Source organism: Cellulomonas fulva, assembly GCF_018531375.1.
Taxonomy (GTDB): domain Bacteria; phylum Actinomycetota; class Actinomycetes; order Actinomycetales; family Cellulomonadaceae; genus Cellulomonas; species Cellulomonas fulva.
Map to the genome: position 1 here is coordinate 743,587 of NZ_JAHBOH010000001.1, position 461,373 is coordinate 1,204,959.

399 protein-coding genes, 6 tRNA genes and 4 riboswitches (2 of these 409 cut by a window edge) are annotated in these 461,373 nt (G+C 74.5%); of the genes, 190 read left to right on the forward strand and 215 right to left on the reverse strand.

The genetic code is table 11. The annotated features are described in order from the left end of the window. The 5 genes from KIN34_RS03260 to KIN34_RS03280 form a co-directional block, all read right to left on the reverse strand. Positions 1-3,129, reverse strand: partial view of a lamin tail domain-containing protein gene (locus KIN34_RS03260; RefSeq protein ID WP_214346604.1) — the 5' portion only. The gene continues 2,070 nt to the left of window position 1, outside the view; only the first 3,129 of its 5,199 coding nucleotides appear in the window; it begins with the start codon at positions 3,127-3,129; its stop codon lies off the left edge, out of view. 174 nt (positions 3,130-3,303) lie between these two features. Next, positions 3,304-4,110 carry an LppX_LprAFG lipoprotein gene (locus KIN34_RS03265; protein ID WP_214346607.1) on the reverse strand — a complete coding sequence of 269 codons (807 nt, stop codon included), beginning with the start codon at positions 4,108-4,110 and terminating at the stop codon, positions 3,304-3,306. 184 nt (positions 4,111-4,294) lie between these two features. Continuing rightward, positions 4,295-4,387 (reverse strand) — tRNA-Ser (locus KIN34_RS03270). A gap of 62 nt (positions 4,388-4,449) precedes the next feature. Next, positions 4,450-5,742 carry a threonine/serine exporter family protein gene (locus KIN34_RS03275; RefSeq protein ID WP_214346610.1) on the reverse strand — a complete coding sequence of 431 codons (1,293 nt, stop codon included), beginning with the start codon at positions 5,740-5,742 and terminating at the stop codon, positions 4,450-4,452. A 46-nt stretch (positions 5,743-5,788) separates the two neighbouring features. Further along, positions 5,789-6,178, reverse strand: coding sequence for a YchJ family protein (locus KIN34_RS03280; protein ID WP_214346613.1), 390 nt, complete (start codon positions 6,176-6,178; stop codon positions 5,789-5,791). A 113-nt stretch (positions 6,179-6,291) separates the two neighbouring features. Between KIN34_RS03280 and KIN34_RS03285 the strand changes: the two genes are divergently transcribed. Both KIN34_RS03285 and KIN34_RS03290 read left to right on the forward strand, forming a co-directional pair. Next, the gene (locus KIN34_RS03285) at positions 6,292-6,699 is read left to right on the forward strand and encodes a DoxX family protein (RefSeq protein WP_214346616.1); all 408 of its coding nucleotides are present in this window, start codon (positions 6,292-6,294) and stop codon (positions 6,697-6,699) included. Positions 6,700-6,969: 270 nt separating this feature from the next. After that, positions 6,970-8,517, forward strand: a complete 1,548-nt coding sequence (locus tag KIN34_RS03290) for an MFS transporter (protein WP_307858064.1) — start codon at positions 6,970-6,972, stop codon at positions 8,515-8,517. Between the two features lie 120 nt (positions 8,518-8,637). On the opposite strand, the gene KIN34_RS03295 is transcribed toward KIN34_RS03290, so the two are convergent. The 3 genes from KIN34_RS03295 to KIN34_RS03305 form a co-directional block, all read right to left on the reverse strand. Continuing rightward, positions 8,638-10,284, reverse strand: a complete 1,647-nt coding sequence (locus KIN34_RS03295) for an MSCRAMM family protein (protein ID WP_214346621.1) — start codon at positions 10,282-10,284, stop codon at positions 8,638-8,640. A gap of 109 nt (positions 10,285-10,393) precedes the next feature. Beyond that, the gene (locus KIN34_RS03300) at positions 10,394-11,869 is read right to left on the reverse strand and encodes an RNB domain-containing ribonuclease (RefSeq protein WP_214346623.1); all 1,476 of its coding nucleotides are present in this window, start codon (positions 11,867-11,869) and stop codon (positions 10,394-10,396) included. Between the two features lie 108 nt (positions 11,870-11,977). After that, on the reverse strand, positions 11,978-12,916 hold the full coding sequence (locus KIN34_RS03305; RefSeq protein ID WP_214346626.1) for an LppM family (lipo)protein: 939 nt from the start codon (positions 12,914-12,916) through the stop codon (positions 11,978-11,980). A gap of 91 nt (positions 12,917-13,007) precedes the next feature. On the opposite strand from KIN34_RS03305, the gene KIN34_RS03310 reads away from it, so the two are divergent. From KIN34_RS03310 to KIN34_RS03330, 5 genes are all read left to right on the forward strand, one after another. After that, complete coding sequence (locus tag KIN34_RS03310; RefSeq protein WP_214346629.1) at positions 13,008-13,349, forward strand: DUF2200 domain-containing protein; 342 nt, start codon at positions 13,008-13,010, stop codon at positions 13,347-13,349. 91 nt (positions 13,350-13,440) lie between these two features. Next, positions 13,441-14,346 carry an ABC transporter ATP-binding protein gene (locus tag KIN34_RS03315; RefSeq protein WP_214346632.1) on the forward strand — a complete coding sequence of 302 codons (906 nt, stop codon included), beginning with the start codon at positions 13,441-13,443 and terminating at the stop codon, positions 14,344-14,346. After that, positions 14,343-15,053, forward strand: a complete 711-nt coding sequence (locus tag KIN34_RS03320; protein ID WP_214346642.1) for an ABC transporter ATP-binding protein — start codon at positions 14,343-14,345, stop codon at positions 15,051-15,053. Before KIN34_RS03315 ends, KIN34_RS03320 begins: the two co-directional genes overlap by 4 nt. Next, positions 15,046-18,279 carry a hypothetical protein gene (locus KIN34_RS03325; protein WP_214346644.1) on the forward strand — a complete coding sequence of 1,078 codons (3,234 nt, stop codon included), beginning with the start codon at positions 15,046-15,048 and terminating at the stop codon, positions 18,277-18,279. The genes KIN34_RS03320 and KIN34_RS03325 overlap by 8 nt, the downstream gene beginning before the upstream one ends. Continuing rightward, a complete protein-coding gene (locus KIN34_RS03330; protein WP_214346646.1) occupies positions 18,276-21,008 on the forward strand; it encodes a thioesterase domain-containing protein in 2,733 nt (910 codons plus the stop codon). The genes KIN34_RS03325 and KIN34_RS03330 overlap by 4 nt, the downstream gene beginning before the upstream one ends. An 8-nt stretch (positions 21,009-21,016) precedes the next feature. Here KIN34_RS03330 and KIN34_RS03335 read toward each other — a convergent pair. The 7 genes from KIN34_RS03335 to KIN34_RS17050 all read right to left on the reverse strand — a co-directional run bounded on the left by KIN34_RS03335 (position 21,017) and on the right by KIN34_RS17050 (position 29,564). Continuing rightward, positions 21,017-21,107 (reverse strand) — tRNA-Ser (locus tag KIN34_RS03335). 60 nt (positions 21,108-21,167) lie between these two features. Further along, complete coding sequence (locus KIN34_RS03340) at positions 21,168-22,547, reverse strand: DUF2252 domain-containing protein (RefSeq protein WP_214346648.1); 1,380 nt, start codon at positions 22,545-22,547, stop codon at positions 21,168-21,170. Positions 22,548-22,597: 50 nt separating this feature from the next. Further along, the gene (locus KIN34_RS03345) at positions 22,598-23,062 is read right to left on the reverse strand and encodes a hypothetical protein (protein ID WP_307858065.1); all 465 of its coding nucleotides are present in this window, start codon (positions 23,060-23,062) and stop codon (positions 22,598-22,600) included. Positions 23,063-23,173: 111 nt separating this feature from the next. Continuing rightward, positions 23,174-23,785, reverse strand: a complete 612-nt coding sequence (locus tag KIN34_RS03350; protein ID WP_214346652.1) for a GTP-binding protein — start codon at positions 23,783-23,785, stop codon at positions 23,174-23,176. After that, complete coding sequence (locus KIN34_RS03355) at positions 23,766-24,143, reverse strand: DUF742 domain-containing protein (RefSeq protein WP_214346657.1); 378 nt, start codon at positions 24,141-24,143, stop codon at positions 23,766-23,768. Before KIN34_RS03355 ends, KIN34_RS03350 begins: the two co-directional genes overlap by 20 nt. 14 nt (positions 24,144-24,157) lie before the next feature. Continuing rightward, complete coding sequence (locus tag KIN34_RS03360) at positions 24,158-24,607, reverse strand: roadblock/LC7 domain-containing protein (protein WP_214346660.1); 450 nt, start codon at positions 24,605-24,607, stop codon at positions 24,158-24,160. Positions 24,608-24,680: 73 nt separating this feature from the next. Next, a complete protein-coding gene (locus tag KIN34_RS17050; RefSeq protein WP_214346663.1) occupies positions 24,681-29,564 on the reverse strand; it encodes a HAMP domain-containing protein in 4,884 nt (1,627 codons plus the stop codon). A 181-nt stretch (positions 29,565-29,745) separates the two neighbouring features. Between KIN34_RS17050 and KIN34_RS03370 the strand changes: the two genes are divergently transcribed. After that, positions 29,746-30,756: an NAD(P)H-quinone oxidoreductase gene (locus KIN34_RS03370; protein WP_214346666.1), complete on the forward strand. Its 1,011-nt coding sequence runs from the start codon at positions 29,746-29,748 to the stop codon at positions 30,754-30,756. A gap of 3 nt (positions 30,757-30,759) precedes the next feature. Here KIN34_RS03370 and KIN34_RS03375 read toward each other — a convergent pair whose 3' ends face one another. Continuing rightward, on the reverse strand, positions 30,760-31,992 hold the full coding sequence (locus KIN34_RS03375; RefSeq protein WP_214346669.1) for an AGE family epimerase/isomerase: 1,233 nt from the start codon (positions 31,990-31,992) through the stop codon (positions 30,760-30,762). Between the two features lie 106 nt (positions 31,993-32,098). Here KIN34_RS03375 and KIN34_RS03380 point away from each other — a divergent pair, with 106 nt between their 5' ends. Next, positions 32,099-32,710 carry a bacterial proteasome activator family protein gene (locus KIN34_RS03380; protein WP_214346671.1) on the forward strand — a complete coding sequence of 204 codons (612 nt, stop codon included), beginning with the start codon at positions 32,099-32,101 and terminating at the stop codon, positions 32,708-32,710. A gap of 64 nt (positions 32,711-32,774) precedes the next feature. On the opposite strand, the gene KIN34_RS03385 is transcribed toward KIN34_RS03380, so the two are convergent. The 8 genes from KIN34_RS03385 to serS all read right to left on the reverse strand — a co-directional run bounded on the left by KIN34_RS03385 (position 32,775) and on the right by serS (position 41,196). Continuing rightward, positions 32,775-33,638, reverse strand: a complete 864-nt coding sequence (locus KIN34_RS03385) for an EamA family transporter (RefSeq protein WP_214346674.1) — start codon at positions 33,636-33,638, stop codon at positions 32,775-32,777. A gap of 125 nt (positions 33,639-33,763) precedes the next feature. Further along, complete coding sequence (locus tag KIN34_RS03390; protein ID WP_214346678.1) at positions 33,764-34,693, reverse strand: carbohydrate ABC transporter permease; 930 nt, start codon at positions 34,691-34,693, stop codon at positions 33,764-33,766. After that, entirely contained in the window at positions 34,690-35,667 is a 978-nt protein-coding gene (locus KIN34_RS03395; protein ID WP_214346681.1) for a carbohydrate ABC transporter permease, read from the reverse strand. The genes KIN34_RS03390 and KIN34_RS03395 overlap by 4 nt, the downstream gene beginning before the upstream one ends. An 83-nt stretch (positions 35,668-35,750) precedes the next feature. Further along, the gene (locus tag KIN34_RS03400) at positions 35,751-37,130 is read right to left on the reverse strand and encodes an ABC transporter substrate-binding protein (protein ID WP_214346683.1); all 1,380 of its coding nucleotides are present in this window, start codon (positions 37,128-37,130) and stop codon (positions 35,751-35,753) included. Between the two features lie 225 nt (positions 37,131-37,355). After that, on the reverse strand, positions 37,356-38,321 hold the full coding sequence (locus KIN34_RS03405) for an EamA family transporter (RefSeq protein WP_214346686.1): 966 nt from the start codon (positions 38,319-38,321) through the stop codon (positions 37,356-37,358). Between the two features lie 13 nt (positions 38,322-38,334). Next, positions 38,335-38,745 carry an aminotransferase class III-fold pyridoxal phosphate-dependent enzyme gene (locus KIN34_RS03410; RefSeq protein WP_214351734.1) on the reverse strand — a complete coding sequence of 137 codons (411 nt, stop codon included), beginning with the start codon at positions 38,743-38,745 and terminating at the stop codon, positions 38,335-38,337. A gap of 376 nt (positions 38,746-39,121) precedes the next feature. Continuing rightward, positions 39,122-39,919, reverse strand: coding sequence for an HAD family hydrolase (locus KIN34_RS03415; RefSeq protein WP_214346689.1), 798 nt, complete (start codon positions 39,917-39,919; stop codon positions 39,122-39,124). After that, complete coding sequence (gene serS / locus KIN34_RS03420; RefSeq protein ID WP_214346692.1) at positions 39,916-41,196, reverse strand: serine--tRNA ligase; 1,281 nt, start codon at positions 41,194-41,196, stop codon at positions 39,916-39,918. Before serS ends, KIN34_RS03415 begins: the two co-directional genes overlap by 4 nt. Before the next feature lie 122 nt (positions 41,197-41,318). Between serS and KIN34_RS03425 the strand changes: the two genes are divergently transcribed. Further along, complete coding sequence (locus KIN34_RS03425; protein ID WP_214346695.1) at positions 41,319-42,467, forward strand: diacylglycerol/lipid kinase family protein; 1,149 nt, start codon at positions 41,319-41,321, stop codon at positions 42,465-42,467. Between the two features lie 153 nt (positions 42,468-42,620). Beyond that, positions 42,621-43,292, forward strand: coding sequence for a GntR family transcriptional regulator (locus KIN34_RS03430; protein WP_214346698.1), 672 nt, complete (start codon positions 42,621-42,623; stop codon positions 43,290-43,292). Positions 43,293-43,308: 16 nt separating this feature from the next. On the opposite strand, the gene pheA is transcribed toward KIN34_RS03430, so the two are convergent. The 5 genes from pheA to KIN34_RS03455 form a co-directional block, all read right to left on the reverse strand. Further along, positions 43,309-44,256, reverse strand: a complete 948-nt coding sequence (pheA, locus tag KIN34_RS03435; RefSeq protein WP_214346701.1) for a prephenate dehydratase — start codon at positions 44,254-44,256, stop codon at positions 43,309-43,311. Positions 44,257-44,271: 15 nt separating this feature from the next. Then, on the reverse strand, positions 44,272-48,795 hold the full coding sequence (locus KIN34_RS03440; protein WP_307858066.1) for a hypothetical protein: 4,524 nt from the start codon (positions 48,793-48,795) through the stop codon (positions 44,272-44,274). A gap of 34 nt (positions 48,796-48,829) precedes the next feature. Beyond that, on the reverse strand, positions 48,830-49,564 hold the full coding sequence (locus KIN34_RS03445) for a glycosyltransferase family 2 protein (protein ID WP_214346704.1): 735 nt from the start codon (positions 49,562-49,564) through the stop codon (positions 48,830-48,832). A gap of 318 nt (positions 49,565-49,882) precedes the next feature. Beyond that, positions 49,883-50,590: a methylated-DNA--[protein]-cysteine S-methyltransferase gene (locus KIN34_RS03450; RefSeq protein WP_214346706.1), complete on the reverse strand. Its 708-nt coding sequence runs from the start codon at positions 50,588-50,590 to the stop codon at positions 49,883-49,885. 225 nt (positions 50,591-50,815) lie between these two features. Then, positions 50,816-51,640 carry a DUF5926 family protein gene (locus KIN34_RS03455; protein ID WP_214346709.1) on the reverse strand — a complete coding sequence of 275 codons (825 nt, stop codon included), beginning with the start codon at positions 51,638-51,640 and terminating at the stop codon, positions 50,816-50,818. A 132-nt stretch (positions 51,641-51,772) separates the two neighbouring features. Here KIN34_RS03455 and pgm point away from each other — a divergent pair, with 132 nt between their 5' ends. Further along, a complete protein-coding gene (gene pgm, locus KIN34_RS03460; RefSeq protein WP_214346712.1) occupies positions 51,773-53,455 on the forward strand; it encodes a phosphoglucomutase (alpha-D-glucose-1,6-bisphosphate-dependent) in 1,683 nt (560 codons plus the stop codon). Positions 53,456-53,477: 22 nt separating this feature from the next. On the opposite strand, the gene KIN34_RS03465 is transcribed toward pgm, so the two are convergent. Beyond that, positions 53,478-54,494: a LacI family DNA-binding transcriptional regulator gene (locus KIN34_RS03465; RefSeq protein WP_214346714.1), complete on the reverse strand. Its 1,017-nt coding sequence runs from the start codon at positions 54,492-54,494 to the stop codon at positions 53,478-53,480. Positions 54,495-54,542: 48 nt separating this feature from the next. After that, positions 54,543-54,842: a GNAT family N-acetyltransferase gene (locus KIN34_RS16665; protein WP_307858067.1), complete on the reverse strand. Its 300-nt coding sequence runs from the start codon at positions 54,840-54,842 to the stop codon at positions 54,543-54,545. A 124-nt stretch (positions 54,843-54,966) separates the two neighbouring features. On the opposite strand from KIN34_RS16665, the gene KIN34_RS03475 reads away from it, so the two are divergent. Then, on the forward strand, positions 54,967-56,256 hold the full coding sequence (locus KIN34_RS03475) for an MFS transporter (protein ID WP_307858068.1): 1,290 nt from the start codon (positions 54,967-54,969) through the stop codon (positions 56,254-56,256). 9 nt (positions 56,257-56,265) lie between these two features. Next, positions 56,266-57,231, forward strand: a complete 966-nt coding sequence (locus KIN34_RS03480; RefSeq protein WP_214346720.1) for a phosphotransferase family protein — start codon at positions 56,266-56,268, stop codon at positions 57,229-57,231. Positions 57,232-57,284: 53 nt separating this feature from the next. Here the strand turns inward: KIN34_RS03480 and KIN34_RS03485 are convergent, their stop codons facing one another. Then, positions 57,285-58,778, reverse strand: a complete 1,494-nt coding sequence (locus tag KIN34_RS03485; RefSeq protein WP_214346723.1) for a non-reducing end alpha-L-arabinofuranosidase family hydrolase — start codon at positions 58,776-58,778, stop codon at positions 57,285-57,287. A 282-nt stretch (positions 58,779-59,060) separates the two neighbouring features. After that, complete coding sequence (locus KIN34_RS03490) at positions 59,061-59,669, reverse strand: M15 family metallopeptidase (protein ID WP_214346725.1); 609 nt, start codon at positions 59,667-59,669, stop codon at positions 59,061-59,063. Between the two features lie 209 nt (positions 59,670-59,878). On the opposite strand from KIN34_RS03490, the gene KIN34_RS03495 reads away from it, so the two are divergent. Both KIN34_RS03495 and KIN34_RS03500 read left to right on the forward strand, forming a co-directional pair. Further along, positions 59,879-61,201, forward strand: coding sequence for a sensor histidine kinase (locus KIN34_RS03495; protein WP_214346728.1), 1,323 nt, complete (start codon positions 59,879-59,881; stop codon positions 61,199-61,201). Further along, entirely contained in the window at positions 61,198-61,884 is a 687-nt protein-coding gene (locus KIN34_RS03500; RefSeq protein ID WP_214346730.1) for a response regulator, read from the forward strand. Before KIN34_RS03495 ends, KIN34_RS03500 begins: the two co-directional genes overlap by 4 nt. Positions 61,885-61,916: 32 nt before the next feature. Here the strand turns inward: KIN34_RS03500 and KIN34_RS03505 are convergent, their stop codons facing one another. Together KIN34_RS03505 and KIN34_RS03510 are read right to left on the reverse strand one after the other, a co-directional pair. Beyond that, on the reverse strand, positions 61,917-62,231 hold the full coding sequence (locus KIN34_RS03505) for a hypothetical protein (RefSeq protein ID WP_214346733.1): 315 nt from the start codon (positions 62,229-62,231) through the stop codon (positions 61,917-61,919). A 493-nt stretch (positions 62,232-62,724) separates the two neighbouring features. Next, on the reverse strand, positions 62,725-64,005 hold the full coding sequence (locus tag KIN34_RS03510) for an MFS transporter (protein ID WP_214346736.1): 1,281 nt from the start codon (positions 64,003-64,005) through the stop codon (positions 62,725-62,727). Between the two features lie 52 nt (positions 64,006-64,057). On the opposite strand from KIN34_RS03510, the gene KIN34_RS03515 reads away from it, so the two are divergent. After that, a complete protein-coding gene (locus tag KIN34_RS03515) occupies positions 64,058-64,573 on the forward strand; it encodes a gluconokinase (RefSeq protein WP_307858069.1) in 516 nt (171 codons plus the stop codon). A gap of 64 nt (positions 64,574-64,637) precedes the next feature. On the opposite strand, the gene KIN34_RS03520 is transcribed toward KIN34_RS03515, so the two are convergent. Further along, positions 64,638-69,347, reverse strand: a complete 4,710-nt coding sequence (locus KIN34_RS03520) for a beta-L-arabinofuranosidase domain-containing protein (protein ID WP_214346739.1) — start codon at positions 69,345-69,347, stop codon at positions 64,638-64,640. 439 nt (positions 69,348-69,786) lie between these two features. Here KIN34_RS03520 and KIN34_RS03525 point away from each other — a divergent pair, with 439 nt between their 5' ends. From KIN34_RS03525 to KIN34_RS03545, 5 genes are all read left to right on the forward strand, one after another. Next, positions 69,787-70,737: a ribose-phosphate diphosphokinase gene (locus KIN34_RS03525; RefSeq protein WP_214346742.1), complete on the forward strand. Its 951-nt coding sequence runs from the start codon at positions 69,787-69,789 to the stop codon at positions 70,735-70,737. 89 nt (positions 70,738-70,826) lie between these two features. Then, positions 70,827-71,126: a YtxH domain-containing protein gene (locus tag KIN34_RS03530; RefSeq protein ID WP_214346744.1), complete on the forward strand. Its 300-nt coding sequence runs from the start codon at positions 70,827-70,829 to the stop codon at positions 71,124-71,126. A gap of 131 nt (positions 71,127-71,257) precedes the next feature. Next, positions 71,258-71,623 carry a hypothetical protein gene (locus KIN34_RS03535; RefSeq protein ID WP_214346746.1) on the forward strand — a complete coding sequence of 122 codons (366 nt, stop codon included), beginning with the start codon at positions 71,258-71,260 and terminating at the stop codon, positions 71,621-71,623. Between the two features lie 259 nt (positions 71,624-71,882). Beyond that, on the forward strand, positions 71,883-72,299 hold the full coding sequence (locus tag KIN34_RS03540) for a peptidase inhibitor family I36 protein (protein WP_214346748.1): 417 nt from the start codon (positions 71,883-71,885) through the stop codon (positions 72,297-72,299). 21 nt (positions 72,300-72,320) lie between these two features. Then, a complete protein-coding gene (locus KIN34_RS03545) occupies positions 72,321-73,460 on the forward strand; it encodes a hypothetical protein (protein ID WP_214346750.1) in 1,140 nt (379 codons plus the stop codon). Positions 73,461-73,490: 30 nt separating this feature from the next. Here KIN34_RS03545 and KIN34_RS03550 read toward each other — a convergent pair whose 3' ends face one another. The 3 genes from KIN34_RS03550 to KIN34_RS03560 all read right to left on the reverse strand — a co-directional run bounded on the left by KIN34_RS03550 (position 73,491) and on the right by KIN34_RS03560 (position 75,805). Continuing rightward, positions 73,491-74,108, reverse strand: coding sequence for a maleylpyruvate isomerase N-terminal domain-containing protein (locus tag KIN34_RS03550; protein WP_214346752.1), 618 nt, complete (start codon positions 74,106-74,108; stop codon positions 73,491-73,493). A gap of 102 nt (positions 74,109-74,210) precedes the next feature. After that, positions 74,211-74,831, reverse strand: coding sequence for a YdeI/OmpD-associated family protein (locus tag KIN34_RS03555; protein ID WP_214346753.1), 621 nt, complete (start codon positions 74,829-74,831; stop codon positions 74,211-74,213). After that, a complete protein-coding gene (locus KIN34_RS03560) occupies positions 74,828-75,805 on the reverse strand; it encodes a helix-turn-helix transcriptional regulator (protein WP_214346755.1) in 978 nt (325 codons plus the stop codon). Before KIN34_RS03560 ends, KIN34_RS03555 begins: the two co-directional genes overlap by 4 nt. A 106-nt stretch (positions 75,806-75,911) precedes the next feature. Here KIN34_RS03560 and KIN34_RS03565 point away from each other — a divergent pair, with 106 nt between their 5' ends. Next, entirely contained in the window at positions 75,912-76,850 is a 939-nt protein-coding gene (locus KIN34_RS03565) for an alpha/beta fold hydrolase (RefSeq protein WP_214346758.1), read from the forward strand. 162 nt (positions 76,851-77,012) lie between these two features. Here KIN34_RS03565 and KIN34_RS03570 read toward each other — a convergent pair whose 3' ends face one another. The 8 genes from KIN34_RS03570 to KIN34_RS03605 all read right to left on the reverse strand — a co-directional run bounded on the left by KIN34_RS03570 (position 77,013) and on the right by KIN34_RS03605 (position 83,005). Beyond that, positions 77,013-77,648, reverse strand: a complete 636-nt coding sequence (locus KIN34_RS03570) for a DUF1684 domain-containing protein (protein WP_214346760.1) — start codon at positions 77,646-77,648, stop codon at positions 77,013-77,015. 55 nt (positions 77,649-77,703) lie between these two features. Further along, positions 77,704-78,093, reverse strand: a complete 390-nt coding sequence (locus KIN34_RS03575) for a YunG family protein (RefSeq protein WP_214346763.1) — start codon at positions 78,091-78,093, stop codon at positions 77,704-77,706. A gap of 47 nt (positions 78,094-78,140) precedes the next feature. Beyond that, complete coding sequence (locus KIN34_RS03580; RefSeq protein ID WP_214346766.1) at positions 78,141-78,365, reverse strand: hypothetical protein; 225 nt, start codon at positions 78,363-78,365, stop codon at positions 78,141-78,143. Positions 78,366-78,376: 11 nt separating this feature from the next. Continuing rightward, positions 78,377-78,796 carry a maleylpyruvate isomerase N-terminal domain-containing protein gene (locus KIN34_RS03585; RefSeq protein WP_214346770.1) on the reverse strand — a complete coding sequence of 140 codons (420 nt, stop codon included), beginning with the start codon at positions 78,794-78,796 and terminating at the stop codon, positions 78,377-78,379. 36 nt (positions 78,797-78,832) lie between these two features. Then, on the reverse strand, positions 78,833-79,789 hold the full coding sequence (locus KIN34_RS03590) for a siderophore-interacting protein (RefSeq protein ID WP_214346774.1): 957 nt from the start codon (positions 79,787-79,789) through the stop codon (positions 78,833-78,835). 65 nt (positions 79,790-79,854) lie between these two features. Further along, positions 79,855-81,054 carry a VIT1/CCC1 transporter family protein gene (locus KIN34_RS03595; RefSeq protein ID WP_214346778.1) on the reverse strand — a complete coding sequence of 400 codons (1,200 nt, stop codon included), beginning with the start codon at positions 81,052-81,054 and terminating at the stop codon, positions 79,855-79,857. A gap of 180 nt (positions 81,055-81,234) precedes the next feature. Continuing rightward, the gene (locus KIN34_RS03600; protein WP_214346782.1) at positions 81,235-81,798 is read right to left on the reverse strand and encodes a hypothetical protein; all 564 of its coding nucleotides are present in this window, start codon (positions 81,796-81,798) and stop codon (positions 81,235-81,237) included. Positions 81,799-81,919: 121 nt separating this feature from the next. Continuing rightward, complete coding sequence (locus KIN34_RS03605; RefSeq protein WP_214346785.1) at positions 81,920-83,005, reverse strand: Gfo/Idh/MocA family protein; 1,086 nt, start codon at positions 83,003-83,005, stop codon at positions 81,920-81,922. A 130-nt stretch (positions 83,006-83,135) separates the two neighbouring features. Here KIN34_RS03605 and KIN34_RS03610 point away from each other — a divergent pair, with 130 nt between their 5' ends. From KIN34_RS03610 to KIN34_RS03630, 5 genes are all read left to right on the forward strand, one after another. Then, complete coding sequence (locus tag KIN34_RS03610; protein WP_307858070.1) at positions 83,136-83,819, forward strand: Pr6Pr family membrane protein; 684 nt, start codon at positions 83,136-83,138, stop codon at positions 83,817-83,819. A 64-nt stretch (positions 83,820-83,883) separates the two neighbouring features. Continuing rightward, complete coding sequence (locus KIN34_RS03615; protein ID WP_214346786.1) at positions 83,884-84,639, forward strand: endonuclease/exonuclease/phosphatase family protein; 756 nt, start codon at positions 83,884-83,886, stop codon at positions 84,637-84,639. Between the two features lie 139 nt (positions 84,640-84,778). Further along, the gene (locus KIN34_RS17270) at positions 84,779-85,777 is read left to right on the forward strand and encodes an FKBP-type peptidyl-prolyl cis-trans isomerase (protein ID WP_214346790.1); all 999 of its coding nucleotides are present in this window, start codon (positions 84,779-84,781) and stop codon (positions 85,775-85,777) included. A gap of 146 nt (positions 85,778-85,923) precedes the next feature. Continuing rightward, positions 85,924-88,005, forward strand: a complete 2,082-nt coding sequence (locus KIN34_RS03625) for an elongation factor G (RefSeq protein ID WP_214346793.1) — start codon at positions 85,924-85,926, stop codon at positions 88,003-88,005. Between the two features lie 289 nt (positions 88,006-88,294). Continuing rightward, positions 88,295-89,254 carry a glycoside hydrolase family 113 gene (locus KIN34_RS03630; protein ID WP_214346796.1) on the forward strand — a complete coding sequence of 320 codons (960 nt, stop codon included), beginning with the start codon at positions 88,295-88,297 and terminating at the stop codon, positions 89,252-89,254. Between the two features lie 117 nt (positions 89,255-89,371). Here the strand turns inward: KIN34_RS03630 and KIN34_RS03635 are convergent, their stop codons facing one another. Next, positions 89,372-91,942 carry an ABC transporter permease gene (locus KIN34_RS03635; protein ID WP_214346799.1) on the reverse strand — a complete coding sequence of 857 codons (2,571 nt, stop codon included), beginning with the start codon at positions 91,940-91,942 and terminating at the stop codon, positions 89,372-89,374. After that, entirely contained in the window at positions 91,942-92,760 is an 819-nt protein-coding gene (locus tag KIN34_RS03640) for an ABC transporter ATP-binding protein (RefSeq protein WP_214346802.1), read from the reverse strand. The genes KIN34_RS03635 and KIN34_RS03640 overlap by 1 nt, the downstream gene beginning before the upstream one ends. A gap of 165 nt (positions 92,761-92,925) precedes the next feature. On the opposite strand from KIN34_RS03640, the gene KIN34_RS03645 reads away from it, so the two are divergent. Together KIN34_RS03645 and KIN34_RS03650 are read left to right on the forward strand one after the other, a co-directional pair. Further along, positions 92,926-93,546, forward strand: coding sequence for an L-threonylcarbamoyladenylate synthase (locus KIN34_RS03645; RefSeq protein ID WP_214346805.1), 621 nt, complete (start codon positions 92,926-92,928; stop codon positions 93,544-93,546). Further along, complete coding sequence (locus KIN34_RS03650; RefSeq protein WP_307858071.1) at positions 93,543-94,292, forward strand: uracil-DNA glycosylase; 750 nt, start codon at positions 93,543-93,545, stop codon at positions 94,290-94,292. Before KIN34_RS03645 ends, KIN34_RS03650 begins: the two co-directional genes overlap by 4 nt. A 32-nt stretch (positions 94,293-94,324) precedes the next feature. Here the strand turns inward: KIN34_RS03650 and KIN34_RS03655 are convergent, their stop codons facing one another. Together KIN34_RS03655 and KIN34_RS03660 are read right to left on the reverse strand one after the other, a co-directional pair. Continuing rightward, the gene (locus KIN34_RS03655) at positions 94,325-94,828 is read right to left on the reverse strand and encodes an FBP domain-containing protein (protein ID WP_214346807.1); all 504 of its coding nucleotides are present in this window, start codon (positions 94,826-94,828) and stop codon (positions 94,325-94,327) included. A 480-nt stretch (positions 94,829-95,308) separates the two neighbouring features. Then, positions 95,309-95,788: a hypothetical protein gene (locus tag KIN34_RS03660; RefSeq protein ID WP_214346811.1), complete on the reverse strand. Its 480-nt coding sequence runs from the start codon at positions 95,786-95,788 to the stop codon at positions 95,309-95,311. Positions 95,789-95,924: 136 nt separating this feature from the next. Here KIN34_RS03660 and KIN34_RS03665 point away from each other — a divergent pair, with 136 nt between their 5' ends. After that, the gene (locus KIN34_RS03665; protein WP_214346814.1) at positions 95,925-96,362 is read left to right on the forward strand and encodes a nitroreductase family deazaflavin-dependent oxidoreductase; all 438 of its coding nucleotides are present in this window, start codon (positions 95,925-95,927) and stop codon (positions 96,360-96,362) included. 10 nt (positions 96,363-96,372) lie between these two features. Here KIN34_RS03665 and KIN34_RS03670 read toward each other — a convergent pair whose 3' ends face one another. Next, positions 96,373-97,110 (reverse strand): MIP/aquaporin family protein, encoded by a 738-nt coding sequence (locus KIN34_RS03670; protein ID WP_214346817.1) that lies wholly within the window; start codon positions 97,108-97,110, stop codon positions 96,373-96,375. 202 nt (positions 97,111-97,312) lie between these two features. Here KIN34_RS03670 and KIN34_RS03675 point away from each other — a divergent pair, with 202 nt between their 5' ends. Then, the gene (locus tag KIN34_RS03675; protein ID WP_307858072.1) at positions 97,313-98,098 is read left to right on the forward strand and encodes an HNH endonuclease family protein; all 786 of its coding nucleotides are present in this window, start codon (positions 97,313-97,315) and stop codon (positions 98,096-98,098) included. Positions 98,099-98,146: 48 nt separating this feature from the next. Here the strand turns inward: KIN34_RS03675 and KIN34_RS03680 are convergent, their stop codons facing one another. Then, positions 98,147-98,842, reverse strand: a complete 696-nt coding sequence (locus KIN34_RS03680; protein WP_214346819.1) for an LmeA family phospholipid-binding protein — start codon at positions 98,840-98,842, stop codon at positions 98,147-98,149. A gap of 102 nt (positions 98,843-98,944) precedes the next feature. On the opposite strand from KIN34_RS03680, the gene KIN34_RS03685 reads away from it, so the two are divergent. After that, positions 98,945-99,361, forward strand: a complete 417-nt coding sequence (locus KIN34_RS03685; RefSeq protein WP_214346821.1) for a type IV pilin N-terminal domain-containing protein — start codon at positions 98,945-98,947, stop codon at positions 99,359-99,361. Between the two features lie 4 nt (positions 99,362-99,365). On the opposite strand, the gene KIN34_RS03690 is transcribed toward KIN34_RS03685, so the two are convergent. After that, positions 99,366-102,470 (reverse strand): AAA family ATPase, encoded by a 3,105-nt coding sequence (locus KIN34_RS03690; RefSeq protein ID WP_214346831.1) that lies wholly within the window; start codon positions 102,468-102,470, stop codon positions 99,366-99,368. Further along, positions 102,470-103,642 (reverse strand): exonuclease SbcCD subunit D, encoded by a 1,173-nt coding sequence (locus tag KIN34_RS03695; protein ID WP_214346834.1) that lies wholly within the window; start codon positions 103,640-103,642, stop codon positions 102,470-102,472. Before KIN34_RS03695 ends, KIN34_RS03690 begins: the two co-directional genes overlap by 1 nt. A 202-nt stretch (positions 103,643-103,844) precedes the next feature. Here KIN34_RS03695 and KIN34_RS03700 point away from each other — a divergent pair, with 202 nt between their 5' ends. Next, entirely contained in the window at positions 103,845-105,671 is a 1,827-nt protein-coding gene (locus KIN34_RS03700) for an alpha/beta hydrolase (RefSeq protein ID WP_214346837.1), read from the forward strand. Between the two features lie 76 nt (positions 105,672-105,747). On the opposite strand, the gene KIN34_RS03705 is transcribed toward KIN34_RS03700, so the two are convergent. Further along, the gene (locus KIN34_RS03705) at positions 105,748-106,233 is read right to left on the reverse strand and encodes an aminoacyl-tRNA deacylase (RefSeq protein WP_214346840.1); all 486 of its coding nucleotides are present in this window, start codon (positions 106,231-106,233) and stop codon (positions 105,748-105,750) included. Between the two features lie 117 nt (positions 106,234-106,350). Here KIN34_RS03705 and hrpA point away from each other — a divergent pair, with 117 nt between their 5' ends. Next, positions 106,351-110,784, forward strand: a complete 4,434-nt coding sequence (hrpA, locus tag KIN34_RS03710; protein ID WP_214346843.1) for an ATP-dependent RNA helicase HrpA — start codon at positions 106,351-106,353, stop codon at positions 110,782-110,784. 3 nt (positions 110,785-110,787) lie between these two features. Here the strand turns inward: hrpA and KIN34_RS03715 are convergent, their stop codons facing one another. From KIN34_RS03715 to KIN34_RS03725, 3 genes are read right to left on the reverse strand one after another with little or no spacing between them, the layout of a single operon-like run. Then, positions 110,788-111,654 (reverse strand): hypothetical protein, encoded by an 867-nt coding sequence (locus tag KIN34_RS03715; protein WP_214346847.1) that lies wholly within the window; start codon positions 111,652-111,654, stop codon positions 110,788-110,790. Between the two features lie 49 nt (positions 111,655-111,703). Then, positions 111,704-112,522, reverse strand: coding sequence for an ABC transporter permease (locus KIN34_RS03720; protein ID WP_214346850.1), 819 nt, complete (start codon positions 112,520-112,522; stop codon positions 111,704-111,706). Next, positions 112,519-113,556 (reverse strand): ABC transporter ATP-binding protein, encoded by a 1,038-nt coding sequence (locus KIN34_RS03725; RefSeq protein ID WP_214346854.1) that lies wholly within the window; start codon positions 113,554-113,556, stop codon positions 112,519-112,521. Before KIN34_RS03725 ends, KIN34_RS03720 begins: the two co-directional genes overlap by 4 nt. An 85-nt stretch (positions 113,557-113,641) precedes the next feature. On the opposite strand from KIN34_RS03725, the gene KIN34_RS17055 reads away from it, so the two are divergent. From KIN34_RS17055 to KIN34_RS03755, 6 genes are all read left to right on the forward strand, one after another. Then, positions 113,642-114,841 (forward strand): TetR family transcriptional regulator, encoded by a 1,200-nt coding sequence (locus KIN34_RS17055; protein WP_214346857.1) that lies wholly within the window; start codon positions 113,642-113,644, stop codon positions 114,839-114,841. A gap of 76 nt (positions 114,842-114,917) precedes the next feature. Further along, the gene (locus KIN34_RS03735; RefSeq protein WP_214346860.1) at positions 114,918-115,577 is read left to right on the forward strand and encodes a DNA-3-methyladenine glycosylase I; all 660 of its coding nucleotides are present in this window, start codon (positions 114,918-114,920) and stop codon (positions 115,575-115,577) included. Between the two features lie 21 nt (positions 115,578-115,598). Next, positions 115,599-115,784: a hypothetical protein gene (locus KIN34_RS03740; protein ID WP_214346862.1), complete on the forward strand. Its 186-nt coding sequence runs from the start codon at positions 115,599-115,601 to the stop codon at positions 115,782-115,784. Positions 115,785-115,880: 96 nt separating this feature from the next. Further along, positions 115,881-115,977: riboswitch (SAM riboswitch) on the forward strand. A gap of 40 nt (positions 115,978-116,017) precedes the next feature. Next, positions 116,018-117,034, forward strand: a complete 1,017-nt coding sequence (locus KIN34_RS03745) for a methylenetetrahydrofolate reductase (protein WP_214346865.1) — start codon at positions 116,018-116,020, stop codon at positions 117,032-117,034. A gap of 73 nt (positions 117,035-117,107) precedes the next feature. Continuing rightward, the gene (metE, locus tag KIN34_RS03750) at positions 117,108-119,438 is read left to right on the forward strand and encodes a 5-methyltetrahydropteroyltriglutamate--homocysteine S-methyltransferase (RefSeq protein WP_214346868.1); all 2,331 of its coding nucleotides are present in this window, start codon (positions 117,108-117,110) and stop codon (positions 119,436-119,438) included. 208 nt (positions 119,439-119,646) lie between these two features. Next, entirely contained in the window at positions 119,647-120,780 is a 1,134-nt protein-coding gene (locus KIN34_RS03755) for a MalY/PatB family protein (protein ID WP_307858073.1), read from the forward strand. Positions 120,781-120,789: 9 nt separating this feature from the next. Here the strand turns inward: KIN34_RS03755 and KIN34_RS03760 are convergent, their stop codons facing one another. The 5 genes from KIN34_RS03760 to gcvP form a co-directional block, all read right to left on the reverse strand. Then, the gene (locus tag KIN34_RS03760) at positions 120,790-121,197 is read right to left on the reverse strand and encodes a (deoxy)nucleoside triphosphate pyrophosphohydrolase (RefSeq protein WP_214346871.1); all 408 of its coding nucleotides are present in this window, start codon (positions 121,195-121,197) and stop codon (positions 120,790-120,792) included. Positions 121,198-121,344: 147 nt separating this feature from the next. Continuing rightward, positions 121,345-121,575 carry a helix-turn-helix domain-containing protein gene (locus KIN34_RS03765; RefSeq protein WP_214346875.1) on the reverse strand — a complete coding sequence of 77 codons (231 nt, stop codon included), beginning with the start codon at positions 121,573-121,575 and terminating at the stop codon, positions 121,345-121,347. Between the two features lie 305 nt (positions 121,576-121,880). Further along, entirely contained in the window at positions 121,881-122,267 is a 387-nt protein-coding gene (gcvH, locus tag KIN34_RS03770) for a glycine cleavage system protein GcvH (protein WP_214346878.1), read from the reverse strand. Positions 122,268-122,303: 36 nt separating this feature from the next. Beyond that, positions 122,304-123,437: a glycine cleavage system aminomethyltransferase GcvT gene (gene gcvT / locus KIN34_RS03775; protein WP_214346891.1), complete on the reverse strand. Its 1,134-nt coding sequence runs from the start codon at positions 123,435-123,437 to the stop codon at positions 122,304-122,306. Between the two features lie 29 nt (positions 123,438-123,466). Continuing rightward, a complete protein-coding gene (gene gcvP / locus KIN34_RS03780; RefSeq protein ID WP_214346895.1) occupies positions 123,467-126,466 on the reverse strand; it encodes an aminomethyl-transferring glycine dehydrogenase in 3,000 nt (999 codons plus the stop codon). Positions 126,467-126,645: 179 nt separating this feature from the next. Beyond that, positions 126,646-126,735, reverse strand: a riboswitch (glycine riboswitch). Positions 126,736-126,968: 233 nt separating this feature from the next. Here gcvP and KIN34_RS03785 point away from each other — a divergent pair. Genes KIN34_RS03785 through moaA form a run of 3 tightly spaced genes read left to right on the forward strand, consistent with a single transcriptional unit; the run spans position 126,969 to position 128,886 of the window. Next, positions 126,969-127,451 (forward strand): MogA/MoaB family molybdenum cofactor biosynthesis protein, encoded by a 483-nt coding sequence (locus tag KIN34_RS03785; RefSeq protein ID WP_214346897.1) that lies wholly within the window; start codon positions 126,969-126,971, stop codon positions 127,449-127,451. Further along, positions 127,448-127,861, forward strand: coding sequence for a molybdenum cofactor biosynthesis protein MoaE (locus tag KIN34_RS03790; RefSeq protein ID WP_214346899.1), 414 nt, complete (start codon positions 127,448-127,450; stop codon positions 127,859-127,861). Before KIN34_RS03785 ends, KIN34_RS03790 begins: the two co-directional genes overlap by 4 nt. Further along, a complete protein-coding gene (gene moaA / locus KIN34_RS03795; protein WP_307858074.1) occupies positions 127,858-128,886 on the forward strand; it encodes a GTP 3',8-cyclase MoaA in 1,029 nt (342 codons plus the stop codon). Before KIN34_RS03790 ends, moaA begins: the two co-directional genes overlap by 4 nt. Positions 128,887-129,019: 133 nt before the next feature. On the opposite strand, the gene KIN34_RS03800 is transcribed toward moaA, so the two are convergent. The 9 genes from KIN34_RS03800 to KIN34_RS03840 form a co-directional block, all read right to left on the reverse strand. Beyond that, positions 129,020-129,253: a MoaD/ThiS family protein gene (locus KIN34_RS03800; RefSeq protein ID WP_214346901.1), complete on the reverse strand. Its 234-nt coding sequence runs from the start codon at positions 129,251-129,253 to the stop codon at positions 129,020-129,022. Beyond that, positions 129,250-129,519, reverse strand: a complete 270-nt coding sequence (locus tag KIN34_RS03805; protein WP_214346903.1) for a DUF6457 domain-containing protein — start codon at positions 129,517-129,519, stop codon at positions 129,250-129,252. Before KIN34_RS03805 ends, KIN34_RS03800 begins: the two co-directional genes overlap by 4 nt. Beyond that, entirely contained in the window at positions 129,516-130,361 is an 846-nt protein-coding gene (locus KIN34_RS03810; protein WP_214346905.1) for an NTP transferase domain-containing protein, read from the reverse strand. Before KIN34_RS03810 ends, KIN34_RS03805 begins: the two co-directional genes overlap by 4 nt. A 44-nt stretch (positions 130,362-130,405) precedes the next feature. Further along, on the reverse strand, positions 130,406-130,879 hold the full coding sequence (gene moaC / locus KIN34_RS03815) for a cyclic pyranopterin monophosphate synthase MoaC (RefSeq protein WP_214346907.1): 474 nt from the start codon (positions 130,877-130,879) through the stop codon (positions 130,406-130,408). Continuing rightward, entirely contained in the window at positions 130,876-132,198 is a 1,323-nt protein-coding gene (locus KIN34_RS03820; protein WP_214346909.1) for a molybdopterin molybdotransferase MoeA, read from the reverse strand. The genes moaC and KIN34_RS03820 overlap by 4 nt, the downstream gene beginning before the upstream one ends. A 130-nt stretch (positions 132,199-132,328) precedes the next feature. Next, positions 132,329-133,510 (reverse strand): ThiF family adenylyltransferase, encoded by a 1,182-nt coding sequence (locus KIN34_RS03825; RefSeq protein WP_214346911.1) that lies wholly within the window; start codon positions 133,508-133,510, stop codon positions 132,329-132,331. 92 nt (positions 133,511-133,602) lie between these two features. Then, positions 133,603-134,082 carry a TFIIB-type zinc ribbon-containing protein gene (locus tag KIN34_RS03830; protein ID WP_214346914.1) on the reverse strand — a complete coding sequence of 160 codons (480 nt, stop codon included), beginning with the start codon at positions 134,080-134,082 and terminating at the stop codon, positions 133,603-133,605. A gap of 83 nt (positions 134,083-134,165) precedes the next feature. Then, complete coding sequence (locus tag KIN34_RS03835; RefSeq protein WP_214346917.1) at positions 134,166-135,338, reverse strand: pyridoxal phosphate-dependent aminotransferase; 1,173 nt, start codon at positions 135,336-135,338, stop codon at positions 134,166-134,168. Between the two features lie 81 nt (positions 135,339-135,419). Continuing rightward, positions 135,420-135,764 (reverse strand): arsenate reductase/protein-tyrosine-phosphatase family protein, encoded by a 345-nt coding sequence (locus KIN34_RS03840; RefSeq protein ID WP_307858075.1) that lies wholly within the window; start codon positions 135,762-135,764, stop codon positions 135,420-135,422. A 244-nt stretch (positions 135,765-136,008) separates the two neighbouring features. On the opposite strand from KIN34_RS03840, the gene KIN34_RS03845 reads away from it, so the two are divergent. Then, complete coding sequence (locus KIN34_RS03845) at positions 136,009-138,948, forward strand: glycosyl hydrolase (protein ID WP_214346920.1); 2,940 nt, start codon at positions 136,009-136,011, stop codon at positions 138,946-138,948. 54 nt (positions 138,949-139,002) lie between these two features. Here KIN34_RS03845 and KIN34_RS03850 read toward each other — a convergent pair whose 3' ends face one another. Both KIN34_RS03850 and KIN34_RS03855 read right to left on the reverse strand, forming a co-directional pair. After that, entirely contained in the window at positions 139,003-139,977 is a 975-nt protein-coding gene (locus KIN34_RS03850) for a LacI family DNA-binding transcriptional regulator (protein WP_307858076.1), read from the reverse strand. Between the two features lie 206 nt (positions 139,978-140,183). Beyond that, on the reverse strand, positions 140,184-143,198 hold the full coding sequence (locus KIN34_RS03855) for an esterase-like activity of phytase family protein (RefSeq protein WP_214346926.1): 3,015 nt from the start codon (positions 143,196-143,198) through the stop codon (positions 140,184-140,186). Positions 143,199-143,919: 721 nt separating this feature from the next. Between KIN34_RS03855 and KIN34_RS03860 the strand changes: the two genes are divergently transcribed. Continuing rightward, entirely contained in the window at positions 143,920-144,123 is a 204-nt protein-coding gene (locus KIN34_RS03860; RefSeq protein ID WP_013882136.1) for a cold-shock protein, read from the forward strand. A gap of 193 nt (positions 144,124-144,316) precedes the next feature. On the opposite strand, the gene KIN34_RS03865 is transcribed toward KIN34_RS03860, so the two are convergent. Continuing rightward, entirely contained in the window at positions 144,317-145,402 is a 1,086-nt protein-coding gene (locus KIN34_RS03865; RefSeq protein WP_237689298.1) for a fatty acid desaturase family protein, read from the reverse strand. Positions 145,403-145,594: 192 nt separating this feature from the next. Between KIN34_RS03865 and KIN34_RS03870 the strand changes: the two genes are divergently transcribed. Continuing rightward, entirely contained in the window at positions 145,595-146,704 is a 1,110-nt protein-coding gene (locus KIN34_RS03870) for a winged helix DNA-binding domain-containing protein (protein ID WP_214346929.1), read from the forward strand. A gap of 388 nt (positions 146,705-147,092) precedes the next feature. Here the strand turns inward: KIN34_RS03870 and KIN34_RS03875 are convergent, their stop codons facing one another. Further along, complete coding sequence (locus KIN34_RS03875) at positions 147,093-147,452, reverse strand: YciI family protein (RefSeq protein WP_214346931.1); 360 nt, start codon at positions 147,450-147,452, stop codon at positions 147,093-147,095. Positions 147,453-147,693: 241 nt separating this feature from the next. On the opposite strand from KIN34_RS03875, the gene map reads away from it, so the two are divergent. From map to KIN34_RS03890, 3 genes are all read left to right on the forward strand, one after another. Beyond that, the gene (map, locus tag KIN34_RS03880; RefSeq protein ID WP_214351752.1) at positions 147,694-148,455 is read left to right on the forward strand and encodes a type I methionyl aminopeptidase; all 762 of its coding nucleotides are present in this window, start codon (positions 147,694-147,696) and stop codon (positions 148,453-148,455) included. Positions 148,456-148,537: 82 nt separating this feature from the next. Then, the gene (locus KIN34_RS03885) at positions 148,538-149,029 is read left to right on the forward strand and encodes a superinfection immunity protein (RefSeq protein ID WP_214346934.1); all 492 of its coding nucleotides are present in this window, start codon (positions 148,538-148,540) and stop codon (positions 149,027-149,029) included. Between the two features lie 25 nt (positions 149,030-149,054). Then, on the forward strand, positions 149,055-150,245 hold the full coding sequence (locus KIN34_RS03890; RefSeq protein WP_214346937.1) for a GNAT family N-acetyltransferase: 1,191 nt from the start codon (positions 149,055-149,057) through the stop codon (positions 150,243-150,245). A gap of 47 nt (positions 150,246-150,292) precedes the next feature. Here KIN34_RS03890 and KIN34_RS03895 read toward each other — a convergent pair whose 3' ends face one another. After that, positions 150,293-151,096 (reverse strand): SDR family oxidoreductase, encoded by an 804-nt coding sequence (locus tag KIN34_RS03895; RefSeq protein ID WP_214346940.1) that lies wholly within the window; start codon positions 151,094-151,096, stop codon positions 150,293-150,295. 77 nt (positions 151,097-151,173) lie between these two features. Between KIN34_RS03895 and KIN34_RS03900 the strand changes: the two genes are divergently transcribed. Next, a tRNA-Leu gene (locus KIN34_RS03900) sits at positions 151,174-151,256 on the forward strand. Between the two features lie 230 nt (positions 151,257-151,486). After that, the gene (locus KIN34_RS03905) at positions 151,487-151,906 is read left to right on the forward strand and encodes a hypothetical protein (protein ID WP_214346943.1); all 420 of its coding nucleotides are present in this window, start codon (positions 151,487-151,489) and stop codon (positions 151,904-151,906) included. Between the two features lie 37 nt (positions 151,907-151,943). Here KIN34_RS03905 and KIN34_RS03910 read toward each other — a convergent pair whose 3' ends face one another. Continuing rightward, positions 151,944-152,348: a DoxX family membrane protein gene (locus tag KIN34_RS03910; RefSeq protein ID WP_214346946.1), complete on the reverse strand. Its 405-nt coding sequence runs from the start codon at positions 152,346-152,348 to the stop codon at positions 151,944-151,946. A 107-nt stretch (positions 152,349-152,455) separates the two neighbouring features. On the opposite strand from KIN34_RS03910, the gene KIN34_RS03915 reads away from it, so the two are divergent. Both KIN34_RS03915 and abc-f read left to right on the forward strand, forming a co-directional pair. After that, on the forward strand, positions 152,456-152,611 hold the full coding sequence (locus KIN34_RS03915; RefSeq protein WP_214346949.1) for a hypothetical protein: 156 nt from the start codon (positions 152,456-152,458) through the stop codon (positions 152,609-152,611). 46 nt (positions 152,612-152,657) lie between these two features. Further along, positions 152,658-154,304 (forward strand): ribosomal protection-like ABC-F family protein, encoded by a 1,647-nt coding sequence (gene abc-f / locus KIN34_RS03920; RefSeq protein WP_214346953.1) that lies wholly within the window; start codon positions 152,658-152,660, stop codon positions 154,302-154,304. 4 nt (positions 154,305-154,308) lie between these two features. Here the strand turns inward: abc-f and KIN34_RS03925 are convergent, their stop codons facing one another. The 4 genes from KIN34_RS03925 to KIN34_RS03940 form a co-directional block, all read right to left on the reverse strand. After that, positions 154,309-154,599: a DUF6510 family protein gene (locus KIN34_RS03925; protein ID WP_214346956.1), complete on the reverse strand. Its 291-nt coding sequence runs from the start codon at positions 154,597-154,599 to the stop codon at positions 154,309-154,311. After that, the gene (locus KIN34_RS03930; RefSeq protein WP_307858077.1) at positions 154,599-155,321 is read right to left on the reverse strand and encodes a ferredoxin reductase; all 723 of its coding nucleotides are present in this window, start codon (positions 155,319-155,321) and stop codon (positions 154,599-154,601) included. Before KIN34_RS03930 ends, KIN34_RS03925 begins: the two co-directional genes overlap by 1 nt. After that, the gene (locus KIN34_RS03935) at positions 155,318-155,911 is read right to left on the reverse strand and encodes a sulfite oxidase-like oxidoreductase (RefSeq protein WP_214346959.1); all 594 of its coding nucleotides are present in this window, start codon (positions 155,909-155,911) and stop codon (positions 155,318-155,320) included. The genes KIN34_RS03930 and KIN34_RS03935 overlap by 4 nt, the downstream gene beginning before the upstream one ends. Positions 155,912-156,036: 125 nt before the next feature. Then, the gene (locus tag KIN34_RS03940) at positions 156,037-158,211 is read right to left on the reverse strand and encodes an MMPL family transporter (RefSeq protein ID WP_214346962.1); all 2,175 of its coding nucleotides are present in this window, start codon (positions 158,209-158,211) and stop codon (positions 156,037-156,039) included. Positions 158,212-158,382: 171 nt separating this feature from the next. Between KIN34_RS03940 and KIN34_RS03945 the strand changes: the two genes are divergently transcribed. Continuing rightward, complete coding sequence (locus KIN34_RS03945) at positions 158,383-159,519, forward strand: sensor histidine kinase (protein WP_214346965.1); 1,137 nt, start codon at positions 158,383-158,385, stop codon at positions 159,517-159,519. Beyond that, a complete protein-coding gene (locus KIN34_RS03950) occupies positions 159,516-160,169 on the forward strand; it encodes a response regulator (RefSeq protein WP_214346967.1) in 654 nt (217 codons plus the stop codon). The genes KIN34_RS03945 and KIN34_RS03950 overlap by 4 nt, the downstream gene beginning before the upstream one ends. 180 nt (positions 160,170-160,349) lie before the next feature. Here KIN34_RS03950 and KIN34_RS03955 read toward each other — a convergent pair whose 3' ends face one another. Then, positions 160,350-160,772 carry an organic hydroperoxide resistance protein gene (locus tag KIN34_RS03955; protein ID WP_214346970.1) on the reverse strand — a complete coding sequence of 141 codons (423 nt, stop codon included), beginning with the start codon at positions 160,770-160,772 and terminating at the stop codon, positions 160,350-160,352. Positions 160,773-160,861: 89 nt separating this feature from the next. Between KIN34_RS03955 and KIN34_RS03960 the strand changes: the two genes are divergently transcribed. Continuing rightward, entirely contained in the window at positions 160,862-161,473 is a 612-nt protein-coding gene (locus tag KIN34_RS03960; protein ID WP_214346973.1) for a TetR/AcrR family transcriptional regulator, read from the forward strand. Between the two features lie 61 nt (positions 161,474-161,534). On the opposite strand, the gene KIN34_RS03965 is transcribed toward KIN34_RS03960, so the two are convergent. From KIN34_RS03965 to KIN34_RS03985, 5 genes are all read right to left on the reverse strand, one after another. Beyond that, the gene (locus KIN34_RS03965; RefSeq protein WP_214346976.1) at positions 161,535-162,959 is read right to left on the reverse strand and encodes a glycoside hydrolase family 10 protein; all 1,425 of its coding nucleotides are present in this window, start codon (positions 162,957-162,959) and stop codon (positions 161,535-161,537) included. A 265-nt stretch (positions 162,960-163,224) separates the two neighbouring features. Further along, complete coding sequence (locus KIN34_RS03970) at positions 163,225-164,250, reverse strand: LacI family DNA-binding transcriptional regulator (RefSeq protein WP_214351756.1); 1,026 nt, start codon at positions 164,248-164,250, stop codon at positions 163,225-163,227. Positions 164,251-164,405: 155 nt separating this feature from the next. Next, on the reverse strand, positions 164,406-165,716 hold the full coding sequence (locus KIN34_RS17275) for a glycosyltransferase (protein WP_214346979.1): 1,311 nt from the start codon (positions 165,714-165,716) through the stop codon (positions 164,406-164,408). Next, the gene (locus tag KIN34_RS03980; RefSeq protein ID WP_214346982.1) at positions 165,713-167,968 is read right to left on the reverse strand and encodes a glycoside hydrolase domain-containing protein; all 2,256 of its coding nucleotides are present in this window, start codon (positions 167,966-167,968) and stop codon (positions 165,713-165,715) included. The genes KIN34_RS17275 and KIN34_RS03980 overlap by 4 nt, the downstream gene beginning before the upstream one ends. Before the next feature lie 146 nt (positions 167,969-168,114). After that, complete coding sequence (locus KIN34_RS03985; RefSeq protein ID WP_307858078.1) at positions 168,115-168,462, reverse strand: hypothetical protein; 348 nt, start codon at positions 168,460-168,462, stop codon at positions 168,115-168,117. Positions 168,463-168,542: 80 nt separating this feature from the next. Here KIN34_RS03985 and purN point away from each other — a divergent pair, with 80 nt between their 5' ends. Continuing rightward, positions 168,543-169,163: a phosphoribosylglycinamide formyltransferase gene (gene purN, locus KIN34_RS03990; protein ID WP_214346984.1), complete on the forward strand. Its 621-nt coding sequence runs from the start codon at positions 168,543-168,545 to the stop codon at positions 169,161-169,163. Positions 169,164-169,298: 135 nt separating this feature from the next. Continuing rightward, positions 169,299-170,120, forward strand: a complete 822-nt coding sequence (locus KIN34_RS03995; RefSeq protein ID WP_214346987.1) for a serine/threonine-protein kinase — start codon at positions 169,299-169,301, stop codon at positions 170,118-170,120. 256 nt (positions 170,121-170,376) lie between these two features. Here KIN34_RS03995 and KIN34_RS04000 read toward each other — a convergent pair whose 3' ends face one another. The 3 genes from KIN34_RS04000 to KIN34_RS04010 form a co-directional block, all read right to left on the reverse strand. Next, the gene (locus KIN34_RS04000; protein WP_214346990.1) at positions 170,377-170,979 is read right to left on the reverse strand and encodes a hypothetical protein; all 603 of its coding nucleotides are present in this window, start codon (positions 170,977-170,979) and stop codon (positions 170,377-170,379) included. Then, a complete protein-coding gene (locus KIN34_RS04005; RefSeq protein WP_214346993.1) occupies positions 170,976-171,605 on the reverse strand; it encodes a hypothetical protein in 630 nt (209 codons plus the stop codon). The genes KIN34_RS04000 and KIN34_RS04005 overlap by 4 nt, the downstream gene beginning before the upstream one ends. Before the next feature lie 84 nt (positions 171,606-171,689). Beyond that, positions 171,690-173,588, reverse strand: a complete 1,899-nt coding sequence (locus KIN34_RS04010; RefSeq protein ID WP_237689035.1) for a cytochrome c biogenesis protein DipZ — start codon at positions 173,586-173,588, stop codon at positions 171,690-171,692. Positions 173,589-173,745: 157 nt separating this feature from the next. Here KIN34_RS04010 and KIN34_RS04015 point away from each other — a divergent pair, with 157 nt between their 5' ends. Continuing rightward, a complete protein-coding gene (locus tag KIN34_RS04015; protein WP_214346996.1) occupies positions 173,746-174,480 on the forward strand; it encodes a fasciclin domain-containing protein in 735 nt (244 codons plus the stop codon). A 160-nt stretch (positions 174,481-174,640) separates the two neighbouring features. Here the strand turns inward: KIN34_RS04015 and KIN34_RS04020 are convergent, their stop codons facing one another. Together KIN34_RS04020 and sigK are read right to left on the reverse strand one after the other, a co-directional pair. Continuing rightward, entirely contained in the window at positions 174,641-175,390 is a 750-nt protein-coding gene (locus tag KIN34_RS04020) for an anti-sigma factor (RefSeq protein ID WP_214346998.1), read from the reverse strand. Continuing rightward, positions 175,387-175,965, reverse strand: coding sequence for an ECF RNA polymerase sigma factor SigK (gene sigK / locus KIN34_RS04025; RefSeq protein ID WP_307858079.1), 579 nt, complete (start codon positions 175,963-175,965; stop codon positions 175,387-175,389). Before sigK ends, KIN34_RS04020 begins: the two co-directional genes overlap by 4 nt. 206 nt (positions 175,966-176,171) lie before the next feature. Here sigK and KIN34_RS04030 point away from each other — a divergent pair, with 206 nt between their 5' ends. Next, positions 176,172-177,554, forward strand: coding sequence for a pyridoxal phosphate-dependent decarboxylase family protein (locus KIN34_RS04030; protein WP_214347004.1), 1,383 nt, complete (start codon positions 176,172-176,174; stop codon positions 177,552-177,554). Between the two features lie 21 nt (positions 177,555-177,575). Here the strand turns inward: KIN34_RS04030 and KIN34_RS04035 are convergent, their stop codons facing one another. After that, positions 177,576-178,142 carry a hypothetical protein gene (locus KIN34_RS04035; protein ID WP_214347008.1) on the reverse strand — a complete coding sequence of 189 codons (567 nt, stop codon included), beginning with the start codon at positions 178,140-178,142 and terminating at the stop codon, positions 177,576-177,578. A gap of 222 nt (positions 178,143-178,364) precedes the next feature. Here KIN34_RS04035 and KIN34_RS04040 point away from each other — a divergent pair, with 222 nt between their 5' ends. Genes KIN34_RS04040 through pknB form a run of 7 tightly spaced genes read left to right on the forward strand, consistent with a single transcriptional unit; the run spans position 178,365 to position 187,483 of the window. Next, complete coding sequence (locus KIN34_RS04040) at positions 178,365-179,072, forward strand: FHA domain-containing protein (RefSeq protein ID WP_214347011.1); 708 nt, start codon at positions 178,365-178,367, stop codon at positions 179,070-179,072. Between the two features lie 22 nt (positions 179,073-179,094). Then, positions 179,095-179,628 (forward strand): FHA domain-containing protein FhaB/FipA, encoded by a 534-nt coding sequence (locus tag KIN34_RS04045; RefSeq protein ID WP_214347013.1) that lies wholly within the window; start codon positions 179,095-179,097, stop codon positions 179,626-179,628. Between the two features lie 5 nt (positions 179,629-179,633). Next, positions 179,634-181,121: a PP2C family protein-serine/threonine phosphatase gene (locus KIN34_RS04050; protein WP_214347015.1), complete on the forward strand. Its 1,488-nt coding sequence runs from the start codon at positions 179,634-179,636 to the stop codon at positions 181,119-181,121. Positions 181,122-181,123: 2 nt separating this feature from the next. Further along, complete coding sequence (locus tag KIN34_RS04055) at positions 181,124-182,632, forward strand: FtsW/RodA/SpoVE family cell cycle protein (protein WP_214347017.1); 1,509 nt, start codon at positions 181,124-181,126, stop codon at positions 182,630-182,632. Continuing rightward, a complete protein-coding gene (locus tag KIN34_RS04060) occupies positions 182,629-184,080 on the forward strand; it encodes a peptidoglycan D,D-transpeptidase FtsI family protein (RefSeq protein ID WP_214347019.1) in 1,452 nt (483 codons plus the stop codon). Before KIN34_RS04055 ends, KIN34_RS04060 begins: the two co-directional genes overlap by 4 nt. Next, complete coding sequence (locus KIN34_RS04065) at positions 184,077-185,405, forward strand: serine/threonine-protein kinase (protein ID WP_214347021.1); 1,329 nt, start codon at positions 184,077-184,079, stop codon at positions 185,403-185,405. The genes KIN34_RS04060 and KIN34_RS04065 overlap by 4 nt, the downstream gene beginning before the upstream one ends. Further along, positions 185,405-187,483, forward strand: a complete 2,079-nt coding sequence (pknB, locus tag KIN34_RS04070) for a Stk1 family PASTA domain-containing Ser/Thr kinase (protein WP_214347023.1) — start codon at positions 185,405-185,407, stop codon at positions 187,481-187,483. The genes KIN34_RS04065 and pknB overlap by 1 nt, the downstream gene beginning before the upstream one ends. Positions 187,484-187,506: 23 nt before the next feature. On the opposite strand, the gene KIN34_RS04075 is transcribed toward pknB, so the two are convergent. Genes KIN34_RS04075 through KIN34_RS04090 form a run of 4 tightly spaced genes read right to left on the reverse strand, consistent with a single transcriptional unit; the run spans position 187,507 to position 189,989 of the window. Further along, positions 187,507-188,130, reverse strand: a complete 624-nt coding sequence (locus tag KIN34_RS04075) for an aminodeoxychorismate/anthranilate synthase component II (protein ID WP_214347025.1) — start codon at positions 188,128-188,130, stop codon at positions 187,507-187,509. Then, positions 188,130-188,288: a hypothetical protein gene (locus tag KIN34_RS04080; RefSeq protein ID WP_214347028.1), complete on the reverse strand. Its 159-nt coding sequence runs from the start codon at positions 188,286-188,288 to the stop codon at positions 188,130-188,132. Before KIN34_RS04080 ends, KIN34_RS04075 begins: the two co-directional genes overlap by 1 nt. A 34-nt stretch (positions 188,289-188,322) precedes the next feature. Continuing rightward, positions 188,323-189,090 (reverse strand): class E sortase, encoded by a 768-nt coding sequence (locus tag KIN34_RS04085; RefSeq protein WP_214347043.1) that lies wholly within the window; start codon positions 189,088-189,090, stop codon positions 188,323-188,325. Continuing rightward, entirely contained in the window at positions 189,084-189,989 is a 906-nt protein-coding gene (locus tag KIN34_RS04090) for a DUF881 domain-containing protein (protein ID WP_214347046.1), read from the reverse strand. Before KIN34_RS04090 ends, KIN34_RS04085 begins: the two co-directional genes overlap by 7 nt. 186 nt (positions 189,990-190,175) lie before the next feature. Here KIN34_RS04090 and KIN34_RS04095 point away from each other — a divergent pair, with 186 nt between their 5' ends. Continuing rightward, complete coding sequence (locus KIN34_RS04095; RefSeq protein ID WP_214347048.1) at positions 190,176-190,433, forward strand: cell division protein CrgA; 258 nt, start codon at positions 190,176-190,178, stop codon at positions 190,431-190,433. Between the two features lie 228 nt (positions 190,434-190,661). Here the strand turns inward: KIN34_RS04095 and KIN34_RS04100 are convergent, their stop codons facing one another. Further along, positions 190,662-191,363 (reverse strand): rhomboid family intramembrane serine protease, encoded by a 702-nt coding sequence (locus tag KIN34_RS04100; protein WP_307858080.1) that lies wholly within the window; start codon positions 191,361-191,363, stop codon positions 190,662-190,664. Here KIN34_RS04100 and KIN34_RS17280 point away from each other — a divergent pair. Further along, positions 191,356-191,523: a hypothetical protein gene (locus KIN34_RS17280; protein WP_307858081.1), complete on the forward strand. Its 168-nt coding sequence runs from the start codon at positions 191,356-191,358 to the stop codon at positions 191,521-191,523. The two genes, KIN34_RS04100 and KIN34_RS17280, sit on opposite strands and share 8 nt — an antisense overlap. A gap of 114 nt (positions 191,524-191,637) precedes the next feature. On the opposite strand, the gene KIN34_RS04105 is transcribed toward KIN34_RS17280, so the two are convergent. Next, complete coding sequence (locus tag KIN34_RS04105) at positions 191,638-192,177, reverse strand: peptidylprolyl isomerase (RefSeq protein WP_214347051.1); 540 nt, start codon at positions 192,175-192,177, stop codon at positions 191,638-191,640. Positions 192,178-192,316: 139 nt separating this feature from the next. On the opposite strand from KIN34_RS04105, the gene KIN34_RS04110 reads away from it, so the two are divergent. From KIN34_RS04110 to KIN34_RS04130, 5 genes are all read left to right on the forward strand, one after another. Beyond that, on the forward strand, positions 192,317-193,210 hold the full coding sequence (locus KIN34_RS04110; protein WP_307858082.1) for a hypothetical protein: 894 nt from the start codon (positions 192,317-192,319) through the stop codon (positions 193,208-193,210). 268 nt (positions 193,211-193,478) lie between these two features. Then, a complete protein-coding gene (locus tag KIN34_RS04115) occupies positions 193,479-196,361 on the forward strand; it encodes a glycoside hydrolase family 9 protein (RefSeq protein ID WP_214347054.1) in 2,883 nt (960 codons plus the stop codon). A gap of 412 nt (positions 196,362-196,773) precedes the next feature. Further along, the gene (locus tag KIN34_RS04120; protein WP_214347057.1) at positions 196,774-197,487 is read left to right on the forward strand and encodes a GNAT family N-acetyltransferase; all 714 of its coding nucleotides are present in this window, start codon (positions 196,774-196,776) and stop codon (positions 197,485-197,487) included. A gap of 107 nt (positions 197,488-197,594) precedes the next feature. Beyond that, positions 197,595-197,996, forward strand: a complete 402-nt coding sequence (locus KIN34_RS04125) for a PadR family transcriptional regulator (protein WP_307858083.1) — start codon at positions 197,595-197,597, stop codon at positions 197,994-197,996. Between the two features lie 5 nt (positions 197,997-198,001). After that, positions 198,002-198,787: a DUF1129 domain-containing protein gene (locus KIN34_RS04130; RefSeq protein WP_214347060.1), complete on the forward strand. Its 786-nt coding sequence runs from the start codon at positions 198,002-198,004 to the stop codon at positions 198,785-198,787. A gap of 31 nt (positions 198,788-198,818) precedes the next feature. On the opposite strand, the gene KIN34_RS04135 is transcribed toward KIN34_RS04130, so the two are convergent. From KIN34_RS04135 to KIN34_RS04145, 3 genes are read right to left on the reverse strand one after another with little or no spacing between them, the layout of a single operon-like run. Beyond that, a complete protein-coding gene (locus KIN34_RS04135; RefSeq protein WP_214347063.1) occupies positions 198,819-199,634 on the reverse strand; it encodes an ABC transporter permease in 816 nt (271 codons plus the stop codon). Continuing rightward, positions 199,631-200,536, reverse strand: coding sequence for an ABC transporter permease (locus KIN34_RS04140; RefSeq protein ID WP_237689036.1), 906 nt, complete (start codon positions 200,534-200,536; stop codon positions 199,631-199,633). The genes KIN34_RS04135 and KIN34_RS04140 overlap by 4 nt, the downstream gene beginning before the upstream one ends. Continuing rightward, positions 200,533-201,462, reverse strand: a complete 930-nt coding sequence (locus KIN34_RS04145) for an ABC transporter ATP-binding protein (protein WP_214347065.1) — start codon at positions 201,460-201,462, stop codon at positions 200,533-200,535. The genes KIN34_RS04140 and KIN34_RS04145 overlap by 4 nt, the downstream gene beginning before the upstream one ends. A 137-nt stretch (positions 201,463-201,599) precedes the next feature. On the opposite strand from KIN34_RS04145, the gene KIN34_RS04150 reads away from it, so the two are divergent. Further along, positions 201,600-201,872: a GlsB/YeaQ/YmgE family stress response membrane protein gene (locus tag KIN34_RS04150; protein ID WP_214347067.1), complete on the forward strand. Its 273-nt coding sequence runs from the start codon at positions 201,600-201,602 to the stop codon at positions 201,870-201,872. A 100-nt stretch (positions 201,873-201,972) separates the two neighbouring features. Then, positions 201,973-202,533: a hypothetical protein gene (locus tag KIN34_RS04155; protein ID WP_214347069.1), complete on the forward strand. Its 561-nt coding sequence runs from the start codon at positions 201,973-201,975 to the stop codon at positions 202,531-202,533. A gap of 4 nt (positions 202,534-202,537) precedes the next feature. Here KIN34_RS04155 and KIN34_RS04160 read toward each other — a convergent pair whose 3' ends face one another. The 13 genes from KIN34_RS04160 to dnaA all read right to left on the reverse strand — a co-directional run bounded on the left by KIN34_RS04160 (position 202,538) and on the right by dnaA (position 218,152). Further along, positions 202,538-203,779: a carboxypeptidase-like regulatory domain-containing protein gene (locus KIN34_RS04160; RefSeq protein ID WP_214347071.1), complete on the reverse strand. Its 1,242-nt coding sequence runs from the start codon at positions 203,777-203,779 to the stop codon at positions 202,538-202,540. Between the two features lie 84 nt (positions 203,780-203,863). Next, entirely contained in the window at positions 203,864-205,483 is a 1,620-nt protein-coding gene (locus KIN34_RS04165) for a non-homologous end-joining DNA ligase LigD (protein ID WP_214347073.1), read from the reverse strand. 161 nt (positions 205,484-205,644) lie between these two features. After that, positions 205,645-205,720, reverse strand: a tRNA-Ala gene (locus KIN34_RS04170). Positions 205,721-205,763: 43 nt separating this feature from the next. After that, positions 205,764-205,883, reverse strand: coding sequence for a DLW-39 family protein (locus tag KIN34_RS04175; RefSeq protein WP_214347075.1), 120 nt, complete (start codon positions 205,881-205,883; stop codon positions 205,764-205,766). 33 nt (positions 205,884-205,916) lie between these two features. After that, positions 205,917-205,990 (reverse strand) — tRNA-Ile (locus KIN34_RS04180). Positions 205,991-206,096: 106 nt separating this feature from the next. Next, a complete protein-coding gene (locus KIN34_RS04185) occupies positions 206,097-206,957 on the reverse strand; it encodes a DUF3566 domain-containing protein (protein WP_214347077.1) in 861 nt (286 codons plus the stop codon). Beyond that, complete coding sequence (gyrA, locus tag KIN34_RS04190) at positions 206,954-209,551, reverse strand: DNA gyrase subunit A (protein WP_214347079.1); 2,598 nt, start codon at positions 209,549-209,551, stop codon at positions 206,954-206,956. Before gyrA ends, KIN34_RS04185 begins: the two co-directional genes overlap by 4 nt. A 128-nt stretch (positions 209,552-209,679) precedes the next feature. Continuing rightward, complete coding sequence (gene gyrB / locus KIN34_RS04195) at positions 209,680-211,692, reverse strand: DNA topoisomerase (ATP-hydrolyzing) subunit B (RefSeq protein WP_214347093.1); 2,013 nt, start codon at positions 211,690-211,692, stop codon at positions 209,680-209,682. A 286-nt stretch (positions 211,693-211,978) separates the two neighbouring features. After that, entirely contained in the window at positions 211,979-212,524 is a 546-nt protein-coding gene (locus tag KIN34_RS04200; protein WP_214347096.1) for a DciA family protein, read from the reverse strand. Beyond that, positions 212,514-213,695: a DNA replication/repair protein RecF gene (gene recF / locus KIN34_RS04205; protein ID WP_214347099.1), complete on the reverse strand. Its 1,182-nt coding sequence runs from the start codon at positions 213,693-213,695 to the stop codon at positions 212,514-212,516. Before recF ends, KIN34_RS04200 begins: the two co-directional genes overlap by 11 nt. A 31-nt stretch (positions 213,696-213,726) precedes the next feature. Then, the gene (gene gnd, locus KIN34_RS04210; protein ID WP_214347109.1) at positions 213,727-214,674 is read right to left on the reverse strand and encodes a phosphogluconate dehydrogenase (NAD(+)-dependent, decarboxylating); all 948 of its coding nucleotides are present in this window, start codon (positions 214,672-214,674) and stop codon (positions 213,727-213,729) included. Positions 214,675-214,765: 91 nt separating this feature from the next. Then, entirely contained in the window at positions 214,766-215,896 is a 1,131-nt protein-coding gene (gene dnaN, locus KIN34_RS04215; RefSeq protein WP_214347112.1) for a DNA polymerase III subunit beta, read from the reverse strand. Positions 215,897-216,592: 696 nt separating this feature from the next. Then, a complete protein-coding gene (gene dnaA / locus KIN34_RS04220; protein WP_214347116.1) occupies positions 216,593-218,152 on the reverse strand; it encodes a chromosomal replication initiator protein DnaA in 1,560 nt (519 codons plus the stop codon). A 555-nt stretch (positions 218,153-218,707) separates the two neighbouring features. Between dnaA and rpmH the strand changes: the two genes are divergently transcribed. The 8 genes from rpmH (at position 218,708) to KIN34_RS04260 (ending at position 227,397) form a co-directional block, all read left to right on the forward strand. Then, positions 218,708-218,845 carry a 50S ribosomal protein L34 gene (rpmH, locus tag KIN34_RS04225; RefSeq protein WP_013885212.1) on the forward strand — a complete coding sequence of 46 codons (138 nt, stop codon included), beginning with the start codon at positions 218,708-218,710 and terminating at the stop codon, positions 218,843-218,845. A gap of 11 nt (positions 218,846-218,856) precedes the next feature. Beyond that, positions 218,857-219,216: a ribonuclease P protein component gene (gene rnpA, locus KIN34_RS04230; protein WP_214347119.1), complete on the forward strand. Its 360-nt coding sequence runs from the start codon at positions 218,857-218,859 to the stop codon at positions 219,214-219,216. Next, positions 219,213-219,518 carry a membrane protein insertion efficiency factor YidD gene (gene yidD / locus KIN34_RS04235; RefSeq protein WP_214347122.1) on the forward strand — a complete coding sequence of 102 codons (306 nt, stop codon included), beginning with the start codon at positions 219,213-219,215 and terminating at the stop codon, positions 219,516-219,518. Before rnpA ends, yidD begins: the two co-directional genes overlap by 4 nt. A 23-nt stretch (positions 219,519-219,541) precedes the next feature. Continuing rightward, a complete protein-coding gene (yidC, locus tag KIN34_RS04240; RefSeq protein WP_214347125.1) occupies positions 219,542-220,690 on the forward strand; it encodes a membrane protein insertase YidC in 1,149 nt (382 codons plus the stop codon). A 41-nt stretch (positions 220,691-220,731) separates the two neighbouring features. Then, the gene (locus KIN34_RS04245) at positions 220,732-221,238 is read left to right on the forward strand and encodes a Jag family protein (RefSeq protein WP_214347140.1); all 507 of its coding nucleotides are present in this window, start codon (positions 220,732-220,734) and stop codon (positions 221,236-221,238) included. Between the two features lie 2,204 nt (positions 221,239-223,442). Next, on the forward strand, positions 223,443-224,108 hold the full coding sequence (gene rsmG, locus KIN34_RS04250) for a 16S rRNA (guanine(527)-N(7))-methyltransferase RsmG (protein ID WP_214347143.1): 666 nt from the start codon (positions 223,443-223,445) through the stop codon (positions 224,106-224,108). A 1,127-nt stretch (positions 224,109-225,235) separates the two neighbouring features. After that, entirely contained in the window at positions 225,236-226,228 is a 993-nt protein-coding gene (locus KIN34_RS04255; protein WP_214347146.1) for a ParA family protein, read from the forward strand. After that, positions 226,225-227,397: a ParB/RepB/Spo0J family partition protein gene (locus KIN34_RS04260; RefSeq protein WP_214347149.1), complete on the forward strand. Its 1,173-nt coding sequence runs from the start codon at positions 226,225-226,227 to the stop codon at positions 227,395-227,397. The genes KIN34_RS04255 and KIN34_RS04260 overlap by 4 nt, the downstream gene beginning before the upstream one ends. 71 nt (positions 227,398-227,468) lie before the next feature. Here KIN34_RS04260 and KIN34_RS04265 read toward each other — a convergent pair whose 3' ends face one another. The 8 genes from KIN34_RS04265 to KIN34_RS04300 all read right to left on the reverse strand — a co-directional run bounded on the left by KIN34_RS04265 (position 227,469) and on the right by KIN34_RS04300 (position 238,433). Then, positions 227,469-228,440: a D-alanine--D-alanine ligase family protein gene (locus KIN34_RS04265; protein WP_307858084.1), complete on the reverse strand. Its 972-nt coding sequence runs from the start codon at positions 228,438-228,440 to the stop codon at positions 227,469-227,471. A gap of 69 nt (positions 228,441-228,509) precedes the next feature. Beyond that, positions 228,510-229,850, reverse strand: coding sequence for an aminotransferase-like domain-containing protein (locus KIN34_RS04270; protein WP_214347151.1), 1,341 nt, complete (start codon positions 229,848-229,850; stop codon positions 228,510-228,512). Positions 229,851-229,923: 73 nt separating this feature from the next. Further along, the gene (gene trxA / locus KIN34_RS04275) at positions 229,924-230,244 is read right to left on the reverse strand and encodes a thioredoxin (RefSeq protein ID WP_214347153.1); all 321 of its coding nucleotides are present in this window, start codon (positions 230,242-230,244) and stop codon (positions 229,924-229,926) included. Further along, entirely contained in the window at positions 230,241-231,248 is a 1,008-nt protein-coding gene (trxB, locus tag KIN34_RS04280) for a thioredoxin-disulfide reductase (RefSeq protein WP_214347155.1), read from the reverse strand. The genes trxA and trxB overlap by 4 nt, the downstream gene beginning before the upstream one ends. A 137-nt stretch (positions 231,249-231,385) precedes the next feature. Beyond that, positions 231,386-233,278 (reverse strand): protein kinase family protein, encoded by a 1,893-nt coding sequence (locus KIN34_RS04285; RefSeq protein ID WP_214347157.1) that lies wholly within the window; start codon positions 233,276-233,278, stop codon positions 231,386-231,388. A gap of 51 nt (positions 233,279-233,329) precedes the next feature. After that, the gene (gene murJ, locus KIN34_RS04290) at positions 233,330-235,441 is read right to left on the reverse strand and encodes a murein biosynthesis integral membrane protein MurJ (protein ID WP_307858085.1); all 2,112 of its coding nucleotides are present in this window, start codon (positions 235,439-235,441) and stop codon (positions 233,330-233,332) included. Then, complete coding sequence (locus KIN34_RS04295; protein WP_214347159.1) at positions 235,438-237,861, reverse strand: DUF6049 family protein; 2,424 nt, start codon at positions 237,859-237,861, stop codon at positions 235,438-235,440. Before KIN34_RS04295 ends, murJ begins: the two co-directional genes overlap by 4 nt. Next, positions 237,858-238,433, reverse strand: a complete 576-nt coding sequence (locus KIN34_RS04300; protein ID WP_214347161.1) for an NUDIX hydrolase — start codon at positions 238,431-238,433, stop codon at positions 237,858-237,860. Before KIN34_RS04300 ends, KIN34_RS04295 begins: the two co-directional genes overlap by 4 nt. Between KIN34_RS04300 and KIN34_RS04305 the strand changes: the two genes are divergently transcribed. Continuing rightward, positions 238,432-239,988, forward strand: coding sequence for a CCA tRNA nucleotidyltransferase (locus KIN34_RS04305; protein WP_214347164.1), 1,557 nt, complete (start codon positions 238,432-238,434; stop codon positions 239,986-239,988). The genes KIN34_RS04300 and KIN34_RS04305 overlap by 2 nt on opposite strands. A 12-nt stretch (positions 239,989-240,000) precedes the next feature. Here the strand turns inward: KIN34_RS04305 and KIN34_RS04310 are convergent, their stop codons facing one another. The 5 genes from KIN34_RS04310 to KIN34_RS04330 form a co-directional block, all read right to left on the reverse strand. Next, entirely contained in the window at positions 240,001-240,444 is a 444-nt protein-coding gene (locus tag KIN34_RS04310; RefSeq protein ID WP_214347167.1) for a hypothetical protein, read from the reverse strand. 83 nt (positions 240,445-240,527) lie between these two features. Further along, on the reverse strand, positions 240,528-241,868 hold the full coding sequence (locus KIN34_RS04315; RefSeq protein WP_237689037.1) for an MFS transporter: 1,341 nt from the start codon (positions 241,866-241,868) through the stop codon (positions 240,528-240,530). Between the two features lie 156 nt (positions 241,869-242,024). Then, the gene (locus KIN34_RS04320) at positions 242,025-242,993 is read right to left on the reverse strand and encodes a type IV toxin-antitoxin system AbiEi family antitoxin domain-containing protein (protein ID WP_214347171.1); all 969 of its coding nucleotides are present in this window, start codon (positions 242,991-242,993) and stop codon (positions 242,025-242,027) included. A gap of 201 nt (positions 242,994-243,194) precedes the next feature. Further along, on the reverse strand, positions 243,195-244,286 hold the full coding sequence (locus KIN34_RS04325; RefSeq protein ID WP_214347174.1) for an inositol-3-phosphate synthase: 1,092 nt from the start codon (positions 244,284-244,286) through the stop codon (positions 243,195-243,197). After that, positions 244,283-244,933, reverse strand: a complete 651-nt coding sequence (locus KIN34_RS04330; RefSeq protein ID WP_214351778.1) for a PadR family transcriptional regulator — start codon at positions 244,931-244,933, stop codon at positions 244,283-244,285. Before KIN34_RS04330 ends, KIN34_RS04325 begins: the two co-directional genes overlap by 4 nt. 442 nt (positions 244,934-245,375) lie before the next feature. Here KIN34_RS04330 and KIN34_RS04335 point away from each other — a divergent pair, with 442 nt between their 5' ends. The 5 genes from KIN34_RS04335 (at position 245,376) to rplI (ending at position 249,778) form a co-directional block, all read left to right on the forward strand. After that, positions 245,376-247,847: a transglycosylase domain-containing protein gene (locus KIN34_RS04335; protein WP_214347177.1), complete on the forward strand. Its 2,472-nt coding sequence runs from the start codon at positions 245,376-245,378 to the stop codon at positions 247,845-247,847. A 243-nt stretch (positions 247,848-248,090) separates the two neighbouring features. Further along, positions 248,091-248,384, forward strand: coding sequence for a 30S ribosomal protein S6 (rpsF, locus tag KIN34_RS04340; protein WP_214347181.1), 294 nt, complete (start codon positions 248,091-248,093; stop codon positions 248,382-248,384). Between the two features lie 88 nt (positions 248,385-248,472). After that, a complete protein-coding gene (locus KIN34_RS04345; RefSeq protein WP_214347184.1) occupies positions 248,473-249,003 on the forward strand; it encodes a single-stranded DNA-binding protein in 531 nt (176 codons plus the stop codon). A 73-nt stretch (positions 249,004-249,076) separates the two neighbouring features. Continuing rightward, positions 249,077-249,313, forward strand: a complete 237-nt coding sequence (gene rpsR, locus KIN34_RS04350) for a 30S ribosomal protein S18 (protein ID WP_013885186.1) — start codon at positions 249,077-249,079, stop codon at positions 249,311-249,313. Between the two features lie 15 nt (positions 249,314-249,328). Next, entirely contained in the window at positions 249,329-249,778 is a 450-nt protein-coding gene (rplI, locus tag KIN34_RS04355) for a 50S ribosomal protein L9 (protein WP_214347186.1), read from the forward strand. A 381-nt stretch (positions 249,779-250,159) separates the two neighbouring features. Here rplI and KIN34_RS04360 read toward each other — a convergent pair whose 3' ends face one another. Next, the gene (locus KIN34_RS04360) at positions 250,160-251,533 is read right to left on the reverse strand and encodes an MATE family efflux transporter (protein WP_214347189.1); all 1,374 of its coding nucleotides are present in this window, start codon (positions 251,531-251,533) and stop codon (positions 250,160-250,162) included. Between the two features lie 275 nt (positions 251,534-251,808). On the opposite strand from KIN34_RS04360, the gene dnaB reads away from it, so the two are divergent. Next, positions 251,809-253,191: a replicative DNA helicase gene (dnaB, locus tag KIN34_RS04365; protein WP_372449550.1), complete on the forward strand. Its 1,383-nt coding sequence runs from the start codon at positions 251,809-251,811 to the stop codon at positions 253,189-253,191. Positions 253,192-253,344: 153 nt separating this feature from the next. Here dnaB and pyrE read toward each other — a convergent pair whose 3' ends face one another. Further along, positions 253,345-253,884, reverse strand: a complete 540-nt coding sequence (pyrE, locus tag KIN34_RS04370) for an orotate phosphoribosyltransferase (RefSeq protein ID WP_307858087.1) — start codon at positions 253,882-253,884, stop codon at positions 253,345-253,347. Positions 253,885-254,129: 245 nt separating this feature from the next. On the opposite strand from pyrE, the gene KIN34_RS04375 reads away from it, so the two are divergent. Then, positions 254,130-254,879 carry a septum formation family protein gene (locus tag KIN34_RS04375; RefSeq protein ID WP_214347192.1) on the forward strand — a complete coding sequence of 250 codons (750 nt, stop codon included), beginning with the start codon at positions 254,130-254,132 and terminating at the stop codon, positions 254,877-254,879. A 113-nt stretch (positions 254,880-254,992) separates the two neighbouring features. Here the strand turns inward: KIN34_RS04375 and KIN34_RS04380 are convergent, their stop codons facing one another. From KIN34_RS04380 to KIN34_RS04400, 5 genes are all read right to left on the reverse strand, one after another. Continuing rightward, positions 254,993-256,426 carry an MFS transporter gene (locus KIN34_RS04380; RefSeq protein WP_214347195.1) on the reverse strand — a complete coding sequence of 478 codons (1,434 nt, stop codon included), beginning with the start codon at positions 256,424-256,426 and terminating at the stop codon, positions 254,993-254,995. A gap of 43 nt (positions 256,427-256,469) precedes the next feature. Next, positions 256,470-256,574: an emp24/gp25L/p24 family protein gene (locus KIN34_RS04385; RefSeq protein WP_214347198.1), complete on the reverse strand. Its 105-nt coding sequence runs from the start codon at positions 256,572-256,574 to the stop codon at positions 256,470-256,472. Positions 256,575-256,618: 44 nt separating this feature from the next. Then, positions 256,619-256,789, reverse strand: coding sequence for a hypothetical protein (locus KIN34_RS04390; RefSeq protein ID WP_214347201.1), 171 nt, complete (start codon positions 256,787-256,789; stop codon positions 256,619-256,621). Beyond that, the gene (locus KIN34_RS04395) at positions 256,780-257,385 is read right to left on the reverse strand and encodes an SRPBCC family protein (RefSeq protein ID WP_214347204.1); all 606 of its coding nucleotides are present in this window, start codon (positions 257,383-257,385) and stop codon (positions 256,780-256,782) included. Before KIN34_RS04395 ends, KIN34_RS04390 begins: the two co-directional genes overlap by 10 nt. Before the next feature lie 71 nt (positions 257,386-257,456). Further along, positions 257,457-258,014 carry a TetR/AcrR family transcriptional regulator gene (locus KIN34_RS04400; RefSeq protein ID WP_214347206.1) on the reverse strand — a complete coding sequence of 186 codons (558 nt, stop codon included), beginning with the start codon at positions 258,012-258,014 and terminating at the stop codon, positions 257,457-257,459. A gap of 118 nt (positions 258,015-258,132) precedes the next feature. Here KIN34_RS04400 and KIN34_RS04405 point away from each other — a divergent pair, with 118 nt between their 5' ends. After that, complete coding sequence (locus tag KIN34_RS04405) at positions 258,133-258,861, forward strand: DinB family protein (RefSeq protein WP_214347209.1); 729 nt, start codon at positions 258,133-258,135, stop codon at positions 258,859-258,861. 28 nt (positions 258,862-258,889) lie between these two features. Here the strand turns inward: KIN34_RS04405 and KIN34_RS04410 are convergent, their stop codons facing one another. Both KIN34_RS04410 and ggt read right to left on the reverse strand, forming a co-directional pair. After that, positions 258,890-259,387: a DUF427 domain-containing protein gene (locus tag KIN34_RS04410; protein ID WP_214347217.1), complete on the reverse strand. Its 498-nt coding sequence runs from the start codon at positions 259,385-259,387 to the stop codon at positions 258,890-258,892. Between the two features lie 75 nt (positions 259,388-259,462). Then, positions 259,463-261,250: a gamma-glutamyltransferase gene (ggt, locus tag KIN34_RS04415; protein WP_214347220.1), complete on the reverse strand. Its 1,788-nt coding sequence runs from the start codon at positions 261,248-261,250 to the stop codon at positions 259,463-259,465. Positions 261,251-261,700: 450 nt separating this feature from the next. On the opposite strand from ggt, the gene KIN34_RS04420 reads away from it, so the two are divergent. Next, entirely contained in the window at positions 261,701-264,310 is a 2,610-nt protein-coding gene (locus KIN34_RS04420) for a hypothetical protein (RefSeq protein WP_214347224.1), read from the forward strand. Here the strand turns inward: KIN34_RS04420 and KIN34_RS04425 are convergent. The 3 genes from KIN34_RS04425 to KIN34_RS04435 all read right to left on the reverse strand — a co-directional run bounded on the left by KIN34_RS04425 (position 264,307) and on the right by KIN34_RS04435 (position 267,231). Beyond that, positions 264,307-265,254, reverse strand: a complete 948-nt coding sequence (locus tag KIN34_RS04425) for a pseudouridine synthase (RefSeq protein WP_214347227.1) — start codon at positions 265,252-265,254, stop codon at positions 264,307-264,309. The two genes, KIN34_RS04420 and KIN34_RS04425, sit on opposite strands and share 4 nt — an antisense overlap. Positions 265,255-265,276: 22 nt before the next feature. Further along, positions 265,277-266,611: a serine hydrolase domain-containing protein gene (locus KIN34_RS04430; protein ID WP_307858088.1), complete on the reverse strand. Its 1,335-nt coding sequence runs from the start codon at positions 266,609-266,611 to the stop codon at positions 265,277-265,279. 77 nt (positions 266,612-266,688) lie between these two features. Then, positions 266,689-267,231, reverse strand: a complete 543-nt coding sequence (locus tag KIN34_RS04435; protein WP_214347230.1) for a GNAT family N-acetyltransferase — start codon at positions 267,229-267,231, stop codon at positions 266,689-266,691. A 144-nt stretch (positions 267,232-267,375) separates the two neighbouring features. Between KIN34_RS04435 and KIN34_RS04440 the strand changes: the two genes are divergently transcribed. Then, on the forward strand, positions 267,376-268,311 hold the full coding sequence (locus KIN34_RS04440; RefSeq protein ID WP_214347233.1) for an aldo/keto reductase: 936 nt from the start codon (positions 267,376-267,378) through the stop codon (positions 268,309-268,311). Between the two features lie 21 nt (positions 268,312-268,332). Here KIN34_RS04440 and KIN34_RS04445 read toward each other — a convergent pair whose 3' ends face one another. Next, on the reverse strand, positions 268,333-270,009 hold the full coding sequence (locus tag KIN34_RS04445; protein ID WP_214347241.1) for a cation:proton antiporter: 1,677 nt from the start codon (positions 270,007-270,009) through the stop codon (positions 268,333-268,335). Between the two features lie 89 nt (positions 270,010-270,098). On the opposite strand from KIN34_RS04445, the gene KIN34_RS04450 reads away from it, so the two are divergent. Both KIN34_RS04450 and KIN34_RS04455 read left to right on the forward strand, forming a co-directional pair. Then, positions 270,099-270,584: a hypothetical protein gene (locus tag KIN34_RS04450; protein ID WP_214347244.1), complete on the forward strand. Its 486-nt coding sequence runs from the start codon at positions 270,099-270,101 to the stop codon at positions 270,582-270,584. A gap of 99 nt (positions 270,585-270,683) precedes the next feature. Further along, positions 270,684-271,130, forward strand: coding sequence for a hypothetical protein (locus tag KIN34_RS04455; RefSeq protein WP_214347247.1), 447 nt, complete (start codon positions 270,684-270,686; stop codon positions 271,128-271,130). A 116-nt stretch (positions 271,131-271,246) separates the two neighbouring features. On the opposite strand, the gene KIN34_RS04460 is transcribed toward KIN34_RS04455, so the two are convergent. Next, on the reverse strand, positions 271,247-272,398 hold the full coding sequence (locus tag KIN34_RS04460; protein ID WP_214347250.1) for an ROK family transcriptional regulator: 1,152 nt from the start codon (positions 272,396-272,398) through the stop codon (positions 271,247-271,249). Between the two features lie 145 nt (positions 272,399-272,543). On the opposite strand from KIN34_RS04460, the gene KIN34_RS04465 reads away from it, so the two are divergent. The 11 genes from KIN34_RS04465 to KIN34_RS04515 all read left to right on the forward strand — a co-directional run bounded on the left by KIN34_RS04465 (position 272,544) and on the right by KIN34_RS04515 (position 280,635). After that, positions 272,544-273,596 (forward strand): substrate-binding domain-containing protein, encoded by a 1,053-nt coding sequence (locus tag KIN34_RS04465; protein WP_214347253.1) that lies wholly within the window; start codon positions 272,544-272,546, stop codon positions 273,594-273,596. Next, a complete protein-coding gene (locus tag KIN34_RS04470) occupies positions 273,593-274,657 on the forward strand; it encodes an ABC transporter permease (protein WP_214347256.1) in 1,065 nt (354 codons plus the stop codon). Before KIN34_RS04465 ends, KIN34_RS04470 begins: the two co-directional genes overlap by 4 nt. Next, positions 274,654-275,418 (forward strand): ATP-binding cassette domain-containing protein, encoded by a 765-nt coding sequence (locus KIN34_RS04475; RefSeq protein ID WP_214347259.1) that lies wholly within the window; start codon positions 274,654-274,656, stop codon positions 275,416-275,418. The genes KIN34_RS04470 and KIN34_RS04475 overlap by 4 nt, the downstream gene beginning before the upstream one ends. 13 nt (positions 275,419-275,431) lie before the next feature. Then, a complete protein-coding gene (locus KIN34_RS04480) occupies positions 275,432-276,307 on the forward strand; it encodes a sugar phosphate isomerase/epimerase family protein (RefSeq protein WP_214347261.1) in 876 nt (291 codons plus the stop codon). A gap of 10 nt (positions 276,308-276,317) precedes the next feature. Then, positions 276,318-277,193 (forward strand): sugar phosphate isomerase/epimerase family protein, encoded by an 876-nt coding sequence (locus KIN34_RS04485; RefSeq protein ID WP_214347263.1) that lies wholly within the window; start codon positions 276,318-276,320, stop codon positions 277,191-277,193. Then, positions 277,183-277,827: a nucleoside/nucleotide kinase family protein gene (locus tag KIN34_RS04490; RefSeq protein ID WP_214347265.1), complete on the forward strand. Its 645-nt coding sequence runs from the start codon at positions 277,183-277,185 to the stop codon at positions 277,825-277,827. Before KIN34_RS04485 ends, KIN34_RS04490 begins: the two co-directional genes overlap by 11 nt. A gap of 119 nt (positions 277,828-277,946) precedes the next feature. Then, entirely contained in the window at positions 277,947-278,159 is a 213-nt protein-coding gene (locus tag KIN34_RS04495) for a hypothetical protein (RefSeq protein ID WP_214347267.1), read from the forward strand. Beyond that, positions 278,113-278,640, forward strand: a complete 528-nt coding sequence (locus KIN34_RS16685) for a DUF4913 domain-containing protein (RefSeq protein ID WP_237689038.1) — start codon at positions 278,113-278,115, stop codon at positions 278,638-278,640. Before KIN34_RS04495 ends, KIN34_RS16685 begins: the two co-directional genes overlap by 47 nt. Next, positions 278,580-278,780 carry a ribonuclease domain-containing protein gene (locus KIN34_RS17465; RefSeq protein WP_214347269.1) on the forward strand — a complete coding sequence of 67 codons (201 nt, stop codon included), beginning with the start codon at positions 278,580-278,582 and terminating at the stop codon, positions 278,778-278,780. The genes KIN34_RS16685 and KIN34_RS17465 overlap by 61 nt, the downstream gene beginning before the upstream one ends. A gap of 44 nt (positions 278,781-278,824) precedes the next feature. Continuing rightward, the gene (locus KIN34_RS04510) at positions 278,825-279,289 is read left to right on the forward strand and encodes a barstar family protein (protein ID WP_273544069.1); all 465 of its coding nucleotides are present in this window, start codon (positions 278,825-278,827) and stop codon (positions 279,287-279,289) included. Positions 279,290-279,960: 671 nt separating this feature from the next. Beyond that, complete coding sequence (locus KIN34_RS04515) at positions 279,961-280,635, forward strand: alpha/beta fold hydrolase (protein WP_372449551.1); 675 nt, start codon at positions 279,961-279,963, stop codon at positions 280,633-280,635. 10 nt (positions 280,636-280,645) lie between these two features. Here KIN34_RS04515 and KIN34_RS04520 read toward each other — a convergent pair whose 3' ends face one another. After that, entirely contained in the window at positions 280,646-281,263 is a 618-nt protein-coding gene (locus KIN34_RS04520; RefSeq protein ID WP_214347277.1) for a polysaccharide deacetylase family protein, read from the reverse strand. A gap of 125 nt (positions 281,264-281,388) precedes the next feature. Here KIN34_RS04520 and KIN34_RS17065 point away from each other — a divergent pair, with 125 nt between their 5' ends. After that, positions 281,389-282,933, forward strand: a complete 1,545-nt coding sequence (locus KIN34_RS17065; RefSeq protein ID WP_214347280.1) for a methyl-accepting chemotaxis protein — start codon at positions 281,389-281,391, stop codon at positions 282,931-282,933. Positions 282,934-283,026: 93 nt separating this feature from the next. Then, positions 283,027-284,448 carry a glucose-6-phosphate dehydrogenase gene (locus tag KIN34_RS04530; RefSeq protein WP_214347283.1) on the forward strand — a complete coding sequence of 474 codons (1,422 nt, stop codon included), beginning with the start codon at positions 283,027-283,029 and terminating at the stop codon, positions 284,446-284,448. Positions 284,449-284,478: 30 nt separating this feature from the next. On the opposite strand, the gene KIN34_RS04535 is transcribed toward KIN34_RS04530, so the two are convergent. The 4 genes from KIN34_RS04535 to KIN34_RS04550 form a co-directional block, all read right to left on the reverse strand. Continuing rightward, positions 284,479-286,284 (reverse strand): gamma-glutamyltransferase family protein, encoded by a 1,806-nt coding sequence (locus tag KIN34_RS04535; protein WP_214347286.1) that lies wholly within the window; start codon positions 286,282-286,284, stop codon positions 284,479-284,481. Further along, the gene (locus tag KIN34_RS04540; RefSeq protein ID WP_214347289.1) at positions 286,284-286,922 is read right to left on the reverse strand and encodes a DUF998 domain-containing protein; all 639 of its coding nucleotides are present in this window, start codon (positions 286,920-286,922) and stop codon (positions 286,284-286,286) included. Before KIN34_RS04540 ends, KIN34_RS04535 begins: the two co-directional genes overlap by 1 nt. Positions 286,923-286,995: 73 nt before the next feature. Next, on the reverse strand, positions 286,996-287,355 hold the full coding sequence (locus KIN34_RS04545) for an Imm8 family immunity protein (protein ID WP_214347293.1): 360 nt from the start codon (positions 287,353-287,355) through the stop codon (positions 286,996-286,998). Between the two features lie 4 nt (positions 287,356-287,359). Further along, positions 287,360-288,241, reverse strand: coding sequence for an eCIS core domain-containing protein (locus KIN34_RS04550; protein ID WP_214347296.1), 882 nt, complete (start codon positions 288,239-288,241; stop codon positions 287,360-287,362). Positions 288,242-288,450: 209 nt separating this feature from the next. On the opposite strand from KIN34_RS04550, the gene KIN34_RS04555 reads away from it, so the two are divergent. Next, complete coding sequence (locus KIN34_RS04555) at positions 288,451-289,551, forward strand: pectinesterase family protein (protein WP_237689039.1); 1,101 nt, start codon at positions 288,451-288,453, stop codon at positions 289,549-289,551. Positions 289,552-289,582: 31 nt separating this feature from the next. On the opposite strand, the gene KIN34_RS04560 is transcribed toward KIN34_RS04555, so the two are convergent. Then, complete coding sequence (locus tag KIN34_RS04560) at positions 289,583-290,395, reverse strand: NPCBM/NEW2 domain-containing protein (protein WP_214347302.1); 813 nt, start codon at positions 290,393-290,395, stop codon at positions 289,583-289,585. Between the two features lie 162 nt (positions 290,396-290,557). On the opposite strand from KIN34_RS04560, the gene KIN34_RS04565 reads away from it, so the two are divergent. Beyond that, positions 290,558-291,061: a GNAT family N-acetyltransferase gene (locus KIN34_RS04565; RefSeq protein ID WP_214347304.1), complete on the forward strand. Its 504-nt coding sequence runs from the start codon at positions 290,558-290,560 to the stop codon at positions 291,059-291,061. Here the strand turns inward: KIN34_RS04565 and KIN34_RS04570 are convergent. The 6 genes from KIN34_RS04570 to KIN34_RS04595 form a co-directional block, all read right to left on the reverse strand. Continuing rightward, positions 291,027-292,019 (reverse strand): permease prefix domain 1-containing protein, encoded by a 993-nt coding sequence (locus KIN34_RS04570; RefSeq protein ID WP_214347307.1) that lies wholly within the window; start codon positions 292,017-292,019, stop codon positions 291,027-291,029. The genes KIN34_RS04565 and KIN34_RS04570 overlap by 35 nt on opposite strands. A 5-nt stretch (positions 292,020-292,024) precedes the next feature. Continuing rightward, positions 292,025-292,360, reverse strand: coding sequence for a PadR family transcriptional regulator (locus tag KIN34_RS04575; RefSeq protein ID WP_214347310.1), 336 nt, complete (start codon positions 292,358-292,360; stop codon positions 292,025-292,027). 182 nt (positions 292,361-292,542) lie between these two features. Then, positions 292,543-293,259 carry an alpha/beta fold hydrolase gene (locus KIN34_RS04580; protein ID WP_214347326.1) on the reverse strand — a complete coding sequence of 239 codons (717 nt, stop codon included), beginning with the start codon at positions 293,257-293,259 and terminating at the stop codon, positions 292,543-292,545. A gap of 8 nt (positions 293,260-293,267) precedes the next feature. Further along, the gene (locus KIN34_RS04585; RefSeq protein ID WP_214347329.1) at positions 293,268-294,089 is read right to left on the reverse strand and encodes an alpha/beta fold hydrolase; all 822 of its coding nucleotides are present in this window, start codon (positions 294,087-294,089) and stop codon (positions 293,268-293,270) included. Positions 294,090-294,174: 85 nt separating this feature from the next. Beyond that, positions 294,175-296,481 carry an ATP-binding protein gene (locus KIN34_RS04590; protein ID WP_214347332.1) on the reverse strand — a complete coding sequence of 769 codons (2,307 nt, stop codon included), beginning with the start codon at positions 296,479-296,481 and terminating at the stop codon, positions 294,175-294,177. Positions 296,482-296,566: 85 nt separating this feature from the next. Then, positions 296,567-297,028 (reverse strand): MarR family winged helix-turn-helix transcriptional regulator, encoded by a 462-nt coding sequence (locus tag KIN34_RS04595; RefSeq protein WP_214347334.1) that lies wholly within the window; start codon positions 297,026-297,028, stop codon positions 296,567-296,569. An 82-nt stretch (positions 297,029-297,110) separates the two neighbouring features. On the opposite strand from KIN34_RS04595, the gene KIN34_RS04600 reads away from it, so the two are divergent. Beyond that, positions 297,111-298,562 carry an MFS transporter gene (locus KIN34_RS04600; RefSeq protein ID WP_214347336.1) on the forward strand — a complete coding sequence of 484 codons (1,452 nt, stop codon included), beginning with the start codon at positions 297,111-297,113 and terminating at the stop codon, positions 298,560-298,562. Between the two features lie 189 nt (positions 298,563-298,751). Next, positions 298,752-300,749 (forward strand): MDR family MFS transporter, encoded by a 1,998-nt coding sequence (locus KIN34_RS04605; RefSeq protein WP_214347339.1) that lies wholly within the window; start codon positions 298,752-298,754, stop codon positions 300,747-300,749. A gap of 42 nt (positions 300,750-300,791) precedes the next feature. Here the strand turns inward: KIN34_RS04605 and KIN34_RS04610 are convergent, their stop codons facing one another. The 5 genes from KIN34_RS04610 to KIN34_RS04630 form a co-directional block, all read right to left on the reverse strand. Further along, a complete protein-coding gene (locus KIN34_RS04610) occupies positions 300,792-301,427 on the reverse strand; it encodes a fasciclin domain-containing protein (RefSeq protein ID WP_214347341.1) in 636 nt (211 codons plus the stop codon). Positions 301,428-301,571: 144 nt separating this feature from the next. Next, positions 301,572-302,342, reverse strand: coding sequence for an anti-sigma factor (locus tag KIN34_RS04615; protein ID WP_214347343.1), 771 nt, complete (start codon positions 302,340-302,342; stop codon positions 301,572-301,574). After that, entirely contained in the window at positions 302,329-302,907 is a 579-nt protein-coding gene (locus KIN34_RS04620; protein ID WP_307858089.1) for an RNA polymerase sigma factor, read from the reverse strand. Before KIN34_RS04620 ends, KIN34_RS04615 begins: the two co-directional genes overlap by 14 nt. Before the next feature lie 45 nt (positions 302,908-302,952). Beyond that, the gene (locus tag KIN34_RS16700) at positions 302,953-303,699 is read right to left on the reverse strand and encodes a class F sortase (protein WP_237689041.1); all 747 of its coding nucleotides are present in this window, start codon (positions 303,697-303,699) and stop codon (positions 302,953-302,955) included. Positions 303,700-303,702: 3 nt separating this feature from the next. After that, complete coding sequence (locus KIN34_RS04630) at positions 303,703-304,539, reverse strand: DUF4397 domain-containing protein (protein ID WP_214347347.1); 837 nt, start codon at positions 304,537-304,539, stop codon at positions 303,703-303,705. 256 nt (positions 304,540-304,795) lie between these two features. On the opposite strand from KIN34_RS04630, the gene KIN34_RS04635 reads away from it, so the two are divergent. Next, a complete protein-coding gene (locus tag KIN34_RS04635) occupies positions 304,796-305,941 on the forward strand; it encodes an SPFH domain-containing protein (protein ID WP_214347349.1) in 1,146 nt (381 codons plus the stop codon). A gap of 1 nt (position 305,942) precedes the next feature. Further along, on the forward strand, positions 305,943-307,034 hold the full coding sequence (locus tag KIN34_RS04640; protein ID WP_214347351.1) for a hypothetical protein: 1,092 nt from the start codon (positions 305,943-305,945) through the stop codon (positions 307,032-307,034). Between the two features lie 249 nt (positions 307,035-307,283). Here KIN34_RS04640 and KIN34_RS04645 read toward each other — a convergent pair whose 3' ends face one another. The 3 genes from KIN34_RS04645 to KIN34_RS04655 all read right to left on the reverse strand — a co-directional run bounded on the left by KIN34_RS04645 (position 307,284) and on the right by KIN34_RS04655 (position 311,525). After that, positions 307,284-310,094, reverse strand: a complete 2,811-nt coding sequence (locus KIN34_RS04645; protein WP_214347353.1) for a cellulose binding domain-containing protein — start codon at positions 310,092-310,094, stop codon at positions 307,284-307,286. 135 nt (positions 310,095-310,229) lie between these two features. Beyond that, positions 310,230-310,775 (reverse strand): YqgE/AlgH family protein, encoded by a 546-nt coding sequence (locus KIN34_RS04650; protein ID WP_214347355.1) that lies wholly within the window; start codon positions 310,773-310,775, stop codon positions 310,230-310,232. 24 nt (positions 310,776-310,799) lie between these two features. After that, entirely contained in the window at positions 310,800-311,525 is a 726-nt protein-coding gene (locus KIN34_RS04655) for a M50 family metallopeptidase (RefSeq protein WP_214347358.1), read from the reverse strand. Positions 311,526-311,575: 50 nt separating this feature from the next. Here KIN34_RS04655 and KIN34_RS04660 point away from each other — a divergent pair, with 50 nt between their 5' ends. The 3 genes from KIN34_RS04660 to KIN34_RS04670 are packed head-to-tail and all read left to right on the forward strand — an operon-like array spanning position 311,576 to position 313,663. Next, positions 311,576-312,499: an NADP-dependent oxidoreductase gene (locus KIN34_RS04660; RefSeq protein ID WP_214347360.1), complete on the forward strand. Its 924-nt coding sequence runs from the start codon at positions 311,576-311,578 to the stop codon at positions 312,497-312,499. 49 nt (positions 312,500-312,548) lie between these two features. Beyond that, complete coding sequence (locus KIN34_RS04665) at positions 312,549-312,842, forward strand: DUF1905 domain-containing protein (protein WP_214347373.1); 294 nt, start codon at positions 312,549-312,551, stop codon at positions 312,840-312,842. Positions 312,843-312,874: 32 nt separating this feature from the next. Beyond that, positions 312,875-313,663 carry a VOC family protein gene (locus KIN34_RS04670; RefSeq protein WP_214347385.1) on the forward strand — a complete coding sequence of 263 codons (789 nt, stop codon included), beginning with the start codon at positions 312,875-312,877 and terminating at the stop codon, positions 313,661-313,663. A 28-nt stretch (positions 313,664-313,691) separates the two neighbouring features. Here KIN34_RS04670 and KIN34_RS04675 read toward each other — a convergent pair whose 3' ends face one another. Beyond that, a complete protein-coding gene (locus KIN34_RS04675) occupies positions 313,692-314,363 on the reverse strand; it encodes a DUF5701 family protein (protein ID WP_214347388.1) in 672 nt (223 codons plus the stop codon). A 70-nt stretch (positions 314,364-314,433) separates the two neighbouring features. Continuing rightward, positions 314,434-314,874 carry a YciI family protein gene (locus KIN34_RS04680; protein WP_214347392.1) on the reverse strand — a complete coding sequence of 147 codons (441 nt, stop codon included), beginning with the start codon at positions 314,872-314,874 and terminating at the stop codon, positions 314,434-314,436. 261 nt (positions 314,875-315,135) lie between these two features. On the opposite strand from KIN34_RS04680, the gene KIN34_RS04685 reads away from it, so the two are divergent. The 4 genes from KIN34_RS04685 to KIN34_RS04700 all read left to right on the forward strand — a co-directional run bounded on the left by KIN34_RS04685 (position 315,136) and on the right by KIN34_RS04700 (position 319,314). Then, positions 315,136-317,196: a penicillin-binding transpeptidase domain-containing protein gene (locus KIN34_RS04685; RefSeq protein ID WP_214347395.1), complete on the forward strand. Its 2,061-nt coding sequence runs from the start codon at positions 315,136-315,138 to the stop codon at positions 317,194-317,196. Positions 317,197-317,262: 66 nt separating this feature from the next. Further along, positions 317,263-318,234 (forward strand): aldo/keto reductase, encoded by a 972-nt coding sequence (locus KIN34_RS04690; protein WP_214347399.1) that lies wholly within the window; start codon positions 317,263-317,265, stop codon positions 318,232-318,234. Positions 318,235-318,477: 243 nt separating this feature from the next. Continuing rightward, positions 318,478-318,554, forward strand: a riboswitch (cyclic di-GMP riboswitch). Positions 318,555-318,570: 16 nt separating this feature from the next. Next, on the forward strand, positions 318,571-318,717 hold the full coding sequence (locus KIN34_RS04695; protein ID WP_214347401.1) for a hypothetical protein: 147 nt from the start codon (positions 318,571-318,573) through the stop codon (positions 318,715-318,717). A gap of 222 nt (positions 318,718-318,939) precedes the next feature. Continuing rightward, the gene (locus tag KIN34_RS04700; protein ID WP_214347403.1) at positions 318,940-319,314 is read left to right on the forward strand and encodes an SHOCT domain-containing protein; all 375 of its coding nucleotides are present in this window, start codon (positions 318,940-318,942) and stop codon (positions 319,312-319,314) included. A 149-nt stretch (positions 319,315-319,463) separates the two neighbouring features. Here the strand turns inward: KIN34_RS04700 and KIN34_RS04705 are convergent, their stop codons facing one another. Then, entirely contained in the window at positions 319,464-322,133 is a 2,670-nt protein-coding gene (locus tag KIN34_RS04705; RefSeq protein ID WP_214347405.1) for a lysylphosphatidylglycerol synthase transmembrane domain-containing protein, read from the reverse strand. Between the two features lie 77 nt (positions 322,134-322,210). Here KIN34_RS04705 and KIN34_RS04710 point away from each other — a divergent pair, with 77 nt between their 5' ends. Then, positions 322,211-322,777, forward strand: coding sequence for an HdeD family acid-resistance protein (locus KIN34_RS04710; protein WP_214347407.1), 567 nt, complete (start codon positions 322,211-322,213; stop codon positions 322,775-322,777). 19 nt (positions 322,778-322,796) lie between these two features. On the opposite strand, the gene KIN34_RS04715 is transcribed toward KIN34_RS04710, so the two are convergent. Then, positions 322,797-323,549, reverse strand: a complete 753-nt coding sequence (locus KIN34_RS04715) for a CPBP family intramembrane glutamic endopeptidase (RefSeq protein WP_372449527.1) — start codon at positions 323,547-323,549, stop codon at positions 322,797-322,799. Positions 323,550-323,778: 229 nt separating this feature from the next. Between KIN34_RS04715 and KIN34_RS04720 the strand changes: the two genes are divergently transcribed. From KIN34_RS04720 to KIN34_RS04735, 4 genes are read left to right on the forward strand one after another with little or no spacing between them, the layout of a single operon-like run. Then, positions 323,779-324,402, forward strand: a complete 624-nt coding sequence (locus KIN34_RS04720; protein ID WP_214347409.1) for a hypothetical protein — start codon at positions 323,779-323,781, stop codon at positions 324,400-324,402. Further along, positions 324,395-324,697 carry a transcriptional regulator gene (locus KIN34_RS04725; RefSeq protein WP_214347412.1) on the forward strand — a complete coding sequence of 101 codons (303 nt, stop codon included), beginning with the start codon at positions 324,395-324,397 and terminating at the stop codon, positions 324,695-324,697. Before KIN34_RS04720 ends, KIN34_RS04725 begins: the two co-directional genes overlap by 8 nt. After that, on the forward strand, positions 324,694-325,692 hold the full coding sequence (locus KIN34_RS04730) for an ABC transporter ATP-binding protein (protein ID WP_214347415.1): 999 nt from the start codon (positions 324,694-324,696) through the stop codon (positions 325,690-325,692). The genes KIN34_RS04725 and KIN34_RS04730 overlap by 4 nt, the downstream gene beginning before the upstream one ends. Then, on the forward strand, positions 325,689-326,489 hold the full coding sequence (locus tag KIN34_RS04735) for an ABC transporter permease (RefSeq protein ID WP_214347418.1): 801 nt from the start codon (positions 325,689-325,691) through the stop codon (positions 326,487-326,489). Before KIN34_RS04730 ends, KIN34_RS04735 begins: the two co-directional genes overlap by 4 nt. 21 nt (positions 326,490-326,510) lie before the next feature. Here KIN34_RS04735 and KIN34_RS04740 read toward each other — a convergent pair whose 3' ends face one another. From KIN34_RS04740 to KIN34_RS04750, 3 genes are all read right to left on the reverse strand, one after another. Beyond that, positions 326,511-328,955 (reverse strand): heavy metal translocating P-type ATPase, encoded by a 2,445-nt coding sequence (locus KIN34_RS04740; RefSeq protein ID WP_214347421.1) that lies wholly within the window; start codon positions 328,953-328,955, stop codon positions 326,511-326,513. A 168-nt stretch (positions 328,956-329,123) separates the two neighbouring features. Continuing rightward, positions 329,124-329,375: a heavy-metal-associated domain-containing protein gene (locus KIN34_RS04745; protein WP_214347423.1), complete on the reverse strand. Its 252-nt coding sequence runs from the start codon at positions 329,373-329,375 to the stop codon at positions 329,124-329,126. 35 nt (positions 329,376-329,410) lie between these two features. After that, complete coding sequence (locus KIN34_RS04750; protein ID WP_214347426.1) at positions 329,411-329,692, reverse strand: metal-sensitive transcriptional regulator; 282 nt, start codon at positions 329,690-329,692, stop codon at positions 329,411-329,413. A gap of 190 nt (positions 329,693-329,882) precedes the next feature. Between KIN34_RS04750 and KIN34_RS04755 the strand changes: the two genes are divergently transcribed. The 3 genes from KIN34_RS04755 (at position 329,883) to KIN34_RS04765 (ending at position 339,042) form a co-directional block, all read left to right on the forward strand. Beyond that, positions 329,883-333,551, forward strand: coding sequence for a hypothetical protein (locus tag KIN34_RS04755; RefSeq protein ID WP_214347428.1), 3,669 nt, complete (start codon positions 329,883-329,885; stop codon positions 333,549-333,551). An 18-nt stretch (positions 333,552-333,569) separates the two neighbouring features. Continuing rightward, positions 333,570-338,504 carry a hypothetical protein gene (locus KIN34_RS04760; RefSeq protein ID WP_214347430.1) on the forward strand — a complete coding sequence of 1,645 codons (4,935 nt, stop codon included), beginning with the start codon at positions 333,570-333,572 and terminating at the stop codon, positions 338,502-338,504. Positions 338,505-338,613: 109 nt separating this feature from the next. Next, on the forward strand, positions 338,614-339,042 hold the full coding sequence (locus tag KIN34_RS04765; RefSeq protein ID WP_214347433.1) for a hypothetical protein: 429 nt from the start codon (positions 338,614-338,616) through the stop codon (positions 339,040-339,042). A gap of 206 nt (positions 339,043-339,248) precedes the next feature. Here the strand turns inward: KIN34_RS04765 and KIN34_RS04770 are convergent, their stop codons facing one another. Both KIN34_RS04770 and KIN34_RS04775 read right to left on the reverse strand, forming a co-directional pair. After that, on the reverse strand, positions 339,249-339,818 hold the full coding sequence (locus tag KIN34_RS04770; RefSeq protein ID WP_214347444.1) for a hypothetical protein: 570 nt from the start codon (positions 339,816-339,818) through the stop codon (positions 339,249-339,251). Beyond that, positions 339,815-340,495, reverse strand: a complete 681-nt coding sequence (locus KIN34_RS04775) for a SigE family RNA polymerase sigma factor (RefSeq protein WP_307858090.1) — start codon at positions 340,493-340,495, stop codon at positions 339,815-339,817. The genes KIN34_RS04770 and KIN34_RS04775 overlap by 4 nt, the downstream gene beginning before the upstream one ends. A 120-nt stretch (positions 340,496-340,615) precedes the next feature. On the opposite strand from KIN34_RS04775, the gene KIN34_RS04780 reads away from it, so the two are divergent. The 11 genes from KIN34_RS04780 (at position 340,616) to KIN34_RS04830 (ending at position 351,601) form a co-directional block, all read left to right on the forward strand. After that, complete coding sequence (locus tag KIN34_RS04780; RefSeq protein ID WP_214347446.1) at positions 340,616-341,674, forward strand: sulfate ABC transporter substrate-binding protein; 1,059 nt, start codon at positions 340,616-340,618, stop codon at positions 341,672-341,674. 2 nt (positions 341,675-341,676) lie between these two features. Beyond that, the gene (cysT, locus tag KIN34_RS04785; protein ID WP_214347449.1) at positions 341,677-342,525 is read left to right on the forward strand and encodes a sulfate ABC transporter permease subunit CysT; all 849 of its coding nucleotides are present in this window, start codon (positions 341,677-341,679) and stop codon (positions 342,523-342,525) included. Further along, positions 342,518-343,396: a sulfate ABC transporter permease gene (locus KIN34_RS04790; RefSeq protein WP_214347452.1), complete on the forward strand. Its 879-nt coding sequence runs from the start codon at positions 342,518-342,520 to the stop codon at positions 343,394-343,396. Before cysT ends, KIN34_RS04790 begins: the two co-directional genes overlap by 8 nt. Beyond that, positions 343,393-344,523 carry a sulfate/molybdate ABC transporter ATP-binding protein gene (locus tag KIN34_RS04795; protein WP_237689043.1) on the forward strand — a complete coding sequence of 377 codons (1,131 nt, stop codon included), beginning with the start codon at positions 343,393-343,395 and terminating at the stop codon, positions 344,521-344,523. Before KIN34_RS04790 ends, KIN34_RS04795 begins: the two co-directional genes overlap by 4 nt. 9 nt (positions 344,524-344,532) lie before the next feature. Continuing rightward, entirely contained in the window at positions 344,533-344,976 is a 444-nt protein-coding gene (locus tag KIN34_RS04800) for an RrF2 family transcriptional regulator (RefSeq protein WP_214347454.1), read from the forward strand. Between the two features lie 121 nt (positions 344,977-345,097). Then, positions 345,098-345,556, forward strand: a complete 459-nt coding sequence (locus KIN34_RS04805) for an RrF2 family transcriptional regulator (RefSeq protein WP_214347455.1) — start codon at positions 345,098-345,100, stop codon at positions 345,554-345,556. Positions 345,557-345,654: 98 nt separating this feature from the next. Then, positions 345,655-346,596 carry a sulfite exporter TauE/SafE family protein gene (locus tag KIN34_RS04810; RefSeq protein ID WP_214347457.1) on the forward strand — a complete coding sequence of 314 codons (942 nt, stop codon included), beginning with the start codon at positions 345,655-345,657 and terminating at the stop codon, positions 346,594-346,596. A 331-nt stretch (positions 346,597-346,927) separates the two neighbouring features. Next, positions 346,928-347,935 (forward strand): ABC transporter substrate-binding protein, encoded by a 1,008-nt coding sequence (locus tag KIN34_RS16705; RefSeq protein WP_214347459.1) that lies wholly within the window; start codon positions 346,928-346,930, stop codon positions 347,933-347,935. Further along, positions 347,932-349,011: a FecCD family ABC transporter permease gene (locus KIN34_RS04820; protein WP_214347461.1), complete on the forward strand. Its 1,080-nt coding sequence runs from the start codon at positions 347,932-347,934 to the stop codon at positions 349,009-349,011. Before KIN34_RS16705 ends, KIN34_RS04820 begins: the two co-directional genes overlap by 4 nt. After that, positions 349,008-350,081, forward strand: a complete 1,074-nt coding sequence (locus tag KIN34_RS04825; protein WP_307858091.1) for a FecCD family ABC transporter permease — start codon at positions 349,008-349,010, stop codon at positions 350,079-350,081. Before KIN34_RS04820 ends, KIN34_RS04825 begins: the two co-directional genes overlap by 4 nt. A gap of 122 nt (positions 350,082-350,203) precedes the next feature. After that, complete coding sequence (locus KIN34_RS04830) at positions 350,204-351,601, forward strand: hypothetical protein (protein ID WP_214347463.1); 1,398 nt, start codon at positions 350,204-350,206, stop codon at positions 351,599-351,601. Between the two features lie 33 nt (positions 351,602-351,634). Here KIN34_RS04830 and hemL read toward each other — a convergent pair whose 3' ends face one another. The 6 genes from hemL to hemE all read right to left on the reverse strand — a co-directional run bounded on the left by hemL (position 351,635) and on the right by hemE (position 358,877). Beyond that, positions 351,635-352,954: a glutamate-1-semialdehyde 2,1-aminomutase gene (hemL, locus tag KIN34_RS04835; RefSeq protein WP_214347465.1), complete on the reverse strand. Its 1,320-nt coding sequence runs from the start codon at positions 352,952-352,954 to the stop codon at positions 351,635-351,637. Beyond that, the gene (gene hemB, locus KIN34_RS04840) at positions 352,951-353,949 is read right to left on the reverse strand and encodes a porphobilinogen synthase (RefSeq protein ID WP_214347468.1); all 999 of its coding nucleotides are present in this window, start codon (positions 353,947-353,949) and stop codon (positions 352,951-352,953) included. The genes hemL and hemB overlap by 4 nt, the downstream gene beginning before the upstream one ends. Beyond that, positions 353,946-354,896 (reverse strand): uroporphyrinogen-III synthase, encoded by a 951-nt coding sequence (locus tag KIN34_RS04845; RefSeq protein ID WP_214347470.1) that lies wholly within the window; start codon positions 354,894-354,896, stop codon positions 353,946-353,948. Before KIN34_RS04845 ends, hemB begins: the two co-directional genes overlap by 4 nt. Further along, the gene (gene hemC, locus KIN34_RS04850) at positions 354,893-355,918 is read right to left on the reverse strand and encodes a hydroxymethylbilane synthase (RefSeq protein WP_214347472.1); all 1,026 of its coding nucleotides are present in this window, start codon (positions 355,916-355,918) and stop codon (positions 354,893-354,895) included. Before hemC ends, KIN34_RS04845 begins: the two co-directional genes overlap by 4 nt. Positions 355,919-356,133: 215 nt before the next feature. Further along, positions 356,134-357,813 carry a protoporphyrinogen/coproporphyrinogen oxidase gene (locus KIN34_RS04855; RefSeq protein WP_214347474.1) on the reverse strand — a complete coding sequence of 560 codons (1,680 nt, stop codon included), beginning with the start codon at positions 357,811-357,813 and terminating at the stop codon, positions 356,134-356,136. Next, positions 357,813-358,877, reverse strand: a complete 1,065-nt coding sequence (gene hemE / locus KIN34_RS04860; protein ID WP_214347476.1) for a uroporphyrinogen decarboxylase — start codon at positions 358,875-358,877, stop codon at positions 357,813-357,815. Before hemE ends, KIN34_RS04855 begins: the two co-directional genes overlap by 1 nt. A gap of 45 nt (positions 358,878-358,922) precedes the next feature. Here hemE and KIN34_RS04865 point away from each other — a divergent pair, with 45 nt between their 5' ends. Continuing rightward, positions 358,923-360,179, forward strand: coding sequence for a glutamyl-tRNA reductase (locus KIN34_RS04865; protein WP_214347480.1), 1,257 nt, complete (start codon positions 358,923-358,925; stop codon positions 360,177-360,179). Positions 360,180-360,474: 295 nt separating this feature from the next. Here the strand turns inward: KIN34_RS04865 and KIN34_RS04870 are convergent, their stop codons facing one another. Together KIN34_RS04870 and purB are read right to left on the reverse strand one after the other, a co-directional pair. Continuing rightward, positions 360,475-361,332, reverse strand: a complete 858-nt coding sequence (locus KIN34_RS04870) for a UCP033725 family protein (RefSeq protein WP_237689351.1) — start codon at positions 361,330-361,332, stop codon at positions 360,475-360,477. Positions 361,333-361,625: 293 nt separating this feature from the next. Then, positions 361,626-363,059 (reverse strand): adenylosuccinate lyase, encoded by a 1,434-nt coding sequence (gene purB, locus KIN34_RS04875; protein WP_214347486.1) that lies wholly within the window; start codon positions 363,057-363,059, stop codon positions 361,626-361,628. A 231-nt stretch (positions 363,060-363,290) separates the two neighbouring features. Between purB and KIN34_RS04880 the strand changes: the two genes are divergently transcribed. Genes KIN34_RS04880 through KIN34_RS04900 form a run of 5 tightly spaced genes read left to right on the forward strand, consistent with a single transcriptional unit; the run spans position 363,291 to position 367,636 of the window. Next, positions 363,291-364,091: a DUF4129 domain-containing protein gene (locus tag KIN34_RS04880; RefSeq protein WP_214347488.1), complete on the forward strand. Its 801-nt coding sequence runs from the start codon at positions 363,291-363,293 to the stop codon at positions 364,089-364,091. After that, positions 364,088-364,687, forward strand: a complete 600-nt coding sequence (locus KIN34_RS04885) for a hypothetical protein (protein ID WP_214347491.1) — start codon at positions 364,088-364,090, stop codon at positions 364,685-364,687. The genes KIN34_RS04880 and KIN34_RS04885 overlap by 4 nt, the downstream gene beginning before the upstream one ends. 26 nt (positions 364,688-364,713) lie before the next feature. Then, positions 364,714-365,763 carry an AAA family ATPase gene (locus KIN34_RS04890; protein ID WP_214351794.1) on the forward strand — a complete coding sequence of 350 codons (1,050 nt, stop codon included), beginning with the start codon at positions 364,714-364,716 and terminating at the stop codon, positions 365,761-365,763. Then, positions 365,760-367,091: a DUF58 domain-containing protein gene (locus tag KIN34_RS04895; protein WP_214347494.1), complete on the forward strand. Its 1,332-nt coding sequence runs from the start codon at positions 365,760-365,762 to the stop codon at positions 367,089-367,091. The genes KIN34_RS04890 and KIN34_RS04895 overlap by 4 nt, the downstream gene beginning before the upstream one ends. After that, the gene (locus tag KIN34_RS04900) at positions 367,088-367,636 is read left to right on the forward strand and encodes a hypothetical protein (RefSeq protein WP_214347498.1); all 549 of its coding nucleotides are present in this window, start codon (positions 367,088-367,090) and stop codon (positions 367,634-367,636) included. Before KIN34_RS04895 ends, KIN34_RS04900 begins: the two co-directional genes overlap by 4 nt. A 22-nt stretch (positions 367,637-367,658) precedes the next feature. Here the strand turns inward: KIN34_RS04900 and KIN34_RS04905 are convergent, their stop codons facing one another. Next, complete coding sequence (locus KIN34_RS04905; RefSeq protein ID WP_214347501.1) at positions 367,659-368,045, reverse strand: phage holin family protein; 387 nt, start codon at positions 368,043-368,045, stop codon at positions 367,659-367,661. 83 nt (positions 368,046-368,128) lie between these two features. Between KIN34_RS04905 and hisC the strand changes: the two genes are divergently transcribed. From hisC to KIN34_RS04925, 4 genes are all read left to right on the forward strand, one after another. Then, positions 368,129-369,196, forward strand: coding sequence for a histidinol-phosphate transaminase (gene hisC, locus KIN34_RS04910; RefSeq protein ID WP_214347503.1), 1,068 nt, complete (start codon positions 368,129-368,131; stop codon positions 369,194-369,196). Between the two features lie 1,006 nt (positions 369,197-370,202). Continuing rightward, complete coding sequence (gene pdhA / locus KIN34_RS04915; RefSeq protein WP_214351797.1) at positions 370,203-371,342, forward strand: pyruvate dehydrogenase (acetyl-transferring) E1 component subunit alpha; 1,140 nt, start codon at positions 370,203-370,205, stop codon at positions 371,340-371,342. Then, positions 371,339-372,478, forward strand: a complete 1,140-nt coding sequence (locus KIN34_RS04920) for an alpha-ketoacid dehydrogenase subunit beta (protein WP_214347506.1) — start codon at positions 371,339-371,341, stop codon at positions 372,476-372,478. The genes pdhA and KIN34_RS04920 overlap by 4 nt, the downstream gene beginning before the upstream one ends. A 122-nt stretch (positions 372,479-372,600) precedes the next feature. Beyond that, positions 372,601-374,196 (forward strand): dihydrolipoamide acetyltransferase family protein, encoded by a 1,596-nt coding sequence (locus KIN34_RS04925; protein ID WP_214347508.1) that lies wholly within the window; start codon positions 372,601-372,603, stop codon positions 374,194-374,196. Between the two features lie 13 nt (positions 374,197-374,209). On the opposite strand, the gene KIN34_RS04930 is transcribed toward KIN34_RS04925, so the two are convergent. After that, complete coding sequence (locus KIN34_RS04930; protein WP_214347518.1) at positions 374,210-374,602, reverse strand: hypothetical protein; 393 nt, start codon at positions 374,600-374,602, stop codon at positions 374,210-374,212. A 31-nt stretch (positions 374,603-374,633) separates the two neighbouring features. Then, positions 374,634-375,134 (reverse strand): QcrA and Rieske domain-containing protein, encoded by a 501-nt coding sequence (locus tag KIN34_RS04935; RefSeq protein ID WP_214347520.1) that lies wholly within the window; start codon positions 375,132-375,134, stop codon positions 374,634-374,636. 160 nt (positions 375,135-375,294) lie between these two features. Between KIN34_RS04935 and KIN34_RS04940 the strand changes: the two genes are divergently transcribed. Beyond that, positions 375,295-377,337, forward strand: a complete 2,043-nt coding sequence (locus KIN34_RS04940; RefSeq protein ID WP_307858092.1) for a bifunctional copper resistance protein CopD/cytochrome c oxidase assembly protein — start codon at positions 375,295-375,297, stop codon at positions 377,335-377,337. A 135-nt stretch (positions 377,338-377,472) separates the two neighbouring features. On the opposite strand, the gene KIN34_RS04945 is transcribed toward KIN34_RS04940, so the two are convergent. Then, entirely contained in the window at positions 377,473-378,426 is a 954-nt protein-coding gene (locus tag KIN34_RS04945) for a type IV toxin-antitoxin system AbiEi family antitoxin domain-containing protein (protein ID WP_214347524.1), read from the reverse strand. A gap of 451 nt (positions 378,427-378,877) precedes the next feature. Here KIN34_RS04945 and KIN34_RS04950 point away from each other — a divergent pair, with 451 nt between their 5' ends. The 4 genes from KIN34_RS04950 (at position 378,878) to KIN34_RS04965 (ending at position 383,748) form a co-directional block, all read left to right on the forward strand. Then, on the forward strand, positions 378,878-381,016 hold the full coding sequence (locus KIN34_RS04950) for a S9 family peptidase (protein ID WP_214347526.1): 2,139 nt from the start codon (positions 378,878-378,880) through the stop codon (positions 381,014-381,016). A 92-nt stretch (positions 381,017-381,108) separates the two neighbouring features. Further along, positions 381,109-381,336 (forward strand): DUF6458 family protein, encoded by a 228-nt coding sequence (locus tag KIN34_RS04955; RefSeq protein WP_214347528.1) that lies wholly within the window; start codon positions 381,109-381,111, stop codon positions 381,334-381,336. 171 nt (positions 381,337-381,507) lie between these two features. Further along, the gene (locus KIN34_RS04960) at positions 381,508-382,251 is read left to right on the forward strand and encodes a biliverdin-producing heme oxygenase (protein ID WP_307858093.1); all 744 of its coding nucleotides are present in this window, start codon (positions 381,508-381,510) and stop codon (positions 382,249-382,251) included. A gap of 84 nt (positions 382,252-382,335) precedes the next feature. Continuing rightward, positions 382,336-383,748, forward strand: coding sequence for a GGDEF domain-containing protein (locus tag KIN34_RS04965; protein WP_214347530.1), 1,413 nt, complete (start codon positions 382,336-382,338; stop codon positions 383,746-383,748). Between the two features lie 25 nt (positions 383,749-383,773). Here KIN34_RS04965 and KIN34_RS04970 read toward each other — a convergent pair whose 3' ends face one another. Both KIN34_RS04970 and KIN34_RS04975 read right to left on the reverse strand, forming a co-directional pair. Next, on the reverse strand, positions 383,774-385,672 hold the full coding sequence (locus KIN34_RS04970) for an NHL domain-containing thioredoxin family protein (protein ID WP_214347531.1): 1,899 nt from the start codon (positions 385,670-385,672) through the stop codon (positions 383,774-383,776). Positions 385,673-385,889: 217 nt separating this feature from the next. Then, on the reverse strand, positions 385,890-386,198 hold the full coding sequence (locus KIN34_RS04975) for a CBU_0592 family membrane protein (protein ID WP_214347533.1): 309 nt from the start codon (positions 386,196-386,198) through the stop codon (positions 385,890-385,892). Positions 386,199-386,349: 151 nt separating this feature from the next. On the opposite strand from KIN34_RS04975, the gene KIN34_RS04980 reads away from it, so the two are divergent. Genes KIN34_RS04980 through KIN34_RS04990 form a run of 3 tightly spaced genes read left to right on the forward strand, consistent with a single transcriptional unit; the run spans position 386,350 to position 389,156 of the window. Continuing rightward, positions 386,350-387,252, forward strand: coding sequence for a LysR family transcriptional regulator (locus tag KIN34_RS04980; RefSeq protein WP_214347536.1), 903 nt, complete (start codon positions 386,350-386,352; stop codon positions 387,250-387,252). A 24-nt stretch (positions 387,253-387,276) separates the two neighbouring features. Next, positions 387,277-388,095: a patatin-like phospholipase family protein gene (locus tag KIN34_RS04985; RefSeq protein WP_214347539.1), complete on the forward strand. Its 819-nt coding sequence runs from the start codon at positions 387,277-387,279 to the stop codon at positions 388,093-388,095. Then, complete coding sequence (locus KIN34_RS04990; protein ID WP_214347542.1) at positions 388,092-389,156, forward strand: 1-acyl-sn-glycerol-3-phosphate acyltransferase; 1,065 nt, start codon at positions 388,092-388,094, stop codon at positions 389,154-389,156. The genes KIN34_RS04985 and KIN34_RS04990 overlap by 4 nt, the downstream gene beginning before the upstream one ends. A gap of 45 nt (positions 389,157-389,201) precedes the next feature. Here the strand turns inward: KIN34_RS04990 and KIN34_RS04995 are convergent, their stop codons facing one another. Both KIN34_RS04995 and KIN34_RS05000 read right to left on the reverse strand, forming a co-directional pair. Then, positions 389,202-390,386, reverse strand: a complete 1,185-nt coding sequence (locus tag KIN34_RS04995; protein ID WP_214347545.1) for a methyltransferase — start codon at positions 390,384-390,386, stop codon at positions 389,202-389,204. Between the two features lie 4 nt (positions 390,387-390,390). Beyond that, positions 390,391-391,083 (reverse strand): TetR/AcrR family transcriptional regulator, encoded by a 693-nt coding sequence (locus KIN34_RS05000; protein WP_237689044.1) that lies wholly within the window; start codon positions 391,081-391,083, stop codon positions 390,391-390,393. Positions 391,084-391,186: 103 nt separating this feature from the next. Between KIN34_RS05000 and KIN34_RS05005 the strand changes: the two genes are divergently transcribed. From KIN34_RS05005 to KIN34_RS05015, 3 genes are read left to right on the forward strand one after another with little or no spacing between them, the layout of a single operon-like run. Next, complete coding sequence (locus tag KIN34_RS05005) at positions 391,187-392,422, forward strand: GAF domain-containing protein (protein ID WP_307858094.1); 1,236 nt, start codon at positions 391,187-391,189, stop codon at positions 392,420-392,422. 54 nt (positions 392,423-392,476) lie between these two features. After that, entirely contained in the window at positions 392,477-393,037 is a 561-nt protein-coding gene (locus KIN34_RS05010; protein ID WP_214347551.1) for a maleylpyruvate isomerase family mycothiol-dependent enzyme, read from the forward strand. Positions 393,038-393,095: 58 nt separating this feature from the next. Further along, positions 393,096-393,857 (forward strand): deoxyribonuclease IV, encoded by a 762-nt coding sequence (locus tag KIN34_RS05015; protein WP_214347553.1) that lies wholly within the window; start codon positions 393,096-393,098, stop codon positions 393,855-393,857. A 91-nt stretch (positions 393,858-393,948) separates the two neighbouring features. Here the strand turns inward: KIN34_RS05015 and KIN34_RS05020 are convergent, their stop codons facing one another. Continuing rightward, positions 393,949-394,356 (reverse strand): STAS domain-containing protein, encoded by a 408-nt coding sequence (locus KIN34_RS05020; protein WP_214347556.1) that lies wholly within the window; start codon positions 394,354-394,356, stop codon positions 393,949-393,951. Positions 394,357-394,598: 242 nt separating this feature from the next. On the opposite strand from KIN34_RS05020, the gene exaC reads away from it, so the two are divergent. The 4 genes from exaC (at position 394,599) to KIN34_RS05040 (ending at position 398,310) form a co-directional block, all read left to right on the forward strand. Then, a complete protein-coding gene (gene exaC, locus KIN34_RS05025) occupies positions 394,599-396,122 on the forward strand; it encodes an acetaldehyde dehydrogenase ExaC (protein WP_214347559.1) in 1,524 nt (507 codons plus the stop codon). 85 nt (positions 396,123-396,207) lie between these two features. Further along, positions 396,208-396,603, forward strand: coding sequence for a DUF779 domain-containing protein (locus KIN34_RS05030; RefSeq protein WP_214347561.1), 396 nt, complete (start codon positions 396,208-396,210; stop codon positions 396,601-396,603). Between the two features lie 42 nt (positions 396,604-396,645). After that, a complete protein-coding gene (locus KIN34_RS05035; protein WP_214347563.1) occupies positions 396,646-397,173 on the forward strand; it encodes a DinB family protein in 528 nt (175 codons plus the stop codon). 252 nt (positions 397,174-397,425) lie between these two features. Beyond that, on the forward strand, positions 397,426-398,310 hold the full coding sequence (locus KIN34_RS05040) for a hypothetical protein (protein WP_214347566.1): 885 nt from the start codon (positions 397,426-397,428) through the stop codon (positions 398,308-398,310). Positions 398,311-398,314: 4 nt separating this feature from the next. Here KIN34_RS05040 and KIN34_RS05045 read toward each other — a convergent pair whose 3' ends face one another. Both KIN34_RS05045 and KIN34_RS05050 read right to left on the reverse strand, forming a co-directional pair. Beyond that, positions 398,315-399,235 (reverse strand): transglutaminase family protein, encoded by a 921-nt coding sequence (locus KIN34_RS05045; protein ID WP_214347568.1) that lies wholly within the window; start codon positions 399,233-399,235, stop codon positions 398,315-398,317. After that, complete coding sequence (locus KIN34_RS05050; RefSeq protein WP_307858095.1) at positions 399,232-401,754, reverse strand: circularly permuted type 2 ATP-grasp protein; 2,523 nt, start codon at positions 401,752-401,754, stop codon at positions 399,232-399,234. The genes KIN34_RS05045 and KIN34_RS05050 overlap by 4 nt, the downstream gene beginning before the upstream one ends. A gap of 335 nt (positions 401,755-402,089) precedes the next feature. Here KIN34_RS05050 and KIN34_RS05055 point away from each other — a divergent pair, with 335 nt between their 5' ends. Then, a complete protein-coding gene (locus KIN34_RS05055; RefSeq protein ID WP_237689045.1) occupies positions 402,090-403,706 on the forward strand; it encodes a methyl-accepting chemotaxis protein in 1,617 nt (538 codons plus the stop codon). Between the two features lie 51 nt (positions 403,707-403,757). On the opposite strand, the gene KIN34_RS05060 is transcribed toward KIN34_RS05055, so the two are convergent. Next, positions 403,758-403,828 (reverse strand) — tRNA-Gly (locus KIN34_RS05060). A gap of 113 nt (positions 403,829-403,941) precedes the next feature. Beyond that, the gene (locus tag KIN34_RS05065; RefSeq protein WP_214347574.1) at positions 403,942-405,639 is read right to left on the reverse strand and encodes an AMP-binding protein; all 1,698 of its coding nucleotides are present in this window, start codon (positions 405,637-405,639) and stop codon (positions 403,942-403,944) included. Positions 405,640-405,747: 108 nt separating this feature from the next. Between KIN34_RS05065 and KIN34_RS05070 the strand changes: the two genes are divergently transcribed. After that, entirely contained in the window at positions 405,748-406,350 is a 603-nt protein-coding gene (locus tag KIN34_RS05070) for a GNAT family N-acetyltransferase (RefSeq protein WP_214347575.1), read from the forward strand. A gap of 3 nt (positions 406,351-406,353) precedes the next feature. Here the strand turns inward: KIN34_RS05070 and KIN34_RS05075 are convergent, their stop codons facing one another. The 4 genes from KIN34_RS05075 to KIN34_RS05090 all read right to left on the reverse strand — a co-directional run bounded on the left by KIN34_RS05075 (position 406,354) and on the right by KIN34_RS05090 (position 411,823). Further along, positions 406,354-407,199: an SCO4651 family lipoprotein gene (locus tag KIN34_RS05075; RefSeq protein WP_214347578.1), complete on the reverse strand. Its 846-nt coding sequence runs from the start codon at positions 407,197-407,199 to the stop codon at positions 406,354-406,356. A 139-nt stretch (positions 407,200-407,338) separates the two neighbouring features. Continuing rightward, complete coding sequence (locus tag KIN34_RS05080; protein ID WP_214347581.1) at positions 407,339-408,232, reverse strand: SCO4651 family lipoprotein; 894 nt, start codon at positions 408,230-408,232, stop codon at positions 407,339-407,341. Positions 408,233-408,357: 125 nt separating this feature from the next. Next, positions 408,358-409,335, reverse strand: coding sequence for an aldose epimerase family protein (locus KIN34_RS05085; RefSeq protein ID WP_214347583.1), 978 nt, complete (start codon positions 409,333-409,335; stop codon positions 408,358-408,360). A gap of 19 nt (positions 409,336-409,354) precedes the next feature. After that, entirely contained in the window at positions 409,355-411,823 is a 2,469-nt protein-coding gene (locus KIN34_RS05090; protein ID WP_214347585.1) for a glycoside hydrolase family 94 protein, read from the reverse strand. 220 nt (positions 411,824-412,043) lie between these two features. On the opposite strand from KIN34_RS05090, the gene dcd reads away from it, so the two are divergent. Together dcd and KIN34_RS05100 are read left to right on the forward strand one after the other, a co-directional pair. Beyond that, the gene (dcd, locus tag KIN34_RS05095) at positions 412,044-412,619 is read left to right on the forward strand and encodes a dCTP deaminase (protein WP_214347587.1); all 576 of its coding nucleotides are present in this window, start codon (positions 412,044-412,046) and stop codon (positions 412,617-412,619) included. Between the two features lie 5 nt (positions 412,620-412,624). Next, complete coding sequence (locus tag KIN34_RS05100) at positions 412,625-413,764, forward strand: hypothetical protein (protein WP_214347589.1); 1,140 nt, start codon at positions 412,625-412,627, stop codon at positions 413,762-413,764. Between the two features lie 138 nt (positions 413,765-413,902). Here KIN34_RS05100 and KIN34_RS05105 read toward each other — a convergent pair whose 3' ends face one another. Next, positions 413,903-416,191: a (Fe-S)-binding protein gene (locus KIN34_RS05105; protein ID WP_214347591.1), complete on the reverse strand. Its 2,289-nt coding sequence runs from the start codon at positions 416,189-416,191 to the stop codon at positions 413,903-413,905. Between the two features lie 265 nt (positions 416,192-416,456). Here KIN34_RS05105 and KIN34_RS05110 point away from each other — a divergent pair, with 265 nt between their 5' ends. From KIN34_RS05110 to mnhG, 6 genes are read left to right on the forward strand one after another with little or no spacing between them, the layout of a single operon-like run. Beyond that, positions 416,457-419,531, forward strand: coding sequence for a Na+/H+ antiporter subunit A (locus KIN34_RS05110; RefSeq protein ID WP_214347593.1), 3,075 nt, complete (start codon positions 416,457-416,459; stop codon positions 419,529-419,531). 5 nt (positions 419,532-419,536) lie between these two features. After that, positions 419,537-420,058 carry a Na(+)/H(+) antiporter subunit C gene (locus KIN34_RS05115; protein ID WP_214351805.1) on the forward strand — a complete coding sequence of 174 codons (522 nt, stop codon included), beginning with the start codon at positions 419,537-419,539 and terminating at the stop codon, positions 420,056-420,058. After that, a complete protein-coding gene (locus KIN34_RS05120) occupies positions 420,055-421,599 on the forward strand; it encodes a Na+/H+ antiporter subunit D (RefSeq protein ID WP_214347596.1) in 1,545 nt (514 codons plus the stop codon). The genes KIN34_RS05115 and KIN34_RS05120 overlap by 4 nt, the downstream gene beginning before the upstream one ends. After that, on the forward strand, positions 421,596-422,165 hold the full coding sequence (locus KIN34_RS05125; protein WP_214347599.1) for a Na+/H+ antiporter subunit E: 570 nt from the start codon (positions 421,596-421,598) through the stop codon (positions 422,163-422,165). Before KIN34_RS05120 ends, KIN34_RS05125 begins: the two co-directional genes overlap by 4 nt. Further along, complete coding sequence (locus KIN34_RS05130) at positions 422,162-422,557, forward strand: MrpF/PhaF family protein (protein WP_214347602.1); 396 nt, start codon at positions 422,162-422,164, stop codon at positions 422,555-422,557. Before KIN34_RS05125 ends, KIN34_RS05130 begins: the two co-directional genes overlap by 4 nt. Then, a complete protein-coding gene (gene mnhG, locus KIN34_RS05135; protein WP_214347605.1) occupies positions 422,554-422,937 on the forward strand; it encodes a monovalent cation/H(+) antiporter subunit G in 384 nt (127 codons plus the stop codon). Before KIN34_RS05130 ends, mnhG begins: the two co-directional genes overlap by 4 nt. A 57-nt stretch (positions 422,938-422,994) precedes the next feature. On the opposite strand, the gene KIN34_RS05140 is transcribed toward mnhG, so the two are convergent. The 3 genes from KIN34_RS05140 to KIN34_RS05150 form a co-directional block, all read right to left on the reverse strand. Beyond that, complete coding sequence (locus KIN34_RS05140; RefSeq protein WP_214347609.1) at positions 422,995-423,675, reverse strand: ABC transporter ATP-binding protein; 681 nt, start codon at positions 423,673-423,675, stop codon at positions 422,995-422,997. 154 nt (positions 423,676-423,829) lie between these two features. Beyond that, entirely contained in the window at positions 423,830-424,762 is a 933-nt protein-coding gene (locus KIN34_RS05145; protein WP_214347612.1) for an HTTM domain-containing protein, read from the reverse strand. Further along, entirely contained in the window at positions 424,759-425,184 is a 426-nt protein-coding gene (locus KIN34_RS05150) for a hypothetical protein (protein WP_214347615.1), read from the reverse strand. Before KIN34_RS05150 ends, KIN34_RS05145 begins: the two co-directional genes overlap by 4 nt. Positions 425,185-425,345: 161 nt before the next feature. Between KIN34_RS05150 and KIN34_RS05155 the strand changes: the two genes are divergently transcribed. Further along, entirely contained in the window at positions 425,346-426,833 is a 1,488-nt protein-coding gene (locus KIN34_RS05155; RefSeq protein WP_214347619.1) for a phytoene desaturase family protein, read from the forward strand. A gap of 60 nt (positions 426,834-426,893) precedes the next feature. Here KIN34_RS05155 and KIN34_RS05160 read toward each other — a convergent pair whose 3' ends face one another. Then, positions 426,894-427,184, reverse strand: a complete 291-nt coding sequence (locus tag KIN34_RS05160; RefSeq protein ID WP_214347622.1) for a DUF4235 domain-containing protein — start codon at positions 427,182-427,184, stop codon at positions 426,894-426,896. A gap of 184 nt (positions 427,185-427,368) precedes the next feature. Here KIN34_RS05160 and KIN34_RS05165 point away from each other — a divergent pair, with 184 nt between their 5' ends. The 5 genes from KIN34_RS05165 (at position 427,369) to KIN34_RS05185 (ending at position 441,944) form a co-directional block, all read left to right on the forward strand. Then, entirely contained in the window at positions 427,369-436,812 is a 9,444-nt protein-coding gene (locus KIN34_RS05165) for a DUF11 domain-containing protein (protein ID WP_214347625.1), read from the forward strand. Positions 436,813-436,886: 74 nt separating this feature from the next. Then, positions 436,887-437,000: riboswitch (TPP riboswitch) on the forward strand. Positions 437,001-437,083: 83 nt separating this feature from the next. After that, positions 437,084-438,223 (forward strand): thiamine ABC transporter substrate-binding protein, encoded by a 1,140-nt coding sequence (locus tag KIN34_RS05170; protein WP_214347628.1) that lies wholly within the window; start codon positions 437,084-437,086, stop codon positions 438,221-438,223. A 10-nt stretch (positions 438,224-438,233) separates the two neighbouring features. Beyond that, positions 438,234-440,024 (forward strand): ABC transporter permease, encoded by a 1,791-nt coding sequence (locus KIN34_RS05175; protein WP_237689046.1) that lies wholly within the window; start codon positions 438,234-438,236, stop codon positions 440,022-440,024. After that, complete coding sequence (locus KIN34_RS05180) at positions 440,021-441,061, forward strand: ABC transporter ATP-binding protein (protein ID WP_214347630.1); 1,041 nt, start codon at positions 440,021-440,023, stop codon at positions 441,059-441,061. The genes KIN34_RS05175 and KIN34_RS05180 overlap by 4 nt, the downstream gene beginning before the upstream one ends. A 106-nt stretch (positions 441,062-441,167) precedes the next feature. Beyond that, positions 441,168-441,944, forward strand: coding sequence for a hypothetical protein (locus KIN34_RS05185; RefSeq protein WP_214347632.1), 777 nt, complete (start codon positions 441,168-441,170; stop codon positions 441,942-441,944). Positions 441,945-442,069: 125 nt separating this feature from the next. Here KIN34_RS05185 and KIN34_RS05190 read toward each other — a convergent pair whose 3' ends face one another. Continuing rightward, positions 442,070-442,315 carry a hypothetical protein gene (locus KIN34_RS05190; RefSeq protein ID WP_214347634.1) on the reverse strand — a complete coding sequence of 82 codons (246 nt, stop codon included), beginning with the start codon at positions 442,313-442,315 and terminating at the stop codon, positions 442,070-442,072. 177 nt (positions 442,316-442,492) lie between these two features. Here KIN34_RS05190 and KIN34_RS05195 point away from each other — a divergent pair, with 177 nt between their 5' ends. Further along, entirely contained in the window at positions 442,493-443,266 is a 774-nt protein-coding gene (locus KIN34_RS05195; RefSeq protein ID WP_214347636.1) for a PadR family transcriptional regulator, read from the forward strand. A 133-nt stretch (positions 443,267-443,399) separates the two neighbouring features. Here the strand turns inward: KIN34_RS05195 and KIN34_RS05200 are convergent, their stop codons facing one another. Then, entirely contained in the window at positions 443,400-444,497 is a 1,098-nt protein-coding gene (locus KIN34_RS05200; RefSeq protein ID WP_214347639.1) for a GNAT family N-acetyltransferase, read from the reverse strand. 88 nt (positions 444,498-444,585) lie between these two features. On the opposite strand from KIN34_RS05200, the gene KIN34_RS05205 reads away from it, so the two are divergent. Both KIN34_RS05205 and KIN34_RS05210 read left to right on the forward strand, forming a co-directional pair. Beyond that, a complete protein-coding gene (locus KIN34_RS05205) occupies positions 444,586-445,218 on the forward strand; it encodes a hypothetical protein (RefSeq protein ID WP_214347644.1) in 633 nt (210 codons plus the stop codon). A 160-nt stretch (positions 445,219-445,378) separates the two neighbouring features. Further along, a complete protein-coding gene (locus tag KIN34_RS05210) occupies positions 445,379-446,620 on the forward strand; it encodes an Nramp family divalent metal transporter (protein WP_214347666.1) in 1,242 nt (413 codons plus the stop codon). Positions 446,621-446,687: 67 nt separating this feature from the next. On the opposite strand, the gene KIN34_RS05215 is transcribed toward KIN34_RS05210, so the two are convergent. The 5 genes from KIN34_RS05215 to KIN34_RS05235 all read right to left on the reverse strand — a co-directional run bounded on the left by KIN34_RS05215 (position 446,688) and on the right by KIN34_RS05235 (position 451,077). Beyond that, complete coding sequence (locus KIN34_RS05215) at positions 446,688-447,938, reverse strand: RNA polymerase sigma factor (RefSeq protein WP_307858096.1); 1,251 nt, start codon at positions 447,936-447,938, stop codon at positions 446,688-446,690. Continuing rightward, positions 447,935-448,081, reverse strand: coding sequence for a hypothetical protein (locus KIN34_RS05220; RefSeq protein WP_214347670.1), 147 nt, complete (start codon positions 448,079-448,081; stop codon positions 447,935-447,937). Before KIN34_RS05220 ends, KIN34_RS05215 begins: the two co-directional genes overlap by 4 nt. Before the next feature lie 123 nt (positions 448,082-448,204). After that, on the reverse strand, positions 448,205-449,182 hold the full coding sequence (locus tag KIN34_RS05225) for a hypothetical protein (protein ID WP_214347673.1): 978 nt from the start codon (positions 449,180-449,182) through the stop codon (positions 448,205-448,207). 3 nt (positions 449,183-449,185) lie between these two features. After that, complete coding sequence (locus KIN34_RS05230; protein WP_214347677.1) at positions 449,186-449,764, reverse strand: RNA polymerase sigma factor; 579 nt, start codon at positions 449,762-449,764, stop codon at positions 449,186-449,188. Between the two features lie 38 nt (positions 449,765-449,802). Further along, a complete protein-coding gene (locus KIN34_RS05235) occupies positions 449,803-451,077 on the reverse strand; it encodes an MFS transporter (protein WP_214347679.1) in 1,275 nt (424 codons plus the stop codon). 118 nt (positions 451,078-451,195) lie between these two features. Between KIN34_RS05235 and KIN34_RS05240 the strand changes: the two genes are divergently transcribed. Beyond that, on the forward strand, positions 451,196-451,411 hold the full coding sequence (locus KIN34_RS05240; protein ID WP_214347681.1) for a chemotaxis protein CheW: 216 nt from the start codon (positions 451,196-451,198) through the stop codon (positions 451,409-451,411). 128 nt (positions 451,412-451,539) lie between these two features. Here the strand turns inward: KIN34_RS05240 and KIN34_RS05245 are convergent, their stop codons facing one another. The 5 genes from KIN34_RS05245 to KIN34_RS17285 form a co-directional block, all read right to left on the reverse strand. Further along, positions 451,540-452,484 carry a hypothetical protein gene (locus tag KIN34_RS05245; protein ID WP_214347696.1) on the reverse strand — a complete coding sequence of 315 codons (945 nt, stop codon included), beginning with the start codon at positions 452,482-452,484 and terminating at the stop codon, positions 451,540-451,542. A 178-nt stretch (positions 452,485-452,662) separates the two neighbouring features. Then, a complete protein-coding gene (locus KIN34_RS05250; RefSeq protein ID WP_214347699.1) occupies positions 452,663-454,579 on the reverse strand; it encodes a M3 family metallopeptidase in 1,917 nt (638 codons plus the stop codon). A 45-nt stretch (positions 454,580-454,624) separates the two neighbouring features. Next, complete coding sequence (locus KIN34_RS05255; RefSeq protein WP_214347702.1) at positions 454,625-455,419, reverse strand: ABC transporter permease; 795 nt, start codon at positions 455,417-455,419, stop codon at positions 454,625-454,627. Then, positions 455,416-456,141 carry an ABC transporter ATP-binding protein gene (locus KIN34_RS05260; protein WP_214347705.1) on the reverse strand — a complete coding sequence of 242 codons (726 nt, stop codon included), beginning with the start codon at positions 456,139-456,141 and terminating at the stop codon, positions 455,416-455,418. The genes KIN34_RS05255 and KIN34_RS05260 overlap by 4 nt, the downstream gene beginning before the upstream one ends. Beyond that, positions 456,138-456,701, reverse strand: coding sequence for a TetR/AcrR family transcriptional regulator (locus KIN34_RS17285; RefSeq protein ID WP_214347708.1), 564 nt, complete (start codon positions 456,699-456,701; stop codon positions 456,138-456,140). The genes KIN34_RS05260 and KIN34_RS17285 overlap by 4 nt, the downstream gene beginning before the upstream one ends. Positions 456,702-456,803: 102 nt before the next feature. Here KIN34_RS17285 and KIN34_RS05270 point away from each other — a divergent pair, with 102 nt between their 5' ends. Together KIN34_RS05270 and narH are read left to right on the forward strand one after the other, a co-directional pair. Further along, positions 456,804-460,586 (forward strand): nitrate reductase subunit alpha, encoded by a 3,783-nt coding sequence (locus KIN34_RS05270; RefSeq protein WP_214347711.1) that lies wholly within the window; start codon positions 456,804-456,806, stop codon positions 460,584-460,586. A gap of 25 nt (positions 460,587-460,611) precedes the next feature. Beyond that, a protein-coding gene (gene narH, locus KIN34_RS05275) for a nitrate reductase subunit beta (RefSeq protein WP_237689047.1) crosses the window boundary here: on the forward strand, positions 460,612-461,373 show its 5' portion. The gene runs 978 nt beyond the window's last position; only the first 762 of its 1,740 coding nucleotides appear in the window; its start codon is at positions 460,612-460,614; the stop codon falls past the right edge of the window.

Sequence of the window (461,373 nt, forward strand, 5' to 3'; positions counted from 1 at the left end):
CAGGTGGCGGTCGACCTCCTCCCAGCCGTCCGCGCCGCGCACGTACATCAGCACCTTGGCGTCGGCGTTCGCCGAGCCCGCCCAGGCCACGCGCACCTGCGCGTCGTCGCCCGCGTCCGCGGGCACCTCGACCGTGAACAGCTGGTACGGGAAGGCCGTGTCCGACGAGACCTCGCTCGCGATGCCGTCGGTCCCGACGACCTTCGCGAGCTCGTCGGCGTCCAGCACGGTGGGCTCGAGGTCCTCGCCCGCGGCCACACCGGTGGTGCCCGACGAGACCGTCACGGTCTCGTCGTCGGCCGCGAACGCGTGCCCCTCGCGGAACTGGACGTCGAGCTCGTCGTCCTGCGGGCTCGTCGGCGTGGCCTGCAGGACCACGTCGCCGGGCGCGAGCGTCGCGTCGTCGCCGGGCTCGACGAGCTCGGCGGCGGGCTGCTCGTCGGGCGTGCCGAACGTGATCGAGCGGCGCGTGGTGTTGCCCAGCGCGTCGGTGGCGACGAGCTCGACGACGTGGTCACCGGTCTCGAGCTCGAGCGACGAGGTCGCGTGCGGCAGGGTCACCGGCTCGCCGTCGAGCGTGGCGGTCAGGCTCCGCACGCCCGAGCCCGCGTCCGTGGCGTCCGCGTCGACCGTGAGGTCGCCCCGGTAGAGGCGGCCGTCGACCAGCGGCGTCGTCACCTCCGGCGCGGTGTTGTCGACGACGACCGTGCGCGTGACGCTCGTCGTCCCTTCTCCCACGGCCACCGCGGCCGTGACCGTGTGCTCGCCGTCCGCGACCGCGGTCGTGTCCCACACGTGCGCGAGCGAGGTGAACGCGTCGTCGGGCAGCGTGAACGTCGCCGTGATGTAGACCAGCGACGCGTCCTTGAAGCCGATGCTCGCGGCCGGGTCCGGGCAGGCGATCGCGTGGTACTCGTTGCCGGCCGCCTCGCCCGCGACGCCGCAGGAGGTGGGCCGCAGCACGCGGCCGTCCGGCAGGGCCAGGCGCATGTTCTTCGCGGAGAAGTCGTCGTTGTTCTCGTTCACGTCCGGCTCGGGCCAGGCCTTGGTGCCGGCGTAGATGCCGACCGTGAGCTCCTGGCCACGCAGCACCTGCTCGACCGGGACGTCGGCCGTGACCGTCACGGTCCGGGCGTAGAAGCCCTCGTCGAAGACCGTCAGGACCTGGTCGCCCAGCTTCACGCCGTTGCGGAAGAACGCGTCGGTGTTCGTCGCCTCGAACGCGAAGACCGGCGCCCGCTCGAGCGACGGGACCAGGTCGGTGACCGGCTCGTCGTCGATCGCGACCGTCAGGTCGGCCGGGTCGTCGTCGGTGGTCGCCGCGACCCGGTGCTCGCCGCCCACGTACTGACCGTCGGTGACGTCCAGGCGCAGCGCGTCCGTGTCGCCCTCGCGCAGGTCGACGCGCACCGGGCCGAACGTGGTGGTGTGCGTGCCGTCCGTGGCGCGGACCGAGTACTCGACCCACTCCTTGCCGAACAGGTCGACCTCGGGGATCGCGTACGCGTACCGGTGCGGCGCCGCGGCCTGCAGCAGGTGCGTGGCCGGCTCGTCGACATCGGTGTCCACCGTCAGCGCGACCGTGCGGACCTGGTGGTCGTCGGTCACGTCCAGCAGCAGCTCGAGCGCGCCCGACCCCTCCGGCGACTCCGTGCCGCCGGTGAGGTCCGTGACCACGGGGGCGTGCGTGTCCTCCGGCGTCGCGACGAGGCCGGCAGGCACCTGCGTGGCGCTCACGCGGCCCGGCGTCGGGGCGGCCAGTCCGACGAGCGTCTGCTCGTGCCCGGTCGGGTCCGCCGGCGCCCACAGGTGCTCGCCCGCCTCCGGGTTCCAGGCGTACTGGATCGCCGTGGTCGGCGTCGTCTGCGCGTCGGTGAACCAGTACGCCCGGCTCACCGACTCGCCCGTGTTGGTCTGCACCTCGATGCCGCGCGGCCCGCCGTTGGCCATGCCGCCGGACCGGATCTCGACCAGCTGGTCGCCGCTCAGGTGCGTGCCGTACTCGGCGTTGAAGTCCGCCGCGGTCAGCGCGTCGTTGGCGCCGTTCTTGATCCAGAGCACCAACGTGCCGCCCGCCGGGATCACCGGGTCCGTGGGCGTGGCCGGCCACAGCGCCGAGCTCGTCTCGATCGCGTTGGCGTCGACGTACAGGTAGTCGATCGTGAAGTCGTCGAAGTCGACCGGGGCGTCGGAGGCGTTGTAGACCTCGATGAACTCGTACGCGTCCGCCCCGGCGAGGTTGTCCGTGTCCGGCGCGATCTCCGTGACCTGCAGGATCGGCGCGTCGAGGTCCGGGTCGGTCGTCGGCGGGTCCGTGGGCTCGGTGGTCGGTTCGGTCGTGGGCTCCCCGGTCGGCTCGGTCGTGGGCTCGGTCGTCGGCTCGACGCTGGGCTCGCCGGTCGGCTCGGTGGTGGGCTCACCGGTCGGCTCGGTGGTGGGCTCGGTCGTCGGCTCCGGGTCCGGCGCCGCCTGCCCGACCTGCGCGGGGACGACGACGCCCGGGGTCGGGGCCTGCTGCTGCGCGAAGACCGGCTGGACCGCCGAGCCCTCGTCGGGCACGCCGAACAGGACCGGCAGGTCGACGCCCTTGTCCGCCGCGGTCCAGGTCACCTGCGCGATGTCGCTGGTGACGCCCTCGACGGTGCGGCGCAGCCACATCGTCGTGCCGCCGTTGTTGAGGCCGTCCTGGCCGGTCAGCCGGACCAGCGTGTACTCGTCCGTGACGCCCTTGCCGGCGTAGAACGCGCGGAAGTCGTCGTCGCTCAGCGCGGCCGTGCCGCTGTACCCGCTGTTGTACGCCCAGAGCACCACGGTCCCGTGGGCGGGCACCGTCGTGCCGGCCGGGTAGCTCAGCACCTTCTCCGTGGAGCCGCTGCGGTAGACCACCGAGTACCCGTCGGCCGTCAGGTCGATCGCGGCGCCGGTGGTGTTGTGCACCTCGACGTACTCCCACGCGTCGGAGCTGGTGCCCGCGGCGGTGGTGCGGTTGGAGGAGTCGACGTTGATCTCGGTGATCAGCAGGGCGGGCGGCGCGGCCACGGCGCTGGCCGGAGCCGCCAGGGTGAGGCCGGTGCCGACGAGTGCGGCGGCGACGAGTGCGGCGACGTGCCGCGAGGTGCGCGAGGGCATGGGGGAGCGCTCCAGGGATCGGGGGTGGTCCGCGCAGACCTTCCCGTTCCCAGGTGAACGCATCCCAGCGCACGCGCGACGCGCAGGTGACAAGTTGTCACGCCTCGACGAGAGCGCCGTCCGAGGGACGCGGGCCCGTCGGCGCTCCGGCTCGATCGGGCGCCGCCCACGATCCTAGAACGGCGAGACGTCCGTGATCTCCGAGGAGGCGGGCGCCTCGATCTCGATGTCCTGGCCCCAGCCCGAGTACGACACCGTCATCCGCCGACCGAGGATCTCCATCTCGACCCGGTACAGCGACCCGTCGTCGGTGATCCAGTACGTGTAGACGAGCGAGTCCGGCAGTCTCGTCTCCGCGACAAGCTGGTCCGGTTCGATCAGCGACGTGTCGATCGCGACGTCGTAGGCGCGGACGAGAGCGCCGTCGATGGTGAGGGTCTCGTCGCGCGCGGTCACGGAGGAGATGGCGTCGCCGAGGCCGGTCATGGTGCCCGAGGGGTCGAAGTCCCGACCGAACCCGGCGAACGGGTTCTCCGGGTCGTCCTCCTGGTACGCGACGTACTTGTCCTGCGTCATGGCGCCGCCGTTGACGTAGGTGACGCCGTCGACCATCAGCATCTCGAGCGTCCGGATGTTCTGTCCCGCCACGGTGAGACGCGCGTTCGGCGTCGAGCCGGTGTACTCCATGTCGCCCTCGAGCTCGACTCCGGCCATCTCGTTGGTCATCGAGAAGTGGACGCTCCCGGCCTCGATCATCCGGCTCGTGACGATGTCGACGATGGTGTCGGCGGTGATCTGGACGCTCGCGGTCGTCGGCTCGGTCGTCGGCTCGTCCGCCGGATCCGCCGTGGGCGACGAGGTGGTCGACGCGTTCGGTGTCGCGATCGACGACGTCGGCGCCGCTGACCCGGCACCCGAACCGCACCCGGTCAGCACCGTGACGGCCAGTGTCGTCAAGCACACGACGGTCAGGACACGCATGGCAGGCATCGTGCGGTCTCCCCTGGGGATCGATCCGGTGGCGCGGTCCGGCTCCGGCGCTCGTGGACCGAGCAGTCGAGTCCCCATCGGCACGTCGCGGCACGGACCTTCGGGCGCGTGCGCCGTTCACCCGGTTGCGCGTCTCCGGGGAGTGCACGGTGCCGACGTGTCGACGGCGGATCGCTGGCGGAGACGGTGGGATTTGAACCCACGGAAGGGTTGACCCCTTCACGGCCTTAGCAGGGCCGCGCACTAGACCTGGCTATGCGACGTCTCCAAGTGCGGACAGGGTACCCGGGCGGGTCGTCGTGCAGCAAAACCCGTCCGACGAGGGCGCGCTCAGCGGTCGAAGCCCCACGTCCGGTCGGTGAGCATGCGGGCCACGGCCAGCCCGATCGACAGCGCGATCACGACGAGCCCTGCCTGCACGCCGTAGACCAGCGCCTGCAGGGTGTCGCCGTCGGACAGGTAGAAGATCGCGCGGTAGGCCAGCACGCCGGGGACCATGATGACGACGGCGGGCACGGCGACGGTCACGCGTGGGACGTCCAGCCGGGGTGCCAGGTACGCGGCGAGGACGCCGACGACGAGCGCGGCGCACGCGGCCGCGGCCTGCGTCACCATCCCGTGGTCGACGAGCAGCAGGCGACCGACGTTGGCGACCATGCCGACCGCCGCCGCGAGCGTGGCCATCCGCCACGGGCTGTTGAACATCAGCGCGAACCCGAGCACGCCGACGAAGCTCGCGAGCAGGCGCAGCGCCAGGAGCACGGCCGGATCGAGGTCCGGCTTGGGCGGCGGGTCCGGCTGGAGGCCGACGATGCTCGAGACCGCCCAGACCGCGAGCGCCGCGGACGTCAGGATCATGAGCGCGTAGGTGAGCCGGGAGACGCCCGCGGAGAAGTCGAGCCGCGCGAGGTCGAGCGCGCCCGTGACCAGAGCGAACCCGGGGATGAGGAACAGCACCGCGGAGACGTAGCCCGCCTCGTGCCGCGTCTCGATCGCGCCGAGCTCGTGCAGCAGCGTGACCAGCGCGAGGTAGCTGAAGCACGCGGTGGTCGCCGCGAGCATCGTGACGCCGAACTGGTTGTAGCCGCGGTGCAGCAGGAATCGGCGCACCAGCTGGCCCAGGCCCGCGGCGACGAACACGCCGCCGACCTCGACCACGCCCCCGTTGTTGAGGAACGCGAACGCGGCACAGGCCAGGGCGGACCACAGCGCGTTGAGCAGCGCCGGGTACAGCGGCGGCTTGGTGGCGATCGCCGCGGTCTCGTCGAGCACCTCCGCGACGGGGACCGGCTCGCCCGTCTCGTCGTGCCGCCGTTCGAACCGGGTGACCATGCGCTCGACGAGCGCCAGCCGGTCCGCGTTGACCCCGACCGCGCGCACCTCCGCGACCTCCGTGCGGAACGACCGCCCGCGGTGCGACGTCGCCGTGATCTCCGTGAGGGTCACGTGCGCCTCGTGCCGGTCGACGCCCATCGCCCGGGCGATCCGCGCCATCGACGCCTTGACGCGGTAGGAGCCGGTGCCGCCGGACAGGCTGAGGCGGCCGACCTGGAGGGCGGCGCCGGACCGACGGATGAGGTCGAGCTCGTCGTCGTCCGGGTAGCTGGCCTGCGGTGGGTGCACGCGACCATCTTGGCGTGCCGCCGCGCGCGGGGCTGGGCCGATCGGACTACGTGCGGCTCACGTCGCCGTCGACGTACTGCCAGCCCTCGCGCCCGCGCAGGAAGCGGCTCACCTCGCGCAGCGAGCCGCGACCGCCGGGACCACGGTGGAATGCCTCGAACTCCACGGTCCCTGCGGCGTCCAGCAGGCCGCCGGCGCTCGTCGCGAGCACGTCGAGGCGGTACCAGTGCAGGTCGGGGTCCAGCGCCAGCTCGGACGGCCGCGTCGAGGGGTGCCACGTGCGGCGCAGGTAAGCCGGGTCCCCGACGGCGAACGCGCTGAACCGCGAGCGCATGAGCTGCTCGGCCGTCGCCGCGGCCCGCGCGCCGCGGTGCAGCGGCGCGCAGCACTCGTCGTACGGCAGACCGGTGCAGCACGGGCAGCGCGTCGGGGTCACGGCCCCAGTATCGACGTCGGGTCCCGCACGCCGGGGACGACGAGGCCACGGTGGCCGGTCGCGGCGCGCGGTGGCGAGTCGCGGCACGCGGCGGGCTGCCGCAGGATCGTGCGATGACCTCGTCGTCCGGCTTCCGCCCGCCCGGTCCGCTGGGCCGCGGCGCCCGCGGGGTGGCGCTCGCCTTCCTCGTCTCCGGCACCGTGCACCTGGTGCGGCCGCGGGTGTTCGAGCCGATCGTGCCGCGCGCGCTGCCGGCACGGCCCGTGGTGCTGTGGTCCGGCGTCGCCGAGCTCGCGTGCGCGGTCGGCATGCTGACGCCCCGGACGCGCCGGCCCGCCGGGCTCGTGAGCGCCGCGCTGCTGGTCGTCGTCTTCCCGGCGAACGTGCAGATGGCCGTCGACTCCGTCGGCGCGGCGCGGCGACGGCCGACCCGCGGCCGCCTGGCGCGGGCGGGGATCACGGTCGCCCGGCTGCCGCTGCAGTGGCCGCTGGTGCGGTGGGCAGCGGGCGCGGGGCGCTGACGCCGGCCGGTCCCTGCTGACGCAAGGTCCTGTGCCCCGGGCAGCCGTTCCGCTGTGAGCCTATTGAGTTGACCACCCGGGGCGCCCGGGAGTCTGCTGGTGCCCGTCCGACGAGCCGCGCGGGGTCAGCCGCCGCGGAGCCGGATGTATCAGCGCGTGTCAGACCCTCTCGTTACCGTCTGGCGCGTCCGTCGGGCGCCGTCGCCCTCCCCCTGTCTGCTCCGCGCACCCGCGCGCCTGCACCACTGGAGTCCCGAGATGTCCGAGCCCGTGAGCACCCCGACCGCGGTGCCGCAGCCGCACCCCCACGAACCGGAGACCGACGAGCTGAGCGGGCCGGACCCGCGGCGCTGGCGGATCCTCGCGGTCATCGCCGTCACGCAGCTGATGCTGGTGCTCGACGCGTCGATCATGAACATCGCGCTGCCCTCGGCCGCCGCCGAGCTCGAGATCGCGGCGAACGACATCCAGTGGGCGGTGACGGCGTACACGCTCGCGTTCGGCGGTCTGCTCCTCCTCGGCGGACGCGTCGCCGACTACCTGGGCCGCAAGCGCGCGATGCTCATCGGGCTCATCGGGTTCGCGGTCGCCTCCGCCCTGGGCGGCGCAGCGCAGAACGAGGGCATGCTCTTCGGCGCGCGCGCTCTGCAGGGCGTCTTCGCGGCGCTCCTCGCGCCCGCCGCGCTCGCGCTGATCACCGTGACGTTCACCGAGTCCCACGAGCGCGCCAAGGCGTTCGGCGTGTTCGGCGCGATCTCGGGCGGCGGTGCCGCCATCGGCCTGCTCGCGGGCGGCGCCCTCACGGAGTACCTGGACTGGCGCTGGTGCCTCTACATCAACCTGCCGATCGCGCTGGTCACCGCGGTGATCGGGGTGCGCGTGCTGCGTGAGTCGCGTGCGCACGGCGACACGCGCTTCGACATCCTGGGCGCCCTGCTGTCGAGCGTCGGCCTGGTGGCGCTGGTCTACGCGTTCACCGAGGCGGCCAAGCAGACGACGGGTGCCGACGGCCTGCCGCAGGCGGTCGGCTGGAGCGACCCGCTCGTCGTCACGCTCCTCGGGGTCGCCGTCGTCCTCCTGGTCGCCTTCGTGCTCGTCGAGCGCGTCGTGCGGAACCCGCTGCTCCCGCTCCGCATCATCCTGGACCGCGACCGCGGCGGCTCCTACCTGATCTTCTTCCTGGTCGGCGCCGGTCTGTTCTCGATGTTCCTGTTCATGACGCTCTACTTCCAGTACGTCATGGGCTACGAGCCGCTCAAGGCGGGCTTCGCGTTCCTGCCGTTCTCCGTGTGCCTGATCCTGGTCGCGGGCTTCGTCGCCCGGCTCCTGCCCGTGGTCGGCGCGAAGCCGCTGATGATCGTCGGCCTGACCATGGCGATCGCGGGGATGCTGCTGCTCACGCGCACCGAGCCCGGCTCCGACTACTGGACCACGGTCTTCCCCGCCCTCGTGGTGCTGAGCATCGGCATGTCGATGGTGTTCATCCCCGTGTCCTCGACCGCGCTGATCGGCGTGGGCGGGCACGACGCCGGGATCGCCAGCGCGGTGCTGAACACCGCGCAGCAGGTGGGCGGCTCGCTGGGCCTCGCGCTGCTCAACACGCTCGCCCTGTCGGCGACCGCGGACAAGCTCGCGGACCTCATCGCCGGCGGTGCGGACCCGGCCTCGCCGGCCGTCGCCGCGTCGGCCAACGTCGCCGGGTACCACGTCGCGTACTTCGCGGGCGCGGCTCTGCTGGCCATCGCGCTAGCCGTCGCCGTCGCGATCGTCAAGGCGCGCAAGTCCGACCTGCCCACCGAGGGCGCGGTCGCCGCCTGAGTCGCGCGCGGTGGGGGCCGGCGCCTGGTCCCCACCGCGCCGTCCGGAGCACGCGCCGAGTCGTCGACGCCGTCACGTCCGCCGTCGGCCCCGCGGTCACGTCCGCCGTCGTCCCCGCGGTCATCGCCGCAGGCTTAGCTCCACGACGCCGAGATCGGTCGTCTTCCCGGGCTCGAGCACCACCTCGAGGTCGCTGGGCAGGTCGTACGCGAACGGGGAGATCAGCTGGCCGGGGAATGGGCCCGTGTCGTCCAGCGTGATCGTGACCGGCCCGGCGGGCAACCTCACCCAGCCGCGCTCGAGATAACCGCCCGGGATGTCCCCGCTCGTCGGGTTGCCGTCGCTCGCGCTCACCGAGTACCAGCCCGTCACCGGCGTGCCGCGGAACTCCAGGGCCGCCTTGAGCCGTCCGTACTGCGTACCCATCGCGACGTCGACGGTGCTCCCGGCAGCGACGCGCCGGTGCACGACGCCGTCGCTCCATCCGCGCTGCGACGACCTGACCGTCGCCACGGCACCACCCGGCAGACCGGTCAGCGAGTAGCGCCCGTCTGCACCCACGGTCGCGGGCCTGCTGCACCAGCCCGCCACGCAAGCGTAGACCTGGCGCGTCTCACCCGCGTCACCGCCGGTGACACGGCCGGTCAGCCGCACGAGCGGGCGCGCGGCTGCGCGCTCGGCGGCGGTGACGAGCCGCCCCGCGGTCAGCGTCACCTTGGTGCGGTCCCACCGGTACCCGTCGACCACGTACAGCCAGTACGAGCCCGGCTCGGCCCACATCTCCGGGCCTTCCGCGACGAGCCGGCCCGCGAGCGAGACCAGAGCGGTCCGCTGCGGGTGCGGATAGCGCACGCCGCCCTTGCTGTGGGTCACGATGCTCGTGCTCGTCGTCGCGCCCGCCTGGACCTTCACCCGCAACGGCGCCGCCGTCAGCCGCTGCGGCTGGGAGGTGCGCGAGCTCGACCGGGCGATCGCGAGCGTGTAGGTCCCGGACCGGAGCCCCGTGAAGCGGTACACGCCCTTGGCGTCCGTGGTGACGGAGGCCTGCTTCGTCGCGGTGACCGTCACGCCGCTCTGCGCTACGCCGCCGTGCAGGACCTTGCCGGTCAGGGTGCCGCCGAGCCGCGCGGGGGTCGTGACGTGCGTCGTCGCGCCAGGACGGACGACGACGACCTCGGACCGGTAGGGCAGGTAGCCCCGCGCCGGGAACGACGTCACCACCCGGTACCGACCCGGCGTGAGCCGGCTGAAGGCGTAGGTGCCGTCCTCCTGCACCTTCGTGTACCGGTGCTGGCCGGTGCCGCCCGGGGACTCGATCAGGACGTGCTCGCCGGCCAGCTGCGGCAGCCGTCCGTCGACGGACCCCAGCGCCTCGACCGCGATGTCGACCCGCACGTCAGCAGTGGCCGTCCCCCGCAGCTCGACCGCCTGCCAGGCGTGCTCGCTCGCGCCCCCGGCGCCGACGAACTCCGGGGCGAAGTCCTTGCGCTGCACCAGCCCGCCGAGCGGGTCGACGTTCGCGTACAGCACCCATCCGGTGAGGTCGGGCGGCAGGTCGAGCGAGTAGGTCCCTGCACTGGTCGTCGTCGTCTCGCCGTACCCCCCGTCGCTGGGCGCATACCAGCCGACCACCACGCCCTTGCCCGCGGGGGCACCCGCGAGGGTCACCGTCCCGGAGACGGCGTGGTCGGCCGCGGCGGCGGGGGCAGCGAGGCCCGCCGCGAGCGCCAGAGCAAGGACGGGGGCGACGAGCATCCGTGCACGCATGTGACGGAGTATGGCAGCGCGGCGCGACCGTGCCGAGGGTTCTGGTGCACCGGAACCCTCGCCGCGCCCCGGACGCACCCGGCGCCGGGTCCGGGTCACCGGGCCGGGGTCACGCCTCCTCGAAGCGCACGAGCCGTCGCGCGACGTCCGCCTCGACGAGCCGGACGCGCAGCCTGGTGCCCGCGACGAGGTCGGTGCCGGCGACCCGCGCGCGCACGACGGGGTCGGCGAGCTGCAGGATGCCCGACGAGCCGTCGTCGCGGACGTCGACCACCACGCCCTCGAGCTCCTGACCCTCCCGGCCCGCGAGCAGCGCGGCCTCGACCAGGTCCAGGCAGCCGCGCTCGTACGCCGACGCCCGGCGGTCCCCCGCCGCCATGAGCGCGGGCAGCTCCGGGAGCGCGGCGCGGGTCGGCTCGTCGGGCTCCACCCCCGCGCTGACCGCGAGGCAGACCTGCGTCGTGAACCGGTCGACCAGGCGGCGCAGCGGCGCGGTCACGTGCGCGTACGGGGCGGCGATCGCACCGTGGCCCGGGTGCTCCGGACGCGCGCCGTCGAATGCGACGTACGCCGCGCCGCGCAGCAGCGTCGTCGCCTCGGCCAGCACGGCGGCGTGCCGCGGGTCCGCCGCGTCGAGCGTCGCGAGCACCTGGCCCGGCGGCGTCCCGGTGGGCCAGTCGACCCCGAGCGCGAGCGCCGTCCGCCGGAGCCGGTCGACGTCCCCGTCCTGGGCCTCCGGCAGCGTCCGCAGGACGCCGACCCGAGCGTCGAGCATCAGGTCCGCCGCGCACATCCCGGTGAGCAGCGAGATCTGCGCGTTCCACTCCTCGACGGGCAGCGTCCGCCGGCTCGTCAGCCGCCAGCCACCGCCCGGGACCGGCTCGACCTCCTGCTCCGGGGTGGGCAGCGTGATGCCGCCGCGTGCCCGCTCGGCGGCCACGCGGAGATCACCGACCTCGCGGAGCAGCGCCAGCGCGCCGTCGCCCGCTCCGGGTCCCGTGCGGTCGACGATCGCCCGCTGGGCCTCGTCGTACGTGAGCCGCGCGGTGCTGCGGACGGTCGCGCGCCCCACGCGGACCGACTGCGGCGTGCCCGCCTCGTCCAGGTCGATCTCCCACAGCGCGGCGGGCGCCGCCTGACCGGGCAGCAGGCTCGCCGCGCCCTCGCTGAGCTCCGGCGGGTGCAGCGGCGTGCGGCCGTCCGGCGCGTACAGCGTCGTCACGCGGGCCCGGGCCTCGGTGTCGATCGCCCCGCCCGGCAGCACCCACGCGGCGACGTCGGCGATCGCGTAGTGCACGCGGTAGCCCGAGCCGCGGCGCTCGAGGTGCAGCGCCTGGTCGAGGTCCATCGAGCCGGGCGGGTCGATGGTCAGCAGCGGGAGGTCGCGCAGGTCGGCGCGCTCGACGTCGCCGGCGGGGCCCGCAGCGGCGCGGGCCCGCGCCTCGGCGGTCACCGCCGCCGGGAAGGCCGCGGGGACGTCCAGCTCGGCGCGGAGCGCGGCGAGGCCGCGTCGGACCGCGGCGTCGACGTCGCGGCTGCGGTCCGGCTCCGCGAGCGGGGGGAGGCGCAGGTGTCGGCGGGGCACCAGCCGAGCGTAGGGCGAGCGACGTCCCGCCACAGGTCGGACGGCGCACGCGGGGCGCAGCGCACGGTCGGCGCGGCGCCCCGCTCGGGGCCGTCGAGGCGCCCTCGGTCAGCCCTGCGGGCGCTGCGGGTCCGTCGGGTCCGTGGGCTCGGCAGGGTCCGTCGGCCCGGCGGGCGCCGGCTCGTCGGACGGGGCCGCGGCCTGCGGCGGGGACGGGACGTCCGCGGGCGGAGCGGGCGGGACGGCGACGACCGGAGGCGGCGCGACCGGCGGGACCGCGCCCGCGGGCGGCATCGAGCCGACAGGGGCGGCGGCGGGCGGGGCCGCGCCGTAGGCCGCGTCCCCGGCGGCCGGGACGGCGTCGTACGCCGGGTGCGGCTCGAGGCCCTCGCGCCGCGACGAGCGGCGGCGCAGCAGCACCACGGTGATGACCACGACGAGCGCCAGGAGCACCAGGCCGGCGAGCAGCCAGACCAGCGTGAGGATCGGGAAGCCGTTGCCGGAGTCGCTCGCGACGGCGTTGATCTCGAGGACGTCGCCGGCCTCGCCCGCCCAGGTCACGGAGTTGCCGTCGATCGCGCCGTTGGCCTCCTCGACGTCGCCGGGGAACGTGAAGGTGATCGTGACCTCGCCGCCCGTGGCGCTCTCGCCCAGCTGGCTGCTCGACAGGTCGAGCTCGCCGTCGACGGTGAACTTCCCGTCGGCGTGGGAGATCTGCATCTCCTCGTCGCCGCCGAACTCGTCGAGCGGCACGTCCGCGAACGTGTAGGTGCGCCCGACGTAGTCCCCCTCCTCGTAGGGCTCGGAGGTGGTCTTGCCGTTGTCGAACAGGTCCTCGTCGCTGCCGAGCACGTCGTCGACCGACCCGCCCGTCGTCTCGAGGAGCTGCTTGTCGATCGCGACGAGCATCGTCCCGTCGACGGTGTCGTCCGTCGTGAACGTCGCCTGCAGGTCGACCTTCATGCACCCCGACAGGACGAGCAGCAGCGCCGCGACCGTCCCGAGGAGCGCGAGCGGGCGTGCCGGCCGTCGCTTCGTCGTCATCATGGCGCCCATCCTGTCGGACGTCGTCCCTGGGGCCCAGCGCGATCCACAGGTCGGTCTGCTAGGCGCCGGGACCCGGGGCTACGCTGCAGCGGTGCACCGGATCTTCACGACGAGCGTCGCCTCCGTGTACCCCCTGTACGTCGCCAAGGTGGAACGCAAGGGCCGCACCGCGGCGGAGGTCGACGAGGTCGTCCGCTGGCTGACCGGCTTCGACGACGCCGAGCTGCGCGGCCATCTCGAGGCGGGGACGACGTTCGCGGACTTCTTCGCCGCCGCCCGGCTCAACCCGGGCGTCTCGCTCATCACGGGGACGGTGTGCGGCGTGCGCGTCGAGGAGATCGAGGACCCGCTCATGCAGCAGATCCGCTACCTCGACAAGCTGGTCGACGAGCTGGCCAAGGGCAGACCCCTGGCGAAGGTGCTGCGCGCCTGACGCGGGAGCGCGCCGGCGGAGCCGGACGGGCGTGCACCGCGCGTATCGTGTGCCGGTGCGGCCGCTCCCCCGTCGGCCCGGAGGGAGAACGGTGCCCGCGACGACGCAGGACGCCGACGGAGGCGCTCGCCCCCTGGTCGAGTGCGAGTCCCTGGTGCGCATCCACCAGCACGGCACGGTGGAGGTCCAGGCGCTGCAGGGGCTCGACCTCACGGTGGGCGCGGGCGAGATGATCGCGGTCGTCGGCCCGTCCGGTGCCGGCAAGTCCACGCTGCTCGCGGTGCTCGCGGGCGCCGACCGGCCGACCGCCGGCCGGGCGCGCGTCGACGGCTGGGACCTCACCGACCTGACGCGCGCGCAGCGCCTGGCCTACCGGCGCTCGGTCGTCGGGTTCGTGCGGCAGCAGACCGCGCGCAACCTCGTGCCCTACCTGACCGCGCGCGGCAACGTGGAGCAGCCGCTGGCGCTGGCCGGTCACCCGCGCCGGACCCGGGCCGCGCGCGCCGACGAGCTGCTGGACGCCGTGGGCGTCGCGTCCTGCGCCGACCGGCTCCCGGCGCAGATGTCCGGCGGCGAGCAGCAGCGCACCGCGATCGCCGTCGCGCTGGCGAACGGTCCCCGGCTCCTGCTGGCCGACGAGCCCACCGGCGAGCTGGACTCCGCGACCGCGCAGGAGGTGTTCGGCACGCTGCGCGCCGCCCAGCGCGAGGCCGGCGTCACGGTCGTGGTCGTCACGCACGACCCCGCCGTGAGCGACCAGGTGGAGCGCACGGTCGCGGTGCGGGACGGCCGGACGAGCACCGAGACGCTGCGCCGCACCGAGGTCGCCGACGACGGGGCGGCACGCGTGATCGCGCAGGAGTACGCGGTCATGGACCGCGCCGGACGCGTGCAGGTGCCACGCGAGTACCGCGAGGCGCTGGCCCTCACCCGGCGCGTCCGGCTCGCGCTCGAGGCCGACCGGGTGTCGCTGCTGCCCGACCGGCAGGCGGGGTGAGCGCCACCGGGGCCACGCCAGCCACGGCTGCCGCGCCCGTGCTGGCGGTCCGCGGCGTGCGGCGCACGTACGGCTCGGGACGGACGGCGGTGCACGCGCTGCGCGACGTGTCGTTCGAGGCGGCGGCGGGCGAGCTCGTCGCCCTGGTGGGGCGGTCCGGGTCCGGCAAGACGACGCTGCTCAACGTGGTCGGCGGCCTCGACCGACCGGACGCCGGCCAGGTGCTGGTCGCGGGGACGGACGTCACGGCGCTCGACGACGACGGGCTCGACGACCTGCGGCGGGACGCGGTCGGGTTCGTCTTCCAGACCTTCGGTCTGCTCACCGACCTCACGGCGGTCGAGAACGTGGGGCTTCCGCTGCGCCTGCGGCACCTCCCCGTGGCCGACCGGGAACGACGAGCGCGCCTGCTGCTCGACCTCGTCGGTCTCGGCGACCACACCGAGCAGCGGCCCGACGAGATGTCGGGCGGCCAGATGCAGCGCGTCGCCATCGCGCGGGCCCTGGCCACCTCGCCCCGCCTGCTCGTGGCCGACGAGCCCACCGGCCAGCTCGACACCGACACCGGCCTGGCCGTCATGGCGCTCATCCGCGGCGTGGTGGAGGCCGAGGGGATGACGGCCCTCGTCGCGACGCACGACCCCGTGATGATCGCCCTCGCCGACCGCGTGCTGCGGATCGTCGACGGCCGGCTCGTCGATGCCTGACCGGCGCCGCCCCTCGCACGGTCCGGCCTGGCGACGCGCGGCCGCGCAGCGCGCCCTGCTCGGCGCGGTCCTGCTCGTCACGGTGCTGGGCTCCGCGCTCGTGGGCACGGGGGCGCTCCTGGTGGGTCCGGGGCTGTGGACCGCCGTCGACTCGGCGGCGGCAGCCGCGGAACGGTCCGCCGCGGCACCCGCTGAGCAGGGCACGGGACGGGCGGACCTCGTCACGGTCACGGCCGGCACCACGGACACCCGGGACGCCTCCGACGCCGTCCCACCCGGCGCGCGGACCACGGTCGACGAGCTGCGGCCGCTGCTCCTCGACGCGCTCGCCCCCCTCGACGCGACGCTCTCGGTGTGGGTCTCCACGCCGCCCGCCCGCCTCCCGGGCGACGCGGTCCGGCGCGGCTACCTGCTCGACGCGGACACGCTCACCGAGCACGCCACGCTCGTGCAGGGACGCTGGCCCGCGGCCGGGACCGGCACCGCCGCAGCGCCGCTCGAGGTCGCCGTGCCGCGTGCCACCGCCGAGCTCCTCGGCCTCACGGTGGGCGACGCCCTCACGCTCGGTGCGACGCCGGGCACACCGAGCGGAGCGGGCACGGGCGGAACTGGGGGGACCGCGCTCGTCGTCGTCGGCGTCCTCGAGCCCGACGCGTCATCGAGCTGGCGCCGCGACCGGCTGCGCGGCGCGGGGACGGACACCGGCGGCGCGCTCGCGCTGACCGGCCCGTTCGTCGTGCCCACGGGCGCGCTGCTGGCCGAGGACGCCCCCGTCGGCAGGCTCAGCGTCGAGGCCGACGCCGAGCTCACGGGCCACCCGCGCGCCCTCGGCCCCGTCGCGAGGCGCCTGACGCTGCTCGACGACGCCGTCGGCACGGCGCTGGGCGACGACGTCGCGTACGCGACCGTCGACGCCGCCCTCCCGCGTCTGGTCGACGACGGGCGCGGCCGGCTCACGCTCACCACGTCGACGGTGCTCACCGCGCTCCTGCTCGTCGTGACGCTCACGGGGGCGGCCCTCGCGCTGCTCGCGCGACTGCTCGCCGCGCGCCGCAGCGCCGACACCGCGCTGCTGGTCGACCGCGGTGCGAGCCGCCGCCAGCTCGCCGCCGCGGCCGGCGTCGAGGGGCTCGTCCTGTCGCTCGCGGCCACGGTCCTCGCGGTGCCGCTCGCCGCGGCCGGCTACGCGCTGCTGACGCGCGTCGGTCCCGCGGCCGACGCGTGGGAGCTCGCGTCGCCGCTGCGGCTCGACGCCGCTGCCTGGGGGCTGCTCGTCGGGTGCGTGGCGGCGTGCACGCTCGCGCTCGCGACGGTCGGCGTGGTGCTCGCGGTGCGTGGCGCGGGCGGCGGGCGGCCGCGGCGGCACGCCGCGGCGGGGACGGTCGCGCGCTCCGGTGCGGACGTCCTGCTCGTCGCGCTCGCCGTGCTGGGCTACCAGCAGCTGCGCGCGCACCGGCTCTCGCTGGACGCCCCGGACCCGGTGCTCGTCCTCGCGCCGGCGCTGTGCCTGGTCGCGGCCGCCGCGCTGACGCTGCGCGCCGTCGGTCCCGTCGCGCGCGTCGCGGAGGTCGCCGCACGCCGCGGACGCGGCCTGGCGGTCCCGCTGGCGGGCTGGCAGGTGGCCCGTGGACGGACCGCGGCGGGCGTGTTCCTGGCCGCGCTCGCGGCGTCGTCCGCGACGTTCGCGGTGTCCTTCCAGGCCACCTGGGTCACGTCCCAGCACGACCAGGCGGACGCGGCGGTCGGGGCGGACGTGCGGGTCGCGGCCGACGGGTCGCCCGGTCAGGGCGAGCGCCTCGCCGGGTCCGCGACGTCCGCCGTGCCCGACGACGTGGCCCTCGTCGTCGCGGCGGCGGCCAACCGCTCCGTCACGCTCGGCTCGCGCGCCGGCGGCGGCAGGCTCGTCGCGATCGACACGCGCCAGGCGGGCACGCTCGTCCGAGGACGGCTCGACGACGGCGCCGGCTGGGCCGGGTTGACCGCCGGGCTACCGCCCGACGAGCCGGTCGCCGCGCTCGTCGTCCACGGGGACCGCGTGCCGGTCGAGGTGACGGGCGGGTTCGCCGACGCGGACGGGACGGCACCCGCGAGCGTGAGCCTGGTGCTCGAGGGCGAGCACGGCGAGCGCGTCGTCGTGCCCGGACCGGACGTCGTGCTCGACGGCCGGCCGCACCGCGGCACGGTCGTCGCTCCCGCCGACGCCACCTGGCGCGTCATCGGTGCCCACGTCGTCGTCGAGGGCGGCACGGACCTGCCGGAGGCGGCCGAGGCGCGGCTCGAGGTCGCGGTGCGCGTCCCGGGCGCGCAGCCGTCGGCGGGGACGTGGACCGCGTTCGGCGACGCGGATGCGCTCACGGGTCAGGCGGTCGCCACGACCGCCGCGGACGCGATCGGGTTCACCGCGGCGGTCTCCGTGTTCTCCCTCGGGTTCTCGACCGTGGACGTCGTCGTCGCGGGGTTCCCACCCACCGCCCGGGTGCCCGTGCTGGCCGCGGCACCGCTGGCCGACGCGCTGGGGCTGGCGCCGGGCGACACCCTCGACCTCGGCGTCGGGGGGACCGTGCTGCCCGCGGTGGTCGACGGCATCGCCCCGTACGTCCCCGCCGCGGGCGACGAGGCGGCCGTCCTCGCCGACGTCGACGCCGTGTCGCGCGCCCTGATCGAGCGCGGCGAGCTCGGGACCGTCGACGACGAGTGGTGGATCGCGACCGCGCACCCCGACGAGGTCGCCGCCGCGACCGGCGGGACGTCACGCACCGCACTGGGCCGTGACCTCGCAACGGGGCCGCTGCACGCCGCGGCGCCCGTGGCCCTCGGGCTCCTGGTGGTCGCCGCCGTGGTGCTCGCCCTGGCGGGTGCGGGCGCGCGCGAGCTCGGGGTCGCGCACGAGCGGACGCTCGAGGCCGCGCGGCTCCGGGCCCTCGGGGTGCCGCGCCGCATGCTGACCGCGACCGCCACCGCCCGGCACGTGCTGGTGACCGTGCTCGCGCTGGGTCTCGGCGTCCTCGCCGGTGCCGTGCTCGCCCTCGCGCTCGGCCCCGCGCTCGTCGTCGCGCGGGACGGCGGCGCGCCCGTGCCGCCCGCCGTCGCCGTGTGGCCCGGGGGCGCCGAGGCCGCGGTGCTCGCCGTGCTCGTCGTCGGCTGCGTGCTCGTCGGTCTGCCGCCCGCTCGCGCGCTCGCGCGCCGGTCGACGGCGTCGAGCCTGCGGACGGGAGACGCCGGATGACCGGGCGACGAGCCGGTGGCGTGCCGGTCGGGCACGTCGCCCGGCAGGCCTGGGCGGCACGCGGGCTGCTCGCGACGGCGGTGGTGGTGCTCGCGCTCGTGACCTTCCTCGCCGCGGCGGCACCGCGGCTCCTGGACCGCGCAGCGACCGACGAGGTGCGCGCGGCCGTGGGCGCGGAGGGCAGCGCGCTCGTCGTCACCACCCGCGAGGACGGGGACTCGGTGCAGGGACCCGACCTGGGCACCGCGGATGCGCTGACCGGGACCGCGCGGCTGCTCGCGACCAACCTGCCGGACGCGGTCGGTGACGTGGTCGCCCCGCCGGTCGCCGCGCTCGTCGGACCGGAGCTCCGGGCGGGCACCGTGCTCCGTCAGGGCGCCGCGGCGAGCACGCCGGTCCTCCTGCGGTTCGCCTACCTCGCGACGACCGGGCGGTCCGGGCCGGGCGACGTCACCGACCCGGAGGCCGGCGCGGTGACGTGGGAGTCCGGTGCGGCGCCGTCGACCGCGCTCGAGCCCCCGGACCCCTCCGCGCCCGGACCCGTCCCCATCGAGGTCGGCCTGTCCGCGGAGGTCGCTGACGCGCTGGGTGTGCAGGTCGGCGACACGCTCGAGGTCGAGGACCTCGACGGCGGCCCGCTCGACGTCCGCGTGGTCGGCGTGTTCCGCGCGGTCGACCCCAGCGACCCGGTCTGGCGCCCGGCACCGACCGCGGTCGAGCCCCAGGTGCTCGGCGGGCGCGCCGCTCGCATCGGGGTCACCGCCCTGACCAGCGCGCTGTCGGTCCCGGCCGCACGCGCGGCCGTGCCCGCGGACCGCACCACGACCTCCTACACCCTCGACGTCGTGCCCGCGGCGCTCGACGCGGCCTCGTCGGACGAGGTCGCGCGGGCGGTGCGTGCCCTGGTCGCGTCGCCGAGCACGCTCGGCCTGCCCGGCCCGCCCCCCGCGGTCTCCACCCGCCTCGACCGGCTCCTCGACGAGGCGCGGGACCGGACGGCCGCGACCACCGCGCAGTCGGCGGTCGTCGCGTCCGGCGTCGTGGCGACCGCGCTGCTGGTGCTCGTGCTCTCGTCGTCGCTGCTCGTCCGCCGTCGGGCGACCGTGCTCGCCCACCAGCGCGCCCTCGGCGCGACGCTCCCGGCGCTCGCGCGGGCCGCGGCGGCCGAGGCGCTCGTCCTGCTGGTGCTGGGCGGCGGCGTGGGCCTCGTCCTCGCGGCGCTCGTGGTGCCGGGACCCGTGCCGTGGGCCTGGGTCCTCCCGCCGCTCGTGCTCGCCGCGCTCGTCCCGCCCGTGCTCACGGCGCGCACGGCCGCGCACACCGACGCACCGCCGCCGGCCCGCGGTGCGCGCCCCGGCACCGCGCTGCGCCGACCGCTGGCCGAGGTCACGGTCGTGCTGCTCGCGGCGGGTGCGCTCGCCACGCTGCGCGGCCGCGGCGCCGCCTCCGCGGCGGACGACCTCGGCGCCGACCTCGTCGTGGTCCTGGCACCCGCGCTCGTCGCCGCCGCGGTCGCGGTCCTGCTGCTCCGGCTGCTGCCGCCGCTCGCCCGGTGGTGGCGCGCGGCCGCCGCGCGGATGCGCGGACCGGTGCCGCTCGTCGCCGCCGCGCGCACGCCCGTCGCGGTGGTGCCGGTCCTCGCGCTCGTCCTCGCGACGGCGCTGCTCACGGTGGTCCTGTCGCTGCAGACCACCGTGCGCGCCGGCCAGGAGGCGGGATCGTGGACCGCGGTCGGCGGCGACGTGCGCCTCGACGCCGCGCCCGACCCCGGGCTCCCCGAGGACCTGCTCGACGACCTCGCGGCGGAGCCCGGCGTGACGGCGGCCGCCGCGCGCGTGGTCGACGGCACCCAGGTCCTCGGCGGCGGGGTCGACGAGACCGCGCGGCTCGTCGCGATCGACGCGGACGCCGAGGCGCGCCTGCTCGCGCGGTCCCCGGTCGGGGACGCCCCCGGCCTGGCGGTGCTGGCGGCGGCCCCCGGCGCGGGCGCCGACGGCGCCACCGCCGTTCCCGCGCTCGTCGCCGGCGTCCCCGCGGACGCGACCGGCCTGCACGTGGCCTGGCAGGGCGACAGCGTGCCGCTCGACGTCGTCGGCGCGGCCCCCGCCCTGCCCCTCGGCGACGAGGCTGCGCCCGTGACCGTCGTGGTGGACCGCGCCGCGCTCGCCGCCGCCCTGGGGCGACCGGTCGCCGCGACCGACGCGTGGCTGACCGGTCCCGGTGCCGCCCAGGCCGTCACCGACCTCCCGGACGGCGTCACCGCGACGGTCCGGACCGCCTGGCTCGCGGACGTCCGCGTGGCACCGACCGCCGCCACGTTCTCCCACGTGCTGCGCGCCGCCGCGGCCGTGCTCGCCGTGCTCGGCGTGCTCGTCGTCGTGCTGGCCGCCGCGGCCGGGGCGCCCGCCCGGCGACGCGCGCTGGTCCAGCTGCGCGTGCTGGGCCTGCCGCGCCGGGTCGGCGCGCGCGTCGTGCTCGCCGAGCTGGTCGGGCCCGTGCTGGTGCCGGCGCTCGCGGGGATCGGGACCGGGATCGCCCTGAGCGCCGCCGTCGTCGTGCCGCTCGGGCTGCAGAGCCTCACCCACCAGGCCGTGGCGCCGGCCCTCGTGCTGCCCTGGTGGGTGCTCGCCTCGGTGCTCGGGCTGGCGGGCGCCGTCGCAGGCGTCGTGGCCGTCGAACGCCCGCGGGCGGGCAACGAGCGGCTCAGCGAGGTGATGCGCTCGGGATGAGCGACGCGCGGAGGGCAAGGGATTCGAACCCTTGAGGACGGGAGGTCCCGCCCTAACGGTTTTCAAGACCGTCGCTTTCGGCCGCTCAGCCAGCCCTCCCCGTCCGGTCGACGGACCGGCGGCGCGACGAGTCTCCCACAGCGCCTCGCCCGGCCGTCCTCACGGTCCGACGGCCGCCGCGAACGCTGCGTGGTCCAGCGCGACCTGGTCGGCGTAGGTCCGCGCGAACTCCGCGAACGCCTCGTCTGCCCGGGCCGACGCCCCCAGGTACGCCGCGATCGCCGCCCGGTCCCCCGAGCGGGCGTGGGCGCGCGCGAGCGTCCACGCGCACGCCCGCGCGTACGGTCCGAGCGCCTCCGCGCGCAGAGCCTCGACGGGGACGGAGCCCTTCCAGTCGCGGAGCTGGCGCACGTAGTAGTCGCGCTCGACGCCGTCCAGGCCCGCGACGGTCTGCCACCCGAGGAAGATGTCGCTCGCGGCCTGCATCAGCCGCTGCCCCTCGACCACGCGCCGGCCGTGGTGGCGGTACCCGCTCGCGCCGACGTGCGCCTCGAGCACCGAGGCCTGCGCCTCCTTCGCCTGCAGCACGACGAGGTCGTCGGGCGTGCGGCCCTCGAGCAGCAGCACCCACGCCCGCGTCCCCACGCTCCCGACGCCGACGACCTTCCGCGCGAGGTCCACCACGCGGTACTGCGCGGCGAGGTGACGGCGGTCCGGGGCCAGGCTCTCGCGCCAGTGCAGGACCAGCTGGGCCATGCCCGCCCGGAACCGCACGGCCTCGGGCGGCGGCATCACGTCGTCGAGCGGGACGACGAGCGGCGGGTCGGAGACGAAGCGCCGGGTCCCGTCCTCGCGCAGCGCCGTCAGCCGGGCCACCGCGTGACCGTGCTCGCGCGACGCGGCCTTCCCGGTGAGCCGTCTCCAGGCGCGCTGGGCGGTCCTGTCCAGGCCGAGGTCCAGGCTCGTGGACGTCTCCCGCGCGTCGAGGCGCGCGTACCAGACGTCGAGCGCCCGCTCGTCGGCGAACCCCCGCATCGTGCGGCGGTACTCGCGCGCGGCCCCGCGGCACGCCCGCTCGCGGACGGCGTCGGACGCCCCGATGTGGCGACCCGCGAGCTCGACGCTCGCCACGAGCCGCTTGACGTCCCACTCGAACGGGCCGGGCAGCGTCTCGTCGAAGTCGTTGAGGTCGAAGAGCAGGCGTCGCTCGGGAGAGCCGAAGACGCCGAAGTTGCTCAGATGCGCGTCCCCGCACAGCTGCACGACGAGCCCGCTGTGCTGACCTGCGGCGAGGTCGGCCGCCATGACGCCGGCGGAGCCGCGGTAGAACGCGAACGCCGAGGCGGCCATCCGCTCGTGCCGCAGCGGCACCAGCTCGGCCACGCGCGTCGCGGACTGCGCGAGCACCGCCCCGACCGGGTCGCGCGGCCCCGCCAGCGCCGGCACGGCCGCGAGACCGGAGCGCGGCAGCCGCGCTCGCGCGGCGCGGCCGCGGGCCGCCTGCTCGTCGGACGTCTCGAACGCGTCGCGCACCGTCACGGCCTCACCGTAGAGCCGTGCCGCTCCCTCTGGCGCGGATCCGGTCAGGTTCACCCGGGTCCGGCGCGCCACGGCGTGGGGTCAGACTCCCACCACCGGGGTGCGCGTCCGGGCGCCACGACCTCGAGCCCGTACAGCGCGACGAGCCGGGCCAGCCGGGCGTCGTACGTCGCCACGCGTGTGACGTCCGGGTGGCCGAGCGCCACGCCCGCGTGCAGCGCGACGAACGGCGTGGCGACCCCCGCGACGTCCGACGCCCGGGCCACGGCCTGGTCGAAGTACCGCACGACCTCCACCCGGCGCGTCACCTGGTGCGCGGCCTCCTGCGCCGCCTGGCCCAGCTGCCGCGCGGTGCCGCGCAGCTCCGTGAGGCCCAGCGGCGTGGTGAGCAGCTCGCCGCCGTGCGCGGCCGCCCACTCGCCCCACGGCGCGGCCTCCGGGGCGCCCGGGAGGTACCGCGTCAGCGCAGAGCCGTCCGCGTACACGCGCGGATGCTCGACGAGGCGGTGCGGCACGCGTCTATCTTCGCCCACCGCCGCCTGCGTCGGGCCTGGTCCGACGAGCGTTCCGGGGACACGGCGACGGCCGGCACCGCAGGAGCGGGCCGGCCGTCGTCAGGAGGGGGCTCAGCGCTTGCGCAGACGCTCCATCGCGAGCTGCACGAGGGCGATGAGGGCCTGCTTGGTGGCCGCGCGCGACCGCGCGTCCGTGTACAGCACCGGGACGTGCGCCGGGATGGCGAGCGCCTCGCGGACGTCCTCCAGCCCGTGCTTGGCCACCCCGTCGAAGCAGTTGACGCCCACGACGAAGGGGATGCCCCGGCTCTCGAAGTAGTCGACCGCGGGGAAGCACTGGTCGAGACGGTCGGTGTCCACGAGCACCACGGCACCGATCGCGCCGCGGACCAGGTCGTCCCACATGAACAGGAAGCGGTCCTGGCCCGGCGTGCCGAACAGGTACAGCCACAGCGAGCCCGGCAGCGCGATGCGGCCGAAGTCCATCGCGACCGTGGTGGTGGTCTTGCGGTCCGAGACGCCACCGGCGTCGTCGACGCCGACGGAGTGCTCGGTCATCGCGGCCTCGGTGTTGAGGGGCTCGATGTCCGAGATGGACCCGATGAAGGTCGTCTTGCCGACGGCGAACCCGCCGGCGACGACGATCTTGACGACGGTGGGGGCGACGGCGCCGGCGGTTCCGGCCGGAGCGGCCACCGCGGCGTCAGAGGGCGGAAATGCCATTGAGAACACTCTCCAGCACGCTCAGGGACAGGGCGGGGGACTCACCGGTGTTGACCTCGACCGGCTGAGAGGTGTGCACGCGCACGAGCTGCTGGTCGGACATGTCCGAGACCAGGATCCGGACCACACCGATCGGCAGGTGGAGCAGTGCCGAGAGCTCGGCGACCGAGATGTAGTTGCTCGCAGCGTGCTGCAGGATCGCGCGCCGCTCGGGCGGCAGACCCTGGCTCGACACAGCGTCCGGCATGGCTTCGACCAGGGCCTCGAGAGGCAGGTCGGAGCGCGCCGAGCGCACGCGCCCGCCGGTGACGGCGTAGGGCCGCACCGTCCGGGCGACGTACTCGATGTGCTCGCTCATGGGAGTGGTGCTCCTCAGACGGCCGGGGCTCGGGTGGCGCCGTCGACGGGGAGCTGGCCACGCATCTCGGAGATGAGCTGCGGGGTCAGCGTCGCCTCGGTGCGGGACACGAGCATGGCCATCTCGTATCCGATGAGGCCGACGTCGCAGCTCGACTCGGCGACCACGGCGAGGACGGAGCCGTTCGAGACGCTCATGAGGAAGAGGAACAAGTTGTCCATCTCGATGATCGCCTGACGCACCTCCCCCGCACGCAGCTGCCGCGACGCGCCGCGGGTCAGGCTCGACATGCCGGAGACGATTGCTGCGAGCTGGTCACCGCTCGTGCGGTCCAGCTGCTCCGACATCGCCATGAGAAGACCGTCGGCAGACACCACAAGCGTGTGGCGAGTGCCGGGCACGGTCCGGACGAAATTGTCCAGGAGCCAGCCGAAGTTGGCTGCCTCGGTGCTGAGCGCGGTCACACTTCCTCCTTGCTGGTGCAGTCGACGACTGCGGGTTCGAACGTCCCCACGACGGGGGCGATGGTGGGGGTCATCACGAGTGGCTCGTTCCGTCGTTCGGCGTGCCGGCGGCCTGGCGGCCCCGCGACGTGCCGGACTGGAAGCTGGACAGGCGGCTGCGCAGCTCCGAGGCGTCGCGCTGGACCGGCGCGCCGTCGGCCTGCTCCGGTGCCGTCTGCGGGATCGCGGTCGGCACGCGGCGGGTCAGGCGCTCGCCCGAGGTGTTCGCGGCCGGGCGGTACGCCGAGAGCTGGCTGAGCTCGGAGAGCGCCTGCTCCTGGATGTCCGAGCGCAGCGCGAGCATCGCGGCCACGTCGTCGTCGAGCGTCCCGATGCGGGGGGCGACCGACGGCGGCAGGACCGGGTTGGGCACGTCCACCGCGGCCGGAGCAGCGGGTGCTGCCGGACGGGCGGCCCACTCGGGCGGGGCCCAGGCGGCCGGTGCCGGCTCCGGGGAGCTCGGGGCGGGCGCCTCCGGGGCGTTCCACTGCGGGGCGGACCACGCCTGCTCGACCGGGGCCGGCGCGACGGGCTCGCTCGGTGCGGACCACGCCGACGTGCGGACCGGCTCAGCCGCGGGCTGCGGGGCGGCCGCGGGCTCCGGGGCGAACGACGCCGCTGCCGGGGCCTCCTCCGCCTCGCTGCCCTTGCGGCGCCCGAACAGGCCCCACCGCTTGCGGGGACGGTCCTGCTCGGTCGCCTCGTCGCGCGAGGCCTCGGCCACGCCCGTGGCACCGAACCCGGCCGCCGCCGCGACGGGCGCTGCCGGAGCCGTCGGGGCCCACGCGGGCTCCGCCGGGGCCTGCGGCGCCTCGGCGACCGGTGCGGGCTGCGCGACGGGGGTCTGCGCCACGGGAACCTGCTCCACCGGAGCCTGCTCCACCGGCGCCTGCTCCACGGGCTGGGCAGCGGGCTCCGCGGCGGGCTCGTCGTCGGCCAGCGAGGGCCACGTCGGCGCGCTCCACGCGGGAGTCGTGTCGGCCCAGACAGGCACCGCCGCGTCCGCGTCCTGGTCGCGCTCGTCGTCGGCCAGGGCCGGCACGGCGAGCTGCTCCGGCGCGTCCTCGACCGGCGCGACGTACGCCTCGGGCTCCTGCTCGAGGAGGGGCTCCACGATCGGCTCGACCGTCTCGGTCGGCGCGTCCCAGCGGGGCGCCTCCCACGTCGGTGCCTGCCACTGGCCGTCCCACGACGAGGCAGGCTCCTCGGCGACGGGCGCCTCGGCCACCGGCGTCTCGGCGACGGGCTCGTAGGCGACGGGCTCGTACGCGACCGTGTCGGCCTCGGCGGCCGGCTCGGCCGGGGCCTCCTCGACCACCGGTGCGTACGCGGCCGGCGCCTCCTCGACGGTGGGCTGCGCGCCGGTGTGCCACGCGCGGGCCTCGTCGAGCGTGCGCTCGAAGTCGAACGGCGCGGCCGAGTCGGCGGGACCCTGCGGCGAGGCGGCCCACCCGGCGTACCCGCTGTACGCGGTGTACGCGACGGGTGCCACGGGAGCCGACGGAGCCACGACGGGCTCGTCGACGCCGGTGCCGTACGCATCGTGCTCGGCGGGCTGCTCGACGGAGGGCTGTGCGGCGTAGGCGTCGGCGACGGCCTCGTGAGCCGGCGCCGCGTCCTGTGCCACGTCCTGGGGCTCGGGCTCGGTCACGCGGCGGAAGGACGCCCACGGGGACACCGGCTGCTGCACGGGCTCGTCGTGCGCGGCCTCGTCGTGCGCGGCCTCGTCGTGCGCGGCCTCGTCGTGCGCCGGCTCGTCGTGCGTCGCCTCGGCGTCGACAGCGTCGGCCCACGTCGCGTCGACGGGCGGGAGCGCATCGAACGCCGGGCCGTCGTCGAAGGACGCGTGCTCGGGAACGGTCTCCTGCTGGGGCTCCTGCGACCAGCCCCGGACCGGGAGCGCACCGGCCGCGGCCTCGGGCTGCGGGACGTAGGCGTGCTCGTCGGAGCCGAGCTCGTCGGACGCGGTCTCGTCGTGCCGGAGCGCCACCGGCTCGTACGGGGTCGCCTCGTCGGCGGCCGGCTCGAACGGAGCGGGCTCGTAGGCAGCGGGCTCGAACGGGGCGGGCTCGTACGGAGCAGACCCGAACGGGGCGGGCTCGTAGGCGGCGGGCTCGTACGCGGCGGGCTCCGCGGACACCTGCTCGTCCGCGACGGGCTCGTGCTGCGCGGCCTCCGGCTCGGCGAAGGTCGGGGCCCACGCCTCCTCGGCTGCCGGGTGCTCGTCCACGGCGGGCTCGTCGGCCGGCTGCTCGGCCAGGTGCTCGTCGGCAGGCTGCTCGTCGGCCGGCTGCTCGTCGGCGCGCTGCTCGTCACGGCCGGGCTCGGACGCGACCAGGGGCGCACCCTGCTCGAACGAGGACGGCTGGTAGGTGTCGGCCTCGAACGCGGCGGTCGGAGCGGCCTCGACGGGCTGGTCGGTGGACCACGTCTCGTCGTCGTCGTCCGCCAGGCCCGGGACCACGATGGGCTCGGGAGCGGCGCCGTGGGCGCCCAGCGACATCCAGGGCGCGCGGACCTGGTCGGCCGCGCGGTCCCCGCCGTCACCGTCGGGCGCCAGGCCCGGGACGGCCGACTGGTCGGCCGCGGTGCGGCCGCGGAAGCCGGAGAACAGGCCGGCACGGGCCGCCGGGCTCGCCGGCGCGCTGCTGGTCGTCGTCGGCTCGTCGGCGGGCGGCTGCCACGCGGACGTCCGGGCGTTGCGCGTCGGGAGGCCGCCGCCGGTGGACTCGAGCGCCGCGGGCGTCCAGTCGGGCGCCGCGGTCGAGAGGTCGGGCGACAGGTTCGTCGCGGTCGCGACGGGCAGGACGATGTTGTCCTCGTCGAAGGTCTTCTTGGGCCGGGCCGGCAGCTCGCCGCGCGTCGGCAGGCCGGCCGGCGTGACGGGGATCGCCCCCGACTCGGCGTCCGCCTCGCCCTCGCCGCGACGGCGACGGGGCAGGCCGAGCGAGGTCTCGCCGTCGGTGAGCGCCGCGAGGTCGACCTCGGCGGCCACGGGCGCCTCGGCGGCGTCCCGCTCGAGCTCCACGGCGACGCTCGGGGCGCCGTACATGGCGGTCTCACCGCTCGCGAAGAGCGTCGCGGGCAGGAGCACGGTCGTGTCCGTGCCCGTCCCGCCGGCGGCCTTGGCGATGCGCACGGCCGCGCCGAGCTTCTGGGCGATGCGCCCCACCACGAACAGGCCCAGGCGCTGGGCACCGAGGACGTCACCGGCGGCGGAGGCGGCGATCTTGGCGTTCGCGGCCGCGATCTCGTCGTCGGTCATGCCGAGGCCGTGGTCGCGGATGCGGATGGCGACGAACTGGCCGGACACACCCGTCGTGACCGTGACGGGGGTCTCCGGCTCGGAGAACACCGTGGCGTTCTCCAGCAGCTCGGCGAGCAGGTGGGCGGCCGGCAGGGCGTTGAAGCCGAGCATCGGCGGGTCGACCTGCAGGTCGAGCTCGATCCGGTCGTACTGCTCGATCTCGGAGGAGGCCGTGCGCACCACGTCGGACAGCGGCATGGCGTCACGCAGACGACGGCCGGAGTCGATGCCGGCGAGCACCAGGAGGGACTCGGCGTTACGACGCATCCGGGTCGCGAGGTGGTCGAGGCGGAACAGGTTGGCGAGCGTGTTCGGGTCTTCCTCGGTGCGCTCGAGCGAGTCGATGAACGACAGCTGGCGGTTGAGGAGCACCTGGTCGCGGCGGGCGACGTTGACGAACATCTCGGCGATGGAGCCACGCAGCGCGGCCTGCTCCTGCGCGACGCGCACCGTGGTCGCGTTCATCGAGTTGAACGCCTGGGCCAGCCGGCCCACCTCGTCGCGCGAGTTCACCGGGATCGGGTCGAGCTGGACGTCCGGCTGCTCACCGGGGGTCGCCACCTGCTCGACGATCTGCGGCAGGCGCTCGCGGACGTCCGAGGCGGCGGAGGTCAGGCGCCGCAGCGGGCCGACGATGCTGCGGGCGACGACGAGCGCGAGCAGGAAGGACGCGACGGCGGCCAGGACGGTGGCGCCGATGGTCACGTACGTCCGGTTGAGCGCGGCGTCCGCGTCGATGTCGGCGAGGCGCTGGGCCTCGTCGATCGACTGGCCGGCGAGGTCGACCAGCTGACCGATCTGCGTCTCGATCTCGCCGAGGTACGCGGCGGGGTCGACCTGAGAGACCGACTCCGAGGTGCCGTCGGACAGCAGCGTGCGCATCGCGATGAACGCCGAGCTCGGCTGGTTCGGCGGGAGGGAGAGGGTGACGCCGGAGACGCGGTTGAGCGCCACGGCCGCGTCCGTGCGCGCCGTCTCGACCGACTGGACCTGCGCGGCGTAGGAGTCACCGATCGTCGGGCTGGTGGTGCCCGAGAGCATCGACAGCCCGTCGATCATCTCGGCGACCAGCTCGGTCGAGGTCGTCGAGAGCATGAGGTAGGAGTTGACCGCGGTCGCGAGCTCACGGTTCTGGAACGTCTCACCGAGCTGCCCGACGAGCTCGAGCTGGTCCCGTTCGATGGTCTGGAAGTTGGCCCGCACCACCGAGTTGACGCCGCCGCGCTCGACCGCGAGGCGCGCGGCGGGCAGCGTGACCTCGTAGTCCGCCTGCACGGACTGGAACTGCTGCACCAGTGCGTCGGGGAAGCGGCTCAGGTCCAGGTCGTTGGTGAACTCGCGCACGTCGGCCAGGGCCGCGTCGGTGGCGGCCTGCGCCGCGGCGATGGCCTCCGGGTCCCCGCTCGTCATCGAGGTCACGTACTCGTTGTCGATCGCCTGGCCGAGCGGCTGGTAGGCACGCAGGGTCTTGGTCACCTGCTGCGTCGCCCGGGCGCCCAGGAGGTCGCTGATCGAGGTGGCGGAGATGTACACGCCGAGCAGGACGAGCACGAGCATGGGGACGGCAAGCACCGCCAGCACCTTGGCTCTAATGCCAAGTCGACGCAGCATCTCGTTTCCTTCCTCACCGACGCGGGTCCTGGGTGGAGAGACCACAGGCAACCCGTGCGGTGTCATCGGCCACTGGACGCACGACCATTAGCCCGCCGCAGAGTTTGCCACGGACCTCACCCGGGCGGACAGGACAGATCGGGACAGTGTGCCCCGTAGTCCCGCGCCGTAGGGTGCGCAGATGCGAGCTGTGGTGATCACCCGCCCGGGTGGACCTGACGTCCTCGAGGTCCACGACGTCGCGGAGCCCGCACCGGGTCCGGGCGAGCTGCTGGTCGACGTCGTCGCGGCGGGGGTCAATCGCGCCGACGTGCTGCAGCGTGAGGGACACTACCCTCCCCCACCTGGGGTTCCGCCGTGGCCCGGCCTCGAGGTCGCGGGTGTCGTGCGGGAGGTCGGGCCGTCCGACGAGCCCGCGGGCTCTCCCGCGGCGGGGTCCGACGAGGTGTGGCGTCCGGGTGACCGCGTCGCGGCGCTGCTGGGCGGTGGCGGCTACGCCGAACGGGTCGTCGTGCCGACCGCGCTCGCGCTCCGCGTCCCGGACTCGCTGGCGCTCCCCGAGGCGGCCGCGCTGCCCGAGGCGCTGGTGACCGCCTGGATGGTGCTGGAGACCGCCGACGCCCGGCCGGGCGAGGCGATCCTGGTGCGCGGCGGCTCCGGCGGCGTCGGCAGCGTCGCCGTCCAGCTCGCGGCCGCGCGGGGCCTGCGCGTGCTGGCCACGGCGGGCGGCGCGCAGCGCGTCGCCCGGGTCGCGGAGCTCGGCGGCGCCGACGTCGTGCTGGACCACCGGTCGGACGACCTGGTGGAGCAGGTCCGTGAGGCCACGAGCGGACGCGGCGCGGACGTGGTGCTCGACGTCCTGGGCGCGGGCGGTCTCGAGGAGAACGTCGCGGTGCTGGCTCTCGACGGCCGCGTCGTCGTGATCGGCCTGCAGCAGGGGCGGCGCGGCACGCTGGACGTGGGCGAGCTGCTCGCGCGGCGCGGCTCCCTGCGCGCGACGACGCTGCGCTCACGCCCCGCGCGGGACAAGGCCCGGCTCGTCGCGGCCGTGCGGGAGCACGCGTGGCCGCTCGTGACCGCCGGTCGCGTACGGCCCGTCGTGCACGCGACGCTCCCCCTGGACCAGGCGGGCCGGGCGCACGAGCTCCTCACCTCCGGCGAGGTGTTCGGCAAGCTCCTGCTGGAGCCCTGAGGCTCAGCGCAGCAGGCCGGCCGCGAGCGCCGGAGCCAGCACGGGCGTCAGGGGCAGGCGCGGGACGAGCGCGGCCTGGACCGCGTGGTAGAGGTCCGCCTTGCCCGCCCAGACCGTGCGGGACACCGTGTTGTCCGGCCCGAGCTCGTGCCACCAGGAACCGCCCTCGCGGTCGATGACGTGCGCGCCGACGTACTCCCACCAGGTCGTGTACCACTCGTCGTACCGGGCCTCGCCGGTGGCGGCGTGCAGCGCCGCGGCCGCGGCGATCGCCTCCGCCGCCACCCAGTGCATGCGCTCCCGCACGACGGGAGCACCCGTCCAGTCGACCGTGTAGACGAAGCCGGGCGCGCCGTCCACGTGCCAGCCCTCCGCGACTCCCGCGTCGAACAGCGCGACCGCGTCGTCGAGCATCCAGGCCGGGGCCGCGAGCCCACGCTGCTCGAGCGCCGCCCGCGCGTGCAGGGTCAGCCGCGCCCACTCGAACCAGTGCCCCACCGTCGCGCCGTACGGCCGGAACGGGTGGGCCGGGGTGTCGGCGTTGTACTCGAGGTCGGCGTTCCAGTCGGTGTCGAAGTGCTCCGGGATGCGCCACTCGTTGCCCCGCGCGAACCCGTGCACGACGCGCTCCACGATGCGCACGGCGCGGTCCAGCCACACGCGGTCGCCCGTGACGTCGGCCGCCGCGAGGTAGGCCTCGACCGTGTGCATGTTGGCGTTGACGCCCCGGTACGGGTCCAGCGTGGTGAACGCGCGGTCCCACTCCTCGACCGCCATGCCGGCCTCGTCGTCCCAGAAGCGCTGCTCCTGGACCGCCAGCGCGGCGTCCAGCAGCTCGCGCGCGCCCGGGCGGCCCGCGACCGTGGCCGACGAGGCCGCGAGCACGACGAACGCGTGCGGGTAGGCGGCCTTCGTCGTCTCGACCGGCGTGCCGTCCCGCCCGACCTCGGCGAACCAGCCGCCGTGGTCGGGGTCGGCGAACAGCCCGGTGATCGCCGCGAGGCCGTGGTCCACCAGCACCGCGGAGCCCGGCCGGCCCAGCAGGTGCGCGAGCGCGTAGACGTGCGTCATCCGGCACGCGATCCAGAGCTCGAGCGGCCCGTCGGTGGGGCGGCCCTCGTCGTCCTGGCGGGCGAAGCCGCCCGTCGGCAGCGCGGCGGCGCGGCCGAAGGCCAGCAGCCGGTCGACCTCCTGCTCGAGCCAGCGGTCGTGCGACGGGGTGGTGAGCCAGGCCATGGCGCCACCCTAGCGGCGGCGCGCCCGTCCGCCCTGGGCCGTCTACGGGGGCCGTCGCGGCTCCCGCCGGGTGGTCGCCGTGGGTGGTGTCCGTGAGAATGCCGGGATGAGCGACGACGAGCAGCGCACCACCGGTCCCCGCGTGGTCATCGTGCCCCGGTCCGACGAGCGCGCGGGCGCCGCACGCTCGTCGGAGGACGCGCACGACGGGTCCGCCCCGGACGCGTCGGACGAGCTGCTCGACGAGAACCTCCCGGGCATGGTGGCGCAGCCCGCGAAGGTCATGCGCATCGGCACGATGGTCAAGCAGCTGCTCGACGAGGTGCGCTCCGCCCCGCTCGACGACGCCGCCCGTGCCCGGCTCGCGGAGGTGCACGAGCGATCGCTGCACGAGCTCGAGGAGGGCCTGTCCCCGGAGCTCGTGGAGGAGCTGCACCGCATCACGCTGCCGTTCTCCCAGGACGAGACCCCGTCGGACGCCGAGCTGCGGATCGCGCAGGCCCAGCTCGTGGGCTGGCTCGAGGGGCTGTTCCACGGGATCCAGACCGCTCTGGTCGCGCAGCAGATGGCGACGCAGGCGCAGCTGCAGCAGATGCGTCGCGCGCTGCCGCCGGGTGCCGCCGGCGGCGTCCCGGGCGTGCCGGGGATGGCTCCGGGCCGCGCGACCGACCCGCGCGCTGGCGGGGAGGACCTCGGCGGCACCGGGCAGTACCTCTAGCTCGTCGCGTCCCCCGCACCCTCTCGCCCGGACGGGACCCGCCGGGCACGCAGCCGCGTCCGGCTCACGCGGGCGGGGGAGCCTCCTCCGGGGCGTCCGCGGTGCGTGCCGTGAGCGCGATGGCGCCGGACACCAGCACGAGCCCGACGACCTCGAGGCCGTGCGGCACCTGCTGCAGCATCACGGCCCCGACGACCGCCGCGGTCGCCGGCAGGAGCGCCAGCAGCACGGCGAAGGTCGCCGCGGTCACGCGCCGCAGCACCACCTGCTCGATGCCGTAGGGGATCACGGACGAGCACACCGCCACGACGACGACGAGCGCCGCGAGCCCCGCGTCGCCCAGGACGGGGGCAGCGCCCGGCGCGAGGAACGGCGCGAGCACCAGGGAGCCGGCCGCCATCGCGACGCCGAGCCCGGTCAGCCCGCCGGTCGGCGCGGTGGCCACGCGGCGGCCGAGCACGATGTACAGCGCCCAGCACGTCGCGGCGACCGCGATCGCGACGAGCCCGCGCGCGGCGTCGTCGCCGACGTCCAGGCTCACGCCCGCGAGCAGCACCACGCCGGCCGCGGCCACCACGATCGCCGCGCGGTCCCGCCACCCGCGGCCCGTGACCGCGGCGACCGCCACCGGTCCCGCGAACTCCAGCGCGACCGCGGTGCCCAGCGGGAGCGTGTCGATCGCGACGTAGAACGCGGCGTTCATGACCGCCAGGACGGCCCCGAACAGCACGGCGGTGCGCACGGTCGGCCAGGTCCACAGCCCCCGCGTCCGCCACGGCCTGGTCCAGCCGACGAGCACCAGCGCCGCGACGGCGATCCGCAGCCACGCGACACTCGCCGGGGCGATGCGCGCGAACAGGTCCACGGCGACGGCCGCCCCGACGTACTGCGTCAGCGCCGAGACGACGAAGAGCAGCGGCGCAGGCACGCCGCCCAGGCTAGGCCCCCAGCCTCCCCCGCCCCGCCGACCACGTCATGACTCCGGCTCTGGGCGCTCGGAGCCGGAGGGATGACGTGGTCGGCGGGGTGTCGTCGGCGGGGTGCCGTCGGCGGTCAGCCCTTGACCGAACCGGCGAGGAGGCCGCGGACGAAGTAGCGCTGCAGGGACAGGAAGACGATCGCCGGGATGATGATCGAGATGAACGCGCCCGCGGAGAGCAGGAACCACTGCGACCCGCGCGAGCCCGTGAGGTTGAGCAGCGCCACGGTCATCGGCGCGAGCTCCCGCGACGAGCCCGCGAAGGTCAGCGCGACGAGCAGGTCGTTCCACACCCACAGGAACTGGTAGATGCCGAGCGCCGCGATCGCGGGCTTGAGCATCGGCAGCATCAGGCGGAAGAAGATCGTCACGTGTCCCGCGCCGTCGACGCGCGCCGCCTCGATGAGCTCGCCGGGGATCTCTTGCATGAAGTTGTGCAGGAGGAACACCGCGAGGGGCAGACCGAACATCGTGTGGGAGAGCCACACGGCCCAGAACGTCCCGGAGATGCCGAGGTCCACGTACAGGCTGAGCAGGGGGATCAGGGTGACCTGGATCGGCACCACCTGGAGCGCGAACACGGCGATGAACAGGACGTTCTTGCCCTTGAAGTTCATCCACGCGAAGCCGTACGCCGCGAGGGTCGCCAGGAACATCGGCAGGACGACCGCGGGGATCGTGATGACGACCGAGTTGATGATCGACGGGGCGAGCGACTGCGAGTTGTCCGGCGACAGCACGTTCTCGTAGTTCTCGAGCGTGAAGTCAGGGTTGGTGAAGACGGTCCACCAGCCCGTCTTGTTGATGTCCGCCGCCGGCCGGAAGGACGTGATCAGCAGGCCGAGCGTGGGGATGGTCCAGAGCACCGCCAGGACGACGGCGAAGAACGACGCCCACGGTCGGGACAGCCGGCGCCGAGCGGCTGCCGCGGTGCTCTCCCGCGGCGGCTTGGGGGCGTCGCCGCCGCTCGCGGTCGCGACGGGGTCGAGCTCGACGGCGCTCATCGGTGGTCCGCCTTCCGCAGCTGCCGCACGTTGTAGACGATGATCGGGATGACCAGCACGAACAGCAGCACCGCGAGCGCCGCACCCAGGCCCTGGTTCGCCGCGCTGAAGCTCTGCGTGTAGAACTCGTTCGCGACGACGCTGGTCCCGAAGTTCCCGGCCGTCATGGTCCGCACGATGTCGAAGACCTTCAGGCAGCCGATCGCGATGGTCGTGAGCACCACGATGAGCGTCGGCCGGATGCTCGGGATCGTCACGAAGCGGAACATCTCGAGCGAGGACACGCCGTCGAGCCGGGCGGCCTCGGTGATCTCCGTCGGGATCGCCTTGATGGCGGCGGACAGGATCGTCATGGCGAACCCGGCCTGGATCCAGATCATCACGGCGATGAGGAAGAAGTTGTTCCACGGGCTGTTCAGCAGGAAGTTCTGCGGCGTCCCGCCCAGCCACACGATGATCTGGTTGATGAACCCGATCTGGTTCGGGTTGTTCTCCACGTCCGGGTCGAAGAAGCGGTACTCGTACATGAACTTCCAGATGATCGACGCGCCGACGAACGAGATCGCCATCGGCAGGAAGATCAGCGCCTTCGCGGCGGCCTCGCCCTTGGCGCCGTCGACGAGGATCGCGTAGACCAGCCCGACGACGGTCGCGACGAACGGTGTGACGAGGACCCACAGGACGGTGTTGCGGAGCACGACGAGCTGGTCGGGCGACGTGAACACGTCGGTGTAGTTGCCGAGGCCGACGAACCCGCTCCCGGCGGCGTCGTAGAGCGACCGCCAGATCGTCCGCAGCGCGGGGTAGACCAGGCCGACGGCGATGAGCAGCACGGTGGGTCCGACGAACCACCAGGCGACGCGGCGGGCGCCGCGACGTTCGAGCAGGTGGACGAGCAGCAGGATCACGCCGATGACGGCGGCGAACGCGGCGAGCGCGACCACCATCCCCACCAGCTTGTCGGCGGCTTCCATGGCGACCTCCGGGGAACGAGGGGGCAGGACGTGGGCGCGCCGGCACCCCGGGAGCGGTCCGCCCCCGGGGTGCCGGCGTCACGTCACGACGAGGGCCAGGCAGCCTCGATCTTGTCGACCGTGTCCTGCGTCGACTGACCGGTGATCCAGGCGGTCGCCTCCTTCCAGAACGCGTTCGAGCCGACCGCGCCCGGCATCATGTCCGAGCCGTCGAACCGGAAGCTCGCGTTCTCGTCCAGGAGCAGGTCCGCCGAGAGCTTGTCGATCGGGTTGACCAGGATCGACGTGTCCAGACCCTTGTTGGCCGTGATCCAGCCGCCGTTGGTCAGGTCGGCGCTCGCCTGGGCCTTGAGGTTGGCCCAGGTGTCGGTGCTCCAGAAGTCGAGCAGCGCCTGCACGGCCGGGTCGTCGGAGAACGCGGTCACGAACTCGCCGGCGCCCAGCACCGGCTTGTCGTCGGCCGTCTCGCTCGGCAGGTAGAACGCGAAGATCTGCCCGTTCTCGGAGATGTCCGTGCCCTGCGGGAAGTTGGCCGCGTAGAAGCTCGCCATGCGGTGCAGCGAGCACTGACCCTCGAGGATCGGCAGGCCGCCGTCCTGGAACGCCGTGGTCGCGATCGAGGAGACGTCGCCGTAGCCGCCGTTCACGAAGTCGGGGTTCTTCAGGTAGTCGCCGACCATGTCGAGCGCCTCGGTCGGGACCTCGGAGTTGAAGGCGATCTCGTGGCTGACCCACTGGTCGTAGACGTCCGGACCGCCGACGCGCAGGACCATGTCCTCCATCCAGTCGGTGATCGGCCAGCCGGTCGCGGCGTCGGACGCGATGCCCGCGCACCACGGCTTGTGGCCGCTGTCCGCCGCGATCGTCTCGGTGAGCGTCATCAGCTCGTCGAGCGTCGTCGGGACCGTCCAGCCGTTGGCCTCGAACTCCTGCGGCGAGTACCAGACGAGCGACTTCACGCTCGCACCCGAGGGCGCCGCGTAGAAGGTGCCGTCGACGGTGCCGAGCGCCTTCCAGTCCTCGCCCCAGAACTCGTCCACGTTGTCGGAGACGCCCTGCGGGGCCTCGACGACCGTGCCGGTGTCGACCAGCTGCGCGAGCAGGCCGGGCTGCGGCACGATCGCGATGTCCGGCGGGTTGCCGGCCTGAGCGCGGACCAGGATCTGCTGCTCGAACTGCTTGTCCGCCTGGTAGTCGACCTTCGCCCCCGTGCAGTCCTCAAACGGCTTGAACGAGTCGATGTACGGCTGGTCCTCCGGCGCCACGATGCCGGCGTAGATCGTGACCGTCTTGCCGCTGAGGTCGCCGTACTCCTCGAACGCGGCGCAGTCGGCGTTGGTCTCGCCGCCGTCCCCGCCGTCGCCCCCGTCCCCACCGTCGTCGGAACAGGCCGCCAGGATCAGGGCGAGCGCCGCGGCCGAGGCCGAGGCTGCCAGGATCCGACGCTTGCGCATGCCGTTCATGAGACCTCCGTGTCGTCATGGCTGCAGGCGCAGGGCACAGCACCCCGCGTCCATCCCCTCGATGCAAGCCGTTACGGAAATCGCCCGCAACCCCAGACACCAGACAAACCGGTCACATTCCGGTCACGATCGGGCCACCCGCGCGACGAGGACGTCATGTCTCCGGCTAGCGGGGCTCTCAGCCGGAGAGATGACGTTCTCGGCGGAGTGGACGGGACGGCGGTGTCACTCGTGTTGCGGGGCGGCGGCGCCGTGAGGGCGCGCGAGGCGGATGACCGCGAGCACGCCGGCGACGACGAGCACGGCACCGACGACCTCGAGCGCGGGCGGCACCCGACGCTCCCAGGCGAACACGTAGGCGAGCCCCGCGCACACCTGGATCACCGCGAGCGGTCCCGCGACCGAGATGGGCGTCAGCGCGGACGAGCGGCTCCACAGGACGGTGCCGAGCCAGGACACGACAACGCCGAGGACGACGCTCGCGACGAGCAGGGGCAGGACCGGCCCGAGGCGCTGGCCCCCACCGGTGGTGGTCAGCAGGACGAACGGCAGCGCGACGAGCGACAGCACCAGCGTGCCGACGCCCATCATCGCCGACCAGGTGGTCGATGCGACGTGCGGGTTGGCGCGCAGGAACTGCGCGTTGCGCACCGCGTACGAGGTCCACAGGACGAGCGCCCCGACGGCAGCCGCGACCCCGAGCGCCCACTGCCCGGCGGGACGCCCGCCCACGCCGCTCTGCCAGTCCAGCTCGACCGAGTACACGATCGCAAGGCCGGCGACGATGAGACCGAGCGGGAACGCGAGGCGGGAGAACGGGTACTCCCGCCGGACCCAGTTCCCGGTGATCGCGACGGTCACGGGCACCAGGCCGATGATGACCGTGGTGATCGGCGCGCCGGCCCACCGGATGCCCTGCACCAGCAGGACGTAGTAGCCCAGGTGCCCGGTGAGCGCGAAGGTGAGGGCGGTCCGCCACGCCTGGGCGCCCACCCCGACGAGCGCGGAGCGCCACGTGAGCGCGAGCAGGACCACCGAGACCGCGCCGAAGCTCAGGTACCGACCCAGCGCGAGCGCGAGGGAGGGCGTCGCGGGCAGCACCACCGGCACCAGGAAGGCCAGTCCCCACACCAGGTTGGCGCCGACGCCGCACAGCACCCCGACCGTCGTCGTGCCCGTCCGGGTCGTCACCCTCGGGAGCCCATCAGACCCGGACCGCCGCGGCCACCGACTCGCTGAGGACCTGCAGCCCTTCGGCGAGCTCGTCGTCCGTCGCGGTCAGTGCGGGGAGGAGCTTCACCACCTCGTCGCGGGACCCCGAGGTCTCGACGAGCAGCCCGCGCGCGAAGGCCTCGTCGGCGGTCCTGCGCGCCACCTGCGGCTCGTGGAAGGCGAGGCCCCACACGAGGCCGCGTCCGCGCGCCTGCGCGACCACGGCAGGATGGTCGTTCGCGACCTCGCGCAGGTACTCGCCCACCACGACGTCCCGCACCATCGTCTGCTTCTCGAGGCGGTCGTCCGCCCAGAACTCCGCCAGCGCCGCCGCGGCGGTGACGAACGCCGGGTTGCTGCCACGGAAGGTCCCGTTTCGCGACGAGCAGCGCCGGAGGGAGATCTCCGGACACCGCGTCGCGGAGCGCTACCGCTATCGCGACCAGGAAGACGACAGGCGCGACCCCCGCGACGACGTGCACGGCGAGGGTCAGCGCGATCAGTGGCGCACCCGCGTGGGGCGCGAGCTCGCGCATCTGCGCCGCCGCGCGCCGGCGTCTGTGGATACAGATTCGAGGCGCTGACCTGCCCTTTTGTCCGTCACGGACGGGGATCTTGCCAGCAGCGTTCCGGGGAGGGTCAACCACTTCCTCCGCCAGGTGGACGCTTAAACGATTGGCCAAGGCGGTGCGGACGACGTCGGAGGCGGCGGTTGCGCGCCATCGACGACGGATCGCCGGGCGCCCGGCCCGCCGCGGCGACGGCTCCCGGCGGGGAACTCAGAGCAGCGAGCGCAGGATCTGGACGGCGCCGTCGTCGTCGATGGTGCCCGTCACCTCGTCGGCGGCCGCGCGCACCTCGTCGCGCGCGTGGCCCATGGCGACGCCGCGGGCGGCCCAGGCGAGCATCTCCAGGTCGTTGCCGCCGTCGCCGATCGCGGCGGTCGCGAACGGCTCGACGCCGAGCCGCCGGCGCACGGTCTCCAGCGCGCTGGCCTTCGAGACGCCGCCGGGCGTGAGGTCCAGCCACGCGGTCCAGCCGACCGCGTACTGCACCTCGTGCAGCCCGACCCGCTCGACGATTGCGTGGAACTCCTCGGGGCTCGAGCCGGGCGAGCGGATGACGACGCGCGTCGCGGGCGTGACCAGCAGCTCGTCGAACCCGACGACGGTGATCTCCCCGCTGATCTCCCCCGGCGGGAACGGCTCGGAGACCTTGAAGCCCACGCCTAGGTCCTCGACCGCGTACAGCGCGTCGGGGATCTCCATCGCGATCGCCCGCAGCGCGGGGCCGGGGTCGAACGTCACGACGTCCGTGAGCTCGAACCCGCCGGCGTCTCCGTCCGGGTCCAGCCGCGCCGTCACGGCGCCGTTGGAGCAGACCACCCAGCCGTCGGTCAGGCCCAGGTCACGCGCCACCGGGACCGCCGAGTGCGCGCCTCGCCCCGTCGCCAGGACCACGTGCACGCCGGCGGCGACGACCTCGCGCACCGCCGCCCGCACGTCGTCGGAGATGACGCCGTCGTAGGACATGAGCGTCCCGTCGACGTCGAGGGCGACCAGGCGTGTGCGGCTCATCGGGGCTCCAGCACCTCCAGGCCACCCAGGTAGGGCCGCAGCCCGGCCGGCACGTGCACCGACCCGTCGGTCTGCTGGTGGTTCTCGAGGATCGCGACGATCCACCGCGTCGTGGCGAGCGTGCCGTTGAGCGTCGCGACCGGCCGCACCTGGCCGTCCGCCGTGCGCTCGCGCACCCCGAGCCGGCGCGCCTGGAACGTCGTGCAGTTCGAGGTCGACGTGAGCTCGAGGTAGCGCTGCTGGCTCGGCAGCCACGCCTCGCAGTCGAACTTGCGCGCGGCGCTGCTGCCCAGATCCCCGGCGGCCGTGTCGATCACGCGGTACGGCAGCTCCGCGAGCCCGAGCATCTCCTTCTCCCAGCCCAGGATGCGGCGGTGCTCGTCATACGCGTCCTCGACGCGCGTGTAGCTGAACGCCTCGACCTTGTGGAACTGGTGCACGCGGATGATGCCGCGCGTGTCCTTGCCGTACGAGCCGGCCTCGCGCCGGTAGCACGCGCTCCAGCCCGCGTAGCGCAGCGGGCCGTCGGTCAGGTCCACGATCTCGCCCGAGTGGTACCCCGCCAGGGCCACCTCGCTGGTCCCGACGAGGTAGAGGTCGTCGGCCTCGAGCCGGTACACCTCCTCCGCGTGCGAGCCCAGGAAGCCCGTGCCGGCCATGACCTCGGGCTTGACCAGCGTCGGGGTGATGACCGGGGTGAAACCGGCCGCGAGCGCCTTGTCGACCGCCGCGTTCAGCAGCGCGAGCTCGAGGCGCGCCCCGATCCCGGTCAGGTAGTAGAACCTCGCACCCGAGACCTTGGCGCCGCGCTCGGTGTCGATCGCGCGCAGCCCTTCACCGAGCGCCAGGTGGTCCCGGACCTCGAAGCTCGCGCCGTACTCCGCCGCGAAGTCGCGCGGGGTGCCCACGTGCTCGAGCACCACGTAGTCGTCCTCGCCACCCGCCGGCACGCCGTCCTCGACCACGTTGCCGATGCGTCGCGCCAGCTCGTCGGCCCGGGCCTGCGCCGCGTCGGCCTCGGCCTGCAGCCCCTTGACCCGCTCGGCGAGCTGCTTGCCGTGCGCGAGCAGCGCCTGCTTCTCCTCGCCCTGCGCCTGCGCGACCTTCTTCCCGTGCGTCTTCTGCTCGGCGCGCAGCGTCTCGAACTCCGTGAGCGCGGACCGGCGGCGGGCGTCGGCGTCGAGGACCTCGTCGACGAGGCCGGGGTCGTCACCGCGGGCCACCTGGCTGGCGCGGACGACGTCGGGGTCGTCGCGCAGGAGCTTGAGATCGATCACCCCAGCAGGCTACCGACCCCGGCGACCCCTTTCGCCTGCGCCGGCACCATCGAGGGCGGACGACCGGGGGTCCTGGCGGAATGGGGAGGTCCGGGCGGACCCGTTTCGCGTAGGTTGCCGTCGTGGGGTGGGTCGCCTGGGTCGCGGTGGTCGCCGGCGTGCTCGCGCTCGCCGCGCTCGTCGTCGCGCTCGTCGTGTGGACCCGGCAGCGTGAGCTGCACCGCCGCCTGGCGCACCCGGTCACGACGAGCCCGCGCGCGACCGAGCTCGGCCGCGAGGTCCGCGAGCGCGGCCAGGTCATCGCGTACGTGGCCAACCCGTCCAAGCCGGACGTCGTCGCGCTGCGCGAGGCCGTGCTGCGCGCCGCGCGCGAGCAGGACCGGCCGGACCCGCTGTGGTTCGAGACCACGGTCGCCGACCCCGGCGTCGGGCAGGCCCGCGCGGCCGTCGCGGCGGGCGCGGACCTGGTCGTCGCCGTCGGCGGGGACGGCACGGTGCGCGCGGTCGCCGAGGCGCTCGTCGGGACCGGCGTGCCCATGGCGATCGTCCCCGTCGGCACGGGGAACCTGCTGGCGCGCAACCTCGACCTGCCGCTCGGTGACCCGCTCGCGTCGCTCGAGATCGCCGTGCGCGGTGCCGACCGTGCCATCGACGTCGGGTGGCTGCGCGTCATCCGGCTGCTCGAGGAGGACGAGGCGCGCGAGGCCGGGACCGTGCCGGACGAGGCGCTCGGCGAGCGCGACCACATCTTCCTGGTGATCGCGGGCCTGGGGTTCGACGCGGCGATGGTCGCGGACACCGACGACCAGCTCAAGGCGCGCGTGGGCTGGATCGCGTACTTCGTGGCCGGGATGCGGCACCTGCACGGGCTGCGGCTGCGGGTGCACGTCCGCATCGACGACGAGCCGACGACGACGACGCGGCTGCGCAGCCTCCTCGTCGGGAACTGCGGGCGCCTGCCCGGCGGGATCACGTTGCTGCCCGACGCCGTGGTCGACGACGGGTGGCTCGACGTCGCCGCGATCGACACCCGCGCGGGCATCGCCGGCTGGGCGCAGCTGTTCGGTGAGGTGATGCTGCAGGGCGTCGGGGTGAAGAACGGCAAGGCGCGGGGCGTCGGACGGATCGACCACACGCGCGCGCGGGAGATCCGGGTGGTCGTGCCGGCCGGTGAGTGGGCGCAGGTGGACGGGGACATCGTCGGGAAGGTCACCGAGGTGGCCGCGCGGATCGACCCCGGCGCGCTCGTCGTCCGCGTGCCCGCCGCGTGACGGCCGTGCGCTGACCCACCGGGACGTGGGTCCCGCGGCGGGACCCGGCGCGCTGCCTACGCTCGGCTCAGGCCGGTGCCCGCCGACGACGACGGGGCCGCGCCGGCCCGTGGCACCGGGCTGCGCCCGGGGCACCGAGCCGACGGAGTGGCCATGCCGATCCCCGCACGCACCGCCGCGGCCCAGCCGGGCCGCACCCTGCTCGCCGACGTCGTCCACGACCGGCTGCTCGCGGTCGTCGTCAGCGGCGAGCTGGCACCCGGCGAGGTGGTGCGGGAGGAGGAGATCGCCGCCTGGCTGTCGGTCTCCCGGACGCCGGTGCGCGAGGCGCTGCGCCGGCTCGGCGACCAGGGCCTGCTGCGCTGCCAGCCGAACCGTGGCTCGCACGTCGCGCCGCTCGAGGCCGACTACCTGGACGACGTCGTGGAGGTGGTCGCCGCGCTGGACGGGGTGGCCGCGGCGCGCGCCGAGCTGGACACCGCCGCCCTTGCGGAGATCGGTCGCCACCTCGACCGGGCGGCCGACGCCCAGGCCGCCGGCGAGCCGGGCGCACGGGCCGAGCACGTCCGCGACGCGCTCGACGCACTGCACGCGCACGCGGCCAACCCCGTGCTCGCGGCGACCGTGCACGCGCTGCGGCCGCACCTGCTCCGCCTGGTCGCGATCGTCCCGGACCCCGCGGGGGCGGACGACGCGCGGGACCGCGCGGGCGCCCTGCTCACCGCGCTGACGACCGCCGACGCCGGGGACGCGACGCGCGCGTGGGTCCAGGACCTCGCGCGGCCGCTGGTGCGGGAGGCCGTGCGCCTCGGGATCGGGGGCTGACCGCCGCTCGGGCGGCTCAGGTCGCGCGGCCGTCCCGGACGTCGGCGACCCACCGCCGCGCGGCGACGTAGTCCGCGTCCGACGTGCCGACGTGCACCGTGGGCTCGACCGCGTCCGCTCGCGGGTAGGAGCCGAGGAAGCGGACGTACGGGCAGCGGCGGTGCAGGCCCATGATCGCCTCGGCCACGCGCTCGTCGGCCACGTGCCCCTCCGCGTCGATCGAGAACGAGTAGCGTCCGAGCGCGTCCCCGATGGGCCGCGACTCGATCCGCGACAGGTTCACCCCGCGCGTCGCGAACTGCTCGAGCATCGCCAGCAGCGCTCCCGCCTCGTTGTCCGGCAGGTGCACGACGAGCGTCGTCTTGTCCGCCCCCGTGGGCGGCGGCACGTCCCCGGGCCGGCCGACGACGACGAAGCGCGTGACGGCCTGCGGGTTGTCGGCGACGTCCTGCGCGAGCGGGGTCAGCCCGTAGGTGTCGACGGCGGCCGGCGGCACGAGCGCGGCGTCGAAGCCCAGCTCGCCGGTGAGCTCGCCCGCGGCCGCGCGCTGCAGCAGCGCGGCGGGCGCGGTGTTGCTGGTCGCGGGCACGTGCACCACGTCCGGGAGCCGGTGCGCCAGCCAGCGGCGGCACTGCACCCAGGCGTGCGGGTGCGCGGAGATCCGCCGCACGTCCGCGAGCGCCACGCCCGGTGCCGCGGCCAGCGTGAACTGGACCGGCACCAGCACCTCGCGCAGCAGCACCAGCGGCTCGCCCGACGCGAGGCTGTCCAGCGTGGCGGTCACGCCGCCCTCGACCGTGCTCTCGATCGCGACGACCGCGAGGTCCGCGCGACCGTCCCGCACCGCCTCGATCGCGGAGACGACGTCGACCTGCGGCAGGTACTCGGCCTCGTCGGGCGACGCGACCTGACGCAGCGCGGCCTCCGTGAACGTGCCGGCGGGGCCGAGGTAGGCGTAGCGCATGGACCGTCCTGTCCGTCAGGTGGGGGGCGTGCTCGCAGGGTAGCCGTCGGGCCGCTCCGCCGTGCTCGCCTCCGGTACGCGGGCCGCGCGCAGCCCGACCATGCCGAGCAGCGGGACCGCCGCGACCAGCATGACGGTGGCGATCCGCACGCCGTAGTCGTTGACGAGCCCGCCCGCGATGCCCGCGATCAGCAGCCCGACGACCACCGGCCGGCTCAGCGGCCACGCCCGCTCGACGAGGTCCCACGCCGGGACGCGCACGCGCGAGCCGGGCCAGAGCACGACGACGACCCCGACCAGCACCAGCAGCGTCAGCACCGCGACCCAGCCGCTCGTCACCGTCGCCGCGGCGTAGCCGAGCTTGCGCGCGACCGTCTCCCACGCCGAGCCGTCCACGACGCGCTGCACGAACACGCCCAGGTGCGTGCGCTCGGCCTCCGGCCGCATCCAGTCGAGCACCGCGATCCCGCCCACCAGGAGCACGCCCGCGACGCCCGCCACCAGGAGCCGCAGGAACGTCACGCGCACGCCGGCGACGCCGAGGACGACGACGAGCCCCGCGGGCACCAGCACCAGGCCGCCGCCGACGTCCGCACCGAGCGCCGGCCACAGGTCGACCAGCAACGCCACGCCGCACACCGCGGCGGCCGCGGCGGTGCCGAGCAGCCGGCGCCCCCGCCGGACCAGCGCGCCGCCCACCACCGCGGCGGTGACCAGCGCGGCCACCACGTACACGGAGTACGTCGGGTTGCCGAAGCCGTAGAACCGGCCGCCGAGCGTCACCGCGGGCCCCTGCGGGCTGCCGCGGTGCAGCGGCGTGCCGAGCAGCGCGTCGAGCGTCAGCACCGCGAAGGTCACCCCGGCGACGAGCCCGACCGCGCCGGTCACCGGGCGCCGCGGCACCAGCGCCACGACCCCCGCGAGCACCGCGGCGCTCGCACCCAGCGCGAGCCACAGCGCGTTGGTCCCCGTGCCGAACCGCCACCACGAGGTCGTCGTCAGCAGGAAGCTCGCGACGGGCACGACGGCCAGCACCACGAGCACCCCGTCGGCGCCGCGACGCAGCCGCTCCGCGAGCGCCGGCCGGCGGCGCGCGAGCCGCGGCCCGAGCGTCGCGGCGAGCACCACCACGAGCAGCCCGAGCACCAGCGGCGGGGTCGTCAGCGGTCCGGACGAGCCGCGCAGCGCCTGGTCCCGCACCGTGAGGTCCTCGAGCTGGCGCACCGTCGTCGTGACGTCGGTCGGCCGGTCGGCACCCACGACGACCGGCGACCCCGCGAAGTCGTCGGACACCGGCGCGCCCACGTGCACCAGCATGGTCACGGGCAGGTCGAGCAGGCGGAACACCCCGGTCCAGCGCGTGGCCGGCGTCGTGAGGTAGCCCGCGCCCGTCTCCGGGTCGCCGATGCCGACGCCCAGGACCGGTCGGCCCCGGCCCGCGTGCCCGGTGTCCACGACGAGCGCGGTCGCGTCCGCGGGCAGCGCGCGCAGCAGCCGGGCGACGGTCTGGTCCACCTCGCGCAGCGCGTCGGCGGCCGCGACCTCCGCAGCCTCGCGCGCCGCCTCCCGCGCCTCGTCCGTGTCGGCGACCTCGTCGTCCGCGGGCTCCGGCGGGGTCGCGGAGCCGACGTCGACCAGCGTCGTCGGGCACGCGAACACGTCGTCCGGGTCCGTCGTGACGTCGTCGGGCGTCCGGTACCGCGCGACCGTGCCGTCCGGGTCCGCGAGCGCGAGCGCGGCTCGCGGCCCGACCGCCGTCGCGCACGTGCCGGAGCCGACGAGCGCCTCGCCCAGCGCACCGAGCCGCGGGTGGAACTCCGAGCGCTCCTGCAGCGCGACCAGGTCGGCCCACCCCTCGACCGTCGCCGAGCCGGCGCCGCTCGTCGTGCCCGCCCCCGCACCGGGCGTGACGTCCCAGTCCGCGCACGCCCACGTGCCGTCCTCGGTGCTGCCGGCGATCGCGGCGCGGCCCGACGAGAGCGCGAGCCAGCCGCCCGCCGGGCACCAGGCCGACCGGCCGCTCGCGCCGGGCGTCACGCCACCCGCGGGCGCGCCGTCACGCAGCAGGCCCCACAGGGTGGGCGTCGTGGCCCGGTCGACCTCGGACCAGTCGACCCCGGAGGTGCCGAGCACGACGAGCGGCGCGTCGTCGGGCGCCGCGCTGGTCCCGCCGCCGGAGGTGACGCCCCCCGCCATCGCGGCCGGCAGCGGCGACGCCACGGTCACGAGGAGCAGGACGGCGAGCAGGCCGCCGCCGGCGGCGACGATCACCGCGGGCATGCGGTGCAGCGGCGCACGGTCGGGCGCGGGGTCGTCGGGCAGGTCCTGCCAGCGGTCCTGCAGCAGCGAGACGACGAGCATGCCGCCCGCGACGGCGAGCACCGTGGTCGCCACGACGACGCCCGAGTCGTTGAGCAGCGACCCGAGCAGCGCGGCCACCACGACGGCGAGGAGCAGCCGCCGCAGCCCGTCCCACGACGCGTAGAGCCGGTCGAGCGCGCCGCCGAGCAGACGGGCGCGCCAGCGGTCGGGGCCCACGAGGACGGCGCACACCGCCAGGCACACGACCGCGGCCGCGGCGCCCAGCGGCTGCGCGACGGTCGCCCAGGCGCCCACGGCCTTCCCGGCCACGATGCCCGCGGCGTCGCCGTCGAGGATCCGCTGCACGAACAGCCCCAGGTGGCTGCCGCGGCCGGGACGCGCCCAGTCCACGACCGCGACGACGCCGACGACGAGCAGCGCCGCACCGCCGTAGAGCAGCGCGCGCCGGATGCCGACCGGACCCCGCGGGACGCCGACGAGCAGCACCGCGAACGCCGGCACCAGCGCGAGCACGCCCCCGAAGTCCGCCCCGAACGCCGGCCAGCCGTCGACCACGACCGTCACCGCCCCGACCGCGACGACGGCCGCCACCGCCCAGGACCGGCGGCCCGCCTGCCGTGCGAGCGCCGCGAGCCCCGCCGCGAGGACCAGCCCGGCCGCCGCGTAGACGCCGAACGTGGTGTTCCCGAAGCCGTAGTACCGCGCGCCGAGGGTGGGCGTGACACCCAGGATCGAGCCCTGCTGCAGGACCGTCCCGGTCAGTCCGTCGACCGTCACGACGAGCCACGTGGCGGCGGCCGCCGCGGTCGCCAGCCGCCACCGGCCCCGCGGGAGGAGCCGCGAGCCCAGCCAGACGACGAGCGCGACGGCGACCGTGGCGACCCCCCACCAGGCGGCGGCCGCGAACACGGGCGCGGGCGAGCCCCACCAGCGCGAGAGCGCCGCGAGCTGGGCGCCCACGGGCGTGCACACCGCGAGCAGCAGGACGGCGACGGCGACCCGGCGCAGCGCGGGCGGCGGACGGGCGTGCCGCCGCCGCACCAGGAGCAGCGTGACCAGCACGAGCGCGACCACGACCCCGACCACCCCGAGCAGGAGCGGCAGCAGGTAGGGCGTGATCGTCGTCATCTCGGTGAGGTACCGCCGGTTCTCGACGGTCCGGTCGGTGCTCATGCGCCGCTCCGGCCCGACCTCGAGCGGGGCTCCGTCGAGCTCCGCGGTGTCACCGCCGACGGCGGCGACGATCGTCGCGGACAGGTCCTGGAGCGTGACGATGCCCGTGCGCCGCGTCGACTTCGAGGTCAGCCAGCCGACGGTCCCGCCGCCGGCCCGCCACTGCACCACCGCCTGCAGCCCGGACTCGCCCGTCGGCCCGTCGGACACGCCGGCGACCACGACGTCGGTGCCCGGTTCGACCGCGGCCAGCACGCGCCGCAGCTCGTCGTCGACCAGCGCCAGCACCTCGCGGCGGTCGGTGCGGTCGGCGGGCAGGTCGCCCGCGTCGAGCACCGTCACCGGGCAGGCGACGAGCTCCTCGTCGGGGATCGCCCCGAGCGTCGGCGCGTACCGCGCGACCCGGCCCTGGTCGTCCGCGAGAGCCAGCGCCGCGCCGGGGCCGATCGCGGTGGTGCACCCACCCGTGGCCGCGACCAGGGTGCCGACCGTGCCGGGCACGCCGTAGCCGCCCGCGGGCACCTCGTCGGCCGGGGGCGCGACGATCGCCGACCAGCCCGGGACCGACGCGGGGCCTGGCACGGTGGCGGGCGGCGTCACCGCAGGGAACGTCGGGCAGGTGTCGAGCACGTCCGACGAGCCGCCCTCCGCGTCCGGCGAGGCCTCGCTCGTCGGCTCGTCGGACGGGGCCACGAACGGCGCGACCCGGCGGCCCGCGGAGATGGTCTCCCACGCACCCAGGCGGCACATCTGGTCCGACGAGGTGTGGACCGAGATCGAGCCGACGGCCCCCTCCCCGACCATGCGCCACAGCGTCGGCGTCCCGGTCCGGTCGACGTCCTCCCAGTGCAGCCCGCCGATCCCGACGACGACGACGTCGCGCAGCTCCGCCCCGTCGCCGGAGCTCTCCGCGCTCGCCGCACCGGCGCCCGCCGCGACGGCCAGCGCGGCGAGCGCGCCGGCGAGCACCGCCCGGACGGCGACCACGGCCCGGCGCCCGGCGCGACGCGGCGAGCGCGCGCGGGCGCGGGTCAGCAAGGGCACGGGAACAGGGTAGGCGGCGGGACCGACGACGAGGTCAGCGGTGCGTGGGCGGCCGCTCGGGGCTGACCGTGCGCTTGACCGAGCCGCCCGCGGCGCGCAGCCGGCGCGCACCGACGGCGAGCTGGACGTCCCGGTACTGCGCGGCCCGGTGGAGCTGCCCGCGCAGGTCCGAGCCCGACGGCCGGTGCCGCAGCTCGCACGGGACCTCGACCACGCGGAAGCCGCGCCGCAGCAGGTCGATCGTCATGCCGGTCTCGACGCCCCAGCCGTGCGCCAGCGGCGTGGCGGCCTCGAACGCCTCGCGCGTCAGGCAGCGCATGCCCGAGAGCGGCTGCGTGGGCGTCCAGCCGGTCATCGCGGCGATGGCCCGACGAGCCGCGCCCACGACGATGCCGCGTCCGCCCGCTCCCGGCTGGGGCGGGAGCAGCGCGATCGCGAGGTCGGTGTGGCCCTCGAGCACCGGCGGGACCAGCGGCGCGGTGTTCACCGCGGTCTCACCCAGGTCGCCGTCGATGAACAGCAGGACGCGCGGCAGGCGGTCCGGCGCGTCCCGCATCGCGACGACCGCGGCGCCCGTCTCCATCGCGGCGGCCTTCCCGCGGTTGTGCGAGTGCCGCACGACGACCGCGCCCGCCTCCCGGGCGACGTGCTGCGTGTTGTCCTCCGAGCCGTCGTCGACGACGAGCACGAGGTCGACGTGCGGGATCGCCTTGGCGGAGCGGACCGTGGCCGCGATCCGCCGCGACTCGTCCTTCGCCGGGATGATCACCGCGACCCGCTGCCGCGGCCGGCCACGACCGTCGCCTCGACGATCACCGTGACCGCCGCCGCGTCCGGGGCGCGGGCGCTCGGGGCCGCCGCGCCCGGTGTCCGACGTGGCGTCCGACGCGGCGTCCGATGCTGTGTCCGACGTGGTGTCCGGCGTGGTGTCCGGCGCGGGGAGCGGGCCCCTCGTCGCGGGGGTCTCGTCCCCCTCGGGGGCGGGGTCGGCCGATGGACGGGGGGTCACGGGCGCCAGCCTATCGACGCCGCGGCCGCCGGGCGCCCGGTCGGGGCTCCGTCACCCGCCCGCCGCACGGGCGGGACGTCAGAAGAGGCGGCGGTTGTCGACCGGCCGCCGGGGACGCGTGCCGCGCGCGGCGCGGATGCCGTCGCGGGAGCCCGGGGGACGGGGGCGGCCGGAGGCGGTGACGCCGCCGAACAGCGTCGCGGCGCCGGTGACGCTCGCCTCGAGGTCGAGCAGCTCCCGCTTGCGCTCCACCCCCGCGGCGAAGCCCGTGAGCGTGCCGTCCGCACCGATCACGCGGTGGCACGGGACGACGACCGCGATCCGGTTGGCGCCGTTCGCGGCACCGACCGCCCGCGCCGTGGTCCGCGGGTCCAGGCCGAGCGTCGCGGCCAGGTCGCCGTACGTCGTCGTGCTGCCGTAGGGAATGCGCCGCAGCCCGTCCCACACCCGGCGCTGGAAGTCCGTGCCGGCGTAGGCCAGCGGCAGGTCGAACTCCCGCAGCTCGCCGGCCAGGTACGCGGTGAGCTGCTCGGCCGCCGCGGCGAGCACGGGCTCGTCGGCCACGTCCACCCGCATCCCCGGTCCCGGGCCGGCCGCCGACCCGTCGCCGTGCGGGAGCCGGAGGTGCGTGATCGCCGCGCCCGCGGGCCCGACCGTCGCCGCGAGCACGACGTCCCCGAGCGACGTGCCCAGGACCGCGTGCACCGCCGCGGCGACCTCGGCCCCGGTGTCCGCGTCGGCCGCTCGCGCCTCGGCCACTCGCAAACCGGCCGCTGTCCCCGTCATGACCGCCATCCTGCCTCCCCCCACCCACACGCCCGCGGGCGACGAACCCGCCCCGAGGTAGACGCCGGGGCCCACCGGATCGTGAGCCGTCGGTCCGGGTGCGACGACGGACCGGCCTCGGCGGCACCCCGCAGGGGGCGCCCAGCAGGAAGCGCCCAGCAGGAAGCGCCCAGCAGGAAGCGCCCAGCAGGAAGGACTCAGCGGGAAGGACTCAGCAGGACGCGTTCAGCGCAGGGTCACCTGGCGGGCGACCAGGCCCGCGCGGGCGCGGCGCTCGTTCGCGTCCAGGGGCTCGGTGCTGGCGAGCGCCTCGGCGAACGTCGGCGCGAACTGCGCGATCGGGCCCTCGACCTCGTCGGCCTCGGTCCCGCGGGCGAGCTCCCACACCGGGACGACGAGCCCGCTCGAGCGGAAGTAGCCGATGAACTTGCCGTCCGCGAAGCCGGAGGCCCGCTTCGCGTGCAGGCGAGCGAGGCCGTCGAGGACCACCTGCTCCTCGTGCGGCTGGGCCCAGCGGACGAACTCCTTGGCGCCCATGCGGCACCAGTACGCGGACTCGACCGCCTCGATCTTGACGGTGTCGATGATCCCGGCGTCGGCGTCCTCGATCGCGGCCTCGAGGTCGGAGGTCCGCTCTACGTCCGGCGCGAGCCAGTAGGAGAACGAGTCGTGGACCGTGACCTCGAACGGCACGCCCAGGTCGAGCACGTCCTGCAGGCGCGGGCCGGGCTCGGGCAGGCCGACCGTCTCGATCGCGGTGCCGGGCTCGACGTCGAGCGCCTCGAGCAGCGCCGCCGCGAGGTCGCGGCTCGCGTCGCCCGAGCTCGTCGCGGTCTGCAGCGCCAGCAGGACGACGCCGTCCGCGCGGTGCAGCGCGGGCCAGGCCTGCGGCAGCACCGTGGTGACGAGCACGTCCTTGGCGCCGTGCTCCTTCGTCGTGCGCGCCGGTGCGGTCGCCGCGGGGACGACCTCCTTGAGCGCGACCCAGTCGGGCTCACCGGGCAGCCCCTCGAACGGACGCAGCACGAAGTCGACAGATCCCTTGGCCATGCGGCGAGCCTACCGGCCCGGCCCGCGACGACCCTGCCCACCCACCCTCCGGCCTCGCGGTGGGCGAGAGACGACGAGGTCGGGGTGCGGCCGGGGGTGCGCGCGGGGCGTGGCGCGGGGAAGGATGGGGGCATGCACCCGCGCGCCGGCACCCCCGCCCTTCCCGAGGACCTCATCGACGTCGACGCGCTCGTCGGCGCGTACTACGACGGCGTGCCCGACCCGTCGGACCCCGAGCAGCAGGTCGTGTTCGGCACCAGCGGCCACCGCGGCTCGTCGTTCAGGACGGCGTTCAACGAGGCGCACATCGTCGCGATCACGCAGGCGATCGTCGAGTACCGCGCGGCCCAGGGCACGGACGGGCCGCTGTTCATCGGCCGCGACACGCACGGGCTGTCCGAGCCGGCGCAGCGGACGGCGATCGAGGTGCTGGTCGCCGGCGGCGTCGAGGTGCACGTCGACGCGCGGGACTCCTACACCCCGACGCCCGCGGTGTCCCTCGCGATCCTGCGGCACAACGGCGCGGGCACGTCGCAGGGCGTGCGGACCCAGGGCCCCGGCCTGGCCGACGGCATCGTCGTGACGCCGTCGCACAACCCGCCCACCGACGGCGGCTTCAAGTACAACCCGCCGCACGGCGGCCCGGCGGGGAGCGACGCGACGGGTCCCATCGCCGCCCGGGCCAACGAGCTCCTGGCGGGCGGGTGGCGGCAGGTCCCCCGCACGCCGTACGAGCGTGCGATCACGTCCGACCTGGTCAAGCGCCACGACTACCTCACGGCCTACGTCGACGACCTGGCGAACATGATCGACTTCGACGCGATCCGCGGCGCGGGCGTGCGGATCGGCGCGGACCCCCTGGGCGGCGCGGTCGCCGAGTACTGGGGCGTGATCGGCGAGCGGTACGGGCTGGACCTGACCGTGGTCAACCCGACCGTCGACCCCCGCTGGTCCTTCATGACGCTCGACTGGGACGGCAAGATCCGCATGGACTGCTCGTCGCCGTCGGCGATGGCGTCGCTGGTCAACCGCATGACCGCGGGCGACGGCCCGGCGCCCTACGACATCGCGACCGGCAACGACGCGGACTCCGACCGACACGGGATCGTCACGCCCGACGGCGGGCTGATGAACCCGAACCACTACCTCGCGGTGATGATCTCCTACCTCTACGGCGGGGCGCGCCCGGGCTGGCCCGCGGCCGCGGGCATCGGCAAGACGCTGGTCTCGTCGTCGCTCATCGACCGGGTGGGCGCGAAGCTCGGCCGGCAGGTGATCGAGGTGCCCGTGGGGTTCAAGTGGTTCGTCCCCGGCCTGATCGACGCGTCGGTCGGGTTCGGCGGGGAGGAGTCCGCCGGGGCGTCGTTCCTGCGCACGGACGGCACCGTGTGGACCACCGACAAGGACGGGCCCATCGCATGCCTGCTCGCCTCGGAGATCCTCGCGACCACCGGGAAGTCGCCGTCGGAGCACCACCGCGAGCTCGTCGCCGAGCTGGGCGAGTCCTGGTACGCCCGCATCGACGCCGCCGCCACGCGGGAGGAGAAGTCCCGTCTGGCGGCGCTCTCGCCGAACCAGGTCTCCGCGACGAGCCTCGCGGGCAGCCCCATCACCGCACGGCTGACCGAGGCGCCCGGCAACGGCGCGGCCATCGGCGGGCTCAAGGTCGTCACCGACGACGCGTGGTTCGCCGCGCGGCCGTCCGGCACCGAGGACGTCTACAAGATCTACGCCGAGTCGTTCGTCTCCGCCGAGCACCTCACGCAGGTCCAGGCCGAGGCGAAGGACGTGGTCTCGGCCGCCCTCCAGGGCTAGGGGCGCACGCTCGTCGGGCGCGTCAGGTGCTGGCGCGCTCGACGAGCGACGCGGGGAGCGTCACCGCGGCGGGCTCGCGCCCCTCGACCACCTCGAGCAGCAGGCGCACCATCTCCGCGCTGATCCGCTCGAACGGCTGGCGCATCGTCGTGAGGTGCGGGTTCACCGTGACCGCGACGCCCGCGTCGTCGAACCCACCGACCGCGACGTCGTCGGGCACGGTCCGCCCCGCGTCGGCCAGCACCACCATCGCGCCCGCGGCCATGAGGTCGTTGGCCGCGAACACGGCGTCCAGGTCCGGGCGCCGTGCCAGCAGCTCGGTCATCGCGACCGTCCCGCTCGCCCGCGTGTAGTCGCCGTGCACGACGAGCGTCTCGTCGAACCGGTCGCCGAGCTCCCGGCGGTAGCCCTCCAGCCGCAGCCGGCCGCCCGGGGTGTCCATGGGGCCGGTGATCATCGCGATGCGCTCGCGCCCGCGGTCCATGAGGTGGCGGGTCATGCGGCGGGCACCGCCCAGGTCGTCCGCCGCGACGTAGCCGACCTGCTGCTCGAAGCCCAGCGGGATGCCGCAGGCGATGGTCGGGATCTGCTGCTCGACCAGCGAGCGCAGCACCGGCGAGCCCGCGTGCGAGGAGATGAGCAGCACGCCGTCGACGTGCCCGGCGCCCACGTAGTCGAGCATCTGCGTCTGCTCCGCGGGCGTGCCGGCGACCATGAGGAGCAGGGGCATGCCCCGCGCGGCGAGCTCTTGGGCGGCGCCGCGCAGCAGGATCGAGAAGTTGGGGTCCTCGAACAGCAGGTGCTGCGGCTCGGTCAGCAGGAACGCGACCGAGTTGGACCGGCCGGTGACCAGGCTGCGCGCGTGCTGGTTGGTCGTGTAACCCGTGCTGCGGATGGCCTCCTCGACCGCCGCGAGCGCCTCCGGCGAGACCCAGTGACCGCCGTTGATGACCCGGGACACCGTGCCGCGCGAGACCCCGGCCGCGGCCGCGACGTCGCGGATCGTGGGCCGCCGGCGCGGTGCGGGTGTCGAAGCCATCGGGGGCACTCTAGGCCCTCACCGGGAACGGTCACAGTCGGGCGCGCGTCAGCCGCCCGACGAGCCCGGCGCCGCCTCCCGCAGCAGGTCGCGGTACTCGGGATGGCGCGCGATCCAGGCCGAGACGAACGGGCACAGCGCGACCACGTCGTCACCGCGGTCGCGGACCGCGTCGAGCGCGCCGCGCACCAGCTCGCCGCCCACGCCCTGGCCCTCGTGCTCCGGCCCCACCTCGGTGTGCGTGAAGACCACGGTCCGCCCGTCCCGGTGGTACTCCGCGAACCCGAGCACGCGCTCGCCGTCGCGCGCCTCGAACCGCGACCCGTCCGGTACCTCCACCACGTCCACGGCCCCACCTTGCCCGTCCAGGCCCGCTCGCGCACCCCCCGACCGGGGCCGCACCCCTCCGCACCCGGGCGCCGGGCGCGGAGGACGCGCTGGAGCGGTGGTCGGACGGTGGGAGGATGGGGGCGTGCTGGCGCCGTACCGTGACGTGCTCTCCCGGCCCGGTGCTCTCGCGTTCTCCGCCGCCGGGGTGGTCGCGCGACTCCCCATCTCGATGGTCGGCATCGGCATCGTGCTGGCCGTCTCCGGGATCTACGACTCCTACGCGCTCGCCGGTCAGGTGTCCGCCGTGCTCGTTGTGACGTCCGCGCTCACCGCGCCGCTCATCGCGCGCCTGGTGGACCGGCACGGCCAGGCGCGGGTGATGCTCCCCGCGCTCGCGATCTGCGCGACCGGGCTGACCGCGCTGGTGATCGCGCTCATGACCCGGGCGCCGGAGCCCGTCCTCTTCCTCACCGCGGTCGTGGGCGGCGTGAGCGGTCAGTTCGGCTCGCTCGTGCGCGCGCGCTGGTCGGCGGTCCTCAAGGGCGAGCCCGCCGCGCTGCACACCGCGTACTCGCTGGAGTCGGCGCTCGACGAGGTCGTGTTCATCGTCGGCCCCGCGGCGGCCACCGTGCTCGCGACGTCGGTCGCACCGAGCGCGGGGATCGTCGTGCCGCTCGTGGCGACGGTGCTCGGCGGCCTGTGGTTCCTGTCCCAGCGGCGCACCGAGCCCGCGCCGAGCCCGCGTCAGGCGACGGGTGGCGGCTCGCTGCTGCGCGCGCCCGGCATGCTGGTGCTGATCGTCGTCTTCCTCGCGATGGGCACGATCTTCGGTGCGACCGACGTGTCGACCGTCGCGTTCGCGGAGGAGTCGGGCCAGAAGTCCGCGGCGGGCTTCATCCTCGCGGTGTTCGCCGCGGGCTCGCTGGTGTCCGGCCTGCTGTACGGCGCGCGGCACTGGGTGCGGCCGCTGTGGGTGCGGTTCGGCATCGGGATGGTGGCGCTGGCGGTGGGCGTGTCGCTGTTCGTGCTGGTGCACTCGCTGGCGGCGCTGGCGGCCGTCATGTTCGTCACCGGCTTCGCGATCGCGCCCACGCTCATCAACGGCAACGGCCTGGTGCAGGAGCTGGTGCCGGCCGCCCGGCTGACCGAGGGCCTCACCTGGGTCGGCACGTCGCTGGGCGTCGGGGTGTCGATCGGCTCGTCGATCGCCGGCGTACGGATCGACGCCGAGGGCTCGCACGGCGGCTTCCTGGTGGTGGTGCTCGCCGGCGCGGCCGCGCTCGTCGCGACGCTCGCGTCCCTGCGCACGCTGCGCGCGCGGCACCTGGTGCACCTCGCGGCCGAGGGCGACGTCCCCGCACCCGCGCAGGACCAGGTCCACCCGGACGACGTGTCCGACGAACCCGCCGAGGACGAGCCGCGCACGCCCTAGGGTGCTGCCGTGCCCGTCACGCTGACCTCCGAGGTTCCGCTCGAGTCGCTGCGCACCCTCGTCGCCCCCGTGGGCGAGCTCCGCGAGGCGATCCGCCTGGAGGGCGGCTTCTTCGCGACGACGTACCGCGTGACGCTCACGGACGGCACGCGCGTCGTCGTGAAGACCGCACCCGCCGCGACCGACCGGCTGCTCACGCACGAGCACGACCTGCTGCGCACCGAGGCCCTCGTCTACGGCCTCGGCGGCGCGCGCCCGGACCTGCTCATGCCGCGCCTGCTGCACACGGACCTGACCCGCGCGGTGGTCCCCGGCGACGTCGTGGTCGCCTCCCACCTCGACGGCGTCCCGTGGGTGGACGCGGGCTTCGGTCCGCCCGACGAGGACGCGCGCACACGCCGCGCGCAGTCGGACCTCGGCGCGCTCGTCGGCCGGCTGGGCACCGTGACCGGCGAGGCGTTCGGCTACCCGCAGTCGCCCGCGCTGCAGGCGGGCACGTGGCGGGCCGCGTTCACGGCGATGGTCGGCACGCTGCTCGCCGACGCCCGCCACTGGGGCGTGGACGTGCCCGACGAGCGGATCCGCGCGGCGCTCGCCCGGCACGCGGACGCGCTCGACACCGTCACGGCTCCGCGCCTGGTCCACACCGACCTGTGGCCCGGCAACGTCTTCGTCGAGCCCGCGACCGGCGAGGTGGTCGGCATCATCGACACGGAGCGCGCGCTGTGGGGCGACCCGGTCCTCGACCTCGTGGGCGCCGACCCGATGTGGGACGGCCTCCCCGACGCGTTCGCCGCGCACCACGACCTGACCGCACCGCACGTCCCGACCCGGCTGGCCCTGGGTCACCTGTGGCTCTCGCTCGTGATGACCGTCGAGCCCGCCCCGCGCGCCTACCCCCCGAGCGACTGGCTCACCGGGTACGCGGCGGCGAACCGCCGCAACCTCGCCCGCGCCCTCGACGAGCTCGCGTAGCCGCACCGGCCGGCCCCACCCCGCGGGATGGCGGCCGGCCGGCGCGTGCGGTGTCAGCGCTGCAGCGTCAGCAGGCCCGGGCGGTACGGCAGGAGGCCGTAGTCACCGCCGGAGCTCGGCGACCGCCCCTGGTACAGCAGCTGCAGGTTGCAGGGGTCGACGGTCATCGTCTGGTCGTTGCTGGACCGGATCAGCTCGCCGTGGCTGATGTCGTTCGTCCAGGTCGCGCCGCTGTTGGCCTTGCCGGCGAACGGGTTGCTTTCCGTCGCCGCCTGCGGCGTCCACGAGCCGGACAGGCTCGTCGCGGTGAAGGAGCGGAAGTACCGCCCGTTGGCGCCGATCGCCTCGACGATCATCAGGTACTGGTTCTGGCCCTTGACCTTGTAGACCTGCGGCGCCTCGAACAGGTTGTTCGTCGTGTCGCTCATGACGACCGTCGACGAGGAGCCGAAGCTGCCGGGGAAGCTCCCGATCGGCATGCTCGCCCGGTAGATCTTGCCGTTGTCACCGGCGAAGAACAGGTACATGGTCGTGCCGTCCCCGATGACCGTCTGGTCGATCGGACCCGTGCCGGAGCCGGAGATCGACCCCGAGAAGAGCGTGCTCGCGGCCGACCACCCGTTGGCGTTCGTCGGGTTGCTCGAGGTCCGGTACATGAATGCCGACGGGCCCCACTGGTAGGTGAGCACCCAGATGTTCTTCGGTGCGAAGTAGAACAGCGACGGCGCGACGGTCCCGGAGCTCATGCCGGTCTGCGTGGCGGAGGCCATGTCGGACCAGCTCGAGAACAGGCCGAAGCTCATCGACCCCCAGCTCGACCCGTAGTCGTGCGTCGTCGCGTAGACCAGGTGCTGGCCGTTGTACTCGGCCGTCGTGAAGTCCTTCAGCGAGGCCCACCCCGCCTTGGGTGTCGCGAGCGGTCCCGACGAGGTCCACCGGTACGACGAGGGCAGCGTGCACGATCCCGTGGGCGGTGGTGTGGTGGTGCCGCCGCCGAGCGGGACGAGCTGCCACTGCTGGTTGGCGCCGCCCCAGCTGTCGTACTGCACGATCGCGCCACCATCGGCGGTGGACGCCCCCTGGACCTCGAGCGCCTTGCCCGAGTTCCGGTTCACCAAGGTCGCGTACCCGTTGGCGACCGTCACCTTCCACTGCTGGTTCGCCCCGTTGAGGTCCGGCCACTGCACGACCTGGGCCCCGTTGGCCGTCGAGAAGTTGTAGACGTCCAGCACCTTGCCCGACAGCACCGACTTCACCCGGTAGTACCCGTTGCCCGAGTCGACGAACCGCCACTGCTGGTTCGACCCGTTGCCGCGCGCCCACTGCGTGATGCGCGCACCGTCCGCCGTCGAGAAGTTGTAGACGTCCAACGCCTTGCCCGAGTTCCGGTTCACCAGCACGTACGTCGCACCGGTGTCCACGTCGGCCGCCGACGCCGACGACCCCATCGCCACCACGCCGACCGACGCCACCATCACCGCGCCAGCGGCCAGCGCGGCCCACCTGCTGCGCAGGCGTGGTGCCGTGCGCGTTCCGAACCCTGTCATGCCGTGCCTCCTCCGTGAGGGCCGCCGGGTGCGTCGGACAGGGCCTCGCGAGAGCGCGGCGTCGTCGCGGCGCTTCGAGGGCTCCGCCGGACCGGCCGACGGTCGCTGCGTGTGAGCGTTCACATCCGTATGAGCTGAGCCGCGCTGATATCGGCGGCTTGATAACGATGTTGACAACGTTCTCCATCAGCCACAACGGATCGGGCGCGCGCTAAACAGTTAGGCGCCCTGCCGGGGACCGACCCGTCCGCGACCGGCTCGCGACCCGCACCCCGTCTCGCCTCACCGCCAGCCGCCGGAGGAGTCCGGGGCCATCTCCGGGCACTGCTGCGCTCCGTCCGGCAGCAGTTCGAAGTGCCAGACCTCGTTGGCGTACGCCCGGCAGAGCCCGAGCTCGTACCCGTGCTCACCCAGCCACAGCGCGCCCTCGGTCCCGCCCACGTCCACCGCGAGCCCCTGCACGTGCGCGGAGGTCTCCGGCGGGAGCACCCACCGGTGCGCCTCCGCCTCGTCGCCGTACCGCTCGATCGTCTGGTCCACGAGCTCGGCCTGCTCGGCCGCCGAGCGCCAGCCCGACGTCAGCGTCAGCGACACCCCGTCGCGGGCGGCCGCCTTCTGCGCGCGCCGGAACCGCTGCGCGAGCTCCGGGTCCAGCCCGTCCGCCGCCGGCCCCGCCGCGGGGGCGAACGTCGCGGGCACCGGGTCCCCCTGCGACCCGGTGTCCGCGTCCGCCTCCTGCCCTCCCCCCACCTGCTGGTGCGCCACGAGGGCCGCCGCCAGGAGCACGACCCCGGCCGCACCGCGTCGTCGCCTGCGCCGCCGGGTGCGCTGCTGGCGCAGCGCCGCGGCCAGCACGCCTTCCGGCGCCCGGTCGGTGTCCGTCGTCCTCATGGGTCCCACGCTGCCGGGACGACGAGCGCGCGTCGTCGGACGACGGGCGGGACCTGCCCACCCCGGACGCTCGCCCCCCGGCGGCCGGGTCCTCTCCCGGCGGCGGACGGACGCGAGGCGGCGTCCACCCCAGGGTGGAGACCGGACCACCCGGCGGGTCCGCCCCGGGACCGTCGGCCCGGCGCGGGTGCGCGCGTAGGGTCGCGACCGTGGCAGCCCTGCTCCCCGCGCGAGCCGCGCGGCCGGTGACGCCGCCGCGGCGTGCCGCGCGACGGGGCCGCCGGCCGGCGCGGGCGTGGCGTCCGCACCCCGTGCGGTTCCTGCGCGCCGAGGCCGGTGGCCCGTTCCGGCGGGACTACGCGCTGGCGGGAGCGGTCGGGCTCGCGACGGCGGTCACGCTCGCCGTGGTCGAGCGGTGGGACTACTGGATGCCCGTGCACATCGGCACCTACTGGGCCGCATGCTGGTGCACGGTGCTCGCGCTGGCGCTCCGCCGACGCTGTCCGCGGCGGGCCCTCTGGCTGCTCGCGGTGGGGTACCCGATCGTCTACGCGACGACCACGGGCGGCGGCGCGCTGCAGTCCACGCTCCACCTGGTGCCGCTGCTGGTCGTGGTGTTCGCCGCGACGCGCGCGGGTGCGTACCGGCTGCCGGTGACGCTCGCCGTCGGCCTCGCGTCCGGGTTCGTGCTCCTGGCGGGGATCGAGGGGGCGTTCCGCGAGCTGAGCACGCTGCACTGGTCGCCGCGGTTCGACCTGTCGCTCGGGCTCGTGGTCGCGGCTTCCGTGGTGGCCACCGCCGCCGTGGGCCACGTGCTGCACCGGCTCGACGTCACCACCGCCCAGCTCGCCGAGCGCAACGCCGAGCTGCTCGCGCTCCAGGAGGTCCGCGCCACCGAGGCCGTGCGCGACGAGCGCACCCGCATCGCGCGCGAGCTGCACGACGTGGTGGCGCACCACGTCTCCGCGATCGTGGTCCGGGCGCAGGCCGCGGACCGGGTCGCGGACGCCCAGCACGACGCACCGCGCGAGGCGGTCCGGTGGATCGCCCCGGCCGGCCGCGAGGCGCTCGACGCCATGCGCTCGGTGGTGCGCGTCCTCCGGGCCGCGGACGACGACTCCGCCCCCATGGCCCCGACGCCGGACCTCGACGCGCTGCCGCAGGTGGTCGAGCGCGTGCGCGCGGCGGGCCTGCACGTGACGGCCGACCTGCCCGAGCGGCCCCCGGCGTGCTCGCCCGCGACCGCGCTCGCGGTGGTCCGCGTCGCGCAGGAGGCGCTCACCAACGTGCTGGTGCACTCCGCGGCCCCCACCGCGACCGTCCGCCTCACCAGCCGCGACGGCACGCTGGTCCTCGACGTGCACGATCCCGGCCCGCCCCGCCCGGCCGGGCCGAGCACCGGCGGCAACGGCATCCCGCACATGCGCGAGCGCGCGGCGGCCAGCGGGGGAACGCTCGTCGTCGGACCTGCCGGGCCGGCCGAGGACGGCGGGTGGCGCGTCCGGCTCGTCGTCCCGGAGGTCCTCGCGTGACCCCGGCACCCCTCCGGCTCGTGGTCGTCGACGACCAGCCGACCATCCGCATGGGCCTGCGGATGATCCTCGACCACGAGGACGACCTGACCGTGGTCGGCGAGGCCGGCGACGGTGCCGCGGCGGTCGACGTCGTCCGCGAGCGCCGCCCGGACGTCGTGCTGCTCGACGTGCGCATGCCCGGAACGGACGGTGTCGAGGCGACCCGGCGCATCCGCAGCGACCCGGACCTGGCCGACGTGCGCGTCGTCGTGCTCACCACGTTCGACGACGAGGAGTACGTCACCGGAGCACTGCGCGCGGGCGCGCACGCCTTCCTGCTCAAGGACGCCGACCCCGCGACGCTCGTCGAGACCGTCCACCGCGTGCGACGCGGCGAGAGCGTGCTCGACCCCAAGGTCACCGGCCTCGTGGTGGGCCAGTGGCGTACGTGGGGCGTGGGGCAGCAGGGCCCCGCGGCGCCGCTGGCCGCCGCGGTCGAGACCCTCACGCAGCGCGAGCGCGAGGTGCTGCTCGCGGTGGCGCGCGGTGGTTCCAACACCGACGTCGCGACCGAGCTGGGCGTCGGCGAGGCGACCGTCAAGGCGCACGTGCACGCGCTGCTGCGCAAGCTCGACTGCACCACGCGCACGCAGCTCGTCGTCGCGGCCTACGAGTCCGGCCTGGTCCGCGCCGGCGGCTGACGACGCGGCCCGCCCGCTGGGATGAGTTCTCGTCAGTAGGTGAAGTCCGCACTGACCTCGCGGGACCACGGCGTGTCTGGCCTCAAGAACCAGATTCGCGCGCGTCGAGACGTTCCAGCTGGAAGGACCGTGACCTCCGCCAGCAGCAGACCGTCCGGAACGTTGGCCTGCGCCCACGCCGTCACCTGAAGAGCGTCCGGTACTCCACGGAACAGGTAGGTCGTCTCTTCAGTCACGGTGTCGAGCGCGCCGCTCCCCCTGAGGTACGTCACGAAGACGTCAGGGCTCACGTCCGCCTCCGGCCCCTCGGGGACACGCGACAGCTCAGGATGGCCGAGGGGTGCCATGCTCATGTCCCCAGACACGCGTCGCGCTTACTGGAGAAGACGACGCCATTTGGCGCAATGCCCGCGGGAGCCGTGCTGGTCACGACGTTCCGACCCTTCCAGAGTCCGCAGCCGACGCCTCCCGACCCTCAGGCCGGGACGTACCACGTGTATCTGGCCCCGTCCGTAGGGTCGTCTGGGACGGAATCTCCGCGCTCTCGAGATCGAGTTCGCTCGCTACCGCCGAGGTAGAGGTGCCGCAGGGTGCGGGGAACTCTGTGTTTACTTCTGACCCGACGGCTGCGGCCGCCCACATCGTCGACATGAGCACAATCGCAACCACTCCTGAAGAACGTCTACGCCACATGGCGCCCCCCTTCGACTCAAGATCTGTGCGCGATTTAGCACCGACGGGTCGAACGGACAAGGCTACCGGCGGACCGAAGTGCCCTGACGCAAGGTCCGATGCGGGAGGCGATCTGTGCGGATCTGGGCACGCGTTGCATCGAGCTCATCATGGCGTGGGGTGGTGGGCGTCGTAGCGCCAGAAGGTGCGTTGCGTGCGGACCAGGAGCCAGAGCAGCGTGACGCACAGCAGGCCGCCGATCACCACGGCCCACGCCTCGCCGACCGCCCCGGAGACCGACCCGATGAACATGTCGCCCAGGCGCGGGCCGCCGGCGACCACGACGATGAAGACGCCCTGCAGCCGGCCGCGCATGTCGTCGGGCGTCGCGGTCTGCAGGATGGTCTGCCGGAAGATCGCGCTGACCTCGTCGGACGCGCCGGCCGCGACGAGCGTGCAGCACGCGATCGCGAGCGCGCCCCACAGCACGTGGTCGGGGCGGTCCCGTCCGACGAGCACGAGCACCAGCCCGAAGCCGACGACGGACAGCCCCCACCCGGTGATCGCCCACGTGATGACGCGGCCCTGCCAGCGCACGCGCGCGAGGCCGCCGGACAGCAGACCGGACGTGACGGCACCGACCGCGAGCGCGGCGGTGAGGATGCCCGTGGTGGTCTCGCCGCCGCCCAGGTACCAGATGCCGACGGCCGGGAACACGACGCGCGGCATCGCCAGGATCATCGCGCACAGGTCGACCGCGAAGGTCATCCGCAGGTTCGGCTGCGTGCCCAGGTAGCGCAGGCCGTCGACGACGGACCCGAGGCCGACGCGCGCTCGTCGGGAGTCCGACGGCTCGGGGACCACGGGCGGGAGCCGGAAGACCGCGGCGAGGGCGAACGTGAACAGCGCCGCGTCGACGGTGTACGCGAGGCCGTAGTCGAGCGACGCGAGCCCGGCGCCCGCGAGCGGGCCGACCATGAGCGCGGTCTGGAAGCCGATCGCCTGCAGCGCGTTGGCGGCCGGCATGTACCTCGGCCCGAGCAGGCGCGGGATGATCGCGGAGCGCGCCGGGGAGTTGACCGCGTTGGCGCCGGACTGGATCGCGGTCAACGCGTACAGCGTCCCGACGTGCTCGTTGCCCGCCCAGCCCTGCACCGCGAGCACCAGGATCGCGACCCAGCTCACCGCGCTCGCGACCAGCGCGACCTTCCGCCGGTCGTAGTGGTCGACGATCGCGCCGCCGTACAGCCCGAAGACCACGAGCGGCACGAACGCGAACATCCCGAGCACGCCGACGCTGAGCGTCGAGCCGGTGATGGCGTAGACCTGCAGCCCCACCGCGACGACCGTGAGCTGCGTGCCCAGCTGGGAGACCGACAGCCCCCACCAGAGCCGTCGGAAGTCGGGGCTGATGCGCAGGGGCGTCGTGTCGACGACGAGGGACCGCACCGGCGCAGTCTAGGTTCGGCTGTTCGGAGGACCGTTCTCGAGAGGAGCAGATGTGACGCACGTCGTGGTCATGGGGGTCTCGGGGACGGGCAAGACAAGCGTGGGCCGCCTGGTCGCGGACGCGCTCGGCCGGCCGTTCGTCGAGGGCGACGAGCTGCACCCGCCGTCCAACGTCGAGCGGATGCGCGCCGGCCTGCCGCTGACCGACGCGGACCGCGCGCCCTGGCTGGTCGCGATCCGGGACGTCCTCGACCAGCACGCGCGGGCCGGCTTGGACGTCGTCGTGGCGTGCTCGGCGCTGCGCCGCGCCTACCGGGACGTGCTGCGGCAGGCGCGCGGCGGCGTCACGTTCCTGCACCTGGTGGTGCCGCCCGACGAGCTCGCGCGCCGGATGGCCGCGCGCACGGGCCACTTCATGCCGCCCGCGCTCCTCGCCAGCCAGCTCGCGACCCTCGAGCCGCCGACGCCCGACGAGGGCGCGCTCGTCGTCCCCTGCGGTCCCACGGCCGAGGCGACGGCCACCGCCGCCCTGGCCGCCCTCACCGGCGAGACGCCGACGAGGTCGTGAGTCCGGCACGAGATCGTCAGGAACCTCTGACGATCTCGCACCGGATCTCACGACCTCGCGGTGATCAGACGACCCGCAGCGTGAGCGGCTTCGCCGTCGCCGTGGCCAGCGTCGTCGAGCCGCCGTAGCTGACCTTGACGGTGTACGTGCCCGTCACCGTCAGGTTCTTCAGCGTGACCGTGGCCTTGTCGCCGGAGAGCTTGACGCCCTGCGTGCGGAGCACCTTGCCGCCCTTGACGATCTGCACCTTCACGCTGCCGGTGGGCGTGACGCCCGCGGGCGTGCGCACGGTGACGGCCAGCTTCGCCGTCCCGGTGCGCGCCTTGACCGTGGTCCGGTCGAGCGTGGCCGTGACGGTCGCCTTCGCCTTGACGACCTGGGTGGTCGCGATCCCCGACGAGGCCTTGACCGTCGACGAGCCGGCGTAGGTGGCCTGCACCGAATACTGGCCGACGGCCAGCCGGCTGAGCCTCACCGAGCCGACGCCCTTGGTGAGCGTGACCTGGCGGACCTGCACCGCCTTGCCCGCCTTGCGCACGGTCACGGTCGCCTTGCCGGAGACGGCCGAGCCGTCCTTCGCCACGACCTTGACCTTGACGGTGTGCGTCGCGCCGTACCGCACGGTGCGGTAGACGCTCACGGTCGTCGTCGACGCCGTCCTGGTGACCGGCGCGAGCTTGGAGACGACCACGCGGTACGTCGCGGTCGTCGTCCCGTCCTCGGCCGTCACGGTGACGACGTAGGCGCCCGACGAGTCCCGCGGCGCCACCGCGACGCTCGCGGCCGGGTCGGTCGCCAGCGCCTCGACGACCGCCGTGCCGGTGGCGGTCTGCACCGCGTACTCGTGCACGTCCGGGGCGAACCCGGGCACGGCCGACCCGTCGACGGTCAGCGCCTTGAGGCTCGCGTCGGTGCCGACGGCCCGCTCGACGACGGTCACCACGTACGGCGCGGCCGTGCTGTGGTCCTGCGCCTTGGCCACGAGCGTCAGGCTCGTCGTGCCGTCCTCCTCGAGGCGGACGGTCCGCGGGACGGTGTCGTCGATCAGCACGTCGCCGACGTACACCAGCCCGGAGGGCGTGTGCGGCGTCGCGGACATGCGCACGCTCGTCGTCCCCGGCGGGACCGTGAGGGTGTACGACGAGCGCGTCGGCGAGAACGCGGGCGCGAGGTCGCCGGTGTCGAAGGACAGCGCCGCCAGCTCCGGGTCCGTCCCGTAGTCCGTGGTCCGGAGCACGTACGCGCCGAACACGCCGCCGACGAGGCCGCCCGTGGACTGGAAGCGCACGGTGACGACCGGGATCTTCGCGCCGTTCTCGTCGAGCACGAAGTTCCCGTTGACGTCCTTCTTGTAGCGCGTGCCCGGCCCGACCTCGAGCGCCGAGGCCGGCAGGAGCGTGTCGTCGAAGTAGAACGAGGACGCCCCCTGCGCGTTCGAGACCGTGACCGTCTTGAGCTTGACGTCGTTGACGTAGACGTCGAACGAGCGCCCGTTGTCGCCGCCGAAGTAGCGGACCCGCAGGTAGCCGGTCGGCGAGCTCGGGTCGATCTCCAGGTCGTAGCTGAACCAGCCGCCCGCGTACGCGTCGCGGTACTGCCGGCCGTTCCAGACGCCGACCTGCGACGTCCCGGTGCCGCCCGTCTTCAGTCCCTTCTCCGCCTCCGCGTTGTTGGCGTCGAAGTTGTCGATGCCGTCCACGGCGATCTCGTCGTCGCGCAGCTCCTGCTTGGCGGCGAGGATGCGGGCCTGCATCTGCGGGCCGTCGGGCGACTCGACGTACAGGTACAGCCCGTACCGCTCGCCGTGCCGCCGGTAGTGCGGCGTGAAGAGCAGGTCCTCGCCGTCGGTGGTGTTCCGCAGCTCGAACCGCACCTGGCCGTCGGCGCTGTCGGCGACGCGCACCAGGTTGTCCTCGAGGTCGGCGAGCCACTCCTCCGGCGTGCCCTCGGCGACCGTGATCGCCGTCTGCGCCGACGGGTCGACGCGCGCCACGCGCACCCCGACGCCGACCGTCTGCGACGCGTTCAGGTTCGACGAGCCCAGGCTCGTCGAGAGCAGGACGGGCCCGTAGGAGAACGCGACCCACGTCGCGTTGTCCTCGGTCGCGTGCGCCTGGACGGTCATCGGCATCCGGTAGGTGATCTCGTCACCCGCGGCGACGTCCTCGAGCACGACGAAGCCGGCCCGCACCTGCGGCGTCACGGTCTCGCCGTTGACGGTGAGCGTCGGGTCGCCGTCGATCCACTGCGGCACGCGCAGCCGCAGGGTGGTGCCCTCGGCGACCTCGTCGCCGTCGATCGCCGCGACGCGGAAGGTCACCGTGTCGTCGGTCGGCAGGTTCGCCTCCTGCGTCAGGCGCAGGTTCTGCTCGGCGTAGTCGAACCGCGAGGAGAAGAACATCGTGACGTAGACCGAGCGGCGGTCGGTGAAGTACATCGAGTCGCCGAGCTTGGAGAAGTTCTCCATGCCCGTGCCGGTGCAGCACCAGAACTCGGTGTACGGCATCGAGTAGATCCGGTCGTACCCCGCCGCCATCGGCTGGAAGTACGTCGTCATGCCCGTCTCCGGGTTCTGCGACGCCAGGATCGTGTTGATGAACGTGTTCTCGTAGAAGTTCGCGTACTTGACGTCCTTGGTGAGCTTGAACAGCTCGCGCGTCAGCTTGAGCATGTTGTACTCGTTGCAGGTCTCGGCGGTCTGGGCGTCGCCCGTCTCGCCCTGCTGCGTGGCGAACTCGTGCAGCGAGTCCGGGTCGTGGAAGTGCTCCGACTGGCTGTTCGCGCCGGTCGCGTAGGTGTGGTCGTCGACGACGATCTGCCAGAAGTTCTCCGCAGCGTCGCGGTAGGACTCCAGGTCCGCCACCTCGGCGGGCGTCAGCGTCGCCATCTTCTCCGGGTCCTGCGTGAACACCGTGTACCGCTTGAGCGCCCCGATGAGCTTGGGGATCGTCGTGTTCGCGTGCTTGCCGGAGAGCACGTCGTTGCCGCCGGCGAGCAGGTCGAACAGCGCCGTCTCGTCGAACGCCTCGGCGGCGACCTTGATGTGCGGGTCGTCGGTGAGGTCGTACAGCTCGTACAGCGCCTCGTTCATGCCGCCGTACTCGGTGCGCAGCATGATCGACTTGTTCGACAGCGCGGAGATCCGACGGTAGACGTACTCGCCGAACTGCTGGGCGACGTCGAGCGCCGCGTCACCCGTCTCGCCGCCCACGTACTCGTGGACGTCGAGCAGCCCCGCCAGCACCTTGTGCAGGTTGTACCAGGGGACCAGGACCTTGTCGGTCGTCGTCCCCGTGCCGTCGACCGCGTTCAGCGCGCTCTCCGGGAAGGCCGAGACGTACCCGGCGCTCGCCGGGTGCTGCGTGGCGTAGGTGTCCTGCACCAGCGTCAGGCCGGCGACCGCGTCCTCGATCTCGGCCAGCAGGCCCGCCTTCGTCGTCGCGTCGGTCGTCGCCCCGTAGGACTGCGACAGCGCGGACATGTAGTGGCCGAACGCGTGCCCGCGGAAGTTGGTGACGTCCGCGCGCTCCCAGCCGCCGTAGCCCGAGTCGGTGGTCGGCGTGAGCCCGACGTTCCGGTACCACTCGTAGAGGAACTTCTCCGAGCTCAGGCTGAGCAGGTACTCGTGCTCCTTCGCCGCGGCGTTCTCCAGGTAGTCGTCCTGGAGCAGCAGCGTGTCCAGGCCGCTGTCCTGCAGCGTCGACTCGGTGGTGTCGGCCGGCACGGTGACGGTGAACGTCCGGGTCACGGCCGGGCCGCCCAGGTAGGACACGCTCGCGGTGAGGGTGACGACCGCGTCGGGCTCGTCCGCGCCGGGACGGTGCACCACGCCGGTCTCGCTCAGGACGGCGGGGTCCGACGAGGTCCAGGCGACGTCGGAGCCGCCGGAGGCCTTCGTCGGGAGGACCACGCCCAGCGTCACCTGCTCGGGGACCGTCAGGCCGTCCGCGTCCTGCTGCGCGACGGCCTGCAGGTCGCCGTGCTCCACGAACAGCGCCTCGACCTGCCCGGCCGTCGCGGCCTCGTCGTACACGCGGTACTCGTCGAGCGTCGCGTTCAGGAACGAGCCGTTGTAGACCGGGCCGTTGAACCCGATCGTCTTGGCGCCCGCGCTGGTGCCGAGCACCCCCGTGGCGCCGTTGCTGCCGCCGTAGGGGTAGCGGACCGTCGTGTCGACCGCGCGGCCGTTGCGGTAGATCGTCACGGCCTTCGTCGTGTGGTCGTACGTCACCGCCAGGTGCGTCCACTGGCCGACCGGCATGAACGAGGCCCGGTCCTGCGACGCGACGGTCACCATGTAGGGCTGGTTGTTGCCGCTGGTCGCGGGGCCGATCGAGACCGCGAGCGGCGACGCGTTGCTCTCCGACGCGACGTACCAGCCGTCGCTGTTCCACGTCGTCTTGTTCCACGTGAAGACCTGCTCGCCGGACCACGTGCTCGTCGGGCGGACCCAGAACGACAGCGTCAGGTCCTGCGGCTGCAGCGCGCTGCTGGTGCCGAGGTCCAGGTACGTGCCGCCCTTGAGCTGCAGCGCGTGCGTCCCCGGCTCGACGCCCTCGACGTACTCCTGGCTGAGCGTCCCCTTCAGCTCCGTGGGGTGGGCCAGCGGGCCGGCGTCGGCGACGCTCTGCTCGAACGGCAGGTCGAGCACGGGGTCGCTGAGCGCCGGTTCCGCGGCGTCCGCCGGAGCCAGGCTCCCGGCGGCCAGGAACGGGCCGATGACGCCGGCCGCGACGAGCCGGCGCAGCGTGCGTCGGCGGGTCTCGTGGGGCATGTCCAACCTCTCCAAGGTGTGGTGGACCGCGGCGGACCGCGGGGTCCCGGCGTGGCAGCGCCGGGTCGGTGCAGGAGTGCGGAGGTCCCCTGCACCGGGCAAGGGGGTCGAGCTGCTGGGGTGCGGCGCGCCGACGACGACGTGCCGTCCCGGTGAGGTCGAATCGGTCCGACGACGGCGACGGTGCCGTGCCGGAGGCGGACGACCCCGACGACCGCGTCCCCGGTGGCAGCCGGTTCGCGGACCTGATCACGCCCGGCGGCGGTGACGTCCGTCGCGGCGAGGCTGCTCACCGCTGCGGCGCGTGCTCCGTCGCACGTGCTCCCGCCGTCCCCGGCGGTCGTCGTCCGGTCCCCCGGTACGACGTAGGCGTGATGTTAACGCTCACACAGCGGAAGCGGAACCCCGTCCCGGAGGCCGCACGGGTAGCCTCGCCAGAGTGGCGAAGATCAGGGTGTTCGCGGGTCAGGCGGGACGCAGCTTCGCCGCCGGGATGTGCGAGCACCTGCGGGTACCGCTGAGCCCGTCGCGGCTGCAGCGGTTCGCCAACGACTGCCTGCAGGTCCAGCTGCTCGAGAACTGCCGCGAGCGCGACGTGTTCCTGGTGCAGCCGATCGTCGCGCCGGTGCAGGAGAACCTCATGGAGCTCCTGCTCATGATCGACGCGGCACGTGGCGCCTCGGCGCGCCGGATCACGGCCGTCATGCCGCACTTCGCCTACGCACGCTCGGACAAGAAGGACGCGCCGCGCATCTCCATCGGCGGCCGCCTGGTCGCGGACCTGCTGGCCACCGCCGGCGTGGACCGGATCCTGACCATGACGCTGCACGCGCCGCAGGTGCACGCGTTCTTCCGCGTGCCGACCGACCAGCTGCACGCGCTGCACGAGCTGGCGACCCACTTCTCCCTGCAGGACCTCGCGCAGACCACCGTCGTGTCCCCGGACCTCGGCAACGCCAAGAACGCCACCGCGTTCGCGCGGATGCTCGGCACGCCCGTCGCGGCGGGCTCCAAGGAGCGCCTCGACGGCGACGCCGTCACCATCTCCACCGTCATCGGCGACGTGGCGGGCCGGGACGTGATCGTGCTCGACGACGAGATCGCGAACGGCTCCACGATCGTCGCGATCGTTGACCTCCTCGACCGCGCGGGGGCGCGGCGCATCCAGGTCGCCTGCACGCACGGCATCTTCTCCAACGGCGCGCTGGACCGGATCACGGCGACGGGCCGCGTCGACACGATCGTGTGCACCGACACCGTGCCGCACGACGGCCTGGCCGACGACGACCGCGTCACCGTCCTGGGCGTGGCGCCGGCGTTCGCCGAGGCCGTGCGCCGCATCCACTCCGGCGAGTCGGTGTCCGCCCTCTTCGACCACGGCGAGGTCTGACCGCGCGGGCCCCTCGCGGCTGGCCGCGCGCGCCGCGGCCGGCGTGGTTAGGGTCGTCGGAACGTCCGACGCGGGAAGAGGTGGTCGCCATGAGCGGGAAGGTCACGACGTTCGTCGCCGGGGTCGGTGTGGGGTACCTGCTGGCCACGCGCCGGGGACGCGAGATGCTCGGCAAGGCCGGCGAGAAGGCCGGCGACGTGTGGCGGCACCCGAAGGTGCAGTCCTACGTCCAGGACGTCGAGGAGCAGGCCAAGCAGTTCGCCAAGGACCAGGGCACCGCGCTCAAGGACAAGGCGGTCGACGCCGCGCGCGCCGCGATGCCGGGGCACAGCGAGCCCGACGAGCCGACCGTCGTCGTCGAGCCGGACACGTCCCGGCCGATCGCGTAGCCGTTCTCGTGGCCATCTCGTAGTGCCGAGTTCCTGAACTTCGCGCTCGCCCTGCCGTACGTGAGGGCATGGCGAGGGAGCTGAGAGCACGCAGACGGCGGGGGAGCCGACCGGCACGGCGCGTCCTGCCCGTGCGCACCGTGACCGGCACGCGGCTGGCGACCGTCACGGTCCTGGCGCCCGCGCCGCAGGCGGGCACGTTCGCGCGCGAGTGGGGCGTCGCGTACCTCGCCTCCGACGAGCACGGCCGTGCCCTGGGCCGGCGCACCGCCTGGTGCGGCGCCGAGGCGGACGCGCGCGAGCTCCTCGGGGCCAGCGCCGGGCAGCCCGGGGTCCACGCGCCGACGCTGGTGCACCGGTGGGTCTCCGCGGAGCGCACGGGTGAGCCGGAGCCCCTGCCCGACCCGTGGGAGGTCGTCGACACGCTCGTCTCCGCGCTCGCGCGCGCCACGGGCCAGCAGGAGGCCGTCGTCCGGCTCGGCATCGGCGTCGCCTGACCGCCCTGGGGGGACACCATGTGACCTAGATCACATCAGTCGCCCGTGACATCGCTGGGGGCCCAGCGGATGTAGGGGTAGCAGGACGGCACCGGAGGGGGACGTCGTCCGCTGCGCGGGCGCGGGAGACAAGGGGCCTCTCGCGCTCGCGCGTTCACGTCACGCCGGCGCCGCCGCGTGAATCACCCTGACAGGGCAGGTCGGGAGGGCCGGTTGACGTACACGCGACTGTCGGCTCGGCCTGGAATGATGCAGGGTCATGAGCCCCTTCCTCCCGATCCGGGCGAATCGCCCCGCCGTCCTGGTCCTCCTCGCCGCGCTGCTGGCGCTGGGTTGGGCCGCGGGTCCGACGAGCCCGGCTGCGGCGGCCGACGACGCGGTGAGCGCGGACGGCGGCGTGGGCATCGCGAGCATCGGGCAGTGCCCGTACGGGCACGTCTGCGTGTGGTCCTCGGCGAGCTTCGGGGGAGCCTTCGCGTCCACGGAGTCCCGCTCGTGGGAGGCCACGAACATCGACACGGCACGCTCGCTGCGCAACCGGTCGGTCTACGCCGCACGGGTGTTCGCCGACTCGGACGGCACGGGGAGCTGGACCTGCATCCCGCCCGGCGCGGTGCGCAGCAGCACCTCGGTCGCGGCCGGATCGATGCGTCTGCTCGTGACCACCTCCTGCTGAGCACGGCCTGCGGGGGCTGCCGTGCGGCGGGATGACGAGGGGCGGCCCGCCGACGACGTCGCGTACCTGCGGGCCGTCCTCGGCGCGCCGGCGGACGCGACCGCGGGTGTCGAGCCCGAGGACGCGTACGACGAGGCGCGCGACGGCGCCGTCCTCGCGCGCGTCCTCGGCTCCGGCCGCCTGCACGTGGTCACCGCGACCCGGGTCACCGCGACCGGACGTGCGCGCGGACGCCAGACCACCCGGAGGCTGACCCTCGCCGTCGCCGCGTGCGTCGTCGCGGTCCTCGGGATCGTGATCGGCCCGATGATCGGCTCGCAGGGTCCCGCGCTCGCAGCCGAGCCGCCGATGCTGCACTACACGCAGGGCGCGCCCCAGGCCGTCGTCGCCGGCGGCGGCGCTCCCGCGCGCGACGCGCTCCTGGAGCTCGCGGACACCGCCGCTGCACGCCTCGACCCCGTGCCCGCCGCGGACGAGACGGTGCAGCGGGTCGAGACGCTCAACTGGTTCACCAGCCGCATGGTCGACGAGGACGACGAGCTCACGACCTTCAACTCCCCGGTCCACCGGACCACCTGGGTCGCCGCCGACGGCGCCTTCCGCGGCGACGAGGTCCGGGGCGGCGGGTTCGAGCACTCCGGCAGCCTGGTGCTGCCGCGGGGGGTCGACGAGGAGGAGACGCGCTCCCAGGACGACCTGCCCGCGGGCACGGCGCAGCCCGACGCGGTCGACGTGCTGCCCCGCGAGCCGGCCGCGCTGCGGGAGGCCCTGCTCGCCTTCTACCCCGACGGCGTGTGCGACGGCATCGCGGCCACCCGCTGCGTGGCGGACCAGTACGCCGAGCTCGCGACCCAGCTCGTGGTCCCGGGGCAGGTCGACGCGGCGTTCTGGGCCGCGCTGTCCGAGGACGACGCGGTGCGCTCGCTCGGCGAGGTCGTCGACCGGCAGGGCCGGACCGGCGAGGCGTTCGCGTACGTCGGCAGCGAGGACGGCGACCTCTGGACCGTCGGCGTCCTGATCGCCGACCCCGAGAGCGGGCGGCTGATCGGCACCGAGTCGGTGCGCCGCGACCCCGCGGAGTTCGGCGCCAGGCCGGTGGTCGACGCGGTCCGCGTGCTGGTCTCGAGCGCCTGGGTCCCGGCGATCGGCGCCAACCCGTAGCGCAGCGGGTCCGTGCCCAGGCCCGTCGCACTACAGCACGGTGAAGCCCGGGGGCAGGGCGGCACGCCCGGTCGCGGCCAGCAGCAGCGCACCCGCGCGCCCGTCCTCGACCGCGAGGTCGGCCACCACGCGCAGCGCCTGCGCGGCGGCGGCTGCGGGCGGCTCCGGCTCGTCCGTCTCGCCGAGCGCCGCGACCAGGTCGAGCGTGTGGACCACGAGCTCGAACGTCCGGGTCGGCAGGTAGTCGGCCAGCCGCATGCCGCCGGCCAGCGTGGTCAGGGTCTGCGTGCCGGGGGTCCCGTCGAGCAGGGCGACGACGCGCGTGGCGATCCTCGCGACCTCGTCGGCCGGGTCGTCCCCGAGCGCGCGGCCGGCCGCACGGCCGCGCTCGGCGACCTCCTCACCGGCCGACATCGAGCGCGTCGCCCGGTAGTACGCCGCCGTGCTGGGCACGTCGACCGTCGTCGCGGGCACCTGCAGGTACTGCTCCACGGTGAGCAGCGAACGGCTGGTGTGCCCGACGAGCGCGCGCACGTCCCAGACGCCGAGCCCCGGCGCCTCCCACCGCCCCCCGACCCGGGCCACCGTGCGCACGTACCACCCGGCGGCCTCGGCGAACGTCGTCCGCGTCGCTGACCAGCTCTCCATCTGCGCAGCATAGGAACCGCCACGCCCGGGCCGCGACGGTCGCCACGCGCGCTGGCGCGGGAGTGGCACCGCCGTCGCGCGGGCAGCGGGACCGACGTCGTGTCAGCCGCGCGCGCGGCGCCCGGTGGCGGCCTCGGCGACGACGTGGGCGATCCGCGTCTCGCGCGTCGCGTCGCGGGCCGCGCTGACGATCCACCACAACATCTGCTTGCGGGCGCTGGGCGGGAAGCGGTCCCAGTGCTGCCGGGCCTCCGGGGCGCCGTCGAGCGCGGCCGCGAGCTCGGGCGGCTCGACGAGGTCCTCGACCTGGTCGGAGATCGTCCACCAGCCGTTGGCGATCGCGGCGTCGATCGCCGACCTGCCGCCCGCGGTCATCAGGCCGCGCCGCTCCATCTCGGCGGCGCGCTCGCGGTTGAGCCGGGTCCACGCGCTCTTGGCGCGCCGGGGCGTGAACAGCTGCAGGCCGCGGTCCTCGTCGAGGACGGTGGTCGTCGAGTCGATCCACCCGAAGCAGATGGCCTCCTCCACCGCGTCGGGATAGGGGCACCGCGGCCGGCCGGTGGGCGTGCGCCACGAGCAGAGCCAGACGCCGCGGGCCGTGCCGGCGTGCTCCGTCAGCCAGTCGCGCCACTGCGCACGACTCTCCACGTGGACGACCGGGTAGTCGAACTTCCACGTCGCGGGGTGGTCGGAGACGGGCGGCACGGCGTCGTCGGTGGTCATCGTTCCTCCGGGGCGGGCGCATCGGACAGGTGGCGGGCGAGCTGGTCGACGAGGACGACGAGCCGCGGCGGGTCGACCACGGTCAGCGGGGCGACCAGGGCGATCCGGGCGACGGTGAGGGCGAGGCGGCCCTCGTCCTCACCGCGGACGCGGATCGTGGTCGTCCGGGCGCGCTGCTCGACGACGCTGTGCTCGACCCAGCGGAGCACGTCCGCGAGGTCGGCGGGCGCGGCGCGCACGACGAGCGTCGCCTCGGTGTCCCGCGGGGTCGAGCCGATCGCACGGGCGACGACGAGCGCGGCGTCACCCCCGGGGACCTCGCGCGGCACGAACCGTCGGCCCTCGAGGCGCGGTTCCCGCAGGCGGTCGAGCCGGAACGTGCGCCAGTCGTCGCGGTCCCGGTCCCACGCGACGAGGTACCAGCGCCGACCCGCGGTGACGAGCTGGTACGGCTCCACGACCCGTTCGGCGTCGTCGCCGTCGCCGCGCCGGTAGCGGAAGCGCACCAGCTCGTGGTCACGGCACGCGGCGGGGAGCACGCCGAGCGCCTCGGGGTCGACGAGCTCGTCGTCGGTCCGCGGCACCGAGGAGACGCGCGACCGGAGCGCGGACACCCGGCCGCGCAGCCGCTGCGGGAGGAGCGCCTCGATCGTCGTCACCGCGCGGAGCGAGGTCTCCGCCATGCCGTCGATCGCGGCCTCGGCCGCGTACCGCAGCCCGACGGTGACGGCGACCGCCTCTTCGTCGTCGAGGACCAGCGGCGGCAGGTGCGCGCCCACCGCGAGGCGGTAGCCGCCGTACCGACCGGGGACGGCGTCGACCGGGTACCCGAGGTCGCGGAGGCGGTCGAGGTCGCGCCGCAGCGTGCGCTCGGTCACCCCGAGGGTGGCCGCGAGCTCGGCGGACTTCCGGAGGCGGTGGCTCTGCAGCAGCGAGAGCAGCGCCAGCACCCTGCCGGTCGGATCGTGCTGCACGTCTCGAGTCTGGCAGCCGACCCGGACATCTTCCGTCCACGTTCCTTCCTACCGTCCGGAGGACCGACCGATCCGACGCGTGATCGGCCCGAACGAAGGCATCGAGATGACGCTCCCGACGACGCTGTACCCCTTCCCCGAGCCCGTGACGGTCCCCGTCAACGGCATCCACCTGGAGGTGTTCGAGGCCGGCCGCGAGAACGCGGGCCGGCCTGTCGTGCTGTGCCACGGCTGGCCGGGGCTCGCCCAGTCCTGGCGCGAGCAGGTGCCGGCGCTCGTCGCCGCCGGCCACCACGTGATCGTCCCGAACCAACGAGGCTTCGGCGGCTCGTCCCGGCCGGCCGACGTGACGGCGTACGACCTCGAGCACCTCACCGCGGACCTCGTCGGTCTGCTCGACCACTACGGGTACGCGTCAGCCGACTTCGTCGGCCACGACTGGGGCGCGATGGTCGTGTGGGGGCTCGCGCTGCTGCACCCGGAGCGCGTCCGGCGGATCGTCAACCTGAGCCTGCCGTACCAGGAGCGCGGCGACGTGCCGTGGATCGAGGGCATGGAGGCGGCACTCGGCGGCAACTTCTACTTCGTCCACTTCAACCGGCAGCCGGGCGTGGCCGACGCCGTCCTCGAGGCGAACACCGAGCGGTTCCTCCGCAACCTCTACCGGACGCACCGGGACCCCGCCCCGCCGGGGCCGGGGATGGTGATGATCGAGCTCGCCCTGGCCGAGAAGCCGACGGGGGAGGCCGTGCTGACCGAGTCCGAGCTCGAGGTCTTCGCCGCCGCATTCGCGCGCTCGGGCTTCACCGGCGGCATCAACTGGTACCGCAACCTCGACCGGAACTGGCGCGCGCTCGCCGAGGTGGACCCGATCGTCCACCACCGCGTGCTCATGATCCACGGCTCCCGCGACGAGGTGCGCCCCGCGGAACGCCTCACCGACGTCGTGCCGAACGCCGAGGTCGTGGTGCTCGACAGCGGGCACTGGATCCAGCAGGAGCGCCCGCAGGAGGTGAACCGCGCGATCGCCGACTGGCTCGCGTAGACGCGCCGGCGCCCCCCCCCCGCGCGTCAGCCTCAGCGCCGAGCACACCTCGGGATCGGGCGTGTACGCACGCTGGACGTACACGCCCGATCCGTCGTCTTTCCCGATACGACCCGCCCTCAGGCCCGGGACGCGGAGCGCCCACGGAGGTGCGTCGCGCGCTCAGGCCCAGGCGCGCTCGCCGACCGGCACCGGCGCGTCCAGCGTGTTCGCGGACGTCGCAAGCGGGCAGGCCCACCGGTCGTCGTAGGCGCAGGAGGGGTTGTAGGCGAAGTTCAGGTCGACGACGAGGCGTGCACCCGCGGAGCCCAGGTCGGCACCCTTCACGGTGTCCAGGACATACCGGCCGCCGCCGTAGGTGCCGCCCGCCGTCCCGGCCAGCGCGTCCTTGACGGGCAGGAACAGCCCGCCGCCGTAGCTGCGCAGCGCCCACACCGCCAGAGACCCGAGGCCGTCCAGGCGGACGGTGCCGATCCGCTCGTACGGCACGACGCCGTCGGTACCGGTCGGCACCTCCAGGCGCTCGCTCGTCGCGGGCTCGAGCACGGTCTCGAACCGGTACGCCGGGTCGTAGCCGGCCACGTCCAGGCCGACGAACCCGGCCCGCTCGGCCGGGCTGAGCGGCGAGGCCGGGTGGTGGCCCAGCAGCGCGTCGCGGCGGCGCACCCACTCCGCGTGCGCGGCCGCCGGGTCGTCCGCGGCCAGGCGGCGCACGTCGGCGTAGGTCGCGGCGACCTCGCGTCGCCAGTCGACGACGTCCAGGGCCTCGGTCGCTGCGGACACCTCTGCGCTCGGCATGGCTCCACCCTCGCACCTCGTCGCCGGGCGCGCGGGGTCGCGGTGTGACGGCCCGTCAGGACGGCGGCTCCGGCAGGGCGTCGAAGACGCGCTTCCTCAGGAGCTCGTACTGCTCGCGGTGGTACCGCGGGGCGTCGGGCGGGCGGATCACGACCGTGCCCCCCACCACCGACTCCTCCGGGAGGAACTGGTCGGCGGTCAGGTCCAGGTCCGTCCCGTCCGGCAGGCGGTTCCAGTAGTGGTGGCCGACCTGCGCCCCGTCGACGTGCACCTCGGCGAGCACCAGGTCACCGCCGAGGACGTCCTGGACGACGAGTGCCGTCATCCCGCACTGGTCGCGTGAAGGACGCTGCGGGTCCCACTCCTCCGCCATGTGGGGGTAGCAGGTGTCGGGACCCCAGGCGGCCAGGAAGTGGCGGCGCAGCTCGTCGGCGGTGATCGTCATGCCGGCATCGTGGCAGCGACCACCGACACGCCGCCCTCGCTCGTCGCTCAGAGCGAGACGGGGAAGGGGCCGCGTCCGGGGACGCCGGGGGGCCAGCCGGTGCGGCCGAGGCCCGCGAGGACGGCCTCGTCGTCGCCGAACGCCTCGGGGAGCGCGTGCTCCGCGATCGCCTCGAGGGTGCGCCGGGCCAGCGCGGCCCCCGTCGGCGGCGCGCCGCCGACGTCGAGGTCGAGCTGGTGGACCGCCACCTCGACCACCCAGGTCGCGATCATGTCTCCCCTGGTCAGCACCTTGTCCTGGAAGGAGACGGCGCCTCGGCGGCGCTCGTGACCGCGGCGACGGCGCGCCCGGTCGAGTCCGCGAGGTGCCGGACCGCCGCGCGCGGCCTCCCGTACGCGGACGCGGTCCGGCGCAGCCACATCACGTGCGGCACCACGTCCTCGTCGCGGTCGTCGGGGTGGCTCCCCCAGTAGCCGGCGGCGTCGTGGTCCGGCGGGGCGGTCGACGGCGTCGCCAGGTCGGCCGCCATCTCGTCGAGGCCTGCGCGCACGTGCACCAGCAGGTCGAGCCGGCTCCAGCCGCGGCAGCGCGAGGGATCGAGCAGCTCGAGGTCGCTCAGCGCCTCGCAGGCCGCCAGGAACTCGGCCGCCTGGGCGACGAACAGCTCCCGCGCCTCGTCGAGCGGGACGGTCAACGCCTCCATGAGCGGCAGCCTAGGCCGCGGACATGCTGTCGGGCGTCAGCTGTTCTCGGCCCGTCCGGCGCGCCAGTAGCCCATGAACGCGACGGCCTTGCGGTCGATGCCGCGGTCGGCGACCAGGTGGCGGCGCAGGCCGCGGATGACGGCGGACTCGCCCGCGAGCCAGGCGTAGACGGGCGCGGCCTCGCGCAGGGACCGGTGGGTGGCGTGGTCCACGGGCACCTCCCACACGTCGTCGTCGCCGTTCGCGGCCCACGGGACCTCGGTCAGCTCGGCACCGGCGCCCTGGGGCAGCACGCGCGCGGCGGCCTCGCGGACGGCGGGGTCCAGGAACGTGCCGTGGGCGGCGCCGTCGCGGCCGAGCCAGCGGACGGTCACGCCGGCGGGTGCGGCCAGGTCGATGCGGTCGTCGGAGCGCGGCATCTCGATGAGGGCCTCGCCCCGGGCGTCCGCGGGCAGGCGCTCCAGGATGTTCGCGATGGCCGGCAGGGCGGTCTCGTCGCCGGCGATGAGGAACTGCTCGGTCCGCAGCGGCGGCACGAAGTCCACGCCGCCGTGCGCGCCCGCCGCGTCCGCGTTCGGACCGAGGACGACGAGCTGGTCCCCGACCTGTGCCCGGCCCGCCCAACGGGAGGCCGGGCCGTGGTCGCCGTGCAGCACGATGTCGACGTCCAGCTCGCGCTGGTGCTGCCGCACACCCCGGGCGGTGTAGGTGCGCATGGGGTGCCGGCGGTCGTCGGGCAGCGCCCGCCACGTGCCGTACCAGTCGCCGGACTGCGTGAGGTCCAGCAGCTCGGCGTAGCCGCAGTCGAGCGGGAGGAAGAACTTGATGCGCTGGTCGAACCCGTTGTCCGCGAACTTGTGCAGGTCGTCGCCCGCGAACGTCACGCGCAGGACGCTCGGGCACAGCCGCTGGAGGCTGCGCACCGTCACCGCGAAGGTGCGGAACGCGGGCTCCGTGCGGGCCTGAGCCTCGGTCTCGGTCGTCGCAGTCACGCGGACACTGTAGGCAGGCAAGCCTTACCTCAACAAGCCTGCCGGTCAGGAGGCGCGCGTCACACTCAGCCGACCGTCGTGCCGAACACCAGGCCCAGGACGTACGTCGCCGCGGCCGCGCCCCAGCCGATCGCGAGCTGGCGCAGCGCGCGCTTGGCCGGCGACGTGCCGGACAGCAGCCCGACGACGGCACCGGTTCCCAGCAGCGCGACGCCCACCAGCCCCGCGGACCACGCGACCGCGGTCCAGCCGGTCGCGCCGAGCAGGTAGGGGAGCACGGGGATCGCCGCGCCCGACGCGAAGAAGCAGAAGCTCGCGACCGCGGCCGCGAGCGCGGTCCCCACCGTCTCGTGCTCGTCGGCCTCCTCGACGGGGGCGGCGTCCGGCGCCGGCCGCGCCGCACCGGTCACGTCGGCTGTGCCGGTCGCGTCAGTCGTGTGAGTCGCGTCAGCCGGGCCGGTCGCACCCGTTGTGCCTTCTGTGGGGACGACGAGCGCGCTGCCCGCGTAGGCCTCGAGCGACATCAGGACGGTGCGCGCGCGCTCCGCGGCCTCGTCCGGCGCCATCCCGCGGGCGCGGTAGACCAGGGCGAGCTCGTTGGCGTCGACGTCGAGGTGCGGCAGCGCGGCGCGCGCGTGCGCTCCGGGCCGGGACGCCTCGAGCAGCTCGCGCTGGGAGCGCACCGAGACGTACTCGCCGGCACCCATCGACAGCGCACCGGCGAGCAGCCCGGCGAGACCGGACAGGAGCACGGTCGCGTTCGAGGCGCCCGACGCCCCGATGCCGAGCACCAGCGCGAGGTTCGAGACGAGGCCGTCGTTGGCGCCGAAGACGGCCGCGCGGAACGTGCCGGAGATGCGGTTGCGGCCGCGGATCGCGAGCCCGCGCACGACCTCCTCGTGGATCCGCTCGTCGGCCGCCATCTGCGGCGTCGCGTCCGCGTCCTCGTCGTACGACGAGCGTGCCTCCGCCCGCTGCGCGAGCGCGAGGACGAAGACCGAGCCGAACGTGCGCGCCAGCCAGGCGAGGCTGCGCGTGCGCCAGTCGCCGCGCAGCGGCTTGCCGACGTCGTCGCCCAGCAGGTCGAGCCAGTGCTGCTCGTGCCGCCGCTCGGCCTCCGCGAGCGCCAGGAGGATCTCGCGCTCCTCCCCGGTCCGGCGGCCGGCGAGGTCGCGGTAGACCGCCGCCTCGGCGCGCTCGTCGGCCAGGTACTGCCGCCAGCGCCGCTTCTGGGCGCGCGTGGGCACGGGAGCACTCGTGGTCATCCCGTCATCGTGACAGCCGCAGAAAGGGCGAACCGGTCATCGGGGCGAGTTCGGATCCTCGAATCGGCAGTTCCGAGGATCCTGCGCACCGGCCTCCGGGTTCAGGCATTCGGCTCCGCCTGGCTCACGCCGCCACGGCGGCACGAGCGTGACGAGACCTCGACCCGACCGGGTGGCCCGTCAGGGGAGCAGGACGTCCGGACCCGTGTCCTCGGCGCCCCACCGCACGCCGTCGCGGTACGTGACGTGGACGCCGTTGATCTCCACCCGGCCCGAGCCCGGGGCATGGATGAGGAGAAGGAGCTGTTGCCGGTCGGCCTCGTCGAGGCTCAGGGTGGCGCCGGCGGCGTCGACGAGGTCCGTGCACATCGTCGAGAGATCCTCGACACCGGCCGTCCCGATCGCGCCGAAGCCGAGCCCGGGGTCCAGCGTGCACCGCTTCGCCTCGAACGTGGCACCGGCGTCGTTGCGCGTGACGGTCGCCGTCACGTCACGGATCACGACCTCGCCGTCCTGACCGGAGAGGTGGTGGATACCGACGGCGACGTCGGACGCGCCCTGATCGAACTCGGTTCCGTCTCCCGCCTCGACGAAGCGCTCCGGGTGAGTCAGCCACCACGTACCTGCGCCGAGCGCACCGAGGACGACGAGCGCCGTCGCGGCGGCCGGCAGCCACCGCCACATCCCCGGGCGCGCACGCCCGGTCTCCGGCTCGACCCGTACCCCGTCCGTCGTCGGACTCAAGCGTCCCCCTGCCCGCGCAGCCTGCCCAGGCGCCGACGTTAGCGGAACGGCGGCCGAGGTCGACCCGTCTTGCCGCGAGCTCGGAACGACGTCGGGCACGACTGCCTCACCGACCCCCACGTCACGTGGCCCAGGGCGGGGTCTCGACCTCCACCGGCCGGCCGGTGCGCGCGGACTCCTCGATGGCGAGGCCGAGCAGGTGGTCGTGGCAGCCGTCCGCGAGCGGGTACGGCTGCGGCCCGTCGTCGTGCAGCCAGGCGGCGCAGCCGGCGAGCAGGCCGGCCACGGCGAGGTCGTCGTCCGCGAGCCGTGCGCCGTGGAACTCGTTGCGGTAGAGCACGCGCCCCTCGAGGCTGAGGTGCTCGAGGTCGAAGCCGTCGAGGTTCTGCTCGATCCCGGACATGCGGCGCTCGATCCGCGAGGTGACGACCGTGCGCTCCCCCGCCCAGCGCGTCACCTCGTCGCTGACGATCTCGCCGAGGGACCCGCGCACCACGATCCGGTTGGTGCGCAGCGGGTTGTGCCACTGGTTGTCGGTGAAGTCGTACAGCGCGCTGCGCCCGTCGCCCAGGTCGATCGTCGCAAGCAGCGTGGCGGCGGTGGCCGGCTCGGTGGCGCCCGTCCAGCCGTCGCGGCTCAGGGGGTCGAGCAGGGGCGCCTCGAAGCGTGAGGTGCGCACCACGGCCGGGCCGCGACCGGCCCCGAGGAGGCTCCGCACCAGCCCCGTCGCGTGGTAGAGGTGCGTCGAGGAGACCTGCACGCTCGTCGGCTCGCCGATGAGCCCGGCCTCCACCACCGCGCGCCGCGCGGCGTGCGCGGGCATGAACGGGCTGTGCTCCGCGACCTGGACCAGGCCGCTCGCGCCCACGTCCGACCACAGGGCGCGCAGGCCGTCCGCGTCCGGCGCGGGCGGCGTCTCGGCCAGCACGGGGACGCCGGCCGCGACCACCTCGCGGACCACGCCGGGAGTGACGGGCCAGGGCACCGACGCGACCACCAGCTCCGGGCGCTCGGGGAAGCCGCCCACCAGCTCCGCGACCGTGCGCACGGTCGGCACGCCCCACTGCGCCTCGACCTCCGCACCGCGCTCCGCCGACCGCGACACCACGCCGACGCACTCGAACCGCTCCGGCAGCACGCGAGCCATCCGCGCGAAGAACTCCGCGCGCCACCCGCTCCCCACGATCCCGAACCGCAGCGGTGCCATGCGACCTCCTCGTCGTCGTGCTCGTCGTGCCCGTCCGGCCACCAAACCAGCCTCGGGTGACGACGGCAAAGGGAGTCGGCCACTAGGTTCTGACACGGCAGCCGACCGGGCGGCACGACGAGGGGGACACGTGACCATCAGCGAGCCGAGCCGGGAGCCCGACGCGGCCGGCACCGTGAACCCGGTGAATGTCGTCGTCGCGCTGTTCCGGTTCGGGGTCGCCGCGCTCGCGCTGGCCGGGACCAAGGAGGTCTGGCTGCACGGGCAGCTCGACGACCTGCTCTACTTCACCAACCAGTCCGGCGTGCTGCTGGCGGTCGTGATGATCTGGGCGGGGTTCGCCTCGCTGCTGGGCAAGCGCCAGCCGCCCGGCTGGTTCAAGGGCGGGGTGACGCTGTTCCTCGCGATCACCGGCCTGGTCGCGTACTTCGTGCTCGAGCCCGAGGCCGCGGACGCGCCCACGCTCGCGATCGGGCTGACGTCCGGCCAGATCGAGCACCAGCTCGACCCCGTGCTCGCCTTCCTGGACTTCCTGCTGCTCGACCAGCACCGCCGCCTGCGCTGGCGGTACTCGTGGTGGTGGCTGGTCTACCTGCTGGCGTACGTGACGTTCACGACCGTCCGCGGCACGGTGTGGGACCTGGACTACCCGTACGGGTTCATCGACCTCGGCGAGCTGGGCTGGGGCGGGCTGCTGCTCAACGTCCTGGTCTACGGCATCGGCTTCACGCTGCTCGGGCTGCTGATCATCCTGATCGACCGCCGGATGCCCGCCCGCGCCCTCGTCGGGAACCCGGTGCCGACCAGGACGTGACCGCGCTCGCCACCACCCTCGCGACGGCGCTCGCGGACGGGGTCCCCGGCTGGGACCATCGGGCGTGCGCATCGCGACGTTCAACCTCCAGCACGGGCGCGCGACGACGAGCGGGCGCGTCGACCACGCGGCGCTGACGCGGGCGGTCCGCTCCCTCGACGCCGACGTGCTCGCGCTGCAGGAGGTCGACCGCGGGCAGCTGCGCTCCGGGCGCAGCGACCAGGCCGCGCTCGTCGCGCAGGCGTCGGGTGCGGCGCACGTGCGGATGGCGCCCGCGCTCGTCGGGCCCGCGGGACTGTGGCGGCGCGCTACCGCGCGCGACCGCGGCGGGGCGGCGTACGGCGTCGCGATCGTGAGCCGGTTCACCGTGCGGGAGTGGACGACGATCCCGCTGCCGCGGCTGCCGGGCGTCACCCTGGTCGGCGCCGGGCGCGTCCGACGGCCGTACCGGGACCAGCCGCGCGTCGCGCTGGTCGCCGTGGTCGAGACGCCGCACGGCGCGGTGACCGTGGTCGGTACGCACCTGTCCTACCTGCCGGGGCAGGGCGAGCGTCAGCTCGAGCACCTGCTGGCCGCGCTGGGCACGGCCGAGCCGCTCGTCGTGCTGGGGGACCTCAACCTGCGGCCGCCCGCCGTCCGGCGCGTGGCCGGCGCCCGCGGCCTCGAGGCGATCGCCGCGGCGCCGACCTACCCCGCCGAGGAGCCGCGGGCGCAGATCGACCACGTCCTGGGCCGGGGCGTGCGGCCCGCCGGACCGGCGCGGGCCGTGGCGACCGGCGTCAGCGACCACCGCGCGCTCGTCGTCGACCTCACGCCGTGAGAGCCGCCGCCGCCCCGTGCTCAACCGGTTCGGGAACGGTCGCTCCCAGCGGACTGCCAGGAACGTCGCGTACCGTGCACGGGTGCCGCCGCTGCGGTTCGCTCTCCCGACCTCACCCCCGACCTCACGGAGCACACCCGTGCACGCCTTCCGCCGCACGACCTCTCGTCGCGTCGCCGCCACCGTCACCGCGACGGTCACCGCCGCCACGCTCGCCCTGACGCTCGCCGCCTGCGGCAGCGACGCCGACGACACGGGCGCCGACGCGACGCCGACGGCCACGGCCGACGCCGGCGCCTCCGCGGAGCCGACCCCCGCGGCCACCGCCGCCGCCACGCCGAGCGCCGAGGACGTCGCCGCGCTCGAGAAGGTCACGGTCGAGGGCGAGCCGGGCTCGGAGCCGACGATCACGCTGCCGACCAACCCGTTCACCGTCACCGCGAACGTGGCCCGGGTCATCACCGAGGGCGACGGCGAGGCCATCGAGGTCGGCGACATCCTCGAGACCCAGCTCACCGCGGTCGACAGCGCCGGCACCCGCCTGGGCAGCACCTACGAGGACGAGGCCAGCCAGCCCTGGACCGTCGCGGACAGCCTCCCGGCGCTCGACGACGCGCTGGCGACCGTGAACATCGGCGCGCAGGTGCTGCTGGCCCTGACCAGCGGCGACGACACCGCCGTCTACGTCTTCGAGCCCACCGCGAAGATCCCCAGCCGGGCGTCCGGTACCGCCGCGGACCCGGTCGAGGGCCTGCCGACGGTCGAGCTCGCCGACGACGGCACCCCGACGATCACGCCGTCCGACGCGGACGCCCCGACCAAGCTCACCGTCGAGCCGCTCATCGAGGGCGACGGCGCCACGGTCGAGTCCGGTGACAACCTCCTGGTGCAGTACACCGGCGCGCTCTGGGACGGCACCGTCTTCGACTCGTCGTGGGACGCCCAGCCGTTCCCGGTGACGTCGATCGGCACCGCCCAGGTGATCGACGGCTGGAACGAGGGCCTGGTCGGCCAGAAGGTCGGCAGCCAGGTGCTGCTCGTCGTGCCGCCGGACAAGGGCTACGGCGACACGGCGCAGGGCGACATCCCGGCCGGGTCGACGCTCGTCTTCGTCGTCGACATCCTCTGGGCCAGCTGACCGCTCGCTCGAACCACCGCACCCCCGGTGCCGCGGGACCCACGTCCTGCCGGCACCGGGGGTGCGTCGTTAGTGTGGGCCGCAGGTCGCCGACGACCTCGCGCGGGACCCGCCCGCGCACCCACCTGGCGGCCGGGGAGCCGAGCATGGACCAGGCGACGACGCCCAGGATCCGCACCGTCGCCCTGGTGGGCGCCGCCGGCGCGGGCAAGACCACGCTGACCGAGGCGCTCCTGCACCGGGCCGGCGTGACCGGCCGGCCGGGACGCGTCGAGGACGGCTCGACGGTGACCGACCACGAGCCCGAGGAGATCGCGCGCGGGCTCTCGCTCTCGCTCGGGCTCGCGCCCTTCACGTGGCGGCTCGGGACCGGCGACGAGTACGACGTGACCCTCCTCGACACCCCCGGGTCCGCCGACTTCGCCGGCTCCCTGGACGCCGCGCTCGCGGTGGCCGACCTCGCCGTGCTCGTCGTGTCCGCGGTCGACGGCGTGCAGGCCGGCACGCACGCCGCCTGGCGCGCGGTGGCCGAGGCCGGGCTCCCGCGGCTCGTCGTGGTGACCAAGGAGGACAAGGCCCGCGCGGACTTCCACCACGTCCTGGCGGACCTGCGCGAGGCGTTCGGCGAGGGGTTCGTGCCCCTCGAGCTGCCGCTCGGCGAGGAGGCCGCGTTCCACGGCGTGGCGGACGTGCTGAGCGAGGAGGGCCTCGAGTACGCCGCCGACGGCCGGCACAGCACGGGCACCGTCCCGGCGGACGTCGCGGAGGAGGAGCACCGGCTGCACGGCGAGGTGACCGAGGAGATCGTCTCCCACGACGACGAGGCACTCGAGCGCTACCTCGGCGGCGACGAGCCGTCGGCGGCCGAGCTGGGACGGACGCTCGCGCACGAGGTGCGGGACCTCGAGGCCTTCCCCGTGCTCGTCGCCTCCGGCGTCACCGAGGTCGGTGTGGACCGTCTGGCGGACCTGGTCTGCGAGCTGGGTCCCGCGCCCGGCGAGCGTCCCGCGGTCGTCGTCGCGGGGCCGACGAGCGGTTCGTCGGCGGGTCCGACGAGGGTGGAGGTGGCCGTGGACCCCGCCGGACCGGTGCTGGTGCACGCCTTCCGCACCGTCGCCGACCCGTTCGTCGGGCAGGTCACGCTGCTGCGCGTGCTGAGCGGCACCGTGCGACCCGGCGACCGGCTGCTCAACACGACCTCGCGGACCGAGGAGCGCGTGCCGGGGCTGTTCCGGCTGCGCGGCAAGGAGCACCTGCCGGTCGACGCGGCCGTCGCGGGGCAGGTGGTCGCGGTCGCCAAGCTGACCGCGACGCCGAGCGGCTCGCTGCTGACCGACAAGGCGGGCCCGGGCGCCGCGATGACCGCACCGCCGCCACCGCACCGCGCGCCGGTGTTCGGGCTCGCGCTCACTCCCGTGTCGCAGTCGGACGACGACCGGCTCTCCGGCGCGCTGACGCGGCTGGCGGCCGAGGACGCGACGCTCGTCGTCGACCGCTCGTCGGACCACACGGTGCTGCGCGGGCTCGGGGACACCCACCTGGCCGTCGCGCTCGAGCGGCTCGCCCGCGTGTTCGGCGTCCACGTCACGACCTCGGCGGTGCCGGTCGCGTACCGCGAGACCATCCGGCGCACCGTCGAGGCCGAGGGCAAAGTCAAGAAGCAGTCCGGCGGGCACGGGCAGTTCGCGGTGGTGCAGCTGCGCGTCGGACCGCTGCCGCACGGCGAGGGGTACGCGTTCGTGGACTCGGTGGTCGGCGGGTCGGTGCCGCGTCAGTACCTGCCGTCCGTCGAGCGCGGCGCCGCCGAGGCGATGGCGCACGGCGGCCCGCACGGCTACCCCGTGGTGGACCTGCGGGTCGAGGTCTACGACGGCAAGTCGCACTCCGTCGACTCCTCCGACATGGCCTTCCGGGCCGCGGCAGCCAACGGCGTGCGGGAGGCGCTCGCGGCCGCGGGCACGGTGGTGCTCGAGCCGATCGACCACGTCACCGTCGTCGTCCCGTCCGCCGCGCAGGGCGACGTCATGGGCGACCTGTCCGGGCGGCGGGGGCGCATCACGACGACGAGCGCGCGCGACGGCGGCCTGGTCGCGATCGAGGCCGACGTGCCGCAGGCCGAGCTCGCCCGCTACGTCCTGGACCTGCGCTCGCTGACCGGCGGCCGCGCCGAGCTGACCGTCCACCCCTCCCACTACGACCCCTGCCCCGACCACCTCCTCCCCACCTGACCCACCCCCCTTCCCGGCCCGCCCTCCTTCCCCCCGCCCGCCCCGCCTCCCGCCGAGACCCCATCCCTCCGCCCCCGCCAACCGCCGCCCCACCCCCGCCACCCACCGCCCCCACCCCCGCCACCCACCGCCCCCACCCACCGAGAACGTCATCCCTCCGGTTCTGGGCGCTGAGAGCCGGAGCGATGACGTTCTCGGCGGGTGGGGGGGTGGTCGGGGCGCGGGCGGGTCCGGGGGACTTTGTTCGGGGGGTGAAGATTGTGGGAGCATCCCGGGGGAGGTGGGGCACATGGGTGTGCGTCCGGAGCTGTCGGGGTTCGTGGCCGGGATGACGTGGGGGTGGACCGGGGTCCGGGGCACCTGGACCGACGAGGCCGCGGCGGAGTCGATGCGCCTCATGGTCGAGCGGACCGCGACCACCTGGACGGCGGTGACGTTCGCCGCGCTGCAGGACACCGCGCACTCGACCACCGTGCGCTGGCGTGACGCTCCCACCGTCACCGAGGACGAGGTCCGGCACGCCATCCGCGCCGCCCGCGCGCTCGGCCAGCGCGTGCTCCTCAAGCCCGTGGTCAACTGCGCGGACGGCACCTGGCGCGCGCACATCAACTTCTTCGACCACGACGTGCCGTGCGAGCCGACGTGGTCGGACTGGTTCGCGTCGTACGGCGAGTTCGTCGTGCACTACGCGCGCGTCGCGGCCGAGGAGGGCTGCGAGATGTTCTCGGTCGGCTGCGAGATGGTCCAGACGGACCGCCGCGCCGACGAGTGGCGCGCGCTCGTCGCGGCGGTGCGCGAGGTCTACCCCGGCCTGGTCACCTACAACTGCGACAAGTACCAGGAGGACCGCGTCACCTGGTGGGACGCGGTCGACGTCATCTCCTCCTCGGGCTACTACCCCCTGGGCGACTGGGAGAACCAGCTCGACCGCATCGAGCCCGTGGTCGCGGCGCACGGCAAGCCGTTCGTCTTCCTCGAGGCGGGCTGCCCGAGCCGCAGCGGCTCGCCCGCCCTGCCGAACGACTGGGCGCTCCCCGGCGAGCCGGACGGCGAGGCCCAGGCGACCTGGTACCGCGAGATGTTCGCGACGTGCGCCGCCCGCGCGTGGGTCCGGGGGTTCGTCCTGTGGGACTGGCCCGCGCACCTGTACGACGAGCAGGACGCGCCGACCGACGACGACTACTGCCCGTTCGGCAAGCCGGCGGAGCACGTCATCGCGCACCACTACCGCGCCGCCACGCCCTCCTGACGCGGCGCACACCGCTGCCCCTTCCGTCGAGAACGTCATCGCTCCGGCTCTGAGGGATCAGAGCCGGAGCGATGACGTTCTCGGCGGGGGTGGGGGCCGGGCCTCAGGCAGGCGCGGTCACTCGCTCGCGATCGCGTCCAGGGCGCGCATGCGGGCGGCGCGGGTCGCGGGCCACAGTGCGGCCAGCACCCCCACGACGAGCGCCAGCACCACCATCGTGAGCAGGCCGCCCCACGGGACGACGAGCTGGTCCAGCCCCTCGTCGGCGTAGACGAGCGGCAGGACCGACGCCAGGCTCACGCCCACCACCAGCCCGACGAGCGTGCCGAACAGCGCGGTGAGCACGGACTCGACCGTGATGGTGCCGGCGAGCTGGAGCCGGCCCAGGCCGACGGCCCGCAGCAGCCCGATCTCGCGGGTGCGCTCGATCACCGACAGCGCGAGCGTGTTGACGATGCCCAGCACCGCGATGACCAGCGACAGGCCCAGCAGCGCGTAGAGGATCACGAGCAGCTGGTCGACCTGGCCGGCCATCTGGTCCACGAACTCGTCGCGGTCCTGCACCGACACCACGACGTACGGGGCGACCGCCGCGGTGACGGCGGCGCGCAGCTCGGCCTGGCTCACGCCCGGCGCCGCGTCGACGAAGATCGTGTCGATGCTCTGCGCCTCGCCCGGCGCGAGCTCGTCGAGCACGGCCGGGGTGACGACCGCGCTGGACCCCAGCACCCGGCTGTCGAACAGCCCGGCGACCTCCAGGTCCCGCGAGCCGGCCGCCGTCGTGAGCGTCACCGTGTCGCCCACGGCCCACCCGTCGCCGACGAGGTTCGTGTTGAGCAGCGTCGTCCCGTCGGCCAGGTCCGCGGTGTCGCCCGCGGTCACGTCGACCGTCAGCACCGTGCCGAACGCGTCCGCGTCCATCGCGACCACGCCGGCCGCGTCCTGCGGCGTCGGCGCGACGCCCGACGAGGGCGACATGCCCGCGTAGGTGAACGCGAGGGGCACCACGTCGCCGGCCTCCGGGAGCGCCGCGACGTCCTGCGCCGCGCCCTGCGGGACGACGTAGGTGGCCGAGCGGACGACGAGGTCGGCGTCCGTCGAGCTCTCGACGACGTCCTTGAGCGACGCCTGCGCGGTGGTCGCGATCACGGACACGGCGCCGACGAGCGCCATGCCGATCATCAGCGCGCCGGCCGTGTTGGCCGTCCGGCGCGGGTTGCGCACGACGTTGCCCTGCGCGAGCCGGCCGACCGGGCGCAGCAGCGCGACGAACGGTGCGGCCATGGCCCGCATCGCCCACCGGGCGAGCGTCGGCGACGCGACGAGCACGCCGACGAGCACGAGCGCGGCGCCGGCCCCGAGCAGGCCGTCGGCCGCCGCGGAGTCCGGCCGCAGCGCCGCGGCGGCGACGCCGGCGGCACCCGCGGCGACGACCGCGCCGCCCAGCACGCCGCGCAGCCGCAGCGACCGCTCCTTGACCGTGACCTCGCCCCGCATGGCCTCGACCGGCGCGACCAGCGCCGCGGTGCGGGCGGGGAACGCGGACGCGACCGCGGACACCACGGTGCCCAGGACCAGGCACCCGACGACGGTGCTGGTGCTCAGCGGGATGTCCGCCGTCAGCTCCATCCCGACGCCCGCGAGCGCCACCCGCAGCAGCGAGACCAGGCCGAGGCCGCCGAGGACGCCGAGGACGGACCCGACCAGCCCGACCACCGCCGCCTGCCCGACGACGACGCCGAACACCTGCGCCGGCGACGCGCCGAGCGCCCGCAGCAGCGCGAACTCCCGCACCCGCTGGCGCACCGACATCGCGAACGTGTTGGCGATGATGAACGCGCCGACGAACAGCGCGATCAGGGCGAAGATCAGCAGGAACGTCGTGACGAACCCGAGCATCTCGTCGATGTCCGACTGCATCGAGGCACGCAGCTCCGAGCCCGTGACCGCCTGCGCGTCGGCGCCGTCCGGGAGCCCGGTCAGCGCGTCGTCGAGACGCTGGGTCAGCGCGGCCTCGTCGACGCCGGGCTCGCCGTAGACGGCGACCGTCGCGACCGTGCCGTCGGGCGCGTACGCGTCGGCCGCGGCCTGCGGGTCGAGGAGCACGATCGTCGCGCCCGCCATGGGGCCGCCCGCGGTGACCTCACCGACCACGGTGACGGGCCGGACGTCGCCGGCGATCACCACGCGCGTCTCGTCGCCCAGCGCGAGGCCGGAGGACGCGAGCGTCGCCTGCTCGAGCGCGACCTCGTCGGGACCCGACGGCGTCCGGCCCGCGACGAGCTCGAGGCTCGGGTCCCGCTCGTCGTACCCGAGGCCGAAGGACGGGGCCTGCGTGGACTGCACGGCGGTGCCGTCCGCGCCGACGAGCACGATCGAGCCCTGCACGTCCGGCAGCGCCAGCGCGACGCCGTCCACGGACGCGACGTCGTCGGCGAGCGTGAGCGGGACCGGGTTGCGCGCCTCGCCGACGCTGAACCCGTCGTCCCCGCCCGCGACCTGCGTGGCCCCGCGCAGGTACGCGTCGGCCGGCGCGGACGCCTCGACGATCCCGTCGAACGTGCTGGACATCATGGTGCGCAGGCTGAACGTGCCCGCGACGAACGCGACGCCCAGCGCGACCGCCAGGACGGAGAGCAGGAAGCGGACGGCGTGCGCACGCACGCCGCGGAGCGTGACGCGGAGCATCACCGCACCCCGGCGGGCGCGACGCCGGACGGCGCGACGGGCGTCGCCGCGGACTCGGCACGACGCGTGAGGGCGCCCAGGCGCTCGAGCACCGACTCGGCCGTGGGCTCGCGCAGCTCGTCGACGATCCTGCCGTCCGCCAGGAACAGGACGCGGTCGGCGTAGGAGGCTGCGGTCGGGTCGTGCGTGACCATGACGACGGACTGCCCGAGCTCGTCGACGCTGCGGCGCAGGAACCCGAGCACGTCGCGGGCCGAGGTCGAGTCGAGGTTGCCGGTCGGCTCGTCGGCGAACACGACGGCGGGCCGGGTGACCAGCGCCCGCGCGCAGGCGACGCGCTGCTGCTGACCGCCGGACAGCTCGCCGGGCTTGTGGCTCAGGCGGTCCTGCAGACCCACCGCGCGCACCACCGCGTCGAGGTGGTCGCGGTCGACCGGGCGCCGCGCGATGTCGAGCGGCAGCGTGATGTTCTCGAGCGCGGTCAGGGTCGGGACCAGGTTGAAGGCCTGGAAGACGAAGCCGAGCTGGTCGCGGCGGAGCCGGGTGAGCCGACGCTCGGACATCGCGGAGACGGTCTGGCCGTCGACCTCGACCGTGCCGCCGGTCGGCCGGTCGAGGCCGGCCATGCAGTGCATGAGGGTCGACTTGCCGGAGCCGGACGGGCCCATGGTCGCGGTCAGTCGTCCGCGCTCGAAGTCCACGTCGATGCCCGCGAGGGCGTGGACCGCGGTGTCGCCGCGGCCGTAGGTCTTGACGAGCCCGCGCGCGGAGGCGATGACGTCGGGCGTGGGCGGGAGCGGGGCGGGTGCCGTGTTCACGTGCTCGATCCTGCTCCCGCCCGGGAGCGGTGGCGATGGGGTTGTCCCCCGGGTCGACCCTGAACTTCTCCCAGGGACCTCTCAGGGTGCCGCTTGGGGGTCCTGACCTGGACAAACGTCCCGGTGCGGGTGCCCGTCGGGCTCGTCGGGCCTACCCTGGCGAGCATGGCCCGGTATCTCGACGTGCACCCGCAGGACCCCCAGCCGCGGCTCGTCGCGCAGGCGGTCGACGTGCTGCGCGGCGGCGGCGTCATCGCCTACCCCACCGACTCCTGCTACGCGCTGGGCGCCTCGATGGGCTCGGCGGACGGAGCCGAGCGGATCCGCCGGCTGCGGCACCTGGACGACAAGCACCACTTCACGCTCGTGTGCGCGGACTTCGCGCAGCTCGGCCAGCTGGTGCACCTCGACAACGCCGCGTTCCGCGCGATCAAGGCCGCGACGCCCGGCCCGTACACGTTCATCCTGCAGGCGACACCCGAGGTGCCGCGGCGCCTCGCGCACGCCAAGAAGCGCTCGGTCGGGGTGCGGATCCCCGACCACCCGGTGGCGCTCGCGATCGTGCGCGAGCTCGGCGAGCCGATCCTGTCCTCCTCCCTGCTGATGCCCGGGCACGAGTGGCCGATGACCGAGGGCTGGCAGATCAAGGACGAGCTGGACCACGACCTCGACGCCGTCGTCGACGCGGGGGACTGCGGCACGACGCCGACCACCGTCGTCGACTGGACCTCCGGCGCCCCGGAGGTCGTGCGTGAGGGCGCCGGGGACCCCGACCGCTTCCGGTGAGCGCCCCGCTCGTCGTCCCGCCCGGGGACCCGGACGCCGCCGGTTCCCCCGCGCTCGCCGCGCTCGACGCGGACGTCGTCGTGTGCCGCGCGTGCCCGCGCCTGGTGGCGTGGCGCGAGCAGGTGGGGCGCGAGCGCCGGGCCGCGTTCCGCGACGAGGAGTACTGGGCGCGCCCGGTGCCCGGGTTCGGCGACGCGGCCGCGCGCATCCTCGTCGTGGGCCTGGCGCCCGCGGCGCACGGCGCGAACCGGACCGGCCGCATGTTCACGGGCGACCGCTCCGGCGACTTCCTGTTCGCCGCCATGCACCGTACGGGCCTGGCCAACCAGCCGACGTCGGTCCGGGCCGACGACGGCCTGCGCCTGACGGGCATCCGCGCGACCGCACCGGTCCGCTGCGCCCCGCCCGCCAACAAGCCGACGCCCGACGAGCGCCGCGCGTGCGCGCCGTTCCTGGCGCGCGAGCTCGCGGCGGTCGACCCCGTGGTGGCCGTGGTGCTCGGGGCGTTCGGCTGGGCCGCGCTGCTCGACACGCTCCGCGACCTCGGCTGGGCCGTGCCCCGGCCGTCTCCGCGGTTCGCCCACGGCGCGGAGGTCGTCGTCACCCGCGGCGCCGGCGACGACGAGCGTAGCCTGACGCTGCTCGGCTGCTTCCACGTGAGCCAGCAGAACACCTTCACGGGCCGGCTCACCCCCGCGATGCTCGACGCGGTCCTCCTGCGGGCCCGCGCCCTGGCGGACGTCTGACCCCGCTCGGGGCCGGACGTCCGCCGGGCCGGTCACACGTCGCGCAGGACCTCGGCCAGGAAGCGGGCGGACCGCTCGCGCAGGCCCTCGATCCGGCGCGCGACCAGGGCGTGGCGCGCGTCCTCGTCGTTGCCCGCCTCGGTGCGCGTCGGCGGCCGGCGCACGTTGCTCGAGCACGTGAAGTGCGTGCACACGAGTGTGCCGACGGTGTTGCCGCGGCGCCCGGACGCACCGGCCCGGCGCGCCACGTAGAGGCTCACGTCCTCGGTCACGACGACGTCCTCGCACCACGCGCACACCGCGCGCCGGCGGATGCGCTCCTTGGCGTCCGTCGAGCGCAGGAGCACGCCGGTGGGGGTGCCGTCGAGGGGCACGATCGCGTACGCGACGAGCGGCGCCTTGCGGTCACGCCACCCGAGGTAGTCGAGGCGGTCCCAGTCCAGCGCGTCGAGGTCGGGCAGGACGGCGTTGGTCGCCTCGCGGCGGGACGCGTTCACGAAGGACGCGCGGATCTGCTTCTCGGTCAGGGGTTCCATGGGTTCTCGGTCTTCCGGTCGGTGTCGACCTCCACCGCCACGGGACGACGAGGGCGCCGGGGCCGGTCGCGGCCCGGGGCGTGCTCGACCTCGCTGCACGGCGGGGAGCGGGCAGGGCGTCGGCCCCGCGTGACACGCCGGCTGGGCGCCGAGGACGGGTCAGGAGGGGTCGACGCGGAGGCGCGCGTCGCCTGAGCAGGCCGTGCCGGCCACCCCGCAACCTGCGATGCCGTGCATCCGCGTGCTCCTCGCCTGTCGTCCGGCCCTGTCGTACGGCTCTGTCGTCCGGCCCGTGCTCTCGCCCGTCCACCCGGTCGACGACGTGCTCGTCGTACCGGGGTCCGGACGTGCCGCTCGCTCGGCGGCCGCCGTCCATTGTGCCGCACGCACCCGGGAGCACCGCGGTCGCGGCCCCGTGGACCGGCCCGTGGACCGGCCCGTGGACCCGCCCCGTGGACCACCAGGGGGTCGCCCCGTGGTCTAGCGCGGGCAGTGCCCCGGGAGCTCGTGACGCACCGAGTGCTCCAGGTGCGCGCGGATCCGGGCGTCGTCGAGCCAGCACGCCAGCGCGGGCACGTCCCGGGGCGCACGGGGCGCGTGGCCGGCGACGACGAGCGTCGGCCGCTCGAGCTGCACCGCGACCTCCTGCACGATCTCCTGGGTCCGCTCCAGGACCAGGCGTGCCCGCTCGTCGGGGTCGGGGTGCACGCGGGTCGCGGCGTCGTCGATCACCGACTCGGCCACGTGCGCCGCCTGCTCGCCGTCGAGGTCCTGCGCCAGCTCGCGCAGCCGCCGGCGCCGGAGCGCGAGCGCGAGCCGCGCGCTCACCCTCGCCGACGGCGGAGCCGCCTCGAGGCTGCGTCGTGCCCGGTCCACCTGCTCGGCGGCCTCGGCGTGCGTCACGGCCGCCGGGAGCCACTGCGCCACCGGCCTCCGCTGGGTCTGTGCCTGCGGGTTCATCTCGTCACCACCTCGGTGCGGGTCGGCGTTGACCCGCACCGGCATCGTCGCGCACCGCCGCGGGCCGGAGGTGGGACCGAAGACCCTCGAGCCGGTCGCGGGAATGCCGCCCCGCCGCCCGGGCGTTGCCACCGGCATGCCGCTTTCCGGGGAGTACGCACCGAGCACGTCGCCGCACGCCCGCACGCAGGCCGAGCTGTACGAGGCCACCGACGGCGCCAAGGGCGCCACGATGAACGGACGGCCCGTGATCGTGCTGACCACGGTCGGCGCACGCTCGGGCAAGCTGCGCAAGACCGCGCTGATGCGGGTCGAGCACGAGGGCCGGTACGCGGTCGTCGCGTCCAAGGGCGGCGCCCCCGAGCACCCCGCCTGGTACCACAACCTCGTCGCGAACCCGCACGTCGAGCTGCAGGACGGTCCGACGAAGAAGGACTACCTGGCCCACGAGGCCACGGGCGCGGAGCGCGACGAGTGGTGGGGCTACGCGCTGGAGACCTGGCCCGACTACGAGTCCTACACCCGGCGCACGGACCGCGTGATCCCCGTCTTCGTGCTGGTGCCGCAGGACTGAGACCGCCCGCTCAGCCGAGCAGGAGCTTCCAGCCGCCGACGCCGATCAGGCCCGCCAGGACCGGCGCCGCGACGGGCACCCACGAGTAGCGCCAGTCCGAGCCGCCCTTGTGCTGCAGCGGCAGCAGCGCGTGCACGATGCGCGGACCCAGGTCGCGCGCGGGGTTGAGCGCCGGACCCGTCGGTCCGCCCAGGCCGGCGACCAGGCCCCACACCAGGAACCCCAGCGCCAGGTGGGCGGTGGCCGGCTCGTCGGCGGTGAGCGGCGAGTGCACGATCGCGAGGGCGCAGGAGAACAGCACCACCGAGCCGAGCAGCTCGTTGGCGAACCCGTTCGCGCGCGAGCGCGCCGCGTTGACGGTCGAGAACGTCGCCAGGATGTCGTCCGGGTCCTCGGTCCGGTCGTAGTACGGCTTGTGCGTCACGACGATCGCGAGCTGACCGGCCATCGCGCCCAGGAGCTGCGCGACGACGTACGGGGCCACCTCCGACCACGGGAACAGCCCCCACGCGGCCAGGCCGATGGTGAACGCGGGGTTGATGTGGTTGCCGCTGACGCCGCCGAACATGAGCGCCGGGATCATGACGCCGAACCCGTAGCCCATCGCGATCAACGACCAGCCGCCGCGGTACCCCTTGGAGCCCTTGAGGTGCACGTTGGCGACCGTGCCGTTGCCCAGGATGATCAGGATCGCGGTGCCGATGAACTCGCAGGCCAGCCGGGTCGCGAGGTCGTAGGACGGGTCCATGGCCCCACCCTGGCAGGAGCGGGCGGTTCCGCGCACGCGCCACGGCCCCGTCGACGTGGTCCCGAGGTCGCGAGCCGACCCCAGCCCCCCGCCGCGCCCGCCGCTCCCCCGACCTTGGTCCCGCCGGACCCGTCCGCCACCGCCGGGGCCACGCTGACGGTGGCGCCGGCCGTGGCCGGACACGACGGGAGAGGGGCGGGGGGTGCGGGGCGGGGTGGTCGTCGGCGCGCGCGCCGTCCTGGTCGGCGCGCGAGCCGGCGTACGGATCGGCGTCCAGGCGGTGACCTGGGCCCTCGCGTGGCGGGTCCGGCCGTGGCTGCGGGAGTCGTGGCGCCCGCTCGTCGTGCTGGCGCTCGCGCTGCTGGCGGGACTGGGCGGACCGGAGCTCGTCGCCGAGCACGCGTCCGCCCGCTACCCGGTCACGGCGGCGGACCTGGCGAGCGGACGCGCTGCGCTCGCGGACCTGGTGGTCGCGCCGCGCACCGGCGCGGAGAGCTACGAGCGGGAGGAGTTCGGCGCCGCGTGGGACGACGTCGACGGCAACGGGTGCGACACCCGCGACGACGTCCTGCGGCGCGACCTGCTCGGCCCGCGGCTCGACGTCGACGGCTGCACCGTCCTGGCCGGCGTCCTCGACGACCCGTACACCGGCGCGCGCATCGAGTTCGCGCGGGGGCCGGACTCCGCGGACGTCCAGATCGACCACGTCGTGGCCCTCGCCGACGCCTGGGCGTCCGGGGCCCGGACGTGGGACCCCGCGCTCCGCCGCGCGTTCGCCAACGACCCCGCGAACCTCCTGGCGGTGGACGGCCCGGCGAACCAGGACAAGGGCGCCGCAGACGCCGACGCCTGGCTCCCGCCCGACCAGGGGTACGCGTGCGTCTACGCGCTGCTGCAGGTGCGCGTGAAGTCCGCGTACGGGCTCCGCGTGACGCCCGACGAGCGAGCGGCTCTCGAGGACGCGCTGTCCACCTGCGTCACGGTGTGACCTGGTGCGTCGGCGCGGCTCGATCCGGTGCCGCGCCGGGGCCGTACGTCAGGGAGCGGAGGTGGGCAGCGTGACGTCGGTGCCGGCGGCGGTGACCCGGACCCCGTCCGCGACGACCGTCGCCTGCGTGAGTTCGAGCCCTTCGGGCAGCTCCTCCACGGGCACCTCGAGGTCCGTGAGCCGGCTGCCGACCGCCCCGGGGAGCTGGCCGACGTCGATGGTGGCGCCGCCGAGCTGCAGGTCCTCGACGTCGACGAGCAGGCGACCGCCTTCCACACGCGGGACCAGACCGGCCGAGAGCTCGATGCCGAGCACGTCGCCCGACATCCGCAGGACGTCCCCGTCCGCCTGGACCGCGACCTCCAGCTCGGTGCGGGCGGCGAGCTGCTCCTGGATCGAGGCGCTCGGGATCGTCGCGACCACGGTCGCGTCCTGCGCCGTGTACGGCTCGCTCGTGGAGGTGCCGTGCGCCACGACGTCCACGTCGGTCATCGCGAGGCCGCCGATCGTGGCGCCCTCGACGTGCCCCGTCACCTCGTCGAGCGAGCCCGCGAGCAGCTGCGTGAGGAACGGGAATCCGTCGATGTCGACCTGCGGCTCGCCCTGGACGTCGTCCAGGTTCTCGACGATCGCGTCCGCCACGACCTCCTGGGCGCGGACCAGGGCGACCCGGTCCGCCACCACCACGCCGGCGCCCAGCACGACGACCACCGACACCCCGACGACCCACCCGCGCGCGCTCACCCGCACACGCTAGGGGCCCCGGGCGCGCGGTGCCCGTCGACATCGCTGGCGCGCGCCCGGGGGCGGTCCTAGCCTGGGGCGAGGATCGAAGAAGGACGCCCGATGACGTGGGTTCTGCTGATCGCGATCACCCTTCTTCCGGCGCTCCTGTTCGGGTTCGCGTTCTCGTTGTTCCCGGGCGAGGAGGACGCGCCGCGCTGGCGCGTGCACCTGGCTCGTCGGCTGCGGTCCTGGGCCGACCGCCTGCACCGACCGCCGCCCGAGGTCCACGACCCGTTCGCTGCGCTCTGGGTCCAGGAGCGCCTCGGCACCGTGGCCGGGCACGTGCGCCGTCTCGAGGCCGACACCCACTGCTTCGCGCGCGCCGAACGGATCATCGCCACCCAGCTCGCCTACGACGACCTGCTGCGCACGGCCTGCGGACTCGCGGGCGTCGAGATCCAGCAGGCCGCGCTCGGCGACCCTGCGGAGCGGTTCCGCCGCGAGGTCGAGCTGACCTCCCGCGGCTGGTCCTGGTGAGGGCTCAGCCCGCGCGCACGACGAGCGTGCTCGGACCGGCGGCGGTCCGGCGGATCTCGATGCGGTCCGCGATCGTCTGCTTGAGCGCCTCGACGTGCGACACGACGCCGACCACCCGACCGCCGGCACGGAGGTGGTCGAGCTCGGCGAGCACCTGGTCGAGCGTGCGGGGGTCGAGCGAGCCGAAGCCCTCGTCGACGAAGAGCGTGCCCAGGTCGATCCCACCAGCCTCCGCGGTCACGACGTCCGCCATGCCGAGCGCGAGGCAGAGCGAGACGTAGAAGGTCTCCCCGCCCGAGAGCGTCCGGGGGTCGCGCTGCTGCTCGGTGTGGTGGTCGAGCACGCGCATCGCGAGGCCGGTCCGCCGCGAGCTGACGTCCTCCTTGCGGTCGCTGCGCACCAGCTCGAACCGGCCGTCCGACATGCCGACCAGCCGCGCGTTCGCCGCCGCGACCACGTCCTCGAACCGCCGGACCAGCACATAGGTGGCGAGCGACAGCCCGGTCGCGTTGTCCCCGCCCGTCCCCGCCGCGAGCCCGGCGAGGCGCAGCACCGGCGCCGCCTCCTCGACCTGACGCCGGTGGCGGGCCACCGCCGCGCGCAGCTCCTCGGCCGCCGCGTCCGCCGCCGCACCGATCGACTCGGTGACGCCCGCCTCGCCCGACGCGCGCGCCAGCTCGGCCGCGGCCGCCCCCTCGGCCTGCTGGGCGGTGAGCAGCTCGGCACTCACGACCGCACCCGTGACGTCGGGCGCCAGGCCGGCGACCGCGGGGTCGGCGAGCCCGGCGCGCACCCGCTCGGTGGCCGCGGCGTGCTCCCGCACCACCCGGTCGAGCGCCTCGATCTGGGCGTCGCCGGCGGACGCGGCGCGCGCGGCCGCCACGTCGTCGAACCCGTGGTGCTCGAGCTCGTGCGCGAGCGCCGTGCGCCGCCGCCCGAGGTCGGCCGCCGCGCCCGCCGCCTCGTCCAGCGCCGCGAGCAGGTCGGCCGCCGTGGCGGCCCGCTCGACCAGCTCGGCGTGGCGCGCCGCCACGGTGGGGTGCGTGCCGCGCGCGCGGGCGACCTCCGCCTCGGCCTCCTCGACCGCGGCCTGCAGCGTGTCGACCACGAGCGCCGCGCGCTCCCGCTCGGCGACCGCGAGCAGCCGGGTGCGCTCGCGCGCCTGCGTGGCCTCGCGGTGCTCGTCGACGTCGCGCGTCAGCCGCACGGCACGCCGCCCGGCGTCGCGGCAGTCGGCGAGCGCCTGGGCGGCCGAGCCGTGGGCCTGCTCGGCCTCCTCCGGCGTGGAGCCGGCCGTCGCGGCACGGGCCGCCGCCACCTCGGTCTCGAGCGCGGCGTGCGCCTCACGGGCCGCCCCGAGCGCCGCTTCGGCCGCCTGCCGCACGGTCTCCGCGGCCTGCACCGCGTCCACCGTCACGTGGTCGGCCGCCAGCGCGGCGGGGACCGGGTGCTCGCAGGACCCGCAGACGGGACAGGCCGCACCGTCGGCGAGGTCCGCCGCGAGCTCGCCGGCGAGACCGGCGATCCGCGCGGACCGCAGGCTCGACTCCCGCACGACAGCGGCCTGCGCCGCGACCGCGCGCTCCTCGACGAGCGCCGCAGCGGCCTCGTGACGCGGAAGCAGCCCGGCCAGCGAGCGGTGCGCGTCGACCAGCGCGTCCGCGGCGCGTGCGGCCAGCGCGAGCTCGGCCTCCTGGTCCGCAGCACCGCGCACGGTCCGGAGCGCGGCCGTCAGCTCCTCGAGCGCGGCCGGCCGGGCCGCGAGCCAGGCGTCGTGCGCCGCGATCTCGGTGTCCCGGTCCTCGACGGCGCCGCGTGCCTGACGGGCCTCGAGCCGCACCGCCGTGAGCCGCGCCTCGACGTCGAGCGCGCGCTCGAGCGCCGCCGCGGCCGCCACGGCCGCGCTCTGCTCCGCGGCCAGCCCGGTCCGGCTCGCCGCTGCACCGTCCGCCGGGGCGTCCTCGCCCGGAACCAGCGCGGCGAGGTCCGCCGGCGCGACGTCGCGGGCCGCGAGCAAGGACTTGCGGGCGGTCTCGGAGGTCTGTGCGGCCTCGTCGGCGGCCTGCAGCAGGGGTCGCAGCGCCCGGGCCGCCTGCGCCGCGACCAGGCGGCGGCTCGCCTCGGCCTGCGCCTCGTCCGCCTCGGCGAGGGCCGCCCGCTCCGCGAGGAGCCCGTCCCGCAGCGCGACGAGCCGGCCGAGCTCGCGCTGCTCGGTCAGCCGGACGCCGGCCTCGCGGTGGGCCGTCGCCGCGAGCGCGGCCTGCTGAGCCGCCTGCGCCGCCCGGGCGGAGAGCGCACCCGTGGTCACGGCGAGTGCGTCCTCCACCACGGTCAGCGGTCCACCCGCGACGACCTCGTCGACCGCCGCGCGCACGGCCGCGAGCGCCTCCGGGTCGAGGCGTGCGGCGCCGGCCAGGTGGGCGACCCGGTCGTCCACCACCGCGCGCCCCGCGGCGGCGGCCCGCTCCGCGTCCCGGCGCAGCTGGGCCAGGCGGGCCTGCAGGTCCTCGTAGACCTGCGTGCCGAAGATCTTCTGCAGCAGGCCCCGGCGGTCCTCGGGGTCGGCGCGCAGGAAGCGCGCGAACTCGCCCTGCGGCAGCACGATCGTCTGGACGAACTGCGTCCGGTCCAGACCGACGATCCGCTGGATCTCCGCGCCCGCCTCGTCCAACCGGGTCGAGAGCACCTCGCCACCGGGCGGCTCGATCGCGGGGCCTGCGACCTCGGCACCCGCGCCCTCGCCTGCCGACAGGCGCCACAGCCGCACCGACGCCTGCTGGCGCACCGTCCCCGAGCCGCGCTTCTTCGCGCGCTCGTACGCGGGCGTGCGGCGCACCCGGAAGCGCCCGGACGGGACCTCGAACGTCAGGTCGACGAACGACTCCGTCTCGTCCCCCGCGTAGGCGGAGCGCAGCCGGTCCTCGCTCGCGTCGGCGGACGCCACCTTGCCGTACAGCGCGAACACCACGGCGTCGATCACGGTGGACTTGCCCGCGCCCGTCGGCCCCTCGAGCAGGAACAGCCCCGAGGCCGCGAGCGCGGAGAAGTCGACGACGTGCCGGCCGGCAAAGGGGCCGATCGCCTGGAGCGTGAGCGTGTGCAGCTGCATCAGGCGCTCCGCTCCGCGGCGACGGCCTGCTCGTACGCCGTGCGCAGCACCGCCACCTCCGCCGCGGACGGGCGCGCGCCGGTGACGTGCGCGACGAAGTCGCCCGCGACCTCGACCGGGTCGTGCGCCGCGGTGACCGCCCGCAGCGCGGTGCCCGGCGCACCCGCGGGCGGCCGGTGCTGCACCACGAGCGCGTGCGGGAACCGCGCCCGGACCCGCGCGTAGAGGTCCGCGGGTCGCTGCTGGTCGGTCACCACCACCCGCACCCAGTCCGCGACGTGCGGCTCGCCCGCCGCACCCAGCAGGTCCTCGAGGGCGCCCGTCACGTCGGCCAGCCGGCGCGGCACCGGCGCGGCCACGAGCTCGGTGGTCACGGCGCCGTCCGCGCCGAGTCCGACGAGCACCGTGGACTTCGCGTGGTGCTGCTCGGAGAACGAGTAGGCGAGCGGCGAGCCGCTGTACCGCATCGTCGTGCCCTCCGGACCGGTGACCCGCTGCGGGCCGTGCAGGTGGCCGAGCGCCACGTAGTCCGCGCCCTGGAAGACCTGCGACGGCACGTGGTCCACCCCGCCGACGCGGATGTCCCGCTCCGACTCGCTCGCGAGCCCGCCGACCACGAAGGCGTGCGCCGCGACCACGACCGCGGGGCGCTCGCTCGTCGTCCGCGACGCGAGGTCCGCGCGGACGCGAGCCATCGCGGCCGCCGTCACCGCCTCGTGCGAGCGCGAGGGTACGTCGGCGCCGGGCTCGGCGAGCGCGGTGCGCACGGTGTCCGGGTCGAGGTACGGCAGTCCGTACACGAGCGCGCGGGCACCGTCACGACCGGCGACCTCGACCGGAGCGGCCAGCCCCGCGACACGGGTCCGCAGCTGCACCCGCTCGCGCATGAGCGCGGCGCCGAACCCCAGCCGGGTCGCGGAGTCGTGGTTGCCCGACGTGACGACGACGGTCGTGTGCTCGGCGAGGCGGGCCAGGGTCTCCGACAGCAGGGTCACCGCCTCGACGGGCGGGATCGCGCGGTCGTACACGTCCCCCGCGACGACGACCGCGTCCACCTGCTCGGTGCGCACGACGTCGACCAGGTGGTCCAGGTACGCCGCCTGGTGGTCGAGCAGGTCGACCCCGTGCAGCGACCGGCCCAGGTGCCAGTCCGACGTGTGCAGCATCCGCATGCCCGGGACGCTAGCCCGCACCTCCGACACGGCCCGGCAGGACAGGCCGCCCGGCGCCGGGGCGCGCGTCACGTCCGCGGATCTTCACACTTTCGTTGCCGAGTTCGGCAGCGGGGCGGGGGTCCCGGAGGCCAAGGTGTGCTCAGCGCGGGGCACCCGGGTCACGGCGACCCACCCCGGCGCGCCACCCAGGGGGTTCCACATGCACGTCCCACGCAGAGGCGCCGCGCTCGCGGCGCTCACAGCGCTCACGGTCACGCTCGGCCTCGTCGTCGGCGGCACCACGGCCGCGACGGCCGCGACGACGCCGTCCGCGACGCCCGCACCGGCAGACCGCACGTCCGCCCAGGAGCGGGCGCGCGTCGACACGGTCGACGCGACGATCGACTGGTTCGACTGCACCAACGTGGTCGGGCCGAGGTTCGACTGCGGGACGGTCGACCTCCCGCTGGACTACGACGAGCCCGAGGGCGCGACCACGTCGGTCGCGCTGCTGAGGTACCGGACCGCCGACCCGAGCCGCAAGGTCGGCACGCTCTTCGTCAACCCCGGTGGCCCCGGCGGCTCGGGCGTCGACATCGCGACGTACGCGCCGGACCTCTTCCCGGCCGACGTCCTGGCCCGGTTCGACGTCGTGGGCTTCGACCCCCGCGGGACCAACTTCAGCGACAACGTGCAGTGCTGGCGCAACCTGGGCGAGCAGACCAACGCGATCCTGCCGCTGCTGACGACGCCGTTCCCACGCGGCGCCGTGCAGAGCGCGGACTTCGTGCGCGCGTCGACCGCGTTCGGCCGCGCCTGCTCGACGACGGGCCAGCCGCTGTCCGCCTCGATGTCGACCGCCGACGTCGCCCGGGACATGGACGTGCTGCGCCGCACTCTCGGTGACACCAGGCTGACGTACCTCGGCTTCTCCTACGGCACCTACCTCGGCAACGTCTACGCCAACCTCTTCCCCGACCGCGTGCGCGCCGTGGTGCTCGACGGTGTACTCGACCCGGTCGCCTGGCAGGGCACGGCGGCCACGGCGGACGTGCCGCAGACCCAGCGCATCAAGTCGGGCGACGGTGCGTGGAAGGCGTTGCAGCGGATCCTCGCGGTCTGCGGCGCGAAGGGCCCGGACTACTGCTGGACCGCCCGCATCGGCGAGCCGACGAAGGTCTTCACGCAGCTGTCCAACAAGCTCAAGAAGTCCCCGATCGAGCTCGACTACGGCGACGGCTTCACCGCCACCATCGACTACCCGATGATGATGTCGGTGCTGCTCAGCGACCTGTACGCGGCCGACGCCTGGCAGTACGTCGACTGGGACATCGACATGTTCTGGGCGATGGCGAAGGAGTCGAGCAGCGCCAAGAGCCCGGAGCGCGCCGCGGCCGTCAAGCGGTTCAAGGCCCGCCTCAGCGCGGCGGAGGCGCAGGAGCGCGCAGCGGACGCGCGGGTCGCCGAGCTGGCCGAGGCGCCCGGCTTCGCGTTCCCCTACAACAGCGCGCCGGAGGCGTTCCAGTCCGTGCTGTGCACCGACGGCCTCAACCCGCGGTACGCCTCGCGCTGGCCCGCGGCGGCTGCGAAGGCGGCCCAGACCGGCTCGGGCTTCGGCCCGCTGTGGACCTGGTCGTCGGCGCCGTGCGCGTCGGCCACGTGGACGGCGCGGGCGGAGGACTCCTACCGCGGCACGTTCACCCACCGGACGGCTGCGCCCGTCCTCGTCGTGGGCAACTACTGGGACCCGGCGACCAACTACCGAGGCGCGGTCAAGGCGGCGGCGCTCCTGCCGAACAGCTCGCTGATCTCGAGCAACTCGTGGGGGCACACCGCCTACGGGACGTCGCAGTGCGTGACCAAGGCGGTCACGAACTACCTCGTCACGGGCAAGGCGCCGCAGGACGGCCTGACGTGCCGCGGCGACTCGCAGCCGTTCCCGACGAAGATCGACGGCGACTCGGGGTTCGACAAGGCGACGACGACGGTGGGCGACGACCGCCCCCAGGTCGTCCCGCCGAGCCCGGGCACGGTGCCGACGCTCTGACGCCCACCCCCATGTCGCGCCCCGCCGGTCCACGGACCGTCGGGGCGCGGCGGTCGGTGGCCGTGCACGCCGAGCCTCAGTCGCCGGCGGCGTCCTGGGTCACGTCCGCCACCGTCGCCCCGAGCGAGCGGACGAGCTCGTCGCCGTCCACGGTCGCCGCGACGCCGTGCGCACCCGCGCCGATCGACACCCGGTGGCCACGCACCCGCTCGTCGGCGACCACCGGCCACGCGGTGAGCGAGCCGAACGGCGTGATCGTGCCGCGCTCGTAGCCCGTCACCTCGCGCGCGGTCTCGGCGTCCGGCAGGGACAGCCGGCTGACCCCGAGCAGTGCCCGCAGCTTGGGCCACGAGATCGCCCGCTCGCCCGTGACCAGCACGAACAGGAAGTCGTCGTCCCCGCGCCGCACGACCAGCGACTTCACGATGTCGCCGGGCTGGACGCCGCGGACCTCGGCCGCCTCCGCGAGCGACCCGACCCGTCCGTGCCGCGTCACGACGTGCTCCAGCCCCGACGCCGCCAGCGCCGCGACGGCCCGGCGCTCACCCTCCGTCTCACCCATCGCCCCACGGTAGCGGCGCCCTGGTCGGGGCACGGGGCGGGCGTGCTCGCCGGCCGAGGTCCGCCCTGCGCGGAAACAGGGCGCGGCACGCGCGGCGGGCTGGGAGGATGGGACGTCGTGACCACTGACTCCCCGCACCGCCCGGACCCGGCGTCCGACGACGGCGCGCCCGGCGAGGCCGCTCGCCGGAACCGGGGTCCACGCCGTGGCCGCGCCGCACGCGGCGGCCCGGACGCGCGCGGCGGCGGGGACCAGCGCGGCGGCCACGCCCGACGAGCCCGCGCGGCGGCGGCCCGCACCGCCGCGGTCGTCCCACCGATCCACTACCCGCCGGAGCTGCCGGTCAGCGCGCGCCGCGAGGACATCGCGGCGGCGATCCGGGACCACCAGGTCGTCGTGGTCGCGGGCGAGACCGGCTCCGGCAAGACGACGCAGCTGCCCAAGATCCTGCTGGACCTCGGCCGCGGCCGCGCCGGGCAGATCGGCCACACGCAGCCCCGCCGGATCGCGGCGCGCAGCGTGGCGGAGCGCATCGCGCAGGAGATCGGCACGCCGCTCGGCGAGCTGGTCGGCTACCAGGTGCGGTTCACGGACACGTCGAGCGAGCACACGCTGGTCAAGGTCATGACCGACGGCATCCTGCTCGCGGCGATCCAGCGGGACCCCGAGCTGCTGGCGTACGACACGCTCGTCATCGACGAGGCGCACGAGCGCTCGCTCAACATCGACTTCCTGCTCGGGTACCTCACCCGCCTGCTGCCGCGGCGGCCGGACCTCAAGGTCGTCATCACGTCGGCGACCATCGACTCGGCGCGGTTCGCGCGGCACTTCGCGACGCCGCCGACGGCCGACCGCCCCGAGGGCGTGCCCGCCCCGGTGGTCGAGGTCACCGGCCGCACGTACCCGGTGGAGATCCGGTACCGCCCGCTGTCCCCGGACGCGCTCGGCGTCGACGACGAGGACGACGAGGGCACCGGGACCGACGGGGCCACGGGCCGGCCCGCCCGCCGCCCCCGCACCCCGGCCCGGCAGCCCGTCCGCGAGCGCGACCTCATGACCGGCATCACCGAGGCGGTCGACGAGCTGTGCGCGGAGGGCCCCGGCGACGTGCTGGTATTCCTGTCCGGCGAGCGCGAGATCCGCGACGCGGAGGACGCGCTGCGGGCGTCGTTGGGCACCCGCGCGACCGACCCGCGCCACCCGCAGCACGTCGAGCTGCTGCCGCTGTTCAGCCGGCTGTCCGCGGCGGAGCAGCACCGCGTGTTCTCGTCGCACCCGGGCCGCCGCGTGGTGCTCGCGACGAACGTCGCCGAGACGTCGCTGACCGTCCCCGGGATCCGGTACGTGGTCGACCCGGGCACCGCGCGCATCAGCCGGTGGTCCAAGGCGACCAAGGTGCAGCGGCTGCCGATCGAGCCGATCAGCCAGGCCTCGGCCAACCAGCGCTCGGGCCGGTGCGGGCGCGTGGCGGACGGCATCGCGATCCGCCTCTACTCGCAGGACGACTTCGAGCGCCGGGACCGGTTCACCGAGCCGGAGATCCTGCGCACGTCGCTGGCCTCGGTGATCCTGCAGATGATCGCGGTGGGCGTGGCGGCGACGCCCGAGGACGTGGTCGGCTTCCCGTTCGTCGACCCGCCGGACGTGCGCGCGGTGCGCGACGGCGTGCAGCTGCTCACGGAGCTGGGCGCGATCGAGTCCGGCGCCCAGGGCACGCGGCTCACGGAGACGGGCCGCGCGATCGCCCAGCTGCCCGTGGACCCGCGGCTCGCGCGCATGGTGGTCGAGGCCGCGCGCCACGGCGTGCTGCGCGAGGTCGTCGTGGTGGCGGCCGCGCTGTCCATCCAGGACCCGCGCGAGCGCCCGGCCGAGGAGCGGGACAAGGCCGACGCGATGCACGCGAGGTTCGCCGACCCCTCGTCGGACCTGCTCGCCTACCTCAACCTGTGGACGTACCTGCGGGAGCAGCAGCGCGAGCTGTCCGGCAGCGCGTTCCGCCGGACGTGCCGCAGCGAGCACCTCAACTACCTGCGCGTCCGCGAGTGGCAGGACGTGGTCACCCAGCTCAAGGACCTGTCCAAGCACCTGCCCGGCGCCGAGCGACGGACCGGCGGGGACGGCGCCCCGGCGCTCGCGGAGACCGCGCCCGACGAGCCCGCGGGCGGACCCCGCCGCGGCGAGCTGCGCCGCGAGTGGGACGCCGACGCCGTCCACCGCTCGGTGCTCGCCGGCCTGCTCTCGCACGTCGGGATGCAGGAGGCCACCGAGGTCGCGGCGCCGCGCAAGGGCGACCGCCGCCCGCAGGGCCGGCCCGACCGCCGCGGCCGCAACGAGTACCTGGGCGCGCGGGGTGCCCGGTTCGCGATCTTCCCCGGCTCGGGCCTCGCGCGGAAGCCCCCGGCCTGGGTCATGGCGGCGGAGCTCGTGGAGACGTCGCGCCTGTGGGCGCGGGACACCGCGCGCATCGACCCGGCGTGGGCGGAGGAGCTGGGCGCGCACCTGGTGAAGCGCACGTACTCCGAGCCCGCGTGGTCCACCAAGCAGGGCGCGGCGACGTGCACCGAGCGCGTGCTGCTGTACGGCCTGCCCGTGGTCGCGGGACGGCGCGTGCTCTACGCGGCCGTGGACCCGGGCCACGCGCGTGAGCTGTTCCTGCGGCACGCGCTGGTGCAGGGCGAGTGGACCACGCACCACCAGTTCTTCCACGAGAACCGCCGCCTGCTCGCCGAGGCGGAGGAGCTCGCGGCGCGTGCGCGACGGGCGGACCTGCTGGCCGACGAGGACACGCTCTACGACTTCTACGACGAGCGCGTCCCCGACGACGTGGTCTCGGCGCGGCACTTCGACCAGTGGTGGAAGACGGCTCGCCGGCGCGACCCGGACCTGCTGAGCTTCGACCGCGCGCTGCTGGTGGCGGACGACGCGCACGCGATCGACGAGTCGTCGTTCCCGTCGCGCTGGCCGCAGGGCGACCTGTCGCTCCCGCTGACCTACCAGTTCGAGCCCGGCACCGAGGCGGACGGCGTCACCGTGCACATCCCGCTGGCGCAGCTCCCGCGCGTGACGCCGGACGGGTTCGGCTGGATGGTGCCGGGGCTGCTCGACGAGCTCGTCGTCGCGACCATCCGGTCCCTGCCCAAGCCCGTGCGGGTGCAGCTGGTGCCCGCACCGGACGTCGGCCGGGCGGTCGCGGAGCGGCTGCGCGCCCAGTCCGCGTCCTGGGAGGACACGGTGCGCGCGGGCGACGCCGCGCCGTCCTTCCACGAGGCCTTCGCGCGCGCGGTCCGCGAGCTGCGGGACGTCGAGGTCCCGCAGGACGCGTTCGACGACGAGCGCCTGCCCGCCCACCTGCGGCTGACGTTCCGGGTGGTCGGCGACCGCGGTGGCGTGGTCGACGAGGGCCGGGACCTGGCGGCGCTGCAGCACCGGCTCGCGGACCGGGCGCAGGACGCGGTGGACACGGCCGTGCGGTCGGCGCTGCGGCAGGCCATGCGCGAGGCGGGTCTGACGTCCGACGAGCCCGCGCGGCCGGGCCCCGGCGCCGGCGGGCGACCCGCGCGCGGGACGGCTTCCGCACCCTCGTCGGACCCGGTGCCGTCCGCCTCACCCGAGCACACCGCCACACCCGGCCCCACACCCGGCCCCGCGCCCGGCCTGGCCGAGCAGGTCACCCGCACCGGGCTGACGACGTGGCCCGACGACCTCACGCTCCCGGAGGTGGTCGAGGTGCGGACGGGCGCGACGCTGGTCCGCGCCTACCCGTCGCTGGTGCAGGAGCGGGACCGCACCGTCGCCGTGCGGACGCTCGCCGACGGGTCCGCGCGCCCGGCCGCCGCGCGCGCGGGGCTGCGGCGGCTGCTGCTGATCGACGGCGGCCTCGCACCCGCGCGCGTGACGTCGCGCTGGTCCGGCGCGCAGGCGCTCGCGCTCGCGGCGAACCCCTACCCCAGCCGCGACGCACTGGTCGAGGACGTGCAGCTCGCGGCGGTCGACGCGCTCGTCGCCGAGCACCTGCGCACGCGGCCGGCGGACGCCGGGCGCACCCCGGCGGACGTGCGGACGCCCGCGGACTACGCCGCGCTGCGCGCCTACCTGCGGGACCGGCTCGAGGACCGGGTGCACACGCTCGTCGGGACGCTGGTGCAGGTGCTGACCGCGTGGCGCGAGCTCGAGGTCGACCTCCGGGGGACGACGAGCCTGCCGCTGCTGGCCACCGCGGCCGACGTGCGCGAGCAGTCCGCGCGGCTGGTCCACGCGGGCTTCGTCGTCGAGACCGGGGCCGACCGCCTGCACCACCTCACGCGCTACCTGCGTGCCGCCCGCCACCGGCTCGAGCGCGCCGCCCAGGGCCCGCAGCGCGACGCCGACCTGGCCTGGCAGGTGCACGACCTGGAGAACGCCCTCGCGAGCGCGCCCGGCGCCGACCCCGAGCAGGTGGCGCAGGTGCGCTGGCAGCTCGAGGAGCTGCGGGTCAGCCTGTTCGCGCAGCAGCTCGGGACGCCCACGCCGGTCTCGCCGCAGCGGATCCGCAAGGCGCTCGCGACGCTGTGAGCGTCAGGACCGCGGCTCGAGCGGTCCGTCCCGCCCCGCGCGCAGGTCGCCGCAGCTGACCTCCTGGGCGGTCCGCAGCGCCGGGTCGTCCGCCGTGACGCCCTCGGCCACGGTCTCGTCGTCGCCGTTGGTCGCCGTGCGGCCCGTCGGGTCCAGGTCCACCCACGTGCGCTCGACGTCGAACCGGGTGCCGTCGCCCGTGGGGTCCGCGTCCAGGCCCGCCAGCCGCAGGAACCCGCCGTCCTCGACGCAGCCCACGCCCGTCCCCTCGTCGCCGAACCCGCGGTCGAACGTGTAGGGCCGGCCCTGCGCGTTCTGCACCGCCGTCACCGCGCAGCCGGTCAGGGAGTACAGCAGCGCCTCGCGGCCCGTGTCGACCAGCGCGATCGGCAGCTCCTCCCGCTGGACCACGTTGACCACGGCCGAGGCGCGCTGCGGGCTCGCCGAGTCGATCGGCACCGAGAACGTCGCGCCCGAGGCGGTGGTGATGCCGAACCGACGGTCCGCGCCCGCGCTGATCCACGCCTTGTCGGGCTGCCCGTCACCGTCGACGTCGACCGCGGGCCGGACGTCCGCGCCGGCGGGGACGGCGTCGCCGCCGGCCGGGCAGCCGGCGGCGGACGTCGGCGTCGCCCCGTCACCGGTCGAGCCGTCGGTCGCGGTGTCCGTCGGTGCGCCCGACGACGGGTCGGACGGGTCCGTGCCCGCGGTCGGGGACGTCGACGACGCGGCCCCCGCCGGCTCGTCGTCGCCGGTCGTCGCCGCCCAGGCGCCCACGGCGACCAGGACGGCGACGACGACCAGGCTGACGACGGCGATCCAGACGCCGTGGCCGCGGGACGGGCGGGTCGCCTGCTCGGGTGTGCTCATCGCACCGTTCTACCCAGGTCCCCGGCCCGGCGCGCGCGCAGCGGCCGACTCACGCGCGGCGCCGGAACAGCCGGGCGGCCACCAGCCGCGCCACCACGACCAGGCCGATGCACCACGCGAGCGCCGCGGCGAGCGCCCCGCCGTCCACCGGCGCGCCGAGGAGCAGGGCCCGCACGGAGTCCGCGACCGGGGTCACCGGGTTCCAGGTCGCGATGGCCTGGAGCACCGACGGCATGCTGTCGACCGGCACGAACGCGCTCGAGACGTACGGCAGGAACATGATCCCGAACGTGAACCCGTTCGCGGCCTCCGGACCCGACGCCGCGAGCCCGACCGCCACCGAGACCCACGTGATCGCCGCGATGTAGAGGGCGATGAGCGCCAGCGCCGCGAGCCAGCCGCCCAGCGACGCCCCCGCGTCGAAACCGACCAGCAGCGCGATCCCGATCACGAGCGCGGTCGCGACCGCGTTGCGCACCAGGCTCGCGACCACGTGGCCCGTGATCACGCCCGTGGCGCGCACGGGCATCGAGCGGAACCGGTCGGTGATGCCCGTGGCCGCGTCGGTCGCGACGTCGACGGCCGCGCTGGCGGCGCCGTACCCGGCGGCCAGGATGACGATGCCGGGCACGACGAAGTCCACGTAGTCCATGCCGGCCTCGATCGCGCCGCCGAAGACGTAGACGAACATCAGCAGCAGCATCACGGGGAGCATCACCGCGAGCAGGAGCGTGTCGACCTGGCGCAGCGAGCGGCGCAGGCACCGCGCGACGAACGCCCGGGTGTCCCGCAGCGGGCGCGGCGCGGGGGTGTCCGTGCGGGGGCTGAGGTCGAGCAGGGTGGGGCGGACGGCGTCCAGCGTGGTCATCGGGTCCTCCGGTCGGTGACGAGCTCGGCCGCGCGGGGGTCCGATGACCACGCGGGCTGGGCTGGGGTCGGGTGGGCAGGCGGGGCTGGGGTCGGGTGGGCGGGGTCGGCTGGGGTCGGGTGGGCACCCTCCTGGGAGTCCTCGTCCGACGAGTCCTGCGCGGGCCGGCCGGTGAGGGCCAGGAAGGCGTCGTCGAGCGTGGGCGTGCGGACCTGCCAGCTCGCGACCACGGGCCCGCCCCGCTCGAGGCGGCGCTCGACGTCCTCCAGCACGCGGCGCACGTCGCCGACGCTGCCGTCGGTCTCGAGGCGCTCACGCGTGCCGTCGGCCAGCACCAGCTCGACGTGCGCGCGCCCGACGCGCGCCTTGAGCTCGTCCGGCGTGCCGTGCGCGATGACGCGGCCCCGGTCGATCACCACGACGCGGTCGGCGAGGCGCTCGGCCTCCTCCAGGTACTGCGTGGTGAGCAGGACCGTGGTGCCCGCGTCGACCGCCGCCCGCGTGAGCGCCCAGACGTCGAGCCGGCTGCGGGGGTCGAGCCCCGTGGTCGGCTCGTCGAGCACCAGCACCTGCGGGCGGCCCACCAGGCTCGCGGCGATGTCGAGACGGCGCCGCATGCCGCCCGAGTACGTCGTGACGGGCCGGTCCGCGGCGTCCGTCAGGTCGAACGCCGCGAGCAGCGCGGCAGGCCGCGACTGCTCCTCGTCGGGCGGCAGGTGCGAGAGCCGGGCCATGAGGCGCAGGTTCTCCGTGCCGGTGAGCAGCTCGTCCACCGCCGCGAACTGCCCGGTGAGCGCGATGGCGGCACGGACGCGGTCGGGGTGGCGCAGCGCGTCGTGCCCCGCGACGTGCACGGTGCCTGCGTCGGGCCGCAGCAACGTCGACAGGATGCGGACGGTCGTGGTCTTGCCCGCCCCGTTCGGGCCCAGCAGCGCCACCACCTCGCCGCGGCCGACCTCGAGGTCCACCCCGTCGAGCACGGTCAGGTCGCCGTAGGACTTGCGCAGTCCCCGGACGACGATCGTCGGTTCCATGTCATCCCCGTTCTGTGTACGTCGTAAACTGTGTGTGTATGTCATACACACTTATAGGATCGGCAGTCAAGAGAGGTGGTGCGACGTGACCGAGGAGACGGGGACGCCCGACGAGGACGGACGGCGCGAGGCGCAGACCCTGCGGCGGGACCGCGAGCGGGACGAGCGCGCGGTCGCCAAGGAGCTCGAGCGGGCGCGACGCGACGAGGAGAAGGCGGCGGACCAGCGCCGCAAGGACGAGGACCGCGCCCGCCGGGACGCGGAGCGCCGCGAGCAGACCGAGGTGCGGACGCGCGAGCAGGCCGAGCGGGACGCGCAGCGGGCCGCCGAGCAGGCTCGTCGGGAACGCGAGCGCGCGGCTCAGGACGCGGCCAAGGAGGCGGGCCGCGCGCTCCGCGAGGCCGCCAAGGCCGAGCGCGCGGCAGCGCTGGCCCAGCTCCGCGCCACGCGGGAGGCCGCGCGGGCCCGCCGCGAGGCCGAGCGGGCGGACGAGGGCACGGACGGGGGTGCCGACGGCGACCGTGCCGCGCGCTCGTCGGACCGCCTGCGCGACCTCCCCCCGGACATCGCGGTGCTGTGGCGGGAGCCGGCCCCGCCGCGGCGCGGCCCGCGCCCGGGGCTGAGCCTGGACCAGATCGCCGACGCCGCGATCGCGCTCGCCGACACCGAGGGGCTCGACGCCGTGTCGATGGCGCGCGTGGCCGAGTCGCTCGGCTTCACGACGATGTCGCTCTACCGGTACGTGACCTCCAAGGACGAGCTGCTCATGCTCATGTCCGACCGCGTCGCTGACCGCCCGCCGCGGGTCGGGCGGGAGGTGGGCGACTGGCGCGCGCGCCTCGAGCTGCTGCTCGAGCTCACGCAGCCGATCCTCGCCGCCCACCCCTGGATGAGCCGCACGACGACGCTGCTGTTCGCGGTCGGCCCGAACCGGCTGGCGTGGATGGAGGCGATGGTCGCGGCCCTCGAGGACACGCCGCTGGACGAGGCGACCAAGCTCCAGGCGGTCGGCGCGCTGAGCGGCCACCAGCTCGAGTGGGCACGACTCATGGACGCCGAGGGCACGCGGCAGCGGGCCGTCGCGGCCGCGCAGGGCCGGGACGGGTCCGACGAGGACTGGCACGACTCGGTGATCGCGCGCCTGGTCGACCCCGCCGAGCACCCCGCGATGGCGCGCGCGGTGGCGGGCGGCGCCCTGGACCCCGCGAACCAGCCCGTGGCGGGGCTCGACCTGGGCACCCGCCTGATCCTCGACGGCCTGGCCACCCTCATCGCCCGCACCTGACCCCGGCACGGGGTGGGGTCGGGTCGGTGTGCACAGGGGTCGTCCACGTGTCGGCGGGGGCGGGCAGACTGCCGTCATGGACCTGGGGACGGACGACGCGAGCGCACCCGGCGAGCCGGCACGGCCGGTGCCGGGCCGGCGGTGCTTCGGGGACGGCGACCCGCTCTACGAGCGGTACCACGACGACGAGTGGGGCCACCCGGTGCACGGCGAGGAGGCGCTGTTCGAGCGCCTGGCCCTCGAGGGCTTCCAGTCCGGCCTCGCCTGGATCACGGTCCTGCGCAAGCGCGAGGCCTTCCGCGCGGCCTTCGCGGGGTTCGACCCGGCGGTGGTCGCGACGTACGACGAGCGGGACGTCGAGCGGCTGCTGCAGGACGCGGGGATCGTGCGGAACCGGCAGAAGATCGAGGCCACCGTCGCGAACGCACGAGCCCTGCTCGCGCTGCACGCGTCCGGCCGCTCGCTCGACGCGCTGTTCTGGTCGTTCGCCCCGGACCGCACCCAGCACACGCGCCCGCAGACCTGGTCGGACGTGCCGGCGACCACCCCGGAGTCCAAGGCGCTGGCTCGCGAGCTGAAGTCGCTCGGGTTCCGGTTCGTCGGCCCGACCACGGCGTACGCGGCCATGCAGGCCTGCGGTCTGGTCGACGACCACCTGGCCGGCTGCCCGGTGGTCGGGGCAACGGCTGTGCTCCCCTCGGGTGATCTGGAGGTCGCGATCTCGGCAGACGGGTGAACGGGGGTTACAGTTCCGCGCATGACCGAGATGCCCGACGCCGACGGCCGGCTCGACGCCGTCCGCGGCGCCCAGGAGGCGCTCGGCGACACCACCCCGCCCGACGCGCGGGTGCTGCAGGCGGTCGAGGCCGGACTGCTCTCCGGTCTCGGCGCGAGCTCGAGCTGGGTCGACGTCCCGCACCAGCGCCCCCGCCTCACGTCCTGACGGCGACGGCGCCGCCCGTCCGCGGGACGGGTCGCCGACGTCTCGCAGGGTGAGAAGCCCTGCCCACCATGTGGTCCGGCGGCTTACGATCGCGGTCAACCATCCAGAGCGGCCGAGAGACCTGGCTCGTCGACGTCGCAGCAACCCCCCTCCGCGACGAGGGAGTGGGTGCTTCCGCCAGGATCGATGGAGTGGACGATGTCGCAGACCCTCGGTCTGAACAGGTCGCGCGCGTGAGCGCCGCGACGGTGGAACCGCCCGTGGCCCCCGCGCCGCGGGCGCAGGACGCGCACGCCGGCACCGGTGTGCACGTGGCCCCGGCGGCGCGACCGCTGGGCTCGGTGGACCGGCCGACGATCTCGTTCGAGCTGTTCCCCCCGCGCAACCCGCAGGCCGCGCCCCGCCTCTGGGAGACGGTCCGGCAGCTCGAGTCGGTGCACCCGGACTTCGTCTCGGTCACCTACGGCGCGGCCGGCAAGACGCGCGAGACCTCACGGGCCTTCGTGTCCCGCCTCCTGCAGGAGACGTCGCTGTCCCCCATCGCGCACCTGACCTGCGTGGGCACCAGCCGGGCGGAGATCACGGCGATCGTCGAGGAGTTCCTCGACGAGGGCGTGCGGTCCTTCCTGGCGCTGCGCGGCGACCCGCCCGCGGGCGAGCCGGACTGGCGACCGCACCCCGAAGGCGTCGAGACCGCGAGCGCGCTCGTCGAGCTGCTCCGGGAGATCGAGGCGCGCCGCTGCGTGGCGAGCCCCTCGCAGGCGGTGCGGGCGCGCGTGCGGCCGCTGTCGGTGTCCGTCGCGGCCTTCCCGCGCGGCAACGCGGCGACCGGCGGGACCCGGGCGCAGGACGTCGCGTCGCTGCTCGCGAAGCAGGACGCGGGTGCCGACTTCGCGATCACCCAGGTGTTCTACGACGCCGAGGCGTACCTGGGCCTGGTGGCCGAGGCGCGCGAGGCGGGCGTGGTCATCCCGATCATCCCGGGCATCATCCCGACCACCGACCCCGCCCGGCTGCTGCGCGTGCAGGAGCTGACGGGCGTCCCCGTGCCGCGTGACCTGCTCGACCACCTGGGCGCGGCCGACGACGAGCTGGACCGGCACCGCCGGGGCATCCGAGCCGGCGTGGACCTGATCAACGGGATCCTGGACGGCGGCGCGCCCGGCGTCCACGTCTACACGTACAACAAGCACGAGGCCGCGCTCGACCTGCTCGAGGGCGCCCGGCTGGACGGCAAGCAGCGCGACTGACCGCGTCGCCGCCGGCACCCGCACCACGGCAACCCGACCACAGCACCACCACGACACCGAAGGCTGGACCCTGATGAGCGAGACCCCGCAGTTCCCGACCGGCTCCGTGCTCGGCTACCCGCGCATCGGGCCGCGCCGCGAGCTCAAGAAGGCCATCGAGGCGTTCTGGGCCGGCCGGTCGACGGCCGACGAGGTCGAGGCGACGGCCGCCGAGCTGCGTCGTCGGACCCGCACGCGCCTGGCCGAGCTGGGCCTGCCCACGGACGTGCCCGCGATCCCGAGCGCGTTCTCCTTCTACGACCACGTGCTCGACGCGACCGCCGTCGTCGGCGCGATCCCGGCGCGGTTCGCCGACCTGGTCGGCGAGGACGGAAGCCTGGACCTGGCCGGCTACTCGACCGTCGCGCGCGGTCGCGGCGACGACCTGCCGCTCGAGATGACCAAGTGGTTCGACACCAACTACCACTACCTGGTCCCCGAGATCGGCCCGGAGACGGAGTTCCGCTACGTCGGCACGCGCCCGGTCGCGGAGTTCGTCGAGGCGCTGGCCGACGGCGTCGTGACGCGGCCCGTGCTCGTCGGGCCGGTGACGTACCTGGCGCTCGCGAAGGCGACCGAGGGCGCGCCGGACGACTTCTCCCCGATCGACCGCCTGCCCGACCTGCTGCCCGTGTACGCGGACCTGCTCCGCGACCTCGCCGCCGCCGGCGCCACGTGGGTCCAGCTCGAGGAGCCGGCCCTGGTCTCGGAGAGCATCGACGTGCCCGTCGAGCGCCTGCTCGCCGCGACCGTCGAGGCGTACCGCGCGCTCGCGACGGAGCTGGCGCGTCCGCAGCGCCCGGCGATCCTCGTCGCGGCGCCGTACGGCGACCTGGGCGCGGCGCTGCCGGTGCTCGCCGCCACCGACGTCGAGGCGATCGGCCTGGACCTCGTCAAGGGCGAGACCCCGACCGAGGCCGTCCCCGGCCTCGAGACCAAGACCCTGGTCGCGGGCGTGATCGACGGCCACAACATCTGGCGCGCGGACCTGGACGCCAAGCTCCAGGTGCTGGAGCAGCTCGAGGTGCTCGGCGCGGCCGCCGTCACGGTCGGCACGTCGACGTCGCTGTTCCACGTCCCGCACGACACGGCCGACGAGCCGAACCTCGACCCGACCCTCACGACCTGGCTCGCGTTCGCCGACCAGAAGGTCGCCGAGGTGGTCACGCTCGCCGAGGGCCTGTCCGAGGGCCGCGAGGCGATCCACGAGCAGCTGCTCGAGGCGTCGGACGCGGTCGCGTCGCGCCGCGGCGCGCCGGGCGTGGTGCGGCCCGAGGTCCGCGAGCGCACGGCCGGCCTGACCGAGGACGCGTTCAACCGCGGCCCGTTCGACGAGCGCAAGGACGCCCAGGCCGCGCGCCTCGACCTCCCGCCGCTGCCGACCACGACGATCGGCTCGTTCCCCCAGACGCCGGAGATCCGCAAGGCCCGCGCCGCGCACGGCAAGGGCGAGCTGACCGACGAGCAGTACACCGACGAGATGAAGGCGGAGATCCGCCGCGTCGTCGAGCTGCAGGAGCGGATCGGCCTGGACGTGCTGGTGCACGGCGAGCCCGAGCGCAACGACATGGTGCAGTACTTCGCCGAGAACCTGGACGGCTTCGCGGTCACCGAGAACGGCTGGGTGCAGTCCTACGGCTCGCGCTGCACGCGCCCGTCGATCCTGTGGGGCGACGTCTCGCGGCCGAAGCCGATCACGGTCGACTGGACCACGTACACGCAGTCGCTCACGAGCAAGCCGGTCAAGGGCATGCTCACCGGCCCGGTCACGATCCTGGCCTGGAGCTTCGTGCGCGACGACCAGCCGCTGCGGGAGACCGCGAACCAGGTGGGCCTGGCGCTGCGCGACGAGATCGCCGACCTCGAGGCCGCCGGCATCGCCGTGATCCAGGTCGACGAGCCCGCCCTGCGCGAGCTCCTGCCGCTGCGGGAGAAGGACCACGCCGACTACCTCGACTGGTCGGTGCGCTCCTTCCGCCTCTCGACGGCCGGCGTGCGCCCGGACACCCAGATCCACACGCACCTGTGCTACTCGGAGTTCGGCCAGATCATGGGCGCGATCGACGGCCTCGACGCCGACGTGACCTCGATCGAGGCGGCCCGCTCCAAGATGGAGATCGTCGAGGACATCGCCGCAGCGGGCTACCCGCGCGCCGTCGGCCCCGGCGTCTACGACATCCACTCCCCGCGCGTCCCCTCCGTCGAGGAGATGACGGACCTGCTCGCCGGGGCGGTCAAGGCCATCGCCGTCGACCAGCTCTGGGTCAACCCCGACTGCGGCCTCAAGACGCGCCGCTACGAGGAGACGACGGCGAGCCTGGAGCACATGCTCCGCGCCACAGAAGCGGTCCGCACCACCCTCTGACCCCACCTACCCCTCCCTCCCCACCCCTCCCTGGCCTCCCCACCCACCCCTCCCTCCCCACCCCACCCACCCCCCACCTACCGCCGAGAACGTCATATCTCCGGCTTTGGCGGAGCAGAGCCGGAGATATGACGTTCTCGGCGGGTGGGACAGGGCCGGGGGCGGACGGGGGCGGGGCGGGGTGGTGGGGCGCGGGTAGCGTGGGCGGGTGACGCTCTTCGACGTGCCTCTGTCCGAGCTCCGGAGCCGGACCAGCAGCAAGTGGAGCCGGTACCCCGACGACGTGCTGCCGCTGTGGGTCGCGGAGATGGACGTCGCGGTGTGCGCGCCCGTGGTCCACGCGGTGAGCGACGCCGTGCGCCGCGGCGACACCGGGTACCCGTCCGGCATGCCGTACCAGGACGCGTTCGCGGAGTTCGCCGAGCGGCGCTGGGGCTGGTCCACCACGGCGTCGCGCATCCGGCTGGTGCCGGACATCATGCAGGGCACGGTCGAGGTGATCGCGCTGCTCACCGAGCCGGGCGACGCCGTCGTCGTGAACCCGCCGGTGTACCCGCCGTTCTGGGCGTACCCGCGCCACGCGGGCCGGCGCATCGTCGAGGCGCCGCTGGGCCCGGACCACCGCCTGGACCTGGCCGCGCTGGACCGCGCGTTCGACGAGGCCCGCGCCGACGGCCGCCGCGCCGCCTACCTGCTGTGCCACCCGCACAACCCGACGGGCACGCTGCACACGCCCGACGAGCTGCGCGCGGTCGGTGAGCTCGCGGCCCGGCACGGCGTGCGCGTGGTGTCCGACGAGGTGCACGCGCCGCTCACGCTCGACGGCACGTTCGTCTCGGCGACGACCGTGATCCCCGACGCCGTGGCGCTGCACTCCGCCTCGAAGGCGTTCCACCTGGCCGGCCTCAAGGCGGCGATCGCGGTCCCGGGGCCCGAGGCGGAGCACCTGACGCACCTGCCCGAGCTGGTGGCGTCCGAGGTCGGGCACGTGCCGGTGCTCGCGCACGCGACCGCGCTGCGGGAGGGCGGCTCCTGGCTCGACGAGCTGCTCACCGAGCTGCGCGCGCACCGCACGCTGCTCGCCGAGCTCCTGGCCGAGCACGCCCCGGCGGTCCGCTGGACCCCCGGCGCGGCCACCTACTTCGCGTGGCTGGACCTGCGCGACGCCCTGCCCGGCGACCCCGACCCGGCACGGGCGCTGCTGCGCGACGGCCGGCTCGCGCTGAACCCCGGCCCCACCTTCGGCGCGCCGGGCGCGGGGCACGTGCGGCTCAACTTCGCCACGTCGCCGGAGCTCCTCACGGAGGCCGTGCGCCGCCTCGCCTCGGTGCTCCCCGCCTGACGGAGGGCGTCAGGCGCCCTGCAGGTGGTGGACGATGCGCACGTCAGCGTCGAGCCACGGCACGTCGAGCCAGCGCGCGCGGGTGAGCCAGCGCAGCTCGTCGTGCTCCACGAGCGGCTCCGGCGTGCCCGCCACCAGCTCCGCCCACCACAGGCGCATGACGTACTTCTCGGAGAGCTGCCACAGCCCGTCGTCGGGCCCGACGACCTCGTCGCCCAGCGCGATCCGCACGCCGAGCTCCTCGCGGATCTCACGGTGCAGCGCGTCCTCCGGGGTCTCGCCGTCGTCGACCTTCCCGCCGGGGAACTCCCAGCGGCCGGCGAGGCTCGCGGGCGTCGCCCGGCGCGCGGCGAGCATCTCGTAGGGCTGGTCGAGGTCGTCCACGATCGCGGCCGCGACGACGAGCTGGGGTGCCATGGCGGCGAGTCTGCCAGCCCGGACGCGACGACGGCCCGCCCCGTGGGGCAGGCCGGTCGTGTGTCGACGTCGTCGTCGATGGTGCCGCTCGAGGGGGAACGGGTGCGTGGTGCAGGGGCTGGTGGCCCGCGTCGGGCCGGGAGGGGTTCAGCGGATGCCGTGCGCCTCCGCCCAGGCGACCGCCTCGGCGCGCGTCGAGACGCCGATCTTGCGGTAGACGCTGCGGACCTGCGACTTGACCGTGTTGCGGGTCACGAACAGGCGCGTCGCGATCTCCTCGAGGGTGACGTCCTCGGTGAGCTCGGCGAGCACCACGCGCTCGCGTCGGGTGAGAGTCTCGGTGACCGTCATGGTCCCCGTGGTCTCCAGCATGCTCATCATGTCCTCCGTTCGGCTGCACGGACCCGGCGGCCTGGCCGGGCGTCCGTGGTGGTTCGGAGACTGAGAGGGTTCGGACGGGCGTCCATGACGCGAGTTTCCCGAACTTTTCTTCCAGTCGCCCGTCCACACCGGACGCGATCCGTCTGTGCTCCACAATGAACGTCGCGGTCCGGGCCAGATACACCCGTCCCGACGACGCCGCAGAGGTTTCACCCGTTCGGCCCACCGGCGTCGATGCGGACACGCCCGCCGGTGGTGAGGACGTCAGCCGGGCGGCGTCGCTGCCGACCGGCCGGCCCCGCTCAGCCGGACGTGTGTGCGGCGTACTCCTCGGCGGTCAGCAGCGGACCGGTCTCGGAGACGTCGATCTTGAGCAGCCAGCCCGCACCGTACGGGTCGGCGTTGACCAGAGCAGGGTCGTCGACGGCCGCGGTGTTGACCTCGGCGACGGTGCCTGTGACGGGGGAGAAGAGCTCGGAGACCGACTTGGTCGACTCGATCTCGCCGACCACGGTGCCCGCGGTGACGGTCTCGCCGACGGCGGGCAGCTCGAGGTAGACGATGTCACCGAGCGCCTCCGCGGCCACCGACGTGATGCCGATGGTGGAGGGGGTCCCGGCGGCGAGCCACTCGTGCTCGATCGTGTACTGCAGCTCGGTGGGGAGCTGCGAGGGGGGCAGGTCGGCCATCGTGGGGCTCCGGTCTCGGGGTCGCTAGTAGGAGGTCTACCGCTCGCGGCGGTAGAAGGGAAGTGTGCTGACGCGGACGGGCTCGTGCCGTCCGCGCACGTCGACGGCGAGCTCGGTGCCGGGCGCGCTCACCTCGGGCGTCACGTACGCCATGGCGACCGGGTGGCCCAGCGTGGGCGAGGGCGCCCCGGAGGTCACGGTCCCGACGACGGCGCCGCCGGGCGTCACCACGTCGTACCCGTGCCGGGCGGCCCGACGGCCGAGCCCGACCAGGCCGACGAGCGTGCGCGCCGGCACCGCGTGGGCCCGCGCCTCGAGCGCCGCGCGGCCGACGAAGGGCAGCGGCGCGCCCTCGTCGTCCACCTTGTCGAGCTTGACCACGCGGCCGAGCCCGGCGTCGTGCGGCGTCGTCGTGGTGTCCAGCTCGTTGCCGTACAGCGGCATGCCGGCCTCGAGGCGCAGCGAGTCGCGCGCGGACAGCCCGGCGGGCACCAGGCCCAGCGGCTGCCCGGCCTGGGCGGCGGCACGCCACACCGCCGGCGCGTCCGCCGCGGCCACGAACAGCTCGAACCCGTCCTCGCCGGTGTAGCCGGTGCGCGCGACCAGCGCGTCGACGCCGACCACGGTGGCCGGGACGGACGCGTAGTAGCGCAGCGCACGCACGGCCGCGGCCTGGTCCTGGTCGGCCACCAGGCCGACGACGATCGCCTCGGCGGCCGGGCCCTGGACCGCCACCAGCGCGGTGGCGAGCGACCGGTCGTCGAGCCGCACGTCCGTCCGCCCGGCGAACCGCTCGGTCAGGGCCGTGCGCACCACCTCGACGTTCGAGGCGTTGGCGACGACGAGGTAGCGCTCCTCCGCCAGGCGGTAGACGACGAGGTCGTCGAGCACCCCGCCGTCCTCCTGGCAGATCATCGTGTAGCGCGCACGGCCGGTCGCCAGGCCGGAGAGGTTCCCGACGAGCGCGCGGTCGAGCGCGTCGCCCGCACCCGGCCCGGTGACCTCCAGCTCGCCCATGTGGGACAGGTCGAACAGGCCCGCGGCCGAGCGCACCGCGGTGTGCTCCGCGACGTCCGAGCCGTACCGCAGGGGCATCTGCCAGCCCGCGAAGTCGGTGAGCGCGGCGCCCAGGGCGACGTGCTCGTCGTGCAGCGGGGACGTGCGGGTCATCGACGGCTCCTCACGTGCCACGTGCGCGCTCACTGCGCGAACGACTCGACGGGCGGGCAGGAGCAGACCAGCTGACGGTCGCCCCGGGCGCCGTCGATCCGCCGGACCGGCGGCCAGTACTTGTCCTGCCGCAGGCTCGGCAGCGCGTACGCCGCCTGCTCGCGACCGTACGCGTGCGACCACGTGTCGGCGGTGACCGACGCGGCGGTGTGCGGCGCCTGCCGCAGCGGCGAGTCCTCGAGCGGCCACGTGCCCGCGGCGACCTCGTCGATCTCCGCGCGGATGGCGACCATCGCCGCGACGAACCGGTCGAGCTCGGCCAGGTCCTCGCTCTCGGTCGGCTCGACCATGAGCGTCCCGGCCACCGGGAAGCTCAGCGTCGGGGCGTGGAACCCGTAGTCCATGAGGCGCTTGGCGACGTCCTCGGCCGTGACGCCGGTGGCCTTGGTCAGCTCGCGCAGATCGAGGATGCACTCGTGCGCGACGAGGCCGCCGGGGCCGGTGTACAGCACCGGGAAGTGCTCGCGGAGGCGTGTGGCCAGGTAGTTCGCGGCCAGCACGGCGGTCTCGGTGGCGGCGCGCAGGCCGTCGGGTCCCATGAGCGCCACGTAGGCCCAGGAGATCGGCAGGATGCCGGCGGACCCCCACGGCGCCGCCGAGACGGGCGGGACGTGGAGCGCGGGGTCGACGCCCGGGTCCGACTCGGCGACCGGCCGCGTCGGGCTCGTCGTCGGGTCTCCCGGGAGGTAGGGCGCGAGGTGCGCCGCCACCGCGACCGGGCCGACACCGGGGCCGCCGCCGCCGTGCGGGATGCAGAACGTCTTGTGCAGGTTCAGGTGGCTGACGTCGCCGCCCAGCTCGCCCGGGCGGGCCAGCCCGACGAGCGCGTTGAGGTTGGCGCCGTCGATGTACACCTGGCCGCCCGCCTGGTGCACCAGGTCGCAGACGTCGCGCACGTGCGCCTCGAACACGCCGTGCGTCGAGGGGTAGGTGATCATGATCGCGGCCACCTGCGGGCCGTGCTGCGCGAGCTTCGCGCGCAGGTCGTCGAGCTGGATCTCGCCGTCCTCGGCGGTCGCGACGACGACCACGCGCAGACCCGCGAGCGCCGCGCTGGCCGCGTTGGTGCCGTGCGCCGAGGCCGGGATGAGGCACACGTCGCGCTCCGCCTGCCCCCGCGCGTGGTGGTAGGCCTTGATCGCGAGCAGGCCCGCGAACTCGCCCTGCGAGCCGCCGTTGGGCTGCACCGACACCGCGGCATAGCCCGTGATCTCCGCCAGCCAGTCCTGCAGCTGCGTGACCAGCTCGGCGTAGCCCGTGGTCTGGTCGGCCGGGGCGTACGGGTGGACGTCGGCGAACTCGGGCCAGGAGATCGGCTCCATCTCCGTGGCCGCGTTGAGCTTCATGGTGCAGGAGCCCAGCGGGATCATCGTGCGGTCCAGCGCCAGGTCCTTGTCCGAGAGACGGCGCAGGTAGCGCAGCATCGCGGTCTCGGAGCGGTACAGGTGGAACACCGGGTGCGTCAGGTACGCGTCGGCCCGCGCGGTCCACCCCGGCAGCGGCGCGGAGAAGGACGACGACGGGCTGACGGCGAGGCTCCCGCCGCTGATCTGGAGGCTGCCGTCCGCCGACCGGTACTCCACGGGCTCGTCGGCGTCGACCGGAACGTCGGTGCTGCCGCTCTCGACGAACGCCAGGAGCACCGCGATCACGTCGTCGGACGTGGTCGTCTCGTCGACGCTCGCCTGCACGTGGTCCGCGTCCGGCGCCCAGAGGTTGACGCCGCGCTGCGCGGCGCGCTCGACGACCGCGTGGGCGTGGCCCGGGACGACCGCGCGCACCGTGTCGAAGACGACGTCGTGCTCCACGCGGACGCCGACCGCGCGCAGCCGTCCCACGAGCTGCTGCGCGTGCCCGCGGACGCGCTCCGCGATCGCGCGCAGGCCGTCGGGCCCGTGGTAGACGGCGTACATCGAGGCGACGATCGCGAGCAGCGCCTGCGCGGTGCAGATGTTGCTGGTCGCCTTCTCGCGGCGGATGTGCTGCTCACGCGTCTGCAGCGCGAGTCGGTAGGCGGGCGCGCCGTCCGCGTCGACCGAGACGCCGACGAGCCGGCCCGGCAGCATGCGCTCGAGCCCCTCCCGGACCGCCATGAACGCCGCGTGCGGGCCGCCGCCGAACAGCGGGACGCCGAACCGCTGCGCCGAGCCGACCGCGACGTCCGCGCCGAGCGTCCCGGGCGACGTCAGCAGCGTGAGCGCCAGGAGGTCGGCCGCGACCGTGACGAGCCCGCCGCGCTCCTTCGTCGCCGCGACCACGCCGCGCAGGTCCCGCACCTCGCCCGACGCCGCCACCTGCTGCACGACGAGCCCGAGCAGGTCGCCCTCGACCTCGGGCAGCCCCTGCGCCAGGTCGGCCACGACCACCGGCAGCCCGATCGCCTGCGCGCGGCCGACGGTCACGGCGAGCGACTGGCCGAACAGCTGGTCGTCGAGCACGACCACGCCGGGCTTGTTGCGCTGCGCGCGCCACATCAGCGCGACGGCCTCGGCGACCGCGGTCGCCTCGTCGAGCAGGCTCGCGTTCGCGATCGCCAGGCCGGTGAGGTCCTCGACCACCGTCTGGAAGTTGAGCAGCGCCTCGAGGCGGCCCTGGCTGATCTCCGGCTGGTACGGCGTGTAGGCGGTGTACCAGGCCGGCGACTCGAGCACGTTGCGGCGGATCACCGCGGGCGTGTGCGTGCCGTAGTAGCCCTGGCCGATCATCGGGCGCAGCACCTGGTTGCGGTCCGCGATCGCGCGCAGCGCGGCCTGCACCTCCTGCTCCGAGCGGGCTCCGGGCAGGTCCAGCGGCCGCTCGCTGCGGATCGAGGCGGGGACGGCCGCGTCGACCAGCTCGTCGAGCGAGCCGTAGCCGACCGCCGCGAGCATGCGCGCGGTGTCGTCGCCGCGCGGGCCGATGTGCCGGTCGGCGAAGTCGGGGGCCGCGGGCGCGTGGGTCTGCGCGCGGGTGGTGGGGGCGATCGACACGGGCTGCTCCGGGGGTCGTCCGGCGCGGGCCGGGACGGGCGGTGGGCTCCCCGCTCTGTCATCCGTCGCAGCGCGACGACCTGAGAGTTTTGCCGGTCCGCCGTGGCTGTTCCCAGCCCGGGGCGCGCCGGCTTGCACCGTCGGTGGGCGGCCCGGGGGCCGCCGCTTTCCAGAGTTGCCTCGCCGGGGCGGTACAGGGGCCTGAGAGATTCCCGGGGAGGGTTGCTCCTTCGGCGCCCGCGTACGCGGGACTCTCCCGCCTCGGTTCGAGCAGCGTGTTCGGTTGTGCCCCCAGCCTACCCGGCACCCCGCCGCCGGCGGCACCCGCAGCCGCACCCCGACGACGCGCCTGCGTGCGGCATCCCGAGCGGCGCACCCGTGGTCGCGTCCGGCGCGCCCGTACCGGTCGCGCCCGGTGCGACGAGGCGTGCGGCCACCGGCGCCCGCCCGGGACGTGGGCTCGTCGTCGGGCGGCGGTTCCACCCGCGGATAGCCTGGGGGGATGGACCAGGGGCAGCGGGCGGTGGTGGTGGTCGTGTCCGACCGCAGCGCGTCCGGTGCGCGCGAGGACCGGTCCGGGCCGGTGGCAGCCGACCTGCTCCGCGGTGCCGGGCTGGCGGTCGCCGATCCCGTCGTCGTGCCCGACGGTGCGGACTCGGTCGCTCGCGCGCTGCGCGCCGCGGTGGCGGACGGCGCGGCGCTCGTCGTGACGTCCGGGGGCACGGGCGTCGCTCCCCGCGACGAGACCCCCGAGGGCACGCGTCCCCTGCTGGCCAAGGAGCTCCCCGGCGTCGCGGAGCTGCTGCGGCGCTCGTCGGAGGTGCCGACGGCGGTGCTGAGCCGCGGGCTCGTCGGCGTGACCGGTGACGGCGTCGTCGTGGTGAACCTGCCCGGCTCGCCGGGCGGCGTGCGCGAGGGGCTCGACGTGCTGCTGCCGCTGCTGCCGCACCTGCTGAGCCAGGTCGAGGGCGGTGACCACGCGTGATCGCGACCGTCACGGACGCGCCCCTTGACCTGCTGTTTCACGTGGAACATGTCGGCAGCGCGCGGGCCGGAGCCGTCGCCACGTTCGTCGGGCTGGTCCGCGACCACGACCCGTCGGTGACCGGCGAGGTCGTCGGGCTGGACTACAGCGCCCATCCCGACGCGGAGGCGACGCTGCGCGGCATCGCGGAGCGGATCGCGGCCGAGGACGACGTGCTCGGGGTCGCGGTCAGCCACCGGACCGGGCGCCTGGGCGTGGGTGAGGCGGCGATCGTCGCGGCGGTCGCGGCGGCGCACCGGGCCGAGTCGTTCGACGCGTGCCGGCGGCTGGTCGAGACCGTGAAGGCCGAGCTGCCGGTCTGGAAGCGCGAGATCCTCGCGGACGGGACGCACCACTGGGTGGGGTTGTGACGACGACTAGCGCACGCGGCACGCTGACGGACCGGTTCGGGCGGGCGCACCACGACCTGCGCATCTCGCTGACCGACCGGTGCTCGCTGCGGTGCACCTACTGCATGCCGGCCGACGGCGTCCCGTGGCTCGCGCGCTCGACCATGCTCTCGACCGACGAGATCGTGCGCGTCGCTCGCGTCGGCGTCGAGCTCGGCATCCGGGAGATCCGGCTGACCGGCGGCGAGCCGCTCCTGCGGGTCGACGTGGTGGACGTCGTGCGGCGGCTGACGGCGCTCACCACGCCCGACGGCGCGCCCGTCGAAGTCTCGCTCACCACCAACGCGCTGCGGCTGCCCGCGCTCGCCGCGCCGCTGCGGGACGCCGGGCTCTCCCGCGTCAACATCAGCCTCGACACGCTCGACCGGGCGAAGTTCCTGGAGCTGACCCGGCGCGACAAGCTGGTCGAGACCCTCGCGGGCATCGCGGCCGCCGACGCCGCGGGCCTCCACCCGGTCAAGATCAACGCGGTCGCCATGCGCGGCGTCAACGACGACGAGGTCGTCGCGCTCACCCGGTTCGCCGTGGACCGTGGTTACCAGATGCGGTTCATCGAGCAGATGCCGCTGGACGGCGGGCACACCTGGGACCGGCAGGTCATGGTCACCCAGGCCGAGATCCTCGAGCGTCTGACCTCGCAGTTCACGCTGACCGAGGTGCCCGGCCGCGGCGCCGCGCCCGCCGAGCTCTGGTACGTCGACGGCGGCCCGCACACCGTCGGCGTCATCGCGTCGGTGACCGCGCCGTTCTGCGGGGCGTGCGACCGGCTGCGGCTCACGGCCGACGGCCAGCTCCGCGCGTGCCTGTTCTCCGAGGCGGAGGTCGACACCCGCGAGGCCCTGCGGTCCGACGAGCCCGCGGACGTCGTCGACGAGGGCGTCGCGGCGGCGTACCGGCGCTGCCTGGCCGGCAAGAAGGCCGGCCACGGCATCGACGACCCGAAGTTCCTCCAGCCGACCCGCCCCATGAGCGCGATCGGCGGCTGACCCGACCGACGGCGCACTCCCGCCGTCTGTTCCGCCCAGTGCGGACGTCGTCACCCGAGTGCGGCCGGTCACCGTCCGCGGTCGCGTGCGACCGTCCGCACTCGGCGGGGTGGGGTGTGAGGTGGGTGTGGTGTCAGCCGCCCGCGAACGGGGGGAGGACGTCGAGCGTCGCCCCCGCGGGCACGGGGTCGCCCGGCTCGACGCGACGGCCGTCGGCCAGGAGCGCGCAGCGGTCCAGGATCGGGCCGAGCGCCGGGTGGCGCGTCACCAGGTCGGCACGGAGCGCGGCGCCGTCGCCCGCGGGGACCTGCTCGGAGTCGACACCGGCCGCCTCGGCGGCGGCGGCGAAGTAGCGGACGGTGATCACGCGGGCTCGTCGTCCCAGGCGCGTGCGCTCGCCTCGACGTCCGCGAGCAGCACCGCGATCTCGTCGGGCGTGCGGCCCGCCGCCGCCAGCCCGGCGACGAACATCGTGACCGGCACCGCGGGACGCGCGACCGTGTGCGCGACCTCGCTCGACACGTTCAGCAGCCGGTCGACGTCGACCAGCGCGGGGTCGACGCCCAGGCGGTCGGTCACGTGCGCGACCCACTGCGGCAGGTCGGCGCCCGGGGCGCGGCGGGGATCGGTCATGGCGTCCTCCGGTCGGAGTGTGCGTCGGGCTGCTCGTCTGCGTCGGGATGCTCGTGTGCGTCGGCCGGTGCGTCGGTCGGTGCGTCGGTCGGCGGCTCGGTCCGATCGTCCCACGACGCGGCCGCCCCGCGGTCGACGTCCCCGGCGAGCTCGGCGTCCAGGCGGCGGACGTCGTCCCAGGTGTCGGCGTCGTCGGCCGCGCCGCCCGGGTCGGGCACGTCCGCCAGGTCCAGGCCGTCGACCAGCGCGCGCACCGAGGCCCCGTGCGGGTCGCCGAGCCGGGCGAGCGCTCGCTCGAGCGCCGTCCGACGGTAGGCGGCGACCAGGTGCTGCGGCCGTCCCTCGCGGTCCACGAGCCGCGCACCCTCCACGCCCGGGCCACGCGCCGCGCCGACGAGCTCCGCGACCACCGACCCGGCCCGCGGAACGTCGCACGCCAGCACCACGACCACCTGGCTCCAGACCTCGCCCTCGCCCCCGACCTCGCCCCCGACCTCGTTCGGTCCCACCGGGTTCGGTTCCACCGGGTTCGGTTCCACCGGGTTCGCTCTCCCCGGGTTCGCTCCCCCCGGGTTCACGGCGGTGCCGGCTCCGAGCGCCGCCAGACCCGCGGCCACACCCGAGACCGGACCGCCCAGCGGCGGGTCCTCGAGCGTCCGCGGCACCCCCGCGCGCGCCAGGTCCGGCGGCGCGACCAGCACCACGCGGCGGGCGCCGGCGACCGCGGCCAGGGCACGGTCGACCAGCGCGACGCCCGCGACGCGGACCTCGGGCTTGACCGCACCGCCCAGCCGCCGCCCGGCCCCGCCGGCCAGCACGATCGCGTCGAAGTCCGTCGTCACCACCGCCTCCCGGTCACGGCTGCACACCCAGGCGCCGTCCGCGGCTACGCCGTGCGGTGCCAGTCGCCGGACTTGCCGCCGGTCTTGGCCTCGAGCCGCACGTCCGCGATGCGTACCGACTTGTCGAGCCCCTTGACCATGTCCACCACCGCGAGCGCGGCGACGCTCACGGCGGTGAGCGCCTCCATCTCGACGCCGGTGCGGTCGGCGGTGCGGACCGTCGCGGTGATGTGCACGCCCTCGTCGTGCACCGCCAGGTCGACGGCCGCGCCGTGCACGCCGATCACGTGCGCGAGCGGCAGCAGCTCGGGCGTGCGCTTGGCCGCGGCGATGCCGGCGACCCGAGCCACGGCCAGCACGTCGCCCTTGGGCACGGCGCCGTCACGCAGCGCCGCGACCACCGCGGGCCCGCAGGCGACCAGGCCGGACGCGGTCGCCGAGCGCACGGTCGGCTGCTTCTCCGTGACGTCGACCATGCGCGCGTGGCCCCGCGCGTCGAGGTGGGTGAAGTCGCTCATGTCCAGAAGACCTCCAGGCTGTCGCCGGGGCGGACCTGCTCCACCCCGGCCGGGATCACCGCGAGCCCCTGCGCCACCGCGAGCCGGGCGACCAGGTGGGACCCGGAGCCGCGCGGGGTCGCGCGGCGCACGGCCACGCGCCCGTCCCCCGAGCGGGCGGCCGCCGGGTCCGCTCCGTCCGACGCGAGGGCACCGGGGCGGGTACCGGAGTCGGCACCGGGATCGGCGCGGACGACCGGCATGAGCTGGGCCCGGCCGACGGGCGTCGACCATGAGTCCGCGGCCACGGCGGGCACCCGCGGCCGCTCCACGTCCACCAGCCCGCGCATCCGCAGCAGCGCGGGCCGCACGAACACCTCGAACGACGTCGCCGAGCTCACCGGGTTGCCGGGCAGCGTCCAGACGGGCGTCCCGCCGGGGAGCCGGCCGAGGCCCTGCGGCTTGCCGGGCTGCACGGCGACGGGCACGAACGCCACGCCCGGCTCGTCGGCGAGCGCGGCCTTGACCACGTCGTACGCCCCGGCGCTCACGCCGCCGGAGGTGACGATCGCGTCGACCGCGCCGTGCTCTCCGGCGTCCAGCGCGCGCAGCAGCCGGTGCAACGCCGCGGGGTCGTCGCGCTCCGGCCCGAGGCGGAGCACGTCCGCGCCGGCCTCCCGTGCGGCGGCGGCCAGCAGCCAGGAGTTGGAGTCGGGGATCTGCCCCCGGCGCAGCGGCTCGCCCGGCGGCACCAGCTCGTCGCCCGTCGACACCACCGCGACCCGCGGCCGCCGGTGCACGACGAGCGTCGAGCGGCCGACCGACGCGGCCGCCGCCACGTGCGCCGGTCCGACGAGCGCGCCCGCGCGGAGCACCGTGTCGCCCGCGGCCGCGTCGTCGCCGGCGCATCGGACGTGCGCCCCCGTCGCCACGGGCTCACGGACCAGCACCGCGCCCTCGTCGGGCTCCCACGCGCCGCCCGTGACGGCCGTCGCGGTCAGCTCCACCGGGACCACGGCGTCCGCGCCGGGCGGGACGGGCGCACCGGTCATGATGCGGGCCGCGGCGCCGGGCGTGACCTCGGGCTCGTCGTCGGAGCCCGCGGCGAGGTCCGCCACCACCCGGAGCCGGACCGGCGCGTCCGGGCGCGCCGCGGCGACGTCGGCCGCGCGCACGGCGTACCCGTCCATCGCGGAGTTGTCCCACCGCGGCAGCGCCTCAGGGGTCGCGACGTCCTCGGCGAGGACCAGGCCGAGCGCGTCGAGCAGGTGGACCTCGACGGTCGGCAGGGGCGTCGCCAACGCGAGCGTCGCCGCCCGGTGCTCGTCGAGCCCCCGCACCCAGACCCCTCCCCTCACCACGTACCCGGACCGGCCCCGATCGTCCCACGCCCCGCTCACCCTCCCGCCGAGCCCGCTATTCCTCCGGCTCTGGCGTACCGGAGCCAGAGGAACGGCGGGGTGGATGGCTTCACGGGCGGGCGGACCAGGCGACGATGCCGCCCGTCAGGTTCGCGGCGTCCACGCCCGCCGCGCGCAGCACCTCGGCCGCCGCCTGCGAACGCCCGCCCGTGTGGCAGTGCACCACCACCGGTCCGACGAGGCCGCTCAGCGGCCCGGTGCGCAGCGCCGACCCGTCCAGGATCGACGCGAGCGGCACCGCGACCGAGCCGGGGATGGCGGCGGCCGCGATCTCGTGCGGCTCGCGGACGTCCACCAGCACGACGAGGTCGTCGGGGTCGGTCAGGCGCGCGGCCAGCTCGTCGGCGGTCACCTGCGGGATACCGGCGGTGGCCGGTGCGGCGCCTCGGGCACCACCGCGCGGGCTCGGCGCGCCCGCGCCGGCTCGACCCGCACTCGGTGAGTGCTGACGGGGCCGACTGTGCGACGAGGCCGGGTGCAGGGGGATCTCGGACCAGCGGGCGCGCAGCGCGTCGAGCACCAGCACGCGGCCGAGCAGCGGCTCGCCCACGCCGCAGACCAGCTTCACCACCTCGGTCGCCATGACCGAGCCGACCTGCCCGCACAGCGCCCCGAGCACGCCGGCCTCGGCGCACGACGGCACCTCGTCCGGCCCGGGCTCGCGCGGGAACAGGTCCCGCAGCGTGACCCCGCCGCCCGGCGCGGCGGACCAGAACACGCTCACCTGCGCGTCGAACCGCAGCACCGACCCCCACACCACCGGGATGCCGAGCTCCGCCGCCGCGTCGGAGACCAGGTAGCGGGTCGGGAAGTTGTCGGTGCCGTCCACCACGACGTCGTAGTCCGTCAGCAGCTCCCGCACGTTCTCGCCGGTCAGACGCGTGGCGTGGGTGACGACGACGATGCTCGGGTCCAGCTCGAGCACCGCGTCCCGGGCCGAGTCCACCTTGAGCCGGCCCACGTCCGACGAGCCGTGGACCACCTGGCGCTGGAGGTTGGACAGGTCCACCTCGTCGTCGTCGACGATCCCGATCGTGCCGACGCCCGCGGCCGCGAGGTACTGCAGCACCGGCGCACCCAGACCGCCGGCACCGAGCACGCACACGCGCGCGGCCCGCAGCCGCCGCTGCCCCAGCAGCCCGATGCCCGGGAGCAGCAGGTGCCGCGCGCCGCGGGCCACCTGCTCGTCGCTCAGCTCCCCGACGGCCTCGACGAGCGGTGCGGTCCCCATCCCCCCAACCTACGACGTCCGCGAGAACGCCATCGCTCGCGCTTGGCGGCCCCGGAGCCGGAGGGATGGCGTGGTCGGCGGGAGATGAGGGGTCAGTCGAAGTCGAGGAGGTCGCCCAGCCAGGACTCGCGCTTCTTCTTGCGGCGGTAGCGCGGGTCGCCGTACCTCGGGTCGCCGTACCTCGGGTCGGCCTGGCGCGGGTCGTACGACGAGTCCCGCGAGCGCTCGTCGTAGCGGCGGTCGGAGGAGCGCTCGTCGTACCGGTCGTACCCCGGGCGCGGGTCCGCGTAGCGGGGGTCCGGGTAGGCCGTGCGGGTGTCCGGCCGGACGTCGGCGGGCGGCGTCCCGTACGCCGGGGCGGGCGCGGGGGCGGGAGCTGCGGGAACGGCGGGAACGGCGGGAGCGCCCGGCACGCCCGGCTCGGTGGCGGGGGCCATCGCCGCCGCGCGGTCGAGGATCTTGTCCAGCTCGCCACGGTCCAGCCAGATCCCGCGGCACGTGGGGCAGTAGTCGATCTCGACGCCCTGACGCTCGGACATCACGAGGTCGACCTGGTCGACGGGGCACTTCATGAGCGGTCCTCCGGCTCGGGGATCGGTGTCCCTGACCGAACGAACGACGACGACGGGAGGTGCCCGCGGCCTCGTCGGACGGCTCAGGGCCGCAGCGTGCGCTGCCAGGCGACCACACGGTCGACCGCCTCGGCCACCACCTCGACCGACGACGCGAAGGACAGCCGCACGTACCGGTGCCCGTCGACGGGGTCGAAGTCGGTGCCGGGCGTGAGCGCGACGCCGGCCTCGTCCAGCAGCCGGGCGCACCACGTCACGGAGTCGAGCCCGGACGCGGACACGTCCCCGTAGAGGTAGAACGCGCCGTCGGCGGGGGCGACGTCGGTCCAGCCGAGCTCCGGGAGCCGCTCGAGCAGGAGCGCGCGGGCGGCCGCGTAGCGCTCGACGTTCTCCCGCGCGGCGGCCATGCCCTCCGACGAGAACGCGGCGAGCCCCGCGTGCTGCGCCAGCGCCGGCGGGCAGAGCGCCACGTTGCCGGCGAGCGCGTCCACGGGCCCGGCCAGGTCCTCCGGCAGCACCAGCCAGCCGAGCCGCCAGCCGGTCATGGCCCAGTACTTGGAGAACGAGTTGACGACGACGGCGCCCGAGCCGAGGTAGCGCGCGGCCGTCGCCACCTCCGCCGCCGTGTACGTGATGCCGTGGTAGATCTCGTCGCTGACCAGCCGGACGCCGTGCGCACCGCACCAGTCCGCGAGCGCGGCGAGCTCGGCGGCGTCGATCATCGTGCCCGTCGGGTTCGCGGGCGACGCGACGACGAGCCCCTCGAGCGGCGCCGCGGCGTGCGCCTCCTCGAGCATCGCGACGGTCGGCTGGAACCGCGTGCCCGGACCGGCCGCGAGCTCGACGACCTCGCACCCGAGCGCCGCGAGGATGTTGGTGTAGGCGGGGTAGCCGGGGCGGGCGAGCGCGACCCGGTCGCCCACGTCGAAGGCGGCGAGGAACGTGAGCACGAACCCGCCCGACGAGCCCGTGGTGACCGCGACGCGCGCGGGGTCCACCTCGACGCCGTACCACTCGCGGTAGTGCGCGGCGATCGCCGCCCGCAGGCGGGGCGCCCCGAGCGCCTCGGTGTAGCCCAGGTCCCCGCTCGTCAGCAGCTCGGCCGCCCGCCGGCGCACCGCCTCCGACGCCCCCGTCGCGGGCTCCCCGGCGCACAGGTTCAGCACGCGCTCCCCCGCCGCGCGGCGGGCGTTGGCCGCGGCGAGGATCTCCATGACGGCGAACGGCGGCACGTGCGCGCGAGCGGCGACCTTCATCCCCCCATCCTGCCCGGCGGCGCCGACGCGCGGCGGGTGCTCGGGAGAGTCTGTCCGGGTCAAGCCGGGGTCAGGCCGGGGTCAGGGCAAGCGGGTGCGGATGTGGGCCACCACCCCGTCGGCGGCCGCCTCGATCTGTGCCAGGGCCTGCTCGAAGTCGCGCATGCCGCCGTACCAGGGGTCGTCGATGTCGAGCACGTGCTCGGGCTCGCCGGGTGCCACGACGGGCGCGGCGGGGTCGAACCGGCGCAGCAGCACCACCGTGTCGACCGCGGCGTCGGGCGACCCGGCCGCGAGCCGGCGCAGCGCGCGGGCGTGCTGCGCCGTCATCGGCAGCACCAGGTCCCGCGCGGCGAGCTCCGACGCGGTGATCCGGTGCGCGCGGTGCCCGTGCGCGGACCCGCCGGGCCCCGTTCGAGTTGACACCGGGTGAAACGGGCAGCACGCTGGGCAGACGCCTCGGTGACACGAGTCAACGGATAATCCCCTCAGCGTCGAGGGCCGTGACACCGGCCGGCGTGGGGCGGCCTGCCGGGCCGCCGGCAGCACCGGCACGGCCGGCCGACACCACCCCGACGTCGGCCTCCGTGCCGTACCCCCGGTGCCCGACGAGCGTCACCGACGACCCGCGTCGCGCACCCGTCCCCCCTGAGAGACGGAGATGAACCGCATGTCTGCTCACGCAGAGCTCGCGCGGACCGGGCCGACGTCGCCCCGGCCCGCAGGAACCGGGCCGCACGACGGCCACCGCCTCGACCGCCGGGCCCTGGTGGCGCTCGTCGTGCTCGGCGCGCTGGTGCTGTACCTGGTGCAGGCCGTGCTGCTGCCCACGCCGCGCGCGGACGCGGTCGGCGTGGGCGCCGGCAGCTACGCGGAGGGCACGCCCGCCGGCGGCGCCGTGCCGACCGAGTGCGACAACCGCCCGGTCACCGACCCGCGCGCGCACGTCACCAGCAGCTTCCCGGCGGGCGCGATCCCGACGAACGACTGGTGGACGTCGCTGCTCTGGCGCAAGTTCGACTGCGCGTCGATCTCCGAGAACCTCATGGCGCACCCGCTGGCGTTCCACGCGTTCACCAACGGCCTCGGCGTCAGCTACCCGACCACCCCGACGATCTCCGGCACCGCGACCGGCGTCGGCGAGTACCACTACTCCTACGCCGAGGACTTCCGGCTCGGCATCGCGGGCCTGACCGCGGACGGCAAGGTCGACGGCTACTCGGACTGGACCGTGAGCGAGCTGTGGAGCAACGGCTCGAGCAGCCTGCGCACCACGTTCGGCCACGGCCTGCCCTTCGTCTACGCGACGAAGACGGGCGGCAACGCGACGCTCACCACCACGGGCACGCCCCGCGTGTGGAGCACCGCGAACGGGGCGGTCGGCTTCACGGTCAACGGGCACGACTACGCCGCGTTCGGCCCGACGGGCTCGTCGTGGAGCACGTCGGGGACGACCATCTCGTCGTCGCTGAACGGCGGCTCCTACTTCTCCGTCGCCGTGCTGCCCACCGCCACCACCGACGCCGCGCGCGTCGCGGCGTTGAACGCCTACCTCCCGTACGCGCACAACCACGTGACGGGTACCAAGGTCTCGTGGTCGTACGACGAGGCGAGCGCCCGGCTCACCGCGACGTACGCGTTCACGACCACGGCCAAGCAGGGGTCGGCGACGGGCACGGTGTTCGCGCTCTACCCGCACCAGCGCGACCACCTGTCCGGGACCACGCTCAGCGCGTACTCGTACGTGTCCCCGCGCGGGCCCATGAAGGTCGCCATCGGCGCGACGAGCTTCAAGACCGTGACCCCGTTCAACGGCGTCCTGCCGCAGCTCGCGAGCACCGGCTTCCCGGCGGGCTCGTCGGACGCGAACCAGCTGAACGGCTACGTGAACGACGTCGCGGCCACCGACCCGTTCGCGGGCTTCGGCGAGGACACCTACTGGACCGGCAAGGCGATCGGCCGCGCCACCCAGGTCATCCAGATCGCGAACGCCACCGGCAACACCACCGCCCGGGACAAGCTCCTGGCCTCGGTGAAGACGCGGCTCACGGACTGGATGACCGCCTCACCCGGGGAGACGCAGCGCGCCTTCTTCTACAACAAGGCGTGGGGCACGCTCATCGGCTACCCGGCGTCCTACGGCTCGGACACCGACCTCAACGACCACCACTTCCACTACGGGTACTACGTGGTGGGCGCGGCGACGGTCGCGCAGTTCGACCCGTCGTGGGCCGCGGACTCCGCGTACGGCGGCATGGTCGACACGGTCATCAAGGACGCCGCGAACTGGGACCGTACCGACACCCGATTCCCGTTCCTGCGCGACTTCGACATCTACGCCGGCCACGACTGGGCCGCCGGTCACGGCGCGTTCGGGGCAGGCAACAACCAGGAGTCGTCGTCCGAGGGCATGAACTTCGCCAGCGGGCTGATCCAGTGGGGCCAGGCCACCGGCGACAAGACCATCCGCGACCTGGGCATCTACCTGTACACGACGCAGGCGTCGGCCATCGAGAACTACTGGTTCGACACCGACGACGAGGCGTTCCCCGCCGCGTTCGGCCACTCGACGGTCGGCATGGTGTGGGGCGACGGCGGTGCGTACTCGACCTGGTTCAGCGCCGACCCGGAGATGATCCAGGGCATCAACCTGCTGCCCTCCACGGCCGGCCACCTGTACCTCGGCTACGACCCGGCGTACATCACGCGCAACCTCGCCGAGCTGGAACGCAACAACGGCGGGCCCGCGACGGTGTGGAAGGACATCATCTGGGAGTTCCAGGCCCTGGCGGACGCCCCGACGGCGCTGGCGCAGTTCCGGTCGCAGGCCTCGTCGTACACCGTCGAGGAGGGCGAGTCCCGGGCGCACACGTTCTACTGGCTGAAGAACCTGTCCGGGCTCGGGACGGTCGACCGCTCGGTCACCGCGAACACCCCGCTGCACGCGGTGTTCGTCAAGAACGGGGTCCGGACGTACCAGGCCGCCAACATGGGCTCGTCGGCCGTGACCGTGCGGTTCTCGGACGGGAAGACGCTCAGCGTCCCGGCCCGGTCGGTCGCGAGCTCGGCGGGAGGCGGCGGCACCCCGGACCCGGACCCGACGCCGACCCCGACGCCTACGCCGACGCCTACGCCCACCCCGACGCCCACCCCCACCCCGACGCCCACGCCCACGCCCAACCCCACCGGCCCGACGACCGGGGTGGACGCGACCAGCCGCATCCAGGCGGAGTCGTTCAGCGGCGCCGCGGGTGTCGCGACGCAGGCGACGGAGGACGTGGACGGCGGCGCGAACGTGGGCTGGATCGCCGACGGCGACCACCTGCGGTTCGACGGGGTCCGGTTCGGCAGCACGCCGCGCACGCAGTTCTCGGCACGCGTGGCGTCGGGGGCCGCGGGCGGGGTCAGCGGCCTGGTCCAGGTGCGGCTGGACAGCCTGACGTCCGCCCCGATCGGCTCGTTCGCGATCGGCAGCACGGGTGGCTGGCAGACGTGGCGCACGGTCCCCGCGAACATCACGGGGACCACCGGCACCCACACGGTGTACCTGACGTTCCAGTCCGGTCAGCCGGCGGACTTCGTCAACCTCAACTGGTTCACGTTCCAGTGACCCGGTAGCGACCTCGAGGCGTCCCGCCGGATCGCTCCCCGGCGGGGCGCCTCGTCAGGTCGACTCGCGCGCGACGACGTGGAACACGTCGTCGGTGCGCGCGGGCAGGGGCAGCGTGGCGTCGAGCGCCGCCCGCACCGACGCCACCAGGTGGTCCGCCTGCGCGTCGATGGCCTGCCACACGGTGGTGAGCGCGGGGGCGGCGAGCCGGGCGGCGGGGATGTCGTCGACGCCGATGACCGCGACGTCGTCGGGCACGCGCAGCCCCATGGCCCGCGCCCCGGCCAGGACGGCGAGCGCGACCTCGTCGTTGTACGCCGCGACGGCCGTCACCGGCTCGCCGGTGCGCCACTGCCGCACGGCGCGCGCGGCGTCCTCGACCGCCAGGTCGACGGCCGCGACCCGGGGCTCCGGCAGCCCCCGCCGCTCGCACTCGAGCCGCACCCCCGCGAGCCGCCGGTCGGCGAACGCGGACAGCCGCGGGTCCGCGGGCGCCGCGTAGGCGAGCACGCGGTGGCCGCGGTCGGCCAGGTGCTCGACCTGCAGGCGGCCGATGCTGATCTGCGGCACGGCGAACACGTCGGGGTGCGGGTCCTCGTCGAGCGCGGCGCCCACCACCGGGATGCCCGCGCGGCGCAAGGCCTCCCGGTCCGCGTCGGCGAACGGCGCGAGGCCCAGCACGACGCACGGCGTCACGGCCCGCCACAGCTCCTGCAGCGACTGCGTCCCGCGGCCGCTGTGCACCAGCACCGACAGCCCGTGCTCGGCCAGCGCGGTGGTGACGTGGTCGATCAGCCGGTCGATCACCGGGCCGAACGTCCAGTCCGGCAGCACGCAGAGCACCAGGTCGCTGCGCCCGGACCGCAGCGCGCGTGCGGCGGCCGACGGCGTGTAGCCCATGCGGGCGGCGGCGTCGAGGACGCGCTGGCGGGTGGCCTCGGTGATCACGACGCCCGACTTCGCGTTGAGCACGTAGCTCACCGTGGTGCGCGAGACCCCGCTCTCCCGTGCGACGTCCGCACTGGTCACCCGCGGCACCGTTGCCTCCTCGCCCTGTCCCTGCTGCTCGCCCACCCTAGTGCGCGGCCCCGGTCGCAGGGCCGGAACGACGAACGGGACGGCACTGGACGACGAGCGGGTACGGGCCGGGACGACGAGCGCGGGAGACGGGTCGCGAGCGCCGGTGCGGGACCGGGGCGCTCGGGACCTGTCTCCCGCGCTCGAGGCGGGACGGGTCAGCGCACCGTCAGGGTGCGGCTGGCGGTGACCGGGACGTAGGACGTCGAGCCCGCGTAGCGGACCGTCACCTTGGCCGTGCGCGTGACCGGCGGGAGCGTCAGGACCACGCGGCCGCCGGACAGCTTCTTGGTGGCGACCTTCGTGGACCCCACCTTGACGGTCACGGTCCCGGCCGGCTTCGCCCCCGGGCCGGACACCACGACGACGAGCGTGGGCCGCGCCCCCTTCTTCACGGTCCAGGCCGAGGCGCCGAGGCTCACCGTGGGCGTCGCCCGGGTGACCTTGAGGACCGGCGACGACGACGAGCCCGCCAGCGTCGAGGTGCCCGCGTACACCGCGGTGAGGCGGTGCGTGCCCACGGCGAGCGTGGACGGCAGCGTCACCCTGGCGGTGCCGCGGTCACCCGAGACCAGCAGCGTGCCCGTGCCGAGCACCTTCGACCCCTCGCGCACCTGGACCCGGCCGGTCGGCGCCTGCCCGGCGCCGGTCACGGTCACGTCGACCCTGGCCGCGCGCCCGTAGGTGGTGGCCGTGACGCTCGCGCTCGTCGTGGTCGACACCTTGCCGAACACCGACGTGCGCGAGCCCAGGTCGAGCAGGACCGTCTCGCCCGTCGCGTCCGCGACACCGTCGTTGTCCGTGATCGCCCACACCGTGCCGTCGCCCGCGACGGTGAGGCCCTCGAGCTTCTCCTGCGTCCAGCCGGCGGTCGCGCGCAGGTCCGGCAGCACGTCGCGCGCCAGGGTCTTGGTCAGTGCGCCGACCGTGCCCTCGGCGGGGTCCTCGGCCGGGACCTGCACCGTGTAGACCCGCTTGACCGCGGCGTCCTCGCCGTTGAGCTTGTCGCGCTCGATGACCGCGAGCGTGTCGTCGTCGACGGCCACGACCTCGGACAGGCCGATCCAGTCGCCCGCGACGCTCGTCGTCGACAGCGGGTACGCGAACCAGGTCCACGAGCCGTCGGCGACGTCGTACCGGCCCAGGCGGGCCGTGCCGCCGAGCCCGCCCGGGTCGCTCGTCAGCCCGCGCTGCAGCGCGACCCACACGTGCTCGCCCTCGTCGTCGACGACCGTGGTGACGCCCTCGACGCCCCACTTCGACAGGCCGGCGGCCACGTCGGACGGCAGACCCACCCTCTCGACGATCGCGCCGTACGCGTTGGTCCGGACGATCTCGTTCGCCGCGCCCGTGGCACCCTCGACGCCGAGCCAGAAGCCGCCGGACGCGCGCGTCGCCACGCCCTCGACGTCGAGCGTGACGCCCACGCCGCCCTGGGTCACGCGCAGCTGCCGGTCGATGACCGCAGGGCTGGTGCCGACGTCGATCGACAGCAGGCGGGTGTCCTTGTAGGCCGCGTCGGTCGCGGACCACAGGCGCTGGTCGTCGCGCGGGTCGGCCGCGAGCGCGCCGAGCGCGCCCCAGCCGATCGGCGCACCGCCCGCGTCGGCGGAGACCACCGACGGGAAGGCCGGGGACCCCGCCTCGTCGGCGTACGCCTCGCCGAGCCCGTAGACGCTCACGGCCGACCGGACGCCGGCGCCCGCCTCGTCCGTCTCCGACGAGACCAGCAGCAGGTCGCGGCCCGGCACCGGCAGGATGCCCTCGGGGCCGTTCGTGGTCGCGAGGACCTGCGAGAACACCGGCTGGGCCGGGTCGGACACGTCGTACACCGCGACGAAGTTGGACCGCTCGGAGCCGACGAACGCGTACGGCGTGCCGTCCATGGTCGCGACCGCGAGGCCCTCGATCTCGACGCCCTTCTTGGCGGCGCGGTCCTCGGTGTGCAGGCCCGTGCGCACGGCCAGCCGCTCGAGCGACGCGCCGGCGTCCCACACGACCTCGCCCGTGGTCGTGTCGAACACCGACCAGCCGCGCGTGCCGCCCTTCCAGTCGCCCTCGTTCGCGGTGGCGACGTGGGTGGCGTCGAGCCAGCCGATCGCGTCGGGCTCGCGCGGCACGTCGGTGATCGCACCGGACTGGTCGATCACGCCGTCCTTCGTGGTGTCGATCCCGGAGACCGACGCGGTGCCCGCCGTGAACACCCGGTCGATCTCGCCGGACGCGACGTCGACCAGCACGATCCCGTTGTTCTCCTGCAGCGTCACCGCGACCGTCGAGCCCGTGGGGTCGATCGCCACGTACTCGGGCTCCGGGTCCTGCGGGGTGTCGATCCCGGCCGCGACGAACGCCGGCAGCGCCTGGTCACCGTCGGTGAACGCGACCGGCCGCAGCGCCCAGCCCGCGGGTGCGGTGGCGTCGGGCAGGTCGACGAGCACCAGCGAGCCGCCCGGGAGCTGCGGCAGGTCGCCCTCGTCGGCGCCCTCCGGGGTCGCGTCCTCGTCGCGCTGGTTCTCGATCGCGATCGCGGCGTGCTTCTTGTCCGGCGTGAGCGCGATCGAGTCGGGCTGGCCGCCCAGGTCGAGGGTGCGGACCACGGCGTGCGTCTCGAGGTCGACGACGACGAGCACGCCCGACGGAGCGGTGAACGACTCCGAGGTGTCGACGACGACGAGCACGTAGCCGCCGACCACCGCGACCGACGTCGGCTCGGCGTGGGCACCCACGCCCAGGTCCGCCGCGAGGTCGAGGGTGCCCCGGCCCACCGGCTTCGCCGGGTCCGTGATGTCGACGAACCCGATGCGCCGCGCGAGCGCGTCGGTGTGGACGAACGTCTTCCCGTCCTCGGACACCGCGGAGATCTCCGCGACGGTCTCGGCGGCGGCGTCCGTGCCGGCCGGACGGTTGAGGTAGACGGGGTAGGTCGACAGCCGGTGGAACGTCGCCTCGGCGGCCGGGCCGGTCCAGCCGGCGTCCGACCACCCGGGGGCGGCGGGGGACGCCGCGGTGGCGGGCGCGCAGGTCAGCGCGGTGACGGCGAGAGCGGCGACGACGGCGGACGCCGCGGTGGCGGGCGCGCAGGTCAGCGCGGTGACGGCGAGAGCGGCGACGACGGCGGACGCCGTGACGGCGGCCGGTCGGGGAAGCGCACGGCGGGGGCGTGCAGGCAGCATCGGATCTCCTCGGTACGGGGGTCGACCGAAGCGTCCTGGCAGCCGGTGACGGCTCGTCGAACCGCAGGTGAACGTCCTGCGGCGGGTACCCGACGAGTACGCACGCCGCCGCCCGCATCGCGTCCGCGCCCTGCCCGGTCCCCGCCCGCTCACCGCCCCACGGGCCCGTCCGCGGCCGTGACCTGCACGTGACCTGCACGTGGGCACTCCCGCTGCGGGGCTTCGCCGTGTACGCTGAGGGCTGCGTTCATGTCGCGGGGCTGCCCCGCTGCGCTCTTCGGTCAGGCATCGAAGCAGGACCGCGAGCCAGGACGGCACCCGTCGTCACCGATCCACCTCTCCGCGAGAGCTGCGGGGAGCGAGAGTAGTCACCATCTTCTTCACCAGTCTTGACCCCCTGTCCCCGACAGGTCCCCGGCACGCGACGCCCCGCTGGCGCCAGGCCGACGAGGACCTCTGGGTCGCCACCGTCGACGACGAGTACGCGGGCCTCGCCCTGCGGACGTCGGACGGCCTCCACGTCAGCGACCGCTTCACGCGGCACGTCGGCATCGCCGCGACCTGGGCCGCAGCCACCGCGCTGCTCGACCCCGTCGCCGCCCGGGCGACCCGGCCCACCCCGCGAGCTCGCCGAGCCCGCGCCCACAACCGTCCGCGCCCTCCCAGGCGCGGCGAGCGCAGTCGCGGCCGCGACTGCGCCCCTCGAACGAGAGAAGACATCATGGCCACCGGCACCGTCAAGTGGTTCAACGCTGAGAAGGGCTACGGCTTCATCGCCCCGTCCGACGGCTCGGCCGACGTGTTCGCGCACTACAGCGCGATCGCGACGAGCGGGTTCCGTACCCTCGAGGAGAACCAGCAGGTCGAGTTCGACGTCGCGAGCGGCCCCAAGGGCCCGCAGGCGGAGAACATCCGCCCGCTGTGACGACGCGTCCACCGGTCGCCTAGCCGTCAGGCGCGGCGACCGGTGGTCAATCCTCGAGGGGGGCTGTGCGTGAGCACGGCCCCCTTCGTCGTCCCCGGAGCCGTGCCGCAGCGCGCGGCTCCGGCACGAACCGCAGGAGCCCCCGGCCGGACCGTGAGGTCCGCCCGGGGGCTCCTGGGTGTGGTCGTGGCCGTCAGACCCGGCGGAACCGGGACACGACGTGGCACTCGAACGGGTCGCGCGCCGCGAGGCCGACCTCGTTCAGGTACCGGACGACGATCGCGTAGGACCGGAACAGGCTGGTCTCCGTGTAGGGGACGTCGAGCGTGCGGCACTGCTCGCGCACCAGCAGGCGCGCCTTGGCGAGGTGCGGGCGCGGCATGCTCGGGAACAGGTGGTGCTCCACCTGGTAGTTCAGGCCGCCCATGAGGGACGTGGCCCACCAGCCGCCCGCGACGTTGCGGGAGGTGCGGACCTGCTTGGAGAAGAAGTCGAGCTTGGCGTCCCGCGCGATCACCGGCATGCCCTTGTGGTTGGGCGCGAACGAGGCGCCCATGTAGACGCCGAACACCGCGAGCTGCACGCCCACGAACGCGAACGCCATGCCGATCGGCAGGAACCAGAACACCGGGACCCAGAACGCCAGGAACCGCACCGCGATGAGCGTCAGCTCGGTCGCCCGGCCCTTGACCTCGCCGCGGCCCAGCAGGTGCTGCAGGCCCAGGCGGTGCAGGTTGAGGCCCTCGAGCGTGAGGAGCGGGAAGAACAGCCAGCCCTGCCGGCGCGTGATGAGCGCGCGCAGACCGGTCGCGGACACCGCGTCCTCCTCGACGAAGGAGATGGTGTCCATGTCGATGTCCGGGTCCTTCCCCATCTTGTTGGGGTTGGCGTGGTGCCGGTTGTGCTTGGTGTTCCACCAGGACAGGCTCACGCCGACGACGCCGCAGGCCAGGATCCGGGCGAGCCGGTCGTTCGCCGGGCCGCCCGCGAGCACCTGCTTGTGCGCGGCCTCGTGCGTGATGAACGCGGTCTGCGTGAGCAGGATGCCCAGCGCGCCGGCGATCAGGAGCTGGAACCACGAGTGGCCCAGCAGGATGAAGCCCGCGAGCGCACCGGCGAAGCCGGCGAGGATCACGGCCCCGACACCCCCGTAGAACCCGTACGCGCGGCGCAGCAGCCCGCGGTCCCGGACCACGGCGGCGACCTGCGTGTACGCGTGGGTCAGGTGCGGGAAGGAGGAGCCGTCGCGCGGGACCGTGGGGCGGAAGCCTTCACGCAGTGCGGTCCCGGACGGGGAGACGGAGGAAGAAGCGATGAGTACCTGCCCGGTCGAGGCCCACGCACCGGCGCGGGGCTGTCGTCTGCCAAAGGCGGGTCGCCGATCGCTCCGCCACAGTACCCCGCGGTCCGCCGGGACGGCAGGGCGTGGTAGGGGGGAGTTGTGTGGGAGTCGCACCCTAGGGTCGGAGGCGTGCAGCCCGCCGACGTCGTCCGCCACCGCCTGCGAGCGCAGCACCTGCGGGGAGGGCGCGCCGAGGGGCCGGCACAGGTGGTGCGGGAGCTCCTCGCGGTGCAGGCGCAGGAGCTGCCGGTCGCGCGGTGGTCCCTGGCCCAGCGGAGCACGGGCGACGACGAGGAGGTACGCCGGCTGCTCGACGAGGGCGCGGTGCTCCGCACGCACGCGCTGCGGCCCACGTGGCACCTGCTGGCGCCCGAGGACCTGCGCTGGGTCCTGCGCGCCACGTCGCCCCGCGTCCACCAGGCGTCCGTGACCGCGTGCCGGCGCGAGGGCCTGGACGCCGACGCGCTGCGCCGCACGGACTCCCTGCTCGCCGCGGCGGTCGGGGCCCGCGGCCACCTCACGCGCGAGGGGCTGCGGGAGGCGCTCGGCACCGAGCGCTCGGCGATGTGGTGGACGCTCGCCGTGATGCACGCGGAGCTCGAGGGCGTGCTCGTCAGCGGGCGCGCGCAGGGCGTCCACCAGACCTACGCGCTGGCCGAGGAGCGCGCGCCCGCGGGCCGCGACCTCACGGGAGACGAGGCGCTCGTCGAGCTGGTCCGGCGCTTCCTCGTCGGGCACGGTCCCGCAGGCGTGCGGGACCTCGCGTGGTGGGCGAGCCTCACCCTCACCCAGGTGCGCCGCGCGCTGGCGGCGCTGGACGACGAGGTGGAGCGGCTCGACGTCGCGGGCACGGAGCTGTGGTGGGTCCCCGCCGCGCTGCCGTCCGACGACGGTGGCGGCGCGGCGCGGGACGTCGTCGGGAACGGGACGGGGGACGGCCCCGTGGTCGACCTCCTGCAGGCGTTCGACGAGGCCCACGGCTCGTTCCCCGCGACGCGCTCGCTCATGGACCCCGCCGGCCTGGCCGCGCACCGGCCGCAGGACAACGCCGCGATCCACGTCCTGCTGGTCGACGGGCTGGTGGCCGGGTGGTGGCGCCGGTACACGCGGCCGGGCCGCGTCGAGGTGACGGTCCGCCCGGCCCGGGAGCTCACCGCGGCCGAGCACGCGTCGGTGCTCGCGGCGTTCGCGGAGCACGAGCGCTTCGTCGGCCAGGAGGTCCGCGTCGAGTTCGGCTGAGCGACCTCGTCGTGCCGGCGACCTCGTCGTTCCGGCGACCTCGTCGTCCCGACCCGTGCCGGGGCAGGGAACAGCCCGTGGGCCGGACCCCCGGTCGGGGGCCCTGCCGCGAAGGACGAGGTCGCGGCTCCCACGGGCTGCGGTGACTGCCGGTATTCGCTCGCCGCCCTGCCGGGACTCGGTGGTCCCTGCGGAGCCTGCGGGCGGACCTCGCAGTCCGTCCGAGTGCTCGGGCGGCTAGCGGACAGCCACCTCACGCGTCCTGAGATTCTTCATGTCTCGGACCACCTCCTTCCGTGTGCCGCCGACGCTACGCCCGCGCCCGCGCGCCGCCACACGCTTTTTCCGACGCTCTCCCCGACTGGCTCCCCGGCTGTCTCCCCGACGGTCAGGAGTGGTCCACCACCGGCCGGATCTCGGCGTCCTCGAGCAGCACGTCGGCGACGAGCGCGACGAGGTCCTCGGGCTCGTCGGTCGCGACCAGGTAGAAGCCGCCGACCACCTCGGTGAGCTCGCCGAACGGCCCGTCGGTGACGCTCGGCGGCGCGCCCGCCGCTCGTCGTCGGACCACCTTCCCGACCGGTGCGGCGGCGAGCTCCTCGCTCGCGACGAGCACGTGCCCGCGCTCGACCGCGAGCGCCCGGAAGCGCTCGTGCGCCGCGCCGTTCACCGTCTCCTCCTGCGGCGTGCGCGCGGCCCACGCGCGCTCGTCGCCCCACAGCAGCACCATGTGCGTCGCCTGTGTCATGGCCCCTCCTCGCCTCCCCGGCGGCGGGTCCGTCCGTCCCGCCTCGTCGGGGTGACGCGGTCGGACTCCCGCGTTCGACACTAGGCCGCGGGCAAGCGGCTCTGCGCGAGCGCGGTGACCTCGGCGCCCCCGGTGTCCGGCCAGCACATGCGGCTCAGGTGGTCCAGACCACGTGGACGACGTGCACCTGGGTGACCGACGACGTCGTCGCCGGCCTCCGGGGTGGCAAGGTGGGGGCGTGATGCTGAAGAGTGCGGCGGACATCGCCGCGATGCGCCCGGCCGGGACGTTCGTCGCCGGGGTCCTGTCCTCGCTGCGGGATGTCGCGACGGTCGGGATGACGCTGCAGCAGCTCAATGACCACGCCCACGGCATGATCCGGGACGCCGGCGCGCACTCCGTCTACCTCGGCTACCACCCGTCCTTCGGCGCGATGCCGTACCCGGGCGTGCTGTGCACCTCGGTGAACGACGCGGCGCTGCACGGGCTCCCCTCGTCGTACGTCCTGCAGGACGGGGACGTGCTCTCGATCGACTTCGCGGCGCAGGTGCAGGGATGGGTCGCGGACTCGGCGATCACGTTCCAGCTCGGCACGCCCACGCCGGAGGCGCAGCGCCTGATCGAGACCACGGAGCGCGCGCTCGCCGCCGGCATCGCCGCCGCCAGGGTCGGCGGGCGGATGGGGGACGTCTCGGCCGCGATCGGCGAGGTCGGCCACAAGGGCGGCTACGGCATCAACACCGACTTCGGCGGCCACGGCGTCGGCCGGACGATGCACGAGGACCCGCACGTCCCGAACGACGGCCGCCGGCGCAGCGGGCTCAAGCTCCAGGCCGGCCTGGTCGTGGCGATCGAGCCGTGGTTCATGGCGGGCGGCGACGAGTACGTGGTGGACCCCGACGGCTGGACCATCCGGTCCGCGGACGGGTCGCTCGCGGCGCACTTCGAGCACACCGTCGCCCTCACCAAGGACGGCCCTGTCGTCCTGACGGCGCGGGACTGACAGCGTGGGACTGACAGCGTGGGACTGACGACGTGGGACTGACGACGTGGGACCGACGGCAGGGGGACCCGGTGATCGTGCGATGAGCGGCAACGACCGGTACGACTCCGGGGCACGGCCCTACGACCTGCCGGCTGAACCGGTCGCGTACGGCACGGCGCCGTACGGCACGGCGCCGTACGGTACGGCGCCCCCGGTCCACCCCGGGTACGACGACGTCCGCGACGGTGCCCCCGTCCCGTCGATCGCCTGGTCGACCGTCCGCAGCGACCAGGTGGTCCCGAGCGGCGTGACCGTCCTGGTGGCGTGGCTGCTGGTGCTCTTCACCGGCTTCTACCTGCTGCCGTGGGCGATCGCGGCGACGCGCGGCAAGGCGGACCGCTGGTCGATCTTCTGGGTCACGCTCCTGCTCGGGTGGACCGGCATCGGCTGGCTGATCTGCCTCGTCTGGAGCGTCCTGCCGCACCACATGGTGCGGATCGCGCCCCTGCCCGCGCCGGCCGGCTGGTACCCGCAGCCGGACGGCAGCCACGCGTTCTGGGACGGCGCGCGCTGGACGGGCCACCGCGCCTGACCGCGCTGGTCCACACTGGTCCGCGATGTCCTCCTCGATCCACGGCGCCCCCGAGCCCGTCCGCCCGCGCCCGTCCGTGCACGCGGAGCGGGAGCAGCGCGCGACGCCGCGGGCCGGGCAGCCCGGTGCCATCCCGGACTCGGAGCGGGCGTTCTTCGTCCAGGAGTTCCGCGGCGTCACGATCGTGCTCTCGCTGCCCGTCCTCGACGACGACGCGCTCGAGCCGCTGTCCCGCACCGTGCGCGGCTTCGACGAGGGCGACACCCGCCTGGTGCTCGTCGTCGCCGACCAGGGCGACGCGGCCCGGCTGCAGGCCCGGCTCCACCCGGCGCTCGGCGAGGCGGCGGTGCTCACCGCGCCCACGGTCTGGTCCGAGGACGCCCTCGCCGGCCTGTGGATCACGGCGACCGACGCCCGCGTGGTCGTCGTCGTGGCCGCCGACCCGCGGGCCGTGGCCGCCAGCGCGGGGTTCGTCGCCGCGGGGCTCGGCGCGTCCAAGGTGGTGCTCACGGACCCGGACGGCGGCTGGGGCGACCCGCCGCGGAGCTTCGTCGACCTCGAGCTGCACCGCGACGCGCTCGACTCGGCGCTGCGGGAGCGCGGGGACGGCAGCCTGCTGCACGCCGCGGAGACCGCGCTGCGCGGCGGCGCGTTCAGCGTCAACCTGTGCCGCGCGCAGGACATCGAGCTGGAGCTGTTCACGTTCGACGGCACCGGGACGCTCCTGACCCTCGGCGGCTACGTCCACCTGACCGAGCTGCGGGTCGACGACCTGCCGGCGGTCGAGCGGCTGGTGGCCCAGGGCGTCGCCGACGGCGTGCTCAAGCCGCGCAGCCGCGAGCAGGTGGCCCGGATGGCGGTCGGCGGGCTCGGCGCCCGCGTGCTGCGCACCGGCCACCTCGCCGGCATCGTCGGGCTCGAGACCGAGCCGTACGGACGGGACGGGCTCGGCGAGGTCTCCGCCCTCATCACCGTCAGCGAGTTCTCCGGCGCCGGCTCCGGCGGGCTGCTGGTCGACGGCCTGGTGGAGCGGGCGCGCGGGGCCGGGCTGCGGGCGCTGTTCGCGGTGACCGTGTCCGACGACGCCGCCGCCTTCTTCGTGCGACGAGGCTTCCGCGAGGTGCCGCAGGACGCGGTCCCCGCCTCGAAGTGGGACGGCTACGACCCCGAGCGCCTCGCGCACGCGCGCTGCTTCTGGTTCGACCTGCGTCCGTGACGCGGGCGTCCTGCGTCCCCGGCGCGGCGCCGACGAGCCGGCGAGCGTCAGCCCTGCGCGGCCTCGTCGGCCAGGGCCTCCGCCAACGTGACCCGACCGGTCGCGTGGTCCGGCGGCGCGAGGTGGTGCCCCGCGCGCACCGCGGCGAACGCCTTCCCGGGCAGCGGCACGGACACGCTCCGCGGCCGCCGGCCCTGCGCCGCCGCGACGATCCGGTACGCCTCCCGGGCGCTCAGCACCTGCGGACCGGCCAGGTCCTCGACCCGTCCGGACGGACCCGCGGCCACCAGGTCGACGAGCCGCGCGGCCACCTCCCGCACCTCGACCGGCTGCACGCTCGTCCCGCCGGGCAGCACCGTCAGCCCCGCGACGGTCATCCGGTCCAGGAGCCGCGGCACGAACTGGTGGAACTGCGTCGCGCGGAGCGTGGTCCACGGGACGCCGCCCGCCTCCACCAGTCCCTCGACCTCGAGCTTGGCGCGGTAGTAGGAGTACGGGATCGCGTCGACGCCGACGATCGAGATGAACACCAGGTGCGGCGTGCCGGCCGCCCGCGCGGCGATCAGCAGCCGTCCCGCGGCCTCGACGTCGCGCGCGGGCGTCCCCGGCTCGCTGGCGCAGTGGATCACCGCGGCCACGCCGGCCAGGGCCGTGTCCAGACCGGCGCCGGTCGTCAGGTCCCCCACCACGCGCCCGATCCCCGGCGCGTCGTCCGTGGCCGGCCGGCGGCTCAGCAGCCGCACCGCGCGACCGCGCCGCAGCAGCTCCGCCACCACCTCGCGGCCCAGCATGCCGGTGCCGCCGGTGACCAGCACCGGGGCGTCGTCGTCGCGTGCAGCGTCGTCGTCCACCCCGCCATCCTGGCAGGCGCCGCCCTCCCTCACCTGGTCTTGGACCACCCTCCAGCCGTGCTAATCTTCTGCGGCGCGCGCGAGTGGCGGAACGGCAGACGCGCTGGCTTCAGGTGCCAGTGTCCGAAAGGGCGTGGGGGTTCAAATCCCCCCTCGCGCACACAGATCGAACGGCTCGGATCCCTCGGGATCCGGGCCGTTCGTCGTTCCGGCGTGGCCTCGAGACGCGGCGGACGATCCTGTACCGGCCCGCCGCGGAGGCGGCTCGCCCGATCCGGTGACATCTCAGCGAATCACCCCGGACGCCCCGCCTGTCCCTCACGCTCAGGGCACCGCCGGTCGGCGGTCGGGCGAGGGGGCGCGATGAGGGCGACGCTGAGTGCGTGGTGCATGACGGGTGTCGCCGTCGTGGTGCTGACGGGGTGCGGCGCCACTCCGGACCCCGCGCCGCCGTCGAGCGCGGGTGTCGGTCTCGAGGAGCACTGCGCGCTCGCGGTCGACATCGAAGAGGTCGTCGCCGAGCCGGACGGCGCGGACGTCGTCGTGACCTGGCGGGACACGCGCGAGCACCTGGCTGCCACCGAGTACCTCGTCGCCCGCCGGGCGCCCGACGCGTCCGTGTGGGAGGTCGTCGGCACCGTCGAGCTCGAGCCTGGCGCCGAGCGCCGGTTCGTGGACAGCCCGCCGACGGACGCGCTGCCCGCCGAGTACACCGTCGCGGCCGAGGGCAGCTGCGTGCGGTTCGCGTCCGACATCTGCGTCACCGAGGCGCCCTGCCCGGTCGCCACCGCCCTCACCACCGAGCCCTGAGCGAGATCCCGAGGGTGTCGCCTCACGGCTCGGTGCGTCACGGCCGGCTGCGGGACGCCACGAGTCCGACACCGATCCCGAGCATCCAGACGTCCTTGCTGACGGCGAGGCCGTCCGGCGTCGGCCAGACGCTGCCGGGCTCGTGCATCCCCGGCGTGCGCAGGTACATGCCCAGCAGCCCGCCGGAGAACGCGGTCAGGCCGGTTCCCGCGAGCCGGTCGGGGACGAACGGGACCAGGAGCGCGGCGCCGAGGGTCACCTCGGCGATGCCGAGCAGGCGGAGGAACCTCGTCGGCGGCACGTGCTGGAGGAACGGGTAGGCGTCGGCGGCGGCTCCGTGCACGCCCTTCGCGCGCTCCTCGTCGCCCCGGAGCTTGCCCAGGCCCTCGTGCAGGATGAACGCGCCGGTCGCCAGGCGCGGGGGAAGGCTCGCGATGCGCATGTGACCAGTAGACGCGTGCGGGCGCGCGGCGGCACCTCGGGAGGCGGCGTCCTCCCGCGTCCCCGGCTCGACGAGCGGGCGCGCCCGGGCCGGGGCAGGATCACGGGATGGCTCTCTGGCTCATCCTCATCATCATCGCCGTCGTCATGGTGGTCCTCGGCATCGCGATCGAGGCCGCGAAGATCATCCTCTGGATCGGCATCGCACTGCTCGTGATCAGCCTGATCGGCTGGCTCGTCGGCCGGATGCGCTCGCGCACCTGACGCGCCCGCGTCCCGCCGGGACGCGGGCGACCGGCAGGATGGGGGCATGAGCGCGACCCTCCAGGCCCGCCGGGTGTCCGCGGCGTTCGGCGACCGTGAGCTGTTCGCCGGCCTCGACCTCGTGGTGGCTCCCGGCGACGTCGTCGGGCTCGTCGGACCGAACGGCGCGGGCAAGACCACCCTGCTGACCATCCTCGCGGGCAGCCGCGCGCCGGACGGCGGCACGGTGACGCTGTCGCCGCCGACCGCGCAGGTCGGGTACCTGCGGCAGGAGGTCGAGCGGCGGTCCGACGAGACCGTGCGCACCTTCCTCGAGCGGCGCACCGGCGTCCTCGACGCGCAGCGCGCCATGGACGCGGCGTCGGACGCGCTCGCGGCCGACGAGCCCGACGCCGGTGACGTGTTCACCTCCGCCCTGGAGACGTGGATGGCGCTCGGCGGCGCGGACCTGGACTCGCGGCTGGGCGTCGTGGCCGACGACCTCGGGCTCGCGGTGGACCTCGACCTGCCCATGACCGCGCTCTCCGGCGGGCAGGCCGCACGCGTGGGGCTGGCGGCGCTGCTGCTGTCCCGGTTCGACCTGTACCTGCTCGACGAGCCGACGAACGACCTGGACGCCGACGGCCTCGACCGGCTCGAGGAGTTCGTGCAGGAGGCGCAGGCGCCCGTCGTCGTCGTCTCCCACGACCGCGAGTTCCTGGCCCGGACCGTCACCACGGTCGTCGAGATCGACCGCAGCCTGCAGCGCGTGGCGACGTACGGCGGCTCGTACGACGCGTACCTCGAGGAGCGGTCGACGGCCCGGCGGCAGGCGCGCGAGGCGTACGAGGCCTACGCGGGCCGCCGTGATGCCCTCGCGGCGCGCGCCCGGATGCAGCGCGCCTGGATGGAGAAGGGCGTGCGCAACGCCCGGCGCAAGGCGACGGACCCCGACAAGCACGTGAAGCACCACCGCGGCGAGACCGCGGAGAAGCAGGCGGCCAAGGCGCGCCAGACGGACAAGATGATCGAGCGCCTCGAGGTGGTCGAGGAGCCGCGCAAGGAGTGGCAGCTCCGGATGAGCATCGCGGCAGCACCGCGCTCGGGGGCGGTGGTCGCGACCGCGCGGGCCGCCGTGGTGCGGCGCGGTGGCTTCGTGCTCGGCCCCGTCGACCTGCAGCTCGACTGGCAGGACCGGGTCGCGGTGACCGGCCCCAACGGCTCCGGCAAGTCGACGCTGCTCGCGCTGCTGCTCGGCCGTCTGGCGCCCGACGAGGGCAGCGCGACGCTCGGCTCGGGCGTGCTCGTCGGGGAGGTCGACCAGGCGCGTGCCGCGTTCGAGGGCGACGAGCCCGTCGGCGACGCGTTCGCGCGCGAGGTGCCGGACTGGACCACCGCGGACGTGCGGACGCTGCTCGCGAAGTTCGGCCTCGCCGGGCACCAGGTCGGGCGGCCCGCCTCCTCGCTGTCACCCGGCGAGCGCACGCGCGCGACGCTCGCGCTGCTGCAGGCCCGCGGCGTCAACCTGCTGGTGCTCGACGAGCCGACGAACCACCTCGACCTGCCCGCGATCGAGCAGCTCGAGCAGGCGATGGAGTCGTTCGAGGGGACGATCCTGCTGGTCACGCACGACCGTCGGATGCTCGACACCGTCCGCCTGACGCGCCGGTGGCACGTGGACGACGGTCAGGTGCTCGAGGTGCCCCGGGACTGACCGGTCACGCCGGCGGCGTGCTCAGCGAGGCGACGGCCGCGATCCGCAGCTCGACGCGCTCGTCGTGACGCAGGACCGTGAACAGGGTGCGCGTGCACCCGCGGCACCGCACGATCGCCGCGCGCTCGTCGACCTCCACGACCGCCGTCGCCATCGGGGCGGAGGCGCCGCAGTGGGCGCACTCGACGACCACGACGGTCGCGTCCGTCTCGAGCAGCGCGCGCAGGCTGCCGGCGATCGCGTTGCCGTCGACGACCTCCGCGGGACCGCGCGGACCCTCCGGGTGCTGCCTCATCACCGGCCTCCGAATCTCTCGGTGCGGACCCGCAGCGGGTCATGACCCGCGGCGACGAGCGCGTCGGCCGCGGCCTCGACGAAGCCCGTGGGACCGCACACGTAGGTCAGCGGCTTCTGGTCCGGCGGCCACGTCGCGGCGGCGACCTCCGTCGGGCCCAGGCGCCCGACGCGCCCACCCCAGCCGTCCGGGGCCGCGCGCGTGTACGCCCAGGTCACCTCGATGTCGCCGGACGCCAGCGCGTCGATCTCGTCGCGGTACATCGCGTCGGCCGCGGAGCGCACCGAGTACAGCAGCCGGAACGGTCCGCCGACCCCACCGGCCACCCGGGCGCGCAGCATGGCGAGCAGCGGGACGATCCCGGACCCGCCCGCGACGAGCTGCACGGGGGACGGATCGCCCGCGTCCCACACGAAGTACGCGCCGAGCGGCCCCTTGACCTCCATCGCGTCACCGGGCTCGACGACGCGGACCAGGTAGTGCGAGACCTCGCCGTCCACGACCTCGTCGACCGCGAGCTCCACGAGCTCGCCGGGACCCGACGAGGCGATCGAGTAGGAGCGCTCGGCCTGGTAGCCGTCTTCGGCCGTGAGCCGGACGTCGAGGTGCTGACCGGGCAGGTTGCCGGGCCAGCCGGGCACCGCCAGCCGCAGGACGCGCGCGTGCGCCGTGCTCGGCACCGCCTCGGCCACCCGCGCCGGCATCCACCGGGGCGCGCTCACCAGTAGCGCTCCTCCGTCCACGGGTCGCCGTGCAGGTGGTAGCCGTTCTGCTCCCAGAAGCCGGGGTCGTCGCGCTCCTGCAGCTCGATCCCGCGCACCCACTTGGCGCTCTTCCAGAAGTACAGGTGCGGCACCAGCAGCCGCGCGGGACCGCCGTGCTCGGGGTCGAGCGGCTCGCCGTCGAACTCGAACGCGACCCAGGACCGCTCGTCGAGCAGGTCCTCGAGCGCGACGTTGGTGGTGTAGCCGCCGTAGGAGTGCACCATCGCGAAGTCCAACGACGTCTCGACATCGGCGAACAGCACGTCGAGCGAGACCCCGCGCCACGACGTGCCGAGCTTCGACCAGCGCGTCACGCAGTGGATGTCGGTGGTGACCTGCTCGGCCGGCAGGGCCATCAGCTCGGCCCAGCTCCAGGTGAGCCGCTCGCCGGTCTCCGTCGTGATGCTGAACGCCCACTCGTCGGTGGGGATCCGCGGCGTCGGCCCGGCGGACAGCACCGGGAAGTCCTCCGTGAGGTACTGCCCCGGGGGCAGCCGCACGTCGGTGTCCCGGCGACGACCGCCGAACCCGCGGGAGAACTCGGCCATCGCTCCTCCGTGTGTCTCGCGTGACGTCGCGAGCCTACTGCCGGTCGCCGCACCGGTGGCGGCATCGGAAGCGACCGTGAGGGTCGCTCCGGGTGCGACCACCGGTGCGGCGAGGGCGCCCGCGGTCAGACGCGCGCGGGCGCCGGGGCGGGGACCGGGACGGCGGCGGGCTCCGGGTCGTGGCCCACGTCCACGTGCGGCAGGACGCGGTCCAGCCAGGCGGGCAGCCACCAGTTCGCGGTGCCGAGCAGCTTCATGGTCGCGGGGACCAGCACCAGCCGGACCAGGGTCGCGTCGACCAGGATCGCGGTGGCCAGGCCGACGCCGAACATCTTGGTCGCGGCGTCCTCGCCCAGCACGAAGGCCAGGAAGACGCAGACCATGATCGCGGCGGCGGAGGTGATGACCCGGCCGGTGCGCGCGATGCCGCGGACCACGGCCTCGTCGTTGGATCCCGTCTCCGCGTAGGACTCCCGGACGCGGGACAGGAGGAACACCTCGTAGTCCATGGACAGCCCGAACAGCAGCGCGAACATGAACATCGGGATGAAGGACACGATCGGCACGGTCGCCTCGAGCCCGATCAGGTCGGCGCCCCAGCCCCACTGGAAGACCATGACCATCACGCCGTAGGCGGCACCGATGCTCAGCAGGTTGAGCAGCACGGCCTTGAGCGGGACCAGCACCGAGCGGAACACCAGCATGAGCAGCAGGAAGGACATCGCCAGGACGGCCCCGACGAAGACCGGCAGCCGGTCGTTCACGCGCTGGCCCACGTCGGCGAAGTTCGCGGTCTGCCCGCCGACGTGCGCGACGGCCGCGCTGTCCGCGAGCGCCGCGGGGAACACGTCGGCCCGCAGCCGCGCGATGGTGTCCGCGGTCGCCTCCTCCTGGGGACCGGTGGTGGCGTAGGCGACGATCGTCGCGAGGTCGCCGCGCACCACGGGCTCCTCGACGCCGGCGACACCGGGGTCGGCGGCCACCGCCGCGGCGACGGCGGACGCGGCAGCCGGGTCGCCGGCCAGCTCCACGGCCACGACGAGCGGCCCGTTGCGGCCCGGCCCGAAGCCCTCGGCCACCAGGTCGTAGGCCTGCCGCTCGGTCCGGCTGGGCGGCAGCGCACCGTCGTCGGGGATGCCGACCCGCAGTCCGACGACGGGCGCGGCCAGGGCCAGCAGGACCAGGCTCACGCCCACCGCGTAGATGCCGGGGTGCCGGGTCACGTGCCGCGTCCAGCGCTCCCACCGCGGGCTCGTCGTCGCCAGGCGTCGCCGGCCCACCACACGGCGGCCCGCCACGGCGAGCAGCGCGGGCAGGAGCGTCGCGGACGCGACGACCATCACCAGCACGACGAGCGAGATCGCGATGCCGCCCGCGGTCATGAACGGCACGCCCGCGACGGCGAGCCCCAGGATCGAGACGACGACGATCCCGCCCGCGAACACCACGGGACGGCCCGCGGTCGCCAGGGCCCGCGCGATCGACTCGTCGGCCGGCACCAGCCGCGCGAGGTTCTCGCGGTGCCGCGTCACGACGAACAGCGCGTAGTCGATCCCGACGCCCAGGCCGACCATCGCGCCGAGCACCGGCGCGTAGCTCGGCACCGTCATCACCGAGGCGAGCAGCGTCATCCCGCCGATGCCGACGGCCAGGCCCAGCACGGCCATCCCGACCGGCAGCAGCGCCGCGACGAACGAGCCGAACGCGAGCAGCAGGATCACGAGCGCGGCGAGGATGCCGACGAGCTCGCCGAGGTTCTCCCCCGATCCCTCGTAGGCGAAGAACAGGTCCCCGCCCATCTCGACGCGCAGCGCCGCGTCGTGCGGCACCGCCTTGAGCGCCTCGAGGTCGGCCGCGGACAGCTGGTCGAGCGTCGGGTACTGCACGCGCAGCAGCGCGACGCGGCCGTCGGACGAGACCACGCCGCTCGTCGCGGAGGCGTCGGTCGCCAGCGCCCCGGACGGGTCCGTGGTGCCGAGCACGTGCGGGAGCGCCGCGACGTCGGTCTGCAGCTGCGCGAGGGCCGTGCGCGCGGCCTCGTCGGACCGGAACGTGCCGTCCCCGGCGGGGGTGACAACCACCTGCGCGGTGATGCCGTCCTGGCCGCCGCCGGACGCGGCGATCAGGTCGTTGGCCTGCTGCGAGTCCAGGCCGGGCACGGTGAACCCGTCCTCGAGCTTGGCGCCGGACGCGCCGGCGGCGCCCGCGACGACGACCGCGAGGGCGAGCCACGCGCCGATCACCACCCACCGGCGGCGGGTGGTCCACCGGGCGAGCCGGTACAGGGTCTGGGACAGCATGGGGTCCTCCGGGGGTTCACGACGAGCGGCGGCTGGGGTCGCGTCGATCCTCGCGAGACGGGCCGGTGCGCCACATCGGCCGCGAGGTCCGCGCTCGACCCGCCGAACGGGCAGGTCAGGCCCGTCCTTTCGGCCGATCCGCGCGGCAGCCGCGGTCCCTACGCTGGGCGCGTGATCCCCGACGCCGCCCGACGCCTGTGGGCGCTGCCGCCCGTGCCGGACCCGCCCGTGCGCGTCTGGCGGGACTGGGCGCTCGTCGGGCTCGTCGTCGTCGGCGCGACGCTCGAGGTGACGCTGCGCAAGGACGTCGCGTGGCCGGTGGCCGCATGGGTGATGGCGCTCGTGCTCGCCGGGACGCTCCTGTGGCGGCGGACGCACCCGCTCACGACGGTCGTCGTCGCGTTCTCCACGGTGATCGTCGTCGACGCGGTGGCGCGGGCGACCGGCACGACGAAGGAGATCGGCCTGGGGTCGATGGCGTTCGTCCTGCTGCTCGGCTACGCGCTGTACCGGTGGGGCTCGGGCCGGCAGGTGGTGCTCGGCTCAGCGGTGCTGCTCACGGCCTTCACGCTCGGGATCGCGCGCGACTGGACGTCCGTCGTGGAGACGATCGCCGCGTTCTGCTTCATGGCGGCGCCCGCGGTCGTCGGGCTCGTCGTACGGCTGTCCGTCACGTCCCGCGCGCGCACGCTCGACGCGGTGCGGCTGCGCGAGCGCGAGCAGCTGGCGCGCGAGCTGCACGACACGGTGGCGCACCACGTGTCCGCGATCGTCGTGCGCGCGCAGGCCGGGCGCGTGGTCGCGGGGGCGGACCCCGCGGCCGCCGCGGAGGCGCTGGCCGTGATCGAGCAGGAGGGCGCGCGCACGCTCGCGGAGATGCGCACGCTCGTCGGCGCGCTGCGGGGGTCCGACGAGGCCGCCCTCGCGCCCACGCGCGACGCCGCCGACGTGCCCGGGCTGGCGGCGATCGACCCGCGCGTGGTGGTCGAGCGGACGGGCCGGCTCGACGACCTGGGCCCGGCCGTGGGCGGTGCGGTCTACCGGATCGCGCAGGAGTCGGTCACCAACGCGGTCCGGCACGCGCGGTCCGCGACGAGGATCGTCGTGCGGGTCGTCGGCGACGACGACGCGGTCCGCTGCACCGTGTCCGACGACGGCGAGGCGGCCGGTCCCGCGCGCGGGGGCGGCTACGGGATCGCCGGGATGACCGAGCGGGCGTCGTTGCTGGGCGGCACGCTCGTCGCGGGCCCGACGGATCGTGGATGGCTGGTCACGGCCGAGCTCCCGCGCGAGAGGCTGCGCCCATGAGCATCCGCGTGCTGGTGGCCGACGACCAGGAGATCGTGCGCACCGGCCTGCGGATGATCCTCGACGCGCAGCCCGGCATCGAGGTGGTGGCGGAGGCGGGCGACGGGCGCACCGCCGTCCGCCTGGCCCGGGAGCTGCGGCCGGACGTGTGCCTGCTCGACATCCGCATGCCGGAGCTGGACGGGCTCGCGGCGACGCGGGAGCTGGCCGGACCCGACGTCGCCGAGCCGCTCGCGGTCGTCGTCATCACGACGTTCGACCTGGACGAGTACGTGCACGGCGCGCTGCGCGCGGGGGCCCGCGGGTTCCTGCTCAAGGACGCGGGACCCGAGCTGCTGGCGCAGGCGGTGCGGGCGGCGGCGTCCGGCGAGGCGCTCATCGCCCCGGCCGTGACCGTCCGGCTGCTCGCGGCGTTCGCCGAGGCCCGCCACGCCGTCCGTCGCGACCCGCTCGAGCCGCTGACCGGGCGCGAGGAGCAGGTGCTGGCGACCGTGGCCCGCGGCCTGACCAACGCGGAGATCGCGACCGAGCTCCACATCAGCCTGAGCACGGTCAAGACGCACCTGACCGGCCTGATGACGAAGCTGGGCGCGCGCAACCGCGTCGAGATCGCGATGTGGGCCTACGAGACGGGCCGCGTCCGCCCCTGACGGCCGGCCCCCGCGTCTGTCCCCACCCCGTCACCCCCGCCCACCGCCCTGCTCGTCGCCGCACCGGTGGTGGCATCCGGAGCGACCGTCACGGGCGCTCTCGATGCGACCACCCGTGCGATCACGGCTCGGTCGCGCCCGGGTCGGCGACGGTGGGGCCGGCGGGTGGGGCCGGGCTCGTCAGGCGGTCGTCGTCTCCAGGGTGACCGGGACGTTGCCGCGCGTCGCGTTGGAGTACGGGCAGACCTGGTGCGCGGCCTCGACCAGCTCCTCCGCGGCGGCCTGGTCGATCCCGCCGAGCTCCACGCGCAGCGTGACCTCGAGCCCGAAGCCGCCCTCCGCACGCGGGCCGATGCCGACCTCGGCGGTGACCGCGGAGTCCACGTACGTCACCTTGCGCGAGCGGGCGACGCTCGCCAGCGCGCTGTGGAAGCACGCGGCGTACCCGGCGGCGAACAGCTGCTCCGGGTTGGTCAGGCCGCCGGGGCCGCCCATCTCCTTCGGGATGGCGAGGTCCAGGTCGATCAGGCCGTCCGACGAGCGGGTGTGCCCCGAGCGGCCCTCTCCGGTGGCGGTGGCGACGGCGGTGTAGACGGCGGTCATGACGCTCCTCTGGCGGTCCCGGCAGGGACTGTCGGTAGATAGAACGGTCGTTCTCTCTGTAGGATCCACTACAACCCCGAGGAGGGACGATGTCAAGCCAGCCCGACTCCGCGTCCCCGGTCGCTAGCCCGGGTCGTCCGCCGTCCGCCGCGCGCGAGCGCCTGCTGCGGACCGCGGCCGCGTTGTTCTACCGCGACGGCGTGCGCGCGGTGGGCGTCGACCGCGTCGTCGCCGAGGCCGCCGTGACCCGCGCGACGTTCTACCGGCACTTCCCCGGCAAGGACGACCTCGTCGTGGCGTACCTGCGCGCCGCCGACGGGGCGGTGCGCGAGCACGCGGGCGAGCCCCCCGGCGGGGCCGACGAGGCCCGGGCGTGGCTCCGCGCGACGACGAGGGAGCTCGGCCGCACCGTGTGCGGCGCCGGGTTCCGCGGGTGCCCGTTCATCAACGCCGCCGCGGAGTACCCGGACCCGACGAGCGCGGTGCGCGTCGCCGTCCTGGAGCACCGCGCGTGGCTCGAGGGTGCGGTCCGCACCGCCTTTGCCCGGAGCGGCCACCCCGACGCGGCCGGCGCGGCACGGCACTGGATGGCGCTGCGCGACGGGGCGATGGTCGCGGCCTACCTCACCGACCCGCAGGTCGCCCGAGCCTCGCTCGAGCACGGCGTCGACGACCTCCTGGCCCAGGCGCCCGGCGGGTGACGTGGCGACGGGCGCGGCGGCTCGAGGCCGGCCGCGCCCGTCGGCACCCGTCGTCAGTGCGTCACGAGGCGGAGCAGGTGACCGACGGCCAGGTCCAGTTCCCGTTGTGCATCACGGTGAACCCGAACGACGTCGACTGACCGGAGGCGAGCGCACCGCTCCCGCTCGGCCGCATCGTCATGACGTTCCCGCTCGAGTCCCACGTGGGCGAGCCGTTCCACGTGGCGATGATCTTCTGCGGGTAGCGGACCGTCACGGTCGAGGTCCAGCTGCTGATGTTGCCGTTGGCGCGGATCGTCACCGTGCCGTTGAACCGGTCGCCCCACTTCTGGCCCTCGGAGTAGGTCGCGGTGCAGCTGCCTCCCCCGGTCGGCGGCGGCGTCGTCGGGTTCGTCGTGGGCTCGCCGGTGGGGTCCGTCGGCTGGCCGGTCGGACCACCCGGGACGGTGGTGCCGCCGGAGTTCAGCTGGTTGAGGACGCTCGTGTAGGCGGCCTTCTTGTTGCCGTTGCCGTCGAACAGCAGCGGCGTGCCGGAGGCGCGCCACGAGTCGCTGTCCCGCACCCCCCACACCGTGATGCCGGTGCAGCGCGCGACGGAGAGGCACGCCTGCACGACGCCCTGGTACTGCTGCGCCTGGGAGCTGCCCGAGCCCTCGATGTCGAGCTCGGTGATCTGCACGTCCACGCCCAGGTTGGCGAAGTTGCGCAGCGTCGTGTCGTAGTTCGACGGGACCGGGTTGCCCGAGTTGAAGTGCGCCTGGAAGCCGACGCAGTCGATCGGCACGCCGCGCGACTTGAAGTCACGGACCATGGTGTAGACGCCCTGGGTCTTGGCGTGCGACCAGTTGTCGGTGTTGTAGTCGTTGTAGCAGAGCTTGGCGTTCGGGTCCGCGGCGCGGGCGGCCCGGAAGGCGGCCTCGATCCAGTCGTTGCCGGTGCGCTGCAGGTTCGAGTCGCGGCGTCCGCCCGACGAGCCGTCGGCGAACGCCTCGTTGACGACGTCCCAGGCGTAGATCTTGCCCCGGTAGTGCGTCGCGACCTGGGTGACGTGGTTGAGCATCGCGCTGCGCAGCGCGCTGCCGGACATGTTCTGCATCCAGCCCGGCTGCTGCGAGTGCCAGGCGAGCGCGTGGCCGCGCACCCGCTTCCCGTTCTGCTGCGCCCAGCTCAGGATCCGGTCGCCGTTCCCGTAGCTGAACTGGTTCTGCGACGGCTCCGTCGCGTCCATCTTCATCTCGTTCTCGGCCGTGATCATGTTGAACTCACGGTTCGCGATGCCCGTGTACGTGCCGTCGTTCAGCCGGCCGGCCGCGATCGCGGTGCCGAAGTACCGGCCGGTCTCGGCAGCGGCCGCCTGCAGGGTGCTCCCGGCCGCCTGCGCCGGGACGGCGAGCGTGACGGCGATCGCCGCCGCGGCGAGGCCGCCCACGAGAGCGGCCGCTCGGCGGCTGCCGCCGCCGGGGTGTCGGTGCTGTGGGGTCGTCATCGATCCCTCCTCATCGGTTGTCGCCGGGGTGCGGATCACCCGGCAGGCCACCTTTCGTCCCGCCGACGAGCAGGGTCAAGAGTCGGAGCGGGGTCAGATACTTTCGCACGCTGATTCGAAGCGTTTAGGTACACTTTCGGGTGACTTCACCGGTGTAATCCACGCTGGCCGGCGGTACGTTGGAGACGTCGCTCGTCTGTCACGAACCGGCGGCCCGTCCCCGGATCGCAAGTATCGGGTCGTGTGAGCCCGACGAGATGCTGCGTCAGGCCCGGCGCGGGGGCGTGCTGTCGCGCTCGACGAGCCGCAGCGCGGCCAGGTGACGCACGGGCGGCGTGCCCGTCAGGTGCGGCGTCTCCCGCTCGTCGAGCCGGCGGCGCAGCACGTCGACCGCGACCTGCGCGACCTCGCGTCGTCCCGGGTCGATCGTCGTCAACGACGGGACCGAGAACCGGGCGTCCTCGATGTCGTCGAACCCGACCACGGCGACGTCCCGCGGGATGGCGTGCCCGCGCACCTGCAGCTCGTGCATCGCGCCGATCGCGAGCGCATCGTTGAACGCCACGACGCCGTCCACCGCCACGCCCGAGTCGAGCACGGACGCCATCGCCCGCGCACCGTTCGCGCGGTGCCAGCCCTCGTCGGCCCGGCCCAGGAGCCGCTCGTCGACGCCGATCCCGCGCGCCGCGAGGGCCTCCCGGTAGCCCTGGAACCGCAGGCGCGACGCGCCCGCCGTCGGCGCACTCAGGATCCCGAGGGCCGCGATGTGCCGGCGGCCCGCGTCGAGCAGCAGGTCCGTCGCCGTGCGTGCGCCGTCGACGTTGTGCATCGTGACGTGGTCGACGCGCGGCGAGAAGATCTGCTCACCGAGGAGCACCAGGGGGTAGTCGAGCCCCTCGAGCACCGCCACGTCGCCCTGGTCGAGCGCGGCCGGGCTGAAGATCAGGCCGTCGAGCAGGCGCCGGCGCGGCACGCGGAGCGCGGCGAGCTCGTGCTCCCGCGCGAAGCCGGTCGGCTCGATCAGCACGTGCAGCCCGTGCCGACGGGCCGCCGCGAGCACCTCGTCGGCCAGCTCCCCGAAGTACGGCTGGCCGAGCTCGGGGACCGCCAACCCGATCAGGCCGCTGCGCCCGCGGCGCAGGATCCGCGCCGTCACGTTGATCTCGTAGCCCAGGTCGTCCACCGCGCCGAGCACCCGCTCGCGCGTGGCGCCGCTGACCGGGACGTTGCCGCTCAGGACGTTCGAGACGGTCTTCGTGGAGACGCCCGCACGCCGCGCGACGTCGGCCATCGTGACCACGGCCCACCCCCTCGCGTCGTCGCACGGCGCGCCCGTCCGTCCCGCGGCAGCCGCAATCTATCCGACGCCGGACGCCGCCCACCGGTCCCGTGGCCGCGCCTCGTCACCGGCGACGCGCGGCCGAGCGCGGCACTCCTGGCCCGGTCTCACCGGGTGAGTGCGGGGGTGCGGCGGACCGCGGCCACCCGGGTCAGGATGTGGTCGAGCACCACCGCACGGTCGAACTGCAGCGCGTACTCGCGGGCACGCTGCGACCAGGCGGCGCGCTCGTCGGACGGCATCGCCAGCACGCGGTCCAGCGCGGCGGCGATCGCGCCCGGGTCGGAGACGGGGACGACGAGCGCGGTGTCGCCGACCGCCTCGCCGATCCCGCCCGTGACCGTGGTGATCACCGGGCCGCCGCCCGAGAGCATGCTCTCGACCAGCGCGATGCCGAACGTCTCGACGAACTCGGGGCGCGGCTTGGAGGGCAGCACGAACGCCGTGCAGCCGGCCATGAGGTGCCCCTTCTCGTCGTCCGGCACGTCGTCGAGGAACGTGATGAGGTCCGCGACCGGCGTGCCCGCGGCCTGCGCGCGCAGCTCGGCCGCCTGGGGACCGTTGCCCGCGACGACCAGCCGCTGCCCGGCCGCGGGCGCGCCCGAGCGCACGTAGCCGTCGATGAGGTCGTCGACGCCCTTGGCGTGGGCGAGGCGCGACAGGTACAGCACGTACCCACCGCGGGTCAGGCCCCGGGCGGCGAGCACCCCGTCGGTCTCGTCGTCGTCGCGGGCGAGGTACGCGCCCACGTCGACCGCCGGGTAGGACACCGCGACGCGCGCGGCGCACTGCTCGGCGAAACGCGTCCCGTGCCGCGCGTCCAGGGCGGCGGCCTCGGCGACGACGAGGTCGCGCGTGTACTGCGAGACCGCGAGGCACACGTCGTGCGCCAGGTACTGGGTCAGCACGTGCGCGGCGGCCCCGAAGCGGTCCTCCTCGACGCAGGCGCGCACCACGTTGGTCACGTCGGAGCCCACGGCCTCGGCGACCGTGACGACGTCCACCGGCAGGCCGGTCCGACGAGCCGCCGTGACCGCGTCGTCCACCGCGGTGGAGTGCGGGGACAGGTAGAGCGACAGCGCGACCGTGGGGACGCCGTCGGTGAACAGCTCGACGAGCCGCCCGGTCAGCCCCGCGAGGTACCGGCCGTCGGGCACCTTGTAGTCGCCGACGGGCCCGGGTCGCTCCACGACGATGCCTGGGCTGTACGGCAGCACGCCGTCCAGCGGCTTGAGCGGCAGCCCGGCCTCCTGGAGCCGGTCGACCGGCCAGGTGACGATGCGGACGTCGTCGAACCCGCGGCGCAGCGCGGCCTCGGCCAGGTTCCGGGCCTCGCCCGAGTGGCCGCAGATGACGGGGTCGGCGCGCACGACGATGACGAGGCGGCGCTCCGGGCGGGTGGCGGTGACGGTGCTCACGGTGTCGTCCTCTCGAGCGGGGTCAGGTGGCCGGCGCGGCCGGGGCGGGTAGGCGGGGCGGGTGAGCTGGGTGGCCGGTGCGTGGTGCCCCAGCCGGACGGTTCCGGCCCCAGGCCGATCAGGAGCCGGCCGCCGCGGTGCAGCTCGCCGCCGGTCAGGTACGGCCGGTCGAGCGGCTCGCCGTCGAGGTGGACGGACTGCACGTGCTGCGGCGGCCCACCGGCCTCGGGCTCGACGAACCCGGTGGTCTCCACCGTGAGCGCGGCACCGCCGAGGTCCAGGCGCGCCTCCCGCCACGCGGGCGCGTTGAGCAGGAACAGGTTCTGGCCGGCGACCGGGAACAGGCCGAGCGACGCCCACACGTACCAGGAGGACAGCCCGCCGGAGTCGTCGTTGCCGGGCAGCCCGCCGCGGCCCGTGCCGAACTGCTGCTGCACCACGTCGTGCACCACCTGCGCGGTGCGGTCCGGCCGGCCCGCGTACATGTACGCCCAGGGCGCCTCCATGTCCGGCTCGTTGTTCAGCCCCTCGAACCGGTCCAGTGCGTAGCCCGCGGCCAGCTCGTCGAGCCCCGGGAGCAGGCCCGGCTGGCGCACCGGCGGCGCGCCGAACCCGAAGAACCGGTCGAGCATCCCGACGAACGCCTCGTCACCGCCGGCGAGCGCGACGCGCGACGCCATGTCGTGCAGCAGCCGGAACGAGTAGTTCCACTTGCCGCCCTCGTACCAGGTGGAGTCGACGAGCAGTCCGGTGGCCGGGTCGAACGCGGTGGTCCAGCCCCCGGCGAGCGCGCTGAACTGGTCGACGAGCGTGAGGTCGCCCGCACGGGCCGCCACGATCGCGGTGCACCAGTAGCCGAACGCCAGGTCCAGCGTGTGGCTCACCGGGTGGGTGATCCCGCGCTGCAGGTACTCCTCGCCGTAGGTGCGGCGCAGGTCGTCGTGCATGTGCACCAGCGCCCAGTCCCAGTCGACGCCCGGCAGCCCCAGCGCGCACACGTCCGCCAGGAACGTGTGGGCGAGCGCGGAGCCCTGCCGCGAGAACCGGTCCGCGCCGCGTGCCATCCGGTACCCGATCGGCAGGTTGCCCTCCTCCTCCGCGATCTGGAGCAGCGCGTTGGCCAGCTCGACGGCCTTGTCCGGGACCAGCGCCGTCATCAGGGGCAGGTGCGTGCGGTAGATGTCCCACATCGTCGACAGGTCGAAGGCGAACGGACCGGGCGTGGGCCAGAACGGCGACTCGTCGGGTGCCAGGCACGGCTTGACGAGCGAGTGGTACAGCGCGGTCGCGAGCACGGTCTGCTTGTCCGACGAGGGCGTGTCCACCGCGACCTTGGCCAGCTGCTCGCGCCACGCGTCCTGCGTGGCGGCTCGTCGGACCTCGAAGGACGGGACCCCGGGACCGGGGCCGCACTCCCGGTGCAGCGACTCCCGGGCCTGCTCCGCGCCGCGCAGCGAGAACCCGAACCGCAGCTCCACCACCTGGCCCGGCTCGGCGGGGCCCGCCCACATGAGCCCGAAGGGCCGCAGCGTCGTCGGACGGATGCGGTCGAAGTCCAGGCGGGTGCCCCCGGGCATGAGCCGACGGTCGTACCAGAGCATCTGCCGCCACTGCGGGGCGTCGCACTCGACGCGCACCGCCAGCGGCGCCCCCTCGACGACCACCTCGCCCTCGGCACAGCCCGGCCCCACCGACGCGAGGTGCGCGCGCAGCGGCACCGTCCGCCCGTACGGGATGTCCAGGCCGCCGAGGGAGAAGTCGATGACCACCCGCGCGTCGTGGTGCGCGGGGAAGGTGTAGCGGTGCACCGCGGACTTGGGCCCCACCGTGATCTCCGCGCGGATCCCCGAGCTCAGCGTCGCCGCGTAGTACCCCGGCTCCGCGTGCTCCTCGACGATGTCCCAGACCTGGCCCAGGTCGTCCAGCGGACGCAGCATCGGCGTCACGCGGAAGTAGTTGTAGTACTTGCGGATCGCGCCCGTTCCGGACTGCTGGAAGTGCGTGAACCCGCTCGCGACGAGCCCGTCGTGCAGCACCGGCGGGAGGCCCTCGGTCGACAGGTCGTAGCGTCCGTAGCCCGTCGGGTACGCGCCCGAGTACGCGCACGCCGAGACCATCCCGAACGGGTACGTCGCGCCCGGGTGCGTGTTGCCGACCTGCGGCTTGGGCCACCACCAGCTGGCGGCCAGCCCGCTCTGCGGCGGCAGCGCGGTGACGTCCGTGCCGATGAACGGGTCGACGTGCTCGAACACCCCGGCGCTCCTCCCCGTCCGCGGGGTGGCGGCGGTGCGGTGCGACCGCGCTGTCCTTGCCCCGTTGGCGCGACGGTACGAGCGTGGTGTGACGAGCGTGTTGCGCGCAGGTCACGGTCCGCCCGACGACACGCCGGACGCGGCCGTCACCCCAGTTCGAGTGCCGGCTCCACCGTGCTGACGGCCTTGCCGTGCGCGCGTGCGTACGCGATCTCGCGACGCGTCGCCGAGCCGACGTAGCCGCCCTCGCTCACCACGCGGACCTCGTCGGCCAGGTCGATGCGCCTGCGGTGGAGCTCGCTCAGCGCCGCGCGCCGGTCCGGCGTCACCTCGCCGTCGACCGGCTCGGGACCGAGCACGATCACGCCCAGCGACGTCAGGCGCCGCCGCTCGGCCTCGAACACGTGCGGGAACCGCAGCGAGCCGCAGAGGCACACCACCCGCGGACGTGCGGCGGGATCGGGCTGACGCATCTCGTCCTGCTCGCTCGGCACGCCCGTGACGATAGCGGCGGGGTCCGCCCACGGCGGCCGTGCCGGGACGTGACCGGGCGCCGGTTCCCTATGCTGACGCGGTGACCGCGAGCGCTGACCACCGTCCTGTCCGGATCGCGTTGCTCGCGTCGGGCACCGGCTCCACCGCCGCGGCGATCATGGACGCCGCGGGGCGGTCCCTGGCGGGCACGGTGTGCCTGGTGATCAGCAACAACAGCGGTTCGGGGGCGCTCGAGCACGCGCGCCGGCGCGGGGTGCCCACCCGGCACCTGAGCGGCGTGACGCACCTGGACCCCGACGAGCTGGACGCCGCGATGCTCGCCGCGCTCGAGGAGGCGGACGCCGACCTCGTCGTGCTGGCCGGCTACATGAAGAAGCTCGGACCGCGGACGCTCGCCCGGTGGGCGGGCGAGGTGGTGAACACGCACCCGGCGCTGCTGCCCGCGTACGGCGGCGTCGGCATGTACGGCGACCGCGTGCACGCGGCGGTCCTCGCGGACGGGGCACGGGAGACGGGCGCGTCCGTGCACGTCGTCACGGCCGAGTACGACGAGGGTCCCGTGCTGGCTCGCGCGGTGGTGCCGGTCGAGCCCGACGACGACGTCGCGAGCCTGCGCGCCCGCGTCCAGGCCGCCGAGAAGGCGCTCCTGCTCGGCTGGCTCGCCGAGCGCTGTGGCGGGACCGAGGGCCATTCGGCCTGACGAGGGTCCCGGACGGTCCCGGTTGTCCACAGATGCTGCGCGCGGGTGGCCAACGGTCGCGCGACGCGTCAGAGTGCGGGTCTGACCTGTCCGGTCCGTCCGGGTCGCAGGTGCCGCCGACGACGTGGAGCCCGCATGTCCCACCCGCACGGTGCCGTGCGCACCGCAGCCCTCGTTCCGGGCTCGCGAGCCCTGTCCCCGGACCTGCCCCCGGACCTGTCCCCGGACCTCGACGCCGTGGTTGCCGCGACCCTGCGTCCCCTGCAGCACGTCAGGGCCGCGCTCCCTGCGGAGACCAGCGCCTGGGACCCCGAGCGCCTGGTGTGCGTGAGCGTCGACCCGCGGGGCGTGCCCGTCGGCATCCGTGTCATCGACGGCTGGCAGCACCGGGCCGCGCCGGCGGGGCTCGGTGAGGCCGTGACCTCCGCGGCCGGCGCCGCGGGCCGCGCCCTCGACGAGCGCGCGCGGCTCGCGTTCGAGCGCGCGGTCGGCACGGACGTCGCGGCGACCGGGCCGACCGGCGACGGACCGTGGGGGTCCGTGGCGCCGCCGGCCACGACGTCCGGGGGCGTGCGTCGTTCGCTGGACGAGGTGGCGGAGGACGCGATCGCCTCGCTCACGGCGGTCAACCAGGCACTGGCCCAGGGCGCCGACGTGCCCGCGGCGACCGGCGTCGGGGTCGCGCTCGACGGCGAGGTCGAGGTGCGGGTCGGCGCGGGCGGGCTCGTCGGCTGCACGCTGCGCGGGATGCGCGTGGCCGCGGCGAGCGGGCTCGCACTGTCCGCGCTGCTGACCGAGGCAGCCCGCGCCGCGCGCGCCGACCTCGAGCGGCGTCTCACGCTCGCGGCACCGCCGCAGGAGGCACAGGAGGCACTGCTGGCCGAGGTGTTCGCCTACCTGACGGCACCCGAGTCCGGGTCCGGCGCCGACCGCACCTCCCATGGGGGACCCGCATGACGACGCCGAGCCAGGACGCTCTCGACCAGGCCCGCCGTCGGGAGCGCCGGATGCGGCTGTGGACCACGCTGGCCCTCGCCGTGCTCGCCCTGGTGGTGAGCGCGGCGGCCGCGATCGCGATCGCACCCTGGTCGGGCGTGCTCACCGCGGTGGTTCTGCTCGGCGGCGTCGTGCTGGCTTCCGCGCTGCCGCGAAGGCCGCGGGGTCCGCAGTACCCGGCCGAGCGGCACGCGGCGTTCGAGGCGCTGGACCCGGCTCAGGTGCGGGCCCTCATCGCCTCGCACGGGGAGCTCGCGGCGGTGCGCGACGTGCGTCGCCAGGTCCCGTGGGCAACCCTCGCCGAGGTCGCCGCGTACGTCCGCAGCCAGCGCCCGTCCGCAGGACCGACGGGCCGGGCCCCCCGCGGCCCGGCCTGACGGACCACCACCAGGACGACGGCCGCGCACGCGAGGACCGCGACGATGTCGCTCGCGTCGGGCACGACGACGAGCGGCCGCGGGTAGGCCGCACCCGAGAGGACGGCGTCGACGGGGAACCGCACCCAGCCGACGAGCCCGACGAACGCCTCCCGCATCGGCGCGGCGAGCTTCACGGCCGCGAACCCGCCGGCGGTCACCACCGCTGCGACGCAGGCGGTCACCACTCCCGGTCGCCCGCGGCGTCGCAGCACGTCGGCGAGCGCGACGACCAGGAACGGGAAGAACGCCAGGCCCGCGACGTCGGACAGCTTGCCGGTGACCCACCCCGGTGCCGCCGCCTTGAGCACGTGGTCGTTCAGCAGCAGCACGCCGAGCGACACGAGGGCGACCGGGTGCAGCACGAGGTCGCCACGGACCCGGCGCCCGGGTGACCCGCTCACCGGAGCGCGCTCACGTCGGCACGGTCGCCCGGCAGGCGTCCCGACTCGGGGCTCGGGTCGGCGCGCAGACCGGGGTCCAGCGACAGGACGTCGTCCTCAGGGCCGCCGAGGTGGAGGACCACGGGACTCGCGATGTCGACGGGCAGGCCGAAGCTCACCGAGAGGGTCGCGGGGATCGCGGCCCGGCCATCCTGCGCCGGGCTGCCGGGGTAGGCGTGCACGTCACGCGCCGGCCACGTGAGGCCGTCGCCGTCCGTGATCCGCATCCCCGCGCCGACGTCCTCGATGTCGCCCGGCCCCGAGGGCGCATCGCCCGCCGCCGCGTAGTCCATCGACACCGAGACCTCCGCCGTGCTCCCGCTCGCGGCGACGCAGGACGGGACGCGGACCTGGGCATCCGCGACCGTGAACCCCGCAACGGCACCCGTGCTCGGATCCGCAGCACGGGCGCGCGGGTCGTCGTACTCCTGGTCCCCGAAGAACGCGCTCGCCGTGACCTCGGACGTGGGCTCCGGGCACCGCTCGAGCGGAGCCGTGGTCGCGACCGTCGCGACGCCCCCGGCGACGAGCACGGCGGCGACGGCAGCCGCGCGCCAACGACCTGCTCGGTGCTCCACGGCCCGCATCCGTGCAGGCTAGGGCCCCGAGCGGGGCGCCGCGGCCGTGAAGCCGATCCGTCATCGTGTCGTGGCCGGATCGACGCATGCCGCTCAGCCGAACGTGAACGAGTAGACCTGCAGGCCCGGGTCCAGGGCGATCTCGAGCGTGCCCGCGCCCGGGCCGTCGTCCCGCACCAGGTCGCGGCCGTCCGGCGGGCCGGAGACGTCCACGGTGCGGCGGTCGACCACCGCACCCTCGTCGTCGCGGACCGTCACCCGCACCTGCCCCTCCCCGCCGACGACCATGCGGACGACGTCGCCGTGGTACCGCAGCCGCAGCGCTGCGTCCGGGCCGGCCGTCGCGCCCTGGTAGTCGGTGGTCCACGTCCCCCCGAGCGCCACGGTGTCCGCGGGCTGCTCGGCGGGCAGCCTGTAGGTCGACTCCCCCTCGCGGTACCCGCCCGCCAGGTTGTTCCGCTTGCCGATGCCGAGGAAGGTCTCCGGTGTCCGGGAGCCGAGCTCCGCCTCGGCGACGTCGGTCCGCTCCGGGAGCTCGACGCCCGGGTCCGCGGCCACGAGGAGCTCACGGATCAGGTCCTCGGTCTCGTCGTACCCGCCCTCCCCCTGGGACACCTGCCGGACCTGCCCGTCCGCGTCCACCAGGTAGCGCGCGGGCCAGTAGCGGTTCCGGTACGCGGTCCAGGTGGCGTAGGAGTTGTCCTGCGCCACCGGGTAGGTGATGCCGAACCGGCGCGCGCCCTCCTCGACGTTGCGCGTCTCGCGCTCGAAGGCGTACTCGGGCGTGTGCACGCCGATCACGACGAGGCCCGCGTCGCGGTACGCCTCGTCCCACGCGACCAGGTGCGGCGTGGACCGCTGGCAGTTGATGCAGGAGTACGCCCAGAAGTCGACCAGCACCACCCTGCCGCGCAGGTCCGCGAGCGCCAGCGGGTCGGAGTTGAGCCACGTGTCGATGCCGCGCAGCTCGGGTGCCGGGCCGCAGTCCTGCAGCTCCGGTGAGTCGTCCGTGCAGCGGCTCAGGCCCTCGTTCTCCTCGGTGACCAGGCCGCCGAGGTCGAGGCTGCGCTGGACCGTCTCGTTGGCGGCGATCCGGTCCTGCAGCTGCTCCGTATAGCCGGGCAGCGCGCGCTGCAGCGCGTCGGTCAGGTTGAGCGCGAGGGCCAGCGCGAGCACGAGCATCGTCGCGCCGCCGATCGCCCGGAACAGGCGCTGCCGCGTCCGGAAGGCCGCGATCCGCTCCGCCGCACGCCGGCCCGCGAGCGCCAGCAGCAGCAGCGGGATCGCCGCGCCGACGGCGAACGCGACCGTGAGGACCACGGTCCCCAGGCCGACCTCGCCCGTCGCCCCCGCCACGGTGATCGCCGCGAGCACCGGGCCCGCGCACGGCACGTACACCGCCCCGAGCCCCAGGCCGAGCACGAACCCGCCGCGGCCCGCACCGGGCGCCCGGCGCGGCGCGAGCCGGGCGAACGGCCGCTCCACGATCTCCTCGAGACCCGGCACCAGGAGCGCGAGGCCCATCACGACGAGCACGGCGATGCCCGCCCACCGCAGCAGGTCCTGCGGCAGGTGCAGCGCGTTGAGCAGCAGCGTCCCGACGAGCGTCGCGAGCGTGAAGCTCGTGACCAGCCCGGCGACCACGAGGTAGGGGCGGCTCCCCGCGCCGCGCCGCGGTGCCGGCTCGTCGGACGCCGCGCCCCCGGCCGGCGGGTCGCCCGCAGGCGCGTCACCCGGGACGGGCAGCGTCGCGGTGCCCGCCGCGCGCCCCTGGGTGAGGAACGACGGCTGCGCCATCGCGCCCACCCGGGGGCCCGCGGACGTGCCGCCGCCGGCGGGTGCCGACGCGACCGTCACCCCACGCGGTCGGGACCGGGCGCCCTCGACGCCGCCGGAGAAGAAGACGACCGGCAGCACCGGCAGGATGCACGGCGAGATCCCCGTGACCAGGCCGCCGACCAGGCCGATGAGCGCGAGCGTGAGCAGGTCCATGCCACCGGTTCGCGGCCGGGACGGCGGCGGATGGGTGCGACGAGCCCCCGGAACCCGTCGCAGATCGGACCCATCCGCCGCGCGCACCGCCCCGAACCCCTGCCATGACCGCCCCGCCGGGGCGCCGTCAGATGGATCGGAACGAGGGAGTGGACCCATGCGCACCAGCACCAGGACCCGAACCACCCGCATCAGCGCCGCCGTGTTCGCGGGCGTCGTCGGCCTCACGCTCACCGCGTGCTCGTCGGGCGACGACGACACCGCCGACGCGCCCATGCAGTCCGAGTCGGCCATGCCGGACGACGCCATGACCGACGACTCGATGACCGACGACATGACGGACGACGCGATGACCGACGAGCCGACCGACGACTCGATGATGGCCGACCCGGCCGCGGACCTCGTCGGCCCCGGATGTGCGGCCTACGCCGAGCAGGTGCCGGACGGTCCCGGCTCGGTCGAGGGCATGTCCACCGACCCCGTGGCCGTCGCCGCGTCGAACAACCCGATGCTGACCACCCTGACCGCCGCGGTCTCCGGCCAGCTCAACCCGAAGGTCGACCTGGTCGACACGCTCAACGGCGACGAGTTCACGGTGTTCGCGCCGGTCGACGACGCGTTCGCGAAGATCGACGGCAAGACGATCGACTCGCTGAAGACCGACGACAAGACCCTCACCACGATCCTCACGTACCACGTCGTGCCCGGGCAGCTCTCGCCGGACCAGGTCGTCGGTGACCACAAGACCGTGCAGGGCGAGACCGTGAAGGTCACCGGCTCGGGCGACGACCTCATGGTCGGCGACGCCAAGGTGGTCTGCGGCGGCGTGCACACCGCCAACGCCACGGTCTACCTCATCGACACGGTGCTGATGCCGCCGTCGACGATGTGACCTCCTGACCCGGTCGGGCCGCCCGCCGCGCCCCCTGCGCGGGCGGCCCGACCTGCGGGTCGGTCGCTCCCCGACCGACCCCGCGCAGCCCCCTCGCCCGCCGGTCGAGGGGGCTGCGTCGTGCTTGGTGGCTGCGTCGGGCGGGCGACGGGCGTGGCCGTCAGGAGGCGAGGACGACGAGCGGGTCCGTCGTGGGCTGCGGCGAGCCCCCGGCCGGCTCGAGCGTCATCGCGAGCGCGGCGCCCTCGACGAAGTCGTCGACGACCATCGCGGTCTGCGAGCCGCCCTCGGCCATCATCCCCGCGGAGACGGGGTCGCCGGTCGCGACCACCCACAGCTGGTAGACGTGACCGGGTGCCGGGTCCGGCAGGTCCTGCGTCATGAACACCGCGCCGTCGGTCGCGACGAGGGCCGAGGCCGTCCCGCCGCCCGCGACGTCGGCGTGCATCATCTCCGCGTCGGGGTCCTTGAGCATCGCGGCCAGGTGCGCCTGCTCGGTCCGCATCGCGTCGAGCTCCCGGTGCTGCTGCACCGCCAGGCCGGCCGGGATCGCGGCGCCGATCGCGACCGCGGCCGCGATCGCCGCCCAGCGGGCGGGCGTCCGACGGCGCGGCGCGAGCGGCACGACGGCCGCGACCTCGCTCTCGTCCGCCGCGCGGACCTCGTCGACGCGCTGCGCGTCGCCCTGAGGGGTCGCCGCGGCGGCCGCGAGGACGCGTCCGCGCAGGTCGGCGGGGGGCTCGGCGGCGAGCGCCGTGGCCAGGTCGGCCGCGGCCGCGCGCAGCTCGGCGAGCTCGGCCGCCGCGTCGGGGTCGCGTGCGACGAGCGCGTCGACGGCCCGCCGCTCGTCGTCGGAGACGGCGTCCAGGGCGTACGCGCCGAGCAGCTCGCGCGTCTCGTCGTCCCTCATGCGCTCACCCCCAGGCAGGTGCGCAGCCGCAGCAGACCGTCCCGGATCCGGGACTTCACCGTCGGCAGGGCGGCCCCGAGCTCGTCGGCGACCTCACGGTAGGTGCGGCCGCCGTAGTAGGCCAGCTCCACCGCGCGCCGCTGCGTGTCGGTGAGCGTCTCCAGGCAGTGCTGCACGCGCACGCGCTCGAGGGACGTCTCGACGCTCTCGGCGACCTCGTCGAACGGGCGCGCGGGCTGCAGGTCGAGGTCGTGCTGGTCCCGGTCGCGCTGCGCCTGCACCGACCGGACCCGGTCGACCGCGCGGCGGTGCGCGGTCGTCAGCGTCCACGTCCGGGCGGTGCCGAGCTGCTCGTCGAACCGCGCCGCACCCCGCCACACCTCGAGCCAGACCTCCTGCGCCACCTCGGCCGCGTGGTCCGGGTCCCGCAGCACGCGCAGGCACACGCCGAAGACGGCCGAACCCAGCAGGTCGTACAGCCGCGCGAACGCGCCCTGGTCCCCGCGCGCGACGTCCTGGACGAGCGCGTCGGCGGCGCGGTCGGGCGCACGCACGGGCGGGTCGTCGGTCGGCACGCGGGTCAGTGTCTCCTGTCGGTGGCGCGGACGCGCGCCGGGCACCCGGAACGGTCCCGCGACGCGCACCGCGAGGGTCGTGGACATCGGTCGCCTCCGGTGGGTCGTCCGTGGTTCGTCACGACGAGGGGCGCGGATGGGTCCGCGGCGGGTGACCCGCGCCACGCCGGGTGCATCTGGCGGGCGCGTGCCGGCTCCTGCTCGGCATGGACCTCACCGACGAGTCCGCGGTCGACCTCGCCGTCGCCCGCGCGAAGGACTGGCTCAGCCGTGTCGCGGAACGTCCGATCGCCCCCGCGGCGGACGTGGCGACGGTGCAGGAGGCGCTCGGCGCCACGCTGCCCCCGGACCCGCAGGCGGCGGTCGACGTCGTCGGCCGCCTGGTCGCCGCGGTCGAGCCCGCGCTGATCGGCAGCCAGTCGCCGCGCTTCTACGGGTGGGTGATCGGCGGCACGCACCCGGTCGCGCTCGCCGCCGACTGGCTGGTCACCGCGTGGGACCAGAACGCCGCGATGCGCACCACCATGCCGGGCACGGCCGCGGTCGAGGAGCTCGCGGGCACCTGGCTGCTCGACCTGCTGGGCCTGCCGGCGAGCGCGAGCGTCGGCTTCACCACGGGCGCGACCGCGGCGAACTTCGCGGCGCTCGCCGCGGCCCGGCACCGCGTGCTGGCCGACGCCGGGTGGGACGTGGAGCGCGACGGCCTGTCCGGGGCCCCGCACGTGCGGGTCCTGGCCGGCGCGGAGCGGCACGGCTCCGTGGACCTGGCGCTGCGCTACCTGGGCCTGGGGTCGGCCGAGCTGGCCCCCGCCGACGACCAGGGCCGGGTCGACGTCCCCGCGCTGGCCACGGCGCTGGCGGACACCACCGGCCCGACGATCGTGGTCCTGCAGGCGGGCAACCTCCACTCGGGAGCGTTCGACGACGTCGGGTCGGCCGCGCGCGCCGCGCACGCCCACGGCGCGTGGGTGCACGTCGACGGCGCCTTCGGGCTGTGGGCGGCCGCCTCGCCGCGCCTGGCGCACCTCGCGGACGGCCTCGCGGACGCGGACTCGTGGGCCACCGACGCGCACAAGACCCTCAACACGCCGTACGACTGCGGGCTCGCGATCGTCTCGCGGCCGGCCGACGCCGTGGCGGCGCTCGGCGCCCAGGCGAGCTACCTGGTCGACACGGCAACCGGGCACGACCCGTGGACGCTCGTCCCCGAGATGTCCCGACGAGCCCGCGGCGTCCCGGTCTGGGCGACGCTCGCGACCCTCGGCCGCTCCGGCGTGGTCGCGCTCGTCGACGGCCTGGTCGACGCGGCGCAGGACCTGGCCGCCGCGCTGCGCGACGTGCCGGGCGTCGCCGTGCTCAACGACGTCGTCTACACGCAGGTGTGCGTGACGTTCGGGGACGACGAGCGCACCGCGGCCGTCGCCGCGGCGCTGCGCGACGACGGGGAGGCGTACGCCTCGACCTCGCGGTGGCGGGGCGTGGAGGTGCTGCGCTTCTCCGTCAGCAACGCGTGGACGGACGCGGCCGAGGTGCGACGCACGGTCGACGCCGTCCGCCGCGCACTCGGGACGGTCGACCGCACCGCGTGAGGGACCGGACCCGGGCGGCGCTCAGGCGACCGACGCGGTCCGGGCGCGGGTGACGCCCTCGATCGCGGCGGGCAGCCCCAGCCGGCCGGCGAGCCCGTCCACCTGCACGACCGCGGCCGGTCCGTGCGACCGGTACAGCTCGACGAGCGCCGCGAGCTCGCTGCGCCCGCCGTAGCGGCAGGTGACCTCGAGCAGGGTGCGCGCGCCCTCGTGGACCAGGTACGTCACCTCGCCCACGAAGTCCTCCGCGGGCGTGACCCGGAACCGGACGGCGCCGACCTCGACGACCGGCGGCAGCACGCGCCCGTGGACGTGCGCGAGCCGGAGCAGGGCCGCGATGCCCTCGCCCTCCTGCGCACCCAGCCCGGCGCACGCGTCCAGCGCGTCCATGTCCACCAGCACCACGCAGGACGGGTCCGGCTCGGACGAGCCGGGGTGCCACGCCGCGTCCAGCTCCAGGGTGAGGAAGCCGTCGTGCGCGCTCCACGCCGTGCGGACGCGCTCCAGCCGCTCGGCGAGCGTCATGCCGGCCAGGGGGTTGCGCCGCGAGGTCGCCGTGGCGCCGCAGGAGCAGGAGATCGTCACCATGTCCCCAGGGTGCGCCCGACCACTGACACGGGGCGTCCCGGCGCGCCGGGACCGGGACGATCCCCCCGATCCCGCCCCCACCGGCGGCACCTCGCACGGGGCGCGCGGGCGGCGCGCGCCACCCCGGAGGCGCCTCGCGGATACCATCGAGACGGATCGACGGTGGCGGGACGTGCCCGGCACCGTCCGCCGGACGTGCCGCGAGCGGGAAGGAGGTGGACGTTGGGCTTCCTCGACAAGTTCGAGAACGGGGTCGAGCGCGCCGTGAACAACGCGTTCTCCCGCACGTTCCGCAGCGAGCTCAAGCCGGTCGAGATGGCGAGCCGCCTGCGCCGCGAGGTGGACCAGCGCGCCGCCGTGGTGGGCCGTGACCGCACGGTCGTGCCCAACGACTTCACCATCGAGCTCTCCACCCCGGACTACGACCAGGTCGAGGCCTGGGGCGCGGAGGCGCTGGCCGACGAGTTCGCGGCGAACGTCACGGACTACGCCTCGAGCCAGCGCTACGCGTTCGTCGGGCCGGTCACCGTGAGCTTCACGGAGGACGTGGAGCTCGAGGCGGGCCGGTTCGAGGTGCACAGCGCGACCGTGCGCGGCGCCGTGGCGCCGGCCACCTCGACCGCCCCCAGCCCGCGCCACCCGCTCCTGGACATCGACGGCCAGCGCTACCTGCTCACCGGTCCCGTCACCGTGATCGGCCGCGGCTCGGAGGCGGACATCATCGTCGACGACCCGGGCGTCTCCCGCCGCCACCTCGAGATCCGCGTCAACCCGGACGGCGTCGTCGCCTCGGACATGGGCTCGACCAACGGCCTGTTCGTCGAGGGCCACAAGGTGCCGGCCGCGACGCTCCTGGACGGCAACACGCTGACGATCGGGCGCACCCGGATCCTGTTCTGGACCGGCGGCGAGCCGGACCCGGACGAGTGAAGCGACCGGCGGCCCTGACGCGATGAGCGAGCTGACGATCACCCTGCTGCGGCTGGGCTACCTGGCCCTGCTGTGGATCCTGGTGCTCTCGTCGATCGCCGTGCTGCGCCGGGACCTGTACGGCACGCGGATCTCGCGCCGCCGCGCCCGGCCGCCGGCCGTCGCCGCCGCGGCCCCGGACGCTCCCGCCGCGGCACCGGCCGCCCCGCAGGCAGCACCCGCGCAGGCCGCGCAGCCGGTGCCCCGGTCCGCGCGCGGCACGGCCCGCACCGCGCGCCTCGTCGTGACCACCGGCCCGCTCGCGGGCACGACGATCCCGCTCACGCAGTCCGCGGTCGTCCTGGGCCGGGCGCCCGGCAGCACGCTGGTGCTGGACGACGACTACTCGAGCTCGCGGCACGCGCGCGTGTTCCCGCAGGGCGGCCAGTGGTACGTCGAGGACCTCGGGTCCACCAACGGCACCTTCGTCGGCGAGCAGCGCATCAGCAGCCCGGTGCTCATGACGCCGGGGACCGCCGTGCGGGTCGGGCGCAACGTCATCGAGCTGCAGGGCTGACCCGGATGGGGGTCGCCCTGCGGTACGCCGCACGCTCCGACGTGGGGCTCGTGCGCACCAACAACCAGGACTCGGCGTACGCCGGCCCGCACCTGCTCGTCGTCGCCGACGGCATGGGCGGCCACGCGGGCGGCGACGTCGCGTCCTCGCTCGCGATCGCGACGTTCGCGCCGCTCGACGACGAGGCGCTGGGCCCCGACGACGCGCTCGGGGAGCTCGAGCACGCCATCGAGGACGCACGCGACGACATCCGCGCCCGCAGCGCGGCCGAGCCGGACCTGGCCGGCATGGGCACCACGGTCACGGCGATCCTGCGCACGGGCAACAAGCTCGCGATGGTGCACCTGGGCGACTCGCGCGGGTACCTGATGCGCGACGGCGTGCTCGCGCAGGTCACCACCGACCACACCTTCGTGCAGCACCTGGTCGACATCGGCCGCATCACGCCCGAGGAGGCGGAGCACCACCCGCAGCGGTCGGTCGTGATGCGCGTGCTGGGCGACTTCGAGACCGACCTGACGCCGGACATGTCGGTGCGCGAGGCACGGCCGGGCGACCGCTGGCTCCTGTGCTCCGACGGCCTCTCCGGCTTCGTGTCGGCCGAGACCATCGAGACCACCATGCGCGAGCTGACGGACGTCGACGCGTGCGCGGACCGGCTGGTCCAGCTGGCGCTGCGCGGCGGCGGCGGGGACAACGTGACGGTCGTGCTCGCAGACGTCGTCGAGCTCGACGAGCTGCCCGACGGCTCCGCGCCGGGGACGTCGCCGCAGGTCGTCGGGGCGGCCGCCACCACGCGGGACGACCCGACGGTCGCCGCGGACGGCCCGGCCGCGCGCGCCGCGGGCCTCGCGGCCGCGGCGGCCCGCGCCCAGCGCTCGGGCCTGGCGGGGTCCGCGGGCGACGAGCCCGCGCCGGAGCCGGGCACGGTTCCCGACGAGACCGCGGCACGGGCCCGCGACGGGGACGAGCGCGAGGACGACGAGCTCGAGGACGACGAGGAGGCCGGGACCCGGCGCAGCCGCGGTGCGCTGGTCGCGGTGCTGGTCGCCGTGCTGGCGGTCGCGCTCGTCGGCGGTGCCGCGGCCTGGACCCGCACGCAGTACTACGTGGGCATCGACGGCGACGAGGTCGCGATCTTCCAGGGCGTGCCGGGGACCATCGGCCCGCTCTCGCTGTCCACCGTCGTGGAGCGGACGGGCATCACGACCGACGAGATCGAGTCCCAGTACGTGCGCGACCGGCTCGGCCAGAGCATCCACGCCGACGACCGCGAGGCCGCGCGCCGGCTCGTCGACGAGCTCGTCGCGACCGACCCGACCGACGACCCGACCGACGACCCGACGCCCGAGCCCACGCTCGAGCCCACGGCGCCGGCGACCGGGCAGCCGACGGTGCGGCCGACCGTGCGGCCGACCGTCGACCCGACCACGCGCGCCACCACCCGCCCGACCCCGCGCACCACCCGGTCCGCCGCGGGCACGGACGGTTGAGCGTGGCGACCGTCGAGCCGCACCAGGTCCGTCGCGGCCGGGGCGTCGAGCTCGGGCTGCTCGTGCTCGCGCTCGCGCTCGGCGTCGGCGCGTACGCGCTCGTCGGGCTCGGCGTCGAGGGCGAGGTGCCGCCGGACGTGATCGGCTACGGCGCCGGCCTGGCGGGCCTCGCGGTCCTCATGCACCTGGTGCTGCGCTGGCGCGCGCCGTACGCGGACCCGGTGATCCTGCCGGTCACGGTCGCGCTCAACGGCATCGGGCTCGCCATGATCTACCGCCTGGACCTCGCGGAGAAGGGCAAGGGCGGCGACGACCTGTTCGCCGCCAAGCAGCTCCTCTGGACCACGATCGCGGTGGCCCTCGCGGCGCTGGTGCTCGTGCTGCTGAAGGACCACCGGACGCTGCGCCGGTTCACGTACACCGCCATGGTCGCCGCGCTCGTCCTGCTGGCCCTCCCGCTGCTGCCCGTGATCGGCTCGTCGATCAACGGTGCGCGGATCTGGGTCTACTTCGGCCCGGTCGGGATGCAGCCCGCGGAGTTCGCCAAGATCGCGCTGGCCGTGTTCTTCGCGGGGTACCTCGTCACGCACCGCGACACGCTGGCGCTCGCCGGACCGCGGTTCCTGGGCCTGCAGCTGCCGCGCGCGCGGGACCTGGGGCCGATCCTCGTGGTGTGGGCCGGCTCGATCGCCGTCCTGGTCCTCGAGCGCGACCTCGGCACGTCCCTGCTGCTGTTCGGGCTGTTCGTGGCGATGCTCTACCTCGCCACCGAGCGGATCAGCTGGGTGGTCATCGGCCTGATGATGTTCGTCGGCGGCGCCGTGCTCGCGGCGAGCGTGTTCGGCCACGTCGCCGCGCGGTTCGACGTGTGGCTCCACGCGCTCGACCCGGCGATCTTCGACCGCGACCCGGGCGGCTCGGGCCAGCTGGTGCGCGGGCTGTTCGGCATGGCGAGCGGGGGGCTGTTCGGCACGGGCTGGGGCGAGGGCCGCCCGGACCTGGTGCCCTACGCCGAGTCCGACTTCATCGTCGCGTCGCTCGGCGAGGAGCTGGGCCTGACCGGCCTGCTCGCCATCCTCATGCTGTACGTCGTCCTCACCGAGCGCGGCATGCGCGCCGCGATCGGCGTGCGGGACGGCTTCGGCAAGCTGCTCGCCGGCGGCCTGGCGTTCGTCGTGGCGTGGCAGTGCTTCGTCGTCGTCGGTGGCGTCACCCGGCTCATCCCGCTCACCGGCCTGACCACGCCGTTCCTGGCCTACGGCGGGTCCAGCCTGCTCGCCAACTGGATGATCGTCGCGCTGCTGCTGCGCATCTCGCACGACGCGCGCCGGCCCGCGCCCGCGACGCCCGCCTTCGGGCTCGACGAGCCCATCCCGGCGGAGCTGCTCGGCGATGCACCCTCCGTGCCGGCAGCGCCCTCTGCCCGTGTCGCCGGCGACGGCCTGACGGAGGGCGACGACCAGCCCACGCAGCGGATCGCCGGCCTGCCCGGCGAGCGGGAGGCCCGGTGAACACGCCCCTGCGCCGGCTGGCGACCGTGATGCTCGTGATGTTCCTGGTCCTCATGGGCTCGGCGACGTCCGTGCAGTACCTGCAGGCCGAGTCGCTCAACACGGACTCGCGCAACGTGCGCACCCTCTACCGCGAGTACGGCAACGCGCGCGGCCCGATCGTCGTCGCGGACGACTCGGTGGCCCAGTCCGTGAAGGTCGACGACCCGTTCGGCTACCAGCGCGAGTACTCCGACGGCGACCTGTACTCCGCGGTGACCGGGTTCTACTCGATCGTGCACGGCAGCACGCAGCTCGAGCACGCGGCGAACGACCAGCTCACGGGCCGCAGCGACCAGCTCTTCTTCTCCCGCGTGCGAGACCTGATCACGGGCCGCAAGCCCGAGGGCGCTGCGGTGGAGACGACGATCCTGCCCGCGGCGCAGCAGGCGGCGCGGGACGGGCTCGGCGACCAGCAGGGCGCGGTCGTGGCGATCGAGCCGAGCACGGGCCGCATCCTCGCCCTGGTCTCCACCCCCGGCTTCGACCCCAACGACCTCGCGTCGCACACCTCGTCGGAGGCGAACGCGGCCTACGCGGAGCTCGCGGCGGCGGACGGCAACCCCCTGCGGAGCAACGCGACGCTCGAGACCTACCCCCCGGGCTCGACGTTCAAGCTGGTCACGGCGGCGGCCGCCCTGGAGAGCGGGCAGTACGACGAGGAGTCGGAGCTGCCCGCGCCCGTGCGGCTCGACCTGCCGCAGACCTCGGCGACGATCGGCAACTTCGGCGGCGGCGGCTGCGGCAGCGACCCGATCACGCTCGCGAACGCGCTGCGCGTCTCCTGCAACACCTCCTTCGCGCAGCTCGGCATGGACCTGGGCGACGACGCGCTGCGCGAGCAGGCCGAGCGGTTCGGGTTCGACGACGCGAGCCTCACCATCCCGATGGCCGTCGCCGAGAGCCGGTTCCCCGCGGACCCCAACGCGCCGCAGACCGCGCAGTCCGCGATCGGCCAGTTCGACGTGCAGGCCACGCCGCTCCAGATGGCCATGGTGTCCGCCGCGATCGCGAACGGCGGCAAGCTGATGCGCCCGTACGTGGTGGACAGCGTCCGCGCCGCGAACCTCTCGGTGGTCTCCGAGACCCAGCCCGAGCTGCTGTCCACCGCCGTCTCCCCGGGCACGGCCGCGCAGCTCACGGACATGATGCTGGGCGTCGTGGAGTCGGGCTCCGGGACCGCCGCGCAGATCTCGGGCGTGCAGGTCGCCGGCAAGACCGGCACCGCGCAGACGAGCGACGGCGCCGCGCCGCACGCGTGGTTCACGTCCTTCGCGCCCGCGGACGACCCGCAGGTCGCGGTCGCGGTGATCGTGGAGCACGGCGGCGCGCTGGGCTCGGAGGCGACGGGCGGCCAGGTCGCCGCGCCCATCGCCCGGGCCGTGATCCAGGCGGTGCTGGGCTCGTGAGGACCGCGCAGGGCGTCGCGCTCGGCGGCCGGTACCGGCTGGTCCGCCAGATCGCCGTCGGCGGGATGGGCGAGGTGTGGGAGGCGTACGACGAGTCGCTCGCCCGCTCCGTGGCGGTCAAGGTGCTCAAGGCCGAGTTCGCGGGGGACGCCGGGTTCCTCGAGCGGTTCCGCACCGAGGCCCGGAACTCCGCCGCGCTCTCCCACGCCAACATCGCCCAGCTCTTCGACTACGGCGAGCAGGAGGGCTCCGGGTACCTGGTGATCGAGCTGGTCCCCGGCGAGCCGCTGTCCGACCTGCTCGAGCGCGAGCCGGTGCTGCCGGTGCGCCGGCTGCTGCCGATCCTGGCGCAGACCGCGCGCGGGCTGCACGCCGCCCACCGCGCGGGCGTGGTGCACCGCGACGTGAAGCCGGGCAACATCCTGCTGGGCCGCGGCAGCCGCGTGAAGATCACCGACTTCGGGGTCTCGCTGGCGCACAACCAGATGACCATGACCGCGACCGGGATGGTCATGGGGACCGCGCAGTACCTGTCCCCCGAGCAGGCGGTCGGCAAGCCGGCCACGCCGCTGTCCGACCTGTACTCGCTCGGGATCATCGCGTACGAGGCGCTCGTCGGGCATCGTCCCTTCACCGGCCCGACCGCGGTGGACATCGCGGTCGCCCACGTGAACAACCCCGTGCCGCCGTTGCCCGCGGCCGTCGACCCCCGGCTCGCCGACCTCGTCGTGCGGCTGCTCTCGAAGGACCCGGCGGCCCGGCCCGCGTCCGGCGCAGAGCTCGCCGCCGAGCTCGACCGGCTGGTGCCCCGCACGCCGCCCGCGGGCGTCCCCGTCGTCGTGACCGTCCCCGACGAGCCGCCCGCCCGGCCGGTCCCCGCCCCCCCGTCGTCGTCCAGCCCGTCGTCGTCCAGCCCGTCGCCGTCCGGTCCGCCGGCCGTCCCGCCGCCGCCCGGTTCGGGGCCCAGCACGACGAGGCCGCCCTCCTACCCGCCGCGGCGCGACCTGCGGTCGGACGCCACGCCCTCGCGGCCGCCGCGGACGGCCAGCTCCGGCAGCCCGCTGCAGGGCTCCGGGCCGCGGCTCGGCCCCCTCGGGCGGATGTCCTGGCCGCTCGTCGCGCTGGTGCTCCTCCTGGTCGCGCTGCTGGGCGCCGCGCTGGCGGGGCAGCTCACCAAGGCGGACGGGTCCCCCGTCTCGCCACCTCTCGCCCGTATCGTGACCTGGACCTCCGGGTCTGGGGCGTTGCCAGATGCGATGATCGGCCAGGATGTACCCCGCGACCCGTCGGTCCTGGGGACGAGCACGGAAGTGAAGGACACCTAGTGGTGGACAGCGGACCCCGCATCCTCGCCGGCCGGTACGAGGTCGGCGAGCTCATCGGGCGCGGTGGCATGGCCGAGGTGCACATCGGCCACGACACGCGGCTCGGGCGCACGGTCGCCATCAAGATCCTGCGCTCCGACCTCGCGCGCGACCCGTCGTTCCAGAACCGGTTCCGGCGCGAGGCCCAGGCCGCCGCGGCCCTGAACCACCCGGCGATCGTCGCGGTCTACGACACGGGCGAGGACGTCTTCACCGAGCCCACGGGCGTCGTCGCGCACGTGCCGTTCATCGTCATGGAGTACGTCGAGGGGCACACGGTCCGCGACATCCTGCGGGACGGCAACGCGGTCCCGATCGAGGAGGCCGTCGAGATCACCATCGGGGTGCTCTCGGCGCTCGAGTACTCGCACCACGCCGGCATCGTGCACCGCGACATCAAGCCCGCGAACGTCATGCTCACGCCCACGGGCGCGGTCAAGGTCATGGACTTCGGCATCGCCCGCGCGGTCGCCGACTCCGCGGCGACCATGACCCAGACGCAGGCCGTGATCGGCACCGCGCAGTACCTCTCCCCCGAGCAGGCGCGCGGCGAGACGGTCGACGCGCGCTCCGACCTGTACTCCACCGGCTGCCTGCTGTTCGAGCTGCTCACCGGCCGGCCGCCGTTCACCGGCGACTCCCCCGTCTCGGTCGCCTACCAGCACGTGCGGGAGATCCCGCCGCTGCCCAGCTCCCTCGCGTCGGACGTCCCGGAGCAGCTCGACCGGATCACGATGAAGGCGCTCGCCAAGGAGCGCGACTCGCGCTACTCCAACGCGGGCGAGTTCCGCTCCGACCTCGAGGCCGTGCTGCGCGGCGGGACCGTCGCCGCGCCGGCCGTCGGCGCGATCGTCCCCGCGGTGGCGGCGGCCGAGGCCACGCAGGTCATGGCGCCCGCGCCCACGCAGGCGATCCCGCCGGTCACGCCGTGGGGTGCGACGGGCGTCGCGGGCGCCGCGGTCGCGACCGTCCCGGACGACGACGAGGACGAGAACAAGCGGCCGTGGCTCATCTGGGTCCTGGTCGGCATCGCGATCCTGGCGGTCGCGGGCATCATCGCCCTCCTCCTGGCCCAGGGCAACGGCGAGAAGGAGCCCGAGCAGGTCCCGGTGCCCAAGCTCGTCGGGCTCACCGAGGACGCCGCCAAGCAGGCGATCACGGACGCGGACCTGATCCCCAAGCGGGAGGTCGCCGAGTCCGACGAGGTCGCCGAGGGCCTGGTCATCAGCACGGACCCGGCCGAGGGCACGCAGGTGGACCCCGAGTCGACCGTCACGTACGTGGTCTCCACCGGCTCGGGCTCCGTCGAGGTGCCCGCCGTGCAGGGCATGACGGAGTCGCAGGCGCAGGACGCGCTGGAAGAGGCCAAGCTCGAGGTCGACCCGGTCCGCGAGGACGACAACAACCCCGACTTCGCCAAGGGCGAGGTCACCAAGACCGACCCGGAGGAGGGCGAGCTGGTCGACACCGGCACGTCCGTGAAGCTCTGGGTCTCCACGGGCAACGTCGACCTGCCGGACCTGGTGGGCAAGCAGCAGGACGAGGCGCTGGACACGCTCGCGGACCTCAAGCTGACCTCGACGGTCAAGGAGGTCACCACCACCGACCAGGAGCCGGGGACGGTCCTGTCCCAGGACCGTCAGGCCGGTCTGGTGCCCCAGGGCACCCGCGTGACGCTCGAGGTCGCCGTGGCGCCGGAGACCGCCACCGTGCCGGACAACCTGGTCGGCATGACGTACGAGGAGGCCGTGCAGGCCCTCGCGGCGGTCGGTCTGCAGGCGAGCCGCGTCGACCAGCCGTCCGACGAGGAGGCCGGGCGCGTGCTCTGGAGCGACCCCGACAAGGGGACCGAGCTGCCCAAGGGCGACATGGTGGAGCTGCATGTCTCGCTGGGCCCGCAGCCCGACCCCGAGCCGACGACGGACGCCCCGGGCGACGGGAACGGCGACGGGAATGGGAACGGCAACGGGAACGGCGACGGCACGGGCGACGGCGGGTCGGTCCAGACCCAGCCCTGGCTCCGCCCCGAGGAGCTCTGACCTCACCGCTCGAGGGCGTGAGCTCAGAGGCGGACGAGCGGGTGCAGACCCGCCGAGCGCTCCACGGCCTGGTCGTCGCCGCACACCTGCAGCCAGTTCGCCAGGAGGCGGTGCCCACCCTCGGTGAGCACCGACTCCGGGTGGAACTGCACGCCGTACAGCGGCAGCGTCCGGTGCTGCAGGCCCATGATGACGTCGCCGGTGTGCGCGGTGACCTCGAGCTCGTCGGACACCGTGCCGGACACGACCGCGAGCGAGTGGTACCGCGTCGCGGTGAACGGGCTCGCGAGGCCGGACAGCACGCCCTCACCCTCGTGCTCGACCTCGCTCGTCTTGCCGTGCATGAGCTCGGGCGCGTGGGTGACGGTGCCGCCGTACACCTCGCCGAGCGCCTGGTGGCCCAGGCACACGCCGAGCATCGGGGTGCCGGACTCCGCGCAATCGCGGATGACCTGCATGCTCGCGCCCGCCTCGGCCGGCGTCCCCGGTCCCGGGGAGATGAGCACGCCGTCGAACCCGGCGCGCTCCGCGAGGGGCGGCACGGCGTCGTTGCGCACCACGACCGTCTCCGCGCCCAGCTGGTCGAGGTAGCCGACGATCGTGTAGACGAACGAGTCGTAGTTGTCGACGACGAGGATCCGGGTCATCACTCACCCACCGTGGTGTCGTTGAAGGGCATGAAGGGCGCGACGGCAGGGAAGACCCACACGAAGCAGACGACGAGCACCGCGGCGGCCAGGACCGCGAGCTGCAGGACGCGCACCGCGGCGGGGCCGGGCAGGTGCCGCCAGAGCCATCCGTACATCATCGCCTCCCGCCGCGTGCTCGTCGGACCTCGTTCATGATGCGCCCTCGAGCAGCTCCGCGGGCGTGCCGTCCGCGACGGGGGCCCAGTAGTCGAGCACGCCGTGCACGACGTACCGCTCGCGCGCCGAGTACATGGGGTGGCAGGTGGTCATCGTGATGACGCGCTCGGTGGGCTCGGCGCCGGGCTCCCCCGGCACCGGCGCGATCACCTCGACCTGCGACGGCACCACCACCTGGGTCGACGTGACCCGGTAGACGTACCAGGTGTCGGTCCCGGGGCCGCCGTCGCCGGTCGCGGTGCGCACGACGAGCGCGTCGCCCGCCTTCAGCTCCTCGATCCGGTTGAACGGCTTGGCGTAGGTGGTCCGGTGCGCCGCGACCGCGAAGTTGCCCAAGTCCCCCGGCATCGCGGTGCCCACGTAGTGGCCGACGCCGAGCTTGTCGAGGATCTCCGCCTTGTCCGTGCCCTCACTGATCGGCCGCTCGGGCTCGCCGTCCCAGCGCGGCACCTGCATCGTCGCGAACGTCGTCGCGAAGTCGGGCTCCGCCATGACCGGCGGCTCGTCGTGCCGTGGCGTGGCGACCAGCGGGCCCGTGTCCTGCGACGCGGTCGGCGTCGGCACGGGCATGCGCGGCAGCTCCCGGACCACCTCGGCCTGCGCCCGGTTGCCCTCGACGTCGGTCCACCACAGCTGCCAGACCAGGAACGCGAGCAGGAGCACCCCGAGCGTGATGAGGAGCTCCCCGACCACGCCGACGACGCCGTAGACCGCGCGGGACGTGCGCGAGCGCCTCACCACGTGGTCACGCCCCGCTGGGCGCCGGGGGCCGCGCCGGCCGCTGACCCGGACCGGGTCCCGGCCGACTCCGCGCCTCCGGCCTGCGTACCCACCGACTCGGTGCCCTCGGTCGTCGACCGCGTGCTCGGCGCGGACGTGGGCAGGCCGGGCAGGATCGTCGTGCCGTCCGGGACGGTGGCGAACTGCAGCTCGGTCGCCCCGGCGTAGGGCGGCAGGTCCAGCTCGGTGCTGTTCGCGACGTCCCACCCGAGGCCGACCGTCGCGGCGTCCGCCCGGTACGCGGAGACCTCGGTCGAGAGCTCGAGCGCCTGCCGGAGCCGCTCCGGGTCGCCCACCGCACGCACCGTGTACGGCGGCGAGTAGACCTGCCCCTGCAGCCGGAGGACGTTGCCGACGCAGCGGAACGCGCTCGTCGAGATCACCCGCTGGTCCATGAGCGCCATCGCCTCGGCACCGCCGGACCACAGGGCGTTCATCACGGCCTGGATGTCCTGCTGGTGCACGACGAGCACGTCGGGGCTGACGCCGTCGAGGCCCGGCTGGTCCTGCGGGGCGTCGTCGAGCGTCACCGTCACGCCCGGCCCGGTCACGCCCACCTGCCCGCCCTCGACCAGGAACCCGGTCCCCGGCGCGCCGATCTCGTTGCCGGCCGCGGTGTTCGCGGCCCTGGTCAGCGCGTCGACCTCGCCGCGCAGGTCGTCGACCTGGGTGGTCAGGCTGTCGACGCGCGCGACCTCCCCGCTCGTGAGGCCCGCGAGGTCCTCGGGGTTCCGTGCCTCGTCCGACGAGCGCGCGAACTTGGCGTTCGCGGCGAACAGCGCCCCCGAGAGCGCGAGGACCACGGCGACCGACAGCGTCCCGCGCGCGAGGCGGCGGCGTCGGTGCGGGTGCTCGGTCACGCGGCGCTCCTCGTCGGATCGTGGTCCACCCGCCGGCACGTCCTGGCGCGGGGGGTGGGTCGCGAGTTCGGGATGGGTATTGTCGCGCACTACGCTATGCGGTGGCGCAGCCGTGACGGTGCGGCGGCGCCGCACGCCGAACCGACGGCGCGGCACCCCGCCGCCCGCCGCAGACAGGAGCTCCCCGTGCCCGAGTCGAGGTCACGCAAGAAGGCCACCTACACGCCGCCCCCGCAGAAGGCCGCGGCCAAGCCGAACCCGCGCTGGTGGGTCCCGGTCATGCTGGGCCTGATGCTCCTGGGGCTGGCCTGGATCGTCGTGTTCTACATCGGCCGGTCCGTGAGCGGGTCGAGCCTCCCCATCCCCTTGTTCGACACCTGGAACCTGGCCGTCGGCGCAGTCCTGATCATCGCGGGCTTCGCGATGACCACGCGCTGGCGCTGACGCCGAGCGCCTTCTGGGGCGCGTCCGCCCCACACGGCCCCGGTCAACCGCTTCGTCGAGAGGCGCCGCTCCCCACGGGAGCGGCGCCTCTTCGTCGTTCCCCCGTCCCCAGCGGTGGACACGTCTGTGGATAACTACACGCGTGTAGTTCCACACGTGTGAGCAACCCTGGGGACGACGAAGGGGCGCCCCCGGGAAGGGGACGCCCCTGGTCTCGACGCACCGGGCTCAGCCGCCGCCCAGCCAGTAGTTCCAGATCGCGCGCTGCTCGTCGGCGGTGGCCTGCCAGTAGAGCTGGACCCACTCCGGTGCCGTGCCGTACGCCCACTGGACGACGACCAGCAGCAGCACCGCGAGGAGCACGGGCGCGACCACCGCGACGAGTCGGCGACGCGCGGCCGGGGCGAACGCGTACGCCGCCGCGAGCAGCGCCCCGGTGACCAGCCCGCCGAGGTGGCCCTGCCAGGAGATCCCCGGCACCAGGAAGCTGAACACCATGTTCACGCCGATGATCCCGAGGATCCCCTGCGCGGGGTGACCGGACCGCCACATGACGACGAAGGTGGCGCCGAACAGCCCGAAGATCGCCCCCGACGCGCCCACCACGCCACCGCGCCAGTCCGACCAGCCGAGCGCGGCCGTCGCGAGGACCACGCAGGACCCGCCCACCGCGCTCATCAGGTAGAGCGTCACGTACCGGACGCGGCCGAGCTGCACCTCGAGGTACGGCCCGACGGCCCACAGCGCCACCATGTTGAGCAGGATGTGGAAGAACGAGCTCGGCGAGTGCAGGAACGCCGCGGTCAGGAACCGCCACGGCTCCTCGTGCCCGTCGATCGGCGTGTAGTACCAGCGGTCGGTGAACCCGTCGATCGTCCACTGCGCGACGTACGCGACGACGCACAGCGCGATGATCGCGAGCGTGCCCACCGGACGCGCTCCCGGGTGCACCACGCCGCCGAACCGCGTCCTGACCGACCGCGTGCCCCGCGCGGCGTCGCGCACGCAGTCGACGCACTGGATGCCGACCGCTGCGGGACGCTGGCAGTCCGGGCAGGCCGGCCGGCCGCAGCGCTGGCAGCGGACGTAGGAGACCCGGTCCGGGTGACGCGGGCACACGGGAGCCTCGACCGTGGGGTCGGGGGAGAGGTTCTCGCTGATCGTCGGTCCTGTCGTGAGTGCTGGGGCGCCGCCCGCGCCGGGGTCAGGCCTCGATGTCGACGGACTCGATCACGACGTCCTGCACGGGCCGGTCACCGGGCCGCGTCGGGGTCGTCGCGATCGCGTCCACGACCGCGCGGCTCGCGTCGTCCGCGACCTTGCCGAAGATCGTGTGCTTGCCGTTGAGCCAGTCGGGGGACGTGACCGTGATGAAGAACTGCGAGCCGTTGGTCCCGCCGACCTTGCCGGTGGTCGGGTCCAGGCGCTTGCCGGCGTTCGCCATGGCGAGCAGGTAGGGCTCGGAGAAGGAGAGCTCCGGGTGGATCTCGTCGTCGAAGTTGTAGCCGGGGCCACCGCGGCCGTTCCCGAGCGGGTCCCCGCCCTGGATCATGAAGCCGTCGATCACGCGGTGGAAGACCACGCCGGCGTACAGCGGGTCGTTGCGCGTGGCGCCCGTGGACGGGTCGGTCCACTCCTGGGTGCCCGTCGCCAGGCCCACGAAGTTCTGGACGGTGCGCGGCGCGTGGTTCTCGAAGAGCTCGATCCGGATGTCACCGGCGGTCGTGTGCAGGGTCGCGAACATGGCGCCAGTCTCCCACGCAGCACCCACCGTCGCCGAGGTCGTCACTCCTGTGGGCGGGAGCAGACGACGAGGTCGGGCGACGCGGCCCATGCGCGGGGCGCCGACCGGTGGCAGAGTGTGAGGTCAGCGCCTAGAACCCGTGGGAGAGTCCAACATGCCGTTCAACCGCCGCCCGGACATCGACACCGACGAGCTCAAGAAGCAGGCCGCCGACCAGGCGAAGGCCGCCGCCGACTCGCTCAAGGACGCGAGCAGCAGCGCGGCCGCCAAGGCCGCCGACGCCGCGAGCCACGCCAAGGACTGGACCACCCCCAAGGTGGAGGGGTTCATCGACTGGCTGCTCCCGCGCGTCGAGCACCTGTACAAGGAGAGCGTGAAGGCCGCCGCACCGAAGGTCGAGCAGGCCGCGGACAAGGTCTCGCCCGCGATCGACACGGCGCACGACAAGCTGGTCGACGACCTGCTGCCGCGCCTGGTCCAGGCCATGAACGAGGCCGCGGAGAAGGCCGGCGCCGCCGCCGCGCACGCAGCGGACGCCGCGGCCGACAAGGCGGCCGCCGGTGCGGCAGCCGTCGCCGCTGCCGCCGCCGCCAAGAAGGAGAAGAAGCACACGGGAGCCAAGGTCTTCTGGACCCTGGTCGGTCTCGCGGGCGCCGCCGCGGCGTTCGCGGCCTGGCGCAGCTCGCGCAGCACGGTCGACCCGTGGGCCGAGCCGTGGGAGCCGGCCGACTCGTTCGGCTCCACCGACGGCTCCCCGGCGGACCGCGCGAGCGACGCCCGCGCCGACCTGGCCGGTGCCGCCGGTGACGCCGCGGACGCGATCGGCGAGGCCGCGGGCTCGGCCGTCGCCAAGGGCCGCGACGCGGCCGCGAAGGCCGCGGACGCCCTGAGCGACGCGAAGGACGACGTGGCGGAGAAGGTCGAGGAGCTGAGCGAGAAGGCCAAGGACGCCGCGACCGAGGCGACGCGCAAGGTCACCCGCCGCGCGGCCCCGAAGAAGCCGGATGCCGAGGGCACCGACCCGGCGATCTGACGCGGCGCACCACCGCGGGCCGGATCGTCGGTAGCGCGCCCCCTCGGCGCCACCGCACGCGACCTCGCCGACAGCACACGCTCGAGCAACGTGGCTGTCGGCGAGGTCGCGTGCTCTCAGCGCAGGCGGGAGAGGGATCCCGGCTGCCTGAACCGTTTAGGCCATTGTGGCGAAAGTGCTCGTCAGCGGACTATTCGCCTGGCGTGTCGCGCGGTGGCGACCCCCTCCGACGCGGACGCCTGCCGTCCGTCCTGTCGGAAGAGGAGCCATGTCGCCACGACCCCGTCCCCCCCGCGCCCGGCGCGGCCGCACCCGCAGCGTCGCGGGTGTCGCCGCGCTCGCGCTCACCGCGGGCGCCCTCGTCGTCCCCCTCGCGAGCGCCGCGTCCGCGGCCCCGGCGTTCAACTACGCCGAGGCCCTGCAGAAGTCGATGTTCTTCTACCAGGCGCAGGCCTCCGGAGACCTGCCGGAGAACTACCCCGTGTCCTGGCGCGGTGACTCCGGCATGACCGACGGCGCGGACGTCGGCAAGGACCTCACCGGCGGCTGGTACGACGCGGGCGACCACGTGAAGTTCGGCTTCCCCATGGCCTTCACGACGACGATGCTCGCCTGGGGCGCTGTCGCCAGCCCGGACGGCTACGCGAAGGCCGGCCAGACCGACGAGATCCAGAGCAACCTGCGCTGGGTCAACGACTACTTCGTCAAGGCGCACACCGCCCCCAACGAGCTGTACGTGCAGGTGGGCGACGGCGAGGCCGACCACAAGTGGTGGGGCCCCGCCGAGGTCATGACGATGGCGCGGCCGTCGATGAAGATCACGGCGTCCTGCCCGGGTTCCGACGTCGCGGGGGAGACGGCCGCCGCCATGGCCGCCTCCTCGCTGGTGTTCGCCGACGACGACCCGGCGTACGCCGCCAAGCTCGTCACCCACGCCAAGCAGCTCTACTCGTTCGCGGACACCTACCGCGGCGCGTACTCCGACTGCGTGACGGGGGCGTCCGCGTACTACAAGTCCTGGTCCGGCTACCAGGACGAGCTGGTCTGGGGCGCGTACTGGCTCTACAAGGCGACGGGTGACCGGACGTACCTGGCCAAGGCGGAGGCGGAGTACGACAAGCTCGGCACCGAGAACCAGTCGACGACCCGCTCCTACAAGTGGACCGTCGCGTGGGACAACAAGCAGTTCGCCACCTACGCCCTCCTGGCGATGGAGACCGGCAAGCAGAAGTACGTCGACGACGCGAACCGCTGGCTCGACTACTGGACCGTCGGCGTCAACGGCGAGAAGGTCCGCTACTCCCCGGGCGGCCAGGCTGTGCTCGACTCGTGGGGCTCGCTGCGGTACGCCGCGAACACCTCGTTCGTCGCCCTGGTCTACTCCGACTGGGTCGGCGACGCGACGCGCAAGGCGCGCTACCACGACTTCGGCCTGCGGCAGATCAACTACGCGCTCGGCGACAACCCCCGCAAGTCGTCGTACGTGGTGGGCTTCGGCACCAACTCGCCCACCAAGCCGCACCACCGCACCGCGCACGGCTCCTGGCTCGACTCGATCACCACGCCGGTCGAGTCCCGGCACGTCCTGTACGGCGCGCTCGTCGGCGGCCCCGGCGCGCCCGACGACGCGTACAAGGACGACCGGCAGGACTACGTGGCCAACGAGGTCGCCACGGACTACAACGCCGGCTTCTCGTCCGCGCTGGCGTACCTGGTCGACGAGTACGGCGGCACGCCGCTCGCGTCGTTCCCGCGGGCCGAAACGCCCGACGGCGACCAGATCTTCGTCGAGGCCCAGCTGAACCAGCCGCCGAGCGGCACGTTCACCGAGGTCAAGGCCATGATCCGGAACCAGTCCGCGTTCCCCGCGCGGTCCCTGACCAACGGCACGGTGCGCTACTGGTTCCGCACCGACGGCTTCGCCGCGTCGGACGTGACCCTCACGGCGAACTACTCCGAGTGCGGCGCGCAGTCGGGCAAGGGCGTCAGCGCGGGCGGCACACTGGGCTACGTCCAGCTCTCCTGCGCCGGCCAGAACATCTACCCGGGCGGCCAGTCGCAGCACCGCCGCGAGATCCAGTTCCGGCTCACCGGCCCCGCCGGCTGGGACGCGACCAACGACCCGTCGTTCGCCGGGCTGACGCAGACCGGCCTGGCCAAGGCGCCCGCGATCACGCTCTACGACGGCGGCAAGCTGATCTGGGGCACCGAGCCGACCGGCACCACGCCGGGCGACACCACCGCCCCGACGGCACCCGGCACGCCCGCCGCGTCCGCGATCACGTCGACCGGCGCGACCCTCACCTGGGCCGCCTCGACCGACGCCGTGGGCGTCACCGGGTACGACGTCTACCGGGTCCAGGGGACGACGAGCACGCTCGTCGCCTCGCCCACCACCACGTCGACGACGCTCACCGGCCTCACCGCCGGCACCGCCTACACCTACGTGGTCAAGGCGCGCGACGCCGCCGGGAACGTGTCCGCCGCCTCGTCGGCCGTCACCTTCACGACGACCGCCGCACCCGCGGACACCACCGCGCCGACCGTCCCCGGCACGCCCACGGCCTCGGCCGTGACCTCGTCGGGCGCGACGCTCACCTGGGCCGCGTCGACGGACGCCGGTTCCGGCGTGGCGAAGTACGAGGTGCTGCGGGTCCAGGGGACGACGAGCACGCTCGTCGCCTCGCCCACCACCACGTCGACGACCCTCACCGGCCTCACCGCCGGCACCGCGTACACCTACGCGGTGCGTGCGGTCGACGCCGCGGGCAACACCTCCGCGTCCAGCGCGGCGGTGACGTTCACGACCACCACCACGACGACCCCGCCCCCGGATCCCGCGGGCTCCTGCAAGGTCGTCTACACGCCCAACGGCTGGAACACGGGGTTCACCGCGTCGGTGAAGATCACCAACACGGGCACCTCGCCGCTCACCTGGTCCCTCGGGTTCGCGTTCCCGTCCGGTCAGAAGCTGTCCTCGGGCTGGAGCGCCACCTGGACCCAGACGGGCACCGCGGTGACCGCTACGGGCCTGTCCTGGAACGCGACGCTGGCTCCGGGCGCGAGCACGGAGATCGGCTTCCAGGGCACGCACAACGGCACCAACACCTCGCCGTCGACCTTCACGGTCAACGGCACCACCTGCTCCTGACCCGGAGCGTCTGACCGATCGACCGGAGGGGCCGGCGCCACGCGCGCCGGCCCCTCCGCCGTCCCATCACCGCCCGTCCCATCACCGCCCGTTCCTCTCCGCGCATGTTCCACGCCACCGCGCCGCCTCGACCAGCCGCACCGGCCAGGGACCGGCAGGCTGGAACGCCACTCCGGCCGCCGAGATCGTCACCCGCACCCGAGAGCGCGCGCCCCAACCGCGCCCTCGCACCCAACTGACGAGCTCGAGGATCCGACCGCCGAGATCGTCACTCCTGCGCGAGAGCGCGCGCCCCAACCGCGCCCTCGCAACCAACTGACGAGGTCGAGGGCTGGGGGGCTCCGGGACTGTGGGGAGCGAACTGGTGGGGAATGAGGTGGGGTGGGGCGGCGGGTCGGGGCAGGATGCTCGGATGACGAGCGGCATGGAGACGGTCTGGCCCGCGGCGGGCGTGCTGGTGCGCAGCGGTGACCTGGAGCTGAGGTACCTGGACGACGAGCTGGCGCTGCGGCTCGCACTGCTCGCCGCGGACGGGGTGCACGCGCCCGACTTCATGCCCTTCACCAACCCCTGGACCCGCGGAACGCCCGACGAGGTGGCCCGCAGCGTCCTGCAGTACCAGTGGAAGCTGCGCTCGACGTTCGGCCCCGAGGCGTGGGCGCTCGAGCTCGCCGTCCTCCGCGACGGCGAGGTGCTCGGGATCCAGGGGATGTACACCGAGAAGTTCACACTCACGAGGTCCGGCGAGACCGGCTCCTGGCTCGGCCTGCGGTACCAGGGGCAGGGTGTCGGCACGCGCATGCGCCTGGCGGTGCTGCACCTGTTGTTCGAGGGCCTCGACGCGCAACGCGCGACGACCTCGGCATTCGCGGACAACGGCCCGTCGAACGCCGTGACCCGCCGACTGGGCTACCGCGAGAACGGCACCGACACCGCCGTGCGTGAGGACGCCCCGGTGGTCAGCCGACGCTACGTCCTCGAGCGCGCCGACTGGGACGCCCGCCCGCCAGAGCTGCGCCCCCCGGTCGAGCTCGAGGGCGTCGGTCCGCTACGGGCGTTCCTGCGGCTCGACGGCGCGGACGGGTCCGGGTCCGCGCACACCCCGTCCACCACCGCGGACGACTGATCGCGCCGTCGCGCCCAGGCGGTGGCCGCCGCTGGAAGGAGCGCTTTCGGGCCGGATCGCTTCGCGCTAGATAGACGTACCCACTAGATAGCCGTACTGTCTAAGTCGTGACCGATGTGCAGTGGCCGGCCGAGTGGATGCGGGGCGTGCTCGAGGTCTGCGTGCTGCGCGTCGTCGGTCTCGGACCGACCTACGGCTACGCGATCGGGCAAGCGCTGGAGGAGGCCGGCCTCGGCTCGGTCAAGGGCGGGACGCTGTACCCGCTGCTCACGAGGTTCGAGCAGGCCGGTCTGGTCGACATCGAGTGGCGTCCGGGCGCGGGCGGGCCGGGCCGCAAGTACTACACGCTCACGGCGGCCGGCCGCGCCGAGGCGCAGCGCCGGGCAGGGGACTGGGTCGCCTTCAGCGACACCGTCACCAGGGTGCTGACCACGTCCGACGAGGACGCGGCCGACCTGCCGGCGAGAGACGGGCACGACGAGGGTGCTCGCAAGGGCGACGAGAGGTGAGGACCGTGACCAGGGGAGCAAACGCGCGGCAGACGGCACGCGGGCGGGCGCGGTTCCGGATCGAGGAGCGGATCGCGCCCCACGTCGACCCGCTGTGGGCTGAGCAGGTGCTCCTGGAGCTGCGGCTGCAGGGCGTCGGCGGGAGCCGGATCGCGGGTGTGCTGGCGGAGGTCGAGTCGCACGTCGTCGAGAGTGGTGAGAGCGCGGCGTCGGCCTTCGGCGAGCCCGTCGAGTACGCCCGCTCGCTCGCGCTGGAGCCCGACCCCACTCAGGAGACCAAGCCCGGCGCGGTCGACGTCGCGCTCGCCTTCGGCCAGGTGGCGGGTGCCGTCCTCCTGGTCGGCGGCGGCTACGCGCTCGGCGCGCGGCAACCCGCTCCGCTCACCTGGGGGGTCCTCGTGACGGTCCTCCTCGCGACCGTCGTCACAGGCCTCGTGCTCCGGTTCGGCGACCAGGTGCTCCGGGTCGTCGTCGGCTCGACCTGGCAGTTCGTCCTGGGTGCGGGAGCAGTGGTGCTGGTGGTGCCCCTGCCGGCGGTCCTGATCCGCACGACCCTCATCGAGGTCGGCGGCGCACCGATGCTCGCCGCGGGCGCGGCGCTGCTCCTGGGCGCCGCCGTGGTGGAGCTCGTGAGGTCGGCTCCGGACGACCCGATCACCTCACCGTTCGACGTGCCGGCCGATCCGTCCGCCCGCGCCACACACCGGTGGAGCGGGATCGCGGGGTTCGTCCTGCTCGCCGCCACCGCGGCCGCCGCCGGCCTCATGTTCGCGGTCGGCCGTCTCACGTGATCGGGACCCCGCGCTACGAGAGGAGTTCGGGTCACGAGAGGAAGAGGGCGCGCAGTCTCGTCGTGGTGGCCAGGACGCCCGCGGTGATCATCACCAGGAAGTAGCCGACGTGCACCAGCATGACGGGGCCCAGCACGCCCGTCGTCAGGCCGCGCACCAGCTCGACGGCGTGCCACAGCGGGAGCGCCTTGATGACCCACTGGATCGGCTCGGCGTAGACCGACAGCGGGTAGAACGTGGCCGAGAACAGGAACATCGGCAGCAGCGCGAAGGTGATCCAGTCCATCTGCTGGAAGGTCTTCATGTAGCTGGTCACGGCCATGCCGACCGAGGCGAACCCGAACGCGACCAGCAGGACCGCGGGGATGGCCAGCACGGCGGTCCAGGACAGGTTGAGGCCGAGCACCTGCATGACGGACATGAAGCCCACCGCGTACACGCCGCCGCGCAGGAGCGCGTAGACGATCTCCCCGAGCGCCACGTCGAGCGGGCCGATCGAGGTCGCCAGCATCGCGTCGTAGAGCTTGCCGAAGTGCATCTTGAAGAACACGTTCCACGTGGAGTCGTAGATCGCGCCGTTCATGGCGGAGACCGCGAGCAGCGCGGGCGCGATGTACGCCGCGTAGGGCACCGTCTCGCCCGACTCGAGCGTCACGTCGCCGATGAACGAGCCGAGCCCCCAGCCCATCGCGAGCAGGTAGAACACCGGCTCGAAGAAGCCGGACACCACCACGACCCAGTTGCTGGACCGGGTCGCCTGCAGTGCACGCGACACGACCGCGAGCGCGTTGCCGGAGTACAGCGCGCGCAGGGAGCCCGGGTTCCGGGTGGTCGCCACCGTGGTCATGAGCGCAACCTCCCGACGAAGACGCGACGGGCGACGAACCACCCGACGACGGCGAGCAGCGCGAGCACGGCGAGGTGCGCGCCGAGGGGCCAGGATCCCGGCCCGGGGCCGTAGGACAGCAGCCTGCCCGCCTCGCTCGCGTGCCAGATCGGCGAGATCCAGCCGACCCACTGCAGCCCCACGGGCAGCGTGTCGAGCGGGTAGAACGTGCCGCTGAACAGGAACAGCGGCGTGAACACGAAGCGCTGCACCATCGCGAACTGGCCGCGGTCCTCCTCGATCCCGGCGGAGAACGCGAGCAGCGGCAGCCCGAACGCGAGGCCGGCGAGCACGCCCACGGGCACCATGAGGGTCCCCAGCACGACGTCGCCGACCGCGCCGAAGAGGACCATGACCAGGTAGTACGCGGCGGACACGAAGACCATGCGCAGCGTGACGGCGATGACCAGGCCGGAGCAGATCTGCTCGGGGCTCACGGGCGAGGCGTTCATGCCCCAGAAGAGCCGGCGCCACTTGAACCCGGCCATGACGGTGTACGTGAACTCCTCGGTGGTGACCGAGACCGCCGCGGTGGCCAGGAGCGCCGGCGCGACGAACCACAGGTAGTCCACGGGTCCGTCCGGGCCGCTCGCGACCGGCACGTCCAGGAAGGCGGCCAGGCCCAGCCCGATGCCGAGCATGTAGATCAGCGGGCTGCCGATGCCGGACATCACCACGGTCCAGCCGTAGGAGCGCATCTGCCGCAGCTGGTGCTCGGCGATGTACCAGGCGCCGAACCGTCGGGGCCGCAGCGCACCCGCGAACGCGGCGGCCACCATCGGCTCCGCCACGGCGCCGGGCGTGGTCGTGTGGGCCGGCTCGTTCATTCGATCAGGCTCGGTCAGGCGATCAGGCTCGGTCATTCGATCAGGCTCCGCCCGGTCAGGCGCAGGAAGACGTCCTCGAGGCTCGAGCGGCGCACCAGGCTGGTCGTCGGGCGCAGGCCCAGGTGAGCGACGCGCTCGAGGAGCCGTTCGCCGTCGTCGGTGTAGAGCAGCACGCGGTCCGGCAGCACCTCGACGCGGTCCGCCTGGCCCTCCAGCTGCCGCGCGGCGTCGGCGTTGCGGTCCGAGCCGAACCGCAGCTCGACCACCTCCCGCGTCGAGTACTCGCGGATCAGCGCGGCGGGCGAGCCCTCCGCCATGATCCGGCCGTGGTCGACGACGACGAGCCGGTCGCACAGCTGCTCCGCCTCGTCCATGTAGTGCGTGGTCAGCACCAGCGTGGTGCCGCGCTCCTTGAGCCGGAACAGGCGGTCCCAGAGCACGTGCCGCGCCTGCGGGTCCAGCCCCGTCGTCGGCTCGTCGAGCATGAGGATGCGCGGCTCGTTGATCAGGGCGCGCGCGATGGTCAGCCGTCGCTTCATGCCGCCCGAGAGGTCGTCGACCTTGGCCTTCGCCTTGTCCTCGAGCTGGGCGAACTCCAGCAGCTCGTCCGCCCGGCGCGCGCACACGGCCCGCGGAATCCCGAAGTAGCGTCCGTAGACGATCAGGTTGTCCCGGACCCGGAGCTCGGTGTCGAGGTTGTCCTCCTGCGGGACCACGCCCAGCTGCGAGCGGATCTCCGGCCCGTGGGTGTCCGGGTCGAGCCCGACGACGCTCAGATCACCGCCCGTGCGCTGCGAGACGGCGCCGACCATCCGCATCGTCGTCGACTTGCCGGCACCGTTGGGGCCGAGCAGGCCGAAAGCCTCACCGGGCGGCACCTCGAAGTCGATCCCGTCCACGGCGGTGAAGTCGCCGAACCGCTTGGTCAGGCCACGGGCGCTGATGACGGGGTGCTCGCTCACAGCCGCCCACCGTAGACGCCCCCACCGACATCGACCGAACCCTTTCGGTCCCGTACCCGCCCACCGCTCGCCGCGCGCGCCGCGACCGCCGGCCCTAACGTCAGCGGAGCACCTTCCCCCGGATGCGAGGAGTCATCATGACCATCGAAGGAATCCTCAGCGCGATCATCATCGGCGCGATCATCGGCGTGCTCGGCCGCCTGCTCGTGCGGGGCCGCCAGCGCATCGGCATCATCGTCACCATCCTCGTCGGCATCGTCGCGGCGCTCGTCGGGACGTTCCTCGCGTCGCTCATCGGCGCGAAGGACACGGGCGGCGTCGACTGGGTCGAGCTGGGTCTCCAGATCGGCCTCGCCGCGCTGTTCGTCGCGGCGATCTCGTCGCGCGGGCGTCGTCGCTCGCTGCTGTGACGCCGGCGCCGCCCGGGCCGCGCGCCCGGGCGGCACGATTCAACGTCCCGGTAACCCAAGGGCCTACGTCGCGTGACATCGCCGCGAGTAGCGTCCGACCATGATCCTGGCGGACCTGCAGTCACGGCTGCGCATCGCGCTGACCAACACGCTGGTGGAGGAGTGGACGCTGTTCACCCCGACCACGGGCACCAGCAGCCCGAGCGTGCGGACCATCGCGTTCCACCTGGGCTGGTACCTGCGCCAGACGGTCGAGCGCACGTGGGACGTCGACAGCGAGTACGACCGCTCGGGCGCGATGCTCGAGTCCTCCGTGCAGCTCTCCGGCGAGACCCAGGTGCCCAACCTGATCGTCCACCACCGCGGCCAGCTGGGCCCGGAGCACAACCTCATGCTGGTCCACGTCGAGGTCGAGCCCGTGTCCGACGAGGCCGCGGGGCCCGGCCTCAGCGCGGCCCAGGCCCTGCAGCGCCGGTTCGGGTACCGGTACGCCATGCTGCTGGACCTGCGGCTGCACACCGAGGGCCGGCGCGCGTCGGTCACGCCGTACTGGCACTGGACCTCGCTCGAGACCGGCCCCGCGACGCCCGACCCCGTGCCCGTCTACACCCCGCGCGTGCTCGCGGAGATCACCGAGCGCGCTCGTCGGGCGGGCGACTGAGGCGTCAGGAGACGGTGATCGGCGGGACGGCCACCGACTGCGCGCCCACCGTGACCGCGCGGGACGCGTCGCGGTACCCGCCGGTGTACGGGTCGCGGACGTAGACCCGCCACGAGCCGGCCGGCACGCCCGGCACCCGGTAGCGCCCCTCGTCGTCCGTGGTCACGCGCGCGGACACCGCACCCTGCGCCGTCCCGACGACGACCTGCACCCCGACGACGCCGCGCCCCGCGTGCCGCACGACGCCGCCCACCGCGACACCGCTCGTCGGACGCACGCCGCCCGCCCACAGGTCGGCGCTCGCACCCGCCATGGCACCCGACGAGCGCGTCGCCCGCAGCGTGCGCACCGCGACGACCGAGCCCTGCCGCGCGTCCACCGTGGTGCGCGCCAGGAGCGTGAAGTGCTCGTCCAGGACGTCGACGCGCACCCGCCCGGTCGCCAGCCCGGAGAGCCGGTACCGCCCGTCCACGCCCGTGACGGCGTCCGCGCTCCCGTACCGGTCGAGGTTGTCCGCGTGCACGAAGACGCCCGCGACCGGCTTGCCGTGCCCGTCGACCACCCTGCCGCTGAGGAACGCCGCCGCGACGGTCCGGACGACCACTCTCGTCGCGCCGCCCTGCACGACCGCCACCGCCCGCGCGTCGGGCTCGCGCACCGTGTCGCCCGAGTAGGTGGTCAGGAAGCGCGTGCCCCAGCTGTCGGCCTTGAGCACGTAGCGGCCGGGGGAGCGGTCGGTGAGGACCCAGGCCCCGTTGGGGGCCGTCCGCGTCGTCGGGGACCAGGTGGTCCCCGCGGCCCGACGGGCGGAGACCCACGCGTCCGGAACGGCCCCGGCACCGCGCAGGACCTTGCCGTGCAGGGCGGCGTCCACCCGCGGCCGCAGCGTCACGTCGACGTCCGACGAGCCCACGGCGACCTGGCGCCGCACCGTGACCGGACCGGACGCCGAGGGGACCGTCACCTCGAGCACGAAGGTCCCGCGCGGGACGCGCGGGAACGCTGCCCGGCCCAGCCCGTTCGTCCACCGGGTCCCCGCGTACGTGCCCGGGCTGCTCGCGGTCGACCGCATGGCGACCTCGTGCAGCACGACGTCCGCGCCGCTCGTCGTCTCCACGTGCACGCCGACCGTGCGCGACGGCGCGGCGACCGCGGACGTCCCCGCCAGCCCGACCGTCCCGAGGGCCACGGCGAGCGCGGCCAGCACCGCCCATGCTCGCTTCACGACGACCTCCGGCTCCGGCACGCCCCGCTGCGCACCCCTCGCCCCATGGTCGCAAACAGGACAACTCGGGCGCGAGTCGCCGGCCGGGTGATCCCGACGCCGGGCTCAGGCCAGGCGGGGGAGCACCTGGTCGTGCTCGAGCACGCCGCGGAACGGGTCCCCGCGCTCCGCGACGCGGTCGAGCACCGTACGGACGGTGAACGCGTCGGGACGCAGCCAGTCCTCGTCGAGCTCGTCCCACGTGATCGGCGCGGACACGGGCGCCCCCGCGGCCGCGCGCGGGCTGTACGGCGCGACGAGGGTCTTGTTGATCGCGTTCTGCGTGTAGTCCAGCCGGGCCCGCCCGCCGCGCTCCCGCACCTCCCAGCGCCAGCTCACCAGGTCGGGGATCACCGCACCGACCGTGCGGGAGAGGCGTTCGACCCACGCGCGGGTCTCGTCGAAACCCGGTCCGCTCGCGATCGGCACCCACACCTGGATGCCTCGTCGGCCCGTGACCTTGGGGTACGCCCGGACGCCGAGGTGCGCGAACGCGTCCCGGTGCAGCCGCGCCATGAGCAGCAGGTCGTCCCAGGTGGTCGTCGGCCCCGGGTCCAGGTCGACGAGCGCGTACGTCGGGCTCTGCGGCGCCTCGGTGCGTGAGGTCCACGCGTGCCACTCGAGCGCCCCGAAGTTCGCCGCCCACACCAGCGCGGCCGGCTCGTCGACCACGAGGTAGGTGCTCGTCTCGTCGGCGTCGGCCTCCGGGTTGTCCCAGCGCGCCAGCCAGTCGGGCGCGTGGCCTGGAAGCTGCTTGTGCCAGAAGCCGCGCTGCCCCGCTCCCTGCGGGTAGCGGTGCATGTTGAGCGCGCGCCCGCGCAGGTACGGCACCGCGACCGGGGCGACGCGCGCCGCGTACCGCACGAGCTCGCGCTTGGTCACCGGCGGCTCGTCGCCGCGTGCGGGGAACAGCACCTTGTCGAGGTTGGTGAGCCGCAGCGTCCGGCCGAACACGTCCCACGCGCCCGCGGCGCCGAGCTCGTCGAGCGCCGCGAGCTCGTCGTCGGACGGCCCCGCGACCGTCGGGTGCAGCTCGACCGAGGCCTGCGCCGCCGGCAGGTCCGAGCGCCACACCCGGTCCGGGTCGGCCTTGACCTCGTCGTTCGTGCGCCCGCTCACCACCGACGTCGGGTGGTCCTCCGCGTCCCAGCCGTCGACCGCGTGCTCGTCGTTCTTGTGGAGCATCAGCCACTGCTCCTTGCCGTGGTCCGCCGCATCGCCACGTCGTACCAGCAGGACGTGCCCGCGCAGCCGCGTGCCGTGCAGCTCCGCGTGCAGCTCACCGGCCGCGACCTCGGCGGCCGGGTCGTCGCTCTTGGACGGGACCCACGTGCCGCGGTCCCACACGATCACGTCCCCGCCGCCGTACTGCTTCGCGGGGATGACGCCCTCGAAGTCCGCGTACTCGAGCGGGTGGTCCTCGACGTGCACGGCCAGCCGCCGCGCCTTCGGGTCGAGCGTCGGTCCGCGCGGGACCGCCCAGCTCACCAGGACCCCGTCGATCTCGAACCGGACGTCGTAGTGCAGCCGGCGCGCGCGGTGTCGCTGGACGACGAAGCGGCGCGCGCCGGTCCCCGAGGCATCCGGCTGCCCGCCCGCCGGCTCCGGGGTGCGCCCGAAGTCGCGCATCGACCGGTACGTCTCGAGCTCGCCCGACGACACCCCCTGCCGCAGCTTGCCCGGCATCCGCTCACCGCCCTCCGGGCCGTCGGATGCCGGCCCCGTCCCAGCGTGGCGCACGCGGGCGGGTCCGGCACTGCGGGCCGGGAACCGCGGACCTGCAGCCGGGCCGGCCGCCGGGCGCTCACCGGGCGCTCACCGGGACCGGGGTCGCGGTGCGGCGGCGATGGTGGAGCCAAGGGGACTCGAACCCCTAACCCCCTGCTTGCAAAGCAGGTGCGCTACCAATTGCGCCATGGCCCCGTGCGTCCCGTCAGCCGGGCGCGGGCATCTTCGAGCGAGTACCTCACTCGAAGGTGTCGGTGACCTCCGACCACAGGTCCCGCTCGTCACGGTCCTGCGCGACCTTCTGGTACACGACGTAGCCGACGGCGGCCAGGGCCACCAGGAGCAGGAGCTTCTTCATCGGGACCCCCACGGGTTGGGACTGCGTCGGGAGTGGGCCTAACAGGACTTGAACCTGTGACCTCTTCCTTATCAGGGAAGCGCTCTAACCGTCTGAGCTATAGGCCCGTCGCGCGCCGACTCGCAGCGCGCCGGACGAGACTACCCCAGCGCTGTCGTCCGGCCCAAACCGGGGCCGGGCCGACCTGGCGCTCGGGACGCCCCGTCCGTCAGCTCACTCGTCGGTCATCGTCACGTGCAGCCCGCCGACGAGCGCGGCGACGATGTTGTAGAGGAAAGCGCCGATCGTAGCCAGCGCGGTGAGCAGGAACACGTCGACCACCGCGATGAGCGTGGCGCCCGAGATCACGCGGTTGAACTGGACGTACTGCAGGATGTCGATCTGGCTCTCGTCACCGGTCACCTGACGCACCAGGTCGTCGATGTTGGTGAAGACGTGCATCCCGTTGAGCGTGTACCAGACCACGCCGACGGCGACGACGATCAGGATCCCGAACGCCACCGACATCAGGAACGACAGCTTCATCACCGACCACGGGTCGATGCGCGAGATCGCGAGGCGCACGCGACGCGGACCGCCGCCGGCGGCGACGGTCGCGATCCGTCCGGTCGCCGGGCGGGCCGACGAGCCGGCGCCCGTCTCCGTGCGCGGCGGGACCTGCGGGGCCGCCGCGGGGGACGTGGCCGTCGCCGGTCGCGTGGAGGTCGTGGTCATGGAGTCGTCCTCGGACTGGGGCCGCGTGGTGGCCGTGGAGATGGCTGCGGTCGTGGCGCCGGCCGCCTTCTTGAACCAGGAGGTCGTCTTGTCGACGGCCGTCGCCAGCGGCGTGGGCGGGTCCTGCTCCGCCGCGCCCCCGCCCGCCGGCGGCGCCGGGGGAGGAGGGACCGTGTCCTTCTCGCGCTGCGCCTCGGCCGACGAGCCCGTCGTCGGCCTGGCCGGAGCAGGTGCCGCGCTGGCGGCCCGCGGGGTTGTGCCCCCCTTGCCGCCCGACGAGCCGACCGTGCGCGCCGACGAGGTCGGCGCGGGGGTCGGCTTCTGCCGAGGCGGGATCGAGGGCGGTGCGGGGTCGGTCATGCATCCTCCGCGGACGTGTCAGGGGCCGTCTGCGACGGTCCGTCGGTGGCCGCAGCCGTGGCGCTGGGAGCACCGGGTCCTTCGACCACGGTACCGGCATCCTCGGGCTCCTGGCGTTCCGCGTTCCGCGCGACGGCGATGATCTTGTCGCCGTTGTCGGGCTTGGCGAAGATCACGCCCTGCGTCGTGCGGCCCGTCGCGTTCACCTCGGAGACCGCCGAGCGCACCACCTTGCCGCGCTCCATGATCACCAGGACCTCGTCGTCGGGGGCGACGACGAGCGCCCCGACCAGCAGGCCGTTCTGCTCCGGCAGGTTGGCCACCCGGATGCCGTAGCCGTTGCGGCCCTGCTGGCGGTAGTTCTCCACGGTGAGCGCGGTGCGCTTCGCGATACCGCCCTCGGTGACCGTGAACAGGAACGCGTCCTCGCGCACGACGTCCGCGGCGAGCAGCTCGTCCTCGTCGCGGAACTTCATCCCCGTGACGCCGCTGGTCGCGCGGCCCATCGGCCGCAGCTGCTCGTCGTCCGCCGTGAACCGGATCGACTGGCCGACGCGCGAGACCAGGATCAGGTCCTGGTCGGAGTCGACCAGGCGTGCGGCCACCAGCTCGTCCGGCCGGCCCTCGTCGTCCTCGCGCAGGTTGATCGCGATGACGCCGCCGGACCGGTTGGAGTCGTAGTCCGCGAGCCGGGTCTTCTTCACCAGGCCGCGCTTCGTGGCCAGGACCAGGTACTCCGCCTGGTCGTAGTCCCGCAGCGCGAGCACCTGGGCGATCCGCTCGTCGGGCTGGAAGGCGAGCAGGTTGGCGACGTGCTGGCCCTTCGCGTCCCGGCCGCCTTCGGGCAGCTCGTACGCCTTCGCCCGGTAGACGCGGCCCAGGTTCGTGAAGAACAGCAGCCAGTGGTGCGTCGTCGTGACGAAGAAGTGGTCCACCAGGTCGTCCTCGCGCAGCTGCGCGCCCTTGACGCCCTTGCCACCGCGGCGCTGCGCCCGGTAGTTGTCGCTGCGCGTGCGCTTGGCGTAGCCGCCGCGGGTGATGGTGACGACCATCTCCTCCTCGGCGATGAGGTCCTCGACGCTGACCTCGCCGTCGAACGGCAGGATCCGGGTGCGCCGCTCGTCGCCGTACTTGTCGACGATCTCCGCGAGCTCGTCGGACACGATCTCGCGCTGCCGCTGCTCGGAGGCGAGGATCTCGAGGTAGCCCTTGATCTGCGTCTCGAGCTCGGCGTACCGGTCCAGGATCTCCTGGCGCTGCAGCGCGGCCAGGCGGCGCAGCTGCAGGTTGAGGATCGCGTTGGCCTGCACCTCGTCGACGTCGAGCAGCGCCATCAGGCCCGTGCGGGCCTCGTCGGCGTCGGGGGAGCGGCGGATGAGCGCGATGACCTCGTCGAGCGCGTCGAGCGCCTTGAGGTAGCCGCGGTAGATGTGGATCTGCTCCTCCGCCTTGCGCAGGCGGTACGCCGTGCGCCGGCGGATGACGTCGAGCTGGTGCGCGGTCCAGTGCCGCACGAACGCGTCGATGCTGAGCGTGCGCGGCACGCCGTCGACGAGCGCGAGCATGTTGGCGCCGAACGTGTCCTGCAGCTGCGTGTGCTTGTACAGGTTGTTCAGCACGACCTTCGCGACCGCGTCGCGCTTGAGCACGATCACCAGGCGCTGACCCGTGCGGCCCGAGGTCTCGTCGCGGATGTCCGCGATCCCGCCGACCTTGTTCTCGCGGACCAGGTCCGCGATCTTCTTGGCCAGCGCGTCCGGGTTCACCTGGTACGGGAGCTCGGTCACGACGAGGCAGATGCGGCCCTGGATCTCCTCGACCTCGACGACCGCGCGCATCGTGATCGAGCCGCGGCCCGTGCGGTAGGCGTCCTCGATGCCCCGGTGGCCCAGGATCGTCGCCGACGTGGGGAAGTCGGGACCCTTGATGCGCTCCATGAGCGCCTCGAGCAGCTCCTCGTTCGACGCCTCGGGGTGGTCGAGGTGCCACTGCACACCCGCCGCCACCTCGCGCAGGTTGTGCGGCGGGATGTTGGTGGCCATGCCGACCGCGATGCCCGCCGAGCCGTTGACCAGCAGGTTCGGGAACCGCGCCGGCAGGACCTGCGGCTCCTGCGTCCGGCCGTCGTAGTTGTCGCCGAACTCGACCGTGTCCTCGTCGATGTCCCGCACCATCTCCATGGCGAGCGGGGCCATCTTGCACTCGGTGTACCGCGGGGCGGCCGCCGGGTCGTCGCCGGGGGAGCCGAAGTTGCCCTGGCCGGAGACGAGCGGGTAACGCATCGACCAGTCCTGCACCAGGCGGACCAGGGCGTCGTAGATCGCCGTGTCGCCGTGCGGGTGGTACTTGCCCATGACGTCGCCGACGACGCGGCTGCACTTCGAGAACTGGCGGTCGGGGCGGTACCCGCCGTCGTACATCGCGTACAGGACGCGGCGGTGCACGGGCTTGAGCCCGTCGCGCACGTCGGGGAGCGCGCGCCCGACGATGACCGCCATCGCGTAGTCCAGGTACGACCGCTGCATCTCGAGCTGCAGGTCGACCTGGTCGATCCGGCCGTGCTCGATGCCGTCGCCGTTCGGGATGTCCGTCACGTCAGTCCTTCGTCAGTTTCGTGGTCGCGCGGGTTCGTGGGGCTCGCTCGTCGTATCCAGGACGACGAGCGGCGCCTCTAAATACTCTGCCTATGTCGATATCTTGCGGGGCTCGCTTCGCTCACTCCTCAGATATCGAGGAACCGGACGTCCTTGGCGTTCCGCTGGATGAAGGAACGACGAGCCTCGACGTCCTCGCCCATGAGGACCGAGAAGATCTCGTCCGCCGCGGCCGCCTCGTCGAGCGTCACCTGCAGGAGCGTGCGGTGCTCGGGGGACATGGTCGTCTCCCACAGCTCCGAGTAGTCCATCTCGCCCAGGCCCTTGTAGCGCTGGATCGAGTTCTCCTTGGGCAGCCGCTTGCCGGCGGCCTGGCCCTCGGCGACGTACGCGTCCCGCTCCCGGTCGGTGTACACGTAGTCGTGCTCCGCGTTGGACCACTTGATGCGGTACAGCGGCGGCTGCGCCATGTACACGTGCCCGTGCTTGATGAGCTCCGGCATGTACCGGAACAGGAGGGTCAGCAGCAGCGTGCGGATGTGCTGGCCGTCGACGTCGGCGTCGGCCATGAGCACGATCTTGTGGTACCGCAGCTTGGCGAGGTCGAAGTCCTCGCCGATCCCGGTGCCGAAGGCCGTGATCAGCGCCTGGACCTCCTGGTTGGACAGCGCCCGGTCCAGGCGCGCGCGCTCGACGTTGAGGATCTTCCCGCGGATCGGCAGGATCGCCTGCGTGCGCGGGTTGCGACCCCGGACCGCGGAGCCGCCGGCCGAGTCGCCCTCGACGATGAAGACCTCGCACTCCTCCGGGCGGTTGGACTGGCAGTCCTTGAGCTTGCCCGGCATGCCGCCCGACTCGAGCAGACCCTTGCGCCGCGTCGCCTCGCGCGCCTTGCGGGCCGCCATGCGGGCGGACGCCGCCTGGATGGACTTGCGGATCACGTCCCGCGCCTCGTTCGGGTGCGAGTCGAGCCAGTCACCGAGCTGCTCGTTCACCACGCGCTGCACGAAGGTCTTGGCCTCGGTGTTGCCGAGCTTGGTCTTCGTCTGGCCCTCGAACTGCGGCTCGCCGAGCTTGATGGAGATGACCGCCGTGAGCCCCTCGCGGATGTCCTCACCCGTGAGGTTCTCGTCCTTGTCCTTGAGGATGCCCTTGTCCCGCGCGTACCGGTTGATCAGGCCGGTCATCGCCGCACGGAAGCCCTCCTCGTGCGTGCCGCCCTCGGTGGTCGCGATCGTGTTGGCGTACGCATGGACCGACTCCGAGTAGGCCGTGGTCCACTGCAGCGCGATCTCGACCGAGATCTTCTTGTCCTTGTCCTCGGACTCGAACGCGATGACCTCGGGGTTCACCACCTCGACCTTCTTGGTCGAGTTGAGGTGCTTGACGTAGTCGAGCAGCCCGTCGTCGTACTTGTACGTGACGACGCGTGCCTCGGTCTCCTCCTCGTCGCCCGCGACCTCGTTGCCGGTGTCCAGGTGCTCCGGACGCTCGTCGGTCAGCGTGATCTGCAGGCCCTTGTTGAGGAAGGCGTACTGCTGGAACCGTGCCCGCAGGGTCTCGAAGTCGAAGTCGACGGTCTCGAAGATCGCCGGGTCCGGCCAGAACGTCTGCTGCGTGCCCGTGTCGCTCGTCGCCTCGCCCCGGCGGATCTCGCCGACCGGGTGGCCGCCGTCCGCGAAGTCCATCTCCCACGCGTAGCCGTCGCGCCGGACCACGGACTCCACGCGGGTCGAGAGGGCGTTGACCACCGAGATGCCGACGCCGTGCAGTCCGCCGGAGACCGCGTAGCCGCCGCCGCCGAACTTCCCGCCGGCGTGCAGGATCGTCATGACGACCTCGAGCGTGGGCTTGCCCTCGGTCGGGTGGAGCTCGACCGGGATGCCGCGGCCGTTGTCGACCACCCGCACACCGCCGTCGGCGCGCAGCGTCACCTCGATGTGGTCGCAGTAGCCGGCCAGCGCCTCGTCGACCGAGTTGTCCACCACCTCGTAGACCAGGTGGTGCAGCCCGCGCTCGCCGGTGGAGCCGATGTACATGCCCGGGCGCTTGCGCACCGCCTCCAGGCCTTCGAGGACGGTGATCGCGGAGGCGTCGTAGCTGCTGCCGGACTCGGGCTGGGGGCTGGGCTGCTCGGCCACGCGGGTGGTACTCCTCAAGGTCGCAGACGCGCCGGAGCGGGCCGCCCGGCCGCGAGGAGGGCAGATCACTCCGTGACGCTGGAGTTCCGGGCACCAAGGCGCCAGGAATGACCCTAGAAGTCTACCTGTCCGCAGGCCCCGGACCCCCCGAACCACGCGGTACCGGTGGTCGAGCGGTGGAGGAGCGGTGGACGGCTGGCACGCCACGGGGGTCCGCACTCGTCCCCGGCTCCCGTGCAGCCCCACCGGTGACTCCACCGGTACTCCACCCTGGCGCACCCGCGGCTCACCCGTAGGTGTCGCGCACCCCGCGGCCCGGCACGCTCCGCGGGCCCCGGGAGAACCCTGGCCCGCCCGGCCCCTGCACCTCGATCTGGACGACGACGCCCTCGCCCAGCGCCTCGCCGAGCGTGCGCAGCATCGTCGGGACCGCCCACCGCAGGTTGGTGGCCCACGCCGTGGACTCCGCGCGCATCGTCAGCACGCCGGCGTCGAACGACACGTAGGCGGCGCGCGCCGCGACCTCCTCGCCGAACAGCTCCGGCCACCGCGCCTGGATCGTCCCCGCCGTCACCCCGGGGGTCCACGCGAGCTGTCCGACGAGCGCGTCGAGCGACTCGGCGACCGTGCGCGGGTCCCGGCCCCCCGGCCGCGCGTCCCCGAGCTGGACCTCCGACCGCCGGCCGCGCGGGGCGTCCCCCGGACGCAGGCCCCGGCGCCGCGCGCTCTCCTTCGCCCGGCCCAGCGCGGCCGCGGCGACCGCCCGCTCCGGGGTGAGCTCGACGAGCTCGCGCAGGGGTCGGGCGTCGGCGGGCGCCTCGTCAGAGGACACGCGCCACCTCACCACCCATGACGTCGACGCGGGCTCCGGCCAACGGCTCGGGCACGTCCTGCGCGACCGCGGCGGTGATGAGTACCTGACGTCCGGGGGCGACGAGCTCGGCCAACCGGTCGCGCCGGCGCGCGTCGAGCTCCGCGAAGACGTCGTCGAGCACCAGTACGGGCTCGGCGTCCGCGGACTCGTGCTGACCGCCCTCGGTGAGCACGCGCCAGGACGCGAGCCGCAGCGCCAGCGCGAACGACCACGACTCGCCATGGCTCGCGTAGCCCTTGGCCGGCAGGTCGGCGAGCGTCAGGACCAGGTCGTCACGGTGCGGTCCGACGAGGCACACGCCGCGCTCGATCTCCTTCGGCCGCAGCCGCCCCATCGCCTCGAGGAGCTGGGCCTCGACCAGGTCGACGCCGGCCTCCGCGGGGGCGGGCCCCTGGTCCTCGAGCACCGCGTCGAGGGACGCGCGGTAGGCGATCCGTGCGGCGCCCTGCCCCGCGCTGACCTGCTCGTACGCCGCCGCGACGTGGGGCGCGAGGTCCCGCACCAGAGCCCGCCGCTCGACGACGAGGCGCGCGCCGAGCTGGGCCAGCTTCGCGTCCCACACGTCCAGCGTGCGCAGGTCGGAGCCCTGCCGGGCCCGCGCGGCCGCGCCGGCCGACTTCAGCAGCGCCGACCGCTGGCGCAGCACCCGCTCGTAGTCCTGCACGGTCGCCGCGACGCGCGGCGCGAGCTGCACCAGCAGCGCGTCGAGGAACGAGCGCCGTCCGTCCGGGTCGCCCTTGACCAGCGCCAGGTCCTCGGGCGCGAAGAGCACCGTGCGCAGCATGCCCAGCACGTCGCGCGCCCGCACCGGGCTCCCGCCGTTGACGCGCGCGCGGTTGGCCTTGCCCGGCGTGATCTCGACCTCGACGACCGTCGCGCGCGGCCGGCCGGGCTCCAGCTCCCGGACGATCTTGGTCCCGACCACCGCGCGCGCCGTCCCCGCACGGACCAGCGCGGCGTCGGTCGGCACCCGGTGGCTGCCGAGCGTCGCGACGTACCCGATCGCCTCGACCAGGTTCGTCTTGCCCTGCCCGTTGGGTCCGACGAGCGCCGTGATACCCGGGTCGAGCTCGAGCTCGACGTGCGGGTAGGAGCGGAAGTCCGTCAGGTGCAGGTGCGCGACGTACATCGAGGTGGCGAGGCTCCGGCTGGGCTCGGGGTCAGGCTGACGGCGGGACCGCGGCGCCGGCCGCGGGCGTCGTGCTCGTGACCGGGCCGGTGGTGCCGGCCGGCTTCACCGCGTGGCCGCCGAACTGCTGGCGCAGCGCCGCGACGGCCTTCATCGCGGGCGACTCGCCCTGCCGCGAGGCGAACCGCGCGAACAGCGCGGCCGAGATCACCGGGGCGGGGACGGCGAGGTCGATCGCCTCGTCGACGGTCCAGCGGCCCTCGCCCGAGTCCTCGACCCAGTCGTCGATCGCGGCCAGGCCCGGGTCCTCCTGCAACGCGCGGACCAGCAGCTCGAGCAGCCACGACCGCACGACCGTGCCCTTGGTCCACGCCTGCATGGTCCCGTGCACGTCCGTGACCAGGTCCTTCGCGGCCAGGAGCTCGTAGCCCTCCGCGTACGCCTGCATCAGTCCGTACTCGATGCCGTTGTGCACCATCTTCGCGTAGTGCCCCGCACCGACCTTGCCCGCGTGCACGAACCCGTCGGCGCGCTCACCCTCCGGGCGCAGCGCGTCGAACACCGGCATCACGCGCTCGACCGACGCGGCGTCGCCGCCGACCATGAGCCCGTACCCGTTCTTCAGGCCCCAGACGCCACCCGAGACCCCGGCGTCGAGGAACCCGATGCCACGCTCGCGCAGCAGCGCCGCGTGCGGCTCGTCGTCCTGGTAGTACGAGTTCCCGCCGTCGATGACGACGTCGCCCTCGGCGAGCAGCCCGGCCAGGTCGTTGATGACGCCGTCGGTGATCTCCCCGGACGGGACCATCACCCACACGACGCGCTCGCCCGCGGGCATGGACTCCACCAGGGCCTCGAGGCTCGGCACGTCCGTGACGTCGGGGTTGCGGTCGAAGCCGACGACCTCGATCCCGGCGCCACGGATGCGCTCGCGCATGTTGGCGCCCATCTTGCCCAGCCCGACCAGACCGATCTTCATGACGAGCGTCCTTCCGTTGTCGCAGGCGTCCCGACCGACGCCCCGTCCGCTGTCCCGGTCCACTGTCTCGCAGACCGGTGGTCGCGGCGCGTCAGCTGGCGAAGCGGATGGGCACCAGCAGGTACCGGTAGCCCTTGTCGTCCTCGCCGTCGAGCGACTCCTGGCCGGTGAACTCCACGGGCTTGTTCGGGTGCGTGAACGACATCCGGACGAACGTGGTGTCCAGCGCGCCCAGCCCGTCGAGCAGGAACTGCGGGTTGAACGCCACGGAGATGTCCTCGCCGACGAGCGTGGCCTCGAGCGCCTCCGACGCCTGGGCGTCGTCCCCCTGACCGGCGTCCAGCACCACCTGGCCGTCGGAGAAGCTCAGCCGGATCGGGGTGTTGCGCTCCGCGACCAGGGCCACACGCTTGGCGGCGTCGGTGAGTTGGGCCTTGGAGACGATCGCGTGGATCGGCGTCTCGTCCGGGAACAGCCGACGGACGGCGGGGTAGTCGCCGTCGACGAGCAGGCTCGTCGTCTGGCGGCCGGCCGCCTCGAAGCCGATCAGGTCGACGCCCGCCCCGGTGGAGAGCGACACCGCGACCGAGCCGGCCGTGCCCAGCGACTTCGCCGCGTCGGACAGGGTGCGGGCGCGCACCAGCGCGACCGTCGAGATGTCCGGCGAGGCCGGGGTCCAGGTCAGCTCGCGCAGCGCCAGGCGGTAGCGGTCGGTCGCGAGCAGCGTGACCTTCTCGCCCTCGATCTCGACGCGCACGCCCGTAAGCAGCGGCAACGTGTCGTCCCGGCTCGCGGCGACGGAGACCTGGGCGACCGCGTGCGTCATCGCGTCGCCGTCGACCGTGCCGCTGACGGGCGGCATGACCGGCAGGTTCGGGTAGTCCTCCACGGGCATCGTGAGGAGCGTGAACCGGCTCGCGCCGCAGGTCACGACGACCTTGGTGCCGTCGAGCACCACGTCGACGGGCTTCGCGGGCAGTGCGCGCGAGATCTCGGCGAGCAGGCGGCCGGACACGAGGACCGTCCCGGGCTCGGAGACGTCGGCCGGGATCTGCGACCGCGCCGAGACCTCGTAGTCGAAGCTCGAGAGCTGGATGGTGCCCGAGCTGTCCGCCTCGATCCGCACTCCGGCGAGGACCGGGACCGGGGGACGGGTCGGCAGGCTCCTGGCCGTCCAGGTGACGGCGTCGGCTAGAACGTCGCGCTCGACCCGGAACCTCATGGACCACACCTCTCGTCGTACGTGCCGCTGGCTGCTGCGCACGAATCACAAGGACGTGGTGCGGGCGCTCGTGACGCGAACACTACGCGAGAGGGAGGACACGCGGCAGCGGTCCTGCTGCTGGTGGGGAGTGCATGGTGGTCAGGGACGTCCGTGTCGTGCGCTGTCGCCGGCCTGCTGCGCGGGCCGGGGCACGCCGGGCTCCGCCGGCACGCACCGAAGGTGTGTGGATCATCGTCCTGGAGATCTGTCGTCGTCGTCATCGCGTCTGTGCACGGTGTGGACAAGCGCTGTCGTCGCAGGTCGACGTGTCGTTCACGTGTGGACGGCGCCTGTGGGCCCGCGGGCTCTCGCCGTGGACGGACGTGGACGGTCGTTCGCGTGTCATTCGTCGTCCACCGGTGCGTCATCCCCGGTCCACACGTTCCGACTCGTCGTCCACCGTTGTCCACAGGCCTGTGCACAGATGTGAACAGTCATCCCATGCATGCTTGAACCTGGGGATGAAGGTCGCCCGATCCGTCCGGATCGATGTCCGGTTCTGTCCTGTTTTGGGGTGGCCGACCGGACCGACGGCACGCGTGGCCCTGTTCTCGCAGGTCAGAGGGCTACCCCAGTGCGGCCCGTCGCACGTTGCTCCGAACGGGTGATCACGAGACGTTGTACCCAGCGTCTGTGGAAAAACCTGGGGACGTTTCAGCCCCGGCTCTGCTGCTTGATCCGGTTCGTGAGCTCGGTGACCTGGTTGTAGATCGACCGGCGCTCGGCCATGAGCTCGCGGATCTTGCGGTTGGCGTGCATGACGGTGGTGTGGTCACGGCCGCCGAACGCCTGGCCGATCTTCGGCAGGGAGAGGTCGGTCAGCTCGCGGCACAGGTACATGGCGATCTGCCGGGCGGTGACCAGGACACGGGACCGGGACGAGCCGCACAGGTCCTCGATGCTCAATCCGAAGTACGCGGCGGTCTGGCCGATCACCTGCGTCGAGGTGATCTCGGTGGTCTGGTCGTCCGTGATGAGGTCCTTGAGGACGATCTCGGCGAGGGAGAGGTCGACCTGCTGCCGGTTGAGGCTCGCGAAGGCCGTGACCCGGATGAGCGCGCCCTCGAGCTCCCGGATGTTCGTCGAGATCTTGGAGGCGATGTACTCGAGCACCTCGGGCGGCGCCTGCATGTTGTCGCCGCCGGCCTTCTTGCGCAGGATCGCGATGCGGGTCTCGAGGTCCGGCGGCTGGACGTCGGTGATGAGTCCCCACTCGAACCGCGACCGCATGCGGTCCTCGAAGCCGTTGAGCTGCTTGGGCGGCAGGTCGGACGTGATGACGACCTGCTTGTTGGCGTTGTGGAGCGTGTTGAACGTGTGGAAGAACTCCTCCATCGTCTGCTCCTTGCCCTGCAGGAACTGGATGTCGTCGATGAGGAGCACGTCGACCTCGCGGTAGCGGCGCTGGAACGCGCCGGCCTTGCCCTCCGAGATCGAGTTGATGAAGTCGTTGGTGAACTCCTCGGAGTTCACGTAGCGCACCCGGACGCTGGGGTAGAGGTTCTGCGCGTAGTGGCCGATCGCGTGCAGCAGGTGCGTCTTGCCGAGGCCCGAGTCGCCGTAGATGAACAGCGGGTTGTACGCCTTCGCCGGCGCCTCGGCGACGGCCACGGCCGCCGCGTGCGCGAAGCGGTTGGACGACCCGATGACGAAGGTCTCGAAGAGGTAGTGCGGGTTGAGCCGTGCCGGCTCGGCCTGCTGCCGGCGGGCGCCGGAGTCGGACCCCGAGCGCGTGGGCCGCGCGGGCTCGTCGTCGAGGTCGCGGCCACGTTGCTGGTCACGCGTGCGGTCCCGCCCGCCGTCGACGAGGTCGTCGTCACGGACGGACGAGGGGCGGGCGACGCCGGCCGGCTCGTCGGCACCGTCCGACGAGGCACGCTCGAGCGGTGCGTCGGCGAGCTGCTCGGGCGCCGACGTCATGGCGCGCACCGCCGGGGGCGCGTCGTCCACCAGGGCCGGGTCCACGGTGATGGCGAAGCGGCCGTCGCGGCCGAGAGCGGAGCCGAGGGCCTCGGTGACCTCGGAGCGCACCTTTGTCTCGAGGTACTCCTTGGTGTACTCGTTGCCGACCGCCAGGATGATCGTCCCGTCGAGCAGGCCGAGCGGCTGGGCGAGGCGGACGAACGCCAGCTGACGCTGGGTGATGTCCGGGCTCTCCTCAAGGGTGGTCACCACGTGACCCCAGACCCGGGAGAGCTCTTCGTCCTGTGCCACGTCCTACCTCTGTCACGTCGTCCGTGCGGAGGGCGAGTCTCGCACGCGGGTTGTTGTCCACACAGTTGTCCACACCTGTGTGCTGGCTGTCCAGGCACTCTCTCGTCCGGGGGTGTCCCGCACGACGAGGCGCGACGCGGGGTCCCGGGCGCGGAGCGCAGGAGGGAGCCGCGGGCTCGTCGTCCACAGACGAGGGTCGATCGTAGTGTGGAGAACTCCCCGCTGGGCAGGCCACGGGAGGGTGAGGAATCTCGCGGAGACCGCGCCGCACCGGCGTGTCGGGAGGCCGCCGGCGTGCGCCGTGGCCGAACATGGTCGATTCCGCGTGGGTGGGGCCGTAGGGCTCGTCCGCGCTCCTCGCGCTACCCTCGTGGTTTGACCCCTCGCGTGCGCACGGCGTACCGTAGGTCAGCCTTCTGATGGCTCCTGTCGGCGCGCCCAGACGCCGCACGCCCGGTCGAGTGCCGGTCCGTGTCCTGGAGGAGCAGTCGAGCTCGGCAGACAGACCTGGTCGCGCGACGCGCGCCCATCCGATGGACCACGTAGGAGACTCTCGTGAGCAAGCGCACGTTCCAGCCGAACAACCGGCGCCGAGCCAAGACCCACGGCTTCCGCCTGCGCATGCGCACGCGTGCCGGCCGCGCGATCCTCGCCGCCCGTCGGCGCAAGGGTCGCTCCGAGCTCTCGGCCTGATCCCAGCGTCGGTGCTGCCCGCAGCGCACCGGATGCGTCAGTCCGCCGAGTTCGAGCAGGCGGTCCGGCGCGGCGCGCGCGGCGGACGGGAGACGCTGGTGGTGCACCTGACCACGCGAACCGACCCCGGGCCCGACGGCCCGGTGGTCGGTTTCGTCGTGTCCAAGGGGGTAGGGGGAGCCGTGGTCCGCAACCGCGTCAAGCGACGGCTGCGCGCGCTCATGGCGACGCGGACGGCGCAGCTGCCGACCGAGGCCGGGCTCGTCGTCCGGGCGCTGGCCCCCGCCGCGGACGCGACGTTCGAGCGGCTCGGCGCCGACCTGGACGGTGCCCTCCGCACGGCAGCCCGACGAGCGCGGGTGGCCTCGTGACCAGCCGGCTCGCACCGCGCGCCGTCGGGCGGTTCGTCGTGCGGCTGCCGGGGCTCGCACTGCTGGGTCTGCTCTGGCTCTATCAGCACCTGGTTTCGCCGCTCACCCCCCAGACCTGCCGCTACTACCCGTCCTGCTCGCAGTACGCGGTGGTCGCGGTCCGGCGGCACGGTGCTCTGCGTGGCACGTGGCTCGCCGCCCGGCGGCTCCTGCGCTGCCACCCCTGGACCCCTGGCGGGGTCGACGACGTGCCTCCGGCGCGTGAGTCCCGCCGCATCGACGTGGCGCACCCCGCCCACTGACCCCTGACAGGAGCTCTGCCCACATGTCGTGGTTCGACGGCCTGCTGCAGCCGATCATGATTGCGGTGGCCTGGATCATGGTCCAGTTCCACAGCCTGTTCAGCTGGTTGGGGATGGACCCGGACGGCGGGCTCGCGTGGACGCTGTCCATCGTCGGCCTCGTGATCGTCATCCGCATCGCCCTGATCCCGCTGTTCTTCAAGCAGATCAAGGCATCCCGCGGCATGCAGATGCTCGCGCCGGAGATGCAGGCCATCCAGAAGAAGTACAAGGGCAAGTCCGACCCCGCGTCCCGCGAGGCGATGAGCCGCGAGACCATGGAGCTGTACCGCAAGCACGGCACGAACCCGTTCGCGTCCTGCCTGCCGATCCTGCTCCAGTCACCGATCTTCTTCGCGCTGTTCCGGGTGCTCAACTCGCTCAAGCCGCTGTCGGAGGGCACCTACCCGCGCGGCGACCACATCGGGCCGATGACCCAGCAGCTCGCGGAGTCCGCCGAGGGCGCCACCGTGCTCGGGGCTCCGCTGTCCGGCACGTTCATGCAGGCCAACGGCGACATCCACATCCAGATCGTCACCATCCTGCTCATCGTCGCGATGTCGGCGACGACGTTCCTCACGCAGCGCCAGCTGACCATGAAGAACATGCCGCCGGCCGCGAAGCAGGGCCCGATGGCGCAGCAGCAGAAGGTGCTGCTCTACGTCCTCCCGCTGATCTTCGCCTTCTCCGGCGTCAACTTCCCGATCGGTGTCCTGATCTACTGGACCACCACGAACCTGTGGTCGATGGGCCAGCAGTTCTACACGATCCGCCGCATGCCGGCGCCCGGCTCGGACGCCGAGAAGGCGATGCTCGAGCGCCGCGCGCGGAAGGGCAAGGGCGGCACGACCGTGATCGAGGCCGAGGCCGTGGTGGTCGAGGAGCGTCCCCGCGGGCAGCGCGAGCAGCCCAAGCGCAAGGACCGCGCCAAGACGCAGCGGCCCGCCGGCACCGCCTCTGGCGCGTCGTCGAGCGCGTCGAGCGACGCCTCGCTCCCCGTGAGCGACGCTCCGGTCAGTGATGCACCGGTCAGCGACGCACCGATCACGGACGCGCCCTCGTCGGGTGCCCCCGCGAAGAAGCCCACGGGTGCTTCCAGCAAGAAGAAGAAGCCCCGCCCCTCGCAGAACTGAGCCGCGCCACAGCGGCACTGATCACTCGATCGGAGACATGCATGACCACGCAGCCTGAAGCGGACGAGAAGACCCCTGGCTCGCGCCTCGAGGAGGAGGGCGAGATCGCGGCCGACTACCTCGAGGAGCTCCTCGACATCGCGGACCTCGACGGCGACATCGACATCGACGTCGACCACGGCCGCGCAGCGGTGGAGATCGTGTCCGAGGACGCGTCCGACCGTTCGCTCCGCCGCCTGGCGGGTCGTGACGGCGAGGTGCTCGACGCCCTTCAGGAGCTGACGCGGCTGGCCGTCCAGGCGAAGACCGGTGAGCGCAGCCGCCTCATGCTCGACGTCGCCGGCTACCGCGCGGGTCGTCGCGCGGCGCTGACCGAGGTCGCCAAGGAGGCCGTCGCGCGGGTTCGCGAGACCGGCGAGGCGGTCGCGCTCGAGCCGATGAACCCGTTCGAGCGCAAGGTTGTGCATGATGCGGTCGCCGAGGCGGGCCTGGCGAGCGACTCCGACGGCGTCGAGCCGAACCGTCACGTGGTGGTTCGTCCCGCCTGACGGTCGCTGACCGACGAGGGCCGCGGCCCGGGCTGATGCCCGGCCGCGGCCCTCTGTCGTTGGATGACGCGAGGGGTGACGATGGCGCGACTCGCGAAGAAGACCTTCTCTCATGGCGCTCTCCGAGCGGTTCGCCCGTTGCCGCCGCGAGGGTCGCGGGTCGCGACTTCAGGGGCTCGTCGTCGAGCGAGACGCTCTCACTGCGGTCGGCGCCAGGTCCGGCAGTGGCTTCGAGGCTTGAGCGCGTCGCGGGCGCGGCGCCGGGCGGCTCACGTGTTTCACGTGAAACGACTTGCGTGCTGCTGGCTCTGGGCGCGACCCGGACGGCGCGCGACCGACGCGGCCGGACGGTCGGTGGTCCCCTGCGCGCGGGTACCAGTGCGCGCGCTTCGGGTCCGGTTCGGCTGAGGCCGCCCGGGTGCACAGGGCCGGGTGGGGTTCCGGTGCGCGCGTGGCTTCGTTCGGCTGAGGCCGCCCGGGTGCACAGGGCCGGGTTGGGTACCAGTGCGCGCGTGGGCTTCGTTCGGCTGGGCCGCGCGGGTGCGAAGGCCGGACTGGGGACAAGTGCGACTCCACGCCGCGCTCGGATAGAACGTGCCGGGGCCCGCCTGGGTAAGGCCGGGTATGGGCGCGCGCGCTCCTCGGGAGCGACGAGCGCGCGTGCTGCGGGGTGGGGAAGTCGACCGGCGACGAGAACGCCGAGGTTCCGCCGGCCTGAATAGGGATGCGGCGCTGTTGGACCGGACCTTCTCCGGACGCTCGAACTCCGGCCGCAGGCGAGCACTGGTGCCGAAGTGCTCCTCGGCGAGGGGTGGAGGTGCGGCAGGTGAAGAGCGTCCGCGTGTCGTCCACTACCTAGCGCCCGGCCCGTCTTCGCGGACCGTTGGCGCCACGTGGTCGACGATCCAGGCAGTGGCGTCGATGGGGAAGCGCGTGGTTCCGGCGGATTGGTTGTGAGGCGCACATCCGTCGGGGGAGCGGAGTGCCGTGGGACACGGCGTCGGGCCGCCCGTGGATGGCGACGCACTTCGAGGGCTCCTCTGACTGGCTCGTGAGAGCTCCGCTCGCCGGCTCGGCTGGTGGACGGCCCGCGCCCGCCGTCGGCGCGGGGAGCCAGGCTGGGCGGGTCGCTGCTCGGCCACGACGACGCGCGGTCTCGTACCGGACGGCTGTTTCACGTGAAACGCGAGCCGGCGCCACGAGCGCATGCTCGCTAGCTGCTCGACGGGCACGCCTATCAGCGCCAGCGCGCCTCGCCTGGTGAAGGGCACGCGCGCGGTGTACGTCGGCTCGTTGGTGCGTACACGCCTACAACTGTGGGGAGCATGTGCGCCCGGCCCCAGCCCCCTCGCCGGTGTCGCCCGACGGCGGTCCACGAAGAGCGACGCCCCCGCCGCCCGACGGCAGTTCACGTCAGACGGCGCCGGTGCTCGCCCGACGGCGTTTCACGCGAAGCGGCGCCGGTGCCGCTCGACGACGTCTCACGCGTAGCGGCTCCCGTGCCGCTCGACGGCGTTTCACGCGAAGCGGTGCTGGTGCCGCTCGACGGCGTTTCACGTGAAACGGGCGCGCCGCCCTCTCGTCAGGCTCGTGGGGGAGTGGCAGCCCTCTGAGAGCGCCTCCTGCAGTGCCGGGACGCGCCGCAGCCGTCGCGCGGGGCCGCGCGTGGGTGTCGGACGGCGTGCGACGAGGCCGAGTCCGACCCGGCCCTGACGAAGCGGCCCGAGATCGCGTCGAGCTCGCCTTCCCCGAACGTGCGGACCCCGGACGAGTGGTCGTCGCGTCGTGCAGGCGCCTGAGGCTCGCGCTGTCGCCTGAGGCCACGGCGACGCGTTCGAGCGCTCGCCGCAGGCGTGCAGAAGCGCGCCGACCTTCGGTTCCACGTGAAACAAGGTGAGGTGGCTGGCCAAGGCCCGCGCGCTGTGACCCGTCGGCGCGGCGCGTGCGACACGAGCCACCCGGACGGGTGGCCCCACGCCTGCTCCCGGGCCGTCGCGGCGCGAGCGCGGTACCTGCGGGCGCTCCATCGTCGACCGGTGTCGCGGGCGGCGCTGGCTGGGTGTAGGTCGGTCCACCGAGGGGCCAGACCTCTCACACATGTCGTGGCCAGCCGGTACGGTGAACCAGCCCCGGTGGACGCGTTGCGCGGTGCTGTGTCGTGCGCACGGCTGGGGGGACTGGCCGGTGCATCGAGAGGGGTTGACGTGGCGGAGCGGCACGACGAGGAGCGCGTGGAGCGCGACCCGTTGTCCGAGGATCCACGCCTGCCGGAGTACTTCGGCCCGGCCTGGCCGACCGTCGAGGCGTTCCATCGTCTCTTGACCGAGCAGGGTGTGCTGCGCGGGCTGATCGGGCCGCGCGAGGTCTCGCGCCTCTGGGAGCGGCACCTGCTGAACTCGGCGGCTGTCGTGCCGTACCTCCCGGAGAACGGAACGGTCGTCGACCTCGGTAGCGGGGCGGGCCTGCCCGGCGTGGTGGTCGCGGCGATGCTTCCCCGGGCTCACGTCATCCTGCTCGAGCCGATGGAGCGGCGGACCGACTGGCTCACCGAGGTGGTGGAGCGGCTCGAGCTCGCGCACGTCACGGTCCGGCGCGGCCGCGCGCAGGAGGCGCTGGAACTCCAGGCCGACGTGGTGACGACACGCGCGGTCGCATCGCTCGAGAAGCTCTATGCGTGGGCGGTGCCGTTGATCCGGCCCGGAGGTCGATTGGTCGCTCTCAAGGGCGGCCGTGCCGAGGAGGAGATCGCGGCCGGCCGACGTGCCGCGCAGCGAGCGAAGCTGATCGCGGTCGACCTGCACGAGGTGGCCACTCTCGACGGGGTGGAGAGCACGCGGGTCGTCGTGGCGCAAACCAGGGGAGCGGCATGATCTTCGGCAGGCGGAAGCAGCGGGAGAGCGCGGATGCGCCCGCCACGCGCGAGTCCGTCGCCCCGGCCGCGGCGCAGCTCGACGGCATGAGCCGGCGCGGAGGCGGCGACAGCGCGCGGGGATCGGCCGACGCGACCCAGGCTGACGCTGCGGCCGGCCCGCGCGGCGCCGCGGCTGTCGAAGGATCTCTCGCACCAGATGGGACGCGTGCCGAGCATGTGGGCTCCGCTCGTGCGTCGGTTCCCGCAGCGCAGGACGGAGCCGGCACGGCAAGGCCGGACGCATCACGTGAGCCGGGGGAGGGGAGGGGTCACGCCGAGGCGGCCAGCCGCCCCGCGGGGGCCACCTCCAGTGCTGCTGCCTCGCGCGGCCCCGAGGTCGAGGTCGAGACCGCCTCGTCGACGCCGGAGCGTGCCGCGACGTGGGCGGCGACCTGGGGGGTGGAGCGGCAGCCGCGCGAGAGCGCCCCTGGCGTCGATGTTCCACGTGAAACGTCGCCGTCGGAGATGGCCGGTTCCGCCGGGCTCCCTCTCGCGGACCCGGCAGTTCTGCGTGGGACGTCGTCGGGTGCCCCAGTGGCCGTTCCACGTGAAACGTCCCCAGCGGATGCGGGCCTGGCCGTTCCACGTGAAACGTCGGCAACGGACGCGCACCTGGCCGCACCAGGTCAAACGTCATCGGCGGATGCGGGCCCGGCCGTTCCACGCGAATCGTCGCCGGCGGATGCGGGCCTGGCCGTTCCACCAGCATCGTCGCCGGCGGGCGCGACGAACGCGGTCGCGCTCGTCGAGCCTGCCCTGGAAGTGGCTACCTCGGGTGCCCGCCCGGCAAGCGAGGCAGTTCTCGAGCGTCATCATGAGGGGATGCAGCCCGGAACGCTGCCGCCCGCAGGCGACGGCGCGAGTGTGGGTGCCGGTCCACGCGGAACTGAGACGGGCACGGGCGCCGGGTCGCAGGGAGGCGTGCCGCAGCAGGCCGGCCAGGTGGGCGAGACGCAGGCGAGCGAGGGTACGCGCGATGTTCCACGTGAAACAGCGTCGACCGTGGCCTGGGCACCCGTCGATCCGGAGGACAATGGTCCGGGCGCACCAAGCGTCCGCATCACCGATGACGAACGCGACGGAGAGATGGTCGACGAACACGATCCGGAGGAGCGCCGCCGCGCCGCCCTCGTGGAGAGCCTGCCGACGGCGACCGACGACACGCCCCTGATGGCCGAGCTCCAGCTCGACGCGCGTCGGCGCATCGAGCTGCGCGGACGTCGGTTCCCGGCGCCGCCGGAGACGCGCGTGATCACCGTCGCGAACCAGAAGGGCGGCGTCGGCAAGACGACCACGACGGTCAACCTGGCGGCGGCCCTGGCCCAGGCCGGGCTCAACGTCCTGGTGCTGGACAACGACCCGCAGGGCAACGCGTCCACCGCACTGGGAGTCGAGCACCGCGCGGGCACCCCGTCCATCTACGAGGTGCTGATCGAGGGCTCACCGATGGCCGAGGCCGTCCAGCAGAGCGCCGACATCCCGACGCTGTGGTGCCTGCCCGCCACGATCGACCTCTCCGGCGCCGAGATCGAGCTCGTCTCGATGGTGGCGCGCGAGACCCGGCTGCGCACCTCGCTCGACACCTACCTCCAGTGGCGTCTCGACAACGGCATGGAACGCATCGACTACGTCTTCGTCGACTGCCCGCCGAGCCTGGGTCTGCTGACCGTGAACGCCTTCGTGGTGGCACGCGAGGTGCTGATCCCGATCCAGTGCGAGTACTACGCGCTGGAGGGTCTGAGCCAGCTGCTCAAGACCATCCAGCTCATCCAGGCGCACCTGAACCGCGATCTGCACGTCTCGACCATCCTGCTGACGATGTACGACGCGCGGACCAACCTCGCGCAGCAGGTGGCGTCGGAGGTCCGCGAGCACTTCCCTGACCGCACGCTCCGGACGACCGTGCCACGCTCCGTGCGCATCTCCGAGGCGCCGAGCTACGGCCAGACCGTCATGACGTACGACGCGAGCTCCTCGGGGGCGCTCGCCTACCTCGAGGCGGCGCGCGAGCTCGCCGAGCGCGGCGCCGCCGCCCTGACCAGCACGGACGCGCCCGCGGGCGCACAGGAGGAACGATGAGCGAGAAGCGTCGCGGGCTGGGCAGGGGACTGGGTGCCCTGATCCCCACCGGGCTGGACGGACAGCGGCCCAGCGGGGACCGCCCCGTCGACGTCTTCTTCCCGGACCGGCAGCAGGAGGCGCGGGACGACGCCGAGCGGCCGACGGCGGCAGCGGAAGGCGTGCTCGACACCAAGAGCTCGACGCCACCCGAGGCCGACGGGGCGACGACCGGCGCGGAGCCGGCTGCCGCGAACGTGAGCAGCGCAGCCGAGGGCGGCGTCGACGGCGGGATCGACGCAGACACCGTCGACGCGAGCCAGCCGGGTGCGACCCCGACCCGCGTCGACGACGTCGACGGCCTGGTGCCCGTACCGGGGGCCCGGTTCGCCGAGCTGCCCGTCGGCTCGATCCGACCCAACCCGCGGCAGCCCCGAACGGTCTTCGACGAGGACGCGCTCGGCGAGCTGGTCGGGTCGATCCAGGAGATCGGCGTGCTGCAGCCGGTCGTGGTGCGGCAGGTCGACGACGGCTACGAGCTCATCATGGGCGAGCGACGGTGGCGCGCGACGCAGGAGGCGGGCCTCGACACGATCCCCGCGATCATCCGCGAGACCGAGGACAGCGACCTGCTCCGGGACGCGCTGCTGGAGAACCTCCACCGGTCCCAGCTCAACCCGCTCGAGGAGGCGGCCGCGTACCAGCAGCTGCTGGACGACTTCGGGTGCACGCACGAGGAGCTCGCCTCCCGGATCCACCGCTCCCGTCCGCAGATCTCCAACACGCTGCGCCTGCTCCGGCTCCCCCCGCTGGTCCAGCGCAGGGTGGCCGCGGGTGTCCTGTCGGCCGGGCACGCACGCGCGCTGCTCGGGCTCGCGGACGGTGCGGCGATCGAGCGGCTGGCGCAGCGGATCGTCGCCGAGGGCCTGTCCGTCCGCGCGGTCGAGGAGATCGTCTCGCTCGGTGGCGACGACACGCAGCCCGCGAAGCGCACGGCGCCGCGCGCGGGTCAGCGCAACGAGGCGCTCGACGAGCTCGCGACCCGGCTGTCCGACCGGTTGGACACCCGCGTCAAGGTGGTGCTGGGCAAGCAGCGTGGCCGGCTGACGGTCGAGTTCGCGTCGGTCCAGGACCTCAACCGCATCCTGGAGACGCTCGCGCCGGAAGACCCGGGTCTGCTGCGCGGCTGACGGCGCGGTGGGCTCCAGCGGCGGCGCGCGGTGACGAGGAACGCCGTCCGGCGCCGAAAAATCGGGTCAGATCACCCGCGGACGGGCTCGAGACCCGTCGGACGCGCGGCGAGAGAAGCGCGCACCAGGGATCGATACAAGTCACCCAGGTTGTACCCGGCGGCCTCTGCGGACTGTGGGAAGAGCGAGGTCTCGGTCATGCCGGGGGCGACATTGACCTCGAGGAAGTGCACGACCCCGGCGTCGTCGACGATCAGGTCCGCGCGCGACAGCCGGGCGAGGCCGAGGGCACGGTGCGCGGCGACGGCGACGCGGCCGACCTCGTCGAGCACGGCCGGATCGAGCCGAGCCGGGGTGAAGTACTCGACGCGGCCCGGGTTGTACCGGGCGTCGTAGTCGTATGGTCCTTCGGCGACGATCTCGACCGGAGGGAGGGCGACCGGACCCTCGCCGAGGTCGACGACCGACGCGGCGACCTCGACGCCGGCGACCGCTCGCTCGACCAGCGCGGTGTCGCTGTAGGAGAAGCACTCGACCATCGCCCGCGGCAGCTCCTCGGGCGTGGTCACGAGCGAGACTCCGAGTGCCGAGCCGCCCTTGGACGGCTTCACCACGACGGGCAGACCGAGCCGCTCGGCGATCGTGTCGAGGACCCGACCGGCGCCCAGCTCGCGGAAGAGCGACTGCGGGAGCGTCACGAACTCCGGCGTGACCAGCCCGGCGCGGGCGGCGACGGTCTTGCCGATCGGCTTGCTCCACGCCACGCGGCTCGACCGCGGCCCGGTGCCGAGCAGCCGGAGTCCCAGGAGCTGGACGACGTCCCGGACCGACCCGTCCTCTCCGCTCGCGCCGTGCAGGAGGGGCCACACCAGGTCGGGGCGCAGCGCCTCGAGGGCCGGGACCAGGTCGGCGTCGACGTCGTGCACCGTGACGTCCACGCCCGCCGAGCGGAGCGCCTCGGCGACGCGGCGCCCGGAGCGGAGCGAGACCTCGCGCTCGTGCGACAGGCCGCCGGCCAGCACGACGACACGAGGGTCGGTCACGGCGCTGCCGTCGATGATCAGGTCAGGGTCGAGGGGCACGGCGGTTGGGCTCCAGGTCCGAGGGCGGGGTCAGAACGCGTCGGGCGCGGGCGTCTGCACGTCTCCGCGGGCACGGCCGCCACCGGTACCGAACAGCTCCACCAGCTCGCGCTCACCGGCGACGACGCCGGCCAGCCGGCGCACGCCCTCGCGGATCCGCTCGGGCGTCGGGTAGCAGTAGGACAGGCGCATGTGGTCCGCGCCCGCACCGTCGTAGTAGAAGGCGGTCCCGGGCACGTAGGCGACGCGCGCGGTGACGGCGCGCGGCAGCATGTCCTTCGCGTCGAGGCCCGCGGGCAGCCGGACCCAGGTGTAGAAGCCGCCGTCGGGCACGTTCCACGTCGCGTCGGGCAGGTGCTCGGTCAGGGCGGAGATCATCGCGTCCCGTCGCTCGCGGTAGAGCTCGCGGTAGGACTTGATCTGCCCGCGCCAGTCGCACGTCGCCAGGTACGTCGAGATCGAGATCTGCGCCGCGTTGGACGGGCACAGGATCGCGGACTCCGAGGCGAGGACCAGCTTCTCCCGCACGGCGTGCGGTGCGACGGCCCAGCCGACGCGGTACCCGGGCGCGAACGTCTTGGAGAACGAGCCGAGGTAGACCACGCCGTCGTCGTCGAGCGACCGCAGCGCCGGCCACGGCTCGCGGTCGAACCCGAGCAGGCCGTACGGGTTGTCCTCGAGCACCAGGACCCCGTAGCGGCGCGCGATCTCCAGGATGCGCGGGCGTCGCTCCGGCGTCATCGAGACGCCCGCCGGGTTGTGGAAGTTGGGCACGGTGTAGAGGAGCTTGACCCGGCGACCGGCCGCGGCGAGCGCGCCGAGGGTCTCCTCGAGCGCCTCGGGCACGAGGCCGTGCTCGTCGAGCGGCACGTGCACGACGTCCGCCTGGTAGGCACGGAAGACGCCGAGCGCCCCCACGTAGGAGGGCGCCTCCGCGACGACGACGTCGCCGGGGTCGACGAAGACGCGCGTGACCAGGTCCAACGCCTGCTGTGAACCGGTGGTGACCACGACGTCGTCGGGGTGGGCCTCGATGCCCTCGAGCGCCATGACGTCGAGGATCTGCTCGCGCAGCGCCTGGTCGCCCTGGCCGGAGCCGTACTGCAGCGCCTGCAGCCCGCGCTCCGCGACGACGCGCGCGGCGACGTCGGAGAGCACGTCGAGCGGCAGGCCGTCGAGGAACGGCATGCCGCCCGCGAGCGAGACCACCTCAGGCCGGTTCGCCACGGCGAACAGCGCGCGGATCTCCGACGACCGCATCCCGTGCGTGCGCTCGGCGTAGGAGCCGAGCCAGGGGTCGAGCCGCGTGCCTGCGGCGGAGGACGTGGGGGTGCCCGACGTCGTTCCGCGGGGCATCGGCTGCTGGGTCATCCTGGCAGTGTCGCACGGGCACCCGGAGGCGCTGCACAGCCAGTCGGGAGCAAGTGGCCCCCGGCGTGACGCGTCAGCCGACGAGCACGCCCTCGATCTCCTGCGCGTACGCGGCCTTCGGCCGAGCCCCGATCACGGACTTCACCAGCTCGCCGCCGGAGAAGATGTTGAGCGTCGGGATCGAGACCACGCCGTAGTCCGCGACGACGCCCGGGTTCTCGTCGGAGTTGACCTTGACGATCTTGATGCGGCCCTCGTACTGCGTCGCGAGCTCGGCGAGCACCGGGGCGACCATGCGGCACGGCCCGCACCAGGGCGCCCAGAAGTCGACGACGACCGGGATCTCCGACTGCAGGACCTCGGCGGCGAACGTCTCGTCGGTCACGTCCTTCACAGCGCCTCCTCGGCGAGCACGGGAACCTTGGTGGGGACCATCGGGTCGACGACGTCGCCGAGCGACGCCAGGAAGTGCTGGGCGTCGAGCGCCGCAGCGCACCCGGAGCCGGCCGCGGTGATCGCCTGCCGGTAGGTGTGGTCGACGACGTCACCGCACGCGAAGACGCCGTCCAGGTTGGTCTTGGTGGTGCGCCCCTGGACCTGGATGTAGCCGCTCTCGTCGAGCTCGACCTGCCCCAGCACCAGCTCGGTGCGCGGCACGTGGCCGATCGCCACGAAGAGCGCGCCCGCGTCCTGGCGCCGGGTCTCGCCCGTGACGGTGTCCCGCAGCGTCACGCCGGTGACCTTGGCGTCGCCGTCGATGCCGACGACCTCGCTGTTCCAGGCGAACGAGATCTTCGGGTCGGACGCCGCGCGGTCGGCCATGATCTTCGAGGCGCGGAGCTGGTCGCGGCGGTGGACCATCGTGACGCTGCGGCCGAAGCGGGTCAGGAAGGTCGCCTCCTCCACCGCGGAGTCGCCGCCGCCGACGACCAGGATGTCCTGGTCCTTGAAGAAGAAGCCGTCGCAGGTCGCGCACCAGGAGACGCCGCGGCCGGACAGGCGCTTCTCGTCGTCCAGGCCGAGCTCGCGGTACGCGGAGCCGGTGGCGAGGATGACCGCCTTGGCGCGGTACGTCGTGCCGTCGGAGACCGTGACCTCCTTGACGTCACCGGTCAGCGAGAGCGCCGTCGCGTCGTCCCACAGGACCTCGGCGCCGAACTTCTCCGCCTGCTGCTGGAGGTTCTCCATGAGCTCGGGGCCCTGGATGCCCTCCGGCCAGCCGGGGAAGTTCTCGACCTCCGTGGTGTTCATCAGCGCACCGCCGGCGGTCACCGAGCCGGCGACGACGAGCGGCGCCAGGCCGGCGCGCGCGGCGTAGATCGCCGCCGTGTACCCGGCGGGTCCGGACCCGACGATGACGAGCTCGCGCAGGCTCTCGGTGGGGGCGGTGTCGGTCACGGGACGGGTCCTCGCAGGTCGGGGTCACAGGTGTCTAGCAGCTGCTGAGCACGTGATGAGCAGCCCAGCGGTGCCGGGCTTCGCAGTCAACCGATCGTAGGCCGGATCTGTTCCGTCCCGGTGCGCGCGTCCGCGCGTCAGCCGAGCTCGATCTCGTTCAGCTCGAGCCGGAACGAGCCGTCGGCCGCGGTCGGCAGCTCGGTGATCCAGAGGGTCAGCGTCGTGGTCTCGGTCGGCGGGTCGAGCTCGAACGTCACGTCCTTCTCGAACGAGCCGGAGGCGAGCAGCGTCCCGCCGCCCGGGTCGCTCTCGTCGCTCGCGCGGACCTCGACCTTGCCGCCGGAGCTGCCGGTCTTGAGGGTCACGCTGCTGACGAGCGCGGGCTCCTCGAGCGTCATGACGAACCCGACCGCGTCCTTGAACCCCGAGAAGTTCGGCTGCTGGTAGGTCAGCGTGTACCAGTACGTCGAGGTGTCGCCGTCGAACGCGCGGTCCACGGCCTCCTCGTGCTCGCCGTCGTCGTCGGACGGGTCGACCGACACCGCGGACGCGATCACCGGGGGAGCGGTCGACACGGGCGGCGACTCCGGCGCCGAGGGCTCGTCGGACGGCTCCTCCGACTCCGCCGGCGTGGCCGACGCGGACGCGGCGGTCGCCACGGGGCGCGGCTCCGGCGCACCGGTGTCGAGCGACGAGAACAGCGCCTTGAACGCGAGCACCACCCCGATGACCACGCCGATCCCCACGACGGCGAGGACCAGGACGGTGGGGTCGAAGCTCCGGCGCTGCGGTCCCTGGCCGTCCGACCCGCCGATGACGCTGTCGAAGTCCTCCTGGGTGCCGACCGGCCCGAAGAGCCCGGCGGCGCCCGTCGCCTCCGTGGGGTGCGCCTCGGCGGCGGGCGGCTGCACGGGCGTGGCCGACGAGCCCGCCGGGGCGTACGAGCGGGGGCCGCCGGCCGCCGTGGCGCCGACGGGCGGGGCCGTCGCCGACGCACCGAACGCCGAGGCGCGCATGGGCGCGGCCGGGGGCGGGGTGCCGGGGCGGTTGACGCCGGGGGAGTCGTCGTCCCCGAAGACGCTCCGGACGGACTGCCGCGGGACCTGGATCGGGCCCGTGTCCTGCATGTCGTCCTCAGCCGTCGCCTCGCGGCCCACGCCGATGACGGTCGCGCCGCCGGCTGCGGCGGCGACCGCGCCACCGACGCCCGCGGGACCGTCGGGTGCCGTGCTCGCGACCTCGTCGCGCGCGCCCGCGCGGATCTCGCCCCACGGCTCGAGCTCGCGGACCAGGTCACCGGGCGTGTGCGGCCCGTCGTCGTGCGGACCGAGCGTCACCGTGCAGAGCGTGTCGAGGTCGTTGGGGACGCCGGGCACCAGGTCGCCCGGGGGGACGGGCGTGCCGTCGACGACGGGGGCCGCGGGCAGCCCGGCCTCCACGGGCGACCCCGGGGCGGCGGGCCACCGGCCGGTGAGCGCGGCGTAGAGCACGCGGACCAGGTCGACGGCGTCCTGCCTGCTCGTCGTACGCGCGTCCCCGGCAGCGACCCCGAACATCGCCGCGTCGACGCCCATGCCGGTGACCAGGACGCGACCGGGGTCGACGACGTGCAGCGCGGTGGGCCGCAGCGCGAGGTGGTGCACCCCGCGCCGGCGCGCGGCCTCGAGCGCGGCGGCAGCCTCGCCGACGACCGCGCGGGCCTGGTCGGCCGTCAGCGGGGTGACGCGCGCGAGGTCCGCCAGCGACGGTCCGTCGACGTCCTCCGTCACGACGAAGCCGAGGCCGTCGTGCGTGCCGACGTCGAGCACCCGGGCGAGCCGCGGGTCGGCGACCAGCGCCGTGCGCCGTGCGCCGTCGAGCGCGAAGGGGACCCGCTCGCCGGCCAGGACCACGGCGCGCACCGGTCGGTCGAGGATCTGGTCGGTGGCCCGCCAGATCGCGGCCCCCGGCACCTCGGACGTGCTCGGCTCGAGCACGCGGTAGCGCGCTGAGAGCACGGTTCCGCGCCCGACGACCTCGCTCACGTCCACCCCCGGATCCCCGGTGTCGTTGGCCCGCCGGCTGCGGGACCTGCTTGCATGCTAGACGGGCGTGCCGTGCTCGTCGTCGGGACCGCCCTCGTCGACGTCCCGGCCGGAGGCCTCGTCGGGCGCCGTGCGGGGTGGTCCACCGGGCGCTGGGCGGGGTGGTGTACCGGGTGCTGCGCCGGTTGGCGTGCCGGGTGGTGTGCCGCCCCGGGTGCCAGACGTCGCCGAGCGGCCGCCCCGCGGCGCCGGGCGCTCCGGCGGCTCCGCCGGCTCCTCCGCGAGGAAGCGCGTCGGGGGAGGCGGACGGTGCCGCGGGTCGCCGACGGGGTAGTGCGGCCGCGAGCGGTGGCTGCGGGGCTCGCGCGGACCGGCCCCGGTCGGCGTCGGGGGCGCCGAAGCGGGCGGCGGGTCCTCGTCGTACGTCGGGAACGACGGCCCGCGCGGGACGGTCGCCTCCGCCGGGGCGGCACCCGCGCGGCGCGGCGCGACGAGGCGGCCCAGCGGCCCCAGCCGGCCGGCGCGTGCCAGGACGGGGCGCAGCAGGTCCTCGAGCTCGCGGACCCGGAGCAGGCGCAGCACCACGGCGTACACCACGACCATCACCGCGCCGACGAGCACGCACTCGGTGACGGCACCGGGGAACGAGCCCCCGAGCGCGCCCTCGACCAGCCGGAGCAGCAGGACGCCCGCCCCGGCCGCGACCAGGGCGGCGATGGCGCCGCGCAGGTGCATCCGCAAGATGCGCCCGCCGTCGACGGACCCGAGGCGCCGGCGCAGGTGCCACAGGCTCACGACGGCGCCGACGACGTAGGAGATGCTCATCGCGGCGCCGATCCCCACGACCCACCGCGACGGCTCGAGCACCGCCTGGCTGACCAGCGCACCGAGCACGACGACCGCGGCCATCGCCCCCTGCACGGGCACCATGCCGCGCGTGTCCTCGTAGGCGTAGTACAGGCGCTGCGCCATGGACCACGCGCCGAACGCGGGCAGGCCCAGGATCATCGCCACGACGACCGCGGACACCGCGTGCACGGTCGCGGGCCGCTCGGTCGGCATGACGATGCGGGTCACGGGCTCGGCGAGCACCGCGATCACCGCGGCCGCGAGCAGCGTGAACACCCCGACGACGCGCACGCCGGAGGAGAACGTCGACCGCACGCCGTCGGTGTCGCCCTCGTGCGCCTGCTCCGAGAGCCGCGTGAACAGGGCGGTGGCGAGCGACACCGTGACGAGCGAGTGCGGCAGCATGAACACGAGGAACGCCGCGTCGTAGGCGGCGTTGCCCGCCACCGCGCGGAACGGCTCGCCCGCGGCCAGGGCCGCGGTCTTGGCGGCGCCCGGCGCGGCCGAGGCGACGCGGGAGACGACGACGTAGCCCAGCTGGCCGATGGCGAGCCCGACGAGCGTCCACGTGGCGACCGTGCCGGCGCGGCCCAGCCCGGACCCGCGCAGCCCCCACCGCGGCCGGTAGTGCACGCCCGCCCGCCGCAGCGCGGGGATCAGCACGACCGCCTGCAGGACTACCCCGAGCGTCGCCGAGCCGGCGAGCAGCGCGACCTGGCCCCCGCCCCACTGGGCCGCGCGCGTGAGCCCGCTGCCGGGCACCGACCCGAACGCCACCAGGAAGATCCCGAACCCGGCGATCGACACCACGTTGTTCACCACGGGCGCCCACATGTACGGCCCGAACGAGTGGCGCGCGTTCAGCACCTGGCCCAGCAGCGCGTACGCCCCGTAGAAGAAGATCTGCGGCACGCACCAGTACGCGAACGTCACCGCGAGGTCGTGCTGCACCTGGTTGCCGGGCTTCGCGTAGAGAGATACGAGCAGCGGCGCCGCGATCGTCATGACGAGCGACAGCGCGGCGAGCACGGCGAACCCGAAGGTCAGCAGCCGGTCGACGTACTCCTGGCCCGCGTGCCGCTTGTACGCGCGCACCACCTGCGGCACCAGCACCGCGTTGAGCACGCCGCCGACGAGCAGCATGTACAGCACGTTCGGCAGCTTGTTGGCGACCGCGAACGCGTCCGCCGCCTGCCCGGTCGCGCCGATCGCGGCGATGAGCACCACGGAGCGCAGCAGTCCGAGCAGCCGGGACACCGCGGTCCCCGACGCCATGAGCGCCGCGCCGCGCCGCATCCGGTCGTCCTCGGCGACGCTCACCGGGTGGCCCCGTCCCCCGAGGAGGCCCCGCCCGGCCCGTCGCCCGGATCGTCGTCGGACTCGTCGTCGGGCTCGTCGTCCGTGACCGGGGTGCCACCGAGGACCGGCAGGGTCCGCGGGGCGTCCGGGTCCACCGTGCGTGCGCCGCGGCGCGCGCTCTGCCCGCGCCGGACCGTCCGGACGATGCCGAGCACCAGGCCCAGCGCGAGCAGGATCCCGACGACGACGGTGCCGACGCTCTCGATCGTCGGCGTGACCCGCGCGGTGAACTCGATCGGCTGCGCCACGTCCTGCCCGGAGGGCCCGACGAGCCGGACCTCCACGACGACGTCGCAGTTGGCGTGCGCGGACAGCGGCACGTTCACCACGGTGTCCGACGAGGCCGGCAGGTCCACGGGGTCCGCGACCCCGGCCGTCAGGCACGCCTTGCGCGGCTCGACGAGCACCTCGGCCCGCGCGTCCACGGCCAGGTCGTTGCTGACGGTGAGGCGCACGTCGCCCTCGGTGGCGATGACGGTGAGGTCGGACATCGGGACGAAGGAGAGGCCCTGGGTGCTCGCGGTGACGCGGGTGACCGTGCGGTCGACGACGGTGGCACGGCGCTCGGGCTGCGCGCGCCAGGCCACCGCGAGCGGGGCGAGCACGCTCGCGTCGACGGCGTCGAGGTACTGGTCGGCGTCGTCGATGACCTCGCTGAACGAGCGCGCGTCCTCGCGGGCGCCCGCGAGCGAGGTCACGGCAGCGGGGCTGAGCTCGGCGTCGTCGCTCGACCGGGCGGGAGCGCTCGTCGCGGAGGCCGAGGCGCCCTCGGCCAGCGCGCGCGCCACGGTGGTCACGCGCGCCCACGGGGCGTTCCGGAACGCCTGCAGCATGGCCGCGAGCGTGGTGCGGTCCGGCGCCTGGTCACGGTCGGGCGCGATCACGACCGCCGCCGGCAGGTCCGGCTCCCGCGCGACGAGCGCGAGCTCGGCCAGCGCGCGCTGCGCGGCCGCCGCCGGGCTGCTGGTCTCGTCCGGCAGCGCGAGCCGGGTCAGCACGTCGTCCGGCGCGATCGCGGTCGCCGTCCCGGACCCGGTCAGCAGGTCCCGGACGGAGTCCGACGAGGTCTCCTCGGGCGGGGCGTCGGCGTCGACCTGCTGCGGCGCGGTGACCATCGCCGCCGCTCCCGTGGTGGTCACGGCCCCGAGCGTCACCCCGTCCGCCGCCTCGTCGCCGGGCGTCCACAGCAGCGTGCCCGCGCGGGCCCACTCGGCCGCCGACCCGCTGCGCCTCGTGGCGATGTCGAGCAGCCCGGTCTGGTCGGCGTGCGCCACCGCGCTCGCGTCGGGATCGGCCCAGGGCAGCGTGAACGTGTCGTGCGACGTCGCCGTGGTCCGCACGCGCTCGGCCCACTCCTGCGCCGCGGCGTCGCCCGCGTCGGCCTGCGCGACGAGGGCGGGGTCCACCGCGAGCGAGACCGACGAGTCCGCGGTCGCCGCCCGGAGCATCAGGTCGAGCGTCCCGTCCGGGGCGATCAGGTCGGGGAGCGACGCCACGGCCGCGCCGGCCGTGTCCGCCGTCCCCGCCGAGTCGGCACCCGCGCCGGGCGCCGTCGTGCCCGGCGCACCCGTCCCGGCGGCACCCGCCGAGGACTCCGGCGTCCCGGTCGCCCCGGGGTCGGACGACGGGCCGTCGGTGGACCCGCCGTCGGTGGACCCGCCGTCGGTGGACCCGCCCGTGGGGTCCGTCGTCGGGCTCGTCGTCGGGTCTGCGGTCGAGTCCGTCGTCGGGTCGGACGTCGGCTCGGAGGTGGGCTCCTCGGTGGGCGCGGGCTCGGGCGTGCTCGTCGTCGGCGGGACCACCACCGTGGCCGGCCCGGTCACCGGCAGCACGGCCGCGACGGGGACGCGCGGCACCACCTCGTCCGGGTTCCACAGGACGTAGGAGCGGGTCAGGCCCAGGCTGCCCTCGGGGCTCCGCGCCTCGATCACCATGCCGCGCGGTCCCCACAGGCCGGGCAGGTCGGTGAGGCCCACCTGGGCGGCGGGCACCTCGAGGCGCACGGTCTGCCGGCTGCCCGGCTTCAGCGGGTCCTCCAGGTCCTGCCAGACCGTGGCGTCCGTGGTCTCGCCCTGGTCCGCCCACGCCGCGACCTCGGTGCGCGTGCTCATCCGGAACCGGTTGATCCGCAGCACCGCGTCCACGTCGTCGACGGTCCTGCCGGTCGTGTTGGTGAGGGCGACGGTGACCGTCAGGTCCTGCCCGGGCTCGAGCACCTGCGGCGAGATCGAGACGATCCGCACGTCCACGGCCGCGTCCACCCCACCGTCGGCGGGAGGGTCGTCGGCGCGCGCGGGCCCGGGGCCCACGACGAGCACGACGAGGCCCGCCAGGCCCACCAGGATCGCGCTCAGGAACCGGCGCGGGACGCCCGCGCTCATGCCTCGCCGACGAGCACGACGAGCGCGGCCTCGGCCAGCCGGCGCTCGTTGGGGTACGCCAGCCGGTCGGGGAGCGCGGAGACCGGCACCCACGCCGCGTCCTCGGCCTCGCCGTCCGGGTCCCCCTCGACGGTCAGCGAGCCGCCGACCGCCCCGAGCAGGAAGTGGTGCACCACCTTGTGCACGCGGCGGTCGTCGCCGCTGAACCAGTAGTCGATGACGCCGAGGCGGCGCAGCACCTGCCCGCGGATGCCGGTCTCCTCGGCGATCTCGCGGACCGCGGCCTGCTCCGGCGTCTCCTCGCCCTCGAGGTGCCCCTTGGGCAGGCACCACTCGAGACGGCCCGCGCGGTTCCGGCGGGCGATCACGGCCGCGTGGTACGCGCCCTCGTGGAGCTGCACGACGAGCCCGCCGGCCGACGTCTCGTCGACCACCGGCAGGCTCGTGGGGGCCGGACGCGGCTGCACCGCGCGGGGGGCGCGGAGGCGGTGGCCGCCCGGCGGCGCGGGGATGCCCCGCGGGGGCGGCACCGGCACGCCCCGCGGGGGGGAGGGGTGTGCGGCGCCGGACATGCCTGCCACTGTAACGACTCGACGTGTCCCCACGGCGCCTCGGCGGCCGGTGGGGCGGTCGCGGTCGCCGCCTAGAATCGGCCGGGTGCCCGACGAGCCCCTGTCCCTGATCGCGCTGCAGAAGCGCGCGCTCGGCGTCCTCGCGTCCCTGCCGTCCGACGCCCTGGAGCTCGGCGCGGCGTTCCGCGACGCCGGTCACGAGCTCGCGCTCGTCGGCGGGCCCGTGCGGGACGCCTTCCTGGGGCGCGTCTCGTCGGACCTCGACTTCACGACGTCGGCGACGCCCGACGAGACCGAGGCGATCCTGCGGCGGTGGGGTGACGCGCACTGGGACATGGGCCGGGAGTTCGGCACGATCGGTGCCAGGCGGTTCGGCTCCCGGCACGGGGGCGCGGACGTCGTCGTCGAGGTCACCACCTACCGGACCGACGCGTACGACCCGTCCTCCCGCAAGCCCGAGGTCGTGTTCGGCGACACGCTCGACGGCGACCTGTCGCGGCGGGACTTCACCGTGAACTCGATGGCGGTGCGGCTGCCGGAGCTCACGTTCGTCGACCCGTTCGACGGGCTCGCGGACCTGGCGCGCGGCGTGCTGCGGACGCCGGTGGACCCGCGGCAGTCCTTCGACGACGACCCGCTGCGGATGATGCGCGCCGCGCGGTTCGCCGCCCAGCTGGGCTTCCGCGTCGACGAGGCCGCGCACGCCGCGATCGTCGAGCAGGCCGAGCGCATCACGATCGTCTCCGCGGAGCGGGTGCGCGACGAGCTGACCAAGCTGCTGCTCGCGCGCCAGCCGCGGCTGGGTCTCCAGGTGCTGGTCGAGACCGGCCTGGCGGACCACGTGCTGCCCGAGCTGCCGGCGCTGCGGCTCGAGATCGACGAGCACCACCGGCACAAGGACGTGTACGAGCACTCGCTCACCGTGCTGGACAAGGCGATCGCGCTCGAGACCGGGCCGGACGGCGCGGTGCCGGGCCCGGACCTGGTGCTGCGGCTCGCGGCGCTGCTGCACGACATCGGCAAGCCCCGCACGCGCCGGTTCGAGGACGGCGGCGGCGTCTCGTTCCACCACCACGAGGTGGTGGGCGCCAAGATGGCGGCCAAGCGGCTCAAGGAGCTGCGGTTCGACAAGGCGACCGTGCAGGCCGTGGCGCGGCTCACCGAGCTGCACCTGCGGTTCCACGGCTACGGCGAGGGCGGCTGGACCGACTCGGCCGTGCGGCGATACGTCACCGACGCCGGGCCGCTGCTCGAGCGGCTGCACCGGCTGACCCGCTCCGACTGCACCACGCGCAACGTCCGCAAGGCGCAGCGCCTGTCCGCGGCGTACGACGACCTCGAGGTGCGCATCGACCGCCTCCGCTCCCAGGAGGAGCTCGACGCGATCCGGCCGGACCTGGACGGCACGCAGATCATGGCGATCCTGGACCTGAAGCCCGGCCGCGAGGTGGGCGAGGCCTACAAGCACCTGCTCGCGCTGCGGATGGAGCAGGGTCCGCTGGGGCCCGAGCGGGCCGAGGCGGAGCTGCGCGCGTGGTGGGCCGCGCGGGCCTGAGCGCCCGTCCGGTCAGCCCGGGCAGGTCACGCTTCCGGTGACGTGCGCCGCGTCGCTCATCTGCGTCTGGAGCCCGGACGTGCCGGCCTGGACCACGACGCCCTCGAGCTCCTCGACCGTCACGCCCGTCTCGGTGGCGGGCGCGCTCTGCGTCGAGAGGAACTCGAGCTCGTCGCCCAGCCGCACGCGGAACGTCGCCGCGCCCGCGCCGTCGACCAGGACGGCGATCCGGCGCTCGGACGCGGTGGGCTCGTCGGAGGACAGCAGGCGGGGCTCGCCGTCGTCGCACAGCGTCGCGGCGGACGCGACCTCCACCCGCTGCTCGCCGTCCGCGCCGGTGTACGTCACGACGAGCGCGGCGGACCCCGGCTCGCCGCCGCCGCCGCAACCGGTCAGGGGGACGAGTGCGACCGCGACCAGGGGGACGAGCCGGACGATGCGGGATCGGGTGCGCACGACGGCACGTTAGCGGAGGAACCGGCCCATCCGGGCCCGTCGTCCGCGGTGACGCGTGTCGCTTCTGTCGATGAAACCGCAGGTCAGGACGCCGACGGAGGAGCCGTGGCGGGAGCCGGCCCGGGCACCGGGGTCGCCTCGGGGTGTCGTCGGGCCGCCGCCCCGTACGTCACCGCGCCCACGACGTAGCCCGCGGTGAGCACCGCGAAGACGCCGCGCGACCAGCCGGTGTCCGGCAGCGCGGTGGCCGCCAGCGCGGCCGCGCCCACGAACGCCGCGTTGTAGAGCACGTCGTACAGCGCGAACGCGCGGCCCCGGTACGCGTCGGCCGTGTCCCGCTGGACGATGGTGTCGACCGCGATCTTGGTGCCCTGCGCCGCGAGGCCCAGCACCGCGGCGGCGGCCAGCAGCGGCCCGCGCTCGTACGTCACGGCCAGGACCGCCTGGCTGACGGCGCCGAGGCTCAGGCACAGCACGATCCAGCCGTGCACGCCGGTGCGCGGGCTGACCGTCGGCGTGAGCACCACGGCAGCGGCGAAGCCCACGGCGGTCGCGGCGAGCACGGTCGCGAACGTCGCGAGCCCCTCGCGTGCGTCCTGCGGGTCCGCGAGCAGGTTGCGCGAGATGAGGATGCTGGCGATGAACACGACCCCGTAGAGGAACCGCGTGTACGCCATCATCCCCAGCGCGCGGGCGGGCGTGCCGCGCGCCACCAGGTAGCGCGCGCCCTCGACGAGCCCGCGCGCGAGCGTGCCGAGCTCGGCGCGCAGCTCGGCCGCGTCGGACCGCTCGTCCGGCCCCAGCCGGTCCCTGCCCAGGCGCGCCGCCAGCGCGGACGCCGCCGCCATCGTGGCGGCGGCGAGGACGAGCGCGGACGCGTCCCGCACGCGCCCGGCCGGCAGCACCCAACCGAGCACGAACCCGACCGCGCCGCCCACCCCCGCGGCGGCCGTGCCGAGCGTCGGGACCAGGGAGTTCGCGGTCAGCAGCAGCGGGCCGCCGACCACCTGCGGCAGCGACGCGGACAGCGCCGAGAGCAGGAAGCGGTTGACCGAGAGCGCGACGAGCGCGAGCACGTAGACCGCCGGTCCGACGCCCGCGGTCACCATGAGCAGCGCGATCGTCAGCGTGAGCGCGACGCGCACAAGGTTCCCGACGAGCAGCACCTGCCGCCGGCGCCAGCGGTCGAGCAGCACACCCGCCCACGGCCCGACGATCGTGAACGGCAGCAGCAGCACCGCGAACGCCGCCGCGACCCCGCCCGCCGTGCTCGCGTTCTCCGGGGAGAAGAAGAACAGGGTCGCGAGCCCGACCTGGAACATGCCGTCCGCGCACTGGCTCACCAGCCGCACGCTGAACAGCCTGCGGAAGTCCCGCAGCGGCCACAGCGCCCGAAGGTCGGCGATCACCTGCACGCGCGCCATCCTCCCACCCGCTCCCACCGGCACCCGCCCGCCTGCCGCCTGGGAGCGCGAGTCGGACGGCGGTGGAGGTGCACGCTGCTGGGGGATGGACGGCCCGCTCTGACCCTTGTGGGTGGAGAAGATCCCGCTGGGGGCGACCTTCTCCACCCATAAGCGTCAGGGGCAGGCCGAGCAGCGGGTCGTGGGGCCTGGCCAGCCGCCCGCTCGGAGGGCGGTCGCCACCTGGGCCGCCGTGGCGCAGGGGGTGACGGCCACGTGGTGCCAGCGGTAGCGCAGGGTTCTCTCGCTCGTCGCCAGCAGGACGGCGTTGTCGCGCCAGACGTCGGCGTCGGTCGCGCCGAACGGGTGCGCCAGCCGGCCGTCGAGCTCGACGCGCACCCGCCACGCCGAGTAGACCCGGTCCGCGCGGATCCACCGTCCGTCGACGCGTTCCCAGCGCTGCGCGGCGCCCGTCGGCAGCCCGTGCGCCCGCTCGACGTCCCGCCGGTAGCGGTGCTCGAGCGGCGACTCCACGCCGTCCGCCACCTCGCCGAGCAGCTCGACGAGCAGCGCTCGGCCGCGCATCCGCGCACGTCGGCCGGCACGGAGCAGCAGGTCGTCAGGGTGCAGTCCCGCACGGACGGCGTCGCACAGCAGTCCGACGAGGTCGTCCACCCGGCCGCAGGACGCCGCCAGACCGAGCACTGCCTCGGCCGGCTCGACGCTGGGCAGCCGTCCGCCCGTCCACGGCATCGACCTGCGGCGGTGCACGACGAGGCCCGGCCGGGGCGTGACGGTCCTGTGGTGCGGGACCGTCAGCGTGATGAGCGGCCCCGGCCCGCGCAGGATGCCGTGGTGGTACGCGGCCGACTCGTGCGAGAGCGCCGCCCCCGGTCCCGCGTAGAGCAGCGCGGCGCGGGCTCGTTGCCGCCAGCTCGTCGGACCCGACTGCAGCACGACCACCCCGCGGAACGCGCGTTGCCAGTCGCCCGCCGCGACCCGACGGGACACCGCCGACCGTCCGTAGCCCCACTCCGCCAGCTGCGCGCCTGTGACGACGCCGTCCTGACGCACGACGAGCGCGCGGGCCGCGGGCGCCAGCCGGCGCACCGCAGGCAGGCTCTCGACCCGCGCTCGTCCGTCCACGCCCTCACCCTGCCCGCGCACCGCCCCGGCCCGGGGCCGGCCGTCCACAGAGAGCCCGCTCGTCGAGACAACGGGTGGAGAAGGTTGCACCCAGCGGGAGGTTCTCCACCCACACCGTGAGATGCCGGATGCGGGGCGCAGACAGCGCGAGCGCCCGGACGCGGGTGCGTCCGGGCGCTCGTCGCGCGGGGGAGGCTGGGGTCAGCGCTCGTTCTCGCCGGCGATGAAGGCCTCGAGCTGCGCCCGGCCCTTCGTGTCCTCCATCTGGACCGGCGGCGACTTCATGAAGTACGTCGACGCGGACAGGATGGGGCCGCCGATGCCGCGGTCCTTGGCGATCTTCGCGGCGCGCAGGGCGTCGATGATGATGCCGGCCGAGTTGGGGGAGTCCCAGACCTCGAGCTTGTACTCGAGGTTCAGGGGGACCTCACCGAACGCGCGGCCCTCGAGGCGGACGTACGCCCACTTGCGGTCGTCGAGCCACGCCACGTAGTCCGACGGACCGATGTGGACGTTGCGGTCCTCCTTCTTGCCGCCGAGCGGGCCCTCGAGGTTCGAGGTCACGGCCTGCGTCTTGGAGATCTTCTTGGACTCCAGGCGCTCGCGCTCGAGCATGTTCTTGAAGTCCATGTTGCCGCCGACGTTGAGCTGGTACGTGCGGTCCAGCACGACGCCGCGGTCCTCGAACAGCTTCGCGAGCACGCGGTGCGTGATGGTCGCGCCGACCTGCGACTTGATGTCGTCGCCGACGATCGGGACACCGGCGGCCTCGAACTTCGCGGCCCACTCGGGGTCGGAGGCGATGAACACGGGCAGCGCGTTCACGAAGGCGACGCCGGCCTCGATCGCGCAGGTCGCGTAGAACTTCGCCGCGGCCTCGGAGCCGACGGGCAGGTAGCAGATCAGGACGTCGACCTGCTGCTCACGCAGGGTGGCGACGATGTCGACCGGCTCGGCGTCCGACTCCTCGATGGTCTGGGAGTAGTACTTGCCCAGGCCGTCGAGCGTGTGGCCGCGCTGCACGGTCACGCCGAGCGGCGGGACGTCGGCGATCTTGATGGTGTTGTTCTCCGACGCGACGATCGCCTCGGACAGGTCGAAGCCGACCTTCTTGGCGTCGACGTCGAACGCGGCGACGAACTCGATGTCCTTGACGTGGTAGTCGCCGAACTGGACGTGCATGAGGCCGGGGACGGTCCCATTCGGGTCCGCGTCGGCGTAGTAGTGGACGCCCTGGACGAGCGACGCGGCGCAGTTGCCGACGCCGACGATGGCGACGCGGATGGAAGTCATCCTCGCTCCTTCTCGGTGGATCTGGCCGGACCGGCGAGCTCGCCGTCGGCGGTGGACGCGGCGCCGGCCGGCTGGCCGGACGTCGCGGGACGTGCGCGGCGGACGCCACGCTCGTTGTCGATGAGCCCGTCGAGCCAACGGACCTCGCGCTCGGCCTGCTCGAGGCCGTGCCGCTGGAGCTCGAGCGTGTACTCGTCCATGCGCTCGCGGGTGCGAGAGACGGACTGCCGGATCGTCTCGAGACGCTCGGTCAGGCGCGTGCGCCGACCCTCGAGGATCCGCAGGCGGGTCTCCGCGTCGGTCTGCGCGAAGAACGCGAACCGCACGTCGAAGTTCTCGTCCTCCCAGGCCGCCGGGCCCGACGAGGCGAGGACCGACTGCAGGTGCTCCTTGCCGTCGGCCGTCAGCTGGTAGACGATCCGGGCCCTCTTGCTGCCGACCGCGAGCGGGTCGGCGGAGGACTCGGTGCCGACGATCCAGCCGCGCGCCACGAGCGACTTCAGGCACGGGTACAGCGACCCGTACGAGAGCGCCCGGAACGACCCGAGGACCAGGTTGAGCCGCTTGCGCAGCTCGTACCCGTGCATCGGCGACTCGTGGAGCAGACCGAGGATGGCCGGCTCGAGCACGTCGGAACGTCCCCGCATGCTCACCCCACCTCCTCTAGGCTGGACCCGCTCCACGGATCATCGGTTGCGACACCTGCTGCTGATACGTACCTGCGATGTATCAACTCGATACATCGCGGCTCACAGTAGGCGCGCACCCTCGTCGTGCACAAGTCACGTGCCCGACGTCACGTGTTCACCCGCGCCCGGCGGGCACCGGTGCGAGACCCACGCCACAGCGCTCGTGCCGGATCGTGCGCACGCGGTGTGCCCGTGACCGGCCGTTCGGCGGCGCGGTGCCGATCGTGTGAAGGGCCGGGGGCGGTCCGCTGTTCCCCCGACCTCGCACGACGAGGTCGCGCATACTGGTCGGCGCGGTCGCCATGCCCGTCGACGGACCGTCGACGCAGGCCGGAGCCGCTCGTCGTCGCCGGCCCCCTCCGGTGGCGACGCGCCCTGTCGTCGTCAGGAAGGCAACACGTTGGCCGGCTCCTCCCGCGCGACCGCCCCGCGGTCGCGCCGCAGCGCGCCTCGTGGCTCCCGCGCCCGATCCGCCCGGACCCCGCAGAAGAAGAAGTTCTTCGACTACCCGCGGACCGGGTACCACGGGCTGCACCGGTGGCTCCCCTCGTGGCGCGTCGTGCTCGGCACCGTCCTCGGCGTCGGCTTCCTCGGCCTCGGCGCCGTCGTCGCGGCCTACGCGACGATCGACCTCCCCGACCCCGGCGCCGACACGCGGGCTCAGACGTCGACCGTGTACTACGCGGACGGCAAGGCCGTGATGGGGACCTACGCCGTGCAGAAGCGCGAGCTCGTCGACTTCGCCGACCTGCCGGACTACGTCGGCAACTCCGTCGTCGCGGCGGAGGACCGCACGTTCTGGGACAACTCCGGGATCTCCGTCCCGAGCATGGCGCGCGCCTTCGTCAACAACGTGCGCGGCGGCTCGACGCAGGGTGGGTCGACGCTGACGCAGCAGTACGTCGAGCGGTACTACGTGGACCAGACGACGACCGACTACGTGGGCAAGTTCAAGGAGGCGCTGCTCGCGCTCAAGGTCTCCAAGGAGCAGGACAAGAAGGAGATCCTGGGGAACTACCTCAACACGATCTACTTCGGCCGCGACTCCTACGGGATCCAGGCCGCGGCGCAGGCCTACTTCGACGTGGACGCCGCCGACCTGACCGTCTCGCAGGCAGCGCTGATCGCGGGCATCATCCCCTCGCCCAACAACTGGGACCCGGCCGTCAGCCCCGAGAAGGCGGAGGCCCGCTGGGACATCGTCATCCAGTCGATGCTCGAGGAGGGGTTCATCACCCAGGCCGAGCACGACGAGGCCGAGTTCCCCGCCACGGTCACGTACGAGCGCTCGACGAAGTACGAGGGCGAGCAGGGATACCTGCTGAAGATGGTGGAGGACGAGCTCGCCCAGGAGCCGATCGGGATCGACAAGGAGGACCTCGACCGCGGCGGCTACACGATCGTCACCACGATCCAGAAGCCCGTCCAGCAGCGGCTCGTCGACTCCGTCCACGACCTGTGGGCCGGCGACCTCACCGACGGGGAGAAGCCGAAGTCGGACAACCTCAAGGTCGCGGCCGCCTCGGTGGACCCGGCCAACGGCGGCATCGTCGCGCTGTACGGGGGCAAGGACTTCCTGACCGACCAGGTCAACTGGGCCACGTACGGCAACGGGATCCAGGCCGGGTCGACGTTCAAGCCGTTCACGCTGGTCGCGGCGCTCGAGGACGGCGTGAGCCTCGACACGACCTTCCCCGCGTACTCACCGATGAAGATCGACGGCTGGGGTGACGAGGACGACGAGGTCACCAACTTCGGCGGCGCGTCGTACGGCTCGCTGGACCTCGTGGACGCGACCGCGGACTCGGTCAACACCGTGTACGCGCAGCTCAACCTGCAGATCGGCCCGGAGCGGACGGCCGAGGTGGCCAACCAGGCCGGCATCACGACGCCGGTGGACCAGTACCCCTCGAACGTGCTGGGCGCGAACCCGGTCCACCCGCTCGACATGGCGGACGCCTACGCGACGTTCGCCGCGCAGGGGGTGCACCACGACGCGCACATCGTCGCCCGGGTGCTCAACCCCGACGACACGGTCAACTTCGAGACCGACGGCGACCCCGACCGCGTCTTCGAGGCGGACGTCATGGCGGACGCCACGTACGCGATGACGCAGGTCGTCGAGCGCGGCTCGGGTGAGCCCTACGTGAAGCCCCTCGACGTCCCGATCGCCGGCAAGACCGGCACGTCGACCGGCAACCTGTCGGCGTGGTTCGTCGGGTACACCCCGACGATCGCGACCGCGGTCGCCCTCAGCCAGGTGGGCGAGGACGGGGTCTCGCAGGAGACCATCACGCCGTTCGGGCCGAGCGGGTACGGCGGCACGCTCAGCGAGGTCACCGGTGGGTCGATCCCCGCGAACCTCTGGGCCGCCTACATGGACGAGGTCCTGGACATGAAGCAGTTCGCGAAGGTCCGGGACTTCCCCGAGCGGACCGAGGACGAGCCGACGTCGCGTCCGACGACCGCGCCCTCCCCGACGGCGACGCCGACGCAGGAGCCGACGATCGAGGCGACCGAGCCCACGAGCGTGCGGGTGCCGTCCGGGCTCGCCGGGATGCGGGAGGCGGACGCGATCGCGGCGCTCAAGGCGGTGGGGCTCGAACCGGTCATCGTCAAGCAGTCCGACCCCGAGGTCAGCGTGGGCCGGGTGATCGCGGCAGACCCGCGCGCCGGCACCGAGGTGCCCGCCGGCTCGTCGGTCACGCTGATCGTCTCGTCGGGCCCCGAGCCCACGCAGGAGCCGACGCCGGACAAGAAGCCGACGAAGTCGCCGACGGCGACGCCGCCGCCGGACGACGGAACCGGTGGGGAGGACCCGCCGGACGACGGCTCGCAGGACGGCGGCTCGCAGCGCGACGACGGCGCGTGAGCGGCAGGACGAGCGGTACCCGACCCGGGCCGCTCGTCCACAGATTCGAGCACGAGCCCGATTTCCTCCGGCCGCGGGACGGCCGGTAGGCTAGAACACTGCTGTGCCCACGTTCACCCCCGCAGATCGGCGGGTGGCGCGGGAGCGGCGGGCGGCCCACGGGCGGCTCGTCGTGCAGCGGACGCATGAGAGAACCCTCCTGTCACGGAACGACCGTGACCGCCGAGACCAGAGGAGGTGGGTATGAGCCTGCGTCAGTACGAGATCATGATCATCCTCGACCCCGAGATCGAGGAGCGCACCGTCGCTCCGTCCCTCGACAAGTACCTGTCGGTCGTCAAGACCGACGGCGGCAACGTCGACAAGGTGGACATCTGGGGCCGTCGTCGCCTGGCGTACGACATCCAGAAGAAGTCCGAGGGCATCTACGCGGTCGTCGACTTCACCGCGGAGCCGGCCACGGCCAAGGAGCTCGACCGCCAGCTCGGCCTCAACGAGGTCGTCCTGCGCACCAAGGTGCTGCGCCGCGAGGCGTGAGCTCTGTCGGTGTCCGCGCCTAGCGTGGGCACCAGTCCGATCGATCGACAGACCGTCGAGCACGAGACCGAACGAGCGAGGAGCTGGCATGGCTGGTGAGACCGTCATCACGGTGATCGGGAACCTGACCGGGGATCCCGAGCTGCGCTTCACCCCGTCGGGTGCAGCGGTGGCGAACTTCACCGTCGCGTCGACCCCGCGCACGTTCGACCGCCAGAGCAACGAGTGGAAGGACGGCGACACGCTGTTCATGCGCTGCTCGATCTGGCGGGAGGCGGCCGAGTCGGTCGCCGAGTCCCTCACCAAGGGCACCCGCGTCATCGTGACCGGCCGCCTGACCCAGCGCTCGTACGAGACCCGCGAGGGTGAGAAGCGCACCGTGGTCGAGCTGCAGGTCGACGAGGTCGGCCCCTCGCTGCGGTACGCCACCGCCAAGGTCACCCGGACCCAGCGTTCGGGTGGCGGTGGCGGCTTCGGCGGCGGCGGCGGTGGCGGGTACTCCGGCGGTGGCGGGGGCGGCTACTCCGGTGGCGGCTCCTCGAGCTCCGGCGGCGACGACCCGTGGGCCACGCCCGCGGGCGGTGGCGGCGGTGGCTACTCCGACGAGCCCCCGTTCTGATCGGTCGGGAACCCCAGACAACGACATCCCCGGGCATGGCAACGCCCGGGGCTCCACAGACAGGAGCACCGCGATGGCCAAGGCCGTTGTTCGTAAGCCCAAGAAGAAGCAGAACCCCCTGAAGGCAGCCAAGATCGAGGTTGTCGACTACAAGGACACCGCGCTGCTGCGCAAGTTCATCTCCGACCGCGGGAAGATCCGCGCTCGCCGGGTGACCGGGGTGTCCGTGCAGGAGCAGCGCGCGATCGCGCGCGCCGTCAAGAACGCCCGCGAGATGGCTCTTCTGCCGTACTCGTCGTCGGCTCGCTGAGAAGGAGGCCTCACGATGGCGAAGATCATCCTCACGCACGAGGTCACCGGCCTCGGCGCCCCCGGCGACGTGGTCGAGGTCAAGGACGGGTACGCCCGCAACTACCTCATCCCGCGCAGCCTGGCGGCCCCGTGGACCAAGGGTGCCGAGAAGGACATCACGGCGATCCGTCGCGCCCGCAAGGCGCGCGAGATCGCGACGCTGGACGACGCGAAGGCGGTGCGCGACTCGCTGCAGTCCAAGCCGGTCGTCGTGTCGGCCAAGGCCGGCGACGCCGGTCGTCTGTTCGGTGCCGTCACGACCGCGGAGATCGCTGACGCGGTCAAGGCGTCGGGCGCCCCGGCGATCGACAAGCGCAAGGTCGAGATCGCTCAGCCGATCAAGGCCCTGGGCGAGTACACGGTGTCCGTCCGCCTCCACCCGGAGGTCGCGGCCACGGTGACCGTCAAGGTCGTCGCAGCCTGAGCTGACGCTCGTCCGGAAGGCCCCGCCCCCGTCCCGGGAGCGGGGCCTTCCGCGTGCCCGCCCCCTGTCCGCTCCGCTCCCGCCGGTACCCCCGACGACCCCGGACGTGTCACCCAACCCCTCACCCAACCCCTCGCCCGAGCGCCGAGCGCGGACGGTCAGCACCGAGTGCGCACGTTGATCGTCCGCGCTCGCCGGTCACCGTCCGCACTCGAAGGCCGGGCGCGCGCCGCCCTCGTGCCCTGCCGGCCCTCGCGGACACGGTCGTCCAACCCCATCGCCGAGCGCGGACGGCCTGTGTCGAACGCGGACGATGAGCGTCCGCAGTCGGCGGCCGGCGTCCGCGCTCGCGGGGTTCGGGGGGTGGGGAGGGGCGGTGGGTCAGGCGCCTGTGACCATCCAGGACGTGCCGCGGGCGCGGTAGCCGGTGGTGAGCGCGCGGGCGAGCATGAACACCCCGCTGAAGCCGAGGGTGAGCCAGGCCAGGCCCGCGGCGCCGGGCGGTGCCCAGGCGCGGACCGCGAGGGCGACGGGCACGTAGACGACGAGCGTCACCAGGCCGGCCCACGCGAGGAAACGACCGTCGCCGGCTCCGATGAGGACGCCGTCGAGCACGAAGACCCAGCCGGCGACCGGCATGCACAGCCCCGCGACCAGCATGCCGACGACGATGGCTCGGGCGACCTCGTCGTCGGACGTGAACAACGGCGCGTAGAGCGCGGCCGCGCCGCCGAGGACGAGCCCGAGGACGACGCCGGCGCCCACGCCCCACTGCAGCGTGCGCCGGAGCACGGCGCGGGTCCGCGGGACGTCGTCGGCGCCGAGAGCGTGCCCCACCAGGGCCTGCGCGGCGATCGCGAGGGCATCCAGCGCGAACGCCGCGAGCCCCCAGACGGAGCTGACGACCTGGTGCCCGGCGAGGGTGACGGCGCCCAGGCCGGTCGCGACCCAGGTGGTGAGGAGGATCGCGGCGCGCAGCGTCGCCGTGCGGGCGAGCAGCGGTGCACCGTGCCGTGCGCTCGCGCCGATGCCGGCGCGGGCAGGCCGCAGCGAGGCGCCGGCCGCCCGCGCGCCACGCACGACGACGGTGACCAGCGCGGCGGCCATGCCGAGCTGGGTGATGGCGGTCCCGGCGCCCGACCCCGCGATGCCGAGGTGCAGCCCGTAGACCAGGGCGACGTTGAGCACCGAGTTGACGACGGCGCCGGTCACCGCGACGCCCAGCGGGGTCCGGGTGTCCTGGAGCCCGCGCAGGGCACCGGTCGCGGCCAGCACCAGCAGCATCCCGACCAGTCCCGGCGCGGACCAGCGCAGGTAGGTGACGGCCTGCTGCGCGATCTCGTCGTCGGCACCCAGCGCGCCCACCACCCAGGGCGCGGCCCACCACAGCGCGACGGCCAGCACGAGACCCAGGCCGGCGGCCAGCCACATGCCGTCGACACCCGTCTGCATCGCCCCCGGGGCGTCGCCGGCGCCGAGGCGGCGGGCGACGGACGCGGTGGTCGCGTACGCGAGGAAGACGCACAGGCCGACGACCGTGAGCAGCACGCTCGAGGCGAGCGCGAGACCCGCGAGCGAGGCGGTGCCGAGGTGCCCGACGACTGCGGAGTCGACCAGGACGAAGAGCGGCTCGGCGACCAGCGCGCCCAGCGCAGGGACGGCGAGCGCGAGGATCTGCCGGTCGATCGTCGGCGGCTGTCCAGTGGATGAGATGGTTCCTGCTCCTTCGCGCGGTCCACACCCGTTGAACTGCATCCGTGCCGGTCACAGCGGCGAGTCGCGGGCTTCACCCACGGTATCCACAGTTCTGTCCACGGCCTGTGCACATCGGGATGCACAGGCGTCCCCAGCGCGGTCCACAGGATTCACGGAGTGTTTCCACAGGGCCGTTGCGGGATTCGACCGGGCCCTGCTAGCCGTCCTAACCTCGCGCGGGAGCACAGCCCGGGGGACCGCCCGTGCGAGCGTGTCGGTGGCGTGCTGTAGAACACGAGTTCGAAGACTTTCGTCTAGCTGGGGTGGGTACGTACGTGACGATCGACGAGCTCGAGTACGGGGCACCGCCCGAGGCCGGTCCGGGAGGCCAGCGCCGCGAGTTCGACCGCACGCCGCCGCAGGACCTCGAGGCGGAGCGTTCCGTGCTCGGCGGCATGATGATCTCCAAGGACGCGATCGCCGACGTCATCGAGCAGATCCGCGGCACGGACTTCTACCGTCCGGCGCACGAGGTCATCTACGACTCGATCCTCGACCTCTACGGGCGTGGTGAGCCGGCGGACGCCATCACCGTGGCGGACGAGCTCACCAAGCGTGGCGAGATCGGCCGGATCGGCGGTGCGCCGTACCTGCACACCCTGATCGCCTCGGTGCCGACCGCTGCCAACGCCGGCTTCTACGCGCGGATCGTGCGCGAGCGGGCGATCCTGCGCAAGCTCGTCGAGGCGGGCACACGCATCGTCCAGCTGGGCTACGGGACCGACGGCGGTGACGTCGACGAGCTCGTGAACACCGCGCAGGCGGAGGTCTACGCGGTGACCGAGCGACGGTCGTCGGAGGACTACCTGCCGCTGGGCGAGATCATCGGCGGCACGGTCGACGAGATCGAGGCCGCCGGCCACCGCGGCGAGGGCATGATCGGCGTGCCCACCGGGTTCTCGGACCTGGACCGCCTGACGAACGGTTTGCATCCCGGGCAAATGATTGTGCTCGCGGCGAGGCCCGCAATTGGCAAATCGACCCTGGGAATTGACATTGTTCGCTCGGCGTCGATCAAACACAACATGGCGTCGGTGGTGTTCTCGCTCGAGATGAGCCGGAACGAGATCACGATGCGTCTGCTGTCCGCCGAGGCGCGGGTCCACCTCCAGAAGCTCCGCACCGGCCAGATGGGCGAGGACGACTGGGCGAAGATCGCGCAGACGATGGGCAAGATCTCCGGCGCGCCGCTGTTCATCGACGACTCGCCCAACATGTCGCTCATGGAGATCCGCGCCAAGTGCCGGCGGCTCAAGCAGCGGCACGACCTCAAGCTCGTCGTGATCGACTACCTGCAGCTCATGACGTCGGGCAAGCGCGTCGAGTCCCGCCAGCAGGAGGTCTCGGAGTTCTCCCGTGCCCTGAAGCTCCTCGCCAAGGAGCTCGAGGTCCCGGTCATCGCGATCTCGCAGCTGAACCGTGGTCCGGAGCAGCGCACGGACAAGAAGCCCCAGATGAGCGACCTCCGCGAGTCCGGGAGCATCGAGCAGGACGCCGACATGGTCGTGCTCCTGCACCGTGAGGACGCCTACGAGAAGGAGTCGCCGCGCGCGGGCGAGGCCGACCTGATCGTCGCGAAGCACCGAAACGGTCCGACCGACACCATCACCGTCGCGTTCCAGGGGCACTTCTCGCGCTTCGTGGACATGCAGGCGTAATCCAGGCGGAACAGACGTACCGATGGGCAGATGTCGAGATGCAACTAGGTCTGAGGCCCCGGTACCTACGCCTGCAGGGACCGCTGCAAGGACTTCGGCTCGACTTCACTGACGGCGTCCGCGGCGCGCCCCGGCCCGAGGAGACCGGCGAGGCTACGCGCGTGCCCTCGCCCGGTCGAGATCGGCGCGGACGAGCACCGATCGGATCTCGACACCGGCGTCGGCGAGCGGGTGGTGACCGGCGGGACTGCGATCGATCGCGCAGAGGACGGTCGACACGACCGCCGACTGGGCTCGGAGCGCGACAGCCGCAGCCCGCACCGCTCCGCCAGTGGTGATGACGTCCTCCACGAGGGTGACGCGAGCGCCGGTGACGTCCCGTCCTTCGGCGAGGCGGCAGGTCCCGTACGTCTTCGCCTCCTTGCGCACGAACGCGACGGGCAGCGACGTCAGCGAGCTGAGAATGGTCGCGATCGGGACTCCGCCGAGCTCGAGGCCACCCAGGACGTCGGTGTCAGGAGGCAGCAGCGGGACCATCCGCTCGGCCACGGCGCGCAAGGTGTGCGGGTCGGACTCGAACAGGTACTTGTCGAAGTACTCGGAAGCGACGGTCCCCGACCGCAGGACGAACTCGCCTTCGAGCCGGCACAGCGAGTCGATCCTCTGAGCGAGAGAGCGCCGTGGTCCACGCACCGATCCTCGCAGCCAGGGGCCCGCCGCGTGGCGCGGACGGGTGATGCGCTCGCCTGCGCCTCGATCTCCCGGCCGGCGGTGCCGATCCTTTGCGGAGATCCGCGCGAGCGCCGCGTCGCGCCCATGCCCTGGAGGAGCGCCCACCCGTGTCGACCGACCACCCCACTCCGACGACGCCCGGCGACCCGTGGGCGCGTCTCGACGCGACAGCCGGCCCGTCCCACCCGGCTCCTCCGGTCCAGGCGATGCCGGCGCCCCAGCCCTCCTACGCCGCGGCACCTCCGCCGCCGGGCGCGGCGCCCTACGCGCAGGGATACCCCGCACCCACCGCGACGGGCTACCCGACGGCGTCGCCGATGCAGCCCTACGGGCAGCCACCGGTGCCGGGTCACGGTCCGGTCGGCTACCCCTACCGCCCGCCCTACGACGGCTTCGCCATCGCGGGCTTCGCGCTGAGCCTGGTCGGCGGGACGCTCCTCGCCATCGTCTTCGGGATCATGGGCATCTCGCGGACCCGCGGCGGCCGGGCGCGGGGCCGTGGCCTCGCGATCGCGGCGCTCGTCATCGCGCCGCTCTGGATCGTGGTCGCCGTCGTCATGTTCGTCGTCGGACTGGCGGGCGACGGTCCGGGGTCGTCGTACGCGGTGGGGGACTGCGTCCAGCTGGACGGCGACGCCGGGGCTGACGTCGACGAGGGCGTCGCGCCCGCGATGCCGTCGGTCCCGTGCGCGGAGCCGCACGACGGCGAGGTCTACGCGGCGAAGGACCTCCCTGCGGGCCCCTACCCCGGCCTCGACCAGGTGCAGCAGCAGGGCGACGCGTACTGCGCGTCCGAGTTCGAGGCGTTCGTGGGCGTGCCGTACGACGAGTCGCGGCTGGAGCTCTTCTACGTCTATCCCCAGCAGGTCGGCTGGCTCACGGGAGACCGCGAGATCGCCTGCGTCGTGACCGACGTCGACGCCGTCACGGGAACGCTCCGGGGCGCCGCGCGATAGCAGGGTGCGCAGCCACCAGCTCATGGTGGCCCTGCGCTCGTCGTCGGCGTATGCCCCTCGGGCGCACGAACGGGCGGGCGGACCGCGATGGCCCGCCCGCCCGCTCGTCGGGCTCAGCCTCGCGGCGCGAAGCGCCAGGCCACGCCCGCCGCCACGGCGGCAAGCACCGCGGCGCCCACGAACGCCGCCGCGAAGCCCGACGTGAGCGCCTCGGGCACGGCAGCGCCGGACTCGACGAGCGACTGGGTGCGGGTGGCGGCGACGGTCGCCAGCACCGCCAGCCCGAGCGCGCCGCCGACCTGCTGGCTGGTATTCACGAGGCCGCCTGCCAGCCCGGACTCGCCCTCGTCCGCGCCGTGGACCGAGAGCTGGGTCCCGGCGACGAATGCGCCGCCCAGACCGATGCCGACGAGCAGGGACGGGCCGAGGAGGTCGGCCAGCAGGGTCGCGTCCGACGGCACCGCGCCGAACCAGGCGAGGCCTGCGGCCAGCAGCGCCAGGGACCCGACGAGCGTGCGCCGCACCCCGGTCTTCGCGATCACGGCCGGCACGCCACCGGCGACGACCACGAGCACGCCGGCCAGCGGGAGCTGGCTCAGCCCGGCCGCGAGGGCGTCGTAGCCGAGGACCGCCTGCATGAACACCGAGAGCGCGAAGAACAGGGCGGTGGTCGCCGCGCCCACGAGCAGCATGACGACGTTGCCGACGGTCAGGGCCCGGTCCGCGAAGACGGAGAAGGGCACCAGCGGCGAGCTGCTCCGGCGCTCGACCAGCACGAACACGGTGAGCAGGGCTGCGGCTGCCGCGGCGAGCCCGAGGGTCAGGGGGTGCGTGAAACCGAGACGCTCGCCCGCCGAGAGCGCAGCGACGACGGCGACGAGCCCACCGGTGATCGTGGTCGCACCCGGCACGTCCAGCGGGGCGGCTGTCGCAGGACGGTCCTTCGCGACGAGGAACGGCAGCGCCACGAGCACGACGGCACCCACGGGGACGTTGACGAAGAACACGGCCTCCCAGCCGAGCGCGCCGGTCAGCACGCCACCCAGCAGGACGCCCGCGGCGCTGCCCACCCCGGCGACGGCGCCCCAGATGCCGAGGGCGCGCGACCGGTCCCGGGCGGCGGTGAAGAGCTGGGTGACGAGCGCCAGGGACGAGGGGGCGAGGAGGGCAGCGGACGCGCCCTGCAGCGCCCGGGCACCGAGCAGCATGCCGCCGCTGGTCGCGAGGCCGGCGAGTGCCGACGCCGCGACGAAGCCGGCGGTGCCGACGAGGAAGAGGCGGCGGTGCCCGTAGCGGTCGGCCAGACGACCGCCCAGCAGGAGCAGCCCGCCGAAGGGCAGGACGTACGCGGTGATCACCCAGCTGAGCGCACCCTCCTCGAGACGCAGCTGGGCACCGATGGACGGCAGGGCGATGTTGACGATCGAGGCGTCGAGGACGACGAGGAACTGCGCGAGGGCGAGCACCGCGAGGGCCCACCAGCGGTGCTCGCTCCGGGGAGCGCCGGGTGCGACCACCTCAGGACGGGCGGCGAGGGTCTGGCTCATGGTCGTGCTCCTTTCGAGAGGTGGGACGCACCCGGCGGGGTGGTCAGTCCCAGAGGCTGAGGATGGCGACGGCGACGAGGACGAGGGCGCCGAAGGTCGACCACCACGCCGTCTTCTCGGCGGTCCAGCGCCGGTTGTGCTCGGTCATGTGCGTGCTCTTCTCTTCAGTAGGTGATCGGTCACTCACTCGGCTCAGTCCCACGCCATGAACATGGCCAGGACCATCAGGGCGAGGGGGGCCAGGGCCGCCCAGCGCATGGTGCGCTCGTTCGTCATCTCGTCACCTCCCTCCCTGCGTGCGTGCGGCCGCGGCGACCGCACGGTGCCGTGCGGCTCGGTCCGGTGCTCTTCGGTCAGTCCCACAGGCTCAGTGCGAGCACGAACCCGACGAGGGGGACGAGCAGCAACGGCTCGGCCAGCACGAAGAGGGCGGAGAGCCCCAGCGAGCTCCAGGCCAGCAGCTTGGCGCGCCGCCGCCGGCGCGACCGGGCCGCGCGCTTCGCGGCCTTCGTCTCGGCCGTCACGCGCATGAGCTCCAGCCAGGCGCCGAGCGAGGACTCGAGCGCGGTGCGCAGGTTGTCGGAGTCCGCGCGGACGGGGTCGCCGTCCCAGGACTCGGCGGTGCGGACGATCGTCGCGTCGCCGTCGGCCGTGAAGGTCCACTCGTGGAGACCGTCGATGCCCTGCGCGGGTCCGCCCCAGAGGATCCGGCGGGGGGCGTCGACGGCGTGGACCGTCGAGGCGACCTCGAGCCCGTGGGTGCGCCAGGTGAAGGTGGTGCCGGCGCGGAGCGGCTCGTCGAGCTGCGCGGCCTCGATGTCCGTCTGCCACGCCGGCCAGCGAGCGATGTCGGTGTGCAGGCGCCAGACGAGGTCGACAGGCGCGGCGATCCGCACCTCGCGACGGACGACGACTGCCGCGGCCTCGTCGATCGTCTCGGGAGTAGTGATGGTCGACATGGTGGATCCTTTCGGTGGGGAGTGACTGTCCACTCACTGCGGTCAAGACTGGCTGGATCGGGCGATCCGGCTCACTCGGGGTGCCGGATCCCCAGGGTCAGCAGCTGCGCCCAGGCCTCCGGCAGGTCGTCGACCTGCGCGGTGACGATGAGATGGCAGAGCTGGCCGTAGGCGATGAACCGCTGCACCGCCTCGTCGGAGGCGCCGGACCGGTTCTGTGCGAACTCGACGACCTGCTGCAGCCCCGCGCGCAGCGCGGCCCCGATCTCGGGGAGATCGGCGACCGACTGCGCGTGGACCTGCAGCATGAGCAGCGTGCGGTCGGCGATGAGGTGCGCGTACGCGTCGCCCATCGCCTCGAGGATCCCGTCGGGAGACTGGTCCACGGCCCGGTCCGCGCCGGAGGCGAGCGCCTCGACGACGCGGTCGAAGCACGTCTCGAGGGCCGTGACGAACAGACGCTCCTTCGCGGGGAACAGCTTGATGACGTAGGCGGGGGAGATCTGCGCCGCGCGAGCCACGTCCGCGATGGTGGCGCCGTGGTACCCGCCCCGGGCGAACTCCCGGACGGCTGCCGCCGCGACGACGGGCTTGCGGAGCTCCGCGGTGGAGAGGCTCGTGCTGGTCATGTGAGTGACTGTACATTCACTCTTGTCCGATGGCAAGCCGGGTCGTCGGGGCCGCCACCCCGCTCCCGGGACCCACAACGCCCTGGCAAGGCAGAGGTTCCGTCGCGATGATGGGGCGATGACGACCTACCGGGGCACCAAGGAGTTCGAGGGCGCGCAGTTCATCCGGGCGAGCCTGAAGGGCGCGACGATGCGCTTCTCCGACGTCAGCGGCGTGACGATGCGGGGCGTCGACGTGGACGGGCTCGACATCGACAGCCACGACCTGTTCTTCGGCAGCCTCGTCGTGAACGGCGTCGACGTCGTGCCGTTCGTCGAGGCCGAGCTGAACCGGCAGTTCCCGGGCCGGGAGCTGCAGAAGGCGCAGACACCCGAAGGGCTGCGGGAGGGCTGGGTCGCGGTGCGGGCCGCATGGCAGGAGACCGTCGAGGACACGCCGGCGGAGCTGCGGGACGCGCGCGTCGAGGACGAGTGGTCGCTGGCGCAGACGCTGCGGCACCTGGTGCTCGCGACGGACGCGTGGCTCGGCGGCGGCATCCGCCGCGAGAAGCAGCCGTTCCACGAGATCGGCCAGATCTTCACCGGCGCCGCCGAGATGGGCTTCGACATGTCGGTCTTCCGTACGGACGAGCCCACGTTCGACGAGATCGTCGCGGTGCGGGCCGAGCGGCAGCAGCAGGTCACCGACTTCCTGGCCACGGCCACCCCGGAGCTGCTCGCCGAGGAGCGCGACGACCCGTGGGGCAGCGACTGGCACCCCACGGTCGGCGACTGCGTCCGGGTGATCCTCGAGGAGGAGTGGGCGCACCTGCGCTACGTCCGCCGCGACCTCGCGCTGCTGGCCTGATCCGACGTCTCCCCGGGTGGGCGGACCCTCACCAGCCCAGGGTGCCGGGCGGGCCCTTGAACGGGCCGACGACGCCGGACGTGATCCAACCGCCGTAGAAGCCGCCGTCCTGGGCGCGCACGACCTCCCCGTCGACGGTGCAGCGGTCCATCGCGCCGGGCATCACGGCGACGGCACCGGCGAGCACCTCGTAGCCGGTGGCAGGCCGGGGGTACGTCCACCCGGCGCGCGGCGCCACGGCCTGTCCGCCGAGGACGTCGAGGTAGGTCGCCTGCCCCTTCCACTCGCACCAGGACGTGCCGTCGGCGGCGCGGAGCGAGCCGTCGGCGAACGCCGAGCGGGGCAGGTAGTACGTCGGGGGGTGGCTGGTCTCGAGCACGCGCCACGCGGACGACGTCCGGGCGACCACCTGGCCGCCGAGCTCGATCACCAGCTCGGCGGTGCACGTCTCGACGCGCGGAGGGCGCGGGTAGTCCCACACGGACTCCTGCCCGGGTCCGGGTGGGAGCGGCACGGGACGGGGCACGCCCCGACCGTACGGTCGGCGACGCTGTGGTGCACCCGGACGCACGACGAGGGGGCGCGCGGTGACCGGTCGGGCTCAGCGGCCGCGCACCACGCCTGCGCTCCCACCTCCGCGCCGGGTGGGCTCGGCGACGGCGAGCAGGGACCCGTCCGGGAGGAACTCGATCGCGGTGGCCGCCCCGATCTCCGGGTTGTCGACGAACGTGTGACCCAGAGCCTGCAACGCCGTCCGGTCGAAGCCGGGCTCGGCCTGCACCGCCGCGGTGTTGCGCTGCGTGGCACGGGGCGCCGCGATCGCATCGGGCAGGTCCATGCCCAGGTCGAGGCGGTTGACCAGGATCTGCAGCACCGTCGTGATGATCGTCGACCCGCCGGGGGAGCCCAGCGCGAGGAAGGGTGACCCGTCGGCGAGGACCATCGTCGGCGCCATCGAGCTCCGCGGCCGCTTGCCGGGGCCCGGCAGGTTCGGGTCCTGACCGCCCTGCGTGTCGGTGAAGCTGAAGTCCGTGAGCTCGTTGTTCAGCAGGAATCCCCGGCCCGGGACGACGATCCCGTTCCCGCCCGTGGACTCGATCGTGAGCGTGTACGCGACGACGTTGCCCCAGCGGTCCGCCGTCGTGAGGTGCGTGGTCGACTGCCCGTCGTTGCCCTGGCTCCCGACCGCGGTCGTCGCGCACGCCTCGTCGTCGTCGCCGGGCACACCCGGCGCGACCGGCTTGGTCAGGGCCCTCGTCGGATCGATCAGGCAGGCGCGCTGCGCCGCGAGCTCGTCGGACGTCAGCTCCGCGAGCGGGACGTCGACGAACGCCGGGTCGCCGACGTACCGGTTGCGGTCGGCGAACGCCAGCGCGCTCGCCTCGAGGTACCCGTGCAGGGTCTGCGTCGTGTCGAACGGGCCACCCGTCCGGGCCTCGAGGATGTTCAGCGCCTCGCCGACGGTCGAGCCGCCGGACGACGACGGTGCCATCCCGTACACGTCGAGACCGCGGTAGGACACGTGCGTCGGAGTCCGCAGCCGCGTCCGGTAGGCGGCGAGGTCGCCCAGCTCGAGGAGCCCTGGTCGCACGACGAGCGTGCTGTGCCGGCGCACCGGCGGCTCCTGCACGGTGCGGACGATGTCGCGGGCGAGTCGGCCTGAGTAGAGCGCGTCGGCTCCGTGCCGGGCGAGCAGGTCGTAGGTGGCGGCGAGGTCGCGGTTGCGGAACACCGAGCCGACGGCAGGCGGCGCGCCGCGCGGCAGGAACAGGTCGGAGGAGGACCGGAACTGCGAGAACCGCGCGCTGTTCGCGGCCGTCTGGTCCACGAAGGTCTGGTCGACGACGAACCCGACGCGCGCCACCCGCGTGGCGCCGCGCAGTGCGGAGCGCAGGTCGAGGGTTCCCCATCGGTCGAGCGCGGTCTCCCACGTCCGCGGCGTCCCGGGCACGCCGACCGACAGCCCCGAGGTCACGGCGTCCGCGAACGGGATCGGTACCCCCTCCTCGACGAACGCGTCGCTCTGCATCGCCCTCGGTGCGGTCTCGCGACCGTCGATCGTGTGGACCTGTCCACGCGCCGCGTCGTAGTAGACGAAGTAGCCGCCCCCACCGATGCCCGACGAGTACGGCTCGGTGACCCCGAGCGTCGCCGCCGCGGCCACGGCGGCGTCGACCGCGTTCCCGCCCCGGCGCAGCACGTCGAGGCCGACCCGCGTCGCGTCGGCGTCGACCGTGCTGACCGCCCCTCCGGCGCCGGTGGCGACCGGGGTCTTCTCACCGTTCCCGGGGTGCCCCGGACGAGCCGCGGCGGGCGCCACACCCCCGAGCGCGAGCGCGACGGCGGCGGCGAGCGCCACCAGCGAGCGTGACCTCCTGGACGATCCCATGGGAGCCTCCTTCGCACGGCTGAGCCGGTGAGATCCGGTCTACCACCGCTCGCGGTCGAGCGCCCCCGGGCGTGCTGCGCCTCGACCGGACGCGGCCGGCGCCGACACGGCGCCGGCCGTCCTCCACAACCCCGGGGCCCGGGACGTCGCCCGTGCCTCATGACCGGTCAGCCCCGGGATCCGCCCCGTACCGCCGCACCCAGCGGCGGCTGCGCGCGCTGCAGGCGTCGCTCGAGCAGTCCGCCGACCGCTGACCGGGCTCACCCACCAGGGTGACGGCGGGCGCTCGTCGTGCCGCCGGTCGGGCGACACCGCGCCGACCTGGGCGTTTGCCAGGTGAGAGCGCTACCAGCGTGGGTGCGCGCATGCGGTACGGTCCGGCGGACCAGGGGTACAGAACGTCACATAAGCGGACACTGCCCGACACGCGCGACGAGGGGACGACGACGGATGCGACGCCTGAGGGCAGTCACGGGGACGGTCGCGGGCCTGGCGCTCGCGGTGGCGGGGATCGTCCCTGCCGCGACGACGGCGGCGGCCGCCGGCCAGACGATCTCGGGCGTCGTGACGCTCCCCGGCGGCCCCGAGGAGGCGGCGCTCGACGCGCTCGCCGTGATGTACGCGCCGGCGGGGACGCAGGACTACCGCACGGTGGACGTCACGACGACGGGCGCGTTCTCGATCGGCAGTCTCGCCCCCGGGAAGTACCACGTGTGCGCGTACACCAGCGCCTACTTCGACGCCGCCGGGAACCTGGCGAAGCCGTACAACGTGCTGAACGCGTGCTTCGACACCGTCGACTACTTCGGGTCCCGCGGCGTGCTCGACGTGACGGGCGGGGACCTCACCGGGCTGACGCTCGCGCTGCCGTGGGGCCGGACGATCTCGGGCACCGTCGCGCTCGGCGAGGGCGCCGACCCGGAGTGGCTGCGCGGCGTGAAGGTCTCGGCGTGGGTGGACGGCACCGGCGGCTTCATCGGGAACACCGCGATGGTGGACCCGGACACCGGGCGGTACACCGTGGCCGGGCTGTACCCGCGCGTGTACCCGGTGGACGTGGCGGGAGCCTGGTACACCGACCCCGCGACGGGCGCGCAGGTCACGCCCGAGCTCGCGACGGTGACCCGCGAGGGGGTCGACGTGACCGCGGGGAACGCGACCGGCGTGGATGCGACGCTCGCGGTGTCGCCCGTGACCGACGAGTTCACCCTCAGGCCCAAGCCCGAGCTCACCGGCTCGCCGGTGGTCGGCGGGACGCTGACCGCGATGACGACGGCCTGGACCCCGGCGGCGACGTCCTTCACCTACCGGTGGTACCGCAACGGCTCGCAGATCCCCGGCGCGACGAGCAAGACGTACACGGTCCAGGCGGCCGACGTCGACACCGGAATCCACGTCACGGTCAAGGGCCTCGCGCCGGGCATCGCGTCGGCCGACGTGCACTCGACCTTCGTGACGATCCGCGACACGTTCACGACCGTCGGCGTACCGAGCGTCACGGGCGGCCGCGCGGTGGGCTCCACCCTCACGTGCGCCACGGGGACGTGGGCGCCGACGCCATCGGTCATCGGCGTCGAGTGGCGTCGCGGGGCGCGGCCGGTCGGGTACCAGCCGACGTACACGGTCCAGGCGGCGGACGCCGGGCAGCAGCTGCGGTGCCACGTGTTCGCGAGCCGCGGCGACCGGCCGCAGGTCACCGTCGCCTCCGCCCCGGTCACCGTGCTCCGGACCTTCACCACGGCCGGGACGGTCGCCGTCGCCGGCAGTCCGCAGCTCGGCGGCACGCTGACCGCGTCGGTGAGCGGCACCACGCCTGTGGCGAGCGACGTCCGGTACCGCTGGCTCCGCGACGGCACCGCGATCCCCGGCGCGGTCTCGTCGAGCTACGTCGTCACTCGCGAGGACAGCCTCGCGACGCTGCGCGCGCAGGCCGTCGTCAGCCGCTCGGGCTTCGCCGACGCCACGGCGTCCGCCCAGGTCCAGGTCCCCGGCTTCTTCGACGCGACGCCCGCCCCGGTCGTGAACGGCGACGTCCGGCGAGGCTCGACGCTGACCGTGACGGTCCCGGCCTGGACCCCGGCGGCCACGTTCGAGTACCAGTGGCTCCGCGACGGCGCGGCGATCGCGGGCGCGTCGGCCGCCACCTACACCCTCACGGCGTCCGACGAGGGAGCGACCGTCTCCGTGCGCGTCGTCGGCTCCCGCGCGTCGTTCGTCGCGCGGTCCGCGACGTCGGCAGGCGTCGACGTGCCGCGCTCGTTCGCGCACGTGCCGACACCCACGATCTCCGGGGCGACGACGACCGGGGCCACCCTGACGGCCACGACCGGCGACTGGTCGCCCACGCCGGAGACGTTCGGCTACCAGTGGCTGCGCAATGGGGCGGAGATCGCGGGTGCGGACGGCCCGAGCTACCTCGTCGCCGAGACCGACGGCGGCACCCGGATCTCCGTGCGCGTCACCGCCACGCACGCGGGCTACGTCGCCGCGAGCCGCGTGTCCGCTGCCGTCGCCGTGCCGCTGCGGGAGTTCACGACGGCGCCGACGCCGACGATCACCGGGACCGCGCGGGCGGGCTACCGGCTGACCGCCAAGCGCGGCACGTGGGTGGCCGCACCGACCACGGTCACGTACCGGTGGTTCCGCAACGGCAAGGTCATCACCGGGGCGACCTCGAGCACGTACCTGCTGACCACGGCGGACCAGGGTCGCAAGATCTCGGTCGCCGTGACCGCCTCACGCGCGGGCTATCGGAGCACCGTGCGGCACTCGGCCAAGACGACCGTGCTCCGCGAGTTCACCGCTGCGCCCAAGCCCACGATCTCGGGCACAGCTCGGGTGGGCGGCACGCTCGTCGTGAAGCGTGGTGCCTGGACGCCCGCGCCGACGGCCTACACCTACCAATGGTTCCGCGGCGGTAAGGCGATCAGCGGCGCGACCACGCAGAATTACGTGGTGCGCACGGCCGACCGCGGCCACAAGCTCACCGTCACGGTGACCGCGACCCGCAGCGGGTTCCTCACGCTCACCCGGCGCAGCGCGGTCGTCGTGCCGCGCTAACCGTCCCGACCCGCCGCGTCGGCGGGCTCGGGGGCGAGCGGCAGCGTGCGGACGCTGCGGAACGCGCGCTCGAGCCCGTCGACCGGGTCGGTGAACGCGACCTCGGCGGCCAGGAGCTGCAGCGGGCGGCGGAAGTCGTCGACGGCGACGTCGCGCTCGACCGGGTAGAGCGGGTCGCCGACGATCGGGATCCCCAGACCCGCGAGGTGCAGGCGGAGCTGGTGCGTGCGGCCGGTGCGCGGGGACAGCCGGTACACCGCGTGCTCGCCGTGCACCGACTCGAGCTCGACGAGCGTCTCCGCGTTGACCGGCGCGTCCGGCACCACCTCGGCCTGGACCCTGCCGCGTTCCTTGTGGATGTGGTTGCGCACGACGAGCGGGAGCGCCAGGTCGTCGCGCCGCGGGGCGAGCGCGCGGTAGGTCTTGGCGACCGCGCGGCGCTCGAACGCCGTCTGGTACGGCCCGCGCCAGCGGCGCTCGGTCGCGAGCATCAGCAGCCCGGACGTCACACGGTCGAGCCGGTGCAGCGGGGACAGGTCGGGCAGGCCCAGCTCCGCGCGCAGCCGCACGACGACGCTCTGCATGACGTGCCCGCCGCGGGGGATCGTCGCCAGGAACGGCGGCTTGTCCACGACGACGAGGCGCTCGTCCCGGTGCACGACGTGGATCTGCCCGGGCACGATGGGCTCGTCGCGCAGCTCGCGGTGGAACCACACGTGCCGCGCCGGCGCGTAGGCGTCGTCGTCGCGAACGGGACGGCCGTCCTCGTCGACGAACCGGCCCTCCTCGAGCATCGCCGCGACGTCGACGTGCGTGGGGAGCCGGTGCCGCAGCCACGCCCCCATCGTCGGCCACGGGTCGGGCGCCGAGCGGACGCGGTCCGGGCTCCGCAGCCGCGCGGCGGCGAGCCCGTGACGCGCCGGAAGGGGCGAGGGGGACGGCACGGGTCGAGCGTACGGGCGGCGGTCACTCAAGGGTCGGCGTGGCGTCCACGATGCCGACGAGGTGCGCGGCCAGGGCGGTCGCGCGGTCGTCGGCCTCCGGGGTGAACCCGAGCCGGACGACGACGAGCCCGCGCGACGGCACGATCGTGATCGACTGGCCGTCGTGGCCCTCGGCGAAGTACGCGTCGGCGGGGAGCTCGGGGTGCACCAGGGAGCCGTCGGGCATGGTGTTGACCCACCAGCCGAGCGCGTAGCCCTGCTCCTCGGTCTCCGCGACGTCGACCGCCGTCGTCGACTCGCGCATCCAGCCCTCGGGCAGCAGGCGCTCGCCCTCCCAGACGCCGTCCTGCAGCGCGAGCTGGCCGATCGTCGCCCAGTCGCGCGCGGTGGCCCACTGGTAGGAGCTGCACACGGGCGTGCCCGCGGCGTCCGGCTCGAGGACGGCGCTGGACAGGCCGAGCGGCGCGAACACCTGGTCGCGGACCAGGTTCGCGCCGCCGTGGTCCTCGGCCAGGATCGCGCACAGCAGCGTGGTGCTGCCGCTCGAGTACTGCAGGTAGGTGCCCGGCTCGTGCGCCGGCTCCTGCGACGCGACGAACGCGCCCATGTCCGGCTCGTCGTACAGCATCCGCGTGATGGGGGTGCCGAGCTCGTACGTCTCGTCCCAGGCCAGGCCGCTGGTCATGCCCAGCAGGTCGCGCACGGTGATGTCCGCTCGCACGTCGGTCCACTGCGGCCGCAGGTGGTCGTCGTCGAGCGACACGTCGCCGGCCTGGACCAGCCGCCCCACCACCAGGTTCGCGACGCTCTTGGTCATCGACCAGCCGAGCTGCGGGGTGGTGGCGTCGAACCCGTCGGCGTACTGCTCGGCGACCAGCTCGCCGTCGTGCAGCACGACGACAGCGCGCGTCCCGAGCGCCGCGCGCGCCTCGTCGTCCAGGTCGGTGCCGAAGGCGGCGTCGAGCGCCGCCTGCACGGCGGGGTCGGCGACGGGCGCCGGGGCGTCCGTGAGCGCGTTCGCGGTCACCGCGGTCGGCTCCGGGAGGTCCGGTCGCTCGTCGGCGAGCGTGCACCCGAAGCCCGGCGTCGACCAGGCCTTCTGCCGCGCGAGCAGCCCGAGCACCGAGGCGGACGCCGACTCCTCCGACGTCGCCACCTTCAGGACCGGGACCAGCGGGTTGTCCGGCAGGTCGTCGGCCGGGTCGTCGCGCCCGGCGACCGTGGTGACGGCGCACGCGTTGTGCGCGGCGTAGCCGGTGCCGGTGAGCAGCATCGGTCGCTCGTACCAGTACGCCCCGACACCGAGGAGCACGAGCACGACGAGGACGACGGCGAGGATGCGGAGGGCGCGGCGCACCGGGCGAGGGTAGTACGGCGGTGAGACGTCCGGGCGCACCGCGGAGCCGGCCGCCGAGCCCGACGGCAGCCCGGATGTCAGTCCGGACGTCCCGTGCGCGGGGCGGGTGCGGCGACCGGGCGGACGCGCCACACCTGGGCGCGCGCCGGGTCGCCCGTCGCGCCGGCGTCGACGCGGTCGACGACGAAGCCCTCGCGCTCGTAGAACGCGCCCGCCCGCTCGTTCGCGGCGACGTGCTCGACCCACAGCCGGTCGGCGCCCGGCGGGAGCCGGTCGACCAGGGCGCCGAGCAGCAGCCGCCCGACGCCGCGCCCCCGCCACCCGGGGTGCACGTAGAGCTTGTAGACGACGGCATCGCCGTCCCGGGCGCCGCTCTGCGCCACCCCGACGAGCGAGCCGTCCGACGAGGCCAGCACGAGCTGGCCCGCCGCGGCGGCGCGGGTGAGGTACTCGCGGCCCCACCACCGTCGCACCTGCTCGGCCGCGGCCTCCGCCCCGACGAGCGGGGTGTAGTGCGGCGGCACGTGCTGCTCGCCGAACGCCTGCACCGCGGGGACGTCGTCGAGCCCGGCCGCGTGTACGCGGTCGAGCCCGGCGGGGTCGAGCGGCGCGCTGGTCATGCCGGCATCGTGCCCGACGAGCCGGCGCACGGGAACACGCCGTCACCCGACCGACGCGGCCTGCCCGGGCGGTCGGGCCGCGCCGCGCCTAGCGTGGGCGAAGCACGCGGTGGCGCGTGCACGGAGCGCAGCGAAGGATGACCGATGAAGACCTTCACCCTGGCCGGGACCGACATCGAGGCGCCCGAGGTGGTGCTCGGGCTCATGCGGATCACGGAGAAGTCCGACGACGAGATCCGCGAGCTGGTCCGCACGGCACGGGACGCCGGGATCGACTTCCTGGACCACGCGGACGTCTACGGCAGCGAGCTGCACCAGTGCGAGCGGCGGTTCGCCGAGGCGATGGCGCTCACGCCCGCGCAGCGCGACGAGCTGACGATACAGACCAAGGCCGGGATCGTGCGCGACGGCCCGTACTTCGACTTCTCCTACGAGCACCTGGTGGAGTCCGTCGAGGGGTCGCTGCGGGCGCTCGGCACCGACCGGATCGACGTGCTGCTGCTGCACCGGCCGGACGCGCTCGTCGAGCCGGAGGAGGTCGCGCGCGCGTTCGACGAGCTGCACGCGGCGGGCAAGGTCCGGGCGTTCGGCGTCTCCAACCACACCCCCCGCCAGATCGAGCTGCTGACGAAGCACGTGCGGCAGCCGCTCGTCGCCAACCAGGTGCAGCTCTCGATCACGCACGCGCCGCTCGTCGCGCAGGGCGTCGCGGCGAACATGCAGGCCGAGGGCCAGTCCACCGTCCGCGACGGCGGCGGCCTGCTGGACTTCTGCCGGCTCCACGACATCGCGGTCCAGGCGTGGTCGCCGTTCCAGGCCGGCTTCTTCGACGGCGTGTTCCTGGGCGACGACCGCTACCCCGAGCTGAACGCGGTGGTCGACCGGCTGGCCGACGAGCACGGCGTCACCCCGGAGGCGATCGCGACGGCGTGGATCACCCGGATCCCGGGCCGGACGCAGGTGGTGCTGGGCACGACGACCCCCGCGCGCGTGGCCGCGGCGGCCGCGGGCTCGGACCTCACGCTCTCGCGCGCGCAGTGGTACGAGCTGTTCCGCGCGGCGGGGTACCGCGTGCCCTGACCGGCGCGTCGCGGACCGGGGTCAGGACGCGAGCTCGCCCCGCATGGACATCGCGATCTCGTCGGCGTCCAGCGTGGCCAGGGCGCTGGCGAGCACGTCCGCGTCGAACGTGCCGTCGTCGCGCGCGTCGAGGAGGGCGGCGCGCTGCGCGGCGATCACCCGCCGCCGGTGGACGCCCGCGGCGACGAACCGCTCCTGGCGGGACGCGCCGGCCGGCACGTCCGGCTCGGGGATGGCCTCGCTCGCCGACCGCAGCAGCGCGAAGAGCCGGGTGCGCTCCGCGTCGGCCTCCTCCGCGGCCGCGGCCGGGTCCGCCGGGGTGCGCAGGAGCCCGACCAGCGGCCCGATCGTGCCGCCCTGGACCGCCAGGGAGAGCGCGGCGACGACGAAGGCGACGAGCACGAGCACGGATCGCTGGGGCGTGTCCTCGGGGAGCGTCTGGGCGGCCGCGACCGTGACCGCGCCGCGCATGCCGGCCCACACCACGACGGTCCCCTCCCGCCACCCGAGCGGCTGGCGCCGGAAGTAGTCGAGGTCGGCGAGCCCGCGCGTGATCCGCACGGCGAACCGCTCGAGGTCCCGCTCGGTCACCCGGTGGCCGCGCCGCGCGTTGAGCTCCTCCAGCGTCTTCTGCTTCCCGGCCGTGGTCTGCATCGTCGACTGCATCTCCTCGAGCCGCTCCTGCAGCCGCTCGGAGCGCTGGGAGCGGCGGGCGAGCACGCCGAGCAGCGGCGCGACGTACGCCGCGCGGACCAGCACGGTCAGCACCAGCGCCCCGGCCGCCACGAGCACCGCGGGGCCGACGCCCGCGTGGTCGTCCTCGACGCTCGTCACGATCGCCTTGATCTGCAGGCCCATGGTGAGGAACACGGCGCCCTCGAGGACCAGCTCGGCCATGCGCCAGTTCTGCGTGTCCGAGAGCCGGTTCTGCGGGGAGAGCTCGCGCGGCGCGCGGATCCCGGTGACCAGCCCGGCGACGACCGCGGCGACCAGCCCGGACGCCTCGAGCAGCTCCGCCGGCACGGCCGCCAGGAACGGCACGGTGAAGGAGATGACGGTGTTGACGGCCGGGTCGGTCACGCGCCGGCGGACGAGCAGGTTGAGCCGCCCCACCGCGAAGCCGACGACGACCGCGACGACCACCGAGTAGGAGAACCGGCCGACGACGCCCCAGAACGAGAACGACGCGGCGGTCGCGACGATCGCGGTGCGCAGGAGCACGAGGGCGCTCGCGTCGTTGAGCAGGCTCTCGCCGTCGAGCATCGCGACGACCCGTCGGGACACCGACGGCTGCTGCTTGAGGATCGAGGTCGCGACGGCGTCCGTCGGGCTCACGACGGCACCGAGCGCGGCACCCCAGGCGAACCCCAGGTCGGGGATCGCGACCATGAAGAACAGGCCCAGCACCAGCGAGCTGAGCACGACGAGCACGACCGACAGCCCGCTGATCGCCCCGAACTCCCGGCGGAAGCTGGTGGCCGGCATGGACACCGCCGCGGAGTAGAGCAGCGGCGGCAGGACGCCCTCGAGGATCCACTCGGGCTCCACGCGCGCGGACGCGAACACGGGCAGGAAGCTGGCGCCGACGCCCACCGCGACGAGCATCAGCGGCGCGGCGACGCCCAGGCGCGGCGCCACCACGGTCGCCGCCGCGATCGCCAGCAGCGCCGTCACGGTCACCACGAGCAGCTCGGTCACGCGCCCAGCCTGGCAGGAAAGGTCCCGGCGGGCCGGACGTGCGGACCGCGGGTCTCCCGGGCGCCACCGCCGCGTGCCAGGATCGGCAGATGGCCGAGACGGCGGGCGAGTCGCACCGGCGCCGCGCCGCGCACCTCTACGGGCTGGTGATCACCGGCTCGGTCCTCGCGGCCGCGCCCACCGACCTCGGCCTGGTGCGGGTCGCCGCGCTGCTCGCGGGCACCCTCCTCGTGTACTGGGTCGCGGAGACCTACGCGCACTGGGTCGCGGCGCGGACGGTGGTGCGCCGCGCGCTGACCAGCCACGAGGCGCGTGAGGTGATGACCGACGGCCTGCCGCTCGTGACGGCGTGCGCGATCCCCGCGGCGGTGCTGCTGGTCGAGGCGGTCCTCGACGTCGAGCCCGGGACGGCGATCGACGTCGCGCTCGCGGTGAACGTGGTGCTGCTGGGGGTCGTCGGCTGGCGGATGGGTGTGCGCAGCGGCATGCGCGGGCTCCGGCTCGTGCTTTCCACCGCGCTGTGCTGCCTGCTCGGCGTCGCGATGATCGTCCTCAAGCTCTCGTTGCACCACTGACCGAGGCCGCCGAGACCTCGGACGACCCGGGCCGGGGCCCGGGTCGGGGACCGAGCCGTTCGCCGTGCGCCACGCCGCCGCCGGCACGACGATCGGGTCATGACCGCTGCGCCCGACGGACCCGACGCCCCGCACCGCGTGCCCCCCGGCGTGCCCGACGACCTCGTCGAGGCCGTGGGCGGCGTGACGGCGGCGTTCGAGGTGATCGAGCACGCCCGCGGCATGCTCTACGCGTTCCACCGGCTCGTCGGACGTGCGGACAAGGAGCTGGCGGAGGCGCTCGACCAGCTCGAGGCCGCCGGGCGCGCGGACCTCGCCGACGACCTGCGCGCGGCCGTCGTCGGCCGGAACGTGCTCGAGGGGCGCTGGACGTTCCAGGTCGTCGAGGACTTCGACGACGGCTACTACCGCGAGTTCGCCGACGCCGAGCGTCGCGTGCGGGAGGCCACGCTGGGCGGCCGGCGGCACGTGTACGAGGCGCAGCTCAAGGAGCGCGAGCGCACGCACGGACGCCGCGGCCACGAGGCGCGCCCCGACGAGGGCTGACCAGGTCCGGCCCGGGTCGACCCGCCCGTCGCTCGAGGTCGTCAGTGCGGTGCGAGAGCGCGGGTGCGGCCCGCGCTCTCGCGCGGGAGTGACGAGATCGGGAGGGCTCGGGGCGGTCAGGCGGTCAGGAGGCGGTCCAGCGAGTCCGGGGCCAGCAGCGTGTCGATCGCGATGAGCGCCAGGCCCGTGACCCCCGCGAGCTCGCCCAGGTCGGAGCGGACGATCTGGAGGTCGCGCGTCGCCAGCGGGAGCGTCTGCTGGTAGACGCGCTCGCGGACCCCGGACAGCAGCACCTCGCCGCAGTCGGCGAGCTGGCCGGACAGCGCGACCAGGCGCGGGTTGAGGATGCTCACCAGGTCCGCGACGGCCTCGCCGATCGCGCGCCCGGCGGCGCGCACCAGGCGCACGGCCTCCATGTCGCCCTGCGCGACGAGCGCGACGACGTCGTGCGTGCGCGTCACGTCGCGGCCGAGCTCGGCGAGCTGACGCACCAGCGCCCAGCCGGCGGCGTACGTCTCCACGCAGTCGTCGTTGCCGCAGTGGCACGCGCGCGGCTCGGCGTCGGGGTGGCCCGCGCGCGTGTGCCCGACGTCGCCCGCGGCGCCCTTGTCGCCGCGGATGATGTGGCCGTTGAGGACCAGGCCGGCACCGATGCCGGTGCCGAGCTTGAGCGCGATCAGGTTCTGCAGACCGGTCCGCCGGGCCTCGGCCACCGCGCGGGCGTTCACGTCGTTCTCGACGACGACGGGGCCGCGGTAGCGCTCGGAGAACGCCGCCGCGATGTCGAAGCCGTCCCAGCCGGTCATGATCGGCGGGCTGACCACCCGGTGCGCGGCGAACTCGACGGGACCGGGCACGCCGATGGCGACCGCCCACACGTCGTCGGGCGAGGCGAGCTCGTCGAACCCGTCCTGGACCATGCCGAGCACGGTCTGCGGCCCGGACCACACCTCGACGTCGCGCGAGAGGTGGGCGAGGGGGCGGCCCGCGAGGTCGCAGACCGCGAGCGTGAAGCCCATCGCGCCGATGTCGGCGGTGAGGACCTGGGCGCGGTCGGCGCCGAAGTCGAACCGGGTCGAGGGCCGTCCGCCGGAGGACTCGGCCCCGCCGACCTCGCGGATGAGCCCGGCGCGCTCGAGCGCCGCGAGCCGCTGGTTCACCGTGGACCGGGACAGCCCGGTGCGCTCGATCACGTCGATGCGGCTGAGCGCGCCCTCCGTGCGGAACAGGTCCAGGAGGTCCCCCGCGTGCCCTGTCGGCTGTGCCATCGCTGCCCCTTCCTCGCTGCCGGTGCTCAGGTTACTGGTACAGCGTGCCACAGAAGTGTGGTCTTTTGGGTTGACGACAATCAAAAGTGGCCGTAGTTTCGAAGAAGTAGGCACGCAGTGGTGCCCCCGAACGCCAAGGAACGACATGTCCCACGACGCCTCGAAGTTCCGGAACGTCCTCGTCCTCGCAGCGACCACCGCTGCCGCGGCCCTCACGCTCACCGCGTGCGGGAGCGACACCCCCTCCGACGGCGCGAGCGCGGGCTCGTCGGGCGGCGCCTCCGGCGACGTCAAGGTCGCCGCCGTCATCAAGGGGCTCGACAACCCCTTCTTCCAGGCCATGGAGCAGGGGATCCAGGAGACCGCCGACGAGTCCGGTGTCGAGGTCTCGATCCAGGCCGCCGCCGACATCGGTGACACCACCGGCCAGGCCGACAAGCTGTCCGCGCTCGCGGGCCAGGACTTCGGCTGCTTCGTGGTCAACCCGATCTCGGGCACCAACCTGGTGCAGGCGCTGGCGCCGATCGCCGCGGCCGGCACCCCCGTGGTGAACATCGACAGCCCGATCGACGCGGACGCGGCGGCTGCCGCGAACCTCGACCCCGCCACCTACATCGGCACCGACAACGGCGCCGCGGGCGGCAAGGCGGGCGACTTCGTGCTCGAGAACGTCGACGCCGGCGCCCAGGTCGCGATCATCGGCGGCATCGCCGGCGACGTGACCAGTGGTGCTCGGGTCGACGGCTTCAAGGAGGCCGTCGGCGACCAGGTCGAGATCATCGGCGAGCAGGCCGCGGACTGGAAGCGCGAGGTCGCGCTGACGAAGGCGACCGACATCATCGCCGCCAACCCGGACGTCAAGGCGTTCTTCGCCGCGAACGACGACATGGGCCTCGGCATCGTCAAGGCGGTCGAGAACGCCGGCAAGACGGGCGAGATCGTCGTGGTCAGCGTCGACGGCAACTCCGACGCGCTGCAGTCCGTGCTCGACGGCGGCCTGAGCGCGACCGTGGCGCAGTACCCGTACGCGATCGGGTCGCTGGGCCTGCAGGCGTGCCAGATCGCGGCCGGCGGGACCGAGCTGCCGGAGACCGTCGAGTCGCCGACCGCGCTCGTCGACGCCGACAACGCGCAGCAGGCGCTGGACGCCTTCCCGCAGCCGTTCGAGGACTTCGAGAACCCGCTGGAGGACCTGTGAGCACGGCAGCCATGAGCGCGGCACCCGCGGGCGGCACGGCCCCGGCGGACGGGACGACGAGCCCGTCGGGGCAGACCCCCACGGGCACCGCGAGCCCGAGCCCGGCGCACCGGCTCACCGGTGCCCTGGCCGAGGCGAGGCACCTGAGCTTCTGGGCGGAGAACGCCGCCCCGATCGGGCTCGTCGTGCTCGTCGTGGTGTTCAGCGTGCTGAGCCCCACCTTCCTGACGGTCGGCAACATCCAGGCGATGCTGGTGGCGGCGGCGATCCTGGTGATCCTCGCGGTCGCGCAGTCGTTCGTCATCACCACCGGCGGGATCGACCTGTCGATCTCCGCGACCATGACGATCGGCGCGGTCGGGTTCGGCCTCGCCTTCCAGGCCGGGCTGTCCTTCTGGCCCTCGGTCCTGGTCGCGATCCTGGCGTCCACGGTGATCGGCGTGGTCAACGGCCTGCTGATCGCGCTGGGCAAGGTCACCGACTTCATCGCGACGCTCGGGACGCTCGGAGTCGCCACCGGCGCGGCGCTCATCCTCACCGACGGCAAGCCGATCTCGGTGTTCAGCCCGGAGCTGCTGCGGCTCACGACGGGCAAGCTCGGCTTCGTCGGGTACCCGTTCGTGGTCGCCGCGGTCGTCGGCGTCGTCGCCTGGTTCGTGATGTTCCGGACCCGCTACGGGCTGCACGTGCAGGCCGTCGGCGGCAGCGAGGAGGCCGCGGTCGCCAACGGCGTCAAGGCGTCCCGCGTGCGGATCGCCGTCTACGTGTGGGCCGCAGCCCTCGCCGGGCTCGCGTCGATCCTGCTGGTCGCGCGCATCGGCGCCGCCGAGCCCGCGATCAACACGAACTACCTGCTCAACTCGATCGCCGCGGTGGTCCTGGGCGGGGTCAGCCTGACCGGCGGGCGGGCCAAGATCGTCGGCCCCATCCTCGGCGCGCTCCTGCTCACGGCCCTCACCAACGGGCTCACGCTGCTGTCCGTCTCGCAGTTCTACCAGCCGCTCGCCGTGGGACTCGTCGTGGTCCTGGCGGCCCTGCTCACGAGGTTCCAGAAGCGATGACCACCACCGACGCCCGTACCGACACCATCCTCACCGCGGACGGCATCACCAAGTCGTTCGGCGGCGTGCACGCCCTCAAGGGCGCCTCGATCACGATGCGTCGCGGCGAGGTCACCGCGCTGATCGGCGACAACGGCGCCGGCAAGTCGACCCTGGTGCGCTGCCTGTCCGGCATCCACCGGCCCGACTCCGGCACCATCACGCTGGACGGCCGGGAGGTCGAGCTCGGCTCGCCGCTGGCCGCCCGCGCGCACGGCATCGAGACCGTGCAGCAGAACCTCGCGCTCGTCGAGGACCTGACCGTCTGGCAGAACTTCTTCGTCGGACGCGAGCTCACCAAGGGCATCGGGCCGCTGCGCGTGCTCGACCGCAAGGCCATGCGCGACCAGGCCTCGACGCTGCTGTCCGGGCTCGCGGTGAACGTGCCGCCCGTGACGAGCCGCGTGCGGCGCCTGTCCGGCGGGCAGCGTCAGGCCGTGGCGATCGCGCGCGCCGCCGGCTGGGGCAGCTCGATCGTCATCATGGACGAGCCGACGGCCGCGCTCGGCGTGCAGGAGACCGCACGCGTCGAGGGCGTCATCCGCAAGCTGCAGGACGCGGGCGTCGCGGTGCTGCTCATCAGCCACAACTTCGACCAGGTCCTGCGCCTGTCCCAGCACGTCTGGGTCATGCGGGCGGGCCGGGCGGTGGCCGAGCGCCGGGCCGACGAGACCAACGGCGACGAGCTCGTCGCGCTCATCACCGGCGCCAAGGCCGCGTGACGGGCCCACGACGATGACGACGAACGTGCTCGGCGTGCACGCCGGCTGCTGGGGCTTCGACTGGAGCCCCGCGGCGGCGGACGCGACCATCGGCGCCGCGGCCCGCGCGGGGTACGGCCTGGTCGAGATCCCTGCGATCGACCTGGCCGTGCTCGACCCGGCGGACACGGCGACGGCGCTCGACCGGCACGGCATCGCCCCGGCGGTCTCGCTCGCGCTGGGCGCCGACGACGACATCACGTCGCCGGACCCGGCAGTCGTCGAGCGCGGACGGCACCGGCTGCTCGAGGCGGTGCGGTTCGCGGCGGCGATCGGCGCGACGTACGTCGGCGGCGTGACCCACTCGGCGATGCTGCGGTACCTCACGCTGCCGACCGCGCAGGGCCGCGACAGCGCGGTCCGCACGCTGCGGGAGGTCGCCCGGGCGGCGGCCGGCCACGGCGTCGTCGTCGGCGTCGAGTACGTCAACCGGTACGAGTCGAACCTCCTCAACACCGCCGCGCAGGCCCGCGCGTTCGTCGAGGAGATCGGGGCGGACAACCTCGTCGTGCACCTCGACACGTTCCACGCCGCGCTCGAGGAGGCCGACCTGGCCGCCGCGGTCGGGGACGCGGGAGACCGGCTCGGCTACCTGCACGCGAGCGAGAACCACCGCGGTGCCCTGGGCACCGGCTCGCTCGACTGGCAGCGCCTGCTGCGCGCGCTGCTCGCCGCGGGCTATGCCGGACCGATCACGGTCGAGTCCTTCTCGAGCACGGTCGTCGGGCCCGACGCGGCCGTCGACATCGCCCTGTGGCGCTCGCAGTGGGCGGACCCCGACGCGATCGCCACCCAGTCCATCGAGTTCCTTCGCGCGCAGCTGGACCAGGCCGCGCGCGCCCTGACCTGAGGAGTACCCCATGACCGACCGGACCAACCTGCTCGGCGTCCACGCGCTCGTCTTCGCGGGCGGCACGTCGCCCGACGAGATGACGCAGATCATCCGCCAGACCAAGGAGGCGGGCTACGACCTTCTCGAGCTCTCGCTGCACGACTCGCCCGCGCTCGACGTCGCCGCCGCGCGCGCCGAGCTCGAGGCCGCGGGCCTGGGCATCGTGTGCTCGCGCGGTCTCGCGTTCTCGGCCGACGTGTCCTCCGACGACCCCGAGGTCGTCGCACGCGGCGCGGACCTGCTCCACGAGTCCCTCGAGATCACCCACGGCCTGGGCGGCACGCACTTCACCGGCGCGCTCTACAGCGCCCTCGGCAAGTACGGCGCCCCGCTCTCGGCGGCGGGCCGGGCCAACGTGGTGTCCACGCTGCGCGACCTCGCGAAGGAGGCCGACGGCCGGGGCATGACCCTGGGCCTCGAGATCTGCAACCGCTACGAGACCAACGTGATCAACACGGCCGCGGACGCGCTGCGGCTGGCCGACGACATCGGCGCCGACAACGTCGTCGTCCACCTCGACACGTACCACATGAACATCGAGGAGGACGACTTCGTGCGCCCCGTCCTGCTGCTGGGTGACAGGCTGGGCTACGTGCACGTCGGCGAGAACCACCGCGGCTACCTGGGCAGCGGCCACCTGGATCTGACCTCCTTCTTCCACGCCCTCGCGGCGGTCGACTACCGCGGGCCGATCACGTTCGAGTCGTTCTCGTCGGCCGTCGTGTCGCCCACGCTGTCCAACGACCTGGCGGTCTGGCGCAACCTGTGGACCGACGGGCCGGCGCTGGCCGCGCACGCCCGGCAGCACATGCTCGGTCTGCTCGAGGCGAACCGTGCCGCCTGAGGCCGCCGACCTCGCGACGCTCGTCGCGCGCGTGCGGACACTGCACGCGCGCGCGGGCGGCCGCCGGGTGCTGGTCGGCATCACCGGCAGCCCCGGCGCGGGCAAGACGACGCTCGCCGAGCGGCTCGTCGCCGCGCTGGGCGACGACGCGGTGCACCTGCCCATGGACGGCTTCCACCTGGCCAACGCGACGCTCGACGCGCTGGGCCGCCACGACCGCAAGGGCGCGCTCGACACGTTCGACGGGTGGGGCTTCCTGGCGCTGCTGCGCCGCGTGCGCGACGAGCAGGACCACACCGTCTACGCGCCGAGCTTCCGGCGCGAGGTCGACGAGCCCGTCGCGGCGGAGATCGCGGTCGAGCCGCACCATGCGGTCGTCGTCGCGGAGGGGAACTACCTGCTGGTCCCCGACGAGCCGTGGGGGCAGGTCCGCGACGTGCTCGACGAGGCGTGGTTCTGCGAGACGTCCGCCGACGAGCGCGAGCGGCGGCTGGTCGACCGGCACACCCGCCACGGCCGCACGCCCGAGGCCGCGGCGGCGTGGGCCACCGAGGTCGACGGCCGCAACGCCCTCGTCATCGACGCCACCGCGACCCGCGCCGACCTCGTCGTCTCGGGCCTCCTGCCGACCTGACGCCGCCTCCCTGCTCGCCCCGCACTTCGAACTCGGCTACGGCAGGGTCGCCACGCAGGTCCGCGGCGGATCAACGCTCCGACAAGCAGCGCGGCGGGATCTACGGCACGGCCCCGCAGATGCTGTCGTGCCTGACCGCGCGCGCCGTGGTGCAGTGGGTCACCCCACAGCCCGGGCGTCCGGAGTTCCACCCGGCCGCGTTCGTCGAGTCGACGGGCAAGCTCTACCCCCAGCCGTGGATGACCGGCCCGCACGCCGACGCCGTGCGCGCGTCGCTCGTCGCGAATGACCCCGCAGGGCAGGCGACGACGCAGGAGGCGAGGACCTGGTGACCACTATCGACGACCCGGGGGAGTGGAACGTCACTGTCGACGACGGCAGAGAACCCCTGCCGGCCGAGAATCCGGCGGAGCCGGGCACGGTGATCGCGAACGTCGGGGAGTTCGTCACCGAGCACCTAGCCGTGCTCTACGCGCCCCGTGGGCCCGCAGGCGGCCTACCGGTGGTCGCCGCGGTGGTGGGAACGCCGAAGCGATCAGCCGCCTCGAGGCCGTCTGGCGCGCCTGGGAGGCCCTACTACAAGAGCCCTCGTTCGGAATGGTCACCTGGTGGCGCGATCACGCCGACTCCACATGGACATCCTGCTCGCGGCCGACGGACCCTTCCGCACTCAAGACGCGATTGGCGTTCACGGGAAGCCTTCGCCTGCGGGTGGACGGAATTGTAATGCCGATTCAAAATAATCAACGATCGTGGACGACGGCCGGAACGGCAGTCAAATCCTTCCTCAGTCTGGCGAAGGCGGTCTCTTAACGTGCGAGGAGTGGGACGTCAACCCGTACACTAAGGGGGTAGATCGTGGATCAGAGCGGATCGTGACTGGTAGCGACGGGTCGACGTACTATACGAGTGACCACTACATATCGTTCACCCAGTCCTGGAGGGGCGACTGATGGACCCGCGAAATCTCTTCGAGATCCACGGATCTGCACCGCTGATGCTCCTCCGCGCTGATCAGAGACGCGCAACCGAAGAGTCGTGGGGATGGCGCGAGGCTGGTCTGACGGTACGGCACGTTCGAGGCCGCAAGATGCGGACCGTGGGTGGACTCTTTGACGAGGTATCTGCTGCACTGCAGTTCCCGTACTACTTCGGCGAGAACTGGCCAGCGTTCGACGAGTGCCTGGCCGACATGGATTGGCTGCCGTTGCAAGTCGGTATCGTGGTTACGGTCCTCGACGCGGTCGAGGTGTTGTCCGACGAGCCTTCGGCGGAGTTGGGCACGCTGGCTCGGACGATTGCTCATGCCTCGGAGACCTACGCCGAACCAATTGCATCGGGTGAGTGGTGGGACCGCCCGGCGCTGCCGTTTCATGTGGTCCTTCAGGCCAGAGAGGATCAGGAGGGGCTGGTGCGCGCGCGTTGGGGAGCGTCGGGCGCGATGCTCTCCGTACTCGGCTAGCGTCGAGTTGGCGGCACGCGAGGTGGCGCTGGGCGATCGTGGCCAGGACGGCAGGGCGTGCGTCGAGGTGGAGCCTGACCCGGTTTTCCCGGACAGCCAGTTACGGTGTGGTGATCATGCCGCTGCAGTTCTCGCGGTCCGGGCTCTACGAGCCCGTCGGGCGAGCGCCGAGCGCCCGGGAGTTCGCCGATCAGGCGATCACCCGGCAGGTCAGCGTTACGGGCAACCCGTCGGCAGCCAGCTCCTGGACCAGCCGGGCGCTCATTTTAGGAGGACGTTCTCCCTGGCTAATTGGGCCGACGCCCGTTTCAGGAACTCGACCTCCATCTCCAGCACCCGAGTGCGGCGGCGCAGCTCGACCAGCTCCCTGCGCTCGTTCGTGGCCAGTCAACTGGACCTGATCAACGCGTCTATGGATGGCATTAGGCTGTGGGAATGATTGAGCGAATCGACGACCCGTTGGCGACAGCGGACGTGGTGTGGCTTAAGCCAGAGGAGGGCGGACGGCGCACAGGGCCGCCCACAGCGCCGGTCTACGGGGCGATTTGCGTGTTCCCTTTGGGTGACGACGCTACCGTCCACCCGGGATGGCCAGCTTCGGCTGACGCCCTGAGTATCCTGCTCCAATCGACGGGAGCGAAAAACTCCGGATCGCTGGAGTATAGCGTCGGATTCCTCGTCCCCGAGCTGGCTCGCCCCTTTCTTTATCCGAGCGCGACTTTCCTGGTGCTGGAGGGGCCCCGGGTTGTTGCAAAGGGTCTGGTCACCGAGGTCATCTGACCCAATCCCCGTCGTTGCCGCGCCCGGTCGCCCTCGTCGGGCACTCGCTCGGCGGGCTCCTGGCGCTGCGCGCCGCACTCGCCCGGCCGGACACGGTCGCCGCGCTCGTCCTCGAGGACCCGGCCAAGCCGGACGGCGCGCCCGCGCCGGCGGACGGGGGTGAGGCCTTCGTCGCCGACCCGGAGACCGTGGCGAGCGTCGAGTCGTCACTGATCGCGACCGAGCGGGACCGCGCGGCGGAGCTCGCGCGCATGCGGCGCGAGACGCCGTGGAGCGATGCGGAGATCGAGGCGTGGGCGGACAGCCGCCCGCTCGTCGACCGCGCGTACGTGCGGCGAGGGCTGTTCCTGGGTGACCCCGCGTGGGAGCAGCTGTTCAGCGCGCTCGTCGTCCCGACGCTGCTGGTGCTACCGCCGCAGGCGCCGATGGCGCCGCGGCCCGAGCTCGTCGACAACCCGCTGCTGCGCACGGTCGTCGTCGAGGGCGCGGGCCACTGCGTGCGCCGCGACCGCCCCGCGCAGTACCACGCCGCGGTCGACGCGTTCCTGGCGCAGCACCTGCGCTGACGCGCTCGGCTCAGTCGGCGCCCGCGGGGAGGTCGAAGGACCAGCCGCGCGCCCGCATGAGCGGGATGAAGCGCGCGACCGCCTCGACGGTCGGGGTGCGGTCGCCGCCACCGTCGTGCAGCAGGACCACCGCGCCGGGCTCGACGCCCGTGAGCAGCCGGGCCAGGAGCTCGTCGGCGCTCGGCGGGTCCCAGTCGCCGATGTCGTACGCCCAGGCGACGCTGCGCATCCCGAGGCCGCTCGCCACCTGGGGTGTCACGCCCCAGTGGCCGTACGGCGCGCGGAAGAACGGCACCGGGGCGCCGGGCGCGGCGTCGCGGACGGCCTCGTCCGTGGCCCGCAGGTCGGCCTCGACCGCGTCGGCCGGCCAGGTGCCGAGGTCGTCGTGGTGCGTGGAGTGGTTGCCGAGCACGTGCCCGCCGGCGACGATGTCGCGCACGATCTGCGGGTGCGCCCGGACGTTCTCTCCGCACACGAAGAACACGGCCTTCACGTCGTGCTCCGCGAGCACGGCGAGCAGTGCCGGCGTGTTGTCCGCGTGCGGCCCGTCGTCGAAGGTCAGGCCGAGGGTCTGGCCGCCGGACCGCGTGCTGACGACGAGCGCGTCGGACGGGTGCGGCGTCGCCATGGCGCGGAACGTAGCACGCGGCGTGGCCGCACGACCTCGTCGGCGCCGCCTCCTCAGATCGGCGTCGGCGCGCCCGATGGTGGGTACAGGCAACCGCTCACGTGCCGTCACACACCGGGGGAACCATGGCTCGTCGTCGTGCTGAGACCGTCAGCGACACCCAGCTGCTGGAGGAGGCGCACGCCAACGCTGCGGCGCTGACGGAGGTGGTGCGCGCGGTCGCGGGCGTCCACGGCATCGACGAGACGCTGGCCGCCGCGCTGTGCTCCGTCCGCCGGCACTTCGGGTGGGACCACGCGTCCTCCTGGCGGCTGGGGGCGGACGGCCGGCTGCACGTCGCGCAGACCGACGGCGACCTGGGCGCCGAGTTCTCTCGGGTGGTCGCGGAGAGCAGCTTCGCGCCGGGGGAGGGCATCAACGGGCGCGCGCTGCAGCAGCGCGACGTGATGTTCGTCGGCGAGCTCGGTGCCGTGATGCAGTGCCCGCCGGCGCACGAGGCGCACCGGTGCGGCGTGCGGTCCGCGGTCTCGCTGCCGGTGTCGGTCCGCGGCGAGGTCACGGGGACGATCGACTTCTTCGCGCGCGACGAGCGCGCCATGTCCGAGCACCGCCTCGAGACCCTGCGGGCGGTCGCCGTGCTGGTGTCGGAGGCGGTCGAGCGGTTCGACGACGCCGAGCGGCAGTCGTCGGCGGCGCAGGACGTCACGGCGGTCAACCGGGTGATCCGCGACGTCACGCGCGCCGCGAGCTCCGAGGCGGCGCTCACCAGCGCGCTGGAGACCATCCGGGACAGCTTCGGGTGGGCGTACGGGTCCTACTGGGCGGTCGACGAGGCCGCGGGGGTGCTGCGGTTCGAGCGGGAGGTCGGCTCAGCCGGCCCGGAGTTCCGCGACGTGACGCGCAGCGCGTCGTTCGCCCGCGGCGTGGGCCTGGCGGGCCGGGCGTGGGCCTCCGGTGACCTCGTGTTCGTGCGCGACCTGGCCGACGTGACCGACTGCGTGCGGGCGCCCGCGGCGCGGCGCGCGGGCGTGCGCTCGGGGGTCTGCCTCCCGGTCGAGGTCGACGGGCGGATCGTCGGGACCATGGACTTCTTCGCGCTCGAGGAGCTCGACCTGAGCGAGAGCCGCGCGGACGCGCTGCGCAACACGGCGTTCCTGGTAGGCCAGGTCCGCACGCGTCTGCTCGACGAGGAGCGCCTGCAGGCGGTGGGCGGGCAGCTGGTCGCGTCCATCGAGGAGGTCGAGTCCAACGTGCGGGCCGCGGCCGCCACGGCGGGCGAGGGGCAGCGCCTCGTCGAGTCCGCGGGGGAGGACGTGGCCGCGCTGGGCGAGTCGAGCACGCAGATCGGCCAGGTGGTCAACGTCATCCAGTCCATCGCGGCGCAGACCAACCTGCTCGCGCTCAACGCGACCATCGAGGCCGCGCGCGCGGGCGACGCCGGCCGGGGGTTCGGTGTCGTGGCGCACGAGGTGAAGGAGCTCGCCACCGCGACCGCGACCGCGACGACGCAGGTCGGCGAGCAGGTGCGGGCGATCCAGGGCCAGGTGGACGCGGTCGTCTCCGCGCTCGCCGACATCCGGACGGCCGTGGAGCGGATCAACGACACCCAGACGACGATCGGCGGCGTGCTCGCCGAGCAGGTGGGGGTCACGCGCTCGCTGGTCGCGTGACGGCCGGCCCGCCGCGGCCGCGATCGTCAGCACGACGAGCGGGAGGCGACCGAGGCGCCTAGCGTCGAGAGGACCGACGAGAGGCGGTCCGACGTGGCTCCCGACAAGCCCCTGATCTTCGTCCTGCACGGCGCGCGCGGTGACCTCGCGAGCCGGATGGTCCTGCCCGCGCTGGCGCTGCTCCAGCGCCGCGGGCTCATGCCGGAGCGCTGGGCGCTCCTGGGTACCGGCCGCACGCCGATCAGCTCCCAGGAGTTCGACGAGCTGCTGCACGACGCCGTGGGCGAGCACGGGGACGACGAGGCGGCGCGCGGCGCCCACGAGCTGACGGACCACACCGCCTACTGCGGGGACGTGAGCGACGACGACAGCGCCGACGAGCTGCCGGGCGAGCTCGACCGCCTGCGCGGCGTGCTCGTCGACGGCACCGACGCCGGACCGCAGGACGTCGACGTCGTGCACTACCTGGCCGTGCCGCCCTCGTCGTTCGGCCCCATCACCCGCGCGCTCGACCGCGCCGGCCTGACGGACGGCATCCGCGTGGTCTACGAGAAGCCGTACGGCACCTCGCCGGAGGGCTTCCGTGAGCTCGACGAGACGGTGCACGAGGCGCTGTCCGAGGACCAGGTGTTCCGCATCGACCACTTCCTGGGCAAGGAGGCGACGCAGAACCTGCACGTCCTGCGGTTCGCGAACGAGCTCTTCGGCGGGGCGTGGAGCCGCGAGCACGTCGCGCAGGTGCAGATCGACGTCCCCGAGACGCTCGACGTCGCGCAGCGCGCGGAGTTCTACGACGCGACGGGCGCCGCGCTCGACATGCTGGTGACGCACCTCTTCCAGGTCGCCGCCGAGGTGGCGATGGAACCGCCCGAGCACCTGGACGCGGCCGGGCTCAGCGCGGCGCGCGAGGAGGTCATCCGGCACTTCCGGCCGCTCGACCCGGCACGGGACGTGGTCCTCGGCCAGTTCGAGGGCTACCGCGACATCGAGGGCATCGACGACTCCTCGACCACCGACACCTTCGTGGCCGCGCGGCTCTGGGTCGACACCGACCGCTGGCGCGACGTGCCGTTCCTCCTGCGCACGGGCAAGCGGATGGCCCGGTCCGCGCAGCAGGTCACGCTCGTGCTGCGGGCGCCCGACGAGCTCTTCGGTGAGCCCGTGGGTCCCAACCGGATCCAGGTGTCGCTCGCGGGGTCCGGGCGCATCGAGGTGGTCACCACGGTCAAGCGGCCGGGCACGGAGCTCGCCCTCGGCACCGGCACCGTCGACCTGGCGCTCGAGGACGTGGAGCCGGGCGAGCCGGTGCCGCCGTACGCCGGGCTCATCGAGGACGTGCTCGTCGGCGACCGTGCGCTGTTCACCACCGCCGAGGGGCTGGCGTCGGCGTGGGCCGCGTTCGACCCGCTGCTCGGCGACGGACGCCCCGAGCCGCAGCCCTACGCCCCGGGGTCCTGGGGCCCGAGCGCCGCGGACGACCTTGCCGCACCCCACGGCTGGGCCCTCCACGACTGACGCTGCACGACTCACCGCTGCGGTGGGGCGTCAGCGGCCGACCGCGTAGCCCTGTGCACCGCGCGGGTTGGCCGCCGCGACCAGCATGCCGTCCGCCCGGACGCCGGCCGCGCTGAGCCGGCCCAGCGTCCACGGCCCGACGACCTCGACGTCGTGCCCCCGCGCCGCGAGGTCCGCCAGCACGCGCTCGCCGAGCCGGCTCTCGGCGTGCACCCCGCGCGGGACGTGGGTGCGCGGGAAGAAGGAGCTCGGGACGTGCGTCGAGTGCCACGCCGGAGCGTCGATCGCCGCCTGGAGACCCCGGCCGCCGATCAGGTGGCGGAGCAGGAACGGCACGGTCCACTGGTCCTGCTGGTCGCCACCGGGGGTGCCGAACGCGAACCCGGAGCCGTCGTCGGCGAGCACCAGGCCCGGGCTGAGCGTCGTGCGCGGGCGCCTGCCCGGCACCAGGCTGTTCGGCAGGCCGGGCTCGAGCCAGAACATCTGCGCGCGCGTGGGCAGCGCGAACCCGAGCCCCGGGACCACCGGGCTGGACTGCAACCAGCCGCCTGACGGCGTGGCGGAGACGCGGTTGCCCCACCGGTCGACGACGTCGACGTGGCACGTGTCGCCGGGGCTCAGCCCGCTCGACGAGACGGTGGGCTCGCCCGTGCCCGCACCTCCGTCCGCTCCGGGCTCGGCGCGTTGCAGGGTGCGCAGCAGGCCGGGCAGTCGCGGGGCCCGGCCGTCCGGTGACCCCGGGTGCAGGCCGTCCGCCGCGTCGTGCCCGACGAGCCGGGCGCGCTCGGCCGCGTAGGCGGGTGACAGCAGCGCCGCGAGCGGGACGTCGGGCGCGTCCCCGTACCAGGCCTCGCGGTCCGCGAACGCGAGCTTCGCGACCTCGAGCACGATGTGCACCAGCTCGGCGGAGTCGTCCACGTCCCCGCCGTCCCCGACGCCCAGCGCCTCCAGCATCGCGAGCTGCTGCAGCAGCACCGGCCCCTGGCCCCACGCCGCGGACTTGTGCACGGTCCGGCCCGCGAACCTCGTCGTGACCGTCGGCTCCTCGGTTGCGCGCCAGGCCGCGAGGTCGTCCGCCCGGAGCAGACCGGTGTGCGCCCGGCCGGAGGAGTCGTGCACCGGCGTCCCGCGCTGGAACTCGTCGACGGCCTCCGCGACGAAGCCGTGGTAGAACGCGCGGCGCGCGGCCTCGACCTGGCGCTCGCGGTCACCGCCCGCCGCCGCGGCCTCGGTCAGCAGCCGCTCGAAGGTGTCGGCGAGCGCCGGCTGCGTGAACAGCTCGCCCGTTGCGGGCACCCGACCGCCCGGCAGCCAGGTGGCCGCGCTCGTCGGCCAGTGCGTGCGGAACATCCCCTCGACCGTGGCGATGGTGCGGACCGCTGCCGCCACCAGCGGGAACCCGTGCCGCGCGTACCCGAGGGCGGGGCCGAGGACGTCCGCGAGCGGCAGGGTGCCGTAGCGGGCGAGCAGGTCGAGCCACGCGCCGAACGCGCCCGGCACGACGGCCGCGAGGTGGCCCGTGCCCGGGACCAGGTCCAGCCCGAGGTCGCGGAACGCGTCGGTGCTCGCGGCGGCGGGCGCCGGCCCCTGCCCGCAGACGACGAACGCGTGGCCGTCCCGCGCGCGGTAGCCGATGATCGGCGCGTCGCCGCCCGGCCCGTTGAGGTGCGGCTCGACGACGGCGAGCGTGAACCCCGCGGCGACCGCCGCGTCGAAGGCGTTCCCGCCCGCCTCGAGGGTGCGCATGCCGACGGCCGAGGCGAGCCAGTGCGTGGAGGCCACCATGCCGAACGTGCCGCTGAGCTCCGGCCGGGTGGTGAACGCCGGCGCGGTCATCACGCACCCGCCGGGGGGTCGGTGGGCGTACGGGGTGCCGTCCGGAGCAGCGCGACGACGACGACGAGCGGCCACAGCGCCTGCGCGCCGGCCAGCAGGCGCTCGGTGAGCCCGGTCGCCGCGCCGTCGTCGGGCGTGAGGCCCTGCAGCTCCGCGACGAAGAGCGCGAGCAGGACGAGCAGCCCGCCGCTGGCCGCGAGCCCCACAGCCGGCCGGAGCACCCCGGCCTCCTGCGTGCCGCCCCGCCGGACGCCCAGCGCGGGCCAGAGCGCGAGCGCGCCGAACCCCACCGCCGCGGCGACGCCGTGCGCGCGCGGGTGCTGGTCCACCGGGAGCGCGGCGACCGCGAGCGTCGCCAGCCCGCCCACCGCGTGCAGCGCCCGGCCGACGGGCGCGACGGGCCGCAGCCCCGCGGCGGTCGCCACGTGCGCCAGGCCGGTCAGCGCGAGGCCGGTGGTCATCACCCACGTCGCCGACGACGGCGCGGCGGCGAGCGAGCTGATCGTCTCCGCGACGGGGTCGACGTGGTCCTGCAGCGACTCGGCGAGCGTCCAGCCGCCGATCATCGCGACGGGCGCGACGACCGCCGGGACCACGGCCCAGCGGGCCGCGCGGACGGGGCTCGGCTCGGTGCGCATCGTCCGCACGCTACCGCCGGCCCGGGCCGGCGGCAGGGCGGGCGACCCCGCGTCACCCGGTCACCAGGACCGGCTACTCCTGGTAGTCCTCGAACTCCCAGTACCCGACGCGCGCGAGCTCGGTGGCGAGCCCGGCCCAGTCGTCGGCCTCGAGGGAGGCGACGTGCGCGGCGAGGAACTCGACCGCGGCCGGCAGGTCCAGCGAGCTCACGACCAGCAGGTGCCGCCCGATCTGGGGGCCGTGCTCGTCGGCGACGCGCTGGATCCAGCGCGGGGTGCAGACGACGACGTCGAACGACTCCTCTCCGGGCGCGTCGGCAGGGCCGACGAGCAGCCGCAGCCGGACGCCGTCGTCGGCCGGGTCCGCCGGGTGGTACTCCTCGACCGGACGGCCGTCGTCGAGGGTGTGGGCGCCACGCAGTTCAGCTCTCATGTCCTCAGTCCGTGATGTCGAGGTGGGCGTTGCGCTTCCAGAAACCCCGCGGGTTCGCCGGCGGCAGCGACTCGTAGTTGGCCTGCTTCTTGCCCTGGTTCGGCTTGAACTTGGGCCGACGGTACCGCTTGGTGCCGTCGGCGCTGGTCCACTGGTCGCCGCCGGGATCGGCCGTGAGACCCGTCCAGAGCAGCCCGGCGGCGTCGGCCACCGCGGTCGACGCGACGCCGTCGAGCGAGAAGTTCTTCTTGCCGGTCAGCGCGCCCGCGGCGATCTCGGACGCCGTCAGCTCCTTCGGCTCACCGTCCTTCGGGTCGCGCCGGGCGTGCGAGCCGCCGGGCTCGGCGACGACGTGCGCGAGCTCGTGCGCCAGGACGTGCTCGCCGCGCGGGTCGCCCGGGTCGATCCCCGAGCCGAGGAAGACGTCGCTGCCGACCGTGAACGCGTTCGCGCCCAGCGCGTCGCTGTGCCGTGCGGCCGCGGGACCGTCGTGCACGCGCACGTGGTCCAGCGACGTCCCGAAGCCGGCCTCCATGCGGCTGCGCACGTCGGGCGCGAGCGGCGCGCCGCGCCCGAGCATGGACGTGATCTGGCTGCTGCGGTCCGCGGCGACCGCGCCGCCCGCACGGCCCACCTCGGCCGGCTGGGACGCGCTGCGCGAGCCGGCGGACCCGCCGGGGCCGCCGCTGTACCGGCGGAGGCGGGCGAGCACGGAGGTCGCGCGGGACTCGGCCGCGGCCTCCGCCGGGTCGTCGACGTGCCCGACCGTCAGCCCGGTGAGCGCTGCCGGGTGCAGCGGGGGCGCCGTGCCCGGGGGTGCCGCGGTGGCGACCGGCGCCTCCGCCTCCGGTGCGTGCGCGTGCGCGGTCTGTGCGTGCCTCGTCATCTCGGCCCCCTCGGCGTCTCGACAACACAGCGTCCGCACCAGCGTCGGGCTCGCCCGGCCGCCGCGCGTCGGTAGTCACTACGCAATTCGAGCGAACCGGGCGGGCCGATCGGGCGAGGCCGTGAGGCCGTGGGTGCCGTTGACGCCAGCGCATGGCCGCCCCTACTGTCGAGGTCGTCGGGAAAGCGATTACCACGAAGAGGTGGGGCATGCGCAGTGCACGACGACTCCAGATCCTGGCGGTCGCGGCGGCCGTCACGGTCGCGACGGTGGGCGGTCCGACGAGCGCCGTCGCCCAGGCCGGACCGACCGGGCGCTCAGGCGGGCACGGCGACCGCCTGCGGGCCGACGCGACGGTCTCGGCTGACGGCCGTGGCGACTTCACGAGCGTCCAGGCCGCGATCGACGCGGCGCCCGAGGCGCGCACACGGGAGTGGGTCATCGCCGTCCGGCCGGGGGAGTACCACGAGCTCGTCAAGGTCCCCGCGGCCAAGCCGCACCTGACGCTCGTCGGGACCGGACGCGACGCCCAGGACGTGGTGATCTCCTACGACAACGCGAACGGCACGGCCAAGCCCGACGGCTCGGGCACGTACGGCACCTCCGGCAGCGCGAGCGTCACGATCGACGGCGCGGACTTCACGGCGCGCAACCTCACGTTCGCGAACACGTTCGACGAGGCCGCGCACCCGGAGATCACCAACCGGCAGGCGGTCGCCGTGCTCACGCGGGCGGACCGGCTCGTGTTCGACGACGTCCGGTTCCTGGGGAACCAGGACACGCTGTACGTCAACAGCTCCGCGGCCGACGTCGTCGCGCGCGCCTACTTCCGGGACTGCTACGTCGAGGGCGACGTGGACTTCATCTTCGGGCGGGCCAGCGCGGTGTTCGACGGGTGCCGCATCCACTCGCTCACGCGCGGGTCGAGCACCAACAACGGCTACGTCACCGCCCCGAGCACCTCGATCGCCAACCCGTACGGGTTCCTCTTCACCGGCTCCCGGTTCACCAGCGACGCGCCCGCGGGCACGGTGTTCCTGGGCCGGCCGTGGCACCCGAGCAACGACCCGGCCGCCCTCGGCCAGGTCCTGGTCCGCGACTCGTGGATCGGCGACCACGTCGGCGCGACGGCCTGGAGCGACTTCTCCGGCGGCTGGTCGTGGCGGGACGCGCGGTTCGCCGAGCACCACAACCGCGGTCCGGGTGCCCTCGTCACCGACGACCGTCCCCAGCTGACCCGCGCCGAGGCCCGCGGCCTCGAGGTGCGGGACTACCTCAGCGGCGCCGACGGCTGGTCGCCGTGGTGCTGACCGGGCCGCATCGCGGGCCGCTGCTGCGTGCTCAGAACCGGCAGAGCACCCGCGCGTTCCCGTAGACCACGTCCGTGGCGAAGAACCTGCCGTCCGAGCTGTCGACCATCGCCAGATCGAGCTGGAGGACGTCCGTGACGTCCTGACGCACGGTGTAGGTGGTGCCCGCGTGGTACGTCTGCGTCAGTGCGGGCTGGCCGTCGAGCGAGATCTCGCCGGTCGACCACACGCTGATGTCGTTGTCGTCCGACACCCCTGCGGCCGAGGCCAGCTTCACGCACTTGCGCTTGAGGTCGTACGAGACGTAGCCGTACCCGTAGTTCTCGTAGAGCTCGATCGACTGCGCGTAGCGCCTGCCGTTGACCGAGTAGGCGCCGGTGTGGGCGTTGTCCGCGTCCTTGGTCGGCAGGTCCGCGAGATAGAGCCACCGGTAGGTGCTGATCGTGCGCGGCTTGGACACGGCTCCCTGGACCTTCGGGGTCGGGGCGGTGACGACGCGGTAGCTGGTCGCGCCCTTGCCGGAGGCCTTGACCGCGAGGCCGAAGGTCTTCTTCCGCGTCACCTTCACCGCGCCGGTGACCGGCACCCACTTCTTCCCGACCAGGCGCTGCACCTTGACCCAGTGGCCGACGAGGGAGCCCGAGGCGGTGCCGGCGATCTTGAGCTTCTCCCCGGCGACCAGGGGCCCGGCGTTGACCGGACGGATCTTCGTGATGCTGAGGCTGGCGGCGGCGCGAGGCGCGGCGGCGGCCGACGTGGCGGCGAAGGGCGTCACGAGCAGGGCGACGACGGTGGCGAAGGCGAGCAGCGCCCGTCGACGAGGGGCGGCGGTCGGCTGAGGCATGCCCGCACGATCGGCACCACGCGGCGGGCGGTTGAGCGGTTCGCCCGAAGGGCGGACCCCCTCGCGCACGGCGGTCGGCGGGGTCCACCCGGACGCCGCACCCGATGACCGGGGCAACGCGGCCCGCGCCCGCGGCCGCGGGTGCGTCGTAGGGTCGGGACCATGCCCGTGCTGCCGGAGCCCGCGACCGCCGAGGACGTCGCCGGGATCCGCGCGCTGCGGCGCGCGCTCGAGGAGTGGATGGCGCGGCGCGGGGTCGACCAGTGGCCGGTCGGGTCGGGCGCGCCGGTCGAGCGCGTGGCCGCCCAGGTCGAGCGGGGCGAGTGGTGGGTGGTCCGGGACGACGAGGGCGTGCTCGCGGCGGTCCGCGTCATCCGGTCGGACCCGGAGTACTGGGGCGACGACGACGCACCCGCCCTGTACGTGCACGGGCTGATGGTCGACCGGCGCGCCTCCGGCACCGGGCTCGGGCGGCAGCTCGTGGAGTGGGCCTACGCGCGGGCGTGCGCGGCCGGCGTGTCCTGGCTGCGCCTGGACCACCGTGCGTCCAACCCGCACCTGGACGACGTGTACCGGTCGTTCGGGTTCGAGCCGGTGGGCGAGACGGACCGGCCGGGCTTCCTCGTCGTGCTCATGCAGCGCGCGTGCGTTCCCGCCGCGCCTTGAGGAAGCCGTCGACCGCGCTCCAGAGCGACCCGGCGACGATCCCGCACGCGACCAGGACCGCGAGCACGCCCGCGGCCTCGGTGCCGCCCTCGCCGAGCAGCTCCGGGAAGACGGCGTCGTTGACCAGGCGCCCCTCGGTGAGCAGCCAGAGGGCGGGCACGGCGAACGCGAGGTCGAGCACCGCGTTCGCGGCCGCCAGGCCGTACGTCCAGCGCTGACGCGCGTACACGGCGACGGCCACGATCGCGTCGAGCGCCAGCACGACGAGCAGGTACCCGATCCACCCGGGCCACAGGTCCGGGTCGAGGAGGGACTGACGCGCACCCTCGTCGGGCAGCACCCAGCCCACGGCGTGGTCCCACAGCACGGCACCGGCGGCGAACGCGAGCAGGACGAGCGTGACGACCATCTCGCCCAGGCCGGTCCCCCGGGGCCGCGGCTGCGGCAGCCGGTCCACGTCCCACGCGGGGAGCCCGAGGTCGGCGCGGCCGACGGTGCGCTCCACCACGGCGAAGACCGCGGTGGTCCAGAAGCCGAGGTTCACCGCGACCGCGAGCGAGGTGGTGACGACCGTCCCGACGATCGAGCCGAAGGACGCGCCGTCGATCCCCTGCGCGATCGCGACGCCGACCGCGGCGCACGGCACGACGATCCACAGCAGCAGGGTGAGCAGGCGCCGCCAGTCGAGGAAGTAGTCGGGGCCGATCAGGTGGAGCGGGCGGTCGGTGTACCCGGCGGCCAGGCGGTCCGGGTCGCCGAGCCCGGTGAGCACCGTGCGCTCGGCGACCTCCGGCTCCTCGCCGGCCTCGACCCGCGCGTCCACCTGGTCGGCGATGGCGGCGCGCAGCTCGGCGGCGAGGTCCTCCCGCTGGCGCTCCGGGACGGTGCGCATCGCGGCGTCGACGTAGCGCTCGCGGAGGCTCGTGGGCGCGTCGGACGGGACGGGGCTGCGGGACATGACGGTCACTCCTTGCCGGGAAGCGTCTCGATCGCGCGGGCGATCGCGCGGAAGTCGGTGGCGAGCGCGTCGGCCAGGACGTGCCCCTGCGGGCTGGTCCGGTAGAACTTGCGCGGCCGCGCCTCGTCGGTGTTCCACTCGCTGGTCAGGTGGCCCTGCTTCTCGAGGCGGCGCAGCAGCGGGTAGAGCGTGTTGGCGTCCGTGTCGAACCCCCGGCGCCCCAGCTCCTCGAGCAGGCCGTAGCCGTAGCCCGGCTCGGCGAGCAGGCGCAGGCAGGCGAGCACGACGGTGCCGCGCCGCAGCTCCTGCAGGTGCGTCTCGAGCGCTCCGGTGTCCTCCACGCCTCACACCATACCGTGCGCCGCACACTATTGCGCAAGAGGTTGGCCGGGCCGACGCCACGACGGCCCCGTGCCGCGCACGGGGCCGTCGCAGTGCTGCTGATGCTGGTCGTGGTGCTGGTCGTGCCGTTCGTCGTGCCGTTCGTCGTGCCGTCGCCGTCACGTCGACGACGGTCGCGACGTCAGCGCGTGAGGTGCTCCACCGCCTGCAGGATCACGGCGGTGACCTCGTCGGGCCGGGACACCATCACCGAGTGGGACGCCCCGGGGAGCTCGGTGACGGACACGGGCTCGGCACGCTGCGCCATGAACCGCAGTCCCGTCACCGGGATGTTCCGGTCGGCGTCCCCGAAGACGAACCACGACGGCAGGGACCGCCAGGCCGGTGTGCCGGCGGGCTGCGCCTCGCCGAGCGCCACGTCGCGGACCGGCCGCTGCGTGACCGCCTGCACCGCTGCCGCGGCGACCGGCACGTCGGCCGCGAACTGCTGGGGGAACAGCGCGCGGTCGACGACCAGGTCGTGCGACCCGTCGCCCAGCGGGTAGGACCGGACGGTCTCGCCCAGCGTGCTGCCGGGGAACTGCCCGGTGAGGCCGAGCACGTCCTCGCCCTCGTCGGGCGCGAAGGCCGCGACGTACACCAGGCCGACGACGCCGGGGTTGTCGACCGCCGCCTGCGTGATGACGGACCCGCCGTACGAGTGCCCGACGAGCAGCACCGGGCCGTCCACCGCCTCCGTCGCCCGGCGCACGTTCTCGGCGTCGGTCACGACGCTGCGCAGGGGGTTGGGCGTGGCGACGACCGGGACGCCCGCGCCGAGCAGCCGTTCGACGACGCCGGACCAGCTCGCCGACTCGGCGAACGCGCCGTGCACGAGCACGACCGTGAGGGGAGCCATCGGAGCCCTCACCGCGCGACGAAGTCGAGGATGTCTGCGTCGAGCGCGGCGCGGAAGTCGCCGTAGATGCCGTGCGGCGCGCCCGGGTACACCTTCAGGGTGCCGTGCTTGACGATCTCGGCGGTCTTCAGGGCCGCGGCGCCGATGGGCACGATCTGGTCGTCGTCGCCGTGGGCGATGAGGATCGGCACGTCGAGCGCCTTCAGGTCCTCGGTGAAGTCGGTCTCGGAGAACGCCTTGATGCAGTCGTACGCCGCGGCGAGGTTGACCAGCATGCCCTGCCGCCAGAAGTCGTCCTTCGCCCCCTGCGAGACCGCCGAGCCCTCACGGTTCGCGCCGAAGAAGGGCACGGACAGGTCCTGGTAGAACTGCGACGCGTCGCTCAGCACCCCGGCCCGGATCGCGTCGAACGCGTCGATGGGCGTGCCCTCGGGGTTGCTCCCGGTCAGGACCATCAGCGGCGGGACGGCGCCCACCGTGATCACCTTGGCCACCCGCCCGACGCCGTGCTGCGCCGCGTACCGCACGACCTCGCCACCGCCGGTGGAGTGCCCGACGACGACGAGGTCGCGCAGGTCGAGCGCCTCGACCAGCTCGGCCAGGTCGCGCGCGTAGGTGTCCATGTCGTTGCCCACGGAGGTCTTCGACGAGCGGCCGTGGCCCCGTCGGTCGTGGGCGATGGCTCGGTAGCCCGCGTCGGCCAGGAGCTTCAGCTCCACCTGCCACGCGTCGGAGCTCAGGGGCCAGCCGTGGCTGAACAGCACGGGACGTCCGGCGCCCTGCTCGGTGTAGTAGATCTCGGTGCCGTCGGAGGTCGTGATGAAGGGCATGAGGCCGTCCTTCGAGAGAGGGAGTGGGTCCCTCCCATCCCACCCGCCGGGCCTGCCGGCCGACCAGGAAGGAAGCACGCAGAAGTCACGCAGGCCGGTGGCGTCCGGGACCCTCCGGGACCAGGTCCCGCGCGGCCGCCGCACCCGCGGCGTTCCCGATCTGCTCGCGGAGCGCGACGAGCCGGCGCTGCTCGGCCAGCGCGTCCGGGAGGCGGCCGAGCGCGACGAACGCCCGGGTGCGCGTCTCGAGGAGGTTCGACCGGACGACGGCGACGTCCGTGACGGCGAGGAGGTCCAGCGCCCTGGACGCGACCTCGACGGCCTCGTGGGAGCGGTCGAGCAGGAGCAGGCTGCGCGCGATGGCGGCCATGCTGGCGAGCCGGGTGATCCGGGCGCTCTGACTGCTGACGTGCGCGCCCGGGGCGTCGAGGGTCGCGAGCACGCTGCGCTCGTGCTGGATCGCCTCGTCGTACCGGCCCGTCCGGCTCAGGACCATCGCCGTCGCCCGGCGCGCCTGCAGGTGCCCCTCGGCGTCGCCCGCCTCCGCGAGCAGCCGGCCGGCCTCCTCGCCGTGGCGCAGGGCCTCGTCGTACCGCTCCAGGCGCCAGCACGCCCAGAAGGCGTACAGCGCGGCCCAGCCCTGCTGCCGGACGTCGCCCGCGCGCCGCGCGACGGCGGCCGCCTCGTCGGCGAGCGCGAGCCCGTGCTCCGGACGCAGGCGCGTGTGCGTCTCGGCCCACGCGAGGTACCCGAGCTGGGTAGCGAGCGCGCTGTCGTCGCCCAGCGCGCGGGCGGCCTGCACGCCCAGCGCGAAGACCTCGTGCCAGTGCCCCCAGTGGGCCCACAGGTCGGAGAACCAGTGCAGCGACTCGGCCACGTCGACGACGAGCCTGTGCTCGCCGACCGCCGACGAGTCCTGCAGCGCGACCAGCCAGTGCTCGGCCTCGTCGTGCAGCCAGGACCGCGCCTGCTCCAGGGTCGTCAGCGCGACGAGGCGGTCGGGTACGGCGGGTGCGGTCTCGTAGCCGGGCTCGAACCAGCGCCCCGCCAGGATCGTGACGCCGAGCAGCCACCGTCGCAGGTCGATCTCCACCGCGACCCGGTCCTCGACCGGCTCCTCGTCGTGCAGCCGACCCCGCGCGAAGAGCCGCAGGAGGTCGTGCAGGTGGTAGCGGCCCCGCGCGGCCGGCTGGACGAGCCCGAGGTCGACCAGCCCGTCGAGGACCTCCTCGGCGCGCGCCAGGTCCGTGGGCGTGAGGCGCGCCGCGAGCGGCTCGCTGAACGTGCCGCCGCGCAGGTGCGCGAGCCGACGGAACGCGCGCCGGCCCTCGTCGGAGAGCCGGTCGTAGGAGAGCGCGATCGTCGCGCGGATCTCGAGGTCGCCGGCGCGCAGGCCGTCGATGCGACGCTCCTCCACGTCCAGCCGGGCGGCGAGGTCGTCCACCGTCCAGCCGTGCCGGCTCGCCACGCGGTTGCCGGCGATGCGCAGCGCGAGCGGGACGTGGCCGCACAGCCCGGCGAGGCGCTCGAGGTCCTGGTCGGCGCGCTGGGACGCGGGGACGATGGCGCCCAGCATCGCGAGCGAGTCCGCGGCCGGGAGCTGGTCGAGAGCGACGCGCAGCACGTCCTCGAGCCCGGCGAGCGTCCCGCGGCTCGTGACCAGGACGGCCGCGGGACCGGTCGCCGGGATCGCCGCCCGGACCTGGTCCTCGGTCGCGGCGTTGTCGAGCACGACGAGCACGCGCCGGCCGCCCAGGACGCGCTGCCAGGTCGCGGCCGCCGCCTCGCGCGGGACCGCGCCGGCCTGCGGCTCGACCGCGTGGACCAGGCCGTTGACCACCGCCGCCGCGTCCATCGGCCGGGTGGTGTACCCACGCAGGTCGACGAAGTGGACCTCGTCGAACCCGCCCGCCTCGGCGGCGGCCAGCTCGGTCGCGACCGTGACCGCGAGGGCCGTCTTGCCGAAGCCGGGTGGCCCGCTGACCACGACGACCGGCGACGAGCCGGCGGCCGTCCCCGACGCGAGGTGCGCCGCGACCAGCTCGCGCTCGCGGCCGCGCCCGGTGAAGTCCGCCACCGCGCGCGGCAGGGCCACAGGGACGGACGTCGGAGGGTTGGAGGTGGGAGTACCGGACGTGGGAGGGCCGGACGTGCCGCCGCGGACCCGGCCGGCGCGCGCCGCGGAGAGCACCGCCGTGCGGTCGTCGGGGGAGAGGTCGAGGGCGTCGCACAGGAGCTCCACGGTGCGCCGCTGCGGTCCGGTGCTGACGCCCCGCTCGATGTCGCTGATGGTGCGCGCGCTGACCGTCGAGAGCTCCGCGAGACGCTCCAGCGTGAGGTCGCGGGACGTCCGGAGGTGCCGGAGGGCCGCGCCCAAGGAGTCGTCCCGCACTGCCCGTCCGCCCCTCGAACCCGTCCCACCCGGTCGCCACTGTCGCGCCGTCCCGGCGCCCGCTGGCGGCAGGGTAACCAGGCCGTCAGGGCCGGCCGGTCTCCGTCTCGTCGACGGCCTCCCCGTAGAGGTCGACGAAGCGGCCGAGCAGCTCGAGCAGGTGCGCGGCGTCGTCGGGGCCCAGCCGGTCGAGCACGACACGGAACTGCCCGAGCGCGTACGCGGTGTCCTCCTCGAGCTGCGCGCGTCCCGCGGGCGTGGGCTCGAAGAGGAACGCGCTCCCGGGTGCGCGGGACTTGCGCACGTGCCCCGCCTTCACCGCCGCGTTGACCTGCCGGTTGACGGTGGACTGCTCCAGGTGCAGCCGCTCGGCGATCTCCCGGAGCGTGCGCGGCTCGCCCTCGGTCAGCAGCCACAGGAGGCGGAGCTCGGCGGTGCCGAGGGTCGAGCGCGCCTCCCACGTCCGCCGCTGCCGCTCGAGGCGGTGGACGAGGCTCGCCAGGTGGAGCTCACGGGTCAGGGTGGTGCGGCTCGGCGTCGACGGCACGGTGCTGCTCCTCGCTTGACTTCTCTCGTTGTGTAAGTAGCATACACACCCGTTGTGCAATCTACACAAGACGGGGACGACGATGACGGAACACTCTGCGGGACATCCTCCCGCCCGGCACGCGGGGCTCATCATCGCGGTGCTCGCGTTCGGCAGCCTGTGCGCGGCCCTCATGCAGTCGCTGGTCATCCCGATCCAGGGTGAGCTCCCGACGCTGCTCGGCACCTCCGCCGCCAACGCGTCCTGGGTCGTCACCGCGACCCTGCTGGGTGCGGCGGTCGCGATGCCCGTCACGGGCCGTCTGGCGGACATCGTCGGCAAGAAGCCGGTGCTCGTCGTCTCGGCGGCGATCCTGCTGGCCGGGTCCCTGGTCTGCGCGGTGTCGAGCAGCTTCCCGCTGGTCCTGACGGGACGTGTGCTGCAGGGCATGGCCATGGGCTTCATCCCGGTCGCGATCTCGCTCGCCAAGGAGGTCGCGCCGCCGCACCTGACCAACACCGCGGTCGCCGGCATCAGCGCGACGCTCGGCGTCGGCGGCGCGCTCGGCCTGCCCCTCGCGGCGTGGATCGCGCAGGACTTCGACTGGCACACGCTGTTCTGGCTGTCCGCCGTGCTGGCGGCCCTCATCCTCGTCGGGACCGCGACCCTGCTGCCGCACGTGCGCGACGAGCATCCGGCACGCCTCGACGTCGTGGGCGCGGTCGGCCTCGCGGTCGGCCTCGTCGCCGTGCTCGTGGGCGTCTCCAAGGGCAACGAGTGGGGCTGGAGCTCGTTCGCGACGCTCGGCCTGCTCGTCGGCGGGGTCCTGGTGCTGCTCGCGTGGGGCGCGTTCGAGCTGCGGCACGACGAGCCGCTCGTCGACCTGCGCACCACGGCCCGGCGCCCGGTGCTCATGACCAACCTCGCCGCGCTGCTGATCGGCTTCGGGATGATGGCGCAGTCGATCGTCGTGCCCCAGCTCCTCGAGATGCCGAGCGAGACCGGGTTCGGCCTGGGTCAGACGATCCTGCAGGCCGGCCTGTGGATGGCGCCCGCGGGCATCGTCATGATGCTCTTCGCGCCCGTCTCGAGCCGGTTGCTCACGACGATCGGCGGTCGCCGGACGCTCTCGCTCGGCGCCGTCGTGATCGGCGTCGGCTACATCGTCGCGGTGTTCCTCACGAGCGCTCCCTGGCAGCTCATGCTCGCCACGTGCGTGGCGTCGGCGGGCGTCGGGATCGGGTACGCCGCGATGCCCAGCCTGATCCTCGAGAACGTCCCCGCGAGCGAGGCCGCGTCGAGCGTCGGCGTCAACGCGCTCATGCGCTCGATGGGCACCACCGTCGCCGGTGCGGTGATGGCCGTGGTGCTCACGAGCCGGACCGTGCCCCTGGCGCCCGGGATCGAGATCCCGGCGGAGGGCGCGTTCCGCATGTGCTTCGTCATCGGTGCGGGCGCGGCCTTCGCGGGCGCCCTCGTCGCGCTGCTGGTGCCGCGCCGGGCCGCCGCGCGCGACGACCGCCCGGCCGACGAGCTCGAGGCGACCACGGTCTGACCGCTGCCAGCATGAGCGGCTGCCGGCGCTCGGCCTGCGGCTCCCTCCTCGACGGGACGCTCGTGGCGAAGGCCCACGGGCGTCCCGTCGAGCGCGGTCGGTTGCCGACCGACGGGAGCCGCACGACGATGAGCGCAGGCGCCGACCCGCCGGGCCGACGAGGACGCGATCACGACAGTCGGGGGCGACGTGGCGTCGACCAGCACCGAGGACCCGCAGCAGCAGCTCGACCAGAGGAAGGTGTGGGCCGTCTTCGCGGGGCTCATGCTCGCGATGCTCCTCGCCGCGCTGGACCAGACGATCGTCGCGACCGCGCTGCCGACGATCGTGCAGGACCTCGGCGGCGCCGAGCACCTGTCGTGGGTCGTGACCGCCTACATGCTCGCGTCGACGGCGACGACCCCGCTGTGGGGCAAGCTCGGCGACCTCTACGGCCGCAAGATCCTGTTCATCACGTGCATCGTGCTGTTCCTGGCCGGCTCGGCGCTCGCGGGCACGTCCGAGACCATGGCCCAGCTCATCGCCTGGCGCGCGCTCCAGGGCATCGGCGGCGGCGGGATCATGGTGCTGGCGCAGGCGATCATCGGGGACGTCGTCCCGCCGCGGGACCGCGGCCGCTACCAGGGTCTCTTCGGCGCGGTGTTCGGGATCTCGAGCGTGGCCGGCCCGCTGCTCGGCGGGTTCTTCGTCGACACGCTCTCCTGGCAGTGGGTGTTCTACGTCAACCTGCCGATCGGGGCCGTCGCGCTCGTCGTCGTCGCCGCGGTCCTGCCGCGCAGCAACGTGCGGGTCAAGCCGACGATCGACTACGCGGGGATCATGCTGCTCGCCGCGATCTCCACCGCGATCGTCCTGGTCACGAGCCTCGGCGGGACCACGTGGGAGTGGAGCGGGCCCCAGGTGATCGGGCTGCTCGTGGCCGCGGCCATCGGGATCGTCGCGTTCGTGGTCGTGGAGAAGCGGGCGGCGGAGCCGGTGCTGCCGCTGCGGCTGTTCGGGGTGCGGGTGTTCACGATGGCCGCCCTCGTCGGGTTCGTCGTCGGCTTCGCCATGTTCGGGGCAATCACGTTCCTGCCGATGTACCTGCAGACGGTCCAGGGCGCGTCGCCGACGCAGTCGGGGCTGCAGATGCTGCCCATGATGGTCGGCATGCTGCTGACGTCGATCGGCAGCGGGCAGCTCATCAGCCGCACCGGGCGCTACCGGGTGTACCCGATCGTCGGGACCGCGCTCACCTCGGTCGGGCTCTACCTGCTGTCGACGATGGGGCGCGAGACCACCGCGCTCGAGTCCGGCATCGGGATGTTCGTGCTCGGCGCCGGGCTGGGGATGGTCACCCAGGTCCTGGTCCTCGCGGTGCAGAACGCGGTCGACTACCGCGACCTGGGCACCGCGACCTCGGGTGCCACCTTCTTCCGGACCATCGGCAGCGCGGTCGGCGTGGCGCTGTTCGGCACGATCTTCGCCAACAACCTCAACAGCCGGCTCGCGGAGGACGTGCCCGCGGGCGCGACCGGCGCGTGCTCGGCACCCGCGCTCGCGGCCTCGTCGGCGGGGCTCGACCAGTGCTCGCCCGAGGTCCAGGACTGGTTCCTCGACGCGTTCACGCACGCCATCCACCTGGTGTTCCTGTGGGCGGTGCCGGTGGCCGTGCTCGCGTTCGCGCTGACCTGGTTCATCCCGGAGCTGCGCCTGCGCACGGTCGCGTCCACACCGGAGCCGGGAGCGGCCGCCGGCATGCCGGTGTCCCGCACGTCGCTCGAGGAGCTGCGCCTCCTGCTGTGGCGCGAGGTCGGCCGGCTGGACCCGTTGAAGGCCTACGCGATCCTCACCGAGGACCTCGACATCGACCTGAGCCCGGGCGAGACCTGGATGGTCGGCCGCGTGTCGATCGACGGCACGCGGACGGTCGCCTCGATGGCCGAGCGCTCCGGGCGCGACGAGGTCGTCGTCGATCGCGTCGCGCGCTCGCTCGCGGCCCGGGGACTCGTCGTGCTCGAGGAAGGGCGCGTGACCGTCACCCCGGCCGGGGAGGCGGTCGCCGACGAGGTGCGCGAGAACGAGCGCCGGCGCCTGCGCGCGCTCATCGACGAGTGGCCCGGCGCGGACGAGCTCGAGGTCCGCGAGCTCGTCGAGGACCTCACCGCGCGCCTGCTCACCGACCAGGCGCTCCCCGCACGCGCGTGAGCGGGACCGGCTGACGCCGGTCCCGCCCACGGACGCGCGCGCTCAGAGGTCCGCGGGCCGCAGCACCAGCGAGATGCCGTGCGCGATCTGCAGGTTGCCCTTGTTGAGGTCGAGCTTCGACGCCACCAGGAACGGGTCGAGGTCGGTGCGGTCCTGGTCCCGGAGCTGGACGAGCTTGAAGAAGCGCGACCAGACCGTCACGGTGATCGTGCCGCCCTGGGCGGTCGTGAGCCGCGCGCCGTTCGAGGCGAGGGCGGTGCGGGAGTCGATCGTCGCGCCGGGCACCACGTGGTAGAGCAGCACCTGCTCGACCGTGTCGACGCCCACGCCCGCCACGGCCGCCAGGACCTTGGCCTCCGAGTGGTACCACCGGTGCGTCAGGTCGTACGCGAGCACCTGGAACGCCCGGTCGTTGGGCAGGAAGGCCGTCAGCGGGACGGTGCCGTCGGCGAGCACGGCCACCGGGCTGTCCGGCTTGGCCGCGAGCACCGCCGCCACGGCCTGGTCCAGGACGTCGAAGTCGTACCAGTTGCGGTCGAAGGTGTCCCCGTCGGCGGCGAGGACGCTCGCCAACGAGGTGGTGCCGGGCGCGGCGACGGCCGCGGGTGCGGCGGCGACGGCGGCGCCGGCCACGGCGAGCGCCGCGACCGAGGCGGCAAGAGTGCGACGGATCTTCATCGATGTGCTCCCTTCGTCGACGGCCCGGAGGCCGGACACCCGATCGGCGTCACCCGGTACTTCCGCCGCCCGGGCGCCGACGGATGCAGCCCGGGCGCCGGATCTTCGCGAATCGGGCGAGAGCGCGGCCGAGGGACCGGCGGGTCAGGAGCGCAGCGGACCGCGGACGATCGAGTCGCCCGAGTGCGCGGGGTCGCCGTCGAACACCTCCTGCGAGACGTCGACCACGGAGAACTCCGCGAGGTCCAGGCCCTCGGGGAGATCGAACCGACCCGAGGTGCCGTCGAGGGTGCCGACGCTCACGAGTCCGGAGACGTCCGGGCGCAGCAGCCAGACCTCGCGGAAGCCGCCCGCGGGCACGTCGTCGGCGAGGTCGACGACGAGCACGCGGCGGCCCGAGGAGTCGGTCTCGACGAGCGCCTCCCCGAGGGCGTCCCATCCGGGCAGCGGCTCCAGCACCGCGGATGCCACGACGTCCCAGGCGGGCTGCCGCACGGCGGCCCAGGTCCCGACGCCGCCGACGACCACGCCCACGGCAGCCGCAGCGGCCACCCAGGTCCAGGCGCGGCGGCGCGGCGGCCTCAGGGGCACGACCGCGGCGGGCGCGCCGGGGTGCGGCGACGCGTCCTCGTCGCCCGCGCCCGGCAGCTCCGGGAGCGTGCGGTCCGCGAGCGCCAGCTCGTCGGCCACCGACTCCCAGACGTGGGCCGGCGGGGCGACGAGCGGTGCGGACGTGCGTGCGGCGAGCGCGACCTCGGACAGGGCCGCGACCTCGTCGGAGCACCGGGCGCAGACGGCGACGTGCTCCTGCTCGACGGCGGTCCCGGCGTCCTCGCCGAGCGCGAGGAGGGTCAGGGTCTCGTCGTCGACGTGCTGGTCGAGCTGGTGGTCGAGGTGCTGGTCATCCGGCGACACCGTCCACCTCCCATCGGTCACGCAGGCGTGCCAGGCTGCGCCGCAGGTGGCTCTTCACGGTGCCCAGCGGCAGGTCCATTCTCGTCGCGATCTGGAGGTGGGTGAGGTCCTCGTAGAACGCGAGCCGCAGGATCTCGCGCTGCGGGTCGCCCAGGCGGTCCAGCTCGTCGCGGACGACCAGGCGCTGCACCACGCGCTCGTCGGACGCGTCCGCGACCTCGGGCGGCGCCTCCACCGCGGCGAGCACCCGGCGGTCGCGGGCGCGTCCCTCGTGCGCGTCGGCGATCGCGTGCTTGGCGATCCCGACGAGCCACGCGGGCAGGCGCGCCCGCGCCGGGTCGAACCGGTGCCGGCCGCGCCAGGCGTCCACGAACACGAGCTGGGTCACCTCCTCGGCGTCCTGGGCCGATCCGAGCGAGCGCAGGGCGAGCGTGTGCACGAGCGACGCCCAGCGTGCGTACGACTCGCGGAACGCCGCCTCGTCCCCTGCGGCGAACGCGCGGCCGAGCTCGTCGACGCCCTCGCCGTCGCGTGACGGCGCGGCGACGCGGTCAGCTGGCGTCACGTGCGACTCCTGTCGGGTGCCGGCGGGGGTGCGGCGCGCGGGCACTCACCTCCCGACGGGTTCGGCGGTGAGCACCACGTTGTCGGAATAGTGCCCGATCTCGGCGTCCCACGCTCCTCCACAGGTGATGACGACGAGCTGCGCCGGACCCGTCCGGTCGAACCAGCTGCGCAGGGGTGCGTCGGTCTTGGGGACCTGCTCGACGCCGGTCACCGAGTACACGACGTCCCGGCCCGACGCCGTCGTGACCGTCAGCCGGCTCGCCTCCCGGACGTCCCGCAGCGCGACGAGCGGACCGAGGCCGGTCACCGCGGAGTCGACGTGCGCGGCGAGCACCGCGTTGCCGGACGGCTGCCCGGGCGCGGGGCCGTACCGGTACCAGCCCGCCACGTCCGCCGCGGCGGGGAGCTCCATGGTCCCGTCCGGCGCGACCCCGACCGGGACCACCGCCATCGCGATGTCGCCCTCCGCGATCCGCAGCGCGACGGGCGGGTCGACGCGGGGCCGCGGGGGCGGGGTCGCGGTGCGCACCGGCACCGACGGCCGGGCATCGGGCCGAGCGGAGGGCGGCGCCGACGACCGGGCGGATGCCGCGGTCCCGGGCTCGGCACCGGCGCGCGCCGGTGCCGGTGCACCGGCGCCGCCGGCCGGCGTGACGTCAGCCGCGGGGGAGCAGGCTGACGCCACGCCGACGAGCGTGCCCACCACGGCGACCGCGACGGCACCCCGGGCGACGCGGACCGCGCGCCGCGGCAGGTGCCCGCGCTGGTGCTGGGTGAGGTCCGGTCGCATCGCTCAGCGACGCGCCGGGGACCGACGCACCGCCAGGCCCGTACCGAGGGCACCGGCGACGACGAGCGCGCCCGCCGCCCACAGCCACGGCGAGCCGCCCTGCGGCTCCGCGGCGAGCCCGAGCTCACCGGCCTGCACGCCCTCCGGGTCGCCGTGCAGCCCGTCGATGACCTGCGTCGCGAGCTGGAGGGTCGAGGGGTCGGCCGTGGCGTCACCCCACGCGTACAGGATCGTGCTGGTGCCCTCCGCGACGTCGACGTCCGCCGGGCCCAGGAGCGCGGGCTCGGTGGTGCCGGCGGCCACGACGGACGCCGAGACGGTACCGGCCGGAAGGTCGAGGACCTTCTCCTGCGGGTTCTCGAGGCCGCTGATCACGGCGTCCCCGCCCGCGAGCACGTCCACGCCCGGCGCGGCCGCGACGTGCCGCACGGTGAGCCGGCCCTCGCCGGCCGCCGTGGCGGACACGTCGTTGGTGAACAGCGTGGCGGTGGGCTGGGCGTCGGCGTCCAGGTGCGCGACCGCGGTGTAGCTGCCGCCTGCCGCGAGGTCGAGGTCGACCGGGCCGATCGCCGGGTCGCTGTCGTCCGTGGCGTCGGCAGCGGTGATCGCCACCGAGTAGGTGCCCGCCGGGAGCTCGAGCGGACCGGCGAGGTCACCGGGCTCGAAGTCGTCGAGCGTCAGCTCCCCGTCGACCCAGACGTCCACGGTGAGGTCGGGGACGCCGTGCAGCACCGAGAGCTGCGCGTCACCCTCCGCGGCGGAGGCGGGGGTGGCGGCGAGTGCCAGCCCGAACGTGGCCAGTGCGATCGTCCCGCCGGCGGCGAGGTGTCGTGCGCGCATGATCGTCTCCTCTGCTGGGGTCCCGCACCGTGCGAGACGTCGTGCCCCTTCTTCCGCGGCAACCCCCGCGACGGATGCAGGCGACGACGAATCACTGCCCTGGTGCCGACCCGGCACGCCGACGACGGCACCGGACGACACCGCCAGCGCGGGCTCACGAAATCACCCATGCGCAGGTCAAGAGGAGGTAGACGAGCGGTTGTGCGCGCTGCGATGCTGGCCCGTTCGTCAACCGCCGACGAGGAGAGCAGGGGACATGGGCTTCGTGGACAAGCTGCGCGGGCAGCTCATCGACATCATCGAGTTCCTGGACGACAGCCGGGACACGATCGTCTGGCGGTTCCCCCGCCAGGGGAACGAGATCAAGAACCAGGCGCAGCTCGTGGTGCGCGAGGGGCAGGTCGCGGTCTTCGAGAGCGAGGGCCAGATCGCCGACGTGTTCGGCCCCGGTCGCTACGTCCTCGAGACCAAGAACCTGCCGATCCTCACCACCCTCAAGGGCTGGAAGTACGGGTTCAGCTCTCCGTTCAAGGCGGAGGTGTACTTCGTCGCGACGCGTCAGTTCACCGACTTCAAGTGGGGCACGCAGCACCCGATCACGCTGCGCGACCCCGAGTTCGGGATGGTGCGGCTGCGCGCGTTCGGCACGTACGCGCTCAAGGTCAGCGACCCGGCGGCGATGCTGCGCCAGCTCGTCGGGACCGACTCGAACTTCCGGACCGACGAGATCGGGGAGTTCTTCCGGCAGAACATCATCGGCCACCTGGCGCCCGCGATCGCGAGCTCGGGCATTGCGATGCTCGACCTCGCGGCCAACCAGCAGTCGCTCTCCGCCACGCTCGCTCCCGCGCTGTCCGCGGAGCTCGCCGAGTACGGCGTGACGATCCCGCGGTTCGTGATCGAGAACGTCTCCCTGCCGCCCGAGGTCGAGGCCGCGCTCGACAAGCGCACGCAGATGGGCGTGCTGGGCGACCTCGACCGGTACACCACGTTCCAGACCGCGACCGCGATCGGCGACGCCGCGAACAACCCCGGCGGCGCGGGCGAGGGGCTCGGGCTCGGCATGGGCATGGCGATGGGGACGCAGATGGCGCAGTCGATCCAGGCCGCGCAGCAGTCGGCGCCCGCGGGTGCGCCGGCCGGCGGGCCCCCGCCGCTGCCGGTGACCGACGAGCTGTGGTTCTACGCCGCGGGCGGCACCCAGGCCGGGCCGGTGACGCCGGAGGCGCTGGCGCAGGAGGTCGGCAGCGGCACGGTCACGCGGGAGACCCTCGTCTGGAAGCAGGGCATGTCCGGGTGGACCGCCGCGGGCCAGGTGCCGGACCTGGCGTCGCTGTTCGCGGCCGTCCCGCCGCCTCTTCCCCCGACGAGCCAGCCGACGAACCCGTCCGCGGAGGCCTGACGTGTCCGACGAGACCGTCCCGCCGCCGCTGCCCGGTCACCCCACGGCGCCGGTGGTGTCCGGACGCTGCCCCGTGTGCGGGGCGGCGCTCGCGTACGGGGCGGGGCGGTCCGCGCTCGTCTGCGGGTCGTGCGGCAACCAGGTGCAGATCACGCACGACGAGCGCGACGCGGTCGACGAGCACTCGTACTCCCGGTGGCTCGCCGACCCGCACCGCTACGACGTGGCGACCCTCGGCGGCCAGGTGCTCACCTGCGAGGGCTGCGGCGCGAGCACCGAGACGAAGGACCTGGCCGGGAGCTGCCAGTTCTGCGGCGGCAACCTGGTCGCGTCCGTGCAGCCCGCGGGCGTGATCGCGCCGGAGGGCGTGCTGCCGTTCGTCGTGGACAGCGCGCAGGCGCGCGGGGAGTTCACGCGCTGGGTGCGCTCGCGGTGGTTCGCGCCCGGCGCGCTGAAGAAGGTGGGCGACACGGAGTCGATCCGGGGGACCTACCTGCCGCACTGGACGTTCGACGCCCGGACCACCACCGAGTACGTCGGCCAGCGCGGCGAGCACTACACCGAGAAGCAGGGCGACAACGAGGTGCGCAAGACGCGCTGGTGGCCCGCGGCCGGCACCGTGGACAACGTGTTCGACGACCTGCTGGTCCCCGCGTCGGCCACCCTGCCGCGCAACCGCGTGGACGACCTGGGCCCGTGGAACCTCTCGCTCGTGCAGCCGTACCGGCCGGAGTACCTGGTCGGGCACTCGGCGGTGCGCTACGACGCCGACCCGGACGCGGCGTTCCGGGAGGCCCAGCAGCAGATGGAGCGCGTGATCCGGCACGACGTCGAGGTGGACATCGGCGGCGACGAGCAGCGGATCCACCACCTCGACACCCGCTACGCGGACGTCATGTTCAAGCTGGTGCTGCTCCCGATCTGGATCGCGACCTTCATGTACGCGGGCCGGCAGTGGCAGGTGATGGTCAACGCCAGCACGGGCGAGGTCGTCGGCGACCGGCCGTACAGCGTCCCCAAGATCGTCGCGGCCTCGATCGCCGGCCTCGTCGTCCTGGCGGTCACGATCTGGGTCTTCACCCGCTCGTCGTAACCCCACCTGCCCGCGTCCCACCCCCCGCCAGCCCCGAGATCGTCACTCCGGGGCGAGAGCGCGGGTGCGGCGCGCGTTCTCGCGCGCGGTCGACGAGGTCGCGGGCGGGGTGGGAACGACGACGGGGGTGCGAGGGGTGTCCGCGTCCCTCGCACCCCCGTCCGGCCGGGATCGAGCCGGCCGTGGGGTGGCTCACGGCGTCAGGCCACGCCGCGAGCCACGTCTGTCACCTCATGACGGCTGCCACCGTCACGAGACGCTGCACGTCGCGCCGTTGAGCGCGAAGGCCGTCGGCCGCGGGTTCGAGCCCGTGAACCCGCCGTTGAAGCCCAGCTCCACCGTGCCGCCCGCGGCGATCGTGCCGTTCCACGGGGCGTTGGTGATCGTCACGGCCTGGCCCGACTGGCTGAACGTGCCCGACCAGCCGTTGGTGACCTGCTGGTTGCCCGGGAACGAGAACTTCAGCGACCACGAGCCGAGCGCCGCGGTGCCGGTGTTCTTGATCTTCACCGACGCCGTGAACCCGTTCGGCCAGTCGTTGGTCGAGTACGTCACCGCGCACCCGCCCGCGGGCGGGGTCGTGGGCGACACCGTGGGCGTGGGCGTGGGCGTGGGCGTGGGCGTCGGGGTGGGCGTGGGAGTCGGTGTCGGGGTGGGCGTGGGCGTGGGCGTCGGGGTGGGCGTCGGTGTCGGGGTTGGCGTCGGCGGGACCGTGGGCGTCGTGCCCGTGCTCCCGACGACGATGCCGCGGCCGTTCGTGCCCACGTAGACCCGGCCGAACACGTCCGGGTCGCCCGTGATGGCGGAGCCGGTCCAGGCGTACTGGTGCTCGTCGTCGTTGATCCGCGTCCACGTGCTGCCGCCGTCGATCGAGCGGAAGAACCCGCGGACGCCGTTGTACTCCGACGTCGAGTAGATCGCCGGGTACGTCGCGCCCGGAGCGGCCTTGCCGAAGCCCACGGCGCCGCCGTCGGTGAAGCCGGCGAGCTTGGTGAACGTGGTGCCGTAGTCGGTCGAGCGGTACATGCCGTTCTCGGCGGCCAGCCAGACGTGGCCCGCCTTGCCCGGTACGGCGCCGAACCGGACGTTGCCCTCGGCCGGGAAGCCGGTCGCGGCGGACCTGGTGAACGTCGCGCCGCCGTCCCTCGAGACGTAGAACGCGCCGGCCTGGTAGGCGTAGAACGCCTTGGCGTCCTCGCGGTCGGACTCGACCTGCGCCTGCGCGGGCACACCCGTCGCCGCCGTCCACGACGAGCCGAACGTCGTCGACCGGTGCACGCCGGTGCCCTCGGGCGACCAGACGATCGTCCCGCCGTCCGCCGACATCGCGACCGTCCCCGACTTCGTGACGCCCGCGGGCTCCTGCCCGGCCCACCACGACGAGCCCGACGAGGTCGAGACGCCGATGTGGGACGCGACGGTGCCGTCGACCGCGTAGCCGACCCGCACCATCGTGGACGGGCTCTTCCCCGCGAAGTCCACCGAGGACGTGCTGCCGTGGTACGGCTGCGTGAACTGCGACGCGGGCACCTTGGTGATGTCGGTGTGCACGAACCCGCCGATGTCGCCGAGGCCCGAGACGAGCTCGACCGCTCCGGGCGGCGCCGCGAGGTCGAGCACCGCGGTCTCCTCGATGCCCTGGGCCCGGACGGTGAGGTCGATCTTCCCGCCCGTGTCCCACGCCGTGAGGTTGTCGGTGCCGTAGACGGTCGCACCGGTGCCGTACATCATCCTGTTCGAGTCGAACGGGTCGATCTCGAGCGACTCGGTCATCCAGCCGAGCTTGACCGCGGGCTCGGGCGGCTGCGGCGCGGTGGCGCCGAACCCGAGCCACGGCGAGGCCGAGACGTCCTGCGTGTAGCGCAGCGTGCGGGAGGGGTAGCCGGCCCACTCCCAGATCGGCGACCACGTGGCCCCGCGGTCCTTCGAGCGGTAGAGGATGATGTCCGGCCACCAGGAGACCTGCGTCGCCACCATGATCGTGTCCGGGTGCTGGCGGTCGATCGTCAGGCCGGAGTAGCCGTAGTAGAGGTCGGAGCTCGTGGAGGGGACCGGCGAGATCCGGGTCCACGCGCCGCTCGTCGTGTCGAGGCGCCAGACGTCACCCTTGCCGCCGTCGTACGGGCCGCCGGTGTCGCTCGTCGCGATGTAGAGCTGCTTGCCGACCTTGTCGAACACACCCTTGTGCGGGAGGAAGCCCGTGGGCTGTCCCGGCACGCGCTGCCAGGTGACGCCCGCGTCGGTCGAGCGGTAGACGTTGTTCTCCTTGTCGGCGACGCCGACGTAGATCGTCCGGCTCCTGCTGCCGGCGGTGCCGCTCGTCGGGTCGAACGTGACCCAGACGACGCCCTGGTTGGAGGTCAGGTAGGAGTTGTCCGAGGTCGGGTCCTGCACGTAGGTGCCCGCGTTCGGGAAGCTCGTGACCTTGGCCCAGGTGGCGCCGTAGTCCGTCGAGCGCCACAGGCCGTTGCCGCTCTCGGCGCCGTAGTAGAGGACCCGGTTGTCGTTGGGGTCGATCTGCAGGCGCTCGCCCATGCCGCGGCCGGGCATGTTGCCGCCGACCTTGAACGGCAGGTCCGTCTGCTGCCAGGTCTCGCCGCGGTCGGTGGAGCGCAGGATCGCACCGTTCTGCGGGTCCCAGTCGTTGGTGTAGGTGCCCACGGCCGCGTACACCCGGTTCGGGTCGCGGGCGTCGGTGGCGAGCGAGAGCACGCCCGAGTGGGACCAGTCGTCCCAGCCGACGTGGTCGAGCAGCGGGACCCAGCGCCGGGTCGTCGTGTCGAGCCGGTACGCGCCCCCGATGTCGGTCCGGGCGTAGACGAGGCCCTTCTCGGCCTGGTTGTAGACGATGCCGGGGACGAAGCCGCCGCCGACGACCTCGACGTTGCCCCAGGTGTACCCCGCGGCGTCCGGCGCGTCGGCGGCGTCGGCGGTGTCGGCTGCGACGACGGCGACGCCCGTCGCGGCGAGGGCTGCCGCGACCGCTCCCGCGGCCACACGCCGCGCGACCGAGGTCACGGGGCCGGGCCGGGGCGTCGCGAGCACGGACGGAACACGCATCCGCTCACTCCTTCGTGGCGTGGTGTGACCCCGCCGGGGAGGCCGCGGCGGGGGAGCCGGGCCCCGGGAGGGCGGCGCGGCACGCGCGACGCTAATCGAAGCGCTTCGACACCGGGAGCACCCGAATCGTTTACGTCAGTTGAGGTGCACGTCCGGCGGGTAGTGCGCGAGCATCGCCAGGTCACCGCCCTGGCGGCGCAGCACGCGGCTCCAGAGCGTGTCCGGTGCGGCCGTGAACGCGTCGTCCGGCACCGAGGGCACGACGAACCACGAGCCCTCCTCGATCTCCGCCTCGAGCTGCCCGCCGCCCCAGCCCGCGTGCCCGGCGAAGATCCGCAGCCCGGTGAACCGCCCGACCAGGTCGCTCGGGTCCGCGTCCAGGTCGACGAGCCCGAACTCGCCGGTGAAGCGGTCGACCACCGGCACGCCCTCGTCGGGCGTGACCGCGACGCCGATCGCGCCGTCGAGCCCGACCGGCCCGCCCTGGAACAGCCCACCCGGGACGCTGACGACGTCCTCCCAGCCCGGCAGCACCGAGTCGACGTCCACCGGCAGGGGGCGGTTGAGGACCACGCCGAACGCGCCCTCGTCGTTGTGGTCGAGCAGCAGGACCACCGTGCGGTGGAAGTTCGGGTCGAGCAGGAGCGGCGTGGCCACGAGCAACCGTCCGCTGAGCGTCATGCCCTCATCATCCGCGCTCGTCCGCTACACCTGCAGCCCGACGAGCCACGCGGCGCCCAGCGCGAGGCCGGCGAGCGTGACCAGGCCCAGCACCGCCACCCACAACCCGCCGGGCGTGTGCGTGAGGCCGCCGAGCAGCCCCGCGTCGGAGGTGTCGCGGCGCCCGCGTCGGCGGTCGGCTCGTCGTGCCGACTGCATCTCGACCACCGCGCGCGGGGCGCCGAGCAGGAAGAACCAGGTGACCACGTACGCGAACCCGGCCTGCACCGCGGGCGTGCCCCAGACGGTCACCGCGACGAGCGCCGCGAGGCTCACCAGGACGGCCCACAGGCCGTACCAGTTCCGGATGGAGACCAGGACCAGCACGACGAGCACGAGCAGCGACCACAGCAGCGCCAGGTCGTACCCGTGGGCCAGCAGCCAGGCCGCCCCGACGCCGACCACCGTCGGGGCGGGGTACCCCGCGAACGCCGTCGCGATCATCCCCGGCCCGCGCGGCCGCCCGCGCGACAGCGTCAGCCCCGACGTGTCCGAGTGGACGCGGATCCCCGACACCGTGCGGCCGACCAGGAGCGCCACGCCCGCGTGCCCGGCCTCGTGCACGATCGTCAGCGCGTGCCGGGCCACGTGCCACAGCCACGGGACGACGAGCACGACGAGCACCGCAGCCGCCGCGGCGACCACCACCCACGTCTCCGGGACGGGGTTCGCCGTCGTCACGTCCGCCCAGGTGTCGCTCAGCCAGTCCACGCGCCGGAGCGTAGGGGAAGAACCTCCGCGCGCTCGCCGTTGCGCCAGAGATGCGAGCCATCACCTACGACCGCTACGGCGGCAGCGACGTCCTGCAGCTCACCGACCTGCCCACCCCCAAGGTCGGCCCCGACTCCGTCCTGGTCCGCGTCCGGGCCGCGTCGGTGAACCCCGTGGACTGGAAGGTCCGCGCCGGGTACCTCGACGGGCTCATGGACACCACCTTCCCCGTGGTCCCGGGCTGGGACGTCGCGGGTGTCGTCGAGAAGGTCGGGCTGGACACGCCCGAGCTGCAGGTGGGCGACGAGGTCTACGGCTACGTGCGCAAGGACTGGGTCCAGGGCGGGACCTTCGCGGAGCTGGTCGCGGCGCCCGTGCGCACCCTCGCGCGCAAGCCGGCGTCGCTCTCGTTCGAGGAGGCCGCGGCGGTGCCCCTGGCGGGGCTGACCGCGTTCCAGTCGCTCGAGCGCGCGGGGGTCCGCGCCGGCCAGACCGTGCTGGTGCACGCGGCGGCCGGGGGCGTGGGGCAGTTCGCCGTGCAGCTCGCGGTGGCCCGCGGCGCGCGCGTGATCGGCACGGCGTCGTCGGGCAACCACGAGTACCTGCGCGGGCTCGGGGCGGAGCCGGTGGCCTACGGCGAGGGTCTCGTCGAGCGCGTGCGTGCGCTCGCGCCGGCCGGCGTGGACGTCGTCCTGGACTACGGCTCCGACGACCTGGTCGCCACGACGCGTGCCGTCCTGGCGGACGGCGGCACCGTCGCGTCGATCGTCGACGCGGCCGCACGGGACGAGCTCGGCGGCCACTACGTCTGGGTGCGCCCGAGCGCGTCCGACCTCGCCGAGCTCGCGACGGTCATCGACTCCGGCCGCGTCACGGTCGACGTCGCGCAGGTCTTCGACCTCGCGGACGCCGCCGCGGCGCACGAGGCGAGCCAGACCGGCCACGTGCGTGGGAAGGTCGTCGTCCGGGTCTGAGCCCGGCGCACCGGCGCGCCTGTCGGTGGGCCGCGTCATGCTGGACCCCATGGAGCTGTCCTTCTCCGGCGAGGTCTGGCACTGGCGCGGCCCGTCGCCGTTCCACTTCGTCACCGTGCCCGGGCCGGAGGCCGCGGAGATCGAGGCGGTCAAGAACCTGGTCACCTACGGCTGGGGGGTGATCCCCGCGCAGGTGCGGATCGGCGGCACGCGGTTCACCACGTCGCTCTTCCCCAAGGACGGCGGCTTCGTCGTGCCCGTGAAGGACGCCGTGCGCCGCGCGGAGGGCATCGAGCTCGGCGACACCGTCGCCGTCCGCCTGACGATCGAGGGCCCCCGCTGACCCGACGGCGCGGCGCGGGCTACGGTGCGCCCATGGCGATCAGCTGGACCACCGCGATGCTGGACCTCCCGTGCGCGGCGCTCGACCCGGACCTCACCTTCTGGCGGCAGGTCACGGCCAGCGGCCTGTCGCCGTGGCGGGGCGAGCACGACGACTTCGCGACCCTGCTGGCGCCCGACGGCGACGACTTCCTGCGCGTGCAGCGGTTCGAGGCCGGCCCGCGGGTGCACCTGGACCTGCACGTCGGTGACGACGCGGCGGTGCGCGCCGGCCTGGTCCGCGCGCTCGCGCTCGGTGCCGGGCTCGAGCACGACGCGGGCACCCACGTGGTCCTGTCCTCGCCCGGCGGCTACGTGTTCTGCCTGGTCCGGGACGCCGGCCACGCGCGCCGGCCGTCGCCCGTGCGGGTGGACGGCCCGGTGCGGGAGCCCGACGAGCCGGCGTCCGCGCTGGTCGACCAGCTCTGCCTCGACGTCCCCGCGGGCCTGTTCGACGCGGAGGTCGCGTTCTGGTCGGCACTCACCGGCTGGGCGGCGCGCACCGGGAGCCGCAGCGAGTTCGTCGTGCTCGAGCGGCCGGCAGGGATGCCGCTGCGGCTCATGCTCCAGCGGCTGGGCGAGGACCCGCGGCGCGAGGTCTCCGCGCACCTGGACCTCGCGACGACGGCGCGGCCCGCCGTCGAGCGGGCGCACGTCGCCGCCGGTGCGCGCGTGGTGGGCGCCGGCCCGGGGTGGACCGTCATGGAGGACCCCGCCGGTCTGGCGTACTGCCTGACGGACCGCTCGCCCGCGACCGGCCTGCTGCCCTCGCCGCGGCCGTAGCCGGCGCGGGCCGCCGCGGAACGCCGCGCTACGAGGCCCGGCGGGAGGTCGTCGACGCGAAGCCCAGCCACGTGTGGCGGTTGCCCGCCCAGCACCAGCCGACCTTGGGCGCGTCCCGGCGCTCGCGGCCGTCGCGGCCCGTGCCGTTCGAGATCCACAGCGCGGGCGTGCGGGCGTCGAGCCGGCCGTCGGCCTTGCGCCGACGTGAGCCGATCGTCATGAAGCAGTGGTTGCGGTCGAGCGCCCCGGGCACCTGGAGGAGCCAGTGCACGCCCTCGGCGAGCGTGAGCGGCGAGCGACCGCGGTGCTCGAGCTCGGGCAGGGCCTCGTCGGGCGACCAGCTCGCGAGGTCGTCGCCACGGTCGGGCGGGGCGATCACGTACAGCGGCGACTCCGGGACCGCGAGGCCGGCGATCGGCGCGAAGTCGTCGACGTCCGTCATGTCCGTGACGACGAACCCCGGGCGGTCACCGCGGCGCAGCAGGGGCGCGAGCGCGGACACGGGGGCGAGCGAGGGGGCGACGACCAGGAGGCCCGACGAGCCCGCGCCGGCCGCCGCTGCGCGCACCTGGTCGTGCGCGAGGCCCGCGAGGTCGGCGACCCCGAGCTCGATCAGGCGCTCGGCCTGGGCGTCGAGCGTCGGGACGGCGGAGGGCAGGTCGAGCAGCGGCGGTCCGGTGGGCGAGGTCGTCGTCGGCATACCGGGCACAACGCCCCGGGTGCGCGGATCGTGCCGCGCACCCGGGGTGAAGGTCGCCACGGGTCCGGGCTCAGGTGCGGTCGGCGTCGGTGAGCCAGTCGGACATCGTGGCGGCGTCGCTCGGGGGCGCGCCGACGACCTCGCGGACCTGGATCGGCTGGCCGGTGGGGACGCCGCCGCGGCCCGGCACGGCGGAGACCAGCGCTGCGATCTCGAGCGCGCGCTCCTGCGACGCGACGTCGACCACCTGGAAGCCGGCGACCCACTCGCTGAACTCCGCGAACGGTCCCTCGGTCACGGTGGTCGAGCCCGCACCGCTCGAGCGGACGACGTGCGCGACGTCCGGGCCGGCCAGGATCTCGCCGCCCACGAGCTCGCCGGACGCCGTCAGCTCGTCGTTCAGGCGGCGGTAGTACGCCAGGTGCGCGTCGACCTCGTCGGGCGTCCACTCGTCCATGGGGGTCGGGTCGGCGCCGGACTGGAAGTCCACGATGAGCAGGTAACGGGGCACGGTCGTCTCCTCGCGCTGGTCGGTCTCGAAGTCGGATTCGCTTCGGATCTCGCTGTCACGAGCATGACGCGCGGCGCCGCGGGAAATCGACACGACGGGCTGTCGGACCCCGCCGGTAGAGTGCCGGAGGCCGCACGGTCGCGCGGGCCCGTACGGGCCCTGCGACGCCGGCGGTCACGCCCGGTCCACGGGCGGCGCGCGCCCCAGGTCCGGCCGACGACGGCGGGACCCGTCCGCGGCGCGGCGACAGGAGGGGGCTCCATGGCTGCGCTGCGTCCGGTCCGGTGGTCGCTCGGCGGTCCGGCGGGCCGGCCGAGCGGCGGGAGGCGCGTCGTCGTCGGGGGCGCGGTGACGCTCGGCGTGGTCCTCGGGGCGCTGACCGGCTGCACGTCGGAGCCGCCCGGCCCGCAGGACGCGGCGGAGGCGCTCGCGGCGGGGCTGGCCGCAGGGGACCTCAGCGAGGTCGACCTCGTGGCGGGGACGACGCCGGCGCAGGCGCAGGACGGCCTGGCCTCCGCTTTCGAGGCGCTCGCCGCGGTCACGCCCGCCGTCACGCTCCGTGACGCGCGCGTCGACGCGGCCGACGACGCGAGCGCGACCGCCACGCTCGACTTCGCATGGGACCTGGACGGCCCCGGCGGCGCCGAGCCGTGGACGTACGCGACGACGGCGCACCTGCAGCGCGACGACGAGGACGTGTGGCGCACCGCCTGGACCCCCGCGATCCTGGCGCCGGACCTGACGGCGGACGAGGCGCTCGTCGTGACCCGCGAGGCCGCGCCGCGGGCCGAGGTCCTGGGCGCCGACGACGAGGTGATCGTCGAGGCGCGGCCCGTGCACCGCATCGGGATCGACAAGACGCGCGTGACGGCCGCCGACCAGGACGCGGCGGCGCGCGGGCTCGCCGCCGCGCTCGAGCTGGACGCGGACGCCTACGCCGAGCGCGTCGCCTCCGCGGGGGACAAGGCGTTCGTCGAGGCCATCGTCGTGCGGGACACCGACGACGAGTACGACGTCGACCGGCTGAGCCGGCTGCCCGGCGTCCTCGCGGTCGCCGACGAGCTGCCCCTGGCGCCGACGCGCGACTTCGCCCGCCCGGTGCTCGGGACGGTCGGCACCGCGACCGCGGAGATCATCGAGAAGTCGGGCGGCGCCGTCGCGGCGGGTGACCTCGCCGGCCTGTCGGGGCTGCAGCGCCAGTACGACGCGGTGCTCCGCGGCACGCCGGGACTGACCGTCGCCGCGCGCAGCGACGACGGTGACCGCGAGCTCATGACGATCGACCCGGTCGCGGGGCAGGACCTGCGCACGACGCTCGACGTGGACCTGCAGTCCGCCGCCGAGGACGTCCTCGCGGACGTCGCCCCCGCCTCGGCGCTCGTCGCGGTGCGGCCCTCCACGGGCGAGGTGCTCGCCGCGGCCAGCGGCCCGGGCGGCGAGGGCCTGTCCACGGCGACGCTGGGCCAGTACGCGCCGGGTTCGACGTTCAAGGTCGTCAGCACGCTCGCGCTGCTGCGCTCGGGCCTGGGTCCGGCGTCGACCGTCAGCTGCCCCCCGTCGGTCGTCGTGGACGGCCGGCAGTTCGACAACTTCCCCGACTACCCCGCGGACGCGCTCGGCGAGGTGCCCCTGCGCACGGCGTTCGCGAACTCCTGCAACACGGCCTTCATCGGGCAGCGGGCAGCGGCGCCGCAGGACGCCCTGGTCGACGCGGCGGGGTCGCTGGGGCTCATGCCGGCGGAGTCGCTCGGCTTCTCGTCGTTCCTGGGCACCGTGCCGAGCGACTCCGACGGGACCGACCACGCGGCGACGATGATCGGCCAGGGCCGCGTGCTCGCCTCGCCGCTCGGGATGGCGACCGTCGCCGCCTCGGTCGCCGCCGGGCGCACGGTGACCCCCGTGCTCGTCGTGGACCCGCCGGCCGACGAGGACGGCGACACGGCGACCGACGGTTCGGCGGGTTCCACGGAGACCTCGCCCGACGAGGACGGGAGCGACGACGCGTCGACGGGGACCGACGAGCCCCGGCCCCTCGTGCCGCTCGCCGCGGACGAGGCCGCGCAGCTCCGGGACCTGATGCGGGCCGTGGTCACCGACGGCGGGGCGTCCTTCCTGCAGGACGTCCCGGGCGCGGACGTGCTGGCCAAGACGGGCACTGCGCAGTTCGGGCCGCAGGAGGACCTGCGCAACCACGTGTGGATGATCGCGGTGCAGGGCGACCTGGCCGTGGCGGTGTTCGTCGACGAGGGCGAGTACGGCTCGACCACGGCGGGACCGCTCCTCACCCGGTTCCTCGAGGACCCGGCGGTGGCCCGGGGTTGAGCCGCGGCCCCGCGGGACGCAGGATCGACCGTCGGCTTCGTCGTGCAGCACCCGTAGGAGGTCCTCGTGAGCACTGCCCCGTACGCGCCCGGTGAGCCCGGCTGGATCCGCCCGCTGCCGGGCACGGACCTGCGGGTCTCGGCCGTCGCGCTCGGCGGCGGTCCGCTCGGCAGCATGCCGGACCTGTTCGGGCGCGACGTCCCGGCCGACGAGGGCGTCGCGACGGTGCTGGCCGCGCTCGACTCGCCGATCCGGTTCGTGGACACCTCGAACGGCTACTCGGACGGCGAGAGCGAGCGTCGCATCGGTGCCGCGCTCCGGCTCGCGGGGGGCAAGCCGGCCGACCTCGTCGTCGCGACCAAGGTCGACCCGCGGGGGAGCGACTACTCGGGTGAGCGCGTGCGCGCGTCGGTCGCGGAGTCCCGGGAGCGGCTGGGGCTGGACGAGCTGCCGCTGGTCCACCTGCACGACCCGGAGTGGCACGACTTCGACGAGCTGACGGCACCGGGCGGCGCCGTCGCCACGCTGGTCGAGCTCCGGGAGCAGGGTGCCGTCGGCCGGATCGGCCTCGCGGGCGGCCGCGTCCAGGAGATCGCGCGGTACCTGGACCTCGGCGTGTTCGACGTGCTGCTGGTGCACAACCGGTGGACGCTGCTGGACCGCTCGGCCGGCCCGCTGATCGAGGAGGCGCGGCGGCGGGGGATGGGCGTGCTCAACGCCGCGGTCTTCGGCGGCGGGATCCTGGGCGCCCAGCAGGGCGGCCCGACGACGTACGGCTACCGTCCCGCGCCGCGGGAGGTGCTCGAGTCCGTCGCCCGGATGCGTGAGGCGTGCGCGGCGTACGGGACGGACATCGCGACCGCGGCCCTGCAGTTCTCGCTGCGCGACGAGCGGGTCGCGTCGACCATCGTCGGGATGAGCCGGCCGGCGCGCGTCGCGTCGACCGTCGAGGCGGCGGCACGGCCCGTCCCCGCCGCGCTCTGGCCCGAGCTCGAGTCGCTGCTGCCCCCGGCGCACGTGTGGCTCGACGCGGACTGAGTGCTCGCCGTGGACCGAGTGCTCGCCGTGGACTGAGTGCTCGGCGTGGACCGAGTGCTCGGCGAGGACTGAGCGTGGGCGGGAGCGATGACCGGCGTGGAACCGGTACCGGGTGCGTATCACGGGAGGCTGTCCGCCGCCCGTCCGACGCGTTGCTCCGAACGGGTGATTCTGGGTCGTGGGCGTATTTGGGTGGTTCTGGGCACTTGGCCCAGGTAACAACCTGAACTACTGTCTGGGTTGTCAGCGAAACGGCAAACCCTCCGCGAGGAGGGGACGCAAAGCCACGGGACCCACGACTGGTCAGCCGGGCTACCGAACAGGACAGGAAGACCCATGGACCAGACCGGGTTCCCCGCAGAGTCGTCGGCCTCCACCCCCGCCACCTCCCCCCTGGCCCGTGCTCAGGCGTGGGCGGCCCTCGCGGCCCGGCAGGGTGTGCTGGACCGCATCCCCGCGCAGCGCGAGCGCGCGGCCGCCTGACCGACCGGCCCGCCACGCGGGCCGCTCCACGACATCACCGGACGCCGGTGCGCAGCCGCGCACCGGCGTCCGTCGTCTGAGCCCCTCGCCGTCGCGCGGCGACGGTTGCCAGAGGCAGATCGTGCGGGTGTGGTGCATTCCTGCAGGTGCCCAGGTGGACTAGCGTCAGGGGCGATACCCGCACGGCGCGGGCTGCACTTGGTCGAAAGGTCACGCACCGACATGGACTTCTGGCACTGGGTACTCGTTCTGCTCTGGTGGTTCCTCTTCTTCGCCTACCTGATCATCCTCTTCCAGATCCTGGGCGACCTGTTCCGTGACCGCGACCTCGGCGGCTGGGGCAAGGCGGCCTGGATCGTCGGCCTGATCCTCCTGCCCTTCCTCACCGCCCTGATCTACGTGATCGCGCGCGGCCGGGGCATGGCGGAGCGCCAGGTCGCCGCGGTCCAGCAGGCGAAGGCGGACACGGACACCTACATCCGCGAGGTCGCGGGCAAGTCGCCTGCGGACCACATCGCCGACGCGAAGGCGCTCCTGGACTCGGGCGCCATCAACCAGGCGGAGTTCGAGCAGCTCAAGGCGAAGGCGCTCGCCTGAGCCTTCCGCTCGTCGGGACGGGCCGGTCACCTCACGGTGACCGGCCCGTCCTGCGTCCGTGCCCTGCTCTGCCGCCGCGCCGTGTCCGGCTGGGCGGGCTCGTCCGGCCCGCCGCGACCGCCGCTCTGCGACCTGCCGACCCGGTCCGGTCAGAGCTCGCCGGTGCGCTGCAGGTAGCGCATCGCGACCCAGCCGATGGGGATGCGCACCCAGAACGTGACGACGCGGAACAGCACCGCGATGGAGGTCGCGACACCAGGGTTGATGCCGGTCACGGCCGTCAGCGAGGCGGCCAGCGCCACCTCGATGGCGCCCATGCCGCCCGGCGTCGGGACCAGCGCCCCGGCGGTGTTGCCCGCCAGGTAGACGATCGCGACCTGGATGAGGCTCGCCTCCTGGCCGAACGCGGCGAGGCACGCGTCGAACGCGAGCACGTACCCGAGCGTCATGACCAGGTTGCCGGTCACGGCGACGACGAGGCGCCACGGCCGGCCCAGGATGTCGACCAGCCGCGGCCAGATCTGCCGCAGCGTCGGCCGGATCTTCGCGAGCACCCACTGGCGCACCTTCGGCACCAGCAGCGACGCGGCGACGACGGCGGCCACCAGCGCGATGGCGAGCAGCACGGTCGGTGAGATCGGGAGCTCGGACTCCTGCCCGCCGGAGGCCAGCGAGAGCACGACCAGGAGCAGGATCGTGACGACGAACTGGCTCACCTGGACCATGGCGACGGTCGCGGCCGCGAGCGTGGTCGACACCCCGCGGCGGGTCAGCAGCCGCAGGTTCAGCGCCGCCGGCCCGATGCCGGCGGGCGCGGCCAGGGCGACGAAGCTCGCGGCCGCCTGCACCACGTGCGTGAGCCAGACGGGGAGGCGCACGGGCGAGAACGCCATGAGGGCCAGGCTCGCCCCGACCAGGGTGAGCATCCCGAGCAGGAACGCGAGCACCGTGAAGCGCCAGTCGCTCGAGGCCAGCGCTGCGGAGATCTCGTCGATGTTGACGCGCGTGACGACGAACAGGATCGCGACGATCGGCACGATGATCGTCAGGACGGTGCGGGCGCCGAACCGGACGAGCTGCTGCGGCTCGACGTCGGCCTCGGGGATGCGCGCGACGATCGCGGTGCGCAGGTCCTCGAGGACCTTCTTGTGCCCGCGGAGCTGGCTGCGCGTGAGCTCGGGCAGCGCGATGCCCTGCAGGAGCGGGCCGATCGCGGCGATGTCGTCGTCGGACAGCGAGTGCGCGGCGGACTGGAGCGCGCGGTCCACGCCGACGCGCAGCGCGAGCAGCGCCAGGAGCTGGGTCAGGTCCATGCGCCGCGCCAGCTCCGACGAGGCGACGTAGCCGGACTCCCAGCCCACGATCCACACCATCGGCCGTCCCACGACGTCCTCGACCAGGATCGTGTCCGACGAGAGCTCGCGGTGGGCGATGCCCGCGTCGTGGGCCGTGCGCAGCTGGGCCCAGACCTCGCGCAGCAGCTCGTCGCTGAGCACGTCGTCGGGCAGGTCGCTGAGCGGGACCGCGCGGCCGGGGCGCGCCTGCACCAGCAGCATCGAGTCGTCGACCTCGGCGACGCGCAGCAGCTCCGGCGTCCGCACCCCGGCGGAGCGCGCGGCGTACCCGAGCAGGGCGGTGCGCTCGGCGGTCTGCCGCAGCGACTGCACCGAGCGTCCCTCGAGGCCGCGCAGCCGGATCGAGCGCCAGACGCGCGACACCATGCCGACGACCTGGCGGTCGCCGTCGATCACGACGAGGTCGAGCCGCTGGCCGTCCTCGGTGGAGAGCTCGTAGGCGCGGTAGCCGGTGGACCGCACGAGGGCGCGGGACGCGGCGTCGCCGTCGGCGCGCTCGGCGTGCTCGACCGTGTCGGCCAGGGTGCTGGCGGTGCTCGTCGGGCCGGCCACCGGCTCGTCGTCGGCCTCGTCGGACGCCGGCCGGTCCGGGTCGATGCGGCGCAGCCGGACGGGCTCGTAGCCCGCCCGGCGGATGCCGGCGAGCAGGCGGGCGCCGTAGGCGCGCTCGCTGCGCGCGCCGGAGACGTAGCGGACGCCCAGACCGGTCAGCCGCCCGATCAGCAGCGCCACCGCGAGGCCCGGCAGCGAGACGCCGGCGGTCACGAGCAGCACGGCGATCGCGACCCAGAGCAGGTTCCAGGACCAGGCGACGGTGCGGCGGCGGGACCGCGGGCCGCTCACCGTGAGCAGGCCGGCGAGCATCGCGACGTAGGGCGGGATGGTGAGCGTCCAGGTGCCGCTGAGCAGCACGGACATGCCGCGGACCAGCGCCTCGGAGCCGACCTCCTGCACCAGCACGATCGCGAGCCAGGTCAGCACCACCGCGATCACCGCGGCGACCAGCGCCTCGATCAGCTGCCGGCCCAGGCGACGCACCGCGAGCTCGATGCCCACCGCGATCGGGACCGCGAGCGTCACCACGCCCTCGAGCACCTGCACGGGGACGAACAGGATGCGCCGCAGCAGCGCCGCGAACCCCTGCACGTCCTCGGCCACACCCGTGGTGGTGTGCTGCGCGTAGGTGGCCAGGACCATGACGAGCGCGATGCCGAGGCCGGACATCACCGCGCCGATGAGGTCGCTCGGGTGGTGCACGCGCACGGTCGGCTGGTCGTCGACGACGATCCGGTCCGCCTCGGCGGCCGCGCGCTCGCGCTGCTGCTCGGGCGTCTCACCCTCGTCGGGCGGCTCGACCACCTGGCGGGCGGTCACCAGCTCCGGCAGGTCGACGTGGGCGTCGACGTGGGCGTCGGCCGCCGGCGAGGGCGCCGACGCGGCCCCCGGTGACCTGCGCGCAGACATACCCGCGAGTCTAGGCAGGTGGGCGCTACGGTGGCGCTCAGGAGGCCGCCGTGGCCCCGTGACTCGAGGAGGGCGTCGTGACGACGATCGACGAGACGGGCCGCGAGCTGCGCGCCCTGTGGTGGCTTCCGGTCCTGCGCGGCGTGGTCCTGCTGCTGCTCGGTCTGCTCATGCTGTTCCACCCGCTCGAGACGCTCGCGGCGATCACCTGGGTGTTCGGGGTGTTCGCGGTCCTGGACGGCGTGCTGATCCTGCTGCAGGCGTTCGTGGACCGCGCCAAGGGGGTCATGTGGTGGCAGGTCCTGGGCGGCCTGATCGTGATCGGGCTCGGCGTCGTCGTCATGGTCTGGCCCAAGCCGACCGTGCTCGTGCTGTTCTACCTGGTCGCCGCGTGGATCCTGGCCGTCGGCCTGTTCGGGCTGGTCGGGTCGGTGGTGCTGCACAAGCGCGCCGAGCAGACGTGGTTCGTCGCCCTCGCGTTCGGCCTGGTCAACCTGGTGATCGGCCTGCTGCTGGTGCTCAACCCGCAGACGTCCCTGTCCGTCGTGATGATCCTCACCGGCGTGTTCGCACTGGTTGGCGGCGTGCTCCTGCTGGTCAGCGGACTCGCGGCCCGCTCCCTCGGCAAGCAGCTGGCTCCCTGACGGGACGGCGGCGGCCGGGTCAGTCGAGCCCGACCGCCGCGATCCAGTCCGGCGGGATGAGCGCGTAGCCGACGAAGACGGTCAGGTCCATGACGGTGTGGGCGACGACGAGCGGCATCACGCGCCGGGAGCGGTGGTAGTACCAGGCGAAGACGACGCCCATCACCACGTTCCCCGCGAACGCGCCCCAGCCCTGGTACAGGTGGTAGGTGCCGCGCAGCAGCGCGCTCGCGGCGATGATCGCGGGAACCGACCAGCGCAGCGTGCGCAGCCGCTCCATGAGGTAGCCGACGACGACGACCTCCTCGAGCAGCGCGTTCTTCAGCGCGAGCAGGATCAGCAGCGGGATGGTCCACCAGTGGTCGTCGATCGTCGTCGGCTGGACCTGGACGGTGATCCCCAGCACCCGCCCGATCGCGTACAGCCCCAGCCCGGGGACGCCGATCGCGGCGGCCAGGCCCACGCCGATGCCCAGGTCGCGCCAGGGGCGGGCGAACGTCAGGCCGATCTGCCGCACGGCGGAGCGGCCGTGGGCGGACAGCAGGTAGAGCGCGAGCGCGACGGGGACGAGCGCGAAGCCGATCGCCAGGAGCTGGTAGATCACGTCCAGCCAGGGCCGCGCGTTGATGGTCTGGTTGATCGTCGTCGACTGGTCGGCGAGCGGTGGGCCGGCGGTGAGCCGGTCGAGCATGTTGACCATCGCGTAGACCGCGGACCGGCCGAGGGACAGCCCCAGCACGATCCAGATCTCGACGGTCAGGCGACGGCGCACCGCGCGCCCCGAGGGTGGCGGCGCTGAGGACGGCGGTGCTGAGGGCTGCAGGGCTGAGGGCTGCAGGGCTGAGGGCTGCGGCGCGGCCTCGTCGTCGCCCACCGTTCTCATGCCTCGCACTGTAGGGCCGCATCCCGTGCGCCGATCATCTTGCGCGGGCCGGGCGGAATGTGCAAACTAGTTTGCGTTGCAAAGTCCGACTGGCGGGCGGCACACCGAGGGGGACGAGATGGACGACGAGCACCTGGCGCCGGACGACGCGCTGGCGATCATCGCGGGCCAGCGCGAGGTCTCGGCCCGCACCCAGCCCTCGTCCGCGTTGCTGTTCGGTGTGTGGGGCGCGGCGTGGCTCATCGGCTACGGGCTGATGTGGCTCACCGCGCTGGACGACGACACCCCGGCCGTCTGGGCCGCGGCGGTCGCCATCGGCGGCGGCGCGGGCGCGATCGCCTTCACGATCTGGCACTCGATCCACCGCTCGTCGGGCATCCGGGGACGCAGCCCGCGCGAGGGGGCGATGTACGGCTGGGCGTGGGCGCTCGGCTTCCTGGCGCAGGGCATGATCGTCGCGGCGCTCGCCGAGGCGGGTGCCGAGCCGGTGGTCGTCAGCCTCGCGGCCAACGCGATGGCGACCATGGTCGCCGGGCTCCTGTACCTGGCGGGCGGGCTGCTCTGGCGGTCGACCCCGCTGTACGCGCTCGGTGCGTGGCTCCTGCTCACGGGCGCGGCCGGCGCGTTCGCCGGGCTCCCCGGGTCCTACGCGGTCATGGCGTTCGCGGGCGGCGGCGGGATGCTGGTCGCCGCGCTCGTCTCGCGCCTGACCGGGCGCCGGACCTGGGGCGACGGTGCCTGACGACGACCTCGACCCCGTCATCCACGCGCCGGCACGGCTCCGCGTGGTCGCGACGCTCGTCGGGCTCGGCCGGGGCGACAGCATCTCCTTCCCGCGGCTGCAGCAGCTGCTCGACATGACCGCGGGCAACCTGTCCACCCACCTGCGCAAGCTCGAGGAGGCGGAGTACGTGACGATCACCAAGACGTTCGAAGGACGCCAGCCGGCGACGTTCGTGGCGCTGACGGAGACCGGGCGGGGCGCGTTCGAGCGCTACTCGCGCCGGCTCCGCGCGCTGCTGGGGGACGCGTCATGAGCGCGCCGGTCGTGGAGCTCGCCGGCGTGACGCGCCGGTTCGGGCCCGTGGTCGCGCTCGACGACGTGTCGCTGAGCATCCGGCCCGGCGAGCTCGTCGGGCTGCTGGGACCCAACGGCGCCGGCAAGACGACGCTGCTCAGCCTGGTCAGCGGGCTCCGCAAGCCCGACGCGGGAACGGTCCGGCTGTTCGGGGGCGACCCGCGCGACGCGGCGTCCCGGCTCGCGCTCGGCACCACGCCGCAGGAGACCGGCCTGCCCCAGACGCTGCGCGTGTCCGAGGTGATCGCCCTGGTCGCCGGGCACTACCCGGACCCGATGACGACGGCGGAGGTGCTCGAGCGGTTCGGGCTCGAGGGCCTCGCGCGCCGGCAGACCGGCGGCCTGTCCGGCGGTCAGAAGCGGCGCCTGGCCGTGGCGCTCGCCCTCGTCGGGCGCCCGCGCCTGGTCCTGCTCGACGAGCCGACCACCGGCCTGGACGTCGAGGCCCGGCACATCCTGTGGCAGGCGCTGCGGGACTACCACGCGGACGGCGCGACCGTGGTGCTGACCAGCCACTACCTCGAGGAGGTCGAGGCGCTGGCCCGCCGCGTCGTGGTCGTCGGGCAGGGCCGCGTGCTCGCCGACGGCGACCTGCCGTCCGTCCTCGCGCTCGTCGCGCGCCGGCGCGTGCTGGTCACCGTGCCCGCCGCGGCACGCGCCACGGTCGCCGCGCTGCCGGGCGCGGGCGACGTGGAGGCGCAGCCGCCGGGCGCGGGAGGCGCCGCCGAGCCGGCGGGGCACGACGAGGTCCGCCTGACGGTGCTCGCCGCGGACGCCGACGCGCTGGTGCGCGGGCTCGTCGGGACGGGCGTGCCGTTCCGCGACCTCGAGGTGCGCGGCGCGTCGCTCGAGGAGGCGTTCCTGACCCTCACCGCGCCGGACGCGGCCGCGCGCCCGGCCCCGCACGGGACCAGGCCGGGCGTGGCCGCGGACGACCTGGAGGTGACCCGATGACCGCGGAGCGGACGACAGCGAGGACCCCCGCCGCAGCGCGCACGCGGCCGTTCTGGCGGCTCGCGATCCTGCACGCCCGGCTCGGCTTCGTCGAGACGATCCGCATCCCGATCGCCGTGCTGGGCAACCTGCTGTTCCCGGCGCTCGCGCTGATCTTCTTCGTCGTGCCGCAGCGCGCGATCGCGGACGACCCCGTGCTGGCCACCGCGGCCGTCGCGCAGCTCGGCGTGTTCGCGGTCATGTCCACGTGCCTGTTCTCGTTCGGCGCCGGCGTCTCGGAGGACCGCCAGCAGCCGTTCGACCCCTACCTGCGCACGCTTCCCGCCGGCCCCGGCCCGCGCCTGACGGGCCGCGTGCTGAACGGACTGGTGTGGTCGTACATCGCGCTCGTCCCGGTGGTGCTCGTGGGCTGGCTCCTCACGGCCGCGAGCATGTCCCCGGCGCAGGCGCTCGCCACCGTCGTGCTCGTCGTCGGCGCCGCGGTGCCGTTCCTGCTCCTCGGCCTCGCGATCGGCTACCGGCTCTCCGCCAAGGCGGCGATCGCCGTGGTGCAGGCGGTGCTGTTCCCGCTGGCGTTCGCCGGCGGGCTGTTCATGCCGCCCGAGGTGTTCCCCGACTGGCTGGACGCGCTGTCGAAGGCGCTGCCCTCGCGGGCCCTGCGCGACCTCGTCGTCCAGGTCACCACGGGCGTCGACGCGTACGCGCTCGCGGTGCCCGTGCTGGTGGGCTGGACGCTGGTGTTCGCCGCGCTCGCGGCGGCGGCCTACCGCGCGGACGAGGGGCGCCGCTTCCGCTGACGCCCCCCGCCCGCGCGCGGGTCACCGGTCGAACCGGCGCAGGCGCAGCGAGTTGCCGACGACGAGCACGGACGAGAACGCCATGGCGGCGCCCGCGATCATCGGGTTGAGGAGCCCGAGCGCCGCGAGCGGGATCGCCGCGACGTTGTACGCGAACGCCCAGAACAGGTTCTGCCGGATCACGCGCAGCGTGCGCCGGGAGAGGCGGATCGCCTGCGCGGCCGAGCGCAGGTCGCCGCGGACCAGGGTCACGTCGGCCGCCTCGATCGCCACGTCGGTGCCGGTGCCCATGGCGAGGCCCAGGTCGGCGGTGGCCAGCGCGGCGGCGTCGTTCACGCCGTCGCCGACCATGGCCACCGTGCGCCCCTCGCGCTGCAGGCGCTCGACGACGTCGACCTTGTCCTCCGGCAGCACCTGCGCGACCACGTCCTCGATGCCGACCTGGTGCGCGACCGCGCGGGCCGCGCCCTCGTTGTCGCCCGTGAGCAGCACGGGCCGCAGCCCGAGCGCGCGCAGCTCGTCGACGGCCTGCCGGGAGGTGTCCTTGAGCGGGTCCCGCACGACGAGCGTGGCGCGCGCGGTGCCGTCCCACGCGACCATCACGGCCGTCGCGCCGTCACGCTCGGCCTCGTCGAACCCGGCGTGCAGCGCGACCGTCTCGACGCCCTTCTCCGCGAGCCAGGACGGCCGCCCGACGAGCACGCGCCGGCCCAGGCCGACGCCGGAGTGGGCGGTCCGGACGATGCCCTCCACCCCGCGGCCCGCGGCCGAGGAGAAGTCGTGGACCTCGTCGGACCCGATCGGTACGCCGTCCGCACCGACGCTCGTGCCGCCCGCCGGTGCCGGCTCGCCCGCCTGCGCCCACGCGGCCACGACCGCGTGCGCGATCGGGTGCTCCGCGCGCGCCTCGACCGCGGCCGCGAAGCGCAGCGCCTCGGTGCGGGCGTCGTCGGCGTGCTGCGTGCCCGCCGGGAGCAGGACGTCGGTCAGCGCCATCCGGCCCTGCGTCACCGTGCCGGTCTTGTCGAGCACCACCGTGTCCACCCGGCGCGTGCGCTCCAGGATCTCCGGGCCCTTGATGAGGATGCCGAGCTGTGCGCCCCGGCCGGTGCCGACCAGCAGCGCCGTCGGGGTGGCCAGGCCCAGCGCGCAGGGGCAGGCGATGATCAGCACGGCCACGGCCGCGGTGAACGCCTGCTGGGCGCTGGCACCGGACAGCAGCCAGGCGGCCAGCGTGCCCGCCGCGAGCACCAGCACCACGGGCACGAACACCGCGGAGATCCGGTCCGCGAGGCGCTGGACGGGAGCCTTGCCCGTCTGCGCGCGGGCGACCAGCCGGCCGATCTGCGCCAGGCGCGTGTCCGCGCCCACCGCGGACGCCCGCACGACGAGCGAGCCCGAGGTGTTGATGGTCGCACCGGTGACCTGGTCGCCCGGGCCGACCTCGACCGGCACCGGCTCGCCCGTGAGGAGCGAGGTGTCCAGGGCGGACTCGCCCGTGAGCACCACGCCGTCGGTCGCGACCTTCTCGCCGGGGCGGACGACGAACTCGTCGTCGACCCGCAGCCGGTCGACCGGCACGCGCTGCTCCGTGCGCCGGCCGTCGGCGCCGGTCACCAGGACCGCGACGTCCTTCGCGCCCAGGTCCAGCAGGGAGCGCAGCGCGTCCCCCGCGCGGCGGCGGGAGCGGTGCTCGGCGTAGCGGCCGGCCAGCAGGAACGTGGTGACGACCGCGGCGACCTCGAAGTAGAGCTCCGGCGCCGCCCCCTCGTGCGCGGCGCGCGGCCACAGCGAGGGCGTCATCGTCATGCCGAGCTCGCCCGCCCCGCCGAGCAGCAGGGCCCACAGCGACCACCCGGTCGCCGCGACGATCCCGATGCTGACCAGCGTGTCCATGGTCGAGGCGCCGTGCCGGGCGGCGCGTGCCGCGGCCCGGTGGAACGGCCACGCGGCCCACGTCACCACCGGCAGCGCCAGCGCGGCGACCAGCCACTGCCACCCGGTCAGCTGCAGGGCTGGGACCATCGAGAGCAGCAGCACGGGGACCGTGAGCACGGACGCGACGACGAGCCGGCGCCGCAGGTCCGCGCCGCGGCCGTCGGTGGGGGCCGAGGTGTCCTCGTCGGGCTCCATGTGGTGCCCGGGCGCCATCGAGTGCCCGGACAGCGCGTGCTCCGCACCGTGCTCGTCGTCGTGCTCGTCGTCGTGCTCGTCGTCGTGCTCTGCCGGAGCGGAGTGCGAGGTCGACGTGACGCGCGCCTGGTACCCCGCGGCGGCGACGGCCGCGACCAGGTCGTCGGACGTGACGGCCGGGTCGGAGGACTCCACGTGCGCGGACTCGAGCGGCAGGTTGACGGAGGCGGTCACGCCCGGCAGGCGCTGCAGGCGCTTCTCCACCCGCGCGACGCACGAGGCGCAGGTCATGCCCTCGACCGCCAGGTCGACGACCAGGGGCTCGTTGCTCATGGCAGTTCCTTCCCTACCGCCGACCACGTCATGTCTCCGGCTCTGAGGTGTGGATCCCGGAGTGATGACGTGGTCGTCGGGTGGTGTGGCTGGCGAGAACGTCATGTCTCCGGCTCTGGGGTGTGGGACCGGAGTGATGACGTGGTCGTCGGGTGGTGTCGTGGGGGGTCAGAGGAGGGAGCGGCGGGGCGTGACCGCGTAGCCGGCCTCCGTGACGGCCGCGGCGATCGCGCCGTCGGCGAGGGGCTCGTCGGACGTCACCGAGACGCGCGACGAGCCGCCGACGACGAGGTCGACGTCGACCCCGGTGACGCCGGGGAGCGCCTGGAGCTCGGTGGTCACGGCGTGCACGCAGTGACCGCACGTCATGCCGTCGACGCCGAACGTGGTGGTGCCGGGGGTGGGGGTGGTCTGGCTCATGGGTGTCTCCTGCCGGTGTCGCTCGGGGTTGGGGTTCAGCTGCGGACCAGGCGGGCGATCGCATCGGCCGCCTCGCGGACCTTCTCCTCGCCCTCCTGCGGCGAGCGGCGCGCCGCGTCGACGACGCAGTGCCCCAGGTGGTCCTCGACGAGCCCGATGCTCACGGCCTGCAGCGCCTTGGTGACGGCGGCGATCTGCGTGAGGACGTCGATGCAGTACGTGTCCTCGTCCACCATGCGCGCGATGCCGCGTACCTGGCCCTCGATGCGCCGCAGCCGCTTGAGGTAGTCGTCCTTGTCGGTGGTGTAGCCGTGCACGGGTCCTCCCGGGGTTCGCCTCCCTCAGCAACATACCCCCCATGGGTATTCCCGGCGGCGGCGGAAGGTCCCGGGTGCCATCGCGGGCGCCGCGGACTTCGCCCGGGTGAGACGGCGGGAAAGGGCTGGCACGGACTCACCCGTCTGGGTGACGATGGGGACGAATCGGACACTCAGCGAAGAGGCCGCCATGCCACCGAAGCCCCGCGACGACGAGCTCGACGTCCGGCTCCTGCGCGCCGAGGACCTGCTGGTCGCGCGCCTCACCGCCACCGGCTGCCGGCTGGTCGAGACGGGCGCCGGACCGATGCTGGAGGCCGGCGACGAGGGCGGCCTCCTGGTGCTGCACCTGCCCCCGCAGCACATCGGCGAGCAGGCCGTGCCGGAGCCGTCGGTCGAGGACCCGTCCCGGGTCACGGGCCACCGCGCGGCGGAGCCGTCGCGGCTGGTCTACGTGCTCCCGGCCGGCACGACGATCCCCTTCACGACCGCCGGCGTGCTGGCGGCGCTGCCGACGCTCATGCTCAAGGTCGCCGCGCACGCGACGCCGGCCTCGACGAGTGGACCAGGACCGGGGCTGCGTCCCGGGCGTCCGCCCTGGGTGCTGGTGGGGCGGGGGCTCGCGTCGGCGGGGGCGCTCGCGGAGCACGTGCTCGGGGAGGGGCGCGCGGCCGCGTTCGCCTCGACTCGGCTCACCGAGCCCGCCGCCACCGTGCTCCAGCACGCGCAGGCGGTCCGGCTGGTGCGGGGCGTCCGCACGCCGGGGGACACCCTGGGCCCGCGCGACCGGATCCGCCCGCCGGTGCTGGTCGACCCCCCGGTGCGCGTCGAGCCGCCCGTGCGCGTCGAGCCGCCCGTGCTCGTCGAACCGCCCGTGCTCGTCGAACCCCCCGTCCGCGTGCCGCCGGTGCGTCCCCGCGGCCGCGCGCCCGTGGCGCCCGCGCCCGACGAGACGGCGATCGAGGCGCCGTACCGCCTCACGGTCTCGCCCTCGGCGCGCGGGGCATTCCGCCACCCGGCCGAGCCGGTGCGGGACACGGCCGACGGGACGCGCGTCGAGCTGTGGCGCACGCACCTGACGGTGCGCGTCGAGGACGACGAGGGCACCTTCGTCGGGCACGACGACGGCGACGAGACCCAGCGCGTGGTGCGCGCGGTCTGGACCCGCGACCTGGGCCCGCTCGACGCGGGCGCGCTCGCCGACCCGCCCGCGATCGCGCCGCAGTCGCTCACGCCGTTGCACCGGCGCGCGGTGGTCCGGCAGAGCGCGGACACCCGGCTGCCGAAGGCGCCGGTGCCCATCCCGGTGCGGCGGCTCGCGCTCTCCAGCCTCGGGGCGTGGATCGACTGGACCGGGACGTGGGCCGAGGCGGACATCGCCGGTCCGCCCCCGGACACCGCCATGGTCACGCTCTACAAGCACCAGGCGGTGATGGGCCGTGACACGTACGTGCGCGTCGAGGAGCCGGGGTTCCTGTTCCCGTTCGGGCACAAGTGCGTCTTCGTCACCGTCACCGAGCGCAAGATCACGGGCCGCGCGCCCGCCACGGCGTTCCTGTGGCAGCGCAAGTTCATCATCGTGCGGCAGCCGACGCGCGACTACGACGGGCACGACAGCCCGCTCGCCCAGGTGACGCTCGAGCCCCTGGTCACGCCGAACCTGGACGATCCCGGGCCGTTGACCACGCCGTTCGTGCCGACCCGGGACGGCGGGCAGCCGTTCCCGTTCACGCTCGTGGGCGTCGACCGCGCGGGGCGGGTGTCGACGTTTTCGGCGCCGCTGGTGTTCGTGCCGTCGGCGATCGTCGCGCAGCCGTCCGTGCAGGCCGACGCCGAGAGCGCGTACGCGCCGGTGCGGCGGATCGACGGGCGGGCGCAGAGCGTCTCGCTCGCGACCGAGGCCACGTCCGGGGACACCTCGCTGGACCTCAACCGCCTCGAGTTCACGGGCACCGTGCAGCCCGCGGACTTCACGTCCCGGCCCCGCCTCGTCGGGGTCAACGCGGTGGTGCCCGCGATGCGGCACCTCGCGCCGCAGGCCCCCGGCGTGGACCTGGCGTACGCGCCGCAGTTCCTCGCGGCGTCGGAGGGCGGCTTCGGGCCGACGAACCCCGGCCAGGTGTTCCTGGCGCTCACCGGGCCCGCGCCCGCGGTCGACTTCTCGGGCGGCACCGACCGGTCGGGCGGGTTCCTCTCCCCGAGCTTCGCGGTGCGCGCGCTGTCGCGGACGCTCGGTGCCGTCGGCGACGCGGGCACCGCCCCGGACTCGGGGCTCAAGGACGGTCGGTTCAGCCCGGAGAAGTTCCTCGAGGGCGCGTTCCCCAAGCTCTTCGGGCTGTTCTCCCTGCTCGACCTCCTGGACGCGATCGGGATCGGGCTCGATGACGCCCCGGACTTCGTCACCGAGGCGCTCGACACGGTGAGCGCGATCGTCGGCGCCGCGGACCGGCTGCGCGAGCGTGCTCAGGAGACCGGGCCGCGGCTGGCGAAGGAGCTGGCGAACGCCGCGCACGGCGGTGCCCAGGCGGCGCTGCAGGAGGCCAAGGACGCGCTCGACGCCGCGATCGGCCCGCTGGTCGCCGCGCTCGACGCGCTGGTCACCGCGATCGAGGAGCTCCCGGACGCGCCGGACGTGCCGAGCGCGATCACGCAGCTCACCGGCCGGCTGAGCGACGTCGCGGACGCCGTCGACGCGCTGCTGGCCCGCGTGGGCGCGCCGCAGATCCCGTCCCAGGTCCGCGCCGAGCTCGAGCGTCCCGCGAAGGTGCTGCGGGAGCTCACGGCCGCGGCGGAGACCCTGACGGCGCTCGCGGACTTCGCGGAGCAGCTGCTCTCGCCGGACACGTCGATCACCGCACGCTTCGAGTGGCGCCCGCAGATCGCGAGCTGGCCGGACGAGGCGAAGCCCGTGCTGAAGGTGAACGACACGCGCGGCCTGCGCCTCGCGATCGAGGTGGTCGCGTCCACCGACTCCGCACCCGCGGTCGACATCGCGGCCGAGCTCGCGGACTTCGCGCTGGTCCTGCTGCCCGGCGCCCCGCTCATGGGGCTGGCGTTCCAGCGCATCGGGTTCCGGGCGTCGTCGGCCGGCAAGGTCGAGGTCGACGTCGTGTTCGGCGGCATCGAGTTCCTGGGCGCGCTGGAGTTCGTCGAGACGCTGCGGCGGATGATCCCGTTCGACGGGTTCGCGGACCCGCCGTCCGTCGACGTCTCGCCCGAGGGCGTGACCGCGGGGTTCGACGTGGCGCTGCCGAGCGTCTCGATCGGCGTGTTCAGCCTCGAGAACATCTCGCTGGGCGCCGACGCCCGCGTGCCGTTCCTGGGCGACGCGGTCACGGTCGGCTTCCACTTCTGCCGCAAGGACTCGCCGTTCCGGATGACGGTGATGTGCATCGGCGGCGGGGGCTGGGTGGAGCTGCGCGTCTCACCGAAGGGCATGGTGCTCCTCGAGGTGGGCCTCGAGGCGACCGCGTGCCTCTCGGTGGACCTGGGCGTCGCCTCGGGGTCGGTGTCGATCGCGGTCGGCGTCTACATCCGCATGGAGGCCGCGAAGGGCCTGCTCACGGCCTACTTCCGGATCCGCGGCGAGGTCGACGTCCTCGGGCTGATCTCCGCGTCCATCACGCTCGAGCTGTCCCTGACGTACCACTTCGAGACGGGCAAGCTCGTCGGGCGCGCGTCGCTCGTCGTCGAGGTCGAGGTGCTGTTCTTCTCGGCCTCCGTCGAGATCACGGTCGAGAAGAAGCTCGCCGGGTCCAAGGGTGACCCGACGCTCAAGGACGTCCTGCCACCCGCGCCCGACGGCAGCAACGCCGACTGGTCCGCCTACTGCGAGGCGTTCGCGCCTCTGCCCGCCTGAGGCCGAGGGGAGCCCCTGGTGACCACCGCACGTGTCCTGCTGACGGCCCTGCCGCGCACGCTCGACGAGACCGCCGAGCACCACCTGACCGCGTACGTCACGCACAAGCTCGAGACCGACGGGGACGACGAGACGCTCGCCGCCTTCCCCGCGGTCGCCGACTGGGTGACGACACTGCAGGGCTCCCGCCTCGAGCTGGTGCACGACGCCGGCGCGCCCGTCCCGCTCACCGTGGTGTCCGTCCCCGACCAGGACGCGTGGGCCGCCGTGCTCCCGCCGACGACGAGGGTCGCGGGCTACCCGAAGCCCGCGGTCGCGGCCGCGCCGTGGGAGTCCTTCCCCGCGCACCGGCTGAGCGACCACGCGGTGGACCTGCACCTCATGTCCCTGACCGCGAACCCCACGCACCGCCCGCCCGTGCTCGGCGACCCGGTGATGGCGGGCTTCCTGGACCGGCTCGCCCAGTTCTCCCGCTCGGCGGGGCAGATCCGGGAGCTGGCGCAGCAGCGTGCGACCCGCGGCGCCCGGCTGCTCGCTCGTCGGACCCAGGAGGCCCAGGCCAGCCTGGGGGCGACCGGCGTGCGGGGGCGGCCGGCCTACGTGACCGACGGGCAGGACGTGCGCTCGCCGATCGAAGTGCTCCTCGCGGACACGGACGCCGACGAGCGCGTCACGACGTACCTCGACGGCCAGCGCGGCGTCGACCACGCGGCGGACCCCGAGCTGCAGCTGATGGCGGACGCGCACGCGGCGCGCCGCTACTACGAGCGCCCCGAGGAGCAGACGGAGTACCGCGAGCACCCGGTCGAGGGCGCCACGCTCCCGCGGCCCGACAAGCCGGACCCGGACTTCCACCAGCGCGCCGCGCACCTGGCCGACACGCCCGCGCTGCTGCGTCCGCTGGGTCTCGCGCTCGACCTGCGCATCGACTCGGCCGACGACCGTGCGGCGCTCGCGCGCGCGACGTGGGTCGCGGTCCGGCTGGTGACCACCGCCGACGTGGTGCGCCTGGCCCCGCCGCGCACGCAGGTGGTGGTGCGCGGCGACCGGTTCGACGCGGTCTCGTCGGACGCGTGGGTGGGCGGCGCGGTCCCGCTGGGCGACGACTCCTACGTGGTGCTGGACCTCGATCCCGACGCGTCGGGGCTCAAGCTCGACCAGCACGTGCGCTCGCTGCCGGCGCTGGCCGCGAGCGAGACCAACGGCGACGAGACCTCATCGGCCCCCGGCACGCTGCGCACGTCCGGGTTCGGCATCGCGCGCACGGACCGCGTCGGCACGACGAGGGCGCGCGTCCAGGCCGCCGAGGCGATGACCACCCCCGACGACGGTCCCGACGACGGACCGGGCGACGCCGGCCCCCTGCTGCGGTACGACGACCTGGTCCGCGGCCTGCGCCTCGAGGTGTGGGACGACCGCACGCGCGCGTGGCACTCGCTGCACGAGCGGCGCGTGGACGTGACGGCCGACCCGGGCACCGGGCCGCGGCCCGTGCTGACGGACGCGCCGGACGTGGGGTTCCTGCAGCTCTCGGGGCTCAACCGAGTGCCCGGGTCGTCGCACTACTACCTGCACGAGGTGGTCGCGGGCTGGGACGGGTGGAGCCTGTCGGCGCCCCGGCCGGGCCGCGTGATCGTCGACGAGGTGCACCCGCCGGCCGAGGTGCCGGAGGACGCCGAGGTCACGGGCGTGCACGTCACGACGCGCGTCGAGCCGGGCTCGCTGCCGCGGCTGCGGTGGGGGTGGTCGTACGCGTTCCGGCTGGTCGGCGTGGACCTCGCGGGCGGCTCGGTGCCGCGCACGACGACGCTGCGCCCGCTGCCCGAGCGGCTGGCGGGTCCCGCGCGCAGCGCCGCGCGCGAGCACCTGGACCACCTGCGTGACCGGTACGCCGCGCGCGACGAGCAGGGGCTGCTGCGCGCGGTCCGGGACCGGGTGCTGGCCGCGCTGCCCGCACCCGACGCGGGGCCCGGCACCGGCGCGGAGCCCGGACGCGACGCGGAGTGGCTCGGCGACCTCGTGGATCGCTCGGCCGCCGTGCGGCCCGTGCTGACGCGCGAGGAGCTCGCCGAGCAGGTGCCGGCCGAGCTGCGCACGGGCGACCTCGACCTCGACGCGGTCGTCGGCGGACGACTGGTCGCGACGCGCCGGGCGGCGGCGGACGTCGCCGCGCAGTCGCGGGTCGCGGGCCGGCGGGGGGCGAGCGCGCGGGGCGTCGACGAGGCTGGCGCGGGCCGGTCGGACGGGCCTTCGTCGGACGGGCGTTCGTCGGCCGGACCCGCGCAGGGGCTGACCGAGCCGGTGGCTGCGCTGGCCGGCGACGCCGCGCGGTCGGCGTTCGCGCGCGTCGCCGCGGCGTCGCGCGTGCTCGCGGCAGCGGCCTCGTCGTGGCGCGTGCGCCCGCAGCTCGCGATCGACCCGGACGCGTTCGCGGACCTGGCTGCCGTCCCGGACCTGGCGGTGCCCGACGAGGTGCGCGTGGGCCGGCGGCCCGTGGTCACCACGCCGCGGCCCTACCTGCGCTGGACGCCCGTGCCGCCGCCGACGCTCGTCGCGCAGGCCGGCCTGGGGACGGGGGAGCAGCTCGCGCGGCTCGTCGTGCGGACGGGCCTGCCGGACGGGCACCCGGACGCGATCACGACGAGCGCGCGGCACGTGGTCCCGCCCAAGGCGACGCAGCTCGAGGCCGAGACGGACGGGAAGTTCGACCTGGCGATCGGCTCGACCGACGCCGACGTGCAGAAGGCGCAGTACGCGATCGCGCTCGCGGAGCGCGGGACCCTGCTGGACCGGCGCCGCCCGTCGCTCGACGACGCGAACGCGACCGAGGAGCAGCCGGGCATCGCGCTGCTCGCGCGGCCGGGCGCTGACCCGGACGCGGCGGTCACGCTCGACGACATCGAGGCCCGCCGCGACACCCCGCTGGGCGAGGGCCAGTACGTGGTGCACGGCACCGACGAGCTCACGCTGCCCTACCTGCCGGACCCGCACGCGGCGGGCGTCGCGCTCGTCTTCTACGACGCGGGCGCGCCCCACCTGCTGCCCGAGCCGCGCGTGCTGCAGGCCGTGGTGCTGCCGTTCCCCGGTGACTGGCCGCGCGTCGAGCCGCTGCGGCTGGTGCTCGAGCGCGGCGAGACGCTGGGCGCGCGGCTCGACGGACGGGACGTGCGCGTCACGCTGCCGCCCGGCGAGCAGGTGCGCGTCGCGATGTCGTCGTCGCTGCGGGGCGTCGACCTGGACGACTTCGGCCTGTGGCGCTCGCACCTGGCCTCCACGGTGGACCCCGACGGTGACGGGCAGTCCACCCAGGAGCAGGTGATCGCGGCGGCGGTGCTGCTGCGCGCGGCCGTCGCGGGCTGGACGTGGTGGCTCACGCCCGCCACCGACCTGCGCCTGGTGCACGCCGTGCCCGCGCCCGTGCTGCCGCCGCACCTGCGGGACCTGCGCGTGCTGCTGCGTCCCGCGGGGCTCCCGGTCGCGCTGCTCGGCGGGCTCGTGGACGTGCACGGACCCAGCACCGACCAGCTCGTCGTGCGCGCGTCCTGGACCGAGTGGGTGGACGACGTGGCGGCGGCCGGGCCCGTGCAGGTGACGCGGGAGGACGTCGTCGTGCGGTCGACGGTCTGGCCGGGCGAGCGGCTGGGTCTGCTCTGGCTCGTCGACCACGTCCCGTCCGGGACGGACGCGCTGGGCGACGCGGACGTCGGCGTCCACCAGGCCCTGCAGACGTTCCCCGACACGCACCACCGCGAGGTCACCTACACGCCCAGCGGCACGACGAGGTACGCCGAGCTGTTCGCCCCCGAGGACGTCCCCGCGCCCGACGACCCCGTCCTGGCCGGCGCCCCGCGCACGCTCACCGTCCTGTCCTCCGCGCGGCCCGCGGGTGCCGAGGTCGTCGACACCGTGCCGCTGCTGCGGTGGGAGACCGGGACCGAGCCGGACCAGCCGTTCGCGGTCCGCCGCGTGCGGCGCTCGGGCGTGCGGGTCTGGCTGCGGCGGCCGTGGTTCTCGTCGGGCGACGGCGAGCTGCTGGGCGTGCTCGTCGGACCGGGGTCCGACCTGCCCGCCGACACCATCAGCCTGTGGGGCCGCGACCCGATCGTGCACGGTGCGCACGTCGCGCAGGGCACGATGCCGCCGCTCGTCGAGCCCGCGCACCTGTCCGTCGCGCTCGCGTCCGGCGGGTCCTGGGTGGACCGGCCCGCGCGGCCGGCGCGGTTCCCCGCCACCGTGCCGCTGCTGGACGTGAAGGGCCGGCCGGGGGCGCAGGTGTACGGCTACCGGCCCGAGTTCCACCCGGACCGCGGCCAGTGGTACGTCGACGTGGCGCTCGACGACGGGCCGGCGCTGTGGCCGTTCGTCCGGCTCGCGGTCGCGCGCTACCAGCCGTCCTCGATCGCGGACTGCGAGCTGTCGCCCGTCGGGCTGACCGCCTGGGCGCAGCCCCTGCCGACCCGCACCGCGACCGTCAGCCGCCCCGACCCGGACCACGTCCGCGTCACGGTGACCGGCGCTGTCGGCTTCTACCGCACGCGGCCTCGGCGGGGCCTCCCGGTGCCGAGCCTGCCCGACGAGCCCGCGGACCTGCTCGACGCCGACACCCCGACCGGTCAGGTGCAGGAGCTCGACGAGCTGCTGCGCCTGTCCCGGGTGATGCGCGCGAGCGTCCAGGTGCTCGACGAGGGCGCGAGCGACCTGCAGTGGCGCACGGTCGCGACGCGGCGGCTGCCGGCGGTGGGGTTCGGCGACGAGACGACGTTCCGCGTCACCTGGACCGGTGAGCTGCCCTGCCCGGGCGTCCCCTTGGCGACCCCGGGCTCGTCGGAGACGTGGCGCGTCCTGGTCGAGGAGTCCGAGCTCCTGGACGCCGACGCCCCGGACGCCCCCAACGCCGACGGCCGCACCGTCCTCATCCCGCGCACGGTCTACCTGGACTCCATCCCCCTCTGACCCCCGCCCCTGTCCGGCCCAGGGCGACTGCTACGTTCGCGGTGGCTGGTTCGTCGCCTCGAGGGGAACGTGCAGGGTGCGTGACGCGGGGCAGAGTGGGACGCCGTCGATGACGGGCGTCGAGGTGTACGGCCGCGGACTCCTGCTCGGTGCGTGCACCGGATCGGCCGCGGGTGCCGTGGGCGGGTTCGTGCTGATGCTCGCGTCGTACGACGCGCTCGGCGGCCTGGCGGTCGGTGGGATGGCCGGGCTCGTCGTCGGCGCGCTCGCCGCCGCGTGTCTCGGTCCGCTCCTCGTGCGTCGAGCGCGCGCCCGCGCCGGCGCGCCGACGCGTGCGGACCGCGCGGCGTTCGCGGCACTCACGCTGCTCGTGTCGGTCGGTGTCTGGCTCTTCGTGACCGCCGGCGCCGACGAGCTGGAGCCGCTAGCGGTCGTCGCGGGTGCCCTCTCGACGGCCGTGGCGGTCGCCAGCATCACGTTCGGCCTGACCTGGGCGATGTGCCCCACCACCACCCGCCCGATCCGCGCGCTCACCTGAGCCGCTCCACCCGAGTCCCGGTCGATGCGGGCAGTCAGGTCGACGCTGTCGAGCTCTTCCGCAAGACGGAGCGCCGCTCGTCAATAGAAATCGGCGAGGACCACGCCGTTGCGCCGTGCGGCGGTGCCGAAGCGCTCGGCCTGGTCACGGCTGAGCTCGATCGCAACCCACATGTCGCTGGTTGTGCCCCGCAGGGATCGAGTGGCTCAGCGTCCATCGGGCACCTCGATCACGACGGAGGGTTCGCCGTCGGGGGCGTAGCCGACGGGCAGCGCGATGACGAACGTCTGGGGAACGCTGTCCGCCGTGCAGACGAGCACGCCCTCGGGGGGTGGGGTCACGCGGTCCGTGCTGAAGGTGACGTGAACTGTCGACCCGGACGCGCGAACCCACTCCGGCGACTCGAAGCAGCTTGAGGACGTCGTGGTCCAGACGGTCACGGTCCCGGCCTCGAGGTCGACGACGCCGCCCTCGCTCGTGTCCACAGCGACGTCGGTCGGCCAGCCGCGGTAGGAGTCGAGGATCTCGGCCGGTGTGCTCGCCGCGCTCGCGAACGAGCCGCGGTCGGCGGTCGGCGTCGGCGTTCCGCGCTCCACCTGGCCGAGGACGGTGCCGGCGGCGAGGAAGACGGCCAGGACGCAGCTCCCGCGAACGAGTGCCCGCCGGCGACGTGCACGGCGGCCGAGCGCGAGAACCGCATCGGCGTCGAGAGGCGGGACAGGCGCGGTGCTGCTGACGTCGCGGAGGCGCGACACCACGTCGTGCTCGGAGGTCATCGATCGCTCCCGTCGTCCGGCGTCGTGTCCAGTGCGTGGCGCAGCTGCGCGAGGCCGCGCGACGCGGCGGACTTCACTGCTCCAACGCTGATCCCGAGCATCTCGGCGACCTCCAGCTCAGGGAGCCCGACCGCGTAGCGGAGCACCACGACGCGGCGTCGCTGCAAGGGAAGCTCCGCGAGAGATCGGAGCATCGCGTCGTCTCCCGTGAACTCGTGGCGCGACAGGCGTCCCGGTTCGGGCATCGACTCGGGCGCGGTGAGGACCTCCCGGCGGCGTGACCGCCAGGTGTCGATACGGGCGTTCGCCAGCACGCGACGCGCGTAGGCGAGGGGCTCGCCCCGCCGGGCCGACCGCCACGCGATGTAGGTCTTCACGAGGGCCGCCTGCGTGAGCTCGTCCGCCCGGTCGAGGTTGCCGCAGAGCAGACGTGCCATGCGGTGCAGCGAGGGGCCGTCCGCCACGACGAACGCGGCGAACTCGGCGTCGTGATCGGCCTTCGTCAGGTTGAGCTGATGCTCGCCCTGGAGCGCCACGTAGGTGTCGTCGGGCACGGCAACGCCTCCCGAGATGAGGGATGGACTCACAGGGTGTTCACGATCCACGACCCGTCTGACGTTGCTCGTCGGGCTCGATTCACCCGAAAGGGTGCCGCACGGCGATCGCTCGGAGTCCACCGAGGGTCACTTCGTGGACACGCCTGGACATCGGAGACGTCGATATCGGTAATATGCCGAGCGTTCTGATCGGGTAACTCGGAATAAGCCGAGCCCCGCCTCCGACCAGGGAGCTCACCGATGAAGTCCACCCCCCGCGGGCCACTGACCCGCACGTCGTCGCGCATCGCCGCGGTCCTCGTCGCCGCGTCGCTCCTGGCCGTGGCCGGGTGCTCCTCGTCCGACGACGACGGCGAGACGAGCGCCGACGGCACGCAGGGCGCGGGGGGCGGCGACACCAGCATCGACCTCGTCGGCTTCGCCGTGATCCAGTCCGCCTACGACGACCTCGCGGACGCGTTCGCCGCGACGGACGAGGGCAAGGGCGTCACGGTCGCCGGCTCGTTCGGGGCGTCGGGTGCCCAGAGCCGCGCGGTGATCGCCGGCCAGGACGCCGACCTCGTCGCGCTCTCGCTCACCCCGGACGTCCAGAACATCGCCGACGAGGGTCTGATCGCGCCGGACTGGGCGTCGGACGAGCACCAGGGCATCGTGTCCGACTCGGTCGTCGTGCTCGCGGTCCGCCCCGGCAACCCCAAGAACATCCAGGGCTGGGACGACCTCATCCAGCCTGGGGTCGGCATCGTCACGGCCGACCCGGGTACCTCCGGCTCGGCCAAGTGGAACCTGCTCGGCGCGTACAGCCAGGCGCTCGGGGACAGCAACGACACCGCGGCGGCCGAGGCGTACCTGGGCAAGTTCATCGACAACGTCGTGTCCTGGAACGACTCGGGCCGCACCGCGACGGACGCGTTCGTCAAGGGCACGGGCGACGTGCTGATCTCCTACGAGAACGAGGCGATCGCGGCCCGCGCGTCGGGCGTCGAGCTCGACTACGTCGTCCCGGACACCACGTTCCTGATCGAGAACCCGGCGGCGGTCACGACGACCGCGTCGCAGGCGGCCAAGGACTTCCTCGACTACGTCCGCAGCGACGCCGGCCAGGAGATCCTGATCGCGCACGGCTTCCGGTCGGTCTCGGGCGTCACGCCGTCGGCGGACGTCGAAGGCGCCAACGACCCCGCCAACCCGTTCCCGGACGTCACGATCATCACGGTCGAGGACCTCGGCGGCTGGTCCACGGTGAACGACGAGCTGTTCGACAAGGAGAACGGCCTCGTCACGCAGCTGCGGGGCTGATCGTGTCCCTCGTCGGCCAGGTCGACCGGGCGACGTCCTCCGCCAGGGGGCGGGGACGTCGCCCGGGCGAGCTCACGCGGGGCGCGGGCCTCGGCCTCGGCGTGGGCGTGCTGTGGCTCAGCCTGCTGGTGCTGCTGCCGATCGCGGCGATCGTCTCGACCGCGTTCGACGAGGGTCTCGCCGGGTTCTGGGACGCCGTCACCGACCGTGAGGCGCTCGCGGCGATCCAGTTCACGGTGGGCGCCGCGGCGCTCGTGACGGTCGTGAACGCGGTCGTCGGGACCTTGATCGCCTGGGTCCTGGTGCGTGACCGGTTCCCCGGCAAGCGGATCCTCGAGGTCGTCATCGACATCCCGTTCGCGCTGCCGACGATCGTCGCGGGCCTGGTCCTCATCACGTTGTACGGGCCGAGCGGGCCGTTCGGCATCAACCTGGTCGGCACGCGCGCGGGGGTCGTGCTCGCGCTGCTGTTCGTGACGCTCCCGTTCGTCGTGCGGTCCGTGCAGCCCGTCCTGATCGACGCGGACCGCGAGGTCGAGCAGGCCGCGGCGTCGCTGGGCGCGAGCGGGTTCACGATCTTCCGCCGCGTGATCCTGCCGACCGTCACGCCGGCCGTCGTGTCCGGCGCCGCGCTCAGCTTCGCCCGCGCGCTCGGCGAGTTCGGGTCCGTGATCCTCATCTCCGCCAACCTCATCGGGAAGACCCAGGTGTCGTCGTCCTACATCCTCAAGATGATCGAGTCGCAGGAGACGCAGTCTGCCGCCGCCGTCGCGACGCTGCTGCTCGTCGTCGCCGTCGTCGTGCTGGTCCTGCTCGACGGCGTCCAGCGCCGGACGGCCCGCCGTGGTTGACACGCTCGCGCGTCCGGCCGCGCCTCCCGCCGTGCACCCCCAGGTCCGACGAGCGCGTCGGCGCACCACCCGCACGGCGTGGGTCCTGCGGCTCGTCGCGATCGGGTACGTCCTCGCGCTCGTCGCGCTCCCGGTCGTGTCGGTGGTCCAGCACACGTTCGCCGACGGTCTCGCACCCGTGTGGGAGGTGCTGACGTCCGACGACTTCCTGGCGGCGCTGCGGCTCACCGCGGTCGTCGCGGGCATCGCCGTGGTGCTCAACACGGTCTTCGGTGTGGGGATGGGCGTGCTGCTGGTGCGCTACCGGTTCTGGGGCCGGCGGTTCGTCTCCGCCGTGATCGACCTGCCGGTCTCCATCTCGCCGATCGTCGTGGGCGTCGCCCTGATCCTGGTCTACGGCACGTACGGCTGGTTCGGCGGCGCGCTCGAGGACGCCGGCTTCCGCGTGATCTTCGCCGTCCCGGGCATGGTCCTGGCGACGGTCCTGGTCTCGCTCCCGCTCGTGCTGCGCGAGATCGTCCCGACGCTCGAGGAGGCCGGGATCGAGCAGGAGAAGGCCGCGCAGTCGCTCGGTGCGAACGCGTGGCAGCGGTTCTGGCGCGTCACGCTCCCGACGATCAAGTGGGCCCTGGCCTACGGCGTCGCGCTGAGCCTCGCCCGCTCGATGGGCGAGTTCGGCGCGGTGCGCGTCGTCTCCGGCTCGGTCGCCGGGCAGTCCCAGACCCTCACGCTCTACGTCAACGACTCGTACCAGGAGTTCGGGCCGGACGCGCAGCGGCAGGCGTTCGCCGCCGCGTTCGTGCTCATGGCGATCGCCGTCGTGCTGATCGTCGTCATCGCCGCGCTGCGGCCCAAGGAGGACAGGTCATGACCCAGCTCGAGCAGCACCGGCCGCACCGCCGGCACGGCGACGCGCCGGCGGGTGACCCGTCGGGCATCGTCGTGCGCGGCGTGCACCGCTCGTTCGGCGACTTCGTCGCGCTCGACGACATCGACCTGGAGGTGCGGCCGGGCGGGCTGACCGCGCTGCTGGGACCCAGCGGTGGCGGCAAGTCCACCCTCCTGCGGATCATCGCCGGCCTCGACTACCCCGACCGCGGGACGGTCGAGATCGCCGGGCGGGACGCGACGTTCCTGCCGCCGCAGCGCCGGTCCGTCGGGTTCGTGTTCCAGCACTACGCCGCGTTCAAGCACCTGACGACCGCGCGCAACGTGGCCTTCGGGCTCGAGATCCGGCGCCGGCCCAAGGCGGAGATCCGCGACCGGGTCGCCGAACTGCTCGAGCTGGTGCACCTCGAGCAGTTCGCCGAGCGTCTGCCCTCGCAGCTGTCCGGTGGCCAGCGCCAGCGCATGGCCCTGGCGCGCGCGCTCGCCGTCCAACCGGAGGTGCTGCTGCTCGACGAGCCGTTCGGCGCGCTGGACGCCAAGGTGCGCAAGGAGCTGCGGGACTGGCTGCGCCGCCTGCACGACGAGGTCCACGTGACCACGCTGTTCGTCACGCACGACCAGGAGGAGGCGCTGGAGGTCGCCGACGAGATCGTCGTGATCAACGGCGGCCGTATCGAGCAGGTCGGCTCGCCCGCGGACCTGTACGACCACCCCGCGAACGCGTTCGTCATGTCCTTCCTGGGCCCGGTCACGCGCCTGGCGGGGTCGCTGGTGCGGCCGCACGACCTCGAGGTGCTGACCGACGAGCGGGCGGGGGCGGTGCAGGCGACCGTGACCCGGCTGCAGCGCGTCGGCTACGAGGTGCGGGTCGAGGCGCGCACCGCCGACGGCTCGACGCCGTGGGTGCAGCTGACGCGCGCCCAGGTCGAGGAGCTCGGCCTGGCCGTCGGGCAGACCGTGTGGCTGCGCGCGCTCGTCGCGACGCACTTCTCCGTCGGGGAGGCCGACGCGGCGCTCGCGGCCGCGCGCCCGGGTGACCCGTCGGGCTCGTCGGACGTGGCGGGCGCACCTGGCACGGACGTGCTGCCGACGACTACCGTGCGGGCCTGAGGCGCGGCCGTGCACATCTCCGCCAAGGTGGACTACGCCGTGCGCGCGCTCCTGCTGCTGGCGCAGCACGAGCCCGAGCTGGTGACCGCCGAGACGTTGAGCGCCGAGCAGGACCTGCCGCGCGAGTACGCCGAGACGATCCTCACGGACCTGCGCAAGCTCGGGTACGTGGTGAGCAAGCGGGGCGCCGGGGGAGGGTTCCAGCTCGCGCGGCCGGCCGCGCAGATCCTCGTCGGACCCGTGGTCGCCGCCCTGGAGGGGCCGTTCGTCACCGTGCGGGCCTCGCCGCCCGACGCGCTCGCCTACCGCGGCGTGGCGCAGCACCTGCCCAGCCTGTGGGGCGCGCTCGACCACTCGCTGCACGGCGTCCTGGACCAGGTGACCCTCGCCGACCTCCTCACGGGCGACCTCCCGACCCCAGGCTCCCACCCACCCCCCACCCTGGTGAGCTGACCCCGCCCCACCTCCGCCGACCACGCGATGTCTCCGGCTTGGCGGGCTCATACCCGGAGAGATCGCGTGGTCGGCGGAGGGTGCGCCGGGGGCGGGGCGCGCGGGCGGGCAGAATGGGGGGATGCGGGTCTCGGCGAAGGCGGACTATGCGGTGCGGGCGTGCGCCGAGCTGGCGGTCAGCGCGCCGGGTGAGGCGATCGCGGTGGACACGCTCGCCGCCGGCCAGGGGCTGCCGACCAGCTTCCTCGAGCGGATCCTGGGCGACCTGCGGCGCGGCGGCGTCGTCGCGAGCGTGCGTGGCCGGTCTGGTGGGTACCGCCTGGCGCGGCCCGCCGAGGAGATCACGCTGGCCGACGTCATGCGCGCGGTCGAGGGTCCGCTGGTGACGGTGCGAGACGAGCGCCCGCCCTCGTTGTCCTACGAGGGCTCGGCCGCAGCACTTCTCGACGTGTGGGTCGCGTTGCGGGTCAGCGTGCGGGACGTGCTCGACGAGGTGACGATCGCGCAGCTCGCGCAGGGGACGCTCCCGACGCCGGTGACGGCCATGCTGCAGCGCGCGGACGCGTGGGAGAACCCCTGAGTCGTCTCACATCGTGATCACTCCTTGAATAGCGAGTCTGTCGGTCGGGATTATCGGGTTATCCGGTCCCGTTCGCTTCTCGCACCCCGAGGTCTCCGATGCCCCAGCTCCTCCTCCTCGCCGTCGTCGGCCTGGCCGCCCAGCTCGTCGACGGCGCGCTCGGCATGGCCTACGGCGTCACGTCCACCACGCTGCTCCTGGCGATCGGCACCAACCCGGCCGCCGCGTCCGCGACCGTCCACCTGGCGGAGATCGGCACGACGCTCGCGTCGGGCGTCAGCCACTGGAAGTTCGGCAACGTCGACTGGAAGGTGGTCTGGCGGGTCGGCGTCCCCGGCGCGGTCGGCGCGTTCCTGGGTGCCACCGTCCTGTCGAAGCTCGCGACCGACGCGGCCGCGCCAGTCATGGCCGGCATCCTGCTGGCGCTGGGCACCTACATCCTGATCCGGTTCACGTTCAAGGGACTGCGCAAGGACCGGCTCGGGATGCCGGTGCGCAAGCGGTTCCTGGCGCCGCTCGGCCTGTTCGCCGGCTTCGTCGACGCGACCGGTGGCGGCGGCTGGGGCCCGGTCGGCACGCCCGCGCTGCTCGCGTCCGGCCGCATGGAGCCGCGCAAGGTCATCGGCTCGATCGACACGTCCGAGTTGCTGGTCGCGATCGCCGCGTCGCTGGGCTTCCTGTTCTCGCTCGGCTCGCAGGGCATCGACTTCGCGTGGGTGCTCGCGCTCCTCATCGGCGGCCTGATCGCCGCTCCGATCGCGGCATGGCTGGTCCGGATCGTGCCGCCGCGCATCCTCGGGTCCGCGGTCGGTGGCGTGATCGTCCTGACCAACACGCGCACGATCATCCGGTCCGACTGGGTCGGCCTGAAGGGCACCCCCGCCCAGGCCTGGGTCCTCGCCGCGATCGCGGTCGTCTGGGTCTTCGCGATCGTCTGGTCGGTCCGCGCCTACCGCCGCGAGCGCGCCGCGGAGCTCGCCGCCGAGCAGGAGCTCGCCGCGATCACCGCCGCCACCGACCGCCCGGTCCCAACGGCCTGACAACCAGTCCCACCCCACCCCACCCCACCCCACCCCCCTCCCTCCCCCGAGCGCGGACGTCGCGCACCGACCGCACCCCTTGAGCGGGCGCGCTCACGCCGCACCGTCCGCGCTCGCGCCACGTCCGCGGGCGCGGACGGTGTGCGCGGTCGCGGTGGGTCGCGAGTGCGGACGTCGTGGGCCGGGTGCGGTCCTTGAACGGGCGCGATCGGGGCGGAGCGTCCGCGCTCGGTGGTGAGGGGTGGGTGAGGGTGAGACGGGGGTTGGGGTGAGGGCGGGGGAGTGAGAAGGTTAGCCTCGCCTAAGTCCCTCCTCCGGAAGGAACCTCTTCGTGTCTCGTCGTCTCGGCGCCCTCGCGGTCGCTGCCGCACTGCTGCTGTCCGCCTGCTCGTCGGGCACGGATCCGGACGGCGAGCCCGCCGACGGTGGGACGGCCGGCGAGGCCGGCTGGTCCTACGTCTCCGGTGACGGCAAGACCTACACGGCCGACGAGGTCCCGACGCGGATCGTGGCGCACGCCTACGCGGCCAAGGCGCTCCTGAGCTACGGCATCACGCCGGTCGCGGTGTACGCGGACGGGCCCATCGCGTCGGACGTCGGCCTCCAGGGCGTCGACCTCACCGGCGTCGAGGTGCTGTCCGAGGAGTGGGGCGTGATCGACGTCGAGAAGGCGGCGACGCTCCAGCCGGACCTGATCGTCGGCGACTGGTGGCCGGCCGAGGACGCCTACTCCGGGATGGAGGGCGGCGTCGAGGAGGAGAGCAAGAAGCTCGCCGACCTCGCGCCCGTCGTCGGCCCCTCCCAGGGCGACTCGATCGTCGACCTGGTCGAGGGCTACGCCACTCTCGCCAAGTCGCTCGGCGCGGACACGGCGGTCGTCGACCAGCAGCGCACCGACTTCGACGCGGCCGTGGCGGCGTTCGAGGAGGCGACTGCCGCGAAGCCCGGGCTCACGGCCCTCGCGATCAGCCCGTACGAGGACACGTACGCGGTGGCGGTCCCGGAGTACGCGCCCGAGCTGCTCGACCTGCAGTCGTGGGGGCTCGACGTGATCGTGCCGACGACGCCGGACCCCGACTTCCCGTACTGGCAGTCCCTGAGCTTCGAGAACGCGGACACCTACCAGCCCGACCTGCTGATGTTCGACGACCGCAATCACCCGGGCAACGAGGACACACTCACGGCGCAGCCGATCGCGAGCAGCATCAAGGCGTACGCGGCGGGCGCGACCACGACGTGGCCCGCGTACTGGCTGCACACCTACCCGGACTACGCGGCGCAGCTCGAGCGCCTGACGACGGTGGTCGAGCAGGCCGACGAGAACGTCGGAGACGCGTGACCCGAGCCCTCCTCGACGGATCCGACGCCCCGGTCGACGACGCGCCGGCCGGGGCGTCGCGTGCGACGTCCGTCCGACGACGAGCGGGCCTGACCCTCGGCCTCGCCGCCGCCGTCGCGGTGCTCGTCGTCGTGTGCTTCGTGTCGGTGGCGCTCGGCTCGCGCGACGTCACGCCGTCGACCGTCCTGCACGCGTTCACCGCGTTCGACCCGACGAGCACCGAGCACACCGTGATTCGCGAGATGCGGGTGCCGCGCACGCTGCTCGGGCTGCTCGCGGGAGCCGCGCTGGGCCTGGGCGGCGCGCTGCTGCAGGGCGTCGCCCGCAACCCGCTGGCCGACCCGGGCGTGATGGGGGTCAACGCCGGCGCGGCGGTCGCGATCGTCGTGGCGATCATGACGCTCGGCGTGCAGGACGCGCAGGGCTACGTCTGGTTCGCGTTCCTCGGGGCCGGGGTCGCGACCGTCGTCGTGTACGGCATCGCGGCCGTGGGGCGGGACGGCGCCACGCCCGTGAAGCTCGCGCTCGCGGGCGTCGCGGTCACCGCCGCGCTGTCCTCCGTGACCTCGGCCGTGCTGCTGACCCGCACCGACGTGCTGCAGGAGATGCGCCTGTGGCAGGTCGGGTCGCTCGCCGGCCGGTACGGCCCGGTGCTCGGGCAGCTCGCGCCGTACCTCGTCGTCGGCATCATCGTGGCGCTCGGGTTCGGGAGGGCGCTCAACGGGCTCGCGCTCGGCGACGACGTCGCGCGCGGGCTCGGGCAGCGGGTCGGGCTGACGCGCGGCCTGGCGTTCGCTGTCGTCGCGGTGCTGTGCGGGGCGGCGACCGCCGCGTGCGGGCCGATCGTGTTCCTGGGGCTCGTCGTGCCGCACGCCGCCCGCCTGGTCTGCGGGCCCGACTACCGCTGGATCCTGCCGTGGACGCTGGTGCTCGCGCCGACGCTGCTGCTGGTGTGCGACGTCGTCGGGCGCGTCGTCGTGGCGCCGGGTGAGCTGCAGGTCGGTGTCGTGCTCGGGATCATCGGAGCGCCCGTGTTCGTCGCGCTCGTGCGGTACCGCCGGACGGTCGCGCTGTGACGGCCCCCGTGACGGTGCCTGCGACGACCGTCGACCGGCCCGCCCCGGGCGTGCTCGTCGCGAGGGCCCGACGACGACGGCACACGCTGGGCGCCGCGGTCACCGCGGGTCTCGCGCTCGCGGTCGTCGTGGTGCTCGCGTGGACGCTCACGCTCGGGTCCGCGGGGATCTCGCCCTGGGACGCGCTGCGCTCCGCGCTGCACCTCGGGTCCGACCCGGCGACCGACTTCATCGTCCGCGAGCTGCGTCTGCCGCGGGCGCTCACGTCGGTGCTCGTCGGACTCGCGCTCGGCGTGGCCGGGACCGTGTTCCAGCGTCTGCTGGGCAACACGCTCGCGTCGCCCGATGTGCTCGGCATCTCCGCCGGTGCCGGCACCGCCGCGGTCGCGGCACTGGTGCTCGCCGACCTCGCGGGCGTCGGCGTCTCGCTGCTCGCACTCGTCGGCGCGCTCGGCACCGCCCTGCTGGTGTACGTGCTCGCCTGGCGCCGTGGGGTCCAGGGCTACCGGTTCATCCTGGTCGGCGTGGGCGTGGCGGCGTTCCTCTCCTCGATCACCTCCTACCTGGTCTCGCGCGCGGAGATCTCCGACGCGCGCGCCGCGATGCTGTGGCTCACCGGGTCGTCGGGCCTCGCGGGGCCCGCGCAGATCGCGACGCTCGCCGCCGGGCTCGTCGTGCTGCTGCCGCTCGCGCTCGTGCTCGAGCGCCGGCTCGTCGTGATCGAGCTGGGCGACGACGCCGCGCTCGCGCTCGGCGTGCACGTCGAGCGGGACCGGCGCGCGCTCATGCTGCTGGGCGTCGCGCTCGTCGCGCTGGCGACCGCGGCGGCCGGGCCGATCGCGTTCGTCGCGCTCATGGCGGGACCGGTGGCGCGGCGGCTCGTCGGCGGCCGGACGGGGGACGTGCTGGCGGCCGCGTGCGTCGGCGCGCTCCTGATGCAGCTCGCCGACGTCGTGGCCCAGGAGGTCATGCCGTCGCCGCTGCCGACCGGCGTGGTCACCGGGCTCGTCGGCGCGCCGTACGTGATCTGGCTCCTGCTGGCCGCCAACCGCCGCGGCTCCGCCGCCTGACCGTTGCTCCGGACGGGTGAGGCGCCGACGCGCATCTCCGCCGGGGAGTACCGTGCGCGGGTGGACCACAGGGGCCGCGGCCCGCGCACCGTGCGCGGGAGCTCGAGTGCAGGGGGCAACAGATGCGCGTCCTCCCAGGTCGGCCCACGCAGGTGCGCGTCGGCGTGGTGCTCCTCGCGGGTGTGCTGCTCGCTGCCGGGAGCAGCCCCGCCGTTGCGGCCGACGCACCGCAGCCGCCGACGCGGCTGACTGTCGGCGGCCACGCCTGCGGCGTGGGTGGCGCCGGCTACGTGAACGACCGGACCCCCGTGCTGACCGCGACGACACGGGGGAGCGCCTCCGGGCCGCGGCAGGCGGTGCTCTTCCAGGTCGTCCGCGTCTCCTCGGGTGCGGTGGTCTGGTCCCAGCGGAGCCTGGCCGGCACGGCAGGTTCCACGCCGAAGGCGACCGTCGGCTCGAAGCTCGCCCGAGGAGTGGCGCTCGAGCTCCGGGTCCGCGCCAGCAACGTCGGCGGGGGCACGAGCCCCGTGGCCTCCTGCCGCTTCGCCGTCGACGACGTCGACCCCGGTCCGGTGCGGATCGTGCCGCTGTCCCCCGCGGACACGCCGGTCGGCACGCCGCGGGAGTTCCGGCTCGTCGGCGACGAGGACGCGGTCGCGTTCCGGTTCGACGAGAGGGAGCTCCCCGACGACGGCGGTGAGGTCCCGGCGACGAACGGACGCGCGGTGGTCAGCGTCACGCCCCGATCGTCCGGGCCTACCACGCTCGTCGCGCAGGCCATCGATCGCGCCGGCAACTCCGGGCCGGAGGTGAGCTATCGGCTGGACGTCCCGACCGCGAAGGCGACCCACAAGTGGCGGTTCGACGAGGGTGCGGGCCGGGTCGCCGCCGACTCCTACGGCGCCCAGCCGCTCGCGGTCACGTCCAGCACGCAGTGGGTGGCGGAGACGCAGGACACGGGCACGCTGCTGCGCTTCGACGCCGCCGCCGACGCGGCGACCGCGCCCGCGGTGGTCGACACGACGACGAGCTTCGGGCTGGCGGCCACCCTGGTGCCCGCCACGCGCGACGCACGGATCGCGGTGAGCCAGGCCTCGTCGGAGGTCACGGCGGTTGCGCTCGGCGTCGTGCGCGACGCGCGCTGCCCCACCGGCGACGGAGTGTGCTTCTCGCTGTCGCTGCGCGCGAGCGATCGCGCCGGGGCCGCGCGGTCCCGGGTGATGTCCGGCGTCCACGTGGTGCCCGGCAACCGGTACCGCGTCGTCGCGACCTGGAACGCCGGTGCGCACGACGCCTCGATCTGGGTCTTCGACGAGGACGGGGACCAGTGGGACGAGCGAGAGCCGGTGACCGTCCCGGTCCGAGCCGTGGCGCCGTCCTCGGGCGTGTTCCGGGTGGGCTCGGCCAAGCTGGACGGCGAGGTGGTCGCGCCGTGGCGCGGCAAGGTCGACGACGTGGTGGTCCTCACCGGCGCGGTGGACGACGTCCTCGCGCAGACCATGTCCTCGATCTACGACTGACCTGTCCCGGAGCCCGTCGAGCGGCTGGGACGCTCAGGCGGTGGTGGCCTCGGCCGCTGCGCGCGCGGCGGCCGGGAGCGCCTCCTCGATGCGGGACAGGGCCTCGTCGTCGTGCGCCGCGGAGACGAACCACGCCTCGAACGGGGACGGCGGGGCGCTCACCCCGGCCTGGAGCAGGGCGTGGAAGAACGGCCCGTACCGCCAGTGCTCGGTCGCCTGCACCGCGGCGTAGTCCTTCGCGCCGCCCGCGGCGGCGTCGGGCCCGAACATGATCGAGAACAGCGAGCCGGCCCACTGCAGCGCGTGCGGGACGCCCGCGTTGGCGAGCTCCTTGGTCACGGCGTCGCGCAGACGAGCAGCGGCCTCGTCGACCCGCCGGTACACCTCGGCGTCGGCCAGCCGCAGCGTCGCCAGGCCCGCGGCCGTCGCCACCGGGTTCCCGGACAGCGTGCCCGCCTGGTACACCGGGCCGAGCGGAGCGAGGAAGGCCATGACGTCGCGCCGGCCACCGACCGCCGCGACGGGCAGCCCGCCGCCGACGACCTTGCCGAACGTGAACAGGTCGGGCGACCACCCCTCGCGCAGGCCCTCGAGCCCCCACCAGCCGGAGTAGCCGACGCGGAAGCCCGTCAGCACCTCGTCCTGGATCAGCAGCGCGCCGTGCTCGTGCGTGAGCCGGCGCAGCGCGGCGTTGAAGCCGGGCACCGGCGGGACCACGCCCATGTTGGCGGGCGCGGCCTCGGTGATGACGGCCGCGATCTGCGTCCCGCGCTCGGCGAAGACGGCCTCGAGCGCGGCGACGTCGTTGTACGGCACGACGATCGTCTCGGCCGCGACGGCCGCGGGCACGCCCGCGGAGCCGGGCAGGGCCAGCGTCGCCAGGCCGGAGCCGGCCTGGGCGAGCAGCGAGTCGACGTGCCCGTGGTAGCAGCCGGCGAACTTCACGACGAGGTCGCGCCCCGTGTACCCGCGCGCCAGCCGCAGGGCGGTCATGGTCGCCTCGGTGCCGGTCGAGACGAGGCGGACCTGCTCGGCCGAGGGGACCCGGTGCCGGATCGCCTCGACGAGCTCGACCTCCGTGGTGGTGGGCGCGCCGAAGCCGAGCCCGCGCGCGGCCGCCTCCTGGACCGCCGCGACCACCTCCGGGTGCGCGTGGCCCAGCAGTGCCGGCCCCCACGACCCGACGAGGTCGACGTACTCGCGCCCCTCGACGTCCGTGACGTACGCACCGCGGGCGGACGCGAGGAACGGCGGCGTCCCGCCCACCGACCCGTACGCGCGCACGGGCGAGTTCACCCCGCCCGGGATCACGGCCTGCGCGTGCGCGAACGCCTCGGCATTCGTCGGGCTCATCGGTACTCCTCCGCCAGCCATCCGGCCAGCTCCGTCGCGTGGTACGTCAGCACATGATCGGCACCCGCGCGGCGGATGCTGAGCACGGACTCACGAATCGCCCGTTCGCGCTCGATCCAGCCCGCCGCGGCGGCTGCCTCGATCATCGCGTACTCACCCGACACGGCATAGGCCGCCACCGGGACGGGGCTGCTCGCCGCGACGTCCGCGAGCACGTCGAGGTAGGCCAGCGCGGGCTTCACCATGACGACGTCGGCGCCCTCCGCGACGTCGATCGCGACCTCGCGCGCGGCCTCGCGCCGGTTCGCGGGGTCCATCTGGTAGGTCCGGCGGTCGCCCTCGAGCTGCGACTCGACGGCGTCCCGGAAGGGGCCGTAGAACGCGCTGGCGTACTTGGCCGCATAGGCCAGCACGGCGACCTCGTCGGCCCCGGCCTGGTCCAGCGCGTCCCGCACGACGCCCGTCTGGCCGTCCATCATGCCGGACAGGCCGACGAGGTCCGCGCCCGCAGCCGCCTGCGCGAGCGCCATCTCGGCGTACCGCGTGAGCGTCGCGTCGTTGTCGACGCGCCCGTCCGCGGTGAGCACGCCGCAGTGGCCGTGGTCCGTGAACTCGTCCAGGCAGAGGTCCGCCTGCACGACGAGGGCGCCGCCCGCCTCCCGCGCGGCGACGGCGATCGCGCGGTTGAGGATGCCGTCCGACGCGGTCGCCTGGGTGCCGGTCGCGTCCCGGAGCTCGGGCACCGCGAACAGCATCACGCCACCCAGACGGGCGTCCGCCGCCTGGGCGACGGCGGCCGGCAGCGACTCGAGCGTGTGCTGGACGACGCCCGGCATCGACGCGATGGGACGCGGCTCCGCCAGCCCCTCACGGACGAACAGGGGCAGCACCAGCTGACGCGGCTGCACGTCGACCTCGCCGACCAGGCGGCGCATGGCGGGGGTGGCGCGCAGGCGGCGGGGACGGACGCGGCCCGGGTGCGGGTGCTCGGTCACGGTGACTCCTCGTCGGGGTTCGGGTCGGGGGCGTCCGCCGCGGCCCGCGCGAGCGCGGCGACCAGCGCGGACATGGTCTGCTCGTCGGCGGTCGCGGCCAGCGGCAGGCCCCGGCGGCGGGCCTCGGCGGCCGTCGTCGGGCCGATCGCGACGAGCAGCGTGCCGGCCGGCGGCGCACCGAGGTGCTCGACGAGCGCGCGCACCGTGCTCGCGGAGGTCAGCAGGGCAGCCCGGATGCGACCCGCGCGCCAGTCGTCCCGCACGTCGTCGGGCGGCGGCGGTGCGGTCACGGTCCGGTACGCGACGACCTCGTCGACCTGCCAGCCGCGGGCGCGCAGCCCGTCGGCGACGGTGGACGCGGCCAGGTCCCCGCGCGCGAACAGCACCCGCGCCGGCCGCTCGTCGCCCGCCGCAGCGTCCGTGCCGGCGCCCGGCTCGGCGGGGGGCGCGGGCGGCCACTGCGCCGCCAGCGCGGCGCCCGTGGACGGGCCGCGTGGCGTCAGGTCGGTGGCGACGTCCGCCTCCGCGAGCGCGCGCGCCGTCCCGGGGCCGACCGCGGCGACCTGCGTCCGGCCGTCCGCGACGAGCGCGGCGAGCGTGCGCCCGGCGGCAGCCGCCCGGTCCGCGAGCACCGGGACCGCCGCACCGCTGGTCACGACGAGCCAGCGGTACCACCCGGCACCGAGCGCGAGCAGCGCGTCGTCGAGCGGGCCGGTCTCCTCGGGGGGGTCGATGGCGATGAGCGGGACGAGCTCGGGCGCGGCGCCCGCCGCGGCGAGGGCGACCGCCGCTCCGGACTGCCCGGCCGTCGGCCGGGGGACCAGCACGCGCCAGCCGCGCAGCGGACCGCGCCCCGCGGTGCTCGCGAGCGCGGCGACGGTCGCCTCCGCGCCGCAGATCCCGTCGTCGGCTCGCGCGTCCGTACGGTCGTCGGTGCGGTCGCTCATGCGCTCGGTCCCACCGGGGCGAGCTCGGCCGCACCCGCGGCCAGGAGCAGGTCGGCGAGCTCGGTGCCCGCAGCGGCAGCCCCGCGCTCGTCGAGCCTTGCCTCGCTCGCTGCCGGGCTCGCGGAGCCACGCAAGGCCTCGTCCGCTGCCACCGTCAGCTCGCGACGGAGCGTGGCCGTCCCGTCGGTCCGCGCCACCACCGCCTGGACGCGCAGCGACTCGCCCGCGTGGCCGGTCCCGCCGCTCGCGAGCGAGGCCAGGGCGCCGACGGGAGCGGCGCAGCCGGCCTCGAGCCGGCCGAGCAGGGCGCGCTCGGCGGCGACGGCGAGCCGCGTCGGCCGGTCGTCGAGGGCCGCGAGCGCCGAGGCCAGGGGCGTGGCCGGTCCGGTCAGGTCCGCGGTGCGGACCTCGACGGCGAGCGCGCCCTGGCCGGGCGCGGGGAGCATCACGTCGCCGTCGAGCTCCTCGGTGACCGCGTCGAGCCGGCCCAGCCGCGCCAGGCCCGCGCGGGCCAGCACCACGGCGTCGAGGTCGCCCGGTCCGTGGCCCGCTCCGGCCACGCGTCCCAGGCGGGTGTCGACGTTGCCGCGGATGTCCACCACCTCGAGGTCGGGCCGGGTGGCGAGCAGCTGCGCGGCGCGGCGCGGCGACCCGGTGCCGACGCGCGCGCCGGGCGGCAGCGTGCGCAGGGTCAGGCCGTCCCGCGCGCACAGGGCGTCGCGCGGGTCCTGGCGCACGGGGACGGCGGCGATCGTCAGGCCGGGCGCGGGCGCGGTCGGCAGGTCCTTGAGGGAGTGGACCGCGACGTCGCAGCGACCGTCGAGCAGCGCGTCCCGCAGCGCGGTGACGAACACCCCCGTGCCGCCCAGGCTCGCCAGGCTGCCCGTGAGCCGGTCGCCCTCGGTGCGCACGTGCACCGTCTCGATCTCGAGCCCGCCGAGCCGCGCGAGGTCCTGCGCCACGTGGCCGGTCTGTGTGAGCGCCAGCGTGGACGCACGTGTACCGATCCGGACCACCGCCATGCCTGCAGTCTCTCCCGCGGTGCCGTCGGGTGTCGAAATGAGGGGACGAGCAGGTGCAGAAGGGCGGGGAACGGGAGGCCCAGAAGGTTCTGACGGACTGTCATGAAATAGCGTGCGGTGCATTTCCCGGCGCCCGCGAAATGCGCAGCAAGCCTTGCCCGGATCGAATTGTGTGAGCCTTTCCCGACGTCCTGTCAGAACGATCGAGACGCGAATCACGTCGCGCGGAGCACCGAGCGGGCCGCGGCGGCGGCGTCCGGCAGCACCGACGCCAGCCCGTTGCCCGCCAACCAGGCGCCGCAGGCCGCGACGCGCGCGCCGCCCGGCCGGGACGCGTGCTCCGCCAGCGAGGCGCGCACCGTCGCGACGGCGTCGCGGTGCTGCGCGCTCGGCCGGGGGAGTGCCTGGGTCCAGCGCACGACGGCGCTCGCCACCACCTGCTCCTCGGCCAGGGGCACTCCCAACAGCGTCGACGCGTCGGCCAGCGCCCGGCGCACGAGGGCGTCGTCGTCGCTCGGAGCCCGCGGGCCGGGCGCCGCGGCGGCATCGTCCGAGGCGGCATCGCCCGACGCACCATCACCCGCTAGCGCAGCATCGTCCGCCGGCGCAGCATCACCCGCTGGCGCGTCGTCGCCGCGCCCGTAGGACAGCCGGACCACGTGCCGGCCCGGCCCGGTGCGCTCGGCCAGCCACGGCCACTTCGCGGTCGCGTGCGTGAGGGCCTTCGCGACGACGTCCGTCGCCTCGCGCGCGACGAGCACGCCCGTCCCGCGCGGCGCGGCGTCCAGCGCCGGCGCGTCGAGCACCAGGGTCACGAGCCGCACGTCGGCCCCGGCGTCGAGCCCGACGCTCGTTCCGGGGAGCAGCGACGCGAGCAGCCCGGCCGCCTCCGGCGTCGCCACCACCACCCGCTGCGCCCGCACCACCGACCCGTCGGACAGCTCGATCCCCACCTCGTCCGGCCCCACCCCGTCCGTCCCCACCCCGTCCAGCCCCACCCCGTCGACTGCGGACGCTGCGTCCCCACCGCGGACGTCGAGCGGCCGCGCTCGGGTCGGGACGTCCGCGGTGGGCGGGGGGATCAGGCGGAGCGCGCGGGTGCGGGTCCGGACCTGCGCCCCGTGGGCGGCGAGGTCCGCCTCGAGCGCGGTGACCAGCGTGTGCATCCCGCCGACGAGGCCCTGCACGGCCGACCCGGCGGGTGCCGCCGCCCGGAGCGTCCGGACCGCGCGGGCCAGGGAGCGGTGCTCGGCGAGCGCGGCGGGCAGCCCCGGCGCGACGGCGTCGACCGCCAGCTCGTCGGGCTCGGCGGCGTGCACCCCCGCGACCACCGGCCGGACCAGACGGTCCACGACGCGGGAGCCCATGCGGGCACGGACCAGGCCGCCGAGGCTCGTCGTCCCCGCGCCCACCCGGCGCGGCAGCACCAGGTCCAGCGCGGCGCGCGCGGCCCCGACCGTCCCGAGCGTGCGCCGCACGTCCCGCGACCACGGCGACGACGGGATGCCGAGCAGCCCGGTGCGCGGCAGCGGCCCGTCGCCGGTGGGCAGGTGCACCCACGAGCCCAGCGGGGCGGGCGAGGTGATGCGGTCGGTGAGGCCCAGGTCCGCCAGGTACGCGGCGACGGTGCCGCCGCGCGTGGCGAACGACTCGGCACCCGCGTCGAGCTCGAGGCCGCCGACGACGTGCCCGCGCACGGCACCGCCGACCCGGTCGCGCGCCTCGACGACGAGCACGCGCAGCCCGGCCGAGGCCAGCTCCCGCGCAGCCACGAGCCCGGCCACCCCGCCGCCGACCACGACGGCGCCCCAGCTCCGCGCCGAGGACGTCGGTTCCGCGCGACCTCGTCGGGAAGGACCGACGTCCTCGGCGGGAACCGACGCGCTCGCGGGCATCAGAGGCTGTGGACCAGGGCGGTCAGGCGCGTCAGGGTCTCGGCGTCCGTGGTCGGCGGGACGCCGTGGCCCAGGTTGACCACGTGCGCCGGTGCGGCGCGGCCACGGTCGACGACGTCGCGGACGTGGGCCTCGAGGACGGGCCAGGGCGCGGCGAGCAGGGCGGGGTCGATGTTGCCCTGCAGCGGCACGTCCCCGACCCGCCGCGCGGCCTCGTCGAGCGGGATGCGGTAGTCGACCCCGACGACGTCGGCGCCCGCGTCCCGCATCGCCGCCAGGAGCTCGCCCGTACCGGTGCCGAAGTGCACGGTCCGCACGCCCTGCTCGCGCAGGTCGGCGACGGCCGCGAGCGCGCGCGCGGACCAGGGCGCGACGTGCGCGGTGTAGTCCGCGAGCGACAGGGAGCCGGCCCAGGAGTCGAAGAGCTGCGCGGCCGAGGCGCCGGCGAGCACCTGCGCCCGCAGGAAGGCACCGGTCACGTCCGCGGCCCAGGTCATCAGCGCGTGCCAGGTCTCCGGGTCCGCGTGCATGAGCGCGCGGGCGGCCAGGTGGTCGCGCGACGGCCCGCCCTCGACCAGGTACGCGGCGAGCGTGAACGGCGCACCGGCGAAGCCGATCAGCGGCGTCGACCCCAGCTCGGCGACGGTCAGCGCGACGCCCTCGGCGACCGGCGCGAGCGCCTCGTCGGACAGCGTCGCGGCGGCCAGGCGCGCCACGTCGTCCGCCGTCCGCACGGGGGCGCCCATGACCGGGCCGACGCCGGGCGTGATCTCGACGTCCACCCCGGCGAGCTTGAGCGGGACGACGATGTCCGAGAAGAAGATCCCCGCGTCCACGCCGTGGCGACGCACCGGCTGCAGCGTGATCTCGGACGCCATGGCCGGGTCCAGGCACGCGTCGAGCATCCGGGTGCCCGTCCGCAGCTCGCGGTACTCCGGCAGCGACCGCCCCGCCTGGCGCATGAACCACACCGGCAGGCGGTCGCTGCGCCGGCCGGAATATGCGCTCACGAGCGCCGAATGTGACGTACGCCCGTCGACGAGCGGGTGTGAGGAAGAAAGCACCCGCCGATTGTGCCCGACAAATACCGGGGTGGCAGAATCACGCACGTGGTGCTGCTGTCGCTCGTCGCGTCGCACCGCGATCTCGACCTCACCGTGCTCGAGCGTCTCTCGTCGGACGTGCACGCCGTGGGTCGCGAGCTCGTGGCGGCGTCCCCCTCGATCGCCGGTGCCGTCGTGCTCGCGACGTGCAACCGGTTCGAGCTGTACCTGGACGTCGACGACGCGGCGCACACCCCGGAGGCGCGCACCGCGGTGGCCGGGACCGTGGCGGCACGCTCGGGCTACGACGCGGAGCGCGTGGCGGCGCACCTCGCGGTGCAGACCGGCACCGACTCCGCCGCGCACCTCTTCGCCGTGGCGAGCGGGCTCGAGTCGATGGTGGTGGGGGAGCGGGAGATCGCGGGCCAGGTGCGGCGCGCGCTCACCACGGCCCGCACCGACGGCACGACGACGAGCGCGCTCGAGGGCCTGTTCCAGGCGGCCTCCCGTGTGTCCCGCGCGGTCGAGGCGAGCACGGGCCTGGGCTCGACCGGGCGCTCGGTGGTCGGCGTCGCGCTCGACATCGCTGAGCGCGAGCTCGCCGACTGGTCCGACGTGCGGTGCGTGCTGGTCGGCACCGGCTCCTACGCCGGCGCGTCGCTCGCGGCGCTCAAGGCGCGCGGCTGCCGCGACGTCCGGGTGTACTCCCCGAGCGGCCGCGCGGCGCCCTTCGCCGCGGCGCGCGGGGTCGCGGCCGTCCCCGCCGACGTCGAGCTGGCCGACGAGCTCGCGGGGGTCGACCTGGTGGTCGCGTGCTCCGGCGCGGCCGGGGCGGTGCTCACGGTCGACGCGCTGGCCGAGGCCCGCGCGGGATCGGCGACGCCCCTGACCGTGGTGGACCTCGCGCTGCGGCACGACGTGGACCCCGGCGTGCGCGCCCTGCCCGGGGTGCGGCTGGTCTCGCTGACCACCGTCGCCGAGCACGCCCCGGCCGAGCACGGCGCCGTCCTGGAGGCGCGCCGCGTGGTCGAGTCCGCGGCGCGGGCCTACGAGGCCGAGCGGCGGGTGCGCGAGTGGAACCCCGCGGTGCTCGCGGAGCGCACGCGGGTGCTGGGCGGGCTGGAGTCCGCCCTGACGGCCCTGCCCGACGAGGCCCGCGACGAGCGTGCCGAGCGCGCGCTGCGCCGGCGGACCCGCTCCGCGCTGCACGGCCCCACGGTCCAGGCGCGCGAGGCCGCCCGGGCGGGCGACGCCGCGGCCTACGCAGCGGCCCTGGCCGAGCTCGCGGCGATCCCGGTCCCCGCGCTCACCCCCACCCGCTAGCGCCCGCCGCAACCCGGCCGCCCCTCGCCACCCGGCTCGCGCCGCCGGGTCGTCAGATGTTCCGCGCCTCGTCAGTGATCTCTGACGATCCACTGATCGCCGGACGACCTCGCGGGGCTCCGACGAGCTCGCTGGGTCGGGACGACGGGTTGGCGAGGGGTGGCCGGGCGGGCTGGCGGCCCGGCCGTCGTCGGAGCATGCCCGCACGCAGGGGCAGCGGGCAGGCTCCGACGACGGGGCCGGTGGTGGTCGGCGCGGCGCGGGCCGTGGGGCGGCGCGGCGTCGACCCGGGGGGTCAGCGGGCCTGGACGGTCGGCCGGCGCAGGCCGGCCGCGGGTCCGGGGGCCCAGGTGTGCGGCACCACCTGGTTGGTCTGGATGTCCGTGAGCTCGGCGGCGTAGACGACGGCCTCGTAGACGCCCGCCTCGACGCGGTCCAGCCGCAGGTGCTCGGCGTGGTCCAGGTCGTCGCCCAGGTGGGAGATGCGCGCCACCACGTACCGCTGCGCGTCCTGCCACTGGTCGACGACGCGCACCGACAGGCCGTTCCACCGGGCCGTCAGGTCGAGCTCGAACAGCTCGCTGACGTCCTCGCGCGGCACGCGCCGGAACCACCGGCCCGACGGTGCCTGCTGGAACCCGGTCTCCGCGAGCGGCGGGTTGGCCAGCGCGAGCACCACCGTGTGGCCGCCGTCGACGACGTCTGCCTCGAGGTACGCGCTGTGCCACTTGGCCACGGGGCCGACGCACCGCGAGAGCGACGCCAGCGCGGGTCGGTGACCCAGCTGCGTCACCGACCAGGCGGTGCCGACGTCGCCGTAGCGGGCGAGCAGCGTCGTCGACCCGTCCGCGAAGACCCGCACCAGCTCCGCGCCGGGCGTGACCCGCGAGTGCCGCAGCCACCACAGGGGGACGATGTAGCCGGGGACGTCGCGGTACTGCAGCTGCGGCCCGGACTCGAACCGCAGCAGGTCCAGGTACGGCGCGTCCGGGGAGAACGGCGAGCCGGGGTAGCCCAGGCCGTGCACCTCGAAGAGCTGCGCGGGCGTGGTCGCGAACGCCACGTCGTCGGCCCGCACCACGTAGCCCGCCATGCGGTCGTACCCCGCCTGGACATGGGCCCGCGACTGCGCGGGCGTGATCGCCTTCTGCATCAGGGTCACGGGCGCCTGCCTACGACTCGGGGGGAACCGGGGCCCGATCCCGCAGGAGAACGAGATCGGGTAAATCGGACGGATCGGGCCCGATTGTGCAGGAGAACCCGATCACTTGTCCAGATCGCCTGCTCACGGGTTCGTGCCGCGTCATCCTGCGGAGGGACCGCTCCCACGGCGCGCCCCGGCCGCCCCCCTGTCCCGCGTGCTTCCCCGCGTGCTTCCCGCGTGCTTCCCGCGGCCTTCCCTCGTCCTTCGCCCGGCCCGGCCCGGCGTCCGTGCCGGGCGGCGTGTCAGTCGTCCAGGTGCGCGACGAGGGCCGCGGCCAGGCCGGTGTAACCGGCCGGCGTGAGCTGCTGCAGGCGCGCGGCGACGTCGGCCGGCAGGCCCAGGCCGCCGATGAACTCCCGCATGTCGTCGGCGGTGAGCCGTCGGCCGCGCGTGAGCTCCTTGAGCCGCTCGTACGGGTTCTCCATGCCGGTGACGCCCGCGACCGAGGCGGCGCGCATGGCCGACTGCACGGGCTCGCCCAGCACCTCCCAGTTCTCGTCCAGCTCGCGCGCGAGCAGGTCCGCGTCGACGGACAGGGCGCGCAGGCCCCGTCGTACGTTGTCGATCGCGAGCAGGCCGTGGCCGAACGCGGGACCGATGTTGCGCTGCGTGGTGGAGTCCGTGAGGTCGCGCTGCAGCCGCGACGTGACCAGCGTGGCGGCGAGCGTGTCCAGCAGGGCCGACGAGATCTCGAGGTTGGCCTCGGCGTTCTCGAACCGGATCGGGTTGACCTTGTGCGGCATGGTCGACGAGCCGGTGGCGCCCGCGACGGGGATCTGCGTGAACACCCCGCGCGAGATGTACGTCCACACGTCGGTGGCCAGGTTGTGCAGCACGCGGTTGAACCGTGCGACGTCGGCGTACAGCTCGGCCTGCCAGTCGTGCGACTCGATCTGCGTGGTCAGCGGGTTCCAGGTCAGGCCCAGGTGCTCGACGAACGTGCGCGAGACCTGCTCCCAGTCGGCACCCGGCACCGCGACGACGTGCGCGCCGTACGTGCCGGTCGCGCCGTTGACCTTGCCCAGGAACTCGTCGGCCCCGATGCGGCGCAGCTGCCGGCGCAGGCGGTGGGCCAGCACCGCGAGCTCCTTGCCGAGCGTGGTCGGCGTGGCGGGCTGGCCGTGGGTCAGGGCGAGCAGCGGCTGCTCGGCGTGCTCGCGGGCCAGGGCCGCGACCTCGTCGGACAGGGCCGTGGCCGCCGGCAGCCAGACCTCCTGCACCGCGCCGCGGACCATGAGCGCGTAGGACAGGTTGTTGACGTCCTCGCTGGTGCACGCGAAGTGCACCAGCTCGCCGACGGACGGCAGGACGGTCTCGCCCAGCACGCCCGGCGCGGCCTCGAGGCGGCGCTTGAGGAAGTACTCGACGGCCTTCACGTCGTGCACGGTGACGCGCTCGATCTCGGCCAACTCGGCGATCTCGTCGGGCCCGAACGTCGCGACGACGTCCCGCAGGTACGCCTGCTCGGCGTCGCTCAGCGCCGGGGCGCCGGGGACCACGGCGTGCGTGGTCAGGTGGATCAGCCACTCGACCTCGACGTGCACGCGCGCCCGGTTGAGCGCGGCCTCGGACAGGTGGTCGACGAGCGGGGCCACCGCCGGGCGGTAGCGGCCGTCGAGCGGGCCCAGGGCGATCGGCGGGGTCACGTCGGCGAGGCTCACGCGCGCGGAGGTCATGCGGTCATCATCCCAGGCGGCCCGGGGGCCGGGCGGCGGGCGTCCGCGGGCCAGACGCACCGGGGTGATTCGCCCGCGGTGTCGTCGGGTGTGGGCGGGGGTCGTTACGGTGGGCCGCCGGGACGACGAGGCAGCACGACGAGGCAGCACGACGAGGCGGGTCGACGAGCCGGAGGACGAGCCGGAGGACGAGCCGGTCGACGGACCGGTCCACGAGGCAGGGAGCGCCAGGTGCCGAGGGACGCACGACGAGCGGTGCTGCTCGCGGGCGTGCTCGTGGCCCTCGCGGTGCTCGGTGCGGCGCTCGCGGGTCCGCTGGAGCTGCGGTCGCGGCCCGGCGCCCTGATCTCGATCCCCGTGGACCTGCCGACGCGCGAGGTGCCCACGCCGCGGCCGCGGCCCACCGCGGTGGAGCTCACCGACGCGACCACGGACATGCCGCCGTGGCTCTCGGCGCTGGTGCTCGTTGTGCTGCTGTCGATCATCGCGTTCGTGGGCGCGAAGGCCGCGCGGCGCGTGCGGCAGTGGCTCGAGGACCAGCGCGTCCCGGCGGTGGACGACGACGCGCCTCCCGGCGACCTGCTCGGCGACGTGGCCGACCTGGCGCGTCCCGCGCTGTCCGCGGGGCTCGACCACGCGGTGCTCGAGCTCGACCGCGACGTGCCGCCGAGCGACGCCGTGGTCGCCGCGTGGATCGCGCTCGAGGGGTCGGCCGAGCGCAGCGGCCTCGTGCGCGACCCCGCGCAGACCGCGTCGGAGTTCACGCTCGACCTGCTGGACGCGACCGAGGCCGACGGCGCGGCGAGCCGCGAGCTGCTGGGCCTGTACCTGGCCGCCCGGTTCTCCGAGCACCCGCTCGAGGCGGCGGACGTCGCGCGCGCTCGTCGTGCGCTCGAGGTGATCGGACGCGGCGTGCGGCGGCTGCGCCACGAGGTCTCGGCGGAGCCGGGCGGCACCACGTCCGACGAGGCCGCTCCCGCCGCCGTGCACGAGGACCACGCGCCCGGGGCCGGCCCGCGGGGGTCGTCGTGACCGGGCCGGGGGCGCGGCCGGCGCCGCGCGGCCTCGGCCGGTGGTGGCGGCGGTGGTGGCGCGAGGTCGTGACGTTCGTCGTCACCTTCGGCGTGTGCCTGGGCTTCTCGTTCACCGTCGCGTCCGCGCTGGTGGTGGCAGTCGCGGTCGGGGTGCTGGCGATGATCGTGGTCCGGCTCGAGACGGACGTCGAGCCCGACCCGGAGCCCGAGCAGCGGATCTCGCGCGACGGCTCGCGCGGCGACCTGCAGGACCTCGCGTGGGCGATGGTCGGTCGCGACGGCCGGGCCGGCGAGCGTGCGCTGCGTCGGCTGCGGGAGATCGCGCGCGTGCGCCTCGCCCGGCACGGCGCGGACCTCGACGACCCCGCCGACGACGAGCGGCTGCGCGCCCTGGTCGGCGGCCGGGGGCTGGCGACGCTGCGCCGGCGCACCGCCCCGCTGCCCTCCGTGGGCGACCTGACGGCCACCCTCGCGGCCCTGGAACGCCTCGGACCTCGCCCGGTCGATCGCCCGGTCGAGCATTCCGCGGAGGGGCCGTCCCCCGATCCCGCCGGCCGCCCCGCCCGCACCCGCCTCACCAGGAGGAACCGATGACCCAGCCGACCGTGCCCGAGCCGGCGATGCCCGAGCCGGCTGTGCCCGAGCCAGCGGTGACCCAGCCTGCGGTGGCCCAGTCCGCGCTGCCCGTCCCGGAGGTCGCCGAGCGCGGCCGGGCGGTGCTCGACGAGGTCGCCACCGCGGTCGTCGGGATGCGCGAGCCCCTGACCGTCGCGCTCGCCGCGATCCTGGCCGGCGGCCACGTGCTGTTCGAGGACGTGCCCGGGCTCGGCAAGACGCTCGCGGCCCGCTCGCTGGCCACCGCGCTCGGCCTCGACTTCCACCGGGTGCAGTGCACGCCGGACCTGCTGCCGTCGGACATCACGGGGTCCTCGGTGTTCGACCCGGCGACGACGTCGTTCGAGTTCCGCCCCGGCCCCGTCTTCGCCGGCCTGCTGCTCGCCGACGAGATCAACCGGACGGCGCCCAAGACCCAGTCCGCGCTGCTCGAGGCGATGGCCGAGCGGCAGGTCACGGTCGACGGGGTGACGCGGCGGCTGCCGGACCCGTTCCACGTGGTCGCCACGTCCAACCCGGTCGAGTACGAGGGGACCTACCCGCTGCCGGAGGCGCAGCTCGACCGCTTCATGGTCCGGCTGGCCGTCGGCTACCCGGAGCACGGCGCGGAGGTCGACGTGCTCGCGCGGCGGTTGGCCCGGCGCCAGGAGGCGGCACCCGTGCGGCAGGTGGTCGACGCCGCCACGCTGCGCGCGATGCAGGCCGGGGTGGAGGCCGTGACGGTCGACCACGACGTGCTGGCCTACTGCGTCGACCTCGCCGCGGCCACGCGGCGGCACGAGGCCGTCGAGGTCGGCGCGTCGCCGCGTGGCTCCCAGGCGCTCGTGCTCGTCGCGCGCGCCGTGGCCGTGCTCGCGGGTCGCGACTTCGTGGCTCCCGAGGACGTGAAGGCCGTCGGCGTCGCGACGCTCGCGCACCGGCTGTCGCTCACGCCTCAGGCGTGGGCGAGCGGCCTGGCCCCGCAGCGCGTGGTCGGCGAGGTGCTGCAGCACGTACCGGGGCCGACGACCGCGCGCCGGGCGGGCGACGCCGGCGGGGTGGGCGCCGCGCGATGACGACCTCCGGCACGCGCCTGCCCGACCGCGGCCACGGGCCGTGGTCGCGGTCGCGCACGACCGCGCTCGGCGCGATCGTCGGGGGCGTGCTGCTGGTCGCCGGTGCGCTCGGCGGCCGGCCGGACCTCGCGGCACTCGGCGCGCCGCTCGTCGTCTGGGCCGTCTGGGCGTGGTCGCGGCGGCCGGCGACGGACGTGGTGGTGCGGCTGGGGCCGCCCGACGAGGCGCGCGGGGAGTCGGGCGACCTGCGCGCGGCGGTGCGCCTGGACGCGCCGCCGGGGACGGGCGCGGTGGTGCTCACCGTGCGCCGCAGCAACCGGCGCCAGGCCGAGGCGGTCGTGCGCGTGCGCGGCAGCCGGACCGTGCCGCTCGCGGTGCACACCGTGCGGACCGGGCCGCAGACGGTCGCCGAGGTCGACGCGATCGGGCTGGGCGTGGGCGCGGCGAGCGTCTCCGAGCCGGTGGACCCGGCCGCGAGCTCCGCCCTGGTACTGCCCGCGCCCCGGCCGCTCGGCGCGCTGCCCCTGCCGCCGCGGCTGCGGGGGCTGTCCGGCGGGCACGAGTCGCGTCGGCCCGGGGAGGGCGGCGGCCTGCGGGACGTGCACCCCTACACGCCGGGCGACCGGCTGCGCCGCATCGACTGGCGCGTCACCGCGCGGCGGTCCCCGCAGCTGCAGGAGCTGTACGTGCGGCGCGAGCACGCGCTCGCGGAGGCCGTCGTCGTGCTCGTCGTCGACTCGCGGGACGACGTGGGACCCGACCCGCGCACCTGGCGCGGCTCGGTGCGGCCGCGCGCGCAGGACCCGACGTCGCTCGACCTGGCACGGCAGGCCGCGACCTCGGTCGCGCAGGCGTTCCTCGAGCAGGGGGACCGCGTGGGGCTGGACGACCTGGGCGCGGTGCGTCGCCCGCTGCCGCCCGGCGGGGGCCGACGGCAGCTCGACCGGATCCGCAACGCGCTCGCGCTGACCCACCCGGAGGGCGAGCCGATGCGCCGCGTCCGGGCACCCCAGCTGCCGTCCGGCGCGCTGGTCCTGGTGTTCTCCACGTTCCTCGACGACGCGGCGGCACTGGCCGCGGCGCAGTGGCGCCGGGCCGGGCACCGGGTGGTCGCCGTCGACGTCCTGCCGACGCTGCGCGAGGGCGCCCTGCACGACCGCGAGCGTCTGGCGATGCGGTTCGTGCGGATGGCGCGCGAGGACCGGCTGGCGGCCGTGACCGACGCCGACGTCGAGCTCGTCACCTGGCGGGACGCCCCGCAGGTCGCGCTCGCCGGGCTCGCCCGGCGCACGCACCGTCGCGCGGGCGCCGGGGCGGGGGCGCGGTGAGCGCCTGGACCCGCGTGCGCGGGGGCGGTGCGCCGCCGGAGGCCGAGCTCGAGCTGGACCGCGCCGTGCCGGCCGCCGTGGTGCACGCCGGCACCGTGCTGCTGGTCGCCGCGATGCTGCTCGTGGGGTGGAGCACCGCACGCCCGCTCGGTGCGGCGGCCGTGCTCGTCGCCCTGGTGCTGGGGGCCGTCGTCGTCCTGCTGCCGCGCGCGGCGCTCGCGGGCGGGGCGCTCGTGCTCGTCGGGGTCGAGGTGCTGGTCGGCTCGCCGTCGGTGCCCCAGGTGCTGGCCCTGGTGCTGCTGGTGCACGCCGCCGTCTGGGCGTGCTCGCTCGCCGCGCGGGTCCCGCGCCGCGCCCGGGTCGAGGTGGGCGTGCTCGTCGACGGCGCGCGCGAGGCGCTGCCGGTGCAGGTGGGCGCCCAGGTGCTCGCGCTCGTCGCGCTGCTGCTGGGCGGCGCGGACGTGGTGGCGGGCGACGTGTGGCGCGTCGTCGGCCTCGCGGCGGTGGCGGGCGCGGTGCTGCTGGTCCTCCCGCGCCTCGACTGAGCCGAGCCGGAACCGGCCGGCGTCAGCGCCGGCGGCTCTCCGGGATCAGGATCGACAGGGCGAAGCTGACGATCGAGATGATCAGCGCGCCGCCGACCGCCCACCAGAAGCTCTCGATCTGCAGGCCCCAGTCGGTGAACTCGGTGATCCACGCCGTGAGCATGAGCATCAGCGCGTTGACGACGAGCGTGAACAGCCCGAGCGTGAGGATGTAGAGCGGGATCGACAGGATCTGCACGATCGGCTTGACCACCGCGTTGACGATCCCGAACACCAGCGCGATGCCGAGGATGATCAGCGCCTTCTTGCCGGCGTCACCGTCGTCGCCGACGACGTCGAGGCCGGACAGCAGGAGCGTGGCGAGCCAGATGGCGACGCCGTTGATGAGGACGCGGATGACGAAGGCCATGCCCCGATCCTGCCAGGCGACGGCCCCGCCCGTGCGGTGACCGGGTGGGCGGGCGCGGCGGCCCGGGCTGGCATGCTGAGCGCGTGAGTCGCGTCCCGCTGCGCCGTGCCCTGTCCGACCTGCCCCCGTACGTCCCGGGCGGGCGCGCCCCGGTCGGCGCCGCGGCGTTCAAGCTCTCGTCGAACGAGAACCCGTACCCGCCGCTGCCGTCGGTCATGGCGGCCATCGCCGACGCCGCGGTCGACGTCAACCGCTACCCCGACATGTACGCGACCGAGCTCACCGAGGCGATCGCGACCCGGCTGGGCGTGGCGCCGGAGGCCGTGGTTGCCGGGTGCGGGTCGGTGGCGGTGCTGGGTCACGTGCTGGCGACGGTGTGCGAGGCGGGCGACGAGGTCGTCTTCCCGTGGCGGTCGTTCGAGGCCTACCCCATCGCGGTCTCCCTCGCGGGGGCCGTGGGGGTGCGGGTGCCCGTCGCCGACGACGGCCGTCTCGACCTGCCTGCGCTGGCCGCGGCGGTGACGCCGCGCACGCGCGTGGTCCTGGTCTGCACGCCCAACAACCCGACCGGGCCGGCCGTGCACGCCGACGAGCTCGACGCGTTCCTCGACGCCGTCCCCTCCGACGTGCTCGTCGTGCTCGACGAGGCGTACGTCGAGTTCGTCCGCGACCCGCAGGCGCCCGACGGGCTCGCCGTCTTCGCGGCCCACCCCAACGTCGTCCTGGTGCGCACCTTCTCCAAGGCGTACGGGCTGGCCGGGCTGCGCGTCGGCTACGCGGTGGCGCGGCCGCGGCTGGCGGCCGGCATCCGCGCGGCGTCCACGCCGTTCGGCGTCTCGCACGTCGCGCAGCTGGCCGGGGTCGCGTCGCTGCGGGCGCACGACGAGCTGATGGTGCGGGTCGAGGCGATCGTCGGGGAGCGCGCGCGGATGCTCATCGGGCTGCGCGCGCAGGGCTGGACCGTGCCGGACTCGCAGGCGAACTTCGTCTGGCTGCCGCTCGGCGAGCGCTCCGCCGCGTTCGCGGACCAGTGCGCCCGGGCGGGCGTGATCGTGCGCCCGTTCGCCGGTGACGGCGTCCGGATCAGCGTCGGCGAGCCCGAGGCCACCGACCTCCTCCTCGAGTTCACGGCCACCACCACCCCCCGCTGACCCCGCCCCGGACCCAGCGCCTCGAGCTCGTCTGCTGGGTGCGAGAGCGCGGGTGTAGCGCGCGTTCTGGGACGAGGGTGACGACCTCGGCGGGTGGCGGGTGCGTGCTCGTCAGTTCCGCGCGGTGGGCGGCGAGGTCGTCAACTGGGTGCGAGAGCGCGGGTGTGGCGCGCGTTCTGGAGCGGGGGTGACGAGGTCGGCGGGTGGCGGGTGCGTGCTCGTCAGTTCCGCGCGGTGGGCGGCGAGGTCGTCAGCTGGGTGCGAGAGCGCGGGTGTGGCGCGCGATCTCGCGCGGGGGTGACGAGGTCGGCGGGTGGGGGCGTGAGCTCGTCAGTTCCGCGCGGTGGGGGGCGAGGTCGTCAGCTGGGTGCGAGAGCGCGGGTGCGGCGCGCGTTCTGGAGCGGGGGTGACGAGCTCGGCGCGTGGGGGCGCGTGCTCGTCAGTTCCGCGCGGTGGGGGGTGAGGTCGTCAGCTGGGTGCGAGAGCGCGGGTGCGGCGCGCGTTCTGGGACGAGGGTGACGAGCTCGGCGGGTGGGGGTGCGAGCGCGTCAGCTGGGGGCGGTCGGTGCGGCTCGACCGGTGCTGTGGTGGGTGGACAAGTCCGGCGGTAGAACGTTGTGGGAGGGCTTGCGCCTAACCTACGGATGCGTAGGCTACGGTGACGTAGGTTGGGTGATCGACCCCGCCCCACACGTCCGGCGCGGCCCACCGGCCGCCGCACGCGAAGGAGTACCGCGTGAGCACGTCCGGCTACCCCCACGCCGACACCGTCGCCCCGCTCACCGCAGGACCGGCCCCTCAGACCCCCGCTGCCACCCCCAGCGGGCCGGCCGCGGCCCCCGCCCCCACCACGGGCGGGCCGGCCGCGGCCCACTCACCCACCGCCCCGTCGCGGTCCTCGCAGGAGGCAGCCGCGCCCGCCACGGTTGTGTCGGCCCCGGCTACGCCCGCACCGGCTGCGCCGGCCGAGGCGCCGGTCGCCGGCGTCGCGCCCGCGGCCGGGCCGCTGTCCGACGAGGACCTGGTCCAGCTGCTGACGCCCGCGGGCGAGCGCGTGGCGCACCCGGTCTACGACGCGTTCGTCGAGGACCTGACGGACGACGACCTGCGCGGCATGTACCGCGACATGGTCCTGGTGCGGCGGTTCGACACCGAGGCCACCGCGTTGCAGCGCCAGGGCGAGCTCGCGCTGTTCGCGCAGGCGCTGGGCCAGGAGGCGGCGCAGATCGGCTCCGGCCGCGCCCTCAAGACGCAGGACCACGTGTTCCCGAGCTACCGGGAGCACGGGGTGGCGCACGTGCGCGGCGTGGACCTGGCCGACGTGCTGCGGCTGTTCCGCGGCGTCGACCACGGCGGCTGGGACCCGGTCGCGCACGGCTTCCACCTGTACACGCTGGTCATCGGCTCGCACGCGCTGCACGCGACGGGCTACGCGATGGGCGTCCAGCGCGACGGCCTCGTCGGGACGGGCGACGACGAGCGGGACGCGGCGGTGGTCGCGTACTTCGGCGACGGCGCCACCTCGCAGGGCGACGTCAACGAGGCGCTCGTGTTCGCCGCGGTGAACCAGGCGCCCGTGGTGCTGTTCTGCCAGAACAACCAGTGGGCCATCTCCGAGCCGACGACGCTGCAGGCCAGGGCGCCGCTCGCGGCCCGCGCGCCGGGCTTCGGCGTGCCGTCCGTGCGCGTGGACGGCAACGACGTGCTCGCGAGCTACGCGGTGACGCAGGAGGCGCTGCAGCGGGCGCGGTCCGGCGGCGGCCCGACGTTCGTCGAGGCGTTCACGTACCGCATGGGCGCGCACACCACGTCCGACGACCCGTCCCGCTACCGCTCGTCGGAGCAGGAGGAGCACTGGCGCCGGCGCGACCCGATCGACCGCCTGCGCGCGTACCTGACGGCGCGCGGCGCGCTGCCGCAGACCTTCGTCGACGAGCTCGCGGCCGAGGCGGACGCGCTCGGCGAGCGGATCCGCACCACGGTGCGCGCGATGGGCCACCCCTCGCCCGCGTCGATGTTCGACCACGTCTACGCCACGCGGCACTCCGGCGTCGAGGCGGACCGCGCGTGGTTCGAGCGGTACGAGTCCTCGTTCCTCGACCACGAGCACGGACAGCAGCAGCCGCGCGAGGGGAGCCACCGATGAGCACCACGACGCACGCGCACCCGCGCACCGTCACCTCCGGCGCGCACGCGACGACGAGCGCGACCGCCCCGGCCGAGGCGCCGGGCACGGCTGCGCCCGCGGCCTCGTCGTCGTCGGCCGTCCCGCCGTTCCCGACCGGGACCCAGCGCCTGACGTTCGCCAAGGCGATCACGCTCGGAATGCGCCGCGCGCTCGCGGAGGACGACAAGGTCCTCCTGATGGGCGAGGACATCGGCCGCCTGGGCGGCGTCTTCCGCGTCACGGACGGGCTGCAGGCGGAGTTCGGAGCCGACCGCGTGGTCGACACGCCGCTCGCGGAGTCCGGCATCGTCGGCACCGCGATCGGGCTCGCGATGCGCGGCTACCGGCCCGTCTGCGAGATCCAGTTCGACGGCTTCATCTTCCCGGCGTACGACCAGATCACGACGCAGCTGGCCAAGATGCACTACAGGTCGCACGGGCGCATCGACCTGCCCGTCGTGATCCGGGTGCCCTTCGGCGGCGGGATCGGGGCGGTGGAGCACCACTCCGAGTCGCCCGAGGTGCTGTTCGCGCACACCGCCGGCCTGCGCGTGGTCTCCCCGTCCAGCCCGGCGGAGGCGTTCACGCTCATCCAGCAGGCGATCGCGTCGCCGGACCCGGTGCTGTTCTTCGAGCCCAAGGGCCGGTACTGGGAGAAGGGCGACGTCGACCTCGACGCCCCCGCGGCCGCGCCGCACGCCGGCGGGACGGGGATGGACACCGCGCGCGTGGTCCGGCCGGGCACCGACGTCACCGTCGTGGCCTACGGGCCGACCGTCGCGACGGCGGTCAAGGCCGCCGAGGCCGCCGCGACCGAGGGCACCAGCATCGAGGTGATCGACCTGCGCACGCTGTCGCCGCTCGACACCGCGACCGTCGCCGAGTCCGTGCGCCGCACGGGGCGCTGCGTCGTGGTGCACGAGGCGCCCGTGACGTACGGCAGCGGGGCCGAGGTCGCCGCGCGGATCACCGAGGAGTGCTTCTTCCACCTGCAGGCGCCGGTCCTGCGCGTCGGCGGGTTCCACATCCCGTACCCCGTCGCGAAGATCGAGCACGACTACCTGCCCGGGCTAGACCGCGTCCTCGAGGCCGTGGACCGCGCGCTCGCCTTCTGACGCGGCCGCCCCGCCGCTCGCCGCGCCGACCTGACCCGAGCCGCAGACCCGACCCGACCCGACGACCTGACCCGACGACCCCGACCCGACGACCAGGCCCCCCGACCGGCCGAGGAGACACCGTGCCGACGTTCCAGCAGTTCCCGCTCCCCGACGCGGGCGAGGGCCTGACCGAGGCCGAGATCGTGACGTGGCACGTCGCGGTGGGTGACACCGTCGAGGTGAACCAGACGATCGTCGAGATCGAGACGGCCAAGTCGCTCGTCGACCTGCCCTGCCCGTGGGCGGGGGTCGTCACGCGCCTGCTCGTCGAGCCCGGGACCACGGTCGACGTCGGCACGCCGATCATCGAGATCGACACCGACCCGCAGGGTGCGGCCCCGGTGACGGGCGGGACCGCGGGCGGGGCCGGGGGTTCCGACGAGGCCGCGGGTTCCGACGAGGCCGCGGGCTCCGACGAGGCCGCGGTGTCCGACGAGCCCGCCGGGTCCGACGAGCCCGCGCCCACGACCGGTGCGGTGCGGCACGTCGGCGGTGCGCAGCGGCACCACGGCGTCGAGCCGGGCGGGTCCGACGAGATCGAGGCCGCCCGGTCGGCGGCGCAGCCCGCGAGCGGGGCGACAGCCGGGCAGCAGCGCGAGGCCGTGCTCGTCGGGTACGGCCTGGCCGAGCCCGGGACGGCCCGCCGGCCGCGCGGCGGCGACGCGCCGGCCTCGTCGGGAACGGCGACCGCCGCGACCACGACCACCGCGACCACGACCGCCGCGACCACGACCGCCGCGACCACGACGACCCCGGCCCCCGCGCGGCCGACGCACGCGCTCGCCAAGCCGCCCGTCCGCAAGCTCGCGCGCGAGCTCGGCGTGGACCTCGACTCGGTCACGCCGACCGGCCCGGGCGGGATCGTGACCCGGGAGGACGTGCTCGCGCGCGCCGCTCAGGCCGAGGCCCGCACGCTCGCCACGTACCCCGGCGACGACCAGCCGTGGCTCGCGTCCGGCACGGTCTCGGCGGACGGCCGCCAGACCCGCGTGCCGGTGAAGTCGGTGCGCAAGCGCACCGCCGAGGCCATGGTCACCTCGGCCTTCACCGCACCGCACGTGACCGTGTTCCACACCGTCGACGTCACGCGCACCATGCGCCTGGTCGAGCGGCTGCGGGCCGACCGCGAGTTCGCCGACGTCCGGGTCACGCCGCTGCTCGTCGCCGCGAAGGCCCTGCTCCTGGCGGTCAACCGGCACCCGGACATCAACGCGAGCTGGGACGAGGCTGCGCAGGAGATCGTCTACAAGCACTACGTGAACCTCGGCATCGCGGCGGCGACGCCCCGCGGGCTCGTCGTGCCGAACGTGAAGGACGCGCACCGGCTGGGGCTGCACGAGCTCGCCGCCGCGCTGGGCGAGCTCACCTCGACCGCACGCGCCGGGCGGACCACGCCCGCCGACATGGCCGACGGCACCATCACGCTCACCAACGTCGGCGTGTTCGGGATCGACACCGGCACGCCGATCCTCAACCCGGGCGAGGCGGCGATCCTCGCGTTCGGCGCCATCCGGCAGCAGCCGTGGGTGCACAAGGGCAAGATCAAGGTCCGCCACGTGACTCAGCTCGCGCTGAGCTTCGACCACCGGCTGGTCGACGGCGAGCTTGGCTCGCGGGTGCTCGCGGACGTCGCCGCCGTGCTGGCCGACCCGGCGCAGGGACTGGTCTGGGGCTGAGTCCCCGCGGGCGTCAGGCGGTGCGGCGCTCCGCGGCGATCGCCGCGAGGCCGCCGACGATCGCGATGCCCTCGGTGATCGCGGAGACCAGCTCCGGCCAGTCGCCCCACATCGACATCACGCCGAACAGCCCGTCCGGCAGGTAGACCGCGAGCAGGAAGCCGCCCAGCGTCCCGATGCCGAAGGCCACCGCGCCCAGGAGCGGGAGCACCGAGCGCCACACCAGGAGCAGCACCGCGAGCACGATCCCGCCGATGCCCTGCGCCCAGAACGCGTACTCGAGCCAGTTCCCGTCGCCGCCGCCGTAGCCCTGGTCCGCGACCAGGTACAGGTGCACCACGCCGGACACGGCGACCGCGAGCGCGACGATCACGCGCAGCGGCCAGGCGACCCGGCGCCTGGCCACGGCGGGCTGGGCGGGTACCGGGGTGGCCACGTCAGGCCGCCCCGGCGTACACGGCGCCGTCCTGGACGTGCACCTCGACCGCGGGCAGCGGCTCGTCGGCGGGGCCGGAGACGTTCGAGCCGTCGAGCCCGAAGACCGAGTTGTGGCACGGGCAGTGCAGCTCGCCGTCGTCGGGCTGGACCTCGCAGCCCTGGTGCGTGCAGACCGCGCTGTAGGCCGTGACGGTGCCCTCCGTGGCCTGGACCAGCAGGATCTTGTTGCCGCCCGCGTCCGTCGCGGCCAGCGCGCCGCCTACGGGGATGTCCGCGACCTGCGCCAACGCCTGCGCGTCGGACCCGTCGGTCCCGGCGCTGCCACCGGTCCCGCCTGATCCCGTACCGGGGGAGTCCGAGGAACCGCACGCCGCCAGGACCGCGACGCCCGCGACCGCGAGGCCGGCCCCACCGGCCCGGGTCAGCAGCTGGCGCCGGTCCAAGCACCCTCCGCACGCGTGGTGCTCCACCTTCTCGGTCGTGCTGGTCAGGTCGGTCATGGCGGGCCTCCGCTGGGTCGGTGGTGCGACACATCCCTCGTCCCGGAGGCTAACGGCGAACCCTGTGGATGCGCTGGGAAAACGACGAACCGGTGTGTTCCCGGCCACGTCCGGGCGGGCGGCGGCCCGTCGGTCGCTCGGCGTGGGGGATGCTGGGGACGTGGCAGCACCAGTCCGACGGCCGGGTCCGTGGCGCGTCGCGCGGTTCGCCGCGCTCTTCGTGGCCGCGGCGCTCGTCGGGGTCGTCGTGGGCACCTGGTTCACCGGTGCGGCGCTGCCCTCGCTCGTCCGGGACGCGGGCGCGGTCGTGCGCTGGGGCCTGCCGGTGGTGGAGACGCTCACCGAGGTGGTGGGCGCGGTCGTCGTGGGTGCGCTCGTCCTCGCGGTGTGCGTCCTGCCACGGCGGGACGACGAGGCGGTGTCCCGCCGGGGCGTGCGCGCGGGCGTGCCGCGGGCGGACGGGTCCGCCTACCCGGTCAGCCTGCGCGTCGCCGCCTGGTCCGCCGCCGCGTGGACCGTCACCTCGGTGCTGCACCTGGTCCTCAGCTATGCGAACGTCGCCGGCCGCTCGCCCGCCGAGCCGACGTTCGGCGACGAGCTGTGGCTGTACGTCTCGCAGATCGAGCAGGGACGCACCCTCGCGTCCGCGGTCGTGCTCGCGGCCGTGGTCACCGCGCTCTCGCTCGTCGTGCGGACGCCCACGGGCGCCGCCTGGACGCTCGCGCTGGCGGTCGTGTCGTTGTGGCAGCTCGCGCAGCTGGGGCACGCCGCGGGGGCCGCGAGCCACGATCTCGCGACGTCCGCGATGTTCGTCCACCTGGTCGGGGCCGCGGTGTGGATCGGGGCGCTCGTCGCGCTGGCCCTGCTGGTGCGGTCGGTCGGGCGGGACCTGGCGCCGGCCGTCGCGCGGTACTCCGCGATCGCCGGCTGGTGCCTGGTCGCGGTCGCGGTGTCCGGCCTGGTCAACGGCTGGATCCGGCTGGGCTCGTGGGCGGACCTCGGCACCCGGTACGGCCAGCTGCTCGTCGTGAAGGCCGTGCTGCTCGTCGTGCTGGCCGGACTGGGGCTGGCGCACCGGCGCCGCACCATCGTCGGGCTGTCCGCGACGCCCGAGCCGCGGACGTGGCTGTTCTGGCGGCTCGTGCTCGTCGAGCTCGTGGTGATGGGCGCCGTCTCCGGCGTGGCCGTGGCGCTCGGCTCGACCGCCCCGCCCGTGCCCGAGGACCCGCCCGCCGCGCCCACCCCGGCCTACCAGATCACCGGCCACGAGCTGCCGCCGGAGCTCACCTGGGCGCAGTGGTTCACGCAGTGGCGCTGGGACCTGGTGCTGGCCTTCGTCGCCGTCGCCGCGCTCGTCGTGTACTGGCGGTGGGCCCGCCGGCTCGCCCGGCGCGGGGACGCGTGGCCCTGGGCGCGGACGGCGTCGTGGACCGTCGGGATGCTCGTCTTCCTGTGGACGACGAACGGCGGGCCCTCGACCTACGGGCACATCCTGTTCAGCGCGCACATGGTGCAGCACATGGTGCTCGCCATGGTGGTGCCCGTGCTGCTGGTGCTCGCCGCGCCCGTGACCCTGGCGATGCGCGCGCTGCCCGTGCGGTCGGTGGCGCTGGCCGGCGACGCCTCGCGCGGGCCGCGTGAGTGGCTCCTCACCCTGGTGCACAGCCGCGTCGGCCAGCTCCTGGCGCACCCCGTGGTCGCGGCGGTGAACTTCGTCGGGTCGATGCTGGTCTTCTACTACACCGGCCTGTTCGAGTGGTCGCTGCGCAGCAGCGTGGGGCACCTGTTCATGGTCGTGCACTTCACGGCCGTCGGGTACCTGTTCGTGAACTCGCTGATCGGCATCGACCCCGGGCCGCGGCGGCTGGGCTACCCGCAGCGGCTGCTCACCCTCTTCGCGACCATGGCCTTCCACGCGTTCTTCGGCGTCACCCTCGTCTCGGGGGAGTCCCTGCTGGTGGCCGACTGGTTCGGGCTGATGGGCCGGCCGTGGGGCGCCTCGGCCATCGCCGACCAGCAGACCGGCGGCGCCATCGCCTGGGGCATCGGCGAGCTGCCGACCCTCGCCGTCGCCGTGGGCGTCGCCATCGCCTGGGCCCGCGACGACGAGCGCGGCGCCCGCCAGCGCGACCGCCGCACCCGCACCGAGGACCCCGAGCTCGACGCCTACAACGCCATGCTCAAGTCCCTCCCCAAGTCCTGACCCACCCACCGGCGCCCCACCCACCCCCCTCGCCGAGAACGTCATGTCTCCGGGTCTGACCGCTCGTAGCCGGAGAGATCGCGTGGTCGCCACCACCCCCTTCGCTGAGAACGTCATGTCTCCGGGTCTGGCGCCTTACAGCCGGAGGGATCGCGTGGTCGGGGGGAGGGCCGAGCAGACCGTTCGTGGAATTCGACCCGTGCCGAGGTCGGGGTAGGCGAACCGGAGCAGGTCCGCGCGGCCCGAGAGCGCGATGCGGTTCTGACGGTCGCGGTCGGCCAGGACCGCGGCCGGGCCGGAGTGGAACTCGTCGCCGTCGAGCTCGACCAGCAGCCAGCGGCCGCCGGGCAGCCGCCACGCCATGTCGCCCCGGACGAGGCCGCGCCCGTCACCGAGGACCATCTCCAGCTGGAGCTCGTCGGGCACGAGCCCGTCATCGAGGCACTCGAGCCGGGCGAAGCTCTCGAAGGGTGACTCCGCTCGACCGTCGATGTGGCCCCACCACGTCCGGACGCGCGCCACCCCCCGTCGGCCCCTCATCCGGCGTTCGATCTCCGGAACCGCGTCGGATGCGAGTGCACCGCGGTGCAGCACGTCGTCCATCACGGCCAGGCCGTGCCGGCGCGGCAGCTCCGGCAGCGCCTCGACGAGCGCGTCGACGAGGGACGCGGAGCGGTGGCCCGCGACGACCTGAGGCTGGACCGACGCGTACTGGCGGAGGCGGATGCCGTCCCGGGATCGGCGGTGCACCCCGCCAGGAACCGCCGCCTCGGGCTGCAGGTGGACCGGCAGGCCGTGGACACCATGGAGCACGAGCGCTGACGTACCCACCGCGATCGCCGCGGGCCCGAGGGCGAGGAGACCCGCAAGCGCCGCGCGGAGCCGCCGGTCGTCGGGGGAGAGCGTGGGCGCTCCCGGCGGCCTGACGTCGAGCACGCCCGAGGTGACCCGGCGCCACCGCCCGCTCGCGACGAGCCGGGTCCGCGAGTCCCGACCGACCCCGTGCTCGTCGCACTGGCGTCCCGACACGAGGCCCACCTGCTGCGCAGCCAGCGCGAGCAGGGAGTCCGGGAGCACGACCGTCCGCATCGCGTGATGACACCTCATCGCGCGGTCGCTCGGGCGACCCCACCCGCATCTTGTGGACGCCGCAACGCCCTAGGGAGCCAGAGCTCGGCCCGGCCCGGGCGTCCACCACGTCATCTCTCCGGCTCTGAGACGCCAGGCCCGGAGACATCACGTTGTCGGCGAGGGGGTGGTGGCGACCACGCGATCGCTCCGGTTCTGAGGGGACAGAGCCGGAGGGATGGCGTTCTCGGCGTGGGGGTGGCGATCACGTGCCATCTCGTGGGTTGGGGGGCCGGCGAGGGGGTGGTGGCGACCACGCGATCTCTCCGGCTTTGAGACGCCAGAGCTGGAGAGATGACGTTCTCGGCCGGTGGGGGTGGCGGGGGCCGGGAGGGGTGGGACGGGTGCGGTGAGCGGGGTGGGTGGGGTGCGGTGAGCGGGGGTGGGTGGGGTGGCGTGGTAGGACGGGGGGATGGTGGATCGGTGGGACGTGGAGGAGTACGTCGGGGTGCCTCGGGTGTCCGGGCTGGTGCTGTCCGGGGACGGGCAGCGGCTGGTGACCGGCGTGGCGACGCTCGACTCGAAGAAGACGAAGTACCTGACGGCGCTGTGGGAGGTGGACCCCACCGGTGAGCGGCCGGCGCGGCGGCTGACCCGCTCGGCGAAGAGCGAGGGCGGAGCGGCGTTCACGCGCGGCGGCGACCTGCTGTTCACGAGCGCGCGCCCCGATCCGGACGCGAAGGACGGCGACGACGACGGCCCGCCCGCGCTGTGGCTGCTGCCCCGCGACGGCGCGGAGGCGCGTGTGGTCGCGGCGCGCAAGGGCGGGCTCGGTGGCGTCAAGGTCGCCACGGACGCCGACGTCCTGATCGTCACGGGCGACGTGCTGCCGGGCGCCACGGACGCGGAGCACGACGAGCAGCTCCGCAAGGAGCGCAAGGACAAGAAGGTCGCGGCGATCCTGCACGACGGCTACCCGGTCCGGTACTGGGACCACGACCTGGGCCCGGACCAGCCGCACGTGTTCAGCGCCGACCTGGCCGGGCTGGTGACGGGCGACGACGAGGCGCCGCTGGCGGGCGAGGAAGAGGCGCGGCTCGAGCTGGTGGACCGCACGCCCCAGCCGCGCGCGGCGCTCGTCGAGCAGACGCCCGCGGTCTCGCCGGACGGCACGACGATCGTCACGGGCTGGACCGAGCCGCGGGCGCGGGCGGACCAGCGCAGCCGGATCGTCGCGATCGACGTGGCGAGCGGCGCGCGCCGCACGCTCGTCGCGGACGACGAGGTCGACGCCTGGTCGCCGGTGGTCTCGCCGGACGGGCGCTGGGTGGTCTACGGCTACGAGACGATCTCGACGCCGCACCGGGCACCGCGCTCGGGGCTGGCGCTGGTGCCGCTGGCCGGCGGCGAGCCGCGCGTGCTCGCGCCGGAGTGGGACCGCTGGCCGGGCAGCCCGGTGTGGCTGCCGGACTCGTCGGGCCTCCTCGTCGTCGCGGACGACGAGGGACGCTCGCCGATCTTCCGGATCGACCTGGCGACCCGCCAGGACGGGGCCGCCGCCAGCGACACGATCACGCGCGTGACCAGCGACGACGCGGCGTTCACCGACGTGCAGGTGGCCCCCGACGGCCGCACGGCGTACGCGCTGCGCTCGTCGTACCTGGCCCCGGCGCACCCGGTCCGGATCGACCTCACGGCCGTCCCGACGCAGGCGGTCCCGCTGCGCTCGCCCGCGCCGACGCCGGAGCTCCCCGGCCGGCTGGAGGAGGTCGAGACGACGGTCCAGGACGGCCGCCGCGTGCGCGCCTGGCTGGCGCTGCCGGAGGGCGCGGACGCAGGCGCGCCGGCCCCGCTGCTGCTGTGGATCCACGGTGGCCCGCTCGGCTCCTGGAACGCGTGGTCGTGGCGCTGGAACCCGTGGCTGCTCGTGGCCCAGGGGTACGCCGTGCTGCTGCCGGACCCGGCCCTCTCGACGGGGTACGGCCAGGACTTCGTGCAGGCGGGCTGGGGCGCGTGGGGCCGGGCCCCGTTCACGGACCTCATGGCGATCACGGACGCCGCGGAGGCGCGCGCGGACGTCGACGAGACCCGCACGGCCGCGATGGGCGGGTCCTTCGGCGGCTACATGGCCAACTGGGTGGCCGGCCACACGGACCGGTTCCGGGCGATCGTCACGCACGCGAGCCTGTGGGCGCTGGACCAGTTCGGCCCGACGACGGACGCGTCCTTCTACTGGCAGCGCGAGATGACGCCGGAGATGGCGCTCGAGAGCTCGCCGCACCGGCACGTCGAGAACATCGTGACGCCCATGCTCGTCGTGCACGGCGACAAGGACTACCGCGTGCCCATCGGCGAGGGCCTGCGCCTGTGGTACGAGCTGCTCGCGAAGTCCGGCCTCCCGGCCGACGAGGACGGCCGGTCGCCGCACCGCTTCCTGTACTTCCCGGACGAGAACCACTGGGTCCTGAGCCCGCAGCACGCGGTGGTCTGGTACCAGGTGGTCACCGCCTTCCTCGCCGAGCACGTGCCTGCCCGAACGGGTGACCACGGCGCGGGCGAGGCGGGGGACGGCCACGGAAAGCGCCCCGGATACCCGGACGTACTGGGATGAAAGGGGCGTTCGACGCGCGCTGAGCGGCCCACGCGAGAAGACTTCCCAGCCTCAGACCGGCCGACACGGCCGACCGACGAGGAGGAGAACCCATGGGCATCGGCGGCGGAATCGCGCTGATCGTGATCGGCGCCATCCTGTCCTTCGCGGTGAGTGACGCGATCGACGGGGTCAACCTGGAGCTGATCGGGTACATCTGCATGGGCGCCGGTGCGCTGATGCTGGTCCTGGCCCTGATCATCAACGCGCAGCGCAGCAACACCTCGCACACCGCGGTGGTCGAGCACCGGGAGGTGCCCCCCGCACCTCCCACGGTGTGACGGGGACGACGAGCACGAGCACGACGAGCGCCGAGCGGCCAGCCCGCTCGGCGCTCGTCGCGCATCAGGTCCCCAAGGGCGGCGAGCGGTAGGATAGGCAATCCTTACTTCGTGCCGTAGAGTTCCTGACGCCACGTCACGAACGGGCGCCGACGAACGAGAGGGACCGCCGTGACCACCACCGCCTCGCCGCAGGCCGACACCGCCGACCCCGTGGTCGACCCCGTGGTCGACCCCGTGGTCGACGCCGCGCCGACTCCGACGCCGGCCGCCACCACGGAGCCCGCGCTGTCCGTCGCCCTCCGGGAGGGCACCCGCGAGCAGCACGGGCAGGCGGAGGGCATGGCGTTCGTGGAGCGGCTGCTGGCCGGCGACCTCGACCGGGCGGCGTACACGGCTCTCGCGGTCCAGCAGCTCGCGATCTACACCGCGCTCGAGCGGGCCGGCGCCGAGCTGCGTGCCGCGGGCGGCGACCACGGCCTCGTCTTCGACGAGCTCACGCGTGTCCCGGCCATCGAGCGGGACCTGGCGTTCCTGGTCGGCACCGACTGGGCGGACCGGGTCACCTTCCTGCCGGCGACGCGCGCATACGCGGAGCGCCTCGCCGCGTGCTCGTCGGACCTCGCCACCTACGCGGCCCACGCGTACACGCGCTACCTGGGCGACCTGTCGGGCGGCCAGGTGGTCAAGCGCATGGTGCAGCGCCACTACGGCCTGTCCGACGAGGGCGTCGCGTTCTACGACTTCCCCGAGATCCACAAGCTCAAGCCGTTCAAGGACGTCTACCGCGAGCGCCTCGACCGGCTCCCGCTGGACGCCGACCAGCGCGCGGCCGTGGTCGCGGAGGCGCAGGTCGCCTTCTCCCTGAACCAGCGGATGTTCGCCGAGCTGGGGGAGCGGCACCTGCCGGCGTGACCGAAGTGGGGCGAATGCGGCGGAACGAGTGATTCTGGGCTTCTCGGTCGCCCATCGCGGGCCCGGACAGGTGATGATGTCTCCGTGACGCGGAGGGCGACGGCTGGCGCGCGCGGGGGCCGACGAGCCGCCGCCGCGATCGGTGGTGCCCGGGGCTTCGCGGCGGCCGCCCACCGGCTGGACCGCTGCCGCACCCTCGAGGAGGTCGTGCAGACCGCGGCGGAGCTCGGGCTCGAGCTCCTGGGCGCTCGCCGGGCGTGCATGTGCCGCATCGAGCAGGACACGTGCCACGTCCTCGTCGTCGAGCCGCCCTCCACCGACCAGCGTCACGCGTGGCGCCTGCGCACGTCCTACCGCGCCGACGAGCGTCCCGCCCTGCGGCGGCTGATCCGAGACCGGGAGAGCTGGGTCGCGCACGCGCAGGACATCACGGGCCAGCCGATCGAGCCGGGCGACGAGGGCGCGGGCGACCCCATCGAGGTCGCGACGCTCAAGGACGTCGGCGGCTCCAGCTCGCTGGGCGTCCCGGTGGTCGTCAACGGCACGGTGTGGGGGCAGCTGTTCGCCATGCGCGAGCCGGGCGACGGGCTGTTCACGGTCGACGACGTCGCGCGGGCCGAGGTCATCGGCGCGCTCGCGGCGGGGGCGATCGCGCGCGTGGACCTCGAGGCGCAGATCCGGCACCTGGTGGCCGACGACCCGCTGACCGGCCTGGTCAACCGCCGTGTGGCGGACGCCGCGGCCGAGGCCGCGCTCGAGTCCGGCGAGGAGGTCTGCATCGTCATGTGCGACGTCGACGGCCTCAAGCGCGTCAACGACCGCCTGGGCCACGAGTCGGGGGACGACCTGCTGCGGACCGTCGCGGACGTGCTGCGCCGCGCGGCGGACCGGCTGCCCGGCTCGACCGCGGCCCGGCTGGGGGGTGACGAGTTCTGCCTCGTCGTCGTCGGCCACCACCGGTCCGAGGTCTCGGAGGTGATGGCGTCCACCACCGCGGACTTCCCGCTGCCCCACGGCGCGGCGATCTCTTACGGGCTCGCCTCGACGGCGGTGAGCGGGGAGGTGTCCGCGCGGCACCTGTTCCGCCGCGCCGACATCGCGCAGTACCGGGTCAAGCGGGCCCGCGCGCGGGCCCGCAAGTCCGCGGTGCCGATCGCCGACCCCGCGGTGACGGCCGAGCGCGTGGTGGTCGCGGGCGCCGCCTCGATCACCGCGGCGCAGTCCGGCATCGTCCCGCGGCTGTGCGCGATGGCGGCGGCGACCACCGAGACCCTGGGCGGGTCGGACTGGGCGGTCCTGATGCAGCGCGACGGCGACGAGGCCGCCGTGGCCCGCGGCGGCAGCCCGGCCGACACGGAGCGGGAGCAGACCGTCACGCGGGTGGCGCACGGGACGTGGGTGGTCGAGGTCGGTGCGTCGGCGAGCGCCGCGACCGGCCAGGCGGTCTCGACGGCCCTGCACGCGCTCGTCGCGGTCGCGGTCGAGGGCGCCTCCTGACCGGCTGAGCCGGCGGGCGGCGCGGTCAGCCGCGCAACGGGAGGGTCAGCATCGCCTCCCCGGCGTCGGCGACGCGCACGGGCACGCCCCAGTCCTGCGCGTTCAGGTGGCACGCCGGGTACTCGATCGCGGGGTCGTCGTCGCACGACGCCGCGTGCGCGGTGACGTGCAGGACGCCCTCGCCCACGCTCGGGTCCAGCACGAGGTCGCGCTCGAACGGCACGTCGTCGCCCGCGCCCTCGAGCAGCAGCGCGGGCGGCGTCGCGGACACCTGCAGCCGCGTCGAGGCGCCGAACCGGTCGTCGTACTTCTGCCCCGTCGCGGGGGTGAACACGACGTCGAGCCGCACGCGCGGCGCGAGGTCCGTGACCGGCCGCTGCGTGTGGTGCACCCCGCCGTCGACGGCCGTGCCCGCGACGCCCGCGAGCGGCAGCCGCGTCAGACGGTGGGCGGCGGACTCGACGACGAGCAGCGTCGCGTCCGGTCCGTCGTGCAGCACGACGAGCCCGCTCGGCTCGGCGAGACCCGACGCGATCGTCGTGACCTCGTCGGTCAGCGGGTCGTAGCGGCGGACCGCGCCGTTGTAGGTGTCGGCGACCGCGACGGACCCGTCCGGCAGCACGGCGACGCCGAGCGGGTGCTGCAACCGCGCCTGGTCGGCCAAGCCGTCCCGGTGGCCGAACTCGAACAGCCCCGCGCCCACGACGCTCCGCACCGCCCCGCCGCCGGCGCTCGCGTGCTCCGGCGTCACGACCCGCAGCGCGGACGTCTCGGAATCCGCGAGCCAGATCTCCCCGCCCGGTCCGACGGCCAGCCCCGACGGCTGCGCGAACCACGCGTCGGGCAGCGGGCCGTCGAGCAGACCCTCGTTCATGGTGCCGCCGACGTGCGCGACCGAACCCTCCTGGGCGTCGAACGCCCAGAGGGTGTGGTTGCCGGCCATCGCGACGACGAACGCGCCCCACTCCTGCGACCACGCGACGTCCCAGGGCGAGGAGAGCCGCACGCCCTGCGCGGGACCCGACCAGCCCGCACCCGTGCCGCCGCCGAGCGCCGCGGACACGTTGTCCGCGGCGCCAACCATGAGCTGCTCGCCGGTCCCGGCGACGGTCGTCACCGCGCCGTCGGAGAGCCGGACGCCGCGCAGCGCGTGGTTGACGGTGTCCGCGACCAGCACGTCGTAGTCGAGCCACGCGCGCAGCTCGTCGGGCACGAGGCACAGGCCGTTGGGCTCGCTGAACCGCGCCGCGTCGGGCCCGCCGTCGACGAGCCCACGCTCGCCGGAGCCGATGCGCCGGACCAGCGTCTCGCCGTCGGGAGCGAGCTCCGCGAGGCTGTGGTGACCGGCGTCCGCGACCAGCAGGTTGCCGCCCGGCAGCGCGACCGCCTTGGCGGGGAACCGCAGCGTGCCCGGCGTCGGCTCGGGCGGGACGTACGGGCCCGAGCCGCGGTGCAGCGTGCCCTTGGCGTCGTGCTCGGCGACGAGCTCGCGCACCAGCACCTCGAGGTTGTGACGGTGACCCTCGCCCGCCATCTGCGCGACGACGTAGCCCTCCGGGTCGATGACGACGAGCGTCGGCCACGCGCGCGCGGTGTAGGCCTGCCACGTGGTGAGCTGCGGGTCGTCGAGGACGGGGTGGTGCACCTCGTACCGCTCGACGGCGGCCCGGAGGGCGTCCGGGTCCGCCTCGTGCGCGAACTTGGGCGAGTGCACGCCGATCACGACGAGCACGTCGGAGAACTCGGCCTCGAGCTCGCGCATCTCGTCCAGGACGTGCAGGCAGTTGATGCAGCAGAACGTCCAGAAGTCGAGGACGGTGATCTTGCCGCGCAGGTCCGCGAGCGTCACGTCCTTGCCGCCGGTGTTCAGCCACCCGCGCCCCACCAGCTCCGAGGCCCGCACCCGAGGAAGTCGTCCGCTCACGCCCCCATCCTCGCCTCTCCCAGCCCCGCCACGCGCCACCCGGCCAGACCGGGCGTGAGGTGACCTCTCGGCGAGGTCGTCAGAGCGTCGACAGAGTCGTCAGAGATCTCTGACGACTCGGTGAACTACTGACGCCCTGTGCGGGCGTCGGTCGGATGGTGCGTGGGTAGGGAGCGGGACGCATGGGACTGCCCGCGCGTTCAGGCGGCGGAGCCGATCAGGCGGCGAGCTCGACCGGGACCTCGAGCATCGCCGTCTCCACGACGCGGCGCGCCCTGCGTGCTCGGCGGGCGCGCAGGACGACCGTGACCGCGTGGAGGGCGACCGCGGCCCAGACCAGGTTGGTGAACACCGAGGGCCACACGCCGCTGCTCGCCGCCACCGTGCCCATCATCACGCCGCTCACGACGTTGGCCAGCTGGTACCGGCCGGAGGTCGGAGCCCAGCGACCCCGGGTGACCAGGACGTAGGCGGTGAGGCACACGACCGCGCCGGTCCAGCCGAGCGCGGTGATGAAGGTGGACACGGGCATGCTCCAGGAGGACGTGCAGGGGAGGGGAGGGCCGGTGGGCTGCGCGGACGCGGCTCGGCGAGCACCAGTGTGGGGCTGGATATGATTCAGCACAATCGAATGATTCTCACCCTGGGATTCAGCCGAACTGAATGAGGACGAACCGGTGCCAGCGGACCCCCGACGCCTGTCCTTCCTGCTCGCCGTGCACCGCGCCGGCGGGGTGCTGGCCGCCGCCGACGTCCTGCACGTGACGCCGTCGGCGGTGTCGCAGCAGATCGCCCGGCTCGAGGCCGAGGAGGGCGTGGCGGTGCTCGACCGCGGCCCCCGCGGGGCGACCCTCACGGCCGCCGGGCGCGTGCTGGCCGAGGCCGCGGAGCGGATCGAGTCCGAGCTCGTCGAGGCCCGCAAGCAGCTCGCGGCGCTCGGCGGCGAGCTGGCCGGCCGGGTCACCGTGGTGGGCTTCCAGACCGCGATCCGCGCGGTGCTCGCGCCCGCGCTGGGGATGCTCGCGGAACGGCACGGCGGCATCGAGGTGGCGGTGGAGGAGCGGGAGTCGGCCGACGCGCTGCGTCGCCTGCGCGAGGGCGACGCGGACCTGGTGCTGATCGAGCGCGACGAGGACGCGGACGCGCACACCCCGCGGGGGCAGCAGGACGTGGTGCTGCTCGAGGAGCCGTGGCGGCTGGTGCTGCCCGCCAGCGTGGCGACGCCCACCCAGCTCTCGGACCTGGCCGGGGTCACCTGGCTCGAGTCGCAGCCCGGCACGGCCGCGGCGCGTGCGCTGGCCCGGGTGGGCACGCTCGTCGGACCGCTGACGACGCGGCACGTCTACTACGACTTCGACGTCGCGCTCGCGCTCGTCGCCGCGGGGCAGGGCGTGGGGCTGCTGCCCGCCCTCGCGCTGCAGGGCGACCTGCCCGACGGCGTCACGGTCGCGACGGTGCCGGGCCTGGGCTCCCGCCGGCTCGTCGTGCGCCACCGCGCGACGCGCCACGAGCCCCGCCCGGCGGTGGCCGCGGTGCTGGACGAGCTCCTCACCACCGCCGCCACCCTCACCCTCACCTGACCCCCGGTGTGCCACGATGCCGGGATGACCGTGGGGCTGGTGCTCGGGGGCGGCGGCGTGCGCGGGGCCGTGCAGGTCGGGATGCTGCGCGCCCTGTTCGAGCACGGGGTCGTGCCGGACCTCGTCGTCGGGACGTCGATCGGGGCCATCAACGGCTCGGCGGTCGCGGCGGACCCGACGTCGGGCGTGGTCGAGCGCCTGGCGCAGGCATGGGCCTCGCCCGAGGCCGGCGCCGTCTACGGCGACTCGTGGGGCAAGCAGCTGCGGCGGCTCGCGCGGTCGAAGACCCACCTCAACGACCCCGGCCCGCTGCGCGCCCTGCTCGAGGAGATGATCGGGGCCGACGCGCGGTTCGAGGACCTGCGGCTGCCCCTCGCGGTGGCCGCGGCGTGCATCGAGAAGGCCGCCGAGCGCTGGTTCGACTCCGGGCCGGTGGTGCCCGCGGTGCTCGCCTCGTCGTCGGTCCCCGGGATCCTGCCGCCGACGCAGATCGGCGACGAGCACTTCGTGGACGGCGGGCTCGTGAACTCGATCCCCATGAGCGAGGCGTGGCGCCGCGGCGCGACCACCGTGTACGTGCTGCAGGTCGGCCGGATCGAGGAGGCCCTGGTCGCGCCGGACAAGCCCTCGGACGTCGCGCGGGTGAGCTTCGAGATCGCGCGGCGGCACCGGTTCGCGCGGGAGATGGACGAGGTGCCGGAGGGCGTCACGGTGCACGTGCTGCCCAGCGGCGGTCCCGCCAAGGGGGACGACAAGATCAGCGCGTACCGGCGCATGGACGCGGTCCGGGCGCGCATGGACGCGGCCTACGACGCGACGAGCGCCTACCTGGGGTCGCGATGACCTGGCGCCTGCCGCCCCGGTGGGTGCGCCGCGTGGTGCTCGCGCCCCTCGTCGTGCTGCTGGCGCTCGTCGTGCTGCCGGTGGGCGTGCTGGTCGCCGCGTTCGTCGGCGCGGTCATGACGTGGCTGCTGCCGGGCCGCCTGCGGATCGTGCGCGCGGTCTGGATGGCGCTGTTCTACCTCTACTGGGACGCCGCGATCCTCGTGGTGGCGTTCGCGCTGTGGGTGGGCAGCGGATTCGGCTGGCAGCTCCAGCGGCCCGCGTTCCGACGAGCCCACTACGTGTTCGCCGGCGCGATGATGCGGATCCTGTTCTGGCAGGTCCGGTGGACGCTGCGGCTCCAGATCGACATCGTCGACGCGGACCTGGGGCGCACGCTCGAGGGGCAGCCGGTGCTGGTCGCGAGCCGGCACGGCGGCCCCGGCGACTCGTTCATCCTGGTGCACGCGCTGCTCAACTGGTTCGCCCGCGAGCCGCGCATCGTCCTGAAGGACACGCTGCAGTGGGACCCGGCGGTCGACGTGCTGCTCAACCGGTTGCCGATGCAGTTCATCACCCCGCACTCGACGCGTCGGCCGGGGGCGCCGGGCCTCTCGGCCGCGGTGGGGCGGCTGGCGAGCGACCTCGACGGCGACGACGCGCTGCTGATCTTCCCGGAGGGCGGCAACGTCACGCCCCGGCGCCGGCTGGCGCGCATCGAGGCGCTGCGCCGCAACGGCCAGCCGGAGCTGGCGGCGCAGGCGGAGCAGATGACCAACGTGATGGCGCCGCACGCGGGCGGGCTGCTCGCGGCGGTCGACGCGGCCCCGGCCGCGGGCGTCGTCTTCGTGGCGCACACCGGCCTCGACCGGCTCGTCACCGTGCGGGACGTCTGGCGCGAGCTGCCGATGGACAAGCGCATCGTCATGAAGGGCTGGACGGTCCTGCCGCAGGACGTGCCGCGTGGGCGCGACGAGCAGGAGGCCTGGCTGTTCGACCACTGGACCGGGATCGACTCCTGGATCGACGAGCAGAACCGGGTCGAGGCGGCGCTGGCGCCGCGGGCGCGTCCCGGTCGCTGACGCGGCCGCTCGTCGAGCGCGTGATCGACGCGACCCGCGCCCGGTTCAGACGCGGTCGAGGAGCCAGATGCGCGGGTGGTGGCCCTTGGCGAAGACGCGGAGGGGCTCGCGCGCGCGCCACAGGCCGGCCGCGTCGCGCACGGCGGCCTCCATCACCTTGACCTCGTGCGTCAGCACGACGAGCCGCGCGCCCGGGGCCGCGGCGGCGTGGGCCGCCCGCAGCAGCCCGGAGTGGACCTGCGCGGCGGCGGCGTGCGAGCCGTGCAGGCTGCCCCACGGCGGGTCGGCGAGCAGCAGGTCCGCGGGCGCGGTGCCCTCCGGCCAGGCGCCGGGCTCGAGGGCGTCGGCGGCGACGAGCGACGCGCGGCGGGCCAGGCCGGCGGCCTCGAGGTTGTCGCGCGCGGCGGCCAGGGCGTCGTCCGCCAGGTCGATCCCGACCGCCGAGGCCGCCGGGGCGGCGAGCAGGCGCTCCACGAGCAGCGTCCCGGAGCCGCACATGAGGTTGAGCACGCGCTCGTCGTCCCGTGCGCCCGCGAGCCGGACCATGGCGGCGGCGATGGTCGCGTTGACCGCGCCCGGGTAGTCCGTCACCCGCCAGGTGCGCGCGGACAGCGGCCGCGGGCCGACGCGCACCAGCACGTCCCAGCCCGGGTCGGCGTCGGTGGCCGGCCGGCGTGCGCCGCGGCGGACCTTCACGACGAGCTCGCCCTCGTGCTCGTCGTGCTTCAGGCCGGTCGCGGCCGCGAGCTCCGCGGCCAGGCGCGCGAACACCGACGAGTCCGAGCCCGCCGCCTCGAAGCGGAACGTCGACGAGCCCGCGACGCGCAGCGACGCGTACGCCGCGTCGACGACGCGCTGCAGGTGCTCGCCGCTGAGCAGCGCCTTGGGCCGGGGGACGTCGAAGTGCAGCACGACGAACGCGGCGACGGCCGTGCGCAGGCGGCGGACCTCCGCGAGCGCGGTGACGTCGACGACGAGCGCGTCGTCCCGCCCGACGACGGGTCGCGCGCGGGCGCCGAGCACCTCGCCGACCTCGTCGGACAGGACGTCCGCGAGACCGGGCAGGAACGTGAGCTCGACGCGGGCCGTCGCGGCGGGACGGGCGCCGGCGGTGCCGCGGGTGCGCCGGTCCGGTGCGCGCCGGTCCGGTGCCGGTCGGCCGCGGCCGCCGGGCCGGGCGCGGCCCGACGAGGCTCGGCCGCCGCGGGACGGGCGGGGGTCCTGGGGCACGCGGTCAGGCCGGGACGGCGACGGGCGCCTCGGCGGGCTCGTCGTGCGCGTCCGCGCGCTCCGGCTCCGTGCCGGCACCGGCCGCCGGCAGCGCCGTCGCGATCTCGTCGGGCACCCCCACGGCCCGCATGACGAAGGCGACGGTCTGCTCGATCGCCCGCTCGCGCTCGGGGCCGTCGTCGGGCACGCCGCGGCCGGACAGGCACGCGTTCACCAGCGGGACGGTCGTCTCGAGGGACTGGTCGGGGAACACGCCGGACGCGATGCCGTCGGTGAGGATGTCCCGCAGGATGCGCTCGACGACGACGACGTGCTCGCGCACGCGCGCCTGGGTCTGGCGGGACAGCACCGAGCGCAGCTCGGGCCCGGGGGCCAGGTGGTAGACCCGCTTGAGCTGGATCTGCTGGCTGACGTAGGTGCGCAGGCGCTCGACCGGGTCGTCGAGGTCGTCGAGCGAGCGCTGCAGCGTCGCGGCGTACTGCTCGGTCTCGTGCGTGATGAACCCGACCAGGAGGGCTTCCTTGTCCGGGAAGTGGTTGTAGACCGCGGTGCGGCCCACGCCGGCGGACTGCGCGATCTCGGCGAGCGTGATCGCGTCGAACCCCTGCTCGGTCATGAGCGTCGACAGCGCTGCGAACAGCTTCTGCCGGGTCTGCTCGCGGTGCTCGTGCAGGGACCCGCCGATGATCTTGGGCATGCTGACAGTCTGACACAGAACGTCAGAACATCTCGCCGGGGGTGGCGCGGAGGCCGTTCCTCCCTAGACTCGGGGGACGGCCGCTGGAGGGCGGGAGGTGCGTGTGTCGACGACGACGGAGCACCCCGACGTGCGCGCGGCGCAGGAGGACTTCGTCTCCACGGGCCGGGTCAACAGCAAGGTGCGCCGGCTCGTCGCGGACTCCTGGCGCCGCAGCCGCCGCAGCGGCGTGGACCCCGAGCGACCGGCGCCGCGCAGCGACCTGTCCGACAACGACCTCGCCGGCCTGCGCCGCGAGACCCCGCTGACCGCCGCGCTCCCGGTGGCCCGGCGGCTCCTGCTGGACGCCGACCCGCAGTGGGTCGCCGCGCTCACGGACGCGACCGGCCGGCTGCTGTGGATCGACGGGAACCGCCGGGTGCGGCACGCGGTCGGGCGCGCCGGCTTCGTGGAGGGTGCGGTGTGGAGCGAGGACTGCGCGGGCACCAACGCGCCCGGCACGGCGCTCGCGACCAACCGCGAGGTGCAGGTGGTCGGCTCGGAGCACTGGGCGCGACCCGTGCACCCGTGGAGCTGCGCGGCGGCGCCGCTGCACGACTCGAGCGGGCGCGTGCTCGGCGTCCTCGACATCACGGGTGGTCCCGAGGTCGCGTCCGGGATGGCGATGCAGCTGGTGCGCGCGACCGCGACGGCCATCGAGGCGACCGTCGGGCGCGGCACGACGAGCCCGACGGCGGGTCCCCCCGCCCCGACCCTGCGGGTGCTCGGCAGCCAGGGCGGCACGCTCGTGGTGGACGGTGCGGCGCACCGGCTGTCCCGGCGGCACGCGGAGATCCTGCTGCTGCTCGCCGAGCACCCGGCGGGGCTGTCCGCCGACGAGCTCGCGGTGCTGCTGAGCGAGTCCGAGCTCAGCGGTGTCACCGTGCGGGCCGAGGTCTCGCGGCTGCGGCGCGCGGTCGGCCCGCTGCTGAGCGAGTCGCGGCCGTACCGGCTGACGCGCGCCGTGCGGACCGACGTGGACGGGGTGCGCGCGGCCCTGGCGCTCGGCGACGTCGCGGACGCCGTCGGGTCCTACACCGGCCCCGTCCTGCCGCGGTCGTCCTCGCCCGGCGTCGCGCGCGTCCGCGCCGCGGTGTCCGACGAGGTGCGCGCGGCCGTCCTGGCCTCGCGCGACCCGCGCGTGATCATCCGGTGGGCCGCGTCCGACGAGGGGGCCGACGACTTCGGTGCGTGGCGGACGCTCGCGGCGGCGAGCGTGCCGGGCTCGGCGGGCCACCTGCGCGCGGTGGCGCAGCTCCGCCGCCTCGAGGCCGAGCTGGGACGTCCGGCCGGCGCCTGAGCGTCGCCGGCGGTCCGCGGGCGCGTGTCGGTGGGGTCGTCTAGCGTCGCCGGCATGAGCGAGCAGACGACGATCGAGCGCTACGACGAGGGTGCGGCGGGGATGCAGGCGGCGATCGACGCGGTGTCGCCGGCCGGCTGGGACGCGGCGTCGCCGTGCGCGGGCTGGACGGGCCGGGACGTGGTCGCGCACCTGGTCGACTCGCAGCGTGACCTCCTGGCGCGGCACGGGGCGGAGCTGGGTGCTCGGCCGGACCTCGCCGACCCCTCCGCCGCCTGGCGGGTGCACACGGCGCAGGTGCACGAGGCGCTGGCGCGTCCGGGCTTCGTCGAGCAGGAGTACGAGAGCCTGGGCAGCACGACCACGGTCGGCGCGACCCTCGACACGTTCATCGGGTTCGACATGGTCGCGCACCGGTGGGACGTGACGGCGGCGGACGGCCGCGCGTACCCGTTCGAGGACGCCGACCTGGACGTCATCGAAGGGCTCGTCGCCGCGATGGGAGAGATGATCCGGAGCGACGGCGTGTGCGGGCCGGCGCTCGAGGTCGGTCCCGACGCGGACCGTCAGACGCGCGCGCTGGCGGCCCTGGGCCGCTCCGCGGACGTCGGGTGACCGTGGCCGGGGCGGGCAGGACGAGCAGCAGGACGACGAGCACGACGGAGGCGATGACGTGGCGCTGATCGGTGCGCACGCGCACGGCGAGGACCCGGTCGCCGCGGCGGCCGAGGTCGGCGCGGACTGCGTGCAGATCTTCCTGGCGGACCCGCAGGGCTGGAAGAAGCCCGTGCCCCGCCCGGACGCCGACGCCCTGACGGCGAGCGGGCTCGGGATCTACGCGCACGCGCCCTACCTGGTCAACGTCGCGTCGACCAACAACCGCATCCGGATCCCGAGCCGGAACATGGTCGCCCAGCACACCGCCGCCGCCGCGGCGCTGGGGGTGCGCGGGCTCGTCGTGCACGGCGGTCACGTGGGGGACGGGGACGACGTCGCGGTCGGGGTCGAGAACTGGCGCAAGCTGTTCGAGCGCGCGCAGTTCCCGGTGCGCGTCCTGGTGGAGAACACCGCGGGCGGGGAGAACGCGTGCGCCCGCACCCTGGACCGGATCGCGATGCTCTGGGACGCGATCGGGCAGTACGACGTCGGGATCTGCCTGGACACCTGCCACGCGTGGGCCGCGGGGGAGGACCTCGAGACGATCGTCGAGCGCCTCGTGGCGATCACCGGGCGCATCGACCTGGTGCACGCCAACAGCTCGCGGGACGAGGCCGGGTCGAGCCGCGACCGGCACGCGAGCTTCGCCAAGGGGACGATCCCGCCCGAGCTCATCGCGCACGTGGTCCGCGAGGCGGGCTGCGACGCGCTGGTCGAGACGCCGGCCGAGCGCCAGCACGAGGACATCGCCTTCCTGCGGGCGGCGCTCGCGGGCTGACCGGGTTCGGCCAGGCACGACCGGGCACGGCTACGTACGGCCGGATACGGCAGATGCGGCCAGGTCCGGGAGGCGGAGCGACGCCGCCGCGTCAGCAGAGCTCGACGAGCGCGTCCAGGCCGGTCACGGTGAGCACGGTCAGCACCGAGCCGGTGGCCCCGCGCACGCGCAGGTGGGCGGGCCGCAGCGCCGGCATCAGGCTCACGACCAGCGCGAGCACCGACGAGTCGATGAACGTCGCCTCGCTGAGGTCGATCTCGGTGACCCCGGCGGCGGCGAGGGCGCGGCCCAGCGCGATCGGGTCCAGCCCCTCGCGCGCGCACGTCTGCTCGACCGTGAGCGCGTCCGCCGCTCCCGTGATCCGCAGCACGTGCGGCTCCCGCTCGTCGACGGCGATGGTGCCCGGCGCCTCGGCGTCGAGCGGGTCGCTCGGCGGGGAGCCGGTGCGTCCGCCGTCGCCGTCCCGGCCGGTGCGCGACGTGGTCCCGGTGCCCTCCATCCCGACCTCCTCCCGGCGTGGGGGCGGGCGCCGTGACCCTGGCTCGACCCCGGCCGCCCGGCTCCAGGCTCGCACCCTGGCGGCGGCGCCGCAGGTCGGACGGCTCGTCGGAACGGGCTGCCGGACCCTGCAACGGTGCTGCAACCCTCGCGTGCCTAGCGTCGCGTGCAGCGCGCGGCAACGGTGCCGCGCTCCGGCCGCCCCGCCCCCGGGCGCCCGGCGCACCCGAAGGGAGCCCGACGATGACCGTCTACGCAGCACCCGGCACCCCCGACAGCCTGGTCACGTTCCGCGACCGCTACGACCACTGGATCGGCGGCGAGCTCGTCGCGCCCACCAACGGCCGCTACTTCGACAACCCGTCGCCCGTCACGGGCCGCACGTTCGCGGAGGTCGCCCGCGGCGACGCCGACGACATCGAGCTCGCGCTGGACGCCGCGCACGGGGCGGCGCGCGCGTGGGGCAAGACGTCCGCGACCGAGCGCGCGATCGTCCTCAACAAGATCGCCGACCGGATGGAGGAGAACCTCGAGATGCTCTCCGTCGCGGAGACGTGGGAGAACGGCAAGCCGATCCGCGAGATCCTGGCGTGCGACCTGCCGCTGGCGATCGACCACTTCCGCTACTTCGCGGGCGCGATCCGGGCGCAGGAGGGGTCGATCTCCCAGATCGACGAGGACACCGTCGCGTACCACTTCCACGAGCCGCTGGGCGTGGTCGGGCAGATCATCCCGTGGAACTTCCCGCTCCTGATGGCGACGTGGAAGCTGGCGCCCGCCCTCGCGGCCGGGAACGCGGTGGTGATCAAGCCGGCCGAGCAGACGCCGGTGTCGATCCTGGTGCTCATGGAGCTCCTGGCGGACCTGCTGCCGCCGGGCGTCGTCAACGTGGTCAACGGGTTCGGCGCGGAGGCGGGCAAGCCGCTCGCGTCGTCGTCGCGGATCCGCAAGATCGCGTTCACGGGCGAGACGACGACGGGCCGGCTGATCATGCAGTACGCCAGCCAGAACATCATCCCCGTGACGCTCGAGCTGGGCGGCAAGAGCCCCAACCTGTTCTTCGAGGACGTCGCGCGGGCGAAGGACGACTACTACGACAAGGCGCTCGAGGGCTTCGCGATGTTCGCCCTCAACCAGGGCGAGGTGTGCACGTGCCCGTCCCGCGCGCTCATCCAGGAGTCGATCTACGACGACTTCCTGGCCGACGGCATCCGGCGCGTGGAGGCGATCAAGCAGGGCAACCCGCTGGACACCGAGACGATGATCGGCGCGCAGGCGTCCAACGACCAGCTCGAGAAGATCCTCAGCTACATCGACATCGGCAAGGCCGAGGGCGCCAAGGTGCTCACGGGCGGCGAGCGCGCGCACCTGGACGGCGACCTGGCGGACGGCTACTACATGCAGCCGACCGTGTTCGAGGGCAAGAACTCGATGCGGATCTTCCAGGAGGAGATCTTCGGCCCGGTGGTCGCGGTGACGTCCTTCGCCGACTACTCCGACGCGATCCACACGGCCAACGACACCCTGTACGGGCTGGGGGCAGGCGTCTGGTCGCGCGAGCAGGCGATCGCCTACCGCGCCGGCCGCGACATCGAGGCCGGGCGGGTGTGGACCAACTGCTACCACGCGTACCCGGCGGCCGCGGCGTTCGGCGGCTACAAGGGCTCGGGCGTCGGCCGCGAGAACCACAAGATGATGCTCGACCACTACCAGCAGACCAAGAACCTGCTGGTGAGCTACTCGGGCACCAAGCTCGGCTTCTTCTGACCGGACCGGCACGGGGAGCCCGGGTGGTCCGCCGCCGGCACGAGGCGGCGGACCACCCGGGGCCTGAGGAGCGAGGAGGCGTGGCGTGGTCGAGCGGGTGGCGGTGACCGCGGCGGCGGCGGAGCTGCTGCGCGCGTTGCGGGCGCAGCACGGGGAGCTGATGTTCCACCAGTCCGGGGGGTGCTGCGACGGCTCGTCGCCCATGTGCTACCCCGCGGGCGACTTCCTCACGGGGGACGTCGACGAGCACCTGGGCGACCTGCAGGTGGGCGACGAGGACACCGGCCCCGTGACGGTGCCGGTGTGGATGACCAAGGCGCAGTACGAGTACTGGAAGCACACCCACCTGACCATCGACGTGGTGCCGGGCCGCGGCGCGGGGTTCAGCCTCGAGGCCCCGGAGGGCGTCCGCTTCCTGATCCGCTCCCGTCTCCTCACGGATGCGGAGCACGCGGACCTCACGGCCGCGGGCGTCCTCTGACCGGTGCCCCCGAGAGCCGGCCGGGCGCGCTAGCGTCGGGGCATGGCGGATGGTCAGATCGTGCCCGACGAGAAGGACTGGACCTGGGTGCTGCACGAGCGGTGCGGCGAGTGCGGCTTCACGGCCGCCGACGTCGAGCCGGAGCAGATCGGCGCGACCGTGCGGGACCTGGTCCCGCGCTACCTCGCGGCGCTGCACCGCGACGACGCGCGGCAGCGGCCGGAGCCGGGCGTGTGGTCCACGCTCGAGTACGGCGCGCACGTGCGGGACGTGTTCCGGGTGTTCGACGAGCGCCTGGCGCTGATGCTCGCGCACGAGGACCCGCTGTTCGCGAACTGGGACCAGGACGCGACCGCGGTCGAGGACCGGTACGACGAGCAGGACCCGGTGGTCGTCGCCGAGGAGCTGGCCGACGCGGGCGAGGCCGTGGCGGCCGCGTTCGACGCCGTCCCGCACGACGCGTGGGAGCGCACGGGCCGGCGTTCCAACGGCTCGTTCTTCACCGTGCGGACGCTGGGCCAGTACTTCCTGCACGACGTGGTGCACCACGTGCACGACGTCCGCGCCTGACCCGCTCGCCCCGCCCGGGGCACCCCGCCCGGGGCACCCCGCGTGGGGTGCGTTGCGTCACCTCGGACGCGCAGTTGTCCACAGGGTTACGCACATCGTGGAAATCGTCACGAGCATGCCTGTGGACGACGGTGGACAACGTCCCGGGACCGGTGGACGACGGTCCACGTCGGCAGCCCGAGCCCGGGTTGTCAACACGGCCGTCACACGCCCGTAGCACCCGGTGCGGTCACCGGCCCTAGCGTGCGGCGCATGGACGTGGCTCTCCCGCCGGTGCTCGACGGCCGCAGCGTGCTCGCACTGCCCACGGGCGGCCCGGACGTCCTCGCCCTGGCGTCGGCGTGGTTCGCCGACGCCGCGTGGCTCCGCGAGCCCGTCGCGGCGCGGACCTCGACCGAGCGACCGATGACGGGCGCACGGTTCCGCGGCATGGTCGTCGAGGACGCGGTGGCCGCGCAGCCGGGCGAGCTGCGCCTGACCGGCGCGAGCACGCTCGTCGGACCGCACCCGCTCGACGCCGACGCCACCCGGGCGAGCGGGCTGCGTGTGGCCGGTCCGCTCGCGCTGTACGCGCTCGCGGGCGAGGAGACCGCGCAGGTCCGCGGCTGGTGCGTCGCCGCCGCGCGGCACGCAGCCGGGGCGGTGGTCCCGGCGCAGCGCGCGCAGGCGGTCGTCCCCGACCCGGCGGCCGCGGTCGACCTGACGCTGTGGTCGCCCGTGCCGCTCGCGCCGGCCGAGGTGCTCGCGGTGGTCCGGCCCGCGATGGTCGGCGCGCGCGTGCAGCCCACGGAGCTGCCCACGCCGGCCGGCGGGGGCCCGCAGCCGTGCGGGGTCACGGCGACGTTCGACTACGACGGCGAGGTGACGCTGAGCTCCGGGCGGCCGTTGGACGCGCCGCTGGTGCTCTCGACGCTCGGCTGGCGCGAGTACGGTCCGTGGGCGTACCGCGTCACGTGGCGGTCCCCCGACGAGGCCGCGGACTCGCCCCTCGCCGCGATCGCGCGGCAGCGCGTGGCGCCGACGCTCGCGCGCGTCGTCGCCGCCCTCCTGCGGTCCGCGGGCGGCACCGTGGTGGACGCGGGCGGGTTCGTCGTGGCGCCCGACGAGCTCGACCGCCGGTCCGCCGCGCGCCGCTGACCCGTCACTCGAAGACGGGCGACCCCGCGGGCACCAGGTCGACCTGCACCGTGAGCCGCGAGCCGGCCCCCTCGGTGAAGATCACGCCGCGCAGGGGCGGCACGTCGTGGTAGTCCCGGCCCCAGCCGAGCACGACGTACCGGTCGTCGACGAGCTGGTCGTTGGTCGGGTCGGCGTCCACCCAGCCCGCGCCGGGCAGCCAGACCGAGACCCACGCGTGGGACGCGTCGGCGCCCCGCAGCTTCTCGCGCCCGGGTGGCGGCTGGGTCTCGATGTAGCCGCTCACGTACCGGGCGGGCACGCCGTGCAGCCGCAGCGCCGCGACCATCAGGTGCGCGAAGTCCTGGCACACGCCCGTGCCCTGCGCGAGGAGCTGCGCCTGCGTCGTGTGCACGGTCGTCGAGCCCGTGCGGTACGTGAGCTCGTGCCGGATGCGGTGGCACAGGTCGACGATCACGTCGCCCAGCGGACGCCCGGGCGGGAACGAGGGCGCCGCCCAGGCGCGCACCTCGTCGACGAACGTCACGTGCGGGGACGGCAGCACCATCTCGCGCAGCGCGACCAGCACCTCGGGCGACGCCGCTGCCGCCTGGTCGCCCGTGACGACCGAGCGCGCCGCGTCGTCCCAGGCCACCCGCGGCAGCTCGGCGCGGTCGGGCCGGGTGCGGCTGACCTCGATCGTCGACCGCGCGGTCACGACGAGCCGGTCGTGCGGCTGGGTGACCGAGTAGAACGTGGTGCGGTTGCCGAAGTAGTCGACGTGCGACGCGGTGTCGGCCGGCCGGGGCTCGACGTCCACGCGCGTGGCCACGCAGGCCTGGCCGGGCACGTCGCGCGGCGTCATCACGGTGCGGCCGTAGGAGTCGGTCACCTGCTGCGGGTAGGTGTACGTGGTGCGGTGCACCAGGTCGTACGTGCGGCTCACGGCGCCTCCTCCTCGTCGGCCGCGTCCCACGGGTCGTCGAGGGCGCGCGCGGTCGCGGGGCGGGCGAAGTGGGCGGCCTGGATCTCGTCGGCGACCGCGAGCAGGCGCCAGTGCATCGACTCCAGGAGCTCCGCGAGGCGGGTGCGCCGGCCCTCGGCGTCGGGCTCCGCGGCCGCGACCGGGTCGAGCTCGGCGACCAGGTCCACCACGTCGGCGAGCAGGCGGTCGAGCTGCTCGGTCGAGCGCGAGCGCATGGCCGCGCCCGCCAGGTCCTCGGTGAGCCGCGCGAGGCTGAACGCCAGCGAGCGCGGGTTGTCCTCGTCGCGCACCAGGAGGTCGAGCAGGCCGGCCACGCCCGCGTCGTCGGGGTAGAGCCGGCGGAACGTGATCGAGGAGTCGTGCGCGAGCAGCAGCGAGTCGACCACGTGCGCCTCGACGGGCCGCGGGAGCAGGTCGACGAGCGTGCGCTGCAGCGACACGACGAGGTGCTGCGCCCGCTCCACGCGGCGGCCCGCGTCGAGCAGGTGCCAGCCGACGTCCCGCACCAGGCCCTCGGCGACGATGCCCGCGACCGCGAGCAGACCCTCGAGGGTCCGGTCCAGGACGGGGCGCAGGCCGGCGGTCGCGGCTCGGGGCTCGTCGGCGTCGTCCGTCCCCCGCTGCCGCGCACGCTCGGTGCGCAGCGCGCGGTCGATGCGGGCCAGCGGCCCGAACGTGTCGGTGGAGAGCTGGTCGCGCGCCGCGGCGGCGGCCGCGTGGATCCCGCGGACGGAGGCGGCGACGGAGTCCGGCCGCGCGCGGTCGAGCGCGAGCGCGCGCAGCGTCGGCTGGTCGGCGACGTCCGGGTCCCGCACCGCGGCGACCAGGGCGGCGAGCGCCCGCCCGCCGGCGGAGCGGGGACGGCCGTGGAAGTCGTCCCAGCGGTCGACGACGACGCGCAGGTCGCGCACCTGGTCCTCGGCGCGCTCGGCGTATCGGCCGAGCCAGAACAGGTTCTCCGCGGTGCGCGGCGAGATGCCGACCGGCCCGCGGCGCCGCACGGCGGTCGACGCGACCGGTAGGTCCGCGGGCTCGGTGCTCGGGTCGGTCTGCGCGGTCAGCACCCACACGTCCTTGGCGACCGCGCCGGTGCTCGACGAGACGACCGGACCGGCCGCCACCCGGCCGAGCCCGCCGGCCATGACGGTGTAGCTGCCGCGGTGCGCGACGGCGAACGTGCGCAGCACGCCCACGCCGGCACCGCGCTCGTCGGAGGCCGTCGGCGCCGTCGGCCCGCTCGACTGCCCGGTCGGCTCCGCCGCCTCGACGACCGCGCCGCCGCCGACGCGCTCCTGCCCCGACCAGCGCCACGGCTCGGCGGCGATGCGCGCGGCGATCGCGTCGCGGCCGGCCGCGTCGAGCGTCCAGCCCAGGACCGCGCTGTCCTCCCGGGACGACGGCACGAGCACCAGCTCGTCGAGCCGCGCGAGCACGTGCGCGAGCGACGCGGCCTCGCCGCACCACCACGTGGGCGCGGACGGCAGGAGCAGGTCCTGGCCGAGCACGGTCCGGGCGAGGCGGGGCAGGGACGCGAGCACCGCGGGGTTCTCGAGCACGCCCGAGCCGAGCGGGTTGACCACCGACACGTTGCCGGCGCGCAGCGCACGGACCAGACCGGGCACGCCGAGCCGCGAGCCCGCGCGCAGGTCGAGCGGGTCGCACCACGGCGCGTCGACGCGGCGCAGCAGCACGTCGACGGGCTCCGCGCCGCCGATCGCGCGCATCCACACGCGACCCTCGCGGACCACGAGGTCCGAGCCCTCCACGAGCGGCAGGCCCAGCATCGACGCGAGGTAGGCCTGGTCGAACGCGGTCTCGCTGCCCGGGCCGGGGGTGAGCATCGCGATGCGCGGCTCGTCGGCCGACGGCGGGGCCACGTCCCGCAGCGTCTGGCGCAGCGCGCGGAAGAAGGGACCCAGGCGCTGGATCGGGGTCTGCCGGTACAGGCCCGCGAGCACCTGCGCGACGACGCGGCGGCCCTCCATCGCGTACCCCGCGCCCGAGGGCGCCTGCGCGCGGTCCGCGATGGCGTACCAGCCGCCGTCGTCGCCGCGCGCCAGGTCCGTGGCGGTCAGGACGAGCTCGCGGCCGCCCGGCAGCCGCAGTCCGTCGACGGCCCGCAGGAAGCCGGGGTGCCCGACGACCGCGGTGGGCGGCAGCAGCGTGTCGGTCAGGAGCCGGCGCGTCCCGTACAGGTCGGCCAGGACCGCGTCGAGCAGCTCGGCGCGCTGGACCAGGCCGGCGTCGAGGCGCGCCCACTCCTCCTCGTCGACCACGACGGGCTGCGGATCCAGGCGCCACGGGCCCTGGTCGCCGTCCGCGCCGTACGTGACGCCGTGGTCCGCGAGCAGCGACTCGGCGTCCGCGCGGGCCCGCCGCAGCTCGTCCTCGGTCGGCGGGGGAGGTGCTCCCGGCAGGCCGCTCCAGACGTCCTCCGCGCGCACGTCGCCCGGCGCGGGCGTGGACAGCGCGTCGATCACACGCAGAGTCTGGCGCATGCGCCGGCCGGCGGGGCTTGCGGCGCAGGGGACGAGATGCGACGAGGACGCGGGGACGCCGGTGTCGTCCGGGTTCGGGGGCATCCGGCGCGGGCTGCCGGGAGGTGCCACGGCGACGACCCGTTCCGTGCCCGAGAGCGGTGCTGCTGTGGGCCCCGTGCGCGCCTCGGGGCGGGATCGCGCTGCGCACGTGGCGCGCGGCGCCCGGCGGTCGCGGCGCGTGTGACGTCGGCCACGACCTCTCCGGCCGCGCGCCGGCCGGTCGATAGGACGGCTGTCCGGACGTCCGGTCCGGCGGGTCGAGACGGGAACGCACGATGCGTGGCTGGAGCGGGCAGTCGATCGGGCTGCGCATGTCCCTGGTGTTCGGGCTGATGACCGCGGCCATCGTGGCCGCGATCGCGCTGGGGGTCGTGACCGCTCAGACGCAGCGCGCGTACGCCCAGAGCATCGCCCAGGCCGACCGCATCGTCCGGCTCGCCGAGGAGGCGCGCTTCCAGATCGCCGACGCGACCGGCTGGCAGGGGCTCGTCGTCGCCGACGTGGCGGCGCTCGGTCCGCAGGACGCGCTCGCGGACGACTCGTACAACCGCGGCTCGCTGCTGGAGACCGAGGACGCCGTGCGGACGTGGCTCGCCGACCTCGACACCACGGGCGCCACGCCCGCCGAGCAGACCGCGTTCGCGGGCCTCGACGGCGCGTGGGAGTCGTTCTTCGCCGGGGACGACGAGGTGGTCGCCCTGCTCGCCACCGGTGACCCCGCCGACTACCGCGCCGCCCTGACCTCGATCAACGAGGGTGCCGCGGGGGCGTCGTACGACGAGGTCCTCGACCTCGCCGAGACCGCGCAGTCCTCCGCGCGCGAGCGCGTCGAGGTGCTGCGCGACGAGCAGCGCGCGGCGCAGGAGCGCGGCACGCTCGTGCTCGTCGTCGTCGGGCTGCTCACGGCCGCGTTCGCGACGTACGCGGCCCGCAAGGTCACGCGCGACGTCGCCCGCCCGGCCGCGCGCATCCGCGAGGTCGCGCTCGCGCTCGCCCAGGGCGACCTCACCCAGCGGACCGGCCTCACGGGCGGCGGGGAGATCTCGCTCGCGGGCGCCGCGATCGACGGGGCGATGGAGTCGGTCGCCGCGCTCGTCGGGAAGGTCGCGCGGACCGCGGACCGGACCACGGGCACCGCGGGCGAGCTGCGGGAGGTCTCGTCGACCGGCGCCCGGGCGGCCCGTGAGACGTCGGCGCAGATCGGCGTCGTCGCGGCGGCGGCGGACCAGGTGTCGCGCAACGTGCAGGCGGTCGCGGCGGGTGCCGAGCAGATGGGCGCCTCGATCCGCGAGATCGCGCAGAACGCGACGCAGGCCGCGAAGGTGGCCGGCCAGGCGACGACGGTCGCGGCCTCCACCAACGACACCGTGACGCGGCTGGGCGTCTCCTCCCAGGAGATCGGCAACGTCGTCAAGGTCATCACCTCGATCGCGGAGCAGACCAACCTGCTCGCCCTGAACGCCACCATCGAAGCGGCGCGCGCGGGCGAGGCGGGCAAGGGGTTCGCGGTCGTGGCCGGTGAGGTCAAGGAGCTCGCGAACGAGACCGCGCGCGCCACCGAGGACATCGCGCGCCGCGTCGAGGCCATCCAGCACGACTCGAGCGGCGCTGCCGCGGCGATCGACGAGATCTCCGCGATCATCGCGTCGATCAACGACTACCAGCTCACGATCGCCTCGGCGGTCGAGGAGCAGACGGCGACGACGAACGAGATGTCGCGGGGTGTCGCCGAGGCGGCGCAGGGAGCGGGCGAGATCGCCGCCAGCATCACCGGCGTGGCCACCGCGGCGGACGCGAGCTCGCAGGCGCTGGCCGAGGTGGACGAGCACATGGACGGCGTCGTGGCGCTGGCCGGCGACATGTCCGGCACGATCGCCGCGTTCCGCCTCTGAGGCGGGGCGACCAGATCAGGGGCGACCACCTCGACGGCGACCGCGTCAGGGAGCGGGTGACGGGAATCGAACCCGCGCCATCAGCTTGGGAAGCTGAAGTTCTACCATTGAACTACACCCGCGTGACCTTCACTTGACCGTCCCGGGGATCCCGGCGCCGGTCGAGCTCGGCCCCGACAGCATACCCACGCACCGCGCCGCCGCGAAAAGCCGGGCGGTGGCCGGTGCGGAGGCGTCAGGCCGGGAGCGCCAGGACCTGGTCGCGGACCACGCGGCGCAGGACCTTGCCCACCTGCGAGCGCGGGAGGTCCGGCAGCACGACGAGCCGGCGCGGCACGGCGTAGCGAGCGAGGTGCCGCGCGCACCAGTCGCGCACGGCCGCGAGGTCGACGTCCTGCCCCTCGTCGAGCACGACGGCGGCGACGACGGACTCGCCCAGGTCCCCGCCCGGCACGCCGACCACCGCGACGTCGCGGATGCCGGGCATGGTGCGCAGGTGGTCCTCGACCTGCGAGGGGTACACCTTGAAGCCGCCGGTCACGATCATCTCCTTGATCCGGTCGACGAGGACGACGAACCCGTCGTCGTCGACGCGGACCACGTCGCCGGTGCGCAGCCAGCCGTCGGGCAGGAGCTGCTCCGCGGTCTCGTCGGGCCGCCCCCAGTACCCGGCGAACACCTGCGGCCCGCGCACCAGCAGCTCGCCCGGCTCGCCGCGCGCCACGTCCGCGGTGACGTCCTGCTGGGAGACGACCCGCACGTCGGTCCCCGGGAACGGCAGCCCGAGCGCGCCGGGCCGCCGGGACGCGTCGAACGGGTTGCCGAGCGCGACCGGGGACGTCTCCGTCATGCCGTAGCCCTCGACGACGAGCCCGTCCGTCGCCTCCTCCCAGCGCCGGGCGGTCGCCGCCGGCAGCGCCATGGCGCCGCTGATCGCGTGCGTGAACGAGCGCAGGGAGACGCCGGCCTCCTCGGCGGACGTGACCAGGCGGTCGAGCATCGGCGGGACCGCCGGCAGGAAGGTGCCGGGCCGGCGGCGCTGCGCCGCGAGGACCAGCGCGGGGTCGAACGAGGGCAGCACGACGAGCGTCGCGGCGATCCGCACCGCGTAGGACAGGCAGAGGGTCAGCCCGAACGCGTGGAAGAACGGCAGCACGCCGTAGACCACCTCGCGTCCGCGCTCGTGCCGCGTCCACGCGTGCCCCTGCACGGCGTTCGCGACCAGGTTGCGGTGCGTCAGCACGGCGGCCTTGGGCGTGCCCGTGGTCCCGCCGGTGTACTGCAGCAGGGCCACGTCCGACGAGGACGGGCGGGGGTGGTCGGCCGGCAGGGGGGTCGCGGCGTGCACGAGCCGGTGCCACAGCGGGACGTCGGCCGGGACCGGGCCGCGCATCGCCGCGGCGGTCCGCCGCGCCCTGGCCACGGGCAGCCGCAGCGCCCACCGCGACGCGCGGGGCAGGTCGTGCGCCAGGTCGACGGCGACGACCGCGCGCAGGTCCGTGCGGTCGCGGGCCTCGAGCACCGCGGGCACGGCCTTGGTCCACACGAGCGCGACCGACGCACCGGAGTCGGCGAGCTGGTGCGCGAGCTCGCCGGCCGAGTACGTCGGGTTGTGCCCGACGACCACGCCGCCGACCCGCAGCACGGCCTGGAACGCCACGAGGTGCTGGGTCGAGTTCGGCAGCGCGATCGCCACGCGGTCACCGGGCCGGACGCCGAGTGCGAGCAGGGCGCCCGCGGCGCGCGCGACCTCGTCGGCCAGCTCGGCATACGTGGTCGTCGCGCCCAGGAAGTCGACCGCGACGCGCTGCGGGTGGTCCGTCGCGGCACGCTCGAGCGCGGCCGTGAGCGGCTCGTCGGGGAGCGTGGGGAGGTCGACGGGGGAGGCCACCCGGAAGCTCTCGGGTGTGGTGCCCGTCACGGGCGAGGTCATGCGACCACCGTAACCTACGGAACCGTAAGTTACTACTCCGTAACCACGACGGCGCGCGCCAGGAGAGAGATGGGCCCGCGGCCGGACCGGAGGTGGTGGGATCGGGGGATGGCGCCGATCATCCGTCCGTTCCACCCGTCCGACCTGCCGGGCGTCTACCGGCTGTGCCTGCTCACCGGGGAGGCGGGCGGCGACGCGAGCGGCCTCTACCGCGACCCGGACCTGCTTGGGCACCTGTACGCCGGGCCGTACCCGGTCGCGGACCCGTCGCTGACGTTCGTCGTGGCCGACGACGACGGCGTCGTGGGCTACGTGGTGGCGACCGCGGACTCCCTCGGCTTCGCCCGGTGGCTCGACGAGCACTGGTGGCCGGTGCTGCGCGCGCAGCACCCCCGGGTCGGCGACCCGGGCGACGGCACGCAGGACCACGTCCTGGTCGAGCGCATCCACACCTGGCCCACCGCACCCGAGCCGCAGTACGACGAGTTCCCCGCGCACCTGCACATCGACCTGCACCCGCGGCTGCAGGGCCAGGGCTGGGGCCGGCGGCTCATCGGCACGCTGGCCGAGGCGCTGCGCGCCCGCGGCGTGACGGGCGTCCACCTGGGCGTCGACGACCGCAACACCGGGGCGCAGGCCTTCTACGCTCGCCTCGGCTTCGAGACGTTCGCGGTCCACGACTGGGGCCGCACGCTGAGCCTGCGCCTGTGAGCGCTACGCGGTGGTGTCGACGTCCTGCCAGTCGATCAGCTCGTCCGCCGGCGGCACCTCGACGGTGACGCTCTCGTCGTCCCAGTCGCCGAAGGTCATGGTGGTCGTGACGCCCTGGAACTCCGAGACGGTCTGCACCGTCCGGCCCTCGGCGTCCAGCCACGCGTCGGAGGTCATCGTCTCCGGCAGCTGGGCCATGGCGTCCTCGAGCATGCCACCCAGGTTGCCCGACATCGCCTCGACGTAGGCCGCGGTGTCGAGCGTCATCGTGTAGTGCATGGCGGGGACGCCCGCGATCTCCTCGACCCCGACGGCCTCGAGCTCGACCAGGGCGTCGTCGAACTGCGCGTTCTGCCCCGCCTGCGCCAGCTGCTGCGGGTCCGGGAGCTGGCTCGCCAGGGGGTTCTGCGTGTCAGCCGGGTCGATGATGACGTACTTGTTCCCGGACAGCTCGCCCAGGTTCATGTAGTACATCCCGTCGGCGATCACCGTCGTGGCCTCCATGCCCTGCGACGTCATGGTCATGCCGACCCGGGTGTCCTCGTCGTCGAGCACCACGTCGTAGGCGAAGCTGAGCTCGTTCGGTCCGCCGGTGGCCGACATCGTGTAGCGGTACCGCGACACCTCCTGCATCGCCTGCTGGTTCACGTCGACGAACTGCTCGCGCGTCAGCTCCGCCGGCCCGTCCGGCGTGGACGGCTGGCCCGGGTCGCTCGCGACGTCGCTCGGTGCCGAGGTCGCCGAGACGGTCTCGGCCGGCCCGCCCGCGGAGTCCGTGCCGCACGCGGTCAGGACGAGGGCGAGTGCCGCAGCCGAGCCGACGGCGAAGGCACGGGTGGTGGCGCGCATGCGTGTGTCCCCCTGGGGTCTGGTGCTGGTCGGCAGTCATGGTGCCAGCCGACCGACGGACACACAGGGTCGAAAGGTCCCCCGGGGCAATCTTCACCCGGATGCGCGCCGCCGCGACCCGGCGGCACGCACCGGGAGGTCAGCTGCCCAGCGAGGCGAACGGGTCCACGTCGGTGAGCTGGTCCGCGCTCGGCGCCTCGACGCGGATGCTCGAGTCGTCCCAGTCGGAGAAGACCGACTCGGACGTGAAGCCCATGATCTCCGTGGTGCTCTTCACCAGGCGGTTGTCCGCGTCGAGCCAGTAGTCGGTGGAGAGCGTCGTGCCGTCGCCCGCGTCGGGCGCGGCCGTCTCGCCCGCCAGGCCTCCGAGGGCGTCGGTGACGGCCGACATGTCGAGCACCACCGTGTAGTGGGTGGTCGGGATGCCCGCGACGTCCTCCTCGCCCACCTTCTCGACGGACTGGATCGCGTCGTCGAGCGGCGCGAGCTGCTCCTTCAGCGAGCTGCTGTCCGCCATCTGCTGCAGCTGCTCGGCCATCGGGCTCGAGTCGCCGTCGAGCTTGAAGAACTTGCCGTCCGTCAGGGCACCCATGTTCATGTAGTAGTCGGACCCGACGAGGATCACGGTCGACTCCTGCCCCGCGGCCTTGGTGACCGACCTGGTGGAGACCTTGCCGCCCTGCACCACGACCTCGGCGACCGTGGTGGACTCGACGCCCGACCCGGTGGTGGTCGTGGTCATCCGGTAGCGCGTGTCCTGGCTCATCGCGCTCGAGAGGGCGTCGGCGAAGTTCTCCGCCGTGAGCTCGGCGCCGGCGTCCGTGCCCGCGCCGTCGCCGGCCGCGGGCGTGCTCGTCGTGGCGTCAGAGCCGGCGTCCTGGCCGGCGTCCTGCCCCGCGTCCTGGTCGGTGCCCTGCGAGACCGCCGTCTGCGCGGGCGCCGCCGTGCCGTCCGACGAGTCGCTGCACGCGGCGAGGGTGAGGGCGAGGGTCGCGGCGGCACCTGCGCCGACGATCCGGGTGATGGCACGCATGAGAGAGCTCCCCTGGTCGTGGATTCGCCACAATCCTGGCACGGCCGCGCCGGGTCGGCCGGGTCCGTCCACAGGCCTCACCCGGGTGATCCCGGTCACCCGGCCGGGCCGCCGCACGGGTCCGGTCACGCCTCCGAGGGCGTCACGTCCAGCGTGAACCGCGCCGTGCGGACCTCCTCGGGCTGCAGCTCGAGGACGCCGGTGCCGGGGACGCCCGCGGCGTGCAGCGTGAACGCGTCGTTGACGTTGGTCACGGGCTCGACGGCGAAGTACGCACGCCGCTGGGGCGCGTAGAGCACGACGTGCGAGTACGTCGGGTCCGCGGTGAGGTCCACGCGCACGCCCTCGTCGTACTGGATCCCGACCGTCCCGTCCCAGCCGGTCAGGACGTCGTCGACGAAGCCTGCGCCCAGCCGCCGGGGACGGCGGAAGTCCGCACGCGGCGGGACCGGGCCGGCCGGGCCGACCGCCATGCCCGCCTCGAGCGGGTAGCCGCGCTCGGCCGGCACGTGCAGCACGGGCTGCGCCGACGACGAGGGGGTGGCGCCCGGTGCCACCAGCGACCGGCGCAGGTACGGGTGGTGCCCGAACCCGGCCGGGAACGGCTCGACGTCCACGTTCTGCACGCTGGTCGAGACCGTCAGCCGGCCGCCGTCGAGCGCGTACGTCACGCGGGCGACGAACCGCCACGGGAAGTTGATCCCGATCAGGTCGCTCGTGTCGAGCGAGAGCGTCACCGACCCCGGCGAGCGTGCCTCGATGCCCCACGACGCGTACCGGGTGGCGCCGTGGATCGCGGTGCCGTCCGCGCCGTCGTGCTGCAGCCGCCAGGTCTGTCCCCGGTAGCGCAGCACGCCGCCGCGGACGCGGTTGGACCACGGGACCATGACAAAGCTCGCGCACCGCTCCGGCACGCCCCGGCCGCCGGCGGGCGTCGGCCGCAGGAGGTCGCGCCAGCCCTCACGCGTGCGGATCCGCCCGGCCGCGAGCGCCGCGCCGGTGTCCGGCAGCACGTCGAGCTCCCACACCCCGCTGCGGAGCCGGAGCACGCGCGGGTCGAGCTCGACGCCCGACTCCTCGTCGACACCGGGCGCAGCGGTCATCGTGGTTCCCCCTCGGCTGTCAGAGCGTGACCTCGACGCGCACGGTCGAGCCGGCGGGCGCGTAGGGGACCAGGTTGCCCTCGACGGGCGTGCCGTCGACGACGAGCGAGCCGCGGGCGCCGTCGGCGCCCGAGTTCGTCACGACGATCTCGTACGTCGCGCCGCGCGCGACGCGCGTCACCGTGAACTGCGGCACCTCGGGGCCGATCTGCGGGTCGACGACGAGCCCGTCGTAGTCGGTCCGCACGCCGAGCAGGTGCTGCGAGACGGTGACGAAGTTCCACGCCGCGGTGCCGGTGAGCCAGGAGTTCTTGGCCTCGCCGTGGCGGACCGCCTCCTTGCCCGCGATCATCTGCGCGTACACGTACGGCTCGAGGCGGTGCACGTCGGAGATGTCCTCGCGGTACGCCGGCGTGATGCGCTTGTAGTAGTCGAACGCGCGCGCGCCGCGGCCCAGCACCGTCTCGGCGATGATCACCCAGGGGTTGTTGTGGCAGAAGATGCCACCGTTCTCCTTGTACCCGGGCGGGTACGTCGAGACCTCGCCCATGTGTACCTGGTAGGTGGTGTACGCCGGGTACTGCAGCACCATGCCGTGGTCGGTCGCCAGCATCTCGTTGACCGCGTCGAGCGCCTGGACCGCCGGCGCGGACTCGTCGTGCGGTCCCTCGCCCACGCCGACGCCCGCCATCACGGCGAAGCCCTGCGGCTCGATCCAGATCTTGCCCTCGTCGTGCGCGTCGGTGCCGATCGGGTTGCCGTAGTAGTCGTACGCCCGCAGGAACCAGCGCCCGTCCCAGCCGTCCGTGAGGATCGCCTGGCGCATCTCGGCGACGAGGTCGCGCGCCCGGGCGGCGACGTCGGCGAGGCCGCGGCGCTCCGCGAGCTCGGCGTACTGCTCGCCGTAGAGCACGAACTGCGCGGCGATGAACACCGACTCGGCGACCCCGCCCGCCTGGTTCTCGGTGGTCTGGAAGGACTCGCCGGGGGTGGTCGAGAAGCAGTTGAGGTTGAGGCAGTCGTTCCAGTCGGCCCGGCCGATCAGGGGCAGGCCGTGCGGGCCGCGGTTCGCGACCGTGAACTCGAACGAGCGCGTGAGGTGCTCGAACAGCGGGACCTCGGTGCCGTCCTCGTTGTCGAACGGCACGGGCTCGTCGAGGATCGAGAAGTCGCCCGTCTCCTTGACGTACGCCGCGGTGCCCGCGATGAGCCACAGCGGGTCGTCGTTGAAGCCGGAGCCGATGTCGTTGTTCCCGCGCTTCGTGAGCGGCTGGTACTGGTGGTACGCCGAGCCGTCGGGGAACTGCGTCGAGGCGATGTCGATGATCCGCTCGCGCGCGCGCTCGGGGATCAGGTGGACGAAGCCGAGCAGGTCCTGGTTGGAGTCGCGGAAGCCCATCCCGCGCCCGATCCCGGTCTCGAAGAACGAGGCCGAGCGGGACATGTTGAACGTGACCATGCACTGGTACTGGTTCCACACGTTGACCATGCGGTCGAGCTTCTCGTCGTCCGAGCGGACCGAGTACGTCGACAGCAGCCGGGTCCAGTGGTCCTGCAGCTCGACGAGCGCGGCGTCCGCCTGCTCCGCGGTGGCGAACCGGCCCAGCAGCGCGTGCGCGCGCTCCTTGTTGACCACCTGGTGGGCGTCGTCCGCCCACTTCTCCTCGTCGGGGTTCTCCACGTAGCCCAGCACGTAGACCAGGTCGCGGGACTCGCCGGGCGCGAGCTCGACGACGACCGAGTGCGAGCCGATCGGGTACCAGCCGGACGCGACCGAGTCGGCCGAGCGGCCCGCGCGCGGCACCGCCGCCTCGCCCAGCCCGTTGTAGGCGCCGACGAACGTGTCCCGGTCCGTGTCGAAGCCCGCGGCGGGGGTGTTCACGGCGAACACGGCGTAGTGGTCGCGGCGCTCGCGGTACTCCGTGCGGTGGTAGATCGCGGAGCCGTGCGGCGAGTCCTGCTCGACCTCGACCTCGCCGATCGAGAGGTTGCGCTGGTAGTTGGTCTGGTCGTCCTGCGCGTTCCAGAGGCAGAACTCGACGAACGAGAAGAGCGTGAGGCTCTTGGCGGCGTCCGAGGTGTTGGTGACCGTGACCTTCTGCACCTCGGCGGTCTCGCCGAGCGGCACGAAGAACGAGGTCTCGACGCGCACGCCGTTCCGCTCGCCCGTGATGCGCGAGTAGCCCAGGCCGTGCCGCGCCTCGAAGTGGTCCAGGTCCGCCTTGACCGGGAGCCACGACGGCGTCCACACGTCGCCGCCGTCGTTCACGTACAGGTAGCGGCCGCCCGCGTCCGCGGGGATGTTGTTGTAGCGGTAGCGCGTCAGGCGGCGCATCTTGGCGTCGCGGTAGAACGAGTAGCCACCGGCCTGGTGGGACAGCAGCGAGAAGAACTGCTCCGATCCCAGGTAGTTGATCCACGGGTACGGGGTGTGCGGCGTCGTGATGACGTACTCGCGTGCCTCGTCGTCGAAGTGCCCGTAGCGCATCGGTGGTGCCTCTCGCGGTGATCGTCGCCGGGTCGCTCGCTGCCGCGACGCTGCCGTGCGTCCCTCGTCGGCGGTGACCACTCAGGGTGGGTGCGAGAGCGCTCCCATGCGCCTCACGAGACAGGACTATAGCGGGGCGCCAGGGCCGCGGCACCCACCCCGGCGATACCGGTCCCCGGACGGCGTAGGACGCGCCGCCGCGGGGCACTACCGTGGCCCCGTGCTGCTCTCCGACCGTGACATCAGGGCCGAGCTCGAGTCCGGCCGCGTGGGCCTCGAGCCCTACGAGCCGGCGATGATCCAGCCGTCGAGCATCGACGTGCGCCTCGACCGGTTCTTCCGGCTGTTCGACAACCACAAGTACCCGGTCATCGACCCCGCGGCCGAGCAGCCGGACCTCACCCGGCTGGTCGACGTGCCTACGGGCGAGTCGTTCGTGCTGCACCCCGGCGAGTTCGTCCTCGGCTCCACGTACGAGCAGGTCACGCTGCCCGACGACGTCGCGGCACGGCTGGAGGGCAAGTCCTCCCTGGGCCGGCTGGGGCTGCTCACGCACTCGACCGCCGGCTTCGTCGACCCCGGCTTCTCCGGCCACGTGACGCTCGAGCTGTCCAACGTGGCGACGCTGCCGATCATCCTGTGGCCCGGCATGAAGATCGGGCAGCTGTGCTTCTTCCGCCTGTCCTCCGCCGCCGAGCACCCGTACGGGTCCGAGCGCTACGGCTCGCGGTACCAGGGCCAGCGCGGCCCGACGGCCTCGCGGTCCTGGCAGAGCTTCCACCGCACGGAGGTGTGAGCCCGGTGCCGCGCCTCCCGCTCACGGCGGACCCGGACCTGCGGCGCCGGCACCTGCTCGCGCTGCCGGGCGGGGTCGAGCCCGACGAGGTCGAGGTCCTGGCCGCGAGCAGGTTCCTCAACGCCCGCTGGGAGGACCCGGCCGGCGACACCCCGACGCAGCGGTCCCGACCGCTGACCGCGGCGTTCGGCCTGCGGCTCGGAGGGACCGCGGCCGCGCGCGAGCCGGGCGCCCGAGTGCTGCGGCTCACCCGGCACTCGACGCTGACCGGGCCGTACACCGTGCTGCCCGACGACGTGGTGGCGCTCGGCCTGCCCGCGTCCACCGAGCTCGTCTTCGACGTCGTGGCGACGCGCGAGCGCGGCGAGCGGCCCTACCCGGGCGGCGACCGGAACGGGCTCAAGCGCGCGTTCCCCGACGGGATGCCCGTGCGCGAGGAGGAGCGCGTGCTGCTCTGGCTCGTCGCGGCGGCTCGTCGGCTGGGTGGCGCCGTGCGCACGGGCGAGTTCGGCGTGGTCCTGGTGCCGGACATGGAGAGCGCGATCGACCTGACCGTCCTCACCGACCGGTGGGTCGAGCCCGAGGAGGCGCTCGCGGTGGTGCAGCGGGCCGCGCCGCGGGCCCGGCTGTCGGTCCCGACGAGCGAGTGGAACGGCCCGATGGTCGGCGCCGGCCGCGAGGAGGGGCACCCGGTCCCGGGCATGCCCGAGCCGGGCGGCTCGGGGCTGCGGGACACGCTGCGGGAGCACGGCGTGCTGGACCCGCTCGAGCGGCGGCGGCTCATGATGGAGGCCGCCGCGTTCGACGAGCTCATGCTGGCCGCGCCGCCCGCGGCCGAGTCGTTCGGCGTGCTGGTGGACCTCGGCGTGGACGGCACGGTCGCGGTCGAGGTCGCCGAGGAGACGGAGCTGCCGCCGCTGCTGCGCGGGCTGCCGTGGACCGAGCGCGGGGTCGTCGCCTACCGCGTGCGCTGGGAGCCGATGCTGATCGAGCAGCTCGAGGTCGAGAAGCCGTCGCTCGAGCACCGCGTGGCCCGCACGCGGGCGGCCCCCGTGGTCATGGCCGTGACGCGTGCGCTCCACGCCGCGGTGGGCGGCGAGATCGCCGACGAGGCCGACTTCCTGATCGACCCGGCCGACCTCTGAGCACCCCGCCCTCGCCGACGCCGTGGCGACTCCTCACCGAGTCGTCAAAGGTTCAGTGGGTCGTCAGCCATCTCTGACGAGGTGCTGAATCTCTGACGACGTGGTGGTTCTCTGACGAGTCGGGGGTCGCGAGGTGGGTCAGGGGGTGGGGCTCAGGCGGTCGCGGAGGAGGACGGCGATGTCCGTCACCTCCGGGACCCCGACCTGCACCGGACGGGCCGACGAGGGCGTGCTCGGTGTCGAGGCGTCGGCCGGTGCCGCGTGCGCGCCTGCGTCCGGCGCTGTGCCCGGCGCTGTGCCCGGTCCGGTGCCTGGTGCTGTGCCCGAAGCGGCGTTCGAGGCCGCGGCCGCGACGCCGTCGGAGAGCATGACCGTGCAGTAGGGGCACGCGGTCGCGATCACGTCGGCGCCGGTGGCGATGGCCTCGGTGGCCCGCGCGGTGGAGATGCGCGTGCCGACGGACTCCTCCATCCACACGCGGGCGCCGCCCGCGCCGCAGCAGAACGCGTCCTTGCCGTGGCGCGGCATCTCCGCGAGCTGGACGCCGGGGATCGCGCCGAGCAGCTCCCGCGGCGGCGAGTAGACCTGGTTGTGCCGGCCCAGGTAGCAGGGGTCGTGGTAGGTCACGGTCCGCCCGTCGACCCGGGGGTCGTCCGCGGGCAGCAGCGTGAGGCGGCCGTCCGCGACCAGGTTCTCCAGCAGGACCGTGTGGTGCACCACCTCGTACCGGCCGCCGAGCTGCGGGTACTCCCGGCTGATGGTGTTGAAGCAGTGCGCGCAGGTCACCACGATGCGCTGGGCGCCCACCTCGCCGAGGACCTCGACGTTCTGGGCCGCGAGCATCTGGTAGAGCATCTCGTTGCCCGCGCGGCGGGCGGGGTCGCCCGTGCAGGTCTCGCCGTCGCCCAGCACCGCGAAGGAGACGCCCGCCGCGTGCAGCAGCTCGGCGACCGCCCTCGTCGTGCGCTTGGCACGGTCCTCGTAGGCGCCCGCGCACCCGACCCAGAACAGGTAGTCGACGTCCGCCGCGGACTCGACGTCGGCACCGACCACCGGGACCTCGAAGTCGAGCCCCTTGGCCCAGTCCATGCGGGCGCGCGCGGGCAGCCCCCACGGGTTGCCCTGGCGCTCGAGCTTGGTGAACGTCCCGCCCAGCTCCTTGGGGAACGCGGACTCCATGAGCACCTGGTAGCGCCGCATGTCGACGATCGCGTCGACGTGCTCGATGTCCACGGGGCACTGCTGCACGCACGCCCCGCACGTGGTGCACGCCCACAGCGCGTCGGGGTCGATGACGCCGGTGCCGATGAGGTCGAGGCCCGCGTGGGACTGGTCCGGCGTCTGCTCACCGGTGGGCGTCATCAGGTACGGGGCGGTCGCGGCGGCGTGGTCGCGCAGCGACAGGGTCACGACCTTGGGCGACAGCGGCTTGCCCGTGGCCCACGCCGGGCACTGGTCCTGGCACCGCCCGCACTCGGTGCAGGTCGCGAAGTCGAGCAGGCCCTTCCAGGTGAAGTCCTCGATCGCGCCGACGCCCAGGCGCGCGTCGTCGGGCAGGTCCTCGAGCGCGGCCAGGTCGACGGGGGTGCCGTCCGCGAGCGTGAGCGGCTGCAGCGGACCCAGCGCGGGGGCGCCGTCCGGCTCGCGCCGCGCGTACACGTTGACCAGGGCCAGGAAGCGGTGCCAGGCCACGCCCATCGTCGGCTGCAGCCCGATCACCATGAGCCACGTCATCGACACGACGATCTTGACGGTCGCCACCACGACGATCGCGGTCTCCAGCGCGCTCGTCGTCGCACCCTCGAGGGACGCGCCCAGCCAGGCGGTCGTCGGGAAGTGCACGGCCGACGCGACCGGGTCGCCCTGCGCGGCGGCGAGCGCGTGCTCGAGCGCGCGCAGCGCGATCACCGCGAGCACCACGACGAGCACGGTCGCCTCGACGTAGAACGCCTGCCACTGCGTGGAGGCGAAGAACCGGGAGCGACGCTGCACGGCCTCGGGCTGCGACGCGCGCGGCCGGATCCGCAGGCGGAGCACGATCAGCGCGACGATCCCGACGAGCGACGTCCACGCCAGCGCCTCGACGGCCCACTCGAGGGGGACGAGGTGACCGATCAGCGGCAGCGCGGCGTCGGGCGCGACGACCTGGAGGTACCCGGTCGCGAGCGTCACCGCGAGCACGGGGAACGAGACCATGACGACCCAGTGCGCCGCGCGCACGACGGGCCGGTGCTGGAACCGGCCGTGGCCCAGGACCTCGCGCGCGAGCGTGCCCAGCCGCTGCCCGACGGGCCGCAGCCGGCCGGGCGCCGGCCGACCCACCGCCGTGGTCCGCGCGATGGTCGTCGCCCCGCGCACGAACAGACCCACGCCGACGACGGTCGCCACCGCGACGACGACGAGGCACACCCACTGCAGCGCGTTCACGCGCACAACCTACCGACCCACCCCCGCCGCGGAGCGCCCTGCGGGAGGGGCAGTCGTGCGGCAGCGACGGACGCCGCCACGCACGCGGTCCCGGCCGGCCGGTGGGCGGGCGGTGCGTGGGTGACGGTTGGTAGAGTCTTGACCGATCCCCTGCCCTGGCACGTCGCCGGCCGGGCTCGCTCGCCGATCCGTCCGGCCCCCGCCGGCGGATCCCGCGCGGCTCCGACCGTCGACGGTGCGCCCCGACAGGACGGAGTCCGCTCGCGTGCTTCTGCTGCTCGTCGTCCACCTCGTAGCAGCCGTCGTCGCGCCCGCGCTCGTCGGGCTCTGGGGCCGCAAGGCGTTCTGGCTCCTGGCCGCCGCACCCGCGAGCGCCGCGGTGTGGGCCCTGTCCTGGACATCGGCCGTGCAGGAGGGCCGCGGACCGGTCGAGACCGTGTCCTGGATCCCGCAGCTGGGGCTCGAGCTCACGTTCCGGCTGGACACGCTGTCGTGGCTGATGACGCTCGTCGTGGGCGGGGTCGGCGCGCTGGTGCTGGTCTACTGCGCGGCGTACTTCTCGACGTCCGCGCAGGGGCTCGGGCGGTTCGGCGCCGTCTTCGTCGCGTTCGCGGGGGCGATGCTGGGGCTCGTCACGTCCGACGACATGGTCCTGCTGTTCGTCTTCTGGGAGCTGACGACGGTCACGTCGTACCTGCTCATCGGGCACTACACGGACCGCAAGGCGAGCCGGCGCGCCGCGATGCAGGCGATCGTCATCACCACCGCCGGCGGGCTCGCGATGCTGGTCGGCGTGGTGCTGCTGGGCGAGGCCGCGGGCACCTACCGGCTCAGCGCGGTGATCGCCGACCCGCCGGGCGGCACCGCGGCGACGGCCGCGATCGCGTGCCTGCTGGCCGGCGCCGCGACCAAGTCCGCGCTGATCCCGTTCCACTTCTGGCTCCCGGCCGCGATGGCGGCGCCCACGCCCGTCAGCGCGTACCTGCACGCCGCCGCGATGGTGAAGGCCGGCGTCTACCTGGTCGCGCGGTTCGCGCCCGCGTACTCGCAGCACGAGCTGTGGCGGTGGGGCGTCGTCGTGCTCGGCTGCGGCACGCTGCTGCTGGGCGGGTACCGCGCCCTGCGCCAGCACGACCTCAAGCTGGTCCTCGCGTTCGGCACCGTGAGCCAGCTCGGGCTCATCACGCTGCTCGTCGGGCTGGGGACCCGCGCGACCGCGCTCGCCGGCCTGGCGATGCTCGGGGCGCACGCGATGTTCAAGGCGACGCTGTTCCTGGTCGTCGGCGTGGTGGACGCCGCCACGGGCACCCGCGACCTGCGCCGGCTGTCCGGCGTGGGCAGGGAGCTCAAGCTCACCGCGCTCGCGGGGGCGCTGGGGACCGCGAGCATGATCGGGCTGCCGCCGTTCGCGGGCTACGTCGCCAAGGAGGCCGGGCTCGAGGGCATCGAGCACCTGGACGACGGCGTGACGGGGCTGGTGGTGCTGGTCAGCGTCGCGGTGGGCTCGGCGCTGACGGTCGCCTACGGCCTGCGGCTGTGGTGGGGCGCGTTCGCGACGAAGCGTGCGGTGGTCCCCGAGTCCGCGCTGGTGCCCGAGGCGGTGACGACCCAGGAGGACGGCGCACGCAGCCCCGGCACCACCATCCACGCGGCGGCCGAGCCGGACGCCGAGCCGGCCGCCATCTCTCACCCGAGCCTGCTGCTGGTGTGGCCCGCGATGATCCTGGGCGTGCTCGGGCTGGCCGTGGCGCTGCTGCCGCAGCTGGGGGAGGACCTGCTGCAGCCCTACGCCGAGACCTACCCCGCGGGCGAGCCCGGTCACCTGGCGCTCTGGGCCGGGTTCACCCCGACGTTCGTGCTCACCCTCGCGATCCTGGCCGGCGGCGCCGCGCTCTTCCTGGTGCGCGAGCGCGTCGAGCACTGGCAGCAGGGGCTCTACCGGGGGCCCGACGCGGACCGGGTGTACCGGCGGTTCATGCGCCGGCTCGACGACGCCGCGGCGGACGTCACGGCCGCGACGCAGCGCGGCTCGCTGCCGCTGTACCTCGGCATCGTGCTCGTCGTCTTCGTCGTCGGCGTCGGCTGGGCGGTGGTGTCCGACGAGACCTGGCCCCGGCAGGTCGTCGCGTGGGACAAGCCCGCGCAGGCGCTCTTCGCCGCCGCGGCGGTCGTCTCCGCGGTACTCGCCGCCCGCGCCCGCCGCCGCCTCAAGGCCGTGATCCTGCTCGGCATCGGCGGCTACGCGGTCGCGGGGCTGTTCCTCCTCGGGGGTGCGCCGGACCTGGCGCTCACGCAGGTGCTCGTGGAGACCGTCACCCTCGTCGTCTTCGTGCTGGTGCTGCGCCGGCTCCCCCCCTACTTCTCCGACCGTCCGCTCGCCGGGTCCCGGTGGGTGCGGCTCGGCATCGGGCTCGCGGTCGGCGTGATGGTCTCGGTCGTCGCGCTCGTCGCCCCGCTGGCCCGGGTGCACGCGCCCGTGACCGAGCACTTCGCCGAGGAGGCCGTCGAGTGGGGCGGCGGCCGGAACATCGTCAACGTCACGCTCGTGGACATCCGCGCGTGGGACACCATGGGCGAGATCTCGGTGCTCCTGGTCGCGGCCACCGGGGTCGCGTCGCTCGTCTTCCTCTCGCGGCGCAGCGGGCGCATCTACCGCGCGAGCGAGGCCGAGACGGACCGCACCGTGTGGGGCGGCCCGGACCCCATGGCGCCCCTGCGGCGCGGCGTCGACAAGCAGCGCGTCGAGGCGGCCAACACGAACCGCGTCTGGCTGAGCGCCGGCCGCACCCTGGCGCCGCAGCGGCGGTCCGTGGTGTTCGAGGTCGTCGTGCGGCTGCTGTTCCACACGATGATCGTGTACTCCGCGTTCCTGCTGTTCAGCGGCCACAACGCGCCCGGGGGCGGGTTCGCCGCCGGACTCGTGACGGGCATCGCGCTGATCGTGCGCTACCTGGCCGGTGGCCGGTACGAGCTGGGGGAGGCGGCGCCCGTGCAGCCCGGCGTGCTCCTCGGGTCGGGGCTGTTCCTGTCCGCCGGCGTGGGCCTCGTCGCCATGATCGCGGGCGGCACGGTGCTGGAGTCGTGGATCGTCGACCTGCACGTGCCCGTGATCGGCGACGTGCACCTGGTGACGAGCCTGTTCTTCGACGTGGGCGTCTACCTCGTCGTCGTCGGCCTGGTGCTGGACATCCTGCGCTCGCTGGGCGCGGAGATCGACCGCCGGGCGGAGACGGGCGAGGACGAGCGGTTCCGGGACGCGGAGCGCGCCGACATCGGGCTGGCCGAGCTCGGTCCCGACACCGTGCCCCCTGCGCGGGCGCACCAGGCGGGTGCCCCGTGACCGACATGACCCCCAACCTGGTGCTCGTCGTGACGATCGGCGTGCTGTTCACCGTCGGCGTCTACCTGCTGCTCGAGCGGTCGCTCTCGCGCGTCCTGATCGGCGTGGTCCTGCTCGGCAACGGCGCGAACCTGCTGTTCCTGGTCGCCGGCGGCGCGGCGGGCCGGCCACCGATCGTCGGGCTCGAGCCCGAGGGGCGGATGAGCGACCCCCTGCCGCAGGCCATGGTGCTGACGGCGATCGTCATCACGCTCGGCATGACGGCGTTCCTGCTCGCGATGGCGTACCGGTCCTGGCAGCTGCACAAGCACGACGAGGTGCAGGACGACGTCGAGGACCGGCGCATCGCCCGGCTGGCCGCGCGCGACGAGCGCGCGACGACCGACGACGACACGGAGGACTCGGGCCCTTCGCTCGACGAGGAGGCCGAGGAGGCCCGCGACGAGACCGACGAGGGCGTCCTGCCCGGGAGCGCCTCGGCCGCCCGGCCGACGCGCAGCGAGCGCCCCGAGGGGGGTGCACGATGACGGACCTGACCTGGCTCGTCCCGCTGCCCGTCGTCATCCCGCTGTCCGCGGCGGGGCTCACGCTCGCGCTCTACCGGCGCCCGCGCCTGCAGCCGATCGTCTCGGTCACGGCGCTGTCGCTCGTCCTGGTCGCGTCGCTCACGCTGCTCGTCGTGGTCGACGACGGCCCGCTCGTCGTGGACGTGGGCGACTGGGCCGCGCCGGTCGGCATCGACCTGGTCGCGGACCGGCTGTCCGCGCTCATGCTGACGATCTCCTCGGCGGTGACGCTCTGCGTCCTGCTCTACTCGCTCGCGCAGGGCCGGGACGACGACGAGGAGTCCGCCCCGATCTCGATCTTCCACCCCACGTTCCTGGTGCTGGCGGCGGGGGTCGGCAACGCGTTCCTCTCCGGCGACCTGTTCAACATCTACGTGGGCTTCGAGATCCTGCTCGCGGCGTCGTTCGTGCTCATCACGCTCGGCGGCACGCCCGACCGGATCCGGGCGGGGACCATCTACGTCGTCGTCGCGCTGCTGTCCTCGGTCCTGTTCCTGGTCGCGATCGCGGCGGTGTACGCCGCGACCGGCACGGTGAACCTGGCCCAGCTCGCGATCCGGCTGCCCGAGATCGACCCGGGGGTGCGGCTGCTGCTGCAGGTCCTGCTGCTGCTCGCGTTCGCCGTCAAGGCCGCCGTCTTCCCGCTGTCCGCGTGGTTGCCGGACTCCTACCCGACCGCGCCCGCACCGGTTACGGCGGTGTTCGCCGGCCTGCTCACCAAGGTCGGCGTGTACGCGATCATCCGCACCCAGACGCTGCTGTTCCCCGAGGGCCGGCTCGACGACGTCCTGATGTGGCTCGCGCTCGCGACCATGGTGATCGGGATCCTCGGCGCCGTGGCGCAGGACGACATCAAGCGGCTGCTCTCCTTCACGCTCGTCAGCCACATCGGCTACATGGTGTTCGGCATCGCCCTGTCCTCGGACGCGGGCTGGACCGCGGCGATCTACTACGTCGCGCACCACATCACCGTGCAGACCGCGCTGTTCCTGGTCGTGGGGCTGGTGGAGCGCGTCGGCGGCTCCACGTCCCTGACCCGCCTGGGCGGGCTGGCCAAGATGACGCCGCTCCTCGCCATCCTCTTCTTCGTGCCCGCGATGAACCTCGCGGGCATCCCGCCGCTGTCCGGGTTCCTGGGCAAGCTCGGGCTGCTGCAGGCGGGCGTCGACCAGGGCACCGGGTTGGCGTACGTGCTCGTCGTCGGGTCGGTGGTCACGTCGCTGCTCACGCTGTACGCGCTCATCAAGGCCTGGAACAAGGCCTTCTGGCAGACCCCGGAGACCGCGCCGCGCCCCGGCCGCCTGCCGTTCGGCATGGTGGCGCCGACGGGCGCGCTCATCGTCGTCGGCCTGGTGCTGACGTTCGCGGGCGGCCCGCTCTACGCCTACACCGAGCGCGCGGCGATCACGCTGCGCGAGCGCACGCCCTACATCGAGGCCGTCCTGCCGGACGGCCTGCGCGGCGAGGGCGAGTCCGCGGACGCGACGGGGGAGGACTCATGAGCCTGCACCCGCGGCGCGCGCGCCCCAAGGTCGCGTGGGGCACGATCGCGTGGCTCACGGTCGTCTGGGTGTTCCTGTGGGGCGACCTCACGATCGGCAACGTCCTCGCCGGCGCGGTCCTCGCGCTCGTCGTGACGACGGGGCTGCGGATGGCGCCGGTCGACTTCCACGGCCGCGTGCACCCGTGGGGGCTCGCGCGGCTGGTCGGGCGGTTCGCGGTGGACCTGGTCCGGGCCTCGTTCGAGGTCGCGGTGATCGCGCTGCGTCCGGGCTACACGCCGCGCGGCGCGGTGATCGGCGTGCAGCTGCGCAGCCACTCGGACCTCTACCTGACGATGACCGCGGAGCTGTGCTCGCTGGTCCCCGGCTCGCTGGTGGTCGAGGCGCACCGCCTCACGGGGGTGCTGTACCTGCACGTGCTGGACGTGCGGCAGTCCGGCGGGATCGAGGCCGCGCGGCAGTCGGTGCTGGACCAGGAGGAGCGGGTGCTGCGGGCCTTCGCCTCGCCGGCCGAGCTGCGCTCCGCGGGACTGCTGGGGCCGGAGCGGACGGAGGCGCGCGCATGAGCTGGGTGATCTGGGCGGCCGCCGCGATGATCACGGTGGGCGCCGCGCTCGCGGTGGTCCGCGCGGAGAAGGGGCCGTCGATGCTGGACCGGACGGTCGCGCTGGACATCACCGTGACTGCCATGATCGCGGCGGTCGCGCTCTACGCCGCCAGCGACCGGCGCACGGACGTGGTGCCCGTGCTCGTCGTGCTCTCGCTCGTCGGGTTCGTGGGGTCGGTGACGATCGCGCGGTTCGCGTCGGTGGAGCCCGAGGGCGAGGGGCGGGTGCGCACGCGCGAGGAGATCGCCGCGGAGGAGGCGCAGCGCCGCCAGGACGAGCTCGACGAGATGCGGGAGGGCCACGTGCCCGACGAGCACCACGGCGGCGGAGCGGAGGGGGAGGTCCGATGACGGCCGACGACTGGGACGTGGTGGCCGACGTGGCCTCGGCGATCTGCCTCCTGGGTGGAGCGCTCATGGTGCTCGCGGCCGGGGCGGGCGTGCTGCGCTTCCCGGACCTGCTCTCGCGCATGCACGCGGGCACCAAGCCGCAGACGTTCGGGCTGATCCTGGTGCTCGCCGGTCTGGCGCTGCGGCTGCGCTCGGGCGGCGCCGTGTGGGCGCTCGTGCTCGTCGCGGTCTTCGGGCTGCTCACCGCCCCGGTCGCCGCGCACATGGTGGGCCGGGCCGGCTACCGGACCGGCAAGGTGCGCAGCGACCTGCTGGTCACCGACGAGCTCACGCACGACCTGGACCAGGCCCGCGAGCGCGACGGGCACGAGCCGCGCTGACCGCGGTGCGGCACTGCCTCCGCAGCACTGCACAGCCGCAGTGACGTCGGCCGCGGCTCAGGGGAGCAGCGCGGGCTCCGGCGTGCGGACCCGGCCGCCGCGCAGCTCCACCGCGCGGTCGGTGTGCGCGGCGACGGCTGCGTCGCGGGTCGCGACGACGAGTGCGGTGCCCAGGTCCCGGGTCGCCGCGACCAGCAGGTCCATGAAGGCGTGGGCCTGCGGCGCGTCGAGGTTGCCGGTCGGCTCGTCGGCCAGGACGACGCGGGGCCGGTGGACGAGGGCCCGGGCGACCGCGGCACGCTGCCGCTGACCGGCCGAGACCTCGTGGGGGAGCCGGCCGGCGCCCGCGCCGACGAGCATGCGGTCCAGCAGGTCGCCCGCGCGCGACCGCGCCTCCGCGCCCGTGGCGCCCGCCCGGACCAGGGGGAGCTCGACGTTCTCGAGCAGCGACAGCTCGGGCAGCAGGTCGCCGTCGGGGAAGACGAGGCCGAGCTCGCGCAGCCGGACCGCGGCGAGGGCCTGGGGGCGCAGCGCGGCGAGGTCCGTGCCGTCGAGCACGACGCGTCCGGCGACGGGGCGCACCAGGCCGGCGAGGCAGAGCAGGAGCGTGGTGGTGCCGGACGACGGCGCGCCGAGCAGCGTGACGGACTCGCCCGCGCGCACCTCGAGCCACGCACCGCGCAGCGCGGTGCTGGTTCCGGGGCGCGCGACCACGTCGCGTGCGGACAGCAGTGTCATGGTGGCTCGCAAGGGTTCTCGTCGGTGCGTCCAGGACGGCCGTTCGACTTCCGGCATGGATCTTGGCGGACATTCCGGACGGGACGAGTGCTGCTAAACGGTTAGGCGCCTGTGACGTGCTCGGAGACGCGGCCTGCCAGGACGGACCCGCGGATCAGCGGCGGGCGGGTTCGACGACGCCCGGTGCCGGCGCCTCGGGACGCGCGGAGGACGGCCGGAGCGCGGGTCGTCGGACGAGGAGCCGGAGGTCGGCGAACCGCAGGCTGGTCAGCCGCCGGTCGGGCGGCAGGCTCATGGGCACCGCGACGGCCGCGGCCGTGAGCACCCAGGCCGAGTAGTCGAGCCCCAGGAAGAGCCAGATGCTCGTGTGCATCACGGCGACGGCCAGCGCGAACAGCGCGCGCGTGCGGCGCCACGCGAGCCACAGCGGCGCGGTGAGCTCGAGCAGGATGGCGCCGGTCGCGAGCCCGCGGGCCACCACGTCGTGGTCGGCGACCCACTGCGCGAGCCCCGCGGCGTACGGCGAGAAGCCCTGCCGCAGGATCCACGACATGTTCTCGCCCAGGGCCCAGCCGATCCCCGCGTGACGGAGCTTCTGCACGCCGGTGAGCAGGTAGACGGTGCCCAGCACGACGAGCGCGGCGCGCGGCGGCCAGCCGGACGCGACCGTCCGGCGCTCGTCCTCGTCGCGCCGCGGCACCCGGGCGAAGAGCAGCACGAACCCCACCCACACCGTGAGCACGTCGTTGTGCATGACCTTGCCCGACGAGCCCCACAGCGCGCACAGCACGGTGTAGGCGACCCACGCGACGACGAACCCGGCGTGCGCGTGCGTGCGGGCGACGACGAGCCCGACGCCGCCGACGCCGACCACCGCGAGGCCGACCACGAGCCACGCCGGGACGTGCGGGGGCAGCCAGGCCACGACCGTGAGCCCGTCGGTCAGCACCGCCGGGCGGTCCGCGATCGCCGCCCAGTCGCGCGCGACCAGGCGCAGCGCGATGACGAGGGCGACGAGGGTGTGCACCTCGAGCAGGCGGAAACCGGCCCCGGGCGCGGTGAGCAGGCGGTCCAGGCGCGCGATCACAACGTCACCTCGACGACGACCTCGTCGGCCCCCGGGACGCGCTCGCGCGTGCTCGCGTCCATGGTCCACGGCCTGCGGTGCACGGCCACGGCGGTGTAGTCGGCGGGGTCCAGGCCGGCGAGCTCGAGCCAGGCCTCGACCTTCGCGCGTCGCTCGGGCTCGGGGTCGTGGGCGAGCCGCGCCAGCTGGTGCGAGGTCGGCGCCAGGACCTCCGACGTCGGCATCGGGACGGGCACCTGGGTGCCGTCCGACGCCACGGCGACGAGCGTGGTCGCGACCCCGTCGGCGGTCCGCACGGTGCTGAACAGCCGGAAGGCGGTGACCGGCCAGACCTCCGCCTCGGCCGCGGCGCCCAGCAGGATCACGGCCAGCGTGCCGAACGTGACCCACCGCGCGACGCGCCGGTCTCTCGCGTCCCCCATGACCGCCCCCTCGAGCCCCCGCCGGCGCCGTCCCGCGGCGCCGCTGGCGGAACTCTGCCAGATCGCCGGCCCGGCCCGGGAGCCACGCGCCGTCCGGGCCGTGCGGGAGCGGGCGGTGGTTGGATGGGAGAGGACCGGACGGCGAGCGACCAGGAGGCAGCGTGCGCGGGCGCGGCGAGGGGCACACCGACGTCGTCGTCGTCGGCTCCGGCCCCAACGGCCTGGCCGCCGCGGTCACGTGCGCCCGGGCGGGCCTCGGGGTGACGGTGCTGGAGGCGCAGTCCACCACCGGCGGCGGAGCGCGCACGCTCGACCTGGGCCTCGCGGACGGCCTGGTGCACGACGTCTGCTCCGCGGTGCACCCGATGGCGTGGGCGTCGCCGTTCTTCCGCGAGCTCGACCTCGGGGCGCGCGGGGTGGAGCTGCTGACGCCCGAGGTCTCGTACGCGCAGCCGCTCGCCGGCGGGCGCGCCGGGATCGCCTACCGGGACCTGCAGCGCACCGTGGAGGGTCTCGGCCCCGACGGACCGGCGTGGCGCTCGCTCGTCGGACGCCTGGCGGAGCGCTGGGAGGACGTCGTCGCGCTCGCGCTGAGCGACAAGCGCAGCATCCCGCCCGGCCTCCTCCCCGGGGGCGTCCCCGCGGCGGTGGCGTTCGGCCTCGCGGTGCTCGAGCAGGGCACGCGCGCATGGGACCAGCGGTTCCGCGGTGACGTCGCACCCGCGCTGCTCACGGGCGTCGCGGCGCACGCGATCTCGCCCATGCCCGCCCTCGCCGCGGCGGGCACGGCCCTGCTGCTCGGGTCGCTGGCGCACGTCGGCGACGGCTGGCCCATCCCGCGGGGCGGCTCGCGCGCGATCACCGACGCCCTGCGGGCCGACCTCGAGGCGCACGGCGGCGTCGTCCACACCGACCACCCGGTGCGTTCGCTCGACGACCTGCCGCACGGCCACGCCTACCTGTTCGACACCTCGCCGCGGACCCTCGTGGAGGTGCTGGGCGACGAGCTGCCCGCGCGCTCCCGCGCGGCGCTGGAGCGGTTCCGGTACGGCGACGCCGCGGCGAAGGTCGACTACGTCCTGTCCGGACCCGTGCCGTGGGCCGCCCCGGAGATGGCGCTCGCGGGCACGGTGCACGTCGGCGGCACGCGCGCGCAGATGGCGGCCGCCGAGGCGACCGTCGCGCGCGGCCGGCACGCGGAGCGGCCGATGGCGCTGGTGAGCGACCCGTCGGTGGTGGACGAGACCCGCCGGGCGGGCGGGCTGCGGCCGCTGTGGACGTACGCGCACGTGCCCCACGGCTCGGACGTCGACGTGACCGAGGCGGTCACCGCGCACATCGAGCAGTACGCGCCCGGGTTCCGCGACGTCGTCGTCGCGAGCCGGTGCGTGCCCGCCGCGCAGATGGCGCAGCACAACCAGAACTACGTGGGCGGCGACATCTCGGCGGGCGCGGCGACGATGGTGCAGATGATCGCGCGCCCGACGCTGCGCCGGGACCCGTACGCCGTGGGCCGCGACGGCGTCTACCTCTGCTCGGCCTCGACGCCGCCCGGCCCGGGCGTGCACGGCATGGGCGGGTGGTTCGCGGCGACCCGCGCGATGCGCGAGGTCTTCGGCATCACCGAGGCGCCGTCGCTGCGCCCCTGAACAGGCGCGGGCACGGGCACAGCGCAGGCCGAGCCGGACGAGCGGTGACCCGCCCCGGACTCAGTCCGTGAGGTCGGGGATGTCCGGGTCGCTCTTGGCGTGCTCGGCGAACCGCGCCGCGCCGCGCGTGGCGAACACTCGCGCGACCGCGACGACGGCGCCCGTGAGCGCCGCTGCGGCGAGGATCTCGGAGAGACCGGCGTCGCCCGGGTCCTCGGCCTTCGGGGGCTTGTGACCACGCGCGGCCTGCCACGAGCGGTCGACGACCTGCGACGCGACCCAGGCGGCCGCCGCGGCCGCCGCGAGCCCGACGACCTTCGCGAGCAGGGGCGTGGAGGGCTTGTCTGCCATGCCACGGAACCTACCGTGCGACGCCGCACGGCGCCCTCGCTGGCAGACGGGTGAACGGACTGGGTGCTGGCACCCCAGTTTCCTGGGTGAACCGTCGGGTAGCGGCTTGTTTGGGTCAACCGTCCAGTTCGAGCCGCGCACACGGCTCCTAGCGTCGGCCGCCAGGCCAGTCTGGGAGGACTCTGTGCGATCGCCCGCCGTACGCCCGTCACACCTGTCGGCGACCCGTCGGCTCGTCGCCGCGGTCGCCGCGTCGGCGCTCGTCGTCGTGCTCGGCACGGTCACCACGGTCGCGGCGACGGTCGCCACCGCCGTCGTCGCCGCGCCGCCGGCCGCCGCCGCCGCCGGCAGCCTCACGCTGGGCCACGACGGCACCACGACGAGCGTCCTCGCGGGCGAGGACGGGACCGTGCAGCTCGTCGCCGGCAGCGCGGGCGCGGACGGCGACATCGCGTACAACGTCACCTTCGTCGCGACGCTCCCCGCGGGTGCGACGTACGTGGCCGGGTCCACGACCCCGGCGGCCGACGCGCCCGGCGCACCCGGCGAGCCGACCGCGACGCAGGTCCGGCCCGATCCGCTCGACCCGGCCGGCTGGTACTGGGTCCTGGTGTGGTCCAACGTCTCGGACCTGCCCGCCGCCGGCGAGGTCCGCGTCGGGTTCGGCGTCGCGCTCGACCCCGACGTCTACCCCGTCGGCAGCGTCGCCCACCTGCGCACGGGGGTGTACGGCTCGTCCGACGAGCGCGTCGTCCCGGACGTCGAGGTCGACGACACCGGCGCGAGCGCGACGGACTACGACGCGAGCGCGACCGACGCGCCGGACGTGACCGTGACGCCGGTCGAGCTGACGAAGTCCGAGCCGAGCACCGAGTCCGAGCTGCTGCGCGGGCTCGAGGACCACGTCACGACGTACACGCTGACCGTGCGGACGGCGCGGACGGCGGGCACGGACGACGTCGTCGTGACGGACCTGGTGCCCGCCCCGCTGCACTTCCTCGGCTGCGAGTCCGTCGACGTGCCCGGCGGCTGCGCGGCGCTCGCCTCGGCGACGACGGCAGTGGACGACGAGGGGCACCCGGTCACCGCGGTCGTGTGGCAGCTGGGCAACGTGCCGGCGGGCACGACCGTCGAGATCCGCTACCGCGCCGCGGCGGGCACCGAGGAGCTCGCGGCGGACGGCACCTTCACCGGCGCCTCGACCCGGCAGGACCCGGCCGGCGTCCCGGCCACCAACCGCGCGCGCCTGACCGGGACCTACACGGGCGCCGTCGCGCCGGGGGCCTCGGCGGACGCCGTGGACAGCACCGAGCACACCGTCCGGGTCATGGACGTGGCGTTGCACAAGTCCACGTCCGCGTCCTCGTTCGTCGTCGGCGGCACGGCGACGTTCACCCTCGAGGTGCGCGTGAGCCAGTACGTCGACGCCGCGGACCTCGTGGTGACGGACACGCTGCCCGACGGCGTGTGCCCCTTCGTCGCGCCAGGGACGCAGCTGTCCGGCACCTGGCCCACGGAGTGCTCCTCGCTGCCGCAGCGGGCGGTCACGGGCGCCACGATGACGGACGCGGTCGCGCACGCCGACGGGACGTTCACCGTCCGCCTCGAGCTCGACGACGTCGCGGCGAACGGCACGGCGACGGTCACCTACGACACCTTCATGCGCGTCGAGCACCACGACGGCACGCCGACCGCGACCGGCGACGACTTCGTGAACACGGCGGAGGTCGCCGCGACGACGACGCCCGTCCCGTCCTCGCCCGAGCAGGGCTCCGTCGCGGTCGAGGACGACTCGAGCGCCGCCGTGGGGACCGCGGGACCGACGCTCGTCAAGCGCGTCTGGCCGAACGCCGCCCGCACGCCGATCACCGGCCTCGCGTCGTGCCCCGACCCCGGGTCGGCCCGGTGGACCACGACCGGCCAGCCGGTCGTCCGCCTGGGTGACCTGGTGTGCTTCCAGGTGGAGCTGGCGGCGGCGCCGGGCGTCGCGCTGCGCGAGGCGGTCCTGCGCGACTTCGTGCCCGTGGGCACGCGGTTCGTCGAGGGCGCGGTCGTCGAGCAGTCGCCGTCGTTCGCGATCACCCAGGTCACCGGCGAGCCCGCCTGGCGGCTCGGGGACCCGGAGGGCGACGCGTGGTTCATGCCCGCGGGTGCGAGCGTCACCGCGCAGGTCGTCGTGCAGGTCATCGACGTGAGCCCCTCCGACAAGGACGTGCTGGGCAACCTGGTGAAGCTGCGCACGCGCGACGCCCAGGGCCGCGTGAGCGCGCAGCGCGGCCAGGTCGAGTTCGCGGTCGCGCCCGCCGCCCCGCTGACGCTGACGCTGACGGTGACGACGCCGAGCGGCACGTCCACCGACGAGCAGGTGCGCGAGGGCCAGACCGCGACCTACCGGCTGACCGTCACGCACGCGGGCGACGCGGCCGGTGACGACGACTACCCGGTCGACCGGGTCGAGCTGTGGGACGCGCTGCCGCTCGGCTTCGGGTGCGACGACCTCGTCGACCCGAGCCTGACGTGCGCGCCGGGGACCACCGCGCCGACGACCGGTCGCGACGTCGTGCGCGTCGTGCTCGACGGCGCGGACCTCGGGGCCGACGGCCTGCTCGTCGCGGGGGAGCAGGTCCACGTCGACCTCGCCCTCGTCGCGCCGTCGCCCCTGTCGGTGGGCTCGGCGTTCCGCAACGACGCCTCCGTCGTCGAGTACACCGCGCCGTCGACCGACGGCCGCGCGGGTGCCACGTCCGCGCGGTTCCTGCCGGCGGCGTCGCTCGCCGCGCCCGACGAGCCGAACGCGCTCGCCGCCAACGCGAGCGCGGTGGTGCGGACGCCGGACGTCACGGTCGCGAAGCGGCTCGTGTCCACCTCGGTCACCGAGGCCGGCAACACCGCGAGCCAGGCCACGGTCGGCGAGCGCGCCACCTTCGAGTACTCGGTCTCGATCCCGGCGCGGACGAGCGTCTTCAACGGCGTCCTCACCGATACGCAGCCGTCCAACGGCGCGTTCGCCGACGTCGAGGTGCTCGCGGTGACGACGAGCGCGGGCGGTCCCGCGCTCGCGGCCGGCGCGGGCTGCGTCCCGGCGGGGAACGTCGCCTGCATCGACACGACGACGGGTCGCGTGACGCTGCCGCCGATGTGGACCAACGCCACGTCGTCGCCGGTCACGGTCGCGGTGACGCTGAGCGTGCGCGTTGCGGACATCACGGCCAACTCGCACGGCGCGACGCCGACCGACACCGCGCGGTTCGTCAGCGACGACCCGGTGACCGGGCAGACGGGCCTGCTGCGTGACCAGGCCCGCACCGCGAGCGTGCAGGTCGTGCTGCCGAGCCCCGGGCTGACGAAGTCGCCGGTCAACGGGTCCGGCAACGCGGTCGACCCGCTGACGGTCGGCGCGGGCGAGGTCGCGACGTTCCGCCTCACGGCGACCAACGCGTCGGGCCGCCCGCCGGTGCACGACACCGTGGTCGTCGACTGCCTCCCCGCGGGGATGACGCCGGTGACCCCGCTGCCTGCCGGCCTGACGCAGGGCACCAGCACGGGCGGCAGCTGCGCGACGGGACGCACCACGATCACGTGGTCGCCGGGCAGCATCGCCGGCGGTGGTTCGACGAGCACCACGTACCAGGTGACGGTCGACCCGGCAGCGGGCGGTGGCACGAGCTACGTCAACACCGCACGGCGCACCGGCTCGACGCTGGCCAACGGCGCGAACGGGACCGACGACGAGCGCACCCTCACCGGCAGCGACACGGGGACCGTGACGGTCTACCGGCCCGCGGGCACCAAGGTCGCGGACCGGGCCACGGCGGTGCCGGGTGAGCAGATCACCTGGACCCTCACCACGACGCTGCCCGGCAACGCGAACTACTACGACCTCGGCGTGGTCGACGCGGTCCCGGCCGGTCTGGTGACTGGCGCCGCGGACGCGACCCTCGTGTGCACCGGCGGCGACGCAGGCTGGGCCGCGGCGTGCGACGCCGCGGTGCTGCACGAGCTCCCGCAGGGCGACGGCACGACGCGCGTCGTGTGGTCGTTCGGCGACCTGCCGGCGATCCCGCAGGCGCGGACGATCACGGTGACGCTGGTCTCGACGGTCGACCCCGCGGGCGCGCTCGTCGTCCCCACCACGATGACGAACACGGCCACGGTGGGCTGGTTCCCCACGGACGCCGACCGCGCGGTCGACGCCAGCACGGTGTTCCCGTCCACGCAGGCGATCGGCACCGCCGCGGTCCAGCTCCGCGAGCCCGCGGTCACCGTCGGCAAGTCGGTGAGCGACGCCACCGTCGAGCCGGACCAGATCGTGACCTACACGGTCACCGCGACCGCGTCCGGCGTCGCTCCGCGCGACGTCACCGCCTACGACGTCGTCGTGGTCGACACCGTCCCGGCGGGCGTCGTCCCGCTCACCGCGGGAGGCGACCCCGTCGCCGACGGCGGGACCGCCGGCGGCGGCACGTGGGACGCCACCGCGCGCACGATCACGTGGGAGGTCGCCTCCCTCGCGAGCGGCGCGAGCGCGACGCGCACCTACCCCGCGCGGCTCGCGGACGCCGACGAGCTCACCGGTACCGGCCTGACGAACTCGGTCCGCGCGACCAGCTGGCAGTCCCTGCCGCAGGACGGCCGCGCGTACGGCCCGAGCGCCGCGGCGACCGCGACGATCACCCCGCTGCTGCCGCTCGTGAACACCACGAAGTCGCAGACGACGGCGAACCCGGTCTACGTGGGCGACGAGGTCGCGTACGCGGTCACCCTGCGCAGCGCCGGCACGGGGACGGCCGCGACGGTCGACCTCCGCGACGTCCTGCCCGCCGGGTGGGACTACGTGGCCGGCAGCGCGACCGTCCAGGTGCGCACGGCCGCCGCGGTCGCCCTCGCCGACCCGGCCGTCGCCGGTCAGACGCTGACGTGGACCGAGGTCGGCGGCGCCGGTCTCGACCTGGCACCCGGGCAGACGGTCGTCGTGCGGTACCGCGCGACGCCGACCGTCGCAGCGGCCTCGTCCGCCGGCTCGGCGGTGGCGCACACCAACACCGCGCGTGCCGCCCGCGTCACCGACCTGGCCGGCGGCGACTCCTACGACGGCGGCGACGGCTCCTACGTCGGGACCCAGGGCACCGCCACCGCCCGCATCCACACCGCGGACCTGGGCGTCACCAAGGTGCACGGCACCTGGGTCGCCGGCACGTCGACGAACACCTGGACCGTGTCGGTCACCAACCACGGGCCCGACCCGGCGGTCGGCGTCGTGGTCGACGACGTGCTCGAGACGCTGCCCGACGGCGTCGAGGTCGTGTCCGTCGCGGGCAGCGGCTGGGCGTGCTCGTCGCCGAGCGGCGACCTGTCCGTCGACTCCCGCTGCACCTACGCGGGCTCGCTCGCGAACGGCGCCACCGCGTCGATCACGGTGACGGTCGCGATCGCCGCGGACGTCCCCTCGGGCACGACCGCGACGAACGACGTCGAGGTCGGCGCGCGCACCTACGACGACGACGCGACGAACGACGCCGCGACGAGCACCGCGACCGTCACGACCGTCGCCGACCTCGGCCTGGTCAAGACGGGTCCGACGAGCGTCGCGGCCGGTGCGGCGATCACGTGGGACGTGACGGTGACCAACCACGGCCCGTCGGTCTCGCGCGCCTCCGCCGCCGACCCGGTCGTCGTGACCGACGAGCTCCCCGACGGCGTGACGGTCACGTCCGTCGTCCCGACGGGCGCCACCTGCGACCCGGTCGTCGGCACGACGCTGACCTGCGCGCGGACCAGCGACCTCGCGGTCGACGGCTCGTTCTCGATCCGGGTCGTCGGCACCGTCGACGCGACCCTCGTCGCCACCGACGGACCGCTCGTCAACGGCGCGCTGGTGACCCCGGTGACGCCGCAGGGCGCGGACACGCACGCGGACGAGGACACGACGAGCACGTCCGTCACGCACACCGAGGACCTGACCGTCGACAAGGCGATCGTCGGCGAGCTGCGCGCGGGCGAGACGGGCACGTACTCGATCACCGTCACCAACGGCGGCCCGTCGGTGTCCCGCGGCGTCGTCGTGACGGACGAGCTGCCGGACGGGCTCACGTACGCCGGCGACGTCGTGTCCGACGACGACTGGACCTGCACCGGGACCACGGACGTGACCTGCGAGCTCGGCAGCGACCTCGCGGTCGGCGCGTCCGCCGCGACCACGTTCACGTTCGCCGTCGAGATCGACCCGGGGGTGACCGAGGACATCGTCAACACCGCGGTCGTCGGCTCCGACTGGCGCGCGGACCAGGACGAGGACACCGTCACGACGGGTCCGACGGTGGTCGCCGACCTCGGCATCACCAAGGAGCACGACGGCGACGAGCTGGTCGCGGGCACCGGGACGACGTTCACGGTCGTCGTGACGAACCACGGCCCGGCCGACGCGCCCGGCCCGCTCACGATGACCGACACGGTGCCTGCCGGCCTCCCGCTCTCCGGCGCGCCCACCGCCGACGCCGGCACGTGCGCGGTCTCCGGCCAGGCCGTGACCTGCACCCTGCCCGACGGCCTGGACGTCGGCGACGACTGGACCATCGAGATCCCGGTCGCCGTCACGGCCGACGCGCTCCCCGCCACGTCCACCAACACCGCCCGGGTCCAGGGCCCGGCGTCGCTCGACGAGGGCGACGACGACTGGCCGAACGCGGCGGACGACGTGGTCGAGGTGGTGCGCGCCGCGGACCTGTCGATCACCAAGGACGCCGACCCGACCACGGTGGTCGCGGGCGACCCGGACGGCGTGACGTACACGCTCGTCGTCGACAACGCCGGCCCGTCGGTGGCCGCCGCGACCGTCGTGACCGACACGCTGCCAACCGCGCTCGCGCCGGTCTCGGCCACCTGGGCCGGGCACGACGACGCGTGCACGCTCGTCGGGCAGACGGTGACGTGCACGATCGGTGACCTGCTCCCGTCGGCCGACCCGATCGAGATCACGGTCGTCGCACGCGTCCGCTCGGGCGTGGCGGACGGCACGGTGGTGACGAACACCGCACGTGCGGCCTCGACGACGCCCGACGTCGACGGCGAGGGCCCGACGAGCGACGAGGACGACGCGACGACCACGGTCGACACCGCAGCGACGCTGACCATCGCGAAGACGCCCGACGTGCAGTCGGTGCGGGCGGGCGACCCGGCCGCGTTCGACCTGGTCGTGACCAACGAGGGCCCGTCCGACGTGCTCGGACCCGTGACGGTGACCGACACGCTGCCCGCCGGGCTGAGCTACGACTCGTCGTCGACGGCCGGCTCGCCGCTGTGGACGTGCGAGGCCGACGAGCAGGAGGTCACCTGCGTGCTCGGCGACGGCACGGCCACCCTGGTCGCGGGCACGGACGCGCCGACGCTGACGATCACCACGCTCGTCGACCCCGCCGCCGACGCGGGCACGTACACCAACACGGCGTACGCGTCCTCGCCCCTGTCCGGCGACTCCGACCCGGACACCGCCGACGTGGACGTGGTGACGTCCGCCGACCTCGGCGTGACCAAGTCGCACAGCGGCGACGCGGTGGCCGGTGAGCCGTTCACCTGGACGCTCACGGTGACCAACGGCGGCCCGTCCGACTCGCGGGCGACCGCCGACGAGCCGATCGTCGTGGTCGACACCCTGCCCGCGGGCGTGACCTTCGCGCCCGGGGACGCGGGCGTGGTGACCGGCGGCGGGTTCACGTGCGTCGCGGGTGACCCCGTCGACGACGGCGAGCTCGAGACCGTGCGCTGCGAGCGCCCGACGACGCTGGTCGACGGCGCCGCCGTCTCGGTCGACCTGCCCGTGGCCCTGGACGCCGACCTGCTCGGCACGGTGACCAACACCGCGACGGTCACGCCGGGGCTCACCCCGCAGCCGGACGACGCGACGCTCCCGGACACGGGCACCGACGACGTCACGGTGACGGGCCTCGCGGACCTCGGCATCGTCAAGACCGTGACCACGCCCGCCGACGAGGTCGTCGCCGGCGGCGCGCTGACGTGGGACGTGCAGGTGACGAACGTCGGCCCGTCGACGTCCCGCGCCGACGCCGAGACCCCGATCGTCGTCGTGGACTCGCTGCCCGCCGGCGTGCACGACGCGACCGCGTCGGGCGACGGCTGGGCGTGCACCACCGACGGCCCGCGGATCACCTGCGAGCGCGACGAGGACCTGCTCGTCGGGCCCGCGCCGGCGATCACCGTGACCGCCACGGTCGACTCGGGGACGACGACCGAGCTGCGCAACGTCGTCGAGGTGGTCCCCGGCCTGACGCCGCAGCCCGACGGGCTCGGCGGTGCGGGCGCCGGCGACCAGCCGGACCAGGACGACGCGGCGGTCACGCCCGGCACCCTGGCCGACCTCGCGATCGCCAAGACCGTGGTCGACGAGCCGCTCGCGGGCGGCACCGCGACCTACCGGCTGCGGGTGACCAACCTCGGCCCGTCCGACGCGCTCGACGTGGTGGTCACGGACGGCCTGCCCGACGGCCTCACGTTCCGCGCGCTCGGTGACACGTCGCCGGGCAGCGCGTGGGACTGCACCGGGGACGTCGAGTGCGCGCTCGTCGGGCCGCTGCCCGCCGCCGCGACCGTCTGGCTGGACGTCGTCGTCGACGTGGCGCCGGGTGTCACCGACGACGTGGCGAACACCGCCACGGTCCGCTCCTCGACGCCCGACCCGGTGGAGGAGAACAACACCGACACGGTGACCAGCGGCTCCGACGCGCTCGCGGACCTCACGGTGGACAAGTCGCACCGCGGCGAGGCCCGGGTGGGCGAGGCGCTCACGTTCGACCTCGTCGTGACGAACGGCGGCCCGTCGTTCGCGCGCGACGTCACGCTCTCCGACGTCGTCCCGGCGTCGCTGCCGGTCACCGACGTGCGACCGGACGGCGACGGGTGGACGTGCGCGGTCGGCGAGCCGACGAGCGACGGGACCCGCGTGCTGTGCGTGCGCGACACCCTGGCCGCGGGCCGGACCGCCCCGGCCGTGCACGTCGACGTGCTCGTGGGCGCCGACGCGTTCCCGAGCGTGACGAACGTCGTCGACGCCGCCACCGCGACGCCCGGACCGGGCGAGCCGGGTGGGGCGACGGCGACCGACGACGACGAGGTCGAGGTGCCCGCGCTCGTGGACCTGGCGATCACCAAGGAGCTGGACGGTGACGCGCTCCAGGTCGGCAGCGCGGCGACCTACGTGCTCACGGTGACCAACCACGGGCCGACCGACGACCCGGGTCCCGTCACCGTGGTCGACGAGCTGCCGGACGGCCTCACGTTCCACTCGGTGCGCGGTGCCGACTGCGCGGCGGACGGCCAGACCGTCAGCTGCACGGTCGACGGACTCCGCGTCGGCGCGTCCGCGACGATCCGGCTCACGGTGCTGGTCGACGCGCGCGCGGCGGACGAGGGCGCGGTGACGAACCGGGCCACCGTCACGAGCCCGTCCACGGACACCGACCCGGACAACGACGCGGACACCGTCACCTCGCCGGTGGACGACGAGCCGCTCGCGGTCACCGGGGCGAACGCCGCCGCCCTCGCGCTGCTCGCGCTGCTCCTGGTGCTCGGCGGCTTCGCGGTCGTCCTGACGGCGCGGCGGCGTCGGCGGGTCTGATCCTGTCCTGCACCCGCGGGGGACCACCCCGCGGGTGCGGGACCGGTCGTGGCCGGGCCGCGGGTAGGATCGGTGGTGAACGACAGGGGAGCGTCGGGCGTGAGCCCGGGCGCTGAGAGTGCGGACCACCGCAGACCCTCGAACCTGATCCGGTTGATACCGGCGTAGGGAGTCGGGCTTTCTCTCTCCGTGGTCGTCGTCGACCGCGGGACCGCGGCCGACGACGGACGCGGAGCACCCCTCCTGCTGACCGAGGAGGAGCACCACCCGCATGACCACGACCTCACCGCGCCCCGCGCGTCCCCGCCGACGCGCCGTCCGGGCGCTGACCCTGGCGGCCGTCCCCGTCCTCGCGCTCGGCGCGTGCTCGCTGACCGGCTCGACCGCCGCCTCGTCGGACCCGACGCCGTCCGGTGCCACCGCCGGCGGTGCGGCGACGGGCGCGGCCGGGACCACCGTCACGCTCGTCACGCACGACTCGTTCGCGCTCTCCGACGGCCTGCTCGAGCAGTTCACGGCGGACACGGGCATCGACGTCGAGGTGGTGCAGCCGGGCGACGCGGGTGCGCTGGTCAACCAGCTCGTGCTCACCAAGGACGCGCCGCTGGGCGACGTGGTGTTCGGCATCGACAACTCGTTCGCGTCGCGCGCGCTCGAGGAGGGCGTCGTCGCGCCGTACGCGGCGCAGGGCGACGCCGCGGGCGACGCGGCCGGGTTCGCGGTGGCGGGGGACGACGAGGGTGCCCTCACGGCCGTCGACTTCGGCGACGTCTGCCTCAACGTGGACCACGCGTGGTTCGCGAAGAAGAAGCTCGCGGAGCCGACGACGCTCGACGACCTCACCGAGCCGGAGTACGCGGACCTGCTCGTCGTGCCGAACCCCGTGACGTCCTCGCCGGGCTTCGCGTTCCTGCTCGCGACGATCGGCGCGAAGCCCGACGGCTGGCATGACTACTGGCAGGCGCTGGTCGACAACGGCCTGAAGGTCGCCGACGGCTGGTCCGACGCGTACTTCACGGACTTCTCCGGGGGCGGCGGCGACGGCCCGCGGCCGATCGTGCTCTCCTACGCGAGCTCCCCGCCGTCGACGGTGCCGGAGGGCGGCACCGAGCCGACGACGGGCGCGCTGCTCGACACGTGCTTCCGCCAGGTCGAGTACGCGGGCGTCCTGACGGGCGCGCAGAACCCCGCCGGCGCGCAGGCCCTGCTCGACTTCCTGCTGTCCGACGAGGTGCAGGCCGACATCCCGGGCTCGATGTACATGTACCCGGTGAGCGCGACCGTCGACCTGCCGGCCGACTGGGCGCAGTGGGCCCCGCTCGCCGAGCAGCCGTTCGACGTCGCCCCCGACCAGATCTCCGCGAACCGCGACACGTGGCTCCAGGAGTGGTCGGCGACGGTGATCGGCTGACGAGCCCGACATGACGCTCGCGACCACGACCCGACGGCAGGGCGACCCGGCGCACGCCGGCTCCGCGCCCCTGCCCGCGGGTCGTGGTCGCTCGCACGGCCGCCGGCTCGAGCGGGTCGGCGCGGGCGCGTTCTGGACGGCCGCCGTGGCCCTCCCGCTCGGGTTCCTGCTGCTCTTCTTCGCGTACCCCGTCGCCGTGATGGTGGGGCGCGGGTTCGTCGTCGACGGGCACCTGGACCTGTCCGGGTTCGCCGACGTGTTCTCGCGGCCGCGGACGTGGCGGATCGTCGGCCAGACGCTCGCGCAGGCCGGGGTCGCGACGAGCGCGAGCGTGCTGCTGGGCGTGCCCGGCGCGTACGTGCTCTACCGGCACCGCTTCCGCGGCCGGGCGGTGGTGCGCGCGCTGGTCACGGTCCCGTTCGTGCTGCCGACGGTCGTGGTCGGCGTCGCGTTCCGGTCGCTGCTGGTCGAGGGTGGTCCGCTCGGCTTCCTGCACCTCGACGGGACCTTCGCGGCGATCGTCGCGGCGCTCGTGTTCTTCAACTACGCGGTCGTGGTGCGCGGCGTCGGCGGGCTGTGGGAGCGGCTCGACCCGCGCGCCGAGCAGGCGGCCCGCGCGCTCGGTGCCACGCCGTGGCGCGCGTTCCGGACCGTCACGCTGCCCGCGCTGACCCCCGCGATCGTGTCCGCGGCCTCGCTCGCGTTCCTGTTCTGCGCCACCGCGTTCGGCACCGTGCTGGTGCTCGGCGGCCTGCGGTTCGGGACGATCGAGACCGAGATCTGGATCCAGACCACGCAGTTCCTCGACCTGCGGGCCGCCGCCGTGCTCTCGGTGGTGCAGCTCGTCGTCGTGGCGGGCGCGCTCACCGTCGCGGCGCGCGCACGCCGCGGCCGGGAGCGCGCGCTCGCCCTGGCCGACCCCGAGCTCGTCGTGCGGCCGCTGCGTCTGCGGCGCGAGCCCGGGACGCCGCGGCGCGACGGGCACGCGCTGACCCTCGTCGCGGCCGGCGTCACCGCGCTCGTCGTCGTGCTGCTCGCCGTGCCGTTGGTCAACCTGGTGGTGCGCTCGCTGCGCGTCGGCGAAGCCTGGGGGCTGGACCACTACCGCGCGCTGGGGACGGCGGGCGGCGGCGTCACCGTGACGGTGTGGCAGGCGGCGCTGACGTCGCTGCGCACCGCGGTCGACGCGACGCTGCTCGCGCTGGTCGTCGGCGGCCTGGTGGCGCTCGTCGTGTCCCGGCGGCCCCGGCGCCCGGCGGCCCGACGAGCCGTCGCGGGGCTCGACGCGGTGTTCATGCTGCCGCTCGGGGTCTCGGCGGTCACCGTCGGGTTCGGGTTCCTGCTCACCATGGACCACCTGCTCGGCCTCGACACGGACCTGCGCCGCTCGCCGGTGCTGGTGCCGATCGCGCAGGCGGTCGTGGCGGTGCCGCTCGTCGTGCGGACGGTGCTCCCGGTGCTGCGCGCGATCGACCCGCGGCTGCGGGAGGCCGCCGCCACCCTGGGCGCCGCGCCCGGGCGCGTGCTGCGCACCGTGGACGTGTCGCTCGCGGCGCGGTCGCTGGGGCTGGCCGTCGGGTTCGCGTTCGCCGCGTCGCTGGGCGAGTTCGGGGCGACGTCGTTCCTGGCGCGGCCGGACAACCCGACCCTGCCCGTCGTGATCTTCCGGCTCATCGGCCGGCCCGGTCCGGACAGCTACGGCATGGCGCTCGCGGCGTCGGTGGTGCTCGCGGTCCTGACCGCGTGCGTGGTGGCGGCGTGCGAGCGGCTGCGTCGTCCGGGCGAGGGAGGCGAGTGGTGACGGGTCCGACGAGCGCGCGCGGGCTGGGCGTGGTCGACGCGGTGGTCCGCTACCCGGCGGCGCGGCGCGGCCGGCCGGGGACGACGGCCGTCGACGGCGTGAGCCTCGACGTGCCGCGGGGGGAGGTGCTCGCGCTGCTGGGACCGTCCGGCTGCGGCAAGTCGTCGCTGCTGCGCGCGGTCGCCGGCCTCGAGCCGCTCGCCGGCGGGACGGTGACGTGGGACGACGAGCCGGTGGTCGACGTCCCGGTGCACCGCCGCGACTTCGGGCTCATGTTCCAGGACGGGCAGCTGTTCCCGCACCGCGACGTCGCGGCGAACATCGCCTACGGGCTGGCGGGCCGGCGGCGCGGCGAGGTGGCCGCGCGCGTCGAGCGGCTGCTCGAGCTCGTCGGGCTGCCGGGTGCCGGACCCCGCGCGGTGGCGACCCTGTCCGGTGGCGAGCGCCAGCGCGTGGCGCTCGCGCGCGCCCTGGCCCCCGCGCCGCGCCTCCTGCTGCTCGACGAGCCGCTGTCCGCGCTCGACCGGTCCCTGCGCGAGCGGCTCGCGCTCGACCTGCGCGCAGCGCTGCTCGCGACCGGCACCACGGCGCTGTTCGTCACCCACGACCAGGACGAGGCGTTCACCGTGGCGGACCGGGTGGCGGTGATGTCGGCGGGCCGGCTGCTGCAGGTCGACCGGCCGGCGGAGCTGTGGCGCGCGCCCGCCGACGAGCAGGTCGCGCGCTTCCTCGGCTACGAGGGGTTCGTCGTCGCGTCCGCTGCCCCGCCCGCCCTGCGTGACGCCCTGCCCGCGTCGGTGCCGGCGGACGCGACGATCGCGCTGGCGCCCGGCGCGCTCGTCGTCGACCCGGCTGCCGGTGCGCTCGTCGGGGACGTCCTCGCGGTCCGCACCCGGCGCGGCCGGCCCTCCGTGCACGTCGCCGTCCCCGGCCTCGGGGCGCTCACCGCCCTGGCGTCCGGCACGGACCTGCCGGCGCCGGGCGACCCGGTGCACCTGCGTCCCGACGGCGACCAGGTCGCGGTGCTGCGGGCGTGAGGCCGGGCGCGGCCGGGGTGCACGGCCGCAGGTCCAGGTCTAGCGTCGCAAGGGCAACGACTTCCGCCGACGCCGTCGGGCGTCGTCCCTGCCGAGGTGATGCGCGATGTCCATGGAGCGCCGCGAGATCCTGTCGCTCGACCTCCCGGCCGACCTGGCCACGGTGTGGCAGCACCTGCGGGACCCCGCGCTGGCGAGCCGGTGGTACGGCACCGGCGGACCGGGTTCCGACGCCGACGTCCGCCGTGAGCTGCTCGACGGCGCCGACGAGGGCCGGCTCATCGAGCACGACGCGACGACCCACACGCTGACCTGGCCCAACCACGACGTGCTCGCCGTCTCGGCCGCCGCGCACGAGCCGGGGCACACGCACCTGACCGTCACGCGGCCCAGCCACGACGCGTACGGGCGCGGCTACGACGGCGTGCTCGACGAGCGCGACGAGCGCTGGCTCGCCGACGCGCACCAGCTGCTGTTCGCGCTGCGCGTGCACCCCGGCCAGGAGCGCCGCACGCTCGTGGCGCACGACCTCGACGCGGGCCCGCGGCACGAGCGGCTGCTCGACCGCGCCGGCCTGCACGGCGTCCGGGGCGTGCCCGTGGGCGGCCACGTGCAGGCGCGTCGGCCCGACGGCACGCTGCTGGGCGGCACGCTCCTGTACAAGACCGAGCACCAGGTGGGGCTGCAGCTCCACGGCATCACCGAGTCGCTGCTGATCATCCGCGAGACCCCCGCGGGCAGCCGTCCGCCGCACGGCACCGTGAGCCCCGTCCTGTCGGTGTACGGCCTCGACGACGAGACGTTCGCGCAGGTGGTCCGGCGGTGGGACGGCTGGTGGCGGGCTGCGGGCGCGGCACCGGCCCCGGCCCGCCTCGGCGCCTGACCCCCGCCGGGTCCTCGCGCGTCAGATCCCCGCGAGGTCGTCAGAAGGTCAGTGCCTCGTCGCGAATCTCTGACGAGACAGGGCGAGGTCTGACGACCTCGGTGGGGTGTGACGAGGTCGTTGCGTCAGGGGGAGGTGGCGCGGTCGCGCGGGCGGAGGGGGGACAGGGCGTAGGTGATCGCGTAGGCGAGCACGAAGGCGATGAACGGGAGCCGGCCCGGCGAGGCCCACGCCGCGACTGCCCAGGCCGCGAGCCCGACGACGAGCGCGGCCGTGACCAGCACGAGCCGCGCGGTCTGGCCCGTCCGGCGCAGGTGGGCCACGACCCGGCCGACGACGACGCCGCCCACTCCCGCCAGCACCGTCAGCACGCTCCCGACCCTACCGACCGTGCCGCGAGCACCCGTGCGGTCGCGCCAGTCCGCCGGGTGCGCGTCCACCGCGCTCGGCGGGAGTCACGGCTGAGGGTTGTCAACGATGTATCGGCGATATATCGTTCAGGGTGTCGTCGAGATCCCGACGGCACCCACAGACCGAGGAGAACCCTGATGCGACACCCTCATGACGGGTTCGGGCGGCGCGACCCGCGCCCCGAGCCCACCGACCCGATCACCCAGCGCGGCTGGAACGAGCGGCGACGCCGCCCGGACGGCCGCTACCCCGACGACGCCGGCTGGTCCGGCCCCGCCGGCGGCGGCGCGTGGCGCGGCCGCCGCGGTCCCGGCGGTCCCGGCCCCGGTCCCGACGAGGGCTGGGGACCGCGCGGCGGCCGGGGCTTCGGCCACGGCGGCCCGCACGGCCACGGCGGACGCGGCTTCGGGCCGGGCTTCGGTCCCGGCTTCGGTGGCCCCGGCAGCCGGGGGCGCCGCGCCGGTCGCGGTGACATCCGCGCCGCGGTGCTGCTGCTGCTCGCCGACCAGCCGATGCACGGCTACCAGCTCATCCAGGAGATCGCCGAGCGCACCGAGGGCCGCTGGCGGCCCAGCCCCGGAGCGATCTACCCCGCCCTCGCGCTGCTCGAGGACGAGGGCCTGGTGACCATCGAGGTGACGTCCGGCCGCAAGATGGCGACGCTCACCGAGGCGGGCGGCACCTACGTCACGGAGCACGCCGACGAGCTCGGCGACCCGTGGGCCGCGGCGGCCGAGCGGCCCGAGCACCCCGGGCACGTGATGCGTGCCGCGGTCGGTGCCCTGGCGGGTGCGGCCGAGCAGGTCGCGCGGACCGGGACTCCGGAGCAGGTGAAGCAGGCCGCCGAGATCCTCGACACGGCCCGCCGCCACCTCTACGCGCTCCTCGCGGAGCCGACCAACGAGGCCTGAGCGGCCCCGACGTCGAGCAGCCACGACGCCGAGGGCGCCGGTCCGCACCCCGCGGGCCGGCGCCTCTCGTCGTCCCGGGTGCGCTGCGCCGGCTCGTCGTGACGCGCTCGTCGTGACGCCCGGCCGCCGGGTGCTAGCCGAGCTTGCGCTGGAACACGCCGCCGCAGCCGGACGGCCGGAAGCCGAGCGCGATGTTGATCGCGAGCATGTGGTCGTTCTCCTCGGCGTTCCACGTGCCGATGCGCTCGGCGTCGGGGCGCGCGGCGACCGTCCGGCGCAGGTTCTCCGTCTTCAGGAGCATGCCGAGGCGGTGGCCGCGGTGCTCCGGCAGGACGAGCGTGTCCTCCTGGTGCAGGAACGTCGTCGACGGCGGGATCGCCATGATCACGGAGTACCCGACGAGGTCGCCGGTCGGCACGTGCTGGACCGCGGTGGTCCACGACGTGATGCCGCGGCGCTCGTGCTCCTCGTCGCGCCGGCGGACCCGCGCGGTGTCCCACAGCTCCTGCTCGTACTCGATGCCCGCCATCGGCGTGCCGTCGCTCATGACGGCGAACAGCCGTGCCATCGCGTCGTGCCACGCGTCCGGCACCGGCCCGTCCCAGCCCACCGTCCGGTAGTCGGTGCCGGCGGCGGCGAGCGACTCGCGGTGGAGACGCTCGAGCAGGTCGGGGTCGACGGGCAGCCGGAGCAGCGAGCGGCGCGACGTCTGCTCCAGCTGCCAGCCCCGCGAGCCCAGGAAGCGCACGCCCGGGTCGTCCGCGGGGATCCGGCCCGCCCCGGTCGGGGCGGTGATCGCGCCGGGGCCCTCGGGCGGCTCGGCGCCGTGGTCCGTCTCGGCCATGAACGTGGTGCGCTCGTGCTCGCGCGCGATGCTCGTCGCGGCGTCGTGCAGCAGCGTGCCGAGCCCGCGCCCGCGGTGCGGCGGCCGGACGCCCACGCCGAGGTACGCCCAGGACGTGTTGTCCCGCAGCGGCATGTACACCAGGCCGGTGCCGAGGACCGCGTCGGGAGCGGGCTCGTCGGGGGCGTCGTCGTCGACCGCCACGAGCCGGACGACGAGGCCGTCGTCGTCATGTGCCGCGAGCACCTCCTCGGGCGTGCGCACGTAGTCGTCGCCGCTCCAGGTGAGGCGTGCGAGCTCGTTCTGCACGTCGACGTAACCGCGCAGCAGCGCGGCCGCCGGCTCCGTCGCCGTGGCCGTCCTGGGCACCTTGCGGATGCTGACCATGCGGCCCACCTTCCGCCGCGCGGGGCCGTCCCGCCAGCGATTTACCCGCCGCCGCCCGGCGGGGGCTACCGGTCAGTAGCCTCGGCCCATGAACTGGCTCGAGGTCATCGGCTGGACCGGGTCCGTGCTGGTCGTCGTCTCCCTCATGCAGGCGCGCGTGCTGCGGTTCCGCGTGCTCAACCTGGCGGGTGCGGCGATCGCCACGGCGTACAACGTCGCCATCGACGTGTGGCCGTTCGCGGCGATGAACGGCGCGATCGCGGTCATCGACGTCTACTGGCTGCTGCGGCTGCTGCGCGAGCGGCACGACGAGGCGGCGTACGAGGTCGTCGAGGTCCGCCCCGACGACGCGTACCTGGCGCGCGTCCTCGAGGTGCACGCGGCGGACATCGCGCGGTTCGCGCCCGCCGGGGCGGGGCCGGCGTCGGACGCGTTCCTCGTCGTGCGGGGGGACGAGACCGTCGGGGTGGTGCAGGTGCACGACGAGGGTGCGGGCGTCGGCCGGGTGCAGCTCGACTACGTGACGCCGCGGTTCCGCGACTTCACTCCGGGCGAGTTCGTCTACCGGCGCAGCGGCGTGTTCCGCGCGCGGGGCTACACGCGCCTCGTCGTCGACCCCGTCCCCGCCAACCGCGAGTACTTCCGCCGCGTCGGCTTCCTCCCGCCCACGGGCCCCGACGCCGCCACGACCCCCTGGACCCACCCCCTCCCCACCACCTGACCCCACCTGACGCCCCCACCTGACGCACCCCCTTCCCCGCGACCACGCGATGTCTCCGGGTCTGGGGTCTCAGAGCCGGAGAGATGACGTGGTCGGCGGGTTGTGAGGGATGTGCTGGGCTAGAGTTCGGGCATCCGAACTTGTGGTCTGGAGCGGGCGAATGAGCGAGCGGGTCGTCGTCGACGCGCGGGTGCGTGCCGGGCGGCGGGGGAGCCTCCTGCTGGGGCCGGCCTTCGTCGCGGCGATCGCGTACGTGGACCCCGGCAACGTCGCCGCGAACCTCACGGCCGGCGCACGGTACGGCTACCTGCTGCTGTGGGTGCTGGTCGCGGCGAACGCGATGGCGGTGCTGGTGCAGTACCAGTCGGCCAAGCTCGGGCTGGTCACCGGCCAGTCGCTGCCGGACCTCCTGGGCGAGCGGCTGCGGCGCGGGCCGCGCCTCGCGTTCTGGGCGCAGGCGGAGCTGGTCGCCGCCGCGACCGACATCGCCGAGGTGGTCGGCGGGGCGATCGCGCTGCACCTGCTGTTCGGCCTGCCGCTGTGGCTGGGCGGGCTCGTCGTCGGGGGCGTGTCCCTGGTGCTGCTGGCGACGCAGGACCGGTACGGCCAGCGACGGTTCGAGCACGTCATCATCGCGTTGCTCGCGGTCATCACCGTCGGGTTCCTCGCGGGGCTCGTCGTGAGCCCGCCGGAACCCGGCGGCATGCTGTCCGGGCTGGTCCCGAGGTTCGAGGGCACCGACTCGGTGCTGCTCGCCGCCTCGATGCTGGGCGCCACGGTCATGCCGCACGCGATCTACGTGCACTCCGCGCTGGCCCGGGACCGGCACGGCCGGGCCGAGGCCGGGCCGTGGCGCGAGCGCCTGCTGCGGGCCACGCGCTGGGACGTCGGGATCGCGCTCGTCGTGGCGGGCGTCGTCAACATCGGCCTGCTGCTGCTCGCCGCGTCGGGGCTGCGCGGGGTGCCGGGCACCGACTCGATCGAGGGGGCGCACGCCGCCATCGCCGACGCGCTGGGGCCCGTGGTGGGCGTCGCGTTCGCGATCGGGCTGCTGGCGTCCGGGCTCGCGTCGACGTCGGTGGGCGCCTACGCCGGCGCGACGATCATGGCGGGGCTGCTGCACCGGCGGATCCCGATCCTGACGCGGCGCGTGGTGACCATCATCCCCGCGGTGCTGCTGCTCGCGGTCGGCGCGGACCCCACGTGGACGCTCGTCGTGAGCCAGGTGGTGCTGAGCTTCGGCATCCCGTTCGCGGTGATCCCGCTGGTCCGGCTGACGCGCTCCCGCGCGGTGATGGGCGAGGCCCGGACGCGCACGGGCCTGCACGCGGTTCTGGTCGGCGTCGTCGGGCTCGTCGTGCTTCTCAACGCCACCCTCCTCCTGCTCCTCACCACCACCTGACCCGGTCATACTTCCGCGTCTGCGCCCTCGAACCCGCAGTGCTCCCGGTGTCGGCGGAGCGATGAGGTCAGCGGCGGAGGGTGGCGCGGCGGGCGCGGAGGTGGGCCAGCTCGGCCGGAGCGGTCGCCAGGTCGATCGCCCGGTCGTAGGCCGTGGCCGCGGCGGCCGGGTCGCCGGCGCGGGCCAGGAGCTCCGCGCGCACCGCCGGGACGCGGTGGTGGCGGGGGAGTGCGTCGTCCAGGCCGTCGAGCAGCGCGAGCCCGGCGCGCGGGCCGTCCGCCTCCGCGACCGCGACCGCCCGGGCCAGCCGCACCACCGGCGAGCCGGTGAGCAGCTCCAGCTCCAGGTAGAGGTCGCAGATCACCGGCCAGCGGGTCGCTTCGGCGGTCGGCGCCGTCGCGTGCTCGGCGGCGACCAGGGCCTGCAGCCGGTACTCCGCGGCGAGCCGGGTGGCCGCCTGCGGGGGAGCCGTGCCGAGCAGCGCCACGGCCTGCCGGATCTCGTCGTGGTGCCACCGGGACCGGTCCTGGTCCGGCAGCAGGACGATCGCCCCGTCGTCGTCGAGGCGCGTGTCCCGGCGCGAGTGCTGCAGCATCATGAGCGCCAGGAGGCAGCGCACCACGTCCTGGCCGGGCAGCAGGCCGTCGAGCGTGCGGGCCAGGCGGATCGCCTCGTCGCCCAGGTCCACGCGCAGGCCGGTCACGCCCGGCTGGTACGCGGAGGTGAAGGCCAGGTAGACGACGGTCGCGACGACGTCGAGCCGCTCCGCGAGCTCCTGCGGGTCGGGCGTCGAGAACGGGATCCCCGACGCGGCGAGGCGCTTCTTGGCGCGCGTGATGCGCGCGGCCATCGCCGTCTCCTGCACCAGCTGCAGCCGCGCGATCTCCGCGGTGGGCAGCCCGAGCACGAAGCGCAGGGTCAGCGCGACGCGGTCGTCCGCCGCGATGGCGGGGTGGCAGCACGCGAAGACCATGCGCAGCTGCTCGTCCGCGACGTGCGCGCCGGGGTCGACGGCCGCGGCGGCCAGCGCGCGCATCTCGTCGTCGACGGCCATGAGCGGTTCCTTCCTGCGGTGGACCACCTCGCTGCGGAGCCGGTCCAGCACGCGTCGGCGCGCGGCGGTGAGCAGCCACGCGCCCGGGTTGTGGGGGACGCCCGACGAGGCCCAGGTGCGGGCGGCGGCCTCGAACGCGTCGGCCGCGGCGTCCTCGGCCAGGTCGGGCCGGCGGTACTGGGCGACGAGCAGCGCGACGACGCGTGACCAGCTGGTGCGCCAGGCCTCGTCGAGCGCCGCGCGGACCTCGTCGGGGGGTGTCACCGGGCCTCGTGCCCGCGTCCGGCGCACGCGGCGACGAACCGGCCGTGGGCCGCGTGCTCCGCGGCCCTCTCGTCGTCCGGCGTGCTCGCCCGCACGGCCTCGTCGCCGTGCAGCAGCAGCAGGTACGTGCGGGCGTCGCTCATGTCGGTCCTCTCGCCGTGGGCAGCACCACTGTGCCCGTCGGGAGGGTGACGCGCGAGGACGGTCCGGATCGACACGCGACGACGAGCGGGGCGCCGCCAGGTGCCGGCGGCGCCCCGCTCCCGTCAGTCCTGCGTCGACCCCGAGGACTCCTCCTGCTCGATCCGCCGCTCGACGTCGCCCCGGAGCTCGTCGAGGTCGATGTCGACGTGGTCGACGGTCGGCGCGTCGCCCGCGGTGCCGTCATCGAGCGTCGGCTGCACCGCCTCGACCTGGGCGTCGGTCGGCCACCACGCCGCCCACACCCCCGCCGCGACGCTCGCCACCACCGTCGTGCCGTCCGTGAGCCGCACGTCGACCGACCGCACCTCCTGGCCCACGCGCCCCACGGCGGACGACCACGGGTCAGACGAGCCGTACCCCTGCGTCCCGCCGCCGACGAACGTCGCGGCCCGGGCGCCCGGTGGCACGTCGTCGGAGGCGGTGCCGATGCCGATGCTGAACCCCTCGGCAGGCTCCTGGTCGGCGGTGCCGGAGCGGATGACCGAGTCGCCGCTGCCCGACGACGTCACGATCGAGGAGACGCTGACGTGGGGCCCGATGAGGCACGACTGCAGCCCCGCGTCCGACGCGAGGACCGTGAACGAGGTCGCGCCGCGCCGGTCGGTCAGCACCGGACGGGCGCCCGCCAGGTTGCGCGCGGCGTCGGCGGGGTCCTCGCCCTGGTCGACGGCTCGCAGCTCCTGGCACGCCTCGCCCGCGGCCGCCAGGTCGGCGGCGCTGAGCTGCGCCGGGACCGCGGTCCAGCCGGCGAACGCCGCGCTGTCCGTCGGGTTCGGCAGCGCCACGGCGACCACAGCCGCGGCCGCAGCCGCCGCCCCGACGAGGCCGATCCGCACCGCCCCCCTGCGGCGGCGCGAGGCGAGCTCGTCAACCCTGCCGCCGTCCGGCAGCCGCGCGCCGGTCCGGTGGGGCTCGGGCTGGTCGGCCGTGGACGGGTGGGTCTCGAGCAGGTGGGCGTCGAGCAGCGCGCGCGCGGACTCGAGGCCGTGGGGGTCGACGGTGCGGTCGGGCCGCAGGTCGGAGAGGTCGAGCGGGGCCATGGGTCAGCCTTCCTGGGAGAGGAGTGAAAGGGCCGCGGGGCGGGGTGCGCTGCTGGCGGGACCGGCGGGCTCGTCGTCGGCGACCTCCTGGAGGACGCCGGCGAGGCGGCGGCGGGCGCGGTGCAGGCGCACCTTGAACGCGGTGACGGAGCACCCGGCGACCTGCGCCGCCGGGGTGGGGGCCAGGCCGTCCCACGCGACGAGCAGGAGAGCCTCGCGCTCGTGCGTGGTGAGCGCGGCGAGTGCGCGCAGCAGGGCGTCACGCTCGGCGACGACGACGTCCGCGGCCGTCGGCCGGTGCTCCGCGACGAGCTGGAGGCGGGCGAGCTCGTCGGACAGCAGCCGCGCCCGGTGCCGCGACCGGTGGTGGTTCGCGACGGTGTTGCGCGCGACGACCAGCAGCCACGGCAGCGGGTCGCCGGGGACGTCGACCAGGCGGCGCCACGCGACCAGGAAGGTCTCGGCGACCACCTCGGCCGCGTCGTCCCGGTCCACGTGCCGCAGGGCGTACGCCTGCACGCGGGGCGCGTAGCGCTCCCACAGCTCGGCGAACCGCTGCGCGTCGGTCTGCTCGTTGCTCACGTTGCTCACACCTTGAAGTGTCCTGAGCGGGGCAAGGGTTACGTCGCGCGCTGCTCCGGCTGCTCGTCGGCCAGCGGCGCGTCCTGCTCGTCGGCGTGCGCCACGTGCCGCAGCTGCCGCCAGATCAGCACGACGAACACCGCGGACCCCGCGAACGCGAACCAGAACGGCGCGGTCACGCCGTGGTGCTGCGCCAGCACGCCGCCCACGCCCGCGCCCACGACGAGCCCGCCGTAGACACCGACCAGGTTCACGGACCCGACCCGCCCCTGCAGCGCGGTCGGCACCGCGCGCTGGCGCACGGTGACGCTCGTCGTGCCCCACACGAACGCGTGCGCGCCGAACACGAAGAAGACCGTCATCGCCACCCACGCGGTGGTGGTGAGGGCGAGCGCCAGGTGCGTCAGCGTCTCGATGACCAGCCCGATGCGCAGCAGGTTCGCGAGCGTCACCCGCCGCGTGAGCCAGCCGTACGCGGCCGTCCCGACGAGTCCGCCCAGCGCCTGCACCGTGGTGATGGCGCCGAAGCCCACCTCGCCCAAGCCCAGGCGCTCCTGCGCGTAGAGCACCAGGACCGACCACGCGGCGCCGAAGGTGACGTTGAAGATCAGGATCGTGAGCACGAGCGTGCGCACCGCGGCGTGGTGGACCACCCACCGCACGCCCTCGGCGATGTCGGCCCGGATGTGGCTGCGCTCGTGGCGCGCGGCGCCGTGCGGCGGCAGCCGGAGCCGCGAGATCATCACCGCGCCGGCGAGGACCAGGACGCCGTAGGCCGCGAACGGGATGGCCTGCCCGGCCGCGAACAGGGCCGCGCCGACGGGTGGGCCGGCCATCTGGTTGACGGTCAGGAGGCCGGCCTGGATGCGCTGGTTCGCGGCCGCCAGGTCGTCACGCCGGACCAGCATGGGGACCAGCGTGCTCGACGCGTTGTCGGCGAACGTCTCCGCGGTGCCCAGCAGGAACATCGCGACCAGGACGAGCGCGACCGGCGTCGCCTCCGCGGCGGCCGCCACCGCGAGCACCGCGACGACGAGCGCGCGCACCACGTCGACCGTGATGACGAGCCGGCGTCGGTCGAGCCGGTCCGTCAGCGCACCGGCCCAGAGCCCGAACAGCAGCGGCGGCAGCCACTGCAGCAGCGCGGCGAGGGCGACGACGAACGCGTCGTCCGTGCGGGACGCCACGAGCAGCGGACCGGCCGCGAGCACGATGCCGTCCGCCAGGTTCGTCGTCCACGACGAGGACAGCACCCAGCGGAACCCCGTGCCGAGGCGGCGGGGCACCAGCGTCTCGACGATCCGGCCAGGCACCGGCCGACGATACGGCGGCGCGGACCTTCGGCCCTCCTCGACCCGTCCACATCGTGAGATGATGCCGGGGTCGGCAACCCCGGCACCCCGTGTCCCGGTCCCCACAAGGAGCCCCGTCGTGTCCGCGCTCACCCTGCCCCCTGCCCGTCCCTCCCTCCCGCTCCCCGCCCGCCTGCGCTCGCTCGTCGAGACGGTCCGCTGGGCCCCCGCCCCGCGCTTCGAGGGCACCCCCACCCGGCGCTGGCTGTTCGTGGCATACCTGGCGGGCAGCATGCTGGCCTGGACCCTGGCGGGCGTGGCCATCGCTGCCGCCCTGGGCGCCCTGGTCCGCTGACCCCGCCCCCTGCTCCGCCCACCCCCGCCCCCTGCTCCGCCCACCCCGGCGCTCCGGAGCCGGCGAGGTCGTGCATCTGCCGCCAAGTCGTCCATCGATCGGCGCGACCTCACGGTCGACACGCGACTTCATGACGCTCGCCTGGCCTGGCTGAGCAGGGGCACGGGTCGGACGGGCGGGAGGCATCCCGGAGGCAGTGCGCGACGCGTGCGCCCGATGATCGCGGCGATCGAGTCGGCGACCGTCAGGTGCACCGCCCTCCATCCGGCCTCGAGGAACGCCTCGCGCCGCAGCTTCTCGGCGAGCAGAGCCTCCCGCTCCCGGCCGCGGTACTTGTCGAGCCCGTCGTACTCCACGACGACCTTCCATTCCGGCCAGCCGAGGTCCGCCCAGACGACGCCGCGCGCGGTGTGCACCTCGACCTGGGTCTGCGGTGGAGGCCAGCCGGCGCGGAGGAAGGCGAACCGCGCCATGGTCTCGCGCACGGACTCCGCCCCGTCGTCCGCGAGCTCGATGATGAGGCGACCGCGGGCGCTCCCCCGGCCTCGCCCAGCCAGCGCGATCGCGGTCAGGTCGTCGCGCGGCACGCCCGCCCGGAGCGCGCTGTCGACGACGACGAGCGCGGGCAACGGTGGCATGGAGACGGCGCAGTCCCAGGCGGTCGCCCTCAGGTCCGTGACGGGCATGCCGAGGATCGTGACGATCTGCTCGTCGGCCGGCAGTGGCCGGTGGTGGCGGATGGCCGGGTCGGCGTGGGCGCTGCGACGATGCGCGTGCTTCAGGTGGGTCAGCGTCCCGACCGACCACAGGGCGAGGCCGTGCAGCACGGCTGCGGTCTCGTGGCTGAAGGCGTGCGGCGCGACGGTCCGGCCATGTACTCCCCTCGCTCGGGCGACTGCCAGCGCCCGGGGATCCACGATCGCGGCCGGGACGTAGGTGCCGGTGCCGACCCGCCGCCACTTGCCGGCCGCCACCTGAGCGGCAACGACGTCATCCGGATGGTCGCGCGCACGGAAGACCATCGGTCGCGGCACGGCACGCGTGCCGTCGGGTGAACCAGGACGTCGAGGCATGCGGCCGAGAGTGCCTCGATCGGGCGCTCGCGTGGGGGCGGGTTCCTGGCGCCTGTGGGCGGCCCGCCCGCGCGAGGGGCTGGGGTCGGGTCGACCTCGCCGACGAGGTCGTGTGTCTGCCGTGAAGTCGTGCAGAGCAGTGCACGACCTCACGGCAGACGCACGACCTGGGGGCGGGTCAGGGGGTGGTGGTGAGCCAGGTCTCGAAGGGGGCGAAGCTGCGCTCGCGGCCCAGGAACGCCTCGACCAGGTCCGCCGCGTCCCGGCTGCCGCCGGGCGCCAGGATGTGGTCGCGGTAGCGGCGGCCCACCTCGGGGTTCATCAGGTCCTCGCCGAAGGCGGTCAGGAGGTCCTTGGCGATCACCAGGCTCCAGAGGTAGGTGTAGTAGGCCGAGCCGTACCCGTCGAGGTGCCCGAACCCGGTGACCTGGTGCGTCCCGGGCAGCGGCGCGAACGGGCCGAACCGCGCGTCGACCTGCGCGGTGAACTCGTCGAGGTCCGCGGGCGGCGTCGCGTGCAGGCCGTAGGACAGCGCGGTGAAGTTGAGCTGCCGGCGGGTCCATGAGCCGCGGCCGAACTGGTCCGCGCGGTTCATCCGCTCGACGAGCGCGGCCGGGATGGGCGCGCCGGAGTCGTCGGTCGCGAACGTGGCCAGGACGCCCGCGTCCCAGGCCCACTCCTCGAGCAGCTGCGACGGCGCCTCGACGAAGTCCCACTCGGTCGCGACGCCGCTGAACTCGGCCCAGCGCTGGTGCCCGCCGACGATCTCGTGGACCAGGTGCCCGAACTCGTGGAAGAAGGTGCAGACGTCGTCGTGCTCCATGTTCCCGGTGGGGAAGTTGCACACCAGGACGCCCTCGGGCAGGCGCACGCCGGCGATCCCGGGCACCAGCGAGAACTGCGCGGCGTGGTTGAACTTGCCTGCGCGCGGGTGCATGTCGAGGTAGAACCGGCCGATCCGCGCGCCGTCGGCGACCACGTCGTAGGCCTCGACCGACTCGTGCCAGGACGGCGCGGCCACGCGCGTGAAGCTCAGGCCGAGCAGCTGACCGATCGTCGACATGACGCCGTCGCGCACCTTGTCGTAGCGGAAGTACCGGCGCACCTCCTGGGCGTCGACGTCGTACTGCTCGCGGCGGACGACCTGGTCGTAGTACAGCGAGTCGGCGGGCGTGACCGCGGTCGCGGCGGGGTCGTCGGCCTGGAACCGGGTCAGCAGCACGGTGACGTCCCGCTCGGCCGGCGCGGCGGTCAGGCCGTCGAGCCGCTCGACGAAGTCCGCGATCGCCGCGCCGGAGCCGATCATCTTGACCTCGGCGTCGTACGTCGGCCAGTCCGGGTAGCCCAGCAGGCGCGCCCGCTCGTCGCGCAGCCGCAGCAGCTCGGCGAGCACCGGGCCGTTGGCCGGCGACGCGATGCGCAGGTACTCGGTGGTGAGCGCGCGGCGGACCGACGCGTCGTGCGCGTACGTGCGCACGGGGATCAGGTCCGGGTACTCGGTGGTGAGCACGACGAGGCCGTCGTCCCCGGGTGCGTGCGCGTCGCGGAAGTCGCCCGGCAGGCCGTCGAGCTGCTCGGGACGCACGCGGATGGAGCGCACGCCCTCGCGGATGTTGCGGGAGAACTCGAGCCCCAGCTCGGTGCAGCGCTGCGCCAGGCCGCGCAGCACCGCGCGCTCCTCGCCGGACCGGTCGACGCCGGCGCGGCGGAAGTCGCGCAGCACGTGGTCGTGCAGGCGCTGGGCGTCGGCGCCGAGGCCCGCGGGGTCCGTCGCGACGAACGCCTCCCAGGCCTCGCGGTCCAGCCCGCGCTCGGTCGCGAGGTCCTCGGCGGCCTGGGCGCGCTCCTCGGCGGCCGCGCGCAGCTCCCCGGAAGGGTGCACCTCGGACAGCAGGTGCGCGGCCGCGGACGCCTGGCCCAGCGCGGCGTCGCACGCGTTCCACAGCTCCAGGACCTGCTCCGCGCTCCTCGTCGTGCCGTCCTTGAGCGTCGCGAGGTGGTCGCGCGCCTCCTGCAGGGCGGTGTCCACGACGTCGGTGAGGAACGACGACCAGCCGGCGTCGTCGGAGGGCAGCGTGAGGGGCTCGAGCGTCATGCGCCGACCGTACACACGCCCGCCGGGCTGCGGGTGCGGTCCGGGTCAGGCGACGAGCTCGAGCCGCTGCCAGGACCGGACGGTCGCGGCCGCGAAGACCAGCGCGGCGACGGGCACGGTGGCCAGGGGACCGGCCGGCCCCGCCTCGAGCGCCCACGCGGCCGGCGCGACGAACGGGACCCAGGTGCCCACGCCCGCGAGCGCGCACACCTGCGCCACCACCAGGACGCCCACGGTGACCGCGATCCCGGGGAGCAGGCCGCGGCCCAGGGTGGCGGCCCACGCGACGGGCTGCACGACGAGCGCCGACAGCACGACGAGCGCGGCGATGCGCAGCAGCGCGCCGGTCGCCGCCGCGTCGGGCAGCCCCAGCCCGAGCACCAGACCGGCGAGCAGGACGAGGCCGGCGACGGCGAGGGCCGTGAGCGTCGCCCACACCAGGTGCACGACGAGCTTGGCGGCGACCGTGGTCCCCCGCCCGACCGGCAGCGCGAACAGCCCCGCCACCGTGCCCTCGGCGAGCTCGCGGCCCACGGTCCAGCTCAGCGCGACGCCCGCGGCGAGCACGGACGCGGCGGCGGTGACCTGCGTGGCGCCGGAGAGCATGGTCGACCAGTCCGCCACGGCGTCGGTCAGCCCGAGCTTCGCGGTCAGGTCGGCGCGCCCGCTGCGCACCGCCGCGAGGGTGGTCGCGGACAGCACGGCGACGCCGACCGCGAGGAGCAGGCCGGTGCCCTGCAGCGTGCGGGACGCGCGCGCCTTGCGGCCCTCCGCGGCGAGCGCGGCGCGCCACCAGACGCCCCGGGCCGGGGACGACGAGGGTGCGACGCCGCGGCTCACGCCGCGTCCCGCGTCGCCGCGTGGACCATCGCGAAGAACGCGCGCTCGAGGTCGACGCCCGCGGGATCGAGCGCACCGACCGCGCGCCCCTCGGCGAGGACCGTGATCCGCGACGCGAGCCGCGCCACCTCGTCGAGGTGGTGGCTCGAGACCAGCACGGCGGCACCCGCGGCCGCGCGCCGGCGCAGCGCCTCCCGCAGCGCGATCACGCCGCCGGGGTCCAGCGCGTTCGTCGGCTCGTCGAGCACGACGAGCGCGGGGTGGTGCTGCAGCGCGGACGCGAGCCCGAGCCGCTGGCGGTTGCCGAGCGAGAGTCGGCGCGCCCGCACGTCGGCGTAGCGGTCGAGGTCCAGCTCCTCGAGCACCGCGTCGACGGTGCCGGCGACGTCCGCGGCACCGCGCAGCACGGCCGCCAGCTCCAGGTTGGCGCGCCCCGTGAGCTCGCCGTACACCAGCGGGTGCTCGACGAGCGCGCCCACCCGCGCCCAGACGGACGGCCTCGCCGACGCCACCGCGCACCCCAGCACCTCCACGGTGCCCTTGTGCGCACGCAGCATGCCGGTGGCGAGCTTCATGAGGGTCGACTTGCCGGCGCCGTTGAGACCGACGATCGCGTGCACCTCGCCCGGCAGGACGTCGAGGTCGACGCCGTGCAGCCCCGCCCCGCCGCGGTACGTGCGCGTCGCGCGCCGGAGCCGGAGCGCGGAGGCCGCCGCGGTCACCGGTCGACCCCCGCCTCGAGGACGTCGAGCGCGCCGTCGACGGCGTCGCCCAGCGGGACCCCCGCACCGGCGGGACCGGCCCAGTCGAGCAGCGCCGCCATGAGCGCCGCGAGCGTCGCTGCGGCCGCGACCACCGCGTCCCGCGCGGCGACCCCGTCCGCCACGAGCTGGTCCGCCACCGCACGCTCGGTGGCCGCGGTGCTCGCGCGGACGGCGGGCAGCAGGCTGGGCGTCACGGAGGCGAGCGCGAGGCGCGACCGGACGGCGGCCTCGTCGTCCACCGGGAGCGCGTGCCACGCCTGACGCACCCCTGCCGTGACGCGGCGCAACGGGGGGAGCCCGAGCGGCTGGCGGGCGACGGCCGCGGTGATCAGCGGGTCGTACGGGTCGCCGACGACGAGCTGCTCCTTGGTGCCGATGTGCCGGTAGAAGGTCATCTCGGTGACGCCGGCGGCCGCCGCGACCTGCGCGACGGTCGTCGCGTCGTACCCCTGCGCGGCGAACAGCTCGAGCGCGCACTCGACGATCCGCTGGCGGGTCCGCCGGGACTTGGTGGTCACGACAAGAAATGTTAGTCACTCACATAACGCGGAGGGAAGCCCGAGGTTTTTCACGGCGGGTACCGGGTGGCGCACGTCACACTGCTCGCTAGGGTCGACACCATGGCAGCCACCCAGCCGCCCGGACTCGACGGACCCGCCTCCGACCTGCTGCTGCGCGCGGGTCGGTACTTCACGCGGTGGGAGGAGACCGACGACGGCCGGGCCGTGTTCCGCGAGGGCGGCCGGCGCGGCGACGTCTTCTACCGGGACCGATGGCGCCACGACAAGGTGGTCCGCTCGACCCACGGCGTGAACTGCACGGGCTCCTGCTCGTGGAAGGTCTACGTCAAGGACGGGATCATCACGTGGGAGGCGCAGCAGACCGACTACCCGTCGGCCGGCCCGGACCGCCCCGACTACGAGCCCCGCGGGTGCCCGCGCGGCGCGGCGTTCTCCTGGTACACGTACTCGCCCACGCGGGTGCGGTACCCGTACGCGCGCGGCGTGCTGGTCGAGATGTTCCGCGAGGCGAAGGCGCGGCTCGGGGACCCGGTGCTCGCCTGGGCGGACATCACGGGCGACCCCGCCAAGCGCCGCCGGTACCAGCAGGCCCGCGGCAAGGGCGGGCTGGTCCGGGTGACGTGGGACGAGGCGGTCGAGATCGTCGCCGCCGCGCACGTGCACACGATCAAGACCTACGGCCCGGACCGGTGCGCGGGGTTCTCGCCGATCCCGGCGATGTCGATGGTGTCGCACGCGGTGGGCACCCGGTTCGTGCAGCTCATCGGCGGCGTCATGACCAGCTTCTACGACTGGTACGCCGACCTGCCGGTGGCGAGCCCGCAGATGTTCGGCGACCAGACCGACGTCCCGGAGTCCGGTGACTGGTGGGACGCCACCTACCTGATGATGTGGGGCTCCAACGTCCCGGTCACGCGCACGCCCGACGCGCACTGGATGGCGGAGGTCCGCTACCGCGGCACCAAGGTGGTCTCGGTCTCGCCGGACTACGCGGACAACACCAAGTTCGCCGACGAGTGGCTGCCCGCCGCGGCCGGCACGGACGGCGCGCTCGCGATGGGCATGGGCCACGTGGTGCTCAAGGAGTACCTGGTCGACCGCCAGGTCCCGTTCTTCCGCGACTACGTCGCGCAGTACACGGACCTGCCGTTCCTGGTCACGCTCGAGGAGCGCGACGGCGCGTACGTCCCGGGTCGGTTCCTGCGGGCGGAGGACCTCGCAGGGACGGGTGTTCCCGACGACGAGCGAGCGGCCGACCCCGTGACCGCTCCTGACTCCGAGGGCGCGCAGTGGAAGACGGTGCTCCTCGACGCGGCGACCGGACGGCCGGTCGTGCCCAACGGCTCCCTCGGCTTCCGCTACACGGACTCCGGCGAGGGCCGGTGGAACCTCGACCTGCAGGGCGTCGTCCCCGCGCTGAGCATCCGCGACGCGCGCTCGTCGGACCCGGGACCGGGCGCCGACGACGGCACGGACGCCGAGACGGTCGAGGTCCTGCTGCCGCGGTTCGACGAGCCGGGTGGCGCGGGCGGCGTGCAGCGCCGCGGCGTGCCCGTGCGGCGCGTCGACGGGCACCTGGTGACCACGGTGTTCGACCTGACGCTCGCGCACTACGGCGTGGCCCGCGACGGGCTGCCGGGCGAGTGGCCGACGGGCTACGACGACGCGACGCAGGGCTGCACGCCCGCGTGGCAGGAGCAGCACACCTCGGTCCCGGCGGACGCGTGCACGCGCATCGCGCGCGAGTTCGCGACCAACGCGGAGAAGTCCAACGGCCGCTCGATGATCATCATGGGTGCGGGCATCTGCCAGTGGTTCCACGGCGACGCGACGTACCGCGCGATCCTGGCGCTGCTGGCGTTCACCGGCTGCTTCGGGCGCAACGGCGGGGGCTGGGCGCACTACGTCGGGCAGGAGAAGTGCCGCCCGCTGACCGGCTGGATCTCGCTGGCCAACGCCCTGGACTGGTCGCGTCCGCCGCGCACGATGACCGGCACGTCGTACTGGTACATGCACACCGACCAGTGGCGGTTCGACGGCTACCAGGCCGACGAGCTCGCGTGGCCGATGGCCGACGGGCACCTGGCGGGCATGCACACGGCGGACACGATCGCGGCGTCGGCCCGGCGCGGCTGGATGCCGTTCTACCCGCAGTTCGACCGCAACCCCCTGGACCTCGCGGACGAGGCGCGCGCGGCCACCGAGGACGGCTCGGCGCCGGACGCCGCCGCGCACGTCGCGGGGCGCCTGAAGGAGGGCAGCCTGCGGTTCGCGGTCGAGGACGTCGACGCGCCGGAGAACTGGCCGCGCACGCTGGTGCTGTGGCGCTCGAACCTGCTGGGCTCGAGCGCCAAGGGCGACGAGTACTTCCTCAAGTACCTGCTCGGCACGCACTCCAACGTGCAGGCGCCCGAGCCGACCGCGCGCCCCAGCGACGTCGAGTGGCGTGACGACATCCCGGAGGGGAAGCTCGACCTCCTGGTCAGCGCGGACTTCCGGATGACCTCGACGACGATGCTCTCCGACGTCGTGCTGCCCGCGGCGACCTGGTACGAGAAGCACGACCTGTCCTCCACGGACATGCACCCCTTCGTGCACGCGTTCTCCCCGGCGATCGACCCGCCGTGGGAGGCGCGCAGCGATTTCGACGCGTTCCACCTGGTGGCGCGGCGGTTCTCCGACCTCGCCCGCACGCACCTGGGCGTGCGGCACGACCTGGTGAGCGTGCCGATGCAGCACGACACCCCGGGCGAGATGCCGCGCGACGGCGGCGCGAGCGGCGACTGGCGGCGCGGCGACGCGCCGGCCGTCCCGGGCGTGACGATGCCGCTGCTCCAGGTGGTGGAGCGCGACTACACGGCGATCGCGGACAAGCTCGGCTCGCTGGGCCCGCTCGCGAGCTCGCAGGGGTTCACGGTCAAGAACGTCACGTACCGGCTGGAGCACGAGGTCGAGCGCCTGGGGCGGCTCAACGGCGTGATGCTGGGCGGCGCGGGCGACGGAAGGCCGGCGCTGGACACCGACGTCAAGCTGGCCGAGGCGATCCTGGCGCTGTCCGGCACGACGAACGGCGAGCTCGCCACGCAGGGCTTCCGCTCGCTCGAGCAGCGGGTGGGCAAGGAGCTGCACGACCTGGCGGAGGGCTCCGAGGAGAAGCGCATCACCTTCCCGGACACGCAGGCGCGGCCGGTCCCGGTGATCACGTCCCCGGAGTGGTCCGGCTCGGAGACCGGCGGGCGGCGGTACGCGCCGTTCACGGTCAACGTCGAGCGGCTCAAGCCGTGGCACACGCTCACGGGCCGCATGCACCTGTTCCTCGACCACGGCTGGATGAAGGACCTGGGCGAGGGGCTGCCGGTCTACCGCCCGCCGCTGGACCTGCACCGCCTGCTGGGCGAGCCGGAGCTGGGCCCGGACGGCGCCAAGCAGGTCACGGTGCGCTACCTGACCCCGCACAACAAGTGGTCGATCCACTCCGAGTACCAGGACAACCTCCTGATGCTCTCGCTGTCCCGCGGCGGCCCGACGTGCTGGATGTCCCCGGCGGACGCCGACGCGATCGGCGCCAGGGACAACGAGTGGATCGAGTGCTCCAACGCGAACGGCATCTTCGTCGCCCGGGCGATCGTGTCCCACCGCATGCCGGAGGGCGTGGTCTACGTGCACCACGCCCAGGAACGGACCATCGACGTGCCTAAGACGGAGCGGACCCGACGACGAGGAGGCATCCACAACTCGGTGACGCGGCTGCTGGTCAAGCCCACGCACCTCATCGGCGGGTACGCGCAGCTGTCCTACGCCTTCAACTACCTGGGCCCCACCGGCAACCAGCGGGACATCGTCGCGACGATCCGCCGCCGGTCCCAGGACGTCGAGTACTGAGCGGGCGAGGGAGGGGACGACGAGCATGCGCGTGATGGCCCAGGTCGCCATGGTGATGAACCTCGACAAGTGCATCGGGTGCCACACCTGCTCGGTGACGTGCAAGCAGGCGTGGACCAACCGCGCCGGCGTCGAGTACGTCTGGTTCAACAACGTCGAGACGCGGCCCGGCCAGGGCTACCCGCGGCGCTACGAGGACCAGGAGCGGTGGCACGGCGGCTGGCACCTGAACCGCCGCGGCCGGCTCGAGCTGCGGACGGGCAGCCGGGCCAAGCGGCTGCTGTCGATCTTCGCGAGCCCGGTGCAGCCCGAGCTCGAGGACTACTACGAGCCGTGGACGTACGACTACGAGACGCTCGTCGAGGCACCGCTCGGCGACGACTTCCCGGTCGCCCGGCCCAAGTCGCTCATCACCGGCGAGGACACCAAGGTCACCTGGTCGGCCAACTGGGACGACAACCTGGGCGGGACCAGCGAGCTCGGCCACCTGGACCCGATCGTGGAGAAGGTCCGCCGCGAGTCGGAGGACAAGATCCGGTTCGAGCTCGAGAAGACGTTCATGTTCTACCTGCCGCGCATCTGCGAGCACTGCCTCAACCCGTCGTGCATGGCCTCCTGCCCGTCGGGCGCGATCTACAAGCGCGCCGAGGACGGCATCGTGCTGGTCGACCAGGACCGCTGCCGCGGCTGGCGCCAGTGCGTCACCGGGTGCCCGTACAAGAAGATCTACTTCAACCACAAGACCGGCAAGGCCGAGAAGTGCACGTTCTGCTACCCGCGCCTCGAG

Excerpts from the sequence above, each read along its gene's own strand:
- KIN34_RS03265 (WP_214346607.1), bottom strand. The coding sequence starts at position 4,110 with ATGCGTGTCCTGACCGTCGTGTGCTTGACGACACTGGCCGTCACGGTG.
- KIN34_RS03285 (WP_214346616.1), top strand. The coding sequence starts at position 6,292 with ATGACCTCGTCGTCCGGCTTCCGCCCGCCCGGTCCGCTGGGCCGCGGC.
- KIN34_RS03295 (WP_214346621.1), bottom strand. The coding sequence starts at position 10,284 with ATGCGTGCACGGATGCTCGTCGCCCCCGTCCTTGCTCTGGCGCTCGCG.
- KIN34_RS03305 (WP_214346626.1), bottom strand. The coding sequence starts at position 12,916 with ATGATGACGACGAAGCGACGGCCGGCACGCCCGCTCGCGCTCCTCGGG.
- KIN34_RS03325 (WP_214346644.1), top strand. The coding sequence starts at position 15,046 with ATGCCTGACCGGCGCCGCCCCTCGCACGGTCCGGCCTGGCGACGCGCG.
- KIN34_RS03330 (WP_214346646.1), top strand. The coding sequence starts at position 18,276 with ATGACCGGGCGACGAGCCGGTGGCGTGCCGGTCGGGCACGTCGCCCGG.
- KIN34_RS03350 (WP_214346652.1), bottom strand. The coding sequence starts at position 23,785 with ATGGCATTTCCGCCCTCTGACGCCGCGGTGGCCGCTCCGGCCGGAACC.
- KIN34_RS03355 (WP_214346657.1), bottom strand. The coding sequence starts at position 24,143 with ATGAGCGAGCACATCGAGTACGTCGCCCGGACGGTGCGGCCCTACGCC.
- KIN34_RS17050 (WP_214346663.1), bottom strand. The coding sequence starts at position 29,564 with ATGCTGCGTCGACTTGGCATTAGAGCCAAGGTGCTGGCGGTGCTTGCC.
- KIN34_RS03370 (WP_214346666.1), top strand. The coding sequence starts at position 29,746 with ATGCGAGCTGTGGTGATCACCCGCCCGGGTGGACCTGACGTCCTCGAG.
- KIN34_RS03375 (WP_214346669.1), bottom strand. The coding sequence starts at position 31,992 with ATGGCCTGGCTCACCACCCCGTCGCACGACCGCTGGCTCGAGCAGGAG.
- KIN34_RS03380 (WP_214346671.1), top strand. The coding sequence starts at position 32,099 with ATGAGCGACGACGAGCAGCGCACCACCGGTCCCCGCGTGGTCATCGTG.
- KIN34_RS03390 (WP_214346678.1), bottom strand. The coding sequence starts at position 34,693 with ATGAGCGCCGTCGAGCTCGACCCCGTCGCGACCGCGAGCGGCGGCGAC.
- KIN34_RS03395 (WP_214346681.1), bottom strand. The coding sequence starts at position 35,667 with ATGGAAGCCGCCGACAAGCTGGTGGGGATGGTGGTCGCGCTCGCCGCG.
- KIN34_RS03400 (WP_214346683.1), bottom strand. The coding sequence starts at position 37,130 with ATGAACGGCATGCGCAAGCGTCGGATCCTGGCAGCCTCGGCCTCGGCC.
- KIN34_RS03415 (WP_214346689.1), bottom strand. The coding sequence starts at position 39,919 with ATGAGCCGCACACGCCTGGTCGCCCTCGACGTCGACGGGACGCTCATG.
- KIN34_RS03430 (WP_214346698.1), top strand. The coding sequence starts at position 42,621 with ATGCCGATCCCCGCACGCACCGCCGCGGCCCAGCCGGGCCGCACCCTG.
- pheA (WP_214346701.1), bottom strand. The coding sequence starts at position 44,256 with ATGCGCTACGCCTACCTCGGCCCCGCCGGCACGTTCACGGAGGCCGCG.
- KIN34_RS03450 (WP_214346706.1), bottom strand. The coding sequence starts at position 50,590 with ATGACGGGGACAGCGGCCGGTTTGCGAGTGGCCGAGGCGCGAGCGGCC.
- KIN34_RS03455 (WP_214346709.1), bottom strand. The coding sequence starts at position 51,640 with ATGGCCAAGGGATCTGTCGACTTCGTGCTGCGTCCGTTCGAGGGGCTG.
- pgm (WP_214346712.1), top strand. The coding sequence starts at position 51,773 with ATGCACCCGCGCGCCGGCACCCCCGCCCTTCCCGAGGACCTCATCGAC.
- KIN34_RS03465 (WP_214346714.1), bottom strand. The coding sequence starts at position 54,494 with ATGGCTTCGACACCCGCACCGCGCCGGCGGCCCACGATCCGCGACGTC.
- KIN34_RS03485 (WP_214346723.1), bottom strand. The coding sequence starts at position 58,778 with ATGACAGGGTTCGGAACGCGCACGGCACCACGCCTGCGCAGCAGGTGG.
- KIN34_RS03490 (WP_214346725.1), bottom strand. The coding sequence starts at position 59,669 with ATGAGGACGACGGACACCGACCGGGCGCCGGAAGGCGTGCTGGCCGCG.
- KIN34_RS03505 (WP_214346733.1), bottom strand. The coding sequence starts at position 62,231 with ATGGCACCCCTCGGCCATCCTGAGCTGTCGCGTGTCCCCGAGGGGCCG.
- KIN34_RS03520 (WP_214346739.1), bottom strand. The coding sequence starts at position 69,347 with ATGCCCCACGAGACCCGCCGACGCACGCTGCGCCGGCTCGTCGCGGCC.
- KIN34_RS03530 (WP_214346744.1), top strand. The coding sequence starts at position 70,827 with ATGAGCGGGAAGGTCACGACGTTCGTCGCCGGGGTCGGTGTGGGGTAC.
- KIN34_RS03540 (WP_214346748.1), top strand. The coding sequence starts at position 71,883 with ATGAGCCCCTTCCTCCCGATCCGGGCGAATCGCCCCGCCGTCCTGGTC.
- KIN34_RS03550 (WP_214346752.1), bottom strand. The coding sequence starts at position 74,108 with ATGGAGAGCTGGTCAGCGACGCGGACGACGTTCGCCGAGGCCGCCGGG.
- KIN34_RS03555 (WP_214346753.1), bottom strand. The coding sequence starts at position 74,831 with ATGACCACCGACGACGCCGTGCCGCCCGTCTCCGACCACCCCGCGACG.
- KIN34_RS03565 (WP_214346758.1), top strand. The coding sequence starts at position 75,912 with ATGACGCTCCCGACGACGCTGTACCCCTTCCCCGAGCCCGTGACGGTC.
- KIN34_RS03570 (WP_214346760.1), bottom strand. The coding sequence starts at position 77,648 with ATGCCGAGCGCAGAGGTGTCCGCAGCGACCGAGGCCCTGGACGTCGTC.
- KIN34_RS03575 (WP_214346763.1), bottom strand. The coding sequence starts at position 78,093 with ATGACGATCACCGCCGACGAGCTGCGCCGCCACTTCCTGGCCGCCTGG.
- KIN34_RS03580 (WP_214346766.1), bottom strand. The coding sequence starts at position 78,365 with ATGATCGCGACCTGGGTGGTCGAGGTGGCGGTCCACCAGCTCGACCTC.
- KIN34_RS03585 (WP_214346770.1), bottom strand. The coding sequence starts at position 78,796 with ATGGAGGCGTTGACCGTCCCGCTCGACGAGGCGCGGGAGCTGTTCGTC.
- KIN34_RS03595 (WP_214346778.1), bottom strand. The coding sequence starts at position 81,054 with ATGACCACGAGTGCTCCCGTGCCCACGCGCGCCCAGAAGCGGCGCTGG.
- KIN34_RS03605 (WP_214346785.1), bottom strand. The coding sequence starts at position 83,005 with ATGGCACCGCTGCGGTTCGGGATCGTGGGGAGCGGGTGGCGCGCGGAG.
- KIN34_RS03625 (WP_214346793.1), top strand. The coding sequence starts at position 85,924 with ATGGACCAGGCGACGACGCCCAGGATCCGCACCGTCGCCCTGGTGGGC.
- KIN34_RS03630 (WP_214346796.1), top strand. The coding sequence starts at position 88,295 with ATGGGTGTGCGTCCGGAGCTGTCGGGGTTCGTGGCCGGGATGACGTGG.
- KIN34_RS03635 (WP_214346799.1), bottom strand. The coding sequence starts at position 91,942 with ATGCTCCGCGTCACGCTCCGCGGCGTGCGTGCGCACGCCGTCCGCTTC.
- KIN34_RS03645 (WP_214346805.1), top strand. The coding sequence starts at position 92,926 with ATGGCCCGGTATCTCGACGTGCACCCGCAGGACCCCCAGCCGCGGCTC.
- KIN34_RS03655 (WP_214346807.1), bottom strand. The coding sequence starts at position 94,828 with ATGGAACCCCTGACCGAGAAGCAGATCCGCGCGTCCTTCGTGAACGCG.
- KIN34_RS03660 (WP_214346811.1), bottom strand. The coding sequence starts at position 95,788 with ATGAACCCGCAGGCACAGACCCAGCGGAGGCCGGTGGCGCAGTGGCTC.
- KIN34_RS03665 (WP_214346814.1), top strand. The coding sequence starts at position 95,925 with ATGCCGCTTTCCGGGGAGTACGCACCGAGCACGTCGCCGCACGCCCGC.
- KIN34_RS03670 (WP_214346817.1), bottom strand. The coding sequence starts at position 97,110 with ATGGACCCGTCCTACGACCTCGCGACCCGGCTGGCCTGCGAGTTCATC.
- KIN34_RS03685 (WP_214346821.1), top strand. The coding sequence starts at position 98,945 with ATGACGTGGGTTCTGCTGATCGCGATCACCCTTCTTCCGGCGCTCCTG.
- KIN34_RS03690 (WP_214346831.1), bottom strand. The coding sequence starts at position 102,470 with ATGCAGCTGCACACGCTCACGCTCCAGGCGATCGGCCCCTTTGCCGGC.
- KIN34_RS03695 (WP_214346834.1), bottom strand. The coding sequence starts at position 103,642 with ATGCGGATGCTGCACACGTCGGACTGGCACCTGGGCCGGTCGCTGCAC.
- KIN34_RS03700 (WP_214346837.1), top strand. The coding sequence starts at position 103,845 with ATGCACGTCCCACGCAGAGGCGCCGCGCTCGCGGCGCTCACAGCGCTC.
- KIN34_RS03705 (WP_214346840.1), bottom strand. The coding sequence starts at position 106,233 with ATGGGTGAGACGGAGGGTGAGCGCCGGGCCGTCGCGGCGCTGGCGGCG.
- KIN34_RS03715 (WP_214346847.1), bottom strand. The coding sequence starts at position 111,654 with ATGAGCACACCCGAGCAGGCGACCCGCCCGTCCCGCGGCCACGGCGTC.
- KIN34_RS03720 (WP_214346850.1), bottom strand. The coding sequence starts at position 112,522 with ATGACCACGCTGGACGCCGTCCGCCCCACCCTGCTCGACCTCAGCCCC.
- KIN34_RS03725 (WP_214346854.1), bottom strand. The coding sequence starts at position 113,556 with ATGGAACCGACGATCGTCGTCCGGGGACTGCGCAAGTCCTACGGCGAC.
- KIN34_RS03735 (WP_214346860.1), top strand. The coding sequence starts at position 114,918 with ATGGACCTGGGGACGGACGACGCGAGCGCACCCGGCGAGCCGGCACGG.
- KIN34_RS03740 (WP_214346862.1), top strand. The coding sequence starts at position 115,599 with ATGACCGAGATGCCCGACGCCGACGGCCGGCTCGACGCCGTCCGCGGC.
- metE (WP_214346868.1), top strand. The coding sequence starts at position 117,108 with ATGAGCGAGACCCCGCAGTTCCCGACCGGCTCCGTGCTCGGCTACCCG.
- KIN34_RS03760 (WP_214346871.1), bottom strand. The coding sequence starts at position 121,197 with ATGGCACCCCAGCTCGTCGTCGCGGCCGCGATCGTGGACGACCTCGAC.
- KIN34_RS03765 (WP_214346875.1), bottom strand. The coding sequence starts at position 121,575 with ATGAGCATGCTGGAGACCACGGGGACCATGACGGTCACCGAGACTCTC.
- gcvH (WP_214346878.1), bottom strand. The coding sequence starts at position 122,267 with ATGGCCGACCTGCCCCCCTCGCAGCTCCCCACCGAGCTGCAGTACACG.
- gcvT (WP_214346891.1), bottom strand. The coding sequence starts at position 123,437 with ATGACCCGCACGTCCCCGCTGCACGACGAGCACGTCGCCCTGGGCGCC.
- KIN34_RS03785 (WP_214346897.1), top strand. The coding sequence starts at position 126,969 with ATGGACCAGGGGCAGCGGGCGGTGGTGGTGGTCGTGTCCGACCGCAGC.
- KIN34_RS03805 (WP_214346903.1), bottom strand. The coding sequence starts at position 129,519 with ATGACCGATCCCCGCCGCGCCCCGGGCGCCGACCTGCCGCAGTGGGTC.
- moaC (WP_214346907.1), bottom strand. The coding sequence starts at position 130,879 with ATGAGCGACTTCACCCACCTCGACGCGCGGGGCCACGCGCGCATGGTC.
- KIN34_RS03825 (WP_214346911.1), bottom strand. The coding sequence starts at position 133,510 with ATGGGGACCGCACCGCTCGTCGAGGCCGTCGGGGAGCTGAGCGACGAG.
- KIN34_RS03830 (WP_214346914.1), bottom strand. The coding sequence starts at position 134,082 with ATGAAGTGCCCCGTCGACCAGGTCGACCTCGTGATGTCCGAGCGTCAG.
- KIN34_RS03835 (WP_214346917.1), bottom strand. The coding sequence starts at position 135,338 with ATGAAGGTCGCCGCTCGCGCGCACGTGCCGCCGTTCGCCGTCATGGAG.
- KIN34_RS03845 (WP_214346920.1), top strand. The coding sequence starts at position 136,009 with ATGTCTGCTCACGCAGAGCTCGCGCGGACCGGGCCGACGTCGCCCCGG.
- KIN34_RS03855 (WP_214346926.1), bottom strand. The coding sequence starts at position 143,198 with ATGCTGCCTGCACGCCCCCGCCGTGCGCTTCCCCGACCGGCCGCCGTC.
- KIN34_RS03860 (WP_013882136.1), top strand. The coding sequence starts at position 143,920 with ATGGCCACCGGCACCGTCAAGTGGTTCAACGCTGAGAAGGGCTACGGC.
- KIN34_RS03875 (WP_214346931.1), bottom strand. The coding sequence starts at position 147,452 with ATGACACAGGCGACGCACATGGTGCTGCTGTGGGGCGACGAGCGCGCG.
- map (WP_214351752.1), top strand. The coding sequence starts at position 147,694 with ATGCTGAAGAGTGCGGCGGACATCGCCGCGATGCGCCCGGCCGGGACG.
- KIN34_RS03885 (WP_214346934.1), top strand. The coding sequence starts at position 148,538 with ATGAGCGGCAACGACCGGTACGACTCCGGGGCACGGCCCTACGACCTG.
- KIN34_RS03890 (WP_214346937.1), top strand. The coding sequence starts at position 149,055 with ATGTCCTCCTCGATCCACGGCGCCCCCGAGCCCGTCCGCCCGCGCCCG.
- KIN34_RS03905 (WP_214346943.1), top strand. The coding sequence starts at position 151,487 with ATGACGGGTGTCGCCGTCGTGGTGCTGACGGGGTGCGGCGCCACTCCG.
- KIN34_RS03910 (WP_214346946.1), bottom strand. The coding sequence starts at position 152,348 with ATGCGCATCGCGAGCCTTCCCCCGCGCCTGGCGACCGGCGCGTTCATC.
- KIN34_RS03915 (WP_214346949.1), top strand. The coding sequence starts at position 152,456 with ATGGCTCTCTGGCTCATCCTCATCATCATCGCCGTCGTCATGGTGGTC.
- abc-f (WP_214346953.1), top strand. The coding sequence starts at position 152,658 with ATGAGCGCGACCCTCCAGGCCCGCCGGGTGTCCGCGGCGTTCGGCGAC.
- KIN34_RS03925 (WP_214346956.1), bottom strand. The coding sequence starts at position 154,599 with ATGAGGCAGCACCCGGAGGGTCCGCGCGGTCCCGCGGAGGTCGTCGAC.
- KIN34_RS03935 (WP_214346959.1), bottom strand. The coding sequence starts at position 155,911 with ATGGCCGAGTTCTCCCGCGGGTTCGGCGGTCGTCGCCGGGACACCGAC.
- KIN34_RS03940 (WP_214346962.1), bottom strand. The coding sequence starts at position 158,211 with ATGCTGTCCCAGACCCTGTACCGGCTCGCCCGGTGGACCACCCGCCGC.
- KIN34_RS03950 (WP_214346967.1), top strand. The coding sequence starts at position 159,516 with ATGAGCATCCGCGTGCTGGTGGCCGACGACCAGGAGATCGTGCGCACC.
- KIN34_RS03955 (WP_214346970.1), bottom strand. The coding sequence starts at position 160,772 with ATGACCGCCGTCTACACCGCCGTCGCCACCGCCACCGGAGAGGGCCGC.
- KIN34_RS03960 (WP_214346973.1), top strand. The coding sequence starts at position 160,862 with ATGTCAAGCCAGCCCGACTCCGCGTCCCCGGTCGCTAGCCCGGGTCGT.
- KIN34_RS03965 (WP_214346976.1), bottom strand. The coding sequence starts at position 162,959 with ATGACGACCCCACAGCACCGACACCCCGGCGGCGGCAGCCGCCGAGCG.
- KIN34_RS03970 (WP_214351756.1), bottom strand. The coding sequence starts at position 164,250 with ATGGCCGACGTCGCGCGGCGTGCGGGCGTCTCCACGAAGACCGTCTCG.
- KIN34_RS03995 (WP_214346987.1), top strand. The coding sequence starts at position 169,299 with ATGTCCCACCCGCACGGTGCCGTGCGCACCGCAGCCCTCGTTCCGGGC.
- KIN34_RS04005 (WP_214346993.1), bottom strand. The coding sequence starts at position 171,605 with ATGCGGGCCGTGGAGCACCGAGCAGGTCGTTGGCGCGCGGCTGCCGTC.
- KIN34_RS04010 (WP_237689035.1), bottom strand. The coding sequence starts at position 173,588 with ATGGACCTGCTCACGCTCGCGCTCATCGGCCTGGTCGGCGGCCTGGTC.
- KIN34_RS04015 (WP_214346996.1), top strand. The coding sequence starts at position 173,746 with ATGCGCACCAGCACCAGGACCCGAACCACCCGCATCAGCGCCGCCGTG.
- KIN34_RS04020 (WP_214346998.1), bottom strand. The coding sequence starts at position 175,390 with ATGAGGGACGACGAGACGCGCGAGCTGCTCGGCGCGTACGCCCTGGAC.
- KIN34_RS04030 (WP_214347004.1), top strand. The coding sequence starts at position 176,172 with ATGGACCTCACCGACGAGTCCGCGGTCGACCTCGCCGTCGCCCGCGCG.
- KIN34_RS04035 (WP_214347008.1), bottom strand. The coding sequence starts at position 178,142 with ATGGTGACGATCTCCTGCTCCTGCGGCGCCACGGCGACCTCGCGGCGC.
- KIN34_RS04045 (WP_214347013.1), top strand. The coding sequence starts at position 179,095 with ATGAGCGAGCTGACGATCACCCTGCTGCGGCTGGGCTACCTGGCCCTG.
- KIN34_RS04050 (WP_214347015.1), top strand. The coding sequence starts at position 179,634 with ATGGGGGTCGCCCTGCGGTACGCCGCACGCTCCGACGTGGGGCTCGTG.
- KIN34_RS04075 (WP_214347025.1), bottom strand. The coding sequence starts at position 188,130 with ATGACCCGGATCCTCGTCGTCGACAACTACGACTCGTTCGTCTACACG.
- KIN34_RS04080 (WP_214347028.1), bottom strand. The coding sequence starts at position 188,288 with ATGTACGGATGGCTCTGGCGGCACCTGCCCGGCCCCGCCGCGGTGCGC.
- KIN34_RS04105 (WP_214347051.1), bottom strand. The coding sequence starts at position 192,177 with ATGTTCGCGACCCTGCACACGACCGCCGGTGACATCCGGATCGAGCTC.
- KIN34_RS04115 (WP_214347054.1), top strand. The coding sequence starts at position 193,479 with ATGTCGCCACGACCCCGTCCCCCCCGCGCCCGGCGCGGCCGCACCCGC.
- KIN34_RS04120 (WP_214347057.1), top strand. The coding sequence starts at position 196,774 with ATGACGAGCGGCATGGAGACGGTCTGGCCCGCGGCGGGCGTGCTGGTG.
- KIN34_RS04135 (WP_214347063.1), bottom strand. The coding sequence starts at position 199,634 with ATGACCACGGTGGCGACCACCCGGAACCCGGGCTCCCTGCGCGCGCTG.
- KIN34_RS04140 (WP_237689036.1), bottom strand. The coding sequence starts at position 200,536 with ATGACCGAGCCTGATCGCCTGACCGAGCCTGATCGAATGAACGAGCCG.
- KIN34_RS04150 (WP_214347067.1), top strand. The coding sequence starts at position 201,600 with ATGACCATCGAAGGAATCCTCAGCGCGATCATCATCGGCGCGATCATC.
- KIN34_RS04155 (WP_214347069.1), top strand. The coding sequence starts at position 201,973 with ATGATCCTGGCGGACCTGCAGTCACGGCTGCGCATCGCGCTGACCAAC.
- KIN34_RS04165 (WP_214347073.1), bottom strand. The coding sequence starts at position 205,483 with ATGCCGGGCAAGCTGCGGCAGGGGGTGTCGTCGGGCGAGCTCGAGACG.
- KIN34_RS04175 (WP_214347075.1), bottom strand. The coding sequence starts at position 205,883 with ATGAAGAAGCTCCTGCTCCTGGTGGCCCTGGCCGCCGTCGGCTACGTC.
- KIN34_RS04185 (WP_214347077.1), bottom strand. The coding sequence starts at position 206,957 with ATGACCGACCCCGCACCGCCCTCGATCCCGCCTCGGCAGAAGCCGACC.
- recF (WP_214347099.1), bottom strand. The coding sequence starts at position 213,695 with ATGTACGTCGCGCACCTGCACCTGACGGACTTCCGCTCCTACCCGCAC.
- gnd (WP_214347109.1), bottom strand. The coding sequence starts at position 214,674 with ATGAAGATCGGTCTGGTCGGGCTGGGCAAGATGGGCGCCAACATGCGC.
- dnaN (WP_214347112.1), bottom strand. The coding sequence starts at position 215,896 with ATGAGGTTCCGGGTCGAGCGCGACGTTCTAGCCGACGCCGTCACCTGG.
- yidC (WP_214347125.1), top strand. The coding sequence starts at position 219,542 with ATGTCGTGGTTCGACGGCCTGCTGCAGCCGATCATGATTGCGGTGGCC.
- KIN34_RS04245 (WP_214347140.1), top strand. The coding sequence starts at position 220,732 with ATGACCACGCAGCCTGAAGCGGACGAGAAGACCCCTGGCTCGCGCCTC.
- KIN34_RS04255 (WP_214347146.1), top strand. The coding sequence starts at position 225,236 with ATGGTCGACGAACACGATCCGGAGGAGCGCCGCCGCGCCGCCCTCGTG.
- KIN34_RS04260 (WP_214347149.1), top strand. The coding sequence starts at position 226,225 with ATGAGCGAGAAGCGTCGCGGGCTGGGCAGGGGACTGGGTGCCCTGATC.
- KIN34_RS04270 (WP_214347151.1), bottom strand. The coding sequence starts at position 229,850 with ATGACCCAGCAGCCGATGCCCCGCGGAACGACGTCGGGCACCCCCACG.
- KIN34_RS04295 (WP_214347159.1), bottom strand. The coding sequence starts at position 237,861 with ATGAGCGCGGGCGTCCCGCGCCGGTTCCTGAGCGCGATCCTGGTGGGC.
- KIN34_RS04305 (WP_214347164.1), top strand. The coding sequence starts at position 238,432 with ATGCCTGCCACTGTAACGACTCGACGTGTCCCCACGGCGCCTCGGCGG.
- KIN34_RS04300 (WP_214347161.1), bottom strand. The coding sequence starts at position 238,433 with ATGTCCGGCGCCGCACACCCCTCCCCCCCGCGGGGCGTGCCGGTGCCG.
- KIN34_RS04315 (WP_237689037.1), bottom strand. The coding sequence starts at position 241,868 with ATGGCGCGCGTGCAGGTGATCGCCGACCTTCGGGCGCTGTGGCCGCTG.
- KIN34_RS04325 (WP_214347174.1), bottom strand. The coding sequence starts at position 244,286 with ATGACTTCCATCCGCGTCGCCATCGTCGGCGTCGGCAACTGCGCCGCG.
- KIN34_RS04330 (WP_214351778.1), bottom strand. The coding sequence starts at position 244,933 with ATGCGGGGACGTTCCGACGTGCTCGAGCCGGCCATCCTCGGTCTGCTC.
- rpsF (WP_214347181.1), top strand. The coding sequence starts at position 248,091 with ATGAGCCTGCGTCAGTACGAGATCATGATCATCCTCGACCCCGAGATC.
- KIN34_RS04345 (WP_214347184.1), top strand. The coding sequence starts at position 248,473 with ATGGCTGGTGAGACCGTCATCACGGTGATCGGGAACCTGACCGGGGAT.
- rpsR (WP_013885186.1), top strand. The coding sequence starts at position 249,077 with ATGGCCAAGGCCGTTGTTCGTAAGCCCAAGAAGAAGCAGAACCCCCTG.
- rplI (WP_214347186.1), top strand. The coding sequence starts at position 249,329 with ATGGCGAAGATCATCCTCACGCACGAGGTCACCGGCCTCGGCGCCCCC.
- KIN34_RS04360 (WP_214347189.1), bottom strand. The coding sequence starts at position 251,533 with ATGCAGTTCAACGGGTGTGGACCGCGCGAAGGAGCAGGAACCATCTCA.
- KIN34_RS04375 (WP_214347192.1), top strand. The coding sequence starts at position 254,130 with ATGCCGGCGCCCCAGCCCTCCTACGCCGCGGCACCTCCGCCGCCGGGC.
- KIN34_RS04380 (WP_214347195.1), bottom strand. The coding sequence starts at position 256,426 with ATGAGCCAGACCCTCGCCGCCCGTCCTGAGGTGGTCGCACCCGGCGCT.
- KIN34_RS04385 (WP_214347198.1), bottom strand. The coding sequence starts at position 256,574 with ATGACCGAGCACAACCGGCGCTGGACCGCCGAGAAGACGGCGTGGTGG.
- KIN34_RS04395 (WP_214347204.1), bottom strand. The coding sequence starts at position 257,385 with ATGTCGACCATCACTACTCCCGAGACGATCGACGAGGCCGCGGCAGTC.
- KIN34_RS04400 (WP_214347206.1), bottom strand. The coding sequence starts at position 258,014 with ATGACCAGCACGAGCCTCTCCACCGCGGAGCTCCGCAAGCCCGTCGTC.
- KIN34_RS04405 (WP_214347209.1), top strand. The coding sequence starts at position 258,133 with ATGACGACCTACCGGGGCACCAAGGAGTTCGAGGGCGCGCAGTTCATC.
- ggt (WP_214347220.1), bottom strand. The coding sequence starts at position 261,250 with ATGGGATCGTCCAGGAGGTCACGCTCGCTGGTGGCGCTCGCCGCCGCC.
- KIN34_RS04420 (WP_214347224.1), top strand. The coding sequence starts at position 261,701 with ATGCGACGCCTGAGGGCAGTCACGGGGACGGTCGCGGGCCTGGCGCTC.
- KIN34_RS04435 (WP_214347230.1), bottom strand. The coding sequence starts at position 267,231 with ATGACCAGCGCGCCGCTCGACCCCGCCGGGCTCGACCGCGTACACGCG.
- KIN34_RS04440 (WP_214347233.1), top strand. The coding sequence starts at position 267,376 with ATGAAGACCTTCACCCTGGCCGGGACCGACATCGAGGCGCCCGAGGTG.
- KIN34_RS04450 (WP_214347244.1), top strand. The coding sequence starts at position 270,099 with ATGGCCGAGACGGCGGGCGAGTCGCACCGGCGCCGCGCCGCGCACCTC.
- KIN34_RS04455 (WP_214347247.1), top strand. The coding sequence starts at position 270,684 with ATGACCGCTGCGCCCGACGGACCCGACGCCCCGCACCGCGTGCCCCCC.
- KIN34_RS04460 (WP_214347250.1), bottom strand. The coding sequence starts at position 272,398 with ATGGCACAGCCGACAGGGCACGCGGGGGACCTCCTGGACCTGTTCCGC.
- KIN34_RS04465 (WP_214347253.1), top strand. The coding sequence starts at position 272,544 with ATGTCCCACGACGCCTCGAAGTTCCGGAACGTCCTCGTCCTCGCAGCG.
- KIN34_RS04475 (WP_214347259.1), top strand. The coding sequence starts at position 274,654 with ATGACCACCACCGACGCCCGTACCGACACCATCCTCACCGCGGACGGC.
- KIN34_RS04480 (WP_214347261.1), top strand. The coding sequence starts at position 275,432 with ATGACGACGAACGTGCTCGGCGTGCACGCCGGCTGCTGGGGCTTCGAC.
- KIN34_RS04485 (WP_214347263.1), top strand. The coding sequence starts at position 276,318 with ATGACCGACCGGACCAACCTGCTCGGCGTCCACGCGCTCGTCTTCGCG.
- KIN34_RS04495 (WP_214347267.1), top strand. The coding sequence starts at position 277,947 with ATGCTGTCGTGCCTGACCGCGCGCGCCGTGGTGCAGTGGGTCACCCCA.
- KIN34_RS16685 (WP_237689038.1), top strand. The coding sequence starts at position 278,113 with ATGACCCCGCAGGGCAGGCGACGACGCAGGAGGCGAGGACCTGGTGAC.
- KIN34_RS04510 (WP_273544069.1), top strand. The coding sequence starts at position 278,825 with ATGCTCCTCCGCGCTGATCAGAGACGCGCAACCGAAGAGTCGTGGGGA.
- KIN34_RS04520 (WP_214347277.1), bottom strand. The coding sequence starts at position 281,263 with ATGGCGACGCCGCACCCGTCCGACGCGCTCGTCGTCAGCACGCGGTCC.
- KIN34_RS17065 (WP_214347280.1), top strand. The coding sequence starts at position 281,389 with ATGGCTCGTCGTCGTGCTGAGACCGTCAGCGACACCCAGCTGCTGGAG.
- KIN34_RS04535 (WP_214347286.1), bottom strand. The coding sequence starts at position 286,284 with ATGACCGCGCCGGCGTTCACCACCCGGCCGGAGCTCAGCGGCACGTTC.
- KIN34_RS04540 (WP_214347289.1), bottom strand. The coding sequence starts at position 286,922 with ATGCGCACCGAGCCGAGCCCCGTCCGCGCGGCCCGCTGGGCCGTGGTC.
- KIN34_RS04545 (WP_214347293.1), bottom strand. The coding sequence starts at position 287,355 with ATGAGAGCTGAACTGCGTGGCGCCCACACCCTCGACGACGGCCGTCCG.
- KIN34_RS04550 (WP_214347296.1), bottom strand. The coding sequence starts at position 288,241 with ATGACGAGGCACGCACAGACCGCGCACGCGCACGCACCGGAGGCGGAG.
- KIN34_RS04555 (WP_237689039.1), top strand. The coding sequence starts at position 288,451 with ATGCGCAGTGCACGACGACTCCAGATCCTGGCGGTCGCGGCGGCCGTC.
- KIN34_RS04560 (WP_214347302.1), bottom strand. The coding sequence starts at position 290,395 with ATGCCTCAGCCGACCGCCGCCCCTCGTCGACGGGCGCTGCTCGCCTTC.
- KIN34_RS04565 (WP_214347304.1), top strand. The coding sequence starts at position 290,558 with ATGCCCGTGCTGCCGGAGCCCGCGACCGCCGAGGACGTCGCCGGGATC.
- KIN34_RS04570 (WP_214347307.1), bottom strand. The coding sequence starts at position 292,019 with ATGTCCCGCAGCCCCGTCCCGTCCGACGCGCCCACGAGCCTCCGCGAG.
- KIN34_RS04580 (WP_214347326.1), bottom strand. The coding sequence starts at position 293,259 with ATGGCTCCCCTCACGGTCGTGCTCGTGCACGGCGCGTTCGCCGAGTCG.
- KIN34_RS04585 (WP_214347329.1), bottom strand. The coding sequence starts at position 294,089 with ATGCCCTTCATCACGACCTCCGACGGCACCGAGATCTACTACACCGAG.
- KIN34_RS04600 (WP_214347336.1), top strand. The coding sequence starts at position 297,111 with ATGACGGAACACTCTGCGGGACATCCTCCCGCCCGGCACGCGGGGCTC.
- KIN34_RS04610 (WP_214347341.1), bottom strand. The coding sequence starts at position 301,427 with ATGAAGATCCGTCGCACTCTTGCCGCCTCGGTCGCGGCGCTCGCCGTG.
- KIN34_RS16700 (WP_237689041.1), bottom strand. The coding sequence starts at position 303,699 with ATGCGACCGGACCTCACCCAGCACCAGCGCGGGCACCTGCCGCGGCGC.
- KIN34_RS04630 (WP_214347347.1), bottom strand. The coding sequence starts at position 304,539 with ATGCGCGCACGACACCTCGCCGCCGGCGGGACGATCGCACTGGCCACG.
- KIN34_RS04635 (WP_214347349.1), top strand. The coding sequence starts at position 304,796 with ATGGGCTTCGTGGACAAGCTGCGCGGGCAGCTCATCGACATCATCGAG.
- KIN34_RS04645 (WP_214347353.1), bottom strand. The coding sequence starts at position 310,094 with ATGCGTGTTCCGTCCGTGCTCGCGACGCCCCGGCCCGGCCCCGTGACC.
- KIN34_RS04650 (WP_214347355.1), bottom strand. The coding sequence starts at position 310,775 with ATGACGCTCAGCGGACGGTTGCTCGTGGCCACGCCGCTCCTGCTCGAC.
- KIN34_RS04660 (WP_214347360.1), top strand. The coding sequence starts at position 311,576 with ATGCGAGCCATCACCTACGACCGCTACGGCGGCAGCGACGTCCTGCAG.
- KIN34_RS04665 (WP_214347373.1), top strand. The coding sequence starts at position 312,549 with ATGGAGCTGTCCTTCTCCGGCGAGGTCTGGCACTGGCGCGGCCCGTCG.
- KIN34_RS04670 (WP_214347385.1), top strand. The coding sequence starts at position 312,875 with ATGGCGATCAGCTGGACCACCGCGATGCTGGACCTCCCGTGCGCGGCG.
- KIN34_RS04675 (WP_214347388.1), bottom strand. The coding sequence starts at position 314,363 with ATGCCGACGACGACCTCGCCCACCGGACCGCCGCTGCTCGACCTGCCC.
- KIN34_RS04685 (WP_214347395.1), top strand. The coding sequence starts at position 315,136 with ATGGCTGCGCTGCGTCCGGTCCGGTGGTCGCTCGGCGGTCCGGCGGGC.
- KIN34_RS04695 (WP_214347401.1), top strand. The coding sequence starts at position 318,571 with ATGGACCAGACCGGGTTCCCCGCAGAGTCGTCGGCCTCCACCCCCGCC.
- KIN34_RS04700 (WP_214347403.1), top strand. The coding sequence starts at position 318,940 with ATGGACTTCTGGCACTGGGTACTCGTTCTGCTCTGGTGGTTCCTCTTC.
- KIN34_RS04705 (WP_214347405.1), bottom strand. The coding sequence starts at position 322,133 with ATGTCTGCGCGCAGGTCACCGGGGGCCGCGTCGGCGCCCTCGCCGGCG.
- KIN34_RS04720 (WP_214347409.1), top strand. The coding sequence starts at position 323,779 with ATGGACGACGAGCACCTGGCGCCGGACGACGCGCTGGCGATCATCGCG.
- KIN34_RS04730 (WP_214347415.1), top strand. The coding sequence starts at position 324,694 with ATGAGCGCGCCGGTCGTGGAGCTCGCCGGCGTGACGCGCCGGTTCGGG.
- KIN34_RS04735 (WP_214347418.1), top strand. The coding sequence starts at position 325,689 with ATGACCGCGGAGCGGACGACAGCGAGGACCCCCGCCGCAGCGCGCACG.
- KIN34_RS04740 (WP_214347421.1), bottom strand. The coding sequence starts at position 328,955 with ATGAGCAACGAGCCCCTGGTCGTCGACCTGGCGGTCGAGGGCATGACC.
- KIN34_RS04745 (WP_214347423.1), bottom strand. The coding sequence starts at position 329,375 with ATGAGCCAGACCACCCCCACCCCCGGCACCACCACGTTCGGCGTCGAC.
- KIN34_RS04755 (WP_214347428.1), top strand. The coding sequence starts at position 329,883 with ATGCCACCGAAGCCCCGCGACGACGAGCTCGACGTCCGGCTCCTGCGC.
- KIN34_RS04765 (WP_214347433.1), top strand. The coding sequence starts at position 338,614 with ATGACGGGCGTCGAGGTGTACGGCCGCGGACTCCTGCTCGGTGCGTGC.
- KIN34_RS04770 (WP_214347444.1), bottom strand. The coding sequence starts at position 339,818 with ATGACCTCCGAGCACGACGTGGTGTCGCGCCTCCGCGACGTCAGCAGC.
- KIN34_RS04780 (WP_214347446.1), top strand. The coding sequence starts at position 340,616 with ATGAAGTCCACCCCCCGCGGGCCACTGACCCGCACGTCGTCGCGCATC.
- KIN34_RS04795 (WP_237689043.1), top strand. The coding sequence starts at position 343,393 with ATGACCCAGCTCGAGCAGCACCGGCCGCACCGCCGGCACGGCGACGCG.
- KIN34_RS04805 (WP_214347455.1), top strand. The coding sequence starts at position 345,098 with ATGCGGGTCTCGGCGAAGGCGGACTATGCGGTGCGGGCGTGCGCCGAG.
- KIN34_RS04810 (WP_214347457.1), top strand. The coding sequence starts at position 345,655 with ATGCCCCAGCTCCTCCTCCTCGCCGTCGTCGGCCTGGCCGCCCAGCTC.
- KIN34_RS04830 (WP_214347463.1), top strand. The coding sequence starts at position 350,204 with ATGCGCGTCCTCCCAGGTCGGCCCACGCAGGTGCGCGTCGGCGTGGTG.
- hemL (WP_214347465.1), bottom strand. The coding sequence starts at position 352,954 with ATGAGCCCGACGAATGCCGAGGCGTTCGCGCACGCGCAGGCCGTGATC.
- KIN34_RS04845 (WP_214347470.1), bottom strand. The coding sequence starts at position 354,896 with ATGAGCGACCGCACCGACGACCGTACGGACGCGCGAGCCGACGACGGG.
- hemC (WP_214347472.1), bottom strand. The coding sequence starts at position 355,918 with ATGGCGGTGGTCCGGATCGGTACACGTGCGTCCACGCTGGCGCTCACA.
- KIN34_RS04855 (WP_214347474.1), bottom strand. The coding sequence starts at position 357,813 with ATGCCCGCGAGCGCGTCGGTTCCCGCCGAGGACGTCGGTCCTTCCCGA.
- KIN34_RS04870 (WP_237689351.1), bottom strand. The coding sequence starts at position 361,332 with ATGCAGAAGGCGATCACGCCCGCGCAGTCGCGGGCCCATGTCCAGGCG.
- purB (WP_214347486.1), bottom strand. The coding sequence starts at position 363,059 with ATGACCTCCGCGCGCGTGAGCCTCGCCGACGTGACCCCGCCGATCGCC.
- KIN34_RS04890 (WP_214351794.1), top strand. The coding sequence starts at position 364,714 with ATGCCCGAGCCGGCTGTGCCCGAGCCAGCGGTGACCCAGCCTGCGGTG.
- KIN34_RS04895 (WP_214347494.1), top strand. The coding sequence starts at position 365,760 with ATGACGACCTCCGGCACGCGCCTGCCCGACCGCGGCCACGGGCCGTGG.
- KIN34_RS04905 (WP_214347501.1), bottom strand. The coding sequence starts at position 368,045 with ATGGCCTTCGTCATCCGCGTCCTCATCAACGGCGTCGCCATCTGGCTC.
- KIN34_RS04920 (WP_214347506.1), top strand. The coding sequence starts at position 371,339 with ATGAGCACCACGACGCACGCGCACCCGCGCACCGTCACCTCCGGCGCG.
- KIN34_RS04935 (WP_214347520.1), bottom strand. The coding sequence starts at position 375,134 with ATGACCGACCTGACCAGCACGACCGAGAAGGTGGAGCACCACGCGTGC.
- KIN34_RS04945 (WP_214347524.1), bottom strand. The coding sequence starts at position 378,426 with ATGCGGACGGTCGTGCTCCCGGACTCCCTGCTCGCGCTGGCTGCGCAG.
- KIN34_RS04950 (WP_214347526.1), top strand. The coding sequence starts at position 378,878 with ATGGTGGATCGGTGGGACGTGGAGGAGTACGTCGGGGTGCCTCGGGTG.
- KIN34_RS04955 (WP_214347528.1), top strand. The coding sequence starts at position 381,109 with ATGGGCATCGGCGGCGGAATCGCGCTGATCGTGATCGGCGCCATCCTG.
- KIN34_RS04985 (WP_214347539.1), top strand. The coding sequence starts at position 387,277 with ATGACCGTGGGGCTGGTGCTCGGGGGCGGCGGCGTGCGCGGGGCCGTG.
- KIN34_RS04990 (WP_214347542.1), top strand. The coding sequence starts at position 388,092 with ATGACCTGGCGCCTGCCGCCCCGGTGGGTGCGCCGCGTGGTGCTCGCG.
- KIN34_RS05000 (WP_237689044.1), bottom strand. The coding sequence starts at position 391,083 with ATGCCCAAGATCATCGGCGGGTCCCTGCACGAGCACCGCGAGCAGACC.
- KIN34_RS05010 (WP_214347551.1), top strand. The coding sequence starts at position 392,477 with ATGAGCGAGCAGACGACGATCGAGCGCTACGACGAGGGTGCGGCGGGG.
- KIN34_RS05020 (WP_214347556.1), bottom strand. The coding sequence starts at position 394,356 with ATGGAGGGCACCGGGACCACGTCGCGCACCGGCCGGGACGGCGACGGC.
- exaC (WP_214347559.1), top strand. The coding sequence starts at position 394,599 with ATGACCGTCTACGCAGCACCCGGCACCCCCGACAGCCTGGTCACGTTC.
- KIN34_RS05035 (WP_214347563.1), top strand. The coding sequence starts at position 396,646 with ATGGCGGATGGTCAGATCGTGCCCGACGAGAAGGACTGGACCTGGGTG.
- KIN34_RS05040 (WP_214347566.1), top strand. The coding sequence starts at position 397,426 with ATGGACGTGGCTCTCCCGCCGGTGCTCGACGGCCGCAGCGTGCTCGCA.
- KIN34_RS05055 (WP_237689045.1), top strand. The coding sequence starts at position 402,090 with ATGCGTGGCTGGAGCGGGCAGTCGATCGGGCTGCGCATGTCCCTGGTG.
- KIN34_RS05065 (WP_214347574.1), bottom strand. The coding sequence starts at position 405,639 with ATGACCTCGCCCGTGACGGGCACCACACCCGAGAGCTTCCGGGTGGCC.
- KIN34_RS05070 (WP_214347575.1), top strand. The coding sequence starts at position 405,748 with ATGGCGCCGATCATCCGTCCGTTCCACCCGTCCGACCTGCCGGGCGTC.
- KIN34_RS05075 (WP_214347578.1), bottom strand. The coding sequence starts at position 407,199 with ATGCGCGCCACCACCCGTGCCTTCGCCGTCGGCTCGGCTGCGGCACTC.
- KIN34_RS05080 (WP_214347581.1), bottom strand. The coding sequence starts at position 408,232 with ATGCGTGCCATCACCCGGATCGTCGGCGCAGGTGCCGCCGCGACCCTC.
- KIN34_RS05085 (WP_214347583.1), bottom strand. The coding sequence starts at position 409,335 with ATGACCGCTGCGCCCGGTGTCGACGAGGAGTCGGGCGTCGAGCTCGAC.
- KIN34_RS05090 (WP_214347585.1), bottom strand. The coding sequence starts at position 411,823 with ATGCGCTACGGGCACTTCGACGACGAGGCACGCGAGTACGTCATCACG.
- KIN34_RS05115 (WP_214351805.1), top strand. The coding sequence starts at position 419,537 with ATGACCCCCAACCTGGTGCTCGTCGTGACGATCGGCGTGCTGTTCACC.
- KIN34_RS05120 (WP_214347596.1), top strand. The coding sequence starts at position 420,055 with ATGACGGACCTGACCTGGCTCGTCCCGCTGCCCGTCGTCATCCCGCTG.
- KIN34_RS05125 (WP_214347599.1), top strand. The coding sequence starts at position 421,596 with ATGAGCCTGCACCCGCGGCGCGCGCGCCCCAAGGTCGCGTGGGGCACG.
- KIN34_RS05130 (WP_214347602.1), top strand. The coding sequence starts at position 422,162 with ATGAGCTGGGTGATCTGGGCGGCCGCCGCGATGATCACGGTGGGCGCC.
- mnhG (WP_214347605.1), top strand. The coding sequence starts at position 422,554 with ATGACGGCCGACGACTGGGACGTGGTGGCCGACGTGGCCTCGGCGATC.
- KIN34_RS05140 (WP_214347609.1), bottom strand. The coding sequence starts at position 423,675 with ATGACACTGCTGTCCGCACGCGACGTGGTCGCGCGCCCCGGAACCAGC.
- KIN34_RS05150 (WP_214347615.1), bottom strand. The coding sequence starts at position 425,184 with ATGGGGGACGCGAGAGACCGGCGCGTCGCGCGGTGGGTCACGTTCGGC.
- KIN34_RS05160 (WP_214347622.1), bottom strand. The coding sequence starts at position 427,184 with ATGGCAGACAAGCCCTCCACGCCCCTGCTCGCGAAGGTCGTCGGGCTC.
- KIN34_RS05170 (WP_214347628.1), top strand. The coding sequence starts at position 437,084 with ATGACCACGACCTCACCGCGCCCCGCGCGTCCCCGCCGACGCGCCGTC.
- KIN34_RS05175 (WP_237689046.1), top strand. The coding sequence starts at position 438,234 with ATGACGCTCGCGACCACGACCCGACGGCAGGGCGACCCGGCGCACGCC.
- KIN34_RS05185 (WP_214347632.1), top strand. The coding sequence starts at position 441,168 with ATGTCCATGGAGCGCCGCGAGATCCTGTCGCTCGACCTCCCGGCCGAC.
- KIN34_RS05195 (WP_214347636.1), top strand. The coding sequence starts at position 442,493 with ATGCGACACCCTCATGACGGGTTCGGGCGGCGCGACCCGCGCCCCGAG.
- KIN34_RS05200 (WP_214347639.1), bottom strand. The coding sequence starts at position 444,497 with ATGGTCAGCATCCGCAAGGTGCCCAGGACGGCCACGGCGACGGAGCCG.
- KIN34_RS05205 (WP_214347644.1), top strand. The coding sequence starts at position 444,586 with ATGAACTGGCTCGAGGTCATCGGCTGGACCGGGTCCGTGCTGGTCGTC.
- KIN34_RS05210 (WP_214347666.1), top strand. The coding sequence starts at position 445,379 with ATGAGCGAGCGGGTCGTCGTCGACGCGCGGGTGCGTGCCGGGCGGCGG.
- KIN34_RS05220 (WP_214347670.1), bottom strand. The coding sequence starts at position 448,081 with ATGAGCGACGCCCGCACGTACCTGCTGCTGCTGCACGGCGACGAGGCC.
- KIN34_RS05225 (WP_214347673.1), bottom strand. The coding sequence starts at position 449,182 with ATGGCCCCGCTCGACCTCTCCGACCTGCGGCCCGACCGCACCGTCGAC.
- KIN34_RS05245 (WP_214347696.1), bottom strand. The coding sequence starts at position 452,484 with ATGCCTCGACGTCCTGGTTCACCCGACGGCACGCGTGCCGTGCCGCGA.
- KIN34_RS05250 (WP_214347699.1), bottom strand. The coding sequence starts at position 454,579 with ATGACGCTCGAGCCCCTCACGCTGCCCTCCGACGACGCCGGCTGGTCG.
- KIN34_RS05270 (WP_214347711.1), top strand. The coding sequence starts at position 456,804 with ATGGCAGCCACCCAGCCGCCCGGACTCGACGGACCCGCCTCCGACCTG.